Raw genomic sequence first — 455,721 nt, 5'->3', positions numbered from 1 at the left:
CGACCCCAATACCCGGCCGAGTGAGAAGGACCATGTCATATTCGTCTCCGTTTGCCTTAGAACGGAATCTCGTCGTCGTCGATTCCGCCGGATGCAGGGGCTGGGGCGCCTGACTGGCCACTGTAGGGGTCGCTATAGCCGCCGCCGGCCTGACCACCGCCGCCGCCTTCACCGCGGCTGTCTAGCATCGTCAGTTCGCTGCGATAGGGCCGTAGGGCGACTTCAGTCGTATACCGATCTTGTCCCGACTGATCCTGCCATTTGCGGGTTTCCAGCTGGCCTTCTATATAAACCTTGCTGCCTTTGCGCAGATATTGTTCGGCGACCCGCACCAGCGGTTCCGAGAAGATGGCAACTTGGTGCCATTGGGTTCGGTCCCGGCGTTCTCCGGTGTTGCGATCTTTCCATGTCTCGGACGTCGCAACGCGCAGGTTGCATACTTTGCCGCCGTTCTGAAACGACCGTACTTCAGGGTCGGCGCCAAGATTGCCGATCAGAATGACCTTGTTGACTGAACCTGCCATGTATTTCCTCGTTCTTGTCTGACTCGAGTGCGCCCGAATCTGGCGCGATGTATCTATGCGACCCTATACGGCCTGCGTCGTGGTTAAAACACAGTTGATGTGTGCAACGGTCGACAAGAAATTCCGCGGGTTCTGTTTACCAAGCTTTCATTCTTGCCTGAAATATCTATAATCGGTTGGGTTCGAGAGCGAGCGGGATTGGCATAAATGCGTTTTCTAGTTGGTTGTTTTTCTGTTCTGTGCCTTGCGCTGGTTTCGGTTCCAGCTACGGCTGACACCCTGTCCACCAAAAGCCGTAAGGACATTTTCCTTAAACAATCCAAGATTCTGGATTCGCGCGCTGCCACCCAATACCGCGGTTCTGAGCGATTGAAGCCGAAGACTGCGCAGCCAACACAGGTCATCAAGCGGTATAACGGAAAGTATCGCGGCCAATACCTGGCTCTGGCGCGGCAAGCTGCCCGAAAACACAGTGTCCCGGAAGAACTGTTCCTGCGGTTGGTTCAGCAGGAAAGCGGATGGAATCCCCACGCGGTATCGCACAAGGGTGCTTTGGGACTGGCGCAGCTGATGCCCGGAACTGCCCGACTATTGGGTGTGAACCCACATGATCCCAAACAGAATCTTGAAGGTGGAGCCCGGTATCTGTCGTGGCAGTACCGCAAATTCAAGTCCTGGCGTCTGGCGTTGGCTGCCTACAACGCGGGCCCGAAAGCCGTAGAAAAGCACGGTGGCGTGCCGCCGTACAAAGAGACACAGAACTATGTGAAAGTGATCTGGGGCGGCTGATCAAAGCCAAGCCTAGTCAAAAAAGAACCGGCGCATTGGCCGGTTCTTTTCGTTTGGGCTGTTACTCTGCCGCGATTTTGATGACCGGCTCCATGCGGGCCAGTACTTCGTCGGACAGGTGGCATTTGACCTGATGTCCGTCCGCTAGCGTTTTCACCGGTGGCACATCTTTTTCACACAATCCGCCGGCCACTTCGGACTTCCAGCGGCAGCGCGTCTGGAACGGGCATCCCGGAGGCGGATTCATGGCTGAAGGGATGTCGCCTTCCAATACGATATGTTCTTTTTCAACCGAAGTATCCGCAATGGGCACAGCGCTCAGCAGTGCTTCGGTGTAGGGGTGATAGGGTGGTGAGAATACTTGATCGGTAGTCCCGAGTTCGACCACATGGCCCAAGTACATCACCATCACCCGGTCGCTGAGATAGCGCACAATCGATAGGTCGTGACTGATGAACAGCAGGGTGGTCTTGTGCTCTCGCTGGATCTCCATAAGCAAGTCTGTCACTGCCGCCTGAACGGACACATCCAACGCTGACACAGGTTCATCCGCAACGACGATCCGCGCGTCCCCTGCAAACGCACGTGCGATACCGACGCGCTGTTTCTGGCCGCCGGACAGCTGACGTGGCATTCGTTCGGCAAAGGCACGAGGCAGCTTCACCAGATCCAACAATTCCAGCATGCGCTGTTTACGCTCGGCCTCGGAATTTCCCACGCCAAAGATTTCCAACGCACGAATGATCTGCCGTCCAACGGTCATCGAGGGGTTCAGTGTGTCAAACGGGTTCTGGAACACCATCTGAACTTCACCCACGGTCTTGGCGTCACGCTCTTCGATGGGCACGTCTTCGATATTACGGTTGTCCAGCAGGATCTGCCCGTCTGTTGCCGTCTCGAGACCCATCAGAACTTTGGCAAAGGTGGATTTACCACAACCGGACTCACCCACGATGGCCAACGTTTCAGACTCATGTGCCTCGAAGCTAAGCGTTTCGTTGGCCTTCACGACCTTCTTCTCGCCACCTCCGAACAAGGCGTTTGCGGCTACCTCATAGTATTTCTTGAGGTTGTCCATTTTCAGGACGGTGCGCCCGATTTCACCTTTTTCCTTCTGTTCGCCCACAGTGATTGGTGCGTTCCAGTCGATTTCGCTGAACTTCAGACAGCGCGTGTGGTGCCGGTCATTACCAGGCACAGGTGCCATGATAATGTTCTGGGCGTCGCAGCGGCCTTCTTCGAAATAGTCGCAGCGCGGGCCAAAGTTACATCCCGGCGGGCGTTCGTGGGGCAAGGGGAAGTTCCCCGGAATAGCCACCAGCGGGCGCGCGTTCTTGTCCGCACCCGGCAGCGGGATAGAGCGGAACAGTGCCTGCGTGTAGGGGTGTTGCATTTCGTCGAACACATCGTGGATCGAGCCGCGCTCGACCGCCTCGCCTGAATACATCACGCAAAGCCGGTCGCAGGTTTCCAGAACCAAACCAAGATTGTGGCTGATGAACAGCATTGATGTGCCGTACTTCTTGCCCAGATCTTTGACCAATTCGACAACCGCGGCTTCGACCGTCACATCCAGGGCGGTAGTTGGCTCATCGAGGATCAACAGCGCCGGTTTGGACATCAGCGCCATCGCGATTACGATCCGCTGTTGCTGACCACCTGACAATTGGTGCGGGAATGAATTCAGCATCCGCTCTGGATCGGGCAGGCGCACATCCGTGACCACCTCCAAGGCGCGGGCATAGGCCTCCTCTGCGCCAACACCCTCATGGATCATCGGCACTTCCATCAGCTGTTTGCCGATTTTCATCGCCGGATTCAGCGAGGCCATCGGTTCCTGATAGATCATCGCGATCTCATTGCCACGAATATCGCGCAGTTCCTCTTTCGTCATTTCCGACAGGTCGCGTCCCTTGAACTTGATCGTACCGCCAACGACACGACCGTTCTTACCCAGATCCTGCATGACACCAAGCGCAACAGTAGACTTGCCGCAACCGGATTCTCCAACCAACCCCACGGCCTCGCCGGGCTGCACACTTACGGAAAAGTCCATAACCGCCGGTATTTCCCGTAGGCGGGTGAAGAAAGAAATCGACAGTTTGTCGATCTCAAGGATCGGGCCGTCATATTCCGCCAATTTGTTCATCTTGTATCTCCTCGCGAGAGTCCGGGGATCCCCTTCATCTGGCTAAAAATATCCTGGGGTCCGGGGGCAAAGCCCCCGGTCTCTCTCACATCAATCCTTCAGGCTTTCTTCGCGCAGCCCATCCGCAAGCAGGTTCAGACCAAGAACCAGCGACAGCAGCGCAAAGGCAGGTGGAAGGGCAGGGTGCAGATAGATCGACAACAGCTTGCGCCCTTCGTTGATCGTTGAACCCCAGTCCGGGCTTTCCGGTGGAAGGCCCAACCCGAAGAAACCCAAGGTTCCCAACAGGATGGTCGTATAGCCGATGCGCAGACAGAAATCGACGATCAGCGGTCCACGTGCATTGGGCAGGATTTCCCACAGCATGATGTACCACGGACCTTCGCCACGGGTCTGTGCCGCTGCCACGTAATCCCGCGTTTTGATGTCCAGTGCCAGACCACGCACGATGCGGAATACCGTGGGCGAGTTCACAAAGACCACCGAGACGAACACCACAAGAATCCCGCCTGGGATATCGAACAGGTCCAGATAGGTTGGCAAACCCCAGATGCTGTAATCATCGGTGTTGATGACATAGCCTCCGGTCGAAATCAGCGACAAATAGAGCCACAGTGCGATACCCAGAACCCCGATCAGCAGCGGTGTCCGGAAATTCGGGCGCGTGTAGTAGCGCGAGTTCAAAAGAACGCCGATGAACAGGATCGGGAATATGAACAGAACCGCTGCCATATAGTTCGGCACGCCTGTTGCCACGATTTCCGGTGTGACCAAGAGGTAGAACAACAGGATGACAGGGAAGGCGAGGATCAGGTTGGCCAGGAACGACAGGAACGTATCCAGACGTCCGCCATAGTACCCGGCTGGCAGGCCCAGGGTGATCCCGACCATGAAAGCAAACATGGTCGCAAGCGGAGCGATCTGAACCACGATCCACGCACCTTTGACCATTCGGCTAAAAACGTCGCGGGCAAGGTTGTCACCGCCCAGAAGGTACCAGGCATACTCACCTTCTTCGGGGCTTGGCAGCGGCGTTCCCGGCACTTTGTTCTTCATGCCCGAGACCTGAACCAACGGATCATGAGTGATGATTAGATCCAGCGCACCGAAGATCCCGGTGAAGACCCAGAACATCACAAGGCCAAAGCCGATCATGCCGATGGGGCTGTCGAACAGTTTGCCGTAAAGGCCGAGGCGGCGTTTAAAGGCAATCGACATTGCAAACAGGATGATCAACGACAACCACACAGGCAGAAACTGCTGCGAGATCGCTCCGATTATCCCGGCACTGGTCCCCATGAGGATACCAAGCACGATATAGGCCAGCGCAAGCGCGACACAGGCGGAAAAGCTGTATCTCAAGGCCTTTTGTGTTAGGCCACGTAGCCCGTTGCCGCCGCTTATGGTGCCGTCGATATTCACGCTCATCGGGGATTCGGGCAGCACAATGCTTCCGATAATCCAAACGACGATTGATACTATCAACGCGGCAAGCGCGATCATCAGGATAGGGTTCAGAATGGCGATAGAGCCGGTCCAGCTTAGAGGTTCCATGATCTATCTCCCTTACGAAATACGGATGCGCGGGTTGAGGTAGACATAGCCGATATCGGAGATCAGCTGCGTCACCAGCACCACAAAGACTGACACGACCGAAATCGCCAGCAACAGCTGAATGTCGTTGTTGCCCGCCGCCTGCACCAGCGCCCAGCCAAAGCCCTTGTAGTTGAACAAGGTCTCGACAATCACCACGCCGTTCAGCAGCCACGGGAACTGCAGCATGATAACTGTAAAGGGCGCGATCAGCGCGTTGCGCAGCGCGTGCTTCATAACGATGTTGCCAAAGGAAACACCCTTGAGACGGGCGGTTCGAATGTACTGCGCGGTCATAACCTCGGTCATCGAAGCGCGCGTCATCCGCGCGATATAGCCCATGCCATACAGCGCGATGGTTAGCACTGGCAGGAAGAAATTCTCAAAGGTCGGGTTATCCATTGCCTGCGTCGCGGTACCCTTGAACCATTTCAGACCAACGGTAGATGAAGTGAAGATCGCGATGAAAATCACACCCGATACGTATTCCGGCGTCGCTGTTGTTATGATCGAGAAGGTGGACAGTGACCGGTCCAGCGCCGATCCTTCGCGCATCCCGGCCAACACCCCGACCAACAATGCTGATGGCACCATCAGAACCAGAACCCAGAACATCAGATAGCCGGTGTTGCCCAGACGCTTGCCCACGATGCTGCCGACCTCGTCCTTGAAAACGGTTGAGTAACCCCAGTCGCCCTGCAATACGCCGCAATATCTGGGAGTCGTTTCCTCGGTCGATCCCGGGCGGGTACAAGTCCCTAGGAACGTACCGTCGTCAAGTGTCTTGGAAAAGCCAGGGAGAACGCCCAGCCATTGACCGTACTTGACGAGAGTGGGTTGCAGATAACCGCGATTGTCCAGCCAGGTCTCAACCTGTTCGTCGGACATCCGCTGGTTACCTTGCGTTTTGGCAAGCTTTTCCAGGTTCGGGTAGAGGTTGGTCAGAAAAAAGACCACGAAAGTCAGGCACAATGCAGTGAGTAGCATGACGCCGAACCGTCGGAGGATGAATAGTCCCATGATGGCCCCTGTTGTTCGGGTGTTCCGCAGATCATTGGACCATTGTCTGGCCTCGGACATCCGACCCCGTGTCGGCCTGTCTGCGGCTGGAAAGGGGCGCCCTGATCAGGCGCCCCCATTAACGTCTGGCAGGTTTTAGGCCGCCCAACCCCACTTATAGTGGTGGTGCTCGAAGGAGACGTGCATGTCGGTTCCGACAAGGCCGTCTTTCATGTGCCGGTACAGCGAACGCCAGTAAGGCTGAATGGTGACGCCTTCTTCCTGGATCATCGCTTCGCCCTTGGCGACTACTTCACGGCGCTTGTCCGCATCCGCGATGGCCAATGCTTCTGTCAGCAGGGCATCGAACTCGGCATTGGACCAGCCAAATTCGTTCCACGCTTCACCGGTTCGATAGGCCAGAGCCCAAATCTGAACGCCCAGCGGACGGTGGTTCCAGTTGGTCGAGCTGTAGGGATACTTCGCCCAGTCGTTCCAGAACGTGTTGCCCGGCAGAACTGTCCGTTTGACTTTGATGCCAGCGTCGCGCAGCTGCGCTGCGACCGCGTCGGTGGTGTTCCGGCGCCAGTCGTCGTCGATCGAGATCAGCTCGTGCTCAAAATCGATCATTCCGGCTTCTTCCATCAGCGCGCGTGCACCTTCCGGGTCGACCTTCTGCGGGGGTAGTTCGAAGTAATCTGGGTGGATCGGACCAACGTGGTGGTTTTCCGCAGGAGAACCGCGGCCGCCGTAACCCAGTTCCAGACAGATCGAGTTATCAACTGCCATCTGCAGGGCCTGACGCACACGCTTGTCTTCGTAGGGCTTCTTGCCGTCGATCTCGGCCAGCTGGTTCGGACGGATGACAATGGTGTTCATGGTCACAACTTCGGATTTGATGTACCCGAGGCTGTCCATCACGTCGATGAATTCACCAACTGATTCATATAGCATGTCGACTTCGTCGGACTCCAGTGCCGCCAGCCATGCGGATGGGTCGGTGCCGTAGTCAATGTAGACGATACTGTCCAACGCCGGGCGACCAAACACCTCTTCACCCCACCATGTGTGGTTCTCGTTGCGAACGAGGGTGGCTTTAACGCCAACCTCCAGGTCCTGGACCAGGTACGGCCCGGTCCCAACGTTGTTGAGAAGGTCCGTTTCGCTGAATGAGCTGTGAACAATCGCCGCCGGGTAGTCTGCCATGCCCGCAATCAGCGAGATGTCAGAAGCTGGCAGATTCAGTTTGACGGTGTTGGCATCGACAACTTCGATCGCGCCGTCGATCGCCTGACCGGATTCCGGGTCGATCAGTGTCGCAAAGCGACCGGCCATCGAGTTGGTTTCCGAGCTCTTGTCGCACCAGCGGCCGATATTGCGGGCCACATCATCTGCGGTGAAGTCGTCGCCGTTGTTCCATTTGACGCCCGGACGGACTTTCAGAGTGTATACGGTTGCGTCGTCGTTGACTTCCCAGCCCTCCAACAACATGCCGCGGAATGTACCGTCCGAGTTGTACTCGACCAGATATTCCATTGTGCCGCGAGTGACGTTCGCGATCTGCGACCAGTCATACGTGCGTGGGTCTTTCAGCGCGCGCACTTCCTGCTGAACGCGCAGGGTGCCACCTTCTTTCTTGGCGTCTTCGCCTGCCGCATGTGCAGGCGCGGTCAGGCCGATCATGCCGTAGGCTGCGGCTGCAGTGACACCAAGACCGGTAGTGCGGGTCAGAAACTCGCGCCGGTTCAGTTTGCCGTCCCGATATTCCTGTGCATGCATCTCAGCGGCCCAGTGCATCGGTGCTCCGGTCATTGTCTGATTTTTCATTAATATTACTCCCTGTGAGTCAGTATTTTTTTGGATGAAGTGTCGAACCGCTCAGGCCGGAATACTCCGGATGGCAGGTTCAAGGATTTTCTGATCTCGGATTCTGGACATCCCCATAACCGACATTCGGCACCAGAATTTGGGATAGGTCAATGTTCGAAATCGTCATTCATGGTACAAAAACGACATTGACGGACAGAGTTTATCGCTCTCAGCTTTTTCCGCCTCAAGAGAATCCTTCGGCAAGTTCAGTTTAGCGGTAGCGGATTCGCCGCGAATTTCTTGCAAGTGAGTTCGCGAATAACATGGCTTCAATCGCGGCAGGTATCACTCTGATAAATCGATCCGATTCCAACTTTTCATGCGGGCGCGAAACCAGGTGCGCTGTCGTTTGGCGAATTGGCGGGTCGAAATCGTGGCCCGATCGCGGGCTTCATCCAATGTCATCGTACCATCGATATAGGCCATCAACTCGGGTACGCCGATAGCTTTGAATGCCGGAAGCGACGGATCAAAAAGGTCGCGCATTCTTTCGACCTCGTCCAATGCACCGGATTCCAGCATCAGATCAAAGCGACGCGTGATACGGTCCAAAAGCCATTGTTTATCCACGTCAAAAACAATGGGTACTGCGTCCGAGACGTCCAGAACTGGGGGAGGGGTGTCATCCTGCCAGTCACTGAGGTTGCGGCTGGTGGCTTTCTGCACTTCCCATGCCCGCTGAACGCGCGCACGGTTCTGGATGTCGATCCGGGACAGTGTCCGCGCATCTACGCCAGCGATCAGCGTCTGCAGGTCCAGGCCGTCGGCTTCGGACCGGATTTCAGACGGCGTAGGGGGAATATCAGCCATTCCTTCGGTCAGCGCCGAAAAATAAAGCCCGGTTCCGCCCACAATAATAGGGCGCGCATCACTCTTCAGCAGCGGCTTCACTTCGCGCAGCCAGTGGCCTGTGGAATAGTCCTGATCATAAGCGATATGGCCATACAACATATGCGGCGCGCGGGTTTCTTCCTCGACTGATGGGCGGGCTGAAATCACGCGCCAGCAATCATAAACCTGACTGGCATCAGCGTTCACGATGACACCGCCGAACCGCTCGGCTATCAACAGGGCAAGAGCTGACTTACCTGACGCTGTAGGACCTGCAATCAACACAGGTCTTCCGTCGGGAATATGGGGCAGGCGGTCCAAAATCTGTGATCTTGCGGGTTCGGTCATTTTAGACTGCCTCATTCCTTACCAACCGCATTGAACCTGCGGAGCTTTTGCTTCATTTTGCGCCGGAAAATAAACCCGTGCCAGCCCGGAGCGCAACATGAGCCTTTCCCCGACCACCGACACCGCCGAAACCCCAAAGACTAAGTACGATCGCGTAATGCTGAAAATCTCGGGCGAGGCGCTTATGGGTGATCAGGGTTTTGGCCTGCATCCGCCAACTGTTCAGCGCATCGCCCAAGAGGTCAAATCGGTGCACGATCTGGGGGTCGAGATCTGCATGGTGATCGGCGGGGGCAACATCTTTCGCGGTCTCAGCGGATCAGCGCAGGGGATGGAGCGGACAACGGCCGACTACATGGGCATGCTGGCAACGGTTATGAATGCGCTCGGGATGCAGTCCGCACTGGAAGAGGTCGGGGTATTCACCCGGGTTATCTCTGCAATTCGAATGGATGAAGTTTGTGAACCCTATATTCGTCGCCGCGCTGTGCGCCACCTTGAAAAGAAACGTGTTTGCATCTTTGCCGCCGGTACCGGCAACCCGTATTTCACCACAGATACAGCTGCGACCCTGCGCGCCAACGAAATGGCATGCCAGGCGATTTTCATGGGCAAGAACGGCGTCGACGGTGTGTATGACAAAGACCCCAAAGAACACGCGGATGCCGTACGTTATGACACCGTCAGTTACGACGATGTGCTTGCCAAGCGCCTGCGCGTCATGGACGCGTCGGCCATTGCGCTCGCACGGGACAACAATCTCCCGCTGATCGTCTTCGGGCTGGACGAACCCGGTGGGTTCCGTGGCATTTTGGCGGGTGAGGGGACCTACACCAAAGTTCAGGGCTAAACCGCTTTACAGATTGAACAAAAGCCGGGCTCGTATGCCCGGCTTTTTTGTGTGCGCGCTTTGAAAAGCTGCACGCTTGACGAACCCTGGGACTCCTTGCAATTTACGCGTGTTCCTGCGCCCGATCAGCACAGGGGCTGTCTGCACCGTTCGGCGTGGACTAGGCTGGAAGACCTGCCATGATTTCTGAGGGTTCCGAAATCATGCTCGGGCACCTCTTGGATGAACGCGCATGATCAAGGAGAGACGTGCCATGAGCACTCTGGATATCAATTTTGTCCGGTCACAGTTTCCGGCTTTTTCCGAACCCAGCCTAGAGGGACAGGCGTTCTTCGAAAACGCTGGTGGGTCATATACTTGCAGGCCGGTGCTCGATCGCCTGACGCGGTACTACAAGCAGCGCAAAGTTCAACCCTATGCGCCGTACGATGCGAGCCGTCTGGCTGGTGAGGAAATGGACGAAACCCGCGTGCGTATGGCCGCCATTCTGGGGGTCGAGACCGATGAACTGAGCTTTGGCCCATCGACCACCCAGAACACGTACGTTCTGGCGCAGGCATTTCGTCAATGGATGAAACCGGGGGAGGCCATCGTCGTCACCAATCAGGATCACGAGGCGAACTCTGGCCCATGGCGGCGGCTAGAGGCCGAGGGAATTGAAGTCCGCGAATGGCAGATTGATCCCGAAACCGGCTCTTTGAATCCGATGGATCTGGAAAACTTACTGGACGAAAACGTGCGTCTGGTTTGCTTCCCCCACTGCTCGAACGTGATCGGAGAAATCAACCCGGTGACCGAGATCACCGCAATTGCCCACGCGGCCGGAGCGTTTGTCTGTGTAGACGGCGTTTCTTACGCCCCGCACGGGTTCCCGAATGTTGGTGATCTGGGACCGGATATCTATCTGTTTTCGGCCTATAAAACGTATGGGCCGCATCAGGGATGCATGGTCATCCGGCGAACGGTGGGGGAAATGCTGCCGAACCAGGGACACTACTTCAACGGCGGTGTTCTATACCAACGGTTTACCCCGGCAGGGCCGGACCACGCCCAGATTGCGGCCAGCGCGGGCATGGCGGATTATATTGACCTTTTGTGTGACCATCACAGCGGATCCAACGGCGACGCGGCCGAGCGTGGCGCGTTCGCCCATGATCTGATGCGCTCGCATGAGATCGCATTGCTGCAGCCGGTTCTGGACGCAGTCAAAGATCGCAACGCGGTCCGCTTGATCGGAACATCCGATGCCAATCGTCGCGCACCTACCGTGGCCTTGGCTCTGAATCGCAACGCCGAAGCCGTCGCCGCTGATCTGGCCGAACTTGGCATCATGGCGGGTGGCGGCGATTTCTATGCCGTCCGTCCGTTGACGGCGATGGGGGTCGATCTGGATCAGGGCGTTCTGCGGGTCAGCTTCACGCACTATACCTCTCAACAGGAAATTGATCAGCTTTTGAATGCACTTGACGACGTTTTGTGATCCAGTTTCCCTCTGGCTTCGTAACCGAAGAAAACGCCAGGGCGGATATGGAACAAGAGCAGACACCGATCATCCTATGGTTCCGGCGGGACTTGCGCCTGTCGGACCACCCAGCTCTATCCGCGGCGGTTGAGACTGGGCGTCCCGTAATACCTCTTTTCATATTGGACCACACGGTTCAGGCTTTGGGCGCAGCGTCCAAATGGCGTCTTGGGTTGGGCCTGCGGGCATTTTCGCGGTCGCTTGAGCCGGTTGGCAGCCGTCTGATCCTGCGGCAAGGGGACGCGCTGTCTGTTCTGCAAGAGCTTGTTGTTGAAACCGGAGCAACCAGTGTCTTTTGGTCTCGGGCTTATGATCCTGACGCGATTGCCCGGGACACAAAAATCAAGACAGCGCTGACCGAGCAAGATGTTTCAGCTAAGTCTTTCGCTGGTCATCTTTTGTTCGAACCTTGGACAGTGGCTACGAAAACTGGCCAGCCATTCCGCGTGTTCACTCCGATGTGGCGATCGGTGCGAAACCGGGACATACCGGCACCAAGCGCCCCGTTTGCTAAACTAAGATCACCTGAAACATGGCCTGTTTCCGAGGCTCTTGAGGATTGGCGTCTGGGCTCACAAATGCGGCGCGGAGAATCCGTGGTAGCGCCCTTTGTCCGACCTGGCGAAGCCGCCGCGTTTGAGGCGTTGCACCAGTTTCTGGATCGCATTTCCGATTACTCGGATCATCGGGATCGAATGGACTTGGAGGGGACATCTAACCTGTCCGAGTATCTTTCCTTGGGTGAAATTGGTCCGCGCAGTGTCTGGCACGCAGTTCAGCGCGCCGGAATGACCGGTGAGCAAGGGGTTGAACCTTATTTGCGTCAATTGGTCTGGCGCGAATTCGCATATCACCTGATGTATCACACGCCGTCTCTGCTCAGTAGTAACTGGAAGTCTGAGTGGGACAGTTTTCCATGGAACACTGATGCCGACATTCCTGAAGTGGTAGCCTGGAAGCAAGCAAAAACCGGTGTGCCGGGCGTCGATGCCGGGTTGCGACAGATGTATGTGACCGGTCGTATGCACAATCGGGCCCGGATGATCGTCGCAAGTTACCTGACCAAGCATTTGATGACCCACTGGAAAATTGGCATGGATTGGTTCGCGGATTGCCTGATTGACTGGGATCCGGCTGCAAACGCGATGGGTTGGCAATGGGTTGCGGGTTCCGGACCAGACGCTTCCCCCTTTTTTCGTATCTTCAATCCGCAAACACAGCAGGAAAAATTCGATCCCCAATCGAACTTTGTTCGACAATGGATTGCCGAAGGACAAACCAATCCGCCGGCAACAGCATTGGCTTATTTTAATGCGGTTCCGGTTTCATGGAACCTTGGCTCGACGGATGCGTACCCTCAGCCCGTAGTCACTTTGGCCGCTGGTCGGGCGCGGGCCTTGGCAGCGTATCAGGACCGAAAAAACCAGTAACGAATTGAAAACTTGCCACAAACACAAACTCGGCCTAGCCTGTTTGCGCGGCCGCACAGAGGAGAGCGGATGACTTTAACGACCACAGACGGGCAGAAAGACCTGCCCAGATACTTTGCGCAAGTATTCAAAATGGTTAGCCGGATGCAATCCGGCCGATTGGACATCGCACTGCCGGATGGTCGTGTCTTCCGAACCGAGGGCGCCAAACCAGGGCCGGTTGCGCGTGTGGATATCCATAATCCAGACGTTTTTGCCCGGTTGGTTCGCGAAGGCGAACTTGGTTTTTCCGACTCATATCTGGAAGGTGACTGGAGCACACCGGATCTGCGATCTTTCATGGATTTGGTGCATGTGGGTGATGAAACCGTCTATGATGATTTCACCGGTAAAGTCCTTGTGCAAATGTATGAACGACTGCGGTTCTGGCTGCATCGGAACAACCGGACGCAGGCCAAGAAGAACATCTCGTACCATTATGATTTGGGCAATGAGTTCTATGGTCTTTGGCTTGATGACACGATGACTTATTCCAGCGCTCTGTTCGAAACGGGGCAGGAAAGCCTGGAAAAAGCGCAAACTGCGAAATATGCCAGCCTGATTGATGAAATGGGCGCAAAACCCGGAGATCATATTCTTGAGATCGGCTGTGGCTGGGGTGGGTTCGCTGAATACGCTGCAAAAGAGCGTGGCCTACGGGTCACAGGTCTGACGATCAGTCAGGAACAATTGAAGTTTGCACGCCAAAGGATTGAAAATGCTGGTCTTTCTGACCTGGTAGAATTCAAATTGCAAGATTATCGAGATGAGCGCGGTCAGTATGACGGCATTGCCTCGATTGAGATGTTCGAGGCGGTGGGGCAAAAGTACTGGCCCGTGTATTTTGATACCGTGCGCGACCGCTTGAAGCCTGGGGCACAAGCGACGCTGCAGATCATCACCGTCGCGGACCACAGATGGGATGTGTATCGTAATGGTATTGATTTCATTCAGAAATATATTTTCCCGGGCGGAATGCTTCCCGCACCATCGGTTTTGAAAGAGCAGGTTGCTCAGTCGGGGTTAAAGGTCGTCAAATCGAAAGAATTCGGCAAAAGCTATGACCTGACCCTGCGCCGCTGGTACGACACGTTCAACGATAAGTGGGACGAAATCTCGGAAATGGGCTTTGATGAGCGTTTTCGCCGCATGTGGAATTATTATTTGACCGCCTGCGGAGCAGCCTTTGACACCGGCAATTGCGATGTGACACAGATCACTATAGCGAAACCGAGTTAAGGAACGGACTTCAGAAATGCCCACTGCCCCCAAGCTTATTGCTGGCTTTTGCCTTTTGATCGTGGCGTTCTTGGTTTCTGGCATGATCATCGCAAACGGTGAAGAGGGTAAGAACTACGGCAGCTTTACCTACGTGAACATGGGCTTGGGCGTGGTCTGCGGATGGTGGATCATGGGCAAGCGTGCTGGTCGGGGTTGGACTTCCGCAATTAACAACGGGTTGACCGGGATGGCGGCGCTGGTTTTTTGGGGCCTGTTTGTTCAGGGCGTTAACGAAATGCTTCGTCTGGCAATGCGCCATCGGTATGACGGGCCGTTCGAGGCGCTGATCTCCATCTTCAAGATCGGCGTTGAATATGGTCAGCAACTGATAGCGCCCGAAATCTTGTGGACATTGATTATTGGAGCCATTTTAACTGGGCTGGCCACCGAAGAAGCAGCTCGCCGGTGGCGTTGATCTAACAACATCAAATACGAAAGCAGCCAACAGTGTCCGATCTGTTTTTCTATGGCACGCTGCGGCATATGCCATTGCTGGAGCTTGTCCTGGGTCGTCCAGCGTCTGAGCTTGAATTTGCTCAGGCGACGCTGAAAGACCACGCAGTCTATAGCGTACAGGATCAGGTGTTTCCCATGATTGTGCATGAGGATGCCAGTGTTGCCAATGGACTATTGGTCCGAAGGTTGACCCAGGAAGATCAAAACCGGTTGACCTTCTACGAAGGTGGCTTTGATTACGATCTGAAGGCGCAGACAGTTGATCTGGACGATGGAACAACGGCGCAGGCCCTCGTGTTCTATCCGGAACCAGGGCTCTGGACCCGCGCCCAACTTTGGTCGTTGCAGGATTGGTTGGATGAGTGGGGAGCATTGACGATGCTCGCTGCGCAAGAGGTCGTGGGATATTACGGCAAGGTCGATGCAGATCAGATTGCACGCAGCTTCCCGTCGATCCGAACCCGCGCTTGGGGAAAGCTGGCGGCTCAGCAACGCGCAACAGGTGACAAGCGAGAGATCGCCAATGACGTCATCGTACACGACCGCAATCCTGCCTATATCAACTATTTCGCGATTGAAGAAATCGCGTTGCAACATCGCCAGCACGATGGCTCGATGGGGGCTGTACTTAACCGTAGCAGCCTGATGCAGGGCAGTGCCGTGATCGTTCTGCCATATGATCCGGTGCGGGACACGGTGTTGTTGGTCGAACAATTCAGAGCGCCGGTTTTTTTGACTGAAGATCCTGAACCGTGGATGTGGGAACCCGTTGCGGGAATGATCGACCCGGGCGAAACGCCGGAACAAGCCGCGCTGCGCGAGGCCGAAGAAGAAGCCCAGGTTGCTTTGAGCCAACTGGAATACGCAGGCGGTGCTTACTCCTCCAGCGGGTCTTCGACCGAGTATGTGTATCTTTACGTTGGGCTGGCTGATCTGACAAAGACCATTGAAAACGGCGGGCTGGCCACTGAAGGCGAGGATATTCGAACCCAGATTTTATCCTACACGGACTTCATGGACAGGGTCGACAGCCACGGGTTCAAGGATTTGCCGCTGTTGGCGCTGGCCCATTGGCTTGCACGTCATCGCGCGCGTCTGCGCGGATGACTTTCGCCGCTTGTGGTCATCGCGCACCACAGGTAAATCTGCGTTGATCCGAAATGAAATGAGGGCGCCATGCGCATTGCACGAGACCTTGCCGACGCAGTCGGAAAAACCCCGCTAATCCGTCTGCGTCGCATCAGCGAAGAGACCGGGTGCGAGATTCTCGGCAAGGCCGAATTCATGAACCCGGGTCAGTCGGTAAAGGATCGTGCGGCTCTGTACATCATTCGCGATGCTATAGCGCGCGGCGACTTGAAACCGGGCGGCACCATTGTCGAAGGTACAGCAGGCAACACCGGTATCGGTCTGGCGCTTGTTGGCGCGTCGATGGGGTTCAAGACTGTCATTGTCATCCCCGAGACGCAGTCCGAAGAGAAAAAAGATATGCTGCGGCTAGCAGGTGCGCAACTGGTCCAGGTTCCGGCCGCGCCTTATCGCAACCCCAACAACTTTGTGCACTATTCGCGCCGTTTGGCCGAGGAACTGGCAAAGACCGAACCGAATGGTGCGATTTGGGCCAACCAGTTCGACAATGTCGCGAACCGCCAAGCGCATGTGGAAACAACCGGCCCTGAAATCTGGGAGCAGACTGACGGCAAGGTGGATGGGTTCGTCTGTGCTGTGGGCTCTGGTGGCACACTTGCGGGCGTAGCCGAGGCGTTGCAGCCCAAGGGCGTCAAGATCGGCCTCGTCGATCCGATGGGAGCAGGGCTGTTTTCGTATTTCACCACCGGCGAAATCGCGATGGAGGGCGGCTCGATCGCGGAAGGTATCGGGCAGGTGCGCATCACCAAGAACCTTGAAGGTTTCAAACCTGACTTCGCCTATCAGATGACTGATAACGAAGCGCTGCCCTACATCTTTGATCTGCTGCGTGAAGAAGGCCTTGTCATGGGTGGATCGACGGCCATCAACATGGCGGGCGCGGTGCGCCTAGCCAAGGATCTGGGGCCTGGCCACACTATCGTGACAATACTGTGCGACTATGGCACGCGATACCAGTCCAAGCTGTTCAACCCGGACTTCCTGCGTGAAAAGGAATTGCCGGTGCCCGATTGGATGACTGAAGCTCCGCGCAGTATCCCCGGCGTGTTTGAGGACGTGTGATGTTTCGGCAGGTTCGCCTGTTCCTGAGCCTTGTGGCGGTATGTTTTGCGATGCTGTGCGGCCCCGTCGCGGCGCAGCTTACTGATCGTCAAAGCGAGTACTATCAGGGCTGGGTTAAAACGGCGGACCGGGCCGAGACAGTGATCGAGGACAATCGCGCGTCGAATGCTTCGCTCGAAAACCTGCGCGCTGAGATCAACGATTACCGCGACGATTTCAATCAGGCACGCGGCGCAAACACCGAACGTATTCAGACGCTTGAAAACCAGATCAAAGCTCTTGGTGCTGCGCCCGAAGGCGACGCGACCGAACCAGAGGACATTGCGACACTCCGAAAACACCTAAACGAGCAACTGAACAGTTTGCGCGTCCCGCAGATCATCTCGGAAGAGGCATTTAGCCGGGCCAATGGTCTGATTTCCGAGATAGATAAGTTATTGCGGGACCGTCAGACGAAAGAGCTTTTGGAGCGCGGGCCGTCGCCGCTGAACCCCACCAGCTGGCGACCGGCTTGGGTTGATGTGAATGAAGCCGCGCAAGCGTTGTTTAACGAAGCGCGGCGGAACCTGAAAACTGACGTGGTGCATGAACGATTACGGTCACGTGGGCTGGGTATTCTGGCTTTGGTTTTCGTCGCTGGCGTTCTGTTGCTGTACGGCAAACGTTGGTCCGAAACCGCCGGTGAACGGCTGCGGGCCTTGGGTGGGCAGGGAAGTGGCGTATGGACGTTTCTGATATCGCTACTCCGCATTATCCTGCCTTGGCTTGGTGTCTGGCTTCTGGTTGAGGCGGTTGTATTGACCGGCGTTCTGGGGCTACGCGGGACGTTGTTGATGGAAAACGTGCCGTATTGGGCTGCGATCATCCTGTTTTATGACTGGATTGGCCGGCAGGTTTACGTGCTGCAGGCGGCGCAAGGTTTCAAAAAGCTATCCCGCCAGAAAGTCACCGAACTGCGCGTCTACCTGGACATTCTTGCGGGGCTCATGATCCTGCACGAACTGGTGAACCTGTTCGATCAGATTGAAAACATCTCGGATGCGACGCGCGCTGTCGTCGCGTTTCCGATTATTGTCGCTACAGCTTTGGTTCTGCTGCGCGTTCGTCGCGTCCGAAGTGTCGACGTACCGGTGGATGCAGATGAGCCATCCGCAACGGCACGTGCTGCCGGGTTCAGCCAACTGGTCGAGTTCATTCGTCGTGCCTTGTTCTTCCTCGGTATCGCCAGCCCGATACTGGCAATTCTGGGGTATACGAATGCAGCCGAGGCAATCGTTTTTCCGGCCGTTCGTTCGCTGGTTCTTATTGCGGCGCTTGTTATCGTCCAACGGTTCCTAACTTCTGTTTACGGATGGCTCAGCGGGCAGGGCGACAAGGCCAAAGACTCGTTGTTTGCGGTGCTCATCGGGTTTGCAATGGCCATTCTGGCTATGCCCGTGCTCGCGCTGTATTGGGGTGCGCGTCAAACCGACCTGCAGGAAGTCTGGTCGCGCCTGCTGCAGGGGTTTGACATTGGCGGGGTAACCATCTCGCCCAGCAACTTCTTTACTTTCCTCGTCATATTTGCCATCGGCTATGGCCTGACGCGGATGCTGCAAAGCGGGCTGCGCAATTCTTTGTTGCCAAAGACCAGCATTGATCCGGGCGGGCAAAACGCGATTGTGTCCGGCACCGGATATGTTGGTGTTTTTCTGGCTGCACTGGTCGCGATTACGATTGCCGGTTTCAACCTGTCATCTCTGGCCATTGTTGCTGGTGCTTTGTCGGTCGGGATCGGTTTTGGTCTGCAGACTATCGTGTCGAATTTTGTGTCGGGCATTATCCTGCTGGTCGAGCGTCCAATCTCGAAAGGGGATTGGATCGACGTGAATGGGATGATGGGCTACGTCCGCGATATCTCGGTTCGCTCCACGCGGATTGAGACGTTCGACCGCACGGATGTAATTGTTCCAAACTCTGATCTGATCAGCGGCGTTGTCACGAATTATACCCGCGGCAATACGATTGGACGGGTGATTGTTCCGGTCGGGGTCGCCTACGGAACGGATACCCGTTTGGTAGAAAATATCCTGGGTGAGATTGCGAATGCACATCCGATGGTTCTGGCCAATCCAGCCCCCAGCGTGGTGTTCCAGGGGTTTGGTGCAGATTCTCTGGACTTTGAAATCCGCGCCATCCTGCGAGATGTGAACTGGGTGCTATCGGTCAAATCCGACATGAACCATGAGATCAACAAACGCTTTGTCGCTGAAGGGATCGAGATCCCGTTTGCACAACGAGACGTCTGGTTGCGCAATCCCGAGACGTTGCAGGGCGGCGTAACCCAACCCGCCAAGGAAACCGACGAAACACCGGCGGTAAAGCCATCCTCAGCGCCTGTCGAGATGACTGAGACTGATTTGGCTGATGGTGACGGGGACGAGATTTAACCGCCTTTGCAGGGCTTTCGATTTCGTGTGAAATTTCACCTCAATCGGGCCTTGCAAATCCCCCGGTGATAGTCCAAATATCGCCGGCACGGAGAGGTGGCCGAGTGGTCGAAGGCGCACGCCTGGAAAGTGTGTAGGCGGGAAACCGTCTCCAGGGTTCGAATCCCTGTCTCTCCGCCACAATCCCCCTCGGTAACATTCATCCAACCCTGCTTATACGTGACACTCTCAGTCCCTTTTTTTTACCAGCGCAGATGAGGCCGTCGGCGAGCATCGCCGTGTAATGGATGCCTTACAAACCCTCGATGGGGATGCGGCCGAGTTGGCGATGCGCGCTCATATTCACGCGGCCCAGCGAATGCGTATTCGCGCGTTACAGGAACGGGATCGCGCAACTGATCAGGCCTGATCCGACGGGTTTCAGATCCTTCCGGACCAGATAGCTAACTGACAGCTTTCAGAGGTTTGGCGTTTCCAACCTCGCGGCTGATCTCTTGTATCAGCGCGATCGCAGCAGGGTTGCGTCGTTTGACGTGTAAGCGTGCAACGTATGCAATGGCTGGTGGATCCGGGAAAACGCCGTTGATTACTTCCATGTCCGGAGTGACATGCATTCCGTTCAGTAAGGCAACGCCCAAACCGGACCGAACAGCAGATTGAATGCCGGCAGCACTGGGGCATTCCAAAACGTTGTCGAGATGGTGCCCTTGAACCTGCCCATCTGCAAATCCCCACTGGCGATAAAAGCATTGGGTGTCGAAGGATATGAATGGAACGGGTGCTGTCGCGTCCAGTTGGAAATCCGGCGACTTTACCCAATGCAAAGTGTCCTTGAACAGGACAAGGTCATCGGGCTGCGCATCGTGTTGGAAAACTTGCATGACGGCTACATCAAGCTCTCCTGCTTTCAGCCATTCCTGCACGTTCAGACTTTGGCTGGTCCGTGTGCGAACCTGGACCTCTGGATACAGCCGCGTGAAGCGTCCCAATATGCGAGCGATGTTGCTGGTTGCCGTATCCTCGGTCATGCCCAGCCGGATCGCACCAGCCAAAGGTTTCCTGACCAGGCTAGACAGCGCTTCATCGTGCAGAGCGCATATTCTGCGGGCGTATTCGCACAGGCGCGAACCTGAATCAGTGAACATTGGCCCACCAGTCTGCCGCGCAAGCAGATCACAGCCCAGGGTTTGCTCCAACCGCCTAATCTTGTGGCTGACGGCCGATTGCGACAGCGCTAGGTGTTCAGCCGCACGGGTTACGCCGCCATGGGACGCAATCGCCAGAAGGGCGCGAAGGGCGTCAATTTCCAATCGTTCAGTCATAAAAATATCATGACAATTTTAGATTGATGGATCAATATCATTCATTTGTGTCACGTACTAGCGTTGCGCTAGGGGTTGGAAAAGTCAAAACTCAGGAACGCCCTCATGACATGTCTCGTCTTGAACAACTCGCTGATCAAAAAAAGCCACGGACTGCCAACAGAGCGCATGGGGAAGACGAACCAGCGATCGATGCGTTGGGTGCTGACCACACACCTGCCCCGGATAATTGCGGGCATCTATCGATGCCGAAACCGATTAAGCGGTTTTTTCTTTATTGGACGACTTCCAGTGCGAAAGGCTTGAGGCATGACGGATCAAATCAATACCCCTAACAGGCGAGGTTTGACGACTGTATTCGAAATCTCCGGATCGGTGCTGGCCATGGCCTATGCCCTGCTGATCGCTTCAAATACGGGGGCTGAGCTGTTGGGCTTTAGCCTGTTGTTGCTGTCCTCGGGCCTGTTCGCAGCCTGGGCGGTAGTTGACCGCCGCTGGACGTTCCTGTTATTGCAAGGGTTTTACGCGGCTTCGGCGATTATCGGGTTGATCCGCTGGGCGTGAACTTCGCATGGGGCTGATGAGGATTTCCTGCTAGGAAAGCCGTATGCGCAAGAAAGATAGAATCGAAATCGGCTTTTTGCTGTTTGACGGCTTTCCAATGGCCTGCCTGACCTCGGTGATCGAACCATTGCGGGCGGCCAACGAAATTGCCGGGCAAGAGGCTTTCTGCTGGTCGTTGGTCTCAGAACATCGTCAGAAGGTGCAATCCAGCGCCGGTGTCCGGTTCGAAGCCGAGCGGTCTTTGGCTGACTGCAAGGCTATCGACATTCTGTTCCTGCTCAGCAGCCCAACCTCGGTTTTTGATAGCCCAACTGTGGCCAACGGAGCCCTGCGTAGTCTGGGGCGACATGGCACGATTCTGGGGGGGATCAGCGGCGGCGTTTTTCCTTTGGTCCGGTCTGGGGTGATGGGGGGGCAGCCTGTTTCGGTTCACTGGTGTTATGAGGCCGCATTTCTTGCTGAATTCCCAGAGATCAACTCTCGTAGCGAGGTGATTGTGAAAACAGCCACACGCTACACCGCAGCCGGCGCCGCGGCCGGGTTCGATCTGGCCTTGCATCTGATAGAGGAACGGCTAGGACGGGACGTTGCACACGAGGTCGCTTGTTGGTTCCAACACCCGATGATGCGCGGGGCAGGGGTGCGTCAACAGGTTCCCACGGCGACGACGCCGGATACGGGCGACAGTCTTCCGCCTCTGGTATCGCGCTGTGTTGACCTGTTCGCGGGTCATATGAGCGAACCAATTTCCATCGCGGAGGCAGCACAACAAATCGGGGTTACGCCGCGCCAGGTGGAACGTGCTTTCAAACAGGCGACGGGCCAAAGCCCCAGCCATTACTATCGCGCAATGCGCATGAAGGCGGCACGGCAGATGGTGGTTTATACCAAAGACCCGATCGCAGATATCGCGGCTGCGATCGGGTATGGTTCAGTGGCGCCTCTTGTGACGCATTACCGTTCCGCCTTTGGGCTTAGCCCCAGCGAAGACCGACGTCGAATTAACCGTTTCCGTGTCGAAGGAAATGCGCCTTTGCCATCGGTCTGAGGGCCGCCTTACAGCGCCGACCGCAGGGCCGAGATAATAGCATGATGCAGGGATCCGGCGGACGAACGAGGGCCATAGATGCTGTATTCATCGGGCGACCGGCATAGAACAAAGCAACCGATGTGATGGATTGAGCATCTGCCGACGCTGCCCGTTTCGATCTTGCGTAAGTCGAGCGTGCACAACAGCTCTAGCACAGCCGGGATTTGATCGCCGCTCAGATCAAACCGCGTCCACCCGTCTGTTTGTTCCGTTACTGACGCGGCATCGCCCAAAGCGGGTTTCACCTGATCTGCGAGGTCCTCGTGCGTATCGAAAGGTGCTTCGATCATCCATTGATCAGGGCCTGCCCAAAAGGCTGTAACTGGATCCCCGGCATGTTGACCGATACCGGGTGCAGGTACGCCGATCAATTTGGCCAATGCTTTAGTGGCCTTGGTTTCCTGTCCGATACGCGCGGCGACTGATGCCAGCGCGACGCCGGGAACTTCCGTACACGTAACCCCGCCTATTGTGTCAACACGCGGCTCAACCCCGCCCAATGCGGTTATTGCAACTAGATCATGCACGCAGACGATCTCCTTCGGGGTCAACGAAATGGGCCGACACAATTTCGACCTCGACGGTCAGATCGGTCAACGGGGATACAAGGCGCATTTTTTCGCCCATTCGGTTTGCGCCGTCCTTCAAAAAGCCCAGCCCGATACTGCTGTTCAATATGGGCGAATACGCAGCCGAAGTGACATAGCCCTGATCGTGGGCGGCATCCACCGGTCCGGTGCTATTCATCAGATGGCCTCCAGCGGTGATTTTCTCTTCGGATGATACTGGCTTGATCCCGACCATACGCAGGACGTCGGGTTCAACCAAAGCCTCACGCTCAGATAGGATCGAGCCGATGCTGTCTTTCTTTTTTGACACCATCTTACCCATTCCAAGGTTCAATGCCGTTGTGGTTCCGTTCAGCTCGTTACCCGCCGCGTGACCCTTTTCGATCCGCATGACGCCCAACGCCTCTGTGCCATAGGGGACAACGCCGAACTCTTCGCCTTCGGTCATCAAACGTCGCATCAGGGCATCGCCATAGCGCGACGGCACAGCTATTTCGAACGCCAGCTCGCCCGAGAACGAGATTCGGAACAGCCGAGCGCGAAGCCCGCCGCAGACTGTGATATTGCCACAGCCCATGAACGGGAATGCCTCGTTCGAGATATCGAATTCCGGATCGACAATCTTTTGCAGCAGTTTACGCGAGTTTGGACCGGCAACCGCATACTGCGCCCAGGATTCGGTGGTTGAGATCAACTGCACGTCCATGTCGGGGAACAAGCATTGGCGCACAAATTCCATGTGGCGATAGACACTTACGGCATTCGCAGTGGTGGTTGTAACAACAAAATGATCCTCGGCCAGACGCGCGGCCGTGCCGTCATCCATAGCCATGCCGTCTTCACGCAGCATCAAACCGTAACGGGTCTTACCGACAGCCAGCTTGGCGAAACCGTTGGCGTAGACGCGGTTCAGAAATGCAGCTGCGTCCGTGCCCTGCACGTCTATCTTGCCCAGTGTCGTACAGTCGCAAACACCAACCGACGCGCGGGTTTGGCGGACTTCGCGATCCACCGATTCACGCCAATGAGTTTCGCTGGGCAGGGGGAACCACTGCGCGCGCAGCCAGTTGCCGACCTCAACAAACACAGCGCCCCGTTCCTTGGCCCAGTAGTGTGAAGGTGTCAGGCGGGTGGGGTGAAACTCTTGCCCCTTCATCCGGCCGGCGAAGGTGCTGATGGGAACCGGTGTGTAGGGTGGGCGGAAAATTGTCGTGCCCGTTTCGGGGATCGACTTTCCGGCGACTTCGGCCATGATCGCCAAGGCGCTGATATTCGAGGTCTTGCCCTGATCGGTCGCCATGCCCAGTGTGGTATAACGCTTGAGGTGCTCTACCGAGCGGAACCCCTCTTGATAGCTGAGCTTGACGTCTTTGACGGTCACGTCATTCTGCTGGTCCAGCCACGCACGTTTGCATCCTTCGACGTACCAGAAAGGTTTCTGCGAAACCGCGGCATCTTCGGCTTCGGGCAGGTCGGGCAGTTTGCCGGACAGTTCCATCGCTTCGACAGCGCCATCCATCCCTGATTGCAATGCACCTTGCGTAGACATCACCCCGTTCGCTGCACCCGCGACAGTCAATCCGACGGGCAGATTTGAACCGGGCACAAAGGCGGCCAGATCGTCGTTCCAGACCGGACGACCGCGCTGATGGCAGGTCAGGTGCACATTCGGGTTCCATCCACCCGAAACGCCCAGCGCGCCGCATTCCAGCGTGCGGGTCGAGCCGTCGGGCAGGGCAACTTCGACAAAGGTCAGGCCAAGGCGCCCCTTGGTGTTTACAACCTGTGCGCCGCGCAAGACTTCGTAGTCATAGTTGACCGGAGCATCTTCACGCACATCGACAACGGCGCAAATGTGAACGCCCTTGGCATGCAAGTCGGCGGCGGTGCGATGACCATCGTCATTGTTGGTGAAGATCGCCACGCGCTGAGAGGCCGTCACCGCAAACCGGTTGGCGTAAGTCCGTAAGGCGCTGGCCATCATTATGCCGGGGCGGTCGTTGTTTTCGAACGCAATCGGCCGCTCGGTCGCGCCAGCACACAGCAAAGCCTTCTTGGTGTAGATACGCCACAGGATCTGGCGCGGCTTACCGGCGGGCAGGGTGGCCACGTGATCCCCGGTCCGTTCAACAGCACCGTAGATGCCATGATCGAACGCGCCGATGACGGTTGTTCTAGTCATCAAGCGGACATTGGGCATACTCGACAGTTCCGCGACAGCCTGCGCGGCCCAGTCGCTGGCGCTTTGATCGTCGACCGAGAACGACTCGCTGTTCAAACGTCCGCCGAACCGAAAGTCTTCATCTGCCAGGATAACGTCTGCACCCGCGCGCCCCGCTGTCAGGGCCGCCATCAAGCCTGATGGGCCCGCACCAATGATCAGCAGATCACAATGGCGGAACCCCTTGTCGTATTCGTCGGGGTCGGCCTCCATTGAGAGCGATCCAAGGCCAGCGGCGCGGCGAATGATCGGCTCATAGACTTTTTCCCAAAAAGCTGCCGGCCACATGAATGTCTTGTAGTAGAACCCGGCGGACAAGAAGTTCGAAAACAGATCGTTCACGCCCAAAGCGTCGAATTTCAGGCTTGGCCAACAATTCTGCGATTGCGCTTCAAGCCCGTCAAACATCTCGATCGTGGTGGCGCGCGTATTGGGTTCCTGTCGGTTGCCTGCACGCAGCTCAACAATACCGTTTGGTTCCTCGGATCCGGCAGTCAGCAAGCCGCGCGGGCGATGGTATTTGAAAGAGCGCCCGATAAGCCGCACATCATTGGCCAAAAGGGCCGAGGCCAGAGTATCGCCGGGATGAGCGGTATAGCTGCGGTTGTCGAACCGGAAGTTCACTGTGGTGTTGCGGTCGATCTGGCCACCGCTCAGCCTGTTGTTCTGGGTCATTTGGATCTCCCCCGCGCGCGGGCCACGTCGCGGGCCAGTTCTACCTTGGAAATCTCATGTGTGGTGGTGTCACGGGTCACGACCAGCCAGGATCGGTCGCCAGCCTCGTGAAACCACAACTCCTGATGCTTGCCTGCGGGGTTGTCGCGCACATAGCCGTACTCATAGAACGCTTCGGCCGCGTTATCGGCCTGCCAATCCGGGCGGTTAATCAAAGATGCGTCACCCAGATAGGTGAACTCTGATGCGTCGCGCGGGCCCAGAAGGGGGTGATTGATAATCATTCTGCTGCTCCCCTCAGTGCAGGTTGGGCTGGTTGCCCACGCCTTTTTCGTCGATCATCCGACCCGTGCGGAACCGGTCCAGTCGATAGGCCGTGGCCGTTGGGTGCGGTTCGTCCTTCGCCAGCAGATGCGCAAAGCAATGGCCCGATGCGGGGGTTGCCTTGAATCCGCCATAACACCAGCCGCCGTTGAAATAGAGCCCCTCAACCGGTGTGCGGTCGATAATGGGCGAGCCGTCCATCGACATGTCCATAACACCACCCCACATGCGCAGCAGACGGGCGCGGCCGATCATTGGCATCAACGAGACGCCGCCTTCGCAGACATCCTCGACCACAGGCAGATTTCCACGTTGGGCGTAGGTGTTATAGCCGTCGATATCACCGCCAAAGACCAACCCGCCTTTGTCGGACTGGCTGACATAGAAATGTCCGGCCCCATAGGTGATAACGCTGGGCAATACAGGCTTCAGACCCTCGGACACGAAGGCCTGCAATACATGACTTTCGATCGGCAGACGCATTCCCGCCATGCCCATCACGCGGCCCGAGTTTCCGGCAACAGCGCACCCGACTTTGTTCGCTCCGATAAAGCCTTTTGACGTTTCAATGCCCAGGCACTTCCCGTTTTCGATCCGAAGGCCTGTGACCTCGCAATTCTGGATGATGTCCACACCGTGGCTGTCGGCGGAACGCGCAAATCCCCACGCGACCGCATCATGGCGCGCCGTTCCCCCGCGTCGTTGCACCAATCCACCTTTGATTGGAAACCTCGCGTCGTCGAAATTCAGGTAAGGGTGTTCCTTGCGCACATGCTCGGCATCCAGCAGCTCGGCGTCAGCGCCGTTCAGGATCATGGCGTTGCCGCGCCGGATATAAGCATCGCGTTGACCGTCCGTGTGGAACAGGTTGATGATGCCGCGCTGGCTCATCATCGCGTTATAGTTCAGGTCTTGTTCTAGCCCTTCCCACAATTTCATCGAGAACTCGTAAAACGGCTCGTTCCCGTCGAGCATATAGTTCGAGCGAACGATCGTCGTGTTCCGCCCGACATTGCCGCCGCCGATCCAACCTTTCTCGACAACCGCAACGTTTCGCTGACCGTAAACCTTGGACAGATAGTGCGCCGTCGCCAGCCCATGACCGCCGCCACCAATAACGATGATGTCGTAATGGTCTTTGGGTTCAGGGTCGCGCCAGACCGGTTTCCACCCTTTGTGGCCGGTAAGCGCCTCTTTGATGACTCGAAAGCCGGAATATCGCATGAATCGGACCTTTTTTTCCAGAATTCACTATTTTTCCGTACGGTGATATCCTCAGATGCGACATCGGCATGTCTGAATCAGACCCTTTCTTTCGCAGCACCAGGAACCAATTGGGAAAACCACGATACAAATGCGTCGACTTCGGGAGATGCGCGTTGAATGGCCAGGAAGTAGCCTTCGGTCGCCAGAGCGGTCGCATCATAAACACGCTCAACCTGTCCGGTTCGCAGGGCATGTTCAGCAATAAGCGAATTCACCAGAGCCACGCCATTCCCAGAGGCAGCCAATTGTAAGGCCAGCCCATAGGAATCGACGTAGTATGCCGGTGTATGGATGGTGTGGCCGGTGACTTCTGCCCAGGTGGACCAATTGTCCGACGTCCCCACGGCTTCGATCAGGGGCAAGTTCTGGAAATCGCCGGCCAAGCCAGGTGCCTTTACCGCGATCAGGTCATTTGGTTTTAATGGCTTGGCATCCCGCCCGACCTGTTTTGCCGACCCGAACCGGATTTCAACATCGGCACGTAGGGCCGAGTATTCATCGGGCCAGATTGTGCTGACAAAGCGAACGGACGTATCTGGATTTTGGTCCCGGAACTGGGGCAGGGCCGGGGAAATCAACCATTCGATGATACTGATCGATGCAGCAACTGTGACGTGCCTGGCGCGTTCTTCTGCCAAGTACGGAGACGCCGCAGATTGCAACATCTGCAACGCGGCTTCGACTTGCGGCAACAGTTTTCGCCCTTCATCCGTCAGGGAAAGGCCGCGCGGATGCCGATGAAACAGCACGACACCAAGCCGCGACTCCAGCGATCTGATTTGCTGGCTCACCGCAGATTGGGTCAATCCGATTTCATCTGCCGCCGCGGTTGAACTTAGCCTTCGAGCCGCAGCCTCGAAGGACCTGAACCATGTAAGCGGTGGTAGCGTTTTGGGCATGTGTAACCGACCTAGTAGTTTTGTTAATACCTAAGACCCAACTTCTTTCGTTTGTCAAAGTGCCGGCCGATCAAAGATATTTTCCATACTCAAGATTGGGGGATATCGTGCAGCCGGAAATTCGAAAAATAGTGACCTTTGACGAAGAAGTGCTGGTCGAAGGGTTTCGCAAAGCCGACCGGCCGTGGCGAACATTCGCCGTGGCGGCGGTTGTGACCAACCCTTGGGCGGGGCGCTATGTCGAGGACCTGCGGCCCGAAATTCTGGCCTATGGCCCGATCCTGGGTCAGGAACTGACCGACAGGATGATCGCACTTGCCGGAAGTGGTGAGGCGATAGAAGCCTATGGTAAGGCGGCTGTCGTAGGACTGGACGGAGAGGTCGAACATGCCTCAGGCCTGATCCACACGTTGCATTTCGGAAATATCTTCCGGCAAGCAGTTGGCGCTAAATCCTACCTGTCGTTCACAAATACCAGGGGTCCAGCGAACACACCAATCATGGTGCCGTTGATGGACAAGAACGATGCGGGCCGCCGGTCGCATTACCTGACGCTGCAATTTGCGATTCCCGACGCACCCCGCGCAGATGAGATTGTCGTGGTTCTGGGCGGCGCGACCTCGGGCCGTCCGCATCATCGCATCGGAGATCGTTATCAGGATTTGAAGGATCTGGGCCATGACGTGGACAATCCGGCCTCGGTCTGACATCGGCGGGCTTTCAGCCATTGACGTCGCAGAGGGGCCTCTCGTGGTTCTGCTCCACGGCGTTGGGCTAAGGGCGGAAGCCTGGGGCGCGCAAATCGATGCACTCTCCGCCGCCGGGTACCGGGTTCTGTGTCCGGACATGCCCGGCCACGGGGAAACCCTGTTCAACCGCCCCATTGGATTGAAAGGGTACGCTGATCCGATTGCGGCCCTGTTGACTGAACCTGCCGTGCTGGTTGGACACTCGATGGGTGCATTGATCGCTTTGGACATTGCAGCGTCACGTCATGATCAAGTGATGGGCGTGGCCGCGCTGAACGCGATCTACCGCAGATCCCCGGAAGCGCGCGCTGCAATTCAGTCGCGTGCGGCTGCGTTGGATGCATGGTCCGTGAATGACCCTTCCGGGACTCTGCAACGTTGGTTTGGCGATCAAGCAACCGATGAGCGCAAGGCCTGTTCGCGATGGCTGACAGAGGTCAATCCGGGTGCTTACAAGGCAGCCTATACAGTTTTTGCCGAAAGCGATGGGCTGACAGACGCGCAACTGGCGAAAATCGAATGCCCTGCGTTGTTTATGACGGGCGCAGATGAGCCGAATTCCACGCCGGACATGTCACGTGGCATGGCGCAACAGGTGTCAAACGGGCAGGTCGAGATCGTTCCTGAAGCCGCCCATATGATGCCCATGACGCATCCGGCTGACGTTAACTCCAAGCTGCTTGAGTTCGTGCGGAGGTGCCTGCCATGACCCGGATTGACACTCGTGCCTTGCGTGACGCGTTCGGCAATTTCATGACCGGAGTGACGGTTGTGACGACCCGCGATACCTCTGGTACGCCCTTTGGGTTCACAGCGAATTCCTTCACATCCGTGTCGCTTGATCCGCCTTTGCTGTTGGTCTGCCCCGGCAAGTTTCTTTCCAGCCACGATATCTTTGCCGAATGCTCGCATTTTGCGGTGAATGTTCTGGCGGATGGTCAGCAGGATATTTCCAACACCTTCGCAAGCTTCAAGGGCGACCGATTTGGTCGGGTGACGCATCGCGACGGCCCAAATGGGTTGCCGCTGATCGACGGGGCGCTGGCGCAATTCAGCTGCGAAACGCATCAGGCGCTGCCTACCGGCGACCATACGGTTCTGATTGGCCGCGTCAAAGAGTTCAACCATATCGGTGGTAACGGTCTGGGGTATGTGAACGGATCGTATTTCAGTCTTGGACTTGAGCGTGAGATGGACGCCCGGGTGCCAACGATCTGCGGAGCGATCGTTGCGGCGAATGAAAAGGTTCTTCTGGAGCGCCACGACGGCGCGTTTCGCCCGGTTCAAATCGCCGGTGCAGAACCCGGAGGGCAACGCAACAGGTTGGCACAAGGCCTTTCCGGTCGTGGTATTCAGGCGCAGATTGAACAGGTCTATTCGTCGTTCAACGATGCGGAAACGAACCTTCAATACACGTTCTTTCTGGCGTCTTGTGCTCAGAACACCCCGATAGAAAATGCCGAATGGGTAGATATCGGTGATCTAACCGATCTGACTTACGCCAGTAACAGCTTGCACCACATGATGACCCGCTACGCCCTTGAAGCCCGCGAGGGCGTTTTCGGGCTGTATCTCGGTGACGCCGAACGCGGCGAAATTCACAGTTTCGGTAAAGGAGCCATTTGATGGAGTTTTCACTGTTTGCCCACGTGGAACGTCTGACCCCGGATCAGCCTCACGATGTTCTGTATGATGAATTCGTGAGCCTGGTGAAGATGGCTGATGACGGGGGCATGCGGGCAGTTTGGACAGGTGAACATCATGGGATGGAGTTCACCATTGCCCCCAACCCGTTTCTGTCGCTGGTCGATCTGGCGCATCACACGCGCAATGTGCGGCTAGGGACAGGAACCGTTATTGCGCCGTTTTGGCATCCGATCAAACTGGCCGGTGAAGCCGCCGCAGCGGATCAGATGACGAAAGGGCGTATCGAGTTGGGGATCGCGCGCGGTGCGTATTCCTATGAATACGAACGCCTGATGCCGGGAATGGACGCTTGGGAAGCGGGGCAGCGCATGCGCGAGTCCACCCCGCTGTTGCCTCAGATCTGGAAGGGCGATTGTGCCCATGAAGGCGAGTTCTATGCGTTTCCGGCCGCAACTTCGGCACCGAAGCCATATCAGAAGGACGGCCCGCCAATCTGGATCGCCGCGCGGGATCCAAACAGTCATGAATTCGGCGTTCACAACGGTTTCAATATTCAAGTCACCCCGCTGTGGCAGGGGATGGAAGAGATTGAAACACTGATGGGGCGGTTCAACGATGCCTGCGATAGCTATGCGGGGCCGCGCCCCAAAATCATGCTGTTGCACCACACCTATGTCGCCAAAGATGACGACGACGTAGCACGGGGCGTGCAAGATCTGCGCCGGTACTACAATTACTTTGGTGCATGGTTCATGAACAAACGGCCGGTTGAACAGGGCTTGATCAAGCCGATTACCGAGGCCGAGATGGACGCGAACCCGATGTATACCAAAGAAAAGTTGGGCCGCGATCTGACAGTTGGGACTGCCCAACAGGTGATCGACAGGATCAAACGCTATGAAGATCTTGGATATGACGAGTTTTCGTTCTGGGTCGACAGCGGCATGACCAATGAACGCAAGCGCGCGTCTTTGGCGCGGTTCATCGACGACGTCATGCCAGCATTTCAGTGAGGACCACCATGGGAAACCTTCCGCATTTTCAGCTTTTCATTGATGGCGCCTGGACCGAAGGGGCAGCCTCACAGGTAATGACGTCTGAAAACCCGGCGACTGGTCAAGGATGGGCCACCTTCGCTTGCGCCTCGTCCGAGGATGTCGACCGCGCCATCGCTGCTGCCAAACGTGTTTTGGATGATCCTGAATGGCGGGATATGACGCAGACCCAGCGGGGCAAACTTTTGTATCGACTGGCCGAATTGGTTGCCGAGAACGCGGCCCGGCTGGGTGAGTTGGAGACGACCGACAGCGGAAAGTTGTTGGCAGAAACCTCGGCTCAGACCGGGTATGTCGCGGATTACTACCGTTACTTTGCGGGGCTGGCAGACAAGGTCGAAGGCACGGTCCTGCCGATCGACAAGCCTGACATGCACGTCTTTACCACACGCGAAGCGATCGGCGTTGTTGCCGCCATTGTGCCGTGGAACGCGCAAATGTTCCTGACCGCGACCAAGCTGGGCCCGGCGTTGGCTGCAGGGTGCTCTGTGGTGCTGAAGGCGTCGGAAATAGCACCTGCGCCGATGCTGGAATTCGCAAAGCTGATCGAACAAGCGGGGTTCCCGCCCGGTGTTGTGTCGGTCATCACCGGTGATGCGGAAAACTGCGCAATTCCACTGACCCGCCATCCTGATGTCGACCGAATTGCCTTTACCGGCGGGCCTGAGACCGCCCGCCATGTGGTGCGAAACTCAGCCGAGAACTTTGCCGTCACCTCTCTGGAACTGGGTGGAAAATCTCCGATCCTCGTGTTCGAAGATGCTGATCTGGACGGTGCAGCAAATGGCCTGATTGCGGGGAATTTTGGCGCATCAGGCCAAAGTTGTGTGGCAGGTACGCGCGGTCTGGTGCATCGGTCGATCCTGGAACCTCTAGTCGAACGGATCGCCGAAAAGGCCAGCGCCATCCGGTTGGGTGATCCTTTGCAGCCCGAAACGCATGTTGGACCGCTTTGCACGGCAGCGCAGGTGCGCAAGATCGAAGAGACTTTGGCCAAAGCGCGGGGGCAGGGAGCTGTAATTCATCTCGGCGGAAAAGTTGCAGACCGTGCCGGAAATTACATGAACCCCACTTTGGTCGAATGCGTGTCGCCCGAGACCGAAACGTTGAAGGTCGAAATGTTCGGACCTGTCATGTCCTTGTTGCCGTTCGATACCGAAGAAGAAGCTATCGAGCTGGCAAACAGCACGCCCTACGGGTTGGGGTCCGGTGTATTCACTCAGAACCTGGCGCGCGCGCATCGCGTATCAAAACGGATCAGGGCTGGGATCTGCTGGGTGAACACCTATCGCGCGATCTCTCCTATCGCGCCGTTTGGCGGGTTCAATCAGTCGGGATATGGCCGCGAGGCCGGCGTTGAGGCGATCCTGGATTACACCAGAACCAAGACCACCTGGATCAGCACCGCGCAAGAGCCGATGGCGAACCCCTTCATAATGCGTTAAAGAATCGGCAAAGCAGGGCATCGGGCCGGGATGGGAGGCGACTATGAAGCTAGTAAAACCAAACTTCCCGCCGCCCGTAGATGCGGCAGACCGCAAGGCGATTGCGCCAGTTATCTGCTACCCGCCGGAATCGCTTGATCCACCAGACTTAACCACCTTGTCTATACTGCGCGAAGGCGCGGTCAAAACGGCTGAAGTCATAGCAGCGCCGCGCGATGCGGCCTGTATTGAAGTTCCAGCAGGCGCTTTTGTCAGGGTGGTATCGGTCGATGGTCCGCAGGTCGGTGACCTGAACATGTGGAACAAGCATGACCTGACCGAGCGGTTCTACTCCGGCAAAACCCGCGCGCTGCACGGCACGCACCTGTCCACCGGAGACCGGATGTGGTCGAGCTTTCCCAATATGCGACCGATGGCGACGATCGTGGCTGATACTTTGGATTGGTACGGGTTCGATTCCTATGGCGGATCGGTCCATGACGTGATTGGCACACGGTGTGATCCGTATACCGGGCGTTTGCTTTCGGGGGACGACTATCACTATTGCTGCCACTCGAACCTTACCCGCGCACTGGCCAGCCATTGCGACCTGCCGCTGCATGAGGCCGAGATGCTGGTGCATGACGTGCTGAACGTGTTCATGTGCACTGGATTTACCCGCGATACCGGCCAGTATTTTATGAAAGCCAGCCCGGTACGCCCCGGCGATTACCTTGAGTTCCACGCAGAAATCGATCTGATCGTCGGCCTGTCTGCGTGCCCCGGAGGGGATTGTTCCTCGGAACACTCCTCAGACGCGGCGGCCTGCTATCCGTTGGTGATGGAAGTCTACGACCCAGGCGAGGACGCACGGGCTGCGCATGTGCAACCAGATCGGTCAAAATATGACCGCACCCACGGCGTGGTTAACGGGTGAGGCGATGACCCAAGCGGGTTAGCATTCTGCAGCACATGTCCAACTGTTCAATCTCGAGGAACTCGTCCGCCTTGTGGGCCTGTGCGATTGAACCTGGCCCGCAAACGATCGCGTGAACGCCAAGCTTCTGAAACAATCCGGCCTCGGTCGCAAAGGCAACGACACCTGTACCGTTGGCCCCGGTCAGTTCGGCGACCAGATCACGGGCTGCGTTTTCTTCCATGGGCTCAAGGCCTTCGACCTCGGCGATAGCCTCTTGCGTGATACTCGAGTCACTGTGGACCGCTTGCATTTCCGGCAGCAACGAATGCTTTACGTAGTCCGAAAGGGTCTTTTTGACGAGGTCGGCGTCACTTGCTTGCACAGGCCGCATCTCCCACAAGACCTCGGCCTTGCTGGCGATGACATTGTGGGCAACACCCCCGGTGATTTGCCCGATATTGACAGTGGTCCAGGGCGGCTCGAACCGGCTGTCTGCCGGTGCGCGAGACTTGAGAATGTGGCGCAACTCCAGCAGTTTGCCGATATATCGTGCAGCATATTCTGCAGCATTCACCCCGTCATCGGGAGCCGAGCTGTGTCCCTCTAGCCCGTAGAAGCGGGTGGTATATTCAAAGCAGCCCTTGTGACCCTCGATCACGCGCATCTCGGTCGGCTCGCCAATAATTGCAATGTCCGGGACAATGCCGCGATCAGACAGATCATCAACCAGCGTTTGGGCACCAAGGCAGCCGACTTCTTCATCGTAAGTAAAGGCAAAGTGCAGTGGCTGGGTCAGCTTCCGGGCCTCCAGTGTTTCGCCGAAAGCCACCGCCGCAGCGATAAAGCCCTTCATGTCGCATGTGCCGCGACCGTAGAGTTTGCCGTCACTTTCCGCCAAATTAAACGGATCTTTCGTCCAGTCCTGATCGGCCACCGGCACCACATCCGTATGGCCGGACAGAAGGATACCACCGGGTTGATCGGGGCCGATCGTGGCAAACACATTGGCCTTGGTGCCAGTCTTGTCCCGCGTGACGATACATCGCGCGCCCAGTGCCTCGAGCCGTTCGGTCAGATAGCTGATCATTTCCAGATTCGAATCTGCTGACACCGTCTCAAAAACGATCAGGTCCGCTAATAGTTCCAGGGTTCTCGGTAAGGTCATGGCTTTACAAACAGCTTTCTGGGGCGGTTGCAGAAACATTCGGCAGGTCCGGATTCAGTGATGAGGATCGACTCAGTGATCTCCAACCCCCAATCGTCCATCCAAAGGCCGGGCATGAAATGAAAGGTCATACCGGGTTCCAGTACGGTCTCATCCTCGGGGCGCAGGGAAATCGTGCGTTCGCCCCAATCGGGTGGATAGCTGAGGCCGATTGGATAACCGCATCGCGCGCCGCGTTCGATACCGGCCCGTTCCAGCGGGGCGGCCAGCGCCAAAGCTATGTCACGCGCCTGATTGCCGGCACGCGCGGCTTCTAGTCCCGCCTCAAGCCCTTCTACGAGGGCAGCTTCAGCACGAAGCAAATAGTCGGGTGGCTTCCCCAAAAAGACCGAGCGACAGAAAGGTGCGTGGTAACGGCGATAGCAGCCAGACAGTTCGAAAAACGTGCACTCACCGGTTTTGAATGGTTCGCCATCCCATGTCAGGTGGGGGGCAGCGGCATCCGGGCCGGACGGGAGCAGGGGCACAATGGCTGCGTAGTCACCCCAGTCGCTGCCAACTCCGGTGACAGCGTCACGGTAGATTTGTGCGACGAGGTCATTCTTGCGCATACCCGGTTCAATGCGTTCCAATACGCCGTCGGTTACATGCTCGGATATGCGGGCCGCCTTTCGCATCAGCGCGATTTCTTCATCGGATTTAACCGCACGCTGCCAGTTGACCAAAGCGTTTGCGTCGACAAGCTGTGCTTCGGGTAGCTCTGCCAGCAAGGTAAGGTGTGCCTTTGCTGAGTAGTAATAATTGTCCAACTCAACACCAATGCGCCCCTTGGCGATACCGGCATCCGTAATCAATGCGGCCAAATCCTGCATTGGATGACGCACGGTGGATTGCACGTATTCGTCCGCATAACCGCGGATTCGATCACTCGTCATCCAAACAGTTCTACGCGCGCCATTTGCGTCTTGATTGCGACCCCACCAGACCGGGTCGGCGTCGTGCAGGACCAGCACACCTTGATGCACATAGAATGACCAGCCGTCATAACCCGTCAGCCATGCCATGTTCGAAGGATCTTCGATGAACAGGGCATCCAAACCTGCTGCTGCCATGGCAGCGCGGGTCTTTGCCAATCTTCGATCATATTCGGCGCGGCTGAAGGCTGGATCAGAATGGGGCATTTTAGGCTCCTGTCTGGGGCGAGTTTTGTTGACAGAACTTGACGAATGCGATCACGTCAATGGGCATCACAGAAAGGACACCAAATTGAGAATCTCACCACCCTCTAATCGCAACGACCAAAAGCAGATTTTTCCCGCTCAGCACCCTTCAATCGATGTCGTGGGCGAAGGTTCTGAGCACCTTTTCCGAGGTCGCTGAATGAGGGGGTTTGACAACTCAGAGTTCGCTGCGCGCACCGAGCGCGCGCAGCGCAGGATGCAAGCCTCAGGTTTATCAGCGTTGCTTCTGACGACGGAACCTGAAGTCCGGTATTTTACCGGGTATCTAACGCGGTTTTGGGAAAGCCCAACGCGTCCCTGGTTTCTGATCGTTCCCGCGAGCGGCAAGCCGATTGCCGTGATCCCTTCGATCGGGGCCGCGCTGATGGCAGAGACATGGATTGACGACATTCGAATCTGGACTGCACCAGATTTGATGGACGACGGTATCAGCCTATTGGCCGAGACCCTTCGCGAGGTGAGCCCCAACGGCGCGAGGATAGGATTGCCCGATGGGCATGAAACGCATGTCAGAATTCCGCTAGCAGATCTTCGACGTCTGCAGCAGGCGATCGGTCCGCGAGAAATTTGTGGCGATGAAGGTATTATTCGCGCGCTGCGAATGGTGAAATCATCATCCGAAATTGCAAAGATCGAAACGGCTTGCGCTATCGCCGGGCGCGCATTTCAAAAGGTTCCCGAAATTGCGAAAGAAGGTGTGGCGCTGGATGCGGTTTTTCGCCGGTTCCAGATGCTGTGTCTGGACGAGGGGGCCGATTGGGTTCCGTATCTTGCCGGCGGCGCGGAACAGGGTGGCTACACAGATGTAATTTCCCCCGCGACCGATACGCGGCTGCAGCGGGGCGATGTTCTGATGCTGGATACCGGTCTGGTTTGGGATGGGTATTTCTGCGACTACGACCGCAATTGGGCCATCGTCTCAGCCAATGCACAGGTGAAGTCGGCCTACGGTGCCCTGATCGAGGCTTCGGATGCGGCATTCGAGATTGCGCGTCCTGGCGCCACGGCAGCAGATTTGTTTCAGGCAATGAATTCTGTGCTGTCGCGCGGCGACGCCGATACGGGGGCAGGGCGATTGGGGCACGGTCTGGGCATGTCGCTGACAGAATGGCCGTCCCTTATTCCAACCGACCATACGGTGTTAGAGCCAGGCATGGTCCTGACGCTTGAGCCGGGCATTGCCGTTGGTGACAAGATCCTTGTTCACGAAGAGAACATCGCAATAACTGAAGGCGAGCCTCGCTTTATTAGTCCCCGCGCTGATCAGGAGTTGCCCGAGATATGACGCGTTTGCCTTATGCCATTGACGCAGATGATCCCGCCACATCCCCGATGGGTTTAATTGTCCTCCAGACAGACGAAACGCTTGAGCCGGAATTCAACGCATATTTTTCTGATCGCAGTTGTCCCATCTACGTCTCCAGAATACCCAGCGGGAAAGAGGTGACCACCGATACATTGGCCGAGATGAAAACAGCCTTACCCGCTGCTGCTGATCTGTTGCCCAAGACCCGCCCATACCGTGTTGTGGGATATGGGTGCACCTCTGCCAGCTCGGTTATCGGCTCGGAACAGGTCGAGCAAATGGTTCAAATGACCTGCGAGGCGTCGGTTGTTACCAACCCATTACGCGCGGCATCCGAATGCGCCCACGACCTTGGTGTCGCAAAGTTTGCGCTTTTGTCCCCGTATATCGAAGAAGTGAACGATCCCTTACGTAACGCATTTTCGAGAAACGGGATTTCGATGGATGTTTTTGGCACATTCGGAGAAGCCGAAGAGGCCAAAGTCGCGCGGATTTCGCGGAAGTCTCTGATTGAGGCTGCAGTAAAGCTTGGGCAGGATGAATCAGTTGAAGCTGTTTTTCTAAGTTGCACGAATCTAAGAACTTTTGATGTCATCCCAGTGGTACAGGAACACCTGAAAAAACCGGTGCTTTCCAGCAATCAAAGCCTTGCGTGGCACATGCGAAAACTAAATTCCGCGTGAAAACCCTGCTGCAATCGACCTAATCGTTAAACAGGTGACAAATTTTGGTTGCGCGTAGCACCCTGCATGTCCTTAAATGGCTGCGACAGGTCTTTGAGATCCGGATGAACCGGGCAAGCAGGGACCGCACAGGGGAGACTAATCGGTAAATGTCTAATGACGCAGCGTTCGTCGAGTTTCAGCATGTCCAAAAATCCTATGATGGCGAGATCCTTGTTGTAAAAGACCTCAACCTTTCAATGCCGAAGGGTGAGTTTCTTACAATGCTTGGGCCCTCAGGGTCCGGCAAGACAACTTGCCTGATGATGCTGGCAGGTTTTGAAACAGCCACACATGGCGAGATTATGTTGGACGGACGGCCGATCAACAATATCCCACCGCATAAACGCGGTATCGGCATGGTATTCCAGAACTACGCTTTGTTCCCGCACATGACGGTGGCAGAAAATCTGTCCTTTCCGCTGGAAGTGCGGAATATTGGCAAGGATGCGCGAGAAGAAAAGGTTCGCCGGGCACTTGATATGGTCCAGATGGGGGCCTTTGGCAGCCGTCGACCGGCGCAATTGTCCGGGGGTCAGCAACAGCGGATCGCCTTGGCACGCGCGCTGGTGTTCGAACCCGAACTGGTTTTGATGGATGAACCGTTGGGCGCGCTCGACAAACAACTGCGCGAGCATATGCAGTTTGAAATCACACGTCTGGCGCATGAACTGGGTATCACCACCGTCTATGTAACCCACGACCAGACCGAAGCGTTGACAATGTCGGATCGCGTCGCGGTGTTCGATGATGGGCGCATTCAGCAACTTGCTCCGCCGGACTTGCTGTACGAAGAGCCGGAGAACAGCTTCGTTGCTCAATTCATTGGTGAAAACAACACTTTGGAAGGCGTTGTTAAATCTATTAACGGCGACGAATGTGTTGTTACGCTGGATGATGGATCGGAAATTGATGCAAAGCCAGTCAATGTCCACGCGGCGGGAGACCGGACCAAAGTGTCAATCCGGCCCGAACGGGTGGAGTTCAACAAGGATCGTCTGCACGCCGACGCGCACACGCTGAAGGCGACGGTGAAAGAGTTCATTTACATGGGCGACGTCTTCCGCTTCCGTCTATCGGTTGCCGGGAATGATGATTTTATCATCAAGACGCGTAACGCACCGGACGCTATCAGGCTGTCGCCGGGCCAGGAAGTCGAGATCGGCTGGCTCGCGCGCGACTGCCGGGCATTGGACGCCTGATCAGGAATTACCCCGCTCGTGTAACCAATATGTGCGGGGAAAGGCATGCGTGGGTTACCCCGTGGCCCAACCGCAATGAAAAAGATTAACGGGAAAACAGGGAGTTAACGATGAAAGTTACCAAAACCACTCTAATGGCGAGTGCGATTGTGGCTGTTGCCGGCGCCGCGTCAGCCGAAGAGATGACGATCGTCTCTTGGGGCGGAGCCTATTCCAAATCGCAACTGAAGGCCTATCACGAGCCCTATTCAGAAAAGACCGGCGTCACCATCCTGAATGATGACAGCTCGGCCGAGGCGGTTGCCAAACTGCGGGCCATGAACGAAGCTGGCAACGTTACCTGGGATGTTGTTGACGTTGTTGCGGCGGACGCCATTCGTCTTTGCGACGAAGGTCTGGCGCTGGAAATTGACTTTGACACCCAGCTGGCTCCGGCTCCGGATGGGACGTCTGCCTCCGACGACTTCGGCGATCTACTGGTCAGCGACTGCTTTATCCCGCAGATCGTGTACTCGACCACATTCGGCTATCGTACCGATCTGGTCGGCGATAACCCTCCGACCGAAATCTGCGCAGTGTTTGACTTGGAAAACTACCCGGGCAAACGTTCGCTGGAAAAACGTCCGATCAACAACATGGAATGGGCGCTGCTATGTGACGGCGTTGCCAAAGACGACGTTTATGACGTTCTGGCGACCCCGGAAGGGCAGGATCAGGCTCTGGCCAAGTTGGACACCATCAAGGACAGCGTTGTCTGGTGGTCCGCAGGTGCAGATACGCCTCAGTTGCTGGCCGACGGCGAAGTCATCATGGGCTCAACCTACAACGGTCGCCTGTTCAGTGTGATCGAAGAGCAGAAGCAGCCCGTTGCCATGCTGTGGGACGCGCAGGTATTCGATCTGGATGGCTGGATCATTCCCGCCGGTCTGAGCGAAGAGCGCCAACAGCGTGCCTTGGACTACATCATGTTCGCAACAGACACGCAGCGTCTGGCGGATCAGGCCAAGTACATCTCGTACGGCCCGGCACGTGCGTCTTCGGCACCGCTGGTTGGTCAGCACGCTGATCTGGGTATCGACATGGCACCACACATGCCTACTGATCCGGAAAACGCCAAGAACACGTTCCTGTACAACTACGAGTTCTGGGCTGACTACCGCGACGATATCGACGCGAAATTCCAGGCATGGCTGGCAAAATAAGCCGGTTCTGAAAAACATGGCCGGGGCCGCCATTGGCCCCGGCTTACCTAAGACCAAGGGACGCAGATGACTGACGCTACTCAATCCGGTCCGATGCTTGCTGCCGATGGCACGCCGCTGAAGAAATCTCTGGCGCGATCCTTGCGCCGCCGAAAACTTCGGGCTTTGGCTCTGATTGCGCCCTTGCTGCTGTTTGTACTGCTGTCCTTTGTGATACCGATCGTTTCGATGCTGTTCCGCTCGGTTGAGAACGGGATAGTGTCCCAAACGCTTCCCCTTACGGTGGTCGAGTTGCAGAATTGGGATGCCGAAAGCGGAGAGCTACCGGATGAGGCGCTGTATGCGGCCTTTGCCAAAGATATGGTCGCCGCAATTGACGCAAAAGAACATACGAAACTGGGTTCACGCCTGAACTACGAACAGACAGGAATGTCCTCGATGTTCAGGCAATCGGGACGCAAGATCAAACGATTGGACCCAGAAGCTGACGCGCCGTTCAAGGAAAAGCTGATCGAGATTCACGACGGCTGGGGGGATGTGAATACCTGGCGTGTGATCAAGACGCATGCAGTGCCGATCACCAATGGGTACTTCCTGAACGCCGTTGATATGCAGCGCACGCCAGAAGGTGCGCAGGCCCAACCCGAAGATAAACGTATCCTTATCAAGCTGTTCGGGCGGACCTTGTTCATGTCGCTGATTATTACTGGCTCGTGTATTCTGCTCGCCTATCCGATCTCGTACCTGCTGGCCAATCTGCCGATGCGCGTTTCGAACCTGCTGATGATTTTGGTGCTGCTTCCGTTCTGGACCTCGCTGCTGGTGCGGACGTCTGCGTGGAAAGTGATGTTGCAACAGCAAGGGGTGATCAACGAGACGTTGGTCTGGCTGGGGTTTGTTGCCGATGATGCAAGGCTGGTGATCATCAACAACCAATTCGGCACGATCATTGCGATGACGCATATCCTGCTGCCGTTCATGATCCTGCCGATGTATTCGGTCATGCAGACGATCCCGCCGACTTACACTCGCGCGGCGAAATCCATGGGCGCTACGAACTGGACGACCTTCTGGCGGATTTACTTCCCCCAATCCATTCCGGGCATCGGCGCGGGGTCGATCCTCGTGTTCATTCTGGCGATCGGCTACTACATCACGCCCGAGATCGTAGGCGGCACTAAAGGTGTCTTCATCTCGAACCGGATTGCGTATCACATTTCGTCGTCACTCAACTGGGGACTAGCTGCGGCGCTGGGTACAATACTATTGGCGGTCGTTCTTCTACTTTACTGGTGCTACGACAAGATCGTCGGCATTGATAACGTCAAGCTGGGATAAAGAATATGGCTGCACTTACACCAATATCCCGCAAACCGCTGTCGATGGTTCTGCCGACTGTCGCAATCGCTGGAGGATTTCTAGGCATGTTTGTCGGTGCCGGGCAGGACAATGTCCTGTTGGGCATAGTGATCGGTGCTGCACTGATGGCGGGTCTGGCGTGGTTGTATATCAACGTGCTGGACAATGAACGCGTCGCGCGTTGGATCACGATCCTGGGACTTGCTGCGATTGGGTTTTTCTTTGCGGGCATCACGGGCTTAATCGTCGGACTTTTGGCGGGATGGTTTTTTGCGTTCTTCATCTTCTGGCTCTACGAAGGGCGCTATCGCCAAAAATTGCTGCCTTACATGACAGCAGGTCAGGTGTTGTGGCACTATACTTTCCGGGTGATCTGTGGCGCGATCTTCGTGTTCCTGATCACGCCGATCCTTGTGGTTCTGCCCCTGTCGTTCAATGCGCAGGACTTCTTTACCTTTACGCCGGAAATGCTGCGTCTGGACCCTGAGGGTTATTCGCTGAAGCACTACCGTGACTTCTTCACCAACAATGAATGGCAGCGCAGTTTCAAGAACTCGCTGATCATTGCCCCGATTGCGACCATTATCTCGGTCACGTTGGGAACACTGGCGGCGATTGGCCTTAGTCAGTCGCACGTTCCGGGTCGCCGGGCGATCATGGGCATCCTGATTTCACCGATGATCGTGCCGCTGATCATTTCGGCCACCGGTATGTTCTTTTTCTACAGTGACATCGGCCGTTTTCTTGAAGGCTCGCTTGGCATGAACAAGAACTTCGTCGGATATGTCAAAGTTGTGCTGGCCCATGCTGTTCTCGGGATTCCTTTCGTGATCATCACGGTGACCGCGACGTTGGTGGGATTCGATCAGTCACTTACGAGGGCTGCTGCGAATATGGGCGCGGGTCCGGTGCGGACGTTCTTCAAAATCCAGATGCCTCTAATCCTGCCGGGTGTGATTTCGGGTGGACTGTTCGCCTTTATTACTTCGTTTGACGAAGTTGTGGTGGTTCTGTTTGTCGGCTCGGCCAGCCAGAAGACACTGCCGTGGCAGATGTTCACCGGCCTGCGCGAGCAGATCAGCCCGACCATTCTGGCCGTCGCGACCATCCTTGTGGTGATCTCAATCGCGCTGTTGACTACGGTCGAACTGCTGCGCCGCCGGTCAGAACGTCTGCGGGGCCTCAGCCCGGCTTGACGCGACTCAAAAGCTGATTTAGCGATTTCACCATGCACCTCGGTCACGATGGCGTCGTGACGAAACGCGGGGTGCATGGCTCTCGGATCCCGAGGCCGCTCGTCCTGAACGCCGGGACTTGTGGCCGGGCGATGCCAGTCCGGCGTTGAGGAGAGTCAAAGATGAAAGATCTAAACAATCGCCCCGAGTTCTTCACAAGCCACAATGGCGACAAGGCGCCTTTGCCGTTCAGCCGCGCGGAATACGATCGTCGCCTTGCCAGCCTGCGTGCAACAATGACGGCGCGTGATATTCCGGCCGTTTTGCTGACGTCGATGCACAACATCGCATACTACTCAGGCTTCCTGTACTGCTCGTTTGGCCGCCCATACGGTTGTGTTGTGACGCAGGATGCTTGCACGACGGTGTCGGCGAATATCGACGCCGGGCAACCGTGGCGACGGTCGGTTGAAGAGAACGTGATCTACACCGATTGGAAGCGGAACAACTACTGGCGTGCAGTGGCCAACCTGATCGGGTCGGCGCGTCGCGTCGGCATTGAAGGTGATCATTTGACACTAGCGATGCGTGACACTGCGGTGGACATGTTGGGCGCACCTGAACTGGTCGACATTGCGCCTGACACGATGGCTGCGCGGATGGTGAAATCGGCTGAAGAGATCGAACTGATCAAGGGTGGTGCGCGGACAGCAGACGTAGGCGGCGCGGCCATTCATGCAGCGATCCGCGAAGGTGCGACCGAGATCGAGATCGCAATGGCAGGCCGCGACGCAATGGAAGCCGAGATTGCGCGTGCTTATCCCGACGCCGAATACCGCGATACCTGGGTCTGGTTTCAGTCCGGCCTGAACACCGATGGTGCGCATAACCCCGTCACCAAGCGGGCGCTGGAAAAGGGCGATATCCTGTCTCTGAACACCTTCCCGATGATCTCGGGCTACTACACCGCTCTGGAACGGACCCTTTTCTTGGGTGAGCCGGATGCTGAAAGCCTGCGTATTTGGAAGGCCAATGTTGCTGCGCATGAGCTGGGCCTGAGCTTGATCAAGCCGGGTGCGACCTGTTCCGGAATCTGTGAAGAGATCAACCGCTTCTTCGCCGACGAAGGCCTGCTGCAGTACCGTTCATTCGGATACGGCCATTCTTTCGGGATCCTCAGTCACTATTACGGGCGCGAAGCGGGGCTGGAGCTGCGCGAGGATATCGATACGGTTCTGGAACCGGGCATGGTCGTTTCAATTGAGCCGATGCTGTGGATTCCAGAAGGTCAGAAGGGTGCAGGCGGATACCGGGAACACGATATTTTGGTGGTCGAGGAAACCGGCGCTGAGAACATCACTGGCTTCCCCTACGGCCCTGAACACAACACGATCAGTGCATGATCTATTCGGCAGGAAGGGCGCTTAGCCCTTCTTGCCACGTTCGTGAAAAATGAATCCGATGAAGTTCAACAGAACCTGCGCTGCCAGAATCTGCGTGCTCTCGGTCGGGTCGTAGTTCGGAGCTACTTCGACAAGGTCAATTCCAACCACCTCTCCGCGTTTCGCAAGCCCCTGAATGATCTCTAGGACATCATAGTACTGGAACCCGCCGTGGCTGGGCGTTCCGGTGCCAGAGGCGATAGAAGGGCAGAACGCGTCAATATCAATCGTCACATAGTACCGTGCGCCCTCGGGGATGCGCGCCAGAACGCCATTAGTACCAAGCTTGCGCACCTGTCGCACGGACAGAATGTCAGACCCACGGGCGCGGGCGTCCTCATACCCTTCTTTGGCTGTTGATGACACGTTCCGGATGCCCAGTTGTGTCATGCCTGAAACGTAAGGCTTTTCAATCGCGCGTCGCATGGGGTTGCCGTGTCCCGCGGTCACGCCGTGGCGTTCGTCTACGAAGTCCAGATGTGCATCGATCTGAACAACGTGGATGGGTCCGTTTTTTTCGCAATCTTTCTCGAAAGCGTTGATACACGGGATGTTGACCGAGTGATCTCCGCCGATGGTAACGGGCAGGGCGCCCGCGTTCAGCATCTTTTCCACACCGAATTGAATGTTTGCGTGGCTTTCTTCGGTTTTGGTGTGAATGATATCCGCATCGCCGATATCGACCATCCGGACCGAGGCATCTAGGTAAGTGGCATCATCCTCGTGATCATACGCGCCTGCGTGCCCAAAGCTGAACAGGGTCGACGCCTCTCGCACCGCCCTTGGGCCGAAACGGGCGCCCGAGCGCCATTGCGTGCCAAAATCAAAAGGGGCTCCCATGATGGCGACGTCGGCTTCGATTTTGTCCCAATCCATGACATACGGAGCCTTGCCAAAAGTCGAAATGCCCACAAACGGAAGGTTGAGGCGGCCGCCAGAATATCCATGAGACGTCATTACAAGAATCCTGTTTTTTGTTTTCCCAGCGCAGCTTAATCGGGGCTTCTAATTCTGAATAGGCATAACGCAATGCTTATTGCCCAAGCACGGACTTGATTGTCCGCCTCACCGGTGTGTATCTGGCGTAACCGCTTGAAAGGAAACGCCGTGGGACGTCAGGAACTGCCACCAAAAACGGGTGCCTTTTTTATTAACCTAGATCGGGTCCCGGCACGCTGTGATTTCATGGAGGCGCAGTTTGAACATAGTGGCCTAGCGGGTGCCACCCGGTTCAGCGCGACAGACGCACAGCAAAGTGGCGCGCTGGATGCCAATGGCTATGCTCCTGGTACCGGCAGCCGGTGGGGTTTGCGGCGAAGCGAAATCGCTTGTTTCGAAAGCCATCGTGCTGTTTGGCAAACGGCCGTGGATCAAAACCTGAATGCTGTGGCTGTTTTCGAAGATGACGTCGAAATGTCTTCTCAGGCAGGGTTTGTAATCTCAGCTTTGTTGGAAGACCCAGATGCCTTTGACATGGTCAAACTGGACTATTCTCCCAAATCCCTTCGTTTTGGGCCTGAGGCCCGTATCGCGGGCGTAAACGTTCGGCCCATGCTAGAGATGGCGCCAAGTGCTGCGGCTTACGTGCTGTCGCAGCGGGCCTGCCAAAAACTGCTGTCTTGGTCCGAAAGATATTCTGATCACCTTGACGACTTCGTTTCAATTCCGCGTCCGGATTGGCGGATGTATCAGTGTTTTCCAGCAGTTGGGGTGCAGATGATATGGTCGAAACAACAGGATCAGACGGTCGAAGAGGTAAAAGTCAGCGAGCGATCACAGGACGTAAAAACCAACTCTGAACTGGACAAAGGGCCGCTTTGGTTCCGTCTTCGACGAGAGCTAAAGGCCACTGGACGTAAGCTGTATTGGCGTTTTGGCGGCCAAACGCGGTTGCTGGAGCAGGGGGGATACGTAGGTTTCATTCCCTGTACCGACGATCTGAGCGTTTGAATTCAAGTCACAGTAAGACCACCTGAATGGTCGCTGCACGCCGCGTTCGCGTCATAAGCGTTAACAAAACTGTCAATATGATATAACCTCGTGACGTTAGTGGTGTGTAACGTTTGGGTTTTGTGTCGTGGGGCAGACTATTTACGAAAAATACGGTGGCTTCAAAACGATCTCTCGGGTCGTTATGACGTTCTACGAAATGGCGTTGGAGTCTGATCAGATCGGCGGCCACTTCGAAGACATAGACATGCCCCGATTGATCGATCATCAAACCAAGTTCGTTTCCTCTTTGGTTGGCGGGCCCGCGTCCTTTAGCGATGACAGAATTGAGGCCGTCCATCGTCATCTGAAAATCTCTCACGCCGATTTTGACGAAATGGCCGCGCTCTTTAGTGAGGCCCTTTCGATGCATGGTATGGAAGACGCACATATAAAGATTGCCCTTAATGCCATTGAGTCCAAGCGGGCAATAATCGTGGCGCGCGACGCCGCATGAGTATCCTGGCGATAAATGAACAGTTGCTGCGTGCGATCGGCGTGGGTGTCGCCGTTGTGCGGGCGTCGGATTTGGGTTTCGTGTTCCACAACGGTCCGTTTACCGAATGGTTCGGCGCGCCGACCGAAGGTCAGACCCTTTTGGACTATTTCCCTGATCTTGATCCAAAAGAGCTTGAGGACGTCAAACAATCGGGCTTGCGCTATTCGGTTGAATTGCAAGTCAAACCCAAGCGCCGAACGCTAATTTTCGCCGTCGCAGTTTCATTGGCCAGTGGCCTGTCCGAGCAAGTGCTGGTGGTGGAGTTTCAGAACATAACTCGCATTCGCGAGCTTGAGAGCATGATCGACAGCTATTCGACCATGGTCGAGCGTAACACGCGCGAATTGGAACGCGAGAAAGAGCGTGTCGAACGGTTGTTGTTGAACCTCATGCCGCGCGCTGTGTACGAGGAATTCAAAACCTTCGGTGTCGTCACCCCGCAGCTGTACGATCAAGTATCGGTCGTGATGCTGGATTTTGTGGGTTTTACGGATTTCGCGGCCAAGACCGACCCGACCGTTACGCTCAGCGAATTGAACGACATCTTCACGGCTTTCGATAGAATCGTCGAACAATACGGTTGCGAACGGATCAAGACCATCGGCGACGCTTATTTGGCTGTCTCGGGTATGCCGGATGCCACGCCGGACCACGCAACGGCAGTCGCCCATTGTGCGGTCCGGTTCCTTCGTTATCTCGAACGGCGCAACGAAAGCCATCCGCATAAATGGCAGGCCCGGATCGGTCTGGGTATGGGGCCTGCGGTCGGTTCGGTCGTGGGTATTCAGAAATACGTTTACGATGTGTTTGGCCCGGCGGTGAACATTGCCTCACGTCTGCAAGTCTTTGCGAATCCGATGAATATCGTTGCCCCGGAAGAGATGAAATATGCCCTGATCGACGAGTTTCAGGTGTCCGATCTGGGTCCGGTTGATATCAAGGGCATGGGGTCGATGGACCTGATCAATGTCACGTCGGGTCTCAGCGCGCCTGCACCACGACCGATGTTTTAACTGCGTTCAGTCGTCCTGCGGCACCAGTCCCAAGCCCCGCAAATAAATACCGATTCCGCTTTCCAGTAGATCCTCTGGCGGGAATGGTGAACTTGCACCAGTGTTGCGTGCATAAAGCTCAACAACGCCGTGGCTCATGGCCCAGATATGGGCACTAAACATCGACGCCGGAGGTCGCTTTTCCGGCGGGATATGCTGGGAAAGATCACCAGCTGCCTTTTCCAGCACGCTTTTGGCCCTGTTCGCAGCCAGAGCCAATTCGGGCGTTCGGTTTACGGATATCCCGCTTTCAAACATGGCGATGTAGTGGCCAGGGTGTTTGCGGGCAAAAGCCAGATAAGCCCGACCCGTCGCCTCAAAAGCAGCTAGAGCCGAGGGTTGGCCCGTGTCATAAGCGTATTGCATTAGGTCCGCGAACATTTCGAACCCCTGACGCGCCGCCTCGGCGATCAGATCCTCGCGCCCTTGAAAATGCCTATAAACCGCGGCCGGTGTTACGCCTGCAGTTTTTGCGGCCTCGGACAGAGTAAAGCCGGTCGGGCCCTTTTCTTCGACAAGCGACAGGGCGGCCTCGATCAGGGCTTGCTTGAGATTGCCGTGGTGATACCCGCGTTTCGCCATGCCTGTGTCACGAGCCTTTTTGTTTAAGCCTTGGGGAACCAAGACATAATCCACGCATACCGGTTCGTCCAACACTTGCCGGCGATAGAGCGCGAAATTGTCATCACGCGTCCCAAACCTCGGGCCCGCCGCAGATCAGGGGGTCGATCTTGCCGATAGCTTTTTTGTTTTTCTCATCGTAGTCCAGCGCGTTCAGAACGGTTCGAATGGCCGCAATTCGGGCGCGTTTCTTGTCATCTGACCGAACAATGGTCCAAGGGCAATGATCTGTGTGGCTGCGGGTCAGAGTCTCTGAGATCGACTGCGTATATTCGTCCCATTTGCTGAGCCCTGCAACGTCGATTGGGCTGAGTTTCCATTGTTTTAGCGGGTCAGTCTCACGTGACAAGAACCGGTTCAACTGTTCCGCGCGTCCAACGTTTAGCCAGAACTTGAACAGTTGAATCCCGTCGTTTACCAACCCTGTTTCCAGCGGCAGAACCTGTCGGAAAAACCGCTCGCGTTCTTCGGGTTCGCAAAAGCCAAAGACATTTTCAACCACCCCGCGGTTGTACCAGCTACGGTCGAAGAACACGATTTCTCCGGCCGCAGGCAGGTGTTGTATGTAACGCTGAAAATACCACTGGCTGCGTTCGGTATCAGAGGGTTTGCTCAGCGCCACGTTGCGGGCACCGCGCGGATTGAGGTTCTCGCGAAAGCGTTTAATGGTACCGCCTTTACCCGCAGCATCGCGGCCTTCGAAAATGATCGCGATGCGTTGGTTTGTTTCCTTGACCCAGGATTGCATTTTGACCAGCTCGATCTGGAGCAATTCCATCTCTTTGTCGTAATCCTTACGCTTCATGCGTTCTTCGTAAGGATAGGTCGGGTTCAGGATGTCGTCTTTCTTAGCTTTTTCAATGGCCGACCGCACGTCTTTCGGGGCTTCCTTGCGGAAGTATTTCTCAATGGAACCTTTGTCCGAACGTGCCATACGCTACCTCGCCATAAAATCCATATCCTACTATGGATTAGCTGGCGGTTTAACGCAAACCTGCACGCTCAGCAGCGCGGTCGATTGCTGATGCAACTTCGGGTGCGGCCACGACCTGTGGCATGTGACCAATCCCTGGAAGTTCGATTAGCTCGGCATTGGGGATCTGGTCAATCAGCTGTTCGGCGTGCCATGCGAAACTGACAGTTGTATCAGCCGTTCCATGAACGACTTCTGTCGGCACAGAAATCTCGCCGTAACGGGGCTGCAGCGCGCGCACTTCGTCCAGCAGGTTTGCTCGCTGCTTGGCATTGGCGTGCATCGAAGCACGCCGCATCGTCAGGCCGGGGCCGAAGTGCTGTGAATATCCTTCCGGCGCAACCTGAGGGGCAAAGACCTTGTCTAACGCTTTTTCCACGTACCATTCGGGGACAAACGCGGTGATCAGGGGCAGGGCAAGAGTGTTGCCTGCCGGGGTTGACGCAAGCTTGTTGAAGCCATCCAGCGGCGTCTCCCACGGGATTGCAGCTGGTGCGATCAGGACAAGGGCGGATATGTTTTCGGGCCGCGTGACGGCCCAAGCCAGCGACACGGACCCGCCATAGCTTTGTCCCGCAACAATGGGTCTATCGGCCCCTAGTTGGGCTGCAGCCTTTTGCAGGATTAGCGCTTGTTCCTCAATGGTTTCGCCGTTTGGGTTGAAGCTGTCACTATAGCCCAGTCCGGGGCGGTCGAACACGATCACACGGAAGTTTTTGGCCAGAATTGGCGCAAGGGCAAACGTCATGTCGCGGGTGTTGCCGCTGGACCCGTGGATCAGAACCACATCGGGACCTTCGCCCATGACCACCGCATGTACGGCGACCCCGTCAACCATGACCAATTCACCCTCAGGGGGGAAGTTGGCCTCGGCCGCCGCTTCGTTGTGAGCTGCGCGCCAGAAGGCCAGCAGGGTCAGGCCCGATAAGACGAGGCCAAGGAATATGAGAGCTTTAATGACCAATGTTTTCCATGTTGAACGGGGTGGACTGGTAAATCTCATTGATCCAGTTGCCATAAAGCAGATGCGCGTGGCTGCGCCACCGGTTCTGTGGCGGCTGCGACGGATCATCGTCTGGATAATAATTCATCGGCACGTTGATGGGGGTCCCGTTCGAGACATCGCGGTCATATTCCTGCTTCAACGTATCGCTGTCATATTCGAAATGGTTGAAGATATAGATCGCGCGATGCGCGCGGTCTTCGACCAAACAAGGACCAACCTCTTCGCTGCCCAGAAGCGTCGTCAGACCGGGTGCGTCGTTGATCTCAGTTTGTTTCATTTCCGTCCACCGGCTGACCGGTATGACGCAATCGTCTGAAAAGCCGCGTAAAAACGGGGATGCAGGGACCAGGTTCTGATGTCGGAAACAACCAAAGGCCTTGGCGTCCAGCATGTGCTTTCGAACGCCGTGGAAATGGTTGATCATCGCCATCCCGCCCCAGCAGACACCAAAGGTGGAATGCACATTTGTCTGCGTCCACTCAAAGACTTCGGTCATTTCGTCCCAATAGGTGACGTCATCGAATTCCAAATGTTCGATCGGCGCGCCGGTGATGATCAGGCCGTCGAACTTCTGATCCTTCACCTCTTGGAAGGGTTGATAGAACTCGGCCATATGATCGGCGGCGGTGTTCTTCGTGCGATGTTCCGTCATGCGGATAAGCGACAGGTCGATCTGCAGCGGAGTCGCACCAATCAGACGCGCAAACTGGTTTTCAGTCTGAATCTTCTTGGGCATCAGATTCAACAACCCGATCCGCAAAGGACGGATGTCCTGACGCATCGCCTGATCCGCTGCCATGACCATGACGCCCTCTTTGGTGAGAACGTCGTAAGCAGGTAGGTCGGAAGGGATCTTGATCGGCATCAGGTGCAAGCCTTTGGAGTTATTGTGTAGAGGCGGTAATTAAGCCCGGTTTGCCCGGGTCTCAAGGGTGCGTTCGATCAACTCATCGAAATCACCGGCATCGCGGACCTTGTTCATGTCGTCAGCAGTGACCGCGACACCCCAATTGTCCGCCATGGCCTGATAGCGCGGCTGGCGGTGCGCCAATGCGCGGGCATAGGTCCAGCGGATAAAGGCGTCCGGGTCGACGTCTTCGGGCGCATAACCATGTTCGGCGAGGTATTCGTCCCACACCCGGGTCAGAAACTCGGGCTGATAAGACATCGGCTTTGGTGCCTTGTCGAAACGGCGGATCAGTTCGGCTGTGTGATCTTCATCGCCTTTAATCCAGATCATAAGGGTTTGCCGGGACAGCTCGGACAGGACGTGATCTGCAGGGTCCTCAGGATCGACCCACTCGCAGATAGACCCACCGGTATCGCAAATGAAGTTTGGATACTGATAAAGGCGTTTGGCGCGGTCGATGAAATACTCGGTATCCAGCAGAGCGTGGATTTCAGCCAGGCGAAACTGCTCTTGCCGCCGTCGATATTCCGTCAGTTCAAGCCCGCCCAGTTCGGGGTTGCCCGGTTTGCCCAGATAGGTGGCGACCGGCGTCAGATTTTCGAATGAGATGTTCGAGCCGATATAGATCGAATCCGACAGCAGGAGGTCGCGCAGGAAAGGCACCTTCATCGCCTCAGCCTTGGCATTGTCGATGATGTATTCACCCATGTATCGGGTGCCGATGCGGTAATCGATCGAGTAGTGAAACCAGTCTCCGGAGTCGCGTAGAACGTTTGACACATAGGTCTTGCCCAGCCCCGACATGCCGAAGAACAGCACTTTTTTCCGGGCCGCTTCGCGCCAGTCCATTGCCGAGCTGTAGATCATTGTCCGCTGTCCCTTTTTCTGACCTAGCTAAAACGGGCAGGGGGCGGCGTCAATCACGTGAGCGGGACCAGTTCAGAATCAGTAGTCCGACCGCCAGCACTGCAAATCCCAGAAAGGCCTGCGATGGTAAGGCTTCGTCGCGTATCACAGTGCCCAGTACGTTGGCCACGGGCGGAATGACAAGCGGCACCAACATCAAGTTTCCAGCACCCGCCATCGCAAGAACGCGGTAGTAAAGCAAATACGCCCCGGCGGTCGCGATCAGGGCGTATTAAGCAATCGCCACCCATGTGATCGCTGGCAGGTTCAAAGGAGGGAGCGCGCCGATTGTCAGCGAAACAGGCAAAATCAGATTGGTCGAACCAATCAGCATGCCAGCGGCCGCAACAATGGGGGACAGTCCTGACAACTGTATTCTAGCCCATGCACCCGCGAAGGCGTATGAAACAGTGGCGGTGATAACGGCCAGCTGAGCGACGCTTTGAGGGTCGAAGGTTGCGAAATTCGTAAGTCCAATTGCAATTGCAACGCCCAGAAAACCCAGACCGACACCCACACCGCGCGCGAGGGTCGGCCGTTCATCCTTGAAAAAGATGGCGGCGATCAGAACGCCAAAAATGGCGGTTGCGGCATTCAAGATCGATGTCAGACCGGTCTCGATATAGAGCTGCCCCCAAGCCATACGTGAAGTGGGATTGCATTATTTAACAATCCCACCTTCAGAAACGCGCTCCAGACGCGCGGACTGGTTGGAACGCTCAGCTTTTTGACCCAAACTACGATCCACAGCGCCAGCATCGCCCAGCAAACACGATGCAGAACCGAAGTCATGACCGGGATCGCGTCCGGGGCAACTCGGATTTTGATAAAGGATGCGCCCCAGATTTTCCCAGGGTAAAAGTTCGGTCCAAGCCATTGGTGAGAGATGTTTTTGAGGTTCCATGGCCCTTCTTGCATTCCCAAAGGCGTTGTTCGACAGGAAAATTGAGCAAAGAAAAACCCCGCCAAAAATGGCGGGGCTTTGGTTTGGATATCCCTAAGAGGATCAGTTCAGCGTATAAGTGAGCTGCAGACCGACACTCCACGCCGAGTTGCCCGAGAATTGGCCACCTGTGGTGGTGGTCGCATCTCCGATGTCGGTGTAGCGGATGCCACCCGAAATCTGCGCCTGCTCAAACGTGTATGTACCGCCTACGCCAAGGCTCCAGAACCCGTCGGTTGGGCCGAGGTTGGAGACTGCAGAACCCGAGGACGTTTCATAGCCCGCAGAAATTGCGCCAGAAAACTCTTCGGTGAACTTGTAGCCAAGACCAAGAGTGTACGTGAACGTGTCGTCCGCGTAGTCAACCAGGTTCTGTTGTGCAGCGGCGGTATAAACCGGCGGTGCCAGAACTGTCTGCGGCCAGTCAACCCAGCGGATCGATCCAAACAGCAGCGTTTTAGGCGCGACACCGGTCTGGAAGTCCAGATTCACCGATTGAGGAGTCACAACTTCTGTTTCGGTTTCCGACGTCACGAGCGGTGCAGGGACGGGCGGTGGTCTCCGGTTAATGGACTCTGTCGAGTCGAAATCATGTGTGATTTTCGAATTGTAGGTCAGTGCGACACGTGCCGCGATGTCCGGGCGTTCCCACGCGACACCGACGACGTAACCGAAATCAACCTCAGAGCCGGACTCGAATTCGTACCCGGCAACGACCGGTACAGCCACGGTTGCTTTGGCCCGCTGAGCGCGGATACCACCGATGGCGCTGAAGCCTCCATCGAATTTATAGCGTACCAGGGCGGTGATTGCGTCAACATCCGCCTTTGCGCGCAATACGTCTGTGCGACCACCAAAACCGGCCAATGGGTTCTGCGACAAAGGATAGTTCGATGGATATTCGACATCTGCGCCGTAGGGTTCGTCGTAGATGATCGCGAAATCCAGTTGGTCGGTAAACGAATGTTTGTACGCCAGATGTGGCGTCCAGAAACTATTGGCGATGTTTCCGGAATCGACGCCATTCTGCTCGCCGCTCACGTCAGGGTTTGCATACCCCAAACGGAACTGTACGACAGAGCCTTCCTCAAACAGAATGTTGACGCCCTGACCGCTACGATCAAGTCCGCCAGCGTAAGCCCCAGTCGCGCCAACGCATACCGCGCACGCCTGTAGAAGCGCTTTTTTCATTAGTTCCTCCCTCTAGGTCTCCTGAAGGTCAGTGCCTGTGAATGTGTGGTGCGGGACCGACCTGCATTGTGGTGCTCGATACTTTCTTAAGGTTTACTTTATCGTCAACTGGTGACCGTGCGTTACTTGAGTTGAGTGTCCCGTGGGAGTGTTGCCAAACTGTTACGATTCTCGGCGTGAACGTTCAAAAAGATGCCGCAAAAGATTACGCCCGCGCCCAACAAGGTCCAGTGATCCAGTGGTTCGTGATACAAAACCATGCCGACGACTGCGATTGTGGGCAGGCGGGCAAAGTCAAATGGTACCACTACCGTTGCCGGGGCAATCGCCAGCGCATTTGTAATGCAGTAATGCGCCAGAAGTCCGGCCAAACCCACCAACAGCAGAAACGGCGCCGTGCTAGCCGAGGGCAAAGTAATCTGACCGTCGATGCCGGACGCGATTAACCCTAGCGCAGCTTGCATAACCGTCAGCCAGAACATGATGCACCCTATGCTGGCAAAGCGGGTGAGGGACTTTGTCGATATCGTTGTTAAGGCAAAGAAAATAGCAGAAAGAGCGGCGGTCGCGACACCGGCATTAAGCGGTACAGCGCCCGGGCGCGCAACCAGCAGAATTCCTGCAAAACCGATTAATGCGGACATCATGCGAACAGTCGTCAGGCGCTCTTTCAATAAAAGCGGAGACAGCAGGATGACCCATATGGGCTGCGTGAATTCCAGCGCAAAAACCTGTGCCAAAGGAATAACGCCAACCGCGTAGAACCACAGGTTCTGCCCTGTAAAATGTAGCACATTCCGGATCCCATGAAGACCAATCCGTTCGGTCGACACCTGATGCCACTTTCGCGTCAGGGTCAGAATCAAAGCGACAACGCAGATTCCCACGAGGCTGCGGTAGAACATGATCTCGAAAGTATCATGCGTCACGCTTAGTTCGCGGCCTGCGATTGCCATGGACGAGAAAGAGGCAATCGCCCCGGTCATCCAGAGCGCAGCTTTGCCAATCTGTGGTTTGGCGTTGTCCATTTCGGTGCCTGCAGACCTCTCGCTGTATCAAATTGATAAATATAGAACTTTGGTACGCTTGAAACACAAAAAAAGCCGGGACAAAGCCCGGCTTTTTTTGTCATTCCCACTCGATGGTTCCGGGTGGTTTTGATGTGATGTCATAAGTACATCTGTTGATGCCTTTGACTTCGTTGATGATGCGTGTGGCCGTTTCGCCAAGAAATTCATGGCTGAACGGATAATAGTCGGCGGTCATGCCATCCACAGACGTCACGGCGCGCAGCGCGCAGGCGTAGTCATACGTGCGCCCGTCGCCCATGACGCCAACAGTGCGCACAGGCAGGATGGCAACAAAGGCTTGCCAGATGTCATCATACAGACCGTGCTTGCGAATCTGGTCAATATAGACTGCATCCGCTTCGCGCAGGATATCCAGCTTTTCACGGGTGATCTCACCGGGGCAGCGAATCGCCAGTCCGGGGCCCGGGAAGGGGTGACGGCCGATAAAGCTCTGCGGCAGGCCCAGTTCGCGACCCAGCGCGCGGACCTCGTCCTTGAATAGCTCGCGTAGGGGTTCAACCAGTTTCAGACCCATCTTTTCCGGCAGGCCGCCGACGTTGTGGTGGGACTTGATCGTGACCGAGGGGCCGCCCGAGAAGGACACCGATTCAATGACGTCCGGATACAGTGTGCCTTGGGCGAGGAATTCGGCTCCGTCGATTGTGTCAGCGTGTTTCTGGAACACGTCGATGAACAGCCTGCCGATGATCTTGCGCTTGGTCTCCGGGTCGCTTTGACCTTCCAGCTCACCCAGGAACAGATCGCTTTCATCCGCATGGATCAGTTGAATGTTGTAGTTGTCGCGGAACATGCCGACGACTTCCTCGGCCTCGTTCTTGCGCAGCAGCCCGTGGTCGACGAAGACACAGGTCAACTGATCGCCGATCGCCTCGTGAATCAGAATCGCCGCGACCGAGCTGTCGACGCCGCCCGACAGACCGCAGATCACTTTCTTATCGCCGACCTGCTCGCGGATCTTTTCAATCATCTGTTCGCGATAGGCGCCCATCGTCCAATCACCCTTGAAGCCGGCGAGTTTGACGAAGTTCTCATACAGCTTCGCGCCTTTGGGGGTGTGGTGCACCTCGGGGTGGAACTGAACCGCATAGAAATGACGCGTGCTGTCCGCCGTAATCGCGAAAGGCGCATTGGGAGAGGTGCCAAAGACGTCAAACCCGGGCGCGATTTCGCTGACGTGGTCGCCGTGGCTCATCCAGACTTGCTCGTCGCCATCCGCAAACCAACCATCCAGAATATCCAGCTTTGCCTGCGGGGTAACAAATGCACGCCCAAACTCTGCCGTGCCGTGCCCGCTTTCAACCTTGCCGCCCAGTTGATGCATCATCACTTGCTGGCCGTAGCAGATACCCAGGATCGGCACGCCGTAGTCAAAGATCTCTTGCGGTGCTCGTGGCGACCCCTCGCGCGTCACGCTGTCCGGACCGCCCGAGAATATCACGGCTTTGGGGGCCATTTCCCGAACGAAGTCCATCGTGACGTTCTGATAGGGGTGGATTTCGCAATAGACATTCAGCTCTCGCAGGCGGCGGGCAATAAGCTGCGTAACCTGGCTGCCGAAGTCGATGATCAGAAGGCGGTCATGGGTGTCTTGGGTCATGGTTGGCTATTAGGTTGCAAGCCTTGCATGTGCAAGCGCTATGACGTCATTTGTGCAATTGTGCCTCAGGATTAAACAGAAAGGCCGCGAGATGTCCGAGATTGAGTTTCGCCGCGCCAGTGCTGCTGACACCGAAGCCGTCACTGATTGCATTGCAGCGGCCTATTCAGATGCGATGCGCGATATTCCTGATCTGCCCGACGTTACGGACGGAGTTGGTGACGATATCACCGCGCATCAGGCTTGGGTTGCCACGATGGATGAGGGCATCGTCGGGTTCATTGTTTTTGACCAAGTTGATTCTGCGATGATGATCTTTAATCTCGCCGTATCGCCAAAGGCACAAGGTGCAGGGTTGGCGAGGCGGTTGATCACAATAGCTGAACAGGAAGCCAAGGATTCGGGCGTCGCAATCCTCAGGCTGCGGACGCATAAATCAATGCGGAGAACATTGTCCATGTACCTACATTTGGGCTGGGGCGAGAAAGAGATGAGCGGGAACACCATTCTGATGGAGAAAGAACTTTCCTGACCGGGGCAATTGTCTGACGGTTTTGGTTCCTTTGGATGTCGCTTTTCCCCCTATAGCGCCGTTAATTAGATGCTGTGCATCAAATGCTTCCTGTAACAAACTGACCAAACCAACCAATAGACGGGATCTTCTCATGGCAGAGGCAAACACCCGGCGTCGGGCAAGAGGTGGCGGTGGCGCCGCCCGCCGGGCCGAACGCACCGCGGTACGCATCGAAACCGCGAAGTATATCGAACGGAATATTCCGAACTTCGAGGTTCTCAACGAGGAAGCGTTGGAAATCATCGAAACCAACGCAGAAACCATTCTGGCCGAAGTTGGGGTTAACTTTGTCGATAACCCCGCAGCCCTGAAGCGTTGGAAAGATGCCGGTGCCGATGTAGATGGCGAGCGCGTCCGCATTCCGCGTGGTCTGGCCCGCCAGTTGATCAAAACTGCGCCCAGCGAGTTCACGCAGCACGCGCGCAACCCTGAGAAATCGGTGGTTATTGGTGGCCGCAATCTTGTTCTGGCCCCGGTATACGGACCTCCGTTTGTCCGGGATGCACAAGGTGGTCGTCGCTACGCGACAATGGACGATTTCAACAAGTTTGTGAAACTCGCCTATATGTCTAAGTGGCTGCACCACTCTGGAGGAACAGTGTGCGAACCCACCGACGTACCAGTGAACAAGCGTCACCTGGATATGCTGATGGCGCACATGACCCTTTCGGACAAGCCGTTCATGGGCTCGGTCACCGATCCCAGCCGCGCGCAGGATTCGGTTGAGATGTGCGAGATCCTGTTCGGCAAGGAGTTCGTTCAGGAAAACACGGTGATGACCTCGCTGACCAACATCAACTCGCCGATGACTTTCGACGACGTGATGATGGGCGCGCTGGAGGTTTATGCGAAGAACAATCAGGCCTGCATCATCTCGCCCTTTATCGTGGGCGGTGCGATGGCGCCGGTTTCGATTGCAGGCACATTGACACAGGTTCTGGCCGAAGTTCTGGCTGGTGTCGCGTATAGTCAGATCATTCGTCCGGGTGCGCCTGCAATCTTTGGTGCTTTCGTATCGTCGATCGACATGAATTCGGGCGCTCCGACCTTTGGTACGCCCGAGGCGTCTATGGTCACTTATGGTGCGGGCCAGCTGGCGCGTCGCCTGGGCCTGCCGTTCCGCTCGGCCGGGTCGTTCTGCGGTTCGAAACTGCCGGACGCACAGGCAGCCTATGAGACCGCGAACTCTCTGAACATGGGTCTGATGGCGGGCGTGAACTTCATGCTGCACTCATGCGGTTGGCTCGAAGGCGGTCTGGTTGCTGACTTCGAAAAATTCGTCATGGATGCCGACCAGTTAGGTGTTCTTCACGGCCTGGCCAAAGGCGTGGCCTATGACGAGAATGCCCAGGCGATGGACGCGATCCGCGAGGTTGGTCCGGGAGGCCACTATCTGGGCTGCGCTCATACACAGGCAAATTTCAAGGACGCGTTCTGGAAATCCGAGGTTCTGGACTACAAACCCTTCGAAACCTGGGAAGACGAAGGCGGGCGCGATACGCGCCAATTGGCCACGTCGCGGGTCGAACATCTGCTGGCCAACTACCAGCAACCCCAACTCGACCCGGAACTCAATGCCGCACTGAACGAATACGTGGCGGAAAAGAAAGCATCCATGCCGGATGCCTTCACCTGATCATTGATACTGCGAGGCGCGGCTGGCTTTGAACAGTTGCGCCTCGCCCAACAGCGCGATCAACAGATCCAGATGACGGACCAGCGAATAGGCGGCGTCTTCGGCCAGCCTTTGTGCGTTAACCTCTTTTTCCATTTCCAACAAACGAACCAGTGCAGACCCTGTACCGGGCAGTGAGCCGTATCCCAAAACGCGTTGCAGGTGCCGGTCCCGATCATAGTCCTGCGCCCCAAACTTTGCAGCCCGGGCCAGCAGGCGTGGGCGGCGGAGCGTTGTAATCATGGTCATCAGGTCCTGCATTTCGGTGTTCCCTTGGTTGAACAGAAGATAGTCATTTGTCACACAACCTAAGCGAGTGTTGCCTTGTGAGGGTTCCCTCCGAACTCTGACTTCATGAGTGTTTATGATTTTGAATCAAATCTGGTTGTTGTCTCTCCCGGTTAACGAACGAGTAACGAAAGCGGCTCTAGTTAGGATTGGTTAACGCATTCACCGGGGGCGATTGAGAACAGATTGTTTTGTCGACGAGGGCAAGTAACTATGCAAGAAAATATGGCTTTCACCATTCCGGCGTGGGTGCCTGAAGGGGCTCAGAGGTACCTGGCGCATACCGAAACCGGTCAATCAATCCGCGATATCGCGCGGTCAGTGGGATGCCATGCGTCAACCATACTCAGACAAATCCGACGCATCGAGATGCGCCGGGACGATCCGTTGGTGGATGCCGCGTTGCAGTCGTTGGCAAAAGAACATTTCTCGGATCCGCAGGGGCGTTCCGGGTCCTTGAGCGAACCTTTGGGGTTGCAGGCCGAGGATACGGCAACCAAAAACGAAGACTTTAACCGCGAGGCGCTGCGCATACTACGCCGCCTTTGTGAAACCGGGGCTGTTCTGGCTGTAGCGGAAGAGATGGACAAGGCCGTAGTCGTCCGCGACACCGGAGTCAGTGGGACCACAAGAACTGCAGTTGTGGAATGCACTATTGCGCAAGCGTTGGCGCTGAATGACTGGATCTCTTGCGATAATCCAGGACGTATTTCTCGCTATCGTATTTCATCATCCGGGCGGTCGGCGCTAAGTCAACTGATAGCCGAGGCCGAGAACAAAGCACGCGCCAGAAACGAGTTCGGGATGGCCGAGGCACAATCTCCGTTTCAGCCGCAAGGCAATAACAGGCAGGACAAGTCAGCGAGACGCATTCGTTACAGCGCGGCCGAAAGCCCACTAATTGCGCTGGCACGCAGGCGGGACAAGGACGGAAAACACTTTCTGGACGAATCTCTGGTCGGTGCCGGCGAACGCCTGCGCGAAGACTTTGAGCTGTCGCAGATAGGTCCGAAGGTCGCGCAAAACTGGGATCACTTTTTGACCGCGGGTGGACGGGGAAGTTTCTCAAACGGTAGGTATGATGGGCAGGGGTCGTCAGATGCGCGCGCTCGGGTCGAACGGGCACTGTCGGATCTGGGGCCGGGGTTGAGCGATGTTGCGTTGCGATGCTGTTGCTATCTTGAAGGGCTGGAATTGGCCGAAAAACGAATGGGCTGGTCGGCGCGTTCCGGAAAGATCGTGTTGCGGATCGCCTTGCAACGCCTCAAACGCCACTACGAAGAACAAACAGAAAAAACTCGCCTGATCGGGTAGTAAATTATAACTCGAGGTTGAGGTTCTGGGGCGTAGTGATAGGAATGCCCTATGAATTTTACCCTCAGACAACTTCAATACTTCAACGCGGTGGCGGATCAGCGAAATTTTGGCCGTGCGGCGCAAGTCTGCCACGTCTCACAGCCCGCTCTGTCGGTTCAAATCAAAGCGTTGGAAGAAACATTGGGCGGTCCGCTGTTCGAACGTCAGGCCCGCGACATTTTGCTGACGCCGTTGGGGCGCGATGTTCTGGACTATGCGCGTCAGGTCTTGGGCGCAGCGGATCGGCTGGATCAGTTCGCAAAGGATCATTCCGTTGGGCACCGGTCTTTGGCGATTGGGATCATCCCGACCATAGCCCCATATCTATTGCCCGGAGTGCTTGCCGGGCTGCGCACAGCCGACGTGTCTCTGCGGGTGCAAATTCGTGAGGCCCGAACAGAGCGCTTGCTTTCCATGTTGCGCGCCGGAGAAATCGATGCCGGGGTGATGGCCTTACCCGCCGGTGTAAGCGAATTGTTCGAGTTGCCGTTGTTTGAGGATCGCTTTCTGCTTGCCGGAAGCGCTGGAAGACTTGGAACGGTGCGCACGGATCCTGATGCCTTGCGCCCGGTGGACTTACAAACCGCACAGCTCATGTTGTTGGATGATGGGCATTGCCTGACGGATCAAGCGCTTGAGGTTTGTGGTCAGGACAGAAGCAGCGGGCTGATCAATATGGGGGCGTCTTCGCTGGCGACCCTTTCGCGACTGGTCGCCGAAGGATTCGGCCTGACACTCATGCCCGAGTTGGCGGCGCGCTCGGAAACCGAAGCAGTGCCGGGACTCAAACTCATGCGGTTCAGGGCACCCCAGCCCGCGCGGACGGTCGGGTTGGTTCGACGCCTTTCTACAGGGCATGAAGATTGGTTCGACAGTCTGGCCGACGTTATTCGACGTGTTGGCGAAGAAATCGTGACCGAGACCCGTCACTAAAAAGGCCCGCCACTGGCGAGCCTTTGATGCATAAGCCTGAGAGGTCTTAGGCCAGCGCCGGTTCTTTGGCTTCGTCCAGATGTTTCATCAGGGTTTCAGGCGACGAAACGCCATAGGGATCTTCGGGGCAGTTATCCATCAGGCCGGGCTCTTCGAACCACGCCTCGACCACGCCGTTGTTCACAATGGCAGCGTAGCGCCACGATCGCATGCCAAAGCCCAGATTTTCCTTATCGACCAGCATACCCATTTTGCGGGTGAATTCGCCCGAGCCGTCAGGAATGACCTTCACATCTTTCAGGCCCTGATCCTGCGCCCATTTGTTCATGACAAAGCTGTCATTCACGGACATGCAGTAAATTTCATCGATACCTTTGGCGGTGAAATCGGCATAGCCGTTTTCGAAACCGGGGAGTTGGTAGGTAGAGCATGTGGGCGTGAACGCGCCGGGCAGGGAAAACAGGATGACGCGCTTGCCCGCGAAGTAATCCGCGGTCGTTTTGTCTTCCCAACGGAACGGGTTGGATCCTTCGATTGCCTCATCGCGGACGCGGGTGTGGAAGGTAACGGAAGGCAGTTTTGCGCCGGTTTTCATCTACGGGCTCCTGTGATTCACATTTGAATTAAAAGTGGATTAAAACAGTTCTAAACTGTCTTCAACGCCTGAAATGCTGCATTTGCAATATACTTTTAAGGCTTGCTATTTAGTACGTAAATCTTCCGAAACGGCATTAATTTGGTCGTGAAATACTGCGAGTGCAAACCTGCCTTGCATGACGGGTATGCCCGGGTGGCATAGTCTGCGTGAGCGTATTATGTTAGGGCAAAGCAAATTGACCCAAAGTCAGGAAAGCCAGCCGTGCGTGATCTGAAGATCCCAGAACAACGACATCCCGAAAAGGCGCATCGTCCAGACAATGCGCAGCCAAAAAAGCCCAAGTGGATACGTGTCAAAGCGCCTGGCGGTAAGGGCTATGCAGACACGCACAAGATCATGCGCGAGAATAATCTCGTCACTGTATGTGAAGAAGCTGGATGCCCGAATGTCGGCGAATGTTGGAGCCAGGGCCACGCCACCATGATGATCATGGGTGAGATTTGCACACGTGGTTGTACCTTCTGCAATATTGCAACTGGTCGTCCCGATTCTCTGGATGCGTTTGAGCCCGGGCGCGTTGCGCATGCCGTACAAAAGCTGGGTTTGAACCACGTCGTGATCACCTCTGTAGACCGCGACGATCTCAAGGATGGCGGTGCCGAACACTTTGCGCAGACAATTCGCGCAGTCCGGCATCGGTCACCAAAGACGACCATTGAAATCCTAACGCCTGATTTTCTGAAATGTGACCCATCCGTTCTTGAAACTGTGGTCGAGGCCAAGCCGGACGTGTTCAACCACAACCTTGAAACCGTGCCAGGCTTGTATCTCGAAGTGCGTCCCGGTGCGCGCTATTTCCACTCGCTGCGCTTGTTGCAGCGGGTCAAGGAACTGGACCCGTCGATCTTTACCAAATCGGGTATCATGGTTGGCTTAGGTGAGAATGAACAAGAGGTCCGGCAAGTCATGGATGACATGCGTGCCGCCGACATCGATTTCCTGACCATCGGCCAGTACCTGCAACCCACGCCCAAACACCACGGTGTGGACCGGTTTGTAACGCCGGAAGAGTTCGCCTCATATGAAAAGGCGGCTTTTGGTAAGGGGTTCCTGATGGTTTCTGCGACACCTCTGACCCGATCATCCTATCACGCGGGGGATGATTTTGCCCGATTGCGTGATGCCCGCCAGAAGAAACTGGAGCAGGGGTGACACCTGAAACGCATGCGCAGCTGACACGCCTGCGTCACGATCTTCACCAATATCCCGAACTTTCCGGGCAAGAGAGTGAGACCGCTGCCCGAATGGCGGAGTTGCTGCGTGAATACGGCGCGGATCAGGTTTTGACCGGCCTCGGCGGCCATGGAGTTGCGGCGATTTTTGACGGCGGACAGCCGGGGCCGACTGTAGGTATCCGGTGCGAACTGGACGGGCTGCCGATTCAGGAACTGAATACGCAACCTTATGTGTCGAAAGTACCTGGCAAGGGGCATCTGTGCGGGCATGACGGGCACATGACGATAGTGCTTGGCGTTGCGGAAGAACTGACGCGCCAGCGGCCGACAAAGGGCCGGGTGGTTTTGATATTCCAACCGGCTGAGGAAACCGGACAGGGGGCCATCGCCTTTCGCGCAGACCTAAAATTCGACCAGATCGCGCCGGATTACGTGTTCTCGTTGCACAATCTGCCAGGGTTGAAATTGGGTGCGGTAGAGCTGTGTGAGGGACCGGCCAATTGCGCCTCACGCGGGATGAGGGTTACCTTGACTGGCAAGACGTCTCATGCGGCGGCACCTCAGGACGGAATATCTCCGGCGCGGGCGGTGTCTGAGCTGATGTTGAAGCTTGCGGATTTGGGTGCAGGTGGCGCGTTGGATACCGATTTCGCGCTGACAACAGTTACGCACGCCAGTTTGGGTGAGGCCACATTCGGTATCTCTCCGGGGCAGGCCGAGATTTGGGTAACGCTGCGCACCGTATCGGACAGGCGGATGAAAAGCCTGATGGCCGAGGCGGAAGCGTTGGCGCGGAACGCTGCATCTGCTGATGGGCTGGCGGTTGCAGTCACTTATGACGATGTCTTTGAAGCCTGCACCAACCATGATGAAGCTGTGAGAACCATCGTGACAGCGTGTACCGAGCGCGGTGTTCCCTGCGAACTGACCGAGACACCGCAAAAGTTCTCAGAGGATTTTGGGCAATTTGGGAAAGGCGCGAAGGCGGCAATGTTCTGGCTGGGGTCAGGGCAGGATCACCCACAATTGCACAACCCAGACTACGATTTCCCGGACGCACTTATCCCGGTAGGAGTAGATGTTTTTGTCGCCGCAATTCGATCTCTTGTTAGCTGAAACTTCAGTTTACCAGATCGCTCACTATCCCAACGGCATCAATGACTGTCTTAGTGTCATCTGATATCGATAGGATTTCGTCGTTCACGCGGATATACCGCTGACCGACTGGCAGTGGCTTCAACTTCCAGCCGTCCAGGTCATCTAGATAGTCGAAATTCAGATCGTTCGGGAGTTTCTGACCTCGCGTATAACGTTTGATCTGTCCAGGCGGTACACCAACGCCATTATTGGTCTTTACCGACTTTTCGATTTTCGACTTGTCTGGGCCTTTCCCTTTGCCCTTGTTGTCTTTTGCGTCCGCAAAACCAACCGTAGCGGCGACTGCGCAAGTCGCTAGAAGACCAACAGACATTACTTTCATAAGCGGAAACCTCCCAAGGTGGTTGGAGGGTAATCTGTTGTTTAGGGTGTTGTCCAATGATATTCCAATTGGTGAATTCAAAGGTGCCTAGCAACTTTGACTATTGGAATCCGGTTACATTATTGTCCTTCTCAGTCTTCGACAAATCTTACCTTGCCGATAAACGGCAAATTACGGTTGCGCTGCGCGTAATCGATCCCATACCCAACGACAAATTCGTCGGGGATTTCAAACCCGATCCAGTCCGACCGGAAATCGACCTCACGCCGGCTGGGCTTGTCTAGCAGGGCGATAGATTTAAGGCGGCTTGGCTTGCGGCTTTGCAGCAGCTTTGTGACGTGGTTCAGCGTGTGACCCGTGTCGACGATATCTTCGACGACCAGAACGTCGCGCCCTTCAATTGCACCGCGCAAGTCCTTGAGAATGCGTACTTCGCGGCTGCTTTCCATCGAATCGCCGTACGAGGATGCCTCAAGGAAATCGACTTCGATCGGCAGGTCGAGTTCACGCACCAGGTCGGCGATGAAGACGAAACTTCCACGCAACAGGCCGACAACAACCAGCTTGTCAGTACCGCCGAATTCCGCAGTGATTTCCCGGCATAATTCCTCGATTCGGGCCGCAATGGCCTTGGCCGAGATCATCGTATCTATCACATATGCGCGGTCGCTCATCGCTGCCCCCTTGATCTTTGGCGCGCAACATACGACATGACGCGCCATTGTCACCTGAAAAACCGGACGCCATGCCAACACATTCGGAAACACGTCACCTTCCTTACACTGCACAGCAGATGTACGAGCTGGTCGCGGATGTGGCCAAGTATCCCGAATTTCTGCCTTGGTGCGCTGCCGCCCGTATTCGACGGACTTACGCGGCGGGTGAGGCACAGGTGATGGAGGCGGATCTGGTGATCTCGTTCAAGGTGTTCCGCGAAAGGTTTGGCAGTCGAGTGACCCTGTTTGCCGATCAAAAACGGATCGATACCGAATATCTGGACGGCCCATTCAAATACATGAAATCAGACTGGCAATTCGCGGACGCCGACGACGGCGGTTGCAACATCTCGTTCCACGTCGACTTCGAATTCAAGAATGCCATCCTACAGGGCATTATCGGTGTGGTCTTCAACGAGGCCATGCACCGGATTGTTCAGGCATTTGAGACTCGCGCCAAGGACCTTTACAGCTAAGCCTTTACCCCGGGTTGGCGGTTGTTAGACTGCGCCCATGACCGATTTTACCGCATCTTTGGCAGCCTTCGCGGCGGGGCCCATCACGACGACCCTGCAGACGCGGGTTGTGACATCTCTTTCTGTTTTGGACTGGATTGCCGTTGGGCGCGCCGGCGTTAAGGAACCCGTGTCCCAAACCGTGCGGAACCTTGTGCTTGGTGAACAAGGCGCAGAACAGGCACACCTGTTTGGCGGAGGCGCCGCCCCCTTGCGCGGAGCCGCATTGGTGAATGGAACCGTGTCACATGCCTTGGACTACGATGATACTCATTTCGCCCATATCGGCCACCCTTCGGTCGCCGTTTTACCAGCGGCTTTTGCTGCAAGCGAATGGGATGACCGTATTCTTGTCGATTTCCTGGAGGCCGCGCTGATCGGAATGGAGACGTCTATTCGCATCGGCCTGTGGCTTGGGCGCGATCACTATCAGGCGGGCTTTCACCAAACAGCAACCTCCGGCGCCTTTGGTGCAGCTGTTGCGGTTGGCCGAATCTTGAGGTTTGACGTCGAGCAAATGCAAAAAGTTCTGGGCCTGACCGCGACCCGGGCGGCGGGACTAAAGGCGCAATTCGGAACAATGGGCAAACCGTATAACGCCGGTTTGGCGGCCTCAGCCGGGGTTGAGGCCGCATTGCTGGTGGCATCGGGCTTCGACCCAAACTTAGACGCGATGGAAGGACCCTACGGTTTTGGCGCAACCCACAATGGTCAGTCCGACGTTGCGGCATCATTGGATGGGTTGGGTGAGGAATGGTTTTTTGAAAGCGTCAGTCACAAGTATCACGCGTGTTGCCACGGTTTGCACGCAGCACTTGAGGCGGCACGCGATCTGGATATTGCAGAGCCGGAAGTTGCCGAGATCAAGATCAAGACGCATCCAAGATGGATGAGTGTCTGTAACCAGATGTCCCCGTCAACCGGGTTGGGCGCCAAGTTCTCTTATCGAACCGTGATTGCGATGCAGGCGCTTGGGTACGATACGGCCCTGCCTGGCAGCTATTCCGACAAAATATGTACCGACCCGCGCCTTATATCCTTGCGGGATCGCGTCTCGGTCGAAGCGGATGACAGTTTGTCGGAAACACAGGCGCAACTGACCTTGTTGCGCAGGGATGGGGCACGGCGTGAGGCTACCCATGATCTGCTGGCCCCCATGACCTTGTCAGATCGTGAAGACCGCGTGCGCGGTAAAGCCAACAAACTGATTGGGGCAGAAGACGCGGACGCGATCTGGTCGATGCTGCGCACCGGAGGTCGCGCCCGCGATCTGTGTAAGTTCCTAACGGGTTAAGCCACGCGCCAGTGCAACGGGAAGCCCGGATCAAACACTGTGACTGGGCCATCGGCGGATTCGATTTTGTCGGGATATTCAACCGGTTCGCCCTTGGACAGGGTGATGAAGTCTTCGTTGACCGGCAAACCGTAAAAAGCTGGTCCATTCAGCGAGACAAAGGCTTCCAGCTTGTCCAGCGCGTCCGCTCGGTCAAACATCTCAGCCACAAGAGACATCGTGTTGGTCGCCGTAAAACACCCGGCGCATCCACATGCCATTTCCTTGTTGGCGTCAGTATGCGGCGCGCTGTCAGTGCCCAGGAAATATCGCGCATCGCCCGAGGTCGCAGCCGCCAGCAGTGCCAACCGGTGTTCTTCGCGCTTGGCGACGGGCAGGCAGTAGTAATGCGGCTTGATCCCGCCAACCAGAATATGGTTGCGGTTGATGATCAGGTGATGCGCTGTGATCGTCGCGCCCAGATCGGTGTCATTGGCTTTGACGTAATCCACACCGTTGGCGGTCGTAATATGCTCCATGACCACGCGAAGACCGGGCGTGGCCTTGCGGATCGGATCCAGAACACGGTCGATGAACACGGCCTCACGGTCAAAGATGTCGATTTCGGCGTCGGTTACTTCCCCGTGCACGCACATTGGAAGGCCAATCTCCGCCATCTTTTCAAGAACTGGGCGGACCTTGTCGAAATCACGCACGCCAGAGGCCGAATTGGTTGTCGCGCCGGCCGGGTACAATTTGACTGCTTTGATCAGACCGCTGGCATGGGCTGCGGCCATGTCTTCGGGATCCGTATCTTCAGTCAGATACAGCGTCATCAGCGGCTCGAACGTCATGCCCTCGGGCAGTGCGGCCAAAATCCGGTCTCGGTAGGCGGCAGCCTGATCCCCGCGAACAACGGGCGGCACGAGGTTCGGCATGATGATCGCACGGGCAAAGTGGCGCGCGGTTTCGGGCAGGACGGCCTGCAGCATGGCGCCATCGCGCAGGTGCAGATGCCAGTCGTCGGGACGGTGGATTGTAAGGGTATCGGTCATGGCTTTCCGCTAGCACAGCGGACCCGACGGTAAAAGGCCTTCAATTCGGTTGTAGGCCTTGTCAACTTGTTCGATCGTCGTAAGTCCCGGAAAGACCACGGTCTTGACGCGCGTCCCTTGCCGTGACCTGTTGTGGCGAAGGAGAGAATTGAACATGACACAGCCAGATTCCATCGATGCCGTCCAATCCATCCTGGGCGCGCAAGGTTATGTCTGCGGGCGAGCGCTGGCGACGGTCGTGTTTCTGTCCTTGAAATTGGGTCGGCCACTGTTTCTGGAGGGTGAGGCCGGGGTAGGCAAAACCGAGATCGCCAAAGCCCTTGCTTCTGGTCTGAAACGTCGCCTGATCCGACTGCAGTGTTACGAAGGTCTGGATGCCTCTTCCGCTGTTTACGAATGGAACTTTCCGGCGCAGATGGTGGCTATTCGCACAGCCGAAGCCTCAGGTGGGGCGGATCGGAGCGCGCTTCAGTCCGAGCTGTTCTCGGACGAGTATCTGATCGAACGTCCGTTGCTGCAGGCGATGCGTCCGGATGAAAACGGCGCACCTGTTCTTTTGATTGATGAACTTGACCGCACGGATGAACCATTTGAGGCGTTCCTGCTTGAAGCACTCAGCGATTTTCAGGTCACGATCCCCGAGCTGGGCACCGTCAATGCGCCCGAACCGCCCATTGTCATCGTCACGTCCAACCGCACACGCGAAGTCCACGATGCGCTGAAGCGGCGTTGTTTGTACCATTGGGTCGACTATCCCGATTTCGACCGCGAGATCGAAATCCTGCGCGCACGTGCGCCCGAAGCGGCCGAAGCCCTCAGCCGCGAAGTCGTGGCCTTCGTTCAGCACCTGCGCACCGAGGATTTGTTCAAAAAACCGGGTGTTGCCGAGACGATTGACTGGGCCAAGTGCCTTTTGGCCCTGGATGTTATCAACCTCAGCCCCGAAGTCATCGGGGATACGCTGGGGGCGATCCTGAAATACCAGGACGACATCCAGAAATTGCAGGGGTCCGAGGCAAAACGGATTCTGGATCAAGCCAAAGCGTCTCTGGAACCGGCCTGATGGCCGAGCAATTTCCGATCGACATCCCTGAAAACCCCAAGCTGGCGCAAAACATCACCCATTTCGCCCGCGCCTTGCGTAAGGCCGGGCTACCGATTGGGACGGGTCGAGTAGTGGATGCCATCCGCGCGGTTCAGGCCGCAGGGTTCACTGAGAAACGCGATTTCTATTGGACTCTGCACGCCTGTTTCGTGAACCGACCCGAACATCGCACTGTGTTCGCGCAGGTCTTTCGCCTTTATTGGCGTGATCCGCGGTATCTGGAACACATGATGTCCATGATGTTGCCCGCTATCCGTGGCGTACAGGAAGAACGCAAAGCGGACGCGGCCGAAAAGCGAGCGGCTGAGGCGCTTTTGGATGGGGTTGAACGTGATCTGCCAGAAGTGGCGGAGCAGGGCGACGAGACCGAACTAGAAATCGACGCCTCGCAAACCGCGTCTTCCGAAGAACGTCTGCGCAGTCTGGACTTTGAACAAATGAGCACCGCTGAGATCGCGCAAGCCAAGCGGATGCTGTCTCGGCTTGCTCTGCCGGTAAAGCCGATAGAGTCCCGGCGCGGTCAGTCCAGCCATTTGGGCCATCGCATCGATCGGGCGCGAACGCTGCGCGCGGCGATGCGGCAGGGGGGAGAGCTGCGCGATATTGCCAAGCTCAAGCCCAAGCCGCGATGGCCCAATCTTGTTGTGCTCTGCGATATTTCGGGGTCAATGAGCCAATACAGTCGGGTCGTCCTGCATTTCCTTCATGCCGTTTCGAATGCCAAAGGTGCAGGCTGGGCCAAGGTTCATGCGTTTACGTTCGGGACACGCCTGACCAACATAACACGCCATCTGCAGCAACGAGATGTAGATGCTGCGCTGGCCTCTGCCGGGGCCGAGGCGCAGGATTGGGAAGGGGGGACGCGGATTGGCGAATGCCTTCATGCGTTCAATCGCGACTGGTCGCGGCGAGTTATGGGACAGGGTGCTGTGGTCCTGTTGATCTCGGACGGGCTGGATCGGGGTGACCCGGAGGCACTGAGGAAAGAGACGGAGCGATTGCACTTGTCCGCTCGACGCCTGATCTGGTTGAACCCATTGCTGCGTTGGGACGGGTTTGCACCCAAGGCACAAGGCGTCGCTGCGATGCTGCCCCATGTGGACAGCTTCCGTGCTGGTCACTCGATCGCGTCGTTGGAAGATCTGGCCAATGTCATCTCGAAACCCGATGACGTGGGTGAGAAAGCGCGGTTGTTGTCCGCGCTTTCCGACTGAGTATCAGCTCAACTGTTCTTCGTTGCACTTGCGGGCCATTTCCATGGCTTTGTAAGTACCGGTCAGATCAACGGTGAAGGCAAATTCCTTTTCCGGGAATACAACCATGACCTTTTGCTTGGCGAGGTCATCGGCGAATTGGGGATCGTCAGACAGGACGTACCCACCGGAGTAACCCTTGGTGATGTTGCCCTTCATGCCGGTTGCTTCACCGACATAGATGTTGTCGCCCAGCAGGACCGCGACAGCTTCTTTTTCACCGCGCTTGATGTCGGTCTTGGCCTTGGTGAAGACGCCGACATATCCGACGCTACGGTCTTCGGTCAGACCCATCTGAACGACATTTTCGGCGTCGTCTACAGCTTCGATCAGGCAGGATTTCTTGTCCTCGTCGATAAAGACTTTCCAACCTTCAACTTCGCCATAACGCAGGAAAGTGTCCGCGGATGCAACGCTTGCGGTGAACAGGCCAAATGCCATTCCGAGTGTAATAATGCGTTTCAACTCTCTGTCTCCGTTGTGAAAAATTAATATGCGCATACTGGAATGCAGCAGCTACGCATGTAGGCTAGAATCTGGGTCAGGTGCAATCAATGATTAGTCGTTGGCGTGCTGATCTGGGCTTGTATACGCCGATTCAGGTCGTTGCGTTTGAGGGTTGGGGAAGATTCGATATTGGCCTTAAGGCTTACTTTTCATTGCGCCAAACCTGCCTATGTTGGATCAGAACACGCCGGGAGGGTGCAATGGACAGATTCGACAACAGCCCAGAGACGGCTCTTAAATGGCATGACGAAGGCCATCCAACCGCGCTGGCCACGGTGGTTGAAACCTGGGGCAGCGCGCCGCGCCGTGTCGGGGCTCAGTTGGTGATTGCCGCAGATGGTCGCATCGAAGGTTCGGTGTCCGGTGGCTGTGTCGAAGGAGCGGTCATCGTCGAAGCGCTTGAAGCGATGGACGAGGGTGAGGCACGTCTGTTGGAATTTGGTGTCAGTGACGAGGATGCATTTGCTGTGGGTCTGGCCTGTGGCGGAACGATCCGTGTTTTAGTGGAACCTATCGGTTCGGTCCTGCCAGAATCCATGTTGCGAGATCTGGTCAAAGCCCGCGCACAGCGGGAACCGGTGGCCTATGAAGTTAATACCGAAACCGGTCATCGGGCTTTGCGGCGCAAAGCCTATTCAGACCGAATGCGCATGGACCGATCAGGTTTTGAGGAGGACGGGCAGACATTTGTTGCAGTCCACAACCCTCCACTGCGATTGATAATAGTGGGGGCAGTGCACATTGCGCAGGCGCTGGTTCCAATGGCCCGGATCGCCGGATATGATCCGGCCATAATCGACCCGCGCGACGCCTTTGCCTCTGGAGCCCGTTTTCCGGGCGAAACCATCCTGACTGATTGGCCGGACGAGGCGGTGGCCAACTTGGGCATGGACACGCGAACCGCTGTTGTTTTGCTGACGCATGACCCCAAATTGGACGACCCGGCTTTGGAATCTGCGTTGAAGGCGGGCGTGTTCTATATCGGGGCTCTGGGGTCCACGCGTACGCATGCCAAGCGGGTTGCTCGCATGAAAGAGGCGGGATTTACGGACAAACAGATTGCTCAGATCCACGGACCTATTGGATTGGACATCGGTGCGGCGGATCCGTCCGAGATCGCGGTGGCCATCCTCGCCCAGATGACGGCTGTGCTGCGGGGCAAGGCGTGAAATTCGGCCCCGTTCCTGTCGCTGAGGCCACCGGCGCGATCCTTGCACACTCCGTCCAGGTGCGGGATGCCAAGTTGCGCAAAGGACTGCTGCTGACTGCCGAACATGGCGCTCAGCTGGGTGCAGCTGGATATGATGAGGTCACGGTGGCGCAGCTTGAGCCCGGCGATTGCCATGAGGATGAGGCGGCAGAAATGTTGGCCGCTGCACTTGCGCCTGATCCAAACGCTGCCGGATTACGTGTAACGCAGCCGTTTACCGGGCGCGTGAACCTGCTGGCCGACGGGCCGGGTGTTGTCGAATTGGACGTTGCGGCCCTGCAGGAGTTCAACTGCGTCAACCCGATGATCACAGTAGCGACGGTGCCGCAATATCAACAGATGGGCCCGGGCGGGATGGCCGCCACGATCAAGGTGATATCCTATGCCGTTCCAAAGGATGACGTCGTGCAGGCCGCTGGTCTGGCCAGGGCTTCGATTCGTCTGATGGCACCGGTCCATAAAACGGCAGGGCTGATCGTCACGGATATTCCCGGAGGTCCCCCCAACGAAAAGGGGATCGCAGCAATTCGCGGTCGGGTGGAAACCCTTGGCATGGACCTCAGCGATGTACGGATCGTTCCACACAAAGCCGAACCGCTGTCGCAGGCTATCTCAGAGGCTGCCGGTGACATTGTGATGATCCTGACCGGCTCTGCCACATCTGATGTATTTGATGTGGCACCTCAGGCCGTGCGGGCGGCTGGCGGTCAAGTGGACAGGTTCGGCATGCCAGTCGACCCCGGCAATCTGCTGTTTCTTGGATCACTCGGCCCGAGGCCAGTAATCGGATTGCCCGGATGCGCCCGTTCGCCCGCATTGAACGGCGCGGATTGGGTCCTGTCGCGGGTTGCTTGCGGCATCGAAACAACCGGCGCGGACATTGCTGGGATGGGGGTTGGCGGGCTGTTGAAAGAAATCCCGACACGGCCGCAACCACGCGCATCGCGCAAAAGGTGATGTAGCAATTTAGCTTTTCTTCTTAGGCGGCTGAGATGGAAAAGACGACCCCTACGAACGTCGGATATTGGCGCTAAATATTTTTGTTCTCAAACAAATTTTCCCGTGTTTAACTCGGCGATAGCGATAAAAGCCAATAGGGGAGGATCTTATGACCAAGGTCTCAATGACCGTGAACGGTAAGACCGTGAGCGGTGAGGTGGAAGGTCGGACGCTGTTGTCCGGTTTTTTACGCGAGCATCTCAATCTCACTGGCACTCACGTGGGTTGCGATACAGCGCAATGCGGCGCGTGTGTTGTCCATGTGAACGGCGAGGCGGTGAAGTCCTGCAATATGCTGGCGCTTGAAGCAGACGGGGCCGATGTGGGCACGATCGAAGGGCAGGCTAACCAGGATGGCTCGCTGAACGTGATTCAGCAGGCATTTCAGGACCATCACGGCCTGCAATGCGGTTTCTGCACACCGGGAATGGTCATGAGTGCTGCGGCACTGCTGAAGGAAAACCCGCGCCCGACCGAAGCCGAGGTGCGCAAGTATCTGGAAGGCAACCTGTGCCGTTGCACCGGCTACCACAACATTGTCAAGGCGATCATGGCCGCATCTGGTCAGGACGTCAGCAGCATCGCTGCCGAATGATGCCGCTGCGGGCGTCCGATGAAGCGCCCGTGGGAAGACATAGGATGCAGAGCATCCGTTTATGGGAGGAGAACAAGCAATGCCCAAAGACAGTGGCATCGGAGCCAGTTCCAAGCGGCGCGAAGACGTACGCTTTCTGACCGGAGCGGGCAATTATACCGACGACATCAACGTACATGGCCAGGCCTATGTACATTTCCTACGGTCCGACATCGCGCATGGACGGATCAAAAACATCGACACCTCTGCAGCTGAAAGCATGCCGGGCGTGGTCAAGGTTTTCACCGGCAAGGATTTCGAAGGTGTGGGCGGGATGCCCTGCGGTTGGGAAGTGACCGACAAGCACGGCGCACCTATGCAGGAGCCGCCGCACCCCATTTTGGCACAAGGCAAGGTGCGCCATGTGGGTGACCCGATTGCGGCCGTTGTGGCCGACAGCCTCGAACAGGCCCGTGATGCGGCCGAGGCGATCGATTTGGATATCGAAGAACTGCCGGCTGTCATGAACATGAAAGCTGCTGCTCAGGATGGGTCGACGCTGGTTCATGACGATCTAAAGAACAACATCTGCTATGACTGGCAATTGGGTGAGACGGACGACGCCAAGGTCGATGACGTCTTTGCCAACGCAGCCCACGTAACGACGCTGGATCTGGTAAACAACCGCCTCGTCGCCAACCCGATGGAGCCGCGCGTGGCGGTGGGTGAGTACAAGCGTGGTACGGACGAATACACGCTCTTCACCACCTCGCAGAACCCGCATGTGATCCGCCTGCTGATGTGTGCTTTTGTTCTAGGCCTGCCCGAACATAAAGTGCGCGTGGTGGCCCCGGATGTTGGTGGTGGTTTTGGAACCAAGATCTTCCACTATGCGGAAGAGGCGTTCTGCACCTTCGCCGCCAAGGCCTGTAATCGCCCGGTCAAGTGGACCTCAAGCAGGTCCGAGGCGTTTATGTCCGATGCCCATGGCCGCGACCATGTCAGCAAGATCGAACTGGCGCTGGATGCGGACAACAACTTCACCGGCCTGCGCACCAACACCTATGCCAACTTGGGAGCTTATCTGTCGACCTTTTCCAGCTCGGTTCCGACCTGGCTGCACGGAACACTGATGGCGGGCAATTACAAAACGCCGGTCATTCAGGTGAACGTGAAGGCGATGTTCACCAACACGGTGCCGGTGGACGCCTATCGTGGCGCTGGCCGTCCCGAAGCGACTTATCAGCTGGAACGTGTTGTTGATAAAGCTGCACGAGAGTTGGGCGTCGATCCGATTGCCCTGCGCCGTCAGAACTTTGTCACCCAGTTCCCCTATGACACGCCCGTCGCGCTGACCTACGACACCGGGGACTACAACGGTACGATGGACAAGCTTGAGGCTGCTGCCGATCTGGCTGGTTTCGCTGCACGCCGCTCTGCCAGTGAGGCCAATGGCAAGCTGCGTGGCCTTGGCATCAACTGCTATATCGAAGCCTGCGGCATCGCGCCGTCGAACATCGTCGGCATGTTGGGCGCCCGAGCGGGTCTCTATGATGCGGCGACAGTGCGGGTGAACGCCACCGGTTCGATCAGTGTCATGGTCGGAGCACACAGCCACGGGCAGGGGCATGAGACCGCCTTCCCGCAAGTTGTGGCTGACATGATCGGTATCGACGAGTCGATGGTCGAGATCGTTCATGGCGATACGTCCAAGATCCCATTTGGAATGGGCACGTATGGCTCGCGTTCTCTGGCCGTCTGTGGCTCGGCCATGGTAAAGGCGACGGAAAAGGTGATCGAGAAAGCGAAGAAGATCGCAGCCCACCTTCTGGAAGCATCCGAGGCCGATATCGAGCTTAAGGACGGTCAGTTCAGCGTCGCGGGCACCGACAAATCGGTGGCTTGGGGTGATGTGACACTGACAGCTTATGTTCCGCACAACTATCCGCTGGAAGTTGAGCCAGGGTTGGAGGAGACCGCGTTTTACGACCCGGCCAACTTTACTTACCCGGCCGGCGCATATGCGTGCGAGGTCGAGGTTGACCCCGAGACCGGTCAGGTGACGATCGAGTCTTTCACTGCCGCTGACGACTTTGGCAACATCGTCAATCCAATGATCGTCGACGGTCAGGTCCATGGTGGTATCGGTCAGGGTATTGGTCAGGCACTGTTGGAAAACTGTGCCTATGACGAAAACGGTCAGTTGCTGAGCGCGTCTTTCATGGATTATGCGATGCCGCGCGCGGATGACGTGCCTTTCTATGGTGTCGATCATTCCAGCCAGACGCCCTGTACGCATAACCCGTTAGGTGTGAAGGGCTGCGGTGAAGCCGGAGCAATCGGTTCACCGCCTGCAGTAGTAAACGCGGTGCTGGACGCGCTGAACTCGGGCGGCAAGGCGGTCGATCACATCGATATGCCGATGAGCCCGTCACGTGTCTGGGCGGCGATGAACAGCTGATTGGTTGGGTAGGCTGGGGGCTCTGCCCCCAGACCCCCGGGATATTTATAGCCAGATGAAGGGCGGATCCACGCCTTTCGGAAAGGAAAAGCGAAATGTACAATTTCGAGTTTGAGAAGCCCTCGACAATTGCGGATGCCGTTTCGGCATTGGGAGGCGAGGATGCACAGGCGTTGGGGGGTGGCCAAACGTTGATCCCAACGCTGAAACAGCGATTGGCAGCGCCGTCAACACTGGTGTCGCTTGGTGGGATTCCTGACATGCAGGGCGTCTGTATCGAGGATGACGGATCAGTGGCTATTGGTGGTGCAACAACCCACGCAACTGTCGCGTCAGAGGCGGCCAGCAATTATCCGGCGCTGGCAGCGCTGGCAGGACAGATCGGCGATCCTGCTGTGCGCAATCGCGGCACTATTGGTGGATCGCTGGCTAACAACGATCCGGCCGCCTGCTATCCTGCGGGCGCTTTGGGATCAGGTGCTACGATCATCACCAATAATCGCCAGATCACGGCGGACGACTTCTTCCAGGGCATGTTTACGACGGCTCTGGACGAGGGTGAGATCATCACGACGGTCAATTTCCCGGTCCCAAAAGCGGCCAGCTACCAGAAGTTCCTGCAACCCGCTTCGCGCTTTGCACTGGTCGGAGTGTATCTGGCGCGTTTCGCGGACGGTGTTCGCGTTGCCGTGACCGGCGCCAGCGAGGACGGTGTATTCAGGTGGTCCGAGGCCGAAGAAGCCCTTAACAAGGAGTTTCGGCAGGATGCCCTGACGGGGCTGAGCATCAATCCCGCGAACATGATTGGCGATTTGCACGGTAGCAAGGCGTATCGCGCGCATCTGGTCAGTGTCATGACCAAGCGGGCCATTGAAGCCTGTATGTGAGCTGAAAACACTCAAACAAAAGCCCCGGTCCTTGTGGCCGGGGTTTTTTCATGTGCGTCTTATTTTGGGCGGTTGGGATGGCCGCCAATAGGCACCGGTGTCCTCTCGGGACTTCTGGTAACTGTCCACACGATCGCGCGCCGCATCGCCGCCCGCTTGAAACAGGTGGCCCAGAAGACATTCCAGAACCACCATAGCCCCTGCATAGCTTGAGAAGTGATGCAGGGACCGCGTGCTGACCGGGAAGACCACATCCGGTTCGATCCCGGGTGCGATGACTTCGCTATCGGCAATCAGGATGATCGGCATGTTCATGCGCCGCGCCAGTCGCATCGATTGGATGGTGTCGGCGGAATAGGGGTGGACAGTGATGGCGATCAGGCAGTCTTTTGGATTTGCATCCAGCAGATCGTCTGATGCGGACCCCATGTGGCGGGGAACAAGCTGGAGACCGGGATGCGCCATACGCCCGGCATAAGAAAAATAGTAAGACAAGGCATAGCTTGCGCGCGTGGCAGTGACAAAGCACCTGTCTGCAGATGTCATGATTTTGACGGCCTGCCTGACGCGGTCAGGGTTCATTAACCGCAGGGATCGCATTACGACGTTCTGTGCGTTCTGTGCGAATTTCGACTGCGCAGCACTGAATGTGTCATCGTACTGCATGTCGGCAAGCCAGCTTTGGCTGAGGTTATCCTCGCTATCCGTGACCAAAGCATCGCGAAACGGAGCACGAAGGGCGTCAAAGCCATCAAACCCCATCCGATGTGCCAGCCGCACCAGAACGTTCGAGCTGACGCCGATCTTTGCTGCAGTTTCCCGGATTGGATCCAGCCCGAAATCTGCAGGATGATCCAGAATGTACTTTGCGGCCATCTGCAATCCAGGAGGCAGCTGGTCTATCTGCCGTCGCAAGATGTCGGTGAGTTGGTTCGGGGCTATGGACATGCGAAAAGAAAAACAAATGTTATGAAAAATGTAAATTGAAAACGAGCGTGAGGTCGTTAACTGGATTAGCAATCGCAAAGGTTATTCTTATGTCCGAAACACTGTCACAAACACAAATGCCTTATGTTTTGGTAGCGCCGAACGGTGCACGCAGGGGGCACGTAGATCACGCCCAGCTTCCAGTTTCGTTGCCCGAAATCGTAGCCGCCGCGCAAAGCTGCTATCGGGCAGGAGCAGATGGAATTCACCTGCATGTGCGCGATGATCAGGGGCAGCACTCGTTGGATGCCGGGCGTTACCTTGAGACGATGTCCGAATTTCGGCGTGCGGTGCCCACGGTGGACATTCAGATTACGACCGAAGCAGCGGGTATATTTGATGTCCCAGCCCAGTTTCAGTGTTTGCAGCAAGTAAAGCCGAATTGGGCCTCGATCTCGGTCCGCGAAATTGCGCGAGCCCCAGATTTGGCGGACAAGGTATATGGATTGTGCGCCGAGCAGGGGACGCGCGTTCAGCACATTCTCTATAACGATGAAGACGCGGCTTTGCTGGTGGATTGGCAGGCCCGTGGGGTCGTACGCGACGGACAAACTGATCGGTTGCTGGTTTTGGGACGGTACACTTCAGGACAGGAATCCACGCCACAAGACCTTGACCACTTTCCGCAAAACGCGTCCCGTTGGATGGTTTGCGCGTTCGGAAGGCAAGAGCATGCTTGTCTTTTGGCAGCAGCGGAGCGCGGTGGGGATGTACGGGTCGGATTTGAAAACAGCCTGACCGACCGGGACGGAAATACCTGGGCGAACAATGCGGCGTCGGTTTCGGCGCTGATCGCGGCTTTGAAAGGAACTTTGCTATGAGTCACGTTTTTCCACGCCACACCAAATCAATTCTTCCAGTCGCTGTTGGCGGCGATGGATGCTACCTGATTGACGGTCAGGGGAAGCGCTATCTGGATTGTGGTGATGCTGCTGTGTCGTGCCTTGGCCATTCGAACCCGGCTGTTATTGAGGCCGTGCAGCGGCAGGTTGAACAGATCGCATTTGCGCATACCGGTTTCATGACTTCCGAACCTGCCGAGGCGCTGGCTGATCTGCTGGTTGAACATGCGCCGGGTGACCTGGATCGTGTTTATTTTGTCTCGGGCGGTTCCGAGGCGACAGAAGCGGCTATGAAGCTTGCTCGGCAATATTTTCTTGAAATTGGTCAGCCCGAGCGTCGCCGCGTGATCGCACGGCGGCAGAGCTATCACGGGAACACGCTGGGTGCGTTGTCGGCCGGGGGCAATGAATGGCGGCGGGCGCAGTTTGCCCCGATGCTGATTGAGATGACGCATATCGCGCCATGTTTCGAATACGCAGAAAAGCGCGATGATGAGAGCAGTTTTGATTACGGTCAACGCGTCGCGAATGAGTTGGAGGCAGAGATCCTTCGCCTGGGCCCTGAAACTGTTATGGCGTTCATGGCGGAACCTGTCGTGGGGGCGACGCTGGGTGCGGTGCCTGCGGTTGAAGGGTATTTCCAGCGTATTCGCGAGATCTGTGATCAATACGAGGTTCTTTTGATCCTTGATGAAGTAATGTGCGGTATGGGTCGGACCGGCCATTTGTTCGCTTGCGATCATGATGGCGTCGCACCGGACATTCTGTGCATTGCCAAAGGGTTGGGTGCCGGGTACCAGCCGATTGGCGCAATGATGTGTAGCGAAAAAATCTATGAAGCAATTCGCGATGGATCTGGTTTCTTTCAGCACGGTCACACCTATATCGGTCACCCGGTTGCAACGGCTGCGGCCTTGGCTGTTGTCACCGAACTGACCACGCGCCAACTGCCCCAACGCGCCGACGCTATGGGCGGCAAGCTGCAAGCGGCGTTGCGGGCCGAGTTTGCACAACATCCGCATGTTGGGGACGTTCGAGGCAGAGGGTTGTTCCGAGGGCTGGAGCTGGTGGCCGACCGAGAAACAAAAACGCCGTTTGATCCATCCCACGGTGTTGCGGGCAAAATTAAGAAGGCGGCGCTGGCCGAGGGGCTGATCTGTTATCCGATGTCTGGCACCCGGGACGGACGTCTCGGTGATCACGTCCTTCTGGCACCGCCGTTCATTATCGAAGACACGCAATTAGACGAGCTTGTCGGCAAGCTTAGCCGGGCAATCTCGGCCTCGATCCCGAGCTGAAGCGTTCCGCGCGGTATTGCCGCGCGCTGTGCCTGATACCAACAAAAAACCCTGTCAGAGCGTATCTGACAGGGTTTCGAATTCGATATGCACCGCGATTACTTCTGCGGCAGCGGGCCGATCATCATGATCATCTGACGACCTTCCATCTTCGGCATGTTTTCAACCTTGCCGATTTCTTTGGTATCGGCTGCCACACGCTCCAGAAGCTCACGTCCAAGATTCTGGTGCGCCATCTCGCGGCCACGGAAACGCAAAGTGACTTTGACCTTGTCGCCGTTCTCAAGAAACTTGAACACGTTCCGCATTTTGACATCGTAGTCATGCGTGTCGGTGTTGGGCCGGAACTTGACCTCTTTCACCTCGATGATCTTTTGCTTCTTACGAGCTTCGCTTTCGCGCTTCTGCTGCTCATATTTGAACTTGCCAAAGTCCATGATCTTGCAGACCGGCGGGTTCGCATTCGGCGAGATCTCGACCAGATCAAGTCCGGCATCTGCGGCCATCTGCATGGCTTTGGCGGGATGAACCACCCCGACGTTTTCGCCTTCGGCGCCAATCAGGCGAATTTCAGGGGCACGGATCTTGTCATTGACGCGGGGGCCGGTGTCTCTCTGCGGCGGCGCGTTGTGAGGTCTGCGAGCTATGGGTTCATTCCTTTGATAATTGCAGAATTTCGAGGTCGGAATTTAGACTGGCCTGCACGCCGTTTCAAGCGGCATAAGTACAGGCCAGTCCGAAAATTCCGGGTTTTGTCAGGGGTTTTTCGCCAGTCCGGGGTAAATTGCCCCGGACTGGCGTGTTGGATTAACCAACAAAGGCTTTTTCGATGACAAATTCCTTGGGTTCGGAATTGGCACCTTCGCGCAGGCCGAACTCTTCCAGAATCTCTTTGATGTCGAGGTTGAAGGCCAGCGAACCACAAACCATCGCCCGGTCAGTATCCGGTTTGATGCCGCCTTCGATGCCCAGATCGGCAAAGACCGTGCCATCTTTCAGCAGCTCGGTGATGCGACCCATCTTAGGGCTCTCTTCTCGCGTGGTGGTCGGATAATAGCGGATCTTGTCCGCAAATCCTTCGCCCATCAGCTCGGCCAGCATTTCGTCCTGACGGATGTTTTCGATCAGCTGACGTCCATATTCCAGTTCGCCAACTTCGCGGCAGGTATGGGTGATGATGACCTCATCATAGTCCTCATAAGTCTGCGGCTCGCGCAGCAGCGAGGCGAAGGGTGCGAAACCTGTTCCGGTAGCAAAGAACCAAAGGCGCTTACCGGGTAGCAGGGCGTCGTGGACCAGCGTGCCAACGGGCTTGGGCCGTAAGATGATCTGATCACCCGGCTTGATGTGCTGCAACTTTGAGGTCAGCGGGCCGTCCTGGACCTTGATCGAGTAGAATTCCAGCTCTTCGTCCCACGAAGGCGAGGCGATGGAATAAGCGCGCAGCAAAGGTTTGCCGTTGTCGCCTAGCAGGCCGATCATCACGAACTCTCCCGACCGGAACCGCAGCGAGGCGGGACGCGACACCTTGAAGGAAAACAGGCTGTCGGTCCAATGTTTGACGTCTGTTACGGTCTGTGCGTCCGGAAGGACGGGGGCCTTGACGGCGGTTACTTCGGTCACGGGTTTCATCTCTGTCATCGTTTCACTATCGGCTGGGTAAACCGACATCTCCGTTTAATCTTTGATCCAAGTCAGGAAAAGGGGCTAAATGCCCCTTTGAAGTCACAAGCTGGCGATTGGCGATCTTAGCCGCGCAGGCGGGCCTGATAGTTGTGGTCTTTCCAATCGGCGCGGGCCAGCCACTGATCTTCGGGCTGGCGGTTGGCAAGCGCGTCGTCGATTTCGACCTCATCAAACCCGCTGCGGCGCGCCATGGCGTATTGGTCAGCCAGAACATGACCTCTGGCCCGCAAACGACCGGTGTAGCCTTTTAGGCGCAACACGCGGGCGATGGTAAAGCCGCGACCATCCGCCGAAGACGGGAAATCCACACGGACCATCCGGGCGCTGCCGAGGCGGTCGACAAGCTCATCGGGGTCAGTGTCCGACGCCACGTCCAGCGCCACGACATCATTGGCTGCGTCCTCAAGCGTGACAAAGCCATCTGTCCAGTCGTCGGGGGCGAACCCCTCATCCGTTACGATTACGTTCATTTTTTTTCTCCAGCGCGCACCATTTTGCCGTCGACAAAATGAATGCCGCATTCTTCTTTGTTCTGATCGCGCCAGCGTCCGGCGCGGGGGTCTTCGCCTTCTTTGACCGGCGAGGTGCAGGGCGCACAGCCGATAGAGGGGTAACCTTTAGCCACCAACGGATGCCGGGGCAGGTTGTTTTCGTCCATATAGGCGCGCACATCCTCGGGCGCCCAATGGGCCAGCGGGTTGACCTTGATCCGGCCGGTGCCGTCTTCGACCTCAAAGAAGTCAAGTGCGGCGCGTGTGCCCGATTGGAACCGTTTGCGACCGGAAATCCAGCCACCATACCCCGCCAGTGCCTTTTGCAGCGGGAAAGTCTTGCGCAGGTTGCAGCACGCATCGGTGTCACCCAGGCGCAGCGCCCCATAGGGGTCTTCGCGTTCCACATCTTCATCCTCGGCGCGGATGATGCGGACGTTTTTCAGCCCCAGACGTTCGCTGACCTCTTGCTGATATTCCAGCGTTTCGGTGAACAGCATCTGCGTGTCCACGAATAGCACCGGCGTCATCTTGTCGACTACCGCCGCCATGTGCAGCAACACGACCGACTCGGCACCGAAACTGGACACAAGGGCCAGTTCTTCGATCTCTTCCAGCGCGCCGTGCATGACATCATGGGCGCTGTGATGGCGGAACCGGGCGTTAAGCGCGTCGACCTGTTCGGTCAGCTCCGCGCGGTCTTTGCCCAGTTCCGTCTGGATCAGGTCAAGCGGCATTGGCCTGCGCCTCGGGGTAAAGCGCCGCCTTGAACGGTGCCATGCCTACGCGGCGATAGGTTTCCAGAAACGTTTCTTCGGCGCTGTCACGCTGTTCCAGATAAGTGTCCACGATGCGCTCAACGGCTGGCACGATCTCATCATAGGCAAAGCCTGGACCGGTGCGGTCGCCAACGGCGGCTGTTTCGGTTGCGTCACCACCCAGAGTGATCTGGTAGTTCTCGACGCCAGCGCGATCCAGACCCAGGATGCCGATGTGACCGACATGGTGGTGACCACATGCGTTGATGCAGCCCGAGATTTTGATCTTCAGGTGACCAATGTCATGCTCCAGCTTCAGCTCATCAAAACGGGTCGCAATCTCTTGAGCAACCGGGATCGAACGGGCTGTCGCCAGCGCGCAGTAATCCATGCCGGGGCAGGCGATGATATCGCTGATCAGGCCGATATTGGCGGTTGCCAGTTCGTACTCTTTCAGCTTCGCATGGATCGCGGGCAGGTCCGATTTGTGGACATGCGGCAGGATCACGTTCTGCTCATGGCTGATACGCAATTCGTCATAGGCGAACTCTTCGGCCAGATCAGCCATTACACGCATCTGTTCGGCGGTTGCATCGCCCGGCGTCTGGCCGTGCTTCTTGATCGAGATCGTGACGATCGCGTGGTCCGCGTTCTTGTGCGGCGCGATGTTGGTATCGACCCAAGAGCGGAAGACCGGATCGTTGGTGTAGGCACTTTCGAACGACGCAACCGAGGCTTCACGGAAGGTTGGCGGGGCAAAGTGGCCCTTGATCTCTTCCAACAGGTTCATGTCTGCGCCCTTGAACTGCGGGCGAACTTTCAGGAAGCGTTCGTTAACCTTGGCGCGGATCGCGTCGATGCCATGCTCATGCACGGTGATCTTGATGCGAGCTTTGTACTTGTTGTCGCGGCGGCCGATCTGGTTCCACACGGAAACAGTGGCTTCCAGATAAGCCAGCAGGTCGTCAAAGGCGACGAATTCGGACAGTTCTTTACCGATCATCGGGGTACGTCCCAGGCCACCACCCACGATAACGCGGGCACCCAGAACGCCATCACGCTCGACCAGTTGCAAGCCGATGTCATGCGCCTTGATCACGGCACGGTCATTTTCCGAACCGGTGATGGCGATCTTGAACTTACGCGGCATGAACTGGAATTCCGGGTGGTCGGTCGACCACTGGCGGAGCAATTCCGCATAGGGGCGAGGATCGGCGATCTCATCCGCGGCGGCACCAGCGAAATGGTCCGCAGTCACGTTGCGGATAGTGTTGCCCGAGGTCTGGATGGCGTGCATGCCGACCTCGGCCAAAGCGTCCAGCATATCGGGCACGTCATTCAGCTTGGGCCAGTTGTACTGGATGTTCTGGCGGGTGGTGAAATGGCCATAGCCCTTGTCCCACTTCTCGGCCAGCAGGGCCAGTTGGCGCATCTGCGCGCTGGACAGTGTGCCATAGGGGATAGCGACCCGCAGCATATATGCGTGCAACTGCAGATACAGGCCGTTCATTAGGCGCAGGGGTTTGAATTCATCCTCGGTCAGCGAGCCGTCAATGCGGCGCTCGACCTGCGCGCGGAACTGCGCGTTACGTTCTGCCAAAAATGCTGTGTCGAACTCGGAGTAGCGATACATGATTAGCTGTCCTTAGTTGCAGCCCCGAACCGTGGGGCCTTGAGAAGGGGAGAGAGAAGGGCCAGAGGTCAGGCCCGGGGCTGCGGGGAAGTTTCCTGTTTGCCGTGGGCATAGTTGGACGGACCAGTGCGGCGGAAGTCTTCCCGGAAATGGGTTGGCTCGGGGCCGTTGTCGCCGGCGACGGCATCGGCAAGATAGGCACCAACGATTTTGCTGGCCTGACGTGTGGCATCCAGCAGGCGCACCTGAGCATGCGCTTCATCAGTGATCAGCTCGGCCTCGGACAACTCCCGAGACCACCGGTCGTCTTCAGTCAGATAAATGACGTCACCTTCCAACAGGTCGTTGGCGGTCACTACTTTGGGGGTAAAAGCGCGGGCCATCAGGCGTGCTCCTTCTTGAATTCGGTCAGGGCCACGGCCGCCTGCCGTGGGGCGAGGCCATAAAATGTCAGGGTAGGGCCGTCCATTTCGGCGGCGTTCAAATCGGAGGGCAACTGGTCCAGAGTCGTTTCCAGAATGCGCTGGTCGGGGCGCGTAGCATTTTCAACCAACGTCACCGGCGTCTGGCGATCTGCACCGTGCATGATCAGGCGGCCCTGAATGAAACGAGCGGACTTTTTGCCCATGTAAATCGCGGCCACTGAACCGGCGCGTGCCAAGGCAGTCCAGTCGTGATCCGCAAACCCTTTCATGTCGTGGCCGGTCAGAAAACGGACCGAAGAATTGCGGCCTCGCCGTGTCAGGCTTTGACCAATCCCTGCAACCGCCGCCGACGCAGCAGTGATGCCTGGTACGATCCGCCAAGATATGCCAGCAGCCTCGACCGCCTCAATCTCTTCATCTAAGCGTCCAAACACGGTCGGGTCGCCGGATTTCAGGCGAACGACGCGCTGACCTTTCAGGGCGTAATCGACCAGCAGGGCGTCAATGTCTTCCTGTTTCCACGACGGGCCGAAACCTGCCTTGCCGACATCGACCAGTTGGGCGGTCTTGCCGGCCAGTGCCAGAACCTCAGCGCTGATCAGACGGTCATGAAGTACAACGTCCGCGCGCTCGAAGGCATTTAGCGCCTTGAGCGTCAGCAATTCCGGATCGCCGGGACCCGCGCCGACAAAGTCGACATGTCCTGTGCCATCGTATGATTGCGTAAGCTGCATTTCTTGTCCCGAGTGTGGTTTGACTTGGATTGCAATATAGGAAATATTCCCGCAGATACGCCATATGGGCGGGTAAATAAGGACAAACGTTCTGTCTGAGCTGGCCTTGGGAACGTTCGTTTCGAAACGAAAGGAAATTTGGAATGTCGGTGCGGATTGACGATACGGATCGGAAAATTCTGGTCGAGCTGCAGCGGGACGCAAGCCAATCGCTGGACGAAATAGCCGCCCGTGTCGGTAGTTCCAAGACCCCGGTCTGGAATCGGATACGCAAGCTGAAAGGAGCCGGTGTGATCGGTCAGCAGACCGTATTATTGGACGCCGAAGCACTGGGATTTGAGGCCACATTCTTTGTGTTGATCCGTACCTCAGAGCATGAAGCCGACTGGCAGCACAAGTTTCTCAAAGCCCTGCGCGACAGGCCCGAAGTGCAAGAGGCGCACAGGTTGGCGGGTGACATCGATTATATCCTTAAGGTGCGGGTCAAGAACGCGCGTGCCTATGATGAGTTCTATCAGGCGCTGATTTCAGAAGTGCGCGTTCACAATGTGACTGCTTTGCTGTCTATGGAGGAAATCAAATCGACGACCATGCTGCCCTTGAACGCATTGATCCAAAGCTAAGTCTGCACCATCAATCTGGTCAGCCCGTGGAAATGGTAGGTGTTCGAATACTCCGGATCGGCGCTCAGGCGCAGGTTCGGACAGCGTTCAAACAACGTGGACAGCGCGACTCGCATTTCCATGCGGGCCAGCGGAGCACCAACGCAAAAATGCAGACCAGCACCGAAACTGGTGTTTGTGACAATGGCCCGGCTGGGATCAAACCTGTCCGGGTCAGTCCAGACCGCGGGGTCCCGGTTTGCCGCGCCCAATAGCAGCGCAACCTCATCTCCGCGTTTAAAGCTGTGCCCGAAAACATCTATGTCTTCATAAGCATAGCGGGTGAACATATGTAGCGGCGGATCATAGCGCAAAATCTCTTCGACTGTGCAATCGATGCTGTCAGGCAAAAAGACTTGGGGGCTGACGCCAAGTCGCAGAACGGTCTTCACGCCATTTCCAAGCGAGTGCACGGTCGCCTCGTGCCCGGCATTCAAAAGCAGGATGCAGGTGGCGACCAACTCTTCGAGCGATAACTTCTCGCCATCTTCCTCGGCCACAATCAATCGTGTGATTAGGTCGTCTTGTGGATCGTTGCGGCGTTGCTCAATGTAGCCCATCAAAAAGTTGGTGAATTCCTGCGAAGAAGTAGCGGCGGCAGTTTCGGTCTCAGGTGTACGGCTGGCCTGATACATTGCTACCATATCATGGGACCAGCGCAGCAGGTTGGGTGACATTTCCTCGGGCACGCCCAGCAGGCGGCAGATCGTTATGACCGGAACTTGCGTGCAATAGGCGGAAAGAAGATCAAAGGGTTCATCGGGAAAAGCGTCAATCAAAGAATGAGTTAGGTCGCGAATCGAAGGTTCCAGCGCCGCAATTGCCCGCGACGTGAATGCCCGCATCACCAGCGCCCGCAAGCGTGTATGCCTCGGCGGTTCTGCTTCGAGCAACGAGTGTGCCTCGACCGCCAGCCACGGTGCCAGATGTGCTGGTCCAGGTGTTTGCAATTCTTCTGGCACCTCACGCCCAAAGCGGCGGTCTTTCAGAAGGGCCGATACTGCATGGTGTGACACCGCTGCGACCTTCCCATAATCGTCCCAAAAGACCAGGTCACCGCTCGCGCGCGCCTGACCATAGAACGGGTAGGGGTTTTGTACGAAATCCGGATCGACCGGGGATTGAAATACCGTCTTCATGCGGCGCAGACTTGCCATGCAGCGCGCTGAATGCAAGACCCTATGTCATGCAACGCGTTTGGGTCATTCTGGGATTTTTGATTGCTGTCGGGCTGTTGGCCGTCGGCGTCTGGTCTTATGGCTACCGACAGGCGCTGTCGCAGCTTAGCGAAAAGGCCGAGGCCGACCTTGAACTGGCTGCAGACCGCCTAAGCACTCAGATGCAGGTCTATCAGGAACTGGCCGTGTTGATGGCCACGCATCCCGTTCTGCGGTCCCTTGAAACGCCGGCGCAGCAACAGACCGCGCGCGAGATCTTGCTGGACGTGGCTGACAAGACCTCGGCCGTCAACATGATGTATCTGGACCAAAACGGGCGGGTTCTGGCCTCGGCGCAGCCGGTGGATCGCCAAGACATGGCCGATCATCCTGCATTCCAGCGTGCAATGCAGGGCGCGATGGGCAGCGCGCATGGTGTTGTAGAAGGCAGCGGAGATCGCACATATTCCTACGCCGCCCCTGCCTTTGGTCCTGTCGGTCAAGTCGAGGGCGTACTGATCGTTGTGGCCGATGTGCAGGATGTTGAACAGACCTGGCGGGGTAGTACCGAGGCGGTGTTTTTCATTGATGGAGACGGCGTTGTCTTTATTTCCAACCGATCAGATTTGCTGTTTTGGCACCGGGATGAGGGACAGGTGGGCCTGACACCTCCGGATGGCGGGGCGGTCGATTTCGCCTCGGTTCAGGTCGGTCCGCATGAGGTATGGCAGTTGAATTGGGGGCGATACCTGCCCAGCCGTGCGTTGCACCTGATGTTGGACCTGCCTGTCATTGATATGACAGCTGAGGTTCTGGTCGATGTGGCACCCGCGCAGCGCCTGGCGAGTTTGCAGGCAGCAACCGTTGCCGCAATCTGTTTGGCCTTCGGCGCACTGTTGTATTTGGCGACCGAACGCCGTCGCACATTGGCCGAGGCCAACGCTGTTTTGGAAAGCCGGGTCGCGCAACGGACACATGCTTTGACGGCTGCGAACACCGCTCTGCGCCGCGAGGTGCGTGAACGCGAGGATGCCGAAACCGCGCTGAAGCATGCGCAGGAAGAGCTGATTCAGGCGGGCAAACTCAGCGCGTTGGGCCAGATGTCGGCGGGTATCAGTCACGAATTGAATCAGCCCCTGATGGCGATCCAGCAATTCGCCGACAATGGCGCCGCTTTTCTTTCCCGCGGCCGGGATGAGAAAGCGTCGGAGAACCTGACCCGCATCTCTGCCATGGCAGCCCGGATGGCGCGCATCATCAAGAACCTCCGTGCTTTTGCACGCAACGAAAGCGAACCGATGGGTAAGGTCAATCTGGTTCAGGTGATAGATACGGCGGTGGAACTGACCGAGGCTCGGTTGCGGACCGAAGATGTCAATATGGATTGGGCACCGCCCAACAGCCCGGTTTACGCGTGGGGCGGCGAAGTACGGTTGGTTCAGGTGTTCGTGAACCTGATCAACAATGCTGCTGACGCGATGGGCGGGCAGGTCGATCGCCTTATTCGCATCAGGATCGAACATGGCAACAAGCTGGCCGTTACCGTCCGCGATATCGGTCCTGGTATCGAAAACTCGGAAAAGCTGTTCGAGCCGTTCTACACGACCAAGGCCGTCGGATCCTCTGAGGGGATGGGGCTCGGGCTTTCGATCTCGTATGGTTTGGTGCAAAGCTTTGGGGGTAATATCCGGGGTGCAAATCTGGATACCGGGGCGCTGTTCACGGTCGAGCTTGAGCCTTTCACGGAACACGAGGTCGCATGACGCGGAAAGTCTTACTGGTTGATGATGATGCCGCCGTTCGCGAGGCCTTGGCGCAAACGCTTGAGCTGGCGGACTACGATCCCGTCACTGCAGGGTCCTTTGTTGCAGCAAAAGACCATATTCGCGCGGATTTTCCCGGCGTGATCGTTTCAGATATCCGAATGCCGGGCCGGGACGGGTTTCACCTTCTGAACTATGCGCGCGAGGTTGATCCCGACCTGCCGGTTGTTCTCTTGACCGGAGAGGGTGACATCCCGATGGCGGTGCAGGCCATGGGACAGGGTGCGTTCGGCTTTCTGGAAAAGCCATGTGCGGCAGCAGACCTGCTGTCTGTTTTAGAGCGCGCACTGAACGCGCGCGCCCAGGTGATCGAACAACGTGCCCTGAAATCAGAGCTTGAGCGCGGAGACCCGGCCGCGCGGTTGTTGTTCGGTCTGTCTGCACAGGCCGAGGCGCTGCGTGAACGGGTCCGATCCGTCGCACCCACCGGGGCTGAGGTTCTTGTAACCGGGCCGCCTGGAAGCGGGATTTCGAAAGTTGCCGAGGTCGTGCATTTGATGTCGCCGGTCGGGCAGGGTCCATTCGTCAAGCGCCCGGCCTCGGGGCTGACGCCCGAGGGACTGGCGCGAGTGTGTGAAGATGCGGCCGGTGGGTCTTTGTTTCTGGATGAGATTTCGGCCATGCCAGGTGCGACGCAATACGCCGCACTTGAGTTGGTAGAACAGGGTACCGGCGCACGTATTGTTGCAGGGACGACCGCCGATCTGGCCGTGCTGTCAGATCAGGGCAAATTCAATGCCGACCTGTTCTATCGTCTGGACGTCATGCGTGTGCGGATCCCGTCACTAGCGGAACGGCCCGAAGATATCCCAGTGATCTTTCGCCATTATGTCGCGCAAGCGGCAGAACAGGCGGGTATTGCCGAGCCCGAGATCACCTCAGAGCGACTGGCATCATTGATGGCCAGCGATTGGCCGGGCAATGCCAGATCGCTGATGTCGGCGGCGATGCGCTTCGTGTTGGGGATGCCTGAGGAGGTTGCACAGGCGGCTGATCTGGGACTGAGCGAGCAAATGGCGCGCGTCGAACGTTCGTTGCTGATTGCGGCACTGGGTCGGCACAATGGGAAAGCGTCAGATGCAGCAAAGGCATTGAAGCTGCCGCGTAAGACTTTTTACGACAAATTGGCGCGCTATCAGATTCGCCCCGAAGATTATCGGCGCTAACAGGGGCACCCGCCGCCTTTGGTCGCAATATCAGTTATTTGAAGGCATTGGGCCATAAGCATGTATCCAGAGGCGGCGGGTGTTCGTTCAAGAATCATCAGGTGAGTCGTTCGATCCGATTCGGGGCGCGTGCGGAAATCCGCACATCCGGGGGTATGGCTGTGCGGAATTCCGCACAGAAAGATGCATCGCTGGTTGATGATAGTGAAGAAGATCCTGGTAACTATCAGAAATAAAATAATAATAATGCTAGTCCTCGAATTTCGAACAAAAAGTTGAGCGGTCGGCATTGATTCGCTTCACTGCGCGTCATGCGACGTCGATCCGGCGTCGACGGAAGGTTTCATGGAAGTCTGGGAGGAAAAGACAGATGAAATTCCTTACAACTGCTGCCACCGCACTCGCGCTTAGCGTTTCGGCCTCGGCTGCAATGGCCGCCTGTGACGACGGCGAGATCGTAGTCAAGTTTGCGCATGTCACGAACACTGACAAACACCCCAAGGGTATCGCGGCATCGCTGCTGGAACAGCGCGTGAACGACGAGATGAATGGCGTAATGTGCATGGAGGTCTATCCGAACTCCACGCTCTATAATGATGACAAGGTTCTTGAGGCGATGCTGCAAGGCGACGTCCAACTCGCTGCGCCATCGCTGTCGAAGTTCGAGAAGTTTACCAAGCAGTTCCGCCTGTTTGACCTGCCGTTCATGTTCAAGAACATCGACGCCGTGGACGCCTTCCAGGCCTCAGCGGATGGTCAGGCGATGAAAGACAGCATGCAGCGCCGCGGCCTGCAGGGCCTGGCTTTCTGGCACAATGGTATGAAGCAGATGTCGGCCAACAAGCCGCTGGAGGCCCCGTCGGATGCCGAAGGTCTGAAGTTCCGTGTTCAGTCTTCGGACGTTCTGGTTGCCCAAATGGAAGCCATCGGCGGTAGCCCACAGAAAATGGCGTTCTCGGAAGTCTATGGCGCGCTGCAGCAGGGTGTTGTTGACGGGCAAGAAAACACCTGGTCGAACATCTACGGCAAGAAGTTCTTCGAAGTGCAGGACGGTATTACCGAGACCAACCACGGTATCATCGATTACCTGGTTGTGACATCGGTTGACTGGCTGGACAGTCTTGACCCGGAAGTCCGCGATCAGTTCCTGACCATCCTGGGTGAGGTGACCGAGACCCGGAACAAGGAAGCCTTTGCTGTGAATGAAGCGGCCAAAGCGTCGATCACCGATGCAGGCGGTATCATCCGCGATCTGAACCCTGAACAGCGTCAGGCGTGGGTCGACGCGATGAAACCCGTTTGGGACAAGTTCGCAGACGACGTAGGTCAGGACAAGATCGACGCCGCTCAGGCCATCAACGCCGGGTTCTGATCCCGGTTCAGGCCGCGTGTCCAAAGACTGGGGAGTTGCTGACGCGCAGGCCGGGCGGGCCGAGATCTGGCCCGCCACACCAAACTCTCATCACTAATAATGTGGGGACAGATAAATGTCTGGTTCGAAACCCGGCCAAGGCGGGCTGGTCGACCATATCGAAGAGACTCTGATTGCATCGCTCTTGGGCCTGATGACAGTCGTGACCTTCGCCAATGTAATCGCGCGGTTTGTATTCAATTCCAACATCCTGTGGGCACTTGAACTAACGGTTTTTGCCTTTGGGTGGCTGGTGTTGCTGGGCGCGTCATACGCGGTCAAAAAGCACGCTCACTTGGGTGTGGATGCAATCCTGAACATGCTGGCCCCGGCGCCGCGCCGCATTTTGGCACTGATCTCGGTGGCGTGTTGTCTGGCATTTTCGCTGCTGCTGTTGAAAGGGTCGTATGACTATTGGGCCGTGTTTGCCGACCTGCCGCCCACCTCGGGCCGCTGGTTCCCGACCGGTTTCAATTTCGATGCACGCAGCCAGAGCTTTTACGAAGTTGACGATATTCCCATGGTCGCACCGCTGCGCTTTCTTGAGGACCTGATCAACTATGGCGAGGGGTATGAAAAACTGCCCAAGGTGGTGCCGTATCTGGTGCTGCCGGTGTCGATGCTGCTTCTGGTGATCCGCTTTGCGCAGGTCGCAGTACAAATCTGGCGTGGTGAGACCGACCGTCTTGTCGCCAGCCACGAAGTCGAGGACGAGATCGAAGAAGTCCGCGCTCAGCAAGGAGAGCATGACTGATGGACGTCGTACTTCTTTTCTCAATGGTTATTGGCCTGCTGCTGATCGGTGTGCCGATTGCGGTGGCCTTGGGCCTCAGCTCGACCCTGTTCCTGTTGATCTACTCCGACAGCTCGCTGGCTTCTGTGGCAGGTACGCTTTTTGAAGCTTTTGAAGGGCACTTTACCCTGTTGGCCATTCCGTTCTTCATCCTCGCCTCATCCTTTATGACAACGGGCGGCGTGGCGCGACGGATTATCCGTTTCTCGATTGCCTGCGTTGGCCATTTGCCGGGTGGCCTGGCAATTGCGGGTGTCTTTGCCTGTATGTTGTTCGCTGCGCTTTCGGGCTCTTCGCCGGCCACGGTTGTTGCCATCGGTTCCATTGTGATCGCCGGTATGCGGCAGGTTGGCTATTCCAAGGAATTCGCCGCTGGTGTGATCTGTAACGCGGGTACGCTGGGCATTCTGATCCCGCCGTCCATCGTGATGGTTGTTTACGCTGCGGCCGTTGAGGTCTCGGTTGGGAGGATGTTCCTTGCGGGCGTCATCCCGGGCCTGATGGCGGGTCTTATGCTGATGGTCACGATTTACGTCATGGCCAAAGTTAAGAACCTGCCGAAGGGTGACTGGAAGGGTTGGGGTGAAATCTTTACCTCGGCACGCGAAGCCGGTTGGGGCCTATTCCTGATCGTGATCATTCTGGGCGGTATCTATGGTGGTATCTTCACGCCGACCGAGGCTGCAGCAGTGGCTGCCGTATATGCCTTCTTTATCGCCAGCTTTGTCTACAAGGACATGGGGCCGCTCAGCACCGCTGGGGACGGCCAGAGCGTTCCGCTGCTGAAAAAGCCCTATGCGCTGGTCACGGCGTTCTTTCACCCCGATACCAAGCACACGCTGTTCGAGGCGGGCAAGCTGACGGTGACATTGCTGTTCGTCATCGCCAACGCGCTGATCCTCAAGCATGTGCTTACGGATGAACAGGTGCCTCAGCACATTGCAAGCGCCATGCTGTCTGCGGGTCTTGGTCCGGTCACCTTCCTGATCGTCGTCAACGTGATCCTGTTGATCGGCGGTCAGTTCATGGAGCCCTCGGGCTTGCTGGTCATCGTGGCACCTTTGGTGTTCCCGATCGCCATCGAACTGGGTATCGACCCAATCCATCTGGGCATCATCATGGTGGTGAACATGGAAATCGGAATGATTACGCCCCCGGTTGGTTTGAACCTTTTCGTGACCTCGGGCGTAGCCGGTATGCCAATGATGAGCGTTGTGAAGGCGGCGCTGCCGTTCCTGGCCGTGCTGTTCGTCTTCCTGATCATGGTGACGTATATTCCGTGGATTTCGACCTTCTTGCCCAATACCTTTATGGGTCCGGAAATCGTGACGAACTAGCGGGCATGCCCGCGACAAAAAAGGCCGGGTCTTTGACAGACCCGGCCTTCTTGCTGCGCGTTACTTCCCAGTGTGACCCGCTTGATCCTGTCATCAGCGCGATTGCGTCACATGCCCTTGTGACACTCGCTGTTATCAAGGGGCAAAGCACTCTTCATATACTGCAATTTTCGACTCGTACCCTTTGCGAGTTTGCGACCAGCACAACGCATCCTCTTGAATGCCAATCAAGAGACTTTATGTACGGACAAGAGGACGACCTCGCCACATTGGTTGATCATTCGGGACGACCCGAAACGATGTGAGGTTTTTCTATGCCCTGGATATTTTTGTTGTTCGCCGGTCTGCTGGAAATTGTATGGGCCGTTGCCATGAAGCAGTCCGCCGGTTTCACGCGCTTATGGCCCACGGCCCTGATGGGTGTGTCGATGATCGGATCGTTCGGATTGCTTGCCCTTGCGATGCGCGATCTGCCTTTGGGCACGGCCTATACGATTTGGACCGGCATCGGTGCCGTCGGGGCCTTCATGGTCGGCGCAATGTTTCTGGGTGAGGCGCTGACTGCGCCCCGCCTGATCGCGGCGGCCCTGATTGTGACGGGGCTGGTGACAATGAAACTAGCCTGACCTCAGGCCTTTTGCAGGGCGTCGATAATGCCGGAAAAGTCGTGGGCTTTCAGGCTTGCGCCGCCCACCAAGGCCCCGTCCACGTTAGAGACAGCAAAGATTTCGGCTGCGTTGCCCGGTTTGACCGAACCACCATAGAGCAAACGGACCGAGCGGCCGACACCTTCGCCAAACCGACGCTCAAGCCGGGCGCGGATGAAGTCGTGCACTTCTCCGATCTCGTCCAGGGTGGGAACCTTGCCGGTGCCAATAGCCCAGATTGGCTCATAAGCAACGATCAGGTTTTCGCCGGTCGACTGGTCTGGGATCGAACCGGACAACTGTCCGCCGATTATGTCCAGCGTGTTCGCGGCCTCGCGCTGCTCCAGGCTTTCGCCGACGCAAATGATGGCTTTCAGGCCCGTGTCCATCGCAGCGCGGGCTTTGGCGCGAACATCGTCGTTTTGCTCACCATGATCCTCGCGCCGTTCGGAATGGCCAAGAATGACCGCACTTGCCCCTGCATCCATTAGCATCTGGGCGCTGACATCGCCTGTATGCGCGCCGGATTCGGCCGCGTGGCAGTCCTGTCCACCGACCGAAATTCCGGTGTCTTTTACCGTTTCTGCCGCGCGGTGCAGCAAGGTTGCGGGTGGGCAAATCAGAACATCCACTGATGCGTCAGGAAACGACCCGGCTAGCGACTGAAGCTCGGGCAAATCAGCCGCAGTTCCGTTCATTTTCCAGTTTCCAGCCGCCAGCTTGCGTCGCATAACGCATACCCCCAAATAAATCGTTGTTTGGTCATCGGATAGCACCACCGGCCGAGCCTGACAATTCCGGTTGCAAAGGTCAGATCACAACGGCAGGTTCCGCTTCACATTGGAGGGCGGCATGATCGACGATTTGAATCTGAAGAAACTGGACGACCGTGAGGCTTCAGAGCTTGCAAAACTGTTGCATGCCGTGGGTGAGGTTGGCTTTTTGACGGTGTCCAACACCGGGCTTGATGCAGATCAGGTACGGAACGTTATCGAAACCTATCGCGAATTCTTTCATTTGCCTGACCGTCACAAAAAGACCGTTGATATGGCAATGACGGGTTCGAACCGAGGGTGGGGCGCGTCGCAATCCGAACAGGTGGACCCAATGGCCAATCCCGATTTCAAGGAAGTGTTCGATTGCGGCTATGAGCTGCCAGCCGGAAACGCATATGCTGACAAAGGACTGAGTGTGTATGCACCGAACCTGTGGCCGGAAAAGCCCCAGGAATTTCAAGGTGTAATCCGAGCATATTACAGCGAGGCTTGCTCGGTTGCGATGCGCGTTCTCAGGTCCATTGCCGTCGCTTTAGGCCGGGATGAAACCAGCTTTGATCGCGCCTTCGACACACCAATGGCCCTTTTGCGCGGAAACTTCTATCCAGAACGCCCGGCATGGGCCGGTGATCGGGATTTTGGCATTGGGGCACACACGGACTATGGATGCCTGACATTGCTGGCGACCGACGGTGTTTCAGGACTGGAGGTCCGGATGCCGGATGGCAGCTGGCAACCGGTCTCGGCCGCACCGGGTACGTTCATCATCAACTTTGGCGAGATGCTGGAATTCTGGACCGCCGGAAAAGTAAAAGCCACCGAACACCGCGTTGTGGGCGGTACGCAGGAACGTGTTTCGGTCCCACTCTTCTTTAATCCGTCCTACGAAACTAACGTCGCTCCGCCGAAATCAGGCGAGACAATCAGCGCCGGTGACCATCTCACACGGCGTTACAACGAAACCTATGTGCATTTGAAGGCGAGTTAGTTTTGTGAAGACAGCGCGTCGTCGAATTTGATGGATTCACCGCATCCACAAGCGTCCACGACATTCGGGTTGCGGAACTTGAACCCGGATTCGAGTAGCGAAACTTCATAGTCGATTTCGGTTCCGAACAGGAACATCTGCGCCATTGGCGCGATCATGATGCGGGCGTCGTCCTGCTCGACCACCTCGTCGTTGGGTTCGGCCTCATCTACGTAATCCATGGTGTATTCCATGCCCGCGCAGCCGCCTTTCTTGATGCCAATACGCAAGCCAGCATGACCGCCGGACGCCATCAGGCGTGCGATTTGCTCGGCGGCTTTGGGCGTCATTGTCACGGCCTGTTTGCCGGGAATGCCAAACATGGTGGTCTCCGTTGCGCTACATTATCCCCAATTTAGGGCCGAGACGCGTCAGGCTCAAGACATAGCAAACCTGCTGACCTAATTTTTACCGTCAAAATGCTTGTCCCACGGGTGGCCGCTCAAAGTAAACTTGCATCTTAATCAACGTTCACCTTAGCCTGACCGCAGTATCAGGCTTTATTGATAAAGGGCAAATAATCATGGCAGGTTTTAGCATTAAGTTCGGAAAAACTCTTCTACTGCAGGTCGCTAGCGCCTTCTTCTTATCCGCGAATTTCGTGTCTGCCGAAACAGACGGCAAGGTGCACCCAGTGAATTGCTCCACAGCCGAGGGTGATCTTCGGGCCATCGCAGCTGAAAAGAAACATGCGGAAGATCAGCAGGTGGAAAGTGTCATTGCAATCACACCTGCGGGGGCCTTGCTGGGTCTGGCCACTGGAACTGAGCAGAAAAGACTGACGATGCTCTCCGGCGACTATGTCAAGAAACTGGATGAGCGTGCGGAAGAAATCAAAGCGACGTGCGGCGTAAAATAAGCTGCGTGGTTCTGCCATAAATACAAATAGGGCCGCTTTTTCGACAAAGCGGCCCTGTTGCTTGATTACATATTGTTTACATGTCTTTAGAGTGAAAACCTGAGGCTACATGAAGCCCAGTTCCAGACGTGCTTCGTCCGACATCATTTCCATGCCCCACGGGGGCTCCCATATTAGTTCTACGTCAACTTCCTTGACGCCCGCGACCGGTTCGATCGCCTCGACAATCCACCCCGGCATCTCGCCGGCGACCGGGCATCCAGGCGCAGTCAGGGTCATGATGACCTTCACAGCGTTTTCCTTGGTGATGTCGATCGTATAGATCAGACCCAGATCGTAGATATTTACCGGAATCTCAGGGTCGAAGACGGTTCTGCAAGCCTCGACCACAGATTCGTAGAGTGGATGATCGATGGTCGAAGGCGCAATCAACGGCGTACCTTCGAACTGTTCACTTGGATGCGTCATTCATGCCTCGGGGCTGTTACCTGATAAATTATATAGGGAAAGCCTGTGGCAGCGTCCAGTGGTGCCGTGGGGCCCCGGGACGCTGCGTCGATTTGGATCACTCGTTGATATCGTGGCGGAAGGTTTTGACCTGACCGTGGGGCAGGGCAAACATGCGACGCAGGATCAGCCAGGACACCAGCGATAGTGCTGCAAAGATCAATAGTAGTACCGGTAGGCCTGGGGCAAAGCCCGGAAGCACAAGCAAAAGCCCCGTGACAGCTGCTCCAATCGCAAAGCCAAGAAAGATGAACCCCGGCAAGACGATCTCAAGTATGCCCAGAGCAAGCGCTCCGGCCAGCCAGAGCCACCATGTAAGCCAGAAGGGATCAGCCATTACTTTCCTCCTTTCAGCATTTTAAACGCATCGCCAAAGGCTTCAAGCGCGTTGGCAGGGACAACAATGGTTTGCGATCCGGTACCGTTACCCAGCGCGTTCAGGGCTTCGACCTGCTTCAACGCAACCTGATACTGAGCAGCCTCGATACCATTGTCCTGAATGGCCTTGGCGACAACGCCGGTTGCATATGCTTCAGCTTCGGCCTGAATACGGCGGGCTTTTGCGGTCTGCTCGGCCGCATAAAGTTCTGCATCGGCCTGCAATTCGACTGAGCGTTTCTGTCCTTCGGCCTCGGTCACCTGCGCACGGCGGGCACGTTCGGCATTCAACTGCTGCAACATCGCGTCGCGGGTGGCCTGATCGAGGTTCACGTCCAGAATCTCGGCCCGGGTTACTTCGATACCCCAGTCATCAACGGCGGTTTCTACGCTTTCCTGAATGCGCTCAATCAGTTGCGCGCGGTTCGACTGGACCTCATCCAGATCCATCTTACCGATTTCGGCACGGACGATACCTGCAACCGTTGTTGCGATCGCACCATCGACGTCGCGGATCCGGTACACAGTCTTTTCAGGTTCAAGAATGCGGTAAAATACCGATGTATCGATCTGGACCAGTACGTTGTCCTTGGTGATCGCGTCTTGCGTCGCATTTGGCAACTGGCGTTCAAGAATGGATATCTTATGACGTGCAACATCCAGAAAAGGAACGATAAAATTAATGCCGGGGCCAAGCACTGAGTGCAGGCGGCCAAAGCGTTCAACCACATATTTTTCCGATTGCGGCACAATTTTTATGCCCTTGAGTATTACAACGACGATCAGAACTGCTGCGAGCAGGTAAATGATGTTCGATGTTAGCAGTCCGATTATCTGATCTTCGGTCATATCTGTCCTCTTTTATTGTGTACTATGGTATACACTTGGGGATTGACTCGCCCATTTTCAACTCTGGTATGGCGGGAACGGGGATGGATGCAAATCTCAGAAACCCGAGATGTGGCATGGAAAATTTTGAATGTGGCTGCTTTGCATCCGGTCGTGATTGCGCTATCGGGCGGGGATGAAACTGATAATTGATACAGATCCGGGCATCGACGATGCGATGGCCATTGCCTATGCCGCCGCTGCACCAGAAATTGACCTGATTGGCCTGACCACCGTTTTTGGCAACACACATGTGCATCAGTCCAGCCGCAACGCGCGGTTCCTGCTGCATAAACTGGGGATCGACGCCCCGGTTGCAGAGGGCGCGCCGCACCGGCGGGGGGCAGATTCGCATACGCCGTCCGAGCATGTGCACGGCCCCGAAGGGTTTGGGGATATCACCGAAATTCCGCAGGTTGGATCAAATCACACTATGACCGCGGCTGAATTTCTTGTGGATCAGGCGCGGGAACACAAGGGTGAGCTGGTCGTTTGTGCTGTTGGCCCGCTGACCAATATCGCCGATGCCATGCAGCTGGATCCTGAGTTTGCGGGCAACATCAAGCGACTGGTGATCATGGGTGGCGCTGTGTTTTGTCCCGGAAACATCACTGAACATGCCGAGGCCAACATATATAACGATGCACTGGCCGCGGATGCGGTGTTCGCATCGCCGCCGGATACGGTTCTGGTCGGCTTGGATGTCACGCTGAAAACTCTGTACGCGAATGCAGATTTCGAGGCACTGGCTGCACGTTCCGCTGATATGGGTGGGTTCCTACGCGACATCTCGAAATTCTACCTGAAATTCTACAAGGATATTGGTGGTTTGGAGGGGTGCGGCCTGCACGACTCCACAGCCGTGATAGCTTGTACGCACGAACCCATGTTCGAGATGGTAGAAACCGGGCTTCGGGTGGTGGCCGAAGGGACGCAAATCGGAGCAACCCGACCAGACACGGGTAGACCAACAGTTCGCGTATGCCGTGATGTGGACGGGGCGGGGGTTGTAAGCCTGTTCACCGACCGCGTCGCGTCACTGCCCTGACGTCTTGCATTAGTAGCGAAGATCGGGCAATTGCTGCCCGGTTCAGCGATCCTGAGGCATTCAAATGACAGACCGTTTTTCTTTCGACCTGAAGGCCACGGATGGAAAGGCCCGCACCGGAGTTATCAATACTCCGCGTGGTGAAGTGCGCACACCTGCATTTATGCCGGTCGGCACCGCGGCAACAGTCAAAGCAATGATGCCGGAAAGTGTACGCGCTACAGGGGCGGACATACTGCTGGGCAACACCTACCACCTAATGTTGCGTCCGACAGCCGAGCGGATCGACCGTTTAGGTGGGTTGCACAAATTCATGAACTGGGAGCGGCCGATCCTTACGGATTCCGGCGGGTTTCAGGTGATGTCGCTGGCCGGATTGCGGAAGCTGACCGAAAAAGGCGTGACCTTCAAATCGCATATTGACGGCTCGCGTCACGAGTTGACGCCTGAACGGTCGATGGAGATTCAGCGCCTTTTGGGCTCTGACATTGTCATGTGCTTTGATGAATGCCCGGCATTGCCTGCGGACCGGGATCGCATTGCGGAATCGATGCGCCTGTCGATGCGGTGGGCTCAGCGGTCACGCGATGCTTTCGGAGATCGCCCAGGCCATGCGCTGTTTGGCATTCAGCAGGGTGGGCTGGAAAAGGATTTCCGCGAGGAATCAGCCGAGGCGCTGAAAGAGATCGGTTTCGAGGGTTACGCCGTCGGCGGTCTTGCCGTGGGCGAAGGGCAAGAAGCGATGTTTGACGTGCTGGACTTTGCGCCGGACATGCTGCCTGTTGACAAACCGCGCTATCTGATGGGCGTCGGAAAACCAGACGATATCGTTGGTGCGGTCGCGCGCGGAATCGACATGATGGATTGCGTTCTGCCTTCCCGTTCGGGGCGTACCGGGCAAGTTTTTACACGTTACGGTGTTGTGAACATCAAAAACGCCCGCCACGCTGATGACCCGCGTCCGCTGGACGAAAACTGCACGTGCCCGGCATGCTCGAATTATTCGCGTGCTTACCTACATCACGTTTTCCGCTCGAACGAAATGATCTCGGGCATGCTGCTGACCTGGCACAACTTGCATTATTTCCAAGAGATTATGCAGGGCATGCGCGATGCGATTGCCGCCGGCACTTTTGAGGCCTGGCAAGCAGAGTTCCATGCGCAGCGCGAACAAGGCGATATTGAGCCCTTTTGATAGGCACTCGGCGTAATGATGATGAAAATCGCCGAATAGTCCGTTAGGTGCCTTGCAGTCCCGAACACCTCAGGTCATTCTCACTTCGAGAGATGACGGTAAGGTTGAAATAGGGCACTAACTGCCCCACCTTAATCGTCCAAGACAGGAGACGGCCAGGCGTTGCCTCGATGAGGGACCAGAGCCGTCTTGCCAATGATAAGGATAGAGCATGCAAGAGCCCCTGAACTCCTCATACCCAGTGCTGCCGTTGCGCGATATCGTGGTTTTCCCACATATGATCGTGCCGCTGTTCGTCGGTCGTGAAAAATCCGTCCGCGCGCTGGAAGAAGTGATGCAGGACGACAAGCAGATTCTGTTGTCCAGCCAGATCGACCCAAGTGACGATGACCCCACCGAGGACGGCATCTATCGGTCGGGCGTGCTGGCCAATGTATTGCAGTTGCTGAAATTACCGGACGGCACCGTGAAGGTGCTGGTCGAAGGCCAGGCTCGTGTGAAAATCACGGAATTCCTTGAAAACGAAGAGTTCTTTGAGGCCCGCGCCGAATATCTGACCGAGATTCCAGGTGATGTGACGACGACCGAAGCGCTGCAGCGCACGGTTGCAGACGAATTCGAGCGCTATGCGAAAGTGCGCAAGAACATCCCCGAAGAAGCACTCACTGCAGTGGGCGAGACTGCCGAACCCGCCAAGCTGGCCGACCTCGTGTCGGGTCACTTGGGTATTGAGGTCGAGCAGAAGCAGGAACTGCTGGAAACCCTCAGCGTCAGCGAGCGTCTGGAAAAGGTCTATGGCCTGATGCAGGGCGAAATGTCTGTTTTGCAGGTCGAGAAAAAGATCAAGACCCGTGTCAAAACCCAGATGGAGAAAACGCAGCGAGAGTACTATCTGAATGAGCAAATGAAGGCCATTCAGAAGGAGCTTGGCGATGGCGAGGACGGCAGCAACGAGGTCGCCGAGCTGGAAGCCAAGATCGAAGAGACCAAGCTGTCGAAAGAGGCGCGCGAAAAGGCCGAAGGCGAGCTGAAGAAGCTGCGCAATATGAGCCCGATGTCGGCTGAAGCCACTGTCGTGCGCAACTATCTGGACTGGATTTTGGCCTTGCCGTGGGGCACCAAATCTCGCGTTAAGAAAGATCTGGCGCGCGCGCAAACCATTCTAGATGACGATCACTATGGGCTTGAGAAGGTCAAAGAGCGGATCGTTGAATATCTGGCGGTTCAGCAGCGTTCGAAGAAGCTGAAAGGCCCGATCCTGTGCCTTGTCGGCCCTCCGGGTGTGGGTAAGACCTCGCTGGGTAAGTCCGTTGCCAAAGCCACGGGGCGCGAGTTCATTCGCATCTCGCTGGGTGGTGTACGCGATGAATCCGAGATCCGCGGTCACCGTCGGACCTATATCGGCTCGATGCCAGGTAAGATCATTCAGGCGCTGAAGAAGGCGAAAACCACGAACCCGCTCATCCTGCTCGACGAAATCGACAAGATGGGGCAGGACTTCCGTGGTGATCCGGCTTCGGCAATGCTTGAGGTGTTGGATCCGGAACAGAACAGCACGTTCATGGATCACTACCTTGAGGTCGAATATGACCTGTCCAACGTGATGTTCCTGACCACGTCGAACAGCTACAACATGCCTGGGCCTTTGCTGGACCGGATGGAGATCATCCCGCTGGCCGGTTACACCGAAGAGGAAAAGAGCGAGATCGCCAAGCAACACCTGATCGACAAGCAGGTCAAAAACCACGGTCTTAAGGCCAAGGAGTTTGAACTGACCGATGAGGCGCTGCAGAAGATCATCCGCACGTATACCCGTGAAGCGGGGGTGCGAAACCTCGAACGTGAAATCGCTAAGGTTGCGCGGAAATCGCTGACCAAGATCATCAAGAAAGAGGCGGAAGAGGTCACTGTGACGCCCGACAATCTGGATGATTTCCTTGGTGTGCCGAAGTTCCGTTATGGGCTCGCTGAGCAGGACGATCAGGTCGGTGTTGTTACCGGTCTGGCGTGGACCTCCGTTGGTGGTGACCTGCTGCATATCGAGGCGCTGAAACTGCCGGGCAAGGGTCGGATGAAAACCACCGGTAAGCTGGGCGATGTGATGAAGGAATCCATCGATGCGGCGTCGTCCTATGTGCGGTCAATCTCGCCTCAGATCGGGGTGAAGCCGCCTAAGTTTGACTCGCTGGATATCCACGTCCACGTGCCGGACGGCGCGACACCGAAAGATGGGCCATCGGCCGGTCTGGCTATGGTAACGTCGATCGTGTCGGTCCTGACTGGCATTCCGGTACGCAAGGATATCGCCATGACCGGTGAGGTTTCGTTGCGTGGTAACGCGATGCCAATAGGCGGTTTGAAAGAGAAACTGCTGGCGGCGCTGCGCGGTGGCATTAAGACGGTTCTGATTCCGGAAGAGAACGAAAAGGATCTCGCCGAGATCCCGGACAACGTGAAAGAAGGCCTGAAGATCATTCCGGTCAAGCACGTGTCCGAGGTTCTTAAAGAGGCACTGGTGCGCGAACCCGAAGCCATCGAATGGGATGAGGCCGCCGAAGAGGCTGCCGCAGCCGCTGCGAAGGCTACGGAAAGCTCGAGCCCGTCGGCGACGACACACTAAGAAATAAACAAGGAAAAGGCGGGGTCTTCCCCGCCTTTTTTCTGTTCAGAATCCGATGACGGGTTTCTTCGGGTCCAGAACCTCTTCCTCTGCAATGTAGATTCGAAATTTTTTGGCCGACAGGGAGGATCGGACCGCAAGGCCGAAGATGGCGGTCGAAAACAGCACGCACAGCAGGATGTCCCAGCCAAAGGGAATTTGCTTTAGCGCACCTTCGCCGAACTGTCCCAGAAAAGAGATCAGGCCGATCCCGACGAAGTAGGGAACCAGCCACAAGGCTTCAGTTACATCCATTTCGTCCAGTCGATTGTGGAATCGTGCAAGAAGCAGAACGAACCCGATGACCAACGCGATGCCAAGCCGCCAAACGGTGTCCCATCCGCTCCAATAGACGATGAGGGTTGCGACCGCGAAGGCCGTGACAGCCACCACTTTAACAAAGGGGATGCGAATTGAACGCGGGTGGTCCGGCATCAGTCGGCGCAGGCAAACTACGGCGATTGGTCCGACGGCAAACGATACAACGATGGCGGCACCATTCAGGGCGATAACTGTGGTAAACGGAACCGTAAGAAGGAATAACACTCCGATCAGAAAGTTCAGGGCCAATGCCCACAAAGGCACCCCGAACGCGGACAACATTTGCAGACGTTTTGGCAGGAACCCGTTCTGTGACAAAGCCAGCGCGATCCGTGCGTTTGAGCCGGTAGAAACCAAACCATTACCGAAAGGTCCGATGACCGAGCCGATGTTCAAAAAGCTTAGAAACCAGACGATTCCGACTGATAGGATGACTCCGTCCAATGGCCCCTGACCGCCGAAGTTTAGGTTCGCCCAACCGTTCTTCAGCATTGCCGGATCAAGCGCGCCAATGAACGCGATCTGCAAACCGACATAGATGGCGGCACACAGAATGATGGAAAGCACCAAGGCAGCTGGGATCGCTACTTTGGGATTTCGAACCTCGCCGGCCATATCGACCACATGGCGAAAACCGATAAAGGAAAAGATAACGCCCCCGGTGGAAACAGCTGCCATGATCCCCTGTAGACCATAAGGCGCAAAACCACCCGGTTGGGTGAAGTTCCCAGTTTCAAATCGGCTTGCGATCAGCAATACCGACAGCACGATGGGGATAGCAATTTTTGCCCATGTCAGCGTTGCGTTGACCTGCGTGAAAAACTTCACCCCCAACGCGTTAATGACCACGAACAGCAGCATGAAAAACAGCGCCACGGTGATACCGGCACCGGTCAAATCGCCCGTTTCGGCAGCGTGCAGCCAGGGGGCATAGGGTGCGAGGTATTTCAGCATAGCTTCGACCTCAATCGGGGCGGTGGTGTTGTACCCAATCCAAGCCGTCCATCCCATTGCCATCGAAACGATGTTGCCGTGCGAAAACTGTGGGACACGGGCGATCCCTCCGGGAATGGGAAGCATGGCCGAGATCTCGGCGAAGGTTATGGCAAGAACAAACATGGCCACCGCACCAATGATCCAAGACAGGATCGCGGCAGGCCCTGCGTGTTGCACCGCAAGCAAGGGGCCGAACAACCAGCCCGATCCGATGATTCCGCCAACCGAAATAAAAGTCAGACCGACAAGGCCGATATCCCGTTTCAACTTGGCCATGCGAAATCCTGTGCTGCGGCGCCGATCAATTACACGGCAGATGCAGGGACGATACGCAGCCGAAACGCAAGCTGGCAAGTTTCGTAGTTTCAATACCTTGAAGGACGTTGATTCTCAGAAAAGGGAATGGTGGGTGATAAGAGATTTGAACTCCTGACATCTTCGATGTGAACGAAGCGCTCTACCACTGAGCTAATCACCCGTAGGCGGTGCAGTTACAGGGACGCGGATCGGTTGGCAAGATGGCCGATGGTGAATTACTGCCGACCTTTGAAAGACGGGTTTTCTGGTCCTGCGAGCGGGTGCGCAAATCGGAAAAAAACAGGTTCTTCGAAAAAACTTCAAAACGCCGCTTGACGATGTCGGGGCGTAGCCATAATACACCCAAACGTTCAGCGATGAACAGACAGCGGGCGGTTGTAGCTCAGTTGGTTAGAGTACCGGCCTGTCACGCCGGGGGTCGCGGGTTCGAGCCCCGTCAACCGCGCCACTGCTGTCAGCCTGGATCCGGGTAAATGGATCACGAAAATAGATGCGCGGTTGTAGCTCAGTTGGTTAGAGTACCGGCCTGTCACGCCGGGGGTCGCGGGTTCGAGCCCCGTCAACCGCGCCATTTTCCCAAAAGTCAGCGTTGAAATCGTAACTTGTTGCACGCTTCGGCGTGTCAGTTGCGATGCTGCTTTGTCGAATAGGCGAATAGATGACAGTTCTTGCTTTGTTCTGATTTTTCTGTTGGAGTTCCAGCGTCGTTCACCTATTTCTAAGACACTTGTGTGTTGGGGGCCAAAAATGGCTGAGCTGAAGAATATCGAAGTGCGCGGCGCGCGCGAGCATAACCTCAAAGGTATCGACGTGGACATCCCGCGCGATCAGCTTGTGGTGATCACCGGGCTGTCAGGATCTGGCAAGTCTTCTTTGGCTTTTGACACGATCTATGCCGAGGGCCAGCGTCGTTACGTCGAAAGCCTTTCGGCCTACGCCCGTCAGTTTCTGGACATGATGGAGAAGCCGGATGTGGAGCACATCAGCGGCCTGTCGCCTGCCATTTCGATTGAACAGAAAACCACGTCCAAAAACCCGCGTTCTACGGTCGGAACGGTCACCGAGATCTATGACTATATGCGCCTGCTGTTCGCTCGCTCCGGTACGCCGTACAGCCCGGCCACTGGGCAGCCGATTGAGGCCCAACAGGTTCAGGACATGGTCGACCGCATCATGACGATGGAAGAGGGGACTCGCGGATATCTTCTCGCTCCGATCGTCCGCGACCGCAAAGGGGAATACAAAAAGGAATTCCTCGAACTGCGCAAACAGGGCTTTCAACGCGTAAAAGTCGATGGTGAGTTCTATGAGTTGGACGAACCACCAACGCTGGACAAGAAGTTTCGCCATGACATTGATGTCGTCGTCGATCGCCTTGTCGTTCGCGAAGGGATGGAAACCCGGCTAGCTGACAGTCTGCGTACAGCGCTGGATTTGGCGGACGGTATTGCCGTTCTCGAGACCGCACCGCGCGAAGGCGATCCGGAGCGTATTACGTTCAGCGAGAACTTTGCCTGCCCAGTCAGCGGCTTTACGATTCCTGAAATCGAACCCCGTTTGTTTTCGTTCAATGCTCCGTTCGGGGCTTGCCCGGATTGTGACGGTCTGGGCGTCGAGTTGTTCTTTGACGAGCGCCTTGTTGTGCCGGATCAAACCTTGAAACTGTACGACGGGGCGCTGGCGCCTTGGCGTAAGGGGAAGTCGCCGTATTTCCTGCAGACCATCGAAGCAATCGCCCGGCATTATGAGTTCGACAAGAACACGCCGTGGAAAGATCTGCCAGCAAAGGTTCAGCAAGTGTTCCTGCGTGGTTCGGGCGATGAGGAAATCCAGTTCCGCTATGACGAAGGCGGGCGCGTTTATCAGGTGACCCGCAGCTTTGAAGGTGTGATCCCGAATATGGAGCGCCGCTATCGCGAGACTGACAGCGCCTGGATTCGGGAAGAGTTCGAGAGATACCAGAACAACCGGCCCTGCGGTGCCTGTGGAGGCTATCGCCTGCGTCCTGAGGCGTTGGCAGTCAAGATTGCAGGGATGCATGTCGGGCAGGTGGTTCAGATGTCGATCAGAGAGGCTCTGGCCTGGATCGAGGATGCGCCGAACCATCTGAGCGTTCAAAAAAACGAAATCGCCCGTGCCATTCTCAAGGAAATACGTGAACGGCTGGGATTCTTGAATAACGTTGGTTTGGAATACCTTACGTTGTCCCGCTCAAGTGGTACGTTGTCTGGCGGTGAAAGCCAGCGCATTCGCTTGGCCAGCCAAATCGGGTCGGGTCTGACGGGGGTTTTGTATGTCCTCGACGAACCGTCAATCGGACTGCATCAGAGAGACAATGACCGCCTTCTTGGTACTCTTAAGAACCTGCGTGATCAGGGAAATACTGTAATCGTGGTTGAGCATGACGAAGAGGCGATCCGTGAAGCGGACTACGTCTTTGACATCGGGCCGGGGGCCGGAGTGCACGGCGGACAAGTCGTCAGCAAAGGAACACCGGAACAGATTGCGGCGGATGCGGCTTCAATGACCGGTCAATACCTGGCAGGGACTCGTGAAATCTCGGTTCCTGTGGAAAGACGGAAGGGCAACAAAAAGAAGGTTACTGTTGTCAAAGCAACCGGGAACAACCTGAAGAACGTGACGGCCGAGTTTCCACTGGGCAAGTTTGTCTGCGTCACCGGTGTTTCCGGAGGCGGGAAATCGACGCTTACGATTGAGACATTGTTCAAAACCGCGTCGATGCGCCTGAACGGCGCGCGGCAAACACCGGCACCTTGTGAAACCATCAAAGGGTTGGAGCATCTGGATAAGGTCATCGATATCGACCAGCGCCCTATCGGGCGAACTCCGCGTTCGAATCCAGCGACTTACACCGGGGCCTTTACACCGATCCGCGATTGGTTTGCCGGTCTGCCCGAGGCGAAGGCCCGCGGATACAAGCCTGGGCGATTTAGCTTTAACGTCAAAGGCGGTCGCTGCGAGGCGTGTCAAGGCGACGGCGTGATCAAGATCGAGATGCATTTTTTGCCAGATGTTTACGTCACCTGCGAAACCTGCAAGGGCGCGCGGTACAACCGCGAAACACTTGAGATTAAGTTCAAGGGCAAGTCTATCGCCGATGTCCTTGATATGACCGTCGAAGACGCGCAGGAGTTCTTTAAAGCGGTGCCGTCGATCCGCGATAAAATGGATGCGCTGGCCCGTGTCGGGCTTGGCTATATTAAGGTTGGGCAGCAGGCGACCACGCTTTCGGGTGGCGAGGCGCAGCGCGTGAAGCTTTCAAAGGAATTGTCCAAACGCTCGACCGGGCGGACTTTGTATATTCTGGATGAACCAACCACTGGCCTACATTTCGAAGACGTGCGCAAGTTGTTGGAAGTGCTGCATGAACTGGTCGATCAAGGGAACACGGTTGTTGTGATCGAGCACAATCTGGATGTCGTCAAAACCGCTGACCATATCATTGATATCGGTCCCGAAGGCGGCGACGGCGGGGGTGAGATCGTGGCGACAGGTACACCCGAGGATGTGGCTGAGGTCGAACGCAGCCACACCGGTAAGTACCTCCAGCCGATGTTGGATGGACAAAAAGTAGCCGCTGAATGAGCTTTGCACAAAGAACAGCGTTGGCGGCAGATTCTTACTTTTGGGAATTTACCCTGTCGCTTGTTATTTAGCTTGGTGCGACAAAATATTGTTGGGCGACGCAAGGCCACCCAATGAAATTTTCGCCCCTTAGCTATTGCGATCTACGATCGTCCGCGTTTCTCGAACCGTGGCAGCATGGCGGAAAAATCCTTGCCCAAGCCGTCTTCGGATTCGACGAACTTCTCATAGAGCGCGGCTGCGACCTGTCCCATGGGAGTGTCTGCGTCCGAGCTTTCAGCAGCTTGCTGGCTGAGGCGAAGATCTTTCAGCATCAGTTCAGCCGCGAAACCGGGCTGATAGTCGTTGTCCGCAGGGCTGGCAGGGCCGACACCCGGGGCAGGGCAATAGGCGTTCATCGTCCAGCTATAGCCCGAGGACGTGCTGACCACATCGAACATCTTTTGCCGGTCCAAACCAAGTTTGTCAGCCAGGGCAAATGCCTCACAGGTTGCGATCATCGTGACGCCAAGAATCATGTTGTTGCAGATCTTGGCAGCCTGACCGGCGCCGGAGTCGCCACAATGCACGGCCTTCTGCCCCATGATGTCAAACAGCGGAGCGGCTTTTTCAAAAGCGGCGTCGCTGCCGCCTGCCATGAAAGTCAGGGTCCCCGCAGCGGCACCGCCAATCCCACCCGACACCGGCGCGTCGACTGCCAGAACATCCTCTGTGCTGGCCTGTTCGGCGACGGCACGGGCGCTGTCGACATCGACGGTTGAGCAATCAATCCAAACCGCTCCGGACGTCATGGCGGGGATGATCTCATTCGCCACCGCGCGCAGGATTTGCCCGTTGGGCAACATGGTTATTACGACGTCGGCACCTGTGGCAGCCTCGGCCCCTGAATTGGCCATGTTAACGCCCGGAACAGCGACGTCCGCCATATCAAAGCCGGTGACATCATGCCCTGCTTTGGCAAGGTTGGCTGCCATCGGATTACCCATATTTCCCAGGCCGATAAACCCGATTTTCATTCCTTAATCCTCCTCGAATGTCAGCGTGTCCGCGCCCAAAGGCTGCAACATCTTCGAAACGGCAACTGCCGGAACATCCTGATCTTTATGGAGCCAGTTGGGGTTGCGGTCTTTGTCGATGATTTGCGCCCGGATGCCTTCCAGAAAATCCCCATGCTCCATCGCACGATAGGTAAAGCGATATTCGAGTTCCAATGCCTTGCGCATTGTCAGGTTTGGGGTACGCAGACGATGCAGCATCTCAACCGTGCAGGCCATGGACAGAGGCGAGTTGCGTCCGATCAGCTTAAGTGCATTTACAGCGGCGTCACTATTCCCAGAGGTGCGAAGACTGTTCTGGATATCGCCCAGTGTTTCGCCACCGAAATGTGCGTTGATGTCAGCTTGTAGGTTGGCTAACGCCCCTGTCGGTGGTGTTTCGGAGTGGCGTTCCAGAGTGTCGGCGTCGCCGGAGGCTTCGAGCATGTCAATCAGATCGGACCATTGATCTTGCGGGATAAAGTGATCAGCAAAGCCGGCCAGGATAGCATCGGCAGGGCCCATGCGGTGGCCGGTGATACCAAGGAACTCTCCCAACCGTCCGGGCGCGAGTGCCAGCATCAGTGTGCTGCCGACATCCGGAACCAAACCGATCGAGCATTCGGGCAGGGCGATTTGCGTCGTTTCGCCCACGATACGATGGCTACCGTGGCACCCGATGCCAACACCGCCGCCCATCGTGAAGCCTTGGAGAAAGCTGACTACAGGCTTGGGATACTCAAAAATCAGTGCGTTTAGACGGTATTCATCGCGCCAGAACTTTTGCCCATATGCAAAATCGCCCTTTGCTCCGGTCTCATAGAGCTCGGCGATATCGCCGCCTGCGCAGAAGGCCTTGTCACCCTCGGCATCCAGAATGACCAGATCAACCGCATCATCTTCGCGCCAATTACGCAAGGCGGTGTCGATGGCCAGGCACATATCATAGCTGAGTGCGTTCAGCGCCTTTTGCCGGGTCAGTGTGATACGGCCGGCACGGCCTGCGGTCCGAATATAGATGTCCGACATAAAGTCCTCAGCGCTGAGAGAGCATCTGGCGCGCAACGATAACTCGCATGATCTCGTTCGTGCCTTCCAATATCTGATGCACGCGCAGATCGCGTACAAGCTTTTCGATGCCATAATCGGCCAGATAACCATAGCCGCCATGCAACTGGAGGCACTGATCAACCACTTTCGACCCAGTTTCAGTTACAAATTTTTTAGCCATCGCGCAGAACTTTGTGGCGTCCGGTGCGCCCTGATCCAGTTTCCATGCGGCCTGACGCAGGAATGTCCGGGCGGCCTGCAACTCAATCTCCATATCCGCCAGGCGGAACTGCAAAGCCTGAAACTGGTCAATGGACTGCCCAAAAGCCTTCCGTTCGGACATGTACTGTAGCGTCATGTTCAGTCCGGATTGCGCGGCACCCAGCGAACAGGAAGCAATATTCAGACGTCCGCCATCCAACCCCATCATCGCGTATTTGAATCCGTCGCCTTCGACACCAACGAGGTTGGAAGAAGGGATTTTGCAATCGTCGAACTGTACTTGAGCAGTTGGCTGGCTTTTCCAACCCATCTTTTGTTCTAGCGCACCAAAGCTTAGGCCAGAGGTGCCATCTTCGACATAGACCGTCGAAATGCCCTTGGGGCCATCTTGACCGGTGCGCACCATGCAGACATAGGCATCCGAGTATCCGCCGCCCGAAATAAATGCCTTGGTGCCGTTCAGGGTGTAGCCTTCGTTTGTGCGTTCAGCGCGGGTTTTCAACGCGGCTGCATCGGATCCCGATCCGGGTTCGGTCAGGCAATAGCTCAGCACGGTGTTTAAGCTCAACACATCGGGCATAATACGGGACTTCAGCTCGTCACTGGCAAAGTTGTCCAGCATCTTGGCGCACATGTTGTGGATCGACAGAAATGCTGCGACCGAGGGGCAGGCCATCGACAAAGCTTCGAACACAAGCGTGGCGTCCAGACGCGTCAGGCCGGAACCACCGCTGTCTTCGGACACATAAAGACCGCCGAAACCCAGCTCACCAATGCGCGGCCACAGGTCTTTTGGGATGGTGCCTTCGGCCTCCCATTGGCGGGCATATGGAGCGATGTTTTCCTGCCCGAAATCATGGGCCATGTCGAAGATCGCATTCTGCTCTTCGGTCGTTGCGAAATCCATGGCTTGCCTCCCACGCTGCCCGGTGAATTGAACGAGTGTTTATTTCCCAATCCTTACAGAAATTTTGCATGGCCAGCAATCACTGGCACAATCATCTGCAGGAAATGTCAGGGACGTTCAGAGATCCTGATGAAACTCGTCGATCAGGTGCTGAACCACGGCTTTTCCCGGATCATCGCCTTTTGCGGCAGCTTCGGCATGTACCCGGCGCTGACGGGTGGCCGAGGTGCCGTTCTGGGCAATTTGCTGGAGCTTTGCCAGTTCGGACATGGTGCCCAAGGCTTCGGCATCTTCGGCGAACAAGCCCATCAACTCGCCCATGAGTTCCGGCATGGGTTTGATCGAGCGGTCCCCGAAATCAATCATGCCTTCGCCGACACCATAACGCTGCGCGCGCCAGCGGTTTTCACCAATGAGGAACCGGTCATATTGCCGCCACCTGAGGTTTCGATCTTTCAGGCGGCACAGCATTCGCGTCAACGCCTGCACCATCGCGGCCAGTGAAAGCGCATGCTCCAGCCGGGGCTGCACGTCCATGATCCGGGTCTCCAGTGTTGGATATTGGTGCGACGGTCGCAAATCCCACCAGATTTTCGTGGTGTCTTCGATCACACCCAGTTCTACCAAAATGCCCGTTGTGCGTTCGTATTCGGACCAACCGGAAAAGACCGGCGGCAGTCCGGTCCGGGGCAGATTGTCGAACACCGTCAACCTGTACGATGACAGTCCAGTGTCCTCTCCATTCCAATATGGCGATGACGTCGATAAGGCCAAGAGGTGCGGAAGAAAGTAGGAAAGTTGCGGCACAAGGTCGGCGCGCAAGGCTGAATCGGCCACTCCGATATGAACGTGCATGCCACAGATCAGCATGCGTCGCGCCACACCACCCAGCGCATGTTGCAGCGCGTCATATCGGTCTTTTCGCGTGTGGGTTTGTTTTTTCCAGTCAGCAAACGGGTGGCAGGATACCGCAATCGGAGCAAGGTTGTGTTCGGCTGCGCGTTTCGACACACAGGAACGCAATCGTTTCAGATCCTCGCGCGCTGAGCTGATGGTCACATGCGGACGCGTTCCGACCTCGATCTGGCATTGCAGGAATTCCGGGCTGACCTGACCTTCAAAATCGGCCTGACAGGCTTCCATCAGGGCGGCAGGTGCTTCTGCGAGTTCCAGGCTGTCGCGATCGACCAGCAGATACTCTTCTTCGATGCCCAGCGTAAATTCCTGCTGCATTCCGGCCCTCGCAACTGTGTTCGGACCAGTGAATACGGAAATCGCCTTTTTGCCAAGTGTTTGCCTGCTGGGTTCTTGCGAAGCCCCCGTGCGCAAAGGTAAGGATGCGTCCAGATTGTTACCAAATCCGGAGCCTCCCGTGAAACCCAGGAAATTTCCCCGGCTGAACGCCGCGCTTGACCGGTTTGGTGTCAAACTGGTCGACAAAGTAACTGAACGGGATGAGCGTGCGCGCCTTGAGGCGTTCGAACGGGCAGGGGGGCTGACCCGCCCGGCCTATGCCTTGTCACCAGGAATGGACGGGTTCGACATCACTCAATTGGTGTCGGAATACCAAGAGCATTCCGCTTCGCTAGAAGCTCTTAAAGACCCGGCACGCAACAAGACCGGATATCGTATCAACAACGGGTACTACGACAGCCCGGATGCGGACGCGTTGTATCTGATGATCCGCCGGTTCAAACCGAAGCGTGTGATCGAGGTGGGTTGCGGCAACTCGACCCGCGTGACGCGTCAGGCGATAATCGACGGCGGGTTGCAGACAGAAGTCACCGCTATCGACCCATATCCACGAGCAGACATCGCGCATGTGGTGGATCAGTTCGAACAGAAACGTCTGGAAGAGGTCGATCCGGCGCTGTTTGATCAGCTAGAGGCAGGCGACGTTCTTTTCATAGATTCCAGCCACGTTGTCCGCATGAGCAATGACGTCGCGCATCTGTTCTGCCGTATCATTCCCGCGCTCAAGCCCGGTGTGGTCATCCATGTGCACGATGTTTTTCTGCCCTATGAATATCCCAAGCGGTTCTTCTATGACTGCCCGGGTTGGGGAGAGCAGTACATGCTGCACGCCTTGCTGCAATCTGGTTCATATTCAATGCTTTGGCCCGGATATTACCTGCAACAAGACCGCCCCGACGCGGTCGTAGCTTTGCCGTTTTTGAAAGACGGTCGTGCCCAAAGCATCTGGGTGCAGGTCAAAGAAAATTGATCTGATAGTGATCCGGTGCGACAAAGCGCCCGTACCCCTTTCCATAACAAGCTGGAGAGGAGATGACAGCCATGTTTCGTCGCACGTTTATGGGCGCCGCCACCGCACTTGCACTGACCTTGCCTGTAAAGGCGCAGGCTGCAGATATCGTGGACACCGCAGTATCAGCCGGTTCGTTCAACACCCTTGTCGCTGCCGTTCAGGCCGCCGGTCTGGTCGATACGCTGAAAAGCGACGGACCGTTCACCGTTTTCGCGCCAACGGACGAGGCTTTTGCTGCATTGCCCGAAGGCACGGTAGAAACGCTGCTTTTGCCGGAAAACAAAGATCAGTTGGTCGAAATCCTTACCTATCACGTGGTCCCGGCCAAGGTGATGTCGGGTGATATCGCTGGCAAGCGTGCGAAGGTGCTTACCGTACAAGGCGACCGTCTGAGCGTGAACGCCAAGAACGGCGTAAAAGTGAACGACGCCAAGGTCGTTCAGGCCGACATCGAAACCAGCAATGGTGTGATCCACGTCGTCGATGCGGTGATCCTGCCGGAATAAGACCCCCATCTGACAAGAACAAAGCCCCGGTCCTGATGACCGGGGCTTTTTCGTTAGACCAGTCTGACCTGGGTTCCGACTTTTACCAGAGGATAAAGCTCCTCTACATGTTGGTTGTAGAGGCCAATGCAGCCGGACGAACTTTGGCGTCCGATTTTCCGTGTGTCATGCGTTCCGTGCACAAGATATGCTGGCCAACCAAGATACATGGCGCGTGTACCCAGCGGGTTTCCGGGCTCTCCGCCTTCCATACGAACCGGCAATAGCGGATCGCGTTCGCGCATCGAAGCGGTCGGCGTCCAGCTTGGGTTTTCGGCTTTGCGCACAACTTTGGTATAGCCGCGCTTGGTCAACTCTTCGCTCATCGGTACTGAACTCGGGTACAGCTTGTACGTGCCATCAGGTCCCCAATAGTGTACCGCGCGGCTGGTGATATCGGCCAGCAATGCACCTACGCCCAGCGTATCAAAATGGTCCTGCCAGTTCTGCTGTGAAAAGGACGAAACATTGCGGCGCACAGGCAACTGCGTGCTGATCGCGTCTTCGCTTGTTGGGAAAGCATCTGTGCTTTGGGCGCGCAGCAGCGTCGGCGTCGCAAGGACGGACGCAGCACCCAACAGAACTGAACGACGATTAAAACGGGAACTTGACACGGATGCCTCCTGAAGGGCTGCTCGATGGTTGACGGCAATTTAGTAACTGGAGTCCCTTAGGGCCAGATGTTTAGCTTAAATTTTCCGTGAGATTTACATATTTCACGCAAGTTTCTGCCTGCCCGGACGAGGAATTATACGTTGTCCGGACAGGTTTTTACTGTCTGCCGGACACGGCTTGGGGTATTTTTCCCAGCATGTCTGCTCCAACTCCTAGGAACAGGCCCACAGCAGTTCGGAGACCACACGATATGACCAAGAAATCCGAAACCTTGGAAATTCGCGTATCTTATGAGTTGAAAAGCAAATTGGCGGATCTTAGCGAGCAGCGCGGATCGTCGATGAGCGAACTTGTGCGTGGTGTGATCGACCGCGAACTTGCAGGGCCGTCACCTGAAAATGTCGGAGATGATGACATGCCAATTCCTACGCTCAGCCGATTTGCCCCCAAATCGCTTTATCTCTTGCCGGTCCTTTTGCTGGCCGGATTGTACTGGGGATCTGGTCAGACGCCTGCACAAGCAACCCCAACTTCACGCGTGTTTTTTGCTGAACTAGATCGTAACGGCGACGGGCATATTACCCAAACCGAATTCCACGAATTCCTGACGGAAGAAGACGCCCAGTTCGTACCAGAAGACTGCGACGCGGCTTCGGAACCCTGTACGGCCGAAGCCATCGCAGCAGAAGAAATCAGTCGGGCTGACTCAAACGCGGATGGTCACGTTGAATATTCCGAATTCGAAATCTTCTTTCTCGCGGAGCGAGCGGTGGAGTTTCTGGAATATGATGCCGACGGAAATGGTGTCGTATCTCAGGATGAATTCGTGGCGGTCGAGGCACGAGACCTGGTCGAATTCCCTGACCCGGAAATGGATGAACCGTTGTCCGCGGAATGCCTGACTATGGTTGAAAGCGAAAAGATCGAAGGCATTGCCAAAGCCTGTATGCCAGCACACGAGTTACGGATGGTCATGGCTGAACTCGACGCAGATTTTGATGGTCGCGTCACTCTGCGGGAGTTCCTTCAGTACTGATATTTCGGTGAACGAAAAAGGCCGCCTGCAAGGGCGGCCTTTGATGTTCTTAAGGGCGGGACGTCAATCCATTGCTTTGAAATTGAACTCGCCGCCTTCTTTGATACCCGACGGCCAGCGAGCCGTTACGGTTTTGGTGCGGGTATAAAATTTGAAGCTGTCCGGGCCGTGCTGGTTCAGGTCGCCAAACATGGATTTCTTCCAACCGCCAAAAGTGTGGTAAGCCAGCGGAACAGGGATCGGAACGTTGATCCCGACCATGCCGATGTTAACACGGCTGGCAAAGTCGCGCGCGGTGTCACCGTCACGTGTGAAGATCGCCGTGCCATTTCCGTACTCGTGATCCATCGCCAACTTCAGCGCTTCTTCATAGGAACCTGCGCGTACGGTCGAAAGAACCGGGCCAAAGATTTCCTGTTTGTAGATGTCCATCTCTGGCGTCACGTGGTCAAACAGGTGTGGGCCGACAAAAAAGCCGTCTTCATAGCCTTGCAGGCTGAAGTCGCGATTGTCGACGACCAGTTTTGCGCCTTGCTCAACACCTGAGTTGATCAGACCGAGAATACGCTCTTTGGCGGCACCGGTAACAACGGGGCCCATATCGACATCGTCGCCTGCAGTGTAGGGGCCAACCTTCAGTTTTTCTACGCGCGGGATCAGCTTTTCGATCAATGCGTCGGCAGTTTCTTCACCAACGGGAACAGCAACCGAGATGGCCATGCAGCGTTCGCCGGCTGCGCCGAAGCCTGCACCAACCAGCGCGTCGGCGGCCTGATCCAGATCCGCATCGGGCATAACGATCATGTGGTTCTTCGCACCACCAAAGCACTGCGCGCGCTTTCCGTTCGCGGTAGCGCGCGAATAGATGTATTGCGCGATCGGAGTGGAACCCACGAAGCTGACGCCTTGGATGGTGTCGCTGTCCAGTAGGGTATCAACGGCCTCTTTATCCCCGTTGACGACCTGGAATACACCTTTGGGCAATCCGGCTTCGACGAACAGCTCGGCCAGCATCAGCGGAACCGACGGGTCACGTTCGGACGGTTTCAGAACCACAGCATTGCCGCAGGCGAGGGCAGGGCCCACGTGCCACAGCGGCATCATTGCCGGGAAATTGAACGGCATGATCGAAGCAACAACACCCAGCGGCTGGCGCATCGAATACATGTCAATGCCGGGACCCGCGCTATCGGTGAATTCACCTTTGAGCATTTGCGGCGCGGCGATGCAGTATTCGATCACCTCGAGACCGCGCTGCAGGTCGCCCTTGGCGTCAGGGATGGTTTTACCGTGCTCACGGCTCAGCGCTTCGGCCAGTTTGTCCATGTCCCGGTTCATCAGGTGGACCATTGCCATCATGACGCGCGCACGTTTTTGAGGGTTTGTCGCGCCCCATGCGGGCTGCGCGGCTGCCGCGCTTTCAATCGCGGCGGTGGTTTCAGCAGCACTCGCCATCGGGCATTTGTACTGCACCTCACCGGTGGCCGGGTTAAAAACGTCGTCAAATCGTCCTGAGGTTCCGGCGACATTCTCGCCGTTAATGAAATGGGTCAGCTCGGTCATTGCAGATCTCCTCCGATGCGTTTGCGCGCACAATAGGCTTGCATAAATTACTTGAACAGAGGCAATGTCTCAAAGATGTTTTGCAAAAATGCAAAGGAGTGACGGTGACACCCAACTGGGATGATATGCGGGTCTTTTTGGCCGTCGCGCGTGAAGAAAGCCTTTCGGCTGCCGGTCGTCAGTTGAAGATCGACCCAGCCACAGTCGGGCGCCGGATTGCCCGGTTGGAAGCATCATTGGAAGCACCGCTGTTCACCAAATCGCAGCAGGGCTACCTTTTGACAACTGCGGGCGAACGCTTGATGGAGCACGGGCTAAAAGCCGAGGAGGCGATGCGTGCGGCAGCTGGGGCGATGGCGGGCACGTCAAAAACCCTCAGCGGACAAATACGGATTGGCGCACCAGATGGATCGGCCAACTATCTTTTGCCTCAGGTTTGCGCGAAAATCAGCGATGCAAACCCCGACCTGGATATTCAGATCCTTGCCCTGCCGCGCGTGATCAACCTGTCCCGGCGTGAGGCCGACATGGCGGTGACAGTCAGCGCTCCAACAGCTGGCAGCCTTCTGGTCCAGAAAATTACCGATTATAAATTGCACCTTGTTGCGACGCAGGACTATCTGGCCTCTTACCCATCAATCCGGTCAGTCCAGGATCTGAGTGGTCATCGTTTGATCGGCTATATTCCGGATATGATCTTTGATCGGGAGTTGGATTACCTTGTAGATATCGGTGTTGACCGTGTCGCACTTGCATCGAATTCGGTGTCGGTGCAGTTGCGGCAGGTGACGCTTGGCACCGGGATTTGCGTGGCGCATGACTTTACCCTGCCATTTCATCCAAACCTGCAGAAAATCCTGACGGATCAGGTGAGTTTGACCCGAAGTTTTCATTTAGTTCGTCATCAGGGGGATCAGCGAAACGAAAGGCTGAACCGTTTTGCACAAGCCCTGTCACAAGGCATTCGGGAGGAGGTTGAGCGGCTTGAAGCCCAAGTGTCACCTTGACAGGTTTAAGCATTCCGGCAACGCTTTGGAAAACAGGACATTATTTCGGAGGTAACGCTTATGCTCGTTCAGGCCATTCTGAAATCCAAGGCCAGCGGGGGGGTGGAAACGGTTGACCCGTCTGTCACTGTGACTGAAGCCTCAAAAATCCTGGCGGAAAAACGGATCGGGACGGTTGTTGTATCCGAAGATGGCGGCGAAACGGCGACTGGTATCCTTTCCGAGCGGGACATCGTCAGAGAACTGGCCGCAAGCGGCAGTAGTTGCTTAACGCAGCCAGTCAGCGCCTATATGACCCGTAATCTTGTTACGGCCACGCAACAAGACACAGTGCAAGATATCATGACACGCATGACCGAGGGACGTTTCCGCCACATGCCCATTGTCGAAGATGGCAAGCTGGTGGGAATCGTGACGCTTGGTGACGTGGTAAAAGCACAGTTGGCAGAACTGGCCATGGAAAAAGACGCACTGCAGGGCATGATCATGGGGCATTGACGCCCGCGATCCCCATAGCTTCCACTTGCACCTGCGGCGAAGTTATGTTTGCTAGCGCAGAAAGTTTATTGCGCAGGAGGCCACGATGAGGGTTGGATTATATCCCGGGACTTTCGATCCAATCACCCTGGGTCATATCGACATCATCCGACGCGCGGCAGCATTAGTCGACAAACTGGTCATTGGCGTCGCTATCAACCGCGACAAGGGGCCGTTGTTTTCGCTGGAAGAACGCGTGGCCATGATTGAGGCGGAATGCTCACACCTGACCGAGCAAACGGGTACTGAAATCGTTGCTCATCCCTTTGAAAATCTACTGATCGACTGCGCTCGCGATGTTGGAGCGCAAATCATCGTCCGCGGCCTGCGGGCTGTTGCGGATTTTGAGTATGAATTCCAGATGGTTGGAATGAACCGAGCACTGGACGACTCGATCGAGACGGTCTTTCTGATGGCCGAGGCACGGCATCAGGCCATTGCGTCCAAACTGGTCAAGGAAATCGCCCGTTTGGACGGGGACGTGGCGAAATTCGTCACGCCCCGCGTCAATGCGGCGCTGCGCGACCGTTTAGGCTAGGGCGCCCATCGCTGCGGCGGTGTCCAGCATACGGTTCGAGAAGCCCCATTCATTGTCATACCAAGCCAACACGCGAACCAGCGTGCCATCGGTGACTTTGGTTTCCGGCAGCGAAACGGTCGAGCTGTGCGCATCGTGGTTGAAATCGACTGAGATTAGCGGGCGATTTTCTGCCGCCAGAACTCCAGGGATTTTGGCCGCGGCTTCAATAAACAGCGCGTTCACTTCCTCTTCCGTTGTCGGACGTGAAACTTCGGCGACCAGATCTACCACGGAAACGTTTGGGGTGGGTACGCGAATGGCCTGGCCGGTCAGTTTGCCCGCCAATTGCGGTAGGACGAGGCCAACGGCTGAAGCTGCGCCCGTTGTGGTCGGTATCATAGACAGTGCAGCTGCGCGAGAAAGGTAGGGGTCTTTGCCGGCAGTGTCGTGAACGGGCTGGCTGGCGGTGTACGCGTGAACAGTTGTCATGTTGCCATGTACAATACCCAGCCCCGCATCCAGCGCCGCGGCAACCGGTGACAAGCAGTTGGTGGTACAAGACGCGTTGGACACCACGGTGTCTTCGGCTGTCAGCTCGTGGTCGTTCACGCCGAATACGATGGTCTTAACGCCACCATCGCCGCGCGCGGGGGCAGATATCAGCACCTTTTTTGACCCATTTTCAAAATGACGGGACGCCGCCTCTCGTGTCCGGAACACACCTGTGCATTCCAGAACGACGTCCACGTCGGACCAATCCAGCTTTTCCGGCTCGCGTTCACTGCTCAGGCGGATCGGGCCATTTCCAACATCAAGGCCCGCCTCGGTCAGGGTGACGGGTTTATTGTATCGGCCATGAACGCTGTCGAATTCGAACAGATGTGCGTTCATTTCCGGCTTGGCCAGATCGTTGATTGCAACGATTTCAACATCCGTTCGCCCGGTTTCCATAATCGCCCGCAGCACTCCGCGTCCGATCCGTCCAAATCCGTTGATTGCCAGCTTGAGTGTCATGTCCTGCTCCGTCCGAAATGCGGCTAATACCAAGTTAGCGCTAACAAAGCCAGATCAGAGAAAAAGTCAAGTAAAACCTCAGTCACCGCCAGAAGGCGAGCCAGTCCAAAAAGGCGTAGAGTTTCTTGCCGAGGAATACGAGATGTTCGGTGCCAAACAGCGCGTAGTCGGCGATGAACATGCCTAATATCAATAGGGCAAGCCAAATGGCGATTTGATTTGTCATGCATGCCCCAGACGAAAACGCCCGCCCAGATAACCTGAGCGGGCGAAAAGGTTCAAGATTTCAAAACAACCTTAGTTAAGGCGACCCATGGCGACCGCGACGTCTGCCATACGGACCGAGAACGCCCATTCGTTGTCATACCAAGCGAGCACCCGAACCATGCGGTCTCCGACAACACGGGTCTGGTCGGGAGCGAAGATCGAGCTTTCCTCGGTGTGGTTGAAATCGGTCGAAACCAACGGAGCAGGCTCATAGCCCAGAACGCGCTGCATTGAACCCTGCGAGGCTTCGCGCACGACGGCGTTCACTTCTTCTACCGTAACATCGCGTGCGGCGCGGAATGTCAGGTCAACAGCGGAAACATTCGGTGTCGGTACACGGATGGCCGAGCCATCCAGACGACCCTTTAGGTTAGGCAGAACCTCACCCAGAGCTTTCGCGGCACCTGTCGAGGTCGGGATCATCGACATCGCCGCAGCACGCGCGCGGTAAAGGTCGCTGTGACGGCGATCCAGGGTCGGCTGGTCACCGGTATAGGCGTGGATCGTGGTCATAATGCCGTTCTCAATGCCGATGCCCTCGTCCAGTACCTTGGCAAGCGGAGCAAGGCAGTTCGTAGTGCACGAGCCGTTCGAGACCATTTTGTCTTCGGTCACAAGGCTGTTGTGGTTCACACCGTAAACGATGGTCTTGTCGACGTTTTTGCCAGGTGCAGACAGCAGGACCTTTTGCGCACCACGATCCAGGTGCGTTTTAGCTTTCAGACCGTCATTGAATTTTCCGGTACATTCCAGAACGACGTCGCAGCCATCCCAGTCCAGTTCATTCATGTCATAGGTCGAGAACATCTCCATCGGACCGCGGCCCAAATCCATGGTTTTGCCATCGATTGCGACATCACGGGGGAAACGACCGTGAATGCTGTCGTATTTCAGCAGATGCGCCGTGGTTTCCAGCGGGCCGGTTGCGTTGACCTTGATCACTTCGATGTCGTTGCGGGCAGATGCCGCGATATGCGACAACGTGCAGCGGCCAATGCGGCCAAAACCATTGATACCGACCTTGATGGTCATGTGCTGTCTCCAAATGCGCTTGCGTTGGACGCCATATAGCGGTCAAAGCGCTTTCTCAAAAGACCAAAAGTGACATATTTTTAACGTGTTAGCGCAAACCTGCGCCGGTTGCGCTAACGCTTGCGCTAGCCGTCGGATCGGGTAGGCTCCGGGTGCGGCAGGTGAATTGAAAGGAAACACCATGAGCGGTCTGTTGGCCCTGTTGGATGATGTAGCGGGTATTGCAAAGGTAGCGGCATCGTCTGTGGATGATGTGGTCGCGGCTGCCGGGAAGGCAGGGGCGAAGACCGCAGGCGTTATCATTGACGATGCCGCCGTGACCCCGAAATACGTTCAGGGATTCGCCCCGGCGCGGGAATTGCCGATCATCTGGCGTATCGCGCGCGGATCTATCTTTAACAAGATCATCCTGCTGCTGCCGGTTGCCTTACTGCTGGCGAACTTTGCACCGTGGTTGATTACGCCTTTGCTGATGCTCGGTGGCTCATATCTGTGCTTCGAAGGGGCCGAGAAGATATTCCATGTTCTTTTCCCGCATGGAAGTCACGTCATCGAAGAAGACATGGCCATACGCGATCCCGGTCATCTGGAAGAACAAAAGGTAAAAGGCGCGATCAAGACCGACTTTATCCTTTCAGCTGAAATCATGACAATTGCACTGGCCGCGATTGAGGCGCCGAACCTGTGGATGCAGGCCGCGACGTTGGCAGTTGTGGGGATCGGGGTCACTGTCGCAGTTTACGGATCAGTGGCCCTGATCGTTAAGATGGATGATGTTGGGCTGTACCTCGCGCAAAACGCTCCGACGCCTATCGGGCGAGGGCTGGGACGTGGATTGGTCAAAGCCATGCCCGTGGTGATGAAGGTCTTGTCCATTGTAGGCACCGCAGCAATGCTATGGGTCGGCGGTTCCATTATCATTCACGGGATGGAGGTTTTGGGCTTTGGCTGGCTGGGGCACCACATCCACGACTGGGCTTATGCCATTGGTCATTCCGTGTCCGAGCAGTGGACTGGCGTTGTTGAATGGGTATCCAAGGCGACGATGGATGGCATTTTTGGGCTGGCTTGGGGGTTTGTACTTATCCCGTTGGCGACCAAGGTGATTGGGCCGCTAATGTCCAAAAAGTCCGAGACGCACTGAAACCCAAATGAAAAGGGCGGCCAATGCCGCCCTTTGCTCTTCTATTTGTGATGGGTTTACAACCCAAGCAATTCTTTGACCTTGGCCACGGTCGCTTCGGCGGTGATACCGAAATGTTTGTAAAGCTCACCGGCGGGAGCCGAGGCGCCGAAACTGGACATGCCGATGAATCCTGCTTTGGCTTCGCGGCCGCGTTCGCCCAGCAACCAACGGTCCCAGCCACCTGCGCGGACTGCAGCCTCAATCCCAACGCGGACGGGTCCGCCTGGCAGGACGCGCTTGCGATAGGCTTCATCCTGCTCGGCGAAAAGCTCCATCGAGGGCATGGAGACGACGCGGGTGCCAATGCCTTCAGCCTCAAGCATCGCTTTGGCTTCCATCGCTAACGACACTTCGGACCCGGTGGCGATCAGGATAGCCTGACGTTTGCTGTCCGCATCGGCCAGAACATACGCGCCCTGAGCAGTCAGGTTCTTGGTCTTGTGGTCTTTTCGAACGGTCGGCACGCCCTGACGGGTCAGTGACAGGACAGAAGGACTATCTTTGAAGGTCAGCGCAAGTTCCCAAGCTTCGGCAGTTTCGACCACGTCGGCGGGGCGGAACACATAGGTGTTCGGCGTCGCACGCGAGATGGCCAGATGTTCGACCGGCTGGTGGGTCGGGCCGTCTTCGCCCAGACCGATCGAGTCATGGGTCATCACGAAGACCGAAGGCACCTTCATCAATGCGGCCAGTCGCATGGACGGGCGGGCATAGTCGGTGAACGCCATGAACGTGCCGCCATATGGGCGGATACCACCGTGCAGCGCCATACCGTTCATCGCTGCGGCCATTCCGTGTTCACGGATACCATAGTGAATGTAGCGACCTTTGCGGTTTTCCGGCAGGAATACGCCCATATCCGCAGATTTGGTGTTGTTCGATCCGGTCAGGTCGGCTGAACCGCCAACGGTTTCGGTCATGATCGGGTTCACGACGTTCAGAACTTTTTCCGAAGACGCGCGGGTGGCGAGTTTCGGCTGATCTTCCGACATCTGCTTCTTGAACGCGCGGATGGCACCGGCCAGTTTTTTGGGTGCTTCAAGAGCATAGGCGCGGTTGAATTCGGCCTGCTTGCGCTCCGAAATCTGAGCAAAACGCTCTTCCCACGCTGCGCGCTCGGCAGCGCCGCGAGCGCCGATGGCCTCCCAAGCCGATTTGACATCAGCGGGAACCACAAAGGCGTCGTGGGGCCAGCCATAGCCATCTTTAGCAGCTTTCAGCTGATCCTGATCGGTCAATGCGCCGTGACCTTTGGAAGTATCCTGAGCGGCGTGACCCAGCGCGATGTGGCTTTCGCACGCGATCATGGTCGGTTTGTTGGACGCTTTGGCTTGTACAATTGCTGCATCAATCGCGATCGGATCATGGCCGTCGATTTCAATCACATGCCAGCCCGAAGCCGCAAAACGGCGCACCTGATCAGTGCGATCGGCGATATCAACGGTGCCGTCGATAGTGATATTGTTGTTGTCCCAGAAAACGATCAGCTTGCTCAGCTCATGACGCCCCGCGAGGGTGATGGCCTCCTGGCTGACGCCTTCCATCAGGCAGCCGTCGCCTGCAATCACGTAAGTATAGTGATCTACGACCTTTTTTCCGTAGTTGGCGCGCTGGATTTCCTCGGCCATGGCAAAGCCTACGGCGTTTGAGATACCTTGTCCCAGTGGGCCGGTGGTGGTTTCGATACCATTCACCAGGAAGTTTTCGGGGTGCCCGGCAGTTTTCGCGCCCAGTTGACGGAAATTCTTGATCTCATCCAGCGTCACGTCAGCGTGGCCTGTGAGATAGAGCAACGAATATACCAGCATTGAGCCGTGTCCCGCGGACAGGATGAACCGGTCGCGGTCGGGCCAATTCGGCGCCGAGGCGTCAAATTTCAAGTGCTTTTCAAACAGCACGGTCGCAACGTCGGCCATGCCCATCGGCATACCGGAATGGCCGGAATTGGCGGCGGCGACGGCGTCAAGGGTCAGGGTGCGGATGGCCGCAGCCTTGTTCCAGTGTTCAGGATTGGCATTGCGCAGCGCAGTCAGGTCCACGGGCGTTGTTCCTTTGGATTACAGGCAGATGAGGCGCTCAATACCATCCACCCCTCAAAGTGCAAGCAGAACTGGGGGTTGCGTCGCGTTCGTGCTTCAAGAATGCTGTCCAAGTGGTTGAAAGCAAACAGTGGGTATTTTCCCTCCCATTCGGTTAGACTAGGCCAATACCCGGCCCGTATTGATTCGGATGGGCCGCGAAAAAGTGAACCTTGGTAAAGAGGTGGCAGGGGCATGAGCCAGATCGAAGAACTACAGCGCCGTATCGTTGCCGCGATGGAGAGGATCGGAACCGGAGTTGACTCCTTGCGTGACGCAGCACCGGCAACTGGCGGTGAGGACGCTGCTCTGCATTCGGCATTGGAAGACGAACGCGTTGCGAATGCGCAGTTGGAAGAGAGGCTGAAATCCCTCAAGGAGCGGCACGAGAAGGAAGTCGACGCCATGCGCGCCGACATGGACGCACTTAAAGCTGCACCAGCTGAAGATCCCGAAAACGGTGCTTTACGTCAGCAGCTATCCGAGGCCACCGCCAAGTTGGCGGCGGTCGAGGCGGCCAGAGCCGAGTTGGCAGAGGCAAAAGCTGCATTAGAAAACCAAGATGAACTGATTGTTCTCAAGACGGAAAACGATGAACTTAAAGCGGCCGCAAGCAAAGCGCAGTCGCTTGAAGATGAAAACAAGAAACTCCGTTCAGAATTGGCAGATAGCGAACGCGTTGCGGAGTTGAGCGCAGAACTGGAAATGCTGCGCGCCGAACGCGCCAGCCATGGCGCGGCGATGTCACGTTTGGACGATGATCTACAACGTATGCGCAAGGCGAATGAGCAGTTGCGAAATTCAGTGGACGAATTGCGAGCCGCCAGCCAGAACGGGCTGGCGGATGCTGAACTGCTAAACCGCGCGACGGTGGCTGAGCTTGAGGCGACGAAGGCTGCGCAGGCCACCGACGCTGCCGAAGCCCAGGCCGTTTTGGCCCGGCTTGAACCGTTGCTGTCGCAGGCAAAGCTGGCTGAGGGAGAGGTAGAGTAATGCCCGAATTGACCATTCATATTGGTGGCCGCGGTTTTGATGTCTCGTGCCAGGACGGTGAAGAACCGTTCCTGCAGTCTGCCGCAAAAATGCTGGATGACGAAGCGCAGGTTTTGTCGGATCAGATTGGCCGGATGCCCGAGGCCCGAATGTTGTTGATGGCAGGGTTGATGCTGGCCGACAAAACCGCTGCGACCGATGACAAACTCAAGAAGGCAGAGGCCAAATTGGCCGAGGTTGAAGCAGAATTGCAAAGCCTGCGCAATCGACCTGAGCCTGAACCCGAACGGATTGAGGTGGCCGTTGTCCCGCCTTCAGTAACCGATACACTGGCTGAGCTCGCCGCACGCGCCGAGGCTTTGGCCACAGTGGTCGAGGAGAAATCAGCGAAATGAAAGCGTTGAAAACGGCAGCATTGGCCAGTTTGTTCGGTCTTCCGGCCGGCTTGGCCTGGGCGAATATGGATATCTTACCGGTTACATTCACCTGCGAGAATGGCGTTGAGTTGCAGGTTGCGTATTTCAATGCGGCTGACGGTTCTGGTGCGGCGGCGATGATGGTGGACAACCAATTGGTTGCCTTAAAGCAAGTGCCCAGCGGATCTGGTATTCGCTATGAGTCCGATGGAGAGACCGGGTCGTATATACTGCGGTCAAAAGGGTGGGATGCGACCGTCAGCTTTCTGGCGACCGGAGGGGCCGCCAGTGAGCAGGTTGTTTTGGAGAATTGCAGCAGTCGCTGATCAGGCGTTTGCTTCGCGAATTTTGTCAGCCGCTTCTTTGTTGAATTCGACACCATTTTCGTCAAACAGCGTGTCCAATTCGCCCGACAGGGTCATCTCGGTGATGATGTCGCAACCGCCGACGAATTCACCTTTGACGTACAGCTGTGGCACGGTCGGCCAGTCAGAATAATCCTTGATGCCCTGACGAACCTCTTCGTCGGCCAGAACATTAACATCGGCATAGTCTACGCCCATGTAGTTCAGCACGCCGGCCACGCGGGACGAGAACCCACATTGGGGCATCTCTTTGGTGCCTTTCATGTAGAGCACCACATCGTTAGCTTTGACGGTTTCGTCGATCTGAGTCTTAACGTCGGTCATCTTGCTTGTCCTTTTCACCCGCGTCAGGGGCGGTCGTTTCATCCTTTGACGGGTCCGGGACCCATCCTTCTTCCTCTAGTCGCCGATGCTCGGCCTGTGCCAGGGCCAGCGGATCCAGCCCGTATCTTTCAATGCCGCCGACCTTGCTGATCTTGTCCGGGTCCGGGCGCATGTCGGCCAGCTTACGCTTTCTGTTGCGCTTCACATAGGCTTCGATAAGTGCCGCGGCAACTATCAATGCTGCAATGATGCCTATCCAGAATAGCCAGCCGTTCATTTTTTGGGAGCCATTGTCTTTGCGTATTGCTGCGGATCACGCGGAACAACTATCGCACTCACCGCGCCTCCCCTGCCTCCGTCCATCGTTGAGGCGACCACGCTGGCATTCTGACTGGGGGTCGCGCCTTTGCGTCCACGAGTGATAGGTTTTCGTGCGGAGCGGCTACGCCTAACAATGGCGACGACGTAAGTACCCACGATGCCGACAAACACGGCGCCCCAAATACAATATGCCCAAAAAGCCGTGCTCACTCAGGCACTTTCGTCGTCAGCGCCAGTGCGTGTAGCTCTCCATCTGCGCCGTCCATCTTGCCTTTTAGGGCTGCATAGACCGCGCGTTGTTGTTGCACCCGGTTCTTCCCGCGAAAGCTTTCGTCCACGACCATTGCGGACATATGCACGCCATCGCTGCCGCCAACCTGAATTTCCGCATCCGGAAAGGTTTCACGCAGTAGGGCTTCGATTTCGTGGGCGCTCATCGGCATGTAGGTCTTCTCCTAAAGGTCTTTCCCAAGATGTAGAGCGCCCGGACGGGGCGTGCAAGGGTGTGTTGGCGCCTCTTAAAAGACAAAACCTGCGCCGGGCAGGGCGCAGGTTTCAGGTGTTTGAAAGTGCGTGAGCCTTAAGCGACGGCTTCGGCAAAGCTGTTGCGGAATGTAGCGGCCAAATCCTCGAGTGAGGCTTCAGAGCCGCCAACCCGAACGCTTTCGCCTGTGAACCGGCCGACTGAGACCAGCGGAACGCCCGTCTGACCGGCAGCGATCATCAACGCCTCGGCCTGATCAAAGTTGCACGCAACAAGATAGCGGGCCTGATCTTCGCCGAACAAGAACTCGGTTGATGCTTCATCCAGGTGGACGCCGACGCCTGCTGACTCGGCCAGTTCAAAAGCCGCCAGCGCCAGACCGCCGTCACCCAGATCGGTGCAAGCCTTGATCATCTCGCGATTGGCGCGGATAAAGTCGCCGTTACGTTTTTCAGCGTCCAGATCAACATGCGGTGCGTCGCCATCTTCGCGGTTGAACACTTCAGCAAGCAAAGCGGACTGCCCAAGGTGGCCGTTGGTTTCGCCGATTACCAGTGCCACATGACCTTCGCGAACCTCGTTGCCGATGATGTCGTCCGTGTGGTTCAGCAAGCCGACCGCGCCAATGGTTGGGGTCGGCAGGATCGCCTGACCATCGGTTTCATTATAAAGCGATACGTTACCCGATACGATCGGCATATCCAGTGCGGCGACCGCTTCGCCGATGCCTTGGATCGCGCCAACGAACTGGCCCATGATCTCGGGCTTCTCGGGGTTGCCGAAGTTCAGGTTGTCGGTGGTTGCCAAGGGGTTTGCCCCCACGGCGGTCAGGTTCCGATAGGCCTCGGCCACAGCTTGCTTGCCGCCCTCAACGGGGTTTGCACGAACATAACGCGGAGTTACGTCGCTGGTGAATGCAAGCGCCTTGTCGGTGCCATGAACACGGACCATGCCTGCACCCAGCCCGGGTGTTCGCGCGGTGTCGGCCATAACCATGGTGTCGTACTGCTCATACACCCACTGCTTGCCTGCATAGTTGGGTGACGCGAGCAGGGCGCGCAGGCCGTCAATCGGATCGATCTGGGGGACCTCAGCCAGTTCTTCGGCTTCTGTAGTGGCCACCCAAGGACGGTCATATTCGGGTGCGGTTGAGGATAGCTTGGACAGAACCAGATCGGCTTTGATTTCGCCGTTATGAACGATCAGGAACCGGTCTTCGGCGATGGTTTCGCCGACGATAGCGAAATCAAGGTCCCACTTCTCAAACACGGCACGGGCCTCAGCCTCAAGCTCGGGCTTGAGGACCATGAGCATCCGTTCCTGAGATTCCGACAGCATCATCTCGTAGGCTGTCATGTTTTCTTCGCGCTGGGGCACGTTCTCGAGGTCCAGACGTACACCCAGACCGCCTTTGTCGCCCATTTCAACAGCAGAACAGGTCAGACCTGCGGCACCCATATCCTGAATCGAGATCACGGCACCAGTTTGCATAAGCTCAAGCGTGGCTTCCATCAGGCGCTTTTCGGTGAAAGGGTCGCCAACCTGAACGGTGGGACGTTTTTCTTCGATGGTGTCGTCGAATTCGGCCGAGGCCATGGTCGCGCCACCAACACCGTCACGACCGGTCTTGGCGCCCAGATAGACGACCGGCATACCCACACCGGAGGCTGCGGAGTAGAAAATCTTGTCGCTGTCGGCCAAACCTGCGGCAAAGGCGTTTACAAGGCAGTTGCCGTTGTAGGCTGGGTGGAAACGGACTTCACCGCCAACGCATGGAACTCCGAAACAGTTGCCGTAGCCACCGATGCCCTCGACCACACCGTTGACCAGCTGACGGGTTTTGTGGTGACCGGGCTCGCCAAAGGATAGCGCGTTCATGGATGCGATAGGCCTCGCGCCCATGGTGAAGACATCACGCAAGATGCCGCCAACGCCTGTGGCCGCGCCCTGATAGGGTTCGATGTATGAAGGGTGGTTGTGGCTTTCCATCTTGAACACCACTGCCTGCCCGTCGCCAATATCGACCACACCTGCGTTTTCGCCCGGTCCGCAGATCACCTGAGGCCCGGAGGTGGGCAGGGTGCGCAGCCATTTCTTGGACGACTTATAGGAACAGTGTTCGTTCCACATGGCCGAAAAGATGCCGAGTTCCGTAAATGTCGGCTCGCGCCCGATGATCTCGAGGATCATATCGTATTCGTCGGGCTTTAGCCCGTGTGCGGCAATCAGATCCGGGGTGATGGCGGGCTCTTGCATCGTTTGTCCTTGTCCAGGTTGGCCGGGATTGCGGGCCTTTTAGGGCAAGGTGCCGTCTGTGGAAAGGGTCAAGTCAGCGCAGGCCAATTATGACAAGAAAAAACGGAACCGGCGATTGGGCCGGTTCCGTCTGTTGTTTTGGGAATGCGGGTGTCAGTCGCCGTCAAATCAGCGGCTGAACCGATGCCGCTAGGCCGGGTTTTGCGCCTTGGACGCATCTGCAGCCGCAGCGCCAACGGCTGCCTTTTGCTCTTCGGTCAGATTTTCGGCGTCATCCAGCCCCGGAATAGCGACGCGAACTTCGCGACGGGCAAAGTCGATGCCGTTTTCCTTGAAGGCGGCTTTGACCCGGTTGAAGATCTCTTTGCGCAGTGTGAACTGCTTGCCCGGTTTTGCCATGAACTTACCGCGGATGATCATGCCGACATCGTCAAAGTCAAACACACCCTGAGATTTGAAGGGCTGCAGGAAGCCATCCTTGTGGACCTCGTCCTCCATCATCTCGGCACCGATCTTCTTGAAGATCTTCTTCACCTTGTTTGGATCGGTATCGAAGGGCACGGTGAATTTCAGCTTCATGATGACCCAGTCGCGGCTGAAGTTGGTGATCTTCTGAATCTCACCATAGGGGATGGTGTGCACCAGGCCGCGGTGGTGGCGCAATTGCATCGAGCGGATCGAGATTTTTTCGACTGTTCCCATGGTACCACCGATATCCACATATTCACCGACCCGGAACGCATCGTCGATCAGGAAGAAAATCCCGCCAACAATGTCAGAGACCAGTTTCTGGGCACCAAAACCGATGGCCAGACCAAGAATACCGGCACCGGCCAGCAGCGGCGTGATATCCAGACCCAACGCGCCCAGTGCAAGCAGGGCAAAGATCACCGTAATCGCGACCTGAGCAGTGACGCGCAGCAAAGGTAGAACCGTCGCCAGACGCGATCCACCGGAACCGCCGCCTTCGCCAGCCTCCTGATCGGGGCTTTCTTCGGCCGCAGTTTGTTCCTTAGCCAGTCGCCAGTTTATCCAGAGCGAAACAACTTCGTTCAGGATGTAACCGATAGCGATTATGATGAAGAACTGGATAACCTTGCTACCGGATTCATCTCCGCCGCCCGCGATTTCACTAAGGTCAAGATCCCAGGCTCTTGCGATCATCAGGATGACAAGAATACCAGCCAAAACCCGACCGATGCGGATGTAACTGCGTTTGGTGGACTTGTATGCGCGCTCGGCCACAGGGCCTTCGCCCATCATGGGCGGCTGCAGGTGACGAACCAATCCACGTATCAGCGTGTCCAGAGCGGGCGCGATCAACAGCCAGAACATGGTGGTGTAGTGGGCGCCCTGAACCAACATGTGCAAGTAGACAGGATTGCGTTGCGCGACCAGGAATTCGACAAGCAACCAGATCACCGCCGAGACGCCGATGGCGAAATACGGGTAATAGTGTGCGACTTCTTCATCAAACTTGGTGTGATCGGGGTCCGTGCCCAGCATCATCTGCGAAAGTCCCTCGCGGGCCTTCCAGGCAACGACGCCAATATAGATGTGCGTCGCAGCGTTCAGCCAGAATCCGATACGTGTTTCGCCGCCAGTAATCCCGTTAAGTTCGTTGAAATGAAGAATGAAAAGCGTGAAACCGATCAGGAACAGAACGCCGATCAGATTACGGTGAAGGTACTTTGCCCAATGATCATCAATGTTCACCAACCGATAGTGAGGCTTGTTCGGAGCCAGAATGAACCGCGACGCTGCTGCGCCCAGACGGGGAATCCAGATCAGGTAGAGAACAAAAGGTGCTGCGTAAACGATCTGTTCGTGCGTCAGAAGACCACGTCCGAGTGCTCGGATAACGACGTAGAACACGACCAATCCTGCGATTTCGCGACAGAAGCGCCGGAACAGGTATTTAACGGCTCCCCATAAATCGTTTTCGTCGGCCATCTCGGCCCCGCTGAGCCAATTTCGGGTAAAGAAACCAAACAGCTTTTCCGCAATATACCCAACAATCAGGACGCTTAGGATCAATCCCAAAAGCGTAAGTGCGCCGGTTGATCCAAAGGTGCCGACGAAGTTGTTGATTGCTTCAACCTGAGCCGTGAAAATGTTCGGGACAGTGACCGCAACATGCGTCCAAGATGCCACCATTTCCGCCCAAATTTCATTGAGTTCCGTAATCGGATCTTCGCGATCTGCTGCCTCGGCGGCTTGTTTTTCCGCGACCGCGTCCAAGCGTTCCAGCAGGATGGCGCGGACTTGATCGTCGGACATTCGCGCGACCAAGCCATCAACTTGTTCAGGAGTCAGATCCTCGGGAATTGTAACTGTAGAAGGTTCGCTGGTGGTACTACTGACCTGAGCCAGAGCGGGACCAGACAAAAGCGCAATGGAAAACAACGCCATAAGCAGGCGAGTGAGGTGAAACATCGAATCTGTCCTCGACCGTAAGTCTTGATGATTTTTTTGTGATCATAAGATTAAGTGCCGGATATTCCCAGATGTTTCACTCATTCGGATACGAGTTTTGCGTTGTAACCAAAAAAAAGGCCGAGCACTAAGCTCGGCCGTAGTCCAACAGGGAGGTATGAAGATGATGAGCGTTTCAGCATCACCGCCTTCGAATGCTCATTTAGGGAGCGGTTTGTGTACTATCAAGGTTTTTAAGACTGATCGTTGATCATGTCCGCTATGACATTGGTGCATAGCTATAGTTTTCCCATCTGTTTCAACTGCTTGCGTTGTGCGGTGATCTCATCCTGCACAAAATCGCGGAATGCCGCGACGCGTTTTGAATGGCGCAGTTCCTCAGGGTAGGCGAGATAAACCGGAACATCCGCGGTTTCGATATCCGACAGGATCGACTGCAGATGCGGAAAGTCCCGAGTCACATAGTCCGGTAGCACACCGATGCCAAGGTTGTGCAGTACCCCCTGCAAAACGCCAAAGTAGTTGTTTACCGTCAACAGCGAGGTCGGATTAAACGTCATCAAGTGCCGAACCATCATCGCGCTTGCACCAACCTGCGGGGCAGAGGGGGTCTGGCAGATCAACCTATGTTTAGAGATGTCTTCCGGTTTTTCCGGGCTGCCACGTTCTTCCAGGTACTCCGGCGTCGCATAAAGTTGCATTTGAACTGTCATCAGGCGCTTTCGCACCAGATCGGCCTGGCTGGGCTCTTTCATGCGGATGGCCACATCAGCCTCCCGCATCGGCAGATCCAGAACACGCTCTTCCAGCATCAGGTCGATGTTCAAATCTGGGTATTGTTCATAAAGTTTCGGCAGGCGCGGCGCTAGCCAGAGTGTGCCAAAGCCAAATGTGGTGGTAACGCGCAGAACCCCGAACACTTCTTCTTCGCTGTCGCGAATGCGGGCTGCAGCGGCATCAAGGCGTTTCGACATAGCTGATGTTGCATCAAACAGCAGCTCACCCTGTTCGGTCAGAATCAGGCCGCGGGCGTGGCGGTGAAAAAGCGTCGAATCAAGCGACTCTTCCAGCGCACGGATCTGCCGACTGACCGCGGATTGGGACAGATTCAGCTTGTCCCCCGCATGAGTCAGGCTGCCCGCATCCGCAACCGCGTGAAATATCCTTAACTTGTCCCAATCCATCGCCGCAACTTTCGTTATCCTTCCGAAGCCCTATATGAAATAGGTAACAAGTTCTACATTCAAACTGCTGAAACGTTATAATAACAGAGTGGTAGGTCCTATACAGGTCAGCTTTTTTGACCTAAAATGCGAAAGAATGAAGCACACTGATCTGACGAGGGGAGGCGTCCGATGAGTCAGCCACAAATATCGCTAAACGACCGGTTCGATCTTAAGAAAAACCCCGTTCTTTTGAACGGCACACAGGCGCTGGTGCGTCTCATGCTGATGCAGAAGGCACGGGATACAGAGGCAGGTCTGAACACCGCTGGTTTGGTGACCGGGTACCGCGGCTCGCCGCTTGGGGCGGTCGACCAGCAGATGATGCGGGCCCAGAAGCAACTCGCTGAAAGCGATGTCACCTTCCAGTTCGGGCTGAACGAAGATCTGGCAGCCACTGCACTGTGGGGCAGCCAGCAGGCTGGCCTGCGCGGGGACGGCAAGTTCGACGGCGTGTTTGGCCTTTGGTACGGCAAAGGGCCTGGTGTGGACCGTTCCGGCGACGTAATGCGTCATGCAAACATGGCTGGAACCGCCAAGCATGGCGGCGTTCTGATGGCGATGGGCGACGACCACACAGGCGAAAGCTCGACCGTATTGCATCAATCCGAGTGGTCATTGGTCGACATGTATATGCCCGTGGTCAGCCCCGCTGGTGTGCAGGAGATACTGGACTACGGCATCTACGGGTTCGCACTCAGCCGGTTTGCAGGTGTTTGGGTTGGCCTGAAGACGATGAAAGACACGATCGAGGTCACCTCGGTTGTTGATGGCAGCCCGGATCGAATGAATGTGGTGGTTCCCGACTTTGACATGCCCGAAGGCGGTCTGAACATTCGTTTAGGCGATACGCCACATCTGCAAGAGGCGCGTGTTATCGACTATAAACGTTTTGCAGCCGAGACGTTTTCGCGCGCCAACAAGATGGACAAGCGCATCTGGGGCAAGCCTGGCGCAAAGATAGGGTTTGTGGCCGCAGGCAAAAACTGGCTGGATCTGACGCACGCCATGTCGCTTCTCAATATCGATGAGGCTGAGGCCGAGCGCCTGGGCATCACGACCTACAAAATCGGCCAAACCTTCCCGTTGGATATGGCAGGGTTCCATGACTGGGCCGAAGGGTTGGATCTGATCGTAATCGTTGAAGAAAAGCGCAAGCTGATCGAAGTTCAAGTCAAAGAGGCCATCTTTGATGATCGCCGCGGTCGTCGCGTCTACGGTTGGTATAAGGGCGGTGCCGGGACCTTGCATCGTGAAGAGCTTTTCCCGACACGTGGCGCATTGGACCCGATCATGATCGCCGAAAAACTGGGCGATATTCTGATCGAGGAAGGGCGCGATACTGACGGGGTGCGCGCTGGAATGGCCAAGCTATCCGAGGCGCGCCGGGCGGATAACGCGGAAGAGATCGCAATTCGTTTGCCATATTTCTGTTCGGGCTGTCCTCATAACAGTTCGACCAAACTACCCGAGGGTAGCCGGGCCTACGCGGGAATTGGCTGTCACTACATGGTTCAGTGGATGGATCGGGAAACCACCGGCTTTACCCAAATGGGCGGAGAAGGTGCGAACTGGGTCGGTGAAGCTCCGTTTTCGACGACCGATCACGTTTTCCAGAATTTGGGCGACGGAACATATAACCATTCCGGCGTGCAAGCGATCCGTGCGGCGCTATCGGCCGGAACCAACATTACATTTAAAATTCTATTCAATGACGCTGTCGCCATGACGGGCGGGCAAGACAACGAAGGCGACCTGAGCGCGGAGCGGATCGTGGCCGAGGTCAGGGCCATGGGCGTTCAGCACGTTGCGGTGGTTTACGACGAAAAAGAAGACGTGAACTTCAAGGCGATGCCATCCGGCGTCGAAATCTTTGAACGCGCCGAACTGATGAACGTGCAGAAGAAATTCCGCAAGATCGAGGGTGTATCGGTCATCGTTTATATTCAGACTTGTGCTGCAGAAAAACGTCGCCGTCGCAAGCGGGGTACATTCCCGGATCCGGACAAACGGGTTTTCATCAATTCGGACATCTGTGAGGGTTGCGGCGATTGTGGCGTGCAGTCGAACTGTGTCTCGATCGTTCCGAAAGAGACCGAGTTGGGGCGCAAGCGCGCTATTGACCAGTCCAGCTGCAACAAGGATTTCTCTTGCCTGAAGGGGTTTTGCCCGTCTTTCGTGACGTTGGAGGGGGCCAAGATCCGCAAAGAGGCCACGACCGAGATAGATTTGCCGGACTTGCCGATGCCCGTTCTGCCGACAATCAACGGTACACACAACGTTGTCATTACTGGGATTGGCGGAACTGGCGTGGTCACGCTGGGTGCTGTAATGGCGCAGGCGGCTCAGATCGACGGCATGGGCGCCGGGATGATGGAGATGGCGGGTTTAGCCCAAAAGGGTGGCGCGGTGCACATTCATTGTCGCCTGGCCAACCGGCCGGAAGACATCAGTGCTATTCGAGTTGCCACCGGCGAGGCCCATGCGTTGATAGGCGGCGACCTTGTTGTGTCGGCTGGGGCCAAGACACTTGGGCTCACGCGTACAGGCCAAACCGGTGCCGTGGTAAACAGCCATGAAACGGTTACGGGCGACTTTACGCGCGACACCAACTTCCAAATCCCTGGGGATCGGCTTGAGCTTGCACTGCAGGCGCGGCTGAAAGAGGGTTTGTCGCTGTTCGATGCAACCGATCTGGCGCGCGCTGTGATGGGCGACTCGATCTATTCGAACATGATGGTTTTGGGCGCGGCTTGGCAGCGTGGTCTGTTGCCGATTAGCCATGAAGCGATGATTAGCGCGATCGAGTTGAACGGGACCGCGGTCGAGCGCAACAAGCGCGCGTTTGATGTAGGTCGCTGGGCAGTTCTGCATCCGGAAGACGTTACCGCAATTCTGAAGCCTAAAGTGGCCGAACTGCCGAAAACGCTGGATCAGGTAACTGATTTTCGGGCTCAGCATCTGACCGACTACCAAAGCTCCCGTTTGGCAAAGCGTTACCGGAAACTTGTTGACAGCTTCGAGGACGAAACAGTCAAAGAAGCCGTCGCAAGAGGGTATCACAAGCTGTTGTCCTACAAGGACGAATACGAAGTTGCACGCCTGTTGCTGCGTAGTCGGGAACAGGCTGAGGCCGAGTTTGATGGCGACTTCAAGATGACCCTGCACCTTGCGCCACCAATTCTGGGCGGAAAAGACGCCGAGGGCAGGCCGCGCAAACGCGCCTTCGGTGAATGGATGTTGGGTCCGCTAAAACTCTTAACCAAACTGAAAAGCCTGCGAGGAACGCCTTTGGACATCTTCGGTTACAGTGCTGAGCGTAGAATGGAGCGCGCCTTGATCCGGCAATATGAACGCGACATCAAGGAGATAACGCCCTTGGTTACACCACAAACTAAGGATGCGGTTGTTGCTTTGGCCAAGTTGCCACTAGAGATAAAGGGATTTGGCCCGGTTCTACTTGAAAACGAGGCTAAGGCCGCAAAAAGGCGCGAAGAACTGTTGGCGACCATTCGAAATGGCGGTCCAGAAATGCAAGCGGCGGCCGAATAGTCCGTCACAAGCCTGTCACGATAGCTAGGCAAAATTGTTACTTGGCACTATCTAGCAGGTGCCAAGTATCGGAGTTCGAAATGCCCTCGCGCCGCCACGTTGCTCGTGACATCTCTTATGCCTATTCCGCCGAAACCAAAGGCGGGCGTATGCTCATTAAGTTGATGGAGAACACAACGGGTCGCATGCGCCTGATCAAGCGTGCAGACGGGTATGAAAAAGAAGTGGCCAACGGGCGTGATTTCTGGTCGGTCATGGTTGAGAGGTACGGGCTTTCGCTGGACGTGGTCGGCGGGTCTTTGTCCAATATTCCCAAAACCGGACCACTGATCCTGATTGCCAACCATCCATATGGCATTCTGGACGGGATGATGATGGGGCATATCTTGTCAGAAACGCGCGGCGATTTTCGCATTCTGGCGAACCACGTGTTTCGGAAAGCCGAAGACTTGGACAACATTGTCCTGCCGATATCGTTTGATGAAACGAAAGAGGCGATGAAGCAGAATATTGAAACCCGGAAAACCGCGTTGAAATATCTTAGTGAAGGCGGCGCCATAGGAATTTTTCCGGGTGGAACTGTCAGTACGGGCCTAAAGCCGTTCTCCCATCCGATGGATCCGGGGTGGCGTGGGTTTACTGCAAGGATGGTGGCCAAATCTGAGGCTACCGTAGTGCCCGTTTTCTTTGACGGACACACCTCGCGCCTATTCCAGATCGCCAGCCATCTGCACAACACATTGCGCATGGGTTTGCTGATCAAAGAGTTCAAAAAACGCGTCGATACGCCGGTAAAAGTGGTCATCGGTGAGCCAATTTCCCGAGACGTTCTGGATCCGCTGGCAACGGATAAACGCAAGATGATGGATTTCTTACGCAAAGCCACGTATGAGCTGTCCCCGAAGCCGCTGAAGTCTTATGACTATGGCTATGAATTTGAGGAACGGCATCGCGCCTGAAGGGGCAAATGGCAGTAGGCATCTTTGATTCCGGATTGGGCGGCCTGACCGTCTTGAACGCCGCGCAGAAACGTCTGCCGGACGTCGATTTCCTGTATTTCGCGGACAGCGCACACGCGCCTTATGGCGTGCGGGACGCTGAAAACATTTACGACCTGACACGCAGGGCGGTGAACGATCTGTGGAATCGGGGCTGTGATCTGGTGATTCTGGCCTGCAATACCGCTAGCGCTGCGGCGTTACGCCGGATGCAGGAAGAGGGGGTGCCAGAAGGCAAACGCGTGCTCGGCGTCTTTGTGCCGCTGATCGAAGCACTGACGGAACGGCAGTGGGGCGACAATAGCCCGCCACGCGAAGTTGCCGTCAAACACGTCGCCTTGTTTGCAACGCCCGCCACAGTGTCCAGCCGGGCATTTCAGCGGGAACTGGCGTTTCGGGCCATCGGCGTTGATGTCGAAGCGCAGGCCTGCGGAGGCGTCGTAGACGCGATTGAAGACGGCGACATGATCCTGGCCGAAGCGCTGGTTCGTTCCCATGTGGACGCGCTAAAGCGCAAGATGCCAGAACCGCAAGCCGCGATTCTAGGCTGCACCCATTACCCGCTGATGGCCGAAACCTTTCAGAAAGCGCTTGGCCAAGATGTTCAAGTGTACAGTCAGGGTGATCTCGTGGCCGAAAGCCTTGCGGACTACCTGCAACGGCATCCGAAAATGCAAGGTAACGGCGACGGTGGGTTTTTGACCACCGGCAAGCCCGAGTTCGTCAGCGACAGGGCGACGCAATTCCTCCGACGACAAATCTCCTTTCAGGCCGCCTGACTTAGGTCAAGGACGCAACCTGTTTGATCCCGTAGTTCAACGACCGTCACATCGGCGGTCGCATCCTGTGACACACTGAAGCAAGAGGTCTGACATGACCCATAAAATCGCAATTTTGGGCGCATCTGGTTATACCGGCGCTGAACTGGTGCGGCTGATCGCCGAGCACCCGAATATGGATATCGTTGCGCTGTCCGCCGAGCGTAAGGCAGGCCAGTCGATGGCGCAGGTTTTTCCGCATTTGAGACACATGGATCTTCCGGATCTGTGCAAGATCTCTGAGATCAATTTTTCGCAGGTCGATCTTTGTTTCTGTGCCTTGCCGCATAAAACCAGCCAGGAGGTCATTCGCGACCTGCCCAAGACCCTGAAAATCGTGGACCTGTCCGCTGATTTCCGGCTGCGTGATCCGGACGAATATGAAAAATGGTACGGGAACCCTCATACGGCCTTGGAGCAACAGGAAGAGGCCGTCTATGGCCTGACCGAGTTCTACCGGGATCAGATCCGCAATGCCCGGCTTGTGGCCGGAACGGGATGCAATGCCGCGACTGGGCAGTATGTGCTGCGCCCTTTGATTTCTGCAGGTGTCATTGATCTGGATGATATCGTTTTGGATCTGAAATGCGCGGTGTCAGGGGCAGGGCGGTCGCTCAAGGAAAACTTGCTGCATGCCGAGCTAAGCGAAGGCTACAACGCTTATGCCATCGGCGGAACGCATAGGCATCTGGGCGAGTTTGACCAGGAGTTTTCGGAGCTTGCAGGCCGTACGGTGCACGTTCAGTTCACCCCGCACCTGATCCCGGCCAATCGGGGAATTCTTGCGACAACCTACGTAAAAGGCGATCCGGCCAGCGTGTATGAGACATTGGCCAAGGCTTATGAAGACGAACCCTTTATCCAGATGTTGCCTTTTGGTGAAGCGCCCTCGACTCACCATGTGCGGGGTTCGAACTTCTGCCATATCGGAGTGGTGGCTGACCGGATCGAACGCCGGGCCATTGTGATTGGCGCGTTGGATAACCTGACAAAAGGTAGCAGCGGGCAAGCCTTGCAGAACGCTAACCTGATGTTAGGTGAGGATGAAACCCGGGGTCTGATGATGGCCCCTCTATTCCCGTGAGGACGGTATGAAAACGCTCAAGAAACGTCGCCGAATTCAGGTTATTGTGCTGGCAGCTGTCGCTTTGGCACTGTCGACGGCGTTGATTGGGTATGCCATGCGGGATGGTATTAACTTCTTCCGTTCACCTAGTCAGGTGATTGCCGAACCACCGCAACCGACCGAAGTCTTTCGGATTGGCGGACTGGTCGAAGAGGGATCAATCATACGGGGACAGGGCGAAACGGTGCGCTTTGTCGTGACCGATGGCGGTGAAAGTGTCCCGGTCGCATTCACCGGGGTTCTGCCGGATCTGTTCTCGGAAAACCAAGGGATGATCGGCACTGGATCGTATGTGAACGGTGTCTTCCAAGCCACGGAAATACTTGCCAAACACGATGAGACCTACATGCCTAAAGAAGTGATGGATGCCCTGAAAGAGCAAGGCGTCTATAAAGGTGACGAACAGAGCTGAACCAGATCATCTGCCGGGATTTGGCACAGGGCGTTGCGTGGGTTGCCATGCAGCGCCCTTTTTCCTTTCTTCAGGTTAACAAATTTGCCCGAGCCTTTGTGGAACCAAAGGCGGAGGGTGCGATGCAAACGGTTCGGCAAATTGCGACTGAGATCGTGGGGCGAGAGGGCGGGTTTGTAGATGATCCGGATGACCCGGGCGGCGCGACAAAGTATGGTGTGACGGTTCATACTATGCGGCGTCTTGGTCTGGATTTGTCCGGCGATGGCGCAATTGATGGCGCTGATGTGCGCAAACTCAGTAAAGTTCAGGCGATCGATATCTTTATACGGCACTATTTCGAGCTTCCGCGCCTGGGGCTCTTGCCGACGGTAGTCCAGCCGTCGGTGTTTGACATGTATGTCAATGCAGGTGTCCAAGCGGTTCGCCTTCTGCAGCAGCTACTTCGAGAAATGGGCTTTAACGTGGTGGTGGATGGGGCAGTCGGCCCTCAAACCGCTAAGGCATGTATGGACGCAGCCAAGCCCGACCCGGCCACGTTCGCGGATGCCTATGGGATTGCGCGGAGAAATTATTACTTTCGGCTCGCAGACCGAAGGCCGGCATCCCGAAAATACGCGCGTAGCAGGGCAGGAGGTAAAGGCGGCTGGATCAAGCGAGCGGAAGAGTTTGTTTCACCATCTTATCACCTGACAGAGGCAGAGTTTCAAAAGAGGATTTCAAGATGGGACTGATCTCGGGCATATTGGGATTCTTGTTCAGAAACCAACGTAATATCTTACGCGAAACTGCTGAAGTATTTTGGGAAAATACCGATTCAGGTGCTGAAAGGGATATGCTGATCCGACAGCAGGCTGTCAGCCAGTTCAGCGCAGAGTTTGGGGGTGCTGGCAAAGCTCCGTTTGACCGGTTTATTGACAGCCTCAATCGGCTGCCGCGCCCAGCGATGGCGCTGGGAACGCTTTGTCTCTTCGTGGCAGCCATGGTTGACCCGATCTGGTTTTCGTCCCGCATGCAAGGGATCGCTTTGGTACCAGAGCCTTTGTGGTGGTTGCTAGGTGTTATCGTGTCCTTCTATTTCGGCGCGCGGCATCAGGCCAAAGTGCAAGAGTTGCAACGCGAAATTTCCGCGACAATGATGCGAACGCCGCAGGTTCTCGAGAACTTAGGGGCACTGGCGGCAATGCGCAGCGACAGTGTTGATGTCGCTAGCCCCGACACGGGCGCGTCGTTGACAGAAGAAGTCGTGGAACACGACCAAAACCCTGCGCTAGAGGCCTGGCGGAGAAATAGGGCCAGCTGACCCGCGACACTATGCTCGCTGCATAAGGGCGAAAGTGATTGGTGCTTGTCGTACAACAGGATTATATCCGGGGGCATGATTACAGAACTCGGCCACTTTGCCCTGATCCTCGCTTTCCTTGTCGCTATCGTGCAGTCGATCGTCCCCTTGATCGGCGCTGCCAAACGTTGGGTCGGCTGGATGAGTTTCGCGGAACCTGCTGCGATCGTTCAATTCCTGCTGGTATCGTTCTCGTTCGGGGCCTTGGTCTGGGCGTTCGTTACGTCGGACTTTTCGCTGCGCGTGGTCGTCGAGAACAGTCATTCGGCCAAGCCGATGCTGTACAAGATCAGCGGAACATGGGGAAACCACGAAGGCTCGATGCTTTTGTGGGTTCTTATCGTCAGTCTTTTTGGTGCGATGGCGGCCTTCTTTGGAGCGGGTCTTCCACCGACGTTGAAGGCGCGCGTTTTGGCGGTTCAGTCAATGATCGCGGTCGCTTTCTTTGCGTTCATCCTGTTCACATCGAACCCGTTTGACCGGCTGATTGTCGCCCCGTTCGATGGTCGTGATCTGAACCCGCTGCTGCAAGATCCCGGTTTGGCCTTTCACCCACCATTTCTGTACCTGGGATATGTTGGTCTCAGCATGGCCTTCAGCTTTGCCGTCGCCGCCCTGATCGAGGGACGTGTCGATGCCGCGTGGGGCCGTTGGGTGCGTCCGTGGACACTGGCCGCGTGGATATTCCTGACCATTGGGATCGCGCTTGGGTCGTGGTGGGCTTATTACGAATTAGGCTGGGGCGGTTTCTGGTTTTGGGACCCGGTCGAAAACGCCTCGTTCATGCCGTGGCTTTTGGCCGCCGCGCTGTTGCATTCTGCCATCGTGGTCGAAAAACGCGAAGCTTTGAAAAGCTGGACCATCTTGTTGGCAATTATCGCCTTTGGATTCTCGCTGATCGGGACGTTCATCGTGCGGTCAGGTTTGCTGACGTCGGTTCATGCCTTTGCAAATGACCCCGAACGCGGCGTCTTTATCCTGATTATTCTGGTGCTGTTCATTGGTGGAGCGCTGACTTTGTTTGCCGCCCGCGCACAAGCGATGGAAGCGAAAGGCGTGTTCAGCATGGTCAGCCGTGAAAGCGCGCTGGTCCTGAACAATATCCTGCTGGCCGTCAGCTGTTTCGTAGTCTTTTTCGGAACGATGTGGCCAATGGTTGCCGAGATGGCGTTCGACCGTAAGCTCTCGGTCGGGGCGCCCTTCTTCAACGCGGCCTTCACGCCCTTCATGGTGGCCTTGGGTATCGCATTGCCGATCGGGTCTATGTTGCCGTGGAAGCGGGGTAAACTGGGTAAGACGGCCTATTCCCTGCGCTATGTATTCATCTTGTCTGTCGCTCTGGCCCTGTTGGTATGGGTTATGCAAACCGAACGCAGTGCTCTTGGGCCAATCGGACTGTTTTTGGGGGCTTGGGTCACCTTTGGTGCGGCCGTGGACCTGTGGAATCGCACGGGGCGCAAAGGTAGCCTCCAGCGCTTGTTCCGCTTGCCTGGCGCGGACTGGGGCAAGGCCGTGGCTCATACCGGTTTGGGTGTGACCATCTTTGCCATCGCCGGTCTAACCGCGTGGGAGGTTGAAGATATTCGCGTGGCACAGCCCGGTCAGCCGTTTGAAGTCGGCGAGTTTACTCTGACGCTCGAAAACGTTCGGGACGTTCAGGGGCCCAACTATTTCTCAACCACTGCGGATGTACAGGTCGAAAAGAACGGGCAGTCAATGGGCACGTTGCATCCTGAAAAACGCAATTACCCGGTGGCGCGGATGCCAACCACCGAAGCAGCCATCGACTATCGTTTCCTTGGTGACCTCTACGTCGTGATCGGGGACCAACAAGCTGATGGCGGCTGGGTCATGCGGACTTACATCAAACCGCTGGCCAACTGGATCTGGGGCGGCTGTATCCTTATGGCTCTGGGCGGGCTCCTCAGCCTGTCTGACCGCCGGTTCCGGGTGGCTGCAGGTGCGCGCAAAACACCCCCGGGCGGAGTACCGGCAGAATGAAGCGTTTGATCCTCATTTTCACTCTGATCGCATCGCCTTTGTTTGCAGTACAGCCGGACGAGGTACTGGAAGACCCGGTTCTGGAACAGCGCGCACGCGATTTGAGCACCGGTCTTCGCTGCCTTGTTTGCCGCAACGAAAGTATCGACGAAAGCAATGCCGAACTTGCCCGCGACCTGCGCCTTTTGTTGCGCGAACGGCTGGTCGCAGGGGATACGGACGAAGAAGCAGTTGATTTTATCGTGGATCGTTATGGTGAATATGTCCTGTTGAAGCCAACGGTCACCGGATCAAATCTGATGCTATGGTTGGCCGGGCCGATCATGCTGTTGATCGCCGCCGCAATGGGTTGGAATTTTCTACGCAATCGGTCTCAGGCTGCGGGCGTTGAAAGCAAAGAAGGCCTCAGCGACGCCGAGAAAGAACGCCTGCGCCAGATTCTTGACGACTGACCTACCGTATTTCTTTCCCTTCGCCTGTATTTGAGTCAGGGTTCACCAAGTCGTGAGCATGGGGAGAGGACTGCATGGACTATGAGGCTATACTGCTGGATATCACTGACAATCTGGCTGTGGTAACCCTGAACCGACCCGACAAGATGAACGCGTTGACCGCGCAGATGCGGGCCGAAGTCACTCATGCGATGACCCATGCGGCCCGCCACGCGCGGGCGATCGTTCTGACGGGGGCAGGGGGTGCGTTTTGCTCGGGGCAGGATCTGGGGGATTCGTCCAGTACCGGCCGGATTGATCTGGAACGAACGCTGCGCGACGAATACGATCCGATGCTGGAATCCATTTACAACTGTCCGGTCCCGACCATCGCGGCGGTCAATGGACCAGCGGCAGGTGCGGGGGCGAATATCGCGCTTAGCGCTGATGTAGTGATCGCCACCGAAAGCGCATACTTCCTGCAGGCATTTTCCCGCATCGGTCTGATGCCGGATGCCGGGGGCACTTGGTTCCTGCCACGCCAGATGGGTTTTGCCAAAGCTATGGGGGCAGCCCTGTTTGCCGACAAGATCAGCGCCAAACAGGCGGATGAATGGGGCATGATCTGGGAGGCGGTTGCCGACGAAGAATTCGACGCCCATTGGCGCAAACGTGCGGCTTATCTGGCCGATGGGCCAACCACCGCATTTGGTGCGATCAAGCAAGCAATCCGCGGAACGTACGACAACACTCTGCCACAGCAGCTAGCGATCGAGGCGCATTTGCAGGGAGATTGCGGCCGTTCACGCGACTTTTCCGAGGGCGTTGTTGCCTTCATGGAAAAACGCCCCCCGAAATTCGAGGGGCGCTGAACGATTTAAGCGCGACGGCGACGGCGACTGCGCCGTTCAGGAACCACCGCATCGGCTTCGGTGCCGTCTGACGCCGATGAGAACGGGCCCAGCGCACCTGCGATCTGATCCAGCGTCGGGCGTGTGCCGCGACTGGTGGTGTCCAGCGCTTCGCGCATTTTGCGCAGGTGCTCTGGCATAGTTCCGCAGCATCCACCGATGATCGTGGCACCTGAATCCCGTGCCATTTGGGCATATTGGCCCATTAATTCAGGCGTGCCGTCATAGTGAATGTGGCCATCGACGTATTTTGGGATACCCGCATTGCCTTTGGAAATCACCGGACGTTCCGTTCCCTGAGCCGCAAATCCAAGAACCGTGCGCAGGATGTCCGACGCGCCCGTGCCGCAGTTGGCACCGAATGCAATCGGCGGATTGGGCAGGGTTTCGACCAATTGAGCCAGATCTGCAGAGGTTACGCCCATCATGGTGCGCCCGGCAGTATCAAAGCTCATGGTGCCACACCAGGGCATGTCGGCCAGAGCAAATGCTTCCGCCGCTGCTTTGAATTCTTCTGGTGCACTGATCGTTTCGACCCACAGAACGTCCGCGCCACCAGCCTTGAGTGCCTCGGCCTGCTCGTGGAACATCTCGACCGCGCCAGCATGGGATAGGCTACCAACCGGCTCCATAATCTCACCGGTAGGTCCAACCGACCCTGCAACAACAATGGTACGACCGGCCTTGTCGGCCACTTCGCGTCCCAGTTCGGCACCGATCCGGTTCAATTCACCGACCCGGTTTTGGGCGTCGTGCAGTTTTAGGCGGGCGGAAGTGCCGCCAAAGGTGTTGGTCAGAAACAGATCGCTGCCTGCGTCCACCGAACCCTGATACAATGCCCGAATTTTGTCTGGCGCATCGACATTCCACAGCTCGGGCGCGTCGCCCGACTGCAAACCCATGTTGAACAAGTTCGTGCCCGTGGCGCCGTCGGCCAGCAAAGCATCTTTTGTTTCCAGAAGTTTATTGAGCGCATTTGTCATGGGGGTATTCCCAAAAGGCCGTTAGGGGCCGTTAAAAATAGAGACGCCCCGTGTCTCATGACCGGGGCATCAAATCAAATTCATAAAACTCATGAAGATCATGAGCCGAGTATTTTTTACTCGGTTTCGCTCAGCACTTGCGACTTTGCTTCGGGCAGAAGTTCGGCCATTTTCGCGCGGATTTCATCATCGGACGACAGCGCGCCCAGATCAGCAGACACCTTGCGCACGACATCTTCGTGGCCGACCTCTTCCATATCCGCGATAACTACGGTTTTGGCATACGCATCGGCATCGTCGCCAGACTTGCCCAGTTTTTCTGCGGCCCAAAGGCCAAGCAGTTTGTTGCAGCGCGCCTGAGCTTTGAACTGCATTTCTTCGTCATGAGCGAATTTAGCTTCAAAAGCGTTTTCGCGTTCGTCAAAAGTGGTCATTGTTTGCGGACCTCATAGCTTACATCTTCTTAATTGATGATATGACTATAGCTGAGCGCCTGTGCAAGGGAATTGCGCTGCGTCAAAGCCTCTCGGTCCGCTGAACTTGCGGGAAAGTGGGGCTTGGACTATGAGGGCGCCAACGCGAAGGGACTCATTCCCTCGCCCCGGACTGGAAAGGTCGCTCATGGCGCGTCGCAAGAAGATCTACGAAGGCAAGGCGAAAATTCTGTATGAAGGCCCTGAGCCGGGTACGATCGTGCAGTATTTCAAGGATGATGCCACCGCGTTTAACGCGGAAAAGAAAGACGTCATCGATGGCAAAGGTGTGCTGAACAACCGTCTGAGCGAATTCTTCATGACCGGTCTCAACCAGATTGGCGTTCCGACCCACTTCATTCGCCGTCTGAATATGCGCGAGCAATTGGTGCGCAACTGCGAAATCATTCCGCTTGAAGTGATCGTTCGCAACTATGCTGCCGGTACGATCTCGAAACGTCTGGGTATCGCCGAAGGTACGCAACTGCCGCGTCCGATTGTCGAGTATTGCTATAAAGACGACGCATTAGGTGACCCGCTGGTTACCGAGGAACACATCGCCGCTTTTGGCTGGGCCAGCCAACAGGACATGGACGATATTCTGAGCCTTGCTCTGCGGGTGAATGACTTCATGAGTGGTATGATGCTGGCCGTCGGTATCCGACTGGTCGATTTCAAGATCGAGATCGGCCGAGTTTACGACGGGGATTTCCAACGCCTCATTGTGGCTGATGAAATCAGCCCCGATAGCTGCCGCCTTTGGGACATCGAAACCGGCCAAAAGCTGGACAAGGACGTATTCCGCCGGGATCTGGGCAGTCTGACGGACGCTTATTCTGAGGTCGCGCGCCGTCTGGGTGTGCTGCCCCAAAGTAACGTCGCCAAACCTACGCTGATCAACTGATCACGCGGACTAACCACAACATTTTTCAAAAGCACTGCTTAAATCAAAGCAGTGCTTTTTTCTTTGTGTCTGGTAGTTTGACAGAAATGTCGGTTGTCCGGCATTGTCGGACAAATACGAAAACGAGGGTGGCGCTTTACATGGTCGAATTGTTTGATCAGGCGGTTTTTCTAAAATTCCTTGCAGCCCTTCTGGCGATTTTCAACCCGCTCTACGGTATCCCGATTTTTCTTAGCATGACCAAAGGATACTCGGCCTCCGAACGCAGGCAGGTAGCGCTTATCGTGACGGGCACGGTTATCATTATCGGCCTGATAGCGGTTGTGATCGGAGAAGAGATTCTTGCTGTTTTCGGGATCGACATACCTTCGTTCCGTATCGCTGGAGGGCTGATTATCTTTGGGATTGGTATGTCGATGCTGAACGCATCGGACAGGCCAAAAGGTGATCAACAGGCTATGGATGAGGGGCATAAGAAAAAAGACAACATCGCCGTTGTGCCGCTGGCTATTCCTTTGACTATAGGGCCTGGAACTATTGCGATAACAATCGTTTATTCTCATACCCTGAGCGATGGTGCCGAAGTGGTGACCCTTGGAACGGCAATTGTGATCGCCTGCTTGATCGTCGGCATAGGTTTGTTGTTCGCCGATCCGATTTCTCGACTGTTGGGGATGACGATGATCAATGTCATCACGCGTGTCATGGCTCTCATACTGGTGGCGGTGGCTATCGAGATGGTTTTGACCGGCACATTCAATGCAATAGACGCGCACTATCCCGGACTGATTTCGGGCGGAAGCGGGTAGCGACGGTGACTGCGGTCATCTGCCCACTTCAAGAAGGGTTGTCCAACTTCATCAAGCACGTTATCCCCCGCGCAACGGAACGGGCTGGAAACCAAGGCCCTCAGCTGGAGTTGCAAGAATGAAAGCACGTGTGCATGTGATGCTCAAGAACGGGGTCCTTGACCCTCAGGGTGAGGCAGTGCGTCACGCATTGGGTGCCATGGGCTTTGATCAGGTCGAAGGCGTGCGGCAGGGAAAGGTGATCGATCTGGAACTGGCCGAAGGCGCGACCGAGGCGGACATCACCGAGATGTGCGAAAAGCTGTTGGCCAACACGGTCATTGAACGCTACGAAATCGAACTGGTCTAACCATAGTCCCGGAGGACCCACCATGCGCGCAGCTGTCATCGTATTCCCAGGTTCCAACTGTGACCGGGATCTTGCCGTCGCTTTTGAACAGGCGGGTTTTCAGGTCGATATGGTCTGGCACAAGGATGCCGCGCTGCCAGAAGGCGTGGATATCGTGGGCGTGCCAGGTGGTTTCTCGTACGGGGATTACCTGCGCTGCGGCGCAATCGCCGCGCAGTCACCGATTTGCAAGGCCGTAGTAAACCATACTGAGCGCGGCGGTTACGCCGTTGGTATTTGCAACGGTTTTCAGATCCTGACCGAAACCGGCATCCTGCCTGGTGCTCTGCTGCGCAACGCCGGCCTGAAATATATCTGCCGCACTGTCGGTCTGAAGGTGGAAACAAGCGATAGCGCGTTCACCGAAGGTTACAACGCGGGTGATGTGATCGGCATTCCGATTGCCCACCATGACGGCAACTATTTTGCGGATGATGCAACGCTGGCCAAACTGCAGGATCAGGATCGGATCGCGTTCACCTATACCGAGAATCCCAACGGTTCGGTCGGGAACATTGCAGGTATCCTGTCTGAGAACCGCCGGGTGTTGGGGATGATGCCTCACCCTGAACGTGCGGCGGATGACGGCCACGGTGGAACTGACGGGACGGCATTGTTCCGCGCATTGTCTGGCGTTCTCGCTCCGGCGTGACTTGAGCTTACGTTCCAGCCCGCGTAACTTTCCGGGATGAGTTCCGAAGTTCGCTCTAGCTGGTCCTTTCTGACAAAACCATTTCGTGGCGCGCCATTAGGTTGGCGGCTGCGGTTGGCGGTCATTTTTCTTTTGATCGCCACGGTTACCACGGTTTATGTGACCAATCGGCTGCTGACGGACCGTTTTACCGAATCCACACGTAACCGGGCCGAAGTGCGACTGGCGCTGTATTCCGGCAACTTGCTGAGCGAACTGCGCCGAAATGCAATTGTTCCGCAGCTATTGGCCCGTGATCCTACGTTGATATCTGCGCTACAATCCAGTGACTTCTCGCTGTCTACCCAGCGTTTGATCTCGTTTGTTGAAGAAATCGGCGCTGCCTCATTGATGTTGCTTGATGGGGATGGTCGCACTGTTGCGGCCACCGATCGTGCGCGTCTGGGAGAGCTTCACAGAAGCTCGCCGTATTTCATTGATGCGGTGCGAGGGAATTCGACGATCTTTACCGTGATTGAAAAAGAATCGGGCGGCTACAGCTTTGTCTATTCAAGAAGAATGGAGTCCAATGCCGAGATTCTGGGCGTCATCGTTGTCGAGGTCGATCTGCAGAAGTTTGAGCGCGCCTGGGCAGGTATTTCTGACGCCGTAATGGTGACGGACAGTACCGGAACAATCATCTTGTCGACCGAACCCCAATGGCGGGGACTTGAGGAAAGCGCCGCGTTGCTGCGCCAGCCTGCGCAAGGCGCTATCCAGCGGGCAATTCGTGCCACCACAGACTGGACTGCGTTGCCGCCGGACGCCTATCTGCAAGGCGAGGCAGTGATGCGGATGGAAACACGCATTCCGTTCCGGGGCTGGAAAATGACATCGTTCACCACCTACGAGTCGATTCGTGAAAAGGTGAACAGTGTAATCGCGCTCGAGATTATGGGTTTTGCGATTCTTCTGTCGCTGGCCTTTTATGCGCTCAGCCGCCGGGCTACCTTCCGCATGGCACTGTTCCAGCGTGAGTCGGCAGAGCTTCGCGCATTGAACACAAGGCTAAAGCGGGAAATTGCTGAGCGCGAACGGGTTGAAAAAACGCTGGAAGTTGCCGAGCAGACGCTTGCCCAAAGCTCAAAATTGGCCGCCCTGGGCGAGATGTCGGCGGCTGTGAGTCACGAGCTCAATCAACCTCTGGCTGCAATGAAAACCTATTTGGCCGGCGCGCGTCTTTTGCTCCGTCGGAACCGCCCAGAAGAGGCCTTGGCAAGCTTTGGTCGTATTGACGGTCTGATTGAAAGAATGGGGGCGATTACCCGCCAGCTGAAATCATACGCGCGAAAGGGTGCAGATACGTTTTCCCCAGTAAACCTTAGTGAAGCACTGGCCGCGTCGCTGTCTATGATGGAGCCGCAACTGCGTCAGCGTCACGTCAAAATCACCCAGATACTTCCAGACGAACCGGTGTCGGTCATGGGCGACCGGATGCGGATCGAGCAAGTGATGGTGAACCTATTGCGCAACGCGCTGGACGCCACCAAGTCAGTCTCTGAACCAGATGTCGAAATCATACTGGCAGCGGGCGATATGGCGGTGCTGACAGTGCGCGACAATGGCTATGGAATCGAGGACATCGAAAACCTGTTCGAACCGTTCTATACTACAAAACAACCCGGCGACGGCGTTGGTCTGGGGCTTGCCATCTCTTCCGGGATCGTGAACGACCATGGCGGACGGCTGACAGCACGCAACAGCCCGCAAGGCGGGGCCGTGTTCGAGATGCAGTTGCCGATACTGGGAAGCGACGGCCTTGAGGCCGCGGAATAACGAGGAATAACTATGGCACAGGCCATGAAGATCGCCATTGTGGATGACGAACAGGACATGCGCCAGTCGATCAGCCAATGGCTGGCACTGTCGGGATACGACACGGAAACCTTCGCCAGTGCCGAGGACGCGCTGAAGGTGTTGGGGCCGGAATATCCGGGTATCGTGATCTCGGATATCAAAATGCCTGGCATGGACGGCATTCAACTGTTGAAAAAGCTGATGGGGGCCGACAGTACGTTGCCAGTCATCATGATCACCGGTCACGGGGATGTGCCAATGGCGGTAGAAGCCATGCGCGTCGGGGCATTCGATTTTCTTGAAAAGCCCTTTAACCCCGATCGCATGTCGGAACTGGCCAAACGCGCCAGTACTGCGCGTCGACTGACCTTGGACAACCGTGCCCTGAGGCGCGAGCTGTCGGGTGGAACGCAGATAATGAACAAACTGATCGGGGCCAGCCCGGTCATGGAACGTCTGCGCGAAGATATCCTGGATCTGGGCCAAGCGGACGGTCACGTACTGATCGACGGGGAAACCGGCACAGGTAAGACACTGGTGGCGCATGCGTTGCATGCAGTTGGTAGCCGTGCCGGTAAGAAGTTTGTTTTGGTGAGCTGTGCGGCGCTTGAGGAAGAGGCGCTGTCGAAACGTCTGTTCGGCCCGATGATGCCGGAAGATGCGCAATTGCCCGCAATCGAAGAGGCTCGGGGCGGAACGCTGGTGCTGGAGGACGTCGAGGCGCTGAGCGATACGCTGCAGGCCCGTTTGCTGAGTGTGATGAACGATCAGGGCACGCCGGCCGAAACCCGTATCATCGCGATTTCCAACCTGCAGGAAGCGGGAAAGACCAGCGAAGATGTTCTGCGCCCGGACCTGTTCTATCGTCTGGCTGCATTGCGGATAACCATGCCACCCCTGCGCCAGCGCGGTGAAGACATTCTGACGCTGTTTACCCGGCTCAGCGAACAGTTCTCTGAGGAGTATGGCTGCGAAGCGCCTCAGGTGAGTGCTCAAGAAGCGGCTCAGTTGTTGCAAGCTCCATGGCCGGGAAATGTACGGCAGTTGATCAACATCGCAGAACGGGCCGTCCTACAGTCACGGCGCGGTTCCGGGACGATTGCATCGCTTTTGATGTCCGATCACGAGGAAATGCAGCCCGTCATGACGACCGAGGGCAAGCCGCTCAAGGAGTATGTCGAAGCGTTCGAGCGGATGCTGATCGATAATACCATGCGTCGGCACAAGGGTTCGATTGCATCCGTGATGGACGAACTTTGCCTGCCACGTCGGACACTCAACGAGAAGATGGCGAAGTACGGTCTGCAGCGTTCGGACTATCTTTAGGAAAGAGAGGGGGCCAACCCCCTCTTGAGCCCGCGGTTCAATTTGCCCCCGGGATATTTGAGGGCAGATCAATAGATCCCGGGGCCTTCTATTGATCTTCTCGCAGTTTGCCCATTGTGTTTTCCACAGGACTGCTTTTATTGTGTCCTGACGGGCAGGGCTGTTTTGCGCCCAAAAGTCCCGAATCTTTGAGTTTCGCTGCTCTGCTACTGATGGTGATCAATCCCGCATGGCAAAGCAGACCGATTGTGCCCCCAAGGGGGCAGCTGAACGCCTGAGCCCGCTACAGCGGGCGAAAGGAATAAATGGGCAGGCAGCGGCCAGATCCGCGCCTGTCGGAGAAGAACCGCGATGACGCGCGCGCAACGATTGAGTGTACGGGCAGGGGGCCAAAGCGCCAGACCCTGCCGCGCGCCGTCCGATATCGCCCTGACAAGACACCACCCCAAAAGCGCCTGTCCTCCTGGACGGGTAAGGACAACGCGTTTGGCGCGGTGCACCAAGGAAACATGGCTAAGAAAATGCTTATCGATGCCACCCACGCGGAGGAAACCCGCGTCGTGGTGGTTGACGGAAACAAGGTCGAGGAGTTCGATTTTGAATCCGAAAACAAACGCCAGCTTGCTGGCAACATCTATCTTGCAAAAGTAACCCGGGTTGAGCCGTCTCTTCAGGCGGCCTTTGTAGATTACGGCGGGAACCGGCATGGGTTTCTGGCCTTTTCCGAGATTCACCCGGATTACTATCAGATCCCCGTGGCTGATCGCGAAGCGTTGATGGAAGAAGAGCGCGCTTATGCTGAGGCAATGAAGGCGCGCGACGAAGCGGAAGACACCAAGCCTAAAAAACGCCGTTCACGGTCGCGGTCTAAAGCTGCGGATGTGAAGTCTGACGATGCGGTGGAGTCGATCGAAGTTTCGAACGAACCTACTGGCATGGAAACCATTGATCTGGACGAAGGCGAAGAAGGAGCCGATGGCCCGGTCCTCGAAGGGACATCACCAGCAGACCGGGTTGCCGAAACGCCGGTGGAAGAGCCTATTGATGAGGCAGCGTCACCGGACCAGCCAGAAACAGCTGAGTCATCAGAAGCTGAAGGCGAATCTGCATCATCGGAAGACGATCACGAGCCTGAGCAAGAGGTTGAAGAACCTGCTGCGGAAGCTGCAGAGACCGATTCTGCAGGAGCTGAAGAGAACTCTGACGAAACGGTGAGTGAAGCGAAGGCCGAAACCTCGGAAGACACGACCGAAGAAGACGAGAGTAAGACTGAAGAAGCACGAGCTGATGCGACTGCGAAGGACGACTCTATTGAATCCGTCGCCGACGAAGATGACAGCGAGGATATCCGCCCCGTTCGTAAACCACGTCCGCGTCGCTATAAGATTCAAGAGGTTATCAAGGTTCGCCAGGTTCTGCTGGTTCAGGTCGTCAAAGAAGAACGCGGCAACAAAGGCGCAGCCCTGACCACGTATCTGTCGTTGGCAGGTCGGTACTGCGTTTTGATGCCAAACACGGCGCGTGGTGGCGGGATCAGCCGCAAGATCACCAATGCTCCGGATCGTAAGAAGCTTAAAGAAATCGCTGCGGAAATCGACGTGCCCACGGGGGCGGGTTTAATTATTCGCACAGCCGGTGCCAAGCGCACCAAATCCGAGATCAAGCGCGACTACGAATATTTGCAACGCATGTGGGAGCAGATCCGTGAGCTCACGCTGAAATCCATTGCGCCCGCGAAAATCTATGAAGAAGGCGACCTGATCAAACGGTCGATCCGCGATCTCTATAATCGCGAAATCGATGAGGTTCTGGTCGAAGGTGAAGGCGGATATCGCATCGCCAAGGACTTCATGAAGATGATCATGCCGTCCCACGCCAAGAACGTGAAACGGTATGAAGACGCGTTGCCCTTGTTCGCACGCTATCAGGTTGAAAGCTATCTGGCCGGGATGTTCAACCCGACCGTTCAGCTGAAATCTGGTGGTTATATCGTGATTGGCGTGACAGAGGCGCTGGTTGCGATCGACGTGAACTCTGGCCGGGCCACCAAAGAAGGCTCGATCGAGGAAACCGCGCTCAAGACCAACCTCGAGGCCGCAGAAGAGGTTGCGCGCCAACTGCGTCTGCGCGACCTGGCCGGTCTGATCGTCATCGACTTCATCGATATGGACGAGAGGAAGAATAACTCGGCCGTCGAAAAGCGTCTGAAAGACAAGCTGAAAACCGATAGGGCCCGCATTCAGGTTGGCCGCATCTCGGGCTTTGGACTGCTGGAGATGAGCCGCCAGCGTCTGCGTCCCGGTATGTTGGAGGCCACGACACAGCCGTGCCCGGCGTGTCACGGAACTGGTCTAATCCGGTCGGACGACAACATGGCCTTGTCGATCCTGCGTCAGATCGAGGAAGAGGGCACGCGCCGCCGCTCGCGCGAGGTGCTTGTGCGCTGCCCGGTCAGCATCGCCAACTTCCTTATGAACCAGAAGCGCGAGCATATCGCGCAGATTGAGGCGCGGTATGGCCTGTCCGTACGTGTCGAAGGTGACGTGCATTTGGTCAGCCCGGATTTCTCGATGGAGAAGTTCAAAACCGCCAGCCGGATCGTACCGGAAGCCACAGCTCCAGTCGTTTCGGTAGACGCGTCCCTGATGGATCTTGTTGACGCCAGCGAAGAAGAGCAGGTCGAAGAGGAAGCTGTTCAGGCTGAAGAGGACACCAAGCCCAAGCGTAAACGTCGTCGCCGTCGTCGGAAAAAGGGCAATGGTTCCGGCGAATCTTCCGAGGCGAACGCTGACGAAGGTGATGCGGCAACGTCCGAGGCATCGGATGAAGCTAAGACCGACGTGGCAGATGAAACAAAGCCTGAAGGTGAAGCCTCCGAACCGGTTGAGGAAGAAAAAGCCGCCAAGCCCAAGCGTCGTCGTGCGCCTCGCCGTAAGAAGAAAGACGCCGAACCTATTGAAGTGGCAGAAGAAAAAACTTCTGAAGCCGCGTCTGAAGAGACTGCGGGCAAAGATGGTGAAGTTGTAGCGCCGGAAGCAGAGGCCGTGGAAACTGGTGTAACGGAAGCACCAGAAGAAGTAGCGGCAGAAACTGCAGAAGACGGTGAAAAAACTGAAACGGCGGCAAAACAACCTGAGACTGAGGCGGAAACTTCCACCGAAGAACAGGCTGAACCTGTAGCGGTTGAACAACCCGAGCCAGTCGTTGAGGCGACCGCTGACGACTCGCAGGAGCCTGCGGAAGTCGTGGTTGAAGAGACACCCGAACCGGTTTTGGAGGTTGTAGCCGAAGAGCCCGAACAGCCGGCCAAGCCAAAGCGGCGTGGCTGGTGGTCACTGGGCCAGTAAAAAGAAAAGGCGGGCCAGGTGTCCGCCTTTTTTGTTTCGGCCAATCTCAGCTAGATTTCTGGATCAAATAGACCTGATGGCCGTCCGCGTCCTCCTGCGACAGCAGTTGGTGACCGCTCTCGACGCAGAAATGCGGGACATCAATTATAGCAGCAGGATCATCTGCAAGTACGCGCAGAACTGCACCGGCCGGCATGGATTTCAAACGTTTGCGTGCCTTGAGAACTGGCAGAGGGCACAGCAGACCTAACGCGTCGAGTGTATCGGATGGATTTGACATAAGGTTCAGATATTTCCACTTTGGCAGGGTGTCCAGCGTGCAACCACGAGGATGTGACCGAATGGCCCCGTGACGTTGGCCGCCCCATACCATATGTGCTGAATCATGTTCGGAATAGATATCATCGACGCGGGCTTGCTGCCTGCCATGTTCATCGCGATGCTGGGCGGGTTGATCAGCTTTCTGTCGCCCTGCGTTTTGCCCATCGTTCCGCCATATCTGGCATACATGAGCGGCGTAACGATCAACGAAATGCAGGATGAGGCGCAAGCGCGGCGCAAGGCAACATTGGCGGCCTTGTTCTTTGTGTTGGGCCTGTCCACCGTGTTTTTGTTGCTGGGCTTCACAGCATCCGCGTTCGGGGCGTTTGTCCTTCAGAACCAGGTGCTGTTCGCGAAGGTGTCTGGCGCAGTAGTCATCGTCTTTGGCCTACATTTCCTGAACGTCTTCCGTATCCCGTTTCTTGACCGCGAAGCCCGGATTGAAACCGGTGATTCCGGTGGATCTGTATTCGGCGCTTATATTCTTGGTCTGGCTTTTGCCTTTGGCTGGACGCCATGTATTGGACCGCAGTTGGGGGCGATCCTGTCACTTGCGGCGTCTGAGGCATCGGTCGCGCGTGGGACCCTGTTGTTGGGCGTTTATGCGGCTGGCTTGGGCATACCGTTCCTGCTGGCGGCGATGTTCCTGAACCGGTCGATGACGGTGATGAACCGGATCAAGCCTTACATGGGTACCATTGAAAAGGTGATGGGGGGCTTGTTGCTTTTCGTGGGCATCATGCTGATCACAGGCCTGTTCACAGAATTCAGCTGGTGGCTGCTGGAAACTTTCCCGGCGCTGGCGAATTTCGGATGATCTGTTGATCTGACTTACCTTGACGCTCAGGCTGCGTTAACCTGCGCTGCAGAAGGTAAGGCCATGAGCAGTCAGAATAATCATCCACGGGTGCGTAAACGCCAAGTATTCTATATCCCTGGCTATGATCCGATACCACCGCGGCGGTATCGTGAGCTTTATCGTACCGAAGGCATGCTTCAGTCGGAGGTATCCGGTTATCAGATTTCGGTGTCCGCCAAGTCAGGCGATGGCCCGTATGGGTGGCACGTCACTTCCCGGCAGGATGGTGAAGAAGTTCAAGCTGATGTAAGTGTTTTGGTCTGGTCGGATCTGGTGCGTGACAGCATGTCCAATTCGATCCCGGCGACCTATCTGCAATTGGTGCAGACTGCATGGATCTATATGTCCTCTGGAACGCTGTGGCGCCTGATGCAGCTGCGCAAAGGACCGGTGATTGCCGCACTCTATCCAGTTGGAATGTTGGTGGCTCAACTGCTGTTGGCGATCTTGCTAGCCGCGGCCATGACATGGGTTTTAATGCCGTTTATCGATTGGCTGGGCGTAGTTCTGGCAGTTGGGGCCGCTTACGCTCTGATGCGCTGGTTTCGCCAGCAAGACGGCCAGTTTTTTGCTTATTACCTGATGCATGATTATGCCTATTCCGCAAAGCTCAAAGGGGCGACGCCGGTTGAATTGCGAAATCGCCTGCGTGCATTCGGTGCGTTGATCCAAGAAGCGCTGAATTCAGACGCAGACGAGGTGCTGGTCGTCGGCCATAGCTCAGGCGCCCATCTGGGAGTCAGCGTTCTGGCCGATGTTATCCGCGACAATGGTCAACGTGACGACGGGCCTGTATTTTCGTTCCTAACGTTGGGACAGGTCGTGCCGATGGTTTCCTTTCTGCCCCAGGCCCATGAATTAAGGGCCGATTTGCAATTCCTATCCACGCAGGAAAATCTGACATGGGTAGATGTCTCGGCTCCCGGCGACGGGTGTTCTTTTGCCCTTTGCGATCCGGTGTCGGTCAGCGGCGTGGCCACGGCAGAAAAGAAGTGGCCGCTGGTCCTGTCTGCGGCTTTCACGCAGACCCTGTCCCCCGAACGATGGAAGTACTTGCGCTGGAAGTTTTTCCGACTGCATTTCCAATATCTTTGCGCGTTTGATAAGCCCGATCGGTATGACTATTTTCGTATCACCGCTGGTCCACAAACCTTGGAGCAGAGGTTTGAGGGGCGGGTGCCGTCGAAATCGCGCGTGGAAAAGCCAGTCTCAAAACACACGACGGTGACCGCATGACACCGCCCAAACCGGCTTCGCGTCCGGACAGAGTATCGCTTTGGCGATACTTGAAACTGTTCCGTAAAGACATTCTTTCGGCCCAGCCCCATAGGCTGTACCGCGCCTGGATGGCTGAATTTCGAACACCGTTTTTTAGGTCTTACTTGATGAACCAGCCGGAACTCGTTGACACGGTTCTGAAAAAACGCCCCGACGACTTCCCCAAGTCGAACCGAATAAGTGAGGGTCTGCGTCCTTTGCTGGGAAATTCTGTCTTCCTGACGAACGGGGATACCTGGAAACAGCAACGCAGGATCATCGACCCGGCGTTCGAGGGTGGGCGCCTGAAGGACACGTTTCCGGCGATGCTCGCGGCAGGTCAGGCCGCCGTGGATCGGTTGCGCCCGCAGGCTGACGAGGTCATTGAGTTTGAAGAGGTCACCAGCCATATTGCTGCGGATGTCATTTTTCGCACTTTGTTTTCGGTGCCTATCGAGCATGAAATAGCCGCTCGGGTCTTTGACAAGTTTCGCAGCTATCAGCGCGAACAACCCATTTTGAACATTGCAGCCTTTGTCCCGCTGCCAAAGTGGTTGCCGAGGTTGCATTCGCGGCGCACCAAAAGAAATGCTAAGGATATCAGGGCGCTCATCCGGCGCCTTACGGCGGATCGGGCTGCGCTGATCGCTCGGGGTGAAGCGCCGGACGATCTGGCAACCAAGATCATGACAACACGTGATCCCGAAACCGGGCGTGGTTTCGACACACAGGAAATGGTCGATCAGGTCGCGATCTTCTTCCTTGCCGGCCACGAAACCAGCGCGTCTGCACTAGCCTGGACGCTGTATCTGTTGGCCATGTATCCCGAATGGCAGGACATGTTGGCCGAAGAAGCAGGGGCGTTGGATACGCCGGAATTTACCGCAATATCGCGACTGAGGCTTAGCCGGGACGTGTTCCGTGAAGCGTTGCGGCTTTACCCGCCTGTGCCAATGATGGTGCGTGAAACGACTTGCCCCGAACGTTTCCGAGACAGGGATGTGCCTGAAAGCTCGCAAATCGTGATTAGCCCCTGGCATTTGCACCGGCACGAGAGGATCTGGGATCGCCCGGACGAATTTGATCCAACCCGTTGGGGGACTGAGAACGGAAAGTCGTGTCAGCGCAACGCTTTCATTCCGTTCTCAACAGGGTCCCGCGTATGCCCCGGTGCCGGGTTCGCTATGATTGAGGGGCCGCTTTTGGTGTCCATGCTTTTGCGACACTTTCGATTTGAGCTGGGCGAGGGGCAAACACCTGTACCAGTTGCGCATTTGACTGTCCGATCGAAGGAAGGAATTTGGTTGCGCTTGGTTGAGCGCTAACAAACTACCATCCTTTCACGCCTTGCTGTATGCGGTTTGAAAACGCGGAATCATATTGAACGGGAAAGTCTTATGTCAGCAGTAGAACAGCGCGCACAAATGTCAAACGGTGCAGGTTTCATCGCAGCACTGGATCAAAGCGGTGGGTCGACCCCCAAAGCGCTGGCGCTTTATGGCGTAGACGCATCGGACTACAACTCGGACGAAGAGATGTTCGGCGAAATCCAGAATATGCGTGCGCGGATCATTCTGGCGAATGATTTCACGAAGGCTAAAGTGATCGGCGCGATCCTGTTCGAGCGTACGCTGGGCGAGCAAATTGATGGCCGAAAAGTTGCCGACTATCTTTGGTCGGTTAAAGGTATCGTGCCTTTCCTTAAGATTGACAAAGGGTTGGAAGACGAAGCGAATGGTGTTCAATTGATGAAACCCATTCCGGGTCTGGCCGAGACGTTGGCTAAAGCTGACGGTGTTTTCGGCACCAAAGAGCGTTCAGTCATTCACGAAGCAAATGCGGAAGGCATCGCAGCTGTTACTGCGCAACAGTTCGATGTAGCCCGCGAAGTCGTGGCCGCAGGCATGGTTCCGATTATTGAGCCCGAGGTGAATATCAACTCGGCGACAAAAGCCGAAGCAGAAGACATCCTGAAGGCTGAAATCCTGAAGAACCTGGATCTGTTGGACGAGGGGCAGGACGTCATGCTCAAGTTGACGATCCCTACTCAAGCAAACCTGTATGACGAGTTGGCCGATCATCCGCGTGTTCTGCGCGTGGTTGCGCTGTCAGGCGGTTATTCGACGGATCAGGCCTGCGATCTGCTGGGGCAGAATGGTAAGATGATCGCATCTTTCTCGCGCGCGCTGACTGAAGGCCTGTCAAAACAGCAATCAGATGCCGAGTTCAACGCAGCGTTGGGCGGTAACATCGACAAGATTTTCCGCGCGTCGGTCTAACACTATTGGGGTTTGGCGAATTCGCGGCGCATCTGCGCCGCTTTTTCACGCATAATGCAACCTTCAGCGTGATCGTTCACCAGCCCCATTGCCTGCATAAAGGCAAACACGGTCGTCGGACCGACAAACTTCCAGCCTCGTTTTTTCAGGTCCTTCGACATCGCCTCGGATTCCGGCGATGTTGAGGCGGTTTGCGGGGCAGGCGGCGCGTCTGCCTCGTATCGCCAAACATATGCGGCCAAGGATCCTTCGGACGCGATAAGTTCTTGCGCGCGACGGGCGTTGTTGATCACAGCCTCGATCTTTCCACGATGCCGCACAATCCCCGCATCCTTCAATAATCTTTCCCTATCTGTATCATCAAATGTCGCTACAGCGTTGATATCAAATGCTTTGAACGCCTTGCGGAAATTTTCACGTTTGGACAGTATCGTGCGCCAGCTAAGGCCGGACTGGAAACTCTCGAGGCAGAGCTTTTCGAACAGGCGTTGATCGTCGCCAACCGGGTATCCCCATTCCTGATCGTGATAGTCAAAGAATTCGGGGGCTGTCTGACACCACGCGCAGCGCGGTTTTCCGTCAGGCCCTTCGATTGTCTGCACCATTCCTATGTACCCTTTTTGTTCCATGCCACTTTAGGCAGTTTCACAAAGTCAAAGCAAGATTGAATTATTTGGATTGATACCAGTTCAGAATGAAAACCCGAATGGCAGAGGCAAGCCCGACTTCGGGATCGCGCTCGAAATCAATTGCCGCCGCTAGAGCATTGATCGGCATATTTTTTTTCTTGGCAATTTCGCGAAATGCCTGCCAAAACTCATCCTCAAGCGAAACGGATGTCCGGTGGCCTTTCAGCGTCAGGGAACGTTTGACCGGGCGACCACTCATTTGTCCAGCTTACGACCTTCATGATCTTGGCTCAGCTTGTGTTGCTGTTTTTTCGCCAGATCCTTCTCGGCCTTGGTGCGGCCAAAAGCGACGGCATTTTGGTCAGCGCGCGCTTTGTTTTCGGCCCGTGCTTTTTCTTTTCTGTACTTGTTCAGATTTACTGGGTTTGTCACTGCGAATGCCTCACCTTTGTCAGACTATCGAACAATTTTGCTCGGCTGTCATCTGAAAGACATTCGACATTCACAGTGTCCAGAAAATCAGCTTGCGACGCAGATGAGACGGGTGGTTGATTGGACAATGTGTCAAGGATTTGCCCGCCCAGGTCCAACAAAGCGGGGCGCACCTCGCTCGTAAGATCCGCATAGCTTTCAGGAACCGAGGTTTGATCCTTGGACCACCGTTCGATCCAACAGGATTGGATCTCTTTCGCGGCTTCGATCTGAACTTGGAAAAACAGCTGTGCGCTGTCCGGATCAACGCCTGCCAGCGTCGCCTGTTCCAGAGTCTTGTCAATCACGACTTTCTCACGCTCTAGATCTTCGACCGGGCGGTCGTTCGCATGTTTGAACGCGGCGACGTCCTGCATCCATTCCAACCGGGCGTCAATCAGGGCGAACAGGTCGGCCTGTGCCGTAGTTGCTGTGCCTGCTATCAGCAGGCAAAGACATACCGGCTTGCGCCATGCGATCATTTGGGGCCGATCATGTGCTCTGGTCGGACAACCGCATCGAATGTTTCTTCATCGACAAAGCCCAGCGCGATTGCCTCTTCCTTGAGGGTCGTACCGTTCTTATGCGCAGTCTTGGCCACGGTGGTCGCATTGTCGTAACCGATGGTCGGAGCCAGTGCGGTGACCAGCATCAGCGATTCCTTCATCAGCTTGTCAATCCGCGGCTCATTTGCCTTGATGCCCAACAACATACGCTCGGTAAAGCTGTCGGTGGCATCTCCCAGCAACTGAATGGATTGCAGTAGGTTGTAAGACATCATCGGATTGTAGACGTTCAGCTGGAAGTGTCCCTGCGAACCCGCAAATTTCATTGCCGCGTCGTTGCCGATCACATGCGCGGCCACCTGCGTCAGCGCTTCGGCCTGCGTAGGGTTCACCTTGCCCGGCATGATCGACGAGCCAGGCTCGTTTTCAGGCAAGATCAGTTCGCCCAAACCGGACCGCGGGCCAGAGCCCAGGAACCGGATGTCGTTCGCGATTTTGTAGCAAGAGCCCGCAATGGTCGCCAGCGCGCCCGACAGGAAGACCATGGCGTCATGTGCGGCAAGGGCTTCGAACTTGTTCGGTGCCGTTACGAAGGGCAGGCCAGTGATGTCAGCCATGTTCTTGGCGACGGCTTCATCCCAGCCATCATGCGTGTTTAGGCCGGTGCCGACAGCGGTACCGCCTTGCGCCAGTTCATAGATGCCGGGCATTGCAGCCTCGACCCGAGCGATCCCTTGGCGGATCTGGTGCGCATAGCCGCCAAACTCTTGTTCCAGCGTCAAGGGGGTCGCATCCTGAGTGTGTGTGCGGCCGATTTTGATGATGCCCGCGAACTCTTTTGCTTTGGCTTCCAGTGCCGACGCAAATTTCTCGAGTCCGGGCATGAGCACGTCGCGTACACTCATCGCTGTGGCAATATGCATTGCGGTCGGGAAAGTGTCGTTTGACGACTGCCCCATGTTGCAGTGATCATTGGGGTGCACCGGTTCTTTGGAACCGATCACGCCACCCATGATCTCAATCGCGCGATTTGCGATGACCTCGTTCGCGTTCATGTTTGACTGAGTGCCAGAACCGGTTTGCCAAACGACCAGAGGGAAGTTGTCATCGAACTTGCCTTCAATCACCTCGCTGGCGGCCTGAACGACGGCATCGGCGATCTTGGCATCCAGCTTGCCGATAGCCTTATTCTCCATCGCGCAGGCCTTTTTGATAACGCCCAGCGCCCGTACGATAGCAACGGGTTGCCTTTCCCAGCCGATCGGAAAATTCATGATCGAGCGTTGTGTTTGTGCACCCCAATACTTGTCAGCGGGAACTTCCAACGGGCCAAAGCTGTCGGATTCGGTGCGGGTCTGGGACATCGGTCACTCCGTCTAGTATGCAGTCGTATGCCGTTTACCCGTGACAGCGTCCACGCGCAATCGGCCAGTTGCGCGCACCATAAGCGCAACCCTGCCAAAGGTATAGGCGTTTGGATGCGCCATTTTTCTTTGAGACACGCGCGTTAGAGCCATTGTGCGCGCCCGTGGCTGAGGTAGAATGGAAAGATCTAAAAGCTGGAGGGTCAGGTGCTGCTTATCAACGGGATTAATCCGCTGCGGCTTATCGTTTTTGCGATGGGTGCCGTGTTCTGGCTTGGTTTTGGAAATCTTCAAGCCCAAGCGGGTAACATCGAACCATTTATCGGAGATTACGTTGGTTCCGCCAATGTGGTGGACGATGATGGAACCGAAACTCCCCGTGATATGAGCGTTTCAATCCATGAAACGAAAGATGGTTTCAACGTCAGCTGGAAGACTACAACCTATAAGCCGGATGGCCGGGTCAAGGACCAGTCCTTCTCGATCGACTTCAAACAATCCGACAGGTCCGACGTTTATTCAGCCGCAATGAAGCGCAATGTGTTCGGGCACGAGGTGCCCCTGGACCCGATGCAGGGAGAACCGTTCGTCTGGGGCCGGATCGAGGGCGAAACGCTAACGGTCTTCTCATTGTTTATTGATGAAAACGGCGGGTATGAACTACAGCAGTTTGACCGCACGCTTGCTGACGGGGGGCTGAACCTGTCTTTTTCGCGATTCCGTAACGGTGTGAAATCCCGTTCGGTCGATACGTTCCTACAGAAACAGTAAACCCCGCGAGAGGCGGGGTTCGTATGTTTCAGTTTACTTTCGGAAGCTGTCCAGTGAAACGACATCTGCGTCTTGCTGGGCCGGAGGTTCCTCAACCTCTATCGCTTCCTCAACAATATGAGCCGCAACCTCGTCCTCGTCATCCGGGCTTTCAAAACGCAGCCCGAACTCAACCGACGGGTCCACGAAGGTTTTGATCGCATCGTATGGAATATAAAGAGGTTCGGGCGCGTCGCCGAAATTTAGCGTAATCGCAAAGCCGTTGTCGCCAACCTCAAGGTTTTCGAACCAGTGCTGCATTACGACAGTCATTTCTTCGGGATAGCGTTCGCGCAACCAGTCAGCTATTTCAACTCCGTCCTGCCGTGTGTCGAACGTGATAAAGAAATGATGCGCCCCAGGCAGACCGTTTTCAGAAACGTTGGTCAGAACCTTCTGAATAAGGCCGCGCATCGCGGTGTGCATCAGGGTTCCATAGTCAATGTCCTGCGACATGTGTCATCCTCAAAAGTGGTTATCCCAAGCATAGGGGATTCGTTCGGAAACGAAAGACCGGGTGTGGGTGGATTGTTCAAAGAAATTGAAATCCAACCCCGGCCACGGCCATCACGGCCAAGGTCATTCCCATGCCGAATTTTAGTTTGAATATCAACACCCCGGCCATGATCGTAAAAAGCAGCGCTGATATGTTCAGCGTCGCAAGTTCGGGCCATGGGATGGTTAAGGGTCCCCATGCCAATTCCGGGATTGCCCCGAAAAGAACGTTAAGAGCAAACCACACGGAAAGGTTGAGAATCACGCCTACAACCGCTGCTGTTATACCGTGCAAAGCTGCGGACAGCCGTGGACGGGCGGCCAACTGATCAAGATATGGTGCGGCCAGGAAGATCCACAGAAAACACGGGACAAAGGTGGCCCAAAGCGCAACCGCGCCAGCAGCAAGAGCCAAAGAGAACCCACCCGAGATTTGCCCCGTCAGCATGGCCACGAATTGTGTGACCAGTATCAAAGGACCCGGCGTCGTCTCGGCCAGCCCTAACGCGTCAATCATTTGGTCCGTGCTGATCCACTGATACTTGTCCACGACAGTCTGAGTCATATATGCCAGAACCGCGTAGGCTCCGCCGAACGTAACAACGGCCAGGCGAGCAAAGAACCACCCGAGATCGCTCAACAATTTTTGTCCAGTCACGTTCAGAAACACCAATGGGCCAAGCCATAGTGTCAGCCAGATTGCACAGGTGCGCAACGGGCGCGTTGCACTTGGGGCAGGGGGTATTGGGGCAGTGTTGGCGTCACCCTTGAAACTCAGATACCCCCAAAGCGCCGCAGCCAGAATGATCAAGGGAAACGGCAGGTTAAAGGCGAAGATCGCAACAAAACCCAATCCTGCGATTGCCCGGTGTTCCATATCGGTAAGGGCCTTGCGCGACAGGTTTTTGAGGGCCTGAAGGACTATGATGATAACCGTTGCCTTCACCCCAAGGAAAGCGGCCTGAACCAGAGGCAAGTTACCAAAAGCTGCGTACAGTCCGACCAAAATGGCAATGATCAGTGCGCCAGGCAATACGAACAGTCCGCCGGCGATCAACCCTCCGGTCACGCCGCGCAGACGCCAACCTGCATAGGTGGCAAGTTGCATGGCTTCGGGTCCGGGCAACAGCATGCAAAGAGACAGCGCCCTCAAGTACGTTTGCTCGTCCAGCCACGGCCGGTTTTCCACCAACTCTTGATGCATTAATGAAATCTGCGCCGCAGGGCCCCCAAACGACAACAATCCGATACGTCCAAAGATACGGACCAGTTCCGAGTGCGTGGGGGTCATGATTTACGATCCGTCGGCCAGTCGTGTTGTTCCTCAAACCCGTCGCGCGCCCAACGGTACAGCGCATCATAGAGATGCAATCCAGCCGCGAGGTTTTCATGGTCGTCGCGGTATTGCCGGGATAAACCGACAGAGACCGCAAGCAATCCGGCAGCTTCTGGCGCAAGATCATGACTGTTGGTGTCCGCGGCCCGAACGACAGTCGCGAGTCGATCCAACGCGGGTGTGCGGAGCCCAAATTCATCCAGCATGGTATCAAAGGTGCACCGATCCTGGCGGTGGCTCCAATAGGTGTTTTCTATGTCAAAAGGGGTCGCACCAAAAATCTCGCCGGCTGCTTCAACCTCTTTCGGTGCAACGAACAGGAACCGGGCGTTGGGATCAACAAACCGCCGGATCAGCCAAGGGCAGGCGATGCGATCAATTTTTGGGCGGTGACGCGTTACCCAAAGGGATCCTTCAGGCTGCAGCATCGACAATGCCGCCGCGGGCACACGTGGCGCGTCCGACATGTCTCGCCACGCGAACATACCGCCTTCAAGGAATTCGGCTTGAACACCTTCGCCCCGCAACCACGAGACGACGGCCTGGCTAAGTTTCTTGCCTTTTTGGCAAATCACAACGGCTGGACGGTCGCCGATCAGGGTGACCAACCCTTTTGGATCCGTTGCAGAATGGCGAATGGACCCCGGGATCAGATAGGGGTCTGCCTCAAAATCCGCGTCCATACAGATGTCGATCAGCACGGGCGCCTGAGGCGTGCCTATCAGTCTTAACAATTGCTTTGATGTGATTGAGTTTGGCGCGGGCACAGCATGTCTCCTGGTTTTGTCGGATACATGCGAAACTTGGGCTGACGCCTCACGGGGTGTTCGCAATCTTACCCCATGGCCCTAGCTACCGCGTAAGCGCCGAGGGGGTCAAGATTGCGTTGACGATCAGGCCCAGTCCAGCCTTTGTCCCGTCATACACACCGGCAAGGTATCCTGCGGGAACTGACCAAGTTGTTCGAAGAGTGAAATGAAGTCGAATTGATTATATGCCTCAACCATACGACCATTTTTGATCCGTCCCATGACACTGCCTGTCGCCTGAATCGGGGCACCGTTGTCGGCGCGTGTCGTGCGCAGGTGAATAATGGCGGATACCCAATCGCCGTTTTCGATGATTTTGGGCATTTCGACCTGGATGTCGCCTAGGATATGGCGAAACGCCATGACCAGATCACGGAAATCATCTGCGCCGACCTGCATTTCCGGAATAAGCCCTTCGGCCATCGCCTCGGGGGCGAAATATTGGTCAATCGCGTCGGTGTTGCCGTTTTCCCAAACCTCGGAATACCATTCTCTGAGTAGATCTGCGTGCGCCATCCCAGCACTCCTTATTCTGCTGGCGTCAGCATGAGGCCAAAACGTGAAAAAACTCTGAACATGAACATGCTCAGCAAAAACCTCAGACTTTAGTTGGGAAGTGCAGGTTTCTGTTGCCAGGTACCTGCGAACCCCGCCTTACGCGGCTAGGCGCAAGGGCTTAAGTTTCGGTCTTGTTACTGCTTACGCAGCAACTGCAACCGGAGCACGATTGTCGTTTGCAATTGTACTATTTTCGCCGGTAACGGTGGCAGACAGCCGAGACAAAGCTAACCCCTTTAGACGTTCGTCGATCCTATTTCGGCCCCATGATCTTCAAACGAAAGATATTGGTGGAGCCGCCGGGTACCGCCCCCGGGTCCGATCCGCTTATTACGAGCGCGTTTATGTCCATAGTCCCGAAGGACACTCTCTATATAGGTGAGCGTGCAAGAGGATGCAAACCGTGATTTTGATCAGGTGTGCACTGCAATAACAGTGGCTTAGGCAGACCTGTTGATGTTCGCTAATATCAGCCAAAGCGCCAGGATCAGCTCGATTCCGCCAAATGTGACTGCTTTGACCAGTGGTGGGTTGTCCAGAAAGACCGAAACGAACCGACCCAGTGCCGCGCCTGCGTAGACAATACCCAGCATGGCATAAGCCATGGGGTTGTTGAGATATAAAACAGCCACGCCAGTGACGACGAATAGCCCGCCGACAGATGCGCGCATTTCACTCAGCCCCATATTGCTGTCAGTTGGGGTCAGATCCAATGCACCCAAGGTAAAGCTGGGCGCCAGAAACCCGAAAAGGCCAAACCCAATAGTCAGGAGCGCGGCAATCACGTTCAAACCGGTAGTCATCCCATTCTCCTTACGCAGGCTTGCTTCGCTGCTGTGCTACGTCCTGCGCCAACTGCCTTGTGTAATTCTCAAGTTCAACTAGCGTCGCGTCCACTTTGGTCGAGTCTCGGTCTTCCAGAGCGTCAGCGATCTCGTTGTGCAGAGAAATGATTGCCTCGCGGGATCGTGCCGTGAAGGTGATCATATTCATCAAAGGCTGCATGGCTTCAACCGCTCCGGCCAATTGATAGGACAGCACGGGATTGCCGGCACCATCAACAAGGGCGCGGTGAAGCGCTACGTCAGAGGCGCAGAAAGCCTCATCCGTAAGGCCCGGTTGTGACTGCCGGTGTATCTCGGCCCGCATTGTAGCCAACTGATCGGCTGTCCGTCGCTGAGCGGACAACGGGGCGCAGGCGCGCTCTAGAGCAAAGCGGGCTTCGCAGGCCGTGTCGAAGCTGACGGCATTCATCGACAAAAGCAGGGTAGAAGTCGTGATCTGCTGCGAATACGCGCCCTCAAAACTCAACCGGTTTACAAATGCCCCGCCACTTGCTCCGCGCTGTGTGCGAATAAGTGATTGTGCCGCCAATCGTTTTAGAGCTTCGCGTACGGTCGGTCGTGACACTTGAAACTGTTCGGACAATTCCGCTTCGGACGGCAAGCGTTCATCCACGATCAATTCGCCCGAGATGATAGCATCGCGAATGGCCTGAGCGATCTGGGCAGACAGATCAGCAGGCTTCTTGGGGTCAATTTTCATATTCTGGGGACCGTTGGTGAATTTTTATTTGTCTGACATTTAAAAGTCTGACATTTGAAAAGCAAGGACTGAGTCGGGAGGAGCGCGTGAGTCGTACAGTTCTACGCAACGCATTTTGGCTAGGGTTTTATGCCCTAATCCTGTCCGCGTGGTGGGCCATGTTCACCATGAGCCGAGACATGGATCTGGATTGGATCGGTCGCCCCGGCCCAATGGGACAAGCAATGGCCGCGATGGACCCGCGGATGGACATGTATATGCCTATGGCCGAGTTTGGTCCGCTGTTTTGGATGTGGGCTATCATGATGGCGGCTATGATGCTGCCGACGCTCGTGCCGACGTTGCGCAGTTATGATGATCTGATCCGCAGTGCCAATGGCTCGCGCGCAGGCTGGTTAGGTGTACTGACAGGATATCTTGCCGTCTGGGTCGGCTTTGCTGCTTTGATCACCGGTGTTCAACTGTCACTGTTGTTTGGTGGGGTCATCGACATGTTGGGCGTTGGTAAATCCGGGTATTTCGCGGGCGGCCTGATGATCGCCGTCGGCGCATTTCAGTTCACCCGCGTGAAAGAGGTTTGCCACGGTGTCTGCCACGCGCCCATGACCTATTTCCTCGGGCACTGGAAAACAGGGTTCACTGGCGGTTTGCGCATGGGGTTGGGACTGGGAGCGTTTTGTGTGGGCTGCTGTTGGGGCTTCATGGCGCTTGGTTTTGTTGGCGGTGTCATGAGCCTTTTGTGGATGGGTCTCGCGACCTTGTTCATGGTTTTGGAAAAACTACCCCAGATCGGCCACGCAGTGACCCGACCTATGGGATTTGTATTGATTGCGGGCGGTCTTGTTCTGCTCGTCTATCCAATAAGCTACGGAGGATAAGCCTATGGCTAAGAACAGAAAACCTGAGGCGGACAGGCTGCCGATCAGCCAGCGCATTGATAGCCGTATGCCAAATCCCAAGCGGCGTGAGATGAGCCCGACGGAATGGGCAATCAAAGGCGAATTAATCCTGAACTGCTCGTGCGATGTGTTCTGTCCCTGTGTGGTTTCATTGGGTGCGCATCCTCCAACCGAAGGGCATTGTCACGCGTGGATGGGTGTCATCATTGATGAAGGCCACTATGAGGGCGAAGATCTGTCCGGTCTGAACGTCGGGTTGCTGGTCGATATTCCGGGCCGCATGGGCGAGGGCCAGTGGAAAGTGGCCGCCTATGTTGACGAACGGGCAAGCGGCAAGGCCTACAACGGCCTCTTGCAAATCTTCAGCGGTCAGGCAGGCGGGACCACCGGCTTGTTCACCATGCTGGTCAGTGAGATCATCGGCGCCGAGCGTGCTCCGGTCCAGATTGAGCGCGACGGCAACAAACGCCGCATCGCGATCGGCCGTAAAATTCAGGGTGAGATCGAGATGCTGGGCGGCAAAGACCCGGAACATCCGGTCATGGTGTCGAACTCGAAGTATTGGATGGGGCCAGACATCATTGTTGCGCGCGGTACGAAGTCCAAAGTACGCGACTACGGCCGTGTCTGGGACTTTGGTGGAAAATCTGCTGAAATCTGCCCAATCGACTGGCATGGGCCAAAGTGATGATCACCGCCGCCTATGTGCAAGAGATGGCCCGATATAATCACTGGCAAAACAGCCAGTTGAAAGGGTTTCTTGCCGCGCTTTCGGGCGAGGATCTGACCTGTGAACGCGGAGCGTTTTTTGGTTCGATCCTGGGCACGGCAAATCATTTGCTTTGGGGGGACTGGATATGGATGTCGCGGTTTGACAAAGGGCAAGGTCCCGGCGGCGGCATCCCGGAAAGCCCGTCATTGTGCGCCGACTTGGCAGAATGGTTGCCGTTGCGCGATCAGGTCGACCAGCGGATCACCCAATGGGCTGCGTCCTTGAATGACGAGGACCTGCGCGGCCCCTTCACGTGGTTCTCGGCCGCAAAAGAAGCCGATGTTACGAAACCCTACGCACAGTGCGTAATTCATTTCTTCAACCACCAAACACATCACCGGGGCCAGCTGCATCAAATGCTGACCGAAACAGGTTCTGCTGCACCGGTGAGCGATCTGGTTTTTCTGCCTAAGGAGGCTTAAGTGGCTCAGATCTCACTCTCGCGTCGCCTGCGCCGAACACCTTTTTCTGATGGTGTCGAAGCTGCCGGGGTTAAAGGGTATACGGTATATAATCGTATGTTATTGCCCACTGTTTTTGAGTCCGTTGAGGCGGACTACCGGCACCTGAAGAGTCATGTGCAGGTTTGGGACGTGTCCTGCGAACGGCAGGTCGAATTGCGTGGGCCGGATGCCGCGCGGCTGATGCAGATGCTTACACCACGGGATTTGCGGGGGATGTTGCCCGGACAGTGTTTTTATGTCCCCATCGTCGATGAAACCGGTGGTATGCTGAATGATCCGGTGGCTGTGAAATTGTCAGAGGACCGATGGTGGATTTCTATTGCCGACAGTGACTTGCTGCTGTGGGTTAAGGGCATAGCCAATGGGTATCGTCTGGATGTGCTGGTTGATGAACCCGACGTCTCTCCGCTGGCAATTCAGGGGCCGAAGGCAGATGATCTGTTGGCCCGAGTGTTTGGTGACCGTGTACGCGACGTTCGTTTCTTTAAGTTCGACAAGTTCGAATTCGAGGGACGTGAACTCGCAATTGCGCGTTCCGGGTACTCCAAGCAGGGCGGTTTCGAAATCTATGTTGAGGGCTCGGATATCGGAATGCCCCTGTGGAACGCACTTTTTGCGGCGGGAGAAGACCTGCACGTTCGCGCCGGCTGTCCAAATCTGATTGAGCGGATAGAAGGCGGATTGCTGTCCTACGGCAACGACATGACCGACGACAACACCCCTCACGAATGTGGTTTGGGCAAGTTCTGTAACACTCATACGGCAATAGGTTGCATTGGCCGGGACGCTCTGTTGCGTGTGGCCAAGGAAGGACCGGTACAGCAAATCCGTCCCATCTCGATTGACGGGGATGCAGTGCCGCCATGCGACCGCCCTTGGTCGGTCGTTGCAGGGGGCAAGCGGATTGGTCAGATCACGTCGACCGCGTGGTCCCCTGATTTCAATACCAATGTGTCGATAGGAATGGTCAAGCTAAGCCATTGGGAACCCGGCACGCGGATTGAAGTTGAAACCCCGGACGGGATGCGCGGTGCGACGGTGCGGGACAAATTCTGGATTTAAACGTCATATCTCAGATCAGTATGGGCTGATGACTGATTGAAAAGAAAGGAAAGTTCAAAATGTTCAATGCGATGGTAATGGATAAGGACGAGGAAAGCGGCCTGGCAAGCGCCTCGGTCAAACAACTCTCCGACGGAGATCTGCCGCATGGTGAAGTGACCATCGCCGTTGAGTATTCGACCGTGAACTATAAGGACGGCCTTTGCATGTCGCCAAAGGGCGGCGGGTTGGTGCGCAGCTACCCACATGTCCCTGGCGTAGACTATAGCGGTACGGTCGAGGCATCCTCGGACGACCGCTACAAGCCAGGCGACAAGGTCGTTCTGACCGGCTGGCGCGTGGGTGAGGCGCACTGGGGCGGATATTCGCAGAAGGCCAACGCGCTGGCCGACTGGCTGGTTCCGTTGCCCGAAGGTCTGGATACACGGCAGGCAATGGCCGTAGGAACTGCTGGATTCACCGCGATGCTGGCCGTTATGGCACTTGAGGATCAGGGGATGCAGCCGGGGCATGGACCGGTGCTTGTCACCGGTGCCGCTGGCGGTGTCGGTTCGGTTGCGACCGCCATTCTGGCCAATTTAGGATATGAAGTGGCCGCTGTAACGGGTCGCCCTGAGGCTGGTGAGTATCTGAAATCACTTGGCGCCACCACGATAGTGCCGCGCGAAGACCTCAACGAAACCGTGAAACGCCCTCTGGAAAGCGAAACCTGGGCAGGCTGCATTGATGCGGTTGGAGGCGAGATGCTGGCCCGCGTTCTGGGTCAGATGAAATACGGAGCCTCGGTCGCAGCCGTTGGTCTTGCCGGGGGGGCAGGGTTGCCCGCAAGCGTCATTCCTTTCCTGCTGCGCGGTGTCAACCTGTTGGGCATCGATAGTGTGATGCAGCCCTATGACAATCGGGTCCGCGCGTGGCAACGTGTTGCGACTGACCTGCCGATGGACAAGCTTGAGGCGATGGTTCATCCGGCAACCTTGGGTGATCTGCCACAATTGGGCGCGGATATTCTTAAAGGACAAGTCAAAGGCCGTGTTGTTGTCGACGTAAACGGCTGATTCCTATGCATTTGGACGAACCGACTGACATCCGTGTTGGTCGGTTCATTTGCCTTTGAAAGAACCTGAAAATACCCGAAACACCTCTGGTCATTGGCGCAATTCCAGATCATCATTGCTATACATCCCAATTGCGATGGACTATGAGCCATGCAAACAGCACCTGAAGACGGGGAGTGAGCAGCATGTCTGACGATTTTGAACTGGACACCGACGATCTGAAGCGCCGGATGGATGGCGCCATGGGCAACCTGAGAACTGAATTCGCCTCGTTGCGAACGGGCCGTGCGTCGGCGTCGATGCTGGAACCGGTCATGGTTGACGCCTACGGGTCGATGACCCCGATCAATCAGGTCGGAACCGTGAACGTCCCCGAACCGCGTATGGTGACGGTGAATGTCTGGGACAAGGGTTTGGTTGGTAAGGTTGAAAAGGCCATCCGCGAAAGTGGCCTGGGCATCAACCCTCAGTTGAACGGCACCATCATTATGCTGCCGATCCCGGAATTGAACGAAGAGCGCCGTCGCGAACTGGGAAAGGTTGCCGGTCAATATGCCGAGCACGCCCGAGTATCGATCCGCAACGTACGCCGCGATGGCATGGATCAGATCAAGAAAGCCAAAGCCGACGGCATGTCGGAAGACGATCAGAAGTTCTGGGAAAGCGAAGTCCAGGACCTGACCGACCAGATGATCAAGAACGTAGATGCCGCGCTTGAAACCAAGCAGGCAGAGATCATGCAGGTCTGATCCACGAAATGCCTGACACCTCGCAACCCTCACCCGCTACCGGACCACGCCACGTAGCCATCATCATGGATGGGAACGGACGCTGGGCTCAGGCGCGCAATCGGCCTAGGTTGTTTGGCCATCAGGCCGGCGCCCGGCGGGTAAGGGAGGTGGTTGAGGCCTGTCCGGGTTTGGGTATCAAGTATCTGACAGTATTTGCTTTTTCGACTGAAAACTGGAAACGGACCCAGGTCGAAGTGGCTGGACTGATGAGCTTGTTTAAGCGGTATATCATCAAAGAAGCACGCAATCTGACCAAAGCCGGAGTGCGTGTACGCTTTATCGGCGACAGGGTTCGTTTGGATTCCAAGCTGACCGACCTGATGGATACGCTCGAGGCCGCAACTCAACACAACGATTTGGTACACCTGACTATTGCGATTAACTACGGTGGGCGGGATGAGGTTGCACGGGCAACCAAGCGCCTGGCGCGCGACGTAGCCGAAGGCCGCCTGCGACCCGATGACGTGGATGAAGAAACGCTTCCCAAGTACTTGGATACGCACGTTCTTCCCGATCCGGATTTGGTGATCCGGACCAGTGGCGAGGCCCGCATTTCAAACTTTCTTCTGTGGCAATCGGCCTATTCGGAATACGAATTCATCGACACGCTCTGGCCCGACTTCACCTCGGCCGAACTGGAACGGCTGTGCCGGAACTTTGGCACCCGTGACCGGCGGTTTGGAGCGGTTCCGGCATGAGCGAAGGCCGATGGTCTGACTTAACCGCCCGCGTCACTTCTGCTGCGGTGCTTGTGTGCATCGGTTCTGTCGAAGTGTGGCTGGGCGGATTGTGGTTTGAAGCCTTTATCGCAATTGCCTGCGGTCTGATGACCTGGGAACTGGTCCGGATGATCGACCCGAACCGCAATGGCGTGGCAATCCAGTTGGGCATCCTCACCGGTGTAGCGGTTGTTCTCAGCTATCATCTTCCGCCGCTTTATACGCTGCCGTTCCTACTGGCTCCGGCTTTGGTTGGGGCAGGGCAGGTCAGCCGTTCTAAAGGGATTTACGCTCTCTTTGCCTTTTGGATTGCTGCGTCGGGTCTGGGTTTTATCTCAATCCGCGAGGGTATGGGTTTCGGTTGGATGGTTTGGCTGATCTCAGTGGTCGTGGCGACGGACGTTGCAGGCTATTTTGTGGGCAAGACCTTTGGTGGACCTAAGTTCTGGCCAAAGGTCAGTCCAAAGAAAACATGGTCGGGTACTGCGGGCGGATGGGCTGCTGCGGCCTTAGTCGGAGCAATTTTTGCCATGAACGCCGGTTTCGGTTTCATGTTCGTGGTGATCTCAGTCCTTGCGTCGATGGCCAGTCAGGCCGGAGACATTGTCGAAAGCGCGACAAAGCGTAAATTTGGGGTGAAGGACAGTTCCAACCTGATTCCCGGTCATGGCGGATTTCTGGACCGCTTTGACGGCATGATGGGCGCAGCTCTGTTCGTTTTGTTAGCCGGGCTTATCTATTCTCCCGGAGCTATGTAGTGATGCGCAAGATCTCAATCTTCGGTGCGACCGGATCAATTGGGCAAAACACAATTGATCTGATTGATCGCGAACCTGCGGCCTATGACGTCGTCGCGCTTACCGGTGGGGCGAATATCGGGAAGTTGGCCGAGGACGCCCGGCGTTTGAAGGCGAACGTTGCGGTTACAGCGTATGAGGACCGGTTGGATGATCTGCGCGCAGCGCTTGCAGGTTCAGGCGTCGAAGTGGCCGCAGGTCAAAAGGCGTTGATCGAAGCTGCGGCAAGGCCAGCCGATTGGGTTATGTCGGCCATTGTAGGCGCTGCTGGTCTGGAGCCGGGCCTTGAGGTTCTCAGGCAAGGTGGAACGCTGGCATTGGCCAACAAGGAAACGCTGGTGTGTGCGGGTGCTCTGGTTCTTGAAACCGCCAAGGTCAACAATGCGCGGCTTTTGCCGGTCGATAGCGAACACTCTGCCGTGTTCCAGGCGTTGGTCGGCGAGGACATGACCGCAGTTGAGCGTATCATCATCACCGCAAGTGGCGGTGCGTTCCGCGACTGGCCGTTGAGCAAGTTGGCGCATGCCACAGTCGAACAAGCCACGAGCCACCCGAATTGGGACATGGGTCAGCGGATTACAATCGACAGCGCGTCGATGTTCAACAAGGCGCTGGAGCTTATTGAAACCAAAGAGTTCTTTGGAGTGTCCTCAGACCAAATCGAGGTTCTGGTACATCCTGAATCCATCGTTCACGCGATGGTCGGTTTCCGAGATGGCGGTGTTATGGCTCATATGGGGTCCCCGGACATGCGTCATGCCATAGGCTATGCATTGCACTGGCCCAATCGAAAGGAATTGCCGGTCGAGCGGTTGGACCTGGCAAAACTAGGGCAGTTGAAGTTCAACACGCCCGACAAGACGCGTTACCCCGCGCTGCGTCTGGCGCGCGCCGTGATGGAACGCGGCGGCCTGTCGGGCGCGGTTTTTAACGCCGCTAAAGAGCGTGCTTTGGACCGGTTCATCGCCCGTGAAATTGGTTTCCTTCAGATGGCCGACATTGTCGAGGCCGTACTTGACAGGTTTGAGGCCGCAAGTGGCCTTATTAATGCCCCTTTAACCCTTGATAGCGTGCTGGAAACGGACCATTTGGCACGTATGTGGGTTGATGACATCGTCATCCAACGAGCAGGATAAAATTTTGGACGTACTTTCACTGATCCCTCAGTTTGGCAATTTGCTGTACACGATCATTGCCTTTGTGATCGCCCTTTCGGTGATCGTCGCTGTGCACGAATACGGCCACTATATCGTTGGACGGTGGTCCGGAATTCACGCCGAGGTGTTCTCGGTCGGGTTTGGCCCAGTTCTCTGGAGCCGCATCGACAAGCGCGGTACGCGCTGGCAGGTCGCTGCATTGCCATTTGGCGGATATGTGAAATTTATGGGTGACGCGAACGCGGCATCGGGCAAAGACGAAACCGCGATGACCGAAATCACCGAGCAAAGCCCGGAGGATCTGCGGCGCACCATGCACGGAGCACCTCTTTGGGCCCGCTCGGCTACGGTCGCCGCCGGGCCGGTGTTCAATTTCGTGATGTCGATCCTGGTGTTTGGCCTGATTTTCCTAACCCAGGGCGTGACCAAAGACCCGCTGACCGTTGGAACTCTGCATCCTTTGCCGGGAACCGTTCAGGAGTTGCAGGACGGTGATGAAATCGTTGCTATTGGTGGCATACCGGTGCCGGACTTCGATCAACAAGGGGCTTGGAGCGATTTCGTCGACGCGCTTCCGATGGAACCGATTCTGGATTACACCGTCATCCGCGACGATCAGACTTTGGATGTTTCGGCCCCGTGGCTGTTCCCGCCGCTGATTCAGCAGGTTACGCCCCGTAGTGCGGCAATGGATATCGACCTTCAGCGTGGCGATGTCATCACGTCGGTCAACGGGGATCCGATATTTGCCTTCGATCAACTTAAGGAATACGTCGAGGGGTCTGACGGGAAGGTTCTGTTGCTGAACGTGTGGCGAGACGGGGCCGATCTTGAATTTGCTCTTGCCCCAAGACGCACGGACGAACCGCAACCTGAAGGCGGCTTTGTAACCCATTGGCGCATTGGAATTGTCGGCGGCATGATGCTTGAACCTGCGACAGAGTCGGCTGGTATTCTTGAATCCATTGCAGGCGGGGCACGTCAAACCCTGCGTATCGTTGAAGGGTCGCTGTCAGGTATATGGCATATGGTTACTGGTGCCATCAGCACCTGCAACATGTCCGGGCCGATTGGTATCGCAGAAACCTCGGGGGCAATGGCCAGTCAGGGTGCGCAAAGTTTCATATTCTTTATCGCGGTACTGTCTACTGCGGTTGGCCTGTTGAACCTATTTCCGATACCGGCCCTGGATGGCGGTCACCTGGTGTTCTACGCCTACGAAGCCGTAGCGGGCAAACCGCCGAGCGACGCAGTGCTTAAGGTTCTGATGGGCGTGGGAATATCCCTGATTTTGGGCTTGATGATCTTTTCGGTTTCGAACGATCTGCTTTGTTGATTGTGGCTGGGCGCGCCAAGAAAAGCCGTAATTTCGCCCCAATCAGTAGCTAGGTTTATTGCGTCTTATTTTCTGTTTCAGAGGCTCAAATGACAAAGACGCTCCGGAAATCGTATCAGAGCTTTAGTTTCTTGTTCATGCTGAACTGGGATGCCCTGTTGTTTTTCGGCGCGACTGCGCTGGCTATCAGTGGCTGGGCCTTTGTAGTCGGCATGTGATTCTTGCCAATAATTGAATACACGTTACAGCGGCCTACTGGGCCGCTTTGTGTTTTCGTCTTTTGACAACGAAACTTAATCTCGCTACTCAACAATAAAGTCCTAAAATTCTGGGTAGAGAAAAAAATGACTGATAGGCGAGGCGCAGGCACATCCTGCGGGGGGCAGAAGCCAACAAACAAGATTTTGTGGCAGACGCTACGTATTTTTTCCTTTGTATTTATAGCTAGCTTTACCTTCCTTCCGGAGGTCGCTCGCGCGCAAAGTTACACAATCAATTCGTTCGATGTTGAGGGCAACAGACGCATCGAAAGCTCGACAATTATTGCCCGGACCGGGATCCAGCCTGGTCAGACAGTGACTGCCGGACAATTGAACGACGCGTTTCAGCGTTTGCTTGACAGTGGTGTTTTTGAGACAGTTGAACTGACGCCGCGTGGAAGCACGCTGGTGATCGAGGTCGAGGAATATCCAACGATCAACCAGATCAGCATCGAAGGCAATCGTCGCGTAAAGGACGACTTACTTCTGGATGCGATCAATTCTCAGCCCCGCCGGGTTTTCACGCCTCAGCTTGCTGAAGCCGACGCAGATCAGATCGCCGAAATCTACTCAGCGCAGGGCCGCGTTTCCGCAACCGTTATCCCGCGCATCATCCGCCGCAGCGACAACCGCGTTGACCTCGTCTTTGAAATTGCCGAGGGCACTACGATCGAGGTCGAACGCGTCAGCTTTGTTGGCAACCGGGCATATTCAGATCGCCGCTTGCGCCGGGTTCTGGAGACAAAGCAAGCCAACATTCTGCGGACTTTCCTGCGCGGCGACACGTTTATCGCGGACCGTATCGAGTTTGATAAGCAGGTCATCCGCGACTTTTACCTGTCCCGCGGATATGTGGACTTCCGCGTGAACAGCGCAAATGTGGAATTCACCCGCGAACGTGACGCATTTTTCCTGGTGATGAACATCACGGAAGGTCAAAAGTTCTCGTTTGGCAAGATTTCTACGGTCAGTGAAATTCCGGGGGTCGATCCTGCCGCGTATCAGGCTGCGCTGAAAATCCGCCCGGGTGTGACCTACTCTCCGTCATTGATTGAAAGCTCGATTGCCCGTCAGGAGCGGTTGGGTCTGAAACAAGGTGTGGATTTCCTGCGGGTCGAGCCTCGGGTTACGCGAAACCCACGTGATCTGACCTTGGACGTGCAGTTTGTTCTGACCAGGGGTCCTCGGATCTTTGTTGAACGCATCGACATCGAAGGCAATACAACGACGCTGGACCGTGTGATCCGCCGGCAGTTCGACACTGTCGAAGGTGATCCGTTCAATCCGCGCGAAATCCGCCAGAGCGCTGAACGTATCCGCGCCCTTGGGTTCTTTGCAGTTGCTGACGTGGAGCCACGCGAAGGGTCTACGCCCAGCCAGGTGATTGTCGATGTGGACGTCGAAGAACAGCCCACAGGCTCGCTGAGCCTTGGGGGTAGCTACTCGATTTCCGACGGTTTCGGGATTGCAATCGGTCTGAACGAATCCAACTTCTTGGGTCGCGGTCAAAACCTAGGGGTGACGCTGTCGACGGCGCAGGACTCCGAGCAGTACATAATTAACTTCACCGAACCGTACCTGCTGGGCCGTCGGTTGCAGTTCGATCTTGGGCTTGGCTTGGCAACGACGAACTCAAGCTTTGCAAGCTACGATACCAAGCGCGTCTTCTTCGAGCCGCAGCTGAGTTATGCGATCAGTGAATTGTCATCGGTTCGTCTGCGTTATGGCTGGGACCGCAGCGAGATGACGCAGCAGGATGATGAAGTAAACGGTGCTGTTATCGCTTCGGAAATCGAGCAAGGTAAGCGGACATCCAGCACCCTGGGTGTGTCATACCTCTATGATAGCCGTCGCGGTGGTTTGAACCCGAATGCCGGCGTTCTGTTCGAGGTCGGAGTTGATGCCGCTGGTCTTGGCGGTGACAACGAGTTCTACAAGACCACAGCCCGCGGTATCGCGCAGACACGTGTCTGGAACGAAGAGGTCGTCTTGCGTGCGACGATGGAAGTTGGTGCGCTGCATTGGCAGGGTGACGACTTTAGCCGGACCATCGACCGCTTTTTGATTGGTCCGAACACGTTCCGTGGCTTTGAGCCTGCTGGTCTGGGTCCGCGCGACCTTTCCAACGGTCAGGACGATGCGATTGGCGGCAACTACTACTGGGTTGCGCGTTTTGAATCCGATTTCCCGCTTGGCCTGCCAGAGGAATTGGGTTTGCGCGGCGGTGTGTTTTACGATGTTGGTAACGTCTATAACATCAACAACGTGAACACTGCCGGTGCTGACATCGTCGGCGCGGACGGGTCTGTTCGTCACGTGATCGGGTTGTCAGTTCTGTGGGATACGCCTTTTGGGCCGTTGCGTTTCAACTTCTCGAAAGCCTTGAAAAAAGAAGATTTCGACAAGGAACAGAACTTTGACCTGACCGTTCAGGCGCGGTTCTGATCGTCGGATGCTTAAGTTGATGAATGTAATTGTGCAGGGCCCGCTTCGGGCCCTGTGCGTTTTTTTGGCGCTGGCTAGTGTGTCGACTGTTCAGGCGCAGCAATTGGGTGCTCCTCAGGCAGATGTTCTGACCTTGTCCAGCGAACGGATGTTTTCCGAGTCGCTATTTGGACGACGCGTCATGCGCGAGATTGAGAGTGAAGGCGCATTACTGGCGGCCGAGAATGAACGGATCGTCGCAGAGCTGAGCAAAGAAGAAAAAGACCTGACCGAAAAGCGCGCTGAATTGCCAACGGATGAGTTTCGGCCTTTGGCCGAAGCGTTCGACATCAAGGTTCAGTCGCACCGCGAAAGTCAACGCGCGAAACTGGACGCGCTTGCGCGGCAAAGCGAAGAAGCGCGGCAGACCTTTCTGGTTCTTGTGCAACCCATCCTGATCGAGTTGTTGCGCGAGTCCGGGGCATCGGTCGTCATCGAACGGTCAAACGTCTTTCTCAGTTCGGACCGAACCGACGTAACTGAGGCGGCCATTGCACGGATTAATGAACAGATTGGCGATGGCAGCCAACTTGAAACCGAAGGCAAAGAATAGGTTTGCTTGCCCTTAGGGCGCGGTGTTGCTAACCACGCGACAAAGAGAAATCCAGAACGGGACGACTGCACTATGACCACCGAAACCAAAAGCGCAGACATTCAGCTGATTCAGCGGATATTGCCCCACCGCTATCCGTTTCTGCTGGTCGACAAGGTCGTCGATATCTCGGGCTATCAATCGGCGGTTGGCATCAAGAACGTCACCATGAACGAGCCGCATTTCCAGGGGCATTTCCCTGGGACGCCGATCATGCCGGGCGTGACCATTGTCGAAGCGATGGCACAGACTGCGGGTGTCATGCTGGGTGTGGGTATGGACGTGATCGACAGCGAACTGTTGATCTATTTTATGAACATCGACAAATGCAAATTCCGTCGCAAAGTGATCCCGGGTGACGTGCTTGAAATGCATGTCGAAACGGTCCGCGGCAAAAAAGGTGGCAAGATCTTCAAATTCGCTGGTCGTGCCACAGTCGAAGGTGAGGTCGCGGCCGAGGCCGAGTTTTCGGCCTATGTCGACTGGGATATGGAAAAAACCACATGAGCGGCATCCACCCAAGCGCAATCATTGAAGACGGCGCGCAGATTGGTGATGGCTGCGTCATTGGCCCGTTCTGTTATGTGGGGCCCCAAGTCACGTTGGCTGATCGGGTTGAACTGAAGTCGCATGTTGTCGTAACCGGCGATACTTCGATCGGCGAAGATACCGTGATCTTCAATTTTTCGGTCATCGGAGAGATCCCGCAGGATCTTAAATTCGGCGGCGAAAACACGAGTCTTGAGATCGGTAAACGTAACCGTATCCGTGAACACGTCACCGTAAACACCGGGACCGATGGTGGCGGTGGTGTCACGCGGATCGGCGATGATTGTCTGCTGATGGCAGGCGTACACGTTGCCCACGATGTTCAAATCGGAAATCGTGTCATCATGGTCAACCACGCCGGCGCTGCAGGTCACTGCATCATTGAGGATGACGTGATTGTCGGTGGCATCTCTGGTTTGCACCAATGGGTCCGCGTTGGGCGCGGTGCGATCATTGGCGCGCTGACTATGGTTCCGAACGACGTGATCCCTTACGGCCTCGTTCAGGCGCCGCGGGGCGAACTAGACGGACTAAACCTTGTTGGACTTAAGCGGCGGGGCGTTTCGCGCGACGATATCGCCGCATTGCGGGCGGCGTTCCGCGAGTTGTCGACGGGTGACGGCACGTTCATGGAGCGCGCGCATCGGGTCGGCGCGGATAACGAAAGCGAATACGTGCAGCGGATCGTCGATTTCGTTACTGGACATTCCGATCGGTCATTCCTGACACCGGGGAAATAAACCATGCTGGCGTTGATTGCTGGAACAGGCGTTTTACCGGGTGAAGTGGTTGCGCAGTTGCCCGACCGCCCTGTGGTATGCGCCATGGAAGGGTTCAGACCGGATACGTTGACGCCGGATGTCGAGTTCCCATTGGAACAGGTCGGAACCTTTATCGCCGACATCAAGGCGCAAGGCGTGACACAGATCTGCATGGCGGGTGCCGTCGGGCGTCCGCCCATTGATCCTGGGCGGATCGATGCGGCTACATTGCCTTTGGTGCCAATCCTGCAACAGGCCATAATGTCAGGCGATGACGCGGCGCTTCGCGCGGTCATCGGCATTTTCGAGGATTCGGGGCTAGAGGTTAAGGCTGCCCACGAAATCGCACCGAACCTCCTTCCAAAACTGGGGTGCTTAACACAGGCGCAACCGTCTGAGGCCGATCTGGCTGATGCGGACCGTGCATCGGGTGTCGTCCGGGCGATGGGTTCTGCAGATGTTGGGCAGGCCTGTGTGGTTTCAAAACGGCAGGCGCTGGCGATAGAGGGTATCTTCGGCACGGCATGGATGTTGCAGTCTCTGACACAGCGCCCCGATGCCGGCGGCGGCATTCTGTTCAAAGCCCCGAAACCGGATCAGGACGTTCGTGCAGATCTGCCTGCGATCGGGCCCGATACCGTGTCTGGCGCCGTTGCGGCGGGACTGTCGGGAATTGTGATCGAAAAGGGCGGTGTCCTTGTGCTTGAGAAAGACCGCGTGATTGCGGAATGTGACCGGCTTGGCCTGTTTTTGTATGTCCGCGAGCGGACGAACTGATGCGGGTTTTCGTCGTCGCCGGTGAACCTTCGGGTGACCGGCTTGGCGGGGCTTTGATGGAAGGCCTGCGCGCACTTGTACCGGGAATTGAATTTCAGGGCGTTGGCGGCCCGCTGATGCAGGCACAAGGGTTGGACAGCCTGTTTCCTATGTCCGAACTGTCGGTCATGGGCTTGGTTGAAGTTCTTCCCAAGTTCTTTCACCTCAAACGCCGGATTGCCGAGACTGCGCAGGCAGTATTGGACTGCAAACCGGACGTTCTGATCACCATCGACAGCCCCGATTTTTCATTGCGGGTTGCCAAACTGGTCAAAATTCAAAGTACTATCCGCACAGTTCACTACGTTGCTCCCAGTGTTTGGGCGTGGCGTCCGGGGCGGGCGGACAAGATGGCAAAGGTCATCGACCATGTGCTGGCCCTGTTGCCTTTCGAACCACCCTATATGCAGCGCGCGGGGATGGAATGTGATTTTGTAGGGCATCCGGTAGCCAGTGAGCCGGTGGCCGCCGATCAAGACATACAGGCTTTTCGCGAGGCGCACGGCTTAGGGCAAGCGCCAATTGTGCTGGCCTTGCCAGGTTCCCGCCGGGGCGAGGTCGATCGTTTGGCTCCGGTCTTTGGTCAGTCCCTAAGCCTTTTTCTGAAGCAGCGACCGGACACGCGCGTTGTCGTGCCAGCGGTTGCTCATATGGTGGATGCGGTCAGCGAACATGTTCAGAACTGGCCAGGGGCGCCGGTTGTGGTTGACCCGCGTGACTTACCCACCGATCAGGCGCAGGCGCAGAAGAGGGCGGCATTTGCAGCGGCTGACCTCGCACTGGCGGCGTCCGGGACGGTCTCTTTGGAACTGGCTGCACAAGCCACACCCATGGTGATTGCTTACAATCTTAACTGGCTAACCACGCTGATCGCGAAGCGCATGGTGGATCTGGAGACGGTGACGCTTGTCAATCTGGTGTCAGAAACGCGTGCGGTTCCCGAATGCCTTTTGGACGATTGTGAACCGAGCCGTATTGCCGCTGCAATGGCGGATGTAGACGCCAACCCGGAGGCTCAGCGCAGCGCTATGGATGTAACCATGGACCGCCTGGGGCGCGGTGGCGAAGCACCGGGTCTGCGCGCAGCCCGTGCAGTGTTAAACAGGTTGCCCAATCGCCATGATTGAACACATCCTGTTCGCGTTCTCTGCCGCGATCGTGACCATATCGACCAACATAGACAATCTGGTCATCCTTTTCGGCCTGATCATGGTGATGGAGACGCGCCGCGCCGTATTCGGTTTTGCCGCAGCCCAGATGATTATTCTGTCACTGTCGCTGGTCATTGCCAGTGGGCTTGATCACAGCAGGTTTTTAAATTGGGTCGGTTATCTTGGAATTATCCCTTTGTCGTTGGGCCTGTATGGCATCTGGCAACAACGAATGGGTTCGGACGGACGTCAACTGCCCGATACGGGCGCCATCACCTCGGTCGTTGCGCTGTTTTTGACCTTGTCGATTGATACGCTTGCGGCCATGACGCCCTTGTTCGCGGATTCTACCCCCGCGTTTCGATTGACGGCTTTGATCGGAGCTGGATGTGCACTTGCAACGCTGATCGCAATCGCAAGTTGGGGCGCTCCACGTGCTCAGGTGTTGGGGCCGCGTTTTGCCCGGCTCGACCGGATTGCACCTTTCATCATGGTGGCAGTCGGACTGTACATTCTGGTGAACAGCCCGACGGACGTTTTGTAATCCGATCGCCTTAGTAGCCGCGCCAGATCCAGCCGCCACCGAAAATTCGGCCGCCTTCGTTGGCGTAGAACACGCAGGCTTGACCGGGTGAGATACCTTCCTCGGGCGTCAGTAGCTCGACCTCGGCGGTCGTATCAGACAACGGCCGGACAATCGCCTCACGAGGGGGGCGGGTCGAGCGTACTTTGACAGACAGATGCCATTCATCTCGCGACGTGAAGGGTTCATCCCCCAGCCAGTTGATCTCCCGCACTGGAACAGTACGGGTTGCCAGCATCTCTTTCGGGCCGACCACAACCTGCTTTTTGTCTACGTCCAGCTTCACCACATACAAAGGCTCGCTCAACCCGCCGATACCCAGACCGCGGCGTTGACCGATGGTGTAGTGGATGACGCCGTTGTGCTGTGCTAGGACCCGACCGTCTGTATGAACGATCTCACCCGGTTCCGCCGCACCGGGGCGCAGCTTTTCGATCACGCCGGCATAGTTGCCATCAGGCACAAAGCAGATGTCCTGGCTGTCGGGCTTGTCCGCCACCGACAGGCCGTACTGTGCGGCCATCTCGCGCGTTGCGTCCTTGGAAGGCAGGTGGCCCAGGGGAAAGCGCAAAAAGTTCAGTTGTTCCGGTGTGGTCGAAAACAGGAAATAGGATTGGTCCCTGTTCGCGTCTTCGGCACTGTGAAGCTCAGGCCCGTTCTCACCCATCTTGCGCTGGATGTAGTGACCTGTAGCCATGCAGTCGGCCTCAAGGTCTTTGGCGGTTTCCAGAAGGTCTTTGAATTTCACGCGTTCGTTGCAACGGATGCATGGTACAGGGGTTGCACCAGCCAGATAACTGTCGGCGAATTCGTCGATCACGGCGTCCTTAAAGATGTTCTCGTAGTCCAGAACATAATGGGGAAAGCCGCGTTCTTCCGCCACACGGCGCGCGTCATGGATATCAATCCCCGCGCAACAGGCACCCTTTTTGGCCAGGGCCGCGCCGTGGTCGTATAGCTGTAGCGTTACGCCAACGACGTCGTAGCCCTGATCGGCCAGATAAGCAGCGACGACAGAGCTGTCCACACCACCGGACATGGCAACAACCACCCGCGTTTCCGACGGGGGTTTGGCAAAGCCAAGCGAGTTCAGCGGTGTCTCGGTATCGAGGGCCATGACGATTCCAGTACGGGTTAAGAAAGACCGGCAGAATATAGGAAAATTCTACACACTCTCAAGGGGCGGTTTCACGCGACATTAAGTAGGCTGTTGGCAGCTTTGTCGCAGCTGAAAAAGGGTCGAGAGATGTATTTGCACAAAGTCGAGGGGCCAAGGTCCGTAACCCTGCCAGATGGAACGGTTTTATCGCGTGCCGATCTTCCGCCTGCCGAAACGACCAGGTGGGTCGCATCGCGCAAAGCTGTCGTGGTACGCGGCGTTCTTTACGGGCTGATTTCCTTATCAGATGCCAAGAAACGGTACGGGCTTAGCGATGAGGAATTCAATTCCTGGGTTTCTGCGGTTGCCGAACACGGAACAGACGCTCTGAAGGTCACGACACTAAAAAAATATCGACAACTTTAAGGTGAATGTGAATAAATGATTCAACGGTAACGTCAGATTAACCATTTTTGATCAGGCTCATTTTGAAATTGGTAAATTGACTGAATTGGAGCAGTAAATGCGTATACTTCTTGTTGAGGACGATCCGACCACATCGAAAAGCATCGAACTGATGCTGACGCATGCCAATCTAAACGTTTATGCGACGGATTTGGGCGAGGAAGGTATCGATCTTGCCAAGCTTTACGATTACGATCTGATCCTTCTGGATTTGAACCTGCCAGATATGAACGGTCACGAAGTTCTGCGACAGCTACGCATTGCACGGGTTGAAACACCCATCCTGATCCTGTCTGGCGCTGACGATACCGAAAGCAAGATTAAGGGTTTCGGTTTTGGCGCTGACGACTACATGACCAAACCTTTCCACCGAGAGGAACTGGTCGCCCGCATTCACGCAATCATTCGGCGGTCCAAAGGACATTCGCAGTCTGTCATTCATACCGGCCGTGTCGCGGTGAACCTGGATGCCAAAACGGTTGAGGTCGAAGGCAAAGCCGTTCATCTGACCGGCAAGGAATACCAGATGCTGGAATTGCTGAGCCTGCGGAAAGGCACAACGCTGACAAAAGAGATGTTCCTCAACCATCTCTACGGCGGAATGGACGAACCCGAATTGAAAATTATCGACGTTTTCATCTGCAAACTTCGCAAAAAACTCAGCAATGCTACAGGCGGCCAAAACTATATCGAAACCGTTTGGGGCAGGGGCTATGTGCTGCGCGATCCCCAAAGCAACAGCTTGGACGAACGGCGGATCGCTGTTGGAGCCTGACTTTTGATTAAATCTGGTCGCCGTTGGTCCAGGGCGACCCCCTCACTCACGTGACAGCACATCTGGACCTAGCCTTGGCCTCGCCCTATCACTAGGTTCAAAGACTAAGTGACAGGGCAAGGCCATGAGCGATTCAATTGTGGTATCAGAGCTGACGGAAGATCAGGCACGTGCTGAGCTGGCGCGGTTGGCGGAGGCTATTGCGCGGGCAAACACGCTGTATCACGCGGAAGACGCCCCCGACATATCGGATGCCGACTACGACGCGCTAAAGCGACGAAACGCTGATATCGAGGCACGGTTCCCCCAGTTGAAGCGGCCCGACAGCCCCTCGGATCAGGTGGGTGCGCGCCCGGCCGAGGGGTTCTCAAAGCTCGAACACGCCGTCCGAATGATGTCTTTAGGCAATGCGTTCAATGATGAGGATGTCGCAGATTTTGATCGGTCGATCCGCAAATATCTGGGGCTAAACGACACTGCCGAGCTTTCTTTTACTGCCGAGCCAAAGATTGACGGTTTGTCGTTATCGCTAAGATATGAGCATGGAAAACTTGTCCAGGCAGCGACGCGAGGCGATGGAGAAGTGGGCGAAAATGTTACTGCGAACGCGCTGACGATCTCGGACATCCCGCACAAAGTCGAAAACGCTCCTGATATTCTGGAAGTTCGCGGCGAAGTCTACATGTCGCATGAAGATTTCGACAAGTTGAACGCGCGACAGTCAGTGCTGGGTGAAAAGGTATTCTCAAATCCGCGAAACGCCGCTGCGGGGTCGTTGAGACAGCTTGACGCAAAAATCACGCGCTCTCGTCCGCTGCGGTTTTTTGCTTATGCCTGGGGTGAGTTGTCAGCGCCTTTGGCCGACACACAAATGGGTGCGATCGAACGGTTGGCGAAATTAGGTTTTTCGACCAACCCACTGACAGCATTATGTGAAACGACGGATCAGATGCTCGACCATTATCGAAGCATCGAAGCACAGCGCGCCACGCTTGGCTATGATATCGATGGCGTTGTCTACAAGGTGAACGATTTGGCGCTGCAGGCGCGATTGGGGTTCAGGTCCACCACGCCCAGATGGGCTATCGCACATAAGTTTCCAGCAGAACTGGCGTGGACAAGACTTGAGGCCATCGACATTCAGGTGGGCCGCACTGGTGCGCTCAGCCCGGTTGCTCGGCTGCATCCGGTGACCGTTGGCGGCGTCGTAGTGTCCAATGCCACGTTGCACAACGAAGACTACATTGCTGGTCGTGACGCAAAGGGTGGTACGATCCGCGACGGCAAGGATATCAGGGTCGGTGATTGGGTGCAGGTTTACCGCGCGGGCGATGTGATCCCCAAAGTGGCGGATGTGGATGTTTCAAAACGCCCTGAGGATGCACAGCCTTACGACTTTCCGACATCCTGCCCGGAATGCGGCAGTGAAGCGGTTCGGGAAGAAGGCGATGCTGTCAGACGCTGTATTGGTGGGATTATCTGCCCGGCGCAGGCTGTTGAAAAGCTGAAACATTTCGTGTCTCGAAAGGCGTTCGATGTCGAGGGGTTGGGCGCCAAGCAGATTGAAATGTTCTACGATGACCCGGACTTGCCGATCAAAACCCCGGTGGACATCTTCACGTTGCAGACCAGAGACGCGGCCAATCTCAACAAGCTCGCCAACCGCAAGGGTTGGGGCGCGCAAAGTGCCGGGAATCTTTGGGCTGCCATTGACGAAAAACGTCAGATTCCATTCGGACGGGTTCTTTTTGCATTGGGCATCCGACATGTCGGTGAGGCTGCGTCAAACCTGATTGCCAACCATTATGGCAACTGGGCCGATTTCGAGTGCGCCGTCACCGCCGCGGCTGAATTCGAAGGACCTGAATGGGATGAACTTCTGAGTATTGATGGCGTCGGCGACGTTATGGCCCGAGCTTTGGTGTCCGCCTTTGCGCAAGACGCAGAACGCGCCAGCATCGACGCTCTGGTCACGCAATTGGACGTACAGGACGCGAAACGGCCAGACACATCGGGCAGCCCGGTGGCTGGCAAAACCGTGGTCTTCACAGGAACGCTGGAAAAGATGACCCGCGCCGAAGCAAAGGCCCGAGCTGAGGCATTGGGGGCAAAAGTCTCTGGGTCTGTCAGTAAGAAAACCGATTTACTTGTTGCCGGACCGGGCGCGGGGTCCAAAGCCAAGAAGGCTGCGGAGCTCGGGATTGAGACGCTGGACGAAGATGAATGGCTGCACTTGATCGGCACCGCATGAGCGGCCGTCCTGAAATACTTTTTCCCTTGTTTGCGGGGCTGGAGACGCTGGAGGGTGTTGGCCCAAAGACGGCTCAAACCATGATGCAGACGGGGATCGAGGCACCGCGCGATGTGCTGTTCGGTTTGCCTTACGCTGTCGTGGACCGCAGGCGGCGCGATACAATCCAGGGGGCCGACCTGCCGACGACATTGACGGTTGAGGTCACGGTTGGCATCCACAGACCACCGCGAAACAAGGGCGGAGCGTACCGCGTTCACGTCGAAGACACGCAAACCGAGTTCCAATTGGTCTTCTTCCACGTGCGCGGCGACTATTTAAAGAAAGTACTGCCGCAAGGCAGCCGTCGCGTGATTTCCGGCAAGCTTGAACTGTTTGATGGTATGGCGCAGATGGTCCACCCAGATCATATGCTGCCTGTGGAAAGTGCGGGCGACATACCCGAGTTCGAGCCGGTTTATCATCTGACACAAGGCATTACACAGAAAACGGCATACAAGGCCGCGCGCAGTGCCTTGGCCCGTGCACCCGACCTGGCCGAATGGATTGACCCCGCACAGGTTTCGAAACAGGACTGGACGGATTGGGCAACCGCGATCTCCGCGGCGCACAACCCGCAGGGAGCGGATGATGTGGCGGCGCACGCTCCGGCCCGAGAACGGCTCGCCTATGATGAACTGTTTGCCCATCAGGTGACACTCGCGCTTGCCCGACAACGAGAGCGGAAAGCCCGCGGTATCGTGAGTGTCGGAAGTGGCGCTTTGCAGTCCAAGGTTCTTTCGAACCTTCCGTACAAACCTACCGGGGCTCAGATGCGGGCGATCACAGAGATTACCGCCGACATGGGATCGGACACGCGGATGAACCGGCTGCTGCAAGGCGATGTTGGCGCAGGAAAAACTCTGGTTGCGTTCATGGCCCTTCTGGTCGCAGTCGAGGCCGGTGGACAAGGTGTTATGATGGCACCGACCGAGATTTTGGCCCGGCAACATCTGGAAGGCCTACGCCCCCTCGCTGAAGAGGCAGGGGTTGTCCTGGAAATCCTGACCGGGCGGGACAAAGGTGCCGAACGGCGCGCTAAACTGGCCGCGTTGAAACAGGGCGATATCCACATTCTCGTTGGCACCCATGCCGTCTTTCAGAGTGATGTGGAATTCCACGCCCTGCGCCTTGCCATAGTGGATGAACAACACCGGTTCGGGGTACGCCAGCGGATGGAGCTTTCGGAAAAAGGGCAAGGTGCTGATGTTCTGGTTATGACCGCGACGCCAATCCCGCGCAGTCTGGCCCTGGCCCAATACGGAGATATGGATGTCTCTGTTTTGGATGAAAAACCACCGGGTCGGAAGCCGATCAAAACGGCGATTATAAGCACCGAGCGTATGGATGAAGTCGTTGCGCACTTGCGTCGTGCCATTGACGAGGGGCGACAGTGTTACTGGGTCTGTCCTCTGGTCGACGAATCCGAAGTCTCTGACCTGACTGCTGCAGAAGAGCGGTTCAAACGGCTGCGCGCGGTTTTGGGCGAAGGCATTGTCGGCCTTGTTCATGGCCAAATGCCCGCCGCGGAGAAGGACGCAGCAATGGCCGCGTTTCAGGAAGGTCACACAAAGGTACTGGTCGCAACGACTGTCATCGAAGTCGGGGTGAATGTGCCCAACGCCTCGATCATGGTGATCGAGCGGGCAGAAATATTCGGTTTGGCTCAGTTACACCAACTGCGCGGCCGCGTTGGACGCGGCGAGGCGGATTCGACCTGCTTGCTGATGTATCAACCACCGTTAAGCGAGGGCGGGCGGAAGCGGCTGGAGGTTTTGCGAGAGACGGAAGACGGGTTCCGAATATCCGAGACCGATTTGCAGATGCGCGGAGCAGGGGATCTGATTGGCACGGCTCAATCCGGGTTACCAAAGTTCCGGATCGCGGATCTGGAGCGTCAGGCCGGATTGATGGCTGTTGCGCAGACGGATGCTCGCAACCTGCTGTCCAAAGACCCGAACTTGACCACTGAACGCGGCCAGGCTGTCCGTGTTCTGCTATGGCTCATGAAACAGGATCAGGCAATCCGTTTAATTTCAGTGGGTTAGGGGGTAAGTCCCCAAAAGTTCACAAATGTTCTCAAAAAGTTCTTTACTGACTCGGCGAAATATGAGAACAAAAGGTCAACAAAGGATTAAAACCCAACCGGAGGTGAGACCATGCTGACCCAGATCAAAACCGCCATTAGCCGTTCGCAATCCACGCTTTTGCAGGATGCGGCGGGTGCGGTTTCGTTAGTGGTGATGCTGGTGGTTGCCCTTCATCTGCCCGGAGCGTTCTGACCCTTTCTGCCTGCGATCTCGTGCCGAAAACACCGCGCTGTCGTCCCCATATCAGTCAAGGGTGACCTGCCTGTCCCATTTCCCTTGAAAGGGCCATGCCTCGGCCCTGCGCGGAAATCCGGATCCCACGCGAGACACGCATTACCTGCCGCCGCCCTTTCCGCCCGGAAGGTGCGGCGGTTTTTTTATAGCTGTCCGGTTTTGAAGATTTCCAGCATCGCAGACAGTACTGAATTCACGGCAACCGACGCCAGTATCATTCCCATGATGCGGCTGATAATGGCGGCACCTGAATGACCAATCAGTCGAATGATCGGTTCGGCCAGAAGCATCAAAACAAACGCGATGGCCACGACAGACAGCATGACCAATGCCGTGATACCCTGATCGGCAGCGCTGTAGCGGTTGTTGTCTGTCAGGATAACCACCGCCAACATCGCACCCGGAGACGCTAGTGACGGCACGGCAAGCGGAAAGATTGCTGGGTTGTGTTCGTGGAACCTATCTTCCTGATCGTCTTCCGCCTCGCGTTGTTCAACATCCTGTTTGCTTTCACCAAAGATCATGGTCAGGGCAAACAGGAACAGGATGATTCCTCCGGCCACCTGGAACGAGTTCAGGCCGATGTCCAGCGCCTCGATCACCACCTGCCCAAAAACCAGGAAGAACAGCAAAACCCCGGCACTGATGAGCGCAGCCAGGAAGGCTGTTTTGCGACGCGCCGCGGCGCCAAGTCCAGCCGTTACAGCAATAAAGACGGGTATCGTGCCGATCGGATCAATGACCACCCAGAGGGTTACGAAATGTTCCAGCAAACTGTTCAAACCAAATTCTCCCCCAAATATGCGCAGAGGTTAGATGGGTTTGAACTGAATTGCCATCATCAGGCGCAGTTGGCCTGTTCGGCCTGTTCCATCGCTTCGGCTGTGGCATCCAGTGCCAGCAGGATAGATGCATGTCGGTTCTTGTAGTCACGCGCAGGGATGAGAACCTCGAGCCCGTCAAACGGTGCATCCGGGGCAGGGCCGTCTTTTTTCAGCATCGCTGACAACTGATCCCGGGCCGTTTCGATCTGCGCGCGTGTCGCGCCAATCACCGCTGAACCGACAACCGAAGCAGAAGCTTGGCCTAAGGCGCAGGCCTTAACATCCTGACCGAATCCGGATACGCGACCGTCCTCAACCTTGACGTCCACGGTTACGGTAGACCCGCACAAAGGCGAACGTTTCTTTACGGTTGCATCTGGGTTTTCCAGCCGTTCCAGATGCGGAATATCCGCAGCAAGGGCCAGAATGCGCCCGGAATAGAGCTTTATCAGGTCGTTCTCGCCAGACATGGCTTTCCCTCGTTGCGTGTTCCCCATACATAGTGAGCATCCAACGGGATGCAAAAGGTTTTTACAATGTCTGAGACTGTCACCTTCGATCCGTCCAGCCTGACGTACAATGACGCTGGTCTGATTCCAGCCATCGCACAAGATGAGGCCTCGGGCGAGGTGTTAATGATGGCGTGGATGAACGCGGAAGCGATTGAAAAAACGCTGGAAACGCGCCGCGTAACCTATTGGTCGCGGTCGCGTCAATCGTTCTGGATCAAAGGCGAAACCTCAGGCCACGTGCAAGAACTGGTTGACTTTCGGGTCGATTGTGACCGAGACTGCCTGCTTGTTCTGGTGCGACAGACCGGCGCGGCCTGTCACACCAACCGACGCACCTGTTTCTACACTGCTGTTCGGGATGATGCAGAAGTCGAACTTATGGGCCCAATGGAATAGGGTGATTAAAGCCCGACCATTGCCCTTATCTGTTTCGCGGAAGCGCCTTCGGCGCGGTATTTGGAAATAGCGCGGGCATCGTCACGTTTGGCCAAGCGTTTGCCTGCGTCATCACGGATCAGCTTGTGATGATGATAGACCGGTGTCGGCAATCCAAGCAAAGCCTGCAGCAGGACGTGGATTCGTGTTGCTTCGAACAGATCCTGGCCACGCACGACGTGGGTTATGCCTTGCGCGGCATCATCGAGAACGACAGAAAGATGGTAGGACGTTCCCATTTCACGACGGGACAGAACAACATCTCCGATTGAGTCGGTCAGCTCTTTGGCCGTGAAGGGAATTTGTCCTGTCAGCCCGCATGGACTGGCGCCACTTTCTTCAAATAACGCTGTTTTTACTGTTTGTTGGGCGTTGATCTTAAATAGATTTGATAAGGAATTTGCGGCCTTTGAAATGTCCAGTCGCAGGGGTAAATTCACGGGCATTGATCCTGTTCGGGTCGATACTTCCCTGCACGTGCCCGGATAGATGATTCCATCCGGCCCATGCAGCGGAACGCCTTCCTGCGGTGCGCCGACTGCAGCGGCAATGTCCCGGCGATTACAACTACATGGGTACAGCAGGCCCTGCGACCACAAGGATTTCAGCGCGTCTTCATATGTCGACATACGAGACGATTGCCGCATCACGGGTTCCGGCCAGGTTATCCCAAGCCAATTCAGGTCGTCGTAAATCTGTTCTTCCCAATGGGGGCGACAGCGGGATCGATCGATGTCTTCGATCCGCAACAGAAACTGCCCGCCTTCAGCGGCTGCCATATCACTGGCGAGGAGAGCAGAATAGGCGTGGCCAAGATGAAGCGGCCCCGTTGGAGATGGGGCAAATCTGGTTGTGAATGTCACGTCTTCTCAACAACATATACGTCAGATTTAAGGTCCATTCCCGGAAGGTGTGGCCCGTATTCGCGAAACAACAATCGCGCAGCACCCATGTCCAGCCAATCGTTCAGGCGAGAGGTGAAGGACGGATCGTCCAGCGTGTGATCATTGAAAGAAAACGCCAATAGGCCACCTTTGGGCAGCGCCTTCATCAACAGGTCGAATGTTTCGGGTGGGGCAGCGCCGGTGCCGATTACGCCAATTGCAGTGATTGCCTTGTATGCGTCTTGCTCAAGCGGTTCCGGATCGGTGATCTCAAACGTCGTGAGGTTCCTATAGACTTCTTTGGCCTGTGCCCCCTCCAGCATCTTTGGCGTGGGGTCGATACCATCGATCACCTGAAATCCCGCATCATGCAGGGCCTTGCCGGACAAACCGGTTCCACAGCCGTAGTCCAGAACAGGCGTCTGTGGTTCGGGCATCTGGGACCAAAGCGCGTCGGCTACGCGGCCGGGTGTGGCGTATCCGTGCGAGCCGACTTCGGCGTCGTATGACGATGCCCATTTCTGATAATGCGCGCGGGTGGCCTCGGGCGTATCAAGCCCGTAGGCGTCTTTGAGGTATTTATCGCTCATACCCGCATGTTAGGCCGGTTCAGTACAATGCGCCAGCCAGTCGGTCCATTCCGCTTTGGCCCGGTCGGTATAGGCCTTATATCGGTCTTTACGACCTCGGCGACCACCTTTGAGGCCGTCAACCGGGCGAAACAGGCCAAAGTTGACGTTCATGGGTTGGAATGTCTTTGCCTCGGCTCCGCCCGTTATATGGTGGATCAACGCGCCCATGGCGCTGTCCTGCGGGATATCGGGCAGGGAACGGCCCAGTATCTCGGCGGCGGCCATTCGACCGGCCAACAAGCCCATGGCGGCACTTTCCACATATCCTTCGACACCGGTAATTTGGCCGGCAAACCGAATATTTGGTTTTGATTTCAGCCGCATCTGCGAATCCAGCAATGTCGGAGAATTGATGAATGTATTCCGGTGAATTCCGCCCAAACGCGCAAAACTGGCGTTCTCAAGCCCGGGGATCATGCGAAACACTTCGGTTTGCGCGCCATATTTCATCTTGGTCTGGAAGCCGACGATGTTGAACAAAGTACCCAAGGCATTGTCGCGGCGAAGCTGAACGACCGCATGAGGTTTGACGTCAGGCTGATGCGGATTGGTCAAGCCGACCGGCTTCATCGGTCCGTGGCGCAGTGTTTCACGGCCGCGTTCCGCCATAACCTCGATGGGCAGGCAACCGTCGAAATACCCAGCGGTCTCACCTTCATGGAATTCCGTTTTATCCGCCGCCAGCAGGGCGTCGATGAACGCCTCGTACTGATCGCGGTCCATTGGGCAATTCAGGTAGGCCGTGCGCTCTTCCTCTGTCTCGCCCTTGTCATAACGGGACTGCATCCACGCCTGGCTCATGTCGATGCTGTCGGCATAGACAATTGGGGCAATGGCGTCGAAAAACGCCAGAGCCTCGGCGCCAGTTTCGGAACGTATCGATTCACCCAAAGATGACGAAGTCAACGGACCGGTCGCTATGATCCAGTGGCCGTCTTCGGGCAGGGCCGTAACTTCTTCGCCTGTCACTTCAACCCGCGGATGGGCTCGGAGTTTCGCGGTCACTGCTTCGGCAAATGGGTCGCGATCCACAGCCAGGGCGCCGCCGGCCGGCAGGCGATATGTATCGGCAGTGGTCATTATGATCCCATTGGCCGCGCGCATTTCCCAATGGAGCAGTCCGACCGCATTCTGTTCGTCGTCATCCGAGCGGAATGAGTTTGAACACACCATCTCGGCCAGATTGCCGGTCTGGTGCGCAAAGGTACCAACTTTGGGCCGCATTTCGTGGATAACGACGTCCACGCCCATTTCAGCCGCTTGCCAGGCCGCCTCGGATCCTGCCATGCCACCGCCAACGATGTGCAATTTTTGTGTCATGACGTGCCACATAGGGCACTGCACCGCGCAACGCAACACACGCTTAGTTTCGTTCAAAATACCTAGTATTTTCGGGGGAGTACTTGGGGTCGCCGCGGCGGGGATGTCAGCGCCGGTGAGAGAAACCAGCTTGGAGGGACCTTCCGCCTACAGCGACCCAAAAGCGTATCTGGGCCAAAGCCTTGTCTCAGCTTTGCCACAGTGTGACCCTTTTGAAAAGTACAAAAATGCGAACAGTTGAGAAAAATTCCCCAAATAATCCTTCTATTGATCCCAATTTGGCGATCTTTTTTCGATAAATGCAGAAATTCCTTCTTCGGTATCTCGATGCATCATATTCTGTGCCATTACCTCTCCAGTATAGGCATAGGCCTGTTCGATTGACATATCCAATTGCTTGTAAAACGCCTGTTTGCCCACTTTGACGGCTGATCCAAGCTTGGCTGCTAACAGTTCTGCCAGCGCCATTGTCTCTTGCTCCAACACCTTTTCGGGAACCGCGCGATTGATCAGGCCCAGTTCGGCGGCACGTTCGGCGGTGATGAATTCGCCCGTGGTCAGCATTTCAAACGCCCGTTTCCGTGGGATGTTCCGGCTGAGGGCCACCATAGGTGTCGAGCAGAACAGCCCAATATTGACCCCATTAACACCAAAGCGCGTACCTTCTGCGGCAATGGCCAGATCGCAAGTTGCCACCAACTGGCAACCGGCGGCTGTGGCGATACCGTGGACCTGGGCAATCACCGGTTGGGGGAGGGACTGTATCGACAGCATCATCTTGGCGCACCGCGCAAACAGGTCCTGGAAATAGGCCTTTCCGCCATCCTCGCTTTGACGCCCAGCCGTCATTTGCTTCAGATCGTGCCCCGCACAAAACGCTTTGCCTTCACCAGACAGGATCACGGCGCGAATACTTTGGTCGTTGCTTAAGGCGTCGAATTCAGTCTGTAGGGCTGCCAGCATCTCATCGCTCAGGGCGTTCAGGCGCTCGGGTGCGTTCATTTTCAACCGGGCGACACCATTCGTGTCGTTACGTTCCAGAATTCCCATCTTGCTCTCCGATCTGATGTTGGCCAACTCTAGGGCGGCAATACGAGGAGGGGAAGTATGTCGTTGGTTTTGAACCGCGAACAGCTATCAGACTATTTGATCCAAGTGTTTCCGCAGGTCGAGAAGGACTTTGTCATTGACAGTTTGGACGAGAACTCGATCACCATGCGCCTGAAAGTGGGGGATAGACATCTTCGCCCCGGCGGAACGGTCTCAGGTCCGTCAATGTTCGGTCTGGCCGATGTCAGCGTCTATGCCATGATTCTTGCTTTGAAGGGGCGTCAATCGCTGGCCGTAACTACAGGATGTTCTATGGACTTTATGCGAAAGCCAGATGGGTCCAATGATATGATCGCACGATGCAGCTTGTTAAAGCTGGGTAAGACGCTGGCGGTGGGTGACGTTCTGATGTTCTCCGAAGGCTCTGACAAGCCCGTCGCGCGTGCAACTATGACCTATTCATTGCCACCCGAAGGGTCTGCTGCGGCGGCATTTGGATAAAAAGGGCCGGGTATGAAACCCGGCCTAGGAAGAGGTCCCGTTAGGGACTGGGGATATAGGTTAATACTGCCAGAAATAGCGTTTGATCTCACGGTCAGCCTCTGGGCGGGTCAATCCGACATCTTTAAGCATCCGATCGTCCAGCTTTGACAGGTTAATCCTGCTGCGGCGCTGTCGTTCCCATTTCGTGACAGTCGCCGCAAACCGCACGGCCAGCGCGGCAATCATCGGCAGCCGAGGGCTATCGTTCAGCAGCATGAGGGCGGGGTTGTGCATATGGCGTGTCATCTTGGGTTTCCTTTCAAATTGTATTGACACAAAGTATAATTGTTCGGTACATGTGTGTGATACATTCATGATTGTGTCAAAATCAAAGGAAGAATTGTAATGGATACAATTTGGCCAGAGGCGCTCCCAAAATCCAAAGGTCCCAAGTATACTCTGGTCGCCGACACAATACGAAAAGCAATTGAGAACAAGGCGCTGGAGGTCGGGGTCAAACTACCTCCGGTCCGGGAACTTGCGTATCGATTACAAATTACGCCCGGCACGGTTGCCCGGGCGTATACGATTCTAACGGACGAAGGATTGCTACAAGCCGAGGTTGGGCGTGGTACATTTGTGGCCCCTCCAAAATCGCCGTTGCTTGACGATGTGTGGGCAAGACAACTCCACTTGCGCGACGACAAGTACAACGCTGATGTCAGCCTGTTCAGCCCAAGATTGCCGGATGTGGGGCAGGTGGCGTTGATACGCGAATGCCTGAAGAAAGTGTCGAATGCCGATCCCCAGTTGCTGATGAATTATCCGACACGTGATGCGTACCAACCCATGCGCGAAGCCGTCGTTGAATGGCTCTCAGATCTGCCACTTGGCGCGTTGACCCATGATGATGTTGTTCTGACCCACGGCGGGCAAAACGGATTGTGCCTGGTGTTTCAGACGATCCTGCGCGGTCCCAAGCCTGTCGTTCTGGTGGAGGATCTGTCGTATGCCGGGTTCCGCAGAGCGGGTGAGTTGATGCGGGCCGAGGTCGTCGGCGTTAAGATGGATAAGTGGGGCATCGACCCTCAGGCTATGGATCACATTTTGCGACAGACCCGGGCGCAAGCGGTTTGCGTCTCGCCCGAAGTGCAAAACCCAACCGGAACGCATACGCCGTTGGAGCGTCGAAAAGAGGTTGTCGAAGTCGCCCGCCGCCATGATTTGCAGATCATCGAAGATGATTGTTATCGGATGGGCGACGCGCGCGAGCCCAGCTATCGCGCGCTTGCGCCCGAACGGGGTTGGCATGTTTCGTCGATCTCAAAAATCCTGACGCCGGCTTTGCGGGTTGGGTTTGCCATTGCCCCGCGCGAACGCAGTGTCGACCTTCGACGCTCGGCCGAATACGGCTATTTTGGGTTGGCGCAACCTCTTGCCGAGTTGACCAGGCTCTTGCTGTCCGATCCGCGAACTCGAAAGATCGCAAGGGATGTCCGCGCCCGGATGGGGGACTATGTCAGAGTCACGGTCAACGCATTGGGAGGCTTTGATCTTAACTGGGCGCCGGATGTTCCGTTTGTCTGGCTGAACCTTCCATCAGGCTGGCGCGCCGCAGCGTTTAGCCGTGCGGCCGAACGGGAAGGTATTCAGCTTCGGTCCGCAGACGAGTTCGCGCTGCGGGACGGACGAGCCCCCAACGCGGTACGAATTGCAATGAATGGGCACGTATCGCTGGAACGCTTCGAAGACGCGATGCAACGCCTGCGGGCGCTTTTGGATAATCCACCTGAACAGATCAGCGTCTAGTATCCTAAGTTAATGGGGCGGGATCCCCAAAGAACCCGGCAAGATGTGAAATCTGCCCTTGTTCATCAAATTGAACGAAATCGTGGCCGGTGACCATATCGCGGCCGTCGGCACCAACCATGTGCCAGGTGAAGTGGACGACATCGTGGTGATTATTCGGTTTGCTGGTCAGCTCGACCCGACCGTCGGAGCTTTGCAGGACTTCCCCTATATGGTTGCACAGGTTTGACCGCCCTCTGACTTTGGCAGTTGGGTCGACATATGTACCGTCTACGGCGAAACATCGTTTGAGAAGGTCCAGACGCTTTCCTTGATCCGCTTCTTGCCAGGCCGCCCCGTAATCGGCGATGGTTTGTTGCCAATCCATTCTGTTAGCACTCCCATTTTCGATAGCTGATTAGCGACAGTATATCGCGACCAAGCATTTTGCGGAAAATTGAAGTCAAATTTGTGAGGTAAAATAATACCTATTTAGTAACACGCTGTAATTGAACGTTATTTTTAGCTTTCATGTTCTTGACGTGCAACAACGGTCCCTCTAAACACCCAACATCGAATTCGGACCGCTCCGCACGGGGGCGGTCTTTCACATCAAACAGGACTATCCTGCCATGAAAACCTTTTCTGCAACACCTGCAGACATCGACAAGAAATGGATCCTGATCGACGCCGAGGGCGTTGTTCTGGGCCGTCTTGCCTCGATCGTCGCCATGCGCCTGCGTGGCAAGCACAAAGCGTCGTTCACCCCGAACATGGACATGGGCGACAACGTCATCGTGATCAACGCTGACAAAATCCAGATGACCGGCAAGAAGCGCGAAGAGAACTTCTACTGGCACACTGGCCACCCGGGCGGCATCAAGTCGCGCACCAAGCAGCAGATCCTCGAGGGTGCACACCCCGAGCGCGTCGTGACCCAAGCGGTCAAGCGCATGCTGCCGGGCAACCGTCTGGCGCGTCAGCAGATGACCAACCTGCGCGTTTATGCCGGTGCCGAGCATCCCCATGAGGCGCAAGCGCCCGAAGTTCTGGATGTTGCATCCATGAACAAGAAAAACACCCGGAGCTAATGACCATGGCTGATCAGATCAATACTCTCGAAGAGCTGAGCGCCGTTGCAGGCGTTGAGGTTGTGGCCGAAGAAGTCATCGTGCGTGAACCCGTACGTGACGAACTGGGTCGTTCTTATGCCACCGGCAAGCGTAAAGACGCTGTTGCCCGCGTTTGGATCAAGCCGGGTTCCGGCAAGGTCACCGTGAACGGCAAAGACCAGGACAAGTACTTCGCTCGTCCCGTTCTGCAACTGATCCTGCGCCAGCCGTTCCAGGTTGCTGGTGTTGAAGGTGAATTCGACGTTGTCGCAACCGTCAAAGGCGGTGGCCTGACCGGTCAGGCCGGTGCGGTCAAGCACGGCATCTCGAAAGCGCTGCAACTGTACGATCCGTCGCTGCGTGGTGCTCTGAAAGCCGCGGGCTTCCTGACCCGCGACAGCCGCGTTGTGGAACGTAAGAAATACGGTAAGCGCAAAGCGCGTCGTTCGTTCCAGTTCTCAAAGCGTTAATTCGCTGCCGAGTGCAAAAATCAAAGGGCTCGCATTCGCGAGCCCTTTTTCGTTTGAGATGTAGGTTGGACGCTATTCTTCGTACACCATCTTCCAGGCACCGTTTTCGACAACATTCACATAGACTGAATCGGCTCCTTGATGGTCATCAGGTCCGAAAGTCATGTGGTTTCCGACCAGTTCATCCTGATAGTCCAGCGTTTCCATGGCCGCGATAAAGCTTTCATGCGTCAGATCGGGGCCAGCAGCCTCAAGCGCTTTGACCATTGTTTCAGCAGCAGAATATCCCAGCATTGCGAACCCGACGGGATCTTCACCGGTTGCCGCTTTATATTCTTCGATGAAGGCGGCAGGGGCGGGGTCTTCCGCGCGGGACCACAGATCCTGCCAGGATGCGGCGGCATAGAAACCGTCGGTCACACCGCCCGGCACTTGCGCAACGACGGTCAGGAAGCTGGCCGAGGTGCCAAGGAACTTCATATCTGCAAGGCCCATCTTTTTGGCCGTGCCGACAACTGTAATAGCCTGTCGTACGCCCAGAGCGATCGTTACGATTTCGCAGCCTTCTTCCTTTAACTTGCTGAGTGAGCCGACGAAATCCGTTTCATCCGGTTTGTGCGTGGTCTCAGCGACGAAAGCGATCCCGGCTTCTTCGGCACCGGCCTTGGTGCCTTCAACGATTTCCTCACCAAAATCGGTTGGCAGATACATCGAACACACAGACTGACCACCAAATTGCTCAGCGAGATATTTCACACCGACACGGCTTTGGTCAAAATATGTGGAAAAGGCCGTGAACTTGTTGTCCATCGGCTCCTGCAACATCTGTCGTGCAGCAGACAAAGGGGCAACATTGGGAATACCTTTTGGATCCAACAGCTTGAACCCCGCGACATTCATCGGCGTTCCCAGCGACTGCAGCATTGCGAACACCTTGTCGCGGTTCAGCAGCTTGTTATAACCCTGCATCGCACGCGGCATCTGATACCCATTGTCCTCGACAACATAGCGGATCGTCCGCCCGTGTATGCCACCATTAGCGTTCACGCGGTCAAACACCACATTTGCGCCCTTGGTCGCCGGAACACCGACGGCTGCGAAGATACCGCTCAGGTCATTGACCGACCCGATGATGATCTCATCATCCGTGACACCTTGGGTCTGTGCATTGGCAAGGGTCGCCGAAGCCGTCAAAGCGGTGGCCGCCGCCAGCCGCATGATCACATTCTTCATCTTTCTCCTCCCTTTAGGTTATCTCTTTTTTTTGATTGTACATGTCTTCAATAAGATGGCCGTGTTTCTTTTCGACAAAGCTGCGTTTCAGCTTCATTGTTGCGGTCAGTTCATCGTCATCTGCGGTCAGAAGTACATCAATCAGGCGAAAGTCCTTGATCTGCTCGACCCGTGCAAAATCCTTATTAACCGCATCGATTTCCCCTTGAATCTGATCTTTGATTTCAGGGGCCGCACAGAGGGATGCAAAATTTGAAAACGGAATTTTCCGATCCTGCGCAAATTTCTCGACGTTTTCCTGATCAATCATGATCAGCGCGGTCAGGAACTTTCGCTTATCACCGATTATCACCGCGTCCGAGATGTAGTGGCTGAATTTCAACCGGCTTTCGATCTCGGCCGGGGTGATATTCTTGCCGCCAGCAGTGATGATGATGTCTTTCATTCGGCCTGAGATGGTAACGTAGCCATCCTCATCAATATGCCCGAGGTCGCCGGTTCGCAGCCATCCATCGGCAGTGAAAGTTTCGGCCGTTTTTGCGTTATTGCGCCAATAACCCTGAAAAATGTTGAGGCCCTTTAGCTGAATCTCGCCGTCGTCGGATATCCGGATGTCATTTCCGGGAACCGCGCGTCCGATGGTTCCGACCTTGTTGTTTTCGATTGTGTTAAGCGTCGCCAAGCCCGAGGTTTCGGTCATCCCGAACCCTTCGACCAACGGCACGCCAATGGCCCAGTACCATTTTAGCAGGTCCGTCGAAATCGGGGCAGCGCCCGAACCGCCACGACGCATCTTGTCCATCCCCAACATACGGCGCAAATTACGCAGAACCAACCTGTCCCACACCCAGAACTGTGCAGCAACGCCGGCAGGGACGGGTTTTCCAGCCAATATGTATTCCGCACGCTTGAACCCTGCTTTCAGCGCCATGCCAAAGGCTGCGCGGCCAGTGGGCGTTGCGTCCTGCGTCATGATCTGAACATACGAATAGATCTTTTCCCAAACCCGTGGAACGGCCGTGAAGGTCGACGGTGAGATTTCCTGCAGGTTCGCAAACACCGTCTCGGGGCTTTCGGCAAAGTTAACAACGCATTTTGCAGCCAGCGGGAAATAGATAGATACGTCCCGTTCAAGAATATGGCACAGCGGCAGAAAGCATAGCTGTTCGTCAGACTCGAGCGCGGGCAGCGCATGGGCCCCGCATTCAATCGCGGCCAATATGTTCTCGTGGCTCAGCATCGCGCCTTTCGGCATTCCTGTGGTGCCCGAGGTGTAAATCAGAAGTGCAGTGTCCTGCGGTGATGCCAGAGCTATCTCGGCCTCAAAGCGATCGGGTTCTTCAGCCTCGGCCTGCTGGCCCAAAGTATATAGCGCGTCGATCATGATGCAGCGCGCGTGGTCCAGATCGTGCAGCCCCTCATCGTCCAGAATGATGACATTCAGAAGGCCGGGAACCTCGTCTTCAACCTGCAGGAACTTGTCCAGCTGCTCTTCGTTTTCGACGATCAGAAATCGGCTGTCACTGTCATTGATGAGATATTTCAATTGGCTGGCAGAATCGGTGGTGTAGACGCCCGATGCGATGCCGCCAACGGCCTGAATGCCCATGTCGAACCAGGCCCATTCCTTTCGATCCTCGGACAGGATCGAGACAACCTCGCCCCGTTGCAGCCCCAATTTGCGCAGGGCCAGCCCAATCCACTTGGCATGCTGCCAATAGTCCGCCCAGGAATATGACCTCCAGATGCCAAGGTCCTTTTCTCGGTGCGCCGTTCGATCACCAAGCTCAGTGCAGCGGTTCCGAAACAGCTCGCAAATCGTGGTGCTTCCGTCGACACAAACCGGGCGTTGGCCGGGGGTTGCGTTCAGGCGAACGCCGTTGACCGTGATCTGAGGGGGCAGGGTGCTGATGTTCATCTGTCTCACCTCCACGTCTTTTTTCGTTTCCAGCGGCGGTTTTCGCGTGCGCCTTCCTCCTGCACGCCCAGATAGAAGTTCTGAATGTCCTCGGATTGCATCAAAACCTCTGCAGCGCCATCCATGACGATGCGCCCGACCTCCATCACATAGCCATGATGGGCCAGTTCCAAGGCGGCGTTGGCATTCTGTTCGACCAGCATCATGGTCATATTCTGTTCATCGTTCAGACGCCCGAGGATGCCAAAGATTTCCTGTACCAACAACGGCGACAGACCCAGCGACGGTTCATCCAACAACATGATCTTCGGGTTGGCCATCAAGCCACGGCCGATTGCCAGCATCTGTTGCTGCCCGCCAGATAATGTTCCCGCCTCTTGGTTGCGACGTTCCTTGAGGATCGGGAAGTACGAAAACACCAAATCACGGTCGTGGTCGATCTGGCCCTTGTCCTTGAGGGTATAGGCCCCAAGGCTTAGGTTTTCATCGACTGTAAGCAGCGGAAAAACCTCGCGACCTTCGGGCACATGAACGATACCTTTTTGGACGACCTTGTGCGGCTCGGACCCCTGAATTTCGTCACCGTCGAATGTGATTTTACCCTTTTCCGGGTCCATCACGCCCGAAACGGTTTTCATCAACGTTGTCTTTCCCGCGCCATTTGCACCAAGGATCGAAACGATTTGGCCGGGGTGCACATCCAGAGAAACCCCTCGGATCGCCATGATCGGGCCATAGAAGCTCTCGACGTTGCGGATTGTCAGTATCGGAGCGTTCATGAGGCTTTCCCCAGGTAAGCCTCGACCACGGCGGGATGCGATTGAACCTCGGCAGGTGTTCCCAGCGCCAGTTTCGCGCCGTCTGCCATTGCAAGAACGCGGTCTGAGACGCCAGATACCAACCCCATGTCATGCTCGACCATCAAAACCGTGATCCCCATCTGCCGCCGGATATCATCGATCCACCAGCGCATGTCGGTTGTTTCTTCGACCGAGAGACCCGAGGCTGGTTCGTCCAGCAAAAGCAGCTTTGGATCGGTTGCGAGAGCACGTGCCACCTCGACAACCTTTCGCACGCCATAGGGCAGGCCAGAGATCATCTTGTCGCGGAATGCCTGCAGGTCGAGGAAGTCGATGATCTCTTCTACTTTTTCGCGGTTCTCCAGTTCCTGCCGCCGCGCCGAGGGCAGAAACAACACCTCGGACAACAGGTTGGTTTTTCGGTGGCGGTGCCGCCCAACAAGAAGATTCTGCAGGACTGTGGCGTGTTCGAACAGTTCGATGTTCTGAAATGTTCGTGCCACGCCGTATGCGGCCACGCCTGACGGTTTCACCGCAAGCAAATCATGCCCGTAATAGTGGATATTACCCGCAAAGGGATCGTAGAACCGCGAGATCAGGTTGAAGACAGTGGATTTCCCCGCGCCGTTGGGCCCGACGATCGCAAAGACTTCCCCTTCCTCGACCGAAAAAGACAGATCGTTGACCGCCGTCAGTCCACCGAATTTCAGAGTGACGTTTTCGAACTCAAGCAAGCTCATCTCAGGCGCTCCGTCTTGAGATAGGATTTTTGACGTTTGAACATGTCTTTCCGGTAAAACGGAAACAGCTCGAACCACGTCCGGATTTTCAGCCAGCGCCCGTATAGACCCATCGGTTCAAAAAGGATGAAAGCGATCAGGATCATTCCGAAGATGCCAAATTCCAGCCCCGGAATGGCGACGGTGTTGCCACCGAAAAGGGCACCCACGTACTCCTTGGAGATAGATAAGAATTGAGGCAGGAACCCGATTACAATGGCGCCAAGAAACGCGCCGTGAATGGACCCCAGACCGCCGATCACAATCATCATCAGCAACTGGATTGAGATCAGGACGCTGAACGTCTCGTTGTTGAATGCGCCGGAGAACATGCCCATCAGCGCACCCGCCCATCCGCTGACAGCGCAGGACAACGCGAATGAGATCATCTTGGTCCTGGCAATATCCACGCCCATTGCCTGCGCCGATACCTCTGAGTCGCGCACAGCGATAAAGCTACGTCCCAAAGGTGCCCGCAACAGGTTGATGTAGCCAAGCGTCACCAGAACCGCCACGCTTAGGACCAGCCAGAAGAACTGAACCGGGGTTCCCCAGCGGTCGACCAGAAACCCGAATATTTCGACACCGCCCAGATATTTTCCAGCAACGCCCCCCGTGATCGGTTCGGCCAGAACAATGACGTCATCCATCAGGATGGACAGGGCCATTGTGAAGATCGCGAGATAGATGCCGTGCAGCCGCAGGGCCGGGATTGCTACGGTCACGCCAACCAATCCGGTTAGGATGCCGGCCAAGGGAAAGGCGATCAGAAACGGTACGCCCGCTTCCAATAGAATGACATTGGCATAGCACCCAAAGGCCAGAAATGCCGCGTGGCCAAGACTGACCTGACCGGTGTGACCCGTTAAGATCATCAGACCCAGTCCCGCTATGGCCCAGATCAGCACGTTTGTCAGTTCGCCTAGATAGAAATCATCCAGCCACCACGGCGCGGCTGCGACGGCTGCCAGTAAGATCATATACAGGCACAGCTGATAGGTGTCCTTCCAAGGTCGGATATCCTGCATATAGTTGGTTTTGAACACAATCCGCATGACTTAGACCTTCTTGACCCGAACCTGACTGAACAGCCCGTTGGGGCGGAAAATCAACACCGCCAAGAGCAGCGCATAAGGCGCGATCTGACTGTATCCTGCTGCAATGTAACGGCTGGCAAAGGGTTCAATCACCCCAACGATCAGTCCACCCGCGAGGGCACCGGGCAGGCTGCCGAAACCACCAATAACGGCTGCGGCAAAGGCCTTGATGCCAAGCAATCCTGTTGTCGGGTCAACCGAGCCTTTGGCTGCGAACAAGATCCCCGCAATCCCTGCGACAACCCCGGCCAAAGCCCAGATGAAACCCTGTACGCGCTTTACCGGGATGCCCATGTAATATGCTGCCAACTGGTTTTGTGACGCGCCTTGCATCGCCAGGCCCAATTTGGTCCGGCTGAAGAAAACATACAGACCCCAGGTCAGAAGGATGGTAACGACAATAACGGCGACGTCCTCCATCCCCAGCACCAGCCCTCCAAATCGAACTTCTTTGCCTGCCAACGGGTTTTGCAGCGTCTGCGGCTCGTGCCCCCAGATCAGCCCGGCCACAAACCGGATTACGAACCCCAACGCGATGGTCAGAATGACGACGGCTGTTTGGCTTTCCCCAAACAAACGGCGAATGATCAGGCGATCCACCAGGTAACCCAACGCCCCCATGATCCCCAGCGAAATCGGAAGAGCCAACCAGAAAGGCAGGCCCATATATTCGGTATTCGTAAGCCCGATTGTCACAAAGGCGCCCAGCATCATGAAATCGCCCTGCGCGAAATTCACCGCCTCAGTGGCCTTGTAAATCAGAACAAAGCCAAGAGCGATAAGGCCGTAGACACAGCCATTCGCCAGCCCGCTGATCAGCAGCTGCGCGTTATCCAAGTCTGTCCTCCCTTGCCGGTATGTCCGGCGTTATTTGCGCCCCGGACATCCTCCTTCGTCCGGGGCTTTGTTCTACTATGGCGCGATAATGACCTTTCCGTCACTCTTTTTCAGCGCATCCGCCAGATTTGTAACCACATCGCGCAGGCCAAGCCGTTCAGAAACATCCGTTTTCCAGCGACCATCGGCAAATCGGGCCTGTACTTCGGCAACTACCCGCATCTGATCCTCCGGAGGCGTCGAGGTCATCCATTTGGTCAGCCAGAACCCCTCGATCCGCTTGCTCATAAAGATCAATTGGCCCGTCTGCGTAAGCTTTGGTAGTTCGGGGCTAAGCTTGCCGTAAACGACCCACCGTGCACCGTTGGGCATCGCGCAGAAAACCTGCTCGGACATCTGATCCGACACAGCGTCCAGAAAGACACGCGGTTTCAGCTCTTTGCTGATTGCCTGGAACTTCTGCATCATGTCGGGGTCCGAGGAGACTAAAACTTCATGGGCGCCAAGTTCTTTCAGGCTATTTACGGCCTCGGCCCGGCGCACGATGGCGATTGGTTTAAGCCCAAGGTCGCGCCCTAATGAACACATAAGCTTGCCCAACTGGCTGGTGGCAGCTGAGACGACAAAAGCGTCGCCTGCACCGCGCGCGATGTCCACCATCGCCATCGCAGTCATAGGGTTGACGATCTGGGCTGAGCCGTCATCGTCCGAAATATCGGGCCGTAAAGGGATGCACATAAGCGCTTGCGTCACAACATACTCGGCCCATGCCCCGGAACCAGCCGCCACAAAGGCAACCCTTTGACCTTGTAACGCTTCGGCACCTGTGCCGGTGGCTACAACGTCGCCACAGCCTTCAAACCCGGCGGGCGAACCTTTGACTCGTGGCTGACCGTATTCTCCTTTGATAAAGTGGAGGTCGGAGGGGTTTACCGACGATGCCCGCAGCTTGATCAAAACCTGACCGGGTCCGGGTTCGGGCACGGGAAGCTCGGCCTCGGCTAGCCAGTCGGCGGCATCTTCAATAACCGGACCCGTGGCCGATCCGGAGTATCCGTCATGGGTTTGAATGACGGCGAACATGGTGCGGGGCAGGGTGGTCATTATTTCTCCTATCTCCGGTCCGGACATGGCACAGAACGGGTCTGTTGCAATCGATGTTGCTTTGGATCTAGGGGCAGCCAAGCAAACGGACGCGGAGAGGTCAATCAGAGTTGCGTCTGACGTTGCGGGAGCGTTCGCGCTGCATGGACAAAGGGCCGCTCAATTCCGAACGGCCCTTGGAATTTATTGTTGTCCGGTCAAAAGCACACGGAGTTCTTCGATCTTCTGAGCAATCAACTCGGGGGATGCTTTGATTTCATCCAGGATACCCAGAGCCTTTGTTTTGAGGTCCTGCGACAACTGGCTATCCTGAACCGAAGTTACCATCGCGTCATAATCAAAATTTTGGACGGACAGTGTACCTTCTTCAATCCAGGAATTCAGCAAGTCTTGTCCCTGATTGGCCAGAGACGCGACTTGATCACTTGCCTGGTTGGCCAGATCAGTGGCCGCCTGTCCGGCTTGCTCGGCCGCTTCGTTGGCCTGGTCTGTGATGGAAGATGCGGCTTCACTTGCCTGCTCGGTCGCGGCTTCTACGGCATCGTTCACAGCTTCACCGGCTTCTTGCGCCGCCGATTGCAGTTGTTCGGCAGGTGTGGGTTCGGGTTGGTTGAGGTAATAGTAAGCTCCGGCGCCAAGTCCGGCGACGATAACAGCCAATACGAGTGTACGCGACATGAGGTTCTCCTTAAAATATGTGCCGCTTAGATGAGGGTAAATTATCAGTGATCAAAGGGGAATTCCCCGAAATTCATTTCAATTCGGGGGTTTGAGCCAGCCAGCGCCGATCTGATGAAACCAGATGGCAATAACACGCCGTCACGTAGATAGCTTTGCCCTAGAGCTTGCTAATTTAATTTAACCTGAAACGTAAATCAGCCGTTCGTGGGAAATTTGACAGCTTTTTCTCGGGTCACGGAAAAGAAAATGCAGATTACTCAGAAGAAAACCCCGCCGAACCGGGCGGCTCTATTGCATTTTCGACGAGTCCGAAGAACCATGTTTATCAAGCGCTTTTGCGAAAGGTTGATTGCGTATCGGCTGAGCAGCAAAGGCTTTACCGCAGCATGCAACAGGCTAAAGCTAAAGGGATACGGGGCGCTTTGAATGGCGATGCCCAAATGCATACACAACTAAAAAATTTAGACGAAAGGTAACAAAAATGGAAAGCTTTGTTGGGCTACTTTTTTTTGTCGTTTTGGCAGTTGCAGTGATCTGGTTATATGTCTTGCCCATCACAATGGCGCAAACCCGCAATCGATCCGGCTTGATCTGGTTTCTGATCGGACTGGTCGGGTCGCCAATACTGGCCATACTTCTGTTACTGGCTTTAGGTGATGCGCCAGAGCATCCGACCGTTTAGCGATGACATAACACCTCTTTTAGTTTCGCCTCAATTCGAAGGCAGTGAAGGGGTCGTGCGGCAGGATAGTAAGTTGTCCGGTTTGTCGAGTGACGACAGTGACGCAATAAATGGATTATTTTGGATTTGGGTAGGTCTGGAAAAACAAAAACAACATGCATCGACCAACCAGAGGGCCGGAATTGCGGTTCGCGGATCTTGTCATTTCTGACCTAAGTCAATGAAAAGACTGGCGGAGAGACAGGGATTCGAACCCTGGGTGGGCTTGCACCCACAACGGTTTTCGAGACCGCCCCGTTCGACCACTCCGGCACCTCTCCGCGGGGGTCTGTGAGGGGGGGATTTAGTGATGAACGCGAAGGGGTGCAAGCAGAAAATTCCCGAAATTAACAAAGCCGGGTTTTTCCGTTGCCTGACGCCGTATTTCCCCTAGGGTCATATGTATGACTTATATTCTGCGCCGCACAATCCTTCCACTTTTCGCCGTCGTTCTGATCGTGACCGCTGGGACTCAGTCCGCACTTGCCGCCGGACGAGACCGGATCGAAGCCTTTTTGACAACCACCGGGTTTGACGTTGCTCTCGAGAGCATCGCGCTAGCATCAGCGTCCGCCCCACAAATGTTGGGAATCGATCCAGACGGGTTCGGATCAGATTGGACGCGCCTAACGGAAGAGGTCTTTGACACCAAGGACATGCATGAGACGGCGGTTTCAATTCTGGAACAGACGCTGACCGATGAGGCGCTGTCTCATGCGGTTGAGTTCTATGCTTCTGATCTTGGGCAAAGGCTGGTTGAGGCCGAGAATGCCTCGCACATGGTCGAAGATGACGACGCAAAGCAGATGGAGGGACAGGAAATCGTCTCGGACCTGATCAAGGAAGGTTCAAAACGGGTCGAGAATCTGAAGCGCATGAACAATGCGATTGATTCCAGTGGGACCGCGTTGCGCGCATTGCAGGAAATTCAAGTGCGCTTTCTTTTGGCCGCCAGCGCCTCGGGTGTGATCGACTTGCAACTGGGCGCGGATGAGCTGCGCTTGATGATGAAGCGCCAAGAAACCGGAATGCGGCAAGCACTACAGCTTTCTGCACTGGCCGGTGCAGCCTACACCTATCAGGATTTCTCGGATTCTGAGGTCATCGCTTATGCCGAAGCGCTGGAACAACCCCTGATGCAAGAAGTTTATGAGCTATTGAATGCAATCCAGTACGAAATCATGGCCATGAAATTTGAAGATCTGGCTGCGCGGATGGCGGAACTGCATCCGGCCCAGGATATCTGATGCGCCTTATCGCTGCCTGCTTCGTCATTGTCCTTTACTCCGCACCGCTGGCCGCGTCTGAGAGGGTGGAACGCCTAATGCAGGCTGTTCAACTGCAACGGGTTGTCGACATCCTGCGCGACGAGGGCTTAACGCAGGCAGCAAGTCTGAACGAAACGTTTCTGGGCGGGAACGGAGGGCCGCTTTTCGAAGATCAGGTGGACGCAATCTACGATACAGATTGGATGCAGGATCAAATTTCTCAGGTCTTTGAATCCAGCCTGACAGGCAGTCAACTGGATCGTGCGATCCTTTTCTTCGAAAGTGATGTCGGTCAGACCATCATCACGCTGGAAAATTCGGCCAGAGAAGCTTTCGCGGATGAGACCATCAAGGACATGGCGCGCGAGAACTACCTGAATGGAGGAGGCGGCACCCAGCTTTATCGGCTTGTTGGCGAGTATATCGAAGTCAATGATCTGATCGAAAGGAATGTTCAAAGCTCGCTTAGCTCGGACTACAGTTTCTTTCGTGGGCTCAGTGAACACGCCGGAACCAGCTCAGAAGATATTCTGGCGCAGCTCTTATCGGACAAGGACAGTATTACTGAGGAAAACCGTATCTGGTTGTATTCCTTCCTTCTGGTGGCCTATCAGCCGCTGGATGAGGCTCAGATGCGCGAGAACATCGCCTTTTCCCGTACTGAGACGGGGCGCGCCGTAAACGAAGCCTTTTTCGAGGGATTCGATTTGATGTATGATCAGATCTATTTCCAATTGGGGCAGGCGGTTTCGCGGGCGCTAAGCGCATCGGATCTTTGACCCTGTTTTTGATGTTGACTTTCTCAGCCAATCTATGGATAAGCGCGCATCCCGGCCGGTATTCCGCGCCGGGTATCGTTATTATTTGACCCTTAGGAAACTCTAAAGGTCATTCACACAGCCCGAAAAGGGCGCGCTGTTCGAGGTGGCGAAAGCCAGCAACACCCAGTCGGGGACCACAGAACGCGATCAGACAAAGGAAAGACGCATGTTTGCGGTCCTCAAGACTGGCGGCAAGCAGTACAAGGTTCAGGCGGGCGACGTGCTCCGTGTTGAAAAGCTGGCTGCCGACGCAGGTGAAAAAGTTCAATTTAACGATGTTCTGATGCTGGGCGGTGACGCTCCGGTTGTTGGTGCACCGTTCGTCGATGGTGCAGGCGTACAAGCCGAAGTGATCGAACAGATCAAAGGTGACAAGGTCATCAAGTTCGTAAAGCGCCGTCGTAAGCACAGCTCGAAGCGTACCGTTGGCCACCGTCAGAAGCTGACTCTAGTCAAGATCACCGACATCCTGTCGTCGGGCGCTGACAAGTCGGGCATCAAAGCTGCAACCGGTTCGGCACCGGCTGGCGAAGCTGCTCCGGCGGCGAAAAAGCCTGCTAAGAAAGCTGAAGCCAAAGCAGAGGCACCCGCCGCTGCTGCTGCCGCTGACGATCTGACCAAGCTGAACGGTGTCGGCCCAGCCGCTGCCAAGAAGCTGGCAGAAGCCGGTATCGAGAGCTTTGCTGCTCTGGCCGCCTTGTCGGACGAACAGATTGCTGCTATCGAAACGGTCAAAGTGAAACCCGAGTGGGTTGAGCAGGCCAAAGAGTTGGCCAAAGGCTAAGGAGAGAGAGAATGGCACATAAAAAAGCTGGCGGTTCCTCCCGTAACGGTCGCGACTCAGCTGGTCGCCGCCTTGGCGTGAAACTGTATGGTGGTCAGGCCGCCATTTCGGGCAACATCATCGTGCGTCAGCGCGGCACCAAGTTCTGGCCGGGCGAAGGCGTAGGCATGGGCAAAGATCACACAATCTTTGCTACTGTTGATGGCGCTGTGAAGTTCCACAAAGGCCTCAAAAACCGCACCTTTATTTCGGTCCTGCCAGTGGCGGAGGCCGCAGAGTAAGCCGAAACCCAGAAGGTTTAAGAAAATTTCATGGGGGACCGGCACAAAGTGCCGGTCCCCTTTCTCGTTTTCAGGAGCGGTCCCATGACCGAAGTGATAATTACAAGACGTCTGACATTGCGCCGTTTTCGGCGTGAGGATGCGTCGCGTCTGGTCACGCTCCTGAACGACATTGACGTGGTGCGTTGGCTTACGGTCGTTCCTCACCCCTATGAAACCGAACATTCCGCCGAATTTGTCGGCTCGATGGCCACAGAGCATGATGCCTTTGCTATCACCCGGGAGGACGCCCTCATTGGTTGCATCTCGACCGGATCTCAGCTGGGTTATTGGATTGCGAAATCGTCTTGGGGGCATGGCTATGTGACAGAAGCCGCCCGCGCGATGATCTCAAGGTTCTTTCGATCTGATCGGCAGGAACTTACCTCTGGTTATCATCTGGGCAACGAACGGTCCAAAGCGGTCTTGTCAAAACTTGGGTTCAAACCGGATGGGCAACACCGTGCGACGGTACGTTCGACCAACGAAGATGTGACTGTTCAGGACGTTTTGCTGCGTCGTGCGGACTGGGAGGCGATGGAATGACCGTTGCCACCACCAGTTTCCTGATCTTCGCAGCCTCTCAGGTCGGAACGCCGGGGCCCGCCAACATGGTCCTGTTGGGGACGGGCGCGCGTTATGGGTTTCGTGCCGCATTGCCGTTCGTGGCTGGTGTGATCATGGGTAAACAGCTGATCATCTGGCCCGTTGGCTTTGGTCTGTTGCAACTCGCGGATCAGGCCCCAATGGTCTTTACCGTGCTGAAATACGCCTCGGCGGCATATATCTGCTGGTTGGCCTGGAAAATCGCGAACCTGCGGTTGTCGCGCACCGATACCACCGGAGAGGTGCCCGGTTTTTGGGCGGGGTTGATCGTTCACCCTCTTAATCCAAAGGCTTGGGCCATGATCATTGCCGGATTTACCGGGTTTGTTGCGGCTGGCACGTCCAGCTTTAACGCAACATTCACGATCGCTCTCTGTTTGTTGCTTTGCCAGGTAGTTTTACATCCGATTTGGACATTTGCCGGAGATAGAATTGCCCACGTGGTTGAAGGTCGGCCCGTGGAAAAATATCTGATGTGGACGTTAGCCAGTCTCACTGTTGCGTCCGTACTTTTTGTGTTGTTCGGAGGAGGAACGCACTCATGAAACTTGAGACAATAATAAACCAGCCGGTCATCGAAACCGAGCGGTTCGATCTGCGCCCACTGCGTCGTTCGGATATGGGTCTCATCGAGCATTATGCAGGTGATGAACGGGTTGCGCGTATGACCACGTCGATCCCACATCCGCTGCCGCCGGGTTCCGTCGAGGCGTTTATTGCGCGCTCGATGTCCGAGGAACGGGCAGAGGATGTGTGGGCGCTGGATGCTACAAAAGATGACGGCCCGGAGCTGATCGGTCTGATCTCATTGGAAAAACTAGATCGCAATCAGTCCGAGGTCGGCTACTGGGTCGCTCCGGTCTATTGGAACACCGGTGTCGCATCACTGGCGGTCGAGGCATTGGTTCTGGCCAACCCGTTGGAAAACGCGACGATGTTTGCCAGCGTGTTTCAGGACAATCCGGCCTCGGCCCGTGTGCTGACCCATTGCGGTTTTCAATATCTGGGTGATGCCGAAAGTTATTCGGTGGCGCGCGATGCAAATGTGCCCACCTGGACTTACAGTAAAAAACTCTGACTTGTGGCCGATGGGGCCTTTGCATTAGGGGACAGTCATGAAATTTCTCGATCTTGCAAAGGTCTACATCCGGTCCGGGGCCGGCGGTGGCGGGTGCGTCAGCTTTCGACGCGAAAAATACATTGAATACGGCGGTCCCGATGGTGGTGACGGCGGTAAAGGCGGCTCTGTCTGGGCCGAGGTTGTGGACGGGCTGAACACCCTGATCGACTTCCGCTATCAGCAGCATTTCTTTGCCAAGAACGGTCAGCCCGGTCGTGGTCAACAGCGTACAGGAAAAGATGGTGACGATATCATCCTACGCGTGCCGGTTGGAACCGAGATTTTGGATGAGGACGAAGAGACCGTCATCTGTGATCTGACCGAAGTCGGTCAACGAGTCCTGCTGGCCAAAGGTGGCAATGGTGGCTTTGGCAACCTGCACTTCAAATCAGCTACAAACCAGGCGCCGCGCCGCGCCAATCCGGGGCAGGCGGGGATTGATCGCACCATATGGCTGCGGCTGAAACTTATCGCTGACGTGGGTTTGCTCGGCATGCCCAATGCGGGCAAGTCGACCTTTCTGGCAGCAACATCGAACGCCCGCCCCAAGATCGCTGACTATCCGTTTACAACGCTGCACCCGAATTTGGGTGTTGTGGGTGTCGACAATGTAGAATTCGTCGTCGCGGACATTCCCGGCCTTATCGAAGGCGCGCACGAAGGCCGTGGGATCGGTGATCGGTTCCTTGGCCACGTCGAACGCTGTGCAGTTCTGTTGCATCTGGTCGATGGAACTTCGGAAACCGTGGCCGAGGATTACCGGACGATCATTCATGAACTGGAAGCCTATGGCGGCGAGCTTGCGGAAAAGCCGCGGATTACGGTCCTGAACAAAGTCGATGCGCTGGACGAAGAGGAACTGGCGCTGCAAAAGGCTGAGCTGGAAGAGGCGGTCGGCGGTCCCGTGATGACCATGTCTGGTGTGGCACATTTGGGGGTAACTGAGGTTCTGCGCGCCTTGCGTGCGCAGATCGATGAGAACCGTCTTCGCCTAAAACCCGTTGAGGAGACGAAGTCTTGGCAACCCTGACTGCAGCACGCCGACTTGTTGTCAAAATCGGGTCCGCGTTACTGGTGGACCGCGACACGGGTTTATTGCGGTCGGATTGGTTGCACTCGCTGGCGCAAGATGTTTCGTGGCTCAAAGGGCAGGGGACGGATGTTATCCTGGTGTCCTCCGGTTCAATTGCCTTGGGACGAGGTGTCTTAGGCTTGCCGATGGTGGATTTGCCATTAGAGCAATCCCAAGCCGCAGCCGCTGTGGGCCAGATTCGACTGGCGCGGGCGTATGAAGAGGCACTGACTCCTCACACCATCACAACCGCGCAGGTTTTGGTCACGCTGGAAGATAGCGAAGATAGGCGGCGGTATCTTAACTCGCGCGCGACGCTGGAGACTTTGCTAAGTTTGGGCGTGGTTCCGATTGTAAATGAAAACGATACGGTGGCCACAGATGAGATTCGGTATGGCGACAACGATCGCCTCGCGGCGCAGATCGCCGTGACCGTGGGGGCCGACCAATTAATCTTGTTGTCGGATGTCGACGGGTTCTACACCGGAAACCCGAATAAAGACGGCGACGCCAAGCGTTTTGATGTGATTGAGACCATTACGCAAGAGATCGAAGAGATGGCGGGTGATGCTGGTTCCGGTCTGTCCAAGGGTGGTATGAAAACCAAACTGTTGGCCGCAAAGATGGCCACTGCCGCGGGTTGCGATATGGCGATCACCGAAGGTTCGACCATAAACCCCCTGAAATCGCTTGAAGATGGCGCCAATTGCACCTGGTTCACGGCAACTCTGGATCCGCATGCCGCGCGTAAGCGTTGGATTTCGGCCATGAAACCACGTGGAGAAATTGTGGTAGACGCGGGGGCCGCCAAAGCGTTGGACAACGGCAAAAGCCTGCTGCCTGCTGGCATCGTTGAGGTGACCGGCGATTTTGGGCGCGGGGATCCGGTGGCCATCATGGACCCTCAAGCCCGGCGTTTGGCGCAAGGCCTAAGCCGCTATACCGCGCAAGAGGCGGATGCGATCAAGGGGCGCAAATCCTCGGAAATCGAGGCGACATTGGGGTACCCGGGCCGGGCCGTCCTTATCCACCGTGATGATTTGGCGCTTTAATTGCGCGATGATAGAAGCAAAAGACCGACCGAAAGGCATCTGAGATGAAGGATTTCGACAACATTCCCGCCCTGATGGCCGATCTTGGAAAACGTGCCAAGGCGGCCTCGGCCGATCTGGCCTTTGCCAGTGCCGAGCGTAAACACGCAGCCCTGATTGCGGCCGCGGATGCGGTCTGGGCAAGACGCGCAGATATCATCGAGGCCAACAAAAAGGACCTGGAGTTTGGTCGCGAAAAGGGCTTGAGCCCAGCAATGATGGATCGCCTGATGCTGGACGAGGCGCGTGTTCAAGGCATGGTCGATGGGCTGCGCACGGTCGCGGATCAGGCCGATCCGGTGGGTGAGGTTCTGACCGAATGGGATATGGCCTCGGGCTTGAACATCCAACGGGTACGCACGCCGCTGGGCGTTATCGGTGTGATTTACGAAAGCCGCCCGAACGTCACAGCTGATGCTGGCGCACTATGCCTGAAGTCGGGCAATGCGGTTATTCTGCGCGGTGGTTCTGAAAGCTTCCATTCCTCCACAGCCATTCACGCTTGTCTGGTCGAAGGGCTGAAGGCGGCCAACCTGCCCGAAGACGCCATCCAGCTGGTACCCACGCGCGACCGCGCCGCCGTGCAAGAATTGCTGACCATGACCGATTGCGTAGACGTAATCGTTCCGCGCGGTGGCAAAGGTCTGGTGGGGCTAGTACAGCGAGAGGCGAGGGTGCCTGTATTTGCTCATCTGGAAGGCATCGTGCACATCTACATCGACAAAGCCGCGGATCCGCAAAAAACCCTTGATGTCGTACTGAATGCGAAAACCCGGCGTACCGGAATTTGTGGTGCGGCCGAATGTCTTCTGATCCATCAGGATGTAGCTGAAACACTTGGTCGGGATATCATTTCCGCCTTACTGGCTGCAGGTGTCGAGATCCACGCCGAAGGTGCTTTGGCCGTGGACGGCACCATCGAAGCCACTGAAAACGACTGGGGTAAGGAATTCCTCGACAGCATCATCGCGGCCAAACCGGTCGCAGACATTGACGCGGCCATCGCACACATCCGTCAGTTTGGCTCTAACCATACCGATTGCATCATGACAGAGGATGCAGACGCCGCGGCCCGGTTCTTTGAGCGCCTCGACAGTGCGATTCTGATGCACAACGCCTCGACCCAGTTTGCCGATGGTGGTGAATTTGGGATGGGAGCTGAGATTGGCATCGCGACCGGCAAGATGCATGCGCGCGGCCCGGTCGGGGCCGCTCAACTGACCAGTTTCAAATATCTGGTGCGTGGTAACGGGACGGTGCGCTCTTAAAACCGGATCGCGACGCGGGTTGAGGTGGTTTCCGCCGCAACCCGCCGTCCCATGGATACTGCTGTCTGAGGCAGTAGCGCGAACTGCACATGTGCCGGTGTCACCGCGTTGGCAAACTGGCCTTTGGGCAGGTTTTTCCAAAGATCAGCGTCAATTTTCAACTTGTCCGCGACCCCCGTCACCGTCCAACCGCCGCCGTAGTTTTCCACTGAGACGTCACCACCCATCGGCATTGCGCTTTCGCAACACATTAGGGCCAGAAAGGCGAGTTTGATCTGATTGCGAGGCATGGCGTCGGTAATGTGCCAGTTGACACGCACGCGGCCAACGCTTTCGACATCTTTCAACAGCTCTGTAACCTCTGTCCTCCCCAATGGCTGATCGCTGGCCGAGCCAAAAGCCACGCGAAAGAACCGTATCCTTGCTCCGGCGCTTCCGACGCTGCCCGAAATCAGCTCCATTTCGGGTCCATGTACAGCACCAACCATTTCGAGCAATTCCAGGCCATTGGTAATTGCACCAATGGGGCTGATCAGATCGTGACAAATCCGCGACCCGATCAACTCGGCCAGATTGACGTTGGTGTCGCCCATGCGTACCTCTCCTGTTGTATCTGCCGCCGGACCGGAGCCCGATCATGACAGACCTCAATGCCATTCTTGCACCGGGCATGTATGTCCGCCACCCCGATTTCCCCGACTGGGGCGTCGGACAGGTGCAGTCCAACATCGGCGGCAAAGTCACCGTGAATTTCCGCGATCAGGGAAAAGTGGTAATAGACGGAACCCGCATTGCCCTGACGCCCGTCTTTGATCTGTGAAACTGGTTTAAGAATGGTTAACAACCGGCAATCGCAACGCTGGTTGCCATTCGACTGATAACTGGGGTATCAGCGCGCAAACAAAAGCGGAAACCCCGATGCCGGATTCAGGCCCTTCTTTCACTGTAAAACTCGCCGACTCCGAGGCCGAGTTGCGCGCTGCTCAGCGGCTGCGTTATGACGTGTTTGTCCGTGAATTGGGCGGCGGTGGCGAGATGGTGGACCACGAGGCAGGATTGGAGCAAGATCGCTTTGATCCTTTCTTTGACCACATGTTGGCCTATGATGACGCGACCGGCGAAGTTGTGGGTGTTTACAGACTGTTACCCGGTGAACGTGCAGCGGAACTTGGGCAGTTTTATTCCGAGGATGAATACGACCTGACCGTTTTGAAACAAAGCGGTCGCAAGCTATTGGAGCTTGGACGGTCCTGCCTTCACCCCGATTACCGCGGTGGGACGGCGATGTATCATCTGTGGAACGGATTGGCCGGATATGTGAACGAACGCGAGATCGAAGTTCTGTTTGGCGTCGCCAGTTTTCACGGTATCGATGTTCAGGAACTAGCGCAGCCATTATCGATGTTGCACCACAATCATTTGGCGCCGCCGGACTTGCGGGTTCGGGCACAACCGGCTGTCTTTCAAAGTATGGATCTGGTCGCACCTGAGGCGTTGGATCGCCGTGCGGCTATGGTGCAGGTTCCCTCACTGATCAAAGCCTATCTGCGGCTGGGCGGTTTTGTGGGTGAGGGGGCGTTTATCGACCATGCGTTCAACACGACCGATGTTTGCCTGGTTCTGGACACGGAACGGATGAACGAACGCCAGCGGCGTATCTATGGCGGAGCCTGATCCGGTGAATGACGCTCTTTGGAATAGCGACGACGCGCCGGATCCAATCGAATTGGGTGTCCTAGGCTGGATGCTGGTGATCCTACGCGGGCTCCCAGTGGCAATTTTGGTCTTTGGCGGACTGCTTGTCTTGTTGACAGTTCGCCTGATTGAACGCCCGATGTTCGGGCTGCGTCGGCCGATCACCCCGTTCATAGTGCAGTTTGTCTGCCGCAGCGCGCTCCGTCTTCTTGGCATCGGTTTTTGCTGTTCTGGCGAATTGATGCGCGAACGCGGCGCGGTGGTCGCAAACCATACCTCATGGCTGGATATCTTTGCGCTGAACGCCCGAAAGCGGGTGTACTTCGTGTCCAAGGCCGAGGTGGCTAAATGGCCAGGTATTGGTTGGTTGGCCCGTGCAACGGGTACGGTGTTCATCGAACGTGACCGAAAGAAAGCCCGCGAACAGACGCAGATCTTTGAAGAGCGGCTGAAAGTCGGGCATAAGCTGTTGTTCTTTCCGGAAGGCACTTCGACCGACGGACTTCGTGTTTTGCCATTCAAAACAACGCTTTTTGCCGCGTTCTTTTCAGAAGAGCTGCAGGAGTTCATGTACGTTCAACCGGTCTCGGTGATCTTTCACGCGCCTGCCGGACAGCCGGACAGGTTTTATGGCTGGTGGGGCGACATGGATTTCGCCCCACATCTGCTTAAGACCCTGGGTGCGCGTCGACAGGGATCGGTCGAGTTGATCTACCATACACCAGCGAAGGTCAGCGACTTTGCTGACCGCAAGGCACTGGCAGCGCATTGCGAAGAGGCGGTGCGTCACGCACATGCATTGGCACGGCTTGAAAAATAAGGGCGAAATGCCCTTGCACTGCATCAAAACCTGCCGTATACGCGCGCCATTCAAACCCGCAGGCGGGGTTTGGGCTTTGTAGGGGAGACATCCCTATCTGGCCCGCCGGTTGGAGCATCCGCTTCTTTCACCCCCGCCGAGGCGTAAACCGGAAAAGGAAAATAGCATGGCTCTTCCCGAGTTCACCATGCGTCAGCTGCTGGAAGCTGGCGTTCACTTTGGTCACCAGACACAGCGTTGGAATCCCCGCATGGGCCCGTTCATCTACGGCTCGCGCAATGGTATCCACATCATGGACCTGACCCAGACAGTTCCGATGCTGGACCAAGCTCTGCAGGCCGTTCGTGACACCGTTGCAAAAGGTGGCCGCGTTCTGTTCGTTGGCACCAAGCGTCAGGCAGCTCAGCCGATCGCAGAAGCTGCTGAAAAGTCGGCTCAGTACTACATGAACCACCGCTGGCTGGGTGGCACGTTGACCAACTGGAAAACCGTTTCCCAGTCGATCAACCGTTTGAACCAGATCGACGAAGCAATGGAATCTGGCGCCGAAGGCCTGACCAAGAAAGAGCGTCTGGGCATGGAACGTGACCAGGGCAAACTGCAGGCATCGCTGGGCGGTATCCGCGAGATGGGCGGCGTTCCTGATCTGCTGTTCGTCATCGACGTTAAGAAAGAAGCACTGGCCATCGCCGAAGCCAACAAACTGGGTATCCCGGTTGTGGCTGTTGTCGACACCAACTGCTCGCCCGACGGCGTTGACTACATCATCCCCGGCAACGACGACGCAGCGCGCGCAATCGCTCTGTACTGTGATCTGGTTGCTCGTGCAGCTCTGGACGGCATGACCGCTCAGATGGGTGCCGCAGGTGTTGACCTGGGTGCATTCGAAGAAGCACCGGTTGAAGAAGTCGTTGCGGAAGAGGCACCTGTTGCTGAAGAAGCCGCGCCGGAAGCCAAAGCCGAAGCGTAAGCTGCCCGTCACGTTATTGACATATGGGGCAGGGTAGACCTGCCCCAATTCCGTTTGAATTGAGGAGAGCCAAAAGATGGCAATCACAGCAGCAATGGTTAAAGAACTGCGCGACTCGACCGGCGCAGGCATGATGGACGCAAAAAAAGCGCTGACCGAAACCGGCGGCAACATGGACGAAGCCGTTGACTGGCTGCGTACCAAAGGTCTGGCGAAGGCGGCTAAGAAATCCGGCCGTACCGCAGCTGAAGGTCTGGTTGCAGTACACGTCAACGGCGGCAACGGTGTTGCTGTTGAAGTGAACTCGGAAACTGACTTCGTCGCGAAAAACGCTGACTTCCAAGAAATGGTTGGCAAGATTGCCTACGCCGCCGAGGGCGTCGACAATGTCGAAGCTTTGCTAGCAGCTGATCTGGGCGGTAAAAGCGTTGCAGACACTCTGACCGACAAGATCGCCACCATTGGCGAAAACATGTCGGTGCGTCGCATGGCCAAACTGTCGGGCGACACTGTTGTGTCCTACGTCCACAACGCGGCTACCAACGGCATGGGCAAAATCGGTGTTCTGGTTGCATTGTCCGGTGGTGACGAAGCGATTGGCAAGCAGGTTGCGATGCATATCGCAGCTGTGAACCCAGCGGCTTTGTCTGAGGCCGACATGGATCCGGCTGTTGTCGAGAAAGAAAAGCAGGTTCAGATGGACATCGCCCGCGAATCCGGCAAGCCGGAGCAGGTGATCGAAAAGATGATCGAAGGCCGTATGAAGAAATTCGTGGCTGAAGCGACCCTGTTGAACCAGTCTTTTGTTGTGAACCCTGACCTGACCGTTGAAGCAGCGGCCAAAGAAGCGGGCGCAACCATCACCGGCTTCATTCGTCTTGAAGTTGGCGAAGGCATCGTGGTCGAAAAAGAAGACTTCGCAGCCGAAGTTGCCAAAGCCGCACAAGGCTAAGTCTGGCAGAGGTCCTTAGATGGGCCTCACCCTGAACAAGATAGAAACCGGCTACCATTTTGGTAGTCGGTTTTTTTGCGCCAATCAGCGCATGAACTGAATCTCATACAAAAAAGGAAGGATTGAGGGGCCCCGCAGATGGGGATGGTCGAGGCCCCCCAAAATTCCGACTAAGAGACGCGTACAAATAGACGCCTTTACGTCAGAGCGACCGGAGAGCTTTGGTATTGCAAAGATCCGATCAAAACGTTCCCAGGCTAAAGCCACCACTCACGGAACGATATCACTGTGCAACTAGGGCTCAGATTCGGGAAGTCATGATTTCCTTACCCTACGTAAATTGACGCAATTTAGCGTCAATTCAGACACATCATGCTTCCATGATGAACATCTGATTTTGCAAGGATGCCTTGAGTACTGCTTGTGCTGTTGTCTCAACTGACAGAGACTCACGAGCGAGCCTCAAATGCTTCTCAACGGTTGCTGACGTCAGCCCCATCAAAAGCGCAATGTCCTGTGTCGTTTTGCCGTCGCCAACCCATTCCAACGCCTCGCGCTGACGCTTGGTCAGTGCACGATTAGGGGTGTTGTAGGGCAGGGTGAGAATCTTCAGATGCGCGACATTGTTCATCAACAGAATGTCATCGCCATGCTCCGCCCAGATTTCGTCGACCTCATCCTGACCCACGGCCCCACCCGCCGAAAGAGAGATCGCGCCTTTGGACCGCATCGAAACCGAGGTGAAACTTACGGTGTATCCAGCCACAACACCCTTTGATCGATTGAACTCATATACCTGACGCTCTTCGGCGGTCATCGTGCCATCGGAGTTCATATCCTGGATCAGTTTCCAACTGGCCGCGCCTTCGTTATGCAGAGCCCATTTCAGCATGGGCGCATGAAAGTACAGCCCGTCCCGCACGAACCCGTCAATGTATTCTTTGCCGTGGTTTGTCAGGATGGTGAAATCTTCGGGGTCACCCAAAGACGTCTCGGTCCTATAGCGTGTGTAGCCGTACAGAAGGCGGTCAAAACCAAACTCGGCCATCTGGCGGCAGTGAGCGTCCCAAAGCTCTTCCAGAGTTTTGACGTAGCTGAGGAAATTTAGGTATTCGCCCAGCTTCATGCAGCCCCCTCATTTTTCAAATGCGCCGACAACGCGTCCAACGCCATCACATAGCCTAGAAGGCCAAAACCGCAAATCTGACCCACCGCAACGGAGGCCACATAGGACTTGTGCCGAAATGGTTCGCGCGCGTGTATGTTCGACAGATGGACCTCGACAACCGGCAATTCGACCGAGGAAATCGCGTCCATCAAAGCGATGGATGTGTGAGTATACGCTCCGGCGTTCAGCACGATCCCGTCTTGCGTGCCTTTGGCTGCGTGGATCGCGTCAATCAACACGCCTTCGTGGTTGGATTGCTGGTGCGATACCTCCAACTCGATTGACGCGCCGTGTTTTACACAGGTTTCTTCAACCATTTTCAGTGTTGTACGGCCATAAACCTCGGGTTGTCGTGTGCCCAGCAAGTTCAGGTTCGGACCGTTCAAAATCAGAACTTTATGCATTCGTTCTCCGTCCCATTACTGGTTGATAAACTTGAATAGGTATGGATGTCCACCAACCCGCGCACTCATCAGGCGAGTAGCGTGTCTCACATACCATCACATCTTGAACTGTGCATTGGTGAGCAGTCAGGTTTCAGGCATCGTGACCACAACCTTACCAAGAACCGAACGGCCCTTCAGTAAGACTAGGGCCTCGCGGGCATCCTCCAAAGAATACCGCGCACTGATTTGCGGCTTTATCTGAGATTTTGCGTATAAGTCGAATAATTCGCTAACATTTTCGGTATGGCCTTTGGGATCACGATAGACCGAAGCCCCCCAAAACACGCCAACGACCTGGCAGCCTTTCAACAATGGTAGATTGAGTGGAATCTTGGGAATACCAGCTGGAAACCCGACAACAAGAAACCTGCCATTCCACGCCATGCTGCGCAGCGCAGGTTCGGCGTATTCCCCACCCACGGCGTCATAGACGACATCTACGCCATTCGCACCTGCTACGGACTTGATTTCTTTTGAAAAAGCCTTTTGAGCGTCGCGATCCATCTGACGGGAGTACACAATAGCCTCATCCGCCCCGATTTGACGGCAAAAATCCGCTTTTTCTGATGAGGATACCGCCGCGATGACGCGGGCTCCCATTGTTTTGCCCAACTCAATAGCAGCGCTTCCGACGCCACCGGCCGCTCCCAACACCAATAGTGTTTCGCCAGGTTGCAAAGCAGCGCGATCTTTCAGAGCGTGGTAGGACGTACCGTAGGTGAATATGAAACACGCGGCGTCATCAAAGGGCATCGTGTCCGGGAATTTGACCGCTACGGCGGCTTTGACAGTCAATTGGGTGGCAAATCCGCCATATCCGGTCAATGCCAGAACCCGGTCGCCAACCTCGAACCCGGTGACACCTTCGCCAATTCCCAAAACTTCGCCCGCGATTTCCCCGCCCGGAGCGAACGGTCTGGGTGGCTTGATCTGATACAGGTCCTGGATCATCAACGTATCGGGAAAATTAACCCCGGCGGCTTTGACCCGCACAAGCAATTCACCCTTGCCGGGCACTGGGTCGGGCAGGGTGGTAAGCTCCAATGTTTCCGGTCCGCCCGGAGCGACGCTGAGTAACGCTTGCATAATAGCTGTGTTGTCCTTGTTATTCGGTTGGGAGGAACTTTGGCGCAGCGTTGGATGTTGTCAAGAATTCCGCTGGGTGCAAGTTTCGCCGGCAACCGCAACTTGTGCCAGCAATCAAAACCGAGGAGCAGACCATGACCCCTGAAACATTATTTTCTCTGCAGGGAAAATCCGCGCTGGTAACGGGCGGTGCAACCGGTATCGGCCGGATGGCAGCGGAAGCGCTGGTAAGGGCAGGGGCACGGGTGCTGATTGCATCGCGTAAGGGTGACGCCTGTGAGGCCGTCGCAGCCGAGCTGAATGCACTGGATGCGCCGGGCAGCGCGGAAGGTTTCAGTGGCGATGTCGGGACCGAGGAAGGTGTTCAGGCCATGTTGAGTGAGGTCAAAAACCGTACAGAGACCCTTGATATCCTTATGAATAATGCAGGCATCTCGTGGGGTTCACCGCTCGGGCAGTTTCCCCATCATGCGTGGGAAAAGGTTAACTCTGTCAATGTTGCAGGTCTGTTTGAACTGACACAACGCTTGTTGCCGATGCTGATAAAATCCGGAACACCTGAAGATCCGTCGCGCGTCATCAATGTTGGATCGGTTATGGGTGAAGTGCCGATGGGTGACGGCGCATACAGCTATTCCGCGTCCAAAGCTGCAGTGCTGCACCTGACGAAAATTCTGGCCAAGGAATTGTCGCCATACCACGTCACCGTCAACGCGCTTGCGCCTGGGCCGTTTGTGTCGCGTATGACAGCATTTGCTACGGCGGATGAGGGAACGCGCGAAAAAGTTGGCAAGACTGTCCCGCTGGGCCGTGTTGGTCGCGACGAGGATATCGCCGGGTGTATGCTGTTCCTGTGCGGGCGTGGCGGCAGCTACGTGACCGGTGCTGTGATCCCGGTATCCGGAGGCCTAAACGTGGTTACAGCCGGCAACCTCTTTGAAGCGGCGCTATAAAGTACAGGACATAGTTGTTTGAAATGAAATCGAAATCACAACTCGATCTGACGTCTCTAAATACGTACCTGAGCGCAAATCTAGATGGCTATCAGGGCCCGTTAGAGGCGACGAAGTTCGACATAGGGCAATCCAACCCAACGTTCGAACTGCGCACGCCGTCCAAGTCTTACGTGCTACGCCGAAAACCGCCGGGCGTGTTGCTGAAATCAGCCCACGCTGTAGAACGGGAATTTCGCGTACAGCGAGCGCTGACGGACAGCGCGGTTCCAGTCCCCCAGATGATGCTGTTGTGTGAGGATGATGCCGTCATCGGGTCAGCGTTCTATATCATGGAACGCCTACAGGGACGGGTGTTCCTTGAACCCACGATGGACGAAAGCGACAACGCCACCCGTACTGGTGTCTTCGACGAAATGAACCGCGTGTTGGCTGAGTTGCATGAGATCGACATCGACGCAGTGGGACTGTCAGACTATGGCCCTCCGGGCAATTATTTTGAGCGCCAAATTGCCCGATGGACCAAGCAATACCGCGCGTCCGAGACATCGACGGTCCCTGAGATGGATACCCTTATTTCCGCGCTCGAGTCATCTGTTCCAGACGATGATGGTCAGCGAACTCTGGTACATGGCGACTATCGCATCGACAATCTGATGTTCGAGCATAACGGATCGCGCTGTATCGGTGTCCTGGATTGGGAACTATCGACGATCGGACACCCAAACGCAGATTTGGCCGCTGTTATCATGCAGTGGCAATTGCCGCCTGGTAAAGAGGGGCGCGGTCTGGCTGGCATCAACCGCCGGGCACTGGGAATTCCATCAGATCAAGAGTTTATCGGGCAGTATTGCCAACGCCGTGGTCTCCCCAACATCGAAAACTTCGGGTTTTATCTGGCGTTCAATTTCTTCCGAATGGCTGGAATTCTACAGGGTGTTTACAAGCGCGCATTGGATGGTAACGCCTCTGACCCTAAACGCGCGCAGGTATTCGGGGCTTATGTTCCGTTATTCGCTAAGCACGGTCTTGCGGCGCTTGAATCGTAAGTCTCCTGTCAGACGGTCGACTTAGAAAGCTCTAGCTCCATATTGCCTAGGCTGTTCTTGCCAAAAAACATCTCGGGGCCCACGAACATCGTGGGCACCCCAAACGCGCCACGCTTTACGGCTGCTTTGGATTGTTCCTTCAGCTGCTGTTTCACCTCGGCACCCGTCATGGCCTCGCGGATCTTTCGTGTAGGAAGACTGTTTTCCTGCAGAATATCCATCAGCACACCCAGTTCATCGACCTTTTGACCGTGTACCCAAATCGCATCAAAAATTGCGCTTATATATTTGGCTTCCCACGATTTTCCCGAGGCGAACACAGCACCTCGCATGGCGAATTTAGTGTTCACCGGGAAATGTGGGCTCATATGAAAGTTAATACTGCGTCTGCGGGCAAATCGATGAAGGTCATGGGTCAGATAGGCTGACTTCTGGCGGTTTTCCGAGAACGCCTCGAACGGATTTTGATTATGCGTCGCCTTGAATATCGTGGGCAGCAGCACAGGAACATGGCTCACTTGCATACCGTGCCGTTCCGCCAATTCGGGCAAAACCTTATGGGCCAAAAATGCGTTAGGGCTGCAGAAATCGAAAATGAAATCTATGGTCTGCGTCATTGTCTAACTCCGAAACGAGAATCTTTGAAACGAACTCTGAACCACCGGACGAATCTGTAACGTGCCCAGTGTACAGGCGTGACGACCGACGCGCACGAGCAGTTGATCGCGGTGCGAAAAATCTGGAATTCCTCTGTTAATTCAGTGTGTCACCGGTCAAGATTATCGAGACCGATCGAGGAGGTTCAAAATCCCATGTGCAGCCAGACGACTCTAGATACTGCCCGACTGAACCGCATAAGGGACTGGATGCAGCGTTATGTCGATGAACGCAAATACGCGGGCAGTTCATTGCTATTGACCCAACACGGGTCCGAGGCGTTTTTTCACACCTGTGGCCTCAGAAGCGTCGAGAAGAATCTGCCGTTCCAGCGTGATACGCTTGTGCGCATCTATTCGATGACAAAACCTACCACCTCAGTCGCGGTGATGATGCTGGCAGAGCGCGGGCTGTTTCACCTCGACGCGCAACTCTCTGAATTCTTACCGGAATTCTCCGCAACCCAAGCTCTTGTTCCAGGTGCAGAGCGGCTGGATCAAACCGAGGTTGCCCCATCCCCGACATTGCATCAGCTTCTGACACATACAAGCGGTTTCAGTTATTCGTTTAATCCCGGTGTTTTGCCGGTCGCAATGGAGGAGCGGAAGCTGATATTCGGGCCAAATCAAGGGCCGTTGAAAGCGAGGATTGAAGCATTGGCCGAACTCCCGCTGGCGTTCCAACCCGGAACCCGTTGGGAATACTCGGTTTCCACTGACGTTTTGGGTCGCGTAGTCGAAGTCGTTTCTGGCAAAACCCTGGATCAATTTTTCGCAGAAGAAATACTTGAGCCGCTTGCAATGGCCGAGACGGGCTTTTCCGTTCCCAAAGGGGCAGGGGATCGGTTTGCGTCGCTCTATACGCCATTGGCCGGTGATGCGATGGCGCTGAATTCAGCGGAAACCGGCGATAATCCTCTACGATTGACGGATGAGGCTGGCACCTCTCCATTCGAAAACGCAACGACGTTTTCGGGCGGTGGTGGTCTAGTCAGCACGATTGATGATTACGCCAAATTCGTCGAAATGATGCGGAACAGGGGGCAGGGCAACGGCCACCGCCTGCTGGGACCAAAGACGGTGGACTTTATGCTGCACAACCACTTACCGGGCGATATTGCTTCGATGGGCCCGCAGAGCTTTGCCGAACAACCGATGGAAGGCATGGGATTTGGTCTGGCCGGGTCCGTCATCATCAATCCCGGCAGAACTCGGACACCAGGATCTGTGGGGGACTTCAGTTGGGGTGGTATGGCTTCGACGTTCTTTTGGTTAGATCGCTGTAACGACTTGTCAGCCGTATTCTTTACACAATTGTCTCCATCCAGTTCTTACCCATCCCGATCCGAACTGAAAGCACTGGTGATGGGTGCTTTGGTTGAATGACCCGTGTGGCACTGATACGCCTTTTTCAATCCCAAACGGAGAGTCGCCAATGACCGAAGCAGAACGTGTCCTTCTGAATCTTTTGGACCTTGAAAGACTAGAGGTGGATTTGTTTCGGGGCACAGGGTCAGGTGGCGAAACTCCGACACGTATCTACGGTGGGCAAGTTGTATCGCAGGCGCTGGCGGCGGCTTGTCGAACTGTCGAGGGACGACTGTGCCATTCTCTGCACGCGTATTTTATTCGCCCCGGTGATCCGTCTATTCCCGTTATTTATCAGGTTGATAGGGCGCGAGATGGAGGTTCTTTTACAACGCGCCGCGTGGTCGCGATCCAGCATGGAAAACAAATACTTAACGTTTCGGCATCGTTCCACATTCAGGATGAAGGATGGGATCATCATCACGAGATGCCTCAGATGGAAGCGCCCGAAAGCTATCCGTCGCGCACAGAACTGCGCCAAAAGTATGTTGACCTGGTGCCTAAACACCTGCGCGGAGAGTTGACACGAGAGCGACCCATCGAGGTGCGAGAAGCCAGCCATCTGGACCCGTTTAACCCTGAAAAGACGGATGATCGCAATCAGGTCTGGTTCCGCATGCCCGGTGCGGCCGGCGCCGATGCCGTTACACAGCAATTGTTGATGACCTATGCCTCGGACATGTACCTGATGGGATCAGGCATGCGACCCCACGGTCTCAGCTGGTTCACCGGCGAGGTCAATGCGGCTAGCTTGGATCACGCGATGTGGTTCCATGCGCCAATTCATTTCGAAAACTGGCACTTGTATTCCATGGATTCACCATGGAGCGGGCGAGGGCGCAACTTTAACCGAGGCTCGATTTATGCCCAAGATGGAACTTTGGTTGCCTCGGTCGCACAGGAAGGTCTGATGCGCAAAGCGCAAAAAAGACCTTAATACTCTTTGATAAATTTTTGATTTAACTTGTTCATTCCGTCCAGCCAGCGATCATAGTCACTGGTTTTGTGTCGAATGTAATCCAGCACCTTCGGATGCGGCAGCACCAGAAATTGTTCGGCTTCAATGGCTTTGACACAGGCGTCAGCCACGTCTTCTGGCTCTAACATACCGTCAATTGATGCCACCGAATCCTCAAAACCACGGGTCATTTCAGACCGAACTGCTTGCGGACACAAAACGGAAACACGCAGGCCTTTGTGGCCATAAGTCAGCGAAAGCCATTCTGCGAATCCCACAGCGGCGTGTTTAGAAACACCATATGGTGCAGCGCCAGGTTGGTTCAGCAAACCCGCAGCCGAGGCCGTCGTCATGATATAACCGCCGCCGCGCGCGATCATACGCGGCACCAGATGCCGCGCTGTCCAGACATGCGACATGACATTGATTTTCCATATCCGGTCCCAATCTGCATCCGGAGTATCCAGGCCACCAAGTGTCAGAATCCCGGCATTTGCACAAAACAGATCGATCGGGCCGAGTTCATCTTCGACATGATCGATAAGTGCCTTGATGCTGGATTCGTCCGAAACATCGCAAGTGAACGCGTGGCCGTTGATGTCATTTGCAACGGACGTCATGGCGACAGTGTCGATGTCAGCGCCAACGACTTGTGCACCTTCGCTTGCAAACCGGGTCACCAGACCTTTACCGATACCGCTGGCCGCACCGGTGACAACCACAGTCTTGCCATTCAAATTCATCTGAGACTCCAAACCGCACGTTTAGAAACACATCGTAAGGCATTGGCGATTAGAGGAAAGCCCCAATCGCGCAATGCATTTTTTACATAATACCAATTATGCGATGTTCAGAGTATCCTAGTAGAAGGCTTGTAGACCAGTCTGTGCCCGCCCCAGGATCAGCGCATGAACGTCATGTGTGCCTTCATAGGTATTCACGGTTTCCAGATTGACCATATGACGGATCACCTGGAATTCCAGCGAGATGCCATTGCCCCCATGCATGTCGCGGGCCATCCGTGCAATCTCCAGCGCTTTGCCGCAGTTGTTGCGCTTTACGATTGAAATCATCTCGGGCGCAGCTTCGGCTTGATCCATCAGACGGCCGACGCGCAGGCTCGCTTGCAGGCCGAGGGCGATTTCGGTTTGCATATTGGCCAGTTTACGTTGGAACAGTTGAGTCTGCGCCAGTGGCTTATTGAACTGTTTGCGGTCCAGACCGTACTGACGTGCGCCGTGCCAGCAGCATTCAGCAGCTCCCATCACACCCCAACTGATCCCATAACGAGCACGGTTCAAGCAACCAAACGGACCTTTCAAGCCTTGAACATGGGGCAGCAAAGCGCCCTCGTCCACTTCGACGCCATCCAGAACAATTTCACCTGTGATAGACGCCCGCAGGCTCATTTTGTTTTGAATTTTTGGCGCGCTCAGACCATTGAGGCCCTTGTCCAAAACAAAGCCACGGATCTTGCCATCATGTGCATCGGACTTGGCCCATACAACAAAGACGTCCGCGATGGGCGAATTCGAGATCCACATCTTGCTGCCGGTCAACCGATAGCCGCCATCGATCTTTTCAGCGCGGGTTTTCATGCCGGCTGGATCCGAACCCGCATCAGCCTCGGTCAGGCCAAAGCAACCGATCCATTCGCCGCTGGCCAGTTTCGGAAGGTACTTCCGGCGTTGTTCTTCGCTTCCATAGGCATAGATCGGGTACATCACCAAAGAACTTTGCACCGACATCATCGAGCGGTAACCGGAATCCACACGCTCAACCTCGCGCGCGACCAGCCCGTATGACACATATCCGCCGCCAAGGCCGCCATATTCTTCGGGGATCGTCGTGCCCAAAAGACCCATCTCACCCATTTCACGGAAGATTTCCGGGTCGGTTTCTTCGCTTTGGAAGGCTTCCAGAACCCGCGGTTGAAGCTTCTCTTGAGAATAAGCCTGTGCGCTGGCGGCGATCATACGCTCGTCTTCGGTCAATTGATCCGTCAAACGAAACGGATCATCCCACGAGAACGTCCCCATATCAGGTGCGTCTTTGGCTCGCAAAGTCGGTTTGGTGTTCGGGGCGTTCATTTTGCTTCTCCGCTTGATGAGACTTAAGGCAAAATACCCTGCGATTTATGCGAATAACAGCCACAGTTTCGCATCGTTCTATGAGTAAACCGCATAGAACAGGGCTGTCCGCCCTGCCCTTTAGTTTACCCCAGCGCGTATCCTGCACCGCGGACAGTGCGCACCGGGTCGTTGCCACCGTGCTGTGTCAACGCTTTGCGCAAGCGACCGATATGAACATCTACCGTTCTGGTGTCGACGTAAATGTCACGACCCCAGACCCGGTCCAATAACTGCTCACGGCTCCAGACACGGCCGGGCTTCTCCATGAACGTGCTCAGCAAACGAAATTCGGTCGGGCCCAGTTTCAAAGGCTTGCTGCCCCGGCTGACCTTGTGGGTTTCGGAGTCCAAAATGATATCATCGAACTCCAGCCGGATACCGACCGTTGCTGGGCGAACCCGGCGCAGTTGCGTACGTACGCGCGCCATGAGTTCGACAACTGAATACGGTTTGACCACATAGTCATCCGCACCAGTTTCCAGGCCGCGGACCTTGTCCACCTCTTCGGACCGTGCGGACAGCATGATGATCGGTATTGCACGTGTATCCGGACGTGTCTTCAGGCGGCGGCACACTTCGATGCCGCTGAGATTGGGCATCATCCAGTCCAAAACAATGATATCGGGGCTGTCTTCATCGACCAATAGCAACGCCTCGTCACCATTGGCCGCCTTGGATACGCGAAACCCTTCGGCTTCAAGATTGTAGGCCAGCACTTCGCGCTGAGCCGGCTCATCCTCAACAACCAGAACCGTGGGCTGATCAGCGGACATATTCATTGTCTCCTAGACGGTTTGCGAGGTGATATCAGCTTTGGGGCGTGCTTCCGTCGGTCGCTCTCCGGTCACGAGGTAGACAACCTGTTCTGCAATGGCGGTGACGTGATCGCCCATCCGTTCTATGTTTTTGGCGATGAAATGCAGGTGCATGCAGGACGAGATGTTGCGTGGATCTTCGGCCATGAAGGTTAGGAACTCGCGGAACAGACCGTTATACATCTGGTCAACTTCCTCATCGCGTTCAATAACATCGGTGGCGAGTTCTGCGTCGCGCTGGATATATGCGTCCAGTGCGTCACGCAGCATCCGCTCAACCTCGCGCGCCATGCGGCGCAAGGCGGCGGCGCTGCCGTTAATCTCGCCAGCGTCGACCAGAACCGTTGTGCGTTTGGCAATATTCTTCGAATAGTCGCCAATGCGTTCCAGGTTGGCTGAAACCTTCAACACAGACAGAACCAGACGCAGGTCGCCCGCTGTTGGTGCCCGCAGCGCGATCAACCGCGCGGTTTCTTCGTTGATCACGTCCTCAAGCGCATCAATGGCCTTGTCGCCCTGACGCACCTCCTGAGCAAGTTCGACATCGCGAGTCTCAAGCGAACGCGCAGCATTCATGATCGCTGCTTCGACCAGTCCGCCCATTTTCATGATGTAGGCCTGAACCGCTTCGAGGTCGCGGTCGAATGCAGATGCAATATGTTGTTCGGTCATGTTCAAATACCTGTCCTCAGCCGATACGGCCGGTGATGTAGCTTTCCGTGCGGGGATCTTCGGGGTTGGTAAAGATTTGGCCGGTCTCTCCGAATTCCACGAGGTTGCCCAGATGGAAAAACGCTGTTTTCTGGCTGACCCGTGCGGCTTGTTGCATCGAGTGGGTCACGATCACCACTGAATAACGGGAGCGCAACTCGTCAATCAGTTCCTCGACTTGCGCGGTCGCAATCGGGTCCAGCGCCGAGCACGGCTCGTCCATCAACAACACCTCGGGTTCGGTTGCGATAGCCCGCGCGATGCACAGACGCTGCTGCTGGCCCCCCGACAACCCCGTGCCTGGGGCGTCCAGACGGTCCTTGACCTCATCCCATATGGCACCGCGACGCAGGGATTTTTCCACGATATCATCTAGTTCCGCCTTATTCTTGGCAAGACCGTGGATGCGCGGACCGTAGGCCACGTTGTCATAGATCGACTTCGGAAACGGGTTCGGTTTTTGGAACACCATTCCAACCTTGGCGCGTAACTGTACAGGGTCGACGCGCTTGTCATAGATGTCCTCGCCATCCAGCAGGATATCGCCCTCGACCCGGCAGATATCAATCGTGTCGTTCATCCGGTTTAGGCAGCGCAGGAAGGTCGACTTGCCACACCCCGACGGACCGATAAAGGCCGTTACGGTCTTGTCTTCGATCTGAACATCCACGTCTTTGATGGCGTGGGTATCGCCGTAATATACCTGAACGTTGTTCGCGGCGATCTTGATGGCTTTGGAGTCCACGGTTCTCTCCACTCGTGTCATGTCATTCATAATAGCCCCCATTTACCAGCGGCGTTCAAAGCGGCGACGTAGAAGCACCGCAATCGTGTTCATTGTGACGAGGAAGATCAACAGGATGATGATGCCCCCCCATGCGCGTTCATAAAAGGCCGGGTCGGCGCGTTTGGACCATTCGTAGATCTGCGCCGGCATGGCCGAGTTCGGTGACAGGAAGCCCGCGACAATGCCATCGGGCGGGTTCGAGGCGATAAAGCCCACCATGCCGATCAGCAGCAGCGGCGCGGTTTCCCCAAGCGCCTGCGCCAGACCAATGATGGTCCCGGTCAGAATACCGGGCGCAGCCAGCGGTAGGACATGGTGGAACACCGCCTGCATTTTCGAGGCCCCTACCCCAAGCGCCGCATCACGGATCGACGGCGGAACCGCCTTCAACGATGCGCGGGTCGAGATGATAATCGTCGGCAAAGTCATCAGCGTCAGAACCAGGCCGCCCACCAGCGGAGCGGACGTCGGCAGGTGCATGTAGTTGATAAACACGGCCAGGCCCAGAATACCGAACACGATGGATGGAACGGCGGCCAGGTTCGAGATGTTGACTTCGATGATATCGGTCAGCCTGTTTTGCGGCGCGAACTCCTCAAGATAAATCGAGGCGGCGACGCCAATCGGCAGCGCCAGCGCTAGCACCACGAACATCATGAACAGCGAGCCCAGCATGGACACCCCGATCCCCGCAGCTTCGGGTCGTTGGTCCGAGGCGTCAGCACCAAAAATGAAGTCCGGGTTAAACGCCTTGTAAAGAACACCGGCATCCCGCAGCTGGTCTACGAAATCCAGCTGCTCAACCGAGATGCTCTTGTCGTTGGCGATCGAGTCGCGGGTTACCCGACCCTTCATGTAGCCATCGACACGGCTGTTGACCAAAAAGCGGAAACTGACCGTCTTGCCGATCTCGTCGGGGTTGGCAATCACATAGTTCCGCAGCTCTGCCTGAGCCGCCTTGGACAGGATCTTGCCCATGTCCTTAGCTGACAAATCCGTCTGAATACCAAGTTCTGCAACTTCGGATTCCAGCGCAGACGCGATCAGTGGTGCATAACCGAAGGTCGAAACCTTCTTGATGTCCTCGATATTGCGGTTGCCTTTCTTGTCCAGTTTGTCGGCCTTTAGATCGACATCAAGTTCAAGAAAGCTTTGCTGAAAGGCGCCGGTTCCGGCTGTGACAATATTGGTCACCAGAACGATCAGCATCAGCAACCCGATACCGATGGCCGCGATGCCGTACATTTTGAAACGGCTCTCAGCTGCGTTGCGTCGTTTTGTGCGTGCGTCTTTTTCGAACAGCGAACCACCTTTGGGCTGTGCGGTCGGAGCAGCGTCAGGCGTGTGGGAAATATCGGTCATTCGTACTGCTCCCGGTATTTGCGTACGATGTAGAGGGCGAAGATGTTCAGCCCCAGCGTGATGATGAACAGGGTCAGACCCAGCGCAAACGCCACCAGAGTTTCGGGGCTGGCAAAGTCAGTATCGCCGGTCAGCTGGCTGACGATCCGTGTGGTGATGGTGGTCATCGCCTCGAACGGATTGCCCGAGAATTTGGCGATTGCACCCGCCGCCATCACAACGATCATCGTTTCACCGATGGCGCGGCTGGCGGCCAATAGGATCGCACCTACAATACCTGGCAGCGCAGCCGGAAGGATCACATTGCGCACAGTTTCCGAATGCGTGGCGCCAAGGCCCAGCGAGCCATCCCGCATAGATTGAGGTACTGCGTTGATGATGTCATCCGACAGAGATGAGACAAACGGGATCAGCATGATCCCCATAACCAGCCCGGCGGTCAGAACCGCGTTCGAACTCGCCATCCAGTCTACTCCCAACGCGCCACCGTTGCCAAACATCGACACAAGCGCAGGCCCCACAGTCAGCAAGGCAAACAGGCCGTAAACAATGGTCGGAATACCGGCGAGAATTTCAAGCAAAGGTTTGGCAATGGACCGTGTCGCGCCCGAGGCATACTCTGACAAGTAGATCGCGGCGAACAGGCCAATCGGCACGGCCACAAGAAGCGCGATCAGAGAGATATACAGTGTCCCCCATAGCAGCGGCAGGATCGACAGTTCACTGCCTCCGCGGAAGTTCGGAGCCCATGTGCTGCCGAAGAAGAAGTCCTTCCACGAATGCAATTGGAAGAAGTTCATCGTCTCAAACAGCATCGACAGGACAATGCCAATAGTCGTCAGGATCGCGATCGACGCAGCCAGCAACAGCAGGGCAAGAACCCCCTGCTCTACTACGTTGCGGGCGCGGAATTCCTTGTGCGTCCGCACATAGGCAAATGCTGCGCCGAGCAGAGCCAGCGCCAGAACTACGACTTGCATCGCAATCGTCCCAGTCGATGTCATGCTGCGGAATTTCTGTGCCGCGATCAGAATGGGTTGAGTGATATCCTGCGTCAGAACCTGACCGGCGTCTTTCAGCGTTTCAGTTAGCGCTTCAATATCTGCATTGCTGTCTTGCGCTTGTACTTCACTTATCGCACCGCCTGCGACGGCGCCGTCCAAACCGTAGGCGACACGTCGCACCTCGCTCATGGTCAAGCTGCGATCCGACCCTTCCGGAATTGCCTGATCGGGAATGAGGCCGGACACCGTGCTGTTCACGATCATCGGCTGAGCAAGCAGCCAGACGATCAGAACGCCAATTGCCGGAACCAAAGCCGTCAGCGCGACGTTGTAGCCATAGTAAGACGGCAAAGAATGCAAGTCGCGGGCGTCACCACCCGCACTTGCCAGTGCGCGGGACCGACCCGCGAAATATCCGATCACTGCCAGCGCAAGCAGGATAAGCAACAGCCAGGATAACGCCATGAGAACTCCGTAGGGATGGCAGAGATGGAGTCAAAAAGAACCGGGGCGTGCAAAAAAACGCCCCGGTTCCGTTCGTAAGAGTGATTAGGAACCGCCGCCCAGAACGGTTTCGTTGGCAACAGCTTCCTGTACCTTGACCAGTTCAGGATCGGATACCAGGCCGTATTCTGCCAGTGGGCCGTCGGGTCCAGCGATCTCGTCAGCGACAAAGAACTCAGCGTATTCTTTCAGGCCGGGGATCACGCCGATATGCGCTTTCTTGACGTAGAAGAACAGCGGGCGCGAAACCGGGTATTCGCCGGTTGCGATCGACTCGGTCGAAGGAACAACGTCAGACATGGTTGCGACTTGCAGCTTGTCGGTGTTGTTCTCGTAGAACGCCAGACCAAAGACGCCGATGCCGTCTTTGTTGCTGTCGATGCGGGCCAGAGTTTCGGTGTAGTCGCCGTCGATGTCGACAGAAACGCCGTCGGTACGGATGGCGATGCACTGCTTTTCAGCTGCTTTCTTGTCGTCGCCGGCGGCTGCCTTGAACACTTCGAAATCGCCCAAGTGCTCACAACCTGCCAGGATCACCTTGTCTTCAAACACTTCACGTGTGCCGTGCTTGGTGCCGGGAATAAAGGTTGCGATAGGTTGTGCCGGGAAATCCGGGTTCACGTCGGCCCAGGTTTTGTTCGGGTTGTCGACAACTTCACCGTCTACAACGATTTTCGCGGCCAGCGCTTTGTACCAGTCTTCCGGCGTGAACTCGAACGAGTTGCCGTTGATGTCGGATGCGAAAACGATGCCGTCATAACCGATCTGAACTTCGATAATGTCGGTTACGCCGTTTTCAGCACAGGCTTTGATTTCTTTTTCACGGATCGCGCGCGAGGCGTTTGCAACGTCGATGGTGTTTTCGCCAACACCTTCACAAAAGCGCTTTAGACCAGCAGAAGAACCACCCGATTCAACAACCGGTGTCGGGAAGTCAAAGTTTTCACCGAAGGCTTCAGCCACGATCGAGGCATATGGCAGCACAGTCGACGAACCGGCAACCTGAACTTGATCACGAGCGGCGGCCGTGGTGGCCGAAACAGCAGCGATGGTGAGAGCCGAAGCCGACAGTTTAACAAAGGACATTACAGTCTCCTTGAGAAAGGTAAATTCTGATCACCCCCATGATGATCTTGGGGCGAACCCCTAAGAGGCGTCGGTAAGCCTTTTGTGACAAGTACGTAACGGTTTTATGACACGTAACGATTTTCTTACGTTTTCTTAACTTGACCCCACGGAACACCGTTCGCGTTCGAAATGGACCTGCGCTGGAAGCCCGAGATCAGCGTGGCAAAATCACTGTAAATACAGAACCTTTGCCCAGGGTGCTTTCGACACGCAACCGGCCCCTGTGGCGGTTGACGATGTGCTTTACAATCGCAAGGCCCAACCCGGTTCCGCCCAATTCGCGGGACCTGTGACTATCGGCGCGATAGAATCGCTCGGTCAGACGCGGAAGGTGCACCGCATCAATTCCCGGTCCTTTGTCCGCAATCTGCACCCGCACCGCAGGGCCGCGCATGGCAGTGTCGCTTTCTGACACCTGAATGTGGACATCTACTCTGCCGCCGCTGCCGCCATATTTGATGGCATTCTCGATCAGGTTCGTAAATACCTGCCGCAGTTGATCGCTGTCCCCAGTTATCGAGATCGGTTCCGATGATGCTACCAGCGTCATTTCGACATCTGCAGCCTCGGCAAGCGGGCGTAGCGTCGCCAGTGTCGACTGCATCAAATCTGTAAGATCAAGCAGTTCCTTGGGTCGGACCCTTTCTTGGCTCTCCACGCGGTTCAGCGATAGCAGATCTCCGACCAGCCTGTTCATCCGGTTGGCTTCGTCAGCCATTATCTGCAAAAACCGTTCTCGTGCAGTTGCATCCTCGCGCGCGGGACCGCGCAGCGTTTCTATGAACCCCATTAATGCGGTCAGCGGTGTGCGTAATTCATGACTGACATTCGCTACGAAGTCGCGCCTCATCTGCCCGGCTTGCTCCAGATGCGTGACGTCCTGAAAAATGACCATCACCGCACCGCCGTCCACAGCACCAACTCCGTTCATGTAACGGCACTGCACTTCGAACGTCGTATCCTGTGCGCCGTCGTTCGACAGATGCCGAGTATTGGCCGGGCCTTTGCTGCGCAAGCTTTGTTCTATCGCGTCAATGACCTGCGGCTGCCTGAGAATGGTGGCAAAGTGCCGGCTTTCAATGTTCTGCCCAAGCAAGGTTTTGGCTTCTGTGTTGACTGCAATGATCCGTTCGGTCTGGTCAACCATCAAAGCCGGTATCGGGATGGCCGACACAATTTCAGCAAGCAGGTCGTTTGACATAACGGTGCCTTTCGATGCAGGTGCGATCGTTCTATTGAACGGGCTTCATCATGTCTCGAAATGCGCGCATGTTCTGTTGATAGTGTAATGCGCTGAGGGTGATCTTTTTTGCTGCTGCTTCATCGAGCTCCCGCACAACTTTGCCCGGCGACCCCATGACTAACGAATTGTCGGGAATTTCCTTGCCCTCGGTGATTAACGCCCCTGCCCCGATCAAACAGTTCCTTCCGATTTTCGCGCCGTTCAGAACAATTGCGCCCATACCGATCAATGTGTTTTCCCCAATTGTGCAGCCATGCAGCATGACCTTGTGCCCGACGGTGCAATTTTTACCGATGGTCAGCGGGTATCCGGCATCGATATGCATGACGCAGTTTTCCTGAACGTTGCTGCCCTCGCCTACGCGGATCTCTTCGTGATCAGCACGGATGGTGCAGCCGAACCAGACCGAGGCCCCCTGTTCAAGCACGACTTTCCCAATCAGATTGGCGTCCGGTGCAACCCAGGTGTCTTCGTGGATTTGCGGAGCGTGGTTACCCAGAGCGTATATGGTCATGCCAAACCCTCAAATTCATTTTGCAGCGTGCGGACGTGGTTCTGTAACGTGGGTTGCTGAATACGGCGCATGCGTTCGGCGCTGACAATGGTCTTAAGTTTTTCTTCAGTGGCATCCAGATCGTCATTGATCAGAACGTAGTCGTAGTAACCCCAGTGGCTGATTTCATCCCAGCTTTTGAGCATGCGCTTGGCGATCACGTCCTCACTGTCCTGACCCCGCGTTTCCAGTCTGCGGCGCAGCTCGGGGATGGAGGGAGGCAGAATGAAGATCGACAGGGCGTGCTTGCCAAGGTCCGAGTTTCGGATCTGCACCTCGCCCTGCCAGTCCACGTCAAACAGCACGTCTTTGCCCCCGGTAATGGACTCGCGAACCGGACCGGCCGGTGAGCCGTAGAAATTCCCGAAGACATGCGCGTGTTCCAGCATCTGCCCCTCGGACACCTGCTGCCGGAATGCATCCTCGCTCAGGAAGTAGTATTCGCGCCCGTCTTCTTCACCCGGACGCGGTGCACGGGTGGTGGCCGAGACCGAAAACTCAAGATCTGTGTCCCATTGCATCAGTCGTTTGGCCAGTGTCGATTTGCCGGCCCCTGATGGCGAGGACAGAATGATTAAAAGGCCGCGTCGATCCGCCATTAAAAGCGCTCCTGTGTTTATTCTACGTTCTGCACTTGCTCGCGCATCTGGTCTATTACGACCTTTAACTCAAGGCCAACCGCTGTCAGTTCCGCATTCTGGGCTTTCGAGCACAATGTGTTAGCCTCCCGATTGAACTCTTGCATCAGGAAGTCAAGTTTGCGGCCGACAGGTGTATCCTGAGCCAGCAAATCCCGCGCAGCCACGACATGAGCCTTCAGTCGGTCGATTTCTTCAGTGATATCCGCCTTGACGGAAATAATTGCCAGTTCCTGGGCCACGCGGTCGGGATCGGCCCCTTGCGCGTTGTCCAATACCCGCGCAAGATTTTCCCGCAACGCTTCGGACATCTTGTCTTTCCGCTGCTCAGCCAGTTCTGCCGCCTGAAAGGTCAGAGCCGCCACCTGGCCCAATTGTTCTTCTAGAACGGTTGCCAACGCCCGGCCTTCAGTCTGGCGCATTTCGATAAAGTCGCTCAACAAGCCGCCGAATTCTGTCGTCAACTGGCCAACCAATGGGCCGGGATCGTCGGCATCATTGCCAGCATCCAACATCCCCTTGAGCGAAATCAGGTCGGCGGCGGTCGAAGGGCCAAGGGTCACATCCTTTGCGATGGCCATCTCCTGCGTTCGTGCCACCGCCTCAAGCACGGCGTCCATTGCGGCTTCGTTCAGCACAAGGTCTGGCTGCGTTTCATCGCGACTGACACGCAAGGACAATGTTACATTGCCCCGGCTCAATTGTTTTGAAATCGTGGCGCGCAAAGCGGCTTCAAGCCCGGTTAACCATTCCGGAACCCGCAGACGCATGTCGAGCCCCTTGCCGTTCACACTGCGCAATTCCCACGTCCAGCTATGTGGCCCGAACGCCCCCTTGCCCGAGGCGAAACCCGTCATGGATTTTATCATGCCTGCCCTTTCCGTAGCTGCCCGTCTTCTGTTTGCTGGAGGCACCTAATGCGAACTGTACGCACAGGGCAAGAGTTTGCTGACTCTGCCTTTGTTCGCGAGTCGTTAACCATTCGTTAAAGATTTGCTCCAAAATTGAATCAACCCGCGTCAATCTAACACTTGCGAATGCTGGTCTCGTACAGAGGTCCCCGGTCGTTCGCATTTTAGGAAAATGACGGTCGATAGACGCCAGGGTGACAATGATGAAAACCTTTTTCGGGAACGGTTTCGGGGCAAGTTTTGGAAAGATCGTCGCTATGGATCGTTTTGACAGCGGGCGCAGCCTTTCGCCCATCCGCCAGGCCGAGGCGTATTGGACCGCACTTCTGACGAGTGACGGCGTTCCCATGCGATCGCAAATCGACCCGCGCGGACTTGAGAACATTCTGGAATACACTTTCATTCTAGAACGTATCGCCCCCGGTTTGACCCGGTTCCGTCTGGCTGGCAGCCATTTGAATTCGCTGGCCGGAATGGAAGTGCGCGGCATGCCGCTGACATCCTTTTTTGAACCGGGCACACGGGAAAAGATCAAGACTGTTTCAGAACAGGTATTTGCGCAACCTGCGATATCCAATCTGAATTTGGAATCTTCGGGCCGGTTGGGCCGTGTTCAACTACAGGCCCGCATGATTCTGTTACCTCTAAAAAGCGATCTGGGTGATGTCAGCCGCATTTTGGGAGTATTGGTCAGCGACGGTGCAATCGGGGCGGCACCCAGGCGGTTTACGATTTCGGAAAACAATATGCGTCCGGTTGCGGATATTCAGATTCGCCAACGACAGCCGCAGCCGCTTCAGGCTAGTTTTGCCGAAGATCAGCACAGTTTTGATCCTCCTGGCTCACATCTGCGGTTGGTTGTGTCGCGCGATGAATAAACCGACAAGAAAAAAAGGCGGGCCATTTCAGCCCGCCTTTGCGTTCTTCTGAAGCGACTCTTAGCTGGCCGCTCGCTTGCTGCCATTGCGACGCAGGTTTGTCAGCTCTTCGGCCACCAAGAAGGCCAGTTCCAGCGACTGCGATGCGTTCAAGCGCGGATCGCATGCGGTGTGGTAGCGATCAGACAAGTCTTCTTCGGTCACAGCCCGCACGCCACCCGTACATTCGGTAACGTCCAAACCAGTCATTTCGAAATGCACACCACCGGGGATAGTGCCTTCGGCTTGATGGACGCCAAAGAAGTCGCGAACTTCGCGCAGGACAGAGTCGAACGGACGGGTCTTGTACCCGGTTGCCGACTTGATCGTGTTGCCGTGCATCGGATCGCAGACCCAAGTGACTTTGGCACCCTCTTCCTTCACGGCTTTGATCAAACGCGGCAGGTGTTCGCCTGCTTTGCCGGCACCGAAACGGGCAATCAGGGTCAGACGACCTTCTTCGTTCTCCGGGTTCAGCTTGGCCATCAGAACCTTGAGGTCCTCAGCGGTTGTGGTCGGGCCACACTTCAGACCAATCGGGTTCAAGACACCGCTGCAGAATTCCACATGTGCACCATCTGGCTGACGTGTACGGTCGCCGATCCAGATCATGTGACCGGATCCTGCAAGCCAATTCCCGGATGTCGAATCAAGACGGGTCAGCGCCTCTTCATATTCCAGCAGCAGGCCTTCATGGCTGGTATAGAACTCGACCGATGAGAATTCATGCGTGGTATCCGCGGTGATGCCAGCGGCCCCCATGAAATCAATGGAGTCCTGAATGCGATCAGCAATTTCAGAATACTTCTGAACATCCTGCCCATCGGCGAAGCCCAAGGTCCAGGAATGCACGTGACTCATATCCGCGAAACCGCCCGTCGAAAAGGCGCGCAGCAGATTCAGAGTCGCGGCAGCCTGCGTGTAAGCCTGCAGCATCTTGCTTGGATTCGGGATGCGTGCTTCGGGCGTGAAGGCCAGTTCATTGATAATGTCACCGCGGTAGCTGGGCAGCTCAACACCGTCCAGAACCTCGGTCGGCGCACTGCGCGGCTTGGCAAACTGACCCGCCATGCGGCCCACTTTGACCACAGGCACCTTGGCGCCATAGGTCAGCACCATTGCCATCTGCAGCATCACCTTGAAAGTGTCGCGAATTGCATCCGCACTGAATTGCTCAAAGCTCTCAGCACAATCCCCGCCCTGCAACAGGAAAGCCTCGCCGCGACCGGCGGCACCCAGATGTTGTTTCAGGCGCCGTGCCTCGCCAGCAAAGACCAGCGGGGGATACTGAGAAAGCTGAGCCTCGACTTTGGCCAGCGCGGCCGCGTCGGTATAGTCTGGCATCTGAACCCGGGGCTTGTTGCGCCAGTTCGTTTTTTGCCATTCGGTCATAGCTTTGATCTCCGCTGAAGTAGTCAGGTCGTCTCTATACAAAATGCATTGAAGAGTGACCATATACGATTTGCGCCTCTTGACGGGGGAAACAAGCTTTGATCATGGTGGCTGGCAACAACGACGCCGGACGCCACGTAACACGGCGCCGAATCAAGGACACCAAGCCATGCAAGAGCAACGCCAAGTTGTCACAGTGGAAGGCGCTGAGGCCAATCCTCGCCATTTTGTATTTGTCCTGTTGGACAAGTTTTCTCTGTTGTCCTTTGCCTCGGCGCTGGACAGCCTGCGGATCGCCAATCGCATGGGCGACAGGGAGCTTTATTCCTGGACACTGGCCGGTGAAGGCGGCGACACGGTCAGTTGTTCAGCTGGTACTACGTTCAAGCTGGATTCCGACCTGAACGAGTTGCAGCGAGATGATGTGGTTCTGATCTGCGGTGGCGTTGACGTTCAACTAGCGACGACCAAAAAGGTACTGAACTGGGTCCGCCGCGAGGCTCGGCGCGGCCTTCGGATCGGTGGTCTGTGCACGGCAGCCTATACGTTGGCCAAAGCCGGATTGTTGGACGGCAAGCGCGCAACGATCCACTGGGAGAATTCGGACAGTTTCATTGAAGAATTCGACGAGGTCGAGCTTACCAAATCCGTGTTTCAGATCGACGGAAACAGGATGACAACCGCGGGCGGCACGTCCTCGATCGACTTGATGCTTAAAATCATCGCAGACGACTATGGTGAAGATCTGGCGAATGCCGTGGCGGATCAGATGATCTATTCTTCGATCCGCACCGATCAGGACACCCAGCGCCTGTCGACCCCGACCCGGATCGGCGTGCGCCACCCCAAGCTGAGCCAGGTCATCCTGATGATGGAAAAGAATATCGAGGAGCCGATTTCGCCTTCGATTCTTGCAAAAGACGTGGGCATGTCCACACGACAGTTGGAACGCCTTTTCCGCCGCTATCTTAGCCGCTCACCCAAACGCTACTACATGGAGTTGCGCCTACACAAAGCACGCAACTTGTTGATGCAGACGGATATGAGTGTGATCAACGTGGCTTTGGCTTGCGGGTTTGCCTCACCCAGCCATTTCTCAAAATGCTACCGTGCGCACTACAACACCACGCCCTATCGCGAGCGTGGTGCACAAAGCGGTCGGCTTTCCGTCTGATCTGCGCCTATCCGGGGGTCATTCGATAGATGGCCCCCTGTCCCACAGAGATGAACCAGATCGACCCGTCGTCGGCTTCGACTATGTCGCGCACACGTTCGGTTTCAGGACCCTTTATCTGCTCGACCTCGCGCAGCGGTGATCCTTCAAGGCGTGAGATGTAGTCGAATTTAAGTGACCCAACGAAGATATCGCCTCGCCACTCCGGCCACAGCTTGCCGGAATAGACCAACAAGCCCGAAGGCGCGATGGACGGGTCCCAGTAGTGTTCTGGCTGTTCCATACCGGGTTTCGATGTTCCCTCACCGATCTTTTGGCCCGAATAATGGACGCCATAGGAAATCACCGGCCAGCCATAATTGCGCCCCGGACGGATCAGGTTCACCTCATCCCCGCCCTGCGCACCATGTTCCGATATCCACAGTCGCCCGCTCAGGTCCAATCCCGCGCCTTGTGGGTTCCGATGGCCAAATGACCAGATCTCAGGCCGAATTCCGTCTTGCCCGACAAATGGGTTATCGGCGGGCACGGTGCCATCGCGATTGATGCGAATGACAGTTCCCATATGGTTTGACCGGTCCTGCGCCGTTGGACGGTCGCCACGATCACCTATCGTTACAAACAGCGTTCCGTCCTGCGCCTCGACCACACGGGAACCGAAATGCCGACCGGTGGAACCTCCGGGAACCGCTTCGAAGATGACCCGCACATTGTCTAACCGGCTCCCGTTTTCAGACAGGCGAGCCACAGCAACTGCAGTTCCGGCACCGCTGCTTTGGGGTTTGGAGAAGGTCAGAAACACTTCTCGGGTCTGCGCAAAATCCCGGGCCACGGTGATATCCAGTAACCCGCCCTGCCCGTTTGCTGACACCTTGGGAACACCGGCAACACGTTTTGCCTTGCCTTCCGAGACGAACAAAAGCTCTCCGTCACGTTCCGTGACTAAAATACTTCCGCCGGGCACAAGACCGATCGCCCAAGGCGCATCCAGCCCCGTGACCACGGGCGTGACTTGTACGTTCCCGGCTGAAGTCTGCAGGGTATCGGCGCTGGCGGGCCCAGCAAAAACCGACAGGACCAGAATCGCGAATGCCCTAAACATGAGAATCTCCACCTTTGGAAAACCGAGACAAGTTCATCAAAACAAATAGGTTTATTCCTGGCAAAAACACATTTGCGTTAGGACTTTTCTTTTCCAGACAGCTTGCCTAGGGTCGTGCGCAGAACGAAAACGTTCCAATTAGGGAGTAACCATATGAAAAAGCTGCTTACAGCAACTGCAGCATCCGCCCTTCTGGCTGGCCCCGCACTGGCCGAAGACGTCACTCTGGGCGTTCTGTTTGGGTTCACCGGTCCGATTGAATCTTTGGCACCTGCCATGGGTTCGGGTGCCGAACTGGCGATGGCCGAAGTAACCGAGTCCGGCAAACTGCTGGACGGTTCCGCCGTCACCGCATCGCGCGCGGACACCGGCTGCATCGACAACGGTCTGGCAACCTCGAACGGCGAACGCATGATCGCGGACGGCGTTGCTGGCATCATCGGCGGCGACTGCTCGGGCGTGACTGGCGCGATCCTGCAGAACGTTGCGATTCCAAACGGCATGGTCATGATCTCGCCGTCGGCGACATCGCCCGGTCTGTCGACCATGGAAGACAACGGCCTGTTCTTCCGCACCGCTCCGTCGGATGCGCGTGAAGGTGAAGTGATGGCCGACATCCTGAAGGATCGCGGCATCAACTCAATCGCCCTGACCTACACCAACAACGATTACGGCAAGGGTCTGGCAGACGCGATCCAATCCTCGTTCGAAGCAGCCGGTGGTGAAGTGACCATCGTTGCCGCGCACGAAGACGGCAAGGCTGACTATTCGGCTGAAGTTGGTGCGCTGGCATCGGCGGGTGGCGATATACTGGTTGTCGCAGGTTACCTGGATCAGGGTGGTCTGGGCATCATCCAGTCCTCGCTGGATAGCGGCGCATTCGATACGTTCGGTCTGCCGGGCGGCATGATCGGTGACTCGCTGCCCTCGAATGTTGGCCCTGATCTGAACGGCTCGTTCGGTCAGATCGCCGGGTCCGGCGGTGAAGGTGCTGAAAAGTACTTTGCCATGGCCGAGGCTGCAGGCTTTGACGGCTCATCGCCCTACTCGCCTGAATCCTATGACGCGGCGGCTCTGTTCATGCTGGCCATGCAGGCCGCAGGTTCGACCAACCCGGCCGAGTATGGCGCCAAGATCATGGACGTCGCCAACGAACCGGGTGAGAAAATCTATCCGGGTGAACTGGCCAAAGGTCTGGAACTGCTGGCCGCAGGTCAGGACATCGATTACGTCGGCGCGTCGGGCGTTGAGCTGATCGGCCCCGGTGAAAGCGCGGGTTCGTATCGCGAGATCGAAGTAACTGACGGCGAAAACAAGACCGTTAACTTCCGTTGATCCGGCGCAAAACGCCATAAAATCAAGCAGCCCGGGCCTTGTGTCCGGGCTGTTTCAATGAAAAAAGACCGCACCTCACCTTTTGGGGATGGGGAAGCAGAAACACCGACAAGGGTGGCTAGGGGAAAAGATGATCGTCGTCGAAGACGTGCACAAGCATTTCGGCGGGTTTCACGCGGTGGATGGGGCGTCGCTGGAAATCCAAAAAGGTTCGATCACGGGTCTGATCGGGCCAAACGGAGCGGGAAAAACCACTCTGTTCAACGTGATCGCGGGCGTCCTGCCGCCAACCAGCGGCAAAGTCTTCATGGACGGCGAAGAGATCACCGGCCTGCCCCCGCATGACCTGTTCCACAAGGGTCTCCTGCGGACATTTCAAATCGCGCACGAATTCTCTTCGATGTCATGCCGGGAGAACCTGATGATGGTGCCCGGCGCACAGTCCGGGGAATCGCTGTGGAACACTTGGTTCGGGCGCAAACGCATCGCAGACGAAGAGCGCGCGCTGAAAGCCAAGGCTGATGAGGTGTTGGAATTCCTGACCATCGAACACCTGGCCGACCACAAGGCGGGTCAGGTTTCGGGCGGTCAGAAGAAACTGCTGGAACTTGGCCGCACCATGATGGTCGATGCCAAGATCGTGTTTCTGGATGAGGTCGGTGCAGGTGTGAACCGCACCTTGCTGATGACCATCGCCGACACGATTCTGCGCCTCAATAAAGAACGCGGTTACACTTTCGTCGTCATCGAGCACGACATGGATTTCATTGGCAAGATCTGCGACCCGGTCATCTGTATGGCCGAGGGCAAAGTTCTGGCCGAAGGTACTCTGGACGAGATCAAGGCGAATGAGCACGTGATCGAAGCCTACCTGGGCACCGGCCTGAAGAACAAAGACAAGCTGGAGGCCGGAGCATGAGCGACAATCCCTATCAGGATGACAAGGGCAACAAGGATGCCTCAATCACCAATACCCACGGGGTTGGCACCATGACGCCTGCGCATACAAAAAGCGGCGAAACGCATAAGGTAGAGGGCGGCCCCTTTCTGATCGGCGACGCCATGACTGGCGGTTACGGCAAAGGGCCGGACATCCTGCACGATTGCACCATCGCCGTCGACAAGGGTGAGATTGCAGTCATCGTTGGCCCCAATGGCGCTGGTAAATCAACAGCGATGAAAGCTGTCTTTGGTATGCTGGATGTCCGTTCCGGCGCGGTGCGGCTGGATGGAGAGGATATCACCAACCTCACCCCGCAGGACCGCGTAATCCGCGGTATGGGTTTTGTGCCCCAGACCTCGAACATCTTCACGTCAATGACAGTCGAAGAAAACCTTGAGATGGGTGCCTTCATTCGACGCGACGACATCAGCCAGACGATGGAACAGGTCTATGACCTCTTCCCTATCCTACGCGACAAACGCAACCAGCCGGCCGGAGAGCTGTCGGGCGGTCAGCGTCAGCAGGTCGCCGTTGGCCGCGCGCTGATGACGCAACCCAAGGTTCTGATGCTGGACGAACCAACTGCCGGTGTCTCGCCCATCGTGATGGACGAGCTATTTGACCGGATCATCGAAGTGTCTCGCACCGGCCTGCCGATCTTGATGGTCGAACAAAACGCCCGCCAAGCGCTGGAGATCGCCGACAAGGGATATGTGCTTGTTCAGGGGCGCAATGCCTATACCGGTACGGGCAAGGAACTGTTGGCTGATCCGGAGGTTCGGAAGAGTTTCTTGGGTGGGTGAGTTGAAGGCCGTGGCAATGCGGACTGGAGTTTAAATGGAGTTCCTCAATGCCATTATGGCGCTCTCCAATGTCATCCTTGTTCCCGAAATTCTCCTACCATCCTAAGATTTCCACGCCTCGGCTGCAATCCGGTCACATTGTGCGTTTAGCGCCGGGCTTTGTGAAGGAAACGGTTTCCCGGTCAACCAAAGTTAGCTCCGTGAAATCAAGCGAACCTTCTGAATGAAAAACTCTATTCAGGACCCATAAATGAAAAAATGGATGTGTGTGGCCGTCGCCACCCTGTGCGCAACCGCTGCAACTGCGGAAGAGCGCCACTTTGTCTGCGTCTCAGACCGCGACGGCAGCGAAGTGCGCCTCAATAGGGCACCGGAAGGAGACAAGGGCAACATCGAAACTGCGAACATTTCCGGAGATGCCATGGTGCTCAAAGGCGTTGGCAACATGACGTTTGTCTATATCGAAGGCGCGGATGTCATGACCTTTGTCGTCCATTATGACGACATGTCTTATGATCTTTCAGTCAAAGGCCCGCATGCCGGTACCGATCACGGGACATGTAAAGAAGTCTAAGTGCTCTCGCATAGAACCCCGAAACAAATCGGGGCTATCGAGATTAATATCTCAAGAAATATCAAGAGGATGTGAGCACATGCTCACATCCTCTTTTTTTTTGCATGATATTGTCTAGGTCAGATGAGGGCGACACAGATAACCGCTCGCTCGTCACTCTCAACCACCCGCATTCCAGCAGAATCCCCAATATGGAAAGCGGAGCGAACCACCAAGGGACACCATGAAAAATCTGACTGCACTGACACTCGCCATTCTCGCCCCCTCATTTGGTTTGGCTGCTAGTTCCGGACCGCTAGACGGCGCTGATTTTGTCGTGACCTGCGTCTCCGACACCGATGGTGGCAGCGTTACTCTGGCCCGTTCGGGTGCCACCGACACTGGCTTCATCGTAACGGACACAATTCGGGGTGAGGCCAAGATTCTATCGGGTGTTAACTCGCTGACGTTTCTCCACATCATGGACAAGGACGTGGTCACTTTTGTCGTCGATTTCGACGACCTAAACTATGATATGACCATCAAGGGGGAGCACAGTGCAAACGACCGTGGCATTTGCGAAGACCCTGTAGGCTGACAAAGCGATAACTCTCTCACATTCCGGCCCTTTCAGACCAAAAAAGGGGGCGCAAATTGTTGTGTCTGTCATAAACGTCGTGCCATAAAGCCGCACCCGGACAGTGAGAAGAATTGATGGACTTACTAAACGCGCTTGTTGCGCTTTCGAACTTTGTGATCGTGCCTGCGGTTGCTTACGGCAGCCAGTTGGCTCTGGGGGCGCTGGGTGTCACGCTCATCTACGGAATCCTACGGTTTTCGAATTTTGCCCATGGCGATACGATGGCCTTCGGCGCGATGATTGCCGTACTTGTAACTTGGGGCCTGCAAGCCGCCGGAGTGAGCTTCGGTCCACTACCCACCGCGCTGTTGGCCCTCCCATTTGCGATCCTGGGCTGCATCGTTCTGGTTCTGATAACCGACCGGCTGGTCTATCGGTTCTACCGGGAACAAAAGGCCAAACCGGTGATCCTTGTGATCGTTTCTATGGGCGTCATGTTCATCATGAACGGGCTTGTTCGCTTTATCATCGGACCGGATGATCAAAGGTTCTCTGACGGTGCGCGCTTCATCGTCTCGGCCCGTGATTTCAAGGCAATGACCGGATTGCGCGAGGGGCTAGCGATCAAGACGTCCCAAGGCATCACCTTAGTGGTCGCTGTTGTCGCCGTGGCGCTGCTGTTCTGGTTCCTCAACAAAACCCGCACGGGCAAATCGATGCGGGCCTATTCCGACAATGAGGATCTGGCGCTTCTCTCGGGTATCAACCCCGAGCGCGTTGTCATGATCACGTGGATTATCGTGGCGGCACTGGCGACAACCGCTGGAGTTCTCTACGGTTTAGACAAGAGCTTTAAGCCTTTCGTTTACTTCCAACTTCTGCTGCCAATATTCGCATCGGCCATTGTCGGCGGGTTGGGCAATCCCCTGGGGGCCATCGCGGGCGGTTTCATCATCGCGTTTTCCGAGGTCACCATCACATATGCCTGGAAAAAAGTGCTGACTTACGTTGCGCCGGAAAGTCTGGCGCCATCAGGGTTGGTGCAATTCCTGTCCACCGATTACAAATTCGCGGTCAGCTTTGTCATCCTGCTGATCGTGCTTCTGTTCAAGCCCACGGGACTGTTTAAAGGGAAAGCGGTATGACCGAATCCGTCAAAAATTCGCTGCTTTTCGTTGTCGTTGGCGGCTTGATCCTGTTAACCGGTTTCACCCAAAGCTGGAACTCTGCGATCCTGATCCTGAACATGGGGCTGATCTCGGCCATCATGGCGATTGGGGTAAACCTGCAATGGGGGTTTGCGGGCCTCTTTAACGTTGGTGTCATGGGATTTGTCGCTTTGGGTGGTCTGGCCGTTGTGCTGGTTTCCACCCCTCCGACCCCCGGTGCGTGGTCTTCGGGTGGCTATGGAATTGTTCTGGCGCTGCTACTGGGCGCCGCCACCGTTGTCGCCGCTGTACTGGTGGCGACCCGGATGCCCAAAGGTCGGGCCCAAACACTGACGATTATCGCCATTCTCATCGTAGGGTTCTTTGTCTACCGGGCGATTTTCGATCGAAGCGTCGCGGGTGTTGAAGCGATTGATCCGGCAATTGCCGGTAACCTCGGTGGTTTGAACCTACCGGTCCTGCTAGCCTGGCCTGCGGGTGGGTTGCTGGCAGCTGGTGCGGCGTGGCTAATCGGTAAAACAGCGCTTGGATTGCGCTCGGACTATCTGGCGATTGCAACGCTGGGCATTGCCGAAATCATCATCGCAATCATGAAGAACGAAGATTGGCTGGCACGGGGCGTCAAGAATGTCTACGGCATCCCGCGCCCTGCCCCCGTGGTCGGTTACGAGGTCGAGTTGCAGAACGATCCCGGATTTATCGCGCGCGCAGATTGGTTCGGGCTGGACCCGGTCATTGCGTCGACGCTGTCGGTCAAACTGGGCTATTCGCTGCTGTTCATGATCGTGTTGCTTGTCTTGCTTTGGATGGCTCAGATGGCATTAAATAGCCCTTGGGGTCGGATGATGCGCGCCATTCGAGACAATGAGGTCGCGGCCGAAGCTATGGGCAAGGACGTCACCCGCCGGCACCTGCAGATTTTTGTGCTCGGCTCGGCCATCTGCGGAATTGCGGGGGCAATGATGACGACGCTGGACGGACAGCTAACCCCCGGAACGTATAACCCGCTGCGATTTACCTTCCTTGTCTGGGTGATGGTGATTGTCGGTGGATCGGGTAACAACTTCGGCGCTGTTCTGGGCGCGTTCCTGATCTGGTTCCTGTGGGTTCAGGTCGAACCAATGGGATTGTGGTTCATGAACCTGATTACCTCCAGCATGCCGGATGGCAGCGCACTTAAATCTCACTTGATCGACAGTGCCGCACATATGCGCTTGTTCACCATGGGACTTATCCTGCTTATTGTACTCAGGTTCAGTCCAAGGGGGCTTATCCCGGAAAAATAAGATCACAATCCATCAAACCTTGAAACCACGCCAACGGATTGGTGCGGTTTCTTGATTTTGTTGGGTATACCGACTAGACGAAGCCCAGTACCGCCTTGATCCAGCCCTCATTTTGGCCAGTATTTACGCTAAATTGACACCTGCCCCGCGATCATTCGGGAAACTTACGAGTAAAGAAGAGTGCACATGAATACTTCCTTCACTAAAATCGCCCTTGCCGTCCCGCTATTCGTCACCCTTGCGGGTTGTATCCCTTCTCCGGAAGACTTTGAAACGACTCCCGTAAAAGTGCAGACGCCAAAGGGTGAAGTCACCTGCCAGCTATATCGCCCAGATCGTGTAATCTGGGATCGGGCAACCAACTTCCCAGCGACCAAAATGTCGGTCGCAGAAGCGGATGCCTACTGCAAACAGGAAGGCCAGCGCCGACTGAAATAACAGAACGCGCCGGGCAGCAAAAAACACTGCCCGGCGCGAGACCTTTATCTTGCTTTGAACAAACCGCCCAATATGCCGCGCACAATGCGTCGGCCGGTTGTTCCCTTCAGTTCCTTAATTACAGCCTCGCTCATCGCAGTTGCGAACGTGTCCTTCTTGCGCATCGCGCGAGAAGATGACCGTCCAACCCTACTGCCGGAATAGCGTCTGGCTGTCGCGAATTCACGCTCGGCAGTGGTTTGACTTTCCAACTGCTCCTCGGCTGCAGCTGCGGCTTCTGCCGCCGTGTCAGCGCGGGCCCGCAGAATTTCAAACGCAGATTTCCGGTCTTTCAACGTCCCGTATTTCGCTTTCATAGCAGAGGCATCCATCAGCGCCTTCCGCTCGGCCTTTGTAATCGGCCCCAATTGCGATCCAGGTGGTCGGATCAAGGTGCGTTCCACGATCCCGGGCACGCCTTTCTTTTGCAACATCGAAGTGACGGCTTCACCTACGCCAACCTCGCGTATCGCCTCTTCGGTATCGAAGGCTGGGTTTTCGCGATAGGTTTCAGCCGCAAGCCGCAGGTTCTTTCGATCCCGCGCGGTAAATGCGCGCAAGGCATGTTGTACCCGGTTACCCAGCTGACCCAGAATGTCCTCGGGAACGTCTGCCGGGTTCTGCGAGATGAAATAGACACCCACCCCTTTAGACCGAATGAGGCGCGCGACCTGTTCGACCTTGTCCACCAGCACCTTTGGGGCATCGTCGAACAGCAGATGGGCCTCATCGAAGAAGAACACCAATTTGGGTTTGTCCGGGTCTCCAACTTCTGGCAGTTCCTCGAACAATTCGCTCAGCAACCACAGCAGGAAGGTTGCATAAAGACGCGGAGATCCCATGAGCTTGTCAGCGGCAAGGATATTCACGACGCCCTGACCATTCTCATCAACGCGCATCAGATCGGCGAGTTCCAGTGCAGGTTCCCCAAACAATTTGGTGCCGCCCTGGTTTTCCAGCACCAAAAGGCGGCGTTGAATGGCCCCGATCGAAGAGGTTGAGACGTTACCGTATCGTAAAGACAACTGCGCCCGGTTTTCCCCAATCCAGACAAGCAGGGACTGAAGATCTTTTAGGTCCAACAGTGGCAGCCCTTCTTCGTCCGCCACCCGAAACGCGATGTTTAGAATACCCTCTTGCGCTTCGCTTAGATCCATCAGACGCGACAGCAGCAGCGGCCCCATCTCGGTCACAGTTGTACGAACTGGATGCCCCTGCTGACCGAACAAATCCCAGAAGGTGACCGGGCAAGCGCTGTACGTATAGTCGGCAAAACCAATCCGCTGGGCACGATCCTGAAATGCCTGGTGTAGCTTGTGGCTTTCACTGCCCGCCTTTGCCAGACCAGACAGATCCCCTTTGACGTCAGACAGGAAGACCGGAACACCAGCCTGGGAAAACCCCTCGGCCAGAATTTGCAGCGTCACGGTTTTACCCGTTCCGGTCGCCCCTGCGATCATGCCGTGGCGGTTTGCATATTTCAGCGTCAATGACTGCGGTTGGCCATAGTCGTTGCCGCCACCGCCCAAGAATATGTTTTCGTCCATGAATGTAAGGCCTTGTTTCAACCGATCTGCGGCCAGCATACAAAGTTAACCTTTACCTGCGAAAGTCTTATTGCTGCCTTCGTGGTTCAGGTTACGAGGCGGCATATTTCCTCCCTGTCGACTGGCCGCGCCCTCGGGCGCGGTTTTTTTCACAAATCATGGCCATTACATTAAAAATTCAGGTTAGCAGTTGACCGAAGCCCCTGCCTTTCGTAACGTCTGCGCATAACTAAGTCGGCCAGTCCGACGGGGAGAAAATTATATCGAAGGGAGCCGCTCCACCGGCTCCCTTTGTCATTTTAGCCGTCTCACCTTATTCCCTTGATCCGGCGAAAAACCGTTCACAACTTGAATTGGCCCACGTTTGCCCCTGACAGTGTCGGGCAAGGGTGATAGACGAATGAAAAAGTCCAACACATTACCGAGGCATTTATGATCAAGAACACCGTATCCGTCAGCCTGATGACCGCCGCCTTGTGGTGCGGGGCCGCGTACGCACAGGAAGCTACACAGGAAACCGAACAACAGCCCGCGACCTCGCAGACCGAAGCCGGCAGCGACCTGGACCTGGGTGAAACTGGCCCGCGTCTCGGCGAGCAATACGTCAAGGAAGAAAAACGCGATTGGGCGATCCTTTGTATCAAGACTGATAACGACGAAGACCCCTGCGCGATGCGTCAAATCCTGACCGGCGAGCAGGGCCAGCCCATCGCCGAAATCACCCTTGAAAAGCTGCCAGAAGGTGCTGCCGCAGTTGCAGGCGCAACTGTGGTCGTCCCGCTGGAAACTATGCTGCAGGCGCAGCTGGCCCTTTCGATCGACGGTGCGCCGGGTAAGCGATATGACTACCACCATTGCAATCCAGTTGGCTGCCTCGCGCAGTTGGGCTTTACCCAAGGCGATGTAGACGCAATGAAAGTCGGAACCAAAGCAACGCTTTCACTTGTCTCGGTTCTAGCTCCGAACCAACTACTACAACTGGAAGTATCGCTCTCGGGCTTCACCGCCGGCTTTGAAGGCCTGAAAGTCTTACAGAACTGACTATTAAGCCAAACAAATAAAGAACGCCGCTGGTGATAACCGGCGGCGTTTTTGATTTGTGGCCCTTGTTTAAATGCGTTTCAGGGCAAGAACAGCATTTAACCCACCAAAGGCAAACGCGTTGCTCAGCGCTACGTCCACCTTTGCTTCGCGGGCTTCGTTCGGGACAACATCCAGCGCACATTCGGGGTCGGGTTCTTCATATCCGATGGTTGGAGCGATCACGCCGTCCCGAAGCGCCATTATGCAGGCCAACATCTCGACAGCGCCGGTGCCGCCGATCAAGTGGCCATGCATCGACTTAGTCGACGAGATCATCAGCTCGTCTGCATGAGGGCCAAAAACATCAGCTACGGCGGCGCATTCGGTCTTGTCATTGGCCGCAGTCCCAGTGCCATGTGCGTTGATATATCCGACACTGTCCGCGTTTAAACGTGCATCCGCCAGCGCTCCTGACATGGCACGCGCCGCGCCTTGTTTGCTTGGCATGACGATATCAGAGGCATCTGAAGACATCGCAAAACCGACAACCTCACACAAGATATCGGCCCCGCGCGCATGGGCATGTTCGTATTCTTCGAACACAAAGACCCCTGCGCCTTCACCCTGCACCATGCCGTTGCGATTCGCGCTGAACGGGCGGCATGCGTCCTTGGACATAACCCGCAGCCCTTCCCAGGCTTTAACCCCCCCAAAGCACAACATCGATTCCGACCCACCGGTCAGCATCGCCGGAGCTGCGCCACTGCGCACCATCTGAAACGCCAGCGCCATCGCGTGGTTGGATGAGGCACAGGCCGTCGATACCGTAAAGCTGGGGCCCTTCAGGTTATGTTCCATCGAAACGTGGCTTGCTGCAGCGTTGTTCATCAATTTAGGAACAACAAACGGGTGTACCCGGTTTTTACCATCCTCATAAACGGAACGGTAATTGTCATCCCAAGTCGAAACGCCGCCGCCAGCCGTACCCAGAACAACGCCGGAACGGGCGGCAAGATCACCGTGAAACTCGATCCCGGATTGATCGATCGCCTCTTTCGCAGCCGTCAAAGTGAATTGGGTAAACCGGTCATACAAAGTCATTTGCTGGCGGTTAAAGCGACCCTCGGCTTCGAACCCGCGGACCTGACCACCTATCTGGATTGCAAGTCTTTCCACATCTCGAAATTCGAGGGCAGAAATTCCGCAGCGCCCTTCTCGCATTGCCTCTAACGTGTCGGGCACCGAATGGCCCAACGAATTGATTGTACCGGCCCCGGTGATAACGACTCGTTTCATAGGATTACGTCAGACCTTTTCCGACACCAGCTTTTCGATACCGGTGATGATGGCCGCAACATTGGAGATATCAAAGTCGCTGGCCGTCGGCTCATTGGCATTGAACGGAATCGAAATATCGAACTCTTCCTCAATGGCGAAAATACTTTCGACCAGACCAAGGCTATCGATGCCAAGATCTTCGAGCGTGCTTTCGGGTGTCACATCCGACGGCTCCAGCACGGCCTGCTCTGCAATGATTGCGATGACGCGGTCGCTGATGCTCATGTCGATCCTCTGATTATTATCTTGAGGTTGATTTAATCACTTGGAGGCTGTTTGGAAACAGCCTTTTTCAACGCCTCAACGTCACGTGCCAATCGAGGCAGACGGCGTTGTGCTTTGTAAATCTCTGTATGCGTTTCCATTTTTATTCCCGGATAACCCATAATCACACGGCCTTTGGGCACGTTGGACAGAATTTTTGTGCCTCCGCCGGCAATCACTCCATCTCCGATAAAGATGTTGTCTACTACTCCGGTCTGACCACCCAGCACAACGTTATTGCCGATCTCAACCGATCCGGACACTCCGGTTTGTCCGCACAGCAGGCAATCCCGCCCGACGCGTGTGTTGTGCCCAACGTGAACCAAGTTATCTAGCTTTGAGCCGTCGCCGATGCGTGTATTCCTGATGGTCCCATTGTCGACGGTGCAATTTGCACCAACTTCGACATCGTCGCCAATCTCAACGGCACCCAGAGAATGAATACGCATCCAACTTTGGGCGCGAAGTTCGCCCTGATCACCCATAGTCTTGCGCGCGTTTTCTGCACCAGACACTTCGGGTGTCACAAAGCTGAACCCATCACCGCCGATACGTGCACCGGGTTGCGCGATGAAACGATTACCGATTTGTGCGCGGGCGCCGATACTGACCATTTCGCGCAGCACTGCATCGTCACCTAGAACTGCATCCATCCCGATCACGCAATGGGGCCCTATGACCACGCCTCTACCAATGCGCACGCGTGCGCCAATGACTGCGAGGGGACCGATCGAGGCATTTTCGCCAATCTCGGCCGTCGGATCGATGACAGCCGACGGGTGAATGCCATGTTCGACCCCCTGCCCGCGATCCAGCATCGCCGTGATCCCAGCCATCGCCATGCGTGGGCGCGGCACGAAAATCGCGGCTTTAAGCCCTAAGGCTTGCCAATCCGCACCCTCCCACAGAACAGCAGCACGTGCTGCTCCCGTGCTGAGCGCCTCTGCGTATTTCGGCGACATTGCCATTGCCAAATCAGACGGTCCGGCATCAGCCGGCTCTGCAGCACGCTCAATGGCGACGCTAAGATCGCCCTGACTTTCCGCGCCCAAGGCTTCGGCGATTTGCTGAATTGTGTACTGCATGACGGGCTTCCCGGATTAAGGACCTGCCCCCGGTGATTACCCTTGAACGTCCGGCAGGGCCACCCCTGCTTTCTGCAAGGCCTCCCAGATTTTCCGATCCCGGTCATAGACATCGCGGCGATACTGGACTTCACCTTTCGGGCCAATATAGGCCGTACGATATATCAGGTGCACCGGAACATGCTGTTCAAGCTGAACAGTTGTTTCTTTTCCTGTCGCCAGTATCCGCTGGAAGAACGCCTTTGGGTTTTCTTCCTGCTTGGCCAAAAGCGCATAGGCGAACTCAAAAGGTTGCGCCAGGCGAATGCATCCATGCGAGAAAGCCCTCGACTCACGCGCAAACAGAGATTTCTGAGGCGTATCATGCAGATAGATGTTGTGCTTGTTGGGGAACATGAACTTCACCAACCCCAGCGCGTTGCTTTTGCTGGGGGGTTGGCGCATTGCAAACGGGAAGTTCTTTGTATTGAATTGAGTGAAGTCAACGGCGCCCCGGTTCACAAGTCGACCACTGCGATCGGTGATCTGAATATGACCTACCGCATTCGGGTTTGACTGCAGTTTTGGCAGATATTCCTTGGTAATGATCGAGCGCGGCACATACCAACTTGGGTTAATGACCATATGCTCCATCTCGTCCGAGAATTCGGGGCTTCGGCGGTCATGCACGTTCTTGCCAATAACGGCACGGGTTTCAAAGGTAACGCGTCCATCGTCTACGATCTTCGCTGAAAAGTCCGCCTGGTTTACCAGAATATGACGCTCGCCCCGTTCGCGCGGCAGCCAGCGCTCGCGTTCGAGCGCAACATATACAGACTTTAAACGCTCGGACGCAGTGCGATTAAGCTCGGCGATGGTGCCCTGACCAGCGACACCGTCGGGGGCAAGGCCATGCGAATGTTGAAAATCCTTGACGGCAGCAAGCATCGCATCATCGAATTCGGGGCTGGCCGTTGGTTTTAGATACCCCATTGCAATCAGACGGTTACGCAGCTTGATTACATTGGCTCCGGTATCTCCGTATTCCAACTTATCCGCTGGCACGCCAGCGCCCCAACCACCTTGGTTGACCAAAGCTTCCAACGCGATTTTCTGCTTCATCAATGCACGGTATTGAGTGGACTGCGGTGCTAGCTGATCGAAATATGCGTCACCTTCTGAGGCAAGCAGCCCCTCCAAATGATCGTTGGCAGACTTGCGCGAGACTTTACGGACCAGCCCATCGTCAATCTGCGCCGGGCGCAAAGCACCCGAGTATAGATCGTTTGCGTAGCTGACAAATGCCTTGCTGAGCGCGATTTCGACGGCACCCAAATCCCGCAGCGATGTGGCGTCCTGCATTTGTGAAAGGATAGACTGAACGTCATAGGCCCCTTCGGGCAGGCCATGCAAGTTTGTGGAAGACAGTGCTCTGATCAACCTTGTCCGGCGCGCTTCATGTTCGGGCGTGTCGCCGACCCATATCGGGGCAAACGCGTTGGTCCGGTAAAATTCGGCAAGACCCGACCCAACGGGCGCAAACTCGGCAACAGCCATTTGAAATGCTGTTCCGGGCGCCGACTGAGCGCCTGCCAAAGAGGCTGACGCCGAGATGCAAGCGGCGAAGAAAAGACTTTTAGGCAACCGATAAAGTGCTCGCATGGGATGACCTTAGTTATTCAATACTTTGCGCGTTCTGAGGCGCGTTCCGGACGAATATGGTTTTCGGCTGGACGTTTTGTCCATTCACAAATACATCAATTCGACGCATCCATTCGTGCCTGATGCGCGTTTGCATCGGCTGCGTTGCGCCAATGCCTAATTGCCTCAATATTATACCAAATTGCATCACCTGCGCAAAAAACTGCCGAAAATTCCCCCTTGAAAAGATGAATGTGAAAGATTTCTTGGCTGGCCTTTCTGACTGTGTCATAAATCCCGCATCTGGGATGGGAAAAAATTAATACCGCGCGCGTAACATCGTGTGCAGGCAGGAACAGTACGGGACGAAACCAAATGACCACGAGCAGTACATCGGGCTTGACCCGGCGTGCCCTATTGGGCGCATTTGCGGCAACCGCAGTCGTAGCAGCACCGACCTATTCCAACGCAGCAGGATTTTTACGCGGCAGCGGTGATATCCGTCGCATTCGTATGTATTCAGGCCGCACAGGCGAACGGCTTGATATGATATATTGGGTCGATGGAAAGTACATCAAGGACGCTGTCAAAGAAGTGAACCACTTCATGCGCGACTGGCGCACTGACCAGTCAAAGTCCATGGACCTGCGAACCATCGACATCATGGCAGCCTCTCACAACCTGCTGGACGTGAACGAACCCTACACGCTTTTGTCCGGCTACCGTTCTCCCCAAACCAATGCAATGTTGCGGTCGCGCTCGCGCCGTGTGGCCAAGAACTCGCTGCATATGAAAGGCCAGGCTGCTGACTTGCGCCTGTCCTCGCGTTCCGTTTCTCAGATGGCCAAAGCGGCCATTTCCTGCCGTGCTGGTGGTGTCGGTAAGTACCACCGTTCGAACTTCGTCCACATGGATTGCGGAGAAGTTCGCAGCTGGGGCGGCTAAAGCACACCCAACTGTTTTTCAACGACGAGCGCCCTTGGGCGCTCTTTGTTTTTGGACGTCAGCGGTAAGCGCTTTTCTCGAAAATGGGATCACGAAACGCCGTGCGTTAAGTCCGGCCATTGCTCCAAGACGTGGCTTCCTGCGGGTCCAAAACCCCATCTTCCGTGAACCAGCGCCCAACTCTCATCCATTTATTTTAAAATGATAAAAATCTCCGCGATTTATGAAGAGCTTTTTTACATGAAAGGAGTCATATTGCGGCAATAGGGAAAAGTGTAATGATCTCAATTGTCGCTAACATAATAGCTTTGTTCCTGCTGGTTGCCGCGCTTTATCTGGCTTACTACGCAGGTTCGTTTCAGCACGAACTCAAGGATACCGATAGGTTGCCACCCGTGGTTTTGTTTTCCATAGTGGTGGCATTTGCGGCATATCTGTTGTTGGTGCTTGTATAAGTACTTTCGTCAGCGACCTGAGGTCTATTCAGGTTTCTTCATCGTCGCAAAAACGCCGTCGGAAAAGGTATAATCCCTGAAGGGTGCCCGAACCAAAACTGTTTAGAAATGGCGCACCTGAGAGGATTCGAACCTCTGGCCTCTGCCTTCGGAGGGCAGCGCTCTATCCAGCTGAGCTACAGGTGCCTGAGCTGTTAGCTAACCTTGTTCCGATCCGGGCGCAACTGCAAATCCACCCGGAACGGACAGGTTTCATGCAAACAAATCGTGTGCCAATTCCAAAGCGTCGATGAGAATGTCCACCTCATCCGTGGTGTTGTACAAACCAAAGCTTGCACGACAAGTCGCGGTAACACCGTAGAAATCCATCAACGGGCCGGCGCAGTGATGACCGGCTCGGACGGCCACGCCTTTCTTGTCCAAAATGGTCGAGACATCATGCGCGTGCCCTGCCCCTTCCATCGTGAAGCTGAAAATTGCCGCCTTGTCAGGACGGGTGCCCTGAACCTGCAGCCAGTTCAGACCCGTCAGTTTCTGCATCGCATAGTCGCGCAGCCCGGCTTCATGGGCGGCGATGTTTTTCATCCCCAGATCCATCATGTAATCCAGTGCAACACCCAAACCGATTGTCTGGACAATTCCGGGTGTTCCGGCCTCGAACTTCATTGGCGGATCGTTGTAGATCACCTGATCTTTGCTGACCTCTTTGATCATGTCGCCGCCACCGATAAAGGGGCGCATCTCGGCCATGCGTTCTGATTTGATGTAAATCGCACCAGACCCGGACGGGCCATACAACTTGTGGCCAGTAATGGCATAGAAGTCGCAACCGATATCCTGAACGTTCACCGGCATATGTACGGCCCCCTGGCTGCCATCGACCAGAACCGGAACGCCTTTTTCATGAGCGCCTTGCGTGATTGCTTTGACATCGACCACGGTGCCCAGAACATTCGAGCATTGGGTTACGGCAACCAGTTTGGTTTTGGGACCAATCGCGTCGATCACGGCTTGCGGATCCAGCCCGCCGTCGGCGTCCACATCGACCCATTTCAGGACAACACCCTGACGTTCGCGCAGGAAATGCCAAGGCACGATGTTGGCGTGGTGTTCCATCACACTCAGCACGATTTCATCCCCGGCCTGCAGGCGCGGCATGGCCCAACCGTAAGCGACCAGATTAATCCCCTCGGTCGTGCCAGAGTTTAGGACGATCTCATTCTCATCCGCCGCACCCAGAAAGCGGGCGATTGTTCCGCGAACGGATTCGTATTTCTCGGTCGCCAGATTGGACAGGTAATGCAGGCCACGGTGAACGTTCGCGTATTCTTCGGAATAAGCCCGTGTCACGGCGTCAATCACGACTTTCGGTTTTTGCGCCGATGCGCCGTTGTCCAGATAAGTCAGCGGCTTACCGTTCACATCCCGCGACAGGATCGGAAAGTCCGAGCGTATTTTCTGCACGTCATACATGGTCTTATTGTTTCCTATACGGGGCCACCGGGCGTTAGTGCGAGGACAAATGGAACTGCGATCAAAATGGACAGCACAATAACCCCGAAGGATTTTGCAAGCGAACCGAACTGATGCGCTTCATTCAGGAAATGTAGCGTTACGTAAAGGCTAATCACTGCCGTAGCCAAAATAAACATGAGCAGCAAAAACGGCAGTACGATAGTGATGACCAGAGTGACCACCATCGCTGCAATCTGCAGGTATTGCAGCCAGATCGTCAGCGTCAGGATGTCATCGAATGATGCGCGACCGCCCAGAAACCTCCCCACGAACAGAAAAGCCCCAACACTGAGCAGCATAGTGCCTGCTGTTTGAAGCAGCCCCAGAAACGCAGGCGTAGGTGGCGGTGCTGATTCACCAGCGGGGATCGGAACAAAATGAACAATACCCAGTTGCACAAGGCCTTGCAGCACTACTGCAAGAGAGAAAGCCAGCCACAAAACCTCGCGCCCCGGGCGCATGTCCAAAAGGCGTCTAGCTGCCTGCGCAGGGTTTGTCAGGGTCAACATCGCAAGATCGACAAAGCCAACGGGGTTCATTCTTGCCGCCTTTGTACTTGACTGAGACCCGCCAGCCAGAACCAGAGAAACACTCCGAACCAGACAATTCCAACGACTGTCAGCGCCGGACCGGATCCGATTAAACCAGCAACCAAACCATTCAACAAAACCAGAGGGGTTGAAGCCACAAGCGCCCAAAACAGCGCCAGTCTTGCGCCATAAGACGTCCCATGACCGCCGACCAGTCGGGCAGCGCCATATGAAACAAATGCCAGAAGGTAGAAAACCAGCGGCAAAATAATAACGGTGCCCATCAAGGCACCGCCCATCAGCATATTCAGCTCCAACCCTTCGAGATGTGCGCGCCGCGCAAGGCCGGGCAATTGGGCAATGAAGGCCACAACGCAGAACGCCATGACAAACATCAGTGCCCTGTCCTCGCGCGGGCCAAGATCAAGAAGCCGCCGCACGACCCGTCCCGGCCCCCGATAGGTGGCCACGATATCCGAAGTCAAAGGCATCAGATATGCCGCGACAACCAGCCTTCTAGGCGGTTCACGATGGCCTCGGCCAATGCCTCATCCTCGATCTCATCAACGGCTTCGGCCAGGAATGCCAGTGTCAGCATGTTGGTGGCATCTTTAACGGATACCCCGCGTGAGCGAAGGTAGAACAGTGCCGTCTCGTCAATTGCGCCCGAGGTCGAGCCGTGCGAACACGCAACATCGTCCGCGTAGATCTCAAGCTCGGGTTTGGCGAGGAACTGACTGTCATCATCCAGCAGCAAGGACTGGCTGATCTGATAACCGTCTGTCTTCTGTGCGCCTTCTTTGACCAGGATCTTGCCCTGAAAAACGCCGGTCGCACCGTTGCGCAAGACTTTCTTAAAGACTTGGCGGCTTTCACAGTTTACCGCGTCATGTGTGACAAAAACCGTGTCATCATGGTGAAAATCACCATCGCCAACACACGCACCTGCCACATGGGCAATTGCATCGTCGCCAGTCAGCTCGACCACCTGTTCGTTGCGCGTCAGAATGCCATTCACGGTCAAGGTAAAGGACTTATAGACAGATTCCTGTCCCAGACGCGTGAACATGTGTGTCGCGGCACGGCGTTCATGATCCCTGCCCTGCGCGCGAACGTGATGCAGCGAACCGCCATCGGCGATGTCGATTTCCATGCACTTATTAAAGCGCGACGCCGCCGGACCGTTTTCAAGGATCGTCACCTCGGCCCCGCTTTCGACGCGGATGATGTGGTGCAGCATCGCGTCAGAAGTTTCGGACGCATGGCGATAAATCAGGCTGATCGGCTTCGACGGCTTACCGGTCACATGGATTGCGACACCGTCCGCAGCAAAAGCTGTATTCAAAGCCGCCAAAGGCCGCTGTACCGGGGATTGCCCGCGCGCCTCAAGAACGCCGTACAATTCCTTGGCCCAATGGATATCCTTGCAGCAGATATCCTCAATCCGATCGATACTGACACCTTCAAGCTCCAGATCATCTGAATCTTCAGCGCTGAACACGCCATCGACGAAAACGATTTTCAACCGATCCAGATTGCCAAACAGCAATGGTTCATCTGATTTGAACAACGCGGCACGAGGTGCCTCAGGCGAAATCAGGGTGTCAGGACGCGTGTATTTCCAATACTCGTCACGCCGTCCGGGCAGACCCATTTCCAATACGCGAGCCAACGCGTCCTCGCGCGCGGCACGGGTGCATCCGGCATCGGGCATGGTCAACGTGGCCAGCCGCGCCTCGGTCGCGGTTTGTTTTACTTCGGGCAAAGCCATCAGTTCACCTCGGCCAGAATGTCGGCATAACCATTGTTTTCGACTTCCAGCGCCAATTCGGGTCCGCCGGTTTTGACGATACGACCGTCTGCCATGATGTGCACGACGTCCGGTTTGATGTGGTCCAGCAGACGCTGATAGTGGGTAATAACCAGGAAACCACGCCCTTCGTCGCGCAGCGCGTTGACGCCTTCGGCCACCAGTTTCATCGCGTCGACGTCCAGACCCGAATCCGTTTCGTCAAGGATGCACATCTTGGGTTCCAGCATCGCCATTTGAAGGATTTCGTTCCGCTTCTTCTCACCACCCGAGAAACCAACGTTTACCGGACGTTTGAGCATGTCCGCGTCGATCTTCAGCGACTTTGCCTTGGCGCGCACTTCTTTCAGAAAGTCGGCAGCAGACAATTCGTCTTCGCCACGCGCCTTGCGCTGAGCGTTCACGGCCGTGCGCAGGAAGGTCATGTTGCCAACACCCGGGATCTCAACCGGGTACTGGAATGCCAGAAAGACGCCCGCAGCAGCGCGTTCTTCCGGCTCCATTTCCAGCAGGTCCTCGCCGTCTAGTGTGGCGGATCCTTCTGTCACCTCGTACCCATCGCGGCCGGACAACACGTAGCTGAGTGTCGATTTGCCAGACCCGTTCGGACCCATGATTGCGTGCACTTTTCCGGCCTCAACCGTCAGATCGACACCTTTGAGGATTTGCTTTTCTTCTTCCTCAAGCTTCACGTGCAGGTTTTTGATTTCCAGCATTTTTTCTCTTTCTGCGTCCGTGAAAGGACGCCCGCCATTTTAAGTTGTTTTATGCAAACGGTCCACATAACCATTTGCTGCTTCCATTGATATCTCACCACGGTTTTCAAGAACCGAGAGGGCAAGAGTCGTGATGTCAAAACTTTCGAAAACAGAATCCGCCAGAATGGCAAGTTGCTTCACTTTTTCGCTGCCCAATTCTTTCATTTTCATCAAATTGCGAATGAAAACGGCATCGCCATCGGTCAACTGGTTTGCGTGAAACCGCGGGCGTAGTCGCAGTGAAAGTTCACATCCGCGCAGCGGCCTTGGAATAAACGTCAGAAACTTGTGCAGCGAATATCCGTAACCACCCAGCACATCCATTTGGGCATTCAACAGCGGCTGATCTTCGTAGATCGGGACCGCCGCAACCTCAGTGATGATCGCACAGGCCTCACTCAGATGTTTGCCGCCACCCTCGAAGATCTGGGTTTCTGCCCCTTGGACGTCGATTTTAAGCAGATCGAATTCAGGCAAGTCATCAATGTCGTCAAGCCGATGGCTAACCAACTCTAATTGCTGACGCAGCCGAAGCTTTCTGTTCCAGTTTCCGATCGTTGCCAACCAATCCGGGTTGGGGCTGTAGAATGAGGTAAAACCGCTGCTGCGATAAACATTTAGCGTTTGTTCCCCACCCTGCCCAACGGCGTAGGGCAGATAGTGTTCTCGTGGACCTGCCGCTTCAACCAGCTTCGCATATGCGTCGGGCTGAGGCTCAAAGCCCCAGACCTCGCACAAGCCAGCATCCCTAAGTCTGTAATAGGGGGATTCATCTAGCGGATTTGCACCTATATCGACAACTCGGGTCAATCGACCCGGGCAGATCATGTCAATCAGGTACTTCGTCCTGTCGATATCAAAGTACTTTGGCACTTCGACGCATCCTTAGCGACTACACATCAAACGAGATTTACCCGACCGAGCCTTCCAACGAGATCGCCACCAACTGTTGCGCCTCCATAGCGAATTCCATCGGCAGCGCTTGCAGGACGTCCTTACAGAATCCGTTGACAACCAACGCGACGGCTTCTTCCTCGTCCATGCCGCGCTGGCGGCAGTAGAACAGCTGATCGTCATCCACCTTGGATGTCGTCGCCTCGTGTTCAACGCGTGAAGAATTGTTGCGGACCTCGATATACGGCACCGTGTGTGCGCCGCATTTGTCGCCGATCAGCAAGCTGTCGCATTGGGTATAATTGCGGCTGTCCTTGGCCTTAGGATGCATCGATACAAGACCGCGATAAGTGTTTTGGGCCTTGCCAGCGCTGATCCCCTTGGACACGATGCGCGATTTGGTGTTTTTGCCCAAGTGTACCATCTTGGTGCCGGTGTCGGCCTGTTGATAGTTGTTGGCAATCGCGATCGAATAGAACTCGCCCTGGCTTTCGTCACCGCGCAGGATGCAGGACGGATACTTCCAGGTCACGGCCGAACCGGTTTCCACCTGTGTCCACATCACTTTGGAACGGTCGCCCCGGCAATCCGCGCGCTTGGTCACGAAGTTGTAGATGCCGCCTTTGCCGTTTTCATCCCCGGGGAACCAGTTCTGAACGGTCGAGTATTTCACCTCGGCATCTTCCTCGATGATGATCTCGACGACCGCTGCGTGCAATTGGGCTGTGTCTCGCTGTGGTGCAGTACAGCCCTCCAAGTAGCTGACGTAGCTACCTTTATCGGCAATGATCAGTGTGCGTTCGAACTGACCCGTGTTTTCTGCGTTGATGCGGAAATAGGTGCTCAACTCCATCGGGCAGCGAACACCCGGCGGGATGTAAACAAACGAACCGTCCGAGAATACGGCCGAGTTCAACGTGGCGTAGAAGTTGTCGGACACAGGAACAACAGTGCCGAGGTACTTTTTAACCAGTTCGGGATGTTCACGGATCGCTTCGGAGATCGAACAGAAGATCACACCGTGTTTCGCCAGTTCGTCCTGGAATGTCGTACCAACAGATACCGAGTCAAACACCGCGTCGACGGCGACCTTGCGACCCTCGGCCGGCATATCTTCGGCGCCTTCAACGCCAGCAAGAATCATCTGTTCTTTCAACGGGATACCCAGCTTTTCGTACGTGGCCAACAGCTTGGGGTCTACCTCGTCCAGCGACTTGGGCTTTTCCTCCATCGACTTGGGACGGGCATAGTAATACTGATCCTGAAAGTCGATCTTAGGATAGGAAACCATGGCCCAGTTCGGCTCGTCCATCTTGGTCCAGCGTTCAAACGCGGCCAGACGCCATTCGGTCATCCACTCGGGCTCTTCATTCTTTTCCGAGATTAGCCGGACGATATCCGGGTTCACGCCCTTGGGCGCGTATTCCATCTCGATATCGGTATCCCAACCGTATTTGTAAGTTCCGACCTCGCGTACCGCGTCCACGGTTTCCTGATCGACACCTTCTTTTACCTGGGTCTGGTCCAAAGCGGCCATTTGACACCCTCCGTCAGATCACGCGGCGCGCGCGCGATGCTTCTTTTCTTTTTCAAGCCACGTCTCGGCGAAACGCAGCACGTTCTCTTCAGTAGTCAAAGGTCCCAGAGATACGCGGATCGCGCTGGCTGCTGTCACCTCATCAAAACCCATTGCGGTCAACACCGCGCTGGCCCGGACCTTGCCGCTGGAACAGGCAGAGCCTGCGCTGACCGCAAAACCCGCCAAATCCATCTGCATGACCTGTGTCTCACCCTTCCAACCGGGTGTCGCGAAACACGAGGTATTTGGCAGACGATCCTGACCTTTCCCGACAAAAATAGTAGATTTAGAACCAGCCTCAAGGGCATTTTCTAGAATATTTCTAAATTCACGGACCTGTTCCCAGACGCCGTTGGACAGATCCCGCGCAGCCGCTTCAGCTGCGGCCCCGAACCCTGCGATTCCAATCACATTTTCGGTGCCCGAACGTCGGCCCATCTCTTGCCCACCACCTTTGATCATGGAAGGCAATTCTGTGCCGCGTTTCATTACAACAGCACCAATCCCTTTGGGACCACCCAGTTTATGAGCTGAAATCAACGCCATCCGGACGCCGAGCCAGTTAAAAGCAACCGGCAATTTGCCAAACGCCTGGGTCGCGTCAGTCACGGCCAAGCCGTTGGGTAGCGACTGGACAATCCCCGTCTCGGAATTCGAAAGCTGCAGGGTCGACTGCTCGGGGTTTGACACATCCACCTGACCGGACTGCGATGCGGGTAAGTCTTCGGTGATCCACGACCTGATCGCATCATGCTCAATCGCCGATCCATGCAATTCACGATTGGCAAGCGTCAGCGCGGCCCCTTCGGTCGAGCCAGATGTGAATACAACGTCCGCGCCATCAGCCCCAAATGCGGCTGCAACCTGCGCTCTGGCGCGTTCGATCAGAGCTTTTGCCGCGCGGCCTTCGGCGTGAACTGATGACGGGTTCCCACACAGATCCATGGCCGCCACCATGGCGTCGCGCGCCTCGGGGCGCAGCGGTGTTGTTGCATTATGATCCAGATAAACACGATTCATGGATACATCTTTTCTATGATGCGAAACGGGCAAAAGATCCCAAATGCAAACGGCATCGGGTCACTCATCAACAACAGAAAACAGGCTGGGAACTGCTGGGCACGGGGCCAAATCGTTTTTGATAACATCAGACAAACGCGTCTGGTGCAAAAACACGTAGACATGCGCGCTAAGCCCTTCCCACAGGCGGTTGGTCAAAGACTGCGCCCGGCTCCCCGACGATGCCCCAGACGCCCCTGCACCTTTCTGCAGCGCATCAACGGTTTCATCCACCGCCGCCAGAATTTCGACCACCCGAATCTCGGAAGCAGGCCGCGCCAGACGATACCCGCCCCCTGGTCCACGCACGGACGCAACCAATTCGGCACGACGTAGCTTGACGAAAAGCTGTTCAAGATAAGGAAGTGAAATATCCTGACGTTCGGAAATTTCACCTAGCGTTACCAGTCGGTCTGAGGGCTGTAGAGCAATATCAGCCAATGCGACCATCGCGTAACGACCCTTTGTCGAAAGCTTCATTGTCTTTCCCTCATGGCAGGTTATACGCGAAAACATTGACGCCGCCGCCGCCAGTGCGTATCTCCGACAAGCAGCGCCTTGCGCATAGCATCACAATTAGAACCGTTCTAAAGTGCCTTACGAATACCGTCAAGTATATCATGGCATCAGGAAGAAAAAGACAGGACCAAAGCACACATGCCCGAGGTGATTTTTCCCGGACCCGAAGGCCGCCTGGAAGGCCGCTACCACCCGCAAAAGGAAAAAGACGCACCGATCGCCATCGTGCTGCACCCGCATCCTCAGTTTGGCGGGACCATGAACAACAAGGTGGTCTATAACCTGCACTACGCGTTTTACAACATGGGCTTCACTGTGTTGCGCTTTAATTTCCGCGGCGTTGGCCGCAGCCAGGGCGAATACGATCAAGGCGTAGGTGAGCTGAGCGATGCCGCGTCGGCGCTAGACTACCTGCAGTCGATGAACAACAACTCCAAGCACTGCTGGGTTGCCGGCTTTTCCTTTGGTGCATGGATCGGAATGCAGCTTTTGATGCGACGCCCGGAAATCACGGGCTTTATTAGCGTGTCACCCCCCGCCAATATGTACGATTTCTCGTTCCTGGCACCCTGCCCTTCATCCGGTCTGATCATCAATGGCTCGGCCGACCGTGTTGCGCCGCCGGCTGACACCACGTCGCTGGTCAACAAACTGCACGAACAGAAGGGTATCACCATCACTCATAATGAGGTTGATGGCGCCGATCACTTCTTTCAGGACCGTCACATGGATACGTTGATCACTGATGTCAGCGACTATGTGAAGCGCCGCCTGACTGAGAACACGCGCTAATGTCCGACACCATCAGTAACCTCGCGGCTAAGTTGGCCGAGGACACGATGAAAGTGATGGACGAAACCGGCAACGATCGCTTCTTTGTCGAAGTGGGTGAGCTTTTAGGCGCGTCCTCACAGACTCTGGAAGAAGCGTTCCTGACTGAGATTCGTGTGCGAATGGCAGAGCGCAAGGCCCGCAAGTTTGTCATCGACAGGCTGACCAAACACCGATCCCAAGTAAAAGCGATTGAAAAGAAATGACTGAAAGACTGTCCGCGCAACTTGAATTCCTGAAATGCGCGGACAGGCTGAAATCAGTCGATCGTGCCAATGCGCTATTGGATCAGTCGCGTCCCGAAAACGCGGCCGAACACAGTTGGCACTTGGCACTATGGGCGCTGACGATGGCGCCGCTGGCGGGCGACGATGTGGACATCAACCGTGTCATACGCATGCTGCTGTCGCACGATCTGGTTGAAATCATCGTGGGCGATCACCCCATTCATTTGGACACCGATTGGAGCGCAGTTGAGCAGGCCGAGCGCGCCGCTGCGGATAAATTGTTCGGGCTTTTGCCAGACGACCAGACAATCGTTTTTCGTGGCCTCTGGGAAGAATTCGAGGCCGACACGACACCAGACGCCAAATTCGCCAAATACCTCGACCGGTGCCAACCGCTGTTTCAAGTTATGTGCGCACCAACTCCCAACCCTGACCATGTCGAGGTTGTCCGAGAGAACCTCAGCACTGGTCGCGCTGCATATCTGGCGCAGGAATTCCCCGAAGCGCACAGCTTAGCCAGCGCACTGCTGAACAAGGAACCAGCGTCCGAATCTGCGTTTTCCGAGCGGCTGGCTTTTTTAGCTGAAGCAGACCGCCTTAAATCCGTGTACCGCGCTTCCCGCCTGTTGTCCGGAGAGCGGTTTGAAAACTCGGCCGAACACTCCTGGCACATCATGCTGTTTGCCTGGGTGTTGGCAGAATACGCGCAGCCCGGCGTATCTCTGGAACGTGTCCTGAAGATGCTGCTGCTGCACGACATTGTTGAGATCGATGCCGGAGATCACCCAATCCACGGTCAGGTGGACCACGCTGCGCAAGAGGCTGAAGAACAGGCCGCTGCTGACAGGCTTTTTGGTCTGCTGCCCACCGCACCCCAACAAGCCTTTCGGGCGCTATGGGAAGAGTTCGAGGCCGCCGAGTCTACAGATGCACGATTTGCCAAAGCAATCGATCGGTTTCAGACCCCGATTGGAAACCTTGAAACCGGCGGAGGATCCTGGGTGGATTACAACGTAACTTTTGCCCAGATCGAACAACGCGTGGGAACGTTGGTTAATCGCGGCGCACCAGAATTGTGGTCGTGGTTGCGGCCCCAACTCAGCTCATATTTTTCAGAAAATTCTGCCAGTTAAGCCAATAGAAAAAGGGGCGCAAAGGCCCCTTTTCCAATCGTTCCGGCAGGCACTTAAACCTGATTACTGTCAAACCGTTCAACACCACTGGCTGCGTTTATGTCGACGGACCCCCCGCCCGCTAGCCACCCAAGCGCCACTATAAATGCCGAAGCAACGATCACGGATATCGCAAATTTCGTCATTGAAAACTCATAAAAGAAAACTAAAAACACCAAATTCATATCAAAATTTTTCTCTTTGAAATAGTATGGTTATCCTGACCCGTCAGACACGCATCCCCGATGACCAAACACCAGACTTTTCCAGATGCGCGCCCAAGATTTCTCTTGCCGGGAAACGGGAATTTATGCTCAACCACCCACATTGCAACTGTATCGAGACCACCTGTGCCCAAAGCTTATTTTATTCTTTTGTTGGCAGTTCTCGCTGAAACTATTGGCACCTCTGCGCTCCAGGCCAGCCAGCAGTTCAGCCGGTTTTGGCCTTCTGTTCTGGTAGTTGTGGGATATGGAGTGGCATTCTATCTTCTGGGCCTCACCCTGAAATACATGCCTGTCGGCATAGTTTACGCCATTTGGTCCGGGCTTGGGATCGTTCTGATCGCCATCATCGGGTACATCGTATTCGGGCAGCGTCTGGATTGGCCCGCAGTGATCGGTCTGGCTATGATTTTGACCGGAATTCTTGTCATTCACCTGTTTTCCAGCACAGCAGGCCACTGACGACCGGTTAGGGCTGGCCTATTCAGTCAAACCGCGTTATTCGCGCGGCAACTTCCCGTTCAAAGGCTGACCTCTCATGGACCTGCGCAACATCGCAATCATCGCTCACGTGGACCACGGCAAAACGACCCTGGTGGATGAGCTACTCAAACAATCCGGTGCATTCCGGGAAAATCAGGCCGTCGCGGAACGCGCCATGGACAGCAACGATCTGGAGCGTGAGCGCGGCATCACCATTCTTGCCAAGGCGACCTCGGTCGAGTGGAAAGGCACGCGGATCAATATCGTCGACACCCCCGGCCACGCCGATTTCGGCGGCGAGGTTGAGCGTATCCTGAGCATGGTTGACGGGGTTGTCCTGCTAGTCGATGCCGCTGAAGGTCCGATGCCGCAGACCAAATTCGTGACGTCCAAAGCTTTGGCTCTGGGCCTGCGTCCAATCGTGGTCCTGAACAAGGTCGACAAACCCGATGCTGAGCCTGATCGCGCGCTGGACGAATGTTTCGACTTGTTCGCCAACCTGGGCGCCGACGACGATCAATTGGACTTCCCCGCCATGTATGCATCGGGCCGTTCCGGCTGGGCCGATATGGAGTTGGACGGACCGCGCAAAGATCTGACCGCCCTCTTCGACCTCGTTGTCGATCACGTCCCTGCCCCAAAGCAGGCCGACAAGAAGGACGAACCTTTCCGCATGCTGGCCACGACGTTGGGCAGCGATCCGTTCATCGGCCGTATCCTGACCGGTCGCGTTGAAAGCGGAACGCTGAAAGCAGGCGACAGCCTGAAAGCGCTGAGTCGTGACGGCTCACTGATTGAAAACTTCCGCGCCTCGAAAATCCTGGCGTTCCGCGGATTGGCCCAACAGCCAATCGATGTCGCCGAAGCCGGTGACATTGTCACAATCGCCGGCATGAGCAAGGCGACTGTGGCCGACTCGTTGGTCTCGCCGCAGGTTGACGAGGCCCTGCCCGCTCAGCCTATCGACCCACCGACTATCACCGTGACCTTCGGCATCAACGACTCGCCGCTGGCCGGTCGGGACGGCAAAAAGGTTCAGTCGCGGGTCATCCGCGACCGCCTGATGAAAGAGGCCGAATCGAACGTTGCCATCCGCATCACCGACACACCCGGTGGCGAGGCTTTTGAGGTCGCTGGCCGTGGCGAATTGCAGATGGGCGTTCTGATCGAGAACATGCGTCGCGAAGGGTTCGAGCTCAGCATCTCGCGCCCGCAGGTTTTGTTCCGCGAACAAGACGGTCAGCGCATGGAGCCGATCGAAGAGGTCACCATTGACGTTGACGATGAATACTCGGGTTCGGTTATTGAAAAAATCACCGGCGCGCGCAAAGGCGAACTGGCCGAAATGCGACCCGCGGGTGCCGGTAAGACCCGTATCATCGCCCACGTGCCCTCGCGTGGCCTGATTGGCTACCACGGCGAATTCCTGACCGACACACGCGGAACTGGTGTTTTGAACCGCGTGTTCCACGGCTGGGCCGCACACAAAGGCCCGATCCCGGGTCGTCGTGCGGGGGTTTTGATCTCGATGGAAAACGGTCAAGCCGTGGCCTATGCGCTGTGGAACCTGGAAGAGCGCGGACGGATGTTCGTCGCCCCGCAGACTGACGTGTATCAGGGCATGGTTATCGGCGAACACTCACGCGACAACGACCTTGAGGTTAATCCGCTTAAAGGCAAAAAGCTGACAAACGTACGTGCCAGCGGATCCGACGATGCCGTACGATTGACGCCCCATATCCAGTTCTCTCTGGAAGAAGCGATTGCCTATATCGATGATGACGAATTGGTTGAGGTCACTCCGAACGCCATTCGTCTTCGCAAACGTTTCCTTGATCCGCATGAACGAAAACGGATGGCAAAATCGGCCTGATCCGACCCGGGAAACTGTTTCTTATAGCACGACAATACCATAAATGTGACATTTTTGCTTCCCAAAGGGAAAAATTCAACAAAACAAAGCCCGTCCTCGCGACGGGCTTTTTTGTTGTTTTTCATATAGTTTCACCAATAGGTTGCATGTTTCTCTGCAATTTTTGCTGACATCCCAATGAAAAATGAGGCAAGATTCGACTGTATTTTTGTCAAATTTGTGGCACAATTACTTAATTCAAAGGTGTTGGTAATGAGTTTAAAGGAGTAGCGCTATGCGCGTAAGGTCCCGTTTATATTCGTTTGTATTTTTATCTGCGGCATTCCCATTGATGGCAGTAAGCACAGCTCATGCGGCTGAGGTTTGCAATGTCAAAACAGCCCGGCAATCTGTATCCACCGAAACGCTTTGTAGTTGCAAGGTCGTCGACAAGCGGATGCTGCGTTACATTCAGCGCCGTGCCGACTTTGAGGATATCCTGGCTCGCACGTCTCAGACGTGCCCCCTGTTCGCGGCCATTTTGACCGACATCCCAACTGCTACGGTTCGAACCGATCGCAACAGCCGCGATGACGATGACAACAACTCGGTGAGCCGTAGCGGCGCATCTGCAGGTAACACCGGTGGTAGTGGCGGCTCGGGCGGTTCAGGTTCGTCGACAAATGGTGGCGAAGGCGACAATGGCGGCGACGGCCGCAGTGGCGGCGGCGGTAATGACGGTGGCGGCGGCGGTGGTTCCGACGATGGCGGCGGCGGCAACAACGGCGGTGGCAGCAACGGCGGCGGCAGCAATGGCAGCGGCGGCAGCAATGGCGGCGCGGACTCCGGTAGCGGTAGCGGCGGCGGTGGCAGTAACGGTGGCGGTAATTCCGGCAGCGGTGACGGCAACGGCGGCAGCAACGATGGCGGCAATTCCGGCAGCGGTGACGGCAACGGCGGCAGCAACGGCGGCGGAAACTCCAGCAGTGGTGACGGAAACGGCGGCAGCAATGGCGGCGGAAACTCCGACAGCGGTGACGGAAACGGTGGCAGCAATGGCGGCGGAAACTCCAACGATGGCGACGGCAACGGCGGCAGCAATGGCGACGGCAATGATGGCGGCGGCAGCGACGGAAGTGGCGGTGGTGACGGCGGCGGCGGTGCCGATGGCAGCGGCGGCGGAGACGGCGGCGGTGGCAGCGATGGCAGCGGCGGCGGTGCCGGTGGCGGCGGTGCCGATGGCAGCGGCGGAACCCTCTGACGCAATAAATCGCACAGCAGCCTGACGTTGCAGGCTTTGAGATCATTCACGTCGAAAACGTCTCGACGTCGATCAAAAACAAAGGGGCGACAAAAGTGTCGCCCCTTTCACTATTCGTAAGCTGATAGATCAGTTCGAAATTCTAGCTTCTTCCGTATACACCAACCCAATTGCTGGGCTTCGCCGGATCTTGCATCCGAAGGAACAAATACCGCGTGGCCGACCAGGGCTTGATCCGATTAGTCAGATTGTCCAGCACCAGATCCCCTTTGGCCGAGCGGTAGACAAGAACTGCATGTGCGTTTCGGCGCGTATCCAACACCGTCGCGATCAGCAATTTGTTTGGGTCAACACCCGCCCGGATCAGATCCCTTTTCTTCAAAAGGGCAAAATCCTCGCAATCTCCGCCTCGCGTTGTCGGCAAAGCCCATCGTTCGGTAGTGCGGTACTGCACCTGATCCGTAACCGCCCGCGTCGTCGCGTTGACCTGACGATTGATCCGCTCAATGATCTGCATTTCCTGCTGCGAGGACATGCGTACCGATGCCTTGCTGGCGCACGCCCAAGAATACTGACGGCACAATTGTTGAGCCCCACTTGGCGGGGGGGACGCCGCGAGGGTTCGGATGAAACTGCCTTCGCTTGCGTCCACTTGCGACCCGGCGACCGCGACTCCGCAAACCAATGCGGCAATCCCCACGGCCCGACCTGAATGTGTTTTTAACCGCCCGAGAGCGGCTTTGAGTCCGATATCTACCGATTTCATGCCTGTACCTCGATCCCTGTTCTCAAGACGATTGCCTACAAGCGGGACCGTATGCGATTAGAACCAACTAACGGTAAACGGTAGCGCTTGTACAATCTGGGGCGAACGTGAACGGGAAAAAAGGCGGAAATTCGTCACTCAATATGACCATTTCGCGCTGGAAATGAGAGTAATGCGCCACAATCTAGGCGGGAATATATCAAACAACTCGCGTCGGATCATATTAAGGCGCTGGAATCACAAAGATTCCACAGGCGTCCAAAATTGCCACAATACAGTTCACTTCACTTGTGAACTGTTCGGCTGATTTCCGCCCATGGGCCATTTCTAACGACAGGAAATCTGCCGATCAGAGACGCGTTATTTTTAGTCTGTGATTTCCACGACCACCAATTCACGCTCACTCGCACCGCGCGCGTGATCAAGAGCCTGCTGGTATTCGGGCGAATTATAGCACTCGACCGCGGCCTCGACGGATGGGAATTTCGCGACCACGTTGCGTGGACGCTCTTTCCCTTCCAATTGCACATAGCGGGCAGCCCGGGCGATAAATGCGCCGCCATGCTTGGCAATCGCGGGACCTGCGAGTTCCGCGTATTTCGCATACGCATCTGCGTCCGTCACGGTGACGTGTGCAATCCAAAGTGCAGCCATCTTATCCTCCCAAAACCTGTTCTGCGGCCTTGATCGCCGCATCTGCATTCGAGGCGTCCTTGCCGCCGCCTTGCGCCATGTCAGGACGACCACCGCCGCCCTTGCCGCCTAGCTCGGCAACAGCAGCACGGACAAGATCAACGGCCGAGACTTTATCGGTCAGATCAGAGGTCACACCGGCGGCCACGGCTGCCTTACCACCGGCATCCGCGATCAGCAGAACGGCTCCGGACCCCAACCGATTTTTGTGCTCATCAATCAGTGCTGGCAAATCCTTGCCGGATACACCGTTCAACGCCTGTGCAAGAAAGGACACGCCATTCACGTTGCGCGCTTCGCCGCCGCCGCCCTGCCCAGCCCCGCCGGACATCGCCAGATCACGTCGCAGTTGCGCGACTTCGTTCTGTAGCGACTTACGTTCATCGAGCAGCGCTTTGACGCGACCGACAACGTCATCTGGCTGAGCCTTAAGCTCCGAGGCAATCTGACCCAGACGCTGATCCTGTAGTGACAGATGCCGCAGCGCTTCATCACCGGTCAGCGCTTCAATCCGGCGCACGCCCGCACTGCTTGCACTGTCGCCAAGTACCACAAAGGTCCCGATATCACCGGTCTGGCGCACATGCGTGCCGCCACACAACTCAATCGACCAGGTCTCTCCGTCCTGGCCCTTACCGGTCGCGGCCTTGCCCATAGAAACAACGCGTACTTCGTCGCCGTATTTCTCACCAAACAACGCCTGTGCGCCCAGTTTCCGCGCATCGTCCGGTGTCATGATACGCGTTTCGACAGTCGAGTTCTGACGGATGAACTCATTCACATCACGCTCAACCTTCCGAATCTCGTCACCGCTCAGTGCCTTGGAATGGCTGAAGTCAAACCGCAAACGATCTGAAGCGTTCAGAGAGCCGCGCTGTGCCACGTGATCACCCAGCGTCTCGCGCAGCGCTTCATGCAATAGGTGCGTGGCCGAGTGGTTGGCGCGAATGGCCGTGCGGCGCGCGTGGTCGACCTCAAGCTCGACGGCATCACCTTTGGACAGAGCGCCCTGTTCGACGGACACCTTATGAGCATAAACTTTGCCATCAGCGAATTTTCGGGTGTCCTCGACCCTTGCCAAGTCACCGCTGTGTTCCAAGCGCCGGATTTCACCGGTATCACCAACCTGACCACCAGCCTCGCCGTAGAACGGCGTCTGGTTCACTATCACCCAGCCGGAACCGCCCTCTTCAATTGTGTCGACCAATGCGCCATCGACCACCAAAGCGGCAATCTGGCCCTCGGCCTTTTCCGTGTCATAGCCAAGGAAATCAGTAGCCCCGGCAATATCAAGCACGTCGAACCACACGGCCTGATCCGCCGCCTCGCCCGAACCGGCCCAAGCAGCCCGCGCCTTTGCTTTTTGCTCGGCCATGGCCGCGTCGAAACCGTCCGTATCCACGGTCCGGCCCTTTTCTCGAAGGGCATCCTGCGTAAGATCCAGAGGGAAACCATAGGTGTCATATAGTTTGAAAGCTGCTTCACCCGGCAAAGCTGCACCTTCGGACAAGCCCGAAACTTCGTCGTCCAGCAGTTTCAGACCACGGTCGAGGGTTTGCTTGAAGCGTGTTTCTTCCAGCAGCAGGGTTTCTTCGATCAACGGCTGCGCCTGTCCCAATTCGGTATATTGCGCGCCCATCAGTTGCACCAAGCTGGGCACCAGTTGGTACATGATCGGGTCTTTCGCACCCAGCAGATGCGCATGACGCATGGCCCGACGCATGATCCGGCGCAACACGTAGCCGCGGCCATCATTTGACGGCATCACCCCGTCGGCAATCAGGAATGAGGTTGAACGCAGGTGGTCCGCGATCACCCGATGATGCACGTTCTGATCACCATAAGGATCGACGCCGGTCGCTTCTGCCGAAGCCTCGATCAGAGTTTTGAACAGATCGGTGTCATAGTTGTCGTGGCTGCCCTGCAGCAATGCGCCGATCCGTTCCAGCCCCATGCCGGTGTCGATCGACTGCATATCGAGTTCGACCATCGAGCCATCTTCGAACTGCTCGTTCTGCATGAAAACAATGTTCCAGATTTCGATGAACCGATCGCCGTCTTCCTCCGGTGATCCCGGAGGACCACCCCAGATGTGATCGCCGTGGTCATAGAAAATCTCGGTACACGGACCGCAGGGACCGGTTGGGCCCATCTGCCAGAAATTATCGCTGGTTGCGATACGGATGATCCGGTCTTCGGGCACGCCGACCTTTTTCCAGATCTCAAATGCCTCGTCATCCGTGTGATAAACGGTAGTCAGCAGGCGGTTCTTGTCGATCCCGAATTCTTTGGTGATCAGTTCCCACGCAAAAGGGATCGCTTCGTGTTTAAAGTAATTGCCGAACGAAAAGTTACCCAGCATCTCGAAGAATGTGTGGTGACGCGCGGTATAGCCAACGTTGTCGAGATCATTGTGCTTGCCGCCTGCCCGCACGCATTTTTGTGCAGTCGTGGCGCGCTGGTAATCACGGGTCTCAACGCCGGTAAACAGGTTCTTGAACTGCACCATGCCTGAGTTCACGAACATCAATGTCGGGTCATTGCGTGGCACCAGAGGGCTGGATGCGACAACTTCATGCCCTTGTTTGGCAAAATAGTTTAGGAAGGTTGAGCGGATATCGTTCAGCGTGGGCATAAGGCTCTCTCGGCGCGCAATCTCAGTGTTCTGAAATGGTTTATCCCCGTCCCCAAGGATAGTCCACAAGGATAAGTCAGCCATGTTTTTCGAAGTGCAGGAAAGTCCTTTAACAAGAGCGACGTTTTCAGAATGACATAAGGCGGCCACGAAGGCCGCCTTATCTTCAGTATCTCAATCCTTACCTTGCCGGGGGGATGTAGACCCGACCGCATCCGTCATGCTTCGAGGATATCGTCTTCCTCGGCAGAGCCGGGTGGCATGTCGAACTCAAGCCCATGCGCGGCCCGAATTTTGTCTTCGATATCCAGCGCAATACGGCTGTTGTCACGCAAGTATTGCTTGGCGTTCTCACGCCCCTGCCCGATCCGTTCGTCTCCATAGCTGAACCACGAACCTGATTTCTCAACCACGCCAGCCTTGACGCCTAGATCCAGCAACTCACCCATCTTGCTGATGCCTTCGCCATACATGATGTCGAATTCAACCTGCTTGAATGGCGGTGCCACCTTGTTCTTGACAACTTTCACACGCGTCTGGTTGCCGACGACTTCATCGCGATCTTTGATCGCGCCAATCCGCCGGATATCCAGACGAACCGAGCTGTAGAATTTCAGCGCGTTACCACCGGTCGTGGTTTCGGGACTGCCAAACATCACGCCGATCTTCATCCGGATTTGGTTGATAAAGATCACCATGCAGTTTGAGCGGTTAATGGAACCGGTCAGCTTTCGCATTGCCTGGCTCATCAATCGGGCCTGAACGCCGACGCTGCTGTCACCCATATCGCCTTCCAACTCGGACTTGGGCGTCAATGCCGCAACCGAGTCGACCACAACCATGTTGACTGCGCCCGAACGAACAAGCGTGTCGGTGATCTCAAGCGCCTGTTCACCTGTGTCAGGCTGCGAGATCAGAAGCTCATCCAGATCAACACCCAGTTTGCGGGCATATTGAGGATCCAGCGCGTGTTCTGCATCCACGAATGCACACACGCCGCCGCGTTTTTGCTGTTCAGCTATGCAATGCAGAGTCAGCGTGGTTTTGCCCGAACTTTCGGGACCGTAAATCTCGACGATCCGGCCCATTGGCAGACCACCGATTCCCAGCGCGATATCCAAACCCAGTGATCCGGTTGAGCTTGCGTCGATGTCTTGCTTGGAATCCTCACCAAGCTTCATGATCGAGCCCTTGCCGAACTGCCGTTCGATTTGCGCCAGCGCGCTATCAAGCGCCTTTTGCTTGTCTGCGTTTTTCTTGTCGCTCATTGTCAGAAGATCCGCCATTGTCCTGTCGCCTTCTCTTTTGTCACACCCATGATCGGGCGGCAATCACTGCTTTGTTCGCCTCTTGTTCCTTATGGGACCAAAAAGAGAACATTTCAACTAAAACTTACAATACTTACTGTTCGGCAATTGTATTAAAGAGTCGTTTACGACAATCTGCGCCTGTGAAATAACTCGGCGAAGGGCGAATAAATGCTTGTTTTCTATAAAGAACGCCTTGCGTTTCTGGCTGTTCCAAAAACAGGCAGCACAGCCTATCACACCGCCCTGAGCGCGCGGGCCGACCTTGTCGTCACCGGCCCGCCCGAGCTAAAACACGCACCTGTTCGCCGCTTTGACAGGTTTTTCCAGAACATTTTTCGAAAAATGTATGACGCTGAGATGGAGATCATGGCCGTCGTGCGCGAACCGATCGACTGGCTGGGCAGTTGGTACAAGTATCGCGGCCGCGACGACCGCATCGGACATCCGCATTCAACGCAAAACCTGAGCTTTGATGACTTCGTACAAGCATACATGCAGAATCCTCGTCCGGAATTCGCGGATGTCGGCAGTCAAAGCCAGTTTTTTCGAACACGTAACAACGGGTTTGGTGCAACGCATGTCTTCAAGTACGAAAACCAGGACAAAATCCTGAGTTTTCTACAAGACCGGCTGTGCATGGATATCGCCCTGCAGCGCGAAAATGTCTCACCTGTACGGGACCTGTTGCTGTCGTCGGATACAGAAAAGAAGTTCCGCAAACACCATGCTGCCGAATTCGCCTGCCACGACGCGGCGCTGTAATCAGTTGAGCAGATGAAAAACCGTCTCGGTCAATTGCGTGAGAGAAAACGGTTTGGGCAAAAACGTGGAATTCGCAATCTCGGGACCTGAATCTCCGAATGCGCCTTCGGTATAGCCTGACATAAATACTACCCTCACATCAGGGCGGGTCTCCATCGCCTTGCGCACCCAAGATGGGCCGTCCATTCCCGGCATGACCACGTCTGTCACGAAGGCATCCACATGCACAGACTCGTCCTCAAGAAGGTAAAGCGCTTCTTCGGCCGATCCGGCTTCGAGCACGGTGTAGCCCTTCAATCGCAGTGCACGTGTGGCGAACGCTCGGACCGGAGCCTCATCTTCGACCAGCAGAACCACGCCTTCCCCTTGCCGGGACGTGGGAATCTCCGGCAGACTTGCGTTATCCCGGTCATTCTTTTGCTGAGCTTTTGAGACCGGCAAAAGCACGGTAAATTCGGTTCCTTTGCCTGGAATGCTGTCAACAAAGATGAACCCGCCTGTCTGCTTGACGATTCCGTAGACCGTCGACAACCCAAGGCCGGTCCCCTCACCGGTGCGCTTGGTGGTATAGAACGGCTCAAAAACTTTTTGCAGCTTGTCGGCAGGAATGCCTGTGCCACTGTCGATCACTTTCACGATGACGTATTCGCCGGGTTGAACTGTTGCACGATCCCGCCTGAACGGTTCGGTCAGGGACACAACCTCAGTCTCGATGCGCACCTCGCCGCCTTCGGGCATTGCGTCCCGTGCATTCACGACAAGATTCATAAACACCTGTTCAAGCTGCCTTTTGTCGGCTCTCACGGGTTTGAGCACTGGATCGTGGCTCAGCGTCAGCCGCACTTTCTCTCCCACCAAACGGTTCAAAAGATGGATCAGGTCGGAAATCGTGTCCCGCAGATCCAAAACCTCTGGCTGCAGCGTCTGCTTGCGCGAAAAGGCGAGAAGTTGACTGACCAACGCAGCGGCCCGGTTGGCGTTCTGGTTGATCTGAACAAGGTCACCGTAATTTGGATCATTCTGATCGTGCCGCAGCAACAACAGATCGCAATGCCCCGATATCGCGGTCAGAAGATTGTTGAAATCATGCGCCACGCCACCGGCCAATTGCCCAACAGCCTGCATCTTCTGACCCTGCACAAACTGAGCTTCCATCGTCTTAAGCTCAGTCGCATCATTCAGGACGGCAATCAGACAAATTCCTCCATCGCATGTCACCCGGTTTAGCGTGACCTGGACGAAGACTTCTTTGTCCTGACGTGTCAGGCGTAGGAATTCCGACCGGGGAACGGCATCTTCATCCGCCACAGCGCGCGTCAACCAATCAAGGATAGGGTAACCAAGCCCGTGCATAATTTCGGCTACATTTGACTTGCCCTGCTCGATCTCTCCGATCAGCTTAATCGCCATCCGGTTCGCATCCAAAATTAGGCCTTCGGCTGACAGACACATCACAGGCACCGGCAATTCGGCGAAAGGCGCATCAGGACCAGTTTGACCCGCGGCATTCATTGGCAATAGAAGCAGATCTCGCACCGTGCCCGAGCGGAACAACTCGGCCACCGTAACTGGTATCTGCCCGTCCGAAGTTTGGACCATCGAGATTTCACCCAGTTTCGGAACGTCATTGGGAAAGATCTTTCCCATTACTTCTGGCTTTTGGCCTAGCATGGCCTCCGCCACTCCATTCACACGCAATACAGACCCGTTGCGCCCTTCTGTCAGCACTGGAACCGGGGCGTCATCCCATTGCCCCCGTTCATCCAGATGGAATCGCCAGCAGAACATCTCTTGGCTTACGCTAAACACCGAGATTGGGATTGTAGAACCAACGGTCACGATATCTTCCCGCGCGCTTTCATGAATTTCCGCGATGGATTGCAAACGCAACAGGATCGCTGCGGGATTCGCGAACCTGGATTTCAGGCAATGGTGTAAGCGTGTGCCAGGAACTGCATGTATTTGGGTCTTTGCCCGCGTGTTTGCGCTCAGAACGTCACCATTTGCGTTGGCGATCACAGTGGGACACAGATCCTGTTCGGTGAAGACTGCCATCATCTCGGCCAGATTGCGCGTCGATCGGTCAGCGATGAATCCACGCAAAACTACCAGGAGACCGGCAGACAATAGCGAGACACCTGCAACAACAAGCCCTGTGTTCCATGCCGCGGGCAAAACGTCCGTCAGAGGCGTTATACTCAACAATGCACCCAGAACAACAAGCGGTACAAGACGCGTGAAGGCTGGTGTTTTTTGCGAGGCGGGTTCCGAAAAAATCTCTGCGGTATCAGACATTAACAACTCAGGCTAGAAGGCTTTGTCACACTCAGCCCGAAGATGGTTAACGCCCCCTTAAAGGAAGCGGCTATTTCTACCTGAAGTTGTTATTCAATGACGCGCTATCGCGTCAAGTGCGCGGAAAAGAACCCGTCCGCACCGTGTGTCACAAGCCACGATTTTCGAAAACTCTCAATCCAGTCAGAGTTCGCTTTCAAATACGCATCGACGATATTGCCGTTTTCATCATCCAACATGGAACAGGTGGCATAGGCCAGAGTTCCTTTCGGTCCGACCAGTGGTGCGGCGGATTTTAGAATGTCGAATTGAAGAACATTCAATGCACGCAACCCCTCTTCTGACAGAGCCCATTTCCCGGCCGGAGCACGCCGCCAAGAGCCACTGCCAGAGCACGGCGCATCCGTCAAAACAATATCAAATGGAGCCTGTTGGGCCACCTCTTCCGGTTGCAAGCAAGTGACCTGCACACCTGCCCGTTTTGCCCGCGCAGGAAGATCACGCATACGACCGGAATTCACATCATGCGCAAAGACCTCAACACCCGAATGGGCCGCTAATGCCAGAGCTTTGCCTCCACCGCCTGCGCAAAAGTCCAGAACGCGCAATCCCGGCTTCAGTTCCAACGCTGCAACGACCGCTTGACTGGCTGCATCCTGAAGCTCAACCAAGCCATCGGCATAGGCGCGGCTTTGGGCGATTTTTCTTGCGCCTTCAGTGACCTCCAGTGCTGTATCGCATGCCGGATGAACTTCGGCGCTGATCCCTTCAGCGTGCAACGCGGCAATCGCACCTGTGCGATCAGTCTTGGCAAGGTTCGCGCGCAAATGAACAGGTGCACGGCTTTGCAATACCTGTGCCGCCGCCACCGCCTGATCACCAAGCGAGTTTTGGAAACGCGGCCAGAGCCATTCAGGGATGTCATACTTCTCTGCGTCAGATTTAAATGCGCGCAGCGCATCAGCCGAGGTTATCGGCTCTGGCGCGAAACGTTCGCCGGTGAATAAAGCCTCAAGCTCGCCACGGTTTGCCCGGATCGAACCGATCATCAAACCGCGTCCGGTAGAAGAACCGCCCAAAGCCGAGAAAGACCGTTTGCAACGCAGCGCTTCGAACACGTGATCCCGCACGGCGGCGCGGTCTTTCGAACCTGCAAACCGGCTGCGGCGCGCCCACCCTGTCAAAGCCTTTTCGACCGGTGCGCCAGCAAGGATATCATCAAGGATTTCAATCGAAGCCTGAACACGCGCTGCTGGGATCATGGGGATTTCCGATTTCGTTTCTATGCTCAAAAAAGCAAAACGGCGCCCGTGTCAGGGCGCCGTGCTGCAAACTCAGTTGCTTCACATCACCCGGTAGTTCGGGCTTTCGCGTGTGATCTGCACATCATGCACGTGGCTTTCTTTCAGGCCGGCGCCGGTGATTTTGACGAAGTTGCAGTTCTTGCGCATCTCTTCCACGGTCGCGCAGCCGGTATAGCCCATCGCCGCGCGCAGGCCGCCAACCAATTGGTGCACCACAGCGCTGGCCGAGCCTTTGTAGGGCACCTGACCTTCGATACCTTCGGGCACCAGCTTGTCGTTCGCCGCGTCCTTCTGGAAATAGCGATCGGCTGAGCCGCGCGCCATTGCGCCCAGGCTGCCCATACCGCGATAGGATTTGAACGAGCGGCCCTGATACAGGATTACCTCGCCGGGGCTTTCATCTGTGCCCGCGATCATCGAACCAACCATCGCGCAGGATGCGCCTGCCGCAATGGCTTTGGCAAAATCGCCCGAGAACTTGATTCCGCCATCTGCGATCACCGGTACTTCGCCGGCGGCAGAGGCGCAGTCCATGATCGCCGTCAGCTGAGGCACGCCCACACCAGCAACCATCCGCGTGGTACAGATCGAACCCGGACCGATGCCCACTTTGATCGCATCTGCGCCCGCGTCGATCAGCGCTTTGGTGGCGTCACCGGTTGCCACATTTCCCGCAATGATCTGGACTTCATTCGACAGGGATTTCACCCGCTTCACCGCATCCAGAACCCCTTGCGAATGCCCATGGGCTGTATCCACAACAATGATGTCCACACCCGAATCCACCAGTTGCTCGGACCGTTCGAATCCTGCGTCACCAACCGATGTCGCCGCAGCAACGCGCAAACGGCCCAGCCGGTCTTTACAAGCGGTTGGGTTTAGAACGGCTTGTTCAGTGTCCTTCAGGGTCAGCAGGCCTGTCAGCTTGTTCGCGCCATCGACAACCAGCAGCTTTTCGATCCGACGCGCCTTCATAAGGCTTTTGGCCTCTTCCAGATCCGCTGGCTCTTGCAGCATCGCCAGATTGTCCGAGGTCATCATCACGTGAACCGGTGTATCTTCCGAGGTCGCAAAACGCATATCCCGGTTGGTCAGAATGCCGACCACGCGGCCTTCCTCATCTACAACCGGAAAACCTGTAAAATTATAGCGCTGCACCAGCGCCTTGGCGTCCGCAAGTGTTTGATCGACCCGCAAAGTCACAGGGTTGTATACGATACCCGACTCAAAGCGTTTTACGCGCCGTATCTCTCGCGCTTGTTCTTCAACAGTCAGGTTCTTGTGAACAACGCCGATACCACCAGCTTGCGCCATTGCGATGGCCATGCGCGCCTCGGTCACCGTGTCCATCGCCGAGCTGAGCAGCGGGATGTTCATTGAGATTTCGCGTGTCACGCGCGTGGTTGTATCCGCCGTCGCCGGCAGCACCGACGAGGACGCCGGAACCAAAAGAACATCGTCAAAGGTAAGTGCCTCACGAATCTGCATCTGTTAACCCCATGCAAAAGCCCGTTTGGCGGTGACCCTATTACATGGATTTAACCTAAGGAAAAGCCCCTGACCAAAACTAGTTTGTCGTTGCGGGCAGATGCCGCAGCAAAAAACGACGCTAGACGTACAAAACGTGCCGCTGATTGGCCTTTCCCTTTGCGCACAAACCCATATCTTGCGCGACATACGCGCGAATACAAAAGGCAGGCCAAACATGACCACCGACCCCCTTGTCGTCTTTACCCCGTCGGGCAAACGCGGGCATTTCCCCGTGGGTACTCCGGTTCTGACCGCTGCACGGCAGTTGGGTGTTGATCTGGATTCGGTCTGTGGCGGTCGCGGGATTTGCTCGAAGTGTCAGATCACGCCCAGCTATGGCGAGTTTCCCAAGCACGGCGTGTCCGTCTCCGAGGACGCATTGAGTGAATGGAACGCAGTTGAGCAGCGCTATGACGACAAGCGCGGGCTGAAACCGGGTCGTCGCCTGGGATGTCAGGCGACAGTCCAGGGCGATGTTGTGATCGACGTTCCCCCTGAAAGCCAGGTCCACCGTCAGGTTGTGCGCAAAGCCGCCGCAGCACGAGCAATCACAATGGATCCGGCGACAAGGCTGTATTTCATTGTGGTAGAAGAGCCGGACATGCATTCGCCCACTGGGGATCTGGAACGGCTTGAACGCGCCCTGCGCGAGCAGTGGAACATTGACGCGGTCACCGCTGACCTGTCCCTAATGTCCAAACTGCAACCCGTTCTGCGCAAAGGCAAATGGGAAGTTACGGTCGCCGTTCACAAAGGCCACAAAGACGAGGTCGCCCGCGTGGTCGAAATCTGGCCCGGTCTGCACGAACATGGGCTTTACGGTCTGGCTATCGACCTTGGCTCAACCACAATCGCGGCCCACCTGACCGATCTGGAAACTGGTGAGGTCAAGGCGTCTTCCGGCCTGATGAACCCGCAGATTCGCTTTGGCGAAGACCTCATGAGTCGCGTGTCCTACTCGATGATGAACCCTGGCGGCGATCAGGAAATGACCAAGGCCGTGCGTGAGGCGATCAACGACCTGACAACGTCAATTGCCGAAGAAGCAGGGATCGACGCTGAACTGATCGTGGAAACCGTTTTCGTCTGTAACCCGGTGATGCACCATCTTTTGCTGGGTCTGGATCCCGTCGAGCTGGGCCAGGCACCTTTTGCCCTGGCGACATCAGAAAGCATTTCCCTGCCCGCTCGCGAGATGGATTTGACCAAGATGAACCCCCGCGCACAGATCTACATCTTGCCGTGCATTGCGGGCCACGTCGGCGCCGACTGCGCCGCGGTCGCCTTGTCCGAGGAACCGGGCAAATCCGAAGACCTCGTGCTGATCGTCGACGTGGGCACAAACGCAGAAATCCTGCTGGGTAACACCAGTCGCGTTCTGGCCTGTTCTTCGCCCACAGGTCCGGCGTTCGAAGGCGCCCAGATCAGCTCCGGCCAACGCGCAGCACCCGGCGCCATTGAACGTATCGAAATTGACCCGGTCACCAAAGAACCCCGTTTCCGCGTGATCGGGTCCGAGAAATGGTCCGATGAAGACGGCTTCGCTCAGGAGATCGCCACAAGCGGCATCACAGGCATCTGTGGCTCGGGCATCATCGAAGCGGTCGCCGAAATGCGTATCGCGGGACTATTGGACGAAAGCGGCCTGATCGGCTCTGCGGAACAGACCGGCACCACCCGTTGCGTTCCTGAAGGCCGCACCCACGCCTATCTGGTCCATGACGCCAGCGCCGAGGGCGGTCCGCGTATCACTGTCACTCAGGGCGATATCCGCGCTATCCAGCTGGCAAAATCGGCACTTTATGCGGGTGCACGCCTGTTGATGGATGAAATGAACGTCGACACGGTGGATCGCGTTGTGTTGGCCGGGGCGTTCGGCGCGCATATCTCGACCAAGCACGCGATGGTTCTAGGCATGATCCCGGACGCGCCCTTGGACAAGGTCTCAAGCGCAGGCAACGCCGCCGGTACGGGTGCGCGAATTGCCTTGTGCAATATCGGTTCGCGGTCCGAGATCGAACGTGTCGTACGTGAAATCACCAAGGTTGAAACGGCCATCGAGCCCAAGTTTCAGGAACATTTCGTCGCCGCAAACGCCATTCCGCATAAGACCGACCCGTTCCCGGAACTGGCACAGGTGGTCACACTGCCCTCGCCATCCTTCAATGCCGGTGGTGGAGAAGAAAGCTCTGGCCGCAGGCGGCGCAGGCGGTCATAGTCACCCCAAGAAAAGGGGACGGCATGCAGATCGCAAACGAGGAACAGGCTGAATACTGGGGAAAATCTCCGTCCGGGGCCAAATGGTTGACCTACGAGGATCAACTGGATCAGTTAATGGCGCCGGTCCTTGATCTGGTGTTGAAACGTGCTGAATTAAAGCACGGAATGCGGGTGCTGGACATCGGCTGCGGCACAGGCGCAAGCGCGATCGCAGCGGCGAAATCTGTTGGGTCAATTGGCCACGTTCTGGCAGCTGACGTTTCGCAGCCGTTTTTGGACCGCGCTTCGGCTCGGGCATCGGACGCCGGGACGCATAACATCACCTTTCAATTCGGCGATGCCCAGACCCACGGCTTTGACGAGGCGGAACGGGACGCGATGATCTCGCGGTTCGGGGTCATGTTTTTTGAAGACACGGTTGCCGCCTTTGCCAATATGGCCCGCGCGCTTAAACCGGGCGGCACGATGACCTTTGCAGCTTGGGGTCCGTTGCCCGGAAACCCATGGTTCAAAATACCGCATATCGCAGCTACAGATCGGCTGGGCACGCCTCCTAAGGTCGACCGAAATGCTCCGGGCCCGATGGCGTTTCATGATCGTGAACGGGTCACCGGGTTGCTCGAGCGGGCCGGTCTGAGTGATATTCGCGTCGAAGCTGTTGACCTGATGCTGCATTTTGAGGGCTCTTTGCTGGATTGCGCTGCTCTATGCACCCGCGTTGGCCCCGCCGCCCGCGTTATCACCCATTTCGATGGCAAACCCGAGGACGTGGCAGCGATCCAACACGCGGTCGCTGACGCGTTTCTCCCCTTTGCTACCGAAGGTTCGGTACACATCCCGGCGGAAATCAATCTGTTTCAGGCACGCCGCCCGGATTGAGCCGACTTGAACGCCGCACACTATCGCGCTGGTTTCCAAGCATTTTCCCGGGAAAAGTTTAATTTTGGAGCGGGTAGCGGGAATCGAACCCGCGCGTTCAGCTTGGGAAGCTGACAGGCTACCATTACATCATACCCGCCGCGCCAGTCACCGATATCACCCGATACTTACCGCTTTCAAGCGCCCATCATCGGAAAAAGCCACTGCCTTATTCCGTCCTGGCGCGCAGACTGTCGATCAAATCCTGATCGACCTCCAGCACCCGCTGCGCGGCCTCAAGGGTTCGTTGGTCGAGGTGCTGAGGGTTCAGGTCAATATCCATTGAAAGTGCTTCAACAATGATCCGCATCGCATTGATGCGCGCATATTTCTTGTTGTTCGAGGGAATAACATGCCAGGGCGCTACCCCGGTCGAGGTGCGGGCCAGCATTTCATCCACGGCCACCTCAGCCTCGTCCCATTTTTCGCGGTTTCGAAAATCTTCGTAAGTGAGCTTCCACCGTTTCAGCGGATTATTCAGGCGTTCGGTGAAACGCGCCATCTGCTCGTCCGGTGAAATGTGAAAGAACAGCTTCACGAGCCGAGTTCCGTCATCCACCAGCATCCGCTCAAAATCGTTGATTTCCTGGTAGGCTGCGCGCCAGCGCTTTTCCGGTGTCAGGTTTTCCAGGCGTTCAACCAGAACTCGCCCATACCAACTGCGGTCAAAGGCCGAGATCGCACCCGCCGGGGGCAAGCGTTCCCAAAACCGCAGCAGGTAATGGCGGTTCAGGTAGTAGTTACGCGGGGCACCAATCGGCCAAACTTTGAAACTGCGCGGGTCCAGTGCCTGACTGATCCTGCGGATCGTCCCGCCTTTCCCGGCCGCATCCCAGCCTTCGAAAACGATAACGCCCTTGGTTCCGTGGAACAGGAAGGCTTGCTGTATCAGTGACAACTGGGCCTGTAACTCAATCAATTCTTTGAAGTATTCCTTTTTGCCCAGACGCTTGGAAAGATCTGCATCTGCGAGTTTGGACGGATAGTGTCTGACCATTTTTGCACCTGAGCATTGTTGCGACATCGCTATCACTATCATGCCCCGGTCAGATCTCGGCATTGATCGGCATCAAGAAAAAAGGCCGGGCAAATCGCCCGGCCTTTGCATTTTAATCCAGATCGGAGATCAGGCCCGGCGGCGACGGCCACCACCGCGACGGCCGCCTGCAGCACCGGCCGCTCCGGCTTCTTCCGGGGCTTTGTTGAATTTGATCCACTCACCACCGTGCGGGTCGTTATTGGTCAGCAAGTTAGCGGCGCGAATGGCCTCCATCTCTTTACCTGCGCGCGGCTTAGTCGAACCGAGACCGAACAGTTGGCAGAAGGTCTCATCATCCATGTCTGCTGGGAGGATGATGCCCTTCGCCTCGATCTCTGCTTTTTTCTCGGCAAGTTTCTTCGGACCCACCGGCAAGGCGACTGGGTTCATAATAGCCGATGTCATGCCCGCACCCATCGCCATCGGAAGGAACGCGTTGTTGATGCCATGGCGGTTCGGCAGGCCAAACGAAACATTCGAAGCGCCACAAGTGGTGTTCACGCCCAGTTCTTCACGCAGACGACGGACCAGAGCGAACACTTGCTGCCCAGCAGTGGCCATCGCGCCGATGGGCATAACCAGCGGGTCGACAACGATGTCATGCGCCGGGATGCCGAAATCAGCTGCGCGCTCAACGATCTTTTTGGCCACTTCGAACCGCACATCGGGGTCTTCCGAGATACCGGTGTCGTCGTTCGAGATCGCAACCACAGGAACGTTGTATTTCTTGACCAGCGGCAGAACCAGCTCCAGGCGATCTTCCTCACCGGTGACCGAGTTGAGCAGCGGACGGCCTTCAGCCGCCTCAAGACCCGCTTCCAGTGCACCGGGAACGGACGAGTCGATGCACAGCGGCACGTCAACCAGCCCTTGCACTAGCTCAACGATCTTGCGCATCAGCGGCGGCTCGGTCTCGTTCGGGTTAGGGTTCGAGTTATAGACAACGCCCGCGTTGATATCCAGGACGGTTGCCCCTGCCAGAACCTGTGCCAGCGCGTCTTTCTCGACGGTTGAGAAATCGCCTGCTTCCAGCTCGGCCGCCAGTTTCTTGCGGCCAGTCGGGTTGATCCGCTCACCGATCACGCAAAACGGTTCGTCAAAGCCCAGGACGGCGGTTTTTGATTTTGATTCTACGACTGTACGGGTCATGTCCGTTCCTTAGGAGTTTGCAGGCTTTGCCGAAGCGCCGCCGTTATTGATTGCCCAGTTGGCGTTGGTCTTGATGCCGCCAAGCGGGAAGAAGTGTACGTTGGTGATGTTGAAGTCCGGGATGGCCGCTTTGTGGTTGGCCAGTTCGGTGATCACATCGGTTGGCTCATAAGGCAGCAGCAGCTTGGAGACGTCCATCGCGCGTTTTTGCAAGACCTTCAACGACGGTCCGACGCCACAGGCGATGGCGAATTTGATCAGGGTCTGAAGTTTGGCTGGGCCTGCGATACCGATGTGAACCGGGATGTCGATACCAGCTTCTTTCAGGCTGTCGGCCCATGCGATGATCGGCTTGGCATCGAAGGCGAACTGAGTGGCCAATGCCATTTCGGCGTCAGTGGTTTCTGAAAACTTCTGTTTCCAGCGCAGCGCGTCATCAACATTTTTCGTCGAACCGTCAGGATCAATGTCCTTATTGCCTTCGGGGTGGCCCGCTACGTGCAGACGCTTGAAACCTGCCTTGTCGAACAGACCGGATTCCAGCAACTGCATTGAGCTGTCGAAGTCGCCATGCGGCTTGGCAACGCCACCAGCCAGCAGCAGGGCCTGATCTACACCCGCTTCGCCTTGGTACATGGAAATCCAGTTTTCCAGCGTCGCCGCATCCTTGATGATCCGTGCCGGGAAGTGCGGCATGACCGGATAACCTTCATCCGCGATCCGCTTGGCGGTCTTGACCATATCCTCGATCGGCGTGCCTTCGATATGGGCAATGTACACGCGTGTGCCTTCGGGCAGCAGCGCGCGGAAATCTTCGACCTTCTCGGCGGTGCGTGGCATAACCTCGATCGAATAACCTTGCAAAAAGGCTTCGACGGTCGGGTTTACAGGGCCGTTTTCGACCGCATCACGTTTCTTGAAGTTCAGCAAAGCCATTGCGGCCTCCCATATAGATCTGGGGCTCATGCCCAACCGTCATTGGCGATCAGGGCTTTGATGCGGTCCTGATCGTATTCCGTTTCCAAACGCGTGGCCTCGGTCTCGGCAATTTCAGACGGGTCGCCATCCACTGCAAAGGGTTCGGCTTTGCGCCATTCGGCCAGGTAGGCATCGCTGTCCTTGGCGTTCACCTTCATAGCCGCGCGGTCGATGGCTTGTTCGAACCGTTCCTCCAATTGCCGCTTTGCGCCTCGGCGGCCTTTGCCGACGATGACTTGGGCGGGAATATCGCGCCAGTAAACAATGGTGACGTCAGGCATTGCGTTTGATTCCTCCTAACCAGATGGACCGGTTCTAAACGTCTATGTGGGGGCAAGTCGGTCGATTTTCGACACAAGGCGCATTTCCAGCGACGTTTTTGCCCACGATGGGATACCGGGGTTGTAACGAAGTCTGAAGCAAACACGCATATCAAAATTCTCATCACTTTAATGAGCGTCTTGCACGACGCACACGCCCGACCTATGGTCGGGGTAACTCGAAAATCGGAGGGCGTTTAATATGGCGCCCAAGCGTCCCAAAGGTGCGGGCGCGTTCCCGAAGGCGGTCGAAAGCCCCGCGCCGGCAAGACCCGATCCAGATGCGTTGTATGCGGCGCTGGATTTGGGGACAAATAGCTGCCGCATGTTGATAGCCCAGCCCAAGGGCAGTGGGTTTCATGTGGTAGACAGTTTTTCCAAATCCGTGCAGTTGGGCGCGGGTTTGGAACGGACCGGACGTTTGTCTCGGTCTTCGATGGCGCGCACCATTCAAGCGCTTCGCATCTGTCAACAAAAGCTGAAACGCAACAAGGTCCGGCGCATGCGTCTGGTCGCGACTGAGGCATGCAGGCGTGCCAAAAACTCACGCGAATTTATCCGGCAGGTAAAACGCGAAACCGGACTGACGCTCGAGATCATCCAGCCCGAGGAAGAGGCACGCCTGGCCGTGATCTCTTGTGCACCGCTGGTGTCCACCAAGACCGAGCAATTGCTGGTCGTGGATATCGGCGGTGGGTCAACCGAACTGGTGTGGATCGACATCTCATCCGTACCGCGCCGGGACCGTCCGGCCGCGATCATGCGGCTGCACCATGGGTTTCACACGACTGACAGCCCCTTCCCTGCGGCAAAAGTCGTCGACTGGATCAGCGTGCCCCTAGGTGTTGCAACCTTGCGCGACCAGTTTAACGACGTCGAAGATGACTCCGCCCGCTTTGCCCTGATGAGCTGGTTTTTCGAAGAAAACCTCGCCGATTTCGCACCTTACAAGGACGAACAGGCCCGTTTGGGGTTCCAGATCGTTGGCACCAGCGGCACGGTAACAACCGTTGCGGCTTCACACCTTGGGCTCAAGCGCTATGACCGTACCAAGGTCGACGGTTTGCGCATGACCAGCGATCAGATTGACAAAGTCATCCGAGGGTATCTAGAACTCGGCCCTCAGGGTCGGCGCCGGGATCCGCGTATCGGCGATGACCGGCAGGCCCTGATCATGTCCGGCTCGGCCATTTTGCAGGCGCTTTTAAGATGCTGGCCCACCGACCGCCTTTCTGTTGCGGACCGGGGGCTGCGCGAAGGCTTGCTTTATGCGCAAATGAGTGCGGACGGTGTATTGGAAGACGGACCGTTCTGATGGCGAAGACACCAAGTGGCAAAAACAACTCGGGTCGCGGACAGCGTGACCTGAAGGTCAAAGTTAAGACTGCACGTGGGCGCAAGCTCAGCTCGACCCGTTGGCTCGAGCGGCAGCTTAACGACCCTTATGTGAAGCGCGCGCAGGTCGAAGGGTATCGCGGACGCGCTGCGTTCAAAATCCTCGAGTTGGACGATAAATTCCGCTTTCTCGTCCCAGGAGCACGTGTCGTCGATCTGGGCTGCGCGCCCGGTGGCTGGCTACAAGTGGCCGTCAAACGCGTGAACGCGTTGGGCGAAAAGTCGGGAAAACGTATCGGAACGGTTCTGGGAGTCGACCTGCAAGAGGTTGAGCCCGTGGCCGGCGCCGAGGCACATGTGCTGGACTTCATGGAAGACGACGCCGATGTGAAGGTCAAAGAATGGCTGGGCGGCAAGGCCGACGTGGTGATGTCAGACATGGCCGCGTCGTCATCGGGGCATAAGCAAACCGACCACCTTCGCATCATGGCGTTGTGTGAAACGGCAGCCTATTTTGCCTTTGATGTGCTTGATGAAGGCGGAACATTCGTCGCCAAGGTTTTGGCTGGCGGTGCGGAAGGCGATCTGCAGAAGCTGTTGAAACAGAAGTTCGACAAGGTTGCGAATGTGAAACCACCCGCGTCGCGCTCGGACAGTTCCGAGAAGTTCGTGGTCGCAACGGGTTTTCGCGGTTAGATCAATCGTCCAACGAAATCCGGTCTTCGGTAAGAACTTGTTCGCGCAGTGACGCTGCCGCGATGCCTTGCAGCAACAGCGCCTGACCGTGATTGATGTATTCAGGTGGTTTTGCACGCAAGTCTTCGATCCGCTGCGGCAAGGCAAGTGGCTTTTTCAGCCTCGATGTGTGGACCGGTTTCAGAAACATGCGTCACCTTTAAACTGGGCATTTTTTGCCTCGGCTTTACCGATACATGCGAAATTTGCCGGGAAAATGACGGAAACCGGGCCAAGCGATGCCGTTTCAGCGGCCCAGCTGTTCCTTCAACTGCAAAAGGTTTGGGTCCTCGGGGATGATCTTTAGCCCCCGCTCCAGAACATCGCGCGCGGCCTGTGGACCGCGATTGATCTGCGCCAGTTGCACCAACATTGGCCAGGCTTCGGCGCGTTGCGGGTCCAGCGCGACGACCTCTTGAAACGCCTGCTCTGCAGCAGCCGCGTTGCGGAACGTCAGGGCCATGCCGCCAAGCACAAGATGCGTTTCGGGAAAATCAAGACGGTTGGAAATCGCCGCCTGCCACTCAGACATGCCCTGCCCCGACAATTGCCGCTGGTCTGCAGTCAGAGCTTGTGGCGGAATGTTCAGGAACTCTTTTGCTGCGGAGATGCGGACATTTCTCAGCGGGTCGGACAACAACGGTTCAAGCCGTTGGATTTGATCGGGCAAGCTGGCCTGACGCTGCAACGGCGCTGCGTTTGCGCGAACCAGAGAGTCCTCGTCCTCCAATAGCCCAGCCGTTCTGGCCGCTACATCAGCGGACCCAAAAGGTTGAAGCAGATAAGCGGCCGTGGCGCGCACGATACCGGGTTGATCACGGTCGGTCGCAATGTCCAGAAGTTCCTCCGGCCCATCCGCGCGACCCAACGTTGCCGCCTGAAAGGCCGTCCCGAAATGCGGCTTTCGATGCGCGCTGTCCGGGAACCAGCCTTCGATTTGTTGGGCCGCCCATGCCTGATCCTGATCCGAATGGCAATCGGTGCAGGCGTCCTGCCCCAGCCCCAAATCGGGACGAGGTATACGGAAGCTATGATCGCGCCTGCCGTCGACCCCCATGTAGACGCGCTCAATCATATGGCATGACTTGCACTGCGCACCCTCGCTGCCTTCAGTGTGATTGTGATGTTCCGGCGTGTCGTACTCATTTGCCGTCAGAGTGGGAAACCGCGGGTTTGTGGCAGGGGAATGACACTGTGTACACACCCCATTTCCATCCGCCTTAAGCGTCGCGCTATGAGGCTCGTGGCAATCCATGCATCCGACGCCACGATCATACATCTTGGATTGCAGGAACGATCCGTAAACGTAGACCTCATCCAAAATCTGACCGTCCGGGTGGTAAAGCCCTGGTCGAAGCACCGCCAGATTATAGGCGTCATGATAAGGAGTTCCGGGCAACGGATTGCCGTCCCCATGCGCCTCGCGGCGGGAATGACAGCCCGCACATTGTTGGATCTCGGATTCGGTCTGCCCCCGCCCCCAGTCCATCGTGAACCCGGTATCGCCAAGACCTTGGGGTAGACTTTGCCCCCCAACCCAGTCGATATGCGCCGAGCCCGGGCCATGGCAGGCTTCGCACCCTACCCCGATCTCGGCCTGAACCGAGTCGTATGACCGGGTTTCAGCGCTGTACTGCTTCTCAAAACCGGTCGCGTGGCATTCTGCACATCGTGCATTCCAATTCTTGTAAGGTCCGGTCCAGTGCAGCCCATCATCGGGCGGCAAATCCTGATCGGGATAAAGGTGAAACCACTGTTTCTCCTCGGTATCCCAGACAACATCGAAACTCTGCAAACGGCCGGATTCTGTTTCGAACAGGTATTGCTGCAACGGCTCAATGCCAACAACAGAATGCACGCCGTAATCGGTGGTCACCCCGTCCTTTTCCGTGACCTTTGCATTCAATCCATCTTGGTTGTCGGTAAACTCTACTGACATCCCGCCATGGTCGAACCGGGTTCCGTCAAAATCGGCTACGACGGTCCCGTCGTCGACCTCGGTCCAAGCCAGCGCGTGGTGGGATTTGGACCACGCCGCGGCCTCGTCTTTGTGACATTCAACGCATTGCGCCGACCCCACAAAAACAGGGGACTGGCCAAAAGCGACCACGGGCATCAGCAGCCCAACACTCAAAATCAGAAATTTCACAGAGAGCCCCGATCCTGATTGCTTTCCAAGTCCATCAAAGCGCCGTTGTATTCGGCCCCAAGGATCAGAATTGCCGCGCACAGGTACAAAAAGATCAATGCCGCCATGACCCCGGCCAATCCCGCATAAGTCGCACTATAGGTGGCGAATTGCGCGATGTAGATCGAGAATCCCCAACCGCCAGCAGCCCACAAGGCCAACGTCAGCAAGACACCCGGCAAGATTTGCATCAGCTTATGCCGCCGCGTCGGCAGGATCAGATGCGCCAGCAGAACCGTGCCAGCGGGAACCGCCACCGTAAATGTCCAGCGCAGCCGGTCCACCGACAACCAGTCCGAGACGTTCACATCCGTCTTCTCGCTCACCAACTGGGTATAGGCAGGCAATACAACTTCGACCGCAGCAATGCCCAGAATGGCGACGCCCCCTACGATTACGAGCCCCAGGCACAGCAGCCGGGTTTTCCAAAACGGCCAGACGTCGCTGTCGTGATAGGCTTGGTTCATGGCCGCACGCACCGCCATGACACCGTTCGAGGCGAAGAAGATCGCCAATAAACCACCCAGCGTAATCACACCTGAGCCGGATTCCTGAAGGACAGCCCGCAGCTCGGCCACGATTGGCCCCGCAACGTCCTTAGGCCACGCCCCAAAAACAAGCTCGATCAGTTCATCAGTGACATAGCCCTGCGACAGCGACCCTGCCAAAGCCACTGTGAACAGCACAAAAGGAAACAGCGCCAACATCAAAGACATCGCGACGTGGCTGCTCATCACGAACCCGTTCTTGTTGCTGAACCGAACAACAGCCAGCCACAGCGCCTGAACCGGGCGGCCGAATGAGGGAATCACACGAGCATTCATGGGCTCAGCCTAACCCGCCTCGCCTTTCCACTGAAACGGCAAATCCATTCTCGGTGTAAATTAACGCGCCCAAATATCTGGCCACATTGCAAAATCCTGCCCAGCTGTGCAGGATCGCCTTACAGACTGACCACCATTCGGTTTAATGTCCCACGCGGCATCACAGGCGGGCTTTACGATGACTTTGGAACCTGATCAGAACACGGGCGGTCCGCGACTGAAACTGTCTGTGGTTCGGGACGCAACGATTGTGGCAACGCTTATCGTATTGGGCCTGTACGCAGGTTCGGCATTTTTGATCCCGTTGACTATGGCTCTGCTGATCAATGTTTTGATCATTGCGCTGAGCGACCGGGTCATCGCGTTGGCGCCCGTACCGGTCTGGCTGGCCAATATCGCCGCCGTCACCGTTGTTTTGGCCGGTTTGTTTGTGATCATGTACATCCTTGGCAGCCAGGCGACGCAGTTCGCCCGGACTATCAGCACCTATGAAAACCAGTTCGATGGCGCGGTGAACCGGATCACTGGACTGGTCGGCAATGACGTCACCACGTTTATCCGGGACAACCTGGTCAGTATCGACATGTCATACGTCGCGCGCGTTTTGCTTAGCAGTGCAACATCGCTGCTGAACCAGTTCTTCCTGATCAGTCTTTATGTCGCCTTCCTGATGGCCGAGCGTCTGGCCTTTCGCAAAAAGATCCAACTGGCGGCGGGCAATCCCGAAACCGGGGCCGAGTTCACGACCATTCTGGATTCAATCACATTCAGCCTTCAGCGCTATGTCGGGGTAAAAACCTTCATCAGCCTTGTCACGGCGGGCATCAGCTATTCAGTCTTCAAGGTACTTGGGCTGGAGTACGCCGAGACATGGGCGGTGCTGACCTTCGCGTTAAACTTCATCCCATCCATCGGCTCTATCATCGCCGTGATCTTTCCGGCCATGATTGCGCTGGTTCAATATGAAACGATCGGACCCTTCCTTGTCATCGTATTCGGCTGCGGAACCATCCAGTTTCTTATCGGCAATTTTGTGGACCCCGCTTTGTTGGGCCGGTCGCTGAATATGTCTACGTTTCTGGTAATCCTTGCGCTGACCTTCTGGACAACTGTCTGGGGTCTGATTGGTGCGTTCCTAAGTGTACCTTTAACCGTCTGCATACTGATTATTTTCAGCCATATACCCGCCCTTAGGCCCGTAGCCATTCTGATGTCGCTTGATGGTCGTCTGGGTGATGACAATGTTCCGGCGCGGACCCAATAGCCTGTGCAAAGCCCGATTTTCATAGGGTCCGAGATCTATCGCCATTCGACCTACGGTTCAAAACACCCCCTGGCCATCCCGCGCGTCTCAACCGTTATGGATCTTTGCCGCGCGCTGGGCTGGCTACATTCGGGAAACTACAGGGTCAGCCCCTGTGCAAAGCCCGGCGCGCTGCACCACTTTCACACGCCCGACTACATCGACGCGTTACAAGCCGCAGAAAATGCCCAGTGCGTTTCTGATAACGTCCGCCGGACCTATGCGCTGGGTACGATATCCAACCCGGTTTTCCCCGAGATGTACCGTCGCCCGGCCACCGCCGCCGGGGGTTCAATGCTGGGCGCGGAACTGATCCGTGATGGCGGCATCGTCTACAATCCAGCGGGCGGAACACATCATGGCCTGCCTGACCGCGCTAATGGGTTTTGCTATCTGAACGATCCTGTTTTGGCGACATTAACCCTTTTGCGAATGGGCCTTGATCGGATTGTCTACATCGATATCGACGCGCATCACTGCGACGGGGTCGAGGCCGCTTTTCACGGCTCAGAAAAGGTCCGGATGATTTCTGTGCACGAGACAAGGCGTTGGCCATTTACCGGCAGTCTAGAAGATGACGCAGGCGGTGCAGCTTTTAATCTGCCGGTTTCCCGAAACCTCAACGATGATGAATTTGACGCCATTCTCGACCAGTTGATCCTCCCCGCGACCGAGGCTTTCAAGCCGCAGGCCCTTGTCCTGCAATGCGGTGCCGATGCGGTTGCCGAAGACCCGCTATCGCGCCTTACACTGTCAAACAATTCACACTGGAAAGCCGTTGCTTCGTTGAAAGATCTCGCGCCCCGCGTTCTGGTTCTGGGCGGTGGCGGGTACAACCCTTGGTCGGTTGGCCGATTGTGGAGCGGCGTCTGGGCCACTTTAAACGGCTTTGATGTCCCATACGTCTTGGAGGCGGAAGCGCAAGCGATACTTACCGGGCTATACTGGAACCGGGCGGCCGGTCGAAACCCTCCGCCGCATTGGGTGAAAACCCTACGCGATGATCCAAATCACGGTCCTATCCGACCAGAATTGAAGGAAGATTTGCGGTGGCTGACCGCGCGGATTTCCCGGTAGATCAGTAAATTAAAGATTGCTAACATACCGCCGTTACGAGACATTTTCTAATCACCGCACAAAACCACTAAGTCAGTTCCGAAAATTGACACCGATTGGATCCGCCACATGAATGCACTTAATCAGATAAATGATCTCAAAGCCCGCATGGGGCAGTCCATTATTGGTCAGACTGACGTGATCGACAGGTTGCTTATCGGAATGCTGGCTAACGGAAACTTGCTGATCGAAGGACTTCCCGGCCTGGCCAAGACCCGCGCGGTCAAGGCAATGGCCCGTAATCTGGACGCACGTTTTAGCCGCATTCAGTTCACCCCGGACCTGCTTCCATCCGACGTAACCGGCACCGAGGTGTTTCAGCAAACCGACGACGGCGGCACGTTCCGCTTCGAACCGGGCCCCATCTTTGCCAATATTGTTCTGGCAGATGAGATCAACCGTGCCCCTGCCAAGGTTCAAGCCGCGTTACTGGAGGCGATGGAGGAACGGCAGGTAACCGTCTCAGGAACAACACATAAAATGGAACCGCTGTTCATCGTGATGGCGACACAGAACCCGATTGAACAAGAAGGTACCTATCCTTTGCCCGAGGCTCAGATGGACCGGTTCCTGATGCATGTGCAAATCACATACCCGCCGGTCGAGGACGAGGTTGAGGTCATCCGCCTGGTCCGGGGCGAAGAAAACGCAGTACGCGAAGGCGGCGCCAAAGATGCGCCGCCGACAATACCTCAGGACGCAGTATTTGCTGCTCGGGCCGAAATCGGACAAATTCACGTTTCAGACGCTATGGACCGCTATATGGCCGATCTGGTGCAAGCAACGCGGACGCCCGGCGCGCTGAGTGAAGAACTGGCCAGTTGGATCGACATTGGAGCTAGCCCACGCGCCTCGCTCGCTTTGGACAAATGCGGTCGTGCGCATGCTTGGATGAACCAGCGTGACTATGTCGACCCGGCAGACATACGCGCCATCGCCCATGATGTTTTCCGCCACCGCATTACACTTAGCTTTGAAGCACAAGGAAGCGCCAAATCGGCGGATAATGTGATTTCGGAAATCCTGCAGCTTGTCGCGCTGCCCTGAAACCAAAGGAACGCCGCGTGTCCCAGACCGCCGCACATCCCGACGACCCTCGCATCCACGTAGATGCGAACCACTTGCTCAGGCTGGGCTCGAAGTCACGCGCGATTAGCCTGCTACCCAGGCAACCGGCCCGTTCGATCCTTAACGGTCGTCATGCCTCGCGCCTACGGGGGCGCGGCCTGAACTTTGAAGAGCTTCGCAACTACCTTCCCGGGGACGACATCCGCACGATCGACTGGAAAGTGACCGCCCGCACCGGAGAGCCCCATGTTAGGGTCTATACTGAAGAACGAGACCGCCCCGCTCTCTTGTTGGTGGATCAGCGCGTTTCGATGTTCTTTGGCACTCAAATCTACATGAAATCGGTCATCGCGGCCGAGGCTGCGGCAATTTCGGCACACCGGGTTTTGGGGCAAGGTGATCGCGTCGGTGGGATTGTCTTTGGCGACACTGATCTGGCCGAACACCGACCTCAACGGCGACCTGCCGCCCTGACACGGTTCCTGTCTTCGGTGGGCGCGCTGAACTCCAACTTGAGCGCAGCGTCGCGCGATGAACCGACAGTGACATTGAATGACGTGCTTAAACAGGCCGCGCGGATCGCGCATACCAATTCCCTGGTGTGTATCTTCTCAGACTTCGACGGATTGACCGAGGCGTCTGAGAAACTGCTGCGCAAACTTTCGACTTCGAATGATCTGATATTGTTCAATATTTCAGATCCCAGTTCGCGCGAGCTTGCCCCAAACCTTCGACTTACCGTGTCCGACGGTGACCGTCAGATACAACTCGACAGCGCGGAGCCAGATTTGTCACACCGCATACGTTCTGCGCTGGAAGATCGGCTTGCACAGTTGCAGACCTGGTCTCGACGTTATGGGTTTCCCGTCGTGCCGCTGACCACGGCAGAACCAACACTCGACCAACTTCTAAAATTATTCGGCCATCCCGGAGGTCAGAGATGAGCGTCGATGTCGAAGGCAAATCGCTGGTCGACTTGCTGGATATGCTGGAACCTGCCCCTGCGCCCGAGCCGATATCCATGATGCCGCAAACATGGGGATGGGGTATTCTGGCTGTCATACTTGTCGGGTTCATAGCCTTTGGAATTTATGCTCTTGCCCGACACCGACAGTTAAACGCCTACAGGCGTGAGGCTTTGGCCGAATTGGCCGCGTCCGATAACGATCCCGCAAAAGTCGCAGAGATAGTCCGCCGCACGGCGTTGGCTGCATATCCCCGACGGCAAGTCGCAGCTCTGCACGGGGATGACTGGATAAACTTCCTGAAGCAAAATGCTGAAAATATAAGCTTTTCTGAGAATGAACGCCGCCAACTTTTAGAGGCACCATACAAAGAAACCAAACCGGACCCAGAACTGACGAAACTCGCGCATGACTGGATCAAATCCCACAAACGGGAAAGTGCAGCGTGATGCTTTCCTTTGCCGCGCCATGGGTTTTTCTACTGCTTCCATTGCCATTGTTAGTGTATTGGCTTGCGCCGCCACATCGCGAGAAAAGCAGCTCAATCCGCATTCCTTTCTTTCGCCATGTCGCGCAGGCCGCAGGGGTTGAACCCAGGTCAGGATCCGTCATCCCCCGCCGCGCGCGTCTTCAGGCCGCCTCGATCGTATTGATCTGGCTCTTTCTGGTGACAGCGATGGCTCGCCCGGAAAAATTGGGCGAACCCTTAGTTGTCGAAAAGTCGGCCCGCGACGTGGTACTTGCCTTGGACATATCCGGGTCAATGGACCAGCGGGACTTCACAGCGACGGATGGCACCCCGAAACAACGACTGGCTGCAGTTAAGGATGTATTGCGTCAGTTCATCGCCGAACGGCAAGGCGACCGAATGGCATTGATAATTTTCGGCACACGGGCATTTGTACAAGCACCATTCACCGAAGACCTGAACAGTTTGAATGGGTTCTTGGATCAAACTCAAGTTGGCATGGCTGGACCCAATACGGCCCTAGGGGATGCTATTGGACTGGGTATTCGAACCTTCGACTCCAGCGAAGTCGACCAGCGCCTTATGATTGTTCTGAGTGACGGAGCCGACACATCCAGTCGCATGACACCTGTAAACGCCGCCGCCATCGCCGCGGAGAAAGGTGTAGCCATCTATACAATCGGCGTCGGGGACCCTGACGCCTCGGGCGAGGACCGCGTCGATCTTAACGCTTTAAAGGAGATCGCGGATCGAACAGGCGGCGAGTACTTCTTTGCCGATGACGAAGATGCTCTGGCCGACACATATGCACGCATTGACGAACTCAATCCCCGGGTTGTGGAAACGCAAAGCTACAGACCGCGTGAAAGCCTTGCGCATTATCCACTCGCTCTGGCTTTGGTGACAATGCTAATCAGCATGACTGGCGGGCACATCAGCCAACGACGCAGAGGTGCGACATGATCGATGCGTTGGCCAATTTTCATTTTATCCGAGTGTATTGGCTGGTGTTCCTCATTCCGGTCGCTGCCCTTTGGTGGCTAATGCGCCCCAGGCCAAAATCGCAATCTCTATCCATATCCGGCATCGCGCCTCACCTTGCCGCTGCTTTAACTTTGGGGGCCGAAGACGAAAGGCGTGTTTATCCGTTAGACGTTGCAATGATCGCGGCAATCCTCGTGACGTTAGCCGCGGCTGGACCAACATGGTCGCGGGCCCCAAATCCATTGATCGCGGACACTGCACCTTTGGTTATTGCGCTGAAAGTCACTGACAGCATGGAGGAACCTGACCTGCCCCCGTCCCGACTGGACCGGGCCAAGTTTAAGGTAACCGATCTGATCAATTCGCGTGTCGGCGCGCGAACCGCTTTGATCGCTTATGCCGGAACCCCGCACCGCGTCGCGCCCTTAACCGAAGACGCCAACATCCTGCGCCCGCTTTTGGAAGGTCTCGCGCCCGCTGTCATGCCAAAACAAGGGGATGCAGCCGCGGATGCCCTAACCCTTGCGGAAGCGATCCTTAACGACAGCGAAACGCCCGGAGCAGTCTTGTTCGTTCTGGACGATCTCGATCCATCACAATTGGCGGCTTTTGAGAACACGACCATTCCCGTGTTCTTTCTGACCATGCTGCCGAATAGTCAAAGTATCGCTCAGTTAAATGATCTGAGAAACGCGACGGTTGTGCCATTTTCCAACGATGAACGCGATATCAAGCGATTAGAGCGCCAAATTCAATCAGCCTATACGGCGGCGCTAGATGATGACGACCGACTGGACTGGCAGGACAAAGGGTGGCTGTTGGCCTGGCCTGCCGCGCTATTATCTCTGCTCTGGTTCCGGCGCGGTTGGGTTATCCATTTACTGGTTTTTGCTGCGATTTTTGCGTCGCCATCTGGACCTGCAATGGCCGATGGATGGAAGAATTGGTTCCTGACACCGGATCAGCAGGGGCAGATCGCGATGAACCGGAAAGACTATACCCAAGCAGCAGAGCTGTTTGAAGACCCGTATCACAGGGGTTATGCGCATCTGAAGGCCGGTCAGTACCCCGAAGCATCCGCTATCTTTGCAGAACTGGACACGCCCGAGGCCGCCTTTTCCGAGGGAATGGCGCGCATTCGGAACCGTGAGTACCGACCGGCCATTTCGGCATTTGAAACAGCATTGGAGCGTCGGCCAGACTGGCCTGAAGCTCAGCACAACCTTGAGGTTTCGAAAGCGATCCTCGAGTTTGTTGAAACGACGCGCGAGCAGTCGGACACCGGAGAAGAAGCCGGGATCGGTGCCGATGACACAGTCTTTGACAATGAAGCAGGGCGTGGTGAAAACACGACTATACAAGCCCCGATCGAAGGTGCGCAGGCCATGTCTGCCGATCAATGGATCAGCACAATCGACACTGACATGCAGGACTTTCTTCGCAACCGGTTCTTGTTGGAAAATCAGGTGCAAACGCAATGAGATACTTGGCATTCCTCATGCTTTTCCTCCCGATGCAATTATTGGCACAAACAAGCATACGGCCAAAAGTCACAGCCGAGGTGCCCACTGATCCTGTCACTGTTGGCCAACCGGCGATCGTACGGATAAAGGTGCTTGTCCCCACATTCATGCCGTCCCCGCCGGTGTTTCCATCGCTGGAGCAAGAGAACCTGCTTGTGCGCCTGCCCGAACGCGCCTCTGGCCCGATCAGCGAAACCGTGGATGGCGAAACCTGGTCTGGTGTTCAACGCAGCTATCGTCTGTATCCGCTAAAGGCTGGATCGGTTGCATTCGGCAAGCAGGAGGTAATCGTCACTTTTGCCGATCCCGAAACGAATGCGCCAACGCAGGTCAACGTCCCCCTGCCCGAAATGGCCCTTGATGCCATCGTACCTGAGGGCGCACGCGATCTGGACCCGCTGATCCTGGCAACGGGTTTCACTGTCGACCAGCAGATCGACGGATCAACCGATATGGAAAATGGCGCTGCCATCACGCGCCGCCTAACGGCAAAGATAGCAGGTACAACCCCTTTTTTGGTTCCTGAATTGATCCCTGAATTGCAGGACCCCTTGCTAAGCGCATATCCCAAAGAGCCGCGTTTCACCGAGAGTGAAGACCGGGGTGTGCTGTCCGGCCAACGGGTCGACGAGGTCGTCTATCTTGCACAGCAAGGTGGGCAGACCCAACTGCCAGCTATCACGATCCAGTGGTTTAATCTGGGCACCAATCAGGTTGAAACCATTGATATCGGCGCGGTTGATTTGACGCTTGCCGCACCGAAATGGCAGCCGCCGGATGTGGGCACAATTCTGAATTTGATTGCTTGGGCCGCCGGGTTGGCGCTGGTTCTTTGGGCCACAGCGCGGTTCCTTGGCCCACGTATCAAAAGTTGGCAACAGGCACGGCACGAGAAGTACCAAGCTTCGCCAGACTACGCGTTGAATTCGCTTAAGAAAGCCCTGCAAGCACATGATATCTCGTTGGCGTATTCGGCTTTAGAGACGTGGAAACTGCGCAGCGATAACCCGGAACAATCCATCGGTCTTGAAAACCAACTGGCGATTATCGGGGCCGCAAGGTATTCATCGCGCAACGCCCCAAAACCTGAGGCTTGGGCTGCGGCGCTGTCAGAGATTAATGTCATGAAAGAGGCAGCTCACAACACTCGGAACCCGCTGCCTCCGCTTAATCCCTGAGATCAGCACTGGCAGGCCGCGATCAGCTTTCGCCTGTCTTTGAGGCGCACTCGACCGTAACCGAGCTCGATCAGCCCCTGATCCGCAAGGTGATGCAGTTTACGGTGCAACGTTGGAACCGACACGGCCACCATCTCGGCCAGTTCATCCTGTGACACGATAATCCAACCATCGGATTTCGAGGCACCCTCATCTAAATGCAGAAGCCGAAGAACCAGTCGTTTTTCGGTTCCCGTCACTGCCAGATTAGCCATTATGCGCAGGGCGGTTTGCATATTTTCGTGCGACAAAGCATAGAAATCGCGAACATATTCTGGATTGTCGCGCACCAGCCGGTCCAGTCGTAAGGACGGGAAAAACAGTGTTCTGGTGTGCTGCGTCGCAATAACGCTAACCAATCTGCTGGACTCGGCGAACAAGGCAAGGTCACCAATCCAGAACCCGCCTCCCTGTCTGTGTACCACGAATTCCTGCCCGTCATCGGCCGGAGCGGTGATTTGAACGGCGCCGTCTAGAACTCCATAGACACCGTTGGCTAAATCTCCGTGATGATAAAGGGCCTCGCCCTCCTCGAATGGCTTGCCGATCCCGCACGCCAGCAAGTCAGCTTGAAAACCCGCGCCACGCGCCCCGAGCCATCCCGAGTCCAGCAACCGTTGTCGATCATGCTGATTATCAAACATTAGTATTCTTCAATCTCATCATATGATAGGTTTCCAGACATTGTCATAGCCTAAACTACGGCTATTCGATTCTCGACGTAATGTGGAATTTTCCGACCGAGAATCAACATCTTGTTGGCGGATAAAAACAACCGTCAGCATCAAATACTTTTAATTCAACGGGTCACAAAGATCCGGTCAATTCAGGAGTACACCATGTCACCACCCCGTATGATTGCAGATAATTGGCGCGGCACTTTGCGCAAATTCGCTGTGGCATCTGTCGCTGTAGCGTTGGCCCTGCCCGCCTGGGCCCAGGATCAAAAGCCAAATATTCTTGTGATCTGGGGCGACGATGTCGGGCAATCCAATATCTCGGCTTACACGATGGGTCTGATGGGATACCAAACGCCAAACATCGACCGCGTGGCAAACGAAGGCATGATCTTCACCGACTATTATGGTGAACAATCCTGTACCGCAGGCCGTTCATCTTACATCATGGGCCAGTCGGTTTACCGGACGGGCCTGTCCAAGGTCGGTCTGCCGGGTGCGGATCTGGGCATGCAAGTCGAAGATCCCACCATTGCCGGATTGCTGAAGGACCATGGTTATGTCACCGGCCAATTTGGTAAAAACCACCTTGGCGACAAAGATGAGCATTTGCCGACAAACCATGGTTTTGATGAGTTTTTCGGAAATCTCTATCACCTGAATGCCGAAGAAGAGCCTGAGAACGAAGACTATCCGGGCGATATGGTTTTGGCCGATGGCCGCACCTTCCGTGAGGCTTATGGCCCACGCGGTGTGATCAAGTCCAAGGCAGACGGAACCATCGAAGACACCGGCCCGCTAAGCAAAAAGCGCATGGAAACCGTTGATGACGAAACCGTCGCCGCGGCAATAGACTTCATTAAGCGAGCCAATGAACAAGGCCAGCCCTTCTATGTCTGGTGGAACGGCACCCGCATGCACTTCCGGACCCACGTCAAAGATGAAATGCGCCAAAAGGCCAACGAAATCTACGGCGGTGCTACCGATGAGTACACCGCTGGCATGATCGAACATGACATGCATGTCGGGCAACTGCTGGACTTGTTGGACGAACTGGGCATCGCGGACAACACCATCGTGCATTACTCAACCGACAATGGCCCGCACATGAACACATGGCCGGATGCCGCGGCGACACCGTTCTGGGGTGAAAAGAACACAAACTGGGAAGGCGGCTGGCGTGTTCCGTCAATGGTTCGCTGGCCCGGTCAGATCGAAGCCGGATCGGTCACCAATGAGATCGTTCACCACATGGACTGGCTGCCGACATACCTGGCAGTTGCTGGCGACCCGGACATCAAGGAAAAGCTGAAAGCGGGCTATAGCTCGTCCGGCATGGGTCGTGACTACAAGGTGCATCTGGATGGATATAACATCCTTCCCATGTTGACCGGCGAAACGACCGAAAGCCCACGTTCTGAGATTTTCTACTTCTCGGATGACGGCGATCTGACCGCTTTGCGCTATGACGACTGGAAGCTGATCTTCCTTGAGCAGAAAGCATGGGCAACGCTGCGGGCCTGGATTGAGCCCTGGACCGAACTGCGTATTCCGTTGATCGTGAACCTGCGTCGTGACCCGTATGAGCGCGCCTATCGTACGTCCAACACTTACTACGACTGGTTGTTGGATCGGGCGTATTTCCTGGTTCCGGCACAGCAATATGTTGGAAACTTCCTGGCGACATTCCAGGAATTCCCACCGCGCCAGAAAGCGGCAAGCTTCAACCTGGATCAGGTCATGGATAAGCTGACGACACCGACAAACAATTAAGTCGCGTGTGAAGACAAATCGGGCCGCCACATAAATGGCGGCCCCTTTCATCTTGAAATTAAATGAGAAGTTTATGCGACATATAATTCTTAGCGCGCTTCTGTCCTGTGCCCCGCTGTCTGTGTTTGCAGACCCGTTACCCAGCTGGACCGAGTCTGACAGCAAAGGCAGGATCATTGAATTTGTCGCCGCCGTAACTGACCCGCAGCGTCCTGAATACGTGACACCGGCCGAAAGGATTGCCGTTTTCGACAATGACGGTACGCTTTGGGCCGAACAACCTGTTTATTTTCAACTGATTTTTGCGATGGATCGCTTGGCGCAGTTGTCCAAAGACGACCCCTCGATCCTGACTACACCAGTACTCCAGGCCGCTGCACAAGGTGATTTGAACACAATCGCAGAAGGTGGTCATGACGCCTTGATTGAGGTTTTGAATGCCTCACACTCAGGCGTTTCGGTTGACGAATTCCAAAGTGCCGTCGCCGACTGGCTGGCGACCGCCCGGCACCCGGATACCGACCTGCCTTTTGATAAGATGACTTATCAGCCGATGGCTGAATTGCTGCGATACTTGCGTGATGAAGGCTTCAAAACCTACATCGTCTCGGGTGGTGGCGTGCACTTTATGCGCGTCTTCGCCGAGGAGGCTTATGGCATTCCACCCGAACAGATCTTGGGCACATATATGGACACCACTTATGACAGCGCGGACGGCAAGCCAGTCATCACCAAAGCAGATGGCATCGCTTTCATAGATGACAAAGAAGGCAAACCGATCAATATCGAACGGACCATTGGCAGACGCCCAATTCTGGCCGGCGGAAATTCAGATGGTGATTTTGCCATGTTAGAATGGACCACAGCAGGCGATGGACCCCGGTTAGGTGTTCTGATTCACCATACAGATGCGGAACGTGAATGGGCCTATGACCGGGAAAGCCCGATCGGAAAACTGGTCGATGGATTGGATAAAGGCCCAGAGATGGGTTGGGTAATCGTAGATATGGCGCAAGACTGGTCACGCATCTACACTGGGGCGAACTGAACCACCCCGGAGACCGATAACCCTATGTGGACACTGCTTGTTTCCGTCTTTGTCTTTGCGCTTTACACAACAGCAGTTGTTTTTGCCGTGCGCGCGGCACAAACCGCGCGGACACCCCAAGGCGCAGTTGGCTGGGTGGTCTTTCTGATCTCGGCTCCGATGTTTGGCGTGCCGCTTTACCTGTTTCTGGGGCACCACAGGTTTCGGGGCTACCGTATCGCGCGCAAGGAAAGTCAGCGCGTGGTCGAAGGGATCAAGACCTTCGCCGACTACTCGAAACCCGATGCCGGCAAAATGCATATCAATCCCCGGCCGTTTGAGGCGCTGGCGCACATGCCCGTGTCGCGCGGCAACGGAGCCGAGTTGTTGGTGGACGGTCAGGCCACATTTGACGCGATTTTTGAGGCCATCGACGAGGCCAAAACTTACGTTCTGATCCAGTTCTACATCGTCCGCGCTGACGCCCTTGGTCAGAAACTGAAGGACAAACTGATCGAAGCCGCCAAACGTGGTGTCAGCGTACGCTTCATGATGGACGCGGTCGGGAGCTACGGCTTGCCTAAAGATTACATCGAAGAAATGCGCGAGGCTGGTATCACCGTATCGGACCCACATGAACAGCGCGGACCAAAGTTCCGTTTTCAATTGAACTATCGCAATCACCGCAAAACCGTGGTTATCGACGGCGAAACAGGATTTATTGGCGGCCACAACGTCGGGGTCGAATATCTGGGCCAAGACGCGCATTTCGGACACTGGCGCGACACCCATGTCAGGATGACCGGCCATATCGTCCGGCAATTGCAATTGATCTTTATCGAAGACTGGCATTGGGCTCACGAAGAGGACCTGATCGACCAACTGGATTGGGCCGGGTCCGAGGCGGATCAAGACATGAACGCCCTACTCGTGGCGACGGGTCCGGGCGATGAAACCGAAACCGGATCGATGATGTTCTTCGCTGCCATAACCGAGGCACGGGAACGTATCTGGATCGCATCGCCGTATTTCGTGCCTGATATTGATATCATGACCGCTCTGAAACATGCGGCCTTGCGGGGCGTCGATGTGCGCATCCTTGTGCCTGATGTCATTGACCATCGTTTGCCCTGGCTGGCCGCTTTTGCCTATTTCGATGAGGTCCGCGCCTGCGGTGCGCAAATCCTGCGCTACACCGACGGCTTTATGCATCAAAAAGTTTTCGTAGTGGATAACTCGCTGGCCGCGGTCGGAACCACCAATCTCGACAATCGGTCATTTCGGTTGAACTTTGAGGCAATGGCGTTGTTTTTTGATCCTCAGGCGGCCGCTGCTGTCGGCGCAATGCTGCAAGAAGATTTCTCTAAAAGCTATGAGTTGTCGCGATATCTGGAACAGCAACCCATCCATATACGCTTGGGCGCTCCATTGGCGCGATTGTTCTCACCGATCCTTTAAGCGATGAACCTTTCCTGGAACACACGGGTCATAAGGGCGACCATGTACGCAGTGGACAGCCCAAAGGCCAACAGGCCTGTGACCGCAGCGAAGGTACCAAAAATTCGCAGGTCCTCTCCCAAAACGATGTCGCCATAGCCAAGCGTTGTGAAGGAAACCAGCGAGAAATACAGCGCTGTGTTCCAGTCGGGCAAAACATCGCCAAACACCCAGACGATTGCCCAAATCCAGACCTGAATGGTGTGAGTCGCCACAATAAAGGCCAGCGCGGTCGCAATTGGACCGGCCGTTGCCAGCATTGCGCCTTTGCTTTCCCAACGCTCGATCAGCCGATTGATGGCCAGCGTGCAAACCGTCAAAAGGAAAATTTCGACCAGGAAGCAAAGTCCAAGAAACGTGCTGCCCCAAAGGATTTGCTGTGACAAGGTCATGTTTTTGCATCCTGAATTGTAACGACGATGGATCGCTTCACAATGACCTGCACAGCCGGTTGAGACAACCCGCTCACCCATCCCCGCAGTGCGGCGAAAGGAACCTATGGTGCGTCTACGCTGGACAGTTGGCGGAACTGTTGCAAATCCTTGTGAAAATGAGGGCAAACATGCTTGTAATATTTGACAAGGTTCAGAAATCCTATCCCGGCGGCCGACCGGTTCTGCGCGATGTGTCATTGTCGCTGGACCGCGGGCAGACGCTGGCACTGACCGGCGAAAGCGGCAGCGGAAAAAGCACCTTGCTGAACCTTGCAGCCGCATTAGACACTGTAGACAGCGGGGAAATCACGCTGGACGGCACAGCTCTGTCGAAGTTGGATGATCCCGGCCGGGCTTCCCTGCGCCGCAAGTCTTTGTCGCTGGTGTTTCAGCAATTCAACCTCATCCCGTCCTTGACCGTCGATCAGAACCTTTCGTTTCATGCCCGATTGGCCGGATGCCATGACCCCGATTGGTGCGCGCATCTGGCAGATAGGATGGGTCTTTCCGATCTACTTGCTCGATACCCAGAGAACCTATCAGGCGGGCAGCAGCAGCGTGTTGCCATCGGTCGCGCAATGGCCGCACGGCCGAAATTGTTGTTGGCGGATGAGCCAACGGGAAATCTGGACGAAACCGCCAGTGCAACCGTTCTTGATCTGATGTTGTCGCTTGTCGCGGATACCGGGGCCGCGTTGCTTTTGGTCACTCACTCCCACGAGATCGCCTCACGACTGGATCGGCGAGTTCATCTGGCTGGCGGGCAACTCGCATGACAATGGCAGTCATCCAGGCGCTGGCCTCTCATTGGCGGGCGCACCGGCTGCAACTGATGACCCTGCTTGTGGGCTTGGCTCTGGCGACTGGCCTCTGGTCGGCAGTGCAGGCCATAAACGCCGAGGCACGTGCTAGTTATGGTCGCGCAGCCGATCAGTTGGCACTGGGTCAATTCGACGAATTACATCATCCAAACGGTCCGATCCCCCTGTCTCGTTATGTCGAGTTGCGGCGCGCAGGTTGGCAGGTTGCCGCGGTTCTGGAAGGACCAATACGGATCCAGGGTCAAACCGTTCGCGTCCTTGGTGTGGACATGGTGGCCTACCCCGCCCTGCCCGCCATTACACAGATGGAACAAAGCGGCACGCCCCCAGATCCAGCTGATATGTTGACTGCGCCGGGGCTATTGCTGACGACACCAGCTTTGGGGCCACTTTTGAACGGCCAAACCGGGCTGCCTCCAGTTCTAATCAGCGACGCCTTGCCCCCCGATTTGATCCTGACCGATATCGGCGTGGCCGAGGTATTGCTGAACCAGTCAGGCAAAGTTTCGCACCTGATCATTTTGCCGGATCAACCCGGCGCAGTCCCACCGCTGACAGACATCGCCCCCGAATTGGATCGAATCCTAGCCCGGGAACAGTTGGATACAGCGCAACTCACCCACAGCTTTCACCTGAATCTATCTGCCTTCGGTCTGCTGTCCTTTGCCGTTGGCCTGTTCATTGTGCACGGAACCGTGGGGCTGGCCTTTGCCCAACGGCGCGGCATGATCCGGACCCTTCGGGCCCTGGGCGTTTCGATGCGCCGCCTTGTCTGGTTAATAATGGCCGAGCTGTCCGTACTCGCGATTATCGGTGGGACACTTGGTCTGGTGCTGGGTTTTTTCCTCGCAGGTGCCCTGCTCCCCGATGTCGCTGCAACCTTACGCGGGCTATACGGCGCACCGATCAGCGGCCAAATTTCGCTGCAACCGCAATGGGCGCTGTCTGGTTTAGCAATGGCCTTAGGCGGTACGTTTCTGGCCAGTGGGCACGCTTTGTACCGCCTGTCGCGGATGCCGGTGCTAAGTGGCGCCGGATTGCAGGCTTGGCGCAGCGCGGCCTCAGGCAGTTGGATCGTCGCTATTGCTGGCGTTGCGGCAATTGTCGGGGGCATTCTGGCCTTGCTACTGTTCGGAGGGTTGGTCGCAGGCTTCGTCATGGTCGCCGGGATGCTTGTCGGATCGGCTTTGGTACTGCCCTATGCTTTATCGCTAGTCCTGATCCTTTTTCAGCGTTCGGCCAAAGGACCGATTGCTCAGTGGGTCTGGTCGGACATGCGCGCGCAACTTCCGGGTTTGTCGCTGGCGCTAATGGCGCTCTTGCTGGCACTTGCCGCGAACATCGGTGTCGGCACGATGGTTTCCAGTTTTCGACTGACCTTTACCGGCTGGTTGGATCAGCGCCTGACATCCGAGCTTTACGTGACTACCGCCACTGATCAGCAAGGTCGGGACGTAGCCGAATGGCTGAGCTTCCAGGTGGACGCTGTTTTGCCAATCCGCAGTGTTGAATTGGCGCACTCATCGGGGCCTTTGTTTCTTTATGGCATCATCGACGATCAAACTTATCGAGAAAAATGGCCACTGATCAGCGCCTCCGACGGGGTGTGGGATCGAGTTATCGATGGCACAGCCGTGTTGGTCAACGAGCAGCTTGCGCGCCGGGAAAACCTGTGGCCGGGGCAATCGCTGGTGATCACACCCACCCTGACTTTGACCATTGCAGGGGTTTATTCCGATTATGGCAACCCAACTGGCCAAGCCATCGTTTCGATGCCCCGACTGGATGAGGTTGCACCCAACGCTGAGGCGCGACGCTTCGGCATTCGGGTCGCGCCCGGCCGGGCGACGGAACTGGCCCAAGCCTTGCGTGAAGAGTTCGATCTCCCGCCGCGCGCAGTTGTGCAGCAAGCTGTAATGAAGGCGCAATCCATGGCGGTGTTCGAAAAGACATTCGTGGTAACCTCAGCCCTGAACATCCTGACGTTGGGCGTCGCAGGGTTTGCCATACTAACCAGCCTGCTGACGCTGTGGACACAGCGGCTGCCCCAGATTGCACCTGTCTGGGCTCTTGGGTTGACGCGCACGGAACTGGCGCGGCTCGAGCTGCTGCGCAGCGTATTGCTTGCCGCCTTGACTGCTGTTCTGGCCTTGCCGCTGGGATTAGCTTTAGCCTGGGCCTTGCTGAGCGTCATCAACGTCGAAGCGTTTGGCTGGAAGCTGCCAATGTATCTTTTCCCGTTAGACTGGGCCTATCTGCTGGGCCTGACTCTGCTTGCAGCGGCAATTGCAGCTGCCCTGCCCGCCGCGCGGCTGTTGCGTATGCCTCCCGCAGACCTACTTAAGGTATTTGCAAATGAACGTTAGAACTTGGCTGATCGTTTTGTTGCTGCTCATACCGGGCCTATCCCGTGCTCAAGGGTACGCAGGCTTGGGCGGTTCTGCCGAAGGGTTCACTGTGCCGCAACCGGATTATACGTTTCAGTTTCCGCAGGATCATGGCCCTCACCCGGAATACCGGATCGAATGGTGGTATCTGACGGCAAACCTCAAAGGTGAGGACGGGCGCGACTACGGCATCCAGTGGACACTGTTCCGGTCGGCCCTGAAACCACATGAGGCCGAGGGATGGCAAAGCCCACAGATCTGGATGGGCCACGCGGCGTTGACCACGCCCGACAAGCACTACTTTGCGGAACGCCTGTCACGCGGCGGCATCGGTCAAGCCGGGGTTACGGCTGAACCATTTGAGGCCTGGATTGACGAATGGCATATGCGAGGCGACGATCCAAGCGCTGTAAATCTGTCGGCAAATGGCGCAGATTTCGGTTATGACCTACAGCTCACGGCTAAGGGACCGCTCGTTTTTCATGGCCAGAACGGGTATTCCGTCAAATCCGCAGATGGGCAGGCCAGCTACTACTATTCCCAGCCGTTTTACGAGGTCCAAGGCCTATTGCGCCTGCCAGATGGCGACGTCCCGGTCACTGGACAAGGGTGGCTAGATCGTGAATGGTCGTCGCAACCTTTGGCGGCGGATCAAAGCGGCTGGGACTGGTTCTCACTCAGCTTCGATGATGGTGACAAGATGATGGCCTTCCGGCTGCGTGGCGAGCGCAGTGACTTTACGGCGGCCACCTGGATCACCGCCGACGGAACGACAACTGCAATTCCCGATGGCGAGGTGGCGTTCGAACCGTTGACCACATCGCTCGTCGCCGGCCGCGATATCCCTGTCCGATGGCGTGTCACCTTGCCCACCCGCGATCTCGACGTCGAGGTATCAGCGCTGACACCCGATGCGTGGATGGCCACCCGGTTCGAATACTGGGAAGGTCCCGTCCAGATCAGCGGCAGCCATTCCGGACGGGGATATCTTGAGATGACTGGCTACTGATAGGCTCAGTCGCCCTAGCGGACCACGTAAACAGAGACGTCCGAGTGTCGCACGACCCGTGCAGCATTCGGGCCCAGCAGATAGTCCTTCAAGTCGGGTTTATGCGCACCTATCACGATCAGATCGCTGCCAGCACTGTCCGCAGTTTTCAGGATTTCCTGATAGGCAGTGCCAGTCGCAACCACGTGGCGAATCTTTTCATTCCGATCCGCCCCCAGGGCCGAAATACACATCTCGGCCAGTTTGGTATGCGCTTCTTCCAACGCCTTATCGTGGAAATCGCTTTCGAAAAAGCCGGACACCCAGCTTTCCCCAAAGTCCGGCAGAACGGTCACGACATCCAGTTGCGCGTTTTCCTGATCAGCCAAGGCGGCGGCTTTCTTCAGGACATGCGTATCAAGGTCGCCGTTACTGATATCGACGGCGCAGAGAACAGCGTTTGTCATGCGGTCACCTCTTGTCTTGCGGCACGGCCGCGCTGAAGGAAAGCGATCAAGCCCAGCAAGAGCATTGCCGGAATATAGATCAGCTGTTTTGGCGGCTGGCTGGATGGCAAGCTTACCGAAGTCAGGCGCACAGCCTCATCTCCGTAGTAGTCGAAGATATCCAGGTCATCCGCGACCGGTGTCCCAAACAATGGCTCTTCCAGTTTTACAAGACCGTCTTCTTCAATCAGCAGAAGGCCCATCGCGTCTACACGTGCCTCGCCACCCTCTTCGCTGCCGACGGGTACGACCACGGTCGTGTCCGTCATTTCAAGCGTGTCAAAGTCCGGCCCGCTGATCACCATCCGCACTTCAGTTCCCGGTGGGGTTTCTCCGATGGTTTCCACGAAGGCCGACGGCTCAACTGAAATAAACGGCGGTGAGATGCGGTTCATGAAGAAGTCCGGCCTGAACAGCGCAAAGGCCACCAGGATCAGTGCGACGCTTTCATATATGCGGCTGCGGGTCAGGAAGTAGCCCATAGTTCCGGCTGTAAAGACAAGGATGGCGATTGTCGCAAAAATCGCCACCGTTATCCCTTCGACCCATGTCACATCGATCAACAGCAGGTCGGTGTTGAAGATGAACACGAAAGGCAGCGCTACGGTGCGCAGCGAGTAGAAGAAGGCTGTGAACCCTGTCTTGATCGCGTCGCCACCCGACACAGCGGCCGCAGCAAAGCTGGCCAGACCAACGGGCGGTGTTACATCGGCCATGATGCCGAAGTAGAACACAAACAGGTGCACCGCGATCAGTGGAACGATCAGTCCACTTTGTGCGCCAAGTTCCACAACCACGCCCGCCATCAGCGAGCTGACAACGATATAGTTCGCTGTCGTCGGCAGGCCCATACCAAGTATCAGGCTTAGAAGGCCAACCATCACCAGCATCAGGATCAAATTGCCGCCCGACAGGAACTCGACCAGATCGGCCATCACCTGACCAACACCCGTCAGGGTTACAGTGCCAACGATCACGCCTGCAGTTGCCGTAGCAAGTGCAATACCGATCATGTTCCGTGCGCCATCGATCATGCCCTGCCAAAGGTCGGCAACACCATCAATGAATGTGTTGTACACATTGCTCTGCCCACGGAAGATCGCCTTAAGCGGCTTCTGCGTCAGCAGGATCACGAACAGCAGCGCCGTGGCCCAGAAGGCCGACAGACCGGGCGACTTCTGTTCGATCATCAGGAAGTAGACCAGAACGATGATCGGCAACAGATAGTGCAGGCCTGCTTTGTAGATGTCAGCGATCACCGGCAGGGTCACTTCTTTAGCGTTCGGATCGTCCGGCTCGAGGTCCGGCACGGTCGCCGCCAGTTTCAGCAGCACCACATAGACCGCGCATACAATCAGGCTGAGAATAAGCCCCGCCATCGACGGCACCCAATTGGTTACCGCTTCGACCGGGAATTGCGAGCCATAGCACAGGGCAGCAAACATAACGAAGAAGGACAACATACCGATGACGGTGCGTGCCAGATGCACGTCGCGATCACCCAGCGTGGGCATGTTCCGCTTCACGGCTTCAAGGTGCACGATATAGACCAGCGCGATGTAAGAAATCGCAGCAGGCAGGAAGGCGTGGGTGATCACTTCGACGTAAGAAATGCCCACATATTCAACCATCAGGAAGGCCGCAGCACCCATCACTGGCGGCATGATCTGGCCGTTCACCGATGAGGCAACCTCGACCGAACCCGCCTGTTCACTGCTGAAGCCAACACGCTTCATCAGTGGGATGGTGAATGTGCCGGTGGTGACCACGTTCGCGATGGACGAGCCCGAGATCAGACCGGTGGCAGCCGAACCAACAACGGCGGCTTTGGCTGGTCCACCACGCAGATGACCGAGGGCGCCAAAGGCCATCTTAATGAAGTAATTCCCTGCCCCGGCTTTATCGAGCAACGCGCCGAACAGGACGAACAGGAACACGAACTTGGTGGAGACGCCCAAGGCAATGCCGAACACACCTTCGGATGTGATCCACATATGGCTCATCGCCTTTTTCAGACTTGCGCCTTTCCAGCGGATAACTTCAGGCACCCATTCGGAAGAACCGAAAAAGACGTAAAACAGAAAGATCGTGGCAATGATCGCCATCGCGGGGCCAAGCGCGCGACGCGCTGCCTCGAACAACAACAGCAAACCAACCAGAGCGACCCACTTATCTGTATCATCCGCAAGACCACCTGCATCGACGATCTTGTTGTAAAAGAAATAGCCGTAAAGCGCGACGAAAGCGCCAAGCAGACCCATGATCCAGTCCTGAACCGGAATATAGTCACGCGGGCTTGATTTGAGTGCCGGATAGGCCGCAAAGGCCAGGAACATGGCAAAGGCCAGATGGAACTGCCGTGCATTATTCACAACGCTTCCCGGCAAAACATAATTCGCCAAGGGTGAGGCCAGAACGACCTGAAAAATCGACCAGATCGCGGCTACAATGGCCAGGAAAACCCCGACATTGCCGACTGGATTACGTCCACCCGCATCGGATGAGGCTACAAGATCCTGTAGCTCTTCTTCTGATAGCGGACGATTGGATTGTGTGTCGGAACTCATGCAAATGTCTCCCCGTCGCGGCCATTTTGGCCTTCTGAACCACCCGATTTGTTCGGGTTTGGGTTGCAGGGCGCCCAAAGGCACCCTGCATCAGGTCTGGTTTACTGAATCCAGCCTTTTTCTTTGTAGTACTTCTCAGCACCCGGATGCAGCGGAGCCGACAGGCCGTCTGCGATCATCTCTTCGGGCTTGAGGTTGGCAAATGCCGGGTGCAGCTTTTTGAAGTCGTCGAAGTTTTCGAAGACCGAGCTTACAACCGCATAAACCGCGTCCTCCGACACGTCAGCCGAAGTCACGAACGTCGCGCCAACACCAAAGGTCGAGGTGTCGCCGTCCGAACCACGGTACATGCCACCGGGGATGGTTGCGGTACGGTAGAACGAGTTGTCGCCAACCAGCTTGTCAACCGCGTCGCCGCTGACGTTTACGAGAACCGAGTCACATGCAGTGGTCGCTTCCTGAATCGAACCCGACGGGTGACCAACGGTGTAAACCATCGCGTCAATCTGGTTGTCGCACAGAGCTGCGGACTGTTCAGCCGCTTTCAACTCGGTTGCCAGTTCGAAATCGCCAGTGGTCCAGCCCATTTCGCCCAGCAGGACTTCCATGGTGCCGCGCTGACCGGAACCGGGGTTACCGATGTTAACGCGCTTACCTTTCAGGTCTTCGAAGTTTGTGATGCCGGAATCGGCACGGGCCACAACGGTGAACGGCTCAGGGTGTACTGAGAACACGGCGCGCAGGTTTTCGAAGGGGCCAGCCTCTTCGAATTTCGAGCTGCCGTTATAGGCGTGGTACTGCCAGTCTGACTGGGCAACACCAAACTCCAGCTCGCCTTCGCGAATGGTGTTGATGTTGTAAACCGAACCACCGGTCGACTCGACCGAGCAACGAACGCCGTGCTCTTTGCGGCCCTTGTTCACCAGACGGCAGATCGCACCGCCGGTCGGATAGTAAACGCCGGTCACGCCGCCGGTTCCGATGGTGATAAACTCTTCTGCATAAGCGGCTGGAGCCATAAGAGCAGCGGTTACGACCGCACCCAGGCTAAGCTTGCTGCTATTTTTCATTTTTGAGAACTCCCAACTCTTATTGTGGATGAGAGACAGATCAGCGGTCCCCATCCAGGGACCTTGCCGGTACGGCAAGCGAACCCATCTTGCAACGGGTCAAGCATCTGAAATTTAAAAGTCTCCCAACATCATTGACGTTTCATTCAGACACTCCTGTTGTCAACCCCTGCTCAGGGTATGTTGGCCTCGATCCGCAGATGTGAGGAGATTTCCGAAAGTTTCCCCCTTTAAAGGGGCGGATTTGCACAGATCCGCTTCGCGTAACCGGGTGTTGCAATGCCGGGCCAGCTAAATACAAACAAACGCTTTGAAATTTTGAAACTCGCGATTTAGATTCAATCAGATGACCCCAAGTTCCTTGCAATAGCAAAGATAAGGTTCTGGACAGTGGACGGTAAATCAATCAGCCCGATGCTCGTGATCGCCCTTGCCCTCAGTGCGGCCATCGCGGTTTGGGGCATTGCTGACCCGCAAGGACTGGGTCGCATTGCAGCGTCGGCAGTGGCGACGCAATTCAACAGCCGCGGCTGGTTCATAATGCTAGAGGTCAGCGGGCTGTTGTTCATTGTCCTATATCTGGCCCTGTCGCGGTTCGGAGATATCCGCCTTGGCCCCGACACGGCGGAACCAGAGTTTTCAACGTCCGCATGGATCGCGATGTTATTCGCCGCCGGTATGGGTGTTGGTTTACTGTTCTATGGCGCTGCCGAGCCGCTGACCCACTACGAAGTTCTGCGTCAGTATAATAGCGACGCAGAAGCGGCCAGCTATGCAATGTTCGTAACCTATCTGAACTGGGGATTTCACGCCTGGGCGATTTACGGGATCGTAGGATTGGTAATCGCCTATTTCGCCTATCGTCGAAATCGCACCCTGTTGCTGAGTGCACCAATCACCGACACGCTTGGCGAAGCTGGATGGACAAAAGCACTGGGTTGGGTCTTCGATTTGCTCTCAATCGTTGCGATTGCTGTCGGTTTGGCGGGCTCTATGGCGATGGGCGTATTTCAAATTCAGACGGGGTTGGCGGGTTTGCTGGGAATACAGTCGCCCAGTGTCCTGACCTTGCCCGTTTTTGCCGCGCTTTGTATTGCGTTCATCATTCCTCTGCGACGCGATCTGGGCGACGGCATGGCCCGCCTATCGAACGCAGCGATGCTGATTGCAGTCGGGATGATGGTCTATCTGCTAGTGCTTGGCCCAACATCTTATCTGATGGACGGCATCGTATCCGGCTTTGGTCGTTACCTGTTTGGTGTCTTGCCCGCGGGATTTTCCACGGCTGAGTTCTTCGATGACCTTCTAGTCGACTGGTTCCATGGGTGGACGCTGAACTACATGATCTGGTGGCTGGCATGGTCACCCTTTGTCGGCATCTTCATTGCCCGAATTTCCCGCGGTCGCACAATCCGCGAATTTCTGATCGGCGTTGTCGTCACCCCGACTCTTTTTTCTGTCCTTTGGTTCGGTGTCTTTGGAGGTCTGGGATTTTTCGACGCGTTACGTCAGGACGGAGCCTTATCTGCTGTTAACGCAGAAAACCTGGATGCGACCACGTTCGCATTGCTGGAACGGTTCCCATTGGATGGCATCACAAGAACGGCGACCATACTGGCCGCATTCCTTTTCGTGGTCACAAGTGTCGTTAGCGCCGGCTTTACCCTTGCGATGATCGGGTCCGGTGGGGATGACAACCCCTCCCGCCGAATTCGCACGGTTTGGGGCATCATTCTGGGGGCTTTGGGACTGGCGATGATTCTGGTAGGCGACATCGCACTGGTTCGATCCATCATCGCTCTGTCGGCCATCACCTTCGTATTTATTGTCCCGATTCTCGTCGTGTGTTTGTTAAAAAGCCTGAACCGCGAGGACCAATCATGAGCGGTCAACTGATCGACACCGCACTGAACCTCAGCGTTTTTGCCTATATCGGATTTCTGGTTTGGCTGACTTTTAGAAGTAGTAAGTAAACGAAAAAGTTGGTCGGAAATTCACTTCGAAAACCCACTTTTTCCGCGTTTTCTAAAGGTTTCACGGCCAGAACAAAAAATGACGCCGCGAGAGCGTAAAACTCCCAAAAAGAAAAAACAGAGAGCAGGTTTCCCTAACCCTCTGTTTTTACTTTGGTACCCAAGGCCGGACTCGAACCGGCACGGTATCACTACCGGGGGATTTTGAATCCCCTGCGTCTACCATTCCGCCACTTGGGCCACGAACACTGGATTAGCCTTCATATTCGGGAAGGTCCAGAGGCAAAAAACAACCGATATTCAGTTTGTTTTCTCCGGGCACGGTTGACGGCTCATCAGGCGCGTGGTTTGGCTTGGCCAACAAGAGAACGGGATACTAGCGTCTTATGTTGCGATCGCTTTATGACTGGACCATTCGTCTGGCGGAACATCCGCACGCCCTGTGGGCGTTGGCTGTTGTGGCGTTTGTAGAAAGCTCCTTCTTTCCGATTCCCCCCGACGTTCTGATGATTCCCATGATCCTGGCCCGCCCGTCGCGCGCATGGTTGATTGCAACGGTCGCTCTGGTGGCGTCGGTGCTGGGCGGTATGTTGGGATATGCAATCGGTGCGTTCTTCTATGAGAGTATTGGCCAGCCCATTCTGGAATCGATGGGCAAGGCGCACGCCATGGAAGAGTTCAACACCCGGTTCAATGACTTCGGGTTCTGGGCTGTGTTGGGCGCAGGTATTACGCCGTTCCCGTACAAGGTCATCACAATCATGTCCGGTTGGACGGGTATGCCGCTAGGGACCTTTGTTGCCACGTCGATTCTGGCCCGTGCGCTCAGGTTCTTTATTGTTGCCGGATTGCTTTGGGGGTTCGGTGAACCCATTCGAAACTTCATCGAAAAACGCCTGGGCCTTATGTTTACCCTGTTTGTCATCCTGCTGTTCGGTGGGTTTTTGGCAGTGAGATACCTATGACGCGCAAAAAACTGTTGATCCTGATTGCTGCTGGCGGATCCGCCGCTCTTTTATTGGGTGCGTGGGCGTTTCAATATCTGGGCGGCATGGCTCCGTGCAAGATGTGCATCTGGCAGCGTTATCCCCATGGCGCAGCCATTTTGATCGGCATTCTTGCCTTTGCCTTTCCGGGCATTCGCCCACTACCCCTATTGGGCGCTATTGCCGCGATGGTGACAGCGGGAATTGGCATATACCACGCAGGCGTCGAGCAGAAATGGTGGGAAGGTCCAACCAGTTGCACGTCGGGCGATATTGGCGGTTTGTCGGCTGAGGAACTGATGGATCAAATCATGTCCGCGCCACTTGTGCGCTGTGATGATATCCCATGGGAAATGTTCGGATTGTCGATGGCGGGGTGGAACGCCCTGCTCTCAGCTGGGCTGGTCCTGATCTGGCTGGCCGCCTTCCGGGCGAAGTAAGCGCTACATCTCGTCCAGTTCCGCGTCCCAATACAGAAAGTCGATCCAACTGTCATGCAGATGGTTTGGTGGGAATTTCCGTCCGATATTCCGCAACGCCTCAGCATCGGGCTGGCGTGGCGGCTTGCGCAGCGACATGCCAGCCTGCCGTAGCGATTTCGACCCCTTACGAAGGTTACATGGGCTGCACGCCGCAACAACGTTCTGCCAACTGGTCACGCCACCGGCAGCTCGCGGAACAACATGGTCAAAAGTCAGGTTGTCACGACATCCGCAATACTGGCACCGGAATTCATCCCTCAGAAATAAATTAAAGCGCGTGAAGGCCACGCGCTTTCTGGGTTTTACATAGTCTTTGAGGACAACGACCGACGGTATTCGGATCTCGGTACTCGGGCTTCGGACGACCTCGTCGTACTCGGCCACGATATCCACCCTGTCCAGCCAGGCCGCCTTGATCGCTTCTTGCCACGGCCACAGGGACAGTGGGTAATAGGATAATGGGCGATAATCGGCGTTCAAAACCAATGCCGGATGGTGCTTTAGGGCACCCGGTTCCCTGACAAATTCGGTCCTGAATTCTCCGTCCATATCGGAATCGCTCCTCGCTCTGCTCTGCCCTTTTTTGACATCAGAGCGGGGAACACCCGCCCCGGCCTTAACTTAACTATATATCGTGTTAAAACTCTGACAAGCCCTGAGTTTCCACAATATCTCGGGTATTGGTTAAGCCTGCTCCGTAACAAAGACGTGACAGTTATCCACAGGTTGCGTTCGCCGTGTCGGGCACGCTATGGCAAGATCATGAGCTGGTTCATACGATTCAATAAACCCTTCGACGTGCTGCCGCAATTTACGGATCGTGCAAATGCGGATTCGCCGCGCAGCACGTTATCGGACTACATCGACCTGCCTGGCGTATATCCGGCGGGCCGGTTGGATCGCGACAGCGAGGGCCTGATGCTGCTGACAGACATTGGCAAGTTGCAGGCGCAAATATCCGATCCCAAACACAAGATGCCCAAAACCTATTGGGTTCAGGTCGAAGGTCTGCCCGATGCTGCTGCGTTGAAGGCACTGCGCGACGGGGTTGAACTGAAGGACGGGGTGACGCGGCCGGCAAAGGCCCGATTGATGGACGAACCCGAAGCCCTGTGGCCTCGAAACCCGCCGATCCGGGTCCGCCAATCCGTCCCCGATTGCTGGATCGAACTGACTTTGCGCGAAGGCCGTAACCGGCAGGTACGACGCATGACTGCAGCTGTGGGCCACCCGACCTTGCGTCTTATCCGCTCCCGGATTGGCGACTGGACTTTGGCCGGGTTAAACCTTGGCCAATGGGACAGCCTGCCAACCCCCGCCTTGAATTCAGCACCACAACGTAAAAGGGACCGCCGCCCACGCAGGTGACAAAAACGCCCCTTTTGTGATAGGCTTAAGGCATGAAAGTCACCCGAAGCACACCCTCCCCTGAAGGGATTCTTGAGGCCGCCCTTTATGTTGGTGATCTGGATGCCGCAGAACGGTTCTACGGTGATATTTTGGCGTTGGAGCCCATACAACGCGTCGCAAACCGGCATGTGTTTTTCCGCGTGGGCGGATCGGTGTTGTTGCTATTCAACGCAGATGAGACGGCAAAGCCGCCGGGGAATCCAAACCTGCCCGTCCCGCCACACGGCGCGCGTGGACCCGGTCACGTCTGCATGACTTTGTCACGACCCCAGATCGAAGAAATGCGCAAGCATCTGCTGGAGTGGAATATCCCAATTGATGCTGAATTCGATTGGCCGAACGGGGCACGGTCGCTCTATATTCGGGACCCCGCCGGAAACTCGGTGGAATTCGCCGAAGGCCATCTATGGACCTGATACCTTAGCGCAGAGGTTGCTTTACACCCCCGGCAACGCGGTAGATATCGCTGGAAACCACGCCTACGTCTCCCAATACGGCCTGAAACTCTGCCATATGAGGGGCGGAAAAATGCGCTTCGAGCGCGGCCTGATCCTGCCACTCTTCATAGACGCGGAACCGGTTCGCTTGCCCCAGTATCTGGCTGAATTCGTAGATCAGGCAACCGGGCTCTTTCACGGTCTCGGCAACCATTCTCTGTGCTGCTGCTATGGCTTTGTCGACTCCATCCGTCGACACTTCAACCGTTCCGGTAACAATCAGCATGCCGTGTCCTTTTTCAACTCAAACCGCTTGGAAATCCGGTCGACGGGCGTTCCATCGTTCAATGCGACAGCGTATGCGACCGAGTAGTCGCGGAAACCCATCTTGTCGTAATAGCTCAGCCCCAGCCGGTTGTCCGCCCGAATGGTGGCGTTAAGCGTGTTGAACCCGAGGGCTGCGGCCTGGGTTGTAGTTTCCGAAAACAAGGCCCGCCCGGCCCCTTTCAACACCGGTTCGCGCCGGGTGAAGGTGGCAATATCCGCGCAGTCATCCGGCAGATCGTCATTGGTGCCAAGCCACTGAAATCCGGCCACCTCGCCTTGTTCATCCAAGGCAACGTGGCAACAGATCTTTTCCGCACCATTCAGATAAACCTGGGCAAAAAGCGCCTCAGAGAACGGGGTTTCAAAAGCGGTCGTTCCACCGATTTCTATGATTTCATTGAGGATTCTGCAGGCGTCTGCCACATCCTCTTGCATCATGGGGCGGACCGCTATCATCGCTAGAGGCTCAGTTTGTCGCGCATGAAGGCCAGCGCGACGCTAAGCCCGTCCGGGGCAATCCCGTGGCCGGTGCCTTTCATGACATGCGCGTAGACTTCTTTGAAACCTGCAGCCTGCAGTGCCTCGGCGGCTTCGGGCAACGATTGTGGAGGCACCACGTCGTCGGCATCACCATGCACCAAAAGAATGGGCATTCGGCTGACTGTTTCGTCGGGCAGCAGATCGGGCTCTAACAACCGGCCCGAGAACGCAACTATTCCTGCCACCGGATCTTCGCGACGCGGCGCTACATGCAGGCTCATCATCGTGCCTTGGCTAAAGCCGAACAGAACCACCTGCTCTGGCAGCACATCCTCATCCACCATAAGCGCATCGAGGAAGGCGTTGAAATCGTCGGCGGCCATTTCCATACCGCGGCGCGCTTCTTCCTCGGACGATCCGTCAATCCAGGGGATCGGGAACCACTGGAACCCGTTGGGCATTCCCGGGATCTGTTCCGGTGCATCAGGTGACACGAACAACGTATCGGGCAAATGTTCACCCAGCGGATCGGCCAGACCCAGCAAATCGGCCCCATTCGCGCCGTAGCCGTGCACGAACACCACGACCGAGCGTGTGTCGCCTGAAACCGGCTCTTTCCTGAGCGCATTCAAAACTCGTGTCATCTGATCCCTTCTCGTTCTTTGGCCACCCGGTAATAGGCCCACAAAACCCGCGCCGCAACCGAACGCCAGGGTGACCAGGCCTCAGCCATCTGGCGCAATTGTTTGTCGGTCGGCCGATCAGGCAAATCATATAGGATACGCGCAGCCTCCTGCAGTGCCAGATCGCCCGGAGCAATCACGTCGGCCCGCCCCAAAGAAAACATGGCGTAAATCTCGGCTGTCCAGACGCCGATACCCGATACCTCGGTCAGGATCGCCACCACTTCGTCGTCAGATGCGTCCCGTAAAGCCAAGTAATCAATGCGCGCGTCAGCCAGGGCACGGGCGTAGCGGATTTTTTGCCGGCTCAGCCCAACAGCGCGAAGATCGCCGTCGGTGGCCCACATGATCTTGCGCGGGCCGGTCAACTTGGCGTCTTTCAATCGTTTCCAGATCGCATTGGCCGAGGCCACACTGACCTGCTGACTGACAATCGCGCTAAGCAGTTGCGCAAATCCGTCTGGACGGCGACGCAGGGGCAAGGGACCGGTTTGCTCGATCGCATAGGCCATGCGCGGGCAGCTTTTTGCCAGCCAGGTGGCGCCCTCGGCTACGCAATCGGGTGTTTCTATGATCCGTCCAACGGACATGTGCCCTCCGGCCTCAATATTCGCCTGCACGTTAGGCCGCTTTGCCGCAGATGCAACCCGCTTGTGCACAATCGTTTTCGCCGATACGCATGTGCTCATGACCATGACCGCCACCACCCCCGACAACAGTCAGGCCAAACGCAATGTCGCCGTTTTGGTGGCCGCGCAAGCCCTGCTTGGCGCCCAAATGCCGATGATTTTCATCGTTGGGGGGCTGGCGGGGCAATCACTGGCGACGAACGCCTGCTTGGCGACTTTGCCCATTTCCTTGATCGTGCTTGGGTCCATGCTCGCTGCCACTCCGATCTCGGCCATTATGCAGCGTTGGGGGCGGCGTGCCGGATTTCTGGTGGGCGCAACGGCTGGGGCCTGCGGCGGTCTGGTAGGCGCTTATGGATTGTTCCTGGGCTCGTTTCCGGTGTTTCTGCTGGGTAGTCTTCTAACCGGCATTTACATGAGCGCGCACGGCTTCTACCGCTTTGCTGCCGCTGACACCGCATCAGACGCGTTTCGTCCGAAAGCGATTTCCTACGTCATGGCAGGCGGCTTGGCTGCGGCCATCATCGGACCTCAGATCGTCAAGCTGACCTCGACTGCTTACGTCATCCCTTTCCTTGGCACATACATCGCTGTCATTGCCCTGAACGTCATCGGTTCGGCATTGTTTTTTTTCCTCGACATACCGACGCCACCAAAACCGTCCGAGGATGCACCCAAAGGCCGGTCCCGGATTGAACTTCTCAAGACACCACGCATCGCGGTGGCGATCATTTGCGCTATGGTTTCCTATGCGTTGATGAACCTCGTTATGACCTCGACGCCACTGGCTGTCGTAGGCTGCGGGTTCAGCGCCAATGACGCAGCGGATGTTGTCACCACGCACGTATTGGCGATGTACATCCCCAGCTTTTTCACCGGACAGCTGATCGCGCGTTTCGGCGTCGAAAAAATCGTGGCCCTAGGTCTGGCCATACTGGCCGCTGCCGGGGTCGTAGCCCTGCAGGGCGTCGAGTTGGGCAATTTCTTTATCTCACTGATGTTGCTGGGCATTGGCTGGAATTTCGGCTTCATCGGTGCGACCACGATGTTGGCCGAATCCCATGAAGTCAGTGAACGCGGGCGCATGCAGGGGCTGAACGACCTGTTGGTGTTTGGTGGCGTTACGTTTGCGTCGCTTGCTTCAGGCGGGTTGATGAACTGTTCCGGCGGTTCGCCGATCGAAGGCTGGACCGCAGTGAACGTGGCGATGGTTCCCCTTCTGACACTGGCGGGTGGTGCGCTGTTGTGGCTGACGATGCGCCCCAGAACGGCCTAAACGTCTAGGCGCAGGATCGGGGTAAAAGTGCCAGAGTTGTGCGCTTCGGAAATACCCTAGTCAATTTAGCTGGAGCCCGTTCAACAACCACCTCGAAAACTGCGATTCCTTTGACATCGAAGCCTCTCCAGAAATCCGCTTCGTTTCCACTTCGGCCATGCAAACCGGTGCAAGCTCCCTGCGCATGATAGGAGTTCCGACCATCAAAGATCACACCAAGACTGCCGCCCTTGAAATCGATCTGACCTGCATTACTGCACGCCCACTAGCCGGTTTCATTGACTACAAAATGGCGACTGGGTGGCCGTTGAAGCCTCGGGCCAGCTTTTGCGTAGCAACTATGGCGTCGGAGCGTTTGCCCCAGGTACGTCGGACATGGAGAATCTGAAAATTTCGGCTGGGGATAGCTACCAGCGTCCCGTTGCCGCCTGTACCATCAAGGAAAGGCGGCGGCGGATTTCGCCTGAGCCAAGCGTGCCAGCTGCGACCCTTTCCGGACGCGCAATGGCCTGCTTTAGAATTAACTCGGTTTGCCAACCAGAATAGAGCGCGGCGGCTGCGTTCTTTGCCACTAAATGGCGCTGAGACCGCGCCTGTTTCAGCCGTCCATACGCTTTTTCGGCAAGACCCTGTACACCCGCTGGCGTTCCATCCAGCAACGGTATGCGCCCGCGCGCTTCCAGGTCCGGGATGGCGCGCAACCAGTTGGCGATCCCAACGGCATAACCGAAATCCCGCACGACTTCTTCATCCGCAGATCCCAGCGCCTGTGCCACAACCACCGCAAGCGTTCCTGCGCTGTGGTTGATATATGCGTCGAAGTGATCCTCATCTTCGAACGGATCTCGGTATATATCCCAACGCCTTACCGCCACATACTCATCCATCATCGATGCAAGATGCGGGGACAGAACACGCGACAGTGGCGTGACAACTTCGTGTCGACGAACGGTCGGGCCTTCGGCTATTTCCTGCAGCGCATCACGCCACCATTGCAAGCGCATCTCGGCAATCATCGGCTCTTGCGTGACCCAAGGGGCCCGCGCTACCTCGATGTTTAACGCATAGATCGGAAACAACACTGCCCTCGCGGACACAGGTGCCGCCATGGCCGCCATAAACCGGTCCGGATCGGCCCGATGCAAGAGCGCAGCGCAGGCCTTGACGTCGTCGTCAAAAGGCGCACTCACTCGGCAACTGCCGACTGGGGGCCGCAATCGCGCACCAGTTTCCATTGGATCGCGTCCAGCAACGCTTCGAAAGAGGCATCGACTATGTTTGCACTGACGCCGACGGTGGACCACCGCCGCCCCTGCCCGTCTTCACTGTCGATAATAACTCGGGTCACAGCCTCGGTACCGCCCTGTGTGATCCGCACCTTGAAGTCGACAAGGTGCATATCATCCAGAATCCGCGAATACTGCCCAAGATCTTTGGCCAGCGCCTTGGCCAGCGCGTTCACCGGGCCTCGGTCCCCGCCAGCGCCATCCAGCGATTCGCTGACCGACAGCTTCTTTTCGCCATCGACCTTAACCACAACCACGGCTTCGGACAGGCTGACCATCTTGTTGTACTTGTTCTTGCGTCGCTCGACCGTGACTTTGTATCGTTTAACCTCAAAGAATTGCGGCAATTGCCCCAATTCATCCCGCGCCAACAGCTCAAAGCTGGCCTGCGCGGTGTCGTAGGAATATCCATCCGCCTCGCGCAGCTTGATCCGTTCCAGAATGCGACCCAATGCCGGATCCCCGGCCTCGACTGACAACCCCGCCTCGGCCAGACGCTTGCGCAGATTCGATTGCCCCGCCTGGTTCGACATCGGAATGATCCGCGTGTTTCCAACCGATTCTGGCTCAACATGTTCATATGTCGTCGGGTCCTTGAGGATCGCGCTGGCATGCAGGCCCGCTTTGTGCGCAAAAGCCGATGCACCGACATAGGCCGATTGCTTGCTAGGTACCCGGTTCAGAATGTCGTCCAGCATCCGGCTTACGCGGGTCAAACCAGCCAGCGCCTCACGACTGACGCCGATATCGTAGGTCGACGCATAGGGTTCTTTCAGCAGCAGTGTCGGAATCAACGAGGTCAGGTTTGCATTACCGCACCGCTCACCCAACCCGTTCAACGTTCCCTGAACCTGACGCGCGCCGGCATCGACGGCGGCCAGGGAACACGCCACTGCATTTTCCGTATCGTTATGTGTGTGGATACCCAATCGATCCCCCGGCATACCCGCCGCGATTAGTTCAGACACGATCCGAGACACTTCCGCAGGCAAGGCCCCGCCGTTGGTGTCGCACAAGACAACCCAGCGTGCACCGGCCTCAAGCGCGGCGCGACAAACCTCAAGCGCGTAGGCGGGGTTGTCCTTGTAACCGTCAAAGAAATGTTCGGCGTCAAACAGCGCCTCGCGCCCCTGCGCCACGACATGCGCGACCGAGGCGCGCACGTTCTCGACGTTTTCCTCCAACGGAAAACCAAGGGCATGGGTGACGTGATAATCATGGGACTTGCCCACCAGACAAACCGCCTGCGTGCCCGCGTTCATCACGGCGGCCAGAACATCATCATTCTCGGCCGAACGACCGGACCGTTTGGTCATGCCAAAGGCAGTCAGGCGCGCATTGGTTTTTGGTGCAGCATCAAAATACGCACTGTCCGTAGGATTTGCGCCGGGCCAGCCGCCTTCGATGTAATCGACACCCAACTCATCCAGCGCCTGCGTAATTTGTACTTTCTCAGCGGTCGAAAACTGCACGCCCTGCGTTTGCTGCCCGTCGCGCAGGGTAGTGTCGTAGAGGTAGAGGCGTTCTTTGGTCATAGCTTGCTCCCGCTGGCGCTCAGTCATCGATTACGCCTGTTTTGCGCAACAGGTGTTACTTTGATCAGCCATTTAAACGTTCTCCAGCTTTGCCGCATCGAAGCCTGCGCCGGGCACCAATTCCACGCCCTCTTTGCTCATTCGAACCTCAAGACCGGCAGCCAGATACGCAGCTTTCAATCGATCAACTTCCGAGAAGTCTTTGTTTTGCATCGCACTTGCGCGAGCATCGGCCAGCCGATCTGCATGAGATGTCAAGTCCACCGATGCAGTATCCGCCCACGCACCCATGTCCCCGGTCAGCAGACCCAGAACTTGTGCGCTGGCCAACAATTCAGCCGCCTCGCCATTTGCTGCCAAACGGTGCAGCTCGGACAGGGCACCCGCCGTGTTCAGGTCGTCACTCAGCGCAGCGACAACCGCGGGGGCCGCGCTGGCTGCGGGCTCGACGCCTGCTGTCAGCGCCCGCCACTTGCGCAACGTCGTCTCGGCCTCGCGGGCCTTCTTCTCGGTCCAGTCCATCGGCTTGCGGTAATGCGTCTGCAAGAAGACAAACCGGATCACCTCGCCCGGTACGCCCTGCTCCAACAAGTCGTGCACGGTGAAGAAGTTGCCCAGCGATTTGGACATCTTTTTACCTTCGACCTGCAGCATCTCATTATGCAGCCAGTAGCGCGCGAACTCGCCATGTGGATGGGCGCACTTGCTCTGCGCGATCTCGTTCTCATGGTGCGGGAACATCAGGTCGTTGCCGCCGCCGTGGATATCAAAGCTTTCACCCAACAGCTCATAGCTCATGGCCGAGCATTCGATGTGCCAGCCCGGACGGCCACGGCCCCAAGGCGAGTCCCACCCCGGCAACTCATCGGTCGAGGGCTTCCATAGCACGAAATCCATCGGGTTTTTCTTATACGGCGCGACCTCGACCCGTGCACCAGCGATCATGTCATCGACGGATCGGCCCGACAGCGAACCGTATTGCTTTTTCCAACTATCTACCGCGAACAGAACATGCCCCTCGGCCTCATAGGCATGACCCTTAGCGATCAAATCCTCAATCATCGCAATCATTTGCGCGATGTACTGAGTCGCACGTGGCATCTCATTGGGCTCCAGTGCGCCCAACGCGCCCATGTCGTGCAGATACCAGCCGATGGTTTCGTCCGACCGCTCCTGCACCAATTGCTCCAGCGTGCCCTCAGCGCCCGCCTTCTGGCGCGCCAGCGCGGTCGCGTTGATCTTGTCGTCCACGTCGGTGAAATTGCGCACATAGGTTACGTGATCCAAGCCGTAGACATGGCGCAGCAACCTATAGAGCACGTCGAAAACTACAACGGGCCGCGCATTGCCCAGATGGGCGCGATCATAAACCGTTGGGCCACAGACATACATCCGCACGTTTTCGGCATCGATCGGAACGAAATCTTCTTTCGTCCGTGTCCGGGTGTTGTGCAGTTTGATCGTCGTCATCGGTCGGCTCCTAAGAACAACAAAGCGTGTCGCGTTGGCGCGGGCTTAGCAACTTGTCTCAGGGATGAAAACGAAAGAAACCGGCCCGCTTGATAAATCAGCAGGTAATGCAGCAGATAATGATGCAGGTCATACGGTTCATATCTTCCCCCTAACACGGACATGACGTTGAGCCAAGGCTTGAGTTTCAGCGCATGCCAGCGCACCCTTTCAATCATGAGCCGAGAATCCGTCAATTCGATCTGCCGCACTTTTCCAGGAGCTGACCTTTCCGACCCTTGGGGCGGAGGCCATGACGCATGGAAGGTCGGTGGCAAGATGTTTGCCTGTATCGGCACTGCCAATGACGGCGTGTCGGTAAAAACGCCGGATATCGAAACAGCCCAGATGCTGATCGACGCAGGTGTCGGCGCCAAAGCCCCCTATTTCCATCGCAGTTGGATCCGGCTGCCGTTTGACTGTGACGAGGATGAGCTGCGTCATCGACTGGCCACATCCTACGATCTGGTACGGGCGTCCCTAACGAAAAAAGTGCAGTCCACTTTGCCCCCACGAAGCTGATTGACATTTTTCAACACCTCTGGCCCTGTCAGCAAAAAGACAGGACCGGAGCGTGCCATGAAATTGTCGCAGCGTATCACTCATCTGACCGGAGGCGGCAGTGATGGGTGGGATGTATTTTACCGTGCGCGCCGGATGATCAGCGAGGGGCACGTCATAACTGAACTCACCATTGGTGAGCATGACATTCGCACGCATCCGACGATTCTGGATGCCATGGATCTATCGGCGCGTCAGGGAAACACCGGCTACGCTGTGGTGCCCGGTTCAGATTTGCTGCGCGATACCGTTGCCGCGCGCATTCAGGCCCGCACCGGCCAGAAGACAAGCCGAAACAACGTGTTGATCACGCCGGGCGGCCAATCTGCTCTATTCGCAGCCCACGTAGCCGTGTGCGATCCTGGCGATGTCGGTCTGTATCTCGATCCCTATTACGCGACCTACCCAGGCACGATTCGTGGTGCCGGTGCGAAAGCCCGCGCAATCCAGACTACGGCCGAGGACGCGTTCCAGCCGCGCGCGCAGCAGATTGATGCAGCCTCCGATGGCGCCGTTTCGCTGTTGATCAACAGCCCGAACAATCCCACTGGCGTCGTGTATTCGCGCGAGACACTGAACGGTATCGCAGGTGTCTGCCGAGACCGGGACCTGTGGCTGATCTCGGATGAAGTTTATGACACGCAGGTCTGGGAAGGTGAGCATATCTCACCACGAACCCTGCCCGGAATGGCCGAGCGTACCTTGGTCGTTGGTTCGATGTCCAAGTCGCACGCGATGACCGGGTCCCGGTGCGGTTGGGTGGTCGGTCCTGAAGAGGTGATCACCCATCTCATCAATCTGGCAACGCATACAACATATGGCGTTCCCGGTTTCATTCAGGACGCAGCCAGTTTTGCATTGAATGCAGGTCATGATCTTGAAGAGGAGATCGCCGCTCCATTTCGCCGCCGTCGTGCGCAGGCGATCGCGATTCTTGCCACGCAGAACACCATTAGTCTGGTGCCGGCTCAAGGTGCGATGTACCTGATGTTGGATATCCGCGCCGCAGGACTAAGCGGTGAGGAATTCGCCAACGCGCTGCTGGACACTCACGCAATTGCTGTCATGCCGGGTGAAAGTTTTGGCAAGGCGGCGGCAGGTCACGTGCGCGTTGCAATGACAATTGATGACGATCGGTTTGCTGCGGCACTCAGAACGATCTGCGAATTCGCAACCGGCTTGGCGGAAAGCCACGCGGCGGAATAGGCGTTCTCAGAACCGGAAAGTTGTACGCAGGTTGAAGACGTTGGTGTCAAGGCCACCCTGACTTTGGGTAGCGTCGTTAAAGTCCTGGCGCAGGGCCTCGCCGCTGATGACGAAACTGTCGCCGATCGGATAGGCAATTCCGATTCCATAGACCGCAGCGGTGTCATTGTCGGGCGATGCATCTAATCGCGCCGCGCCCACGACGACATAGCCCAGAGCAGAACCAAAATCATAACCGCCGCGCAATTTGAGACGAGCGACACTGTCCAAGCTGCCTTCGCCCTGCCCTAAATCCAGCGAAAGACGGTTATACTCCAGTTCTCCTCCAAGAACGAAGTTTCCGAAATCGTGGTCGTAGCCAACGAGCGGACCAAAGGTTGTATCATGTCCGCCAGACCCGTTTGGCCCGTCTACATCCGCGTAGCCAAAACTGAAGCCCGCATACGCCCCTGTCCAATCCTCTGCAAATACCGGTGCACTACCGATTGTCAGGCAGGTGGTAATGAGGGCCGTCAGGGCTTTCATCTACCTCTCCAAAATTCCTTGCAGCTGGCCCAACAGACAACGGGCCTCATCACACAATACTTGGTTTGCAATCGTTAAAAATCCATTGAGATCACGAACCACTCTTAAATAAGTGATAGAAGCATAACAGATTTTCCCGAATTCGGGAAAAAACTTTACCCCACGGCAAGAACTGATGCGAACAAGGCACAGCGCTTCGTTTTTGACCTCTCAGGTCGCAAACAGGACAGATTGTACGCCCTCATATTGGGAGAGTTCGCGTCACTATTCGAGGAACCGCATGCAAAGTGATGTTTGGAAAATCCGCTTGATCAGCCGTACCATTGGTGCGGATCGCGGGCGTGCCGCACGGGGGCGGCCGGTCGAGGTCTGAGTACACTCAACCCTGAACGTACTTTCACGACCGGACTCTAAAATATGAACGAACAAACCCGAAATACATCGCGCAGCGGCGGCCGTGCCGCGCGTCGTGCGGCCCGTGCAACCGCCCTGCCCGACCATTTGCGTCCAATCCGCGCCGGAATGGAGGGCGGAACGCTGAAGGTTCTGACCCAGGCGCAAATCGAGCGCATACACGAGGCCGCTCTGACCGCATTGGAAACGATTGGTCTGGCAGACGCCCCACAAAGTGGGATCGACTATCTTGTGGGCGCAGGCTGCACCTTGGGCGACGATGGCAGAATTCGGTTTCCCCGCGCACTGGTCGAGGACACGATTGCCAAGGCCAACCGCTCTATCACTTTGCATTCGCGTGACGGTAAATCCGATCTGGAACTGTCGGGAAACCGTGTCCACTATGGCACCGCCGGAGCAGCTGTCAGCATGGTCGACGTGCATGGACAGGAGTACCGGGATTCGACCCTCCAGGACCTCCACGATGCGTCCAGGATCTGCGAACATCTTGAAAATATTCACTTTGTTCAGCGCCCGATGGTGTGCCGCGATATTCCGGACAACCTCGAAATGGACCTGAATACGGTCTACGCCACCACCTGTGGCACGCACAAACATATCGGTACATCCTTCACCGAACCAAGCCACGTAGCCCCCGCAATCGAGATGCTTCACATGATTGCTGGCGGCGAGGACAAGTGGCGCGAACGGCCCTTTATGTCGAATTCGAACTGCTTTGTGGTGCCGCCGATGAAGTTCGCGACCGAAAGCTGCGAAGTGATGGAGGAATGCATCAAGGCAGGAATGCCCGTTCTTCTGTTGTCAGCCGGAATGGCCGGGGCCACCGCGCCTTCAACCGTCGCGGGCGCAATCACGCAAGCCACCGCCGAATGTCTGGCTGGATTGGTTTATGTAAACGCTGTAAGTCCCGGTGCACCAGCTATTTTTGGCACTTGGCCGTTTGGCCTGGACCTGCGCACAGGCGCGATGTCCATCGGTTCCGGTGAACAGGCGCTGCTGACCGCGGGTTGCGCCCAGATGCACCACTTCTACGACCTGCCGGGCGGCGCAGCCGCAGGCGCGTCAGACGCAAAACTACCCGACATGCAGGCCGGTTGGGAGCAAATGTGCTCGAACGTCATGGCCGGACTTTCGGGTCTGAACATGGTGTATGAAGCTGCGGGCATGCATGCATCGCTGCTGGGATTCTGTCACGAAAGCCTGATCCTTAGCGATGACCTGATCGGACAGGCGCAACGCTGTGTACGCGGTATTGAGGTGACGGATGAAACGTTGGCACTGGATCAGATGGCCGAGGTTTGCATGGGCGGGCCGGGTCATTATCTGGGGACCGACGCGACGCTCAGCCGAATGCAGGCGGATTATGTCTATCCCACTTTTGGCGACCGGTCGTCTCCGAAAGAATGGGTGGAAATTGGCAAGCCGGACCTGATCGAAAAGGCAGTGAAACGGAAGGAAGAGATTCTTGCGACCCCGTCTCCGGCCAGATTTGATCCACTGCTGGACGCTGAGTTGCGCAGCAGGTTTAACATCTACTTGCCCGCCTAACTCATTGAAATAAGGCGGCCCGTGGGGGGACGGGCCGCCGATGCCTTCGCGGGATTAGCCGTTGCTGGGCGGTAGCAACCCTGCTTCCTGCGCGACGGCAATTTCATCTGCGTCCAGCGAACCGTCGCCGTTGGCGTCCATAGCCGAGAAACCATCGGCGTCGACCTCTGGCAGAACGGCTTGAACCTCTTCGATGGTCAAAACTCCGTCGCCGTTGGTGTCTGCTGTTGACTGCGCTACGGCCATTGCCGGCAGGCCAAATGCAAATGCGGAAATGATTGCGAGGTTTTGCGGTTTCATTGTGATGCCTCCTAAGTGGTATTTGTGTGTGTTTACGTCCGGACAGGCACCAGAGACACCCAACCGGAAAACATCACCAGCCCCACCTGACAACATGTCCGGTTTCGCGCCATTCTCCGCGTGTTTGTCCGAGTCGCGTCCGCAATCAACCGCTGGGCGAAACGTTCAATCCGAGTTTCGGCGGTTCTTGCCCGATGCGTTTGCGCCGTTCCGGCAAGGCCCTGCCTAAATCAACGACTCGAGGCGCAAAAAAGAAAGGGGGCCGAAGCCCCCTGTCAGTTTCGCCTTCCAGGCTCATTTCGTTGACCGCCCGGTGTTTTTTTGCCTGCGGCCTGGACTGCGCATGGGACGAGCGCACCCGTCCCGTGAAAGAGTGGGAAAGAGCAAATATTCCGCCCCACCCTGTTCCCGGCCGACACGGGCATGTCGGCCGAGTGGACCAAGGCATCGAAGGTAAGTCTCAGCGCCTTGATCCGTATTCGTCGGGGTCGGTACCTGTGGCAGCTACCCGACCCCTGCACCCCGGGTTGCCGGGGCGTTTGCCTTAGCTACACCCGCTGGTCGCGCCGCAGGTGTTGCATTTCATGCAGGTGCCGTTGCGCACCAGCGTGTAGTTTCCGCATTCGCCGCAAGGATCACCCTCGTACCCCTGCATCTTGGCTTTGGTCCGCGCGTCCATACCCGTGGCGACGGCAGTTTCCGCGACCGGGGCTTCGAACTGCGCGGCGGGTTCAGCCATTCCGTTCACTTCGGGTTGGCCGCCGTTGAAAACCACCAGGTCCTGCGGCAGACGCTTGCGAAGATATCCGGTCGAGCTGATTTGCTTCAGTACTTCCAATGACTTGGAGGCCGCACTTTCGCTGATTTCCGAGACATTCGACAGACCATCTTCTTCGCCGCGGCCCAAATCATCGAAGGTTGCGCCTTCGGGTTTCACGTGCGCCAGATCGGTCCGGTCCAGATAGGACACGGCCAGTTCGCGGAAGATGTAGTCCAGGATCGACGTCGCGTTCTTGATCGAGTCGTTGCCCTGCACCATCCCTGCTGGTTCGAATTTGGTGAAGGTGAAGGCATCCACGAACTCTTCCAGCGGTACGCCGTATTGCAGGCCAACCGACACGGCGATGGCAAAGTTGTTCATCATCGCCCGGAAGCCAGCGCCTTCCTTGTGCATATCGATGAAAATCTCGCCGAGTTTACCGTCTTCGAACTCACCCGTTCGCAGATAAACCTTGTGCCCGCCCACGATCGCCTTCTGGGTATAACCCTTGCGGCGATGCGGCAGTTTCTCGCGATGGCTGCGGATCATCTCTTTGACCACAACCTTCTCGATTACCTTTTCGGCCAGAACGACAGCTTTCTCCTGTGCCGATCCGCTTTCCAGCACTTCAGCGGCTTCATCGTCATCCTCGACGAGCGCCGCCGCCAGAGGCTGCGACAGTTTCGAGCCATCACGATACAGCGCGTTCGCCTTCACACCCAGCGACCAGGACAGTTCGTATGCCTTCTGGCAGTCCTCGATGGTCGCGTCATTTGGCATGTTGATCGTCTTCGAGATCGCGCCCGAGATGAAGCTTTGCGCCGCGGCCATCATAGTGATATGGCTATCAACCCCAAGGAAACGCTTGCCTTTTTTGCCGCACGGGTTGGCACAATCGAAGATCGAATAGTGCTCTTCCTTCAGGTGCGGCGCGCCTTCCAGCGTCATGGTTCCGCAAACGTGGTCGTTCGCCGCGTCGATATCTGCCTTGGTAAAGCCCAGATGGCGCAGCAGGTCGAAGGTCGGGTCATTCAGCTTGGTCGCTGGGATGCCCAACACGCCAGTGCAGAAATCCTCGCCCAGTGTCCACTGGTTGAAGACGAACCGGATATCAAAAGCGCTTTCCAGCGCAGCATCCACCTTGGCCAGTTCATTGGGGCCAAAGCCGTGACCGGTCAGCGACGTGTGGTTGATCCCCGGCGCATTGCCGATGGTGCCATGACCGACCGCGTAACCTACGATCTCTTCGATCTGAGACGAGGAATAACCCAGCTTCTCCAGCGCAGAAGGCACCGAGCGGTTGATGATCTTGAAGTAACCGCCACCGGCTAGTTTCTTGAACTTGACCAGAGCAAAGTCCGGCTCGATCCCGGTGGTGTCACAATCCATCACCAGACCGATGGTGCCGGTGGGCGCGATCACGGTCGCCTGCGCATTGCGGTAGCCGTTTTTCTCGCCGAGGCTCAGCGCCTCATCCCAAGCTGACATGGCCAGATCGATCAGACGCTTGTCCGGGCAGTTGCCATGGTCCAAAGGCACCGGCTTCACCGCCAGTTTTTCATAACCCTCGGTCACTCCTTGGGATGCGCGGCGGTGGTTACGGATGACGCGCAGCATGTGGTCTGCGTTACGCTCATAGCCTTTGAAAGGGCCAAGCTCGCCTGCAATTTCCGCCGAGGTCGCATAGGCCACACCGGTCATAATCGCGGTCAGCGCGCCACAGATGGCCCGGCCCTCGTCCGAGTCGTAGCTGTAGCCCATGTTCATCAGCAGACCGCCGATATTGGCATAGCCCAGACCCAAGGTGCGGAAATCATAGGACAGTTGCGCGATTTCCTTCGACGGGAATTGCGCCATCGTCACCGAGATTTCCAGTGTCAGGGTCCACAGACGCGACGCGTGCATGTAGTCCGCCGCCTGGAATTCACCATCCTTGAGGAAGGTCAGAAGGTTCATCGACGCCAGATTACAGGCCGTGTCATCGAGGAACATGTATTCCGAGCAAGGGTTCGAGCCGCGGATGGCTCCGTCTTCGGGGCATGTGTGCCATTCGTTGACGGTGTCATGAAACTGGATACCCGGATCGGCGCATGCCCATGCGGCGTGACCGACCTTTTCCCACAGGTCGCGCGCCTTGACGGTCTTGGAAACCTTGCCGTCGGTGCGATTGATCAGTTCCCAATCCGCGTCTTTCTCAACTGCGGTCAGGAAAGCGTTGGTCACGCGGATTGAGTTGTTCGAGTTCTGGCCCGAGACCGAGCTGTAGGCTTCCGAATCCCAGTCCGTATCATAGGTCGGGAACTCGATGCTGTCGTGACCCTGCTTGGCGTAATCCAGCACGCGCTTGATATAAGTCTCAGGGATCGCGACCTTTTTGGCTTCGCGAACCGCTTTCTTCAGGCTGTCATTCTTGTTGGGATCATACGCATCGTCTTGCGCGCCGTCCCATGAGCGGATGGCCTCGAAAATGCCGTTCAGCATCTTCTCGTGCATCTTCGATCCGGCAACGATCGAGGCCACCTTCTGCTCTTCGATCACCTTCCATTCGATGAACTTCTCGATGTCCGGGTGATCTGCATCGACGATTACCATCTTTGCTGCTCGACGGGTTGTCCCGCCTGATTTGATCGCGCCAGCGGCGCGGTCGCCGATCTTGAGAAAGCCCATGAGGCCCGAGGACTTGCCGCCACCCGACAGCGCTTCGCCTTCTGCGCGCAAATGGCTGAAGTTGGTCCCGGTGCCCGAGCCGTATTTGAACAGGCGCGCTTCGCGCACCCAAAGATCCATAATGCCGCCTTCGTTTACCAGATCATCATCAACGGACTGAATGAAGCATGCGTGAGGCTGCGGATGTTCGTAAGCGGATTTCGATTTCGTCAGCTTGCCGGTTTTGTAGTCGACATAGTGGTGACCCTGCGCTGGACCATCGATTCCGTAAGCCCAGTGCAGACCGGTGTTGAACCACTGCGGGCTATTTGGCGCTGCACGTTGGGTCGCCAACATATAGCGCATTTCGTCAAAGTATGCGCGCGCATCTTCCTCGGTCGAGAAATAGCCACCTTTCCAGCCCCAATAAGCCCAAGCACCTGCAAGGCGGTCAAAAACCTGCTTCGAAGACGTTTCGCCATCAAATTCTGCGCCATCGGCGGGGACCGAGCGCCACAGGAATTCGGGGACGTCTTTTTCTTTAACTTTCTTCAGCTTGGACGGGACGCCCGCTTTGCGGAAATACTTCTGCGCAATGACGTCGCTTGCAACCTGGCTCCAACGCGCCGGCACTTCGATATTGTCCAGGCGGAAAACGATGGTGCCATCCGGGTTTCTGATCTCAGACGTAGCTGAGACAAAGTCCAGTTCCGCGTAAGCGTCCTGTCCCGGTTTCGTAAATTTCCTGTCAATCTTCATGTCCGCCGCCCTAGATTCAATCAACTTGTCCTTCAGCGTCAGGTCCTCAGACGCGGACCGATCGCCATGCCGTATAATTTCGGGCGCAATAGGCCAGCCGCTGCATTCACCAGCGCAAAACCGATCAAACGGTTGCACGTTACTATGATGTGCTTTCCGACCCTCGCCCTGTGCCCTATGCTGGTTTTACTACCAGATTTAGTGGCATCCCTTCCGGCCCATACAACTTGACGTATCGGACCATAGATCGTCAACGCCATTTTTAAGTCATTTTTGATATCTTTTGTGTTGACCCGATTCTGAGAACTTGCCGCAGAATTCCCTGCCGTGATTCCTCCACAGGTTCATCCACCGAACTTCCACACTGAATCTAAAAACACACAGAGTAATTAACCGTGTTCTCCGGCATAGTTATCGGAATTTGATAATCTAACGTTAAGGTGGATAGGGTGGAAAAGAATCACGATGCGATCATTTTGACGGACGGCTTCGCGCTAGACGGCTAACACGGTCGATAAAGAGGATCAGGGCAGATGTCGTTGTTACGTTTAATTCCGGTTCTGGCCCTGATAGTGGCCTGCACACCACAAGATGTGCCCCCTCCGGCCCGCAGCGCACAATTCGACAATTTTCCAAAAAGACTGTTCGATACGTTTGAGATCAGCTGCGATGGCCCGGGTGAACACTTTAAAAACACCGGAAATCGCGTTTTCGAATGCACCGAGTTTCTCCCCCCGGACACAACCGCGTTTCTGATTCTCAACTATGACGGTTACCCTCAGGACCTGCCCAAAAGCGTGATGCGGCTGACAACGACCAAGAACAACTCAGGGTACCGAGTCGATGCCGAGCTGTATTTCAACGTGCCACGCAGAAGCGGCCCGTCGGTCAAAGTTCCAGTGGAAAGCGAAACGCTGGATAAGGCGCTTGGCGCGCTTTACCAAGCGTTGGGTGGTTCACCAGCATAAGTGAAAGAAGTGGTCGGGGCGGCAGGATTCGAACCTACGACCCCCTGTACCCAAAACAGGTGCGCTACCAGACTGCGCCACGCCCCGGACCGTGCGCCTTCCTAACGATGCCAATCCGATTTGAAAAGCCCTAACAGGACCAAATTGCAGGACCTTGGGAAAAAATTTCATGCCGCACGACAGTTCCGGGTTTTATCGAGTAGCGCGCCGCCAGTCCCGCATTGATTTCGAGCACCGCAAAGACAGAATCGCCGCCTTCTATTGGTGTCAGATCACCGGGAATCGCACCTTGGTGGACATGCGTCACTGTACCCGCCCGATCGAGGAAAATGATATCTAGCGGAATCAGCGTGTTCTTCATCCAGAACACGACAGGCTGCGGCGGATCAAAAACGAACAGCATCCCCGAACGGTTTGGCAGCGACTCGCGGAACATCAATCCACGCGACCGCTCCTGCGGGGAAATTGCCAGTTCGATATTGAACCGAATCTGCGCCGAGTCGTTTTTGATATCGATCTGATCAGGCTTGCAAGCCGCCCAAGTCATTCCGGACCAAAGCAACAAAACCGCTAAGAAACCCGGAAAAAACTTTGGCATGAATCACTCAATCATCCAGAGCAGCTTCCCAGGCCAGGACCTGAGCCGCCATACGTCCACGCTTGCCACTGATAACGCGCATCGCGAGGGCCTCGCCGGGCTGCAAATCCGACAGGCCAGAGCGTCGCAGAACTTCGATGTGCAGGAACACGTCTTCGCCACGACCAAAGACATTCGCGAAGCCAAAGCCCTTGCCTTTGTCGAACCATTTAACCCGTGCAGCCTCAAGTGGAGCAGCTGCGATTTCAACGGGATCAAGCTCGGCAAAATCGGCCAGCATCATGGTGTCCGTCCGTGCGGGCGGATCGACACTGATGACCTCAACCGCCTGAACGCCACGGTCCGTGCGGTGGGTCATGATTTCTATGCCTGCGCCATCCGCGACCGAGCTTTGGCCGAAGTTCCGCAATACATTGACGTGCAACAAGATATCCGGACCGCCCTCATCAGACACAACGAATCCGTAGCCCTTGGCAGGGTCGAACCATTTCACGTGTCCACGGACGCGGTACATGTTGTTCAGATCTTCTGGCACGGCGTTCCCATCGCGAAAAATTTCATTTCGTTAAGGGTCCGATGTGTATGGGAATGGTCCGCAAATTCAAGCTGAAAAATTACTTTGCTTTCAGCAACTTGCATTTCACGATACGCGAACGTCATGGATTCAACCTCTGTATCAGCCAGTCGGAATCAACTTGATCCCGCTGCCACCGGAACCTGTCATGCAACCGAAAGGCACCATCAGCCCAAAATTCGATTTCGGTTGGCACCAGCCGATAGCCACCCCAGAACGGCGGACGTGGCGGATTCGGACCTAATTTGGCCGTCACCTTCGCCACTTCGGCCATCAGAGCCGAACGGCTGCTGAGAGGCTGAGACTGCTTGGATGCCCAGGCCCCCAATCGGCTTTTCAACGAGCGGGACGCATAATATTCATCTGCCTGCGGCCCACTTTCTTTGGTGATTGTACCACGAACTCGGATTTGACGCCGCAGAGATTTCCAATGCATTACAAATGCAGCTTTCCCGGCGCTGTCCAACTCGGCTGCCTTGGCACTTTCGTAATTGGTGTAGAAAATGAAAGCTGCCGGTTCGATCTCTTTTAGCAGAACCATGCGCACATTCGGCATGCCGTCCGAATCGACGGTTGCCAATGCAATCGCGTTCGGATCGTTCGGTTCACTCTCTCTGGCGTCAGCCAGCCACCGCTCCGCTATTTCAAACGGATCGGTGCCGGCAAATATGCCGTCACGTTCGCTCATTCCCATCCCCTGGAAACTATTAAAGCCCACCCTAGGGCGAGAACCCGCCACGGGCAAGAGCGCGCGGCCTTGATGCAGCGCACCCAATGGCATAAACCATCCCAACATGATGCGAAGGACAGGCGGAGAACCTAACATGTCAAATCAGTTGATGGCCGGCAAACGCGGCCTCATCATGGGACTGGCCAATGATAAATCAATCGCATGGGGAATAGCCCGCGCTTTGTCCGATTCCGGAGCGGAGCTGGCTTTTTCCTACCAGGGCGACGCACTTAAGAAGCGCGTCGATCCGCTGGCGGCGCAACTTGGCAGCGAGATTGTCCTGCCCTGCGACGTCAGCGATGAGGAATCGATCGACTCGCTTTTCAGCGCGTTGGAAGAGAAATGGGGCAAACTGGACTTCGTTGTTCACGCCATCGGTTTCTCGGACAAGAACGAACTTCGGGGCCGTTACGTCGACACCTCTCGCGCGAACTTCAAACTGACTATGGATGTGTCGGTCTACTCCTTCACAGCCGTGATGCAGCGTGCGGAAAAAATGATGGGAGAAGGCGGCAGCGCAATCACCCTTACCTATTATGGCGCGGAACAGGTGATGCCCCATTATAACGTGATGGGTGTTGCCAAAGCCGCGCTGGAAGCATCGGTCAAGTATTTGGCCGAGGATCTGGGCAAGGACGGTATCCGCGTCAATTCGATCTCGGCCGGTCCGATCAAGACGCTGGCTGCCAGCGGCATCGGTGACTTCCGCTATATCATGAAATGGAACGAGTATAACTCGCCCCTGCGGCGCAACGTGACCATCGACGATGTCGGTAAATCGGCACTGTATCTGCTGTCTGATCTCAGCAGCGGCGTGACAGGTGAAAACCTGCACGTGGACTCGGGTTATCATATCGTCGGCATGAAAGCCGTCGACGCACTAGACGTCGAAAAGGGGTAAGGATCATGAGCGCCAAGGATCGTCTGCCCCACGAAAAAGGGTTTCACATCAGCTGGGATCAGATTCATCGTGATTCCCGCGCTCTGGCTTGGCGGTTGGACGGGCAAGGCCCCAATGGTGGCGCATGGCGCGCAGTTGTGGCCATCACCCGCGGCGGCATGGCTCCTGCGATGATCGTCAGCCGCGAACTGGATATTCGCACGGTCGATACGATAAGCGTCCGCTCGTACCATCATCAGGATCAGGGAGAGGCCGAAGTTCTCAAGGCCCCCGACGCGGAACTGATGGGCGACGGCACAGGCGTTCTGATCATCGATGACCTTGTCGACAGCGGCAAAACACTGGAGCTGGTGCGTGCAATGTACCCCAATGCTCATTTTGCTACGGTTTACGCCAAGCCCAAGGGTCGTCCCATGGTGGACACGTTCATCACCGAGGTCAGCCAGGACACCTGGATTTTCTTCCCGTGGGATATGGCCCTGCAGTATGTCGAGCCCTATCGCGGCACCGACTAAAGCCTCCCTCCCAAAGAGCGCGAGGCTAAGCCTCACAAAAAGGACAGGCCCGTTATGACCCAGTCCCGCACCACCGCGACATTTGCACCTCCGGTTATGGAGGCACGGCGCTGGTTGGAGGGGGTGGAGTTCCCTGATGACCGCCCCCTGATCAATGTCAGTCAGGCGGCCCCTGTTGATCCGCCGCCGATGGCGCTGCGCGAGGCGATAGCCGATTTTGCCATGACCCAAGACAGTGCCCATCTTTATGGGCCTGTTCTGGGCAATCCCGCCCTCCGATCACAGCTCGCTGATCAGATCGGGACGCACTATGACGCGCAAGTGTCCAGCGCGCAGGTGGCAATCACCTCAGGCTGCAATCAGGCCTTCGCCGCTGCAATCACAGCGATCACCGATCAGGATGACGAAGTGATTGTTCCGACGCCCTGGTATTTTAATCACAAGATGTGGCTGGACATGGCCGGGGTTCGGACGGTGGATTTGCCGACCGATGACGCTCTGCTACCCGATCCGCACACGGCCCGTGCTCTGATCACCGACAAAACCCGCGCCATTGTTCTTGTGACCCCGAACAATCCCGGAGGTGTGGAATATCCTGCCCCTCTGGTCCGGGCTTTCTATGATCTTGCGCAGGAAGCAGGCATCCGATTGATCGTTGACGAAACCTATAGGGATTTCGACAGCCGCAGCGGCCCACCGCATGATCTATTTGCGCAGCCCGATTGGGACGCAACCCTGATCCACCTCTATTCCTTTTCTAAAGCGTATCGGCTGACCGGCCACCGTGTCGGCGCGATTGGAACCGAAGCTAAGCTTTTGTCGGAAATTGAAAAATTTCTGGACACGGTTGCAATTTGCCCCGGCCAGATAGGCCAACATGCTGCCCTTTGGGGAATGCAGAACCTGTCTCAGTGGCTTGCGGGCGAACGGGATGAGGTCCTCGACCGCCGCGCCGCGATAACCGAGCTTTTGCCACGCCTGACCGAAAAGGGCTGGCGTCTGTTGGGTCTGGGCGCCTATTTCGCCTATTTCGAACATCCGTTCGATATCCCATCGGACGAACTGGCACGACGGCTGGTCCCCGAAGCAGGCATTCTGCTGTTGCCCGGTACCATGTTCATGCCTGAAAATGATCCGGCCGGAAAACGTCAGGTTCGCATCGCTTTTGCCAATCTCGACCGCACCGGTTTGGTGCAACTGTTCGAACGTCTGCAGGCTTTGTCCTTCTGAGCTTGCCCCCCGACGGTGCGCGTCGTATTCAGGGCCGCAACCGACAAGGCAGTCACCTGCCGACAAACGCACAAAGAGGGCACTATGGCCGCAGGCATGAAAAACCTATCAAAGACCTTTGTCTGGATTCTCATGGGCCTTTTAATGCTCGGCCTTGCCGGGTTTGGCGCAACCAGCCTGACCGGAACAGTGCGCTCAGTCGCACAGGTCGGAAACGAGGATATCTCGGTCGATGACTATGTCCGTGAGCTGCAGCGCGAAATTCGCGCAGTGGAACAGCAGACTGGTCAACCTTTGCAGATGTCGCAAGCGATGGAATTCGGTCTGGACCGTCTGGCATTGTCGCGCCTGACGGCTTTGGCGGCGCTGGATAACGAAGTCGGTTTGCTGGGCATCTCAATCGGTGATGAAAACCTGCAGGAAGAAATCGTTGCGATCCCGGCCTTTCAGGGCGTCAACGGCACATTCGACCGTGACGCGTATCAATTCCAGCTGGAACAGGTCGGCATGTCGGATACCGAGTTCGAATCGGATCTGCGCAAGGAAACATCCCGTACCATCGTGCAGAACGCCGTGGTCAGCGGTGTGAAGATGCCTGAGACCCTGACGCAGGTCTTGACCGATTACGTTGGCGCTCGCCGCAGCTTTACTGTTGCGACCCTGGCACCGGATGCCCTGCCCGCGCCTATCCCCGCTCCGACCGATGAGCAGGTGCAAACGTTTTACGATGAGAATACCGAGCTGTTCACATTGCCGCGAACCAAAAAGCTGACTTATGCGATACTGTCGCCTGAAATGCTTCTGGACGACGTAGAAATCGACGAGGACGCAGTGCAACGCCTGTATGAACAGCGCGCAGCGGAATTCCAACAGCCCGAGCGTCGCTTGGTCGAGCGTCTGACTTTCCCGAATGAAGAAGAGGCCCAAAACGCGATGGCCCAGCTTGAGGTCGGCGGTAAGACCTTCGAGCAACTGGTTCGGGATCGCCAGCTGGAGCTTAGCGATATCGACCTTGGCGACGTAACCCGTGAAGATCTGGGCGAGGCAGCCGAGGATGTATTTGCGGCCGATTTGGACGGCGTTGTCGGCCCACTGCCTTCCACCTTCGGACCGGCGCTGTTCCGCATCAATGGCTCGCTTGCCGAAAACAGTACGTCGTTTGAAGATGCCGCCCCTGCCCTGCGCGAGGAATTGGCAGCCGATCGCGCCCGCCGCCAGATCGAGGCGCAGGCCGAAGATATCAACGACCTGCTGGCCGGCGGTGCAACATTGGAAGAACTGGTATCCGAAACCGAGATGGAACTGGGCCAGATCGACTGGACTGCGCAAACCGGAGAAGGCGTGGCCGCCTATGACGGGTTCCGCAGCGCGGCCGAAGCCGTACAGGAAGGAGACTTCCCCGAGGTCGCGTTCCTTGAGGACGGCTCGATCTTTGCTCTGCGTCTGAACGAGGTTCTCGAACCCCGGCCCGAACCGCTAGAGACCGCACGCGATCGGGTCGTTGCCGCCTGGACACAAGCCGAAACCAACACGGCATTGGAAGAACAGGCAAATGCGGTTCTGGAACAGGTGCAGGCCGATGGTGACTTTACGGCCACCGGATTGCCGTTCCGCGTCGAAAACGCCCTGACCCGCACGGCCTTTTTGGAAGATGTGCCTGCAGACTTCATGACTCAGGTCTTTGAAATGGAACAAGGCGACCTGCGCGTCATTCCCGGTGCTGGCACCGCATTTATTGTGCGTCTGGACGAGTTGTTGCCGCCTGACGAAACAGATGAGCTGCGTCAGGTACAACAAGCGCTTGCCGCCCAGATGGATCAGGCTTTGGCCCAGAACATCTTTGATGCATTTGTTCGGGATGCGCAGGTCCGTGCCCGCCCCGTCGTAGATCAGCAGGCCCTGAACGCGGTTCAGGCGAGCTATTAAAAGAGACTGAATATGGCGCTGACCCCCGACTTCGACAGCTTCGCCCGCGCCTATGAGGCAGGCGAAAATCAGGTTGTCTATACCCGTTTGGCCGCCGATCTGGACACTCCGGTATCCTTGATGCTCAAGCTAACGGGCGCGCAGAAAGACGCGTTCATGCTGGAATCGGTCACTGGTGGCGAAGTTCGTGGCCGGTATTCGATCATCGGGATGAAACCAGACCTGATCTGGCGCTGCCATGGCGAGGCGTCGGAGCTGAACCGCTCGGCCCGGTTCGACCCCGAGGCGTTCTCGTCTCAGCCTGGCAACCCGATGGATAACCTGCGGGCCCTGCTGGCGGAAAGCAAAATAGACCTGCCGGACGACTTGCCCCAAGCGGCGGCTGGGCTGTTCGGGTATCTTGGATATGACATGGTGCGGCTGGTGGAATACCTGCCTGACGTGAACCCTGATCCCCTTGGCTTGCCCGATGCCATCATGCTTCGTCCATCCGTCATCGCGGTGTTGGACGGCGTCAAGGGCGAGGTGACTGTCGTATCGCCTGCGTGGGTCAGCGAAGGACAATCGGCCAAAGCTGCGTACGCGCAGGCCGCAGAACGTGTCATGGACGCAGTGCGCGATCTGGAACGAGCCATGCCCGCCGAAACACGCGATCTTGGCGATGCGTCTGAAGTGGCGCCGCCCATGTCGAACTTCACCAAATCCGGCTATATGGAAGCGGTCGAAAAGGCCAAGGAATACATCCGCGCCGGCGACATCTTTCAGGTTGTTCCGGCACAGCGCTGGACTCAGGACTTTCCGCAACCTCCCTTCGCGCTCTACCGTTCGCTTCGGCGCACGAACCCGTCGCCCTTCATGTTCTATTTCAACTTCGGCGGCTTTCAGGTCGTGGGCGCCAGCCCCGAGATTCTGGTCCGCGTTTTCGGAGATGAGGTCACAATCCGCCCCATCGCCGGCACTCGGCCACGCGGCGCGACCCCCGAAGAGGACAAGGCCAACGAGGTGGACCTGCTGGCCGACAAGAAAGAGTTGGCAGAACATCTGATGCTGCTGGATCTGGGCCGCAACGACACCGGGCGCGTGGCAAAGATCGGCACTGTACGACCGACCGAAGAGTTCATAATCGAACGCTATAGCCACGTGATGCACATTGTATCCAACGTAGTTGGCGAACTGGCCGAGGACAAAGACGCGCTGGATGCCTTCTTTGCCGGAATGCCTGCGGGCACCGTTTCAGGCGCGCCAAAGGTTCGCGCGATGGAGATCATCGACGAGCTGGAGCCTGAAAAGCGCGGTGTTTATGGCGGCGGCGTGGGTTACTTCAGTGCTGGCGGCGACATGGATATGTGTATCGCCTTGCGTACGGCCATCGTCAAAGACCAAAAGCTTTATATTCAGGCCGGTGGTGGCGTTGTGTATGACAGCGACCCTGAGGCCGAGTTCATGGAAACCGTCCACAAATCGAATGCCATCCGGCGTGCGGCTGCAGACGCGGCTCGGTTTACCGGCTCCGGCAACTCCTGATGTATTTGGGCTGACCTACCCGGTCAGCCGCTTTTCGTTACGGATTTATTGAGCTTCTTGCGTCATGACCGCTGAAATCGGGGCCATGGCGACACGACCACCGCGATCTTCCAGTCCCCAAAGCAACAGGGCCGAGATCGTGTCGGGGCGCAGACGTCCCAACATGACGACGGTTCCCTGCTGGCCAGCCCGAAACGCAGCCTGATCCAAAAACCGTCGCATGATCGCGGGATCCTGGCGTGCACCGTCGATGTCCCGAAATATAACACCCGACGGGATACCGTTGCGGGCAGCCAGCTTTTGCACCGTATTCAGTCCATTATCCTGAGTGATAAGACCGCGCCCAGAATCACCGGCAATGGCGGCCACTTGATCGGCCAGTTTGCGGTTTCCCTGAATGCCGGTTCCCACGCCTTCCAGAATACCGACTGTCTCTGGCAAGGTATCCAGCCACACGGCCATCGAAACCTCGGCATCCTGCGCGCTGGCTGCTTCGGGCAGATCGGCGAGTGCCAGAACCTCGAAACCGGCATCGCGGTGGCGGGCCATTTTTTCAGCCGCTTCGGGGTCCGACGGGCTGACGGCAAAACTCAGTGGGTATGGGAAATCCTTCAACGCCTCGGCCCCAAAAGCGCCTTCATCATCGATCAGAATTATCGACATTAGCGGTTTGGATTCGGGGTTTTCAAACTTGGCGGCGTAGGCGTCAATTGGTTTACCGGGCAGAAGTGCCGCCACTTGGTCGCCCTCGTCGACCGGCACATCATCTCGTTCGGTCAAGGGTACAACTCGCTTACCAACGGTCAGACCCGCGGGTTCCGTTTCTTCGCCGCCGATCTGCGGGACTGCTGCAATCCGGGGCAGCTTACGAAGTTGCGGATCTTCCTCGCCTTCTACAGCGATCGGGTTGTTTTCAAGCGGATCGACCTCGGGCTCCTGCGTTTCTATTGCAACGGGTTCAGGATTCGGCTCGGGTTCCGGCTCCACGGCTGCAATTTCGGGCAAAGGTTCAGGTGCGGGTTCAGGTTCAACTTCCGTTTCGGTGACCTCTGGCAAGGGTTCAGCGACTTCAGGCTCAACCTCGGCAACCTCGGGTTGGGCTTGTTCGACTTCCGGTTCGGGCAGTACCTCCAGAATTTCAGGTGCGGGCTGCGGCTCAGCTTCTGCTACGGTATCTTCTTCGATAACCGCCGGTGGCTCGGGAGCGGTTTCTGAAAGGATCGGCTCGCCTTCGGTGCTGGGCAGCGGCTGCAATTGCGAGGGTGCCTGCGGCACAACCGGAGCCTCGTTCGAAATGGCTATCTCAGTCGTGTCAGGTATTTCGACACCCTCGACCTGCGTGACGTCCTCACTGATCGTCGGTTCGGTGTCCGGCACAGTTTCCACTTCTTCCAACCCGGCAAGATTGTCGGTTTGGTCCCCGGATATGTCGGACGCAATCGGCGAGGCCGTCACAAGATCGGCATCTGCGACTGTTTCGGTCTCGTTTCCGCTAACTTCCGGGACAACAGCCGGAGCGGGCTCGGGCGCCTCGGCGTTTACAACCGGTTTCCGGGTCAAAGGGGTGTTCAGGGATAGTACCACACCAAGCAGACCAACAACGACCGCCCCTGCGATCATTCCGCCTAAAAATCCGCCCATCTTAACTGCCTCTCGCCTTCATCCTGCTTCGATAGCCTTAACGCCGTTTACCGCGCCTTTGGCCTGCGATTGCGCCATGAACAGGATGTCCTCTTGACGCTGCCCCGCAAGCCTGAGCATGTATGTCCCGACATTATACCGTGGCCAGGGGCTGTATCGCCAGTCCGAAATGCCCAAGCCGAGACAAGTGCCCAAATGCTGCTGCTGATCGACAACTACGACTCGTTTACTTACAACCTGGTACATTATTTAGGCGAACTTGGCGCCGAAATGGTCATTCGGCGGAATGACGCCTTGGATGTGCAAGAAGCCATGGCGATGAACCCGGCGGGAATACTTCTCAGCCCCGGTCCATGTGACCCGGATCAGGCAGGGATTTGCCTGGCGTTGACTGAAGCGGCAGCTGAAACGAAGACGCCGCTGTTGGGCGTCTGTCTTGGCCATCAGACGATTGGACAGGTGTTTGGAGGCAACGTTGTCCGCTGCCACGAAATCGTTCATGGCAAGATGGGAATGATGCATCACACTGGGAAAGGTGTTTTCGCGGGCCTGCCCACCCCGTTTGAGGCAACCCGTTATCACTCGCTGATTGTGGATCGTGACACCCTGCCCGACACGCTTGAGATCACGGCAGAGCTGGAAGACGGCACAATCATGGGGCTGCAGCACAAGGAACTGCCAATCCACGGCGTCCAGTTCCACCCTGAATCAATCGCTTCCGAGCATGGCCATGCCCTGCTCAAGAATTTCCTGTCCGAGATGAAAGTTCCTGCATGAGCGACGCTCTGAAACCACTGATCGGAGCCGCAGCCGATCGGCCCCTGACGCGTGCCGAGGCTGAACAGGCCTTTGGTATTCTGTTTGACGGCGAAGCCACACCCAGCCAAATCGGCGGGTTGCTGATGGCAATGCGTACACGCGGCGAAACAGTAGACGAATATGCGGCCGCGGCCGCCGTGATGCGCGCGAAATGCAATGCTGTCAAAGCTCCGGAAGGCGCGATGGATATTGTCGGCACCGGTGGCGACGGCAAAGGTACACTAAACATTTCGACCGCTACGGCGTTTGTGGTTGCTGGTGCGGGCGTTACTGTCGCCAAGCACGGCAATCGAAACCTGAGCTCCAAATCTGGCGCTGCAGATGCGCTGGGACAATTGGGAATCAACGTTATGGTTGGCCCACAAACCGTTGAAAAAGCACTGCAAGAGGTCGGCATTGGCTTTATGATGGCCCCTATGCATCATCCGGCAATTGCCCATGTCATGCCCAGCCGGCAAGAGCTGGGGACGCGTACGATATTCAATATCCTGGGCCCATTGACCAATCCCGCTGGTGTTCGACGTCAACTGACCGGCGCGTTCAGTCGTGATTTGATCCGCCCGATGGCGGAAACCCTGGGTCTTTTGGGGGCCGAACACGCCTGGCTTGTGCACGGATCAGATGGAACTGACGAACTAACAATCACCGGTGTAAGTTGGGTCGCCGCGCTGGAAGATGGCGTCGTGAAAGAGGTTGAACTGCATCCCGAGGACGCAGGTTTGCCAGTTCATCCCTTCGAAGACATCATTGGAGGAACGCCCGAAGAAAACGCCGTAGCGTTCCGCGCCTTGCTGGACGGAGCGCCCTCGGCCTACCGCGATGCGGTGCTATTAAACTCTTCCGCAGCCCTTGTGGTTGCGGGCGCTGCCGATGACCTGAAAGACGGAGCCGCCAAGGCGCGGGAAAGCATCGACAGCGGACAAGCCAAAGACAAAATCGCGGCCCTGGCCCGAATTACGCAGGAGGCCGCATGACCGAGACGGTTCTGGATAAGATCAAAGCCTATAAACTTGAGGAAGTTGCGGCAGACAAGACTCAGAAGTCGTTGGAAACGCTGGAAAATGAGGCGCGCAGCGCGCCCGAGGTCCGCGGCTTTGCAGACGCGCTTCGCGCAGCGGCGCGTCGGGGGTACGGCCTGATAGCCGAGATCAAGAAAGCCAGCCCATCCAAAGGTTTGATCCGCCCGGATTTCGACCCTCCCGCGCTGGCTAAAGCCTACGAAGAAGGTGGAGCTGCATGTCTCTCGGTGCTGACAGACACGCCCAGTTTTCAGGGTGCAAAGGAATATTTGACTGAAGCAAGGGCTGCTACCTCCCTTCCAGCATTGCGCAAGGATTTCATGTACGACCCCTATCAGGTCGTCGAAGCGCGTGCTTTGGGTGCGGACTGCATTCTAATCATCATGGCATCCGTGGATGACACACAAGCAGCCGAGCTTGAACAGACGGCATTCGATTGGGGCATGGATGTGCTGATCGAAGTTCACGATCAGGAAGAACTTGAACGTGCCGCTCTTCTAAAAAGCTCACTAATAGGAATAAACAACCGCAATCTCAAGACTTTCGAGACATCTCTTGATACCACCCGGCACCTATCCAAGCTGGTGCCTGCAGGTCGCACGATCGTCTGCGAAAGCGGTCTGAGCACGCCTGAAGATCTGGCCGACATCGCGCGATTCGGCGCACGCAGTTTCTTGATCGGTGAAAGCCTGATGCGCCAGGACGACGTGGCAGCAGCCACCCGGCACCTTCTGGCAAGCCCCTTGATCCCCGGAGTCATGTGATGCCGCTGACCCATTTTGATGCGCAGGGACAAGCCCATATGGTCGATGTCTCGGAAAAAGAGGTCACTGACCGGGTCGCCGTGGCGGCTGGACACATCAAAATGGCGCAGGACACTTTTGACCTGATTTCCGAAGGCCGCGCCAAAAAAGGGGATGTTCTGGGTGTGGCGCGTCTTGCAGGTATCATGGGCGCCAAGAAAACACCGGATTTGATCCCCTTATGTCATCCGCTTCCGGTCACAAAGGTTGCGGTGGAACTGACGCTGGATCCGGACTTGCCCGGAGTGTTGGTGGAAGCCACAGTCAAAACCTCTGGCCAGACTGGGGTCGAGATGGAAGCGCTGACAGCCGTATCTACCGCCGCTTTGACGGTTTATGACATGACCAAAGCCGTGGATAAGGCCATGGAAATCGGCGGCATCCGCGTTTTACTGAAAGATGGTGGTAAATCAGGGCGTTACGAGGCGAAATGATCACTGTCGAAGAAGCTCGCGCGCTGCTGTTTGATCTGGTATCGCCCCTGCCAGCCGAGACAGTCATTTTGTCCGACGCGGCAGGGCGCGTTCTTGCACAAGATGTCGAGGCAACCCGCGACCAGCCGCCGTTTGAGGCATCCTCGATGGACGGGTACGCATTAAAATCGACAGAGGTCGAGTTGCACGCCATGTTCAAAGTCATCGGAGAGTCGGCCGCTGGCAATCGCTACGTCGGTTCCGTCGGCGCTGGACAGGCGGTGCGCATCTTCACCGGCGCCCCGGTTCCGGAAGGCGCGGATTTCGTTGTTATTCAAGAAGATACAGAAAGTCGCGGCGACCTGATTACAATCACGGACCTGCCCGGCCCCAAAACAAATATCCGGCCTGCGGGCATCGATTTCCGAGCAGGAACAAAGGTATCGGCGCCGCGTCAGTTGCGAGCAGAGGATGTCGCATTGCTGGCGGCAATGAACTTCGCGACAGTGCCTGTGACGCGAAAACCTGTCGTGGCTCTGATCTCAACCGGCGATGAGCTTGTCATGCCGGGCGAAACGCCTGGCCCGGATCAAATCATCGCATCCAATACGTTTGGCCTGAAGGCGCTGTTGGAAGAAGCTGGTGCACACGTTCGGATCCTTCCTATCGCACGCGACACTGTCTCGTCGCTTGAGACCGCTTTTGGCCTAGCCAAAGGCGCTGATCTTGTTGTCACAATCGGGGGGGCTTCGGTCGGGGATTACGATCTTGTCTCGGATGTCTCCGCAGGGCTTGGGATGGAGCGGTCCTTCTACAAGATTCGAATGCGCCCTGGCAAACCTCTGATGGCGGGTCGTCTGGGCCAAACAGCGATGGTCGGATTGCCCGGAAATCCCGTCAGTGCAATGGTTTGCGGGTATCTATTCCTGTTGCCGATGGTCCGTCGGATGTTGGGAGCGGAACAAGTTCTGCCACCATTACGAACCGCACGTCTTGCTGAGCCAATAAACGAAAACGGCCCGCGTGAGCACTACATGCGGGCAATACTGGACGAGACCGGCATCCGGGCCTGTGCAGATCAGGACAGTTCACTGCTCAGCGTTCTGGCACAGGCGAATGCCCTGTTGGTGCGCGCACCGCACGACCCTGCCCGGCCTGCAGGAGATGAGGTTCGCTACCTCCCGATCTAAGTGCTACTCAAATCCGTTGACACAAAACGTGAACATGCGTAGAACAAAAGAAAACGCATGAGCGACGAGGTGTGAGCAATGCTGACCAAGAAGCAGTTGGATTTGTTGGAATTCATCCACAAACGCGTTCAGGCGGACGGTGTTCCGCCCAGTTTCGATGAGATGAAGGCCGCACTGGACCTGAGGTCCAAATCTGGCATCCACAGATTGATCACGGCATTAGAAGAACGCGGTTTCATCCGGCGTCTGGCGCACCGTGCCCGGGCCATCGAGATCGTCAAACTGCCGGAAAGCCTGGGTGGCGAGCCCACAGCTGCCTTCAAACCGCGTGTGATCGAGGGTGACAAACCCTCTGGCCCCCGGCCTGCAAACTTTGAGCCTGTGACCGTGGATGCGATGGAGCTGCCGGTAATGGGCCGCATCGCTGCTGGCGTCCCGATTGAGGCGATCAGCCATGTCTCGCATCGCGTAGCCGTGCCCGGTTCGATGGTATCCGGCAAGGGTGAACATTACGCACTGGAAGTGCGCGGCGACTCGATGATTGATGCGGGGATCAACGATGGTGACGTTGTAGTGATCCGGGAAACCTCGGTAGCTGACAACGGCGATATTGTAGTTGCACTGGTTGAAGATCAGGAAGCCACGCTGAAACGCTTCTTCCGTCGCGGCCAGGCCATCGCACTTGAAGCTGCAAACCCAGCCTATGAAACCCGCGTTCTGCCGGAAGACAAGGTCAAGGTACAGGGTCGACTGGTTGGACTGATCCGCAGTTACTGAGCCTTTTCAAATTTCCGGTCCCCGGAAGTGTTCGGGGACCAAAGCCTGTCGCCCATCGCCTCTTTGGTGGTTGTGATCTTGCCGTCCGACAGGGATAGGCTGCCGGTAGACAGCAATCGCTTCGGATCAAAAACTTCACAGCCACCGGGCAGTTGCAGCGTCACGGCACTAACTACGATCTGATTAGCATTGCAGTCACTAATCCCTTGCGCCGCACGTTTGCCAGTGATGTGCAACACCTCTTTTCCTAGCCAGTCATAGCGCTGTATCCCGTTGGTGTTATTCGGCCATCGACTGGCCGCCTTCTGCTGATCCGTCCCATCGCCGTCGTTTTCTAGCCATACGGTCGCGACAAAACCGCTGCCCTTCTTCTTGCTTAACGCCCGCCCCTGTTCGGTCATCACGCCGACAAGTCCGCCGTTATCTGCAACCAGAATATCGGGGCGGTCTCCCTGCCCCCACAACATCAACGCCGCGGCTATTGGTGCCATGCCAACCCATTTTGCCCGCCCTTGCCACAGCGCAAGCCACAAGCCGCCAAGCGCAATCAGCGGCAGGACATAGAACGGCGGGCTGACGACATAACCTAGCGCCCCGTCCAACCCGGACACTTTTTGAGAAACCATCAGTATCCACTCCAACCCCAGTCCCATCGCTGCCAGCGGCACCGCCTCAAGCCCGATTGGCGACAACAGCGCTGCAACCACGGCCGAAGGGACGACAATCGTGCCCATGACCGGAACCGAAAGCATATTGGCCAGCAGGCCATAGTGCGACATTGTGTTGAAATGCGCCGCACCGATTGGAGCGGTTGCAAACCCAGCAATGGCTGAGGACATCAACAAGCCCACAACAGGCTTTAGCCACTTTGGCCCCGGCATAGGTCCAAAATCACGCAACGCTCCGAATACTGCCACAAGGGCTGTTGTTGCAGCAAAAGACATTTGGAATCCCGGGCTTAACAGAGATTCAGGACGCAAGGTAAGGACGATAAGCGCGGCGACCGCGACTGCCCTGAGGGAAATCGCGCGCCTGTCGATCAATATGGCCATCAGCATAACACTGGCCATAACAAAAGCCCTTTCAGTGGCGACATTCCCGCCGGACAGCAACAGGTAGATCGTGGCCGAGACCATGGCGCAGACAGCCGCCAGTTTGCGCACAGGTATCCTGAGGGCCAGTGCAGGGATGGTCGAGAACACCATCCTGCACATCAGATAGACAAACCCGGTCAGCAAACCCATATGCAGACCCGAAATCGCCAACAGGTGTGCCAGGTTGGATGCGCGCAGTGAGTTCAGGGTCTCTTGTCCCATGCCGCCGCGGTCACCAGTTGTGACCGCGGCGGCGAACCCGCCAATTTCGCCCGGCAAGATCGTGCGAACATGTTGGGAAATCGCCATCCGCCACGCCGTGATGCGGACACCATCAACCCGTGGGGCCGCGGCGATAAGAACCGGGACCCGGGTGTACCCCACGGCACCCAACCGTTGAAACCACGCGTGACGTCGGAAATCGAACCCACCCGGTTCGACCGGGCCTTGCGGGGGGGACAAATGAGCGGTGGTCATTATCCTTTGGCCGGGCGACAGTGACCGTACGCCGCCATGCAAGGAAAGCCGGACGCGCTGCGGCCGCTGGTCGCCCGGCACGTCCCCTATACGCACCTGATCCAGCGTCACCCGCAACGCGTCCGACGCAGAGCGATCCATGGCTACGACCCGCCCCTCGACCGGGCCATAGTAACGCCATGACAGGACCGGCTCTGCCACCGTATGGGCGCGCACGCCCGCCAGGATGAACCCGGTAGCGATCAGCGCCCCCCCTGTAGTCAACGCAACCCATCCGGACGGAAGCCAACGCGCCATTCCCAGGCAAATGGCGATCACGACCACGAGGCCTGCATAGATCATCCAACCCGGTTCAAACCGAAGACTGAAATACAGACCTATTCCGACAGCAAGACAGACCGGAGACCATTGAAACAAATACCCTGTCTGGTTCAGTAATGCGGTCTCGACCCGTGCCAGAACACGCATGGTTGCCCCCGTCCTTCCGGCTCGTTAGACAGGCGCCAATCTATGCCCGACACGGTTACCAAAAGGTTAATCCACAAAATGTCCGATCAGGTCGTCACTCGTTTCGCTCCGTCCCCAACCGGCTTTCTGCATATCGGCGGGGCACGCACCGCACTGTTCAACTGGCTTTATGCACGTGGACGTGGTGGCAAGTTCCTGTTGCGGATCGAAGACACCGACCGCGAGCGTTCTACCCCAGAAGCAACGGCTGCGATCCTGCAAGGCATGGAGTGGCTGGGGCTGGATCACGACGGCGATGTGATCAGCCAGTTCGACGGTGCCGCACGTCACGCCGAGGTAGCACATCAGTTGCTGGCTGAGGGCAAGGCGTACAAGTGCTTTTCAACTCAGGACGAGATTACGGCCTTCCGCGAACAGGCCCGGGCCGAAGGGAAGTCGACCCTGTTCCGAAGCCCTTGGCGGGATGCTGACGAGCCCTCTCATCCAGACGCCCCATTCGCGATCCGCATCAAAGCGCCTCAGGATGGTACAACCGTGATCCGCGATCAGGTTCAGGGCGACGTCACCATTCGCAATGATCAACTGGATGACATGATCCTGCTGCGTTCCGACGGAACTCCGGTCTACATGCTCGCGGTTGTAGTTGACGACCACGACATGGGTGTAACCCATGTGATCCGAGGCGACGACCACCTGAACAATGCTGCGCGACAGATGATGATCTATGAGGCGATGGGGTGGGACATCCCTGTCTGGGCGCATATTCCGTTGATCCATGGGCCGGATGGAAAAAAGCTGTCCAAACGCCACGGCGCTTTGGGCGCTCAGGAATATCAGGCGATGGGCTATCCCGCCGCAGGTATGCGCAACTATCTGGCGCGTTTGGGCTGGAGCCACGGCGATGATGAATTCTTTACCGACGCGCAGGCCAAAGAGTGGTTCGACCTTGATGGAATCGGCAAAAGCCCTGCTCGTTTCGACCTGAAAAAGCTGGAAAATCTGTGCGGGCAGCATATCGCAATCGCGGACGATGCTGCGCTGCGGCAAGAGATTGAAGCCTATCTGGCAGCGGCCAAATTGCCTGACCTGACGGAAACACAATCCGGTGATCTTGAACGTGCGATGTATTGCCTCAAGGATCGCGCGCGCATGTTCCCGGAACTGCTTGAAAAGGCTCATTTTGTGCTGACGTCGCGCCCAATTGAGCCGGATGAAAAGGCTGCAAAAGCACTTGCCTCAGTATCCGATGGTATACTGAATGAATTGACGCCGCACGTGCAAAATGCTAGCTGGACGCGAGACGAACTGGAGCAAACCTTAAATTCGTTTGCAGAAGCGAAAGAGGTTAAGTTCGGCAAACTGGCGGGTCCGTTGCGGGCCGTGTTGGCAGGTCGGGCAGTGACGCCTTCAGTTTTTGACATGATGCTTGTGCTGGGGAAGGAAGAAACCCTGGCCAGGCTTTCTGACGCAGCGACGTAAACCCAAGCTTCATTCTTGGGTAACGCTGCTCCGCTAACACCCGGACTGCGCGCCTGCGCGCAGCCGTTGCCCGCAAGGTCGGACAGCGATTCGACATGCGTAAGAATGAGGAAGGGACACTATGACCGACAGCAATAAATCAGCCACTCTGACAGTCCATGGTGAAACGTACGAGTTGCCAGTTTATTCTCCGACCGCAGGACCTGACGTCATCGATATCCGAAAGCTGTACAGCGATGCCGGCGTGTTCACTTACGATCCCGGTTTTACATCGACTGCAAGCTGTGACAGCACCATCACCTATATTGACGGTGAAAAAGGCGAACTGTTGCACCGCGGTTATCCGATCGATCAACTGGCGGGAAAATCGCACTTCCTCGAAGTGTGCTATCTGCTTCTGTACGGAGAGCTGCCGGTCGCCAAAGACCTTGAGCAGTTCGAAACCACCATCACTCGCCACACCATGCTGCACGAGCAGATGCAGTATTTCTATCGCGGTTTCCGTCGGGATGCGCACCCGATGGCAATCATGGTGGGCGTGGTTGGCGCAATGTCGGCCTTCTATCATGACTCCACCGATGTTTCGGACCCGCATCAGCGCGAGGTCGCCTCTCACCGTCTGATCGCCAAGATGCCTACCATCGCAGCCTGGGCATACAAGTACCACATCGGCCAGCCTTTCGTTTACCCGCGCAACGATCTGGACTACGCGTCGAACTTCCTGCGTATGTGCTTTGCCGTGCCGGCCGAAGAATATGAGGTCAATCCGATCCTCAGCCGCGCGATGGACCGGATTCTGACATTGCACGCGGACCACGAACAGAATGCTTCGACCTCGACCGTGCGTCTGGCGTCATCCTCGGGCGCAAACCCGTTCGCGTGTATCGCGGCTGGTGTTGCTTGCCTTTGGGGCCCTGCTCATGGCGGTGCGAACCAAGCATGTTTGGAAATGCTGGAAGAGATCGGTTCCGTCGATCGCATTCCGGAGTACATCGACCGCGCCAAGGACAAGAACGATCCGTTCCGCCTGATGGGCTTTGGCCACCGTGTCTACAAGAACTTCGACCCGCGCGCGACAGTTATGAAGCAATCGGCCGACGAAGTTCTGGACCTGCTTGGCGTCGAGAATAACCCCAAGCTGCAGGTTGCCAAGGCGCTGGAGAAGCAGGCGCTGGAAGATCCGTACTTTGCCGAGAAGAAACTGTTCCCGAACGTAGACTTCTACTCGGGCATCATTCTCGAGGCGATGGGCTTCCCAACCTCAATGTTCACACCGATCTTTGCTCTGTCGCGCACCGTTGGCTGGGTCAGCCAGTGGAAAGAGATGATCGCAGATCCTCAGAACAAAATCGGTCGCCCGCGCCAACTGTATCTGGGCGAAACGAACCGCGATTACGTGGACATCGAAAACCGCTGATTACCGGTCATAAATTCGAAACGCCTTGGACCTCTGTCCGGGGCGTTTTTCGTTTCAGAAAAGGGTCAATTGGTCTCCTGCCTGCGCTGGCCTGGAAAACAGGTCACACCGTAACGGTGCTGTTTTTGTGGCCAACCCCAACCGTTTGACTGCCAATGCAAACCGCTTGGCAACTATCCCTGCATACTCGCCCTCACCCCGCATGCGGTGCCCCCAACGCGGGTCGTAGTCACGACCGCCATGCATCTCTCGGAGCTTGGACATGACTTTTTCGGCCCGCGCCGGTTCATGCTGCTGCAACCAGGATTGCCACAGTTCGGAAACCTCACGTGGAAGGCGCAACATGATCCAGCTTGCGGAATCAGCGCCCGCGTCATGCCCAGCTTCCAGCAAAGATTCCAATTCATGATCCGTCAGGCCCGGTATCAGCGGAGATGTCATGACGCGTACCGGTACTCCCGCATCGGTCAACCGCCGAATCGTCGCCAGCCGTCTCAACGGCGATGGCGCGCGCGGTTCCATCCGCCGGGACAGGCCCGGGTCCAAAGTGGTCAACGAAAGACCGACCCGAACAAGCCCAAGCTGCGCCATTGGGGCAAGAATATCCAAGTCCCGCTCAATCATCGTGCCTTTGGTCACAATTGCGACCGGGTGCTGAAACTGCTGTAGGACCTGTAAGCATTCCCTTGTGATGCGATGTCCTTTTTCGATCGGCTGGTAGGGGTCGGTGTTTGTCCCCATCGAAACGGTCGCAACTTTGTACCGCGCCGAGGACAGTTCTTTCCTAAGAACTTCTGCCGCGTTAGGACGAGCGATCAATCGCGTTTCAAAATCCAACCCCGGCGATAGCCCCAGATAGGCATGCGTCGGACGAGCAAAGCAATAAACACACCCGTGTTCGCATCCTCGATAGGGGTTAATCGAGCGGTCGAACGGCAGATCGGGCGATCGGTTATAGGTGATTATACTGCGCGAGATTTCCTCCCTCACCTCGGTTCTAAGTGTGGGAAGCTCCTCATCCATCTCCCAGCCATCGTCACAGGGTTCAGTCGCAAAACGTTCGAATCTGCCTGCTTCATTACTGGCTACGCCGCGGGCTTTTATGTTGGCTGCAGACATATTTGTTCCCGTTATGTTCCAATACGGAAGTTAATAAACCCTGAATGGCCTTGCGACAAGGAAAACCGATCATACCGCTCCATCGGTTCGCGAATGCGGCCACCGTTTTTTTCCCCGATTGTGAACAAATTGCAGGATGTTCTTGCAGAAAATTCCATCGTGATGGCAAACAATTTGACGTATAGGTCGGTCCCGGAACCGACGAGGTCGCAATCGTCACAGTCTAACTGCGACGAAATGGCCAAAACGGAAAAAATGCCACCACGGGCCGATGGCCCGCCCAGCACAGGGAAATGCCCCATGTCCGATGAAGAAGACATCGTCCTGTCCGAACTCAACGACGACGAACTCGTTGAACAGATGTTCGACGATCTTTATGACGGCCTGAAAGAAGAGATCGAGGAAGGTGTGAACATCCTGCTAGAGCGCGGATGGACACCGTATGACATCCTGACCAAAGCTCTGGTGGGTGGCATGACCATCGTTGGCCACGACTTCCGCGACGGTATCCTGTTCGTGCCCGAGGTTCTCCTGGCCGCTAACGCCATGAAGGGTGGTATGACGATCCTTAAACCACTGCTGGCCGAAACCGGCGCGCCGCGCGTTGGCAAGATGGTTATTGGCACCGTGAAAGGCGACATCCACGACATCGGCAAGAACCTGGTATCGATGATGATGGAAGGCGCAGGCTTTGAGGTCGTGGATATCGGCATCAACAACCCGGTGGAAAACTACCTGGAAGCACTGGAAACCGAACAGCCTGACATTTTGGGCATGTCGGCCCTGCTGACCACAACGATGCCCTACATGAAAGTCGTCATCGACACATTGGTCGAACAAGGGCTGCGGGAAGAATACATCGTTCTGGTCGGCGGCGCCCCTCTGAACGAGGAATTCGGCAAAGCCATCGGCGCAGACGCCTATTGTCGTGACGCCGCGGTGGCCGTGGAAACAGCCAAAGACTTTGTTTCGCGCAAGCACAATCAACTAGCTGGCTGAATAAGCCGCATTACTGTCCAAGAAAGGCCGTCCCCCGGGGGCGGCCTTTTTCTTGCAGCAAAAACGCCAATGTTCAAAAAACAGTCTTTACAACTTCTCAAGAGTTTACTTAGTAAAAAGTGTTAATTTAGTTCCGAGGTTCCAGTGCCCACAACATTTACTGCCATTTCTCTTGGCGTACTTGCCGACATTGACACTATAGAAGGCAACAACACAGCCGAGAACGCTTCTGCTTTAGTCGGATTAACATTCGGTGGACCAGGCGATGCGCTTCTAGCTGATGCTGTCACATGGAGTCCGGTAACCTTGTTCGGCGGTGTCTATGACATGGACAACTCGCCGACAGAGCAGTTTTCGGTTGATGGCGGTCCTGCTCAGACCTTTGATGGCACCTCGATCTACAACGCGACGATTACCTTTATCGATGGGACGACCGCCGACATAACAGCGGTCGTAGCTCAGGACATCAACGGTAATACGTACCTGATGCCTGAATTCTCGGATAACACCGACCAGGCGACACTCGAATCCGGTCCGATCCAATCAATCACTTTTAACAGTTTGAGTGGGAATACCTTTACCGGCCTTACCGGTGACCGGGAAACATGGGATCTTGTCCCCTGCTTTACGACGGGGACACTGATTGAAACAGCGAAGGGTCGTATCGCCGTCGAAGACCTGCGCGCTGGCGACAAAGTTCGAACACTGGATCACGGGCTGCAAACGCTGCGATGGGTCGGCAATCGAACGGTTCGCGCGTCCGGTGCTTTTGCTCCGGTTTTGATAAAATCCGGGGCGCTTGGTAACGAGCGTGATCTAATTGTCTCGCAACAACACAGGATGCTGATCAGCGACTGGCGTGTTGAACTGCATACGGGCCACGCCGAGGCGCTGGCCCCTGCCAAGCACCTGGTCAACGGCCGCGATATCGTGATGCGACCCGGCGGGCTTGTGACTTATTACCACCTGATGTTCGATCAGCACGAATTGATCTGGGGCGAAGGCTGCCTGAGTGAAAGCTTTCACCCCGGAATCCAAGCGTGGAACAGTTTTGAGGACGTCACCAGACAAGAAATCCTGTCGCTGTTCCCCGAATTGGCAAGCTACGGTATCGCCGCGTATGGACCCCCTGCTCGTCCGTCGCTTCAATCCTTTGAAACGCGTGCGTCGGTGGCCTGACACGGGATGTCGGAACCGGGCTTGCCTTGATCCGGTATTCATTCTTTGATGCTGCAATCCTTCAGGGACGCAACTATGCAGCAGAACAACATACCGGATGATGCAAGCCTAACATCACAAGGCTATACCGAAGACTCTCGACAGGGCGGCATTCTGCTATTGGCCTGTGGCGCGCTGGCGCGTGAAATATTGCATCTCAAAAAACGCAATGGCTGGGATCATATGACCCTGACTTGCCTGCCTGCAATACTGCACGTTCACCCTGAACGGATCACACAGGCCGTCGAAGAAGCCGTTGCCAAACACCGCAGCGATTTTGACCAGATCTTTGTCGTCTATGCCGATTGTGGCACCGGCGGGCTATTGCAGAAAGCCTGCCATGATATGGGCATCGAGATGATCAAGGGCCCGCACTGTTACTCTTTCTTTGAAGGGAATCAGGCCTTTGAGGATCACGGGGACGATGAAACAACTGCCTTCTACCTGACCGATTTTCTGGCCCGTCAGTTCGACGCCTTTGTATGGAAACCACTGGGTCTGGACCGTCACCCCCAGCTGCGGGACATGTATTTCGGGAACTACACCAAGCTTGTGTATCAAGCCCAGACGGACGACCCGGATTTAACGGCACGCGCACAAGAATGCGCCGACCGGATGGGGTTGGCGTTTGAGCGGCGTTTTACCGGCTATGGTGATCTTGAATCGACTCTGACTGAATGGGCCACCCGCAAACCGACAACCTGATCGTCAGGCGTTTTCCTGCGCGACCTCACGGATACGTTCGATCATCGACCGCAGGCCATTGGACCGTTGTGCCGACAGGTGATCGTTCAACCCAAGGCGCGCCAACTCGCCCCCGGCATCGACCTTAGGAACCTCGGCGACGGGCAATCCGTTGTACAAAGACCGCAGCACCGCAATCAGCCCGCGCACGATCAACGCGTCGCTATCGCCGTCGAAACGGAAAACGTCGCCCTCGATCGTGGGCTGCAGCCACACCTGACTGGCACACCCATGCACCTTTGTGGCGGGCACTTTGAACGCATCGTCCAGCGGCTCCATCGCTTTGCCCTGATCTATGACATGGCGATACCGGTCTTCCCAGTCATCCAGAAACTCGAAATCCTCGACGATTTCCTCAAAGGCGGGCGTTGCCATTTCGGTGTGGTCCTTTTTGTTGCGATCACAATTGTGACCTATGCCTCCGTTGGGCACCTGTCCAGCCCCGGCGTGGGTTTTCAAAGTTCGGATTTTGCGATAACCCATTGCTCAAATTACTTCTCTGGGCTTTGGGACCATGAAAAAATCAACACCTCTTCTATTGGTTAGCACTCTGGCACTGGCCGCCTGCAGCGGCTGGAGCGAGTCGCGGGTGAATCCGACCAATTGGTTCGGGTCCAGTACACCCGCCCCTGTCGAGGTGTCCGCAAACGATGCCGATGCTCTGGTGCCAGAGGGCCGCGACGGTCCCGGACTGTTTTCACGGCCCGAGAAAGAAGTGATCGGTTTTGCCATAACCAAGGTTGACGAGCTGCGCATCGATCCGACAGCTACCGGGGCAATCGTCTATGCCAAAGGTACGGCCGCCAGACAGGGGGCTTATAACGCGCGTCTTGTCCGCGTGGAAAGCGCCGAGAACGAACAGAACGGCATTCTGGAATACACGTTCGAAGTCAGCTACCCGAGTTACGCCACAAACCTGGGCACCGAAAGATCCCGCGAAGTGAATGACGCCACAACAGTTGGCCGGGACGAGCTGCGAAACATTCGCCTGGTTCGCGTTCGTGGTGAACAGAATGCGCTGGAATCCCGGCGGCGTTAATCGCCGCTAGAGCGACACAACCTTTACGGATTGCCCCTTGGCGGCCAGAGCGATCTTGCCGTCACACAGTTTCAGGGCATCCTCGCCAAATACCTCAAAACGCCATCCTGACATCGAAGGCAGTTCACGCTCGCCTGCGGCCAACTGGTCCAGTTCGGAACTGGTTGCGATCAGTTTTGCCGCTACGCCCGAACTTTCGGTTTTTGACTTGAGCAGTACACGCAGCAGATCGGCCAGCGCCGGATTGACTTTCAGCTTGTCACGGCTGTTGTCGACCTGCGGCAATTGATCAGCCGGGCAACTTACACCCCGCTTCACGGCCGTCAGAATACCATCCGCGATCGCGCCTTTACGCGCCTCGCGCAACAGCAGGCGCGATCCGCCAAGATCCGAAGGCGTTTTGGGCTTGGTCGAGGCAAGCTCGATCAGGGCGTCATCTTTGAATACCCGGCTGCGCGGAACATTGTTTTCCTGCGCGTAAGCTTCGCGAAATTGTGCCAGCTCGCGTACCACAGCCAAAAACTTGGCTGAATTTGTCCGCGTCTTAACTCGTTTCCACGCATCTTCGGGACGGATATTGTAGGTTCCGGGTTGCGTCAGGGTGCGTAACTCTTCGGACACCCAATGGCTGCGCTGCGACTTGTTCAACTCGGCTGCCAGATATTCATAGATTTGCCGCAAATGTGTAACATCGGCCAACGCATATGTCTTTTGCGCATCCGTCAGCGGCCGCCGTGACCAGTCGGTAAACCGCGAGGTCTTGTCGACACCCTGTTTGCAGATCTTGCGTACCAGCGTCTCGTAACCGACCTGCTCACCAAAACCACACACCATTGCGGCGACTTGAGTGTCGAACAAAGGCTGCGGGAAAACGGATGCCTCAACCCAAAAAATCTCAAGATCCTGACGCGCGGCGTGGAACACTTTGACCACGCTTTCATCGCGGAACAGGTCATAAAGCGGGTCCAGCGACAAGCCATCGGCTAACGGGTCGACCAGAACGGCGCTGTCCTCATTGGCGGATGGAACTGCAAGCTGCACCAAACAGAGTTTCGAATAGTAAGTCCGTTCGCGCAGAAACTCGGTGTCTACGGTGACATAGTCGTATTCCGCCGCGGCCTTGCAGAAATCGGCCAGCTCTTGCGTCGTTGTCAGGGTTTTCATGCGCGGTGCTGTTCTTGCTCTTGTTCTGTGTGGCTGATTATCTGTTTCGGTCCGTACCCAGCCGTATTGCGGACCATAGGCTGAATTTGACGCGCGTGTAAATCATCCTGAGACGTTCAGGGCAGCAACACCGGAGTCCGGTCCCCACTGGCGTAACGGCGCAACACTGCAGGGTAGAGTTTGTGTTCCCACACCAACACCCGGGCTGCCAAATCTTCGGGCGTATCGCCTGCTTCAATGCTTACCCGCGCCTGCCCAAGGATCGGACCGTCGTCCAAAGCCGCAGTGACCTCATGAACTGAACATCCATGTGCGGCGTCCCCGGCTTCGATGGCACGTGAATGGGTATTGAGACCTTTGTATTTCGGCAGCAGTGAGGGATGAATATTCAACATCCGTCCCTGGAAACGGGACACGAAATCGCCTGTCAGAACACGCATGAAGCCAGCCAAACAAACGATATCAGGTTGCGCCGCTAGAAGCGGCTTCAGTAGCTCGGCCTCGAACGCTTCGCGGTCGCCCTTGAACGGGCGATGATCCACCGACGCAGTCGGGATTCCGCGTTCTGCCGCCTTTGTCAGGCCACCGGCATTCGCGTCGTTGGACAAAACCAGACAGGGTCGCGCCGGATGATCGCCGGTCATGCTGTCGACCAACGAAACCATGTTCGATCCACCGCCCGAGATCAGAATTGCGACGCGCTTGCTGCTCACAACAAGGTGCCCGAATAGGCCATTCCTGCGGTCCCGGTTACGGTCCCGAGGCGTGCAACCGTCTCGCCCGCATCCGCTAGCAACGCTGCCAGATCATCCGCACGATCCGCATCGCACACAACGATCATGCCAATGCCGCAGTTGAACGTCTTCAGCATCTCTGCCTCAACGATTCCACCGGTTTCGGCCATCCAACGGAAGACGGGCGGAAGGTCCCAGGCGTTCAGGTCAATCTCGGCGCCCTGCCCCTCGGGAAGCACACGCGGCAGATTTTCCGTCAGACCACCACCGGTGATATGGGCCAGTGCATGAACGCCCCCTGCCCGGATCGCCTGCAACGCCGGCTTTACGTACAAACGCGTTGGTGTCAGCAGCGTTTCACCCAGCGACCCTTCGCTGAACGGAGAGGCCGCATCCCAGCCTAGGCCCGAAATCTCGACCAGTTTGCGAACCAGCGAATAACCGTTGGAATGCACGCCGTTCGACGCCAGCCCCAAAAGCACGTCGCCTTCCTGAACACCAGTCGGCAGATGCGCACCACGCTCCATCGCGCCGACCGAGAACCCGGCCAGATCGAAATCGCCATCCGGGTACATGCCAGGCATTTCCGCGGTTTCACCACCGATCAGAGCGCATCCGGATTGAACACAGCCTTCGGCAATGCCATCGATAATCCGTGCGGCCGTTTCAGTATCCAGCTTGCCGGTTGCAAAATAATCCAGGAAAAACAGAGGCTCAGCACCCTGACAGATAAGATCGTTAACGCACATGGCGACTAGGTCGATGCCCACACCGTCGACAACACCGGTATCAATGGCAATGCGCAGTTTGGTACCCACCCCATCGGTGGCCCCAACCAGAATCGGGTCCTGATATCCGGCATCCTTTAGATCGAACAAAGCGCCAAAGCCGCCCAGCCCGCTCATTACTCCCGACCGGTTGGTGCGTTTTGCGGCCGGCTTGATCCGGTCGACAAGAGCATTCCCCGCATCAATATCAACGCCTGCATCGGCATAGGTGATTCCGTTCTTGCCCGTCGTCATGGCCAGTCCCTTATGTATGGTTCCCGCGCGGGTTATTCGATTGTGCGACTTGTTGCAACGGTCAGGCTTGACGCGGCTGTTCACCGTGGTACTCAAAGCGCTCAGGCGGGCCTGTAGCTCAATTGGTTAGAGCAGAGCGCTCATAACGCTTTGGTTGCGGGTTCAAGTCCTGCCGGGCCTACCACCGTCTACTTATTCATTGCTATCAGTTCCAGATGCTTGCCAGACCGGCGAAGCATGATGTTTTTACAGTCCTGCCCAATCATAGGATGGATTCTTCTCGATCTGCAGGATCAGCCCATAGCTCTAAGCCTTATTAAAGCTCCTGGAGCGCGGAGTTCCACCCAAGCGGAAGTCCTATCTAGTGCATTCAGAAGTAAATGGAGCATACGGATACTATAATTTTGGATACATCACCTATTCGAATGAGATTTTTACTATCCCATTGTTATCTAGCGATGCTTGCACCTTCATGTTTCGATGATCTTGCACGTCCCATACATGTGCATCCCAGCCTCCGACCAGCACCCAGCCGGAGGAAATTAACCGGCTTCGCGACCATTCCGCTCACTCGGACCGCGAAGCTGGTTTTTTTTGCAGTTTTCGGTACCGAAAAAACGCTTCAAAGCCAAAGCGCACCGGCGAAACCTCCAAATGAAGCTTACCTTGGAGGTTCTCCGAAATATCCACCAAAATATCCAACCATTGCACCCAAAACGCCGACTACGATGACAATCGAGATCAATGCACCACTGCTTTTTGAGTAATATCCAAGCGTCAGGAGCCCCACGACAAATATACCAACCAAGAAATACAATACAGTGTTGTCCATACCTAACCCTTTGCCGCAAAAGACGTTCTGTAACGTTACGATAGAAACGCGCCTCAAGTCTAATGGGCGAGTTACACAGCATTCGACGCCAGGGTGGACACTCGCCCCCGCCTGAAAAAACCCGCGTTGTTCGGAGGGAAACCGTTACAAACAACGCGGGAGGCAATTGGGGAAGTGAAGGCGATACGGAGCGGGTCAAGAAATGGACCAAAAAAACCCCGGGTAAAGCCGTTCGATTTAAGATGAGGCGGTGTCTTTACGCTTCAGGATCTGTCGCTTCAGCCTTTTGGAACACTGCCAAGGTGACAAACAACCCGCCGATCAGCAGCAAATGGCCCAACGCGGTTACACCGAAAACAAAATAGCTGCCAACCATCAGCGAGAAAATTGCGCTCCACATCCACGCTAACATCTGCATCAGCATATGTGCTGTGGATAGTGAGTATTTCTTTAGTGGGTTTTTCGTTTCATCCATTACCGATACCCACGATGATTTCACGTCGAAACTATTGGTCATGACTTCCTCCCATTCTAAAAGTTGTACGGGGTGATCTGTGCTTTGGACCAAAAAATGCGCGCGCGCCATTGTGGCTGAGACACAAAACGTGAGTTCAGAGGCCACCGACTTTACCGTCCGATGATGATATCCGCACAAAGCCCGCCAAGCCGGTCGCTTTTGCCAAGCCGCAGTACGCCGCCATGTGCGCGAGCGATATCCGATACGATCGCTAAGCCAAGGCCAACGCCACTGCCCTGATTCTGGTTGCGAGCGGGATCAAGACGCGAGAACGGTTTGACGGCGTCGGTTCGTTGTTCCACCGGAATTCCTGGCCCATCATCTTCGACCCGGATGCGCATAGTTTTTGGCGTCAGGGACAGGCTGACTTCGGCTCGATTGCCATATCGCACCGCATTGCCAATCAGGTTTTCGACTGCGCGACGAATGGCAGTGGGGCGTAGCATTGCGGTGCCTTCACCCTCGACCGAGACCAACTCGGCCTTATGACCCGCCCTACGCGCATCGTCGACGATCTGACGCAGCAACGCCGCAGGCTCGACCGCTTCGGCGGGGCCTTCAGCGGCACCGCGTGAGAAATCAAGGAACGCATCCAGCAGCAATTGCATTTCATCCACGTCTTGCTGCATCGGTGCCGCTTCATCCTCGGGCAACATGGACAGACCCAGCTTAAGACGGGTCAGCGGCGTTCTAAGATCGTGACTTACACCCGACAGCATCATCGTGCGCTGTTCCATCTGACGCTCGATTCTTGCCCGCATTTCCAAAAACGCACTGCCAGCTGCGCGCACTTCTATCGCCCCTCCCGGCGAATATGGCACCACTCTGCCCCGGCCAAATGCCTGCGCGGCATCCGCAAGCCGGGTGATGGGCCGGAGCTGGTTACGCATATAAAGGAATGAGATCGACGTCATAACGACCGCAAAGAACACCATAGTTACAATCAGCTGATGCGGTGCTGCGGGCGAAAGGCGACGACGGTCCAGAGTCAGCTGTAATGTCCCCAGATCGGTTTCCAGATACAGCCGTGCTTCATCACCCGAAGGCAACGCCACAGCCACCAGATCTGGCAGCCCCGCGCGTAGATTGGCCTCGACCTGTGGCGCTATGAAATCGTACCACCGACGTTTGTCGATCATGGCGTCTTGGTCGCCGTCGACAAAGCGGGCTTTCATGTCCAGTGCTGACATATCCGGGCGTATAGCAGCCAGCGCCTGCTGCTGAGTCTCGGCAGTTTCCATCGTTTCAAGAACCAACGTCACTTCGCGCGTCGCCGTTTCGGTCATCTGCGCAGTCACGTCCTCAAGATGCTTTTGTAAGAAGGCGATCCCGACCACCAAAAGCAGCACGATAACCGGAAGAACCAGAATCAGTGCTGCTCGGGCATAAAGGCTGCGCGGCATATAGTGTTTGAGCCATCGACTGGACATGCGCTAAACCTAACGGGCTGATCCGCCAAGAGAAAGAGCTCAGAATGCAGGTGCCCGACGATTTCAACCCGCCACCAGGTCAGGTAACCGAATTACAAATTGGCCTGCGGCGGATTCTGGCACCAAACCCGTCTCCGATGACTTATCGCGGTACGAATACGTATCTATTGGGAGAGCGCGATCTGGCGGTCATCGACCCCGGCCCCCTTAGCGACACGCATCTTGAGGCGATTCTGAACGCCATGCAGCCGGGTCAACGGATAAGCCACATCATCGTCACCCACAGCCATCTCGACCACTCGCCGCTTGCGGCACCTTTGGCAGAACGGACCGGTGCGCCGATTTTGGCCTTTGGCGGGCCACAAGCCGGACGCAGTGCAGTTATGACCGAACTGGCGCAACAAGGTCTGGTCGGCGGCGGTGAAGGGATAGACACCGCGTTTCATCCGGATATCGAACTGGCGGATGGCGAGATGATCGAGGGTGAAGACTGGCAGCTTGAGACCATCCATACACCCGGTCATCTGGGAAACCATATCGCCCTTGGCTGGGGCAATGTCTGCTTTACAGCCGATCACGTCATGGGGTGGGCCAGTTCGCTGGTCTCCCCTCCGGACGGGGATCTGACGGATTTCATGCAAGCCTGCCACAGGTTGCGCACGCGGGACTGGTCCGTGTTTCACGCCGGCCACGGTGCACCGATCACCGATCCTGGCGAACGTTTGGACTGGCTGATAAATCACCGCCTCACGCGCGAAGCTCAGATACTGGCGGCGCTTGCGGATCAGCCCGGAACCGCCCGCCAACTTGCCGAGCGTATTTACACCGATACGCCTATCGCGCTGCTGCCAGCTGCTGAGCGTAACGTGTTTGCGCATCTAATTGATCTATATGGTAAATCAAAGGTCTCCACACCTGATGCGCTATCGGGAAACGCCAATTTTTTCAGAACCGCGTGACTTGTCCAAATTTTTTTCCGTTTGATGCAGTTCCCCTCTGGACGGGCAAAAAACGGATTGTTATACGCCCCTCAGTTCCGGCGTAGCTCAGCGGTAGAGCAGTTGACTGTTAATCAATTGGTCGTAGGTTCGATCCCTACCGCCGGAGCCAAAATCCCCTGACATCACACCCCTCTCATAGCCTCGATTCAGGTGCCATTTGGATTGATGTCATTTTGGCGAAAAAAGTTCTGCACCCCTCTGGACGCCGTAGAAACGGGTTGCTATACGGCGCGAACCGTTCCGGCGTAGCTCAGCGGTAGAGCAGTTGACTGTTAATCAATTGGTCGTAGGTTCGATCCCTACCGCCGGAGCCATTTCCAAAAATATCAGGCGCTTAGCCCGTTAAGGCATCCTCAAAGTCCGCACGTAGATTGCGCTTTAGGACCTTGCCGGTCGCGTTTAATGGAAGCGCGTCCACAAATACAACCTTATCGGGCACCTGCCATTTGGCGATCTTGCCGTCAAAGAAGGCCAGCAACTCTTCTTCGGTGGGGTCGGAACCTTCGGCTTTAACGGCCACCAACAAGGGGCGTTCGTCCCATTTGGGATGAGGCACACCAACAACGGCTGCCGTGGCAAGCTGCGGGTGGGCGACGGCAATGTTTTCAAGCTCGACGGAGCTGATCCATTCCCCCCCGGACTTGATGATGTCCTTGGACCGGTCGCGGATTGTCATGTATCCGTCCGGGTCCAAAGTTGCGACATCTCCGGTCGCGAACCAGCCGTCCTGCAGCAGGTCTTCATCCTGCATCTGAAAATAGCTGTCCAACACCCAATGCCCACGCACAAGCAGATCGCCTTGCGTGACGCCGTCATGAGGCAGATCCTTTCCGTCATCATCAACGATCTTCAACTCGACGCCATAAGGCGGTCTGCCCTGGCTTTCGCGCAGTTTGTGTTGTTCTTCAAGCGGCAGCTCAAAATGCTTGGCCAACGGGTTATTCGTCGTACCCAACGGACTCATCTCGCTCATACCCCACGCGTGAACCGTATCAACGCCATAAGCCTCGCGGAAGGTCTCAATCATCGAGGGCGGACACGCAGCACCACCAATCACGGTGCGGTTCAAGCTGGCCAGTTTGCTACCTGATTTTTCGGCATGCGCCAGCAAGCCCTGCCAGATTGTCGGGACGCCCATTGCAAGCGTCACGCCGTAAGCGTCAACCAATTTCACCAGTGCTTCGCCATGCAGACCGGGCCCCGGCAGCACCATGCGTGAACCGGACATTGCACAGGCATAGGGCGACCCCCAGGCGTTAACGTGGAACATCGGTACCACTGGCATTACGACATCCATGGCCGAAAAGCCGATGACATCACGCGTATTCGATCCAAAACTGTGCAGAACAGTCGAGCGGTGTGAGTACAGCACACCCTTGGGATTGCCCGTCGTTCCGGAAGTATAGCAGAGGCTGGATGCCGTGTTTTCATCGAAGCTGGGCCAACGAAAATCGTCGTCGCCTGTTTCGATTAGTTCATCATAGAATTCCACTCCGGGGATTTGAGCAATGGCATCCTCATTTCGTGGCCCCATCAAAACGAAATGGCTGACTTCGGACAGGTGTTCGTGCAGCGCGGCAACCAAAGGAATGAAGGTCGCGTCAAAGAACAGAACCCGGTCTTTTGCGTGGTTGATGATGTAAGTCAGTTGTTCAGGGAACAGCCGGGGGTTCACCGTGTGGCACACATACCCCGCACCGGAAGTCGCATAGTAAATCTCCAGGTGTCGCCGGTTATTCCAGGCCAACGTGCCGATGCGGTCCTGGGGTCCCAGTCCCAGCTTGGACAGCGCCGAAGCCAGCTTACGCGCATTTTGTGCCACTTGTGCCCAATTGGTTTCTGTGACCGACCCATCCGTTTCGACCGAGTAGATCTCGGTCTGTCCGTGATAGCGTTCGGCGTGATCAATCAGCGACGAAATCAGCAAAGGCTGCGTCATCATCTGTCCCAGCATGGACATCCTCCCATTGTCAGCACCGCTCTGTTGAGCAGTGCCGTCTGCTTGCCCGAAGCCTCTTATCCGCGTGTGCAAAGCTGAGTGTTCAGGGCGTTCCCTAAGAACTGACCCTGCCAATCATTTAATTGTCTGACAATAAAAGAATGCAGCCTGCCTCTACGGCAGGCTGCCAAAACCACGTTATTAGTCGCGGTGGCGCATTGTATAGGCAACCAGAGCAGCAGTTGAGCCGTCCTTGCCGGATGCGCTTTCTTCACCATCAACGATCGGCCCGAGAGATGTCGCAAGTTCCTTGCCCAACTCAACGCCCCACTGGTCGAACGAGTTGATGCCCAATAGCACGCCCTCGACAAACACACGATGTTCGTACAGCGCGATGATCTGGCCCAGAACAAACGGAGTGAGCTTTGGGTACAACAACGTTGTCGAAGGACGGTTGCCTGGAAAAACGCGGTGACGGGCTTGCCGTTCCAGCTCCGTCCCTTCCAGCCCCTTCTCCGCCATTCGTTGCCGTGCTTCACCAAGCGACCGTCCGCGCATCAGCGCCTCGGACTGTGCAAGGCAATTGGCCAGCAACAGGCGGTGATGGTGGGTTAGTTCAGGTTCATGCCCTTCGGCCGCGACCATGAATTCACACGGAATCACGTCGGTGCCCTGATGGATCAATTGATAGAACGCATGTTGCCCGTTGGTTCCCGGCTCTCCCCAAACCACGGGACCCGAAGGCACGGTCAGAGTGCTGCCGTCCATGGCAACAGACTTGCCGTTCGATTCCATCTCAAGCTGTTGAAAATACGCTGGAAGACGCAGCAATCTTTGATCGTATGGCAGCACGGCCCGGCTGGCATGACCCTGAACCTGACGATGCCAAATGCCGACCAAAGCCAGCATGACCGGCATGTTTTCTATCCAGTCGGCGGCGCGGAAGTGGACGTCCATCGCCTCTCCACCACGCAGGAACGCGTCAAAGGCGTTCGACCCTACGGCGATCATTACCGGCAGGCCCACCGGGCCCCAGACCGAATAGCGTCCGCCGACCCAATCGGCAAAACCGAACACGCGCTCTTTGGGAATGCCAAAGGCTTGGGTCTTGTCCAGCGCACTGGACACAGCCGCAAACTGTCTGGCCGGGTCGCCGCCGCCATCTTCCATCCACGCCCGTGCCGTTCGGGCGTTGGTCATCGTTTCGATTGTCGTGAAGGTCTTGGAGGCGACGATTACCAAAGTCCGCGTCGGATCAAGCTGGCGAAGCGTATCGGCGATATGTGCGCCGTCCACATTCGAGACATAGTGAAGTCTTGGTCCATCATGATACGGGGACAGCGCATGCGTCGCCATAACAGGGCCCAAGTCCGAACCACCGATGCCGATATTGACCACATCGGTAAAGCCGCCCCCTGCCCCAGTGACCGCCCCGCCGCGGACCTCTTCTGCGAAGACACGCATCCGTTGCAGAGTGTCCAGAACATCGGGCATGACGTCCAGACCATCGACCTCAACCGGGCCGCCATCCAGATTACGCAGCGCTGTGTGCAGAACTGCACGGCCTTCGGTTTCGTTGATCTTTTCACCATCGAACATCGCCGCGCGGCGCGAAGCCAGGCCAGCCTCATCACACAACGCGATCAAGGCCTTTCGGACGTCCTCTGTGATCTGGGTTTTGGAATAATCAAACAGCAGATCTCCAGTGGACGCGGAAAAACTCTGAGCCCGGTTCGGATCGCTTTCAAACAGCCCGAGGATGGCCTCGTCCTGCACTTCGGATGCTAAATTCTTGAGCGGGTCCAAATGCATCTGTGTCACTCCGCCCAATGAACCGTCATGCCGGTCAGCGCGGCAGCGATCGGGGCCTCTTCCGGAGGCAGAGACATGGCCTTATCCAACGCATCGCGCTTGGTGGCGCCAAAGATAATCAGGTGTTTGGATAGCGCTCCATCCAACACGGGGCCAGTCAGCGTGATCCGCGCCTCTGGCTGGGTTTCGGGACGGGCGACTGCAAGCGGTGAAGCGTGACTATCCAGCGCGTCTTCAAGCCCCTCCATCCCCGGAAACAGAGAAGCTGTGTGCATATCCTCACCCATTCCAAGAACCAGAACCGAAAGCGGCAAGACTGGTGTAATCAAGGATTCGATTTCCGGCAGGACATCGTCCGGTTCTTTACCTTCAACATACAGCGGCACGTATTGAGCAGCCGAAGCACGGTTTGTCAGCAAGCGCTGCCGGATCAGCCGTTCGTTCGAACGGTCGCTATCACCCGGAACACAGCGTTCGTCCGTGGGCAACACCCGCACACGGTCCCATTCCAGATCAGCCGCGCACAGGCCATCGAATACTGGCCCGGGGGTCGTGCCGCCCGGCACGGCCAACGAAACCATGTCGTGGTGCAGCAAGGCAGCCTCCAACTCTCCGGCCAAGGCGTTTGCCACGTCAATCGCCAGCATGTCGCGATCGGCATATTCCTGAATCTTCATGGGTTTATTCCTTGCCAACGGCGACCGTCTCGTTTCATCAACAGCTCGGCGTCGCCCGGACCTGTGCTGCCGCTTTCGTATGGTTTTGGTACGTCACCGCGCGCGTGCCAGCCGGCAATGATCGGGTCGGTCCAGGCCCACGCGGCCTCGACCTCATCCCCACGCATGAACAGGGTCTGGTTGCCACGGATCACATCCATCACTAGCCGTTCATATGCATCCGGCGGGTCCTGGTTTTCAGGCCCCAGCGCCTCGGCAAAACTCATGTCCAAGGGTACATCGACCAGGCGCATGCCACCCGGACCTGGCTCCTTGATCGTCACTTTCAGCGTTATGCCTTCGTTCGGCTGCAGCCGGATCGACAGGACATTCGCGTGTCGTCCTGCCTCTTCGCCGAAAATTGAATGCGGCGCGTCTTTGAACATCACATTGATCACCGAAGACCGCGCAACCAGACGTTTGCCCGTGCGCAGATAGAACGGGGTACCCGCCCAACGCCAATTGCTGATATGCGCCCTCAGCGCCACATAGCTTTCGGTGGTCGAACGTGGGTTGCCCACAATTTCGCGGTATCCTTTTTGGCCGCCGCGGCCATCGAACTGTCCACGCACGATGTGGTGCGGTTCAACTTGATCAAGGGCACGAATAACCTTGAGCTTTTCGTCCCTCACGGCATCCGGATCAAACTTTGCAGGAGGCTCCATCGCGATCAGGCACAGCAACTGCATCAGGTGATTCTGCATCATGTCGCGCATGGCACCTGCGCGCTCATAATACTCCTCCCGCCCGGCGATACCCACGGATTCGGCCACTGTGATCTGAATGTGATCAACATACTGGCTGTTCCACAGAGGTTCGAACAGCATGTTACCGAACCGAACCGCCATCAGGTTCTGGACGGTTTCCTTACCCAGATAGTGGTCAATCCGGTAAATCTGGCTTTCTCTGAAATGCGCAGCCAGGGTCGCGTTCAATGACTTTGCGCTTTCCAGATCGTGACCAAAGGGCTTTTCAACAACAATCCGCGTATTTTGCGTCGCCAGATCATGTGCCTTGATCCGCTCGGCCAATGGTCCGAACAGGCGTGGGCCGACAGAAAAATAAAACGCTCGCACGCGGTCATGGTTCAGTTTGTCGGCAAGCTGTTCCCAGCCCTCATTGGAATACCCGTCGAGGGTCACATAGTCGACGCGTTCCAGAAACGCGCGCAAAGCAGCTTCGTCATGGCAATGCGCAGCGGCATGGGCACGCAGCGATTCGGCGACCAGTGCCTGAAACCCGACACGGTCGTGGACCGTGCGCGCCGCGCCTATGATTTGCACACCTTCAGCCCATTGCCCCGAACAAAAGCGTCGGAACAGAGCTGGTAGAATCTTTCGTTGCGCCAAGTCACCGGTCCCGCCAAAAATGACGAGATCGAATGGATCAACAGGTATGACGCGAGAAACCATGGTTTTTCCTTATCTTGCCCCGCCGGGCATGTCCAATGTTAGCGCAATCGGTCAGCGTAAATCCCCCATCATCAAAACTCTGTCAGGTGGCATTTGCCTGACTTAACTAATCCGAGTCGACCGGCTACATCATTAGTAGCTTCAAAGAACCGGATACCGGAATGAAAGACAACGCGCCTCAGACCGCCAATATCGGCAAGTTTCAGAACAAATTGGTGACAGCAGATGGACAAACCCGCGCGTCAGTAGCGCTGAAAAACCCCGAGACGTTGTGGTTCAATACCGGCACCCTTTGCAACATCGAATGCGTCAATTGCTATATTGCGAGCAGTCCATCTAATGACGCGCTGGTCTATATCACCACCGAAGAGGTGCGCGATTATTTGGACCAGATCGAAGACCGCGGCTGGCCGGTGCGCGAGATTGGGTTCACAGGCGGCGAACCCTTTATGAACCCCGAAGTGATCGACATGACTCGCGTTGCGTTGGAACGCGGGTATGAGGTTTTGATCCTGACGAATGCAATGCTGCCTATGATGCGCCGCAAGATGCGCGATGGGCTGCTGGATCTGAATCGCGACTATGGGGCCAAGCTGACCCTGCGGATTTCAGTCGACCACTTTCGCCCCGAACTGCATGACGAAGAGCGTGGCAAAGGCAGCTTTGACAAGACCCTCACGGGGATGGAGTGGCTTCGCGACAATGGATTCAATATCGCAATCGCAGGCCGCACTGTTTGGGGCGACAGCGACGCCGACAGCCGCGCCGGTTATGAAACGTTCTTCAAACAGCATAACTTCGACATCAATGCGCATAATCCGGGTCAGACCGTTCTGTTCCCCGAGATGGACGAAACCGTCGAAGTTCCTGAAATCACGACAGCTTGCTGGGGCATTCTCAACAAAACGCCTGAGGCAGTGATGTGCTCGAATGCGCGAATGGTAGTCAAACGTAAGGGCGCGGATCGCCCTGCTGTTCTGGCCTGTACACTGTTGCCCTATGAACCGGAGTTTGAAATGGGCACGACACTGGCCGAAGCCGAGGCTGACGTGCACCTCAACCACCCGCATTGCGCAAAGTTCTGTGTTTTGGGCGGCGCCAGCTGCTCGGGCTGATCAGTTCAGCTCGGGTGACTTCCAGTACTTCGTGCCTGATGCCCCAGCCGAGACGCGCCAACCTTTTTTGCTAAGCACGAAAAACGACCGCCCATCTGTGAACCTGAGCGTTTCATCCGTGCGCTCTTCACCATACATGGCACCGGATTCCGCTGTGGCGTCATATCCGTGGGCAATGAAACTTTCCAAATCTGACTGCGTTTCAAACAGGATCACAAATTTGGTCTCGAACCCGCCGATACCGATGGCAGCGCCCACGCCGCCGGTTCCCATGTTCATGTAGACGTGCTGACCGGTTTCCTTGTCCACGGCAACACCGCGACCGTATCCGGCGGAAACAGGGAAAACTGAAACTTTGCGGGAATCGAAAACTGCGTAGCCCGCACTGACATCATAAAGCGCCTGAGCTTCAGGATTTTCCGCAAGCAACTGCGCCAATACGTCCGAGGCCATGATATCCAGCTTGGCACGGGTCTCTTCCGGCGTCGCCTCATTGGATAACAGATCAGAGGTGGACGTGATGGTTTCATCGACCGCGTTCGCCCCTTTTTGGATTGTCTGCCCAACTGTTTCTGCCCCGCGCCCGACGGCATCCGCCGTGTTTTCAGCGCCTTTCTTGATTTTATCAAGAACGCCCTCGGCCGAAACGGGCCCGCTAAGGCAAATAGCTGCTACAAACAATAAAACTCTGGGCATTCTGTGTTCCCGCTTGTGACCAATCTTGGTCGCAACGATACCGAATGCGTCGGAAATGTATATGGGTTTGGGTCCGATGCCCCGGGGCGTCAATTCACCCGAAATTCGCCCACTACGTTGCGCCATTCCCCAGGCGCGACCATCTTGCGATGCGTGAACCGCACCGAATGCAGCGGTCCTTCGATCTCGCGCTTCCAGAATTCAATAAAATCGAATAGCTTGGGATGATCTGGCGCAAGGTCGTAATCCTGCCAGATGAATGTATTGAGCACGTGAATATAATCGGGCATGTGGTAAAAAAATTCGGCCGTCGTCAGCCCATACCCCTTGAGCATCAGTTCTGTTTCGCTTTGCTCCATGCGGACCTCCAAAATTGTTACAAGGTCTCTTCAGCATAACACGAAAACCACCTAACCCTTGGTTAACAATATGTTACCCCGATGTTACGCGTGTTTTTTGCACAGATTGCGCTGCTTGCTTGCACCTTATGTGCCGGGTCTGATAAGGTACATCCACAAGATATAGACCCAGCACAATAAACGGGCAGTTTACGTGAGCGATACGCCAGAAATTCCTGAAAACATGGATGAAACCCCGCCCGAGCGCCCTGTTTATGACGGCCCGACGGTGTCAATCGAATCCGAGATGCGCACGTCCTATTTGGACTATGCCATGTCGGTCATCGTATCCCGCGCGATCCCTGATCTGCGCGACGGCTTGAAACCGGTTCACCGGCGCATCCTTTATGCGATGCACGAGACGGGAAATACCCACGACAAGGCGTACCGCAAATCGGCCCGCCCGGTCGGTGATGTGATGGGTAAATACCACCCGCATGGTGACAGCGCGATCTATGATGCGCTGGTGCGGATGGCGCAGGATTTCTCGATGTCGCTGCCTTTGTTGGATGGTCAGGGCAACTTTGGTTCGATGGACGGGGATAATCCTGCAGCCATGCGATATACCGAAGTACGTATGGACAAACCCGCCGCGTCCCTGCTGGCCGACATCGAAAAAGAGACTGTCGATTTTCAGGACAACTACGACGGCAAAGACCGCGAACCAACGGTTCTACCCGCCCGTTTCCCGAACATGCTAGTCAATGGTGCTGGTGGTATCGCCGTCGGTATGGCAACGAACATCCCCCCGCACAACCTTGGCGAAGTTGTTGATGCGACGCTTGCACTCATCGACGATCCGGATCTGACGTCAGAGCAGCTAATCGAATACGTCCCCGGCCCTGACTTTCCGACAGGAGGCGTGATGCTGGGCCGGTCTGGCGCGCGCAAGGCGTATCTGGAAGGCCGTGGCAGCGTCATCATCCGCGCCAAAACCCGCGTCGAAGAGATCCGCAGGGACCGTTATGCCATTGTTGTGGACGAAATTCCCTATCAGGTTAACAAGGCCTCGATGATTGAAAAGATCGCCGAAGCCGTGCGCGAGAAGCGCATCGAAGGCGTTGCCCACGTTCAGGACGAATCCGACCGTAACGGTGTACGCGTCGTAGTCGAGCTGAAACGCGATGCGACCCCCGAGGTGGTGTTGAACCAACTTTATCGTTTCTCGCCAATGCAGACCTCCTTTGGTTGCAACATGCTGGCCCTGAACGGTGGCCGCCCCGAACAGTTGACTCTGCGCCGGTTCCTGACCTCTTTCATCGACTTCCGCGAAGACGTCGTTGCCCGCCGCACCGCTTATGATTTGCGCAAAGCCCGCGAACGCAGCCACATTCTGTGTGGCCTGGCCGTGGCTGTATCGAACGTGGACGAAGTGGTCGCTACCATCCGTTCATCGGCAGACGCTGCGCAAGCGCGTGAAAAGCTGATGACGCGCCGTTGGCCCGCAGCCGAGATTGAAGGTTATCTGCGCCTGATCGACGACCCTCTGTCCAAGATGAACGACGACGGCACGTATAACCTGACCGAAATTCAAGCCCGCGCCATCCTCGACCTGCGCCTGCAGAGGCTTACCCAGATCGGTGTCAAAGAGGTCACGGACGAGCTGGAAGAATTGGCAGGTAAGATCAAGGAATACCTGGATATTCTGTCCTCACGTGAGCGCATCATGTCGATCATCGGCGATGAGTTGCGCGATGTGCGCGAGCAGTTCGCAGTGCCCCGCCGCACCGAAATCGTCGACTGGTCTGGCGACATGGAAGACGAGGACCTGATCGAACGTGAAGACATGGTCGTCACCGTGACTTCAGGCGGTTACATCAAGCGTACTCCGCTGGCCGATTTCCGTGCTCAGAAACGTGGCGGCAAGGGCCTGTCAGGAATGCAAACCAAAGAAGAGGATGTTGTTACCAACCTCTTCGTCGCCAACACCCATACGCAACTGCTGTTCTTCACCACCGAAGGCATGGTCTACAAGCTCAAGACCTGGCGTCTGCCGCAGTCCAGCCGGACTGGCAAAGGCAAGGCGATCGTAAACATCCTGCCGATCCCAACTGGCGTTTCCATCGCGGCGATCATGCCCGTGGACGTGCCGGATGAAGAGTGGGAAAACCTGCAGATCGTCTTTGCCACCAGTGCCGGGGATGTGCGGCGTAACCGCTTGTCGGACTTCACCAATGTCCGCCGCAACGGCAAGATCGCGATGAAGCTGCCCGAGGATGTTGAGCTGGTGAATGCCCGCATTTGCTCGGAAGACGAGGATGTGATGCTGGTCACGAATTCGGGCCGCGCAATCCGGTTCCGCACCACTGATGTCCGCGTCTTTAACTCACGCGAATCCACCGGTGTGCGCGGTATAAGGTTGTCTAATGGCGACCGTGTTGTGTCGATGTCGGTGATCCGTCATTTTGAGGCCACTTCGGACGAGCGCGCCGCCTATCTGAAAATGCGCCGTCTGATGGCCGGCGTCACGGATGATACCGGCAGCGACGAAGACGAAGGCAATGCTGATAGCGTACTTCCACAAGAGCGCTATGCCGAGATGTCGGCGGCCGAGAACTTGATCCTGACGATCACAGCTGGCGGCGCGGGTAAGTTGAGTTCCAGCCATGACTACCCTGTGCGAGGACGCGGCGGTATGGGCGTGGCCGCGATGGACAAGGCAATGCGAGGCGGTGAACTTGTGGCGTCCTTCCCAGTTGATATCGAAGATCAGATCATGCTGGCGACGTCCAAGGGCCAGTCGATCCGTGTCCCGGTCGAAGGGATCTCCTTCCGGTCGCGATCGGCAGGCGGTGTGAAGGTCTTCAACACCGGAAAAGGTGAAGTGGTCGTAAGTGTTGCCTGGATCGCTGATCAAGCTGACGACGACGACGAAGAAGCGTAAATCGCTGATATATAAACTCTTTGAACGCCACACCATTTTGGTGTGGCGTTTTCTTTTAGATCAACAAATCTTCAACGGCCCAAAGACGATCCTGTCCCCAGACACTTTGCCCAGCGACCCGGAAGCTTGGAACACCCCACAACCCAATCTCTTGCAGACGGTCCTGATTGATCTTTACCCGATCTCGCCAACGATCAGAACTCAGGTGCTGCTTCGCATTCTGCCAATCCAAACCGGCGTTTTCGACAATTGTCTGTAGCCCCCTGTCAGTTGCAGCATTCACCCCCTCAGACCAAACAGCGCGTAAAAAGCCTGAACAGAACTCAGGTAACCTGTTTTGTGCCTCGGCATGCTCCAATAAGGCATAGCCACGTTCGACCCCTTTTCCCAATGGATCGCAGATACGTCCAAATGGGATTCCCAATCGCCGCGCCTCGCGCGCGCAATCATGCAGAATGTAGGAAGACTTGGACCGAGGAACCGGCAAGCCGCGCATCAACATCGGGAGCACCGAGCGCAAAACCAGCCGCGCATCATAGTGGCGTGCCAATTCAACAGATCGGTCAAACGCCAGATATGAATAGGGGCTGCGAAATGAAAAGAAGAATTCGATTTTCTGATCTTGAGATTTCTCTTGCTCTATCTGAACCGAAGGCATTGAAACCAACGGTGGCGAACTGGCACCCAATCCGGCAAGCTGCAGCCGGTTTTCAAGATAGTGAAGACGATCAATCCCCCAATACCATTCACCTTCGTAATAAAAAGTTCCGCCCATATAGTGACCAAGCTCTGAGAGCTTTTGATCGCCATCCTTCATCAGCGCAGCGGGATTGGGATGATCCGAAGATGGCAAGCCCCCGTTGGGCCACAGCCTCGTGCTGATACCTTGGACATTCTCAACAAAATCTCCAATCCTCAGATCGGCTGCCATTAAATTCTCTGAGGCAGCAATCGCACCCTTGGGCAAAACAGTACACTCCGGCGCGTTGAGGCCAAGCTTTCGAGCCAGCCGTGCCGCATCTTTGATTGAGTTTTGCTGATGTGCTGCTGGATCTGGCACAGCTTCTGCCGGAGGACCTGAAATAAGATGCGGGCAAAGCTCGACATCATACTTGTCTCGAAACCGACGCAAGACCTGTGCGGTGAGGTGACAATAAGGGTCAGAGGCATCATGAAAATAATGGACAACACGCGGGCGGTTCAGGGCCTGGTGTTTTAAGTCCCGCGCGCGCCTGCGCGCCGTCAACAGCGTGTTGCTAGTTAGAATGGATGCCAAATGTGGTTTGACATGCGTTGCAAAGAACAAGGTGGTTCCTTTGGTAAAACCGTTCGAACCACCCTACCTGCATTCAGGTCAAAACCAATGTGCAACACGGTAACTTGACGAAACGTTTCCTGACCTCAGAGGTCGAATAGCGCGCCAAACTTTTGTTCCAAGTAGCCAAGTAACGGATCTGGCCCGGGCTCGATCCCACTTGCGCGCTGAATTGTCTCGCGCGGCGTATAGAACCCACCATGTTGCTGCACGTTTTCGCGCAACCACGTGGTCGCACCAGAGGTGTCCCCGTTGGCCAACTGTGTATCCAGATCTGGCACCGCCGTCCGCAGTGCCTGATATAGGCATCCGGCATAGACATTACCCAATGAATAGGTCGGGAAATAGCCGAACAAACCCACCGACCAGTGCACATCCTGGAGACACCCGTTTGACGGTTTGTCGACGGCATAACCGAAATCTGCCTTGAAACGGTCATTCCAGGCAGTTTCAAGATCGCCGACCTGCAGGTCCCCGGCCATTAGGGCACGTTCAAGATCAAAACGCAGCATGATGTGCAGGTTGTATTGAACCTCATCCGCCTCGGTGCGGATATAGCCGTTGTGGACACCGTTGACCGTCGCATAGAACGCGTCTTCATCCGCAATTCCGAAATCGCCGAACGCGTCTTTCATCTGACCAAACAACCAACCGGTGAAGGATCGTGAGCGGCCCAGTTGGTTTTCGTAAATGCGGCTTTGGCTTTCATGCACACCCATCGACACGCCGCGCCCGAGAGGCGACAATGCATAGGCCGGATCGATCCCTTGTTCGTAGGCGGCATGGCCAACTTCGTGAATCGTTGAATAGAAACAGTTGAAAGGATCGATTTCAGTGGTCCGGGTGGTGATCCTGACATCCTGCCCACTGCCCGAACTGAACGGGTGAACGGCCTTGTCGATGCGACCTGTGTTCAGATCATAGCCAAAGGTAACTGCCAGCTTTTGCGAAAGTCCCATCTGGACCAGTTCGTCGAAACGTCCCGTCAATTCAGCTGATGCTGGTTTGTCCAGAACAGCGGCTCGCAATGCCACCAAACGCGGGCGCATATGGTCAAAGATCTCGGCGATCTGCGATCCGGTCGTGTAAGGCTCATAGTCCTCGACCATCGCGTCATAAATATCGCCACCCTGCGCCAGCGCGGCACCCTCTTCGCGTTTCAGTGCGACGACCTCACTGAGTGCTGGCAGGAATGCAGCGACATCTTCGTCTGCGCGAGCTTGAGCCCAGGTTCCCTGCGCTGCAGAGGTCACGCGCGCGATGGCCGTTGCCAGATCGGCGGGCACCTTGACCGTCCGTTCGTATGACCGACGAATTTCGCGAAGCTGGGCCTGTCCGACCGCGTCCTGCGGGTCAGCGGCGTCCAACCATTCAGCAACACGCGGGTCGGATCGACGCGCGTGCAAGACAGCCTCAATCGCGGCCATCTCCTCGGCCCGTTGCGGCGCGGCTCCGCGAGGCATCACTGTTTCCTGATCCCAGCCCAAGCGTCCCGCAATTTCGCCCAAAGCCGATGTTTCGCGCTGGAAGGCCATCAAATCGTCATAAGCACTCATGGAAATCAGGCTCCGCGCAGAGAGGTTGCTATTGGGTAAGCGGTCAGGAACCGCGCCCGTAGGATCAAGGTCCATACGACGACGGCCATGAACTGGTGGAAGATGGCGATCTGCCATGGGGCCGCGTAGACCACCGTTGCGATACCAATCACAACCTGCAGCGAAAGTGCTGCGAAGGCTGCATTGAAGGCAAAGCGAGTTTGTGGATGAGCGCTGGTGCTGCCACGCCGCCAGACGACGATGCCGAAGATGAACAGCAGATAGCCAGCGCAACGGTGGATGAATTGAACCAGGCCAGGGCTTTCGAAAAAGTTGCGCCACATTGGTTCGAGCATCGTCATATCAGGCGGCAACAACTGCCCACCGATCAGCGGCCAGTCGGTGTAAGACCGTCCGGCGTCGATCCCGGCGACAAGCGCGCCAATGAGTATTTGCAAAAAGGCGAAATGCATCAGACCAGTGGACAACGAGAATAGACGCGCCTCTTTCGCGCGACGTGCCTGCATCAGGTCACGCTCCTCGCGGCCCAGTTCAAAGATGTACCAGGCAAGGAAGCCGAGAATTACAAAGGCCAACCCCAGATGGATGGCAAGGCGATAGCTGGCGACAGCGATCATCCCTTCGCCCTGCGTTACGCCTGAGGCGACCATCCACCAGCCAACAGCACCTTGAACACCGCCCAAAAAGCCCGGAATCAGCAGTTTACCTGTCCACCCGGTCGGAATTTTTCGCGCAATAAGAAAGCCAAAGAAACCAAGCGCCCAGACCAGTCCGATCACGCGGCCCAACTGACGGTGGCCCCATTCCCACCAGTAGATGAATTTAAAATCACCCAGCTCCATCCATTGGTTCTGGATGCGCCATTGATCGATCTGCTTGTATTTGTCGAATTCGGCCTGCCAGTCCGCTTCGTTCATGGGCGGTATAGCCCCGGTAATCGGGCGCCATTCGGTGATCGACAACCCGCTGTCGGTCAGGCGTGTCAGCCCACCCACCGCGATCATAATCACCACCAGCGCAAACAGGATCATCAGCCAGATACGAATGGCTTTACGCGCACCGCCGCGGCCACGATCCAGCATACCCGGTTGAACGGCTTGTTGTTTTTCAGTGTCTGAGACGTCTTCGAAGATGCTGCGCTTACCGCTCATGCTGTCCTCTTGTGCCTTGGATTTCGTCGCAAGCTAGGGTGAAGCGGAACATAGGTCCAGCCTCAGCCCTTGTCTTTCCAGCGGACCATCTGCCGCATGACCCCATGCAGCATCTGCACGTCGGCCCGCGTCATGCGCATCCGCGACCAAAGGTTGCGCAGGTTCGTCTTCATACCTTCGGCCTTTTCAGGCGGGTAAAAGAACCCGGCCTCTTCCAGCCGGTCTTCATAGTGTTCGACCAGTTTCTCGACCTCGATGCCTGTGGCCCAGTCGCCCTTGCCCAGATCTGTGGCCTCATGCACCACATCCCCAGTTTGACGCATCCACTCGTAAGCGGTCAGTAGCACACATTGCCCAAGGTTCAGCGAGGCGTATTCCGGATTTACCGGAACCGAGATGATGGCATTGGCCTTGGCGATATCCTCATTCTCAAGACCGGCGCGTTCGGGGCCGAACAGGACTGCTACCTTTTCACCCGCCGCGACTTTTTCCGCCGCGATCTGCATTGCACGTTCAGGGCTGTAGACCGGCTTGGTCAGCCCACGTTGCCGCGCTGTTGTGGCAAAGACATAAGTGCTGTCGGCCAGCGATCCGGCCAGATCGTCGAATAGTTGCGCCTCATCCAGCAGCCGCCCTGCCCCGCTGGACATCGCCACAGCCTTGGGGTTCGGCCACCCGTCCCGCGGCGCAACAATCCGCATCCGGTCCAGCCCGAAATTCCACATCGCCCGCGCGGCGGCGCCGATGTTTTCACCCATCTGCGGGCGTACAAGCACGAATGAGGGTTGGGATTTATCGCTGGGCATGGCTGTCTCCGAAAGTTCTGCCTGCTCTAATCCGCGCGCAAAGGCAGGGCAAGCCGTCCGCGCCGTCATTTGGGCCTGAAATCGGCATAAAAGTTTGCTTCCCCGCCGCAATCCGCTAAACCGCGCAAAAGACTGAAAGCGAAGGACGCGCCAATGGACACCCCCGAGCAGCCACAGATTTACCTGATCACACCTCCGACCATCGAACTAAGCACCTTCACCAACCGTTTGGCCAGCGTGCTGGACGGGGCCGAGATCGCCTGTATCAGACTGGCGCTGGCTGGTGGCGATGAGGACACGATCGCTCGCGCTGCTGATGCATGCCGCGAGGTTGCCCATGCCCGCGACGTGGCGCTGGTAATTTCGAACCACGTCCTGCTGGCACAGCGGTTGGGGCTGGACGGAGTGCATCTGGACGACGCCGCCCGGTCTGTCCGGGCAGCACGCAAAGAATTAGGGGCCGACGCCATTGTTGGCAGCTTTTGCGGGGCGTCCAGCCATGATGGGATGACCGCGGGTGAGGCTGGTGCGGACTACGTGGCATTCGGCCCGGTCGGCACGTCAACACTGGGTGACGGCACCACTGCCGAGAAAGACCTGTTCCAGTGGTGGTCACAGATGATCGAAGTGCCCGTCGTGGCTGAAGGTGGATTGACGCCAGAGCTGATCGGCGATCTGGCGCCACACACCGATTTCTTTGGTATCGGCGAAGAAATCTGGTCGCAGGATGATCCACTGGCGGCGCTGAAGGGTTTGACCGACGCGATGCGCTGAAACCTGTGAGCGTTAACGCTTGCACCTTCGCCGGGGCTGCGGCATGACGACGACATGACTAAGAACAGCGACATCCTTTGTATCGGCTCGGTTCTTTGGGACGTGATTGGCCGGTCCGCCAGCGCCATGCGGCAGGGCTCGGACGTGCCGGGGCGGATCACCCGCCTGCCCGGCGGCGTGGCCATGAACATCGCCATGACGCTTGTGCGCTTTGGCATGACCCCCACTCTGCTGACTGCCATCGGGCGCGATCCTGAGGGTGATGAGCTGGCAAACGCCTGTTCCCGATTGGGCATGGTGACGGATCACATTTACCGTTCGCAGGATTTGCCGACCGACCGGTACATGGCAGTCGAAGGGGCCAACGGCCTGATCGCAGCCATTGCTGATGCGCATTCGCTTGAGGCCGCGGGTGCCAAAATCCTGCGTCCACTGATGCACGGGCCGCTAGGATACGAAAACGAGCCGTTTGAAGGACCTATCGCGCTGGACGGCAATCTGACACTGAACTTGCTTGAGGAAATCGCACAAAGCCCCGCCTTTGCGCGCGCCGATCTGCGTGTGGCACCGGCCTCGCCCGGTAAAGCCGAACGCTTGCTGCCGTTCCTGAAACATGCGCGTGCTACGCTGTATGTGAACCTCGAAGAAGCCGGCATCCTGTGCCAGCGCGAATTCAAGGATTCCGAAAGCGCCGCCAAAGGCTTGCTGGATCGCGGCGCGCTGCGGGTGTTGGTCACCGACGGCGGAAGCTCGGCCACGGTTGGTAATGCGGATGAAATCCTGACCCAAACACCCCCGTCCGTTCTGGTCACGCGCGTGACCGGCGCAGGCGACACATTCATGGCGGCCCACATCGCCTCAGAATCCGGTGGAGCATCCAGCGCCGAGGCTCTGACCCGCGCCCTGAACGCCGCCGCAACTTACGTATCCGGAGAAACCCCACTGTGATCGACATTCAATATTCCGCCGAGGTCCGCGCCGCCAAGGACGCAGGCCAACCCATCGTCGCGCTGGAAAGCACAATCATCACCCACGGGATGCCCTACCCTCAGAACATCGAGGTTGCCGCACAGGTCGAACAGGACATCCGCGACGCCGGCGCGGTTCCGGCCACAATGGCGGTGATCAAAGGCAAATTGCACGTTGGCCTTGAGGCCGATGAACTGAAGTCGCTGGGTCAGGCGCAGGGCGTCGCCAAACTGTCCCGCGCAGATATGGCGGCCTGCATGGCAACTGGCGGCACCGGAGCGACCACTGTCGCGGCAACGATGATCGCCGCGCATTATGCGGGCATCGATGTATTTGCAACCGGTGGCATCGGCGGTGTCCATCAGGGGGCCGAGACGACCTTTGACATCTCTGCCGATCTTCACGAACTGGCCCAATCCCCAGTGACAGTTGTAGCCGCGGGCGCAAAAGCCATTCTTGATCTGGCAAAAACGCTTGAGGTCCTCGAAACACTAGGCGTACCAGTCATCGCCTATGGGCAGGATGAATTCCCGGCCTTTTGGTCCGCCAAATCCCCGTATGCCGCGCCTCTACGCATGGACAGCGCCGAGGATATCGCCACGGCCCACGCCACGCGCCGCGCGCTTGGCCTGCCCGGCGGCCAATTGGTTGCCAATCCGATCCCGGCCGCAGATCAGATACCGGCCGAAGAACTGGCGCCCATTATTGCGTCAGCTCAGGCCGACGCCGACGCGCACCGGATCAGCGGCAAGGGCGTCACACCGTACCTGCTACAGCGGATTTACGAGCAAACCGAAGGACGTTCGCTAACAGCCAATATTGCCCTGGTTCGCAACAACGCGCGCCTGGCGGCTGGTATCGCACGAGCCCTTTCCGCCTGGACCGATTGACGTAAGCCTATTGTACCACCGCACCCGACTGCTTAACTAACTCGGCAGAAAACCGCTCAGGACCGCAATGAAAACGCCATTTGACGAAGAACCACATCGCCGCCCGGGTTTGTTTTCGCGACTTCGCGCGTCCTTCCTGACGGGTATTGTCGTGATTGCGCCGGTGTGGCTGACCATCTGGCTGATCTGGTCCGTGGTCGGATGGATCGACAGTGCGGTGCTGCCCATTATTCCTCAGCGGTTCCAACCGCAGGAATATGTGGGCATCAACCTGCGCGGTGTCGGCGTTGTCATATTCTTGATCTTCACCGTCATCGTCGGCTGGATAGCCAAAGGCATTCTGGGCCGATCTCTGATCCATTTCGCCGAAAGCCTTGTCAGCCGGATGCCTGTCGTCCGCTCGGTCTATTCAGGGATCAAGCAGATCTCGGAGACTGTGTTCGCTCAAACCGAACGGTCGTTCGAAAAAGCCTGCCTGATCCAATACCCACGCCGAGGCATCTGGGCGATTGGTTTTGTTTCCACCGCAGCAAAAGGCGAAGTCAGTCAACGGGCGGAAACGGGGGGTGAATTGCTGGGCGTTTTCGTCCCGACCACGCCAAACCCAACCTCGGGTTTCCTGTTGTTCTTCCCTGCCGAAGACGTGATCCTGTTGGATATGACTATCGAAGATGCAGCAAAGTTGGTGATTTCTGCGGGCCTTGTTTATCCCAACGGCAAAGACCCGACGCAACCGCCCGACTGATCAGCCAAACATCTCTGGCAGGTTGACCGTGCTGCGTGCGCCGAGGTCATCCTTGTTTTCCGACAAGAACTTATCCGCGGCGGCGCGCCCGGCAGCTTTCAGCTTGTGCAGGATAACAGGGTTTGGAACCGTCTTTGTCGCCACAGATAGTTCATTCATCAACTCATCATCCGCGATCATATGCACGAGAACCCGGTTCATCTCCCCTGCCTTCAGCTTACCTTCAGTTAACAGGCGCTGAACAAAGCTGATCGCCCGCAGCTCGCGAAACAGGGATGAGTTGAAGCTGATTTCGTTGATACGGTTCTGGATCTGCTGTGGCGTCTTCGGTATATCTTCCCGCTCTAGCGGATTGATGTTCACGATCACCACGTCGTCGGGAAGGTCGTTGTTGAACAAGGGATACAGCGCAGGATTGCCGGTATAGCCCCCGTCCCAATAAGCTTCGGTCCGACCAGACTTAGGGTCGAAAATCTCGACCGCCTGAAACAGGTTCGGCAAACAGGCCGACGCAAGGATGGCATCCGTCGAAATCTCATCCCCGGTAAACACCCGGATCTTGCCGCTTCGTACACAGGTCGCGCAGACAAACAACTGAGGGCCCTGATTTGTGCAGATCTCATCAAAGTTGAAACGATCCACGACCGGTTTCAGAGGATTGCGATAAAACGGACCGTAGGCATAAGGTGATACCAATCGAGACCAGGCATCGCCCACCGAAAAAGGCAGTGAATACTCCATCGACTGGGCAATCTGCGCGGGCTCCAGCGCCTGCATCCAGTTGGCAAGGCGCATATCACCTACCGCACCCATCCGCGCCCACAACCCGTCCAGACAGGCGCGCGCGCCATCGCGCCCGTTGTGGACCATTCCTGACTTGAAGGCAGCGCCGTTCAGCGCACCGGCCGAGGTCCCGGTGATAGCGGCAACCTCGATGTCCTCTTCGTCTAGAAGCCTGTCGAGAACACCCCAGGTAAAGGCACCATGCGCGCCACCACCCTGCAAAGCCAGATTGATCCGTTTCAACTTGCTAACCCTTCACCTTTTCCCCAATACCAAAGGGTACGAGGGCAGCGCCCCCGTGAAACCTCACAACGCCGTCCAGCCACCATCGACCGAGATCGTCGTACCCGTGATCTGCGCAGCTGCATCCGAGCAGAGGAAAATCGCGGTACCGCCCAGTTGTTCAACCGTCGCGAATTCCTTCGAAGGTTGCCGCTCAAGCATGACATTCTTGATCACGTCTTCACGGCTCATGTCGTATTCTTTCATTGTGTCCGGGATTTGGGCCTCGACCAATGGCGTCAGAACGTAACCCGGGCAGATCGCATTGCAGGTGATCGGTTCCTGCGCCGTTTCCAGCGCCACGGTCTTAGTCATGCCAACCACCCCATGCTTGGCCGCGACATAAGCCGCCTTGAACGGAGACGCCGTCAGACCATGGGCCGACGCGATGTTCACAATACGCCCCCACCCAGCATTGCGCATCATTGGCAACGCAGCGGCCATCGTGTGAAAGGTCGAGTTCATGTTGATCGCAATGATCGCGTCCCATTTTTCAACCGGAAACTGATCAACAGGCGCGACGTGCTGGATACCCGCGTTGTTCACCAGAATGTCGCATGCCCCCGCTTGCTCGACCAGCGCGCGGCATTCCTCACCTTTGGACATGTCCGCCTTGATGTAGCGTGCACTGGTACCGGTCTGCTGCGAGATCTCGGCAGCCAGGGCGTGATCTTCGTCGCGGTCTGTAAAGGAATTCAGCACTACGTTGGCCCCGGCCTTTGCCAACTCGCGCGCGACGCCCAAACCGATCCCCGAATTCGATCCAGTAATGATGGCTGTTTTTCCCGAAAGGCTCATGGCCGAACTCCCACAAAATCCACTTTGGCGACACACTGCCATGCTGCACGTGCAAAGAAAACGGGGAAACATCCGGGCTGCGCATCCAAGGTGTAATGCGCACAAAAAAACGCCCGCACGAAGCGGGCGTTAAGTTATTGAGGCAGGTTTCATACAGGCAAGAAACCTATCGAGCAGTGCATCCTTTATAAGCAATTCCGCGCCTTCGTCCAAGCTAAAAGTTTGAAAATAAGAAAAATCATCGCTACGGTGAATCCCAACAAAATAAGGCCAGAGCAGGATTGTTTCCAAAATGAGCCCCGATTTTCTCCGCCCCGTTCGTCCATTGATTGCGGGAATCACCGTGCTTTTGAGCACTTCAATTGCTCATGCAGAATCGGCCCATGGCATAGCTATGTATGGTGACCCGGCCCTACCACCGGATTTTGTGTCCCTGCCCTATGCAAATCCGGACGCACCCAAAGGTGGCAAAGTCGTTTTCGGAAATACGGGCGGCTATAACAGTTTGAACCCGTTCGTGCAAAAAGGCAGCTCGCCCTGGCAGTTGCGATTTTGGACCCATGAGAGCTTGATGGGCCGGTCCTGGGACGAACCTTTCACTCTTTACGGGCTATTAGCCGAATCGGTTGAGACTGCACCGGACCGGTCTTGGGTCGAATTCACCCTGCGCGAGAATGCCGAATTCTCGGACGGTACGCCGGTAACTGTCGATGATGTCATCTGGTCGTATGAGACGTTGGGCACTGAGGGTCACCTGCGTTATCGCGGACTATGGGGCAAGATCGACAGCATTGAACAGACTGGCCCCCGCTCGGTGCGTATCACCTTTAACGAAGCTGACCGCGAGCTTGCCCTGATCGCCGGCCTGCGCCCGATCCTGCAGAAGGCTCAGTGGGAGGGCAAAGATTTCGCCAATGCCGGACTCCATGACATTCCGGTCGGCACAGGCCCCTATGTTGTCGACGGCTATGAGGCCGGACGATACGTGACCCTGAAACGGAACCCGGACTATTGGGGCGCCGATATCCCCTTTCGGCGTGGCACGATGAACCTGGATGAAATGCGGATCGAGTTTTACGGCGACGGCACTGTTCTGTTTGAGGCGTTTAAAGCCGGAGAACTTACCGCGGTGCGTGAATTCAATGCCGACAAATGGGCAAATCAGTACAGTTTCCCGGCCGTCCAGCGTGGGGATGTCGTCAAGACCGAGATCCCCCACGGCAAGCCTTCGGGCATGACCGGATTTGTAATGAACACACGCAAGGCGCCATTTGACGACTGGCGTGTTCGCGAAGCGCTGACACTGGCGTTCAATTTCGAATTCATCAACGACACGATTACCGGCAATGCACAGCCGCGTATCACATCCTACTTCTCGGGCTCGGATCTAGCAATGCAGCCCGGACCAGCAGAAGGGCGTGTGGAAGAACTTTTATTGGCGTTCAAAGACGACCTGCCCCCCGGAACGCTTGAGGGCTATACCCTGCCGGAAAGCGATGGATCGGCCCGCAACCGATCCAACATCCGCGCGGCCACCAAACTGCTGGCCGAAGCAGGATGGACCATTCAAGACGGTGTGCTGCGCAACGCGAACGGCGATGCTTTTACCCTGACTGTACTCCTGCAACAGGGCGACACCGAAAGCGAAACGGCAACAGAGATCTATTCTCGCGCGCTGGAACGCCTTGGTATTCAGGTGAATACCGAACAGGTCGACAGTGCCCAGTTCACAAGCCGTACGTCCGAGCTGGATTTCGATATGACCTATTTCCGTCGTGCGTTATCCCTGTCGCCCGGCAACGAACAGCGCCTGTACTGGGGCAGCGAAAACGCTGACACTCCAGGAACACGGAACCTTATGGGTGTGGCCTCGCCCGCCGTGGACGGAATGATTGACGCCATGCTGGCCTCGGAAAGTCATGAGGATTTCGTCGCTGCAACGCGAGCGCTTGATCGTGTTCTGACCGCTGGGCGGTATGTCATTCCGATATGGAATTTCGATGTGGGCCGGATCGCACACGCCAAGGAACTCAGGCAGCCGGAAAGCTTGCCCATCTACGGCGACGGACCAGAGTACATGCCACAGGTTTGGTGGTACGAAGAGTAGCTGGCCGTGCGATTTGCCCACAAAGCGTCGGCGGAAATCGGCACACTGTGAACAATCACCTCATATTGCGTGTCAAAATTTCATGTTGGCGACATGTTGTAGCCGACCCTACGTCAAGTGTTCACATAAAAAACTCACACAAAAAGCTTTACTGAACGGCCTTTAGCGATATAGCTTGTACATATATTGCAGTATACTGCGCGAACTGATTATTGCTTTGAATTTCAAAACGTAACTCTTCGTAAGGTACGCTGCACATCAAATCTACGGACCGGCCTCCACTCACTCAAAAATCAGGTCCGTCTGCCCGTTGCGGAATGGCTGCAACGGGCACTTTCTCCCCCCTCAAAAAAGCAACCATCACCCGATCCCAGGTGCGACATTTTGTCATGCCCGAACGCACCAACTGCGTTCGTAGGCTGAGTCACAGGGCGAGCGGTTTTGAAACCATTAAAACGGAAAGCTGTCTAATGTTGAAATGGACCGATCTGACGCAAGACCTGGACGCTATGTATACGCGCGCCAAACGGAGATTTCCGAACCTGCGGGATCAGGACATGGTGCGGTTAAGCCAAGACCGCAAACGTTTCGAGGCGTACCTGGCCGAACGCCATCAACTGACTATGAACGAAGCCCACGAAGAGCTTGAGGATTTTTTGTTCACAGAAGGATTGAATCGCGAATTCAGCCGGTCGTTAAGTAAGTGATGTCACCCACAGGATCATTGCATCTTCGTCGCTGACCGAGATTACATTGTGACCCATGCTCCCGTCGTAGTAGGCGCTGTCGCCGCGGCGCATCTCGACTGGTTCATAAAACTCGGTGTAAAGGCGCACGACCCCCGTCAGCACATACAAAAACTCTTCGCCATCGTGACGAACCCAGCCGTCGAACTCATCCATTGACCGCGCGCGTACGCGGGCCCGATAAGGCAGCATTTGCTTTTTTGTCAGGGTTTCGGCCAGAAGTTCATGCTCGTAAGTGGTTGTGGGATGCGCAGACCCTTCGCCCATGCGCGTCACGGCCATCCGGCCAATCACCTGATCCCGCTGCGGCGGCGTAAACAACTGCGGCACCGAGATCTCCAGACCAGTCGCCAGCTTTTTCAGCGCGTCATAGGTGGGCGACATCTGACCGTTCTCAATTTTACTGAGCGTTGACCGCGCCAGCCCAGCCTGGGTTGCCGCTTGTTCCAACGTCCACTTTCGTGCTTTGCGCAATTCGCGCACGCGCGCGCCGAGGTCCAGTGGTTCAACTTCCGTATGTTCGCCCGAGTCCCGGGCAATACGGATCAGAGATGTCTGGTCTTGGGTGCTCATGCGTCATTCTATAGGCCCAGCCCGTCGCGCTTGCAACGCACCAGTGGTCGCGCTAGCCAGTTGCCATGCTTTCAATATTCGATCAGGGGCCGCCCCCGGCCTGCCCGTCCCCGTTCAATCTGGCTGCGCATGTGTTGCGCTATGCGGATACGCTTTCGGACAAAACCGCACTGTCTGTGGTCGGTGCCGCAGACGCCAGGAATTGGACGTATGGGACGTTGCAGCAGGCTATTCTGGGCACGGGCACAGGTTTGCTGAATGCCGGTCTGAAGCCCGGTGATATCGCATTGATGCGTCTTGGGAACACGGTCGACTTCCCGATTGCCTATCTGGGGGCAATTGCCGTTGGGATTGTCCCGGTCCCCACATCATCGCAACTGACTGAACCAGAAACAGCACGCATGATCGAAGATCTTAAACCCGCTGCAATCCTGCGCGACTCGCAAGTTGCGTGCGCCGCCCACCCGGTTCAGATCAACCTGTCCGACTTGACCAAAATGCGCGACCTGCCTGCGGCCGAGTATCAAATGGGTGACCCGGAGCGGATGGCCTACGTTGTCTATACATCTGGCACGTCGGGAAAACCGAGGGCCGTAGCCCACGCCCACCGCGCCATCTGGGCACGCCAGATGATGGTAGATGGCTGGTACGGTCTGCGTAAGAGTGATCGTTTGTGCCACGCGGGGGCCTTCAACTGGACATATACTCTGGGTACGGGGTTGATGGACCCGTGGACAATCGGCGCGACTGCCTTGATCCCCGAACCGGGCACCGAACTGGCCGACTTGCCCGGGCTGCTGCGTCACCATCAGGCGACAATTTTTGCTGCCGCTCCCGGCGTGTTCAGAAAGGTACTGGGCATGCAGAATAACCTGCACCTGCCGGACCTGCGACATGGGTTGTGCGCCGGCGAAAAGTTGTCGCGCCATCTGCACGAACAATGGACACAGGAAACTGGCACCGAGCTGTATGAGGCGTATGGGATGTCCGAGTGCTCGACCTTCATTTCCTCCAGCCCGACCCATCCGGCGCGCGGCGATGCGTTGGGGCAACCTCAGCCCGGACGCCGCGTCGCGATCCTGGGGACTGATGGGCCGGTAATGCAGGGACAAGAGGGTACGATTGCCGTGCACAAATCCGACCCCGGCCTGATGCTCACCTACCTAAACGCCCCGGACGAGGCCGAAGCCAGAATGCAGGGCGACTGGTTCCTGACCGGCGATCAGGGGGCCATGGCCGTGGACGGACAAATCACTTACCTAGGCCGGGATGACGACATGATGAACGCGGGCGGCTATAGAGTGTCGCCGGTTGAAGTTGAGGCCGCTCTGTCCAGATACTCCGGCATTGCGCAGGTTGGGGCCGCTGCCATCGAAGTCAAACAGGACACATTTGTGATAGCGGCCTTTTATACAGGGCCAGAAGAACTGGACGAAAACGCCCTGCGCACCTATGTCGAGGCAAACCTGGCGCGTTACAAGCAACCGCGCGCTTTCATCCATCTGGCCGAACTGCCAACTGGCGGAAACGGCAAACTTCTGCGCCGGGCGCTGCCGGCCTACTTCAAGGCGACCAACGAATGACCCAGACCGTCAAGCTTGATATCATGTCCGATCCGATCTGCCCATGGTGCTATATCGGCAAGACCCATCTGGACAAGGCGCTGGCCGCAATCCCCGACCACCCTTTCGTTATCGAATGGCATCCCTTTCAGCTGAACCCTGACATGCCGGACGCGGGCATGGACCGCCGCGAGTACCTTGAACGCAAGTTTGGCGGCAAGGAAGGTGCCGTGCGCGCCTATGCTCCGGTCGTCGAACATGCCGAGAATGCAGGCCTGAAGATCGATTTCGAAGGCATGGAACGCACGCCCAACACTCTGGACGCCCATCGCCTGATCCACTGGGCCGGAATCGAGGGTAAGCAGAACGCAGTGGTCGATGCACTGTTTGACGCCTATTTCGTGCAGGCCCGCGATATCGGCGATCACGAGGTTCTGGCGGATATTGCCGACAATGCCGGAATGGACGCAGCGGTCGTTCTGAAACTGCTGAAATCCGACGCCGACCGCGAGGATATCAGCAACCGCGACAGCCATTCACGGCAGATGGGTGTGAGTTCGGTTCCGACCTTCATTGTCGCCAATCAGCATGCCGTCCCCGGGGCGCAACCCCCTGAAATGTGGGAAAAAGTAATTGCTGAAATCATGTCTCAACTTGAGGCTTCTCCTGCAAATTAGCACAGACCCCTGTGCAAATTGACACCTAGCGTCAGCTGATTTGCCGTGATAGCGCGAACAAGTCAGGAGGGCGCTATGGCCAATCGCATGTCACGGGGTGAGTTCGTAGCACTTGTCGCAATGATGTTTGCGACGATCGCGTTTTCGATTGATTCCATGCTGCCTGCGCTGCCAAAGATCGGTGAGCAGCTTAGCCCCGACGACATTAACAAAGCCCAGTTGATCCTGACCTCGTTTGTGTTGGGTATGGGGATAGGCACGTTTTTCACCGGTCCGCTGTCCGACGCCTTTGGCCGTAAGCCCGTGATCTACGTCGGATCGGCGTTGTACATCATCGCAGCAGCGGCTGCTTGGGCCAGCTCCTCGCTCGAGGTGTTGCTGGTCGCTCGTATCTTCCAGGGGATCGGATGTGCTGCCCCACGAGTGGTGGCCATGGCGATTATCCGTGACCTGTATTCAGGTCGTGAGATGGCGCGGATCGTGTCGATTGCCATGATGATCTTCACCCTAGTTCCGGCAATTGCGCCGATGCTGGGCGCCGGAGTGATCGCTTTGACTGGATGGCGGGGCATCTTTGCCTCATTCATCCTGTTTTCACTTATTACCATCGTCTGGATGGGTCTGCGCCTTCCGGAACCTCTGTCGATCGAGAACCGTCGCCCGCTGCGCCTGCCCCTGATGCTGGACGCCGCCCGTCAGATGCTCACGCACCCAACCGTTCGATTGTCGATCATGGTACAAACGCTGTGCCTTGGGATGCTGTTCACCATGTTAACGATGGTTCAGCCGGTCTATGACATCGTTCACGACAGCGCTGACAGCTTTCCGTTTTGGTTCGGCGTTGTGGCATTGATGGCCGGGTCAGCCAGCCTGTTGAACGCAGCGCTTGTTATAAAATTGGGCATGCGACGGATCGTAACGTGGTCGTTGGGGGCTCAGGTCATCTTTACCACCGCCGTCATTGTTCTAAACGCAACAGACCTTTCCCCGACGATGTCCTTTGCGGTTTTTGTCAGCTGGCAAACCGCCGTCTTCTTCATGGCGGGCATGACCATGGGCAATCTGAACGCCATCGCGATGGAGCCGATGGGCCATATCGCGGGCATGGCAGCCTCGGTGATTGGGGCGATCTCGACCGTATTTGCAGCCGCCATTGCAGCCCCTATCGGGCAACTGTTCGACGGTTCCATCATTCCTTTGGCCGTAGGTATCCTGACCATGAGCATCCTGGGCTTCGGCCTGATGCTGCACATGGGGCGGATCGAAAACAGGCTGCCCGCCTGATCTGTGCAGGGACTGAAATTCAGGTTAACCTCTGCTCAATGTGAGTGGAGATTTTCTGTGAGCGAATATTACAATCTTGGCGCATATTCCTACCCGATAACAACCGCCTCACCGGACGCGCAGCTTTGGTTCGACCGGGGATTGAACTGGACCTACGGCTATAATCACGACGAAGCGGTCGTGTGCTTTCAGCGCGCGCTTGAATACGACCCAGACTGTGCGATGGCCCACTGGGGCGTGGCCTACGCGGCGGGGCCAAACTACAACCTGCCATGGAACCTCTTGGATGACCGTGGGCAGCGAAAGGCGCTGGCGCTGGCCTTTGATGCCACGCAGAAAGCCGTGGCTCTGATCGATAACTGCACATCGGTTGAACAGGCCCTGATCCGCGCCCTGCCCGCGCGGTATCCTCAACGCGATCCCGTCGACGACATGCACACCTGGGACCACGACTTTGCCGATGCGATGCGGGCGGCGTTTGGCGAGCAGCCTGACCACCTTGATCTGCGCACTATATATGTCGAGGCGTTGCTCAACCTGACTCCTTGGCAGATGTGGAACTTGAGAACCGGTGAGCCCGCTGAAGGCGCAGCCACGTTGGAGGCGCAAAAAGCCCTGGAAGACGCAATGTCCGACGATCCGGCAGCCATGTCGCACCCGGGCTTGCTGCATCTCTATGTTCATCTGATGGAGATGTCGCCGACACCAGAAAAGGCGCTGAAGGCTGGGGATGTCCTGCGCACACTGGTTCCAGATGCAGGGCACCTGGTGCACATGCCCCCCCATATCGATGTCCTGTGCGGGCATTATCAGAACGTCGTCCATTGGAACGAAAAGGCGACCGAGGCCGATCTGAAGTATTATGAGCGCGAAGGCGCGTTCAATATCTACACAGGCTATCGCCAGCACGACTATCACTTTGCTATCTATGGCGCGCTGTTTCTTGGCCAGATGGAACCTGCCCTGCGCGCCAATCAGGGCATATGGGACACCACGCCGGAAGAGATGTTGCGCACCGAAAGCCCGCCCATGGCGGATTTCTTCGAAAGCTACATGTCGATGGGGCCGCATATCCTGATCCGATTTGGTCGGTGGGAAGAGGCAAAAGCCCTTTCCCTGCCTGAGGACCAGGACCTCTACCGCACCGTCACCGCGACCACCCATTACGCCCGTGCAATCGCTTTTGCCGCCACAGATCAGGTCGCCGAGGCCGAAGCCGAAGAGAAGCTATTCCTCGCCGCCAAAGATCGGGTGCCGGAAACTCGCCTGCTGCACAACAACCGCATGATCGACCTGTTGGAAATTGCCCGCGAAATGCTGCGCGGAGAGATTGAGTATCGCAAAGGGAATTATGACGCAGCCTACGGCCATCTGCGCCGCTCGGTCGAACTGGACGACACACTGCCCTACGACGAACCCTGGGGCTGGATGCAACCCACCCGTCACGCGCTCGGGGCGCTGTTGTTTGAACAAGGTCACGTGGCTGAGGCCGAAGTGGTTTACCGCGAAGATCTGGGGCTTGGTGGCACCCTCAGCCGTGCTTCAATCCACCCTGATAACGTCTGGAGCCTGAAAGGTCTGCATGATTGTCTGAAGGCCCGCGGCGAGACCGTCGAAATCAAACTGATCAAACAGCGATTGGATATTGCACTGGCGCGCGCTGATCGGGCCGTCGGAGCCTCGTGTTTCTGCGCTCAGGCCGCGATGGAGGCAGCCGAATGACCCGCGCATTGCTGCTATTGCTTCTGGCCGGCAGCCCGGCCCTTGCCGACCGTCAGTCCTTTCCGCCAGTCGACGAGGCAGAACGCGATCCCACTTTAGTGGCTTTTCGGGACAGCCTGTCGGCAAGCGTGGCGGCTCGGGACACCAAAGCAGTGATCGCGGCCGTTTGCCCGGATATCTACCTGAGCCATGGCGGGTCTGGTGGGCCCGAAGAGTTTCTCGAATACCTCGACCCGGCAACCGGTGACGCTCAAGAAGACCAGAACCGCGAAACTTATTGGAACGACTTGGAAACCACCCTGTCCCAGCCGGGCTATTTTGACGACGAGGGCGAATTCTGGATGCCACATCAATGGCAGATCACCCTCCCCGCGTCTCTGGATCCATTTGTGACCTACTTCGTCACGGGTCAGAATGTGACCCTTCGGCAAGCCGCCGAGCCGGGCGCACCTGTACTGAACCAAATCAGCCATGAGATCGTCATCATCACAAACTATCGCGACGACACCGACTATCAGCCTGTCATGCTGACCGACGGTACACGCGGATTCATGCACCGTGATTTTCTGTGGCCCATGACCGGCCACCGCGCCGCGTTCGTGAAATCGGACACAGGCGACTGGCAGTTATGCACTTTTGTCAGCGGAGACTAGGCTTTCGCTTTTTTCTTCTTTTCAGCCAGATCACGGGCGATTGCGAATGCGCCTTTGATCTTGTCGCTGTCCTTCTTCCAGTCGCGCCTTACAACAATCTTGTTGTCCTTGACCTTGGCTAGTCCGCGCTGGTTCTGAATGAATTCAACCAGCCCCTGAGGCGAAGCAAACTTATCGTTGTGGAATTGTATCGTCGCCCCTTTGGGTCCGCCATCCAACTTGGCAATTCCTGCTCGTTTGCACATCGCCTTGATACGCACGACCAGCATCAGCGTGTTAACCTCTTTCGGTAGCGTCCCGAAACGGTCAATCAATTCAGCGGCAAAGCCTTCCAATTCGACCTTGGTCGAAAGCGACGACAAGCGACGATAGAGGCCCAAACGCACATCCAGATCGGGCACGTAGTCTTCGGGGATCAGAACCGGTACGCCCAGATTGATCTGCGGCGCCCATTGGTCATCGGCATCGGACAGCCCCTCCATCTCGCCTGCTTTGATCTTGGCGATCGCCTCTTCCAGCATGGATTGATAAAGCTCATAGCCGACGTCGCGCATCTGGCCGGATTGTTCCTCACCCAGAAGGTTGCCCGCACCCCGAATATCGAGATCCTGCGAAGCCAGCGTGAAGCCTGCTCCGAGTGTATCGAGTGACCCCAACACACGCAGACGCTTTTCGGCAGTGGCGGTTAGCTTCTGGCGCGGCTTGGTAGTCAAATACGCATAAGCGCGGGTTTTAGAGCGACCCACTCGGCCGCGGATCTGATAAAGCTGAGCCAGGCCGAACATATCTGCCCGGTGCACGACCATCGTGTTGGCGGTTGGAATATCCAGCCCGCTTTCCACAATCGTGGTTGCCAGAAGCACGTCGTACTTGCCGTCATAAAAGGCGTTCATCCGGTCGTCGAGTTCACCCGCCGCCATTTGCCCATGCGCCACCATATAGGTCAGCTCGGGCAGTTGTTCTTTCAGGAATTCCTCAATCTCTGGAAGGTCCGAGATGCGCGGGACAACATAGAAACTCTGTCCGCCTCGATAATGTTCACGCAGCAGCGCCTCGCGAATGGTAACCGCGTCGAATTCGCTGACATACGTGCGAATGGCAAGACGATCGATGGGCGGCGTGCCGATAATCGACAGATCGCGCACGCCGGTCAGCGACAGCTGCAGCGTCCGTGGGATCGGCGTGGCGGTCAGGGTCAAAACATGAATGTCGCTGCGCAGCTGTTTCAGGCGCTCCTTGTGACCTACGCCAAAATGCTGTTCTTCGTCGATGATCAACAGGCCCAGATTGTTGAACCGGATACCTTTGGCCAGCAAGGCATGTGTGCCGATAACAATATCCACGGTCCCGCGCGCCAGACCATCGCGGGTCTGCTGAGCTTCTTTCGCGGACACAAACCGTGACAACTGCCGAACCTCAAGCGGGAAGCCACGGAACCGTTCCTTGAAGCTGGCTGCATGCTGACGGGCCAGCAAGGTTGTCGGTGCGATCACGGCCACCTGGACGCCGGACATCGCAGCGACAAAGGCCGCGCGCATGGCAACCTCGGTTTTGCCAAAGCCCACGTCACCACAGATCAACCGATCCATAGGCGCACCGGAATGCATATCTTCCATCACTTCGGAAATCGCGCGCAGCTGGTCGTCGGTTTCCTGATATGGAAAGCGGGCGCTGAACTCCTCCCACGCGTGTGGGGGCGGATCCATGACCGGAGCTTTGCGCAAGGCTCGCTCAGCGGCGATGCGGATCAGCTTATCCGCCATTTCGCGGATGCGCTCTTTCAGCTTGGCTTTCTTTGCCTGCCATGCGCCGCCGCCCAGACGATCCAGCAAACCTTCATCATGGCCATATTTCGAAAGCAGTTCGATGTTTTCGACCGGCAAATACAGCTTGGACTGTTCTGCATATTCCAACAGCAGGCATTCATGCGCGGCACCGGCGGCCGTGACCACTTCCATCCCCATGTAACGCCCGATCCCGTGATCGACGTGAACCACCAGATCGCCAGGGGACAGTGATTGGGTTTCGGTCAGGAAATTCTCGGCCTTGCGACGTTTCTTGGGTTGACGGATCAGGCGATCACCCAACACGTCCTGCTCGGCGATCACAGTCATACCGGGCGTTTCAAACCCGTGCTCCAGCGCCCAGACCGCCAAATGCAGCCCGCGTTTGCCAATCCGCGTTCCATCGGTGACAGGGATGGCTTCGGCCAGGCCTTCATCCTCGATCAAGCCGGTCAGGCGTTCGCGCGCGCCCTCGGAATACGACGCAATCAAGACAGGCCCCTTGGCCATCTTGTCGGTGATATGGCTTGCCAAAGCGCCAAACAGACTGATGCTTTCCTGTTGCCGCTCCGGTGCAAAGTTGCGCCCGATACGGCCGCCTGTGTCGATCACACCAGGGCCGCTGGCCTGAGGCAGCGGGCTGAACTGCATCACCCGCCTGTCCCCGACCGCCTGCTCCCACGCGGCATCGTCCAGATAGAGCAGTCCGGGCGGCGTTGGCTTATACACCGTGTCCATGCGCGAGCGATTTTCCAACGCCAGACGCCGCGTTTCATATTGATCGGCAATCGTGTCCCAGCGGGCCAGCCGTGCCGGCGTCACCTGATCATCCACGGTGATCGTTGCATCCGGCAGATAATCGAACAGGGTTTCCAGCTTTTCGTGGAAAAAGGGCAGCCAGTGTTCGATGCCCTGGTGCTTGCGGCCAGCGCTAATCGCCTCGTACAGCGGATCGTCGGTGCCTGCCGCGCCAAACTCGATACGATAGTTCTGGCGGAACCGTGTAATGGCAGCCTCATCCAGAATGACCTCGGACACCGGGGCCAATTCGACCATGTCCAGCTTCTCGGTTGTGCGCTGCGAGACCGGGTCAAATCGGCGCGCGCCATCCAGCACGTCACCGAACAGATCCAGACGCACGGGGCCGGATTCACCCGGTGGATAGATGTCGATAATGCCGCCTCGAATGGCATAGTCGCCGGGTTCCATCACCGTGGGGCTTTGGGTAAATCCCATTCGAACGAGGAATTTCCGCAATGCCGTTTCATCAACGCGATGGTTCACGCGGGCGGTAAATGCCGCCTCGCGCAACACATCACGCGCGGGCACCCGCTGGGTTGCTGCATTCAACGTGGTCAGCAGGACAAACCGGTCCGGCATCTGATGCACCAGTGCTGCCAAAGTCGCCACGCGTGCGGCCGCAATATCAGCATTGGGTGATACCCTATCATAGGGCAAGCAGTCCCACCCGGGAAACACGAAGACCGGCATGTCCGGCGCAAAGAAGGCCAATGCGGCGCGCATCGCCTCCATCCGTTTGTCATCACGCGCGACATGACAGACCGGCCCGCCAACGCGCGCGATTTCATTCAGAACAAGCTGCGCGTCAAACCCTTCAGGAGCGCCGCCAACCGTCACATGGTTCGGAGCCGTCATCGCCTTGCCTTTCTGATTTTCATCCCCCGAGAACACCGATCGAGACGTTCTGGTACATACCCCAAAGTGAAGTAATGACAATTGAGATCATGCCAATGATCTGGGTGTAAATCCGGCAGCGTACAAGGATCTTCGATATGCTCTCAAGCACCGGTTCGGTGACCTGCAGTTTTCGCGCGGCGCGTATATTGATCAGCGTCACCAAACACAAAGGAAACAGCAACAGAAACACGGCCTGGGCGAATTCTACCCCATAATAGAAACCAAGCATCGCGAGCCCGGTAAACAAAAAGCAGCTCAAAGCAAGAATAATCAGCCCTGACATGTCAACGATGTACAGCAACCTGTTCCCGTTGATCCTAACGATATCCAGCAGGTCTTGCTCGGATTGTCCTCCAACACGGCGCGCACGCACTAGCAGATCGAAGGGAACCCCCATCGCCCAGTGGCTGGCCGAGGACCAAAGCACCGCCAAGGCAATCCAATACCACAGATTCGAAAAGCTGCGCATGTCGATGAGTTCGAAAATCGAAGAGTGCAAATCCACGCATCAGCCCTTTGTTCATTGTCTCTGGGGCGTTCTTGGTGCAGCGCGTCCAATGTTACCCTTGAGACCACCGGGAATTCATGCCACCCAATGCACGATTATTCAAGGAGAGCGCGACATGAAACCGACTATCGCCCCCTACCCCCAGACACGATTTCGCAGAGCGCGCCAATCCGACGCCATTCGCGGGCTGGTGCGGGAAAACGCGCTGACCACCGACGATCTGATCTGGCCAGTTTTTGTGCGCGATGGTGAAGGTATCGAAGAACCCGTACCTTCGATGCCCGGCGTTGTCCGTCGTTCGGTTGACCTTATCGCCAAGGCCGCAGTCGAGGCCCAGGCGTTGGGCATCCCGGCGATCTGCATCTTTCCCTACACCGATACCAGCCTGAAAACCGAAGACTGTGCCGAGGCGTGGAACGCAGACAACCTGTCGAACCGGGCGATCCGGGCGATCAAGACAGCGGCTCCGGATATTGCTGTGATGACCGACGTTGCTCTAGACCCATATAACATCAACGGCCATGACGGTTATGTCGTCGACGGCGAGATCGTAAATGATCAGACCGTTGAAGCGCTGGTCAAGATGACGCTGGCGCAGGCTGAGGCCGGGGCCGACATCATTGGCCCTTCGGACATGATGGATGGTCGTATTGGTGCGATGCGTCGCGCGCTTGAGGGTGCCGGGCACCACAATGTGATGATCCTCAGCTATGCAGCCAAATATGCCAGCGCATTCTATGGCCCCTTCCGCGATGCAGTAGGCGCGTCGGGTGCGCTGACCGGAGATAAGAAGACCTACCAGATGGACCCGGCCAATTCGAACGAGGCACTACGCCTGATCGAACGAGATCTGACCGAAGGTGCCGACATGGTAATGATCAAGCCCGGGATGCCATATCTGGATATCTGTCGCCGCGTGAAAGACACGTTTGGCGCGCCCACTTACGCCTATCAGGTGTCCGGTGAATACGCGATGGTACAGGCTGCGGCGCAGAACGGCTGGATTGATGGCGAAAAAGTCATGCTGGAAAGCTTACTAGCCTTCAAGCGCGCGGGTTGCGACGGAATCCTGACATACTTTGCACCACAGGTCGCGCGCGTTCTACAGGGCTAAATCCCCGGGCGCTCGCGACTTTTCGCCTATTGTGAAGGCTGTTGGATCAGCTTTCCCGTGACACACGGACGCAATCGGCGTATTCTTGCACACAAGATCGGGAACACCCGACACTTCAGGCAGTTAACACAGAGAAAAAACATGAGCAGTTCCAACTCTCCCCGACTAAACCGTCGTGGCTTTGCGCTTGGCATGGCCGGTCTTACGCTGACCGCAGCATGCGGAAACGGTGTAGGCAATTCAAACGCGGCCCAGATCGACGCCCGTGTGAACGTGACGCTGAACGAAATGTTCAACAAGTACCCCAACACAGTCGAGATCGCCAACAAAGCCGACGGCATGCTGGTGATGCCACTGATCACCGAGGCCGGGTTCATCTTTGGCGGAGCATATGGCCAGGGCGCGCTGCGCATTAACGGTGCAACGGTCGACTATTACTCGGCCGTATCTGGCAGCGCCGGCCTGCAGATCGGCGCGCAGCAATATGCGCATGTGCTGTTTTTCATGACGCAGGACGCGTTGGATGACTTCCGCCGTTCCAGCGGTTGGACCGCAGGGGCGGATATCGGCTACGTCGTCGACGCCACCGGTGACTCGCTTTCAACCGACACGAACCAATTGCGCAAACCCGTACTTGCCGCTGTTTTCGGGCAGGCTGGTCTGAAATTCGGCGCCACCGTCGAAGGCACCAAATACACGCGCATCATCCCCTGAATCCGAATACCACGACCCCTTTGCAGCAAACCCCGGCACATGTTCAAACCACGTGCCGGGGTTTTTCGTTTCAACATCTTAACCCGACGTTCGCGCGCCGTTCCTCTTTCGGTTGCCCCGGCCTTCCAGTAGTGTTCAGCCAATAATTTCTTACGGGGATGTGGGGCGTTCATGGGTCTTGTCTTTCGCTGGCTGGTTCGGATTGCTACGGGTCTGGTCCTGCTGGCCGTCGCGGCTGTAGGCCTTGTCTACTTTCTCGCCAGCCAGTCACTGCCGGACTATGACCAGACCGTCGACGTTGCCGGGCTGCGTGGGCCTGTCGAGATCGTGCGCGACACTGCCAACGTTCCGCATATTCTGGCCGAAAACGACCCTGACGTATTCTTTGGCCTTGGCTACGCCCATGCACAGGATCGTCTGTGGCAAATGACCGTGATGCGCCGCACGGCGCAGGGGCGCCTCTCTGAAGTCTTCGGCAGGCGCACCGTAAGCATAGACAAACTCTTGCGCCGTTTTGACCTCTACAGCCTGGCCCACCGCTCGGTCGAAGTGCAGGACGATTACACCAAAGCCGCGCTGCGCGCCTATTCCGCCGGCGTCAACGCCCGTCTGGAAGAGATCAACGAAAACGCATTGGGACGCGGTGCACCGGAAATGTTCCTATTCAACGCGCCCGTTTCGCCGTGGCAACCCGGTGACAGTATTGCCATCATCAAACTGATGAGCCTGCAACTGTCCGGGCATTTGAAAGACGAGGTTCTGCGCGCCCGCACGTCCCTTATGCTGAACGATCCCAATCGCCTGTCCGACATCTTGCCGGATGTGCCGGGTCCGGGGATCGCTGCGCTGCCGGAATACGCGGCTCTCTTCCCGGGATTGCCGCGCTATGCAGAAGGCACGCCAATGCCCGACACTCCTCTGTCGCCCTTCCCCAAACGCGGTTTGGCCGGGGCGTCGAACGCGTGGTCCGCCGCACCTTCGCGTTCCGCGATCGGAGGTACCCTGCTTGCCAATGACCCGCATCTGGGCCTGACCGCACCTGGTATTTGGTATCTGGCACGGCTCGAACTTGCCAAGGGCGGCGTCATCGGCGCGACCATTCCGGGCGTTCCCGCGATCATGACAGGCCGCAGCGACCGGTTGGGCTGGGGACTGACCTCGTCCTACCTGGACGATCAGGATGTTCATATCGAGCAGTTGAACCCGGAAAACCCAGAAGAATACCTGTCGCCCGACGGTTTTAAACAATTCCGGTCCCGCCCCTCGATCATCGAGATCAAGGATGAACCCCCTGTCACCCTGACCCTGCGCTGGACTGAAAACGGACCCGTTTTACCCGGCAGTCATTATGATCTGGAAACGATCACTCCACCTGGTCATGTCGCGTCATTGTCTTGGACGGCACTCAGTCCGCGCGATACGTCGATGACAGCGTCGATGGCTTTGATGAATGCGGACAGCGTGCGTGAAGCGATTGATGTGGCCGAGCTGTTCATAGCACCCTCGCAAAACCTGTCGCTGGTCGACAAGGATACGATCGGCATGAAGCTGATCGGCGCGATGCCCAAGCGCGACCTGCGAAACCAAAGCCGTGGCCGTATCCCGACGCCCGGCTGGCTGGCTGAAAACCTTTGGCAGGGACGTTTGCCCTATGCGAACAACCCCGAATTCGTGGCCCCCGCCGGGGGAATACTGGGCAACACGAACAACAAAATCATCGACCGCCCCTTTCCCAACCACGTTTCATACGAATGGGGTGACACCCAAAGGGTGCACCGTTGGGAGCGCCTGATGCAATCGCGCGAAGTTCACACTCGCGACAGCTTTATTGAGGCACAACTTGACACGGTCAGCTTTACAGCCCGATCCCTTCTGCCACTGATCGGCGCAGACCTTTGGTTTACCGGTGCATCCGCCCCCGAAGGCACACCTGAACGCCAGCGTCAGGTCGCGCTGGCCCTGCTGGCTGAATGGAACGGTGAGATGAATGAACACCTGCCCGAGCCGCTTATCTATGCCGCATGGTTGCGCGCATTGCAGATCCGCTTGATCTCGGACGAGTTGGGGCCGCTGGCTGCTGAATACAAACATGTTGAGCCGCTATTCATCGAACGGGTCTACCGCGATATTGACGGTGCCTCGGTCTGGTGCGACGTGCGCCAGAGCGCGCCTGTGGAAACATGTACCGACATGGCCCGGCTGGCGCTGGACGACGCGCTGATCTGGATCAGCGAAAAATATGGTGGCTCGTTGGAATCGCTGCGCTGGGGCGATGCCCATCAGGCCACGCATGATCACCCGGTTCTGGGCACGGTTCCGGTTCTGCGGTTCTTCGTCAATATTCGCCAATCCACCAGCGGCGGCGACAATACCCTGCTGCGGGGTCGGACATCGGGCGAAGGCCCCGACCCTTTCCAGAATGTGCACGGTGCGGGCTATCGTGGTGTCTATGATTTCGCCGATCCCAACAGCTCAGTCTTTATCACGGCCACGGGACAGTCGGGACATTTCCTGTCGCGGTACTACGACGATCAGGCCCAGCTTTGGCGGCGAGGCGAATATATCCCGATGTCGCTTGATATGGATCTTGCCCGTGCCGCAGCGGTCGGTGTTACCAACCTGATCCCGCGCTGATTTCCACCGCTTCGGCAGGACCTTGCCCCTTTTTCAACCCGCCGTGGACGCGCACCGGTGTTTTCGCCTACGATCTGTTGGCCGACTATTTGGAACTGGGGGTACGGATGGCCAGTATTCGGGATACACTGAACAATCTCGCACGCGACTACGCAATCGCATGGAGTTCGGGTGACCCAGAGGCGGTCGCCAGCTTTTACGCACCCGACGGGCAGATTACGATCAACCGGGGTGAACCAACCGTCGGCCGGGCCGCTGTGGCCGAGATGGCGCGCGGGTTCTATGCCGACTTCCCGGACCTGGAGGTTCGCTGCGACATGCTTCGCTGGGCCGGAACGCACGCCATTTTCGTCTGGACGCTAGAAGGTCATCATTCTGAAACCGGCAACCACGTCGTCACACGTGGCTGGGAAGAATGGGAACTGACCGCCGACAACAAGGTGCAATCGTCGCTGGGCTGGTTCGATGCCGAAGACTATCAGCGCCAGATAGACGGTCGCTAGCCGACAATCCCCCTATCCAAGCGTAATTTGATAATCACGAGGGATACCTTCGGTCACTTTGAACCAGGTCGAGGTCTTGGTGCGTGCCTGATGCGCGTCAAATGCAGCCTGACTTTCAAAAACTTCGCTCACGTTGAACCGGCCCGGAATATCGGCGTCTTCTGTCACGTCGAACGAAATACACCCTGACTCGGCCAGCGTAAGGGAAATGTGGTCCGGCAATGCATCCCGCACCTGCGCGATCCGGTCGGCTGGCACCAAAATATGACCGGTCAGCATAACCTTAGATTCCGTCATGATAACCTCGCTGATTGATCAAAGCGCGGCGTACTGCGCCGCCTGTTTGTCAGTCCACAGGACGGTGATCTGAAACCCATCATCGGTCTGCTCTTCGGATCGAATGACATCCTGACGGAACAACCACGCGCGCTTGTCGCCCTCGGCAAAGCCCAGCGACAGGACTGTCTCGTGACGTACACCCTGCAATTTGACGGCAATCTCGGCCAGAAGCGGTTCGAGGCCTTCACCGGTCACAGCAGAAATGGCAAAGATCGACGGATCGCGGTCGGCGCGAGCAAAAGTGGCCTCGCGTTCATCATCGTTCAGCAGATCGATCTTGTTCCAGACCTCAAGCCGGGGCCGTTCGTCATCAACGCCCAACGAGGTCAGAATGGTTTCGACATCCTGCGCCTGTGCTTCGGTTTCCTCATGGCTGATATCGCGCACATGCACGACGATATCTGCGCCCAGCACCTCTTCGAGCGTGGCGCGAAAGGCGGCCACAAGTTCGGTCGGCAGGTTCGAGATGAAACCCACCGTGTCTGACAAGATCACCTCGGGGCCATCAGGCAATTCGACCCGCCGCATGGTCGGGTCCAACGTGGCAAACAGCATGTCCTTGGCCATCACCTCGGCCCCGGTCAGACGGTTGAACAGTGTCGATTTACCGGCGTTCGTATATCCCACAAGGGCGACAATCGGATACGGTACCTTGGCGCGCGCCGCACGATGCAGGGTTCGTGTCTTGATCACCTTCTGCAATTGACGTCGCAGACGCACAAGCTGATCGTCAATAGCCCGGCGGTCAGCCTCAATCTGCGTTTCACCCGGGCCGCCGACAAAGCCCAATCCGCCCCGCTGCCGTTCAAGGTGCGTCCAGGCGCGGACCAAACGCGTCCGTTGATAGCTGAGCGCAGCCATTTCGACCTGCAAGACACCTTCACGGGTGCGCGCACGATCGCTAAAAATCTCAAGAATCAAGCCGGTGCGATCGAGGATCTTGACCTTCCATGCCTTTTCCAGATTGCGCTGTTGGACTGGCGTCACGGGGCCATCAATCAGCACCAATTCGACTTCGGCGTCATGAAACTGTTCGCCAAGTTCTTCGATCTTGCCGCTACCGAACAACAGCCCCGGTTGAGCGCGCTGAAGGCGCACGATATCGGAACCGATCACATCCAGATCGGGCAAAGCGGCAGCCAAAGCCACCGCTTCTTCCAGCGCCGGTTCAGGAACACGGCGCTGTTCATCTGATTTGATTTCCGGATGCAGCACCCAAGCCCGGGTGCGCGTCCTGTCATGTTCCATCAAGAGGCGTCTTCGCCCTCATACAGGCTGATCGGCTGCGACGGCATGATCGTCGAAATCGCGTGTTTGTAGACCAGCTGCGACTGTCCGTCGCGGCGCAACAATACGCAGAAATTGTCGAACCAGGTGATGACACCCTGCAATTTCACACCGTTGATCAGGAAAATTGTGACCGGGACCTTTGCTTTCCGTACATTGTTCAGGAACGCGTCCTGCAGATTCTGTCTGTCCGAAGCCATATTTTTATAATCTCGCCATTGTTCTTGCTACGCGCTGCGGACCAACGCGCTCCCTCTGGCAGAGTATGGAGTGGAGTTAACCGATATTCCAGATGAAAAATAAGGAGTCAGCAAAGGTGAGGATTCTTAGTCTCGCCAGAGGGTTGGCGTAATCAGCGCAATGATCGCCAATGTTTCCAGTCGTCCGATCACCATTGCCGCGCACATAGTCAGCTTTGCGCCCCACGGCAAATCGACCAGACGGATGGGGACATCGGTGGCCAGTTCGATCAATGGCCCGGTCGTGCTGAGCGCAGCAACACTAAGGACCATGGCCTGTTCAAACCCCGATCCCATCGCAGCCAGCAACAAATTGAACAGCGCAGCGGTCAGGGCGAACATCATCAGGAAGATCCAGGCAATAAAGGCCCCGTCACTTTGAATGCGCCGGTTACCGCCTCCAAGACCGCTGACAGATGAGGGGTAGATCAACCGATCAATCTCGCGCGCGCCGTTTAGATACAAGGCAAAGACCCGCAACAGTTTTACCCCGCCCGCGGTCGTTGCCACCCCCCCACCGATCAGTGCGAGGCCCATCAGGATCAGCCCAGGGGTGCCCAGACCAGACAATTGCTGCGCATCGTTCCAGTTAGCGCTTTCAAACCCGGCGGTAGTCAGGAATGCGAGCGCCGTAAAAATCATGCCCCAGATCACGCCAAGCGCCTGAAGCGGTTCCAACTGATTGCCGATCTCAAGCACCCCGGCCCAGACGCGCGCAAACAACAACACCGCGACAAAACACACGATCATTAGTCCAATGCGGAATTCTGGGTCTTTGTCCAACCGGGAATAGCCTGTGGTCGCCGTGTCGGTGGAAAAGGTCAACCGCGATAAGGCGAAGAACAGGAAGAGAAACATGATCGCCTCGCCCGTTATTCCAGCTTGCGCGCCCTCCAGCCCGCCGACCGGAGAAATCCCAGACGTGGCCATTGTCGACATCGCGTGACACACAGCTGTCAGACCGTTTTCGCCCGCGATCATCAGAAGGATACATATGACTGCGGTCAGACCGGCATAAACTGGTGTCAACGTTCGCGTTACGCGGATCAGACGACCACGCGGATCAACCTCTTCGCTTTGCGCCACGCCCGAAACGGGTCGACCGGGCTGACCGCGCGCCGTAATCTCGAACCCGCCCAGTGACAGAGGGGCCAGGATAGCAGCCGCTGCAATCCACATCAGCAAACCACCCATCCAACCGACCAAAGCGCGCCACAGGTGCAGCGGTGCAGTCAGGCGATCGGGGTCCGGAAACAGATCCGCTCCGGTCGTGGTTACGGCGCTGACCATATCGAAATACGCGTTCAAAAAAGTGGTCGTACCCAAGGCATCATGCAGCGGAATTGCCAGAAACAGCGGCAAAACCGTAAAACAGCCCAGCAAAACGGCCAGTTGCCCCAGCGTCCCACGTCGCGGCACGCGGTTTGATGCAGCCACAGCGATTGTGGACACCACGAACAGCCCCAACAAACCGGAATAGAAAAATGAACGGGAGGTATCATGATCGTCCAGCGCCAGCGCATATACCGCCGGAACCCACATCGACAGTGCTGCGATTCCCCAGATCAAAAGAAACAGCGGCAACCGCTGTATCAATGTGATCTGTTGTCTCCGAGCGCGCGCCATCAGAAGAAATCGATTGAAACCTGCATCAGGCGTTCGACCTCGGGCACGTCTTTGGCCATGGCAAAGATCGCCACCACATCCTTTTCATCAATCCGCAAGCTGCCGGTCGGACGTAAAAGCTCATCACCCTTTCGGACAGCGCCGACCAAAACACCTTCGGGAAAATCAATGTCTCGCAGCTTTTGCCCCGCCATTGGCGAGGTCGACAGCACCTCGGCCTCGATCACTTCGGCCTCGGCATCACCGATGGAATAAACCTGCCGCACCCGCCCGTGACGAATATGGCGCAGGATCGAGCTGACTGTGGTCGCACGCGGGTTGATATAAGCGTCGATCCCCAGCGGTCCCATCAGGGCTACCATGCTGGGATCGTTGATCAGCGCAATCGCCAAAGCGCATCCTTCAGCCTTGGCTCGGACAGCCGCCAGCATGTTGGCACGGTCGTCATCCGTCACCGCCAACATCGCGTCCGCGCGTTCGATCCCGGCCTCGCGCAGCAATGCGGCATCAAGCCCGTCGCCATTCAGGACAATCGTCCGTTCCAGCGTTTCGGCTGCTATTTCAGCGCTTTGGCGATCACGCTCGATCACCTTGGCACGCACACGGCTTTCACGTTCTTCCAGCGTTCGGGCAACTTCCAGACCGACATTTCCGCCGCCCACAATTACCACGCGGTCCTGCTTTTTGTGGGTCTTGCCGAAAACCTCCATCGTGCGGTCCACGTCTTTGACATTGGTAAAGACATAGCATTCGTCGCCGACAAACAGCTGATCTTCGGATTCGGGCGCAAACAGCGTTCCATCCCGCCGAACACCGACGACGATTGAGCTGAGCGTGGAAAACAGGTCCGTGAGTTGGCGCAACGGGGTGTTTACGATGGGACAGTCTTCGTCGATGCGAATACCCAACAACTGCGCCTGCCCGTCCATGAACATTTCGGTATCAAAAGCCGACGGTGCCGACAGGCGGCGCATGGCGGCGGCTGCGACTTCACGCTCGGGGCTGATCACCACGTCAATTGGCAGGTGGTCGCGGCGAAACAGGTCCGAGTGGATCGCTTGCAGATAGGATTTCGCACGTAGACGCGCGATCTTGCGTTGGATGGAAAAGATCGAGTGTGCCATCTGACAGGTGACCATGTTCACCTCGTCCGAATGGGTTGCTGCGATGATCATATCTGCGTCACGCGCGCCTGCACGCTCAAGCACGTCAGGATAGCTTGCGAACCCAGCAATCCCCTGAACATCCAACGTTTCCGTTGCCCGGCGCACCAGATCGGGATTGTTGTCCACCACCGTTACGTCATTCAGTTCGCCCGACAAGTGCCGTGCGATCTGCCAGCCGACCTGACCGGCACCGCATATGATGACCTTCATGTTTCTGGCCCTTCTGCCTGAAATCCTTGAATGACAGATGCCCCCATAGCGGTCAATTGAATTGTCATTTAGACAAAGCTGGGGCAAGATAACCCTATGAAATCAGTACTTCACCTGCTTCTTCCACTGACTGTCTTGTCCGCATGCAGCGGCCCGTTATCGTTATACTATCGCGAGGGGGAAAGCGTATCGCGCGCGCAGTCCGAGACCACGCAATGTCAGGTTCAGGCCGTAAATCAGGTTCCCGTCGCCAATCAAGTGCGCCAAAGCCCGCCCACATATTGGCCGGGGCGCACCTATTGCGATGGCCGGGGACATTGCTATCGCTCGCCCGGTTGGTGGCAACCCGGGCAGGTTTACACAGTCGATGTCAACGAGGGTCTGCGCAATCAGGTCGAGGCACAGTGCATGGCGAAAAAGGGCTATCGCCCGGTCAGCCTGCCGCCCTGCAAGCAAAGCGTAAAGTCACAGGTTCCCCAAGCCCGCACTACGAAACTGCCGCCGCTGGGAACCCAATCCTGCTATGTGAAATTCGACGACGGCTCGTTTCAGATCATCAACCCAGGTCAGGCAGGGTAAAGCCCCGGCGGATCACTCCGCCGGTTCTGGTTCGTCGATTTGTGCCACCCGCGCCCCGGACTTGTTCGAGGTCACAACACCAAGCGATTTCAGCTTGCGATGCAGCGCACTGCGTTCCATGCCCACAAAGCTGGCGGTCCGGCTGATATTGCCGCCAAAGCGGTTTATCTGGGTCAGCAGGTACTCACGCTCGAATGCCTCACGCGCTTCGCGCAGCGGCAGCGTTGCAAGTGCACCTGACAAAACCACGCGGCCCGAGTCGTCGGTTTTTTCTTCTTCGGTCGGCAATTCACGCGCTTCGATCGGACCTGTTCCGTCCCCCAGGATCAAGACGCGCTCGATCAGGTTCTTCAACTGACGCACATTGCCGGGCCAGGTCATAGTCTGCAACAACGCCACAGCCTCTTCCGAAATCTCCCGAATTGGCAAGCCTTGGGATTCGTTGCACATTTCGATAAAATGCTGTGCCAGAACCGGAATATCCTCGCGCCGATCCTCCATCGAAGGCACCGCGATCGGAACAACGTTCAGTCGATGATACAGCTCTTCGCGGAACCGGTCGGCTTCAATCTCGGCCTCCAGATCGCGGTTTGTCGACGATATGACCCTAAGATCCACACGGACCTTGTCAGACCCACCTACCCTTTGAAATTGCTGGTCGACCAGAACCCGCAGAATCTTGGACTGCGTCCCCAAAGGCATGTCTGCCACTTCGTCAAAATAGATCACGCCACCATGGGCTTCTTCCAGCAAACCGGATTCGATTCCGCGTTCGGATGACTCGCGTCCAAACAACACTTCCTCGACGCGCTCGGGTTCGATCCCGGCGCAGTTGACGGTGACGAATGGCGCATTGGCGCGATTTGAATGGGCGTGAATATACCGCGCGGCAATTTCTTTACCCGATCCGGCCGGGCCGCTCAGCATCACGCGGCCATTTGACTTGGTGACCTTGTCCAGCTGGCTTTGCATTGCCCGAAACGATGCGGATTTGCCGATCATATCCGAGTTGGTGACCTCGCGACGCTTGAGCGAGGCGTTCTCGCGACGCAAGCGCGAGGTTTCCATGGCGCGGCGTATCACCACCATCAACTGGTCGATGTTAAACGGCTTTTCAATAAAGTCATAAGCGCCCTGCTTAATAGCCGCCACGGCAATCTCAATGTTGCCGTGGCCAGAAATGATCACCACCGGCACATCGGGATTGTCCCGTTTGACCGCTTTCAGGATATCAATCCCGTCCATCCGGCTATCCTTCAGCCAGATATCAAGGATCAAAAGACCCGGCGGTTCGGAATTGATCGACGACATACACTCGTCAGAGTTTGCCGCCAGTCGGGTTGAATAGCCTTCGTCCTCCAGAATGTCGGACACCAGCTCGCGAATATCGCGTTCGTCATCTACGATCAGAATGTCGCTCATCTTTGGCCTGCTTTCAGTTTGTTAGTATGAATTGCCTGCTTTTGTGGCGCTGCAGTTTGGGAAAATTTGCCCCCCGGCAAACGGATCATGGCCATCGCACCGAAATGGTCCTGTCCGTCAAATACGGGCGCATCCTCAAGAGTCAGCGCTCCGCCGTGTTCTTCTATTATTTTCTTGACGATAGGCAGGCCCAAACCCGTACCCTCGTCGCGCGTGGTGACATAAGGTTCAAACAACCGTGCCCGATCTTCGGGCAGCCCTATGCCATTGTCCGCAATTGTAATGACCGTACCCGCGTCATCGTTGGAAATGCCCACCTTAATCTGGGGTTTCAGGGTTTCCGGCGGGCCTTTTTTCTTCAACGTTTCAATTGCTTCTCCCGCGTTCTTTATCAAGTTCGTCAACGCTTGATTCAACATAGTCGCGTCCACATCGGCCAGGATAGGCTGCTCTGGCAGGGTCGCGTCAATCTGCACATCTGGCTGTCCGGCCTGCTGCAATAAAACGGCTTCTCGGACCAAGCCAACGATATCTTCCTCACGCCGATCCGGCTCTGGCATCCGCGCAAACTTCGAGAATTCATCCACGATACGCCGCAAATCGTTGGTCTGCCGCACAATCACATCGGTCATTGAAACTAGGCTGTCGCAATCTTCTTCGTCCAGTTTACGAGAGAACTTGCGCTTGATCCGCTCTGCACTGAGTTGGATGGGCGTCAAAGGATTCTTTATCTCATGCGCAATTCGGCGGGCCACATCACCCCAAGCCGCCATACGCTGCGCGCTGACCAGATCTGTCACGTCATCGAAGGCTACCACGTACCCTTCCAAACCGCCATCTTCGCCGCGCCGGATCGCCATCCGAACCAGCAGGTTTTCCAGTCTTCCCTTTCGCGTGACCTTGATCTCGCCCTGCACAGCTTCCTGACCGCTGTCTTTCAGACTTTCGAATAGGGGAAGAAATTCGGGAACTGCGATGCCGATGGCCAAGTGTTCCTCGCCGCGAGACCAATCCAAAAGACGTTCTGCCGAGCGGTTCACAAAGGTGACACATCCATCCGAGTCGACGCCAACCACGCCTGAAGTCACCGAACTGAGCACGGAATCGAACAGGCGGCGGCGGCGCTCGATCTGTCGTGTGTTTTCCAGCAACGTGTCACGCTGCCCTTTAAGTTGTCGCGTCATCTGATTGAAATAACGGCCTAACATTGCGATCTCGTCATCGCTGGCTTCTTCGATGACCTGAACGCTGAGGTCCCCGGCTCCGACTCTTTGCGCAGCGGTGGTTAAACGGCCAACCGGGCGCGACAGCCGTTCGGCGAACCACATGCCCAACGACATTGCGGCAAGGATCAGGATGACCGCAAAGCCCAGGTACAAAAGCCCGAACTCGAAAAGAACCCGCCCCCTTTCGCTTTCAAGCTGTTGGTAGAATTGAACCGTTTCCTTGGTGTCATCCAGCAGTTTCAACAGTTCGCCATCTACTTCGCGGCTAACATACAGGTAACGGTCCAGATAAGCCTGCAACGGCACTAGCGCGCGGAATTCATTGTTTTGCCAATCGGCGATGATCATCAGGCCATTGTCGGTGGCCTCGACCATCTGCTCAGGCGTCGGCGGCTCATAGTTGAACAGATAGGACCGGTCGCCGCGGGATTTGATTTCGCCACTGCCATCAATGACATAGGCCTCGCGCAGGCCTCTCTGAATCTGCGATTGACCCTGAGCCAAAACCTCGCGCAATTCGGCGTCCGAGATGTAGAAATCCACCGTGCGCGCATTGTCGAGGAAGCGGGAAAGAACGACTGCGTCCTGCGTCAGACCGCTGCGATGCTCAAGCTCATAGGCTTCTGCGGCCGACAGGGATGATCCGACAACTTGACGGACCCGGTCCGAGAACCAGCCCTCAAGCCCGATATTCACCGTCAGGCCGGCAAAGATCGCGACGGTCACCGTCGGCACAAGGGCCAGCAAGGTGAACGCACCAATCAGCCGCAAGTGCAGACGAGAACCAGCAGATTTTGCCCGGCGCGCAGCGATCAGACTGAATACCTGCCCCAACACCAGCGCTGCGACGACCAGCACATAAACCAGATCGGCCAGCAGAATCAGCCGTAGTGTCGGCGCCGCGGACCCCAAATCGAACGGGCCGATGACCAGATAGGTAGCCAACGCCAAAAGCGGCCCCAAAAGGACTAGCCCCAAGGTGCTAAAATTGCGCAGTTTTCGGGATTTCCGCCACCGATCAATCGATAGGATCAGCCCGCTCTGTGCTCGGGTTGCCACCGTCTGCCCTCATCCTGATGTGCCGCTTTCGCGGCTTACCGCCATATCTCGTGGTCCTTGCCGGGCCTGTACCCGGATGCCACGCTTTGTGTGGCGATATTACATCAGTTTGCGTCTGCGTGTCACCTGAATATCGAGATCAGTGATTTTTTTGCGCAGCGTATTCCTGTTGATCCCCAACAAATCCGCACATTTCGCCTGATTTCCGCCAGTTGCGTCCAACGCCTGTTCGATCAAGGGGGCCTCAACTTCGCGCAAGATACGTTGATATAGGCCGGGAGGCGGCAATAAATTGCCGTGCAGATCGAAGTAGCGGCGCAAATGACGAGCCACAGAGGCCGATAATTTTTCCCTTTCTCCGTCGCCCAGAATCGGTTCCGCTTCGGGTTGGCTGCCAAGAACCATCTCAACCTCGGATTTCGAGATTTCTTCGGCTCTGCTGGTCAGGCTCAGACGCCGGATCGCGTTTTCCAACTGTCGAACGTTGCCGGGCCAGGAATACCGCCGCACCATTTCCACTGCTTCTGCGCTGAGCCAGCGCTTTGTGCCATGTTCCCGCTCTTCGCGCGCAAGAAAGTGATCGGCCAATAGTGTTATATCGTCGACGCGCTCGCGCAGCGCTGGCACATGAATTGTCGCCCCGCACAGCCGATAGTAAAGATCCTGACGCACGCGCCCACTTTCCATTGCTTCGGTCAGGTTCGACTGGCTGGTCGCCATGAACCGCGGAAGATGGTCACCGGGTGTGTCCATCATTCGGACAATGCGCGCCTGAACCTCATCCTCGATATCGGCAATCTCATCAATCAGCAGAGTGCCACCGCGCACCCGGGCCATTATGCGCGCAGGTCCTTCAAGATCACGCAAGTCACCGGCGGTTGCAGTGACAAAGGGCAACGTTCGACGATCCGAAAAATCGTGAATAGCCCGTGAAATTAATGACTTACCGGTCCCACTTTCACCAGAAATCATCACCGACAGATCGGTGTTCATCACCCGCGCCACAAGGCGATACAGTGCCTGCATGCCCGGAGTGCGCCCGACTAGCGGCAATTCTTCAGGGCGTTCATCAACAGGTACGATCGCATCCGCCTGAATGCGCTGCTTTTGCTCCAGCGCACGTGCAGTCCGCTTCATCAAATCAGGCAAATCAAAGGGCTTCGGCAGATAGTCATACGCATCTGCCTCGGCCGCCTGAATCGCCGTCATAATCGTGTTCTGCGCCGAGATCACAATGACCGGAAGCCCCGGACGGTCCTGCGCGATCTTGGGCAGCATCTCGAGCCCGTTACCATCCGGCATGACTACGTCCGAAATAACGACATCCCCTTTGCCCTCGCCGACCCAGCGCATCAGAGTTGTCAGCGAGGATGTCGCATGCACCTTGCACCCGGCCCGTGTCAGCGCCTGAGTCAGTACGGTTCGGATTGTGCGATCGTCGTCTGCGACCAGTACTGTGCCATCCATCGGGTGCTCTCCTTACTTATTCTGCGCAGCTGTGCGTCTCAGGTTTCGTCGCGCGGTGCGCGCCTGAGCGACAGTCGAAATACGGTGTGTCCGGGAACCGACTCGGCCAATATCCAGCCGTCGTGGTCCGAGATGATTTTGCTGACCAGCGCCAGTCCAAGGCCGGTGCCGTTTTCCTTGCCCGACACGAACGGATCGAAAATGTCGCTGCGGATCTTGTCCGGTAGTCCTGGGCCGTCATCGATGATTTCGATCTGCAGCGGCAAGGAATGCCCCGACCCGTCGCTGCGACGCAGGCGGAACGAGTGTTCGAAGTATGTCCGCAGACGAATGGTGCCACCTTTGGGAGACGCCTCGGATGCATTCTTGAGCAGGTTCAGCACCACCTGCAAAAGTTGATCCGGGTCACCATAGGCCAGCGGCAACGAAGGGTCGTAATCCTCGATAATCGTCATATGCGCGCCAAAACCCAACAGTGCTGACCGCCGCGCGCGGTCCAGAACGTCATGAATATTGACCGGCTTAAAGTCCGGCTGGGTCAGGTTGCCAAACTGTTCGACCTGCTCTAACAACTTCACAATACGGCGGCTTTCGGCAACGATAAGGTCTGTAAGTTCAATATCTTCCTGATTGATATTCATGCTAAGCAGCTGCGCGGCCCCGGTAATCCCTGCCAGCGGGTTCTTGATTTCATGCGCAAGCATCTCGGCCATGCCAATCGCGGATTGGGCAGCCGACTTTACGGTGTTGCCCCGTGTCATCCGTCCAGCCAGTTCACGCGGGGACATGGTCATGATCATTGAACCAGGATGCCCAAGCAGCGGTGCAATTTGCAAAGCGCACTGCAACGGAGCCCGATTGCCCGATCCCACATCCACATCATTCACGAACAGCGGAGTGCCCTGTTGGCGCGCGCGCAAAAACGCCTCTTCCAGTGGGGCATCCACAGCAATCTGGTCCCAAACCGGGTGACCGATGACAGCATTGCGGGATGCGTTCAGAAACCCTTCTCCGGCGGAATTCACATCCGCAATCCGGTCATCTGCATCAATAATGAAGGCCGGAACTGGAAGGGAGGTCCAGATGCTCTGATCCGAGGTCATGCTGCCGCCTCCGCGTCACTAGTCAGGGCATCCCTCAACAGGTGCAGTACCTCGGCTGTATCCCGCGAAGTTAACACCGCCCGGCGCAATGTGGCCGGGGTGCCGGCCTCATCCATGTACCAGCCCAAATGTTTGCGCGCCACGCGCAGACCCAGATCAGTGCCGTAAAAGGCCAGCATCGCCTCATAGTGGCCGCGCACCATGCCAATCAAGTCTGCATTGGCAGGAACGACCGGCGCTGGCGCGCCATACAAATCGTGGCAGATCTGGGCCAGCAACCACGGCTTGCCCTGCGCTCCGCGCCCGACCATGACACCATCGGCACCTGACTGGTCCAAAGCCGTGCGCGCTGCGTTCGAATTCACGATATCCCCGTTGGCAATGACGGGAATCGACACCGCCTCTTTCACCGCCCGGATTGCTTGCCAGTTTGCGTGGCCCTTGTAGAACTGGCACCGTGTTCGCCCGTGGATCGTCACCATTCGGATACCCGCATCCTGCGCCCGGCGCGCCACGTCCGGCGCATTCAGCAGGTTGTCATCCCAGCCCAGACGGGTTTTCAAAGTGACCGGGATATCAACTGCCGCGACCACCGCTTCGATCAGCGTCAGCGCGTGATCCGGCGTTTTAAGCAGCGCTGAACCGGAATAGCCATTGGTCACCTTCTTCGCCGGGCAACCCATGTTGATGTCGATCACACGCGCCCCGCGATCGGCCACCTGCCGCGCGGCTTCGGCCATCCAATGCGATTCGCGTCCGGCCAGTTGAACGGCGGTGTTTTCCACGTCAGCAGACAGCTCGGCCCGTTCACGCACGCCCGGTTTGGCTTGCACCATTTCCTGACTAGCAACCATCTCGCTTACGACCATACCCGCGCCGAAGCGCATCACCAGATCACGGAACGGTCGATCAGTAATCCCGGCCATTGGGGCCAGCATCACTGGCGGGTTCAGGGTTTTGTCAGCGAGTTGGAGGGTCAACGTGCTTAATCCTTGGGCAGTTGCGGCTTTGATATCGAATTCCGCGCATATGAACAACAAAACGGCCGAAAACAAGCTTGCAAAATCATCATCTGCTTAATTTTTAAGCACCTTGACGCGGGTGATTGCCTCTACATTCACCGCAGCATAAACAATGCTGCAAAATCACCGGAGAATTCACCCCTATGACCACCGCCGCCATCATCGTCGCCGCAGGACGCGGATTGCGCGCCGGAGGCGGTATGCCCAAGCAATGGCGTCCCTTAGCCGGACGCCGGGTCGCGGATTGGACGATCGACCAGTTTCGCGAACAGGTCGAGCATATCGTTCTGGTGCTATCCGAGGATGACCTAGCCGCATGGGATGAGTTTTCCGGCTCGGATCTTTTGCTTACAAAAGGAGGCCATGATCGCGCTGGATCGGTGCGAAATGGCCTTGATTCACTTGCCGACCTTGGGGTCGAGCATGTCTTGGTCCACGATATCGCCCGCCCCTGCGTCAGCCGCAGGACCATTCAGGACGTGCTGGCGGCCCTGATCCGGCATGAAGCTGCGGCCCCCGGTCTGGCGGTCACAGATGCACTTTGGACCGGCGATGGAGCCGTCGTTACGGGATCACAGGACCGGACGGGTCTTTTTGCGGCACAGACCCCGCAGGGTTTTCACTACGATGCGATTGTTGCGGCACATGCTGCCCACCCCGGCGGCGCAGCAGACGATGTCGAGGTCGCCCGCGCGGCAGGTATGGACGTGGCCATTGTGGCAGGCGATGCGGACAACATCAAAATCACCAGACCCGAGGATTTTGCCCGGGCGGAACGTATATTGGGAAAAGAAATGGATGTAAGGCTGGGCAACGGATACGACGTGCATCGGTTCGGCGACGGAGATCACGTAATCCTGTGCGGGGTGAAGGTTCCACATGACCGGGGGCTGCAGGGCCATTCCGATGCGGATGTGGGTATGCACGCGGTTACCGATGCGATCTATGGTGCGCTGGCACAAGGCGATATCGGTCAACACTTCCCGCCATCGGACCCACAATGGAAAGGCGCGGCAAGCGAGATCTTCCTGCGCCACGCGGTCGAGCTGGCTGGGCAGATGGGTTTCAGCATCTCGAATGTTGATTGCACACTGGTATGCGAGTTTCCCAAAATAGGCCCGCACGCGCCTGCAATGCGCGCGGAAATGGCCCGGCTCATGGGGTTGCGGGCAGATCAGGTCTCGGTGAAGGCGACCACGTCTGAACGTCTGGGCTTTACCGGGCGCAGCGAAGGCATCGCCTCGCTGGCCACAGCTTGTCTGGTGAAATCGTGAACGCGGCGCGCTTGATCGGAACTGTTTGCGGCGTGGGTTACCTGCGCCCTGCACCCGGAACATGGGGATCTCTGGCCGCCCTGCCCCTGGCTTGGGCCCTTCATACTCTTGGCGGCTTTCCATTGCTGGTCCTCGCCACTGTCGCAGTTTTCGTCGGCGGCCTGTGGGCCACGCAGGTGATGACAGCGGGACAGGACGATCACGACCCGTCCGAAATCGTCATTGACGAGGTTGCAGGGCAATTCATTGCGCTTTGGGCTATTTCCTACCCATCTTGGGCACATGGAATTGATATCACCGCCCTTTGGCCCGGCTTGATCGCGGGTTTCCTGTTGTTTCGCTTGTTCGACATCACCAAACCCGGCCCTGTCGGTTGGGCGGACCGCAAGGGGGATGCGATGGGGGTGATGCTTGACGACGTCATCGCCGGCGCCTTTGCCGGGATCGGCGTGTTGATCCTAGCCGGCATCTCGCACGGAGTTCTGGGTCTATGACGGTCGCCGATCTGCTAGATCGCGCCAAGACGCAAGGCGTGATGATCGCCACAGCCGAAAGCTGCACTGGCGGTATGGTCGCCGCTGCACTGACAGATGTTCCAGGCAGCTCGGCCGTAGTGGATCGCGGTTTTGTCACTTACACCAATGACGCTAAGCAACAGATGCTGGGCGTAAATGCCGAGACTCTGGAAACCCATGGTGCTGTGTCCGAAGAAGTCGCGCTGGAGATGGCAGAGGGTGCATTGAAGAACTCGCAGGCCCAACTGACCGTTTCGATCACCGGCATCGCAGGCCCCGGCGGATCTGAATTCAAGCCGGAAGGCCGTGTTTGCTTTGGGCTCGCAGCCGACGGGCAGAAGACAAAGACCGAAACGGTCGAATTCGGGGCGTTGGGACGTGATAAGGTCCGCATTGCGGCGCGCGATCATGCCCTGAACTTGCTGTCACACGGCGCTTCGCTGTTCGCTCAAAAATAAAGCACTCCGGACCTTTTGATGCCCATTTAATCATCAGTTGATAAAAAGCCCTTAAAACAGGCACCCAAAACCACCTCTGCCTCTTTTTTCCCCGCCTTCTCTCCGTTTCAACGCCAGCCACGCAAGCTGAAGACGCCACAGAGGAGACCGGCTGATGAATGGAGCCGATACCGCCTGGATCATAGTTGCAACTGCACTGGTCCTGTTCATGACATTGCCAGGCCTCGCCCTGTTCTATGGCGGCCTTGTGCGCGCCCGAAACGTGCTGAGCGTTTTTATGCACTGTTTCTCAATCGCCTGCTTGATGAGCATTCTTTGGCTGGTCGCAGGATACTCGATCGCATTTGGCGACGGTGGTTCGGGCCTTTGGGGCGGTCTTGGCAAAGCTTTCCTGAACGGGGTCGATGCCGACAGCCTGTCAGGCAACCTACCCGAGGTCCTGTTCTTTGCTTTCCAAATGACCTTTGCGATCATCACCCCGGCTCTGATTATCGGCGCATATGTCGAGCGTGTGGGCTATGGCTTTGTGATGATCTTCTCGGGCCTGTGGATGCTGTTGTGTTACGCACCGGTTGTTCACTGGATCTGGGGCGGCGGCATTCTGACCGATGGCGGATTTTTGGGTGAGATCGGCGTCCGTGACTTTGCCGGTGGTATCGTAGTGCATGAAACCGCAGGTCTGGCCGCACTGATTATCGCCGTGGTGCTTGGCCCTCGCCGCAACCGCACGACGCCGCCGCATAACCCCGGCTATGTCATGATCGGCGCGGCGATGCTGTGGGTCGGTTGGTTTGGCTTCAACGGCGGCTCGCAATTGGCGGCAGACGGAGGGGCAGCGATGGCAATGACCGTCACGCATATTTCGGCCGCAACCGCATCGCTGACTTGGGCGCTGTACGAACGTATTAAATACGGCAAAGCCTCGATGGTGGGCTTGGTCACCGGCACGATTGCCGGTCTGGCCTCGATCACCCCTGCCTCGGGCTATGTCGATCCGGTTCAGGCACTGATCATCGGTGCCGTGGCAGGCGTGCTGTGCCAAGAGGCCGTCAACGTTGTTCGCAACATGCTGAACATCGACGACACGCTGGACGTTTTCGCGGTGCATGGTGTCGGTGGCATCTTCGGTACCATCATGATCGCCGTGTTCGGCCTTGGTGCCTGGACTGCGCAGCTGGGCGGGCTGGTGATCGTGGGTGCCTTTACGGCAGTTGTCACATTTGTGTTGATCAAGGTGGTTGCGCTGATCACCCCGCTTCGCGTAGATGCAGAAACCGAGACAAACGGGCTCGATCTGTCGGTACACGGAGAACGCGCCTATGACATGAGCAGCTAAGCCCACCTTGGCTGCCTTGTGCCCGCAAGGGCCAAAGCGGACCTCTTCGTGAGGTCCGCTTTTCTTTTGCGCGCATCCCTCTCGACTCTGGGCCAAGGGACAGGCTATCAGCCCGCAATGCCATTCAGCCCAGAGGTACCGTTATGATCCCCAGTTCATTCCCCGACAGCACCGAGATTGCCCGCCTGACCGCGCGGATGTTGCTGGAGATCAAGGCTGTCCACTTCAATTCCCGTGAGCCGTTCACGCTGGCCAGTGGATTACCCAGCCCGACTTACATCGACTGCCGCAAGCTGATCTCTTACCCGCGAATCCGGTCGACCCTGATGGATTTCCTGACGGTCACTGTGATGCGCGACGCGGGCTTCGAAGCGTTCGACAATATCGCAGGCGGTGAGACTGCGGGTATTCCATTCGCCGCAATGGTCGCAGAACGTATGGCGCTACCGATGACCTATGTCCGCAAAAAGCCCAAGGGATACGGGCGCAATGCCCGTATCGAAGGCGCGATGAGCGAGGGCGAGCGTGTGCTGCTGGTTGAAGATTTGACCACCGATGGCGGTTCTAAACTGTCCTTCGTGGATGCAATCCGCGAAACAGGTGCCACTTGCGGGCATACGGCGGTGATCTTCTACTATGGCATCTTCCCAGAGACTGAAAAAACTCTGGGCGATCACGGCGTCCAGCTGCATCATCTGTGCACATGGTGGGATGTTCTGGCCGAAGCCAAGGCGCAAAAGGCCTTTGATGATGAAACCCTTAGCGGTGTCGAAGCCTTTCTGAACGACCCCCGCGGATGGCAGGAAGCAAATAAATCCACGTAAACCTCTTGTGGACAGATTGGGGAAAAGTCCGGAAGAATCGATTTTCCAGCCACGATATCTGGTGACTTTCCCCCCATTTCCTACATAATAAGCTACGCATATACAGGCATCCAATCTGTCAGGAAAGTTATCCCAAGGCTTTATCCGTAGTTAGCCACAGGTATTTCCAGATAGCCGACACGCCAAAATAGCGTGTAGAAAGCGCCGTGGGCAGCGGGGACAATATGAACGAGATAAGCAGCATCGAGCAGGCAGCGGCTCAGATTCAAAACGCCGAAACCATGCCGCATTCCATTGAGGCTGAACAACAGCTTCTGGGTGCGATTCTGACCAATAACGATCTGTATGATCGGGTTGCCTCGATCATCGGGGCCGAACACTTCTATGACCCGGTCCACGCCCGCATCTACGAAGTTGCGGCCACACGCATCGCCAAGAATGCGCTGGCTTCACCCGTGACGCTGAAATCCTTCATGGCCGAAGATGAGGGCCTGAAGGAACTTGGTGGTCCCGCTTATCTGGTCAAATTGGCTGGTGCCTCGATCAGTGCATTTGCGGTTCATGACTACGCCCAAATGATCTATGACCTGGCAATTCGGCGCGAGCTGATCCGCTTGGGTCGAGATATCTCGGACAAGGCGGCACGGGTTGAAGTGTCGAGCGAGCCAAAAGAACAGATCGTCGAAGCCGAACAACAGCTTTATCAGTTATCCGAGCAGGGCCAGACCGAACAGGGATTTCAATCCTTCCTCAAGGCGGTCACAGAAGCCGTCAACGTCACCAACGAAGCGTACCAGCGCGGTGGTGGCATGGCGGGGATTTCCACCGGTCTGGCCGACTTGGACAAACAGCTCGGCGGATTGCACCCGTCCGACCTGATCATTCTGGCAGGTCGTCCGTCGATGGGTAAAACGTCGCTGGCGACCAACGTGGCGTTTAACGTCGCCAAGGCCTATAAGCGCGGGCTCAAACCGGATGGCACCGAGGGCGCGATTGACGGCGGCGTGGTTGGCTTTTTCTCGCTCGAGATGAGCGCGGAACAGCTTGCAGGCAGGGTTCTGGCCGAGGCGTCCGAGATTTCATCTCACAAAATCCGTCAGGGTGACATGACCGAGGCCGAGTTCCGCCGTTTTGTGGACGCGGCCAAAGAACTGGAAGCCTGCCCCCTGTTTATTGACGACACGCCTGCCCTGCCGATCTCGCAGTTGGCGGCGCGCGCACGGCGGTTGAAGCGGACACATGGTCTTGATCTGTTGGTTATCGACTACCTGCAGCTGTGCCGCGGCATGGCTGAAAACCGCGTCAACGAGATCGCTGAGATTTCGATGGGTATGAAAGCCATCGCCAAGGAATTGAATATCCCGGTCATCGCGCTTTCACAGTTGTCTCGTCAGGTCGAAAACCGTGACGACAAACGCCCGCAACTGTCCGACCTGCGGGAATCGGGCTCGATCGAGCAGGACGCCGACGTGGTGATGTTCGTGTTCCGCGAGGAATACTACAAAGAGCGTGAAAAACCCGGCGATCACGAGCTGGAAAAGATGGAAGAGTGGAAGCAAGCGATGGAACGTTTGCACGCCAAGGCCGAGGTCATCGTCGGCAAACAACGTCACGGCCCCATTGGCACGGTCGAGCTGTCGTTCGAGGCGCAATTCACTCGTTTTGGCAATCTGGTCAAACCCTGGCAACAGGGCGGAGAGATCGAAGGCTACTAGCCTCTACCAAAGCTCAGGCTTGTTGAAAGCGCTCACGCAGTGGGATGGCCCGTTGAACGGCGCCATCTCTGCCGCCGTCAAAGCTTGCCCCAACCAACCATGCGGATGGCTCAACGGCAAAGGCGCTTGTAGGAATTCCTCTGAAATCGGCAGAAACCCGGCTTTGCCATAGTAGTTCGGATCGCCGTATGTCACCACAAAGTCGACTTTGTCACGGCGCAATCCGTCCAGGCCATATGCGATCAACTGTTGTCCGATCCCCTTTTTCTGGCGATCCGTGCGCACGGCAACCGGAGACATCAGAAACACCTGTCGCGGATCCCGGTCTAATCGCAGTCGCGAAAACAGAATGCAGCCCAGCACTTGGGGACCATCATGGGCGATGGCGGCATGCAGGTCATCGTCAGGTGTTTGTGTCAGCAGATCGGACACCAAGGCACCGATCACATCGCCTTCCGCAGCACCCTCTGAATCCGAAAACACCTGCCGGAAAACCTCCGGCAGCGCGTTAGACCATTCCTGTTTCTCTGCCGAAAGCTTCATCCTGACCTCTTTCCGCAGCCCGCCAACACGGCCGCTTTCGCCCAAGTTCGATATTCGGGCGCGTGGACACAACCTCTTTTTCGCCAATGCCTTGTACGACAGGCCGGAAGTTGCCCAAGTTCCTGCCCAAGATTGCAATAATCACCGCCTACCCCCTTGACCTGCCGTGATCCAATGTCATGAACAGTGCCATGAGTACCGCACGTTTGACGATCAATCTTCAGGCGCTTGCCAGCAACTGGCGCGCGCTCGACGCAAAAACGGATGTCGAGACCGGCGCCGTGGTCAAAGCCGACGCTTACGGCCTTGGGGCCGAGCCAGTTTCAGCGACCTTGGCCGAAGAAGGCGTTCGCAAGTTCTTTGTGGCAGTAGCCGAAGAAGGAGTGGCCGTACGCAAGGCAATCGGTCCCGGCCCGCTGATCGCTGTTTTCTCGGGTCATATGGAAGGTGACACCGATCTGTTGCGCGATCACGACCTGACGCCGCTGATCAATGCGCCCGAGCAATTCCAACGCCACCAACACGCCCTTCCAGATCATCCCTTTGGCATTCAGCTGGACAGCGGCATGAACCGGCTGGGTCTTGAACCTGCAGACTGGGCCGAATTGCGCCCAAAGGCCGAGGCGCTGAACCCGGTCGTTATGATGTCGCACCTGGCCTGTTCGGATGAACCCGAACACCCAATGAACCGTCAGCAGTTGAAGACCTTCCGCGAGATGACCGACGGCACCTCAGCCCCCCGGTCGTTGGCGGCCACCGGCGGTACGTTGCTTGGACCTGATTTCCACTTTGACTTCTGCCGCCCCGGCGTGGGTCTTTACGGCGGCATGCCCTTTGCCGAAGCAAAGCCAGTGGTGACGGTCGACCTGCCTGTTGTCCAAGTCCGCCCAGTCGAGGTCGGTGAATCGGTCGGCTATGGCAACAGCTGGGTCGCGCGCCGCCCATCGCGCATCGCCACCGTTGCTGCAGGTTACGCAGACGGTCTGCACCGCGCTATTGGCGGCGGGATCGATGCGTTTTCCGGCAGTCAGCCCTGCCCTGTGGTCGGGCGAATCTCGATGGATCTGATCACTGTCGACGTTACCGACCTGCCTGAAGATCCCGAACGTCTACGTATTCTGAACGGCCACCAAACTGTTGATGATCTGGCGGAGGCCGCCGGCACCATCGGCTATGAAATCCTTACGTCGCTGGGCGCGCGCTATTCCCGGGGATACGTCGAATGAACCCTGTGGTCGCGCTGGGTGGGCTGGGCCGCGCTGTCCTGACGCTTTTTGCCAACTTCGGCAAGGTGGCGATCTTCGCGCTGGATGCAATCTCACACATTTTTCGGCCACCTTATTACCCGCGCGAGTTTGCTGTTGCACTGATGAATATCGGCTGGCTTTCGCTGCCGGTCGTTGGCTTGACCGCTATCTTCACCGGTGGCGCGCTGGCTCTGCAGATCTATGCAGGCGGCGCGCGCTTTAACGCCGAAGCCGTAGTGCCACAGATCGTCGCCATCGGCATGGTACGCGAGCTTGGACCAGTTCTGGTTGGCTTGATGATCGCTGCGCGTGTGACCTCATCCATCGCGGCTGAAATCGCCACAATGAAAGTGACCGAGCAAATCGACGCGCTGGTCACTCTCTCGACCCACCCGATGAAATACCTGACGGCACCGCGCGTTCTTGCCGCTCTGATCACCGTGCCGTTGCTGGTCGGGATCGGAGATATCATCGGCATAGCAGGCGGTTATGTCGTTGCGACCCAAAATCTGGGTTTCAACGCAGCGACTTATCTGCAAAACACCGTCAACTTCCTTGAGACCAAGGACATCGTTTCATCTTTGGTAAAAGGCGCGGCCTTCGGCCTGATCGCGGCCATCATGGGCTGTTACTACGGAATGAATTCCGGCCGCGGCGCACAGGGTGTGGGCCGGGCCACCAAATCCTCGGTCGAATCCGCCGCGATCATGATCCTGGCCGCCAACTTCATTCTTACAGGGGTGTTCTTCTCGGTATGATCAGGATGGAGAACGTAACGAAAGCCTTTGGTGACAATCAGGTTCTGCAGGGCACGAGCCTTGAGATCCCCAAAGGCACCTCGATGGTCATCATCGGTGGCTCTGGCACGGGGAAATCCGTGGCGTTGAAATGCATTCTGGGCCTGATCAAGCCCGATAGCGGGATGATCTATGTCGATGGTAAAGACGCAGCCAAAGGCGACCGAGACAAGTTTCTAGCCCGTTTCGGGATGCTGTTTCAGGGGGCGGCCTTGTTCGATTCCCTACCCGTCTGGCAGAACGTCTCATTCCGCCTGCTGCGCGGCCCGTTGAAGCGCCCCGCCGAATACGCGCGCGAGATCGCCATCGAGAAGCTACGCCGCGTGGGCCTGAAATCCGACGTGGCCGACCGCTTTCCGTCCGAACTGTCGGGTGGCATGCAGAAACGCGTAGGCCTTGCCCGCGCCATCGCGGCCGAGCCCGAGATCATTTTCTTTGACGAGCCCACCACCGGCCTGGATCCGATCATGTCCGGCGTCATCAACGATCTGATCCGCGAGATCGTGACCGAGATGGGCGCCACCGCGATGACCATAACCCATGACATGAGCTCGGTCCGCGCGATTGCCGACAACGTGGCCATGCTGCACGGAGGGGTCATCCAATGGACCGGCCCGGTCAACCAGATGGATGCCTCGGGCGATCCGTATGTGGAGCAGTTTATCAGCGGGAGTGCGGAGGGGCCGATTGAGGCGGTGCGGTGATGCCTCCCTTACAGTTGTTTTTACTGTCACTACCCGGCTTGTATTTCAATTCTGTGCTGTTGGTTTGGTTTTTTGTACAATTTTCTGAACACGGCTTGATCTTCTCAATTGCTCGGTCTTTTTCGGTTCTAAAACCGCTTTTGAGATGCATGCTGTACGGCATAGTCCCAGGACTGATCGTTTCAAACGTCATTGTTTTTTTTGGCACAAACTCCATCTTGCTAATTAGCATCCCGGGTATGGTTGGTGCGGCCATTTCTGCTTGGCTTTTACATAAAGAAATACTTGGAAACGTCCAAAACAAGAAAACAGGTAACATTGCGATTGCCGTTGTTTTCCTTGCCATGGCAGCATTGGTGCTATGGGCAATCCTACAAACTGAACCAATACATTAGATATGCCTCTCCGCCTCGCCACCCTTTCCCTCCTGATCCTCTACCCCATCGCGTGGTTCGCCCCACTGATGCGCGCTGGCCTGCTGCCGATCTTCGGCCTTAGCGAAATCAGCGTCATCACCGGTCTGCAGTCTCTGTGGAAATCGGACGTCTTTTTGGCCCTTATCGTCACCATATTCGCCCTCTTCGCGCCCTACATCAAAACCATCGGCACAGCGCTTATCCAATGGGACCTGTTGGACCCACGTGTTCAACCCGCGCTGAACATCCTCGGCAAACTGGCCATGGCCGACATTTTCCTGATCGCGCTCTACATCACATTGGCCAAGGGGATCTCCTATGCGACCATAGAAACCGCATGGGGGCTTTACCTGTTTACAGCCTGCATTCTGGCCTCGCTCGCATTGGGTCACATTACCGAAATGACACGCAGATCACGAAATCCTCAGACGTAATTGATTGAAAACGCTTATCTGAGTATCATCTTTATATTTCGAGCAGAAAATTTTTGTAGTTTCGGTCCTGAGCGGATCATTCTGTGTGTGTTAGATGTTCCCCGCTTTGGGCTGGTGTGTTCCGGTTTCAAAAGGAGTTCGTCTAAGATGACCGCCCTCCACAACATCACATTGCAATTTCAGAATGCCTTTTTAAGACTGACTTTTTTCCTCATTTGCATAGCGGCCCTTTTCTCGGTCGGTGCTTGTCTCTTGTCCGCTTTGGGGGTTTTGCCCTGGTTATCCATGCAGGCCGGTTTTGGCACTGCTCCGGCTGTAGACGCAGGTATGTATGTCCAGATTGGTCTGACGGTGCTGATTCTCATGCTGGCCTTTTATCTGCCAGCAAATGCCCGGATGATGGCACTTGAGAGGTCTCATCGTAAGTTCTCGCTAAACATGCACGACGTGGCTCAGGCCTACCATCTGGCGCATACCGCAGATCGCGGCGAAACGTTCCTGCTGTCGTCTGAGTTTGACGCGGTCAAGGAAAGAATGGCCTTCCTGCGCCACCACCCAGACCTGCAATCGCTGGAACCCGAGATCCTCGAGTTGGCAGCGCAGATGAGCCATTTAAGTCACGAACTGGCTGAAACTTACGGCGATGCCCGCGTGTCCCGTGCTCGCACCTTCCTGCAACAGCGCCAGGAAGAGATCGAGTTGTTTCAGCAACGCATCGAGGAAGCGCAGGTCATTCAGCATGAATTGCGTCAATGGACCCATGATATCGAGATGGAGGAATCCATCGCAAAGTCGCAATTGGCGCGATTGCGGGACGAACTGTTCGAGCTGCTACCAGAGTTGTCTGCACAGCTGCAATCACCCGCCGACGACCGCGAACCCAATAAATCGAGCGTCATAGCAATGTCGCCGCCGCGCGCCGCGGAATAGGCGCGGCAGCGCCAGCCGGGGACGATGGCCCGTTGGGCCTGAGGACGCGGCGCGCAACCGGCGAAGATGAAAGCCCTGCAAGGGCTTGAAGAACCGCCCGTCCTCGGGCACGAATTGCGCCATGGCAAAAACGACTTTCTCCTGCTCGGCCTGTGGCGCAACGCATTCCCGGTGGTCCGGGCGATGTGACGGCTGCGGTGAATGGAACACAATCACGCAAGACGTGCCTCTTTCGGCTGGCCCTGCAAAAAAATCCCTCGGCGGCAAACGTGGCCAGTCCATAGCACTCACGGACCTGTCGACCGAGGAAACACCCCCACCGCGCACCTTGTGCGGCGTAGAAGAGCTGGACCGTGTTTTGGGTGGCGGTCTGGTCCCGGCATCGGCCCTGTTGGTCGGAGGGGATCCGGGAATCGGAAAATCGACGCTGCTGTTGCAGGCCGCAGCGCGGTTCGCACGTGCTGGCGTCAAGACGGTCTACGTGTCCGGCGAAGAAGCCAGCGCGCAGGTACGAATGCGCGCACGCCGGCTGGGGCTGGAAGACGCGCCGGTTCAGCTTGCTGCCGAAACCAACCTGCGGGACATCCTTACGACGCTCGAGGCCGAGAAACCCGGGCTGGCTATTATCGACTCGATTCAGACCATGTGGGCAGACAATGTGGACAGCGCACCGGGCTCGGTGTCACAAGTCCGGGCCGCTGCGCATGAATTGACCACGTTTGCGAAACGACACGGCGTTTCGGTCATCATGGTCGGCCACGTCACCAAGGAAGGTCAGATCGCGGGCCCCCGTGTAGTCGAACATATGGTCGATACAGTCCTTTATTTTGAAGGCGAACGCGGTCATCAGTTCCGGATCCTGCGGGCGGTCAAGAACCGTTTTGGCCCTGCAGACGAGATTGGTGTCTTCGAGATGACGGGCAAAGGGCTTGCACAGGTCACCAATCCATCGGCCCTGTTCCTGTCCGAACGTGGTACGCCCAGCCCCGGATCGGCAGTCTTTGCCGGGATCGAAGGCACACGCCCTGTATTGGTTGAATTACAGGCACTTGTGGCCCCTTCTCCACATTCGCAACCGCGCCGTACCGTTGTTGGATGGGACAGTGGGCGTCTGGCAATGATCCTTGCCGTGCTCGAAGCCCGTTGCGGCATCCCTTTTGCGGGTCTCGATGTGTACCTTAACGTCGCTGGTGGCTTGAAAATCGGTGAGCCCGCCGCGGATCTGGCGGTCGCTGCAGCTCTGCTGAGTGCCCGAGAAGACACAGCCCTGCCCGCAGATACCGTTGTTTTCGGAGAAATCTCGTTATCTGGGGCACTTAGACCGGCCCCGCAGACAGAAAACAGGTTGAAAGAAGCCCAAAAACTTGGTTTCACATCGGCAATCGCTCCGGCGGGCGGCAAAACCGGTACTGTGGCAGGTCTGACACTCACCCGACCCTCTGATTTAGTTGGGTTTGTTGGCGAAACCTTCGGAGCAGGTTAAGGTCGCCCCCTGAGGGGCAGAAAAAGAACAGGCGAGGGCCATGGAAGGTTTTACAATAATTGACGGGGTCGTTGCCCTGATCATCGTCGTTTCAGGCATTCTTGCCTATTCGCGCGGCTTCTTACGTGAGGTTCTGGCCATCGCAGGCTGGGTCGCAGCTGCAGTGCTGGCCTTTATCTTTGCACCGCAAGCAGTACCGCTAGTCAAAGAAATCCCGGTCGTTGGGGATTTCCTGCGCGACAGCTGCGAATTGTCAGTCATCACGGGCTTTGCTGCGGTATTTGCAGTCGCCCTTATCATTGTCAGCATTTTTACGCCCTTGTTTTCGTCAATTGTCCAGCGATCTGCACTGGGCGGTTTGGATCAGGCGCTTGGTTTCTTCTTCGGCATCGCCCGAGGCATCCTGCTGGTTGCCATCGCGTTCTTCGTCTACGACACGGTCATGACGGGGCAGTCCTACACAATCGTCGACGAAAGCCGTTCGGCCAAGGTGTTCGAACAGTTCAGCGACAAGATCGAAGAACAGAACCCAGAAGCAGCCCTTGGTTGGGTGACACGCCAATACGAAGAACTGGTCGCCAGCTGCGCCGAAGGTTCTGCACCAACCGAAGAGCTGACAACCCCTTCGACAACGGAATAAACAGACTTCAGAAAAAAGCAAAAGCCCGGCATCTGCCGGGCTTTTTTTTGGTAAAGCGAGACGAAGAAGCCCAGCGAAGAAGTTCTCGCATTAAACCCTAAACTTACGTCCAGTTGATATGCAATTCAGGCACTCAGAAGGGCTTGACGAGTCTTCTGGAGCCACTTGGAGATTTCGATGCCCAGGCGAGCTTCCAACGAAATCTGCAAGTCTGCATTACGAGTGAACTCGGCGTTTAGCTCCGCGAACTTCCATGTCATGAGCTTTGTAGATTCCAATGCACGAACCGTAACCGGCGTGTTGAATTCGCCGTCTTGGTTCAGAAACGCTATGGCACCGAGAAAACCACCTTCGCCAAGGGTATCAACACGTGTTCCGTTCTCTTCAACAGCAACCTTGCCTTCGACAATCAACGACAACTCTGCGACCAAACGGCCTTGCGTTATGAGGTCGGTTCCCGCATCGACCGATCGACGCTCAGCCATTCGAAACAGCTTAAACGCATCTTTTTCTGAGAGATTTTGGAGTGCAAGCGCGTAGAGGCGCCCCTCCTCTTCGGTAAATTGGACAGGTCTTCGTTCAGCTAAGAGCCGCGCAATCCAGTATAGATTGATAAAGATAAAGAACACATTCCAGCCAATTGGCACCCACAGTGTCGAAGTCTGAAGGTAGAAATAGGGCAGCAAAAGTCCGCCTCCTATGACGGAGAGGATTCTTAACTTAAGAATGTCCCTTACTGAGTAGGAAAACAGATAAACGACGTTCGCCGAGTTTACCAAAATATCTGGGCCGATCATAAGCTTGTCCTTACGTTTGCGAACCAAAGGAAACGAGTAAAGTCGAGAATATGGCTCATCAATTGTCAGTTGGGCAATCGATGGAGAATCCAAACTAGATTTAAAGTGATGTTAGAAAGCGTGAGAATCTGCGTACCGCCAACGCGGTTTTTCGTTTTTGAGCCGCAGAGGAATCAGTCAAAGCGATGAATGGCGGCCAAGTCCCGCACAACGATCCTTGGATTAGGAAAGTGCGTCGTTCCACCTATAGTCACAAGAACCCCTCACCTCCGCACATAGTGCACCGGATTGTCTTCAAACCGAAACAGCCATCACATCGGCCCATTATTGGCTTCCCGTGTAGGTCGCGGCTTTTGGTGACTTCGCCCGCTCCATTGCAGATCGGACACGGAGCGCGCCCTGCTCCTCTGCACCGATGGCACCGACGTTTGACGGGTTCTTCTTTCTTTTTTCCTTGCTTGTGCTGCCACATGGCGGTTATCCGATCGAACTTTGTCATTGCCGAAAACTCGTTATGTTTACTATGACACCACATGCCTGCCCCCCCTTTCCACCTTTTCATGCTGATTTTGGCAAAATCCACATGCGTCAAATCGCGAATGTGATCCTTTGATGACACAGGCGCGCTGAGGCATTATGTGAGTGGCGAACTGACATGGAATCGGAGCTGCCGATCTTGCTGTATCTGTTTTCTTATGCGCTCGTCCTTGCGACGCTGGCGTGTTTGCGCCCCGATCCGGTCGGGCGGCAATGCATAAAGATACAAGCATTCAGGCCTTCTGACCCGCAAACCTAATCAACATAAACACGTCATGGAAATTGGAGCCCGTATATGTGTGGCATTTTAGGGATCGCAAGCAGGACGCATGATGTCTTTGCGGAAATCTATGACGGGCTGCTGATGTTGCAGCACCGGGGCCAGGACGCCTCGGGGATCGTGACCTATACTGGCGAATTCTTTCGCGAGAAAAAGGCCAATGGATTGGTTAAGGACGTGTTCAATTCCAGTGACGCCGAGACCCTACTGGGACAGGTCGGCATGGGGCATGTGCGATACCCCACCGCCGGATCGCTCAGCGCTGCCGAGGCGCAGCCATTTTTCGTCAACGCGCCCTATGGCATCTATCTGGTCCACAACGGCAACATCACCAACACGGCCGAGCAACGCGAGAAAGTCACCGCCAAGTACAGCCGCCATTTGCGCACCACCTCTGATTCAGAAATTCTTCTGAACGTGCTGGCAGACAAAGTGGCTGACGCGATCAAGGTCAACGGCAATGCCGAACCCATTCGCAACATCTTTGCCGGCGTGAAGATGACAATGGAACGCGTTCAGGGTGCCTATTCAGTGATATGCTTGGTGGCCGGTGTTGGCATGCTGGCATTCCGCGATCCTTTCGGCATTCGCCCCCTGTCAGTCGCCAAGCGCGACGTGGATGGCGACGGCGATGACTATGCCTTTGCATCCGAGGATGTCGCATTCGGCATCAATGGCTTTGAAAAGCTGCGCGATGTGAAACCGGGTGAAGCAATTCTGATTGACCTGGACGGCAACATGCACACATTCCAGGCCGTCGATGGGCAACTGACGCCCTGTATCTTCGAATATGTCTACCTGGCCCGTCCGGATTCGCTGCTGGACGGCGTCTCGGTTTATAAGACCCAGATGCGCATGGGACAGACGCTGGCGCGTCAGATCGAGGCTGCAGGTCTTGAGATCGACCGCATCATCCCTGTGCCTGACAGCGCTCGCCCTGTGGCACTAGAAGTCGCGAAGGCTACCGGAATCCCCTACCGCGAAGGTTTGGTCAAGAACCGCTACGTGGGTCGCACCTTCATCATGCCCGGCCAGGAAGAGCGGCAGAAATCTGTACGCCGAAAGCTGAACGCGGTTCCATTGGAGTTCAAGGATCACAACGTATTGCTGATCGACGACTCCATCGTGCGCGGAAATACGATCAAAAAGATCGTCCAGATGTGCCGCGAAGCCGGCGCTAAGAAGGTTTTCATCGCCAGCGCTTCGCCCCCAGTGAAATTTCCCAACGTTTACGGCATCGATATGCCCACCAAGCATGAGTTGATCGCCAACGGCAAAGAGATTGAAGAGATCCGGCAGGAACTCGGCGCAGACGCCCTGTTCTATCAAGACCTCGATGACCTGATTTGGTCTGCCAAGGAAGGCAACCCGGACATTGAGGCTTTCGATTGCTCGTGTTTTGACGGCAATTATATCACCGGAAGCGTCAGCGGCGACTATCTGGACAGCCTCGAGAACAGCAGCCGGGTCAGCAAGAAAAGACAGGACATGCAGGTGCCCGGCGGGTCCTGGAATGCGGCCAAACTGGCGTCCGGCTAAGCCCCTGTCAGAGCGTTCAACAGCGAATCAGATTTCAGTTTTGGCCCGTATCGCAAAGGCGATGCGGGCCTTTTTTCAGTCAATAATGCTATTGATCGGTCAGTTTCCGCGCACAACTTTTCGATGAAGAAACCGCAATCGCAAGGGCTTCGGTGACGTCGAATTTTGCTGAGCCAAAGCACGTTCCCAGCCTCTTTTGTTCCGGTACTTCGTTTGATAGCCCCTCAGCCCAACCACTCATAAAACAAGGGGTCGGGCCGACATGGCCGGGCCGGGATTCATGTCAAACGCCAACGTAAAAAACGCTGCCACGCAGAAGGGTGCGTTGAAGAAGAACTCTGTCTCTGTTCTGGGTGTCTTCGGTCCAAAAGCTGACATGCGTGCGTTGATGCGCCTGTCATCAGGCCGGGTGAAAGAGGTCAAGCCCGGCAGTCGGGTCTCTTCGGGCACGGTGATTGCCATTGATGACGAAGGTGTCATGCTGCGACAAAGCGGCCAGACGCGGCGGATCGTTATTCCGGGAAGCTAATCTGCCTTGACGCCCTGCGCGCATGGGTTCAAACCGCCTCTATGACCGATCAGACCAAAATTGCCCTCATCACAGGGGCCTCGCGCGGTTTGGGTGCTGCCCTGGCCGAAGCATTGGCACCCGAGTATCACATCGTCGCAGTCGCCCGCACCACTGGTGGGCTGGAGGAGCTGGACGACCGTATCAAGGCCAAGGGTGGTGCAGCCACGCTTGCACCTATGGACATCGCGGATCCGAACGCCATGGCGACGCTGTGCCGAGGCATTCATGACCGGTGGGGCAAAGTTGATCTGTGGATGCATACTGCCGTTCACACCTCTGCCCTGACACCTGCGCATTTCGTGGATCCAAAGGAATGGACAAAGGCGGTCAACATCAACGCGACAGCCACGTCGGTTCTGATCCCATATATTGCGCCGCTGCTGGGCGACAGCGGGCATGCCGTGTTTTTTGACGACCCCAAGGCGGGCGAAAAGTTCTATGGCATCTACGGCGCAACCAAGGCCGCGCAATTGGCGCTTGCGCGCAGCTGGGCCGTGGAAACAGAGCGAACGGGTCCGCGCGTTTCTATCGTGGAACCTGCACCAATGCCTACAGCTGTGCGCGCACGATTCCATCCCGGCGAGAACCGCGAAGTGCTGAGCAGCCCTGCGGATGAGGCAGCACGTATTCTGACACTGTTATAGGAATGGCCCTTTGGGCCATGCCACCGGCGGGGATATTTTTGACCAGATAAAGCCGGCGCGTTACGCGATATGCACGCCATTGCGCCCGGCTAGATCGACAAAGAATTGCCACGCCACACGACCCGAGCGTCCGCCACGAGTGGCCTGCCATTCGATGGCCTCGGCTCGCAGGACATCAGCGTCGACAGAAACGCCATAGGCCGCGCAATAGCGGTCGATCATGGCTAGGTATTCGTCCTGATCGCACGGATGGAACCCCAGCCACAGGCCGAACCGGTCCGATAGCGAGACTTTCTCTTCAACCGCTTCAGACGGGTTGATGGCACTCGAGCGCTCGTTCTCGATCATGTCCCGAGGCATCAGGTGGCGCCGGTTCGAGGTAGCGTAGAAGACAACGTTTTCGGGGCGACCCTCGATGCCTCCATCCAGCACTGCCTTGAGCGATTTGTAGTGCTGGTCATCGTGGCTGAACGACAGGTCATCGCAGAACAGGATAAACCGGTGCGGAGCAGCGCGTAAGTGGTTGAGCAGACGTGCGACCGAGCCCATGTCTTCGCGCTGAAGCTCGACCAGTTTGAGCTGCGGAAAATCCGCTTGCAACGTGCCGTGAACGGCTTTGACAAGGCTGGATTTCCCCATGCCCCGAGCGCCCCACAGCAGCGCGTTATTGGCCTTGTACCCGGACGCAAACCGCCGTGTGTTGTCCAATAGCGTATCGCGTGATCGGTTGATCCCAACCAGCAGCTCCAGGTCGACGCGGTTGACCTGTGTGACCGGTTCCAGCCGATCCGGCTCAACATGCCAGACAAATGCCGGGGCTGCGGAGAAGTCAGGAGCAGCCAGAGGGGCTGGTGCCATACGTTCGAGCGCGTCAGCGATGCGTTTCAGGGCTTGGTCGTCCATAGGCTCCTCCGGGTCGGTCTTGCGGGGTTCAAACCACGTTCCGACTGGCGCAACAAGGGCCACGCATCAAAAAAGGCGCGCCCATTAGGACGCGCCCGATCGTTTATTATTTGAAGGGATTACTTGCTTTCTTCTTCGCGAATGATCTCTTCGTCGGCTTCTTCTTCATCGTCATAGTAGCCGTCGGCGCGCAGTTGCTCTTCGCGCTTTTTCTCAACGCGTGCGACCAGGAAGATCGACACTTCGTAAAGGCCATAAACCACTACGAACAGGATGACTTGTGTGATCACGTCCGGCGGGGTCACCAGCGCGGCCAAAACCAGAATTGCCACCACCGCGTATTTCCGCACGGCACCAAGGCCTTCGGCAGTGACCAGACCCGCCTTGCCCATCAGGGTCAGTAGAACCGGCAATTGGAAGCATAGGCCAAAGGCCACAATGAACTTGATCGTCAGGTTCAGGTATTCCTGGGCTGAGCCCTGGAACACAACGCTCAACGGCGCGGTTGCTGTCCCGTCTACCACAGCTTCGCCTTCGGCACCGAATTGCTGGAAGCCTAGGAAGAAGTCGTAAGCCAATGGCGTGACGACATAGAAGGCAAAGCTAGCCCCCAACAGGAACATAAAAGGCGATGCCAGCATGAACGGAAGGAACGCGTTCTTTTCCGATCGGTACAAACCCGGTGCAACGAAACGCCACATCTGCATTCCGATATAAGGGAACGCCAGAATGAACCCGCCCAGAAGCGAGACCTTAATGGCGACAAAGAACCCTTCCTGTGGAGAGATGAAAATCAGTCCACAATCCTGTCCGCGTTCTGCCAGCACCTCGCACAATGGGTTTGTGAGGAAGTTGAACAGCGGCGTGGCAACGGTGAAGCAAATTATCATCCCGATCAGGAACGCCACGACGCAGTGGATCAGACGCGTGCGCAGTTCCGCCAGATGCTCGATCAACGGGGCCGAGCTGTCTTCGATCTCGTCGGTGTTTGTCATGTCTTGCTTTCAGTGTTCAGCGCGGCCTCGGCCTCTTCTGCCTTCGCCAGCGCGTCCGCAGCTTCCTTGGCCTTGCGCTCAGCAGCAGCACGTGCGGTCGAGGCCTGGATCTTCTTGGCCTGCTCTGCACGTTCAGCGGCCAGCTTGCCGGTTTCGCTGTCGGGGTCGAACTTGGTCGGGTCCATGCTCTTGGCCATGTCCTGCGCAGCTTCTTTCACACCGTCCATGGCGGTGTTTACAGGATTGGTGGCCGCATTCAGACCCTTCTTGATCTCGTTCACGCCCGCCTGATCCGCTGCCTCGTTCATGGCGCTGCTGAATTCGCGCGCCATACCTCGGGCCTTGCCGACCCAGCGGCCAACGTTACGGAACAGCACCGGCAGGTCCTTTGGCCCCACAACGATCAGGGCAACAACGCCGATGACCAGAAGCTCGGTCCAGCCCAGATCAAACATCTGCGCTTAGGCCTTGTCTTTGTCTGTCTCGGGGGTGACGTCTTTCGCCATCTCGGACGCATCCTGTTCCAACTCGTCCGCGCCTTCTTTGACACCCTTTTTGAACGATGTGATGCCTTTGCCCACTTCGCCCATCAATGAGCTGATTTTGCCGCGGCCAAACAGCACCAGCACCACAACGGCGATCAGTAGAAGACCGGGAAGACCGATATTGTTGAGCATGTCTCTTCTCCTTTTAAGTCGGCGCACGTGCGCCGGGAATATGATCTGCGTCCGTGTTTACGCGCGGGCAGACCATCGCAAAAGCGTGTCGCCACTGTTCTGCGCCCAAATTTGAACGGATCACGCAATTTTTGAGGACTCGCATTCTTCAACTGACAGGTTTATGTCAGTTGGATGCGCATATTACGGCCCTGTCCCATCAATACAGGAGCATGAAGTGACACAAATTGCAGAAACCGTAACGTTCAAATTGGCGGCCGATGTAACAGAAGAGGATTTCGTGAACATCATGAAAGGCACAGAATCCTTTGTTCGGAACGCAGATGGCTTTGTCTTCCGCCGCCTAAGTTCAGGTGGCGACGGGCTTTGGACCGATACAGTCATCTGGGCCGACATGGATTGTGCCCAGGCCGCCGCCGATGCCTTCCCAAAACAGGATTTCGCTCCTGCTGTGATGGCTGCAATCGCGCCGGACACCGTAACCATGAGGCATGATGCGATCCATTGGACCATCGGAGCGTCATGACACACAGGACATCCCATGCGCCGCAGTGACCGGCTATTCGATATCATCCAGATCCTGCGCGACGGTAAACTGCATCGCGCGCAGGACATTGCGGACCGGCTTGAGGTGTCGGTCCGTACGATCTATCGCGACATGGATACGCTGGTCGCCTCGGGCATCCCGGTCGAAGGCGAACGCGGCGTGGGATACATGGTACGCGAGCAGATCACCCTGCCCCCACTGAACCTGACCCCGGCCGAGCTTGAGGCACTGAACCTTGGTATGGCCATCGTGGCCGAAGCCGCCGACCCAGACCTTAAATCCGCGGCCGAATCTCTTGCCGACAAGATCGATGCCGTGCTGCCAACGCAGGTTGTGGCTGAAGCTGACAGTTGGAAGTTTGCGGTATACCCTTTTGCCGATGCAGCGCGCGGGCTGGCACATATGGCCCCGATCCGAGCTGCCATCAAATCGCGGCAAAAGCTGCGACTGTCGTATCGCCGGATCGACGGTGTTCTGACGGATCGGGTCGTACGCCCCCTGCATATGGAATACTGGGGGCGTGTCTGGACGCTGACATCATGGTGCGAACTTCGTCAGGGATTCCGCGTTTTTCGCATTGACCTTATCGAAGCGATATCACCCCTGCCCGAGGTTTTTGCTGACGAACCCGGCAAACGCCTGAGCGATTACGACCCTCACGCCTGACACCGGTCTGATGCAGGTCACCGCAGATAGGGTTCCGGATCGACAGATTCGAACCCTTTACGAACCTCGAAATGGACGTAGGCATTGTCGCCGCCGCGCAAGGAGGCGATCTTTTGGCCGCGCTTGACGCGAGCACCCTTTTTCACAGTGATGTTTTCGACATTCGCGTAAACCGTCAACAGGTCGCTGTTGTGCTTTACCACTATGATCGGAACCTGATCAGCGTCTGCCGTGATTGCGGCAACGGTTCCCGCGGCAGCGGCGTTAACCGGGCTGCCAGGCGCGGCAGCAATGTCGATACCTTCGTTCGAGCCTTTTTTATAAGTGCGAATGATCGTTCCGGTAACAGGCATGCCAAGTGCGGAATTGCTTTGCGTAGTCGGCGCTTCGGCGGTCACGTCTGGTGCGGGCTCTGCTGGCTTGATGACTTCATCCGGCAGAGGTTGCGTTGCGCTGGGTGGCGTCGGCGTCGGCGATCCCTGCCCAGGTTGGGTGATCGTAGTCGCAGGGACTGTTGTCACGGCGGCCGCCTCTTGACGGGGCGCAGGCTGGTTCTTGATAGGAATCAGCAGAAACTGTCCTTCGCGCACGGTAAAGTCCGACCCCAGCCCGTTCCACTCGGCCAATGCATCAACTGGTACGCTGTATAGGCGCGCGATTGTATATGCGGTTTCACCACGCTTGACTTTGTGGCGAATGGGCTCAGGTCCTGCTGGCGCAGGAGCCGGTGCCGGCGCGGCGGCTGGTTGTGCAGGTGCCAGTGTTGCCGTGCGCACCGATCCATCCGCCGGTGCCTCGTCAATCGCGGTTCCGGCAATTGTCGCGATATCAACTGAGCTGGCTGCGCTTACGGTACGCGGCAAGGCAATCACTTCGCCATCTCGCAACTGGTCTGCCGCCTGTAGTCCGTTGAACCGCGCGACTTCCTCGGCCGGTAAGCCGATCCGGGCGGCGACATCGCCAACCGTGTCGCCACGGCGCGCTACGGCCACCTGATAATTGGGGTAAGTAATCACGCCACGCGCATCCGGCGCGGGTCGGTTGGCGGTAGCCGCCTGCGCCGCATCGGCCGTGGAAAAACCACCGACATTGCCGCGCAGGTCATAATCTAAGGGACCTTCGCATCCCGCGAGGAACGCCAAAGACGCAACACCTGCTGCGACTGCTGATTTGGAAACTGCTCTCATTTTACTGTCCTCACCGCCTGCCCCTGTTGTCCGGGGTTCCAGCGCTTATCGCAAATATTCTTTCACGCTCCGTCTTTGCCAAGCCCTTCTAGCAGGGGCACGAACCGAACGGGCAACAATTCATCATAGTCCAGACCGGTCTCGGTGCGTCTGACCCGGATCAGGGTCTGAACCGCATCTGACTGTCCCACCGGCAATACCATGATACCGCCGATTTTGAGCTGCGCCAAGAGCGGCCCGGGCGGGTCCTCGGCGGCGGCGGTCACGATGATACGATCAAACGGGGCTTGCTCCAACAACCCAAACGACCCGTCGGACAACATCGCTGTCACATTGGTCAGCCCCAAGTCGCGGAACAGCTGGCCAGTTTCGCGCACCAGACGCTTATGACGTTCGACCGTATAGACCCGCCGCGCCAGCTTGGACAAAACTGCCGCCTGGTAGCCCGAGCCTGTACCGACCTCCAGTACCGTGTCACGCGGGCGCACATCCAAGGCCTGCGTCATCAGCCCAACGACCGAGGGTTGGCTGATCGTCTGCCCGCAGGCAATTGGCAACGGCGTATCTTCGTAAGCACGCTCGGCAAACAGACCCGTGACGAAGCGTCCCCGGTCGACCTGCTCCA

The 455,721-nt window shown here is 56.4% G+C and carries 444 protein-coding genes, 12 tRNA genes, 1 other RNA gene and 2 pseudogenes (2 of these 459 cut by a window edge); 248 read left to right on the top strand and 211 right to left on the bottom strand.

Annotated features, from left to right (window positions below; translation table 11 throughout):
* Both GOW92_RS02560 and ssb read right to left on the bottom strand, forming a co-directional pair.
* Window positions 1-39, bottom strand: partial view of a site-2 protease family protein gene (locus GOW92_RS02560; protein ID WP_170557690.1) — the 5' end (the start) only. The gene continues 1,032 nt to the left of window position 1, outside the view; the window shows 39 of its 1,071 coding nt (coding positions 1-39); its start codon is at window positions 37-39; its stop codon lies off the left edge, out of view.
* Window positions 40-56: 17 nt separating this feature from the next.
* Entirely contained in the window at window positions 57-524 is a 468-nt protein-coding gene (gene ssb / locus GOW92_RS02555; protein WP_170557688.1) for a single-stranded DNA-binding protein, read from the bottom strand.
* 207 nt (window positions 525-731) lie between these two features.
* Between ssb and GOW92_RS02550 the strand changes: the two genes are divergently transcribed.
* A complete protein-coding gene (locus GOW92_RS02550) occupies window positions 732-1,313 on the top strand; it encodes a lytic transglycosylase domain-containing protein (RefSeq protein WP_170557686.1) in 582 nt (193 codons plus the stop codon).
* Window positions 1,314-1,374: 61 nt separating this feature from the next.
* On the opposite strand, the gene GOW92_RS02545 is transcribed toward GOW92_RS02550, so the two are convergent.
* The 5 genes from GOW92_RS02545 to miaA all read right to left on the bottom strand — a co-directional run bounded on the left by GOW92_RS02545 (window position 1,375) and on the right by miaA (window position 9,102).
* Window positions 1,375-3,462 carry a dipeptide ABC transporter ATP-binding protein gene (locus GOW92_RS02545; protein ID WP_170557683.1) on the bottom strand — a complete coding sequence of 696 codons (2,088 nt, stop codon included), beginning with the start codon at window positions 3,460-3,462 and terminating at the stop codon, window positions 1,375-1,377.
* Between the two features lie 90 nt (window positions 3,463-3,552).
* Window positions 3,553-5,016, bottom strand: coding sequence for an ABC transporter permease (locus tag GOW92_RS25450; RefSeq protein WP_170557682.1), 1,464 nt, complete (start codon window positions 5,014-5,016; stop codon window positions 3,553-3,555).
* Window positions 5,017-5,028: 12 nt separating this feature from the next.
* Window positions 5,029-6,075 carry an ABC transporter permease gene (locus GOW92_RS02535; protein ID WP_170559312.1) on the bottom strand — a complete coding sequence of 349 codons (1,047 nt, stop codon included), beginning with the start codon at window positions 6,073-6,075 and terminating at the stop codon, window positions 5,029-5,031.
* A gap of 135 nt (window positions 6,076-6,210) precedes the next feature.
* A complete protein-coding gene (locus tag GOW92_RS02530) occupies window positions 6,211-7,881 on the bottom strand; it encodes an ABC transporter substrate-binding protein (protein WP_170557679.1) in 1,671 nt (556 codons plus the stop codon).
* A 327-nt stretch (window positions 7,882-8,208) separates the two neighbouring features.
* Window positions 8,209-9,102, bottom strand: coding sequence for a tRNA (adenosine(37)-N6)-dimethylallyltransferase MiaA (gene miaA, locus GOW92_RS02525; protein WP_170557677.1), 894 nt, complete (start codon window positions 9,100-9,102; stop codon window positions 8,209-8,211).
* Between the two features lie 97 nt (window positions 9,103-9,199).
* Between miaA and pyrH the strand changes: the two genes are divergently transcribed.
* The 10 genes and pseudogenes from pyrH to GOW92_RS25115 all read left to right on the top strand — a co-directional run.
* Window positions 9,200-9,952, top strand: coding sequence for a UMP kinase (pyrH, locus tag GOW92_RS02520; protein WP_170557675.1), 753 nt, complete (start codon window positions 9,200-9,202; stop codon window positions 9,950-9,952).
* A 253-nt stretch (window positions 9,953-10,205) separates the two neighbouring features.
* Window positions 10,206-11,432 carry an aminotransferase class V-fold PLP-dependent enzyme gene (locus GOW92_RS02515; protein WP_170557673.1) on the top strand — a complete coding sequence of 409 codons (1,227 nt, stop codon included), beginning with the start codon at window positions 10,206-10,208 and terminating at the stop codon, window positions 11,430-11,432.
* Window positions 11,433-11,479: 47 nt separating this feature from the next.
* Window positions 11,480-12,904: a cryptochrome/photolyase family protein gene (locus GOW92_RS02510; protein ID WP_170559310.1), complete on the top strand. Its 1,425-nt coding sequence runs from the start codon at window positions 11,480-11,482 to the stop codon at window positions 12,902-12,904.
* Window positions 12,905-12,973: 69 nt separating this feature from the next.
* The gene (locus GOW92_RS02505; RefSeq protein ID WP_170557671.1) at window positions 12,974-14,182 is read left to right on the top strand and encodes an SAM-dependent methyltransferase; all 1,209 of its coding nucleotides are present in this window, start codon (window positions 12,974-12,976) and stop codon (window positions 14,180-14,182) included.
* A 16-nt stretch (window positions 14,183-14,198) separates the two neighbouring features.
* Window positions 14,199-14,639 (top strand): TrgA family protein, encoded by a 441-nt coding sequence (locus tag GOW92_RS02500; RefSeq protein ID WP_170557669.1) that lies wholly within the window; start codon window positions 14,199-14,201, stop codon window positions 14,637-14,639.
* A gap of 32 nt (window positions 14,640-14,671) precedes the next feature.
* On the top strand, window positions 14,672-15,787 hold the full coding sequence (locus GOW92_RS02495; RefSeq protein ID WP_170557667.1) for an NUDIX domain-containing protein: 1,116 nt from the start codon (window positions 14,672-14,674) through the stop codon (window positions 15,785-15,787).
* Window positions 15,788-15,856: 69 nt separating this feature from the next.
* The gene (locus GOW92_RS02490; protein ID WP_170557665.1) at window positions 15,857-16,891 is read left to right on the top strand and encodes a cysteine synthase A; all 1,035 of its coding nucleotides are present in this window, start codon (window positions 15,857-15,859) and stop codon (window positions 16,889-16,891) included.
* Complete coding sequence (locus GOW92_RS02485) at window positions 16,891-19,320, top strand: DUF3772 domain-containing protein (RefSeq protein WP_170557663.1); 2,430 nt, start codon at window positions 16,891-16,893, stop codon at window positions 19,318-19,320. Before GOW92_RS02490 ends, GOW92_RS02485 begins: the two co-directional genes overlap by 1 nt.
* Window positions 19,321-19,410: 90 nt before the next feature.
* Window positions 19,411-19,500: transfer RNA gene (locus GOW92_RS02480), tRNA-Ser, on the top strand.
* Window positions 19,501-19,579: 79 nt separating this feature from the next.
* Window positions 19,580-19,729: pseudogene (locus GOW92_RS25115) on the top strand (GntR family transcriptional regulator); the annotation flags it as partial.
* Window positions 19,730-19,763: 34 nt separating this feature from the next.
* On the opposite strand, the gene GOW92_RS02470 reads toward GOW92_RS25115, so the two are convergent.
* The gene (locus GOW92_RS02470) at window positions 19,764-20,642 is read right to left on the bottom strand and encodes a LysR family transcriptional regulator (RefSeq protein ID WP_170557659.1); all 879 of its coding nucleotides are present in this window, start codon (window positions 20,640-20,642) and stop codon (window positions 19,764-19,766) included.
* A gap of 309 nt (window positions 20,643-20,951) precedes the next feature.
* On the opposite strand from GOW92_RS02470, the gene GOW92_RS02465 reads away from it, so the two are divergent.
* The gene (locus GOW92_RS02465) at window positions 20,952-21,206 is read left to right on the top strand and encodes a hypothetical protein (RefSeq protein ID WP_170557657.1); all 255 of its coding nucleotides are present in this window, start codon (window positions 20,952-20,954) and stop codon (window positions 21,204-21,206) included.
* Between the two features lie 43 nt (window positions 21,207-21,249).
* A complete protein-coding gene (locus GOW92_RS02460; RefSeq protein WP_170557655.1) occupies window positions 21,250-22,254 on the top strand; it encodes a GlxA family transcriptional regulator in 1,005 nt (334 codons plus the stop codon).
* Between the two features lie 8 nt (window positions 22,255-22,262).
* Here the strand turns inward: GOW92_RS02460 and GOW92_RS02455 are convergent, their stop codons facing one another.
* The 5 genes from GOW92_RS02455 to GOW92_RS02435 all read right to left on the bottom strand — a co-directional run bounded on the left by GOW92_RS02455 (window position 22,263) and on the right by GOW92_RS02435 (window position 28,250).
* Entirely contained in the window at window positions 22,263-22,823 is a 561-nt protein-coding gene (locus GOW92_RS02455; protein ID WP_170557653.1) for a sarcosine oxidase subunit gamma, read from the bottom strand.
* Complete coding sequence (locus tag GOW92_RS02450) at window positions 22,816-25,761, bottom strand: sarcosine oxidase subunit alpha family protein (protein ID WP_170557651.1); 2,946 nt, start codon at window positions 25,759-25,761, stop codon at window positions 22,816-22,818. The genes GOW92_RS02455 and GOW92_RS02450 overlap by 8 nt, the downstream gene beginning before the upstream one ends.
* Entirely contained in the window at window positions 25,758-26,045 is a 288-nt protein-coding gene (locus GOW92_RS02445; RefSeq protein WP_170557649.1) for a sarcosine oxidase subunit delta, read from the bottom strand. The genes GOW92_RS02450 and GOW92_RS02445 overlap by 4 nt, the downstream gene beginning before the upstream one ends.
* A 13-nt stretch (window positions 26,046-26,058) precedes the next feature.
* Complete coding sequence (locus tag GOW92_RS02440; protein ID WP_170557647.1) at window positions 26,059-27,309, bottom strand: sarcosine oxidase subunit beta family protein; 1,251 nt, start codon at window positions 27,307-27,309, stop codon at window positions 26,059-26,061.
* Between the two features lie 77 nt (window positions 27,310-27,386).
* On the bottom strand, window positions 27,387-28,250 hold the full coding sequence (locus GOW92_RS02435; protein ID WP_170557645.1) for a LysR family transcriptional regulator: 864 nt from the start codon (window positions 28,248-28,250) through the stop codon (window positions 27,387-27,389).
* Window positions 28,251-28,357: 107 nt separating this feature from the next.
* Here GOW92_RS02435 and GOW92_RS02430 point away from each other — a divergent pair, with 107 nt between their 5' ends.
* Genes GOW92_RS02430 through GOW92_RS02405 form a run of 6 tightly spaced genes read left to right on the top strand, consistent with a single transcriptional unit; the run spans window position 28,358 to window position 34,062 of the window.
* Window positions 28,358-28,957, top strand: a complete 600-nt coding sequence (locus GOW92_RS02430) for an amino acid synthesis family protein (protein ID WP_170557643.1) — start codon at window positions 28,358-28,360, stop codon at window positions 28,955-28,957.
* Window positions 28,929-29,708 carry an alpha/beta fold hydrolase gene (locus tag GOW92_RS02425; RefSeq protein WP_170557642.1) on the top strand — a complete coding sequence of 260 codons (780 nt, stop codon included), beginning with the start codon at window positions 28,929-28,931 and terminating at the stop codon, window positions 29,706-29,708. Before GOW92_RS02430 ends, GOW92_RS02425 begins: the two co-directional genes overlap by 29 nt.
* Window positions 29,705-30,625 carry a flavin reductase family protein gene (locus GOW92_RS02420; RefSeq protein ID WP_170557641.1) on the top strand — a complete coding sequence of 307 codons (921 nt, stop codon included), beginning with the start codon at window positions 29,705-29,707 and terminating at the stop codon, window positions 30,623-30,625. The genes GOW92_RS02425 and GOW92_RS02420 overlap by 4 nt, the downstream gene beginning before the upstream one ends.
* Complete coding sequence (locus GOW92_RS02415) at window positions 30,625-31,659, top strand: LLM class flavin-dependent oxidoreductase (protein ID WP_170557640.1); 1,035 nt, start codon at window positions 30,625-30,627, stop codon at window positions 31,657-31,659. The genes GOW92_RS02420 and GOW92_RS02415 overlap by 1 nt, the downstream gene beginning before the upstream one ends.
* A gap of 8 nt (window positions 31,660-31,667) precedes the next feature.
* A complete protein-coding gene (locus GOW92_RS02410; protein WP_170557639.1) occupies window positions 31,668-33,146 on the top strand; it encodes an aldehyde dehydrogenase in 1,479 nt (492 codons plus the stop codon).
* Window positions 33,147-33,189: 43 nt separating this feature from the next.
* Window positions 33,190-34,062 carry an urea carboxylase-associated family protein gene (locus GOW92_RS02405; RefSeq protein ID WP_170557638.1) on the top strand — a complete coding sequence of 291 codons (873 nt, stop codon included), beginning with the start codon at window positions 33,190-33,192 and terminating at the stop codon, window positions 34,060-34,062.
* Here GOW92_RS02405 and argE read toward each other — a convergent pair.
* Window positions 34,052-35,209: an acetylornithine deacetylase gene (argE, locus tag GOW92_RS02400; protein ID WP_170557637.1), complete on the bottom strand. Its 1,158-nt coding sequence runs from the start codon at window positions 35,207-35,209 to the stop codon at window positions 34,052-34,054. The two genes, GOW92_RS02405 and argE, sit on opposite strands and share 11 nt — an antisense overlap.
* Window positions 35,206-36,390, bottom strand: a complete 1,185-nt coding sequence (gene doeA, locus GOW92_RS02395) for an ectoine hydrolase DoeA (RefSeq protein ID WP_170557636.1) — start codon at window positions 36,388-36,390, stop codon at window positions 35,206-35,208. Before doeA ends, argE begins: the two co-directional genes overlap by 4 nt.
* 199 nt (window positions 36,391-36,589) lie before the next feature.
* Here doeA and GOW92_RS02390 point away from each other — a divergent pair, with 199 nt between their 5' ends.
* The 7 genes from GOW92_RS02390 (at window position 36,590) to GOW92_RS02360 (ending at window position 44,819) form a co-directional block, all read left to right on the top strand.
* A complete protein-coding gene (locus GOW92_RS02390) occupies window positions 36,590-37,735 on the top strand; it encodes a M24 family metallopeptidase (protein ID WP_170557634.1) in 1,146 nt (381 codons plus the stop codon).
* Entirely contained in the window at window positions 37,732-38,439 is a 708-nt protein-coding gene (locus GOW92_RS02385; protein ID WP_170557632.1) for a maleate cis-trans isomerase family protein, read from the top strand. Before GOW92_RS02390 ends, GOW92_RS02385 begins: the two co-directional genes overlap by 4 nt.
* A gap of 149 nt (window positions 38,440-38,588) precedes the next feature.
* Window positions 38,589-39,680 carry an ABC transporter ATP-binding protein gene (locus GOW92_RS02380; RefSeq protein WP_170557630.1) on the top strand — a complete coding sequence of 364 codons (1,092 nt, stop codon included), beginning with the start codon at window positions 38,589-38,591 and terminating at the stop codon, window positions 39,678-39,680.
* 110 nt (window positions 39,681-39,790) lie between these two features.
* Complete coding sequence (locus GOW92_RS02375) at window positions 39,791-40,882, top strand: extracellular solute-binding protein (RefSeq protein ID WP_170557627.1); 1,092 nt, start codon at window positions 39,791-39,793, stop codon at window positions 40,880-40,882.
* Between the two features lie 66 nt (window positions 40,883-40,948).
* Complete coding sequence (locus GOW92_RS02370; RefSeq protein WP_170557625.1) at window positions 40,949-42,220, top strand: ABC transporter permease; 1,272 nt, start codon at window positions 40,949-40,951, stop codon at window positions 42,218-42,220.
* Window positions 42,221-42,225: 5 nt separating this feature from the next.
* A complete protein-coding gene (locus GOW92_RS02365; RefSeq protein ID WP_170557623.1) occupies window positions 42,226-43,437 on the top strand; it encodes an ABC transporter permease in 1,212 nt (403 codons plus the stop codon).
* A 161-nt stretch (window positions 43,438-43,598) separates the two neighbouring features.
* Window positions 43,599-44,819 (top strand): aminopeptidase P family protein, encoded by a 1,221-nt coding sequence (locus tag GOW92_RS02360; protein WP_170557621.1) that lies wholly within the window; start codon window positions 43,599-43,601, stop codon window positions 44,817-44,819.
* A gap of 21 nt (window positions 44,820-44,840) precedes the next feature.
* Here the strand turns inward: GOW92_RS02360 and speB are convergent, their stop codons facing one another.
* Entirely contained in the window at window positions 44,841-45,815 is a 975-nt protein-coding gene (gene speB, locus GOW92_RS02355; RefSeq protein WP_170557619.1) for an agmatinase, read from the bottom strand.
* 150 nt (window positions 45,816-45,965) lie between these two features.
* On the opposite strand from speB, the gene GOW92_RS02350 reads away from it, so the two are divergent.
* The 3 genes from GOW92_RS02350 (at window position 45,966) to GOW92_RS02340 (ending at window position 48,359) form a co-directional block, all read left to right on the top strand.
* Window positions 45,966-46,808 (top strand): glycosyltransferase family 25 protein, encoded by an 843-nt coding sequence (locus tag GOW92_RS02350; protein ID WP_170557616.1) that lies wholly within the window; start codon window positions 45,966-45,968, stop codon window positions 46,806-46,808.
* A 127-nt stretch (window positions 46,809-46,935) separates the two neighbouring features.
* Window positions 46,936-47,304, top strand: coding sequence for a group I truncated hemoglobin (locus GOW92_RS02345; RefSeq protein ID WP_170557614.1), 369 nt, complete (start codon window positions 46,936-46,938; stop codon window positions 47,302-47,304).
* On the top strand, window positions 47,301-48,359 hold the full coding sequence (locus tag GOW92_RS02340; RefSeq protein ID WP_170557612.1) for an adenylate/guanylate cyclase domain-containing protein: 1,059 nt from the start codon (window positions 47,301-47,303) through the stop codon (window positions 48,357-48,359). The genes GOW92_RS02345 and GOW92_RS02340 overlap by 4 nt, the downstream gene beginning before the upstream one ends.
* A gap of 6 nt (window positions 48,360-48,365) precedes the next feature.
* Here GOW92_RS02340 and GOW92_RS02335 read toward each other — a convergent pair whose 3' ends face one another.
* The 11 genes from GOW92_RS02335 to guaA all read right to left on the bottom strand — a co-directional run bounded on the left by GOW92_RS02335 (window position 48,366) and on the right by guaA (window position 57,636).
* The gene (locus GOW92_RS02335; protein WP_170557610.1) at window positions 48,366-48,980 is read right to left on the bottom strand and encodes a TetR/AcrR family transcriptional regulator; all 615 of its coding nucleotides are present in this window, start codon (window positions 48,978-48,980) and stop codon (window positions 48,366-48,368) included.
* A gap of 103 nt (window positions 48,981-49,083) precedes the next feature.
* Complete coding sequence (gene ppk2, locus GOW92_RS02330) at window positions 49,084-49,953, bottom strand: polyphosphate kinase 2 (protein ID WP_170557608.1); 870 nt, start codon at window positions 49,951-49,953, stop codon at window positions 49,084-49,086.
* Window positions 49,954-50,002: 49 nt separating this feature from the next.
* A complete protein-coding gene (locus GOW92_RS02325; RefSeq protein WP_254452876.1) occupies window positions 50,003-50,956 on the bottom strand; it encodes an alpha/beta fold hydrolase in 954 nt (317 codons plus the stop codon).
* Window positions 50,946-51,863, bottom strand: a complete 918-nt coding sequence (metA, locus tag GOW92_RS02320) for a homoserine O-acetyltransferase MetA (protein ID WP_170557604.1) — start codon at window positions 51,861-51,863, stop codon at window positions 50,946-50,948. The genes GOW92_RS02325 and metA overlap by 11 nt, the downstream gene beginning before the upstream one ends.
* Window positions 51,864-51,902: 39 nt before the next feature.
* Complete coding sequence (locus GOW92_RS02315; protein ID WP_170557602.1) at window positions 51,903-52,775, bottom strand: ATPase; 873 nt, start codon at window positions 52,773-52,775, stop codon at window positions 51,903-51,905.
* A 49-nt stretch (window positions 52,776-52,824) separates the two neighbouring features.
* Window positions 52,825-52,971 (bottom strand): hypothetical protein, encoded by a 147-nt coding sequence (locus tag GOW92_RS25270; protein WP_368040244.1) that lies wholly within the window; start codon window positions 52,969-52,971, stop codon window positions 52,825-52,827.
* Between the two features lie 75 nt (window positions 52,972-53,046).
* Window positions 53,047-53,457 carry a hypothetical protein gene (locus GOW92_RS25265; RefSeq protein ID WP_368040243.1) on the bottom strand — a complete coding sequence of 137 codons (411 nt, stop codon included), beginning with the start codon at window positions 53,455-53,457 and terminating at the stop codon, window positions 53,047-53,049.
* An 18-nt stretch (window positions 53,458-53,475) separates the two neighbouring features.
* Window positions 53,476-53,718: a hypothetical protein gene (locus GOW92_RS25260; RefSeq protein ID WP_368040242.1), complete on the bottom strand. Its 243-nt coding sequence runs from the start codon at window positions 53,716-53,718 to the stop codon at window positions 53,476-53,478.
* Between the two features lie 102 nt (window positions 53,719-53,820).
* Complete coding sequence (locus GOW92_RS02305; protein WP_170557600.1) at window positions 53,821-54,948, bottom strand: OmpP1/FadL family transporter; 1,128 nt, start codon at window positions 54,946-54,948, stop codon at window positions 53,821-53,823.
* A 122-nt stretch (window positions 54,949-55,070) separates the two neighbouring features.
* On the bottom strand, window positions 55,071-55,976 hold the full coding sequence (locus tag GOW92_RS02300) for a DMT family transporter (protein WP_170557598.1): 906 nt from the start codon (window positions 55,974-55,976) through the stop codon (window positions 55,071-55,073).
* Between the two features lie 100 nt (window positions 55,977-56,076).
* Complete coding sequence (gene guaA, locus GOW92_RS02295; protein ID WP_170557596.1) at window positions 56,077-57,636, bottom strand: glutamine-hydrolyzing GMP synthase; 1,560 nt, start codon at window positions 57,634-57,636, stop codon at window positions 56,077-56,079.
* 40 nt (window positions 57,637-57,676) lie between these two features.
* On the opposite strand from guaA, the gene GOW92_RS02290 reads away from it, so the two are divergent.
* Window positions 57,677-58,168, top strand: coding sequence for a GNAT family N-acetyltransferase (locus tag GOW92_RS02290; RefSeq protein WP_254452875.1), 492 nt, complete (start codon window positions 57,677-57,679; stop codon window positions 58,166-58,168).
* Between the two features lie 133 nt (window positions 58,169-58,301).
* Window positions 58,302-59,846, top strand: coding sequence for a trimethylamine methyltransferase family protein (locus GOW92_RS02285; RefSeq protein ID WP_170557594.1), 1,545 nt, complete (start codon window positions 58,302-58,304; stop codon window positions 59,844-59,846).
* Here GOW92_RS02285 and GOW92_RS02280 read toward each other — a convergent pair whose 3' ends face one another.
* Entirely contained in the window at window positions 59,847-60,188 is a 342-nt protein-coding gene (locus GOW92_RS02280; RefSeq protein ID WP_368040241.1) for a DUF6477 family protein, read from the bottom strand. It lies immediately after the preceding gene.
* A gap of 198 nt (window positions 60,189-60,386) precedes the next feature.
* Between GOW92_RS02280 and GOW92_RS02275 the strand changes: the two genes are divergently transcribed.
* Together GOW92_RS02275 and GOW92_RS02270 are read left to right on the top strand one after the other, a co-directional pair.
* On the top strand, window positions 60,387-61,487 hold the full coding sequence (locus GOW92_RS02275) for a DUF6456 domain-containing protein (protein WP_170557592.1): 1,101 nt from the start codon (window positions 60,387-60,389) through the stop codon (window positions 61,485-61,487).
* A 51-nt stretch (window positions 61,488-61,538) separates the two neighbouring features.
* Entirely contained in the window at window positions 61,539-62,462 is a 924-nt protein-coding gene (locus tag GOW92_RS02270; RefSeq protein ID WP_170557590.1) for a hydrogen peroxide-inducible genes activator, read from the top strand.
* Window positions 62,463-62,508: 46 nt separating this feature from the next.
* Here GOW92_RS02270 and GOW92_RS02265 read toward each other — a convergent pair whose 3' ends face one another.
* Entirely contained in the window at window positions 62,509-63,057 is a 549-nt protein-coding gene (locus GOW92_RS02265) for a peroxiredoxin (protein ID WP_170557588.1), read from the bottom strand.
* 264 nt (window positions 63,058-63,321) lie between these two features.
* Here GOW92_RS02265 and lipA point away from each other — a divergent pair, with 264 nt between their 5' ends.
* Both lipA and GOW92_RS02255 read left to right on the top strand, forming a co-directional pair.
* On the top strand, window positions 63,322-64,272 hold the full coding sequence (gene lipA, locus GOW92_RS02260; RefSeq protein ID WP_170557586.1) for a lipoyl synthase: 951 nt from the start codon (window positions 63,322-63,324) through the stop codon (window positions 64,270-64,272).
* Entirely contained in the window at window positions 64,269-65,411 is a 1,143-nt protein-coding gene (locus GOW92_RS02255; RefSeq protein ID WP_170557584.1) for an amidohydrolase, read from the top strand. Before lipA ends, GOW92_RS02255 begins: the two co-directional genes overlap by 4 nt.
* A 4-nt stretch (window positions 65,412-65,415) precedes the next feature.
* On the opposite strand, the gene GOW92_RS02250 is transcribed toward GOW92_RS02255, so the two are convergent.
* Window positions 65,416-65,775, bottom strand: coding sequence for a hypothetical protein (locus GOW92_RS02250; RefSeq protein ID WP_170557582.1), 360 nt, complete (start codon window positions 65,773-65,775; stop codon window positions 65,416-65,418).
* Window positions 65,776-65,906: 131 nt separating this feature from the next.
* Window positions 65,907-66,449 (bottom strand): hypoxanthine phosphoribosyltransferase, encoded by a 543-nt coding sequence (gene hpt / locus GOW92_RS02245; RefSeq protein ID WP_170557580.1) that lies wholly within the window; start codon window positions 66,447-66,449, stop codon window positions 65,907-65,909.
* 71 nt (window positions 66,450-66,520) lie between these two features.
* Between hpt and GOW92_RS02240 the strand changes: the two genes are divergently transcribed.
* Complete coding sequence (locus GOW92_RS02240; RefSeq protein ID WP_170557578.1) at window positions 66,521-66,967, top strand: type II toxin-antitoxin system RatA family toxin; 447 nt, start codon at window positions 66,521-66,523, stop codon at window positions 66,965-66,967.
* A gap of 37 nt (window positions 66,968-67,004) precedes the next feature.
* Window positions 67,005-68,300 (top strand): MmgE/PrpD family protein, encoded by a 1,296-nt coding sequence (locus GOW92_RS02235; RefSeq protein WP_170557577.1) that lies wholly within the window; start codon window positions 67,005-67,007, stop codon window positions 68,298-68,300.
* On the opposite strand, the gene pyrC is transcribed toward GOW92_RS02235, so the two are convergent.
* Window positions 68,297-69,334: a dihydroorotase gene (pyrC, locus tag GOW92_RS02230; protein WP_170557575.1), complete on the bottom strand. Its 1,038-nt coding sequence runs from the start codon at window positions 69,332-69,334 to the stop codon at window positions 68,297-68,299. The two genes, GOW92_RS02235 and pyrC, sit on opposite strands and share 4 nt — an antisense overlap.
* A gap of 154 nt (window positions 69,335-69,488) precedes the next feature.
* Here pyrC and GOW92_RS02225 point away from each other — a divergent pair, with 154 nt between their 5' ends.
* Together GOW92_RS02225 and GOW92_RS02220 are read left to right on the top strand one after the other, a co-directional pair.
* Complete coding sequence (locus tag GOW92_RS02225; RefSeq protein ID WP_170557574.1) at window positions 69,489-70,397, top strand: AAA family ATPase; 909 nt, start codon at window positions 69,489-69,491, stop codon at window positions 70,395-70,397.
* Window positions 70,397-71,653: a vWA domain-containing protein gene (locus tag GOW92_RS02220; RefSeq protein ID WP_170557572.1), complete on the top strand. Its 1,257-nt coding sequence runs from the start codon at window positions 70,397-70,399 to the stop codon at window positions 71,651-71,653. Before GOW92_RS02225 ends, GOW92_RS02220 begins: the two co-directional genes overlap by 1 nt.
* A 3-nt stretch (window positions 71,654-71,656) precedes the next feature.
* Here the strand turns inward: GOW92_RS02220 and GOW92_RS02215 are convergent, their stop codons facing one another.
* Entirely contained in the window at window positions 71,657-72,157 is a 501-nt protein-coding gene (locus GOW92_RS02215) for a hypothetical protein (protein ID WP_254452874.1), read from the bottom strand.
* Between the two features lie 242 nt (window positions 72,158-72,399).
* On the opposite strand from GOW92_RS02215, the gene GOW92_RS02210 reads away from it, so the two are divergent.
* The 5 genes from GOW92_RS02210 to GOW92_RS02190 all read left to right on the top strand — a co-directional run bounded on the left by GOW92_RS02210 (window position 72,400) and on the right by GOW92_RS02190 (window position 78,330).
* Window positions 72,400-73,368, top strand: a complete 969-nt coding sequence (locus tag GOW92_RS02210) for an XdhC family protein (RefSeq protein ID WP_170557570.1) — start codon at window positions 72,400-72,402, stop codon at window positions 73,366-73,368.
* Complete coding sequence (locus GOW92_RS02205) at window positions 73,365-74,366, top strand: molybdopterin-binding protein (RefSeq protein ID WP_170557568.1); 1,002 nt, start codon at window positions 73,365-73,367, stop codon at window positions 74,364-74,366. Before GOW92_RS02210 ends, GOW92_RS02205 begins: the two co-directional genes overlap by 4 nt.
* Window positions 74,367-74,517: 151 nt before the next feature.
* Window positions 74,518-75,003 carry a (2Fe-2S)-binding protein gene (locus tag GOW92_RS02200; protein ID WP_170557566.1) on the top strand — a complete coding sequence of 162 codons (486 nt, stop codon included), beginning with the start codon at window positions 74,518-74,520 and terminating at the stop codon, window positions 75,001-75,003.
* Window positions 75,004-75,082: 79 nt separating this feature from the next.
* The gene (locus GOW92_RS02195) at window positions 75,083-77,443 is read left to right on the top strand and encodes a xanthine dehydrogenase family protein molybdopterin-binding subunit (RefSeq protein ID WP_170557564.1); all 2,361 of its coding nucleotides are present in this window, start codon (window positions 75,083-75,085) and stop codon (window positions 77,441-77,443) included.
* A gap of 95 nt (window positions 77,444-77,538) precedes the next feature.
* Complete coding sequence (locus tag GOW92_RS02190; RefSeq protein ID WP_170557562.1) at window positions 77,539-78,330, top strand: FAD binding domain-containing protein; 792 nt, start codon at window positions 77,539-77,541, stop codon at window positions 78,328-78,330.
* A gap of 48 nt (window positions 78,331-78,378) precedes the next feature.
* Here GOW92_RS02190 and GOW92_RS02185 read toward each other — a convergent pair whose 3' ends face one another.
* A complete protein-coding gene (locus tag GOW92_RS02185) occupies window positions 78,379-79,278 on the bottom strand; it encodes a MurR/RpiR family transcriptional regulator (protein WP_170557560.1) in 900 nt (299 codons plus the stop codon).
* An 89-nt stretch (window positions 79,279-79,367) separates the two neighbouring features.
* Between GOW92_RS02185 and GOW92_RS02180 the strand changes: the two genes are divergently transcribed.
* Together GOW92_RS02180 and GOW92_RS02175 are read left to right on the top strand one after the other, a co-directional pair.
* Window positions 79,368-80,138 (top strand): 3-keto-5-aminohexanoate cleavage protein, encoded by a 771-nt coding sequence (locus tag GOW92_RS02180; RefSeq protein WP_170557558.1) that lies wholly within the window; start codon window positions 79,368-79,370, stop codon window positions 80,136-80,138.
* A complete protein-coding gene (locus GOW92_RS02175) occupies window positions 80,135-81,457 on the top strand; it encodes an aspartate aminotransferase family protein (protein WP_170557556.1) in 1,323 nt (440 codons plus the stop codon). The genes GOW92_RS02180 and GOW92_RS02175 overlap by 4 nt, the downstream gene beginning before the upstream one ends.
* A gap of 98 nt (window positions 81,458-81,555) precedes the next feature.
* On the opposite strand, the gene infC is transcribed toward GOW92_RS02175, so the two are convergent.
* The 7 genes from infC to cobA form a co-directional block, all read right to left on the bottom strand.
* Entirely contained in the window at window positions 81,556-82,017 is a 462-nt protein-coding gene (gene infC / locus GOW92_RS02170; protein ID WP_438826307.1) for a translation initiation factor IF-3, read from the bottom strand.
* Between the two features lie 247 nt (window positions 82,018-82,264).
* Entirely contained in the window at window positions 82,265-83,098 is an 834-nt protein-coding gene (locus tag GOW92_RS02165) for a ferredoxin--NADP reductase (RefSeq protein ID WP_170557554.1), read from the bottom strand.
* A 107-nt stretch (window positions 83,099-83,205) separates the two neighbouring features.
* Window positions 83,206-83,613 carry a DUF934 domain-containing protein gene (locus GOW92_RS02160; RefSeq protein WP_170557552.1) on the bottom strand — a complete coding sequence of 136 codons (408 nt, stop codon included), beginning with the start codon at window positions 83,611-83,613 and terminating at the stop codon, window positions 83,206-83,208.
* The gene (locus GOW92_RS02155; RefSeq protein WP_170557550.1) at window positions 83,610-84,371 is read right to left on the bottom strand and encodes a phosphoadenylyl-sulfate reductase; all 762 of its coding nucleotides are present in this window, start codon (window positions 84,369-84,371) and stop codon (window positions 83,610-83,612) included. Before GOW92_RS02155 ends, GOW92_RS02160 begins: the two co-directional genes overlap by 4 nt.
* The gene (locus tag GOW92_RS02150) at window positions 84,361-86,025 is read right to left on the bottom strand and encodes a nitrite/sulfite reductase (RefSeq protein WP_170557548.1); all 1,665 of its coding nucleotides are present in this window, start codon (window positions 86,023-86,025) and stop codon (window positions 84,361-84,363) included. The genes GOW92_RS02155 and GOW92_RS02150 overlap by 11 nt, the downstream gene beginning before the upstream one ends.
* A gap of 68 nt (window positions 86,026-86,093) precedes the next feature.
* Window positions 86,094-86,408 carry a DUF2849 domain-containing protein gene (locus tag GOW92_RS02145; protein ID WP_170557547.1) on the bottom strand — a complete coding sequence of 105 codons (315 nt, stop codon included), beginning with the start codon at window positions 86,406-86,408 and terminating at the stop codon, window positions 86,094-86,096.
* Complete coding sequence (cobA, locus tag GOW92_RS02140) at window positions 86,408-87,184, bottom strand: uroporphyrinogen-III C-methyltransferase (RefSeq protein ID WP_170557545.1); 777 nt, start codon at window positions 87,182-87,184, stop codon at window positions 86,408-86,410. Before cobA ends, GOW92_RS02145 begins: the two co-directional genes overlap by 1 nt.
* A gap of 143 nt (window positions 87,185-87,327) precedes the next feature.
* Here cobA and GOW92_RS02135 point away from each other — a divergent pair, with 143 nt between their 5' ends.
* On the top strand, window positions 87,328-87,807 hold the full coding sequence (locus GOW92_RS02135) for an Lrp/AsnC family transcriptional regulator (RefSeq protein ID WP_170557543.1): 480 nt from the start codon (window positions 87,328-87,330) through the stop codon (window positions 87,805-87,807).
* On the opposite strand, the gene GOW92_RS02130 is transcribed toward GOW92_RS02135, so the two are convergent.
* Window positions 87,804-88,985 carry a cytochrome P450 gene (locus GOW92_RS02130; RefSeq protein ID WP_170557541.1) on the bottom strand — a complete coding sequence of 394 codons (1,182 nt, stop codon included), beginning with the start codon at window positions 88,983-88,985 and terminating at the stop codon, window positions 87,804-87,806. The two genes, GOW92_RS02135 and GOW92_RS02130, sit on opposite strands and share 4 nt — an antisense overlap.
* 47 nt (window positions 88,986-89,032) lie before the next feature.
* On the opposite strand from GOW92_RS02130, the gene GOW92_RS02125 reads away from it, so the two are divergent.
* The 6 genes from GOW92_RS02125 to GOW92_RS02100 all read left to right on the top strand — a co-directional run bounded on the left by GOW92_RS02125 (window position 89,033) and on the right by GOW92_RS02100 (window position 96,159).
* Window positions 89,033-90,766, top strand: a complete 1,734-nt coding sequence (locus tag GOW92_RS02125; RefSeq protein ID WP_170557539.1) for a sensor histidine kinase — start codon at window positions 89,033-89,035, stop codon at window positions 90,764-90,766.
* Entirely contained in the window at window positions 90,763-91,992 is a 1,230-nt protein-coding gene (locus GOW92_RS02120) for a sigma-54-dependent transcriptional regulator (protein WP_170557537.1), read from the top strand. The genes GOW92_RS02125 and GOW92_RS02120 overlap by 4 nt, the downstream gene beginning before the upstream one ends.
* A gap of 370 nt (window positions 91,993-92,362) precedes the next feature.
* Entirely contained in the window at window positions 92,363-93,364 is a 1,002-nt protein-coding gene (locus GOW92_RS02115; protein WP_170557535.1) for a DctP family TRAP transporter solute-binding subunit, read from the top strand.
* 115 nt (window positions 93,365-93,479) lie between these two features.
* On the top strand, window positions 93,480-94,157 hold the full coding sequence (locus GOW92_RS02110) for a TRAP transporter small permease (protein ID WP_170557533.1): 678 nt from the start codon (window positions 93,480-93,482) through the stop codon (window positions 94,155-94,157).
* On the top strand, window positions 94,157-95,533 hold the full coding sequence (locus tag GOW92_RS02105; protein WP_170557531.1) for a TRAP transporter large permease: 1,377 nt from the start codon (window positions 94,157-94,159) through the stop codon (window positions 95,531-95,533). Before GOW92_RS02110 ends, GOW92_RS02105 begins: the two co-directional genes overlap by 1 nt.
* Before the next feature lie 314 nt (window positions 95,534-95,847).
* Window positions 95,848-96,159, top strand: coding sequence for a DMT family transporter (locus GOW92_RS02100; protein WP_170557529.1), 312 nt, complete (start codon window positions 95,848-95,850; stop codon window positions 96,157-96,159).
* Window positions 96,160-96,161: 2 nt separating this feature from the next.
* On the opposite strand, the gene tpiA is transcribed toward GOW92_RS02100, so the two are convergent.
* A complete protein-coding gene (gene tpiA, locus GOW92_RS02095) occupies window positions 96,162-96,911 on the bottom strand; it encodes a triose-phosphate isomerase (protein ID WP_170557527.1) in 750 nt (249 codons plus the stop codon).
* A 121-nt stretch (window positions 96,912-97,032) separates the two neighbouring features.
* On the opposite strand from tpiA, the gene GOW92_RS02090 reads away from it, so the two are divergent.
* Window positions 97,033-97,944 (top strand): isopenicillin N synthase family dioxygenase, encoded by a 912-nt coding sequence (locus GOW92_RS02090; RefSeq protein ID WP_170557525.1) that lies wholly within the window; start codon window positions 97,033-97,035, stop codon window positions 97,942-97,944.
* Here GOW92_RS02090 and GOW92_RS02085 read toward each other — a convergent pair.
* Window positions 97,941-98,306, bottom strand: coding sequence for a HesB/IscA family protein (locus GOW92_RS02085; protein ID WP_170557523.1), 366 nt, complete (start codon window positions 98,304-98,306; stop codon window positions 97,941-97,943). The two genes, GOW92_RS02090 and GOW92_RS02085, sit on opposite strands and share 4 nt — an antisense overlap.
* A 200-nt stretch (window positions 98,307-98,506) precedes the next feature.
* Between GOW92_RS02085 and GOW92_RS02080 the strand changes: the two genes are divergently transcribed.
* Window positions 98,507-98,842 (top strand): hypothetical protein, encoded by a 336-nt coding sequence (locus GOW92_RS02080; protein ID WP_254452873.1) that lies wholly within the window; start codon window positions 98,507-98,509, stop codon window positions 98,840-98,842.
* A gap of 105 nt (window positions 98,843-98,947) precedes the next feature.
* Here GOW92_RS02080 and GOW92_RS02075 read toward each other — a convergent pair whose 3' ends face one another.
* The 3 genes from GOW92_RS02075 to GOW92_RS02065 all read right to left on the bottom strand — a co-directional run bounded on the left by GOW92_RS02075 (window position 98,948) and on the right by GOW92_RS02065 (window position 100,576).
* Complete coding sequence (locus GOW92_RS02075) at window positions 98,948-99,310, bottom strand: SUF system Fe-S cluster assembly protein (protein ID WP_170412809.1); 363 nt, start codon at window positions 99,308-99,310, stop codon at window positions 98,948-98,950.
* A gap of 97 nt (window positions 99,311-99,407) precedes the next feature.
* Window positions 99,408-99,686: an NfeD family protein gene (locus GOW92_RS02070; protein ID WP_170557522.1), complete on the bottom strand. Its 279-nt coding sequence runs from the start codon at window positions 99,684-99,686 to the stop codon at window positions 99,408-99,410.
* Window positions 99,686-100,576 carry an SPFH domain-containing protein gene (locus tag GOW92_RS02065; protein WP_170557520.1) on the bottom strand — a complete coding sequence of 297 codons (891 nt, stop codon included), beginning with the start codon at window positions 100,574-100,576 and terminating at the stop codon, window positions 99,686-99,688. Before GOW92_RS02065 ends, GOW92_RS02070 begins: the two co-directional genes overlap by 1 nt.
* 175 nt (window positions 100,577-100,751) lie before the next feature.
* On the opposite strand from GOW92_RS02065, the gene GOW92_RS02060 reads away from it, so the two are divergent.
* The 3 genes from GOW92_RS02060 to lon all read left to right on the top strand — a co-directional run bounded on the left by GOW92_RS02060 (window position 100,752) and on the right by lon (window position 105,478).
* Complete coding sequence (locus tag GOW92_RS02060) at window positions 100,752-101,663, top strand: nucleoside hydrolase (RefSeq protein WP_170557518.1); 912 nt, start codon at window positions 100,752-100,754, stop codon at window positions 101,661-101,663.
* A 64-nt stretch (window positions 101,664-101,727) separates the two neighbouring features.
* A complete protein-coding gene (gene tgt, locus GOW92_RS02055; RefSeq protein ID WP_170557517.1) occupies window positions 101,728-102,858 on the top strand; it encodes a tRNA guanosine(34) transglycosylase Tgt in 1,131 nt (376 codons plus the stop codon).
* 211 nt (window positions 102,859-103,069) lie between these two features.
* On the top strand, window positions 103,070-105,478 hold the full coding sequence (gene lon, locus GOW92_RS02050) for an endopeptidase La (protein ID WP_170557516.1): 2,409 nt from the start codon (window positions 103,070-103,072) through the stop codon (window positions 105,476-105,478).
* 45 nt (window positions 105,479-105,523) lie between these two features.
* On the opposite strand, the gene GOW92_RS02045 is transcribed toward lon, so the two are convergent.
* Both GOW92_RS02045 and GOW92_RS02040 read right to left on the bottom strand, forming a co-directional pair.
* A complete protein-coding gene (locus tag GOW92_RS02045; protein WP_170557515.1) occupies window positions 105,524-107,110 on the bottom strand; it encodes an APC family permease in 1,587 nt (528 codons plus the stop codon).
* A 127-nt stretch (window positions 107,111-107,237) separates the two neighbouring features.
* A tRNA-Val gene (locus GOW92_RS02040) sits at window positions 107,238-107,312 on the bottom strand.
* Window positions 107,313-107,523: 211 nt separating this feature from the next.
* On the opposite strand from GOW92_RS02040, the gene GOW92_RS02035 reads away from it, so the two are divergent.
* The 3 genes from GOW92_RS02035 to uvrA all read left to right on the top strand — a co-directional run bounded on the left by GOW92_RS02035 (window position 107,524) and on the right by uvrA (window position 110,758).
* Window positions 107,524-107,600 (top strand) — tRNA-Asp (locus tag GOW92_RS02035).
* A 46-nt stretch (window positions 107,601-107,646) separates the two neighbouring features.
* Window positions 107,647-107,723 (top strand) — tRNA-Asp (locus tag GOW92_RS02030).
* Window positions 107,724-107,899: 176 nt separating this feature from the next.
* Complete coding sequence (gene uvrA, locus GOW92_RS02025) at window positions 107,900-110,758, top strand: excinuclease ABC subunit UvrA (RefSeq protein ID WP_170557513.1); 2,859 nt, start codon at window positions 107,900-107,902, stop codon at window positions 110,756-110,758.
* A 143-nt stretch (window positions 110,759-110,901) separates the two neighbouring features.
* Here uvrA and mmsB read toward each other — a convergent pair whose 3' ends face one another.
* The 4 genes from mmsB to GOW92_RS02005 all read right to left on the bottom strand — a co-directional run bounded on the left by mmsB (window position 110,902) and on the right by GOW92_RS02005 (window position 115,204).
* Window positions 110,902-111,774 carry a 3-hydroxyisobutyrate dehydrogenase gene (mmsB, locus tag GOW92_RS02020; protein WP_170557511.1) on the bottom strand — a complete coding sequence of 291 codons (873 nt, stop codon included), beginning with the start codon at window positions 111,772-111,774 and terminating at the stop codon, window positions 110,902-110,904.
* A gap of 3 nt (window positions 111,775-111,777) precedes the next feature.
* Window positions 111,778-112,821 carry an enoyl-CoA hydratase/isomerase family protein gene (locus GOW92_RS02015; protein WP_170557510.1) on the bottom strand — a complete coding sequence of 348 codons (1,044 nt, stop codon included), beginning with the start codon at window positions 112,819-112,821 and terminating at the stop codon, window positions 111,778-111,780.
* 7 nt (window positions 112,822-112,828) lie between these two features.
* Window positions 112,829-113,971 (bottom strand): acyl-CoA dehydrogenase family protein, encoded by a 1,143-nt coding sequence (locus GOW92_RS02010; protein ID WP_170557509.1) that lies wholly within the window; start codon window positions 113,969-113,971, stop codon window positions 112,829-112,831.
* Between the two features lie 117 nt (window positions 113,972-114,088).
* Window positions 114,089-115,204 carry a carboxylate-amine ligase gene (locus tag GOW92_RS02005; protein ID WP_170557508.1) on the bottom strand — a complete coding sequence of 372 codons (1,116 nt, stop codon included), beginning with the start codon at window positions 115,202-115,204 and terminating at the stop codon, window positions 114,089-114,091.
* Between the two features lie 139 nt (window positions 115,205-115,343).
* On the opposite strand from GOW92_RS02005, the gene GOW92_RS02000 reads away from it, so the two are divergent.
* Window positions 115,344-116,195: a class I SAM-dependent methyltransferase gene (locus tag GOW92_RS02000; protein WP_170557507.1), complete on the top strand. Its 852-nt coding sequence runs from the start codon at window positions 115,344-115,346 to the stop codon at window positions 116,193-116,195.
* 71 nt (window positions 116,196-116,266) lie between these two features.
* Entirely contained in the window at window positions 116,267-116,743 is a 477-nt protein-coding gene (locus tag GOW92_RS01995; RefSeq protein WP_170557506.1) for a fasciclin domain-containing protein, read from the top strand.
* A 53-nt stretch (window positions 116,744-116,796) separates the two neighbouring features.
* Here GOW92_RS01995 and GOW92_RS01990 read toward each other — a convergent pair whose 3' ends face one another.
* Window positions 116,797-117,396: a L,D-transpeptidase gene (locus GOW92_RS01990; protein WP_170557505.1), complete on the bottom strand. Its 600-nt coding sequence runs from the start codon at window positions 117,394-117,396 to the stop codon at window positions 116,797-116,799.
* Window positions 117,397-117,647: 251 nt separating this feature from the next.
* Here GOW92_RS01990 and GOW92_RS01985 point away from each other — a divergent pair, with 251 nt between their 5' ends.
* Window positions 117,648-118,433, top strand: coding sequence for an EF-hand domain-containing protein (locus tag GOW92_RS01985; protein WP_170557504.1), 786 nt, complete (start codon window positions 117,648-117,650; stop codon window positions 118,431-118,433).
* 63 nt (window positions 118,434-118,496) lie between these two features.
* On the opposite strand, the gene GOW92_RS01980 is transcribed toward GOW92_RS01985, so the two are convergent.
* Window positions 118,497-119,996, bottom strand: a complete 1,500-nt coding sequence (locus tag GOW92_RS01980; RefSeq protein WP_170557502.1) for a CoA-acylating methylmalonate-semialdehyde dehydrogenase — start codon at window positions 119,994-119,996, stop codon at window positions 118,497-118,499.
* 104 nt (window positions 119,997-120,100) lie between these two features.
* On the opposite strand from GOW92_RS01980, the gene GOW92_RS01975 reads away from it, so the two are divergent.
* From GOW92_RS01975 to coaD, 3 genes are all read left to right on the top strand, one after another.
* A complete protein-coding gene (locus GOW92_RS01975; RefSeq protein WP_170557500.1) occupies window positions 120,101-121,003 on the top strand; it encodes a LysR family transcriptional regulator in 903 nt (300 codons plus the stop codon).
* Window positions 121,004-121,063: 60 nt separating this feature from the next.
* Window positions 121,064-121,501, top strand: a complete 438-nt coding sequence (locus GOW92_RS01970) for a CBS domain-containing protein (RefSeq protein ID WP_170557499.1) — start codon at window positions 121,064-121,066, stop codon at window positions 121,499-121,501.
* An 85-nt stretch (window positions 121,502-121,586) separates the two neighbouring features.
* The gene (gene coaD / locus GOW92_RS01965) at window positions 121,587-122,078 is read left to right on the top strand and encodes a pantetheine-phosphate adenylyltransferase (protein ID WP_170557498.1); all 492 of its coding nucleotides are present in this window, start codon (window positions 121,587-121,589) and stop codon (window positions 122,076-122,078) included.
* Here the strand turns inward: coaD and gap (GOW92_RS01960) are convergent.
* From gap (GOW92_RS01960) to gap (GOW92_RS01950), 3 genes are all read right to left on the bottom strand, one after another.
* Complete coding sequence (gene gap, locus GOW92_RS01960) at window positions 122,070-123,074, bottom strand: type I glyceraldehyde-3-phosphate dehydrogenase (protein WP_170557497.1); 1,005 nt, start codon at window positions 123,072-123,074, stop codon at window positions 122,070-122,072. The genes coaD and gap (GOW92_RS01960) overlap by 9 nt on opposite strands.
* An 82-nt stretch (window positions 123,075-123,156) precedes the next feature.
* Window positions 123,157-123,300 carry a hypothetical protein gene (locus GOW92_RS01955; protein WP_170557496.1) on the bottom strand — a complete coding sequence of 48 codons (144 nt, stop codon included), beginning with the start codon at window positions 123,298-123,300 and terminating at the stop codon, window positions 123,157-123,159.
* Window positions 123,301-123,371: 71 nt separating this feature from the next.
* Complete coding sequence (gene gap, locus GOW92_RS01950; RefSeq protein ID WP_170557495.1) at window positions 123,372-124,373, bottom strand: type I glyceraldehyde-3-phosphate dehydrogenase; 1,002 nt, start codon at window positions 124,371-124,373, stop codon at window positions 123,372-123,374.
* 181 nt (window positions 124,374-124,554) lie between these two features.
* Between gap (GOW92_RS01950) and GOW92_RS01945 the strand changes: the two genes are divergently transcribed.
* Window positions 124,555-125,517, top strand: coding sequence for a DUF808 domain-containing protein (locus GOW92_RS01945; protein WP_170557494.1), 963 nt, complete (start codon window positions 124,555-124,557; stop codon window positions 125,515-125,517).
* 56 nt (window positions 125,518-125,573) lie between these two features.
* On the opposite strand, the gene tkt is transcribed toward GOW92_RS01945, so the two are convergent.
* On the bottom strand, window positions 125,574-127,598 hold the full coding sequence (gene tkt, locus GOW92_RS01940) for a transketolase (RefSeq protein ID WP_170557493.1): 2,025 nt from the start codon (window positions 127,596-127,598) through the stop codon (window positions 125,574-125,576).
* Window positions 127,599-127,832: 234 nt separating this feature from the next.
* Here tkt and GOW92_RS01935 point away from each other — a divergent pair, with 234 nt between their 5' ends.
* From GOW92_RS01935 to GOW92_RS01925, 3 genes are read left to right on the top strand one after another with little or no spacing between them, the layout of a single operon-like run.
* Window positions 127,833-128,630 (top strand): hypothetical protein, encoded by a 798-nt coding sequence (locus tag GOW92_RS01935; protein ID WP_170557491.1) that lies wholly within the window; start codon window positions 127,833-127,835, stop codon window positions 128,628-128,630.
* Window positions 128,630-129,025 carry a cell division protein ZapA gene (locus GOW92_RS01930; RefSeq protein ID WP_170557489.1) on the top strand — a complete coding sequence of 132 codons (396 nt, stop codon included), beginning with the start codon at window positions 128,630-128,632 and terminating at the stop codon, window positions 129,023-129,025. The genes GOW92_RS01935 and GOW92_RS01930 overlap by 1 nt, the downstream gene beginning before the upstream one ends.
* A complete protein-coding gene (locus GOW92_RS01925) occupies window positions 129,022-129,372 on the top strand; it encodes an MliC family protein (RefSeq protein ID WP_170557487.1) in 351 nt (116 codons plus the stop codon). The genes GOW92_RS01930 and GOW92_RS01925 overlap by 4 nt, the downstream gene beginning before the upstream one ends.
* Here GOW92_RS01925 and grxD read toward each other — a convergent pair whose 3' ends face one another.
* From grxD to GOW92_RS01895, 6 genes are all read right to left on the bottom strand, one after another.
* Window positions 129,373-129,735, bottom strand: a complete 363-nt coding sequence (gene grxD / locus GOW92_RS01920) for a Grx4 family monothiol glutaredoxin (RefSeq protein WP_170557485.1) — start codon at window positions 129,733-129,735, stop codon at window positions 129,373-129,375. It lies immediately after the preceding gene.
* Window positions 129,722-130,012 carry a hypothetical protein gene (locus GOW92_RS01915; RefSeq protein WP_108858707.1) on the bottom strand — a complete coding sequence of 97 codons (291 nt, stop codon included), beginning with the start codon at window positions 130,010-130,012 and terminating at the stop codon, window positions 129,722-129,724. The genes grxD and GOW92_RS01915 overlap by 14 nt, the downstream gene beginning before the upstream one ends.
* Before the next feature lie 250 nt (window positions 130,013-130,262).
* Window positions 130,263-130,499, bottom strand: coding sequence for a BolA family protein (locus tag GOW92_RS01910; RefSeq protein ID WP_058277851.1), 237 nt, complete (start codon window positions 130,497-130,499; stop codon window positions 130,263-130,265).
* A gap of 137 nt (window positions 130,500-130,636) precedes the next feature.
* Window positions 130,637-132,796, bottom strand: coding sequence for a phosphoribosylformylglycinamidine synthase subunit PurL (gene purL, locus GOW92_RS01905; RefSeq protein WP_170557483.1), 2,160 nt, complete (start codon window positions 132,794-132,796; stop codon window positions 130,637-130,639).
* Between the two features lie 189 nt (window positions 132,797-132,985).
* A complete protein-coding gene (locus GOW92_RS01900; protein WP_170557481.1) occupies window positions 132,986-135,232 on the bottom strand; it encodes a mechanosensitive ion channel family protein in 2,247 nt (748 codons plus the stop codon).
* A 278-nt stretch (window positions 135,233-135,510) separates the two neighbouring features.
* A complete protein-coding gene (locus GOW92_RS01895; protein ID WP_170557479.1) occupies window positions 135,511-136,416 on the bottom strand; it encodes a LysR family transcriptional regulator in 906 nt (301 codons plus the stop codon).
* Window positions 136,417-136,587: 171 nt separating this feature from the next.
* Between GOW92_RS01895 and GOW92_RS01890 the strand changes: the two genes are divergently transcribed.
* The 10 genes from GOW92_RS01890 (at window position 136,588) to GOW92_RS01845 (ending at window position 148,007) form a co-directional block, all read left to right on the top strand.
* Entirely contained in the window at window positions 136,588-140,007 is a 3,420-nt protein-coding gene (locus tag GOW92_RS01890) for an indolepyruvate ferredoxin oxidoreductase family protein (protein WP_170557477.1), read from the top strand.
* A gap of 80 nt (window positions 140,008-140,087) precedes the next feature.
* Complete coding sequence (locus GOW92_RS01885; RefSeq protein ID WP_170557475.1) at window positions 140,088-140,966, top strand: lysophospholipid acyltransferase family protein; 879 nt, start codon at window positions 140,088-140,090, stop codon at window positions 140,964-140,966.
* A gap of 8 nt (window positions 140,967-140,974) precedes the next feature.
* The gene (murI, locus tag GOW92_RS01880; RefSeq protein ID WP_170557473.1) at window positions 140,975-141,784 is read left to right on the top strand and encodes a glutamate racemase; all 810 of its coding nucleotides are present in this window, start codon (window positions 140,975-140,977) and stop codon (window positions 141,782-141,784) included.
* A 94-nt stretch (window positions 141,785-141,878) separates the two neighbouring features.
* Window positions 141,879-142,907, top strand: coding sequence for an N-acetyl-gamma-glutamyl-phosphate reductase (argC, locus tag GOW92_RS01875; RefSeq protein WP_170557471.1), 1,029 nt, complete (start codon window positions 141,879-141,881; stop codon window positions 142,905-142,907).
* 7 nt (window positions 142,908-142,914) lie between these two features.
* Window positions 142,915-143,361: a cytochrome c maturation protein CcmE gene (ccmE, locus tag GOW92_RS01870; RefSeq protein WP_170557469.1), complete on the top strand. Its 447-nt coding sequence runs from the start codon at window positions 142,915-142,917 to the stop codon at window positions 143,359-143,361.
* A 122-nt stretch (window positions 143,362-143,483) separates the two neighbouring features.
* Window positions 143,484-144,095, top strand: a complete 612-nt coding sequence (locus tag GOW92_RS01865) for a holin-associated N-acetylmuramidase (protein WP_170557467.1) — start codon at window positions 143,484-143,486, stop codon at window positions 144,093-144,095.
* Window positions 144,086-144,664, top strand: a complete 579-nt coding sequence (locus GOW92_RS01860) for a holin family protein (RefSeq protein WP_170557465.1) — start codon at window positions 144,086-144,088, stop codon at window positions 144,662-144,664. The genes GOW92_RS01865 and GOW92_RS01860 overlap by 10 nt, the downstream gene beginning before the upstream one ends.
* Window positions 144,665-144,739: 75 nt before the next feature.
* Window positions 144,740-146,704, top strand: a complete 1,965-nt coding sequence (locus GOW92_RS01855) for a heme lyase CcmF/NrfE family subunit (protein WP_170557463.1) — start codon at window positions 144,740-144,742, stop codon at window positions 146,702-146,704.
* Window positions 146,701-147,156, top strand: a complete 456-nt coding sequence (locus GOW92_RS01850) for a cytochrome c-type biogenesis protein (protein ID WP_170557461.1) — start codon at window positions 146,701-146,703, stop codon at window positions 147,154-147,156. Before GOW92_RS01855 ends, GOW92_RS01850 begins: the two co-directional genes overlap by 4 nt.
* A 74-nt stretch (window positions 147,157-147,230) precedes the next feature.
* Window positions 147,231-148,007, top strand: coding sequence for an enoyl-CoA hydratase-related protein (locus GOW92_RS01845; protein ID WP_170557459.1), 777 nt, complete (start codon window positions 147,231-147,233; stop codon window positions 148,005-148,007).
* Window positions 148,008-148,012: 5 nt separating this feature from the next.
* Here GOW92_RS01845 and bmt read toward each other — a convergent pair whose 3' ends face one another.
* Entirely contained in the window at window positions 148,013-149,029 is a 1,017-nt protein-coding gene (bmt, locus tag GOW92_RS01840; protein WP_170557457.1) for a betaine--homocysteine S-methyltransferase, read from the bottom strand.
* Between the two features lie 116 nt (window positions 149,030-149,145).
* Window positions 149,146-149,463: a DUF1476 domain-containing protein gene (locus tag GOW92_RS01835; protein WP_170557455.1), complete on the bottom strand. Its 318-nt coding sequence runs from the start codon at window positions 149,461-149,463 to the stop codon at window positions 149,146-149,148.
* A 187-nt stretch (window positions 149,464-149,650) separates the two neighbouring features.
* Between GOW92_RS01835 and purC the strand changes: the two genes are divergently transcribed.
* From purC to GOW92_RS01800, 7 genes are all read left to right on the top strand, one after another.
* Window positions 149,651-150,406 (top strand): phosphoribosylaminoimidazolesuccinocarboxamide synthase, encoded by a 756-nt coding sequence (gene purC, locus GOW92_RS01830; RefSeq protein ID WP_170557453.1) that lies wholly within the window; start codon window positions 149,651-149,653, stop codon window positions 150,404-150,406.
* Between the two features lie 140 nt (window positions 150,407-150,546).
* Window positions 150,547-151,215 (top strand): MarC family protein, encoded by a 669-nt coding sequence (locus GOW92_RS01825; RefSeq protein WP_170557451.1) that lies wholly within the window; start codon window positions 150,547-150,549, stop codon window positions 151,213-151,215.
* Between the two features lie 118 nt (window positions 151,216-151,333).
* Entirely contained in the window at window positions 151,334-151,564 is a 231-nt protein-coding gene (gene purS, locus GOW92_RS01820) for a phosphoribosylformylglycinamidine synthase subunit PurS (RefSeq protein WP_109311572.1), read from the top strand.
* A 22-nt stretch (window positions 151,565-151,586) separates the two neighbouring features.
* Entirely contained in the window at window positions 151,587-152,255 is a 669-nt protein-coding gene (gene purQ / locus GOW92_RS01815) for a phosphoribosylformylglycinamidine synthase subunit PurQ (protein ID WP_170557449.1), read from the top strand.
* Window positions 152,256-152,291: 36 nt separating this feature from the next.
* Window positions 152,292-154,070, top strand: a complete 1,779-nt coding sequence (locus GOW92_RS01810) for a sensor histidine kinase (protein WP_170557447.1) — start codon at window positions 152,292-152,294, stop codon at window positions 154,068-154,070.
* A gap of 12 nt (window positions 154,071-154,082) precedes the next feature.
* Window positions 154,083-155,417 (top strand): sigma-54-dependent transcriptional regulator, encoded by a 1,335-nt coding sequence (locus GOW92_RS01805; protein ID WP_170557445.1) that lies wholly within the window; start codon window positions 154,083-154,085, stop codon window positions 155,415-155,417.
* Between the two features lie 509 nt (window positions 155,418-155,926).
* Entirely contained in the window at window positions 155,927-158,764 is a 2,838-nt protein-coding gene (locus GOW92_RS01800) for an Rne/Rng family ribonuclease (protein ID WP_170559300.1), read from the top strand.
* A gap of 46 nt (window positions 158,765-158,810) precedes the next feature.
* Here GOW92_RS01800 and GOW92_RS01795 read toward each other — a convergent pair whose 3' ends face one another.
* Window positions 158,811-159,044 carry a sulfurtransferase TusA family protein gene (locus GOW92_RS01795; protein ID WP_170557443.1) on the bottom strand — a complete coding sequence of 78 codons (234 nt, stop codon included), beginning with the start codon at window positions 159,042-159,044 and terminating at the stop codon, window positions 158,811-158,813.
* Window positions 159,045-159,149: 105 nt separating this feature from the next.
* Between GOW92_RS01795 and GOW92_RS01790 the strand changes: the two genes are divergently transcribed.
* The 4 genes from GOW92_RS01790 (at window position 159,150) to GOW92_RS01775 (ending at window position 163,480) form a co-directional block, all read left to right on the top strand.
* A complete protein-coding gene (locus tag GOW92_RS01790) occupies window positions 159,150-159,902 on the top strand; it encodes a cytochrome c biogenesis CcdA family protein (protein WP_170412974.1) in 753 nt (250 codons plus the stop codon).
* 63 nt (window positions 159,903-159,965) lie between these two features.
* Window positions 159,966-161,180: a hypothetical protein gene (locus tag GOW92_RS01785; protein WP_170557441.1), complete on the top strand. Its 1,215-nt coding sequence runs from the start codon at window positions 159,966-159,968 to the stop codon at window positions 161,178-161,180.
* On the top strand, window positions 161,177-162,526 hold the full coding sequence (locus tag GOW92_RS01780) for a cytochrome P450 (protein WP_170557439.1): 1,350 nt from the start codon (window positions 161,177-161,179) through the stop codon (window positions 162,524-162,526). The genes GOW92_RS01785 and GOW92_RS01780 overlap by 4 nt, the downstream gene beginning before the upstream one ends.
* A gap of 72 nt (window positions 162,527-162,598) precedes the next feature.
* On the top strand, window positions 162,599-163,480 hold the full coding sequence (locus GOW92_RS01775) for a fructose bisphosphate aldolase (protein ID WP_170557437.1): 882 nt from the start codon (window positions 162,599-162,601) through the stop codon (window positions 163,478-163,480).
* A 2-nt stretch (window positions 163,481-163,482) separates the two neighbouring features.
* Here GOW92_RS01775 and GOW92_RS01770 read toward each other — a convergent pair whose 3' ends face one another.
* The 5 genes from GOW92_RS01770 to fumC form a co-directional block, all read right to left on the bottom strand.
* Complete coding sequence (locus GOW92_RS01770) at window positions 163,483-164,085, bottom strand: DNA-3-methyladenine glycosylase I (protein ID WP_170557435.1); 603 nt, start codon at window positions 164,083-164,085, stop codon at window positions 163,483-163,485.
* Window positions 164,086-164,149: 64 nt separating this feature from the next.
* Window positions 164,150-164,368 (bottom strand): ribbon-helix-helix domain-containing protein, encoded by a 219-nt coding sequence (locus GOW92_RS01765; protein ID WP_170557434.1) that lies wholly within the window; start codon window positions 164,366-164,368, stop codon window positions 164,150-164,152.
* Window positions 164,365-164,541, bottom strand: a complete 177-nt coding sequence (locus tag GOW92_RS01760) for a DUF4169 family protein (RefSeq protein ID WP_170557431.1) — start codon at window positions 164,539-164,541, stop codon at window positions 164,365-164,367. Before GOW92_RS01760 ends, GOW92_RS01765 begins: the two co-directional genes overlap by 4 nt.
* A complete protein-coding gene (gene aroQ / locus GOW92_RS01755; RefSeq protein WP_170557429.1) occupies window positions 164,538-165,062 on the bottom strand; it encodes a gamma subclass chorismate mutase AroQ in 525 nt (174 codons plus the stop codon). The genes GOW92_RS01760 and aroQ (GOW92_RS01755) overlap by 4 nt, the downstream gene beginning before the upstream one ends.
* Window positions 165,059-166,450, bottom strand: coding sequence for a class II fumarate hydratase (gene fumC / locus GOW92_RS01750; RefSeq protein WP_170557427.1), 1,392 nt, complete (start codon window positions 166,448-166,450; stop codon window positions 165,059-165,061). Before fumC ends, aroQ (GOW92_RS01755) begins: the two co-directional genes overlap by 4 nt.
* 207 nt (window positions 166,451-166,657) lie before the next feature.
* On the opposite strand from fumC, the gene GOW92_RS01745 reads away from it, so the two are divergent.
* Entirely contained in the window at window positions 166,658-167,221 is a 564-nt protein-coding gene (locus tag GOW92_RS01745; protein WP_368040240.1) for a hypothetical protein, read from the top strand.
* Window positions 167,222-167,254: 33 nt separating this feature from the next.
* On the opposite strand, the gene GOW92_RS01740 is transcribed toward GOW92_RS01745, so the two are convergent.
* The 7 genes from GOW92_RS01740 to GOW92_RS01710 all read right to left on the bottom strand — a co-directional run bounded on the left by GOW92_RS01740 (window position 167,255) and on the right by GOW92_RS01710 (window position 172,003).
* Complete coding sequence (locus GOW92_RS01740) at window positions 167,255-167,716, bottom strand: SspB family protein (protein WP_170557426.1); 462 nt, start codon at window positions 167,714-167,716, stop codon at window positions 167,255-167,257.
* Window positions 167,717-167,792: 76 nt separating this feature from the next.
* Window positions 167,793-169,046: a chromate efflux transporter gene (gene chrA, locus GOW92_RS01735; protein WP_170557424.1), complete on the bottom strand. Its 1,254-nt coding sequence runs from the start codon at window positions 169,044-169,046 to the stop codon at window positions 167,793-167,795.
* Window positions 169,043-169,858 (bottom strand): chromate resistance protein ChrB domain-containing protein, encoded by an 816-nt coding sequence (locus GOW92_RS01730; RefSeq protein WP_170557422.1) that lies wholly within the window; start codon window positions 169,856-169,858, stop codon window positions 169,043-169,045. Before GOW92_RS01730 ends, chrA begins: the two co-directional genes overlap by 4 nt.
* A 126-nt stretch (window positions 169,859-169,984) precedes the next feature.
* A complete protein-coding gene (locus tag GOW92_RS01725; RefSeq protein ID WP_170557420.1) occupies window positions 169,985-170,416 on the bottom strand; it encodes an ester cyclase in 432 nt (143 codons plus the stop codon).
* A 99-nt stretch (window positions 170,417-170,515) separates the two neighbouring features.
* Window positions 170,516-170,862, bottom strand: a transfer-messenger RNA (tmRNA) gene (gene ssrA, locus GOW92_RS01720).
* A 36-nt stretch (window positions 170,863-170,898) separates the two neighbouring features.
* Window positions 170,899-171,261 (bottom strand): DUF4345 family protein, encoded by a 363-nt coding sequence (locus GOW92_RS01715; RefSeq protein WP_170557418.1) that lies wholly within the window; start codon window positions 171,259-171,261, stop codon window positions 170,899-170,901.
* Between the two features lie 10 nt (window positions 171,262-171,271).
* A complete protein-coding gene (locus GOW92_RS01710; RefSeq protein ID WP_170557416.1) occupies window positions 171,272-172,003 on the bottom strand; it encodes a FadR/GntR family transcriptional regulator in 732 nt (243 codons plus the stop codon).
* Window positions 172,004-172,089: 86 nt separating this feature from the next.
* Here GOW92_RS01710 and GOW92_RS01705 point away from each other — a divergent pair, with 86 nt between their 5' ends.
* From GOW92_RS01705 to GOW92_RS01625, 18 genes are all read left to right on the top strand, one after another.
* Complete coding sequence (locus GOW92_RS01705; protein ID WP_368040239.1) at window positions 172,090-172,881, top strand: DUF2182 domain-containing protein; 792 nt, start codon at window positions 172,090-172,092, stop codon at window positions 172,879-172,881.
* A gap of 4 nt (window positions 172,882-172,885) precedes the next feature.
* Window positions 172,886-173,590 (top strand): DUF1326 domain-containing protein, encoded by a 705-nt coding sequence (locus tag GOW92_RS01700; protein ID WP_170557414.1) that lies wholly within the window; start codon window positions 172,886-172,888, stop codon window positions 173,588-173,590.
* The gene (locus tag GOW92_RS01695; RefSeq protein WP_170559296.1) at window positions 173,590-174,096 is read left to right on the top strand and encodes a DinB family protein; all 507 of its coding nucleotides are present in this window, start codon (window positions 173,590-173,592) and stop codon (window positions 174,094-174,096) included. The genes GOW92_RS01700 and GOW92_RS01695 overlap by 1 nt, the downstream gene beginning before the upstream one ends.
* A complete protein-coding gene (locus GOW92_RS01690; protein WP_170557412.1) occupies window positions 174,097-175,200 on the top strand; it encodes a dimethylsulfoniopropionate demethylase in 1,104 nt (367 codons plus the stop codon). It abuts the gene before it with no gap.
* 59 nt (window positions 175,201-175,259) lie between these two features.
* Window positions 175,260-176,255, top strand: coding sequence for an acryloyl-CoA reductase (gene acuI / locus GOW92_RS01685; protein WP_170557410.1), 996 nt, complete (start codon window positions 175,260-175,262; stop codon window positions 176,253-176,255).
* Window positions 176,256-176,440: 185 nt separating this feature from the next.
* Entirely contained in the window at window positions 176,441-177,004 is a 564-nt protein-coding gene (frr, locus tag GOW92_RS01680; protein WP_058271567.1) for a ribosome recycling factor, read from the top strand.
* A gap of 8 nt (window positions 177,005-177,012) precedes the next feature.
* A complete protein-coding gene (gene uppS / locus GOW92_RS01675) occupies window positions 177,013-177,744 on the top strand; it encodes a polyprenyl diphosphate synthase (protein ID WP_170557408.1) in 732 nt (243 codons plus the stop codon).
* Window positions 177,741-178,523, top strand: coding sequence for a phosphatidate cytidylyltransferase (locus GOW92_RS01670; RefSeq protein WP_170557406.1), 783 nt, complete (start codon window positions 177,741-177,743; stop codon window positions 178,521-178,523). The genes uppS and GOW92_RS01670 overlap by 4 nt, the downstream gene beginning before the upstream one ends.
* A 2-nt stretch (window positions 178,524-178,525) precedes the next feature.
* Window positions 178,526-179,698, top strand: a complete 1,173-nt coding sequence (gene dxr, locus GOW92_RS01665; RefSeq protein ID WP_170557404.1) for a 1-deoxy-D-xylulose-5-phosphate reductoisomerase — start codon at window positions 178,526-178,528, stop codon at window positions 179,696-179,698.
* Window positions 179,699-179,702: 4 nt separating this feature from the next.
* A complete protein-coding gene (rseP, locus tag GOW92_RS01660; protein WP_170557402.1) occupies window positions 179,703-181,055 on the top strand; it encodes an RIP metalloprotease RseP in 1,353 nt (450 codons plus the stop codon).
* An 89-nt stretch (window positions 181,056-181,144) separates the two neighbouring features.
* Window positions 181,145-181,273, top strand: coding sequence for a hypothetical protein (locus GOW92_RS25110; protein WP_302477269.1), 129 nt, complete (start codon window positions 181,145-181,147; stop codon window positions 181,271-181,273).
* 126 nt (window positions 181,274-181,399) lie between these two features.
* Window positions 181,400-183,760 (top strand): outer membrane protein assembly factor BamA, encoded by a 2,361-nt coding sequence (gene bamA / locus GOW92_RS01655; protein ID WP_170557400.1) that lies wholly within the window; start codon window positions 181,400-181,402, stop codon window positions 183,758-183,760.
* A 19-nt stretch (window positions 183,761-183,779) separates the two neighbouring features.
* Window positions 183,780-184,352, top strand: a complete 573-nt coding sequence (locus tag GOW92_RS01650) for an OmpH family outer membrane protein (protein ID WP_254452872.1) — start codon at window positions 183,780-183,782, stop codon at window positions 184,350-184,352.
* Window positions 184,353-184,424: 72 nt separating this feature from the next.
* On the top strand, window positions 184,425-184,898 hold the full coding sequence (fabZ, locus tag GOW92_RS01645; protein ID WP_170425011.1) for a 3-hydroxyacyl-ACP dehydratase FabZ: 474 nt from the start codon (window positions 184,425-184,427) through the stop codon (window positions 184,896-184,898).
* Window positions 184,895-185,680: an acyl-ACP--UDP-N-acetylglucosamine O-acyltransferase gene (gene lpxA, locus GOW92_RS01640; protein WP_170557396.1), complete on the top strand. Its 786-nt coding sequence runs from the start codon at window positions 184,895-184,897 to the stop codon at window positions 185,678-185,680. The genes fabZ and lpxA overlap by 4 nt, the downstream gene beginning before the upstream one ends.
* A gap of 3 nt (window positions 185,681-185,683) precedes the next feature.
* The gene (locus GOW92_RS01635) at window positions 185,684-186,478 is read left to right on the top strand and encodes an LpxI family protein (RefSeq protein ID WP_170557395.1); all 795 of its coding nucleotides are present in this window, start codon (window positions 185,684-185,686) and stop codon (window positions 186,476-186,478) included.
* Window positions 186,478-187,644 carry a lipid-A-disaccharide synthase gene (lpxB, locus tag GOW92_RS01630; protein WP_170557394.1) on the top strand — a complete coding sequence of 389 codons (1,167 nt, stop codon included), beginning with the start codon at window positions 186,478-186,480 and terminating at the stop codon, window positions 187,642-187,644. Before GOW92_RS01635 ends, lpxB begins: the two co-directional genes overlap by 1 nt.
* A complete protein-coding gene (locus GOW92_RS01625) occupies window positions 187,637-188,212 on the top strand; it encodes a hypothetical protein (protein WP_170557393.1) in 576 nt (191 codons plus the stop codon). Before lpxB ends, GOW92_RS01625 begins: the two co-directional genes overlap by 8 nt.
* 10 nt (window positions 188,213-188,222) lie before the next feature.
* On the opposite strand, the gene mnmA is transcribed toward GOW92_RS01625, so the two are convergent.
* Window positions 188,223-189,368 (bottom strand): tRNA 2-thiouridine(34) synthase MnmA, encoded by a 1,146-nt coding sequence (mnmA, locus tag GOW92_RS01620; protein ID WP_170557392.1) that lies wholly within the window; start codon window positions 189,366-189,368, stop codon window positions 188,223-188,225.
* Window positions 189,369-189,497: 129 nt separating this feature from the next.
* Here mnmA and sciP point away from each other — a divergent pair, with 129 nt between their 5' ends.
* The 5 genes from sciP (at window position 189,498) to GOW92_RS25105 (ending at window position 195,162) form a co-directional block, all read left to right on the top strand.
* Window positions 189,498-189,776: a CtrA inhibitor SciP gene (gene sciP / locus GOW92_RS01615; RefSeq protein WP_170557391.1), complete on the top strand. Its 279-nt coding sequence runs from the start codon at window positions 189,498-189,500 to the stop codon at window positions 189,774-189,776.
* Window positions 189,777-189,873: 97 nt separating this feature from the next.
* Complete coding sequence (ctrA, locus tag GOW92_RS01610) at window positions 189,874-190,590, top strand: response regulator transcription factor CtrA (RefSeq protein WP_170557390.1); 717 nt, start codon at window positions 189,874-189,876, stop codon at window positions 190,588-190,590.
* Window positions 190,591-190,714: 124 nt separating this feature from the next.
* Complete coding sequence (gene ligA / locus GOW92_RS01605; protein ID WP_170557389.1) at window positions 190,715-192,841, top strand: NAD-dependent DNA ligase LigA; 2,127 nt, start codon at window positions 190,715-190,717, stop codon at window positions 192,839-192,841.
* Window positions 192,838-194,928, top strand: coding sequence for an ATP-dependent DNA helicase RecG (gene recG, locus GOW92_RS01600; RefSeq protein ID WP_170559294.1), 2,091 nt, complete (start codon window positions 192,838-192,840; stop codon window positions 194,926-194,928). The genes ligA and recG overlap by 4 nt, the downstream gene beginning before the upstream one ends.
* 111 nt (window positions 194,929-195,039) lie before the next feature.
* On the top strand, window positions 195,040-195,162 hold the full coding sequence (locus GOW92_RS25105) for a hypothetical protein (RefSeq protein ID WP_302477268.1): 123 nt from the start codon (window positions 195,040-195,042) through the stop codon (window positions 195,160-195,162).
* Window positions 195,163-195,347: 185 nt separating this feature from the next.
* Here GOW92_RS25105 and GOW92_RS01595 read toward each other — a convergent pair whose 3' ends face one another.
* Both GOW92_RS01595 and GOW92_RS01590 read right to left on the bottom strand, forming a co-directional pair.
* Window positions 195,348-195,986 carry a MarC family protein gene (locus tag GOW92_RS01595; RefSeq protein ID WP_170557387.1) on the bottom strand — a complete coding sequence of 213 codons (639 nt, stop codon included), beginning with the start codon at window positions 195,984-195,986 and terminating at the stop codon, window positions 195,348-195,350.
* Window positions 195,987-196,045: 59 nt separating this feature from the next.
* Window positions 196,046-196,498 (bottom strand): iron-sulfur cluster assembly scaffold protein, encoded by a 453-nt coding sequence (locus tag GOW92_RS01590; protein ID WP_170557385.1) that lies wholly within the window; start codon window positions 196,496-196,498, stop codon window positions 196,046-196,048.
* 48 nt (window positions 196,499-196,546) lie between these two features.
* On the opposite strand from GOW92_RS01590, the gene hisI reads away from it, so the two are divergent.
* Window positions 196,547-196,936 carry a phosphoribosyl-AMP cyclohydrolase gene (hisI, locus tag GOW92_RS01585; protein ID WP_170557383.1) on the top strand — a complete coding sequence of 130 codons (390 nt, stop codon included), beginning with the start codon at window positions 196,547-196,549 and terminating at the stop codon, window positions 196,934-196,936.
* A 5-nt stretch (window positions 196,937-196,941) separates the two neighbouring features.
* On the opposite strand, the gene gluQRS is transcribed toward hisI, so the two are convergent.
* The 4 genes from gluQRS to GOW92_RS01565 all read right to left on the bottom strand — a co-directional run bounded on the left by gluQRS (window position 196,942) and on the right by GOW92_RS01565 (window position 200,879).
* Window positions 196,942-197,838: a tRNA glutamyl-Q(34) synthetase GluQRS gene (gene gluQRS / locus GOW92_RS01580; protein ID WP_170557381.1), complete on the bottom strand. Its 897-nt coding sequence runs from the start codon at window positions 197,836-197,838 to the stop codon at window positions 196,942-196,944.
* Window positions 197,835-198,449, bottom strand: coding sequence for a class I SAM-dependent DNA methyltransferase (locus tag GOW92_RS01575; RefSeq protein WP_170557379.1), 615 nt, complete (start codon window positions 198,447-198,449; stop codon window positions 197,835-197,837). The genes gluQRS and GOW92_RS01575 overlap by 4 nt, the downstream gene beginning before the upstream one ends.
* Before the next feature lie 9 nt (window positions 198,450-198,458).
* Window positions 198,459-199,811: a methylenetetrahydrofolate--tRNA-(uracil(54)-C(5))-methyltransferase (FADH(2)-oxidizing) TrmFO gene (gene trmFO / locus GOW92_RS01570; protein ID WP_170557377.1), complete on the bottom strand. Its 1,353-nt coding sequence runs from the start codon at window positions 199,809-199,811 to the stop codon at window positions 198,459-198,461.
* Window positions 199,812-200,075: 264 nt separating this feature from the next.
* A complete protein-coding gene (locus GOW92_RS01565; RefSeq protein WP_368040256.1) occupies window positions 200,076-200,879 on the bottom strand; it encodes an enoyl-CoA hydratase in 804 nt (267 codons plus the stop codon).
* 39 nt (window positions 200,880-200,918) lie between these two features.
* On the opposite strand from GOW92_RS01565, the gene GOW92_RS01560 reads away from it, so the two are divergent.
* Window positions 200,919-201,362: a PaaI family thioesterase gene (locus tag GOW92_RS01560; RefSeq protein ID WP_170557373.1), complete on the top strand. Its 444-nt coding sequence runs from the start codon at window positions 200,919-200,921 to the stop codon at window positions 201,360-201,362.
* Between the two features lie 60 nt (window positions 201,363-201,422).
* Here the strand turns inward: GOW92_RS01560 and GOW92_RS01555 are convergent, their stop codons facing one another.
* Complete coding sequence (locus GOW92_RS01555; protein WP_170557371.1) at window positions 201,423-201,650, bottom strand: DUF1127 domain-containing protein; 228 nt, start codon at window positions 201,648-201,650, stop codon at window positions 201,423-201,425.
* A 99-nt stretch (window positions 201,651-201,749) separates the two neighbouring features.
* Here GOW92_RS01555 and GOW92_RS01550 point away from each other — a divergent pair, with 99 nt between their 5' ends.
* The gene (locus GOW92_RS01550) at window positions 201,750-203,153 is read left to right on the top strand and encodes a PLP-dependent aminotransferase family protein (protein ID WP_170557369.1); all 1,404 of its coding nucleotides are present in this window, start codon (window positions 201,750-201,752) and stop codon (window positions 203,151-203,153) included.
* A gap of 4 nt (window positions 203,154-203,157) precedes the next feature.
* Here the strand turns inward: GOW92_RS01550 and GOW92_RS25255 are convergent, their stop codons facing one another.
* Window positions 203,158-203,520, bottom strand: a complete 363-nt coding sequence (locus GOW92_RS25255; protein WP_170557367.1) for a nuclear transport factor 2 family protein — start codon at window positions 203,518-203,520, stop codon at window positions 203,158-203,160.
* 244 nt (window positions 203,521-203,764) lie between these two features.
* On the opposite strand from GOW92_RS25255, the gene rplM reads away from it, so the two are divergent.
* Both rplM and rpsI read left to right on the top strand, forming a co-directional pair.
* Complete coding sequence (gene rplM / locus GOW92_RS01540; RefSeq protein ID WP_010440027.1) at window positions 203,765-204,223, top strand: 50S ribosomal protein L13; 459 nt, start codon at window positions 203,765-203,767, stop codon at window positions 204,221-204,223.
* Between the two features lie 5 nt (window positions 204,224-204,228).
* Entirely contained in the window at window positions 204,229-204,714 is a 486-nt protein-coding gene (rpsI, locus tag GOW92_RS01535; RefSeq protein WP_058271904.1) for a 30S ribosomal protein S9, read from the top strand.
* 72 nt (window positions 204,715-204,786) lie between these two features.
* Here rpsI and GOW92_RS01530 read toward each other — a convergent pair whose 3' ends face one another.
* The 8 genes from GOW92_RS01530 to GOW92_RS01495 form a co-directional block, all read right to left on the bottom strand.
* The gene (locus GOW92_RS01530; protein WP_170557365.1) at window positions 204,787-205,947 is read right to left on the bottom strand and encodes an ABC transporter substrate-binding protein; all 1,161 of its coding nucleotides are present in this window, start codon (window positions 205,945-205,947) and stop codon (window positions 204,787-204,789) included.
* A 13-nt stretch (window positions 205,948-205,960) separates the two neighbouring features.
* Window positions 205,961-207,865 (bottom strand): AMP-dependent synthetase/ligase, encoded by a 1,905-nt coding sequence (locus tag GOW92_RS01525; RefSeq protein WP_170557363.1) that lies wholly within the window; start codon window positions 207,863-207,865, stop codon window positions 205,961-205,963.
* Window positions 207,866-207,870: 5 nt separating this feature from the next.
* Window positions 207,871-208,644 (bottom strand): ABC transporter ATP-binding protein, encoded by a 774-nt coding sequence (locus tag GOW92_RS01520; protein ID WP_170557361.1) that lies wholly within the window; start codon window positions 208,642-208,644, stop codon window positions 207,871-207,873.
* Window positions 208,641-209,405 carry an ABC transporter ATP-binding protein gene (locus tag GOW92_RS01515; protein ID WP_170557359.1) on the bottom strand — a complete coding sequence of 255 codons (765 nt, stop codon included), beginning with the start codon at window positions 209,403-209,405 and terminating at the stop codon, window positions 208,641-208,643. The genes GOW92_RS01520 and GOW92_RS01515 overlap by 4 nt, the downstream gene beginning before the upstream one ends.
* Window positions 209,402-210,499 (bottom strand): branched-chain amino acid ABC transporter permease, encoded by a 1,098-nt coding sequence (locus GOW92_RS01510; RefSeq protein ID WP_170557357.1) that lies wholly within the window; start codon window positions 210,497-210,499, stop codon window positions 209,402-209,404. Before GOW92_RS01510 ends, GOW92_RS01515 begins: the two co-directional genes overlap by 4 nt.
* Before the next feature lie 3 nt (window positions 210,500-210,502).
* Window positions 210,503-211,378 carry a branched-chain amino acid ABC transporter permease gene (locus tag GOW92_RS01505; RefSeq protein WP_170557355.1) on the bottom strand — a complete coding sequence of 292 codons (876 nt, stop codon included), beginning with the start codon at window positions 211,376-211,378 and terminating at the stop codon, window positions 210,503-210,505.
* A gap of 75 nt (window positions 211,379-211,453) precedes the next feature.
* Window positions 211,454-212,482 carry a zinc-binding dehydrogenase gene (locus GOW92_RS01500; protein WP_170557354.1) on the bottom strand — a complete coding sequence of 343 codons (1,029 nt, stop codon included), beginning with the start codon at window positions 212,480-212,482 and terminating at the stop codon, window positions 211,454-211,456.
* Between the two features lie 183 nt (window positions 212,483-212,665).
* On the bottom strand, window positions 212,666-213,160 hold the full coding sequence (locus GOW92_RS01495) for a hypothetical protein (RefSeq protein WP_170557353.1): 495 nt from the start codon (window positions 213,158-213,160) through the stop codon (window positions 212,666-212,668).
* Between the two features lie 484 nt (window positions 213,161-213,644).
* Here GOW92_RS01495 and GOW92_RS01490 point away from each other — a divergent pair, with 484 nt between their 5' ends.
* Window positions 213,645-213,845, top strand: a complete 201-nt coding sequence (locus GOW92_RS01490; RefSeq protein WP_170557352.1) for a hypothetical protein — start codon at window positions 213,645-213,647, stop codon at window positions 213,843-213,845.
* A 230-nt stretch (window positions 213,846-214,075) separates the two neighbouring features.
* Here GOW92_RS01490 and GOW92_RS01485 read toward each other — a convergent pair.
* Window positions 214,076-214,165, bottom strand: a tRNA-Ser gene (locus GOW92_RS01485).
* A gap of 123 nt (window positions 214,166-214,288) precedes the next feature.
* On the opposite strand from GOW92_RS01485, the gene GOW92_RS01480 reads away from it, so the two are divergent.
* The 10 genes from GOW92_RS01480 to GOW92_RS01435 all read left to right on the top strand — a co-directional run bounded on the left by GOW92_RS01480 (window position 214,289) and on the right by GOW92_RS01435 (window position 222,234).
* Entirely contained in the window at window positions 214,289-215,131 is an 843-nt protein-coding gene (locus GOW92_RS01480; protein ID WP_170557351.1) for a DUF2059 domain-containing protein, read from the top strand.
* The gene (locus GOW92_RS01475) at window positions 215,131-215,931 is read left to right on the top strand and encodes a DUF2059 domain-containing protein (RefSeq protein WP_170557350.1); all 801 of its coding nucleotides are present in this window, start codon (window positions 215,131-215,133) and stop codon (window positions 215,929-215,931) included. The genes GOW92_RS01480 and GOW92_RS01475 overlap by 1 nt, the downstream gene beginning before the upstream one ends.
* A 208-nt stretch (window positions 215,932-216,139) precedes the next feature.
* A complete protein-coding gene (locus tag GOW92_RS01470) occupies window positions 216,140-216,757 on the top strand; it encodes a 50S ribosomal protein L21 (RefSeq protein ID WP_170557349.1) in 618 nt (205 codons plus the stop codon).
* 11 nt (window positions 216,758-216,768) lie between these two features.
* Window positions 216,769-217,038, top strand: coding sequence for a 50S ribosomal protein L27 (gene rpmA, locus GOW92_RS01465; RefSeq protein WP_058271644.1), 270 nt, complete (start codon window positions 216,769-216,771; stop codon window positions 217,036-217,038).
* Window positions 217,039-217,122: 84 nt separating this feature from the next.
* Complete coding sequence (locus GOW92_RS01460) at window positions 217,123-217,623, top strand: GNAT family N-acetyltransferase (protein WP_170557348.1); 501 nt, start codon at window positions 217,123-217,125, stop codon at window positions 217,621-217,623.
* Window positions 217,620-218,228: a LysE family translocator gene (locus GOW92_RS01455; protein ID WP_170557346.1), complete on the top strand. Its 609-nt coding sequence runs from the start codon at window positions 217,620-217,622 to the stop codon at window positions 218,226-218,228. The genes GOW92_RS01460 and GOW92_RS01455 overlap by 4 nt, the downstream gene beginning before the upstream one ends.
* Window positions 218,225-218,761 carry a GNAT family N-acetyltransferase gene (locus GOW92_RS01450; RefSeq protein ID WP_170557342.1) on the top strand — a complete coding sequence of 179 codons (537 nt, stop codon included), beginning with the start codon at window positions 218,225-218,227 and terminating at the stop codon, window positions 218,759-218,761. The genes GOW92_RS01455 and GOW92_RS01450 overlap by 4 nt, the downstream gene beginning before the upstream one ends.
* Before the next feature lie 37 nt (window positions 218,762-218,798).
* Window positions 218,799-219,833, top strand: coding sequence for a GTPase ObgE (gene obgE / locus GOW92_RS01445; RefSeq protein ID WP_170557341.1), 1,035 nt, complete (start codon window positions 218,799-218,801; stop codon window positions 219,831-219,833).
* Window positions 219,821-220,927, top strand: coding sequence for a glutamate 5-kinase (gene proB / locus GOW92_RS01440; protein ID WP_170557340.1), 1,107 nt, complete (start codon window positions 219,821-219,823; stop codon window positions 220,925-220,927). The genes obgE and proB overlap by 13 nt, the downstream gene beginning before the upstream one ends.
* 44 nt (window positions 220,928-220,971) lie before the next feature.
* Window positions 220,972-222,234, top strand: coding sequence for a glutamate-5-semialdehyde dehydrogenase (locus tag GOW92_RS01435; protein WP_170557339.1), 1,263 nt, complete (start codon window positions 220,972-220,974; stop codon window positions 222,232-222,234).
* Here GOW92_RS01435 and GOW92_RS01430 read toward each other — a convergent pair.
* A complete protein-coding gene (locus tag GOW92_RS01430; protein ID WP_170557338.1) occupies window positions 222,231-222,827 on the bottom strand; it encodes a histidine phosphotransferase family protein in 597 nt (198 codons plus the stop codon). The genes GOW92_RS01435 and GOW92_RS01430 overlap by 4 nt on opposite strands.
* Before the next feature lie 44 nt (window positions 222,828-222,871).
* Here GOW92_RS01430 and GOW92_RS01425 point away from each other — a divergent pair, with 44 nt between their 5' ends.
* The 5 genes from GOW92_RS01425 (at window position 222,872) to tsf (ending at window position 226,671) form a co-directional block, all read left to right on the top strand.
* Window positions 222,872-223,054 carry a DUF3553 domain-containing protein gene (locus GOW92_RS01425; protein ID WP_170557337.1) on the top strand — a complete coding sequence of 61 codons (183 nt, stop codon included), beginning with the start codon at window positions 222,872-222,874 and terminating at the stop codon, window positions 223,052-223,054.
* Between the two features lie 98 nt (window positions 223,055-223,152).
* On the top strand, window positions 223,153-223,908 hold the full coding sequence (locus GOW92_RS01420) for a GNAT family N-acetyltransferase (RefSeq protein WP_170557335.1): 756 nt from the start codon (window positions 223,153-223,155) through the stop codon (window positions 223,906-223,908).
* A complete protein-coding gene (locus tag GOW92_RS01415) occupies window positions 223,895-224,749 on the top strand; it encodes a lysophospholipid acyltransferase family protein (RefSeq protein WP_170557333.1) in 855 nt (284 codons plus the stop codon). Before GOW92_RS01420 ends, GOW92_RS01415 begins: the two co-directional genes overlap by 14 nt.
* Before the next feature lie 166 nt (window positions 224,750-224,915).
* On the top strand, window positions 224,916-225,719 hold the full coding sequence (gene rpsB / locus GOW92_RS01410; protein WP_170413159.1) for a 30S ribosomal protein S2: 804 nt from the start codon (window positions 224,916-224,918) through the stop codon (window positions 225,717-225,719).
* A gap of 76 nt (window positions 225,720-225,795) precedes the next feature.
* Window positions 225,796-226,671 carry a translation elongation factor Ts gene (gene tsf, locus GOW92_RS01405; protein WP_170557331.1) on the top strand — a complete coding sequence of 292 codons (876 nt, stop codon included), beginning with the start codon at window positions 225,796-225,798 and terminating at the stop codon, window positions 226,669-226,671.
* A gap of 370 nt (window positions 226,672-227,041) precedes the next feature.
* Here the strand turns inward: tsf and GOW92_RS01400 are convergent, their stop codons facing one another.
* The 3 genes from GOW92_RS01400 to GOW92_RS01390 all read right to left on the bottom strand — a co-directional run bounded on the left by GOW92_RS01400 (window position 227,042) and on the right by GOW92_RS01390 (window position 229,371).
* A complete protein-coding gene (locus GOW92_RS01400; RefSeq protein ID WP_170557329.1) occupies window positions 227,042-227,797 on the bottom strand; it encodes a LuxR family transcriptional regulator in 756 nt (251 codons plus the stop codon).
* The gene (gene aroQ / locus GOW92_RS01395) at window positions 227,794-228,243 is read right to left on the bottom strand and encodes a type II 3-dehydroquinate dehydratase (RefSeq protein ID WP_170557328.1); all 450 of its coding nucleotides are present in this window, start codon (window positions 228,241-228,243) and stop codon (window positions 227,794-227,796) included. Before aroQ (GOW92_RS01395) ends, GOW92_RS01400 begins: the two co-directional genes overlap by 4 nt.
* A gap of 126 nt (window positions 228,244-228,369) precedes the next feature.
* Window positions 228,370-229,371, bottom strand: a complete 1,002-nt coding sequence (locus tag GOW92_RS01390) for an NADPH:quinone oxidoreductase family protein (RefSeq protein ID WP_170557327.1) — start codon at window positions 229,369-229,371, stop codon at window positions 228,370-228,372.
* Window positions 229,372-229,505: 134 nt separating this feature from the next.
* Between GOW92_RS01390 and GOW92_RS01385 the strand changes: the two genes are divergently transcribed.
* Both GOW92_RS01385 and GOW92_RS01380 read left to right on the top strand, forming a co-directional pair.
* Entirely contained in the window at window positions 229,506-230,324 is an 819-nt protein-coding gene (locus GOW92_RS01385) for an SDR family oxidoreductase (protein WP_170557326.1), read from the top strand.
* Between the two features lie 23 nt (window positions 230,325-230,347).
* Entirely contained in the window at window positions 230,348-231,373 is a 1,026-nt protein-coding gene (locus GOW92_RS01380) for a phosphotransferase family protein (protein ID WP_170557325.1), read from the top strand.
* A gap of 8 nt (window positions 231,374-231,381) precedes the next feature.
* Here GOW92_RS01380 and GOW92_RS01375 read toward each other — a convergent pair whose 3' ends face one another.
* On the bottom strand, window positions 231,382-231,990 hold the full coding sequence (locus tag GOW92_RS01375; RefSeq protein ID WP_170557324.1) for a 2-hydroxychromene-2-carboxylate isomerase: 609 nt from the start codon (window positions 231,988-231,990) through the stop codon (window positions 231,382-231,384).
* A gap of 195 nt (window positions 231,991-232,185) precedes the next feature.
* On the opposite strand from GOW92_RS01375, the gene GOW92_RS01370 reads away from it, so the two are divergent.
* Together GOW92_RS01370 and GOW92_RS01365 are read left to right on the top strand one after the other, a co-directional pair.
* Window positions 232,186-233,415: a serine hydrolase domain-containing protein gene (locus GOW92_RS01370; RefSeq protein WP_170557323.1), complete on the top strand. Its 1,230-nt coding sequence runs from the start codon at window positions 232,186-232,188 to the stop codon at window positions 233,413-233,415.
* A 49-nt stretch (window positions 233,416-233,464) separates the two neighbouring features.
* Entirely contained in the window at window positions 233,465-234,334 is an 870-nt protein-coding gene (locus tag GOW92_RS01365; protein WP_170557321.1) for an acyl-CoA thioesterase, read from the top strand.
* On the opposite strand, the gene GOW92_RS01360 is transcribed toward GOW92_RS01365, so the two are convergent.
* From GOW92_RS01360 to GOW92_RS01305, 12 genes are all read right to left on the bottom strand, one after another.
* Complete coding sequence (locus GOW92_RS01360; RefSeq protein ID WP_170557319.1) at window positions 234,331-235,098, bottom strand: SDR family oxidoreductase; 768 nt, start codon at window positions 235,096-235,098, stop codon at window positions 234,331-234,333. The two genes, GOW92_RS01365 and GOW92_RS01360, sit on opposite strands and share 4 nt — an antisense overlap.
* Before the next feature lie 117 nt (window positions 235,099-235,215).
* Window positions 235,216-236,445, bottom strand: coding sequence for an acyl-CoA dehydrogenase (locus GOW92_RS01355; RefSeq protein ID WP_170557317.1), 1,230 nt, complete (start codon window positions 236,443-236,445; stop codon window positions 235,216-235,218).
* Between the two features lie 125 nt (window positions 236,446-236,570).
* Window positions 236,571-237,260, bottom strand: coding sequence for a phosphate regulon transcriptional regulator PhoB (gene phoB, locus GOW92_RS01350; protein WP_170557315.1), 690 nt, complete (start codon window positions 237,258-237,260; stop codon window positions 236,571-236,573).
* Between the two features lie 12 nt (window positions 237,261-237,272).
* Window positions 237,273-237,974: a phosphate signaling complex protein PhoU gene (gene phoU, locus GOW92_RS01345; protein WP_170557313.1), complete on the bottom strand. Its 702-nt coding sequence runs from the start codon at window positions 237,972-237,974 to the stop codon at window positions 237,273-237,275.
* A 16-nt stretch (window positions 237,975-237,990) separates the two neighbouring features.
* On the bottom strand, window positions 237,991-238,788 hold the full coding sequence (gene pstB, locus GOW92_RS01340; RefSeq protein ID WP_170557311.1) for a phosphate ABC transporter ATP-binding protein PstB: 798 nt from the start codon (window positions 238,786-238,788) through the stop codon (window positions 237,991-237,993).
* A 12-nt stretch (window positions 238,789-238,800) separates the two neighbouring features.
* Window positions 238,801-240,162, bottom strand: coding sequence for a phosphate ABC transporter permease PstA (gene pstA / locus GOW92_RS01335; protein WP_170557309.1), 1,362 nt, complete (start codon window positions 240,160-240,162; stop codon window positions 238,801-238,803).
* Window positions 240,159-241,631, bottom strand: a complete 1,473-nt coding sequence (gene pstC / locus GOW92_RS01330; RefSeq protein ID WP_170557307.1) for a phosphate ABC transporter permease subunit PstC — start codon at window positions 241,629-241,631, stop codon at window positions 240,159-240,161. Before pstC ends, pstA begins: the two co-directional genes overlap by 4 nt.
* 84 nt (window positions 241,632-241,715) lie before the next feature.
* Window positions 241,716-242,756: a substrate-binding domain-containing protein gene (locus GOW92_RS01325; protein ID WP_108858624.1), complete on the bottom strand. Its 1,041-nt coding sequence runs from the start codon at window positions 242,754-242,756 to the stop codon at window positions 241,716-241,718.
* Between the two features lie 196 nt (window positions 242,757-242,952).
* Window positions 242,953-243,999 (bottom strand): ATP-binding protein, encoded by a 1,047-nt coding sequence (locus GOW92_RS01320; RefSeq protein ID WP_170557305.1) that lies wholly within the window; start codon window positions 243,997-243,999, stop codon window positions 242,953-242,955.
* A gap of 31 nt (window positions 244,000-244,030) precedes the next feature.
* Window positions 244,031-244,555 carry a gamma carbonic anhydrase family protein gene (locus GOW92_RS01315; RefSeq protein ID WP_170557304.1) on the bottom strand — a complete coding sequence of 175 codons (525 nt, stop codon included), beginning with the start codon at window positions 244,553-244,555 and terminating at the stop codon, window positions 244,031-244,033.
* Window positions 244,552-245,193, bottom strand: coding sequence for a guanylate kinase (gene gmk / locus GOW92_RS01310; protein ID WP_170557303.1), 642 nt, complete (start codon window positions 245,191-245,193; stop codon window positions 244,552-244,554). The genes GOW92_RS01315 and gmk overlap by 4 nt, the downstream gene beginning before the upstream one ends.
* A gap of 17 nt (window positions 245,194-245,210) precedes the next feature.
* Window positions 245,211-246,089, bottom strand: coding sequence for a YicC/YloC family endoribonuclease (locus GOW92_RS01305; protein ID WP_254452870.1), 879 nt, complete (start codon window positions 246,087-246,089; stop codon window positions 245,211-245,213).
* A 254-nt stretch (window positions 246,090-246,343) separates the two neighbouring features.
* Between GOW92_RS01305 and GOW92_RS01300 the strand changes: the two genes are divergently transcribed.
* On the top strand, window positions 246,344-247,021 hold the full coding sequence (locus tag GOW92_RS01300) for a PAS domain-containing protein (protein WP_254452869.1): 678 nt from the start codon (window positions 246,344-246,346) through the stop codon (window positions 247,019-247,021).
* A 60-nt stretch (window positions 247,022-247,081) separates the two neighbouring features.
* On the opposite strand, the gene GOW92_RS01295 is transcribed toward GOW92_RS01300, so the two are convergent.
* The gene (locus GOW92_RS01295; protein WP_170557300.1) at window positions 247,082-248,452 is read right to left on the bottom strand and encodes a class II 3-deoxy-7-phosphoheptulonate synthase; all 1,371 of its coding nucleotides are present in this window, start codon (window positions 248,450-248,452) and stop codon (window positions 247,082-247,084) included.
* A 169-nt stretch (window positions 248,453-248,621) separates the two neighbouring features.
* Between GOW92_RS01295 and GOW92_RS01290 the strand changes: the two genes are divergently transcribed.
* Entirely contained in the window at window positions 248,622-249,626 is a 1,005-nt protein-coding gene (locus tag GOW92_RS01290) for a GlxA family transcriptional regulator (protein WP_170557299.1), read from the top strand.
* 7 nt (window positions 249,627-249,633) lie between these two features.
* Here GOW92_RS01290 and GOW92_RS01285 read toward each other — a convergent pair whose 3' ends face one another.
* Window positions 249,634-250,728, bottom strand: coding sequence for a PQQ-dependent sugar dehydrogenase (locus GOW92_RS01285; RefSeq protein WP_170557298.1), 1,095 nt, complete (start codon window positions 250,726-250,728; stop codon window positions 249,634-249,636).
* A gap of 153 nt (window positions 250,729-250,881) precedes the next feature.
* Here GOW92_RS01285 and GOW92_RS01280 point away from each other — a divergent pair, with 153 nt between their 5' ends.
* The 8 genes from GOW92_RS01280 (at window position 250,882) to GOW92_RS01245 (ending at window position 257,835) form a co-directional block, all read left to right on the top strand.
* Window positions 250,882-252,063, top strand: a complete 1,182-nt coding sequence (locus GOW92_RS01280; protein ID WP_170557297.1) for an ABC transporter substrate-binding protein — start codon at window positions 250,882-250,884, stop codon at window positions 252,061-252,063.
* 130 nt (window positions 252,064-252,193) lie between these two features.
* The gene (locus GOW92_RS01275; protein WP_170413254.1) at window positions 252,194-252,982 is read left to right on the top strand and encodes an ABC transporter ATP-binding protein; all 789 of its coding nucleotides are present in this window, start codon (window positions 252,194-252,196) and stop codon (window positions 252,980-252,982) included.
* Entirely contained in the window at window positions 252,979-253,809 is an 831-nt protein-coding gene (locus tag GOW92_RS01270) for an ABC transporter ATP-binding protein (protein ID WP_170557295.1), read from the top strand. Before GOW92_RS01275 ends, GOW92_RS01270 begins: the two co-directional genes overlap by 4 nt.
* Before the next feature lie 250 nt (window positions 253,810-254,059).
* Window positions 254,060-254,383: a hypothetical protein gene (locus GOW92_RS01265; protein WP_170557293.1), complete on the top strand. Its 324-nt coding sequence runs from the start codon at window positions 254,060-254,062 to the stop codon at window positions 254,381-254,383.
* Between the two features lie 223 nt (window positions 254,384-254,606).
* The gene (locus GOW92_RS01260; protein WP_170557291.1) at window positions 254,607-254,960 is read left to right on the top strand and encodes a hypothetical protein; all 354 of its coding nucleotides are present in this window, start codon (window positions 254,607-254,609) and stop codon (window positions 254,958-254,960) included.
* Window positions 254,961-255,076: 116 nt separating this feature from the next.
* Window positions 255,077-256,087: a branched-chain amino acid ABC transporter permease gene (locus tag GOW92_RS01255; RefSeq protein WP_170557289.1), complete on the top strand. Its 1,011-nt coding sequence runs from the start codon at window positions 255,077-255,079 to the stop codon at window positions 256,085-256,087.
* Window positions 256,084-257,397 (top strand): branched-chain amino acid ABC transporter permease, encoded by a 1,314-nt coding sequence (locus GOW92_RS01250; protein ID WP_170557287.1) that lies wholly within the window; start codon window positions 256,084-256,086, stop codon window positions 257,395-257,397. The genes GOW92_RS01255 and GOW92_RS01250 overlap by 4 nt, the downstream gene beginning before the upstream one ends.
* 186 nt (window positions 257,398-257,583) lie before the next feature.
* A complete protein-coding gene (locus tag GOW92_RS01245; protein ID WP_170557285.1) occupies window positions 257,584-257,835 on the top strand; it encodes a hypothetical protein in 252 nt (83 codons plus the stop codon).
* Window positions 257,836-257,879: 44 nt separating this feature from the next.
* On the opposite strand, the gene GOW92_RS01240 is transcribed toward GOW92_RS01245, so the two are convergent.
* Window positions 257,880-259,421 (bottom strand): helicase HerA-like domain-containing protein, encoded by a 1,542-nt coding sequence (locus GOW92_RS01240; RefSeq protein WP_170557283.1) that lies wholly within the window; start codon window positions 259,419-259,421, stop codon window positions 257,880-257,882.
* Window positions 259,422-259,853: 432 nt separating this feature from the next.
* Here GOW92_RS01240 and GOW92_RS01235 point away from each other — a divergent pair, with 432 nt between their 5' ends.
* Window positions 259,854-260,462 (top strand): invasion associated locus B family protein, encoded by a 609-nt coding sequence (locus tag GOW92_RS01235; RefSeq protein ID WP_170557281.1) that lies wholly within the window; start codon window positions 259,854-259,856, stop codon window positions 260,460-260,462.
* 69 nt (window positions 260,463-260,531) lie between these two features.
* Here the strand turns inward: GOW92_RS01235 and GOW92_RS01230 are convergent, their stop codons facing one another.
* The 4 genes from GOW92_RS01230 to GOW92_RS01215 are packed head-to-tail and all read right to left on the bottom strand — an operon-like array spanning window position 260,532 to window position 264,772.
* On the bottom strand, window positions 260,532-261,740 hold the full coding sequence (locus GOW92_RS01230) for a beta-ketoacyl-[acyl-carrier-protein] synthase family protein (RefSeq protein ID WP_170557279.1): 1,209 nt from the start codon (window positions 261,738-261,740) through the stop codon (window positions 260,532-260,534).
* Window positions 261,741-261,749: 9 nt separating this feature from the next.
* Window positions 261,750-262,007, bottom strand: coding sequence for an acyl carrier protein (locus tag GOW92_RS01225; protein ID WP_170557277.1), 258 nt, complete (start codon window positions 262,005-262,007; stop codon window positions 261,750-261,752).
* A 32-nt stretch (window positions 262,008-262,039) separates the two neighbouring features.
* Complete coding sequence (gene lpxD / locus GOW92_RS01220) at window positions 262,040-263,131, bottom strand: UDP-3-O-(3-hydroxymyristoyl)glucosamine N-acyltransferase (protein ID WP_170557276.1); 1,092 nt, start codon at window positions 263,129-263,131, stop codon at window positions 262,040-262,042.
* 36 nt (window positions 263,132-263,167) lie between these two features.
* The gene (locus tag GOW92_RS01215; RefSeq protein ID WP_170557275.1) at window positions 263,168-264,772 is read right to left on the bottom strand and encodes a L,D-transpeptidase family protein; all 1,605 of its coding nucleotides are present in this window, start codon (window positions 264,770-264,772) and stop codon (window positions 263,168-263,170) included.
* 354 nt (window positions 264,773-265,126) lie between these two features.
* On the opposite strand from GOW92_RS01215, the gene GOW92_RS01210 reads away from it, so the two are divergent.
* Together GOW92_RS01210 and GOW92_RS01205 are read left to right on the top strand one after the other, a co-directional pair.
* Entirely contained in the window at window positions 265,127-265,696 is a 570-nt protein-coding gene (locus GOW92_RS01210) for a YcbK family protein (RefSeq protein WP_170557274.1), read from the top strand.
* Window positions 265,697-265,974: 278 nt separating this feature from the next.
* A complete protein-coding gene (locus GOW92_RS01205; RefSeq protein ID WP_170557273.1) occupies window positions 265,975-266,151 on the top strand; it encodes a hypothetical protein in 177 nt (58 codons plus the stop codon).
* Window positions 266,152-266,260: 109 nt separating this feature from the next.
* Here the strand turns inward: GOW92_RS01205 and GOW92_RS01200 are convergent.
* From GOW92_RS01200 to GOW92_RS01155, 10 genes are all read right to left on the bottom strand, one after another.
* Window positions 266,261-266,337, bottom strand: a tRNA-Arg gene (locus GOW92_RS01200).
* Between the two features lie 66 nt (window positions 266,338-266,403).
* Window positions 266,404-267,624: a cysteine desulfurase gene (locus GOW92_RS01195; RefSeq protein ID WP_170557272.1), complete on the bottom strand. Its 1,221-nt coding sequence runs from the start codon at window positions 267,622-267,624 to the stop codon at window positions 266,404-266,406.
* 14 nt (window positions 267,625-267,638) lie between these two features.
* Window positions 267,639-268,205, bottom strand: a complete 567-nt coding sequence (locus tag GOW92_RS01190; RefSeq protein WP_170557271.1) for a Yip1 family protein — start codon at window positions 268,203-268,205, stop codon at window positions 267,639-267,641.
* Window positions 268,202-268,687: a YIP1 family protein gene (locus tag GOW92_RS01185; RefSeq protein WP_170557269.1), complete on the bottom strand. Its 486-nt coding sequence runs from the start codon at window positions 268,685-268,687 to the stop codon at window positions 268,202-268,204. Before GOW92_RS01185 ends, GOW92_RS01190 begins: the two co-directional genes overlap by 4 nt.
* Window positions 268,687-269,967, bottom strand: a complete 1,281-nt coding sequence (sufD, locus tag GOW92_RS01180; RefSeq protein WP_170557267.1) for a Fe-S cluster assembly protein SufD — start codon at window positions 269,965-269,967, stop codon at window positions 268,687-268,689. The genes GOW92_RS01185 and sufD overlap by 1 nt, the downstream gene beginning before the upstream one ends.
* Entirely contained in the window at window positions 269,967-270,722 is a 756-nt protein-coding gene (gene sufC, locus GOW92_RS01175; protein WP_170557265.1) for a Fe-S cluster assembly ATPase SufC, read from the bottom strand. The genes sufD and sufC overlap by 1 nt, the downstream gene beginning before the upstream one ends.
* A gap of 39 nt (window positions 270,723-270,761) precedes the next feature.
* Window positions 270,762-271,637 carry an FkbM family methyltransferase gene (locus tag GOW92_RS01170; protein ID WP_170557264.1) on the bottom strand — a complete coding sequence of 292 codons (876 nt, stop codon included), beginning with the start codon at window positions 271,635-271,637 and terminating at the stop codon, window positions 270,762-270,764.
* 37 nt (window positions 271,638-271,674) lie between these two features.
* A complete protein-coding gene (gene sufB, locus GOW92_RS01165; RefSeq protein ID WP_170557262.1) occupies window positions 271,675-273,195 on the bottom strand; it encodes a Fe-S cluster assembly protein SufB in 1,521 nt (506 codons plus the stop codon).
* 18 nt (window positions 273,196-273,213) lie between these two features.
* Window positions 273,214-274,257 carry a cysteine desulfurase family protein gene (locus GOW92_RS01160; protein WP_170557260.1) on the bottom strand — a complete coding sequence of 348 codons (1,044 nt, stop codon included), beginning with the start codon at window positions 274,255-274,257 and terminating at the stop codon, window positions 273,214-273,216.
* A gap of 60 nt (window positions 274,258-274,317) precedes the next feature.
* Complete coding sequence (locus GOW92_RS01155) at window positions 274,318-274,776, bottom strand: Rrf2 family transcriptional regulator (protein ID WP_170557259.1); 459 nt, start codon at window positions 274,774-274,776, stop codon at window positions 274,318-274,320.
* A gap of 177 nt (window positions 274,777-274,953) precedes the next feature.
* On the opposite strand from GOW92_RS01155, the gene GOW92_RS01150 reads away from it, so the two are divergent.
* From GOW92_RS01150 to GOW92_RS01140, 3 genes are read left to right on the top strand one after another with little or no spacing between them, the layout of a single operon-like run.
* Window positions 274,954-275,607, top strand: coding sequence for an alpha/beta hydrolase (locus tag GOW92_RS01150; RefSeq protein WP_170557257.1), 654 nt, complete (start codon window positions 274,954-274,956; stop codon window positions 275,605-275,607).
* The gene (locus GOW92_RS01145; RefSeq protein WP_170557255.1) at window positions 275,607-275,852 is read left to right on the top strand and encodes a hypothetical protein; all 246 of its coding nucleotides are present in this window, start codon (window positions 275,607-275,609) and stop codon (window positions 275,850-275,852) included. Before GOW92_RS01150 ends, GOW92_RS01145 begins: the two co-directional genes overlap by 1 nt.
* Complete coding sequence (locus GOW92_RS01140; RefSeq protein WP_170557253.1) at window positions 275,849-277,006, top strand: HD domain-containing protein; 1,158 nt, start codon at window positions 275,849-275,851, stop codon at window positions 277,004-277,006. The genes GOW92_RS01145 and GOW92_RS01140 overlap by 4 nt, the downstream gene beginning before the upstream one ends.
* 53 nt (window positions 277,007-277,059) lie before the next feature.
* On the opposite strand, the gene GOW92_RS25100 is transcribed toward GOW92_RS01140, so the two are convergent.
* Window positions 277,060-277,191 carry a hypothetical protein gene (locus GOW92_RS25100; protein WP_302477265.1) on the bottom strand — a complete coding sequence of 44 codons (132 nt, stop codon included), beginning with the start codon at window positions 277,189-277,191 and terminating at the stop codon, window positions 277,060-277,062.
* A 204-nt stretch (window positions 277,192-277,395) separates the two neighbouring features.
* On the opposite strand from GOW92_RS25100, the gene GOW92_RS01135 reads away from it, so the two are divergent.
* The 3 genes from GOW92_RS01135 to GOW92_RS01125 all read left to right on the top strand — a co-directional run bounded on the left by GOW92_RS01135 (window position 277,396) and on the right by GOW92_RS01125 (window position 280,865).
* Complete coding sequence (locus tag GOW92_RS01135) at window positions 277,396-277,731, top strand: multidrug efflux SMR transporter (protein WP_368040238.1); 336 nt, start codon at window positions 277,396-277,398, stop codon at window positions 277,729-277,731.
* 76 nt (window positions 277,732-277,807) lie between these two features.
* Window positions 277,808-279,625 (top strand): translational GTPase TypA, encoded by a 1,818-nt coding sequence (gene typA / locus GOW92_RS01130; protein ID WP_170557249.1) that lies wholly within the window; start codon window positions 277,808-277,810, stop codon window positions 279,623-279,625.
* 331 nt (window positions 279,626-279,956) lie between these two features.
* Window positions 279,957-280,865 carry a hypothetical protein gene (locus tag GOW92_RS01125; RefSeq protein ID WP_170556864.1) on the top strand — a complete coding sequence of 303 codons (909 nt, stop codon included), beginning with the start codon at window positions 279,957-279,959 and terminating at the stop codon, window positions 280,863-280,865.
* Window positions 280,866-281,007: 142 nt separating this feature from the next.
* On the opposite strand, the gene GOW92_RS01120 is transcribed toward GOW92_RS01125, so the two are convergent.
* The 4 genes from GOW92_RS01120 to recA form a co-directional block, all read right to left on the bottom strand.
* Window positions 281,008-281,631 carry a transglutaminase-like cysteine peptidase gene (locus GOW92_RS01120; protein ID WP_170557247.1) on the bottom strand — a complete coding sequence of 208 codons (624 nt, stop codon included), beginning with the start codon at window positions 281,629-281,631 and terminating at the stop codon, window positions 281,008-281,010.
* Between the two features lie 366 nt (window positions 281,632-281,997).
* Window positions 281,998-282,285 (bottom strand): DUF1330 domain-containing protein, encoded by a 288-nt coding sequence (locus tag GOW92_RS01115; RefSeq protein WP_170557245.1) that lies wholly within the window; start codon window positions 282,283-282,285, stop codon window positions 281,998-282,000.
* 1 nt (window position 282,286) lies between these two features.
* Complete coding sequence (gene alaS / locus GOW92_RS01110) at window positions 282,287-284,959, bottom strand: alanine--tRNA ligase (protein WP_170559292.1); 2,673 nt, start codon at window positions 284,957-284,959, stop codon at window positions 282,287-282,289.
* A 218-nt stretch (window positions 284,960-285,177) separates the two neighbouring features.
* A complete protein-coding gene (recA, locus tag GOW92_RS01105) occupies window positions 285,178-286,245 on the bottom strand; it encodes a recombinase RecA (protein ID WP_170557243.1) in 1,068 nt (355 codons plus the stop codon).
* 192 nt (window positions 286,246-286,437) lie between these two features.
* Between recA and GOW92_RS01100 the strand changes: the two genes are divergently transcribed.
* Window positions 286,438-287,031, top strand: a complete 594-nt coding sequence (locus GOW92_RS01100; protein WP_170557240.1) for a sulfotransferase family 2 domain-containing protein — start codon at window positions 286,438-286,440, stop codon at window positions 287,029-287,031.
* Here the strand turns inward: GOW92_RS01100 and GOW92_RS01095 are convergent, their stop codons facing one another.
* The 3 genes from GOW92_RS01095 to guaB all read right to left on the bottom strand — a co-directional run bounded on the left by GOW92_RS01095 (window position 287,032) and on the right by guaB (window position 292,118).
* Entirely contained in the window at window positions 287,032-289,326 is a 2,295-nt protein-coding gene (locus tag GOW92_RS01095) for an ATP-binding protein (RefSeq protein WP_170557238.1), read from the bottom strand.
* 104 nt (window positions 289,327-289,430) lie between these two features.
* A complete protein-coding gene (locus GOW92_RS01090) occupies window positions 289,431-290,588 on the bottom strand; it encodes an RsmB/NOP family class I SAM-dependent RNA methyltransferase (RefSeq protein ID WP_170557236.1) in 1,158 nt (385 codons plus the stop codon).
* 81 nt (window positions 290,589-290,669) lie between these two features.
* Window positions 290,670-292,118 carry an IMP dehydrogenase gene (guaB, locus tag GOW92_RS01085; RefSeq protein ID WP_170557234.1) on the bottom strand — a complete coding sequence of 483 codons (1,449 nt, stop codon included), beginning with the start codon at window positions 292,116-292,118 and terminating at the stop codon, window positions 290,670-290,672.
* A gap of 217 nt (window positions 292,119-292,335) precedes the next feature.
* Between guaB and GOW92_RS01080 the strand changes: the two genes are divergently transcribed.
* Entirely contained in the window at window positions 292,336-294,378 is a 2,043-nt protein-coding gene (locus tag GOW92_RS01080) for an ASKHA domain-containing protein (protein ID WP_170557232.1), read from the top strand.
* 23 nt (window positions 294,379-294,401) lie between these two features.
* Window positions 294,402-295,259, top strand: a complete 858-nt coding sequence (locus GOW92_RS01075) for a class I SAM-dependent methyltransferase (protein WP_170557230.1) — start codon at window positions 294,402-294,404, stop codon at window positions 295,257-295,259.
* A gap of 65 nt (window positions 295,260-295,324) precedes the next feature.
* Here GOW92_RS01075 and GOW92_RS01070 read toward each other — a convergent pair.
* The 5 genes from GOW92_RS01070 to GOW92_RS01050 form a co-directional block, all read right to left on the bottom strand.
* Window positions 295,325-295,398 (bottom strand) — tRNA-Gly (locus GOW92_RS01070).
* 69 nt (window positions 295,399-295,467) lie between these two features.
* Window positions 295,468-296,295, bottom strand: coding sequence for a polyphosphate kinase 2 family protein (locus tag GOW92_RS01065; protein WP_217356493.1), 828 nt, complete (start codon window positions 296,293-296,295; stop codon window positions 295,468-295,470).
* 129 nt (window positions 296,296-296,424) lie between these two features.
* Entirely contained in the window at window positions 296,425-297,486 is a 1,062-nt protein-coding gene (locus tag GOW92_RS01060; protein ID WP_170557228.1) for a methyltetrahydrofolate cobalamin methyltransferase, read from the bottom strand.
* A 9-nt stretch (window positions 297,487-297,495) separates the two neighbouring features.
* Window positions 297,496-298,422, bottom strand: a complete 927-nt coding sequence (locus GOW92_RS01055) for a methylenetetrahydrofolate reductase (RefSeq protein WP_170559288.1) — start codon at window positions 298,420-298,422, stop codon at window positions 297,496-297,498.
* Window positions 298,423-298,448: 26 nt separating this feature from the next.
* On the bottom strand, window positions 298,449-298,745 hold the full coding sequence (locus GOW92_RS01050; protein ID WP_170557226.1) for a virulence factor: 297 nt from the start codon (window positions 298,743-298,745) through the stop codon (window positions 298,449-298,451).
* Between the two features lie 241 nt (window positions 298,746-298,986).
* On the opposite strand from GOW92_RS01050, the gene GOW92_RS01045 reads away from it, so the two are divergent.
* Together GOW92_RS01045 and GOW92_RS01040 are read left to right on the top strand one after the other, a co-directional pair.
* Window positions 298,987-300,099 carry a Ppx/GppA phosphatase family protein gene (locus GOW92_RS01045; RefSeq protein ID WP_108858582.1) on the top strand — a complete coding sequence of 371 codons (1,113 nt, stop codon included), beginning with the start codon at window positions 298,987-298,989 and terminating at the stop codon, window positions 300,097-300,099.
* Window positions 300,099-300,815: an RlmE family RNA methyltransferase gene (locus GOW92_RS01040; RefSeq protein ID WP_170557224.1), complete on the top strand. Its 717-nt coding sequence runs from the start codon at window positions 300,099-300,101 to the stop codon at window positions 300,813-300,815. The genes GOW92_RS01045 and GOW92_RS01040 overlap by 1 nt, the downstream gene beginning before the upstream one ends.
* A 1-nt stretch (window position 300,816) precedes the next feature.
* On the opposite strand, the gene GOW92_RS01035 is transcribed toward GOW92_RS01040, so the two are convergent.
* The 3 genes from GOW92_RS01035 to GOW92_RS01025 all read right to left on the bottom strand — a co-directional run bounded on the left by GOW92_RS01035 (window position 300,817) and on the right by GOW92_RS01025 (window position 303,866).
* A complete protein-coding gene (locus GOW92_RS01035; protein ID WP_170557222.1) occupies window positions 300,817-301,005 on the bottom strand; it encodes a hypothetical protein in 189 nt (62 codons plus the stop codon).
* A 96-nt stretch (window positions 301,006-301,101) separates the two neighbouring features.
* A complete protein-coding gene (locus GOW92_RS01030; RefSeq protein ID WP_368040237.1) occupies window positions 301,102-303,003 on the bottom strand; it encodes a multiheme c-type cytochrome in 1,902 nt (633 codons plus the stop codon).
* Window positions 303,000-303,866 carry a YihY/virulence factor BrkB family protein gene (locus GOW92_RS01025; RefSeq protein WP_170557220.1) on the bottom strand — a complete coding sequence of 289 codons (867 nt, stop codon included), beginning with the start codon at window positions 303,864-303,866 and terminating at the stop codon, window positions 303,000-303,002. The genes GOW92_RS01030 and GOW92_RS01025 overlap by 4 nt, the downstream gene beginning before the upstream one ends.
* A gap of 178 nt (window positions 303,867-304,044) precedes the next feature.
* Here GOW92_RS01025 and GOW92_RS01020 point away from each other — a divergent pair, with 178 nt between their 5' ends.
* From GOW92_RS01020 to GOW92_RS00985, 8 genes are all read left to right on the top strand, one after another.
* The gene (locus GOW92_RS01020) at window positions 304,045-305,130 is read left to right on the top strand and encodes an AI-2E family transporter (RefSeq protein WP_170557218.1); all 1,086 of its coding nucleotides are present in this window, start codon (window positions 304,045-304,047) and stop codon (window positions 305,128-305,130) included.
* Between the two features lie 3 nt (window positions 305,131-305,133).
* Window positions 305,134-306,246 carry an acetoin utilization protein AcuC gene (locus tag GOW92_RS01015; RefSeq protein ID WP_368040236.1) on the top strand — a complete coding sequence of 371 codons (1,113 nt, stop codon included), beginning with the start codon at window positions 305,134-305,136 and terminating at the stop codon, window positions 306,244-306,246.
* Between the two features lie 108 nt (window positions 306,247-306,354).
* Entirely contained in the window at window positions 306,355-307,332 is a 978-nt protein-coding gene (locus tag GOW92_RS01010; RefSeq protein ID WP_170557216.1) for an AAA family ATPase, read from the top strand.
* A gap of 17 nt (window positions 307,333-307,349) precedes the next feature.
* Window positions 307,350-308,297 carry a DUF58 domain-containing protein gene (locus GOW92_RS01005; protein ID WP_170557214.1) on the top strand — a complete coding sequence of 316 codons (948 nt, stop codon included), beginning with the start codon at window positions 307,350-307,352 and terminating at the stop codon, window positions 308,295-308,297.
* Complete coding sequence (locus tag GOW92_RS01000) at window positions 308,294-308,767, top strand: DUF4381 domain-containing protein (RefSeq protein ID WP_170557212.1); 474 nt, start codon at window positions 308,294-308,296, stop codon at window positions 308,765-308,767. Before GOW92_RS01005 ends, GOW92_RS01000 begins: the two co-directional genes overlap by 4 nt.
* Window positions 308,767-309,750, top strand: coding sequence for a VWA domain-containing protein (locus tag GOW92_RS00995; protein ID WP_170557210.1), 984 nt, complete (start codon window positions 308,767-308,769; stop codon window positions 309,748-309,750). Before GOW92_RS01000 ends, GOW92_RS00995 begins: the two co-directional genes overlap by 1 nt.
* Window positions 309,747-311,252 carry a VWA domain-containing protein gene (locus GOW92_RS00990; RefSeq protein WP_170557208.1) on the top strand — a complete coding sequence of 502 codons (1,506 nt, stop codon included), beginning with the start codon at window positions 309,747-309,749 and terminating at the stop codon, window positions 311,250-311,252. Before GOW92_RS00995 ends, GOW92_RS00990 begins: the two co-directional genes overlap by 4 nt.
* A 149-nt stretch (window positions 311,253-311,401) precedes the next feature.
* Window positions 311,402-312,472, top strand: a complete 1,071-nt coding sequence (locus GOW92_RS00985; RefSeq protein ID WP_254452868.1) for a hypothetical protein — start codon at window positions 311,402-311,404, stop codon at window positions 312,470-312,472.
* Window positions 312,473-312,474: 2 nt separating this feature from the next.
* Here the strand turns inward: GOW92_RS00985 and GOW92_RS00980 are convergent, their stop codons facing one another.
* Window positions 312,475-313,155 carry a Crp/Fnr family transcriptional regulator gene (locus tag GOW92_RS00980; protein WP_170557205.1) on the bottom strand — a complete coding sequence of 227 codons (681 nt, stop codon included), beginning with the start codon at window positions 313,153-313,155 and terminating at the stop codon, window positions 312,475-312,477.
* A 195-nt stretch (window positions 313,156-313,350) separates the two neighbouring features.
* Between GOW92_RS00980 and GOW92_RS00975 the strand changes: the two genes are divergently transcribed.
* The 3 genes from GOW92_RS00975 to cls all read left to right on the top strand — a co-directional run bounded on the left by GOW92_RS00975 (window position 313,351) and on the right by cls (window position 317,446).
* Complete coding sequence (locus tag GOW92_RS00975) at window positions 313,351-314,961, top strand: arylsulfatase (RefSeq protein ID WP_254452867.1); 1,611 nt, start codon at window positions 313,351-313,353, stop codon at window positions 314,959-314,961.
* A gap of 73 nt (window positions 314,962-315,034) precedes the next feature.
* Window positions 315,035-316,009 (top strand): HAD family hydrolase, encoded by a 975-nt coding sequence (locus GOW92_RS00970; RefSeq protein ID WP_170557203.1) that lies wholly within the window; start codon window positions 315,035-315,037, stop codon window positions 316,007-316,009.
* 24 nt (window positions 316,010-316,033) lie between these two features.
* On the top strand, window positions 316,034-317,446 hold the full coding sequence (cls, locus tag GOW92_RS00965) for a cardiolipin synthase (RefSeq protein WP_170557201.1): 1,413 nt from the start codon (window positions 316,034-316,036) through the stop codon (window positions 317,444-317,446).
* Here cls and GOW92_RS00960 read toward each other — a convergent pair.
* On the bottom strand, window positions 317,443-317,877 hold the full coding sequence (locus tag GOW92_RS00960) for an ion channel (protein WP_170557199.1): 435 nt from the start codon (window positions 317,875-317,877) through the stop codon (window positions 317,443-317,445). The two genes, cls and GOW92_RS00960, sit on opposite strands and share 4 nt — an antisense overlap.
* A gap of 170 nt (window positions 317,878-318,047) precedes the next feature.
* Between GOW92_RS00960 and GOW92_RS00955 the strand changes: the two genes are divergently transcribed.
* The 3 genes from GOW92_RS00955 to GOW92_RS00945 are packed head-to-tail and all read left to right on the top strand — an operon-like array spanning window position 318,048 to window position 322,136.
* On the top strand, window positions 318,048-318,695 hold the full coding sequence (locus GOW92_RS00955; RefSeq protein WP_170557197.1) for an ABC transporter ATP-binding protein: 648 nt from the start codon (window positions 318,048-318,050) through the stop codon (window positions 318,693-318,695).
* Window positions 318,692-321,106 carry an ABC transporter permease gene (locus GOW92_RS00950; RefSeq protein ID WP_170557195.1) on the top strand — a complete coding sequence of 805 codons (2,415 nt, stop codon included), beginning with the start codon at window positions 318,692-318,694 and terminating at the stop codon, window positions 321,104-321,106. Before GOW92_RS00955 ends, GOW92_RS00950 begins: the two co-directional genes overlap by 4 nt.
* The gene (locus tag GOW92_RS00945; protein WP_170557193.1) at window positions 321,096-322,136 is read left to right on the top strand and encodes a lipocalin-like domain-containing protein; all 1,041 of its coding nucleotides are present in this window, start codon (window positions 321,096-321,098) and stop codon (window positions 322,134-322,136) included. The genes GOW92_RS00950 and GOW92_RS00945 overlap by 11 nt, the downstream gene beginning before the upstream one ends.
* Window positions 322,137-322,150: 14 nt before the next feature.
* Here the strand turns inward: GOW92_RS00945 and GOW92_RS00940 are convergent, their stop codons facing one another.
* From GOW92_RS00940 to GOW92_RS00930, 3 genes are all read right to left on the bottom strand, one after another.
* Complete coding sequence (locus GOW92_RS00940) at window positions 322,151-322,582, bottom strand: universal stress protein (RefSeq protein ID WP_170557191.1); 432 nt, start codon at window positions 322,580-322,582, stop codon at window positions 322,151-322,153.
* Window positions 322,579-325,188 (bottom strand): TRAP transporter permease, encoded by a 2,610-nt coding sequence (locus GOW92_RS00935; RefSeq protein WP_170557189.1) that lies wholly within the window; start codon window positions 325,186-325,188, stop codon window positions 322,579-322,581. Before GOW92_RS00935 ends, GOW92_RS00940 begins: the two co-directional genes overlap by 4 nt.
* Window positions 325,189-325,289: 101 nt before the next feature.
* Window positions 325,290-326,258, bottom strand: a complete 969-nt coding sequence (locus tag GOW92_RS00930; protein WP_170557187.1) for a TAXI family TRAP transporter solute-binding subunit — start codon at window positions 326,256-326,258, stop codon at window positions 325,290-325,292.
* Window positions 326,259-326,648: 390 nt separating this feature from the next.
* Between GOW92_RS00930 and GOW92_RS00925 the strand changes: the two genes are divergently transcribed.
* Window positions 326,649-328,142: a BCCT family transporter gene (locus tag GOW92_RS00925; protein ID WP_368040235.1), complete on the top strand. Its 1,494-nt coding sequence runs from the start codon at window positions 326,649-326,651 to the stop codon at window positions 328,140-328,142.
* A 243-nt stretch (window positions 328,143-328,385) separates the two neighbouring features.
* On the opposite strand, the gene GOW92_RS00920 is transcribed toward GOW92_RS00925, so the two are convergent.
* Window positions 328,386-328,471 (bottom strand) — tRNA-Leu (locus tag GOW92_RS00920).
* 146 nt (window positions 328,472-328,617) lie between these two features.
* On the opposite strand from GOW92_RS00920, the gene GOW92_RS00915 reads away from it, so the two are divergent.
* Both GOW92_RS00915 and GOW92_RS00910 read left to right on the top strand, forming a co-directional pair.
* The gene (locus GOW92_RS00915) at window positions 328,618-329,196 is read left to right on the top strand and encodes a YqaA family protein (RefSeq protein ID WP_170557185.1); all 579 of its coding nucleotides are present in this window, start codon (window positions 328,618-328,620) and stop codon (window positions 329,194-329,196) included.
* Window positions 329,193-329,657: a disulfide bond formation protein B gene (locus tag GOW92_RS00910; protein WP_170557183.1), complete on the top strand. Its 465-nt coding sequence runs from the start codon at window positions 329,193-329,195 to the stop codon at window positions 329,655-329,657. The genes GOW92_RS00915 and GOW92_RS00910 overlap by 4 nt, the downstream gene beginning before the upstream one ends.
* 3 nt (window positions 329,658-329,660) lie before the next feature.
* On the opposite strand, the gene GOW92_RS00905 is transcribed toward GOW92_RS00910, so the two are convergent.
* Complete coding sequence (locus GOW92_RS00905) at window positions 329,661-330,248, bottom strand: HNH endonuclease (RefSeq protein ID WP_170557181.1); 588 nt, start codon at window positions 330,246-330,248, stop codon at window positions 329,661-329,663.
* A 213-nt stretch (window positions 330,249-330,461) separates the two neighbouring features.
* Here GOW92_RS00905 and GOW92_RS00900 point away from each other — a divergent pair, with 213 nt between their 5' ends.
* Window positions 330,462-331,067 (top strand): pseudouridine synthase, encoded by a 606-nt coding sequence (locus tag GOW92_RS00900; RefSeq protein WP_170557179.1) that lies wholly within the window; start codon window positions 330,462-330,464, stop codon window positions 331,065-331,067.
* A gap of 32 nt (window positions 331,068-331,099) precedes the next feature.
* Window positions 331,100-331,525 carry a VOC family protein gene (locus tag GOW92_RS00895; protein ID WP_170557177.1) on the top strand — a complete coding sequence of 142 codons (426 nt, stop codon included), beginning with the start codon at window positions 331,100-331,102 and terminating at the stop codon, window positions 331,523-331,525.
* A 4-nt stretch (window positions 331,526-331,529) separates the two neighbouring features.
* Here GOW92_RS00895 and GOW92_RS00890 read toward each other — a convergent pair whose 3' ends face one another.
* The 4 genes from GOW92_RS00890 to GOW92_RS00875 are packed head-to-tail and all read right to left on the bottom strand — an operon-like array spanning window position 331,530 to window position 333,626.
* Window positions 331,530-331,832 (bottom strand): putative quinol monooxygenase, encoded by a 303-nt coding sequence (locus GOW92_RS00890; RefSeq protein WP_170557175.1) that lies wholly within the window; start codon window positions 331,830-331,832, stop codon window positions 331,530-331,532.
* Window positions 331,826-332,329 (bottom strand): GNAT family N-acetyltransferase, encoded by a 504-nt coding sequence (locus tag GOW92_RS00885; protein WP_170557173.1) that lies wholly within the window; start codon window positions 332,327-332,329, stop codon window positions 331,826-331,828. Before GOW92_RS00885 ends, GOW92_RS00890 begins: the two co-directional genes overlap by 7 nt.
* A gap of 2 nt (window positions 332,330-332,331) precedes the next feature.
* Entirely contained in the window at window positions 332,332-332,997 is a 666-nt protein-coding gene (locus GOW92_RS00880) for an alpha/beta hydrolase (RefSeq protein WP_170557171.1), read from the bottom strand.
* On the bottom strand, window positions 332,994-333,626 hold the full coding sequence (locus GOW92_RS00875; protein ID WP_170557169.1) for a DNA-3-methyladenine glycosylase family protein: 633 nt from the start codon (window positions 333,624-333,626) through the stop codon (window positions 332,994-332,996). The genes GOW92_RS00880 and GOW92_RS00875 overlap by 4 nt, the downstream gene beginning before the upstream one ends.
* Window positions 333,627-333,723: 97 nt before the next feature.
* Between GOW92_RS00875 and GOW92_RS00870 the strand changes: the two genes are divergently transcribed.
* On the top strand, window positions 333,724-334,941 hold the full coding sequence (locus GOW92_RS00870; protein WP_170559278.1) for an MFS transporter: 1,218 nt from the start codon (window positions 333,724-333,726) through the stop codon (window positions 334,939-334,941).
* An 88-nt stretch (window positions 334,942-335,029) separates the two neighbouring features.
* Window positions 335,030-335,329 (top strand): annotated as a pseudogene (locus GOW92_RS25250) (YceI family protein); the annotation flags it as partial.
* 19 nt (window positions 335,330-335,348) lie between these two features.
* On the opposite strand, the gene GOW92_RS00860 reads toward GOW92_RS25250, so the two are convergent.
* From GOW92_RS00860 to cysS, 3 genes are all read right to left on the bottom strand, one after another.
* The gene (locus tag GOW92_RS00860; RefSeq protein WP_368040234.1) at window positions 335,349-336,131 is read right to left on the bottom strand and encodes a squalene/phytoene synthase family protein; all 783 of its coding nucleotides are present in this window, start codon (window positions 336,129-336,131) and stop codon (window positions 335,349-335,351) included.
* Window positions 336,128-337,762, bottom strand: coding sequence for a citramalate synthase (gene cimA / locus GOW92_RS00855; RefSeq protein WP_170557165.1), 1,635 nt, complete (start codon window positions 337,760-337,762; stop codon window positions 336,128-336,130). Before cimA ends, GOW92_RS00860 begins: the two co-directional genes overlap by 4 nt.
* 72 nt (window positions 337,763-337,834) lie before the next feature.
* Window positions 337,835-339,232: a cysteine--tRNA ligase gene (cysS, locus tag GOW92_RS00850; protein ID WP_170557163.1), complete on the bottom strand. Its 1,398-nt coding sequence runs from the start codon at window positions 339,230-339,232 to the stop codon at window positions 337,835-337,837.
* Between the two features lie 216 nt (window positions 339,233-339,448).
* Between cysS and GOW92_RS00845 the strand changes: the two genes are divergently transcribed.
* Together GOW92_RS00845 and GOW92_RS00840 are read left to right on the top strand one after the other, a co-directional pair.
* Entirely contained in the window at window positions 339,449-339,793 is a 345-nt protein-coding gene (locus tag GOW92_RS00845) for an MmcQ/YjbR family DNA-binding protein (RefSeq protein ID WP_170557161.1), read from the top strand.
* Window positions 339,794-339,850: 57 nt separating this feature from the next.
* The gene (locus tag GOW92_RS00840) at window positions 339,851-341,038 is read left to right on the top strand and encodes a pyridoxal phosphate-dependent aminotransferase (protein WP_170557159.1); all 1,188 of its coding nucleotides are present in this window, start codon (window positions 339,851-339,853) and stop codon (window positions 341,036-341,038) included.
* Window positions 341,039-341,044: 6 nt separating this feature from the next.
* On the opposite strand, the gene GOW92_RS00835 is transcribed toward GOW92_RS00840, so the two are convergent.
* Window positions 341,045-341,563: an outer membrane protein gene (locus GOW92_RS00835; protein ID WP_170557157.1), complete on the bottom strand. Its 519-nt coding sequence runs from the start codon at window positions 341,561-341,563 to the stop codon at window positions 341,045-341,047.
* 417 nt (window positions 341,564-341,980) lie between these two features.
* Between GOW92_RS00835 and GOW92_RS00830 the strand changes: the two genes are divergently transcribed.
* Window positions 341,981-343,525, top strand: coding sequence for a trimethylamine methyltransferase family protein (locus tag GOW92_RS00830; RefSeq protein ID WP_170557155.1), 1,545 nt, complete (start codon window positions 341,981-341,983; stop codon window positions 343,523-343,525).
* 54 nt (window positions 343,526-343,579) lie between these two features.
* Here GOW92_RS00830 and GOW92_RS00825 read toward each other — a convergent pair whose 3' ends face one another.
* A complete protein-coding gene (locus GOW92_RS00825) occupies window positions 343,580-343,825 on the bottom strand; it encodes a hypothetical protein (RefSeq protein ID WP_170557154.1) in 246 nt (81 codons plus the stop codon).
* 544 nt (window positions 343,826-344,369) lie between these two features.
* A complete protein-coding gene (locus tag GOW92_RS00820; RefSeq protein ID WP_170557152.1) occupies window positions 344,370-347,990 on the bottom strand; it encodes a vitamin B12-dependent ribonucleotide reductase in 3,621 nt (1,206 codons plus the stop codon).
* Window positions 347,991-348,523: 533 nt separating this feature from the next.
* Between GOW92_RS00820 and GOW92_RS00815 the strand changes: the two genes are divergently transcribed.
* Window positions 348,524-348,958 carry a hypothetical protein gene (locus GOW92_RS00815; protein ID WP_170557150.1) on the top strand — a complete coding sequence of 145 codons (435 nt, stop codon included), beginning with the start codon at window positions 348,524-348,526 and terminating at the stop codon, window positions 348,956-348,958.
* 10 nt (window positions 348,959-348,968) lie between these two features.
* Here the strand turns inward: GOW92_RS00815 and GOW92_RS00810 are convergent.
* From GOW92_RS00810 to pdxH, 4 genes are all read right to left on the bottom strand, one after another.
* Window positions 348,969-349,045, bottom strand: a tRNA-Pro gene (locus tag GOW92_RS00810).
* A 43-nt stretch (window positions 349,046-349,088) separates the two neighbouring features.
* The gene (locus GOW92_RS00805) at window positions 349,089-349,505 is read right to left on the bottom strand and encodes a DUF192 domain-containing protein (RefSeq protein WP_254452915.1); all 417 of its coding nucleotides are present in this window, start codon (window positions 349,503-349,505) and stop codon (window positions 349,089-349,091) included.
* A 58-nt stretch (window positions 349,506-349,563) separates the two neighbouring features.
* Window positions 349,564-350,070: a cold-shock protein gene (locus tag GOW92_RS00800; RefSeq protein WP_174822401.1), complete on the bottom strand. Its 507-nt coding sequence runs from the start codon at window positions 350,068-350,070 to the stop codon at window positions 349,564-349,566.
* Between the two features lie 142 nt (window positions 350,071-350,212).
* A complete protein-coding gene (gene pdxH, locus GOW92_RS00795; protein ID WP_170557146.1) occupies window positions 350,213-350,818 on the bottom strand; it encodes a pyridoxamine 5'-phosphate oxidase in 606 nt (201 codons plus the stop codon).
* Between the two features lie 136 nt (window positions 350,819-350,954).
* Here pdxH and fabI point away from each other — a divergent pair, with 136 nt between their 5' ends.
* The 5 genes from fabI to trpE all read left to right on the top strand — a co-directional run bounded on the left by fabI (window position 350,955) and on the right by trpE (window position 356,956).
* Complete coding sequence (gene fabI / locus GOW92_RS00790) at window positions 350,955-351,761, top strand: enoyl-ACP reductase FabI (protein ID WP_170557144.1); 807 nt, start codon at window positions 350,955-350,957, stop codon at window positions 351,759-351,761.
* A gap of 5 nt (window positions 351,762-351,766) precedes the next feature.
* Window positions 351,767-352,276 (top strand): xanthine phosphoribosyltransferase, encoded by a 510-nt coding sequence (gpt, locus tag GOW92_RS00785; RefSeq protein WP_170557142.1) that lies wholly within the window; start codon window positions 351,767-351,769, stop codon window positions 352,274-352,276.
* A 54-nt stretch (window positions 352,277-352,330) separates the two neighbouring features.
* Window positions 352,331-353,506, top strand: coding sequence for an aminotransferase (locus GOW92_RS00780; protein WP_170557140.1), 1,176 nt, complete (start codon window positions 352,331-352,333; stop codon window positions 353,504-353,506).
* 84 nt (window positions 353,507-353,590) lie between these two features.
* Window positions 353,591-355,432 (top strand): peptidyl-prolyl cis-trans isomerase, encoded by a 1,842-nt coding sequence (locus GOW92_RS00775; protein WP_170557138.1) that lies wholly within the window; start codon window positions 353,591-353,593, stop codon window positions 355,430-355,432.
* Between the two features lie 12 nt (window positions 355,433-355,444).
* Entirely contained in the window at window positions 355,445-356,956 is a 1,512-nt protein-coding gene (trpE, locus tag GOW92_RS00770; protein WP_170557136.1) for an anthranilate synthase component I, read from the top strand.
* A 45-nt stretch (window positions 356,957-357,001) separates the two neighbouring features.
* On the opposite strand, the gene GOW92_RS00765 is transcribed toward trpE, so the two are convergent.
* Window positions 357,002-358,597: a divergent polysaccharide deacetylase family protein gene (locus tag GOW92_RS00765; RefSeq protein ID WP_170557134.1), complete on the bottom strand. Its 1,596-nt coding sequence runs from the start codon at window positions 358,595-358,597 to the stop codon at window positions 357,002-357,004.
* 195 nt (window positions 358,598-358,792) lie between these two features.
* On the opposite strand from GOW92_RS00765, the gene GOW92_RS00760 reads away from it, so the two are divergent.
* The 6 genes from GOW92_RS00760 (at window position 358,793) to lexA (ending at window position 363,618) form a co-directional block, all read left to right on the top strand.
* On the top strand, window positions 358,793-359,374 hold the full coding sequence (locus tag GOW92_RS00760; RefSeq protein ID WP_170557132.1) for an anthranilate synthase component II: 582 nt from the start codon (window positions 358,793-358,795) through the stop codon (window positions 359,372-359,374).
* On the top strand, window positions 359,371-360,390 hold the full coding sequence (trpD, locus tag GOW92_RS00755; RefSeq protein ID WP_170557130.1) for an anthranilate phosphoribosyltransferase: 1,020 nt from the start codon (window positions 359,371-359,373) through the stop codon (window positions 360,388-360,390). Before GOW92_RS00760 ends, trpD begins: the two co-directional genes overlap by 4 nt.
* Complete coding sequence (trpC, locus tag GOW92_RS00750; protein ID WP_170557128.1) at window positions 360,387-361,199, top strand: indole-3-glycerol phosphate synthase TrpC; 813 nt, start codon at window positions 360,387-360,389, stop codon at window positions 361,197-361,199. The genes trpD and trpC overlap by 4 nt, the downstream gene beginning before the upstream one ends.
* On the top strand, window positions 361,199-361,672 hold the full coding sequence (gene moaC, locus GOW92_RS00745; RefSeq protein WP_170557126.1) for a cyclic pyranopterin monophosphate synthase MoaC: 474 nt from the start codon (window positions 361,199-361,201) through the stop codon (window positions 361,670-361,672). The genes trpC and moaC overlap by 1 nt, the downstream gene beginning before the upstream one ends.
* Complete coding sequence (locus GOW92_RS00740) at window positions 361,669-362,841, top strand: molybdopterin molybdotransferase MoeA (protein WP_170557124.1); 1,173 nt, start codon at window positions 361,669-361,671, stop codon at window positions 362,839-362,841. Before moaC ends, GOW92_RS00740 begins: the two co-directional genes overlap by 4 nt.
* A 78-nt stretch (window positions 362,842-362,919) precedes the next feature.
* Complete coding sequence (lexA, locus tag GOW92_RS00735) at window positions 362,920-363,618, top strand: transcriptional repressor LexA (protein ID WP_170557122.1); 699 nt, start codon at window positions 362,920-362,922, stop codon at window positions 363,616-363,618.
* On the opposite strand, the gene GOW92_RS00730 is transcribed toward lexA, so the two are convergent.
* Complete coding sequence (locus tag GOW92_RS00730) at window positions 363,612-365,657, bottom strand: ComEC/Rec2 family competence protein (RefSeq protein WP_170557120.1); 2,046 nt, start codon at window positions 365,655-365,657, stop codon at window positions 363,612-363,614. The genes lexA and GOW92_RS00730 overlap by 7 nt on opposite strands.
* A gap of 78 nt (window positions 365,658-365,735) precedes the next feature.
* Here GOW92_RS00730 and gltX point away from each other — a divergent pair, with 78 nt between their 5' ends.
* A complete protein-coding gene (gltX, locus tag GOW92_RS00725) occupies window positions 365,736-367,136 on the top strand; it encodes a glutamate--tRNA ligase (protein WP_170559275.1) in 1,401 nt (466 codons plus the stop codon).
* Between the two features lie 121 nt (window positions 367,137-367,257).
* Window positions 367,258-368,553, top strand: coding sequence for a citrate synthase (gene gltA, locus GOW92_RS00720; RefSeq protein WP_170557118.1), 1,296 nt, complete (start codon window positions 367,258-367,260; stop codon window positions 368,551-368,553).
* 54 nt (window positions 368,554-368,607) lie between these two features.
* Here gltA and GOW92_RS00715 read toward each other — a convergent pair whose 3' ends face one another.
* Entirely contained in the window at window positions 368,608-369,672 is a 1,065-nt protein-coding gene (locus GOW92_RS00715) for a PA0069 family radical SAM protein (RefSeq protein ID WP_170557117.1), read from the bottom strand.
* Window positions 369,673-369,972: 300 nt separating this feature from the next.
* Between GOW92_RS00715 and GOW92_RS00710 the strand changes: the two genes are divergently transcribed.
* The 3 genes from GOW92_RS00710 to GOW92_RS00700 all read left to right on the top strand — a co-directional run bounded on the left by GOW92_RS00710 (window position 369,973) and on the right by GOW92_RS00700 (window position 372,594).
* Window positions 369,973-370,671 carry a corrinoid protein gene (locus GOW92_RS00710; protein WP_170557115.1) on the top strand — a complete coding sequence of 233 codons (699 nt, stop codon included), beginning with the start codon at window positions 369,973-369,975 and terminating at the stop codon, window positions 370,669-370,671.
* 144 nt (window positions 370,672-370,815) lie between these two features.
* The gene (locus GOW92_RS00705) at window positions 370,816-371,850 is read left to right on the top strand and encodes a Hint domain-containing protein (protein ID WP_170557113.1); all 1,035 of its coding nucleotides are present in this window, start codon (window positions 370,816-370,818) and stop codon (window positions 371,848-371,850) included.
* A gap of 75 nt (window positions 371,851-371,925) precedes the next feature.
* Window positions 371,926-372,594: a DUF1638 domain-containing protein gene (locus GOW92_RS00700; RefSeq protein ID WP_170557111.1), complete on the top strand. Its 669-nt coding sequence runs from the start codon at window positions 371,926-371,928 to the stop codon at window positions 372,592-372,594.
* A gap of 3 nt (window positions 372,595-372,597) precedes the next feature.
* On the opposite strand, the gene GOW92_RS00695 is transcribed toward GOW92_RS00700, so the two are convergent.
* Window positions 372,598-373,008, bottom strand: coding sequence for a SufE family protein (locus GOW92_RS00695; protein ID WP_170557109.1), 411 nt, complete (start codon window positions 373,006-373,008; stop codon window positions 372,598-372,600).
* A gap of 139 nt (window positions 373,009-373,147) precedes the next feature.
* Here GOW92_RS00695 and GOW92_RS00690 point away from each other — a divergent pair, with 139 nt between their 5' ends.
* Window positions 373,148-373,672, top strand: a complete 525-nt coding sequence (locus GOW92_RS00690) for a hypothetical protein (protein ID WP_170557107.1) — start codon at window positions 373,148-373,150, stop codon at window positions 373,670-373,672.
* A 6-nt stretch (window positions 373,673-373,678) separates the two neighbouring features.
* Here GOW92_RS00690 and rnd read toward each other — a convergent pair whose 3' ends face one another.
* The 3 genes from rnd to purM all read right to left on the bottom strand — a co-directional run bounded on the left by rnd (window position 373,679) and on the right by purM (window position 376,592).
* Complete coding sequence (gene rnd / locus GOW92_RS00685; RefSeq protein ID WP_170557105.1) at window positions 373,679-374,836, bottom strand: ribonuclease D; 1,158 nt, start codon at window positions 374,834-374,836, stop codon at window positions 373,679-373,681.
* A gap of 116 nt (window positions 374,837-374,952) precedes the next feature.
* Complete coding sequence (gene purN, locus GOW92_RS00680) at window positions 374,953-375,549, bottom strand: phosphoribosylglycinamide formyltransferase (RefSeq protein ID WP_170557104.1); 597 nt, start codon at window positions 375,547-375,549, stop codon at window positions 374,953-374,955.
* The gene (purM, locus tag GOW92_RS00675; protein ID WP_170557102.1) at window positions 375,546-376,592 is read right to left on the bottom strand and encodes a phosphoribosylformylglycinamidine cyclo-ligase; all 1,047 of its coding nucleotides are present in this window, start codon (window positions 376,590-376,592) and stop codon (window positions 375,546-375,548) included. Before purM ends, purN begins: the two co-directional genes overlap by 4 nt.
* Window positions 376,593-376,699: 107 nt before the next feature.
* Between purM and GOW92_RS00670 the strand changes: the two genes are divergently transcribed.
* Window positions 376,700-376,776, top strand: a tRNA-Ile gene (locus tag GOW92_RS00670).
* Between the two features lie 904 nt (window positions 376,777-377,680).
* Here GOW92_RS00670 and GOW92_RS00665 read toward each other — a convergent pair.
* Window positions 377,681-377,941, bottom strand: coding sequence for a hypothetical protein (locus GOW92_RS00665; protein WP_058271760.1), 261 nt, complete (start codon window positions 377,939-377,941; stop codon window positions 377,681-377,683).
* A gap of 110 nt (window positions 377,942-378,051) precedes the next feature.
* Window positions 378,052-379,371, bottom strand: a complete 1,320-nt coding sequence (locus tag GOW92_RS00660) for an ATP-binding protein (RefSeq protein ID WP_170557100.1) — start codon at window positions 379,369-379,371, stop codon at window positions 378,052-378,054.
* A gap of 44 nt (window positions 379,372-379,415) precedes the next feature.
* On the opposite strand from GOW92_RS00660, the gene GOW92_RS00655 reads away from it, so the two are divergent.
* From GOW92_RS00655 to GOW92_RS00645, 3 genes are all read left to right on the top strand, one after another.
* Complete coding sequence (locus GOW92_RS00655; protein ID WP_170557098.1) at window positions 379,416-380,330, top strand: MBL fold metallo-hydrolase; 915 nt, start codon at window positions 379,416-379,418, stop codon at window positions 380,328-380,330.
* Window positions 380,331-380,406: 76 nt separating this feature from the next.
* Window positions 380,407-380,481 (top strand) — tRNA-Asn (locus tag GOW92_RS00650).
* A gap of 130 nt (window positions 380,482-380,611) precedes the next feature.
* Window positions 380,612-380,686: transfer RNA gene (locus GOW92_RS00645), tRNA-Asn, on the top strand.
* Between the two features lie 20 nt (window positions 380,687-380,706).
* Here GOW92_RS00645 and GOW92_RS00640 read toward each other — a convergent pair.
* The 4 genes from GOW92_RS00640 to zwf form a co-directional block, all read right to left on the bottom strand.
* Window positions 380,707-382,326 (bottom strand): long-chain-fatty-acid--CoA ligase, encoded by a 1,620-nt coding sequence (locus GOW92_RS00640; RefSeq protein WP_170557096.1) that lies wholly within the window; start codon window positions 382,324-382,326, stop codon window positions 380,707-380,709.
* A 186-nt stretch (window positions 382,327-382,512) separates the two neighbouring features.
* The gene (gene pgi / locus GOW92_RS00635) at window positions 382,513-384,123 is read right to left on the bottom strand and encodes a glucose-6-phosphate isomerase (RefSeq protein WP_170557094.1); all 1,611 of its coding nucleotides are present in this window, start codon (window positions 384,121-384,123) and stop codon (window positions 382,513-382,515) included.
* A gap of 5 nt (window positions 384,124-384,128) precedes the next feature.
* Complete coding sequence (gene pgl / locus GOW92_RS00630; RefSeq protein ID WP_170557092.1) at window positions 384,129-384,800, bottom strand: 6-phosphogluconolactonase; 672 nt, start codon at window positions 384,798-384,800, stop codon at window positions 384,129-384,131.
* Window positions 384,797-386,251, bottom strand: coding sequence for a glucose-6-phosphate dehydrogenase (gene zwf / locus GOW92_RS00625; protein WP_170557091.1), 1,455 nt, complete (start codon window positions 386,249-386,251; stop codon window positions 384,797-384,799). Before zwf ends, pgl begins: the two co-directional genes overlap by 4 nt.
* Window positions 386,252-386,412: 161 nt before the next feature.
* On the opposite strand from zwf, the gene GOW92_RS00620 reads away from it, so the two are divergent.
* Complete coding sequence (locus tag GOW92_RS00620; RefSeq protein WP_170557089.1) at window positions 386,413-387,366, top strand: radical SAM protein; 954 nt, start codon at window positions 386,413-386,415, stop codon at window positions 387,364-387,366.
* On the opposite strand, the gene GOW92_RS00615 is transcribed toward GOW92_RS00620, so the two are convergent.
* Together GOW92_RS00615 and GOW92_RS00610 are read right to left on the bottom strand one after the other, a co-directional pair.
* On the bottom strand, window positions 387,367-388,062 hold the full coding sequence (locus tag GOW92_RS00615; RefSeq protein ID WP_170557087.1) for a hypothetical protein: 696 nt from the start codon (window positions 388,060-388,062) through the stop codon (window positions 387,367-387,369).
* 89 nt (window positions 388,063-388,151) lie between these two features.
* Window positions 388,152-388,421 carry an usg protein gene (locus GOW92_RS00610; protein WP_170557085.1) on the bottom strand — a complete coding sequence of 90 codons (270 nt, stop codon included), beginning with the start codon at window positions 388,419-388,421 and terminating at the stop codon, window positions 388,152-388,154.
* Between the two features lie 193 nt (window positions 388,422-388,614).
* Between GOW92_RS00610 and gyrA the strand changes: the two genes are divergently transcribed.
* Window positions 388,615-391,344: a DNA gyrase subunit A gene (gyrA, locus tag GOW92_RS00605; protein WP_170557083.1), complete on the top strand. Its 2,730-nt coding sequence runs from the start codon at window positions 388,615-388,617 to the stop codon at window positions 391,342-391,344.
* 55 nt (window positions 391,345-391,399) lie between these two features.
* On the opposite strand, the gene GOW92_RS00600 is transcribed toward gyrA, so the two are convergent.
* From GOW92_RS00600 to GOW92_RS00585, 4 genes are all read right to left on the bottom strand, one after another.
* Entirely contained in the window at window positions 391,400-392,275 is an 876-nt protein-coding gene (locus GOW92_RS00600; RefSeq protein WP_170557081.1) for a DsbA family protein, read from the bottom strand.
* Window positions 392,276-392,745: 470 nt separating this feature from the next.
* Complete coding sequence (locus GOW92_RS00595) at window positions 392,746-394,215, bottom strand: carboxypeptidase M32 (RefSeq protein WP_170557078.1); 1,470 nt, start codon at window positions 394,213-394,215, stop codon at window positions 392,746-392,748.
* A 5-nt stretch (window positions 394,216-394,220) separates the two neighbouring features.
* On the bottom strand, window positions 394,221-395,366 hold the full coding sequence (ctaA, locus tag GOW92_RS00590; RefSeq protein ID WP_170557076.1) for a heme A synthase: 1,146 nt from the start codon (window positions 395,364-395,366) through the stop codon (window positions 394,221-394,223).
* Between the two features lie 62 nt (window positions 395,367-395,428).
* On the bottom strand, window positions 395,429-396,172 hold the full coding sequence (locus GOW92_RS00585; protein ID WP_170557074.1) for an RNA methyltransferase: 744 nt from the start codon (window positions 396,170-396,172) through the stop codon (window positions 395,429-395,431).
* A gap of 153 nt (window positions 396,173-396,325) precedes the next feature.
* Here GOW92_RS00585 and GOW92_RS00580 point away from each other — a divergent pair, with 153 nt between their 5' ends.
* The 4 genes from GOW92_RS00580 to GOW92_RS00565 all read left to right on the top strand — a co-directional run bounded on the left by GOW92_RS00580 (window position 396,326) and on the right by GOW92_RS00565 (window position 399,550).
* On the top strand, window positions 396,326-396,946 hold the full coding sequence (locus GOW92_RS00580; RefSeq protein WP_170557072.1) for a thiamine phosphate synthase: 621 nt from the start codon (window positions 396,326-396,328) through the stop codon (window positions 396,944-396,946).
* A 54-nt stretch (window positions 396,947-397,000) separates the two neighbouring features.
* Window positions 397,001-397,894 (top strand): PfkB family carbohydrate kinase, encoded by an 894-nt coding sequence (locus tag GOW92_RS00575; RefSeq protein ID WP_170557070.1) that lies wholly within the window; start codon window positions 397,001-397,003, stop codon window positions 397,892-397,894.
* The gene (locus GOW92_RS00570) at window positions 397,891-398,805 is read left to right on the top strand and encodes a pseudouridine-5'-phosphate glycosidase (RefSeq protein ID WP_170557068.1); all 915 of its coding nucleotides are present in this window, start codon (window positions 397,891-397,893) and stop codon (window positions 398,803-398,805) included. The genes GOW92_RS00575 and GOW92_RS00570 overlap by 4 nt, the downstream gene beginning before the upstream one ends.
* A 67-nt stretch (window positions 398,806-398,872) precedes the next feature.
* On the top strand, window positions 398,873-399,550 hold the full coding sequence (locus GOW92_RS00565; protein WP_170557066.1) for a DUF502 domain-containing protein: 678 nt from the start codon (window positions 398,873-398,875) through the stop codon (window positions 399,548-399,550).
* Here the strand turns inward: GOW92_RS00565 and GOW92_RS00560 are convergent, their stop codons facing one another.
* Together GOW92_RS00560 and GOW92_RS00555 are read right to left on the bottom strand one after the other, a co-directional pair.
* Entirely contained in the window at window positions 399,551-400,576 is a 1,026-nt protein-coding gene (locus GOW92_RS00560) for a patatin-like phospholipase family protein (RefSeq protein ID WP_170557064.1), read from the bottom strand. It abuts the gene before it with no gap.
* Between the two features lie 63 nt (window positions 400,577-400,639).
* On the bottom strand, window positions 400,640-401,413 hold the full coding sequence (locus GOW92_RS00555; protein WP_170557062.1) for a 3-hydroxybutyrate dehydrogenase: 774 nt from the start codon (window positions 401,411-401,413) through the stop codon (window positions 400,640-400,642).
* Between the two features lie 292 nt (window positions 401,414-401,705).
* On the opposite strand from GOW92_RS00555, the gene GOW92_RS00550 reads away from it, so the two are divergent.
* Window positions 401,706-403,520, top strand: coding sequence for an extracellular solute-binding protein (locus GOW92_RS00550; protein WP_170557060.1), 1,815 nt, complete (start codon window positions 401,706-401,708; stop codon window positions 403,518-403,520).
* Window positions 403,521-403,990: 470 nt separating this feature from the next.
* On the top strand, window positions 403,991-404,227 hold the full coding sequence (locus GOW92_RS00545; RefSeq protein WP_170557058.1) for a hypothetical protein: 237 nt from the start codon (window positions 403,991-403,993) through the stop codon (window positions 404,225-404,227).
* Here GOW92_RS00545 and GOW92_RS00540 read toward each other — a convergent pair.
* Entirely contained in the window at window positions 404,216-404,839 is a 624-nt protein-coding gene (locus GOW92_RS00540) for a helix-turn-helix domain-containing protein (protein WP_108858481.1), read from the bottom strand. The genes GOW92_RS00545 and GOW92_RS00540 overlap by 12 nt on opposite strands.
* Window positions 404,840-404,904: 65 nt before the next feature.
* On the opposite strand from GOW92_RS00540, the gene GOW92_RS00535 reads away from it, so the two are divergent.
* From GOW92_RS00535 to GOW92_RS00515, 5 genes are all read left to right on the top strand, one after another.
* The gene (locus tag GOW92_RS00535; RefSeq protein ID WP_170557056.1) at window positions 404,905-406,422 is read left to right on the top strand and encodes a class I adenylate-forming enzyme family protein; all 1,518 of its coding nucleotides are present in this window, start codon (window positions 404,905-404,907) and stop codon (window positions 406,420-406,422) included.
* A complete protein-coding gene (locus GOW92_RS00530; protein ID WP_170557054.1) occupies window positions 406,419-407,078 on the top strand; it encodes a DsbA family oxidoreductase in 660 nt (219 codons plus the stop codon). The genes GOW92_RS00535 and GOW92_RS00530 overlap by 4 nt, the downstream gene beginning before the upstream one ends.
* A gap of 75 nt (window positions 407,079-407,153) precedes the next feature.
* Window positions 407,154-408,362, top strand: coding sequence for a multidrug effflux MFS transporter (locus tag GOW92_RS00525; RefSeq protein ID WP_170557052.1), 1,209 nt, complete (start codon window positions 407,154-407,156; stop codon window positions 408,360-408,362).
* 57 nt (window positions 408,363-408,419) lie between these two features.
* A complete protein-coding gene (locus tag GOW92_RS00520) occupies window positions 408,420-410,084 on the top strand; it encodes a hypothetical protein (protein ID WP_170557050.1) in 1,665 nt (554 codons plus the stop codon).
* Entirely contained in the window at window positions 410,081-410,737 is a 657-nt protein-coding gene (locus GOW92_RS00515) for an SH3 domain-containing protein (protein ID WP_170557048.1), read from the top strand. Before GOW92_RS00520 ends, GOW92_RS00515 begins: the two co-directional genes overlap by 4 nt.
* Here GOW92_RS00515 and mfd read toward each other — a convergent pair.
* Together mfd and GOW92_RS00505 are read right to left on the bottom strand one after the other, a co-directional pair.
* The gene (gene mfd / locus GOW92_RS00510; protein ID WP_170557046.1) at window positions 410,734-414,177 is read right to left on the bottom strand and encodes a transcription-repair coupling factor; all 3,444 of its coding nucleotides are present in this window, start codon (window positions 414,175-414,177) and stop codon (window positions 410,734-410,736) included. The genes GOW92_RS00515 and mfd overlap by 4 nt on opposite strands.
* Window positions 414,178-414,196: 19 nt before the next feature.
* Window positions 414,197-414,724, bottom strand: coding sequence for a component of SufBCD complex (locus tag GOW92_RS00505; protein WP_170557044.1), 528 nt, complete (start codon window positions 414,722-414,724; stop codon window positions 414,197-414,199).
* Window positions 414,725-414,842: 118 nt separating this feature from the next.
* Between GOW92_RS00505 and hemB the strand changes: the two genes are divergently transcribed.
* The 4 genes from hemB to GOW92_RS00485 all read left to right on the top strand — a co-directional run bounded on the left by hemB (window position 414,843) and on the right by GOW92_RS00485 (window position 419,692).
* Window positions 414,843-415,841 (top strand): porphobilinogen synthase, encoded by a 999-nt coding sequence (gene hemB / locus GOW92_RS00500; RefSeq protein ID WP_170557042.1) that lies wholly within the window; start codon window positions 414,843-414,845, stop codon window positions 415,839-415,841.
* A 141-nt stretch (window positions 415,842-415,982) separates the two neighbouring features.
* Window positions 415,983-416,555: a YSC84-related protein gene (locus GOW92_RS00495; RefSeq protein WP_170557040.1), complete on the top strand. Its 573-nt coding sequence runs from the start codon at window positions 415,983-415,985 to the stop codon at window positions 416,553-416,555.
* A gap of 171 nt (window positions 416,556-416,726) precedes the next feature.
* Window positions 416,727-419,189: a penicillin acylase family protein gene (locus GOW92_RS00490; protein WP_170557038.1), complete on the top strand. Its 2,463-nt coding sequence runs from the start codon at window positions 416,727-416,729 to the stop codon at window positions 419,187-419,189.
* A gap of 107 nt (window positions 419,190-419,296) precedes the next feature.
* Window positions 419,297-419,692 carry an ester cyclase gene (locus tag GOW92_RS00485; protein ID WP_170557036.1) on the top strand — a complete coding sequence of 132 codons (396 nt, stop codon included), beginning with the start codon at window positions 419,297-419,299 and terminating at the stop codon, window positions 419,690-419,692.
* A gap of 12 nt (window positions 419,693-419,704) precedes the next feature.
* Here GOW92_RS00485 and GOW92_RS00480 read toward each other — a convergent pair whose 3' ends face one another.
* The 5 genes from GOW92_RS00480 to trkA form a co-directional block, all read right to left on the bottom strand.
* The gene (locus tag GOW92_RS00480; protein WP_170557034.1) at window positions 419,705-419,989 is read right to left on the bottom strand and encodes a putative quinol monooxygenase; all 285 of its coding nucleotides are present in this window, start codon (window positions 419,987-419,989) and stop codon (window positions 419,705-419,707) included.
* A gap of 18 nt (window positions 419,990-420,007) precedes the next feature.
* Window positions 420,008-421,279, bottom strand: coding sequence for a GTPase HflX (gene hflX, locus GOW92_RS00475; protein WP_170557032.1), 1,272 nt, complete (start codon window positions 421,277-421,279; stop codon window positions 420,008-420,010).
* The gene (gene hfq / locus GOW92_RS00470; RefSeq protein ID WP_010440340.1) at window positions 421,279-421,518 is read right to left on the bottom strand and encodes an RNA chaperone Hfq; all 240 of its coding nucleotides are present in this window, start codon (window positions 421,516-421,518) and stop codon (window positions 421,279-421,281) included. Before hfq ends, hflX begins: the two co-directional genes overlap by 1 nt.
* A gap of 126 nt (window positions 421,519-421,644) precedes the next feature.
* Window positions 421,645-423,183 carry a TrkH family potassium uptake protein gene (locus GOW92_RS00465; protein WP_170557030.1) on the bottom strand — a complete coding sequence of 513 codons (1,539 nt, stop codon included), beginning with the start codon at window positions 423,181-423,183 and terminating at the stop codon, window positions 421,645-421,647.
* Window positions 423,183-424,559 (bottom strand): Trk system potassium transporter TrkA, encoded by a 1,377-nt coding sequence (trkA, locus tag GOW92_RS00460; RefSeq protein WP_109311769.1) that lies wholly within the window; start codon window positions 424,557-424,559, stop codon window positions 423,183-423,185. Before trkA ends, GOW92_RS00465 begins: the two co-directional genes overlap by 1 nt.
* A gap of 96 nt (window positions 424,560-424,655) precedes the next feature.
* Here trkA and GOW92_RS00455 point away from each other — a divergent pair, with 96 nt between their 5' ends.
* A complete protein-coding gene (locus GOW92_RS00455) occupies window positions 424,656-425,138 on the top strand; it encodes a hypothetical protein (protein WP_170557029.1) in 483 nt (160 codons plus the stop codon).
* Window positions 425,139-425,150: 12 nt separating this feature from the next.
* Here GOW92_RS00455 and ntrX read toward each other — a convergent pair whose 3' ends face one another.
* From ntrX to dusB, 5 genes are all read right to left on the bottom strand, one after another.
* The gene (gene ntrX, locus GOW92_RS00450) at window positions 425,151-426,560 is read right to left on the bottom strand and encodes a nitrogen assimilation response regulator NtrX (RefSeq protein WP_170557027.1); all 1,410 of its coding nucleotides are present in this window, start codon (window positions 426,558-426,560) and stop codon (window positions 425,151-425,153) included.
* The gene (locus GOW92_RS00445) at window positions 426,557-428,845 is read right to left on the bottom strand and encodes a sensor histidine kinase NtrY-like (protein WP_170557025.1); all 2,289 of its coding nucleotides are present in this window, start codon (window positions 428,843-428,845) and stop codon (window positions 426,557-426,559) included. The genes ntrX and GOW92_RS00445 overlap by 4 nt, the downstream gene beginning before the upstream one ends.
* A gap of 99 nt (window positions 428,846-428,944) precedes the next feature.
* Window positions 428,945-430,312: a response regulator gene (locus GOW92_RS00440; RefSeq protein WP_170557023.1), complete on the bottom strand. Its 1,368-nt coding sequence runs from the start codon at window positions 430,310-430,312 to the stop codon at window positions 428,945-428,947.
* A 38-nt stretch (window positions 430,313-430,350) separates the two neighbouring features.
* On the bottom strand, window positions 430,351-431,415 hold the full coding sequence (locus tag GOW92_RS00435) for a two-component system sensor histidine kinase NtrB (protein WP_170557021.1): 1,065 nt from the start codon (window positions 431,413-431,415) through the stop codon (window positions 430,351-430,353).
* Window positions 431,412-432,395: a tRNA dihydrouridine synthase DusB gene (gene dusB, locus GOW92_RS00430; RefSeq protein ID WP_302477264.1), complete on the bottom strand. Its 984-nt coding sequence runs from the start codon at window positions 432,393-432,395 to the stop codon at window positions 431,412-431,414. The genes GOW92_RS00435 and dusB overlap by 4 nt, the downstream gene beginning before the upstream one ends.
* Before the next feature lie 185 nt (window positions 432,396-432,580).
* Between dusB and GOW92_RS00425 the strand changes: the two genes are divergently transcribed.
* The 6 genes from GOW92_RS00425 to GOW92_RS00400 all read left to right on the top strand — a co-directional run bounded on the left by GOW92_RS00425 (window position 432,581) and on the right by GOW92_RS00400 (window position 438,559).
* On the top strand, window positions 432,581-433,711 hold the full coding sequence (locus GOW92_RS00425) for a bifunctional 2-C-methyl-D-erythritol 4-phosphate cytidylyltransferase/2-C-methyl-D-erythritol 2,4-cyclodiphosphate synthase (RefSeq protein WP_170557017.1): 1,131 nt from the start codon (window positions 432,581-432,583) through the stop codon (window positions 433,709-433,711).
* Entirely contained in the window at window positions 433,708-434,205 is a 498-nt protein-coding gene (locus GOW92_RS00420; RefSeq protein WP_170557015.1) for a phosphatidylglycerophosphatase A family protein, read from the top strand. Before GOW92_RS00425 ends, GOW92_RS00420 begins: the two co-directional genes overlap by 4 nt.
* Window positions 434,202-434,684, top strand: coding sequence for a CinA family protein (locus GOW92_RS00415; protein WP_170557014.1), 483 nt, complete (start codon window positions 434,202-434,204; stop codon window positions 434,682-434,684). Before GOW92_RS00420 ends, GOW92_RS00415 begins: the two co-directional genes overlap by 4 nt.
* Window positions 434,685-434,838: 154 nt before the next feature.
* On the top strand, window positions 434,839-436,020 hold the full coding sequence (locus GOW92_RS00410) for an ammonium transporter (RefSeq protein WP_170557012.1): 1,182 nt from the start codon (window positions 434,839-434,841) through the stop codon (window positions 436,018-436,020).
* Window positions 436,021-436,163: 143 nt separating this feature from the next.
* Window positions 436,164-436,844 carry an orotate phosphoribosyltransferase gene (locus GOW92_RS00405; protein WP_170557010.1) on the top strand — a complete coding sequence of 227 codons (681 nt, stop codon included), beginning with the start codon at window positions 436,164-436,166 and terminating at the stop codon, window positions 436,842-436,844.
* A gap of 224 nt (window positions 436,845-437,068) precedes the next feature.
* Complete coding sequence (locus GOW92_RS00400; RefSeq protein ID WP_170557008.1) at window positions 437,069-438,559, top strand: replicative DNA helicase; 1,491 nt, start codon at window positions 437,069-437,071, stop codon at window positions 438,557-438,559.
* A 3-nt stretch (window positions 438,560-438,562) separates the two neighbouring features.
* Here GOW92_RS00400 and GOW92_RS00395 read toward each other — a convergent pair whose 3' ends face one another.
* The gene (locus tag GOW92_RS00395; protein WP_170557006.1) at window positions 438,563-439,102 is read right to left on the bottom strand and encodes a GNAT family N-acetyltransferase; all 540 of its coding nucleotides are present in this window, start codon (window positions 439,100-439,102) and stop codon (window positions 438,563-438,565) included.
* Window positions 439,103-439,293: 191 nt separating this feature from the next.
* Between GOW92_RS00395 and alr the strand changes: the two genes are divergently transcribed.
* The 8 genes from alr (at window position 439,294) to GOW92_RS00355 (ending at window position 445,753) form a co-directional block, all read left to right on the top strand.
* Window positions 439,294-440,328 (top strand): alanine racemase, encoded by a 1,035-nt coding sequence (gene alr, locus GOW92_RS00390; protein ID WP_170557004.1) that lies wholly within the window; start codon window positions 439,294-439,296, stop codon window positions 440,326-440,328.
* On the top strand, window positions 440,325-441,107 hold the full coding sequence (locus tag GOW92_RS00385; RefSeq protein WP_170557002.1) for an MlaE family ABC transporter permease: 783 nt from the start codon (window positions 440,325-440,327) through the stop codon (window positions 441,105-441,107). Before alr ends, GOW92_RS00385 begins: the two co-directional genes overlap by 4 nt.
* The gene (locus GOW92_RS00380) at window positions 441,104-441,850 is read left to right on the top strand and encodes an ABC transporter ATP-binding protein (protein ID WP_170557000.1); all 747 of its coding nucleotides are present in this window, start codon (window positions 441,104-441,106) and stop codon (window positions 441,848-441,850) included. Before GOW92_RS00385 ends, GOW92_RS00380 begins: the two co-directional genes overlap by 4 nt.
* Window positions 441,850-442,245 (top strand): hypothetical protein, encoded by a 396-nt coding sequence (locus tag GOW92_RS00375; RefSeq protein WP_170556997.1) that lies wholly within the window; start codon window positions 441,850-441,852, stop codon window positions 442,243-442,245. Before GOW92_RS00380 ends, GOW92_RS00375 begins: the two co-directional genes overlap by 1 nt.
* Window positions 442,246-442,247: 2 nt before the next feature.
* The gene (locus GOW92_RS00370) at window positions 442,248-442,700 is read left to right on the top strand and encodes a paraquat-inducible protein A (protein ID WP_170556995.1); all 453 of its coding nucleotides are present in this window, start codon (window positions 442,248-442,250) and stop codon (window positions 442,698-442,700) included.
* A gap of 147 nt (window positions 442,701-442,847) precedes the next feature.
* On the top strand, window positions 442,848-443,630 hold the full coding sequence (locus GOW92_RS00365; RefSeq protein WP_170556992.1) for a DNA repair protein: 783 nt from the start codon (window positions 442,848-442,850) through the stop codon (window positions 443,628-443,630).
* A gap of 121 nt (window positions 443,631-443,751) precedes the next feature.
* Entirely contained in the window at window positions 443,752-445,113 is a 1,362-nt protein-coding gene (radA, locus tag GOW92_RS00360; protein ID WP_170556990.1) for a DNA repair protein RadA, read from the top strand.
* A gap of 40 nt (window positions 445,114-445,153) precedes the next feature.
* Complete coding sequence (locus GOW92_RS00355; RefSeq protein WP_170556988.1) at window positions 445,154-445,753, top strand: CvpA family protein; 600 nt, start codon at window positions 445,154-445,156, stop codon at window positions 445,751-445,753.
* A gap of 125 nt (window positions 445,754-445,878) precedes the next feature.
* On the opposite strand, the gene GOW92_RS00350 is transcribed toward GOW92_RS00355, so the two are convergent.
* Window positions 445,879-446,550 carry a Crp/Fnr family transcriptional regulator gene (locus tag GOW92_RS00350; RefSeq protein ID WP_170556986.1) on the bottom strand — a complete coding sequence of 224 codons (672 nt, stop codon included), beginning with the start codon at window positions 446,548-446,550 and terminating at the stop codon, window positions 445,879-445,881.
* An 832-nt stretch (window positions 446,551-447,382) separates the two neighbouring features.
* On the opposite strand from GOW92_RS00350, the gene purF reads away from it, so the two are divergent.
* The 3 genes from purF (at window position 447,383) to GOW92_RS00335 (ending at window position 450,121) form a co-directional block, all read left to right on the top strand.
* Window positions 447,383-448,906: an amidophosphoribosyltransferase gene (gene purF / locus GOW92_RS00345; RefSeq protein WP_170556984.1), complete on the top strand. Its 1,524-nt coding sequence runs from the start codon at window positions 447,383-447,385 to the stop codon at window positions 448,904-448,906.
* 280 nt (window positions 448,907-449,186) lie between these two features.
* On the top strand, window positions 449,187-449,435 hold the full coding sequence (locus tag GOW92_RS00340) for a hypothetical protein (RefSeq protein ID WP_170556982.1): 249 nt from the start codon (window positions 449,187-449,189) through the stop codon (window positions 449,433-449,435).
* 41 nt (window positions 449,436-449,476) lie between these two features.
* Entirely contained in the window at window positions 449,477-450,121 is a 645-nt protein-coding gene (locus tag GOW92_RS00335) for an SDR family NAD(P)-dependent oxidoreductase (RefSeq protein WP_170556980.1), read from the top strand.
* Window positions 450,122-450,181: 60 nt separating this feature from the next.
* On the opposite strand, the gene GOW92_RS00330 is transcribed toward GOW92_RS00335, so the two are convergent.
* From GOW92_RS00330 to GOW92_RS00315, 4 genes are all read right to left on the bottom strand, one after another.
* Complete coding sequence (locus tag GOW92_RS00330) at window positions 450,182-451,024, bottom strand: ATP-binding protein (protein ID WP_170556978.1); 843 nt, start codon at window positions 451,022-451,024, stop codon at window positions 450,182-450,184.
* A gap of 119 nt (window positions 451,025-451,143) precedes the next feature.
* Entirely contained in the window at window positions 451,144-452,019 is an 876-nt protein-coding gene (tatC, locus tag GOW92_RS00325; protein ID WP_170556976.1) for a twin-arginine translocase subunit TatC, read from the bottom strand.
* The gene (gene tatB, locus GOW92_RS00320) at window positions 452,016-452,474 is read right to left on the bottom strand and encodes a Sec-independent protein translocase protein TatB (protein ID WP_170556974.1); all 459 of its coding nucleotides are present in this window, start codon (window positions 452,472-452,474) and stop codon (window positions 452,016-452,018) included. Before tatB ends, tatC begins: the two co-directional genes overlap by 4 nt.
* 6 nt (window positions 452,475-452,480) lie before the next feature.
* Window positions 452,481-452,696, bottom strand: a complete 216-nt coding sequence (locus GOW92_RS00315) for a twin-arginine translocase TatA/TatE family subunit (RefSeq protein ID WP_170354368.1) — start codon at window positions 452,694-452,696, stop codon at window positions 452,481-452,483.
* Window positions 452,697-452,913: 217 nt separating this feature from the next.
* Between GOW92_RS00315 and GOW92_RS00310 the strand changes: the two genes are divergently transcribed.
* Together GOW92_RS00310 and GOW92_RS00305 are read left to right on the top strand one after the other, a co-directional pair.
* Entirely contained in the window at window positions 452,914-453,222 is a 309-nt protein-coding gene (locus tag GOW92_RS00310) for a hypothetical protein (RefSeq protein WP_170556972.1), read from the top strand.
* Between the two features lie 15 nt (window positions 453,223-453,237).
* A complete protein-coding gene (locus tag GOW92_RS00305) occupies window positions 453,238-453,909 on the top strand; it encodes a helix-turn-helix transcriptional regulator (RefSeq protein ID WP_170556971.1) in 672 nt (223 codons plus the stop codon).
* Window positions 453,910-453,926: 17 nt separating this feature from the next.
* Here the strand turns inward: GOW92_RS00305 and GOW92_RS00300 are convergent, their stop codons facing one another.
* Window positions 453,927-455,096, bottom strand: a complete 1,170-nt coding sequence (locus GOW92_RS00300; protein WP_170556969.1) for a LysM peptidoglycan-binding domain-containing M23 family metallopeptidase — start codon at window positions 455,094-455,096, stop codon at window positions 453,927-453,929.
* A 62-nt stretch (window positions 455,097-455,158) separates the two neighbouring features.
* Window positions 455,159-455,721, bottom strand: partial view of a protein-L-isoaspartate(D-aspartate) O-methyltransferase gene (locus tag GOW92_RS00295; protein WP_170556967.1) — the 3' portion only. The gene runs 88 nt beyond the window's last position; the window shows 563 of its 651 coding nt (coding positions 89-651); the start codon falls outside the window, past its right edge; it ends in the stop codon at window positions 455,159-455,161.

It is taken from the genome of Ruegeria atlantica, from assembly GCF_013032505.1.
GTDB lineage: Bacteria > Pseudomonadota > Alphaproteobacteria > Rhodobacterales > Rhodobacteraceae > Ruegeria > Ruegeria atlantica_F.
This window is presented reverse-complemented; position numbering and strand designations above follow the sequence as displayed.

Bases quoted from the DNA above. Each gene is read 5' to 3' on its own strand.
- ssb (WP_170557688.1), bottom strand. From the start codon at position 524: ATGGCAGGTTCAGTCAACAAGGTCATTCTGATCGGCAATCTTGGCGCC.
- GOW92_RS02550 (WP_170557686.1), top strand. From the start codon at position 732: ATGCGTTTTCTAGTTGGTTGTTTTTCTGTTCTGTGCCTTGCGCTGGTT.
- GOW92_RS02545 (WP_170557683.1), bottom strand. From the start codon at position 3,462: ATGAACAAATTGGCGGAATATGACGGCCCGATCCTTGAGATCGACAAA.
- GOW92_RS25450 (WP_170557682.1), bottom strand. From the start codon at position 5,016: ATGGAACCTCTAAGCTGGACCGGCTCTATCGCCATTCTGAACCCTATC.
- GOW92_RS02535 (WP_170559312.1), bottom strand. From the start codon at position 6,075: ATGGGACTATTCATCCTCCGACGGTTCGGCGTCATGCTACTCACTGCA.
- GOW92_RS02530 (WP_170557679.1), bottom strand. From the start codon at position 7,881: ATGAAAAATCAGACAATGACCGGAGCACCGATGCACTGGGCCGCTGAG.
- miaA (WP_170557677.1), bottom strand. From the start codon at position 9,102: ATGACCGAACCCGCAAGATCACAGATTTTGGACCGCCTGCCCCATATT.
- pyrH (WP_170557675.1), top strand. From the start codon at position 9,200: ATGAGCCTTTCCCCGACCACCGACACCGCCGAAACCCCAAAGACTAAG.
- GOW92_RS02515 (WP_170557673.1), top strand. From the start codon at position 10,206: ATGAGCACTCTGGATATCAATTTTGTCCGGTCACAGTTTCCGGCTTTT.
- GOW92_RS02510 (WP_170559310.1), top strand. From the start codon at position 11,480: ATGGAACAAGAGCAGACACCGATCATCCTATGGTTCCGGCGGGACTTG.
- GOW92_RS02505 (WP_170557671.1), top strand. From the start codon at position 12,974: ATGACTTTAACGACCACAGACGGGCAGAAAGACCTGCCCAGATACTTT.
- GOW92_RS02500 (WP_170557669.1), top strand. From the start codon at position 14,199: ATGCCCACTGCCCCCAAGCTTATTGCTGGCTTTTGCCTTTTGATCGTG.
- GOW92_RS02490 (WP_170557665.1), top strand. From the start codon at position 15,857: ATGCGCATTGCACGAGACCTTGCCGACGCAGTCGGAAAAACCCCGCTA.
- GOW92_RS02485 (WP_170557663.1), top strand. From the start codon at position 16,891: ATGTTTCGGCAGGTTCGCCTGTTCCTGAGCCTTGTGGCGGTATGTTTT.
- GOW92_RS02470 (WP_170557659.1), bottom strand. From the start codon at position 20,642: ATGACTGAACGATTGGAAATTGACGCCCTTCGCGCCCTTCTGGCGATT.
- GOW92_RS02465 (WP_170557657.1), top strand. From the start codon at position 20,952: ATGACGGATCAAATCAATACCCCTAACAGGCGAGGTTTGACGACTGTA.
- GOW92_RS02460 (WP_170557655.1), top strand. From the start codon at position 21,250: ATGCGCAAGAAAGATAGAATCGAAATCGGCTTTTTGCTGTTTGACGGC.
- GOW92_RS02450 (WP_170557651.1), bottom strand. From the start codon at position 25,761: ATGACCCAGAACAACAGGCTGAGCGGTGGCCAGATCGACCGCAACACC.
- GOW92_RS02445 (WP_170557649.1), bottom strand. From the start codon at position 26,045: ATGATTATCAATCACCCCCTTCTGGGCCCGCGCGACGCATCAGAGTTC.
- GOW92_RS02440 (WP_170557647.1), bottom strand. From the start codon at position 27,309: ATGCGATATTCCGGCTTTCGAGTCATCAAAGAGGCGCTTACCGGCCAC.
- GOW92_RS02435 (WP_170557645.1), bottom strand. From the start codon at position 28,250: ATGCCCAAAACGCTACCACCGCTTACATGGTTCAGGTCCTTCGAGGCT.
- GOW92_RS02425 (WP_170557642.1), top strand. From the start codon at position 28,929: ATGACGTGGACAATCCGGCCTCGGTCTGACATCGGCGGGCTTTCAGCC.
- GOW92_RS02420 (WP_170557641.1), top strand. From the start codon at position 29,705: ATGACCCGGATTGACACTCGTGCCTTGCGTGACGCGTTCGGCAATTTC.
- GOW92_RS02415 (WP_170557640.1), top strand. From the start codon at position 30,625: ATGGAGTTTTCACTGTTTGCCCACGTGGAACGTCTGACCCCGGATCAG.
- GOW92_RS02410 (WP_170557639.1), top strand. From the start codon at position 31,668: ATGGGAAACCTTCCGCATTTTCAGCTTTTCATTGATGGCGCCTGGACC.
- GOW92_RS02405 (WP_170557638.1), top strand. From the start codon at position 33,190: ATGAAGCTAGTAAAACCAAACTTCCCGCCGCCCGTAGATGCGGCAGAC.
- argE (WP_170557637.1), bottom strand. From the start codon at position 35,209: ATGACCTTACCGAGAACCCTGGAACTATTAGCGGACCTGATCGTTTTT.
- doeA (WP_170557636.1), bottom strand. From the start codon at position 36,390: ATGCCCCATTCTGATCCAGCCTTCAGCCGCGCCGAATATGATCGAAGA.
- GOW92_RS02390 (WP_170557634.1), top strand. From the start codon at position 36,590: ATGAGGGGGTTTGACAACTCAGAGTTCGCTGCGCGCACCGAGCGCGCG.
- GOW92_RS02385 (WP_170557632.1), top strand. From the start codon at position 37,732: ATGACGCGTTTGCCTTATGCCATTGACGCAGATGATCCCGCCACATCC.
- GOW92_RS02380 (WP_170557630.1), top strand. From the start codon at position 38,589: ATGTCTAATGACGCAGCGTTCGTCGAGTTTCAGCATGTCCAAAAATCC.
- GOW92_RS02375 (WP_170557627.1), top strand. From the start codon at position 39,791: ATGAAAGTTACCAAAACCACTCTAATGGCGAGTGCGATTGTGGCTGTT.
- GOW92_RS02370 (WP_170557625.1), top strand. From the start codon at position 40,949: ATGACTGACGCTACTCAATCCGGTCCGATGCTTGCTGCCGATGGCACG.
- GOW92_RS02365 (WP_170557623.1), top strand. From the start codon at position 42,226: ATGGCTGCACTTACACCAATATCCCGCAAACCGCTGTCGATGGTTCTG.
- GOW92_RS02360 (WP_170557621.1), top strand. From the start codon at position 43,599: ATGAAAGATCTAAACAATCGCCCCGAGTTCTTCACAAGCCACAATGGC.
- speB (WP_170557619.1), bottom strand. From the start codon at position 45,815: ATGACGTCTCATGGATATTCTGGCGGCCGCCTCAACCTTCCGTTTGTG.
- GOW92_RS02340 (WP_170557612.1), top strand. From the start codon at position 47,301: ATGAGTATCCTGGCGATAAATGAACAGTTGCTGCGTGCGATCGGCGTG.
- GOW92_RS02335 (WP_170557610.1), bottom strand. From the start codon at position 48,980: ATGGCGAAACGCGGGTATCACCACGGCAATCTCAAGCAAGCCCTGATC.
- ppk2 (WP_170557608.1), bottom strand. From the start codon at position 49,953: ATGGCACGTTCGGACAAAGGTTCCATTGAGAAATACTTCCGCAAGGAA.
- metA (WP_170557604.1), bottom strand. From the start codon at position 51,863: ATGCCGATCAAGATCCCTTCCGACCTACCTGCTTACGACGTTCTCACC.
- GOW92_RS02315 (WP_170557602.1), bottom strand. From the start codon at position 52,775: ATGATCTACAGCTCGGCAATGGACTGGCGCGAAGCGGCCCGGAAAAAA.
- GOW92_RS25270 (WP_368040244.1), bottom strand. From the start codon at position 52,971: ATGTTGGTGCCGCTTGTCATTCCGCCCGTGGCCAACGTACTGGGCACT.
- GOW92_RS25265 (WP_368040243.1), bottom strand. From the start codon at position 53,457: ATGGCTTGGGGGCAGCTCTATATCGAGACCGGTCTGACATCGATCTTG.
- GOW92_RS25260 (WP_368040242.1), bottom strand. From the start codon at position 53,718: ATGGAACCTCAAAAACATCTCTCACCAATGGCTTGGACCGAACTTTTA.
- GOW92_RS02305 (WP_170557600.1), bottom strand. From the start codon at position 54,948: ATGAAAAAAGCGCTTCTACAGGCGTGCGCGGTATGCGTTGGCGCGACT.
- GOW92_RS02300 (WP_170557598.1), bottom strand. From the start codon at position 55,976: ATGGACAACGCCAAACCACAGATTGGCAAAGCTGCGCTCTGGATGACC.
- guaA (WP_170557596.1), bottom strand. From the start codon at position 57,636: ATGACCCAAGACACCCATGACCGCCTTCTGATCATCGACTTCGGCAGC.
- GOW92_RS02290 (WP_254452875.1), top strand. From the start codon at position 57,677: ATGACGTCATTTGTGCAATTGTGCCTCAGGATTAAACAGAAAGGCCGC.
- GOW92_RS02285 (WP_170557594.1), top strand. From the start codon at position 58,302: ATGGCAGAGGCAAACACCCGGCGTCGGGCAAGAGGTGGCGGTGGCGCC.
- GOW92_RS02275 (WP_170557592.1), top strand. From the start codon at position 60,387: ATGCAAGAAAATATGGCTTTCACCATTCCGGCGTGGGTGCCTGAAGGG.
- GOW92_RS02270 (WP_170557590.1), top strand. From the start codon at position 61,539: ATGAATTTTACCCTCAGACAACTTCAATACTTCAACGCGGTGGCGGAT.
- GOW92_RS02265 (WP_170557588.1), bottom strand. From the start codon at position 63,057: ATGAAAACCGGCGCAAAACTGCCTTCCGTTACCTTCCACACCCGCGTC.
- GOW92_RS02250 (WP_170557582.1), bottom strand. From the start codon at position 65,775: ATGAAAGTAATGTCTGTTGGTCTTCTAGCGACTTGCGCAGTCGCCGCT.
- hpt (WP_170557580.1), bottom strand. From the start codon at position 66,449: ATGAGCGACCGCGCATATGTGATAGATACGATGATCTCGGCCAAGGCC.
- GOW92_RS02240 (WP_170557578.1), top strand. From the start codon at position 66,521: ATGCCAACACATTCGGAAACACGTCACCTTCCTTACACTGCACAGCAG.
- GOW92_RS02235 (WP_170557577.1), top strand. From the start codon at position 67,005: ATGACCGATTTTACCGCATCTTTGGCAGCCTTCGCGGCGGGGCCCATC.
- pyrC (WP_170557575.1), bottom strand. From the start codon at position 69,334: ATGACCGATACCCTTACAATCCACCGTCCCGACGACTGGCATCTGCAC.
- GOW92_RS02225 (WP_170557574.1), top strand. From the start codon at position 69,489: ATGACACAGCCAGATTCCATCGATGCCGTCCAATCCATCCTGGGCGCG.
- GOW92_RS02220 (WP_170557572.1), top strand. From the start codon at position 70,397: ATGGCCGAGCAATTTCCGATCGACATCCCTGAAAACCCCAAGCTGGCG.
- GOW92_RS02210 (WP_170557570.1), top strand. From the start codon at position 72,400: ATGGACAGATTCGACAACAGCCCAGAGACGGCTCTTAAATGGCATGAC.
- GOW92_RS02200 (WP_170557566.1), top strand. From the start codon at position 74,518: ATGACCAAGGTCTCAATGACCGTGAACGGTAAGACCGTGAGCGGTGAG.
- GOW92_RS02195 (WP_170557564.1), top strand. From the start codon at position 75,083: ATGCCCAAAGACAGTGGCATCGGAGCCAGTTCCAAGCGGCGCGAAGAC.
- GOW92_RS02190 (WP_170557562.1), top strand. From the start codon at position 77,539: ATGTACAATTTCGAGTTTGAGAAGCCCTCGACAATTGCGGATGCCGTT.
- GOW92_RS02185 (WP_170557560.1), bottom strand. From the start codon at position 79,278: ATGTCCATAGCCCCGAACCAACTCACCGACATCTTGCGACGGCAGATA.
- GOW92_RS02180 (WP_170557558.1), top strand. From the start codon at position 79,368: ATGTCCGAAACACTGTCACAAACACAAATGCCTTATGTTTTGGTAGCG.
- GOW92_RS02175 (WP_170557556.1), top strand. From the start codon at position 80,135: ATGAGTCACGTTTTTCCACGCCACACCAAATCAATTCTTCCAGTCGCT.
- GOW92_RS02165 (WP_170557554.1), bottom strand. From the start codon at position 83,098: ATGACAGAGATGAAACCCGTGACCGAAGTAACCGCCGTCAAGGCCCCC.
- GOW92_RS02160 (WP_170557552.1), bottom strand. From the start codon at position 83,613: ATGAACGTAATCGTAACGGATGAGGGGTTCGCCCCCGACGACTGGACA.
- GOW92_RS02155 (WP_170557550.1), bottom strand. From the start codon at position 84,371: ATGCCGCTTGACCTGATCCAGACGGAACTGGGCAAAGACCGCGCGGAG.
- GOW92_RS02150 (WP_170557548.1), bottom strand. From the start codon at position 86,025: ATGTATCGCTACTCCGAGTTCGACACAGCATTTTTGGCAGAACGTAAC.
- GOW92_RS02145 (WP_170557547.1), bottom strand. From the start codon at position 86,408: ATGGCCCGCGCTTTTACCCCCAAAGTAGTGACCGCCAACGACCTGTTG.
- cobA (WP_170557545.1), bottom strand. From the start codon at position 87,184: ATGCAGCTTACGCAATCATACGATGGCACAGGACATGTCGACTTTGTC.
- GOW92_RS02135 (WP_170557543.1), top strand. From the start codon at position 87,328: ATGTCGGTGCGGATTGACGATACGGATCGGAAAATTCTGGTCGAGCTG.
- GOW92_RS02130 (WP_170557541.1), bottom strand. From the start codon at position 88,985: ATGAAGACGGTATTTCAATCCCCGGTCGATCCGGATTTCGTACAAAAC.
- GOW92_RS02125 (WP_170557539.1), top strand. From the start codon at position 89,033: ATGCAACGCGTTTGGGTCATTCTGGGATTTTTGATTGCTGTCGGGCTG.
- GOW92_RS02120 (WP_170557537.1), top strand. From the start codon at position 90,763: ATGACGCGGAAAGTCTTACTGGTTGATGATGATGCCGCCGTTCGCGAG.
- GOW92_RS02115 (WP_170557535.1), top strand. From the start codon at position 92,363: ATGAAATTCCTTACAACTGCTGCCACCGCACTCGCGCTTAGCGTTTCG.
- GOW92_RS02110 (WP_170557533.1), top strand. From the start codon at position 93,480: ATGTCTGGTTCGAAACCCGGCCAAGGCGGGCTGGTCGACCATATCGAA.
- GOW92_RS02105 (WP_170557531.1), top strand. From the start codon at position 94,157: ATGGACGTCGTACTTCTTTTCTCAATGGTTATTGGCCTGCTGCTGATC.
- GOW92_RS02100 (WP_170557529.1), top strand. From the start codon at position 95,848: ATGCCCTGGATATTTTTGTTGTTCGCCGGTCTGCTGGAAATTGTATGG.
- tpiA (WP_170557527.1), bottom strand. From the start codon at position 96,911: ATGCGACGCAAGCTGGCGGCTGGAAACTGGAAAATGAACGGAACTGCG.
- GOW92_RS02090 (WP_170557525.1), top strand. From the start codon at position 97,033: ATGATCGACGATTTGAATCTGAAGAAACTGGACGACCGTGAGGCTTCA.
- GOW92_RS02085 (WP_170557523.1), bottom strand. From the start codon at position 98,306: ATGTTTGGCATTCCCGGCAAACAGGCCGTGACAATGACGCCCAAAGCC.
- GOW92_RS02080 (WP_254452873.1), top strand. From the start codon at position 98,507: ATGGCAGGTTTTAGCATTAAGTTCGGAAAAACTCTTCTACTGCAGGTC.
- GOW92_RS02075 (WP_170412809.1), bottom strand. From the start codon at position 99,310: ATGACGCATCCAAGTGAACAGTTCGAAGGTACGCCGTTGATTGCGCCT.
- GOW92_RS02070 (WP_170557522.1), bottom strand. From the start codon at position 99,686: ATGGCTGATCCCTTCTGGCTTACATGGTGGCTCTGGCTGGCCGGAGCG.
- GOW92_RS02065 (WP_170557520.1), bottom strand. From the start codon at position 100,576: ATGACCGAAGATCAGATAATCGGACTGCTAACATCGAACATCATTTAC.
- GOW92_RS02060 (WP_170557518.1), top strand. From the start codon at position 100,752: ATGAAACTGATAATTGATACAGATCCGGGCATCGACGATGCGATGGCC.
- tgt (WP_170557517.1), top strand. From the start codon at position 101,728: ATGACAGACCGTTTTTCTTTCGACCTGAAGGCCACGGATGGAAAGGCC.
- lon (WP_170557516.1), top strand. From the start codon at position 103,070: ATGCAAGAGCCCCTGAACTCCTCATACCCAGTGCTGCCGTTGCGCGAT.
- GOW92_RS02045 (WP_170557515.1), bottom strand. From the start codon at position 107,110: ATGGCCAAGTTGAAACGGGATATCGGCCTTGTCGGTCTGACTTTTATT.
- uvrA (WP_170557513.1), top strand. From the start codon at position 107,900: ATGGCTGAGCTGAAGAATATCGAAGTGCGCGGCGCGCGCGAGCATAAC.
- mmsB (WP_170557511.1), bottom strand. From the start codon at position 111,774: ATGAAAATCGGGTTTATCGGCCTGGGAAATATGGGTAATCCGATGGCA.
- GOW92_RS02015 (WP_170557510.1), bottom strand. From the start codon at position 112,821: ATGTCGGACATCTATATTCGGACCGCAGGCCGTGCCGGCCGTATCACA.
- GOW92_RS02010 (WP_170557509.1), bottom strand. From the start codon at position 113,971: ATGGATTTCGCAACGACCGAAGAGCAGAATGCGATCTTCGACATGGCC.
- GOW92_RS02005 (WP_170557508.1), bottom strand. From the start codon at position 115,204: ATGCAGCAGGAATTTACGCTGGGCATCGAAGAAGAGTATCTGCTGGTC.
- GOW92_RS01995 (WP_170557506.1), top strand. From the start codon at position 116,267: ATGTTTCGTCGCACGTTTATGGGCGCCGCCACCGCACTTGCACTGACC.
- GOW92_RS01985 (WP_170557504.1), top strand. From the start codon at position 117,648: ATGACCAAGAAATCCGAAACCTTGGAAATTCGCGTATCTTATGAGTTG.
- GOW92_RS01980 (WP_170557502.1), bottom strand. From the start codon at position 119,996: ATGACCGAGCTGACCCATTTCATTAACGGCGAGAATGTCGCCGGAACC.
- GOW92_RS01970 (WP_170557499.1), top strand. From the start codon at position 121,064: ATGCTCGTTCAGGCCATTCTGAAATCCAAGGCCAGCGGGGGGGTGGAA.
- coaD (WP_170557498.1), top strand. From the start codon at position 121,587: ATGAGGGTTGGATTATATCCCGGGACTTTCGATCCAATCACCCTGGGT.
- gap (WP_170557497.1), bottom strand. From the start codon at position 123,074: ATGACACTCAAGCTGGCAATCAACGGATTTGGACGGATCGGACGCGGA.
- GOW92_RS01955 (WP_170557496.1), bottom strand. From the start codon at position 123,300: ATGACAAATCAAATCGCCATTTGGCTTGCCCTATTGATATTAGGCATG.
- gap (WP_170557495.1), bottom strand. From the start codon at position 124,373: ATGACCATCAAGGTCGGTATCAATGGTTTTGGCCGCATTGGCCGCTGC.
- GOW92_RS01945 (WP_170557494.1), top strand. From the start codon at position 124,555: ATGAGCGGTCTGTTGGCCCTGTTGGATGATGTAGCGGGTATTGCAAAG.
- GOW92_RS01935 (WP_170557491.1), top strand. From the start codon at position 127,833: ATGAGCCAGATCGAAGAACTACAGCGCCGTATCGTTGCCGCGATGGAG.
- GOW92_RS01930 (WP_170557489.1), top strand. From the start codon at position 128,630: ATGCCCGAATTGACCATTCATATTGGTGGCCGCGGTTTTGATGTCTCG.
- GOW92_RS01925 (WP_170557487.1), top strand. From the start codon at position 129,022: ATGAAAGCGTTGAAAACGGCAGCATTGGCCAGTTTGTTCGGTCTTCCG.
- grxD (WP_170557485.1), bottom strand. From the start codon at position 129,735: ATGACCGACGTTAAGACTCAGATCGACGAAACCGTCAAAGCTAACGAT.
- GOW92_RS01915 (WP_108858707.1), bottom strand. From the start codon at position 130,012: ATGAACGGCTGGCTATTCTGGATAGGCATCATTGCAGCATTGATAGTT.
- GOW92_RS01910 (WP_058277851.1), bottom strand. From the start codon at position 130,499: ATGCCGATGAGCGCCCACGAAATCGAAGCCCTACTGCGTGAAACCTTT.
- purL (WP_170557483.1), bottom strand. From the start codon at position 132,796: ATGCAAGAGCCCGCCATCACCCCGGATCTGATTGCCGCACACGGGCTA.
- GOW92_RS01900 (WP_170557481.1), bottom strand. From the start codon at position 135,232: ATGTTTCACCTCACTCGCCTGCTTATGGCGTTGTTTTCCATTGCGCTT.
- GOW92_RS01895 (WP_170557479.1), bottom strand. From the start codon at position 136,416: ATGGATTGGGACAAGTTAAGGATATTTCACGCGGTTGCGGATGCGGGC.
- GOW92_RS01890 (WP_170557477.1), top strand. From the start codon at position 136,588: ATGAGTCAGCCACAAATATCGCTAAACGACCGGTTCGATCTTAAGAAA.
- GOW92_RS01885 (WP_170557475.1), top strand. From the start codon at position 140,088: ATGCCCTCGCGCCGCCACGTTGCTCGTGACATCTCTTATGCCTATTCC.
- murI (WP_170557473.1), top strand. From the start codon at position 140,975: ATGGCAGTAGGCATCTTTGATTCCGGATTGGGCGGCCTGACCGTCTTG.
- argC (WP_170557471.1), top strand. From the start codon at position 141,879: ATGACCCATAAAATCGCAATTTTGGGCGCATCTGGTTATACCGGCGCT.
- ccmE (WP_170557469.1), top strand. From the start codon at position 142,915: ATGAAAACGCTCAAGAAACGTCGCCGAATTCAGGTTATTGTGCTGGCA.
- GOW92_RS01865 (WP_170557467.1), top strand. From the start codon at position 143,484: ATGCAAACGGTTCGGCAAATTGCGACTGAGATCGTGGGGCGAGAGGGC.
- GOW92_RS01860 (WP_170557465.1), top strand. From the start codon at position 144,086: ATGGGACTGATCTCGGGCATATTGGGATTCTTGTTCAGAAACCAACGT.
- GOW92_RS01855 (WP_170557463.1), top strand. From the start codon at position 144,740: ATGATTACAGAACTCGGCCACTTTGCCCTGATCCTCGCTTTCCTTGTC.
- GOW92_RS01850 (WP_170557461.1), top strand. From the start codon at position 146,701: ATGAAGCGTTTGATCCTCATTTTCACTCTGATCGCATCGCCTTTGTTT.
- GOW92_RS01845 (WP_170557459.1), top strand. From the start codon at position 147,231: ATGGACTATGAGGCTATACTGCTGGATATCACTGACAATCTGGCTGTG.
- bmt (WP_170557457.1), bottom strand. From the start codon at position 149,029: ATGACAAATGCGCTCAATAAACTTCTGGAAACAAAAGATGCTTTGCTG.
- GOW92_RS01835 (WP_170557455.1), bottom strand. From the start codon at position 149,463: ATGACCACTTTTGACGAACGCGAAAACGCTTTTGAAGCTAAATTCGCT.
- purC (WP_170557453.1), top strand. From the start codon at position 149,651: ATGGCGCGTCGCAAGAAGATCTACGAAGGCAAGGCGAAAATTCTGTAT.
- GOW92_RS01825 (WP_170557451.1), top strand. From the start codon at position 150,547: ATGGTCGAATTGTTTGATCAGGCGGTTTTTCTAAAATTCCTTGCAGCC.
- purS (WP_109311572.1), top strand. From the start codon at position 151,334: ATGAAAGCACGTGTGCATGTGATGCTCAAGAACGGGGTCCTTGACCCT.
- purQ (WP_170557449.1), top strand. From the start codon at position 151,587: ATGCGCGCAGCTGTCATCGTATTCCCAGGTTCCAACTGTGACCGGGAT.
- GOW92_RS01810 (WP_170557447.1), top strand. From the start codon at position 152,292: ATGAGTTCCGAAGTTCGCTCTAGCTGGTCCTTTCTGACAAAACCATTT.
- GOW92_RS01805 (WP_170557445.1), top strand. From the start codon at position 154,083: ATGGCACAGGCCATGAAGATCGCCATTGTGGATGACGAACAGGACATG.
- GOW92_RS01800 (WP_170559300.1), top strand. From the start codon at position 155,927: ATGGCTAAGAAAATGCTTATCGATGCCACCCACGCGGAGGAAACCCGC.
- GOW92_RS01795 (WP_170557443.1), bottom strand. From the start codon at position 159,044: ATGTCAAATCCATCCGATACACTCGACGCGTTAGGTCTGCTGTGCCCT.
- GOW92_RS01790 (WP_170412974.1), top strand. From the start codon at position 159,150: ATGTTCGGAATAGATATCATCGACGCGGGCTTGCTGCCTGCCATGTTC.
- GOW92_RS01785 (WP_170557441.1), top strand. From the start codon at position 159,966: ATGAGCAGTCAGAATAATCATCCACGGGTGCGTAAACGCCAAGTATTC.
- GOW92_RS01780 (WP_170557439.1), top strand. From the start codon at position 161,177: ATGACACCGCCCAAACCGGCTTCGCGTCCGGACAGAGTATCGCTTTGG.
- GOW92_RS01775 (WP_170557437.1), top strand. From the start codon at position 162,599: ATGTCAGCAGTAGAACAGCGCGCACAAATGTCAAACGGTGCAGGTTTC.
- GOW92_RS01770 (WP_170557435.1), bottom strand. From the start codon at position 164,085: ATGGTGCAGACAATCGAAGGGCCTGACGGAAAACCGCGCTGCGCGTGG.
- GOW92_RS01765 (WP_170557434.1), bottom strand. From the start codon at position 164,368: ATGAGTGGTCGCCCGGTCAAACGTTCCCTGACGCTGAAAGGCCACCGG.
- aroQ (WP_170557429.1), bottom strand. From the start codon at position 165,062: ATGATCGCATGGCGCAAGCCGGTATGTCTTTGCCTGCTGATAGCAGGC.
- fumC (WP_170557427.1), bottom strand. From the start codon at position 166,450: ATGTCCCAGACCCGCACCGAATCCGACAGCTTTGGCCCGTTGGAAGTT.
- GOW92_RS01740 (WP_170557426.1), bottom strand. From the start codon at position 167,716: ATGTCGCAGGACATTGACTATGGAACCCTGATGCACACCGCGATGCGC.
- chrA (WP_170557424.1), bottom strand. From the start codon at position 169,046: ATGACCCCCACGCACTCGGAACTGGTCCGTATCTTTGGACGTATCGGA.
- GOW92_RS01725 (WP_170557420.1), bottom strand. From the start codon at position 170,416: ATGGCGCACGCAGATCTACTCAGAGAATGGTATTCCGAGGTTTGGGAA.
- GOW92_RS01715 (WP_170557418.1), bottom strand. From the start codon at position 171,261: ATGACTACCGGTTTGAACGTGATTGCCGCGCTCCTGACTATTGGGTTT.
- GOW92_RS01710 (WP_170557416.1), bottom strand. From the start codon at position 172,003: ATGAAAATTGACCCCAAGAAGCCTGCTGATCTGTCTGCCCAGATCGCT.
- GOW92_RS01700 (WP_170557414.1), top strand. From the start codon at position 172,886: ATGGCTAAGAACAGAAAACCTGAGGCGGACAGGCTGCCGATCAGCCAG.
- GOW92_RS01695 (WP_170559296.1), top strand. From the start codon at position 173,590: ATGATCACCGCCGCCTATGTGCAAGAGATGGCCCGATATAATCACTGG.
- acuI (WP_170557410.1), top strand. From the start codon at position 175,260: ATGTTCAATGCGATGGTAATGGATAAGGACGAGGAAAGCGGCCTGGCA.
- frr (WP_058271567.1), top strand. From the start codon at position 176,441: ATGTCTGACGATTTTGAACTGGACACCGACGATCTGAAGCGCCGGATG.
- uppS (WP_170557408.1), top strand. From the start codon at position 177,013: ATGCCTGACACCTCGCAACCCTCACCCGCTACCGGACCACGCCACGTA.
- GOW92_RS01670 (WP_170557406.1), top strand. From the start codon at position 177,741: ATGAGCGAAGGCCGATGGTCTGACTTAACCGCCCGCGTCACTTCTGCT.
- dxr (WP_170557404.1), top strand. From the start codon at position 178,526: ATGCGCAAGATCTCAATCTTCGGTGCGACCGGATCAATTGGGCAAAAC.
- GOW92_RS25110 (WP_302477269.1), top strand. From the start codon at position 181,145: ATGACAAAGACGCTCCGGAAATCGTATCAGAGCTTTAGTTTCTTGTTC.
- bamA (WP_170557400.1), top strand. From the start codon at position 181,400: ATGACTGATAGGCGAGGCGCAGGCACATCCTGCGGGGGGCAGAAGCCA.
- GOW92_RS01650 (WP_254452872.1), top strand. From the start codon at position 183,780: ATGAATGTAATTGTGCAGGGCCCGCTTCGGGCCCTGTGCGTTTTTTTG.
- fabZ (WP_170425011.1), top strand. From the start codon at position 184,425: ATGACCACCGAAACCAAAAGCGCAGACATTCAGCTGATTCAGCGGATA.
- lpxA (WP_170557396.1), top strand. From the start codon at position 184,895: ATGAGCGGCATCCACCCAAGCGCAATCATTGAAGACGGCGCGCAGATT.
- GOW92_RS01635 (WP_170557395.1), top strand. From the start codon at position 185,684: ATGCTGGCGTTGATTGCTGGAACAGGCGTTTTACCGGGTGAAGTGGTT.
- lpxB (WP_170557394.1), top strand. From the start codon at position 186,478: ATGCGGGTTTTCGTCGTCGCCGGTGAACCTTCGGGTGACCGGCTTGGC.
- GOW92_RS01625 (WP_170557393.1), top strand. From the start codon at position 187,637: ATGATTGAACACATCCTGTTCGCGTTCTCTGCCGCGATCGTGACCATA.
- mnmA (WP_170557392.1), bottom strand. From the start codon at position 189,368: ATGGCCCTCGATACCGAGACACCGCTGAACTCGCTTGGCTTTGCCAAA.
- sciP (WP_170557391.1), top strand. From the start codon at position 189,498: ATGTATTTGCACAAAGTCGAGGGGCCAAGGTCCGTAACCCTGCCAGAT.
- ctrA (WP_170557390.1), top strand. From the start codon at position 189,874: ATGCGTATACTTCTTGTTGAGGACGATCCGACCACATCGAAAAGCATC.
- ligA (WP_170557389.1), top strand. From the start codon at position 190,715: ATGAGCGATTCAATTGTGGTATCAGAGCTGACGGAAGATCAGGCACGT.
- recG (WP_170559294.1), top strand. From the start codon at position 192,838: ATGAGCGGCCGTCCTGAAATACTTTTTCCCTTGTTTGCGGGGCTGGAG.
- GOW92_RS25105 (WP_302477268.1), top strand. From the start codon at position 195,040: ATGCTGACCCAGATCAAAACCGCCATTAGCCGTTCGCAATCCACGCTT.
- GOW92_RS01590 (WP_170557385.1), bottom strand. From the start codon at position 196,498: ATGTCTGGCGAGAACGACCTGATAAAGCTCTATTCCGGGCGCATTCTG.
- hisI (WP_170557383.1), top strand. From the start codon at position 196,547: ATGCAAAAGGTTTTTACAATGTCTGAGACTGTCACCTTCGATCCGTCC.
- GOW92_RS01575 (WP_170557379.1), bottom strand. From the start codon at position 198,449: ATGAGCGATAAATACCTCAAAGACGCCTACGGGCTTGATACGCCCGAG.
- trmFO (WP_170557377.1), bottom strand. From the start codon at position 199,811: ATGACACAAAAATTGCACATCGTTGGCGGTGGCATGGCAGGATCCGAG.
- GOW92_RS01560 (WP_170557373.1), top strand. From the start codon at position 200,919: ATGTCGTTGGTTTTGAACCGCGAACAGCTATCAGACTATTTGATCCAA.
- GOW92_RS01555 (WP_170557371.1), bottom strand. From the start codon at position 201,650: ATGACACGCCATATGCACAACCCCGCCCTCATGCTGCTGAACGATAGC.
- GOW92_RS01550 (WP_170557369.1), top strand. From the start codon at position 201,750: ATGGATACAATTTGGCCAGAGGCGCTCCCAAAATCCAAAGGTCCCAAG.
- GOW92_RS25255 (WP_170557367.1), bottom strand. From the start codon at position 203,520: ATGGATTGGCAACAAACCATCGCCGATTACGGGGCGGCCTGGCAAGAA.
- rplM (WP_010440027.1), top strand. From the start codon at position 203,765: ATGAAAACCTTTTCTGCAACACCTGCAGACATCGACAAGAAATGGATC.
- rpsI (WP_058271904.1), top strand. From the start codon at position 204,229: ATGGCTGATCAGATCAATACTCTCGAAGAGCTGAGCGCCGTTGCAGGC.
- GOW92_RS01530 (WP_170557365.1), bottom strand. From the start codon at position 205,947: ATGAAGAATGTGATCATGCGGCTGGCGGCGGCCACCGCTTTGACGGCT.
- GOW92_RS01525 (WP_170557363.1), bottom strand. From the start codon at position 207,865: ATGAACATCAGCACCCTGCCCCCTCAGATCACGGTCAACGGCGTTCGC.
- GOW92_RS01520 (WP_170557361.1), bottom strand. From the start codon at position 208,644: ATGAACGCTCCGATACTGACAATCCGCAACGTCGAGAGCTTCTATGGC.
- GOW92_RS01515 (WP_170557359.1), bottom strand. From the start codon at position 209,405: ATGAGCTTGCTTGAGTTCGAAAACGTCACTCTGAAATTCGGTGGACTG.
- GOW92_RS01510 (WP_170557357.1), bottom strand. From the start codon at position 210,499: ATGCGGATTGTGTTCAAAACCAACTATATGCAGGATATCCGACCTTGG.
- GOW92_RS01500 (WP_170557354.1), bottom strand. From the start codon at position 212,482: ATGACCACCCTGCCCCGCACCATGTTCGCCGTCATTCAAACCCATGAC.
- GOW92_RS01495 (WP_170557353.1), bottom strand. From the start codon at position 213,160: ATGTCGCGTACACTCGTATTGGCTGTTATCGTCGCCGGACTTGGCGCC.
- GOW92_RS01490 (WP_170557352.1), top strand. From the start codon at position 213,645: ATGGAAAGCTTTGTTGGGCTACTTTTTTTTGTCGTTTTGGCAGTTGCA.
- GOW92_RS01480 (WP_170557351.1), top strand. From the start codon at position 214,289: ATGACTTATATTCTGCGCCGCACAATCCTTCCACTTTTCGCCGTCGTT.
- GOW92_RS01475 (WP_170557350.1), top strand. From the start codon at position 215,131: ATGCGCCTTATCGCTGCCTGCTTCGTCATTGTCCTTTACTCCGCACCG.
- GOW92_RS01470 (WP_170557349.1), top strand. From the start codon at position 216,140: ATGTTTGCGGTCCTCAAGACTGGCGGCAAGCAGTACAAGGTTCAGGCG.
- rpmA (WP_058271644.1), top strand. From the start codon at position 216,769: ATGGCACATAAAAAAGCTGGCGGTTCCTCCCGTAACGGTCGCGACTCA.
- GOW92_RS01460 (WP_170557348.1), top strand. From the start codon at position 217,123: ATGACCGAAGTGATAATTACAAGACGTCTGACATTGCGCCGTTTTCGG.
- GOW92_RS01455 (WP_170557346.1), top strand. From the start codon at position 217,620: ATGACCGTTGCCACCACCAGTTTCCTGATCTTCGCAGCCTCTCAGGTC.
- GOW92_RS01450 (WP_170557342.1), top strand. From the start codon at position 218,225: ATGAAACTTGAGACAATAATAAACCAGCCGGTCATCGAAACCGAGCGG.
- obgE (WP_170557341.1), top strand. From the start codon at position 218,799: ATGAAATTTCTCGATCTTGCAAAGGTCTACATCCGGTCCGGGGCCGGC.
- GOW92_RS01435 (WP_170557339.1), top strand. From the start codon at position 220,972: ATGAAGGATTTCGACAACATTCCCGCCCTGATGGCCGATCTTGGAAAA.
- GOW92_RS01430 (WP_170557338.1), bottom strand. From the start codon at position 222,827: ATGGGCGACACCAACGTCAATCTGGCCGAGTTGATCGGGTCGCGGATT.
- GOW92_RS01425 (WP_170557337.1), top strand. From the start codon at position 222,872: ATGACAGACCTCAATGCCATTCTTGCACCGGGCATGTATGTCCGCCAC.
- GOW92_RS01420 (WP_170557335.1), top strand. From the start codon at position 223,153: ATGCCGGATTCAGGCCCTTCTTTCACTGTAAAACTCGCCGACTCCGAG.
- GOW92_RS01415 (WP_170557333.1), top strand. From the start codon at position 223,895: ATGGCGGAGCCTGATCCGGTGAATGACGCTCTTTGGAATAGCGACGAC.
- rpsB (WP_170413159.1), top strand. From the start codon at position 224,916: ATGGCTCTTCCCGAGTTCACCATGCGTCAGCTGCTGGAAGCTGGCGTT.
- tsf (WP_170557331.1), top strand. From the start codon at position 225,796: ATGGCAATCACAGCAGCAATGGTTAAAGAACTGCGCGACTCGACCGGC.
- GOW92_RS01400 (WP_170557329.1), bottom strand. From the start codon at position 227,797: ATGAAGCTGGGCGAATACCTAAATTTCCTCAGCTACGTCAAAACTCTG.
- aroQ (WP_170557328.1), bottom strand. From the start codon at position 228,243: ATGCATAAAGTTCTGATTTTGAACGGTCCGAACCTGAACTTGCTGGGC.
- GOW92_RS01390 (WP_170557327.1), bottom strand. From the start codon at position 229,371: ATGCAAGCGTTACTCAGCGTCGCTCCGGGCGGACCGGAAACATTGGAG.
- GOW92_RS01385 (WP_170557326.1), top strand. From the start codon at position 229,506: ATGACCCCTGAAACATTATTTTCTCTGCAGGGAAAATCCGCGCTGGTA.
- GOW92_RS01380 (WP_170557325.1), top strand. From the start codon at position 230,348: ATGAAATCGAAATCACAACTCGATCTGACGTCTCTAAATACGTACCTG.
- GOW92_RS01375 (WP_170557324.1), bottom strand. From the start codon at position 231,990: ATGACGCAGACCATAGATTTCATTTTCGATTTCTGCAGCCCTAACGCA.
- GOW92_RS01370 (WP_170557323.1), top strand. From the start codon at position 232,186: ATGTGCAGCCAGACGACTCTAGATACTGCCCGACTGAACCGCATAAGG.
- GOW92_RS01365 (WP_170557321.1), top strand. From the start codon at position 233,465: ATGACCGAAGCAGAACGTGTCCTTCTGAATCTTTTGGACCTTGAAAGA.
- GOW92_RS01360 (WP_170557319.1), bottom strand. From the start codon at position 235,098: ATGAATTTGAATGGCAAGACTGTGGTTGTCACCGGTGCGGCCAGCGGT.
- GOW92_RS01355 (WP_170557317.1), bottom strand. From the start codon at position 236,445: ATGAACGCCCCGAACACCAAACCGACTTTGCGAGCCAAAGACGCACCT.
- phoB (WP_170557315.1), bottom strand. From the start codon at position 237,260: ATGTCCGCTGATCAGCCCACGGTTCTGGTTGTTGAGGATGAGCCGGCT.
- phoU (WP_170557313.1), bottom strand. From the start codon at position 237,974: ATGACCGAACAACATATTGCATCTGCATTCGACCGCGACCTCGAAGCG.
- pstB (WP_170557311.1), bottom strand. From the start codon at position 238,788: ATGAATGACATGACACGAGTGGAGAGAACCGTGGACTCCAAAGCCATC.
- pstA (WP_170557309.1), bottom strand. From the start codon at position 240,162: ATGACCGATATTTCCCACACGCCTGACGCTGCTCCGACCGCACAGCCC.
- pstC (WP_170557307.1), bottom strand. From the start codon at position 241,631: ATGGCGTTATCCTGGCTGTTGCTTATCCTGCTTGCGCTGGCAGTGATC.
- GOW92_RS01325 (WP_108858624.1), bottom strand. From the start codon at position 242,756: ATGTCCTTTGTTAAACTGTCGGCTTCGGCTCTCACCATCGCTGCTGTT.
- GOW92_RS01320 (WP_170557305.1), bottom strand. From the start codon at position 243,999: ATGTCAAACGACCTGCTTGCTGAAATTGTGTCGGCCATCCCGATACCG.
- GOW92_RS01315 (WP_170557304.1), bottom strand. From the start codon at position 244,555: ATGACCATATACGCTCTGGGTAACCACGCTCCGCAAATCCACGAAGAC.
- gmk (WP_170557303.1), bottom strand. From the start codon at position 245,193: ATGGCGGATCGACGCGGCCTTTTAATCATTCTGTCCTCGCCATCAGGG.
- GOW92_RS01305 (WP_254452870.1), bottom strand. From the start codon at position 246,089: ATGACGGGTTTCGCCTCGGGCAAGGGGGCGTTCGGGCCACATAGCTGG.
- GOW92_RS01300 (WP_254452869.1), top strand. From the start codon at position 246,344: ATGATGAAAACCTTTTTCGGGAACGGTTTCGGGGCAAGTTTTGGAAAG.
- GOW92_RS01295 (WP_170557300.1), bottom strand. From the start codon at position 248,452: ATGACCGAATGGCAAAAAACGAACTGGCGCAACAAGCCCCGGGTTCAG.
- GOW92_RS01290 (WP_170557299.1), top strand. From the start codon at position 248,622: ATGCAAGAGCAACGCCAAGTTGTCACAGTGGAAGGCGCTGAGGCCAAT.
- GOW92_RS01285 (WP_170557298.1), bottom strand. From the start codon at position 250,728: ATGTTTAGGGCATTCGCGATTCTGGTCCTGTCGGTTTTTGCTGGGCCC.
- GOW92_RS01280 (WP_170557297.1), top strand. From the start codon at position 250,882: ATGAAAAAGCTGCTTACAGCAACTGCAGCATCCGCCCTTCTGGCTGGC.
- GOW92_RS01275 (WP_170413254.1), top strand. From the start codon at position 252,194: ATGATCGTCGTCGAAGACGTGCACAAGCATTTCGGCGGGTTTCACGCG.
- GOW92_RS01270 (WP_170557295.1), top strand. From the start codon at position 252,979: ATGAGCGACAATCCCTATCAGGATGACAAGGGCAACAAGGATGCCTCA.
- GOW92_RS01265 (WP_170557293.1), top strand. From the start codon at position 254,060: ATGAAAAAATGGATGTGTGTGGCCGTCGCCACCCTGTGCGCAACCGCT.
- GOW92_RS01260 (WP_170557291.1), top strand. From the start codon at position 254,607: ATGAAAAATCTGACTGCACTGACACTCGCCATTCTCGCCCCCTCATTT.
- GOW92_RS01255 (WP_170557289.1), top strand. From the start codon at position 255,077: ATGGACTTACTAAACGCGCTTGTTGCGCTTTCGAACTTTGTGATCGTG.
- GOW92_RS01250 (WP_170557287.1), top strand. From the start codon at position 256,084: ATGACCGAATCCGTCAAAAATTCGCTGCTTTTCGTTGTCGTTGGCGGC.
- GOW92_RS01245 (WP_170557285.1), top strand. From the start codon at position 257,584: ATGAATACTTCCTTCACTAAAATCGCCCTTGCCGTCCCGCTATTCGTC.
- GOW92_RS01240 (WP_170557283.1), bottom strand. From the start codon at position 259,421: ATGGACGAAAACATATTCTTGGGCGGTGGCGGCAACGACTATGGCCAA.
- GOW92_RS01235 (WP_170557281.1), top strand. From the start codon at position 259,854: ATGATCAAGAACACCGTATCCGTCAGCCTGATGACCGCCGCCTTGTGG.
- GOW92_RS01230 (WP_170557279.1), bottom strand. From the start codon at position 261,740: ATGAAACGAGTCGTTATCACCGGGGCCGGTACAATCAATTCGTTGGGC.
- GOW92_RS01225 (WP_170557277.1), bottom strand. From the start codon at position 262,007: ATGAGCATCAGCGACCGCGTCATCGCAATCATTGCAGAGCAGGCCGTG.
- lpxD (WP_170557276.1), bottom strand. From the start codon at position 263,131: ATGCAGTACACAATTCAGCAAATCGCCGAAGCCTTGGGCGCGGAAAGT.
- GOW92_RS01215 (WP_170557275.1), bottom strand. From the start codon at position 264,772: ATGCGAGCACTTTATCGGTTGCCTAAAAGTCTTTTCTTCGCCGCTTGC.
- GOW92_RS01210 (WP_170557274.1), top strand. From the start codon at position 265,127: ATGACCACGAGCAGTACATCGGGCTTGACCCGGCGTGCCCTATTGGGC.
- GOW92_RS01205 (WP_170557273.1), top strand. From the start codon at position 265,975: ATGATCTCAATTGTCGCTAACATAATAGCTTTGTTCCTGCTGGTTGCC.
- GOW92_RS01195 (WP_170557272.1), bottom strand. From the start codon at position 267,624: ATGTATGACGTGCAGAAAATACGCTCGGACTTTCCGATCCTGTCGCGG.
- GOW92_RS01190 (WP_170557271.1), bottom strand. From the start codon at position 268,205: ATGAACCCCGTTGGCTTTGTCGATCTTGCGATGTTGACCCTGACAAAC.
- GOW92_RS01185 (WP_170557269.1), bottom strand. From the start codon at position 268,687: ATGCCTTTGACTTCGGATATCGTGGCCACCTATCGGGGGCCGGGACGG.
- sufD (WP_170557267.1), bottom strand. From the start codon at position 269,967: ATGGCTTTGCCCGAAGTAAAACAAACCGCGACCGAGGCGCGGCTGGCC.
- sufC (WP_170557265.1), bottom strand. From the start codon at position 270,722: ATGCTGGAAATCAAAAACCTGCACGTGAAGCTTGAGGAAGAAGAAAAG.
- sufB (WP_170557262.1), bottom strand. From the start codon at position 273,195: ATGGCCGCTTTGGACCAGACCCAGGTAAAAGAAGGTGTCGATCAGGAA.
- GOW92_RS01160 (WP_170557260.1), bottom strand. From the start codon at position 274,257: ATGAATCGTGTTTATCTGGATCATAATGCAACAACACCGCTGCGCCCC.
- GOW92_RS01155 (WP_170557259.1), bottom strand. From the start codon at position 274,776: ATGAAGCTTTCGACAAAGGGTCGTTACGCGATGGTCGCATTGGCTGAT.
- GOW92_RS01150 (WP_170557257.1), top strand. From the start codon at position 274,954: ATGCCCGAGGTGATTTTTCCCGGACCCGAAGGCCGCCTGGAAGGCCGC.
- GOW92_RS01145 (WP_170557255.1), top strand. From the start codon at position 275,607: ATGTCCGACACCATCAGTAACCTCGCGGCTAAGTTGGCCGAGGACACG.
- GOW92_RS01140 (WP_170557253.1), top strand. From the start codon at position 275,849: ATGACTGAAAGACTGTCCGCGCAACTTGAATTCCTGAAATGCGCGGAC.
- GOW92_RS25100 (WP_302477265.1), bottom strand. From the start codon at position 277,191: ATGACGAAATTTGCGATATCCGTGATCGTTGCTTCGGCATTTATAGTG.
- typA (WP_170557249.1), top strand. From the start codon at position 277,808: ATGGACCTGCGCAACATCGCAATCATCGCTCACGTGGACCACGGCAAA.
- GOW92_RS01125 (WP_170556864.1), top strand. From the start codon at position 279,957: ATGGCAGTAAGCACAGCTCATGCGGCTGAGGTTTGCAATGTCAAAACA.
- GOW92_RS01120 (WP_170557247.1), bottom strand. From the start codon at position 281,631: ATGAAATCGGTAGATATCGGACTCAAAGCCGCTCTCGGGCGGTTAAAA.
- GOW92_RS01115 (WP_170557245.1), bottom strand. From the start codon at position 282,285: ATGGCTGCACTTTGGATTGCACACGTCACCGTGACGGACGCAGATGCG.
- alaS (WP_170559292.1), bottom strand. From the start codon at position 284,959: ATGCCCACGCTGAACGATATCCGCTCAACCTTCCTAAACTATTTTGCC.
- recA (WP_170557243.1), bottom strand. From the start codon at position 286,245: ATGGCGGATCTTCTGACAATGAGCGACAAGAAAAACGCAGACAAGCAA.
- GOW92_RS01100 (WP_170557240.1), top strand. From the start codon at position 286,438: ATGCTTGTTTTCTATAAAGAACGCCTTGCGTTTCTGGCTGTTCCAAAA.
- GOW92_RS01095 (WP_170557238.1), bottom strand. From the start codon at position 289,326: ATGTCTGATACCGCAGAGATTTTTTCGGAACCCGCCTCGCAAAAAACA.
- GOW92_RS01090 (WP_170557236.1), bottom strand. From the start codon at position 290,588: ATGATCCCAGCAGCGCGTGTTCAGGCTTCGATTGAAATCCTTGATGAT.
- guaB (WP_170557234.1), bottom strand. From the start codon at position 292,118: ATGCAGATTCGTGAGGCACTTACCTTTGACGATGTTCTTTTGGTTCCG.
- GOW92_RS01080 (WP_170557232.1), top strand. From the start codon at position 292,336: ATGACCACCGACCCCCTTGTCGTCTTTACCCCGTCGGGCAAACGCGGG.
- GOW92_RS01075 (WP_170557230.1), top strand. From the start codon at position 294,402: ATGCAGATCGCAAACGAGGAACAGGCTGAATACTGGGGAAAATCTCCG.
- GOW92_RS01065 (WP_217356493.1), bottom strand. From the start codon at position 296,295: ATGGTCAGACACTATCCGTCCAAACTCGCAGATGCAGATCTTTCCAAG.
- GOW92_RS01060 (WP_170557228.1), bottom strand. From the start codon at position 297,486: ATGACCCGTACAGTCGTAGAATCAAAATCAAAAACCGCCGTCCTGGGC.
- GOW92_RS01055 (WP_170559288.1), bottom strand. From the start codon at position 298,422: ATGGCTTTGCTGAACTTCAAGAAACGTGATGCGGTCGAAAACGGCCCT.
- GOW92_RS01050 (WP_170557226.1), bottom strand. From the start codon at position 298,745: ATGCCTGACGTCACCATTGTTTACTGGCGCGATATTCCCGCCCAAGTC.
- GOW92_RS01045 (WP_108858582.1), top strand. From the start codon at position 298,987: ATGGCGCCCAAGCGTCCCAAAGGTGCGGGCGCGTTCCCGAAGGCGGTC.
- GOW92_RS01040 (WP_170557224.1), top strand. From the start codon at position 300,099: ATGGCGAAGACACCAAGTGGCAAAAACAACTCGGGTCGCGGACAGCGT.
- GOW92_RS01035 (WP_170557222.1), bottom strand. From the start codon at position 301,005: ATGTTTCTGAAACCGGTCCACACATCGAGGCTGAAAAAGCCACTTGCC.
- GOW92_RS01025 (WP_170557220.1), bottom strand. From the start codon at position 303,866: ATGAATGCTCGTGTGATTCCCTCATTCGGCCGCCCGGTTCAGGCGCTG.
- GOW92_RS01020 (WP_170557218.1), top strand. From the start codon at position 304,045: ATGACTTTGGAACCTGATCAGAACACGGGCGGTCCGCGACTGAAACTG.
- GOW92_RS01010 (WP_170557216.1), top strand. From the start codon at position 306,355: ATGAATGCACTTAATCAGATAAATGATCTCAAAGCCCGCATGGGGCAG.
- GOW92_RS01000 (WP_170557212.1), top strand. From the start codon at position 308,294: ATGAGCGTCGATGTCGAAGGCAAATCGCTGGTCGACTTGCTGGATATG.
- GOW92_RS00995 (WP_170557210.1), top strand. From the start codon at position 308,767: ATGCTTTCCTTTGCCGCGCCATGGGTTTTTCTACTGCTTCCATTGCCA.
- GOW92_RS00990 (WP_170557208.1), top strand. From the start codon at position 309,747: ATGATCGATGCGTTGGCCAATTTTCATTTTATCCGAGTGTATTGGCTG.
- GOW92_RS00985 (WP_254452868.1), top strand. From the start codon at position 311,402: ATGCCGTCCCCGCCGGTGTTTCCATCGCTGGAGCAAGAGAACCTGCTT.
- GOW92_RS00980 (WP_170557205.1), bottom strand. From the start codon at position 313,155: ATGTTTGATAATCAGCATGATCGACAACGGTTGCTGGACTCGGGATGG.
- GOW92_RS00975 (WP_254452867.1), top strand. From the start codon at position 313,351: ATGTCACCACCCCGTATGATTGCAGATAATTGGCGCGGCACTTTGCGC.
- GOW92_RS00970 (WP_170557203.1), top strand. From the start codon at position 315,035: ATGCGACATATAATTCTTAGCGCGCTTCTGTCCTGTGCCCCGCTGTCT.
- cls (WP_170557201.1), top strand. From the start codon at position 316,034: ATGTGGACACTGCTTGTTTCCGTCTTTGTCTTTGCGCTTTACACAACA.
- GOW92_RS00960 (WP_170557199.1), bottom strand. From the start codon at position 317,877: ATGACCTTGTCACAGCAAATCCTTTGGGGCAGCACGTTTCTTGGACTT.
- GOW92_RS00955 (WP_170557197.1), top strand. From the start codon at position 318,048: ATGCTTGTAATATTTGACAAGGTTCAGAAATCCTATCCCGGCGGCCGA.
- GOW92_RS00950 (WP_170557195.1), top strand. From the start codon at position 318,692: ATGACAATGGCAGTCATCCAGGCGCTGGCCTCTCATTGGCGGGCGCAC.
- GOW92_RS00945 (WP_170557193.1), top strand. From the start codon at position 321,096: ATGAACGTTAGAACTTGGCTGATCGTTTTGTTGCTGCTCATACCGGGC.
- GOW92_RS00940 (WP_170557191.1), bottom strand. From the start codon at position 322,582: ATGACAAACGCTGTTCTCTGCGCCGTCGATATCAGTAACGGCGACCTT.
- GOW92_RS00935 (WP_170557189.1), bottom strand. From the start codon at position 325,188: ATGAGTTCCGACACACAATCCAATCGTCCGCTATCAGAAGAAGAGCTA.
- GOW92_RS00930 (WP_170557187.1), bottom strand. From the start codon at position 326,258: ATGAAAAATAGCAGCAAGCTTAGCCTGGGTGCGGTCGTAACCGCTGCT.
- GOW92_RS00915 (WP_170557185.1), top strand. From the start codon at position 328,618: ATGTTGCGATCGCTTTATGACTGGACCATTCGTCTGGCGGAACATCCG.
- GOW92_RS00910 (WP_170557183.1), top strand. From the start codon at position 329,193: ATGACGCGCAAAAAACTGTTGATCCTGATTGCTGCTGGCGGATCCGCC.
- GOW92_RS00905 (WP_170557181.1), bottom strand. From the start codon at position 330,248: ATGGACGGAGAATTCAGGACCGAATTTGTCAGGGAACCGGGTGCCCTA.
- GOW92_RS00900 (WP_170557179.1), top strand. From the start codon at position 330,462: ATGAGCTGGTTCATACGATTCAATAAACCCTTCGACGTGCTGCCGCAA.
- GOW92_RS00895 (WP_170557177.1), top strand. From the start codon at position 331,100: ATGAAAGTCACCCGAAGCACACCCTCCCCTGAAGGGATTCTTGAGGCC.
- GOW92_RS00890 (WP_170557175.1), bottom strand. From the start codon at position 331,832: ATGCTGATTGTTACCGGAACGGTTGAAGTGTCGACGGATGGAGTCGAC.
- GOW92_RS00885 (WP_170557173.1), bottom strand. From the start codon at position 332,329: ATGATAGCGGTCCGCCCCATGATGCAAGAGGATGTGGCAGACGCCTGC.
- GOW92_RS00880 (WP_170557171.1), bottom strand. From the start codon at position 332,997: ATGACACGAGTTTTGAATGCGCTCAGGAAAGAGCCGGTTTCAGGCGAC.
- GOW92_RS00875 (WP_170557169.1), bottom strand. From the start codon at position 333,626: ATGTCCGTTGGACGGATCATAGAAACACCCGATTGCGTAGCCGAGGGC.
- GOW92_RS00870 (WP_170559278.1), top strand. From the start codon at position 333,724: ATGACCATGACCGCCACCACCCCCGACAACAGTCAGGCCAAACGCAAT.
- cimA (WP_170557165.1), bottom strand. From the start codon at position 337,762: ATGACCAAAGAACGCCTCTACCTCTACGACACTACCCTGCGCGACGGG.
- cysS (WP_170557163.1), bottom strand. From the start codon at position 339,232: ATGACGACGATCAAACTGCACAACACCCGGACACGGACGAAAGAAGAT.
- GOW92_RS00845 (WP_170557161.1), top strand. From the start codon at position 339,449: ATGAGCCGAGAATCCGTCAATTCGATCTGCCGCACTTTTCCAGGAGCT.
- GOW92_RS00840 (WP_170557159.1), top strand. From the start codon at position 339,851: ATGAAATTGTCGCAGCGTATCACTCATCTGACCGGAGGCGGCAGTGAT.
- GOW92_RS00835 (WP_170557157.1), bottom strand. From the start codon at position 341,563: ATGAAAGCCCTGACGGCCCTCATTACCACCTGCCTGACAATCGGTAGT.
- GOW92_RS00830 (WP_170557155.1), top strand. From the start codon at position 341,981: ATGAACGAACAAACCCGAAATACATCGCGCAGCGGCGGCCGTGCCGCG.
- GOW92_RS00825 (WP_170557154.1), bottom strand. From the start codon at position 343,825: ATGAAACCGCAAAACCTCGCAATCATTTCCGCATTTGCATTTGGCCTG.
- GOW92_RS00820 (WP_170557152.1), bottom strand. From the start codon at position 347,990: ATGAAGATTGACAGGAAATTTACGAAACCGGGACAGGACGCTTACGCG.
- GOW92_RS00815 (WP_170557150.1), top strand. From the start codon at position 348,524: ATGTCGTTGTTACGTTTAATTCCGGTTCTGGCCCTGATAGTGGCCTGC.
- GOW92_RS00805 (WP_254452915.1), bottom strand. From the start codon at position 349,505: ATGACTTGGGCGGCTTGCAAGCCTGATCAGATCGATATCAAAAACGAC.
- GOW92_RS00800 (WP_174822401.1), bottom strand. From the start codon at position 350,070: ATGTACCGCGTCCGTGGACACGTGAAATGGTTCGACCCTGCCAAGGGC.
- pdxH (WP_170557146.1), bottom strand. From the start codon at position 350,818: ATGAGCGAACGTGACGGCATATTTGCCGGCACCGATCCGTTTGAAATA.
- fabI (WP_170557144.1), top strand. From the start codon at position 350,955: ATGTCAAATCAGTTGATGGCCGGCAAACGCGGCCTCATCATGGGACTG.
- gpt (WP_170557142.1), top strand. From the start codon at position 351,767: ATGAGCGCCAAGGATCGTCTGCCCCACGAAAAAGGGTTTCACATCAGC.
- GOW92_RS00780 (WP_170557140.1), top strand. From the start codon at position 352,331: ATGACCCAGTCCCGCACCACCGCGACATTTGCACCTCCGGTTATGGAG.
- GOW92_RS00775 (WP_170557138.1), top strand. From the start codon at position 353,591: ATGGCCGCAGGCATGAAAAACCTATCAAAGACCTTTGTCTGGATTCTC.
- trpE (WP_170557136.1), top strand. From the start codon at position 355,445: ATGGCGCTGACCCCCGACTTCGACAGCTTCGCCCGCGCCTATGAGGCA.
- GOW92_RS00765 (WP_170557134.1), bottom strand. From the start codon at position 358,597: ATGGGCGGATTTTTAGGCGGAATGATCGCAGGGGCGGTCGTTGTTGGT.
- GOW92_RS00760 (WP_170557132.1), top strand. From the start codon at position 358,793: ATGCTGCTGCTGATCGACAACTACGACTCGTTTACTTACAACCTGGTA.
- trpD (WP_170557130.1), top strand. From the start codon at position 359,371: ATGAGCGACGCTCTGAAACCACTGATCGGAGCCGCAGCCGATCGGCCC.
- trpC (WP_170557128.1), top strand. From the start codon at position 360,387: ATGACCGAGACGGTTCTGGATAAGATCAAAGCCTATAAACTTGAGGAA.
- moaC (WP_170557126.1), top strand. From the start codon at position 361,199: ATGCCGCTGACCCATTTTGATGCGCAGGGACAAGCCCATATGGTCGAT.
- GOW92_RS00740 (WP_170557124.1), top strand. From the start codon at position 361,669: ATGATCACTGTCGAAGAAGCTCGCGCGCTGCTGTTTGATCTGGTATCG.
- lexA (WP_170557122.1), top strand. From the start codon at position 362,920: ATGCTGACCAAGAAGCAGTTGGATTTGTTGGAATTCATCCACAAACGC.
- GOW92_RS00730 (WP_170557120.1), bottom strand. From the start codon at position 365,657: ATGCGTGTTCTGGCACGGGTCGAGACCGCATTACTGAACCAGACAGGG.
- gltX (WP_170559275.1), top strand. From the start codon at position 365,736: ATGTCCGATCAGGTCGTCACTCGTTTCGCTCCGTCCCCAACCGGCTTT.
- gltA (WP_170557118.1), top strand. From the start codon at position 367,258: ATGACCGACAGCAATAAATCAGCCACTCTGACAGTCCATGGTGAAACG.
- GOW92_RS00715 (WP_170557117.1), bottom strand. From the start codon at position 369,672: ATGTCTGCAGCCAACATAAAAGCCCGCGGCGTAGCCAGTAATGAAGCA.
- GOW92_RS00710 (WP_170557115.1), top strand. From the start codon at position 369,973: ATGTCCGATGAAGAAGACATCGTCCTGTCCGAACTCAACGACGACGAA.
- GOW92_RS00700 (WP_170557111.1), top strand. From the start codon at position 371,926: ATGCAGCAGAACAACATACCGGATGATGCAAGCCTAACATCACAAGGC.
- GOW92_RS00695 (WP_170557109.1), bottom strand. From the start codon at position 373,008: ATGGCAACGCCCGCCTTTGAGGAAATCGTCGAGGATTTCGAGTTTCTG.
- GOW92_RS00690 (WP_170557107.1), top strand. From the start codon at position 373,148: ATGAAAAAATCAACACCTCTTCTATTGGTTAGCACTCTGGCACTGGCC.
- rnd (WP_170557105.1), bottom strand. From the start codon at position 374,836: ATGAAAACCCTGACAACGACGCAAGAGCTGGCCGATTTCTGCAAGGCC.
- purM (WP_170557102.1), bottom strand. From the start codon at position 376,592: ATGACGACGGGCAAGAACGGAATCACCTATGCCGATGCAGGCGTTGAT.
- GOW92_RS00665 (WP_058271760.1), bottom strand. From the start codon at position 377,941: ATGACCAATAGTTTCGACGTGAAATCATCGTGGGTATCGGTAATGGAT.
- GOW92_RS00660 (WP_170557100.1), bottom strand. From the start codon at position 379,371: ATGTCCAGTCGATGGCTCAAACACTATATGCCGCGCAGCCTTTATGCC.
- GOW92_RS00655 (WP_170557098.1), top strand. From the start codon at position 379,416: ATGCAGGTGCCCGACGATTTCAACCCGCCACCAGGTCAGGTAACCGAA.
- GOW92_RS00640 (WP_170557096.1), bottom strand. From the start codon at position 382,326: ATGCTGGGACAGATGATGACGCAGCCTTTGCTGATTTCGTCGCTGATT.
- pgi (WP_170557094.1), bottom strand. From the start codon at position 384,123: ATGCATTTGGACCCGCTCAAGAATTTAGCATCCGAAGTGCAGGACGAG.
- pgl (WP_170557092.1), bottom strand. From the start codon at position 384,800: ATGAAGATTCAGGAATATGCCGATCGCGACATGCTGGCGATTGACGTG.
- zwf (WP_170557091.1), bottom strand. From the start codon at position 386,251: ATGGTTTCTCGCGTCATACCTGTTGATCCATTCGATCTCGTCATTTTT.
- GOW92_RS00620 (WP_170557089.1), top strand. From the start codon at position 386,413: ATGAAAGACAACGCGCCTCAGACCGCCAATATCGGCAAGTTTCAGAAC.
- GOW92_RS00615 (WP_170557087.1), bottom strand. From the start codon at position 388,062: ATGCCCAGAGTTTTATTGTTTGTAGCAGCTATTTGCCTTAGCGGGCCC.
- GOW92_RS00610 (WP_170557085.1), bottom strand. From the start codon at position 388,421: ATGGAGCAAAGCGAAACAGAACTGATGCTCAAGGGGTATGGGCTGACG.
- GOW92_RS00600 (WP_170557081.1), bottom strand. From the start codon at position 392,275: ATGGCAGCCGATCTGAGGATTGGAGATTTTGTTGAGAATGTCCAAGGT.
- GOW92_RS00595 (WP_170557078.1), bottom strand. From the start codon at position 394,215: ATGAGTGCTTATGACGATTTGATGGCCTTCCAGCGCGAAACATCGGCT.
- ctaA (WP_170557076.1), bottom strand. From the start codon at position 395,366: ATGAGCGGTAAGCGCAGCATCTTCGAAGACGTCTCAGACACTGAAAAA.
- GOW92_RS00585 (WP_170557074.1), bottom strand. From the start codon at position 396,172: ATGCCCAGCGATAAATCCCAACCCTCATTCGTGCTTGTACGCCCGCAG.
- GOW92_RS00580 (WP_170557072.1), top strand. From the start codon at position 396,326: ATGGACACCCCCGAGCAGCCACAGATTTACCTGATCACACCTCCGACC.
- GOW92_RS00575 (WP_170557070.1), top strand. From the start codon at position 397,001: ATGACTAAGAACAGCGACATCCTTTGTATCGGCTCGGTTCTTTGGGAC.
- GOW92_RS00565 (WP_170557066.1), top strand. From the start codon at position 398,873: ATGAAAACGCCATTTGACGAAGAACCACATCGCCGCCCGGGTTTGTTT.
- GOW92_RS00555 (WP_170557062.1), bottom strand. From the start codon at position 401,413: ATGAGCCTTTCGGGAAAAACAGCCATCATTACTGGATCGAATTCGGGG.
- GOW92_RS00550 (WP_170557060.1), top strand. From the start codon at position 401,706: ATGAGCCCCGATTTTCTCCGCCCCGTTCGTCCATTGATTGCGGGAATC.
- GOW92_RS00545 (WP_170557058.1), top strand. From the start codon at position 403,991: ATGTTGAAATGGACCGATCTGACGCAAGACCTGGACGCTATGTATACG.
- GOW92_RS00540 (WP_108858481.1), bottom strand. From the start codon at position 404,839: ATGAGCACCCAAGACCAGACATCTCTGATCCGTATTGCCCGGGACTCG.
- GOW92_RS00535 (WP_170557056.1), top strand. From the start codon at position 404,905: ATGCTTTCAATATTCGATCAGGGGCCGCCCCCGGCCTGCCCGTCCCCG.
- GOW92_RS00530 (WP_170557054.1), top strand. From the start codon at position 406,419: ATGACCCAGACCGTCAAGCTTGATATCATGTCCGATCCGATCTGCCCA.
- GOW92_RS00525 (WP_170557052.1), top strand. From the start codon at position 407,154: ATGGCCAATCGCATGTCACGGGGTGAGTTCGTAGCACTTGTCGCAATG.
- GOW92_RS00515 (WP_170557048.1), top strand. From the start codon at position 410,081: ATGACCCGCGCATTGCTGCTATTGCTTCTGGCCGGCAGCCCGGCCCTT.
- mfd (WP_170557046.1), bottom strand. From the start codon at position 414,177: ATGACGGCTCCGAACCATGTGACGGTTGGCGGCGCTCCTGAAGGGTTT.
- hemB (WP_170557042.1), top strand. From the start codon at position 414,843: ATGAAACCGACTATCGCCCCCTACCCCCAGACACGATTTCGCAGAGCG.
- GOW92_RS00495 (WP_170557040.1), top strand. From the start codon at position 415,983: ATGAGCAGTTCCAACTCTCCCCGACTAAACCGTCGTGGCTTTGCGCTT.
- GOW92_RS00490 (WP_170557038.1), top strand. From the start codon at position 416,727: ATGGGTCTTGTCTTTCGCTGGCTGGTTCGGATTGCTACGGGTCTGGTC.
- GOW92_RS00485 (WP_170557036.1), top strand. From the start codon at position 419,297: ATGGCCAGTATTCGGGATACACTGAACAATCTCGCACGCGACTACGCA.
- GOW92_RS00480 (WP_170557034.1), bottom strand. From the start codon at position 419,989: ATGACGGAATCTAAGGTTATGCTGACCGGTCATATTTTGGTGCCAGCC.
- hflX (WP_170557032.1), bottom strand. From the start codon at position 421,279: ATGGAACATGACAGGACGCGCACCCGGGCTTGGGTGCTGCATCCGGAA.
- hfq (WP_010440340.1), bottom strand. From the start codon at position 421,518: ATGGCTTCGGACAGACAGAATCTGCAGGACGCGTTCCTGAACAATGTA.
- GOW92_RS00465 (WP_170557030.1), bottom strand. From the start codon at position 423,183: ATGGCGCGCGCTCGGAGACAACAGATCACATTGATACAGCGGTTGCCG.
- trkA (WP_109311769.1), bottom strand. From the start codon at position 424,559: ATGAAGGTCATCATATGCGGTGCCGGTCAGGTCGGCTGGCAGATCGCA.
- GOW92_RS00455 (WP_170557029.1), top strand. From the start codon at position 424,656: ATGAAATCAGTACTTCACCTGCTTCTTCCACTGACTGTCTTGTCCGCA.
- ntrX (WP_170557027.1), bottom strand. From the start codon at position 426,560: ATGAGCGACATTCTGATCGTAGATGACGAACGCGATATTCGCGAGCTG.
- GOW92_RS00440 (WP_170557023.1), bottom strand. From the start codon at position 430,312: ATGGATGGCACAGTACTGGTCGCAGACGACGATCGCACAATCCGAACC.
- GOW92_RS00435 (WP_170557021.1), bottom strand. From the start codon at position 431,415: ATGACCTCGGATCAGAGCATCTGGACCTCCCTTCCAGTTCCGGCCTTC.
- GOW92_RS00425 (WP_170557017.1), top strand. From the start codon at position 432,581: ATGACCACCGCCGCCATCATCGTCGCCGCAGGACGCGGATTGCGCGCC.
- GOW92_RS00415 (WP_170557014.1), top strand. From the start codon at position 434,202: ATGACGGTCGCCGATCTGCTAGATCGCGCCAAGACGCAAGGCGTGATG.
- GOW92_RS00410 (WP_170557012.1), top strand. From the start codon at position 434,839: ATGAATGGAGCCGATACCGCCTGGATCATAGTTGCAACTGCACTGGTC.
- GOW92_RS00405 (WP_170557010.1), top strand. From the start codon at position 436,164: ATGATCCCCAGTTCATTCCCCGACAGCACCGAGATTGCCCGCCTGACC.
- GOW92_RS00400 (WP_170557008.1), top strand. From the start codon at position 437,069: ATGAACGAGATAAGCAGCATCGAGCAGGCAGCGGCTCAGATTCAAAAC.
- GOW92_RS00395 (WP_170557006.1), bottom strand. From the start codon at position 439,102: ATGAAGCTTTCGGCAGAGAAACAGGAATGGTCTAACGCGCTGCCGGAG.
- alr (WP_170557004.1), top strand. From the start codon at position 439,294: ATGAGTACCGCACGTTTGACGATCAATCTTCAGGCGCTTGCCAGCAAC.
- GOW92_RS00385 (WP_170557002.1), top strand. From the start codon at position 440,325: ATGAACCCTGTGGTCGCGCTGGGTGGGCTGGGCCGCGCTGTCCTGACG.
- GOW92_RS00380 (WP_170557000.1), top strand. From the start codon at position 441,104: ATGATCAGGATGGAGAACGTAACGAAAGCCTTTGGTGACAATCAGGTT.
- GOW92_RS00375 (WP_170556997.1), top strand. From the start codon at position 441,850: ATGCCTCCCTTACAGTTGTTTTTACTGTCACTACCCGGCTTGTATTTC.
- GOW92_RS00370 (WP_170556995.1), top strand. From the start codon at position 442,248: ATGCCTCTCCGCCTCGCCACCCTTTCCCTCCTGATCCTCTACCCCATC.
- GOW92_RS00365 (WP_170556992.1), top strand. From the start codon at position 442,848: ATGACCGCCCTCCACAACATCACATTGCAATTTCAGAATGCCTTTTTA.
- radA (WP_170556990.1), top strand. From the start codon at position 443,752: ATGGCAAAAACGACTTTCTCCTGCTCGGCCTGTGGCGCAACGCATTCC.
- GOW92_RS00355 (WP_170556988.1), top strand. From the start codon at position 445,154: ATGGAAGGTTTTACAATAATTGACGGGGTCGTTGCCCTGATCATCGTC.
- GOW92_RS00350 (WP_170556986.1), bottom strand. From the start codon at position 446,550: ATGATCGGCCCAGATATTTTGGTAAACTCGGCGAACGTCGTTTATCTG.
- purF (WP_170556984.1), top strand. From the start codon at position 447,383: ATGTGTGGCATTTTAGGGATCGCAAGCAGGACGCATGATGTCTTTGCG.
- GOW92_RS00340 (WP_170556982.1), top strand. From the start codon at position 449,187: ATGTCAAACGCCAACGTAAAAAACGCTGCCACGCAGAAGGGTGCGTTG.
- GOW92_RS00335 (WP_170556980.1), top strand. From the start codon at position 449,477: ATGACCGATCAGACCAAAATTGCCCTCATCACAGGGGCCTCGCGCGGT.
- GOW92_RS00330 (WP_170556978.1), bottom strand. From the start codon at position 451,024: ATGGACGACCAAGCCCTGAAACGCATCGCTGACGCGCTCGAACGTATG.
- tatC (WP_170556976.1), bottom strand. From the start codon at position 452,019: ATGACAAACACCGACGAGATCGAAGACAGCTCGGCCCCGTTGATCGAG.
- tatB (WP_170556974.1), bottom strand. From the start codon at position 452,474: ATGTTTGATCTGGGCTGGACCGAGCTTCTGGTCATCGGCGTTGTTGCC.
- GOW92_RS00315 (WP_170354368.1), bottom strand. From the start codon at position 452,696: ATGCTCAACAATATCGGTCTTCCCGGTCTTCTACTGATCGCCGTTGTG.
- GOW92_RS00305 (WP_170556971.1), top strand. From the start codon at position 453,238: ATGCGCCGCAGTGACCGGCTATTCGATATCATCCAGATCCTGCGCGAC.
- GOW92_RS00300 (WP_170556969.1), bottom strand. From the start codon at position 455,096: ATGAGAGCAGTTTCCAAATCAGCAGTCGCAGCAGGTGTTGCGTCTTTG.